The organism is Promicromonospora sp. Populi (genome assembly GCF_041081105.1).
GTDB lineage: Bacteria > Actinomycetota > Actinomycetes > Actinomycetales > Cellulomonadaceae > Promicromonospora.
In genome coordinates, this window is record NZ_CP163528.1 from 1,543,167 (window position 1) to 2,000,118 (window position 456,952).

A 456,952-nucleotide genomic window follows, 5' to 3' on the forward strand; every position below is an offset into this window, starting at 1 on the left:
AGGGCCCACCAGGCGAAGAACAGCGCCGTCCAGGCGATCGTCATGCAGACCGCGAGCGGCAGCGTGTACGACGCGAGGGTGCCGATGCCGGCGTTCTTCCGATACCGCTGGAGGAAGCCGAGCGCCATGATGAAGTACGGGCTCATCGGCGTGATGGCGGTCGACCCGGAGTCAGCGATGCGGAACAGCGCCTGCGTGGTCTCGGCGGGCACGTCCAGCAGCATCAGCATCGGCACGACGACGGGTGCCGCGATGGCCCACATCGCCGAACCGCTGGTCACGAGCACGTTGACCAGGGACAGCAGCGCGAGGATCGCCAGGAACACCACCCAGATCGGCACACCGCTGGTCTCCAGCGCCTCCGCCGAGTTCACGGCGATGACGTCGCCGATGTGGGTCCAGTCGAAGTACGCCAGGAACTGGGCGATGGCGAAGAACAGCACCAGCACGGGCGCCATCTGGCGCACGCCCTCGGCCATGAGCTTCGGCACGTCGCCCGCCTTGGTGATCGCCCCCGACCGCCACCCGTACACGATGCCGACCAGGGCGAACAGCACGGCCACGATGGCCGCGATCCCGTCCAGGAACGGCGACTCGGTCAGGCTCCCGTTCTCCCCGCGCAGCGGGGACGACGGCGGCAGCACCACCGCGACGACCACCAGGATCGCGCCCAGGCCGGACAGCAGCGCAGCGCGCAGCGCGGACCGGTCACGCGGCGAGAGCTCGAGGCCCTCGACGTCTTCCAGGTCCGCGTCCGGGTCGGCGCCGAGGTCGGGGCGCTTGGCCAGGACCAGGTTCGTGACCAGGGTGATCACGATCGCCAGCAGCAGCGAGGACCCGATGTTGAAGTACCAGTTGCTGACCGGCGAGATGTACGCCGTCGGGTCGATGATCCGCGCGGCCTCCGTGGTGATGCCCGCGAAGATCGCGTCGTTCGGCGTCGGGATCGGGCTCGCGTCGTACCCGGAGGCGATGGACGTGTAGGCCACGACGACGCCGAGGATCGGCGACTTGCCGACCGCCCGGAAGGCGAGCCCGCCCAGCGGCACCAGGATGATGTACGCGGCGGCGCTCGCGACGTGCGAGACGGTGCCGGCGAACGCGACGGCGAAGACGACCCAGCCGACCGGCACGCGGGACACGGAGACCTTCATGGCCGCCGACAGGAAGCCGGTGCGCTCCGCGATCGCGACACCCATGATGACGGCGACGATGGTGCCCATCGGGCCGAACGTGGCGAAGTTGTCGATGGCCGTCGAGACGGCCATGGCGAGCCCTTCACCGCTGAGCAGGTTCTGGACCACCACCTCCTCGCCATCGGCCGGGGAGATCACGGAGACACCCGCGGCGGCAAGTGCGGCGCTGGTCACGCCGAGGATCGCCGCGAGGAGCCAGAACAGCCAGAACGGGTGGGGCAGGGCGTTGCCGATGCGCTCGACGACGGCGAGCGCCCGCAGCACGCGGGGCAGGCGGTCCGGCTCGGTGCCGGGAGCCGCCGGGTTGGACGTGGTGGTCATGACGACACCCCCAGCCCAGCGCGCTCGCAGACGAACCGGGTGGGCAGCCGCTCGTCGCGCAGGAAGTCCCACATCACCTCGTGGGCCTCGATGCTGTGCGTGGCGTACCCGCCGCCGGAGTAGCTGTCCTCCCCCGGCCAGGTGTGGCCGCCGCCGAGCACCGCCACGTGCGTCACCTCGGCGCCGTCGTCGCAGCGGGTCCAGCTCGACGTGGTCACGTCGAACGCCGTCTCCTCGACCCGCGGCCGCACGCGGCAGTCGTTGCGCTCGACCCAGCCGCCGACCCAGTCCTGGATGGCCGGCAGCCCGCGATCGGCGTCGCCGTCGTACGGGATGGTGGCGTCCTGCGTGCCATGGAAGCTGATCACCGGCACGGGACGTTCCGGGTCGCAGTCCGGGTGCCCGGTGCCGTAGAGCGCGGCCGCGACCGGTGCGATCGCCGCGATCCGGTCGGAGAGCTCGCACGCGAGGATCCCGGTGAAGCCCGCGCCGTTGGACTTGCCGGTCGCGTACACGCGCCGCGGGTCCACGCACAGCTCGGACTCGAGCGTGTCCAGCAGGTCGTTCGTGTAGGCGACGTCGTCGACCCCGGGCGCCGAGTAGGGCGCGCCCTCCCAGGCCTGCCGGTCGCCGTCGCCGGTGCCGATCACGCCGTTGCCGTAGGCCACGATCGCGGGCAGGGCGTCCAGCCCCGAGAACGCCTCGGTGCCGGCGCCCGTGTTGCCGCGGCCGTGGAACACCAGCACGACGGGCCAGGCGCGGTCGCTGCGGTACCCGTCGGGCAGGTGCAGCTGGACGGTGCGCTCGCGCCCGTCGCTGGTCAGCGTGCGCAGCACGCTGCTCCCGGGCTCCTGGCCCGGGTCGGTCCCGCAGCCCTCGGACCGGCCGAGGGCCTGGATCGTGCTGCCCGACGGCGATGTCGCGGCGTCGGGCAGCACGGGTATCGCGGACGCCGAGGTGGCGCCGATGGGTCCGGCCAGGCCGGGGACCGCCAGCGCCAGGGCGGTGAGCAGCGCCGCACGGCGGCCGGGCCGGCGTCTGGCACCTCCGGGGCCGGCGTGGGCGGGTGATGCTGTCGTCGTTGACATGCGAGTCCTTTCGAAAATCCTGCCCACGGGTGCGGGCATGACGGATCAGGCGCCTGGGGGGCCAGGTGCGTCGGGGGGTAGGGAAAAGATGTGCAGGTTTCGGGCGCCGCTACGCGGCTAGCCACTCCTCCAGAAAGTTCGTGATCCGGCCGACGACGGCCTTCACGATCGCGGCGCCGTCCTCCGCGGTGGCGCGGCGGGGGTCGCCGAGCACACCGTTGGGGCTGAGCCGGTCGTACGGGAGGGTGAGCGCGGGCTGCGCGTGGTGGCGCGCCGTCCGGGAGACGTCGTCGAGCTGGTCCGGGGTGGTGGTGCCCGGCTCGAGGCGGTCGGTGTGCACCAGGTGCGGTGCGATGTGCAGCATCTGCGCGGTCTCGGCCTCACCCGAGTGCCCGGACACCGCGCTCGGCCGCATGGCGGCCACGGCGTCACCCGCCAGCGCGGTCAGGGGCGACCACGCGAGCTGGATCCCCGGGTGCGAGACAAGCAGGTCCTGCGCCACCGTGGTCAGCGTCGCGTTGTTGCCGCCATGCCCGGTGACCACCAGGAACCGGGTCCAGCCGTGCCGGTGCAGGCTCGTCACGTACTCGCGCACGACGGCGGCGAACGTGCCCGTCGTCAGGGTCACCGTGCCGGGGAACGCCATGTGGTGCGGGGAGACCCCCACGGGGATCGACGGCCCGACCACCACCCGGCCGGCCAGGTTCGAGGCGACCTCGGCCACCACGGCCTCGGCCCGCACCAGGTCGGTACCGAGCGCCATGCCCGGGCCGTGCTGCTCCAGCGCGCCCGCGGGGATCAGCACGATCGTGCCCCGCCCGACGGCGTCCGCGGCCTCCAGGGTGGTCATCTCCGCGAGGCGGTCCGGCGCGGTCACGGTGCCTCCTGCCCGACGGCGCCCGCGGTGCCGGCGTCATCGAAGTCAGCCGCCTCCAGCGACTCCCGGATGGTCGTCAGGTGCGCCCGCGTCAACCGCTCGGCGGCCGCGCCGTCGCCGTCGCGCACCGCACCGAGGATCTCCAGGTGCTCGGCATGGTCCCGCTGCCGGTCGTCGTACCGGAACCGGATCTCCGTCTGTTCGGTGGCACGCACGTGCAGCAGCGCCTCGACGGTCTCGCGCAGCAGGCCGTTGCCCGACGCCGCGGCCAGCTCCACGTGGAAGTTCAGCGCCGGGCGATGGCCGTGCACCGGGGGCTGCAGCGCCGTGGCCGTTGCGGCCTCCAGACGCTGCAGCCCCCCGGCGTCGCGGGCGCTCGCGGCCAGGGCGGCGATCCCGGGCTCGATGACCAGGCGGGCCTGGACGAGCTCGATCACCGACGAGCGGGTGATGTGCGGCCGGTGCGGGTTGGCCAGCACCGACCGCTCCAGGCCCGGCCCGATGTAGGTGCCCGAGCCGTGCCGCAGCTCGACCACGCCGGTGGCCTCCAGCCGGCGCAGGGCCTCCCGGACGGTCGGGGTAGTGACGGCGAACCGCTTGGCCAGGTCGCGGGAGGACTCGAGCACGTCGCCCGGTCCGAGGCTCTCGGAGCGGATCAGCTGGACTATGTCGTCCGCGAGCTGCTCGGAGAAGGAGGCTCTACCTTGAGTCATGGAAAGTGACTAAATCACTTGATGAATCTCCCGTCAAGGCTGAGGGAGTAGTCCGGGAGGTCGATCGAGTCCACCGCCTTGTCCAGGCCGCCCATCATCAGCTTGGCCACCGGGGTCTTGAGCAGCACCACCATCGTCGCCATGCGAGCCTGGAGCTCGAACCTCGTCGGCGGCAGGAATCCGCGCGCGCCGCCCGGGATCTGCTTCATGTTCAGCGCGGCATACGGGCGCACCTTCGCCTCGTACGCGGCGAAGGCGGCCGCGGGGTCGCCGTCGGCCCGGGCGAGCTCGCCGGCCAGCACGTACGCCCCCACCAGCGCCAGCGAGGTGCCCATCCCCGCCGAGCCCGCCGTGCAGGCGTCCCCCAGGAGCGCGACCCGCCCGCGGTGCCACGACTCCACCTCGATCTTCACGTGCCGGTCGAAGTAGAAGTCGTCGGCGCGCCACATGGCGTCCAGCAGGCGCGGCACCTCCCAGCCCTCGCCGGCCAGGACGTCGGCGACTATCCGCTTCTGCCCGGCGATGTCGCGCCGGTCGTGGTCCACCGGAGCGCCCGCGAAGTGCACCATCCCGCGCGCGCCGCCGTGCGCCGGGTACAGCAGGACGTTGCGCCCGCCGACGCCGTTGCCCTTCGGCATCGAGTACATCAGCTCCCAGCCGTCCAGGCCCCAGGAGTCGCGCCCGGCCGCGTGCGCCGGCTCGGCGGTGAACACGGCCCGGTGGTACCCGGAGTCGACGGCGCGCCACGCGCCGGCGAAGGCCAGGCGGCGCGTGGTCGAGAAGACGCCGTCCGCCCCGACGACGGCGTCGAACCGCCGGGGTGCGGACCGCTCGAAGGTGACCGCTACGCTGTCGGACAGCTGCTCGAGCGCCGTGATCGTGTCGTCATAGACGTACTCCACCCCCTCGGTGGCGTCCATGATGATCCGCATCAGGTCGCCGCGGAGGATCTCGATGTCGGCGATCACGCCGCCGGAGTGGCCGAACAGCTCGGCCGGCATCTCGGCCCGGCGCCGGCCTGCCGCGTCGAGGTAGGCGAGCCCGCGCACCCCGGTGTGGGCGGCGCGCACCTGGTCGATGATGCCCATCCGGTCCAGGACGGTCCGGGCGGCGCCGCGCACGTCGATGCCCTGGCCACCCGGCCTGGGTCCGGGCGCGCGCTCGACGACCGTCACGTCGACGCCGTAGCGGCGGAGCCAGAAGGCGAGGGCGGGTCCGGCGACGCTGGCGCCGGAGATGAGGACGTGGGTCATGGCTGCTCCCTGGTTCGAGTGGTGCGCTGGTGTCTCGTACACCGTACGAGCCGTCCTATGCTGGGCAAAGCACCGGCTAGTGCGCCAGGTAGTGCACCGGACTGGCCGCCGTTGCGGTACGTGGAACGCACTGCTTGAGCCCGCCGAGTGCACTAGTACAGGGAGCCAGGATGACCACCACCGCCGAGCGGATCGCCGATCAGATCCGCGCCCGCATCCGGTCGGGCGAGCTCGCCGTTGGCGAGCCCGTCCCGTCCACGCGCCGCATCGTGGCCGACCACGGCGTCGCGATGGCGACGGCGAGCCGGGTCCTGGAGGCGCTGCGCCGCGACGGGCTCGTCGAGGTGCGCCGCGGGGTCGGCACGGTCGTCGCCGCGGGGGCCGCGAGCGCCGGTGGGGCCGCGAATGCCCCGACCGTCGACGACGTCGTGCGCCTGGCCATGGCGACCGCCGACGCCGAGGGGCTGGGCGGGCTGTCCGTGCGGCGGATCGCTACCGACCTGGGCATCCCCACGATGTCGCTCTACCGCTATGTGCGGGGCCGCGAGGAGCTGCTGACCCGCATGCTCGACACCGTGTACGCCGAGTCGCCGCTTCCCGATCCGCTGCCCGACGGCTGGCGGGCCCGCGCCGAGACCTGCGCCCGCACCCTGTGGGGCGCGTTCCAGCTCCACCCGTGGGCGGCGCACGTCATGTCGATGACGCGGCCGCAGGTGGTGCCGCACGGGCTGGCGCACACGGAGGCGATGCTGGGCGCGTTCGACGGGATCCCGGGCCGGCCCCTCGACATCGACACCCGCATGCACCTGGCGGTCTCCGTCTTCCAGCTCGTGCGCGGCCTCGGCGTGAGCATCGAGCCCGCGGTGCTGGCCCGGCGGGACGACGGCCTGACCGACGAGGAGTGGATGGACCGGACCCTGCCCGACCTGAAGGCCGCCGCAGACCGGCGCAAGTTCCCGCACCTCGCCGTGGCGACGGCGACCGAGGTGGACCTCACCCTCGACTCGCTCTTCGAGTTCGGCCTGGCCCGCCTCCTGGACGGCTACGCGGCGTTCCTCGGCGACCAGAAGGGCCTGCCGCACGTCCGCTGAGCGGCGTACGGTCGGTGCATGTGCCGAAACATCACCACGCTGCGCGGGCTCGAGCCCGCGGCCACCGACGAGGAGATCACCGCCGCGGCCCTGCAGTTCGTGCGCAAGGTCACGGGCGTGACAATGGTGAGCGACGCCACGCGCGAGCCGGTCGAGCGGGCCACCGCCGAGATCTCGGAGATCGTGACGCGCCTGCTCGACGCGCTGCCGGAGCGCCGTCAGCCGCCTAAGAACGTGCCGCCGCTGCGCCGACCTGAGGTGCAGGCGCGGATCGCGCAACGCATCAAGGACCGCGAGGAGCACGAGCGCATGCACGAGTTAGGCATCGCACACTCGCACTGAGCGGCGCGCGCCGCTACAGTTGGGCACGTGCTCGCACTCTCCTGTTGCTGTCGCTGACTCCCCTCGTCGCAGGCCCGTCAGTCCTTCGCGCATACCGCGCGCCCAGAAACAGGAAGTGAAAACAGGTGCAGTACGCCAATTCTGTCGTTGAGCTTGTCGGCAACACGCCCCTCGTCCGGCTCCACCGGGTGACCGAGGGCGTGACCAGCGCGACCGTGCTCGTCAAGCTCGAGTACGTGAACCCGGGCGGCTCCTCGAAGGACCGCATAGCGGGCCGCATCATCGAGGCCGCCGAGCGCGAGGGCAAGCTCCTCCCGGGCGGCACCATCGTCGAGCCCACGTCGGGCAACACCGGCGTCGGCCTCGCCCTGGTCGCCCAGCAGCGGGGCTACCGCTGCGTATTCGTGCTGCCGGACAAGGTGGGCGAGGACAAGCGCAACGTCCTGACGGCGTACGGCGCCGAGGTGGTGGTGACGCCCACCGCCGTCGCACCGGACAGCCCCGAGTCGTACTACTCGGTGAGCGACCGCCTGGTCCGTGAGATCCCCGGCGCCTTCAAGCCCGACCAGTACTCCAACCCCAACGGGCCGCGCTCGCACTACGAGACCACCGGCCCCGAGATCTGGCGGGACACCGAGGGCAAGGTGACGCACTTCGTCGCCGGCGTCGGCACGGGCGGCACCATCACGGGCACCGGCCGCTACCTGCGCGAGATCTCCGGCGACCGGGTGCGGATCGTCGGCGCCGACCCCGAGGGGTCGGTCTACTCGGGCGGCACCGGCCGCCCGTACCTCGTCGAGGGCGTCGGCGAGGACTTCTGGCCCACCGCGTACGACCCGAGCGTGCCCCACGAGGTCATCGCGGTCAGCGACGCCGAGTCGTTCGCCATGACCCGGCGCCTGGCCCGCGAGGAGGGCATCCTCGTGGGCGGGTCGAGCGGCATGGCAGTCGTCGCAGCCCTGCGGGCCGCGCGCGACCTCGGTCCCGACGACGTGGTGGTGGTCCTGCTGCCCGACGGCGGCCGGGGTTACCTCGGCAAGATCTTCAACGACACCTGGATGCGGTCCTACGGTTTCTCCCCCGCCATCGAGGACCACACCGTCGCCGACGTGCTGGCCGCCAAGGCGGACCGCACCCCGGCGCTGCTCTACGTGCACAAGACCGACACCGTGCGCGACGCGATCGACCGGATGACCCGCTCCGGCGTCTCCCAGCTGCTCGTGCTCACCGCGGAACCGCCAGTGGTGCTCGGCGAGATCGCGGGCGCGGTGCACGAGGACGAGCTGCTCGACGGCGTGTTCGCGGGCAAGGTGAACCTCTCCGACGAGGTGGGCGGGCTCATCGGCCGGTCCCTGTCGCTCGTCGGCGTCAACGAGCCCGTCGGGACGCTGCGCGCGGCGCTCGCCGGCGAGACAGCTCTGCTCGTGACCGACGGCGGCAAGGCGCTCGGCGTGGTCTCCCGCTCCGACCTGCTCGAATACCTCGCGGTCTGACCCGCACACCACAAACTTCGAAGAGAGACGAACCATGAACGACGCACGACCGAGCCGGTTCGACACGCTCGCCATCCACGCGGGACAGCAGCCCGACCCCACCACCGGCGACGCGATCCCCGCGATCCACGTCACCTCCACCTACGCGCAGGACGGCATCGGGGGGCTGCGGGGCGGGTACGAGTACTCGCGCGGCGGCAACCCCACACGCACGTCGCTCGAGGAGCAGCTAGCCGCGATCGAGGGCGGCGCCCAGGGCATCTCGTTCGCCTCGGGCCTGGCCGCGGAGGACGCCCTCCTGCGGGCGACGCTCGCGCCGGGCGACCACGTGCTCGTGCCGAACGACGTCTACGGCGGCACGCACCGCCTGGTGCGCACCATCCACGGGAAGTCGGGCATCGAGCACACGACCGTCGACACCGCCGACCTCGACGCCGTGCGCGCGGCCGTGCGGCCCGAGTCGAAGATCCTGTGGGTCGAGACGCCGTCGAACCCGCTGATGAAGATCAGCGACATCCCCGCGCTGGCCCAGCTGGCGCACGACGCCGGCCTGCTCCTGGTCGTCGACAACACGTTCGCCTCGCCGGCGCTCCAGCGCCCGCTGGACCTCGGCGCGGACGTCGTCGTGCACTCCACCACCAAGTACCTCGGCGGGCACTCCGACGTCGTCGGCGGGGCCGTCGTGGTGGCGAACGGCGCCGACGAGCTCGCGGAGCAGGTGCGCTACGTGCAGTTCGCCGCGGGCGCCGTCTCCAGCCCGTTCGACGCGTTCCTCACCACGCGCGGCATCAAGACGCTCTCGGTGCGGATGCAGCGCCACTCGGAGACCGCCCAGACGCTCGCCGAGCGCCTGGTGCATCACCCGGCCGTGGCCCGCGTGCTCTACCCCGGCCTGCCCGACCACCCCGGGCACAAGATCGCGGCGCACCAGATGTCGCGGTTCGGCGGCATGATCTCGCTCGACCTCGCGGGCGGGGAGCAGGCGGCGCGCACGTTCGCCGAGTCGACGCAGGTCTTCCTGCTGGCCGAGTCGCTCGGCGGTGTCGAGTCGCTGGTCAACTACCCGAGCGAGATGACGCACGCCTCGGTGCGCGGCACGGAGGCCGAGGTGCCGCCGTCGATCGTCCGCCTCTCGGTGGGTCTGGAAGACGTGACGGACCTGCTGGACGACGTCCTCCAGGCCCTGGACCGCATCCCCCGCTGACCCGGGCGCGGGCCCGGGCGCGCGCAAGCAGGCGATCTCACGGATTAGCCTGGGGCGCGTGACCGAACATGCGCCCGTCAGTTCCGCGATGCACCGGGCCAAGGCCGATGCTCGCGCCTCTCACGTCACCGTGGGGCTCGTGCGGCACCTGGCCGGCGACCGCGAGGAGATCGACTGCTCCTGCGGCATGACGCTGACCAACGGGCCGCAGTGGTCGCTCGACGAGCACATCCGCCTGCACCGCGCCGAGGCGCGCTACCTGGCCCTGAGCACGGTGGCGCCGCCGGGCATGCCGCGGCTCATCCCGGTCGACCCGGCTCGCCGACCCCGCTGACCCTCCCCTTCGAGACCTAGGTTGCTCCTCTTTCGACGGGCTCAAAGCGAAGAAACTTGAGACTCGAAGCGAAGAGCCGAGGAGTCAGAGCTCGTCCGGGTCGTCCCAGGACACCCCGCTCGACGAACCCGAGATGGGTTCCAGCTCGCAGCCGGCAAGATTGCGCGGCGCCTTGGAGACGTCACCGCCGCCCAGCAGGCCGCGGCGGGTTGCGACGCGGCGGACAGCCGGCGGCGCGATGTGGGCGTAGGAAGCATTCGACTCGTCGATCAGATCGGTCGGTACCGAGCCGAGCGGGTCGAGCGAGTCGAGCGGGTCAGAGGCGGGCTGGGGTTCCCCCGTGATCATTGCCCCATCCTTGCAGGCGCCAGGACCTTGGCGCATCCGCTTGACACAGTATTTCGGATTCGTGCGAAGCCTCCACCCAGACGGCACGCCCAGCACGCAGATCTCCCCCCACGCACCGCGCCAGGGTGTGATGATCATGCGATGCAGACCTGGCCAGGGCGCCCCTACCCCCTCGGCGCCACGTTCGACGGTACGGGCACCAACTTCGCGCTCTACTCCTCGGTGGCGCAGCGGGTCGAGCTGTGCCTGCTGGCCGACGACGACGCCGAGACGCGCATCGAGGTCACCGAGACCGACGCGCACGTGTGGCACGTGTACCTGCCCGGCGTCGGCCCCGGGACGCGGTACGGGTACCGGGTGCACGGCCCGTACGACCCGGCGTCGGGCCATCGCTGCAACCCGGCCAAGCTCCTGCTGGACCCGTACGCCAAGGCCATCGACGGCGACCTCGACGGCGACCCGTCCCTGTTCTCCTACCCGTTCTCGGACGTGAAGCAGGCGACGACGGGCACGACGCCGGACCCCGCCGACTCGCTGGGCCACACGATGGTCTCCGTGGTCGTCAACCCGTTCTTCGACTGGGGCCACGACCGCCCGCCGGCCACGCCGTACCACGAGACCGTGATCTACGAGGCGCACGTCAAGGGCCTGACGATGCGCCACCCGGACGTGCCGGAGGAGCTGCGCGGCACCTACGCGGGGCTGGCCCACCCGGCGGTGATCGAGCACCTGAAGAAGCTGGGCGTCACCGCCATCGAGCTCATGCCGGTGCACCAGTTCGTCACCGACCCGTCCCTGGCGGCGAAAGGCCTGACGAACTACTGGGGCTACAACACGATCGGGTTCTTCGCCCCGCACAACGCGTACGCGGGCTACGGCCGGCGCGGCGAGCAGGTCATGGAGTTCAAGGCCATGGTCAAGGCCCTGCACCAGGCGGGCATCGAGGTGCTGCTCGACGTCGTCTACAACCACACCGCCGAGGGCAACCAGCTCGGCCCCACCCTGGGCTTCCGCGGCGTCGACAACGCCGCCTACTACCGGCTGGTCGACGGCGACGAGGCGCACTACTTCGACACCACCGGCACCGGCAACTCGCTGCTCATGCGCTCCCCCGCCGTGCTGCAGCTCATCATGGACTCGCTGCGCTACTGGGTCGAAGAGATGCACGTGGACGGGTTCCGCTTCGACCTGGCGGCCACCCTGGCCCGCCAGTTCCACGAGGTCGACCGGCTGAGCGCGTTCTTCGACATCGTGCACCAGGACCCGGTGATCTCCCAGGTCAAGCTGATCGCCGAGCCCTGGGACCTGGGCGACGGCGGCTACCAGGTGGGCGGTTTCCCGCCGCTGTGGACCGAGTGGAACGGCCGCTATCGCGACACGGTCCGCGACTTCTGGCGCGGGGAGCCGGCCACGCTGCCGGAGTTCGCCTCCCGGCTGACCGGCTCCAGCGACCTGTACGAGCACAGCGGCCGGATGCCCAGCGCGTCCATCAACTTCGTCACGGCCCACGACGGCTTCACGCTCGCCGACCTCACGGCGTACAACACGAAGCGCAACGAGGCCAACGGTGAGGACAACAAGGACGGCGAGAACCACAACCGGTCCTGGAACTGCGGCGTCGAGGGTCCCACCGACGACCCGGCGGTGACCGAGCTGCGCGCGAGGCAGCGCCGCAACCTCCTGGTCACGCTCATGCTGAGCCAGGGCGTGCCGATGATCGCGCACGGCGACGAGATCGGCCGCACCCAGCAGGGCAACAACAACGCCTACTGCCAGGACAACGAGCTCACCTGGATGGACTGGGGCGGCAAGGGAGGGCTCGACGCCGAGCGCGCCGCACTGCTGGAGTTCGCCCGGCACGCGGTCCGGCTGCGCCGCGACCACCCGATCCTGCACCGCCGCCGGTTCTTCGACGGCAAGGTCGCGCCCGAGGCCGCGGACGGTCCCGCCGACGTCGAGTGGCTCGACCTCACCGGCGCACGCATGGACGACACGGACTGGCACCAGTCCTACGCCAGGACGGTGACCGTCTTCCTGAACGGCGACGCGATCACGGAGACCGGCATCCGGGGCGAGGCGGTGGTCGACGACTCGTTCCTGCTGCTGCTCAACGCCCATTCCGGGGCCCTGGACTTCACCGTGCCGCCCGCGACCTACGGAAAAGCCTGGACCGTGGTGCTGGACACCGACGGCAGCGCGGAGCCCGGAGACGTGCTCGATGCCGGCACCCGGCTCGCCGTCACAGGTCACAGCGTCGTCGTACTGACTCGCCCATCCGGAACACCGGGCTAGGCTGTCCGCCGTGACCGGACCGAGGAGTGGAGCCGGGGGGAGCACACCGCCGCCCCGTCCCGGGCCTGACATGCCTGTTCCCGGGCCCAGGCCGGTGGTGTGGGCCCCGCGTGCCCGGATCATCGAGGTACTCGTCCCCTACGACCCGTACGAGGAACCCGAGCACATGCCGTTGCGCCTGGTCGGCGCGGGCGAGCCCGGGTACTGGGGCGCGGACAGCGTGCTGGGCCACGGCACCGACTACGGCTACTCCGTCGACGGCGGCCCGCTGCTGCCCGACCCGCGCAGCGTGTGGCTGCCGCAGGGCATCCATGGGCCCACCAGGGTCTTCGACCCTGCCTTCGAGTGGTCGGACGGCGCCTGGTCCCCGCCCGACCTCTCCACGAGCGTGCTGATGCACGTCGACGTCGAGACGTTCACCCCGCAGGGCACCCTGGACGCCGCGGCCGAGGTGCTGCCGTCGGTCGCCGAGCTCGGGGTGCAGGGTGTCGAGCTCGCGCCCGTCGCCGCGTTCGACCCCGCGCTCGGTCCGTCACGCGGGGTGCGCCTCTACTCGGTGCACGAGCCCTACGGCGGCCCGCGGGCCCTGCAGCGGTTCATCGACGCCGCGCACGCCCTGGGCCTCGCCGTCGTCCTGGACATCCCCTACCGCTGGGCGGTGGCCGACGAGCTCGGGCTGGAGGCCTACGGCCCGTACCTCATGGGCGGCGGGGGCCGGACCCGCACCCCGCGCCCCGAGCTGGGCGACCCGGGCCAGCACGCCCTGCAGGCGATGCGCCCCCGGACCGGGCAGGTACCCCTGGACCGGCCGCGCACCGGCCCGATCCAGCTCCGCAGCGGCGGGGTGCCCTCGATCGGCACGCGGGCGGGCAAGGTCCCGTCCGCCCCGACGGTCCGCACGGACTACGTCGGCGACCGGATCAACCTCGATGGCAGCGGCAGCCGTGGCCCGCGCGACTTCCTCGTCGACGACGCCCGGCACTGGCTGCGCGAGTACCACGTGGACGGCCTGGTGCTCGACGTCGACGCGCTCGTGGACCGCTCGCCCACGCCGTTCCTCGGCGAGCTCGCGGACTACGTCGTCGGCATGGGCGAGCAGCTCGAACGGCGCTTCAGCCTGCTCGTGGACGGCCCCGGGCGCAGCGACCGGCTCACCACCATCCTGCTGCGCCTCCTGTCCGGCCCCGGCAAGACCGAGGACATCCAGGCGCTGCAGATGCTCGCCGACCTGGTGCACCCGTCGGTGCGGCGGGCCACCCGGCAGAACGGCGGGCGCCGCAACAAGGTCCGGGCCGGCGCGGCAGTGGTGGAGGACATCACGCGGCTCCCCGCCGCCCAGCTCACCGTCCCGTGGGCAGGTGAGGACAGCCCCGCCACGGCCCTGCTCGGGGTGGACGACGTCGACATCCGGGCCAGCGTGCTCGCCTCCGTCATCCTCGCGGGCAACCCGCTCGTCCTGGACACCGTGCATGCCCCCGTCGCCCCCCGCAACGAGAGCGAGCGGCGGCTGGCGCGCTGGGCGCACGAGCTGATCGCCGTCCGGCACGACATCTCCGACGAGCTGGACCTCCCGCTGGAGGTCCGGTCCACTGCCGACCGCTCGGTCATCGCGGTGCTGCGCGGCAGCCTCGCGTTTGTGCTCAACACGGGCCACGGCCTGGCGGCCCTGCGCCTGGGTAGCCTGCTGCGACCCGCCGAGGGAGCGACCAAGGCCCCGCTGCCCGGCGCGTACCGGCTCGCCGCCGCGTGGGAGCCGGGGGCCACGCGGCTGGTCGGCGACACCCTCACGGTGCCGCCCCGGATGACCGCCGTGCTGCGGGCGGAGCGCTGACCTGGGAGCCTGAGGTGGAGACCGGCACCCGCCGGACCGCTTAAGGAGGCTGGCGATGGCGAAGAAGCCGGAGAAGGCAAAGCCCGAGAAGGCGAAGCGGCCGGAGAAGGCGCAGCGGCCCGACAGCGCCAAGCAGCCGGAAAACGCGAAGCCGGACAAGGCCGCGAAGCCGGACACGCTCTGGAAGACCCCGGCGGACGAGGCCCTGCGCTGGGTCCGCGGCACTGACCTGAGCACCCTGGATGAGACGTCCACCCCCGGCTGGGCCGGCAAGCGGGCCGACGGCGAGGCCCTGCTCGCGGCGCGCGCGCCTCAGCTGGCGGAGCTGCAGGAGCGGCTCTTCGCGCACGGCCGCACCGGCGGGGACCGGTCGGTCCTGCTGGTGCTCCAGGGCCTCGACACCTCGGGCAAGGGCGGGATCGTGCGGCACGCCGTGGGCATGGTGGACCCGCAGGGGGTGCAGCACCGCGGGTTCGGTGTGCCCACCGAGGAGGAGCGGGAGCACGACTACCTGTGGCGCGTCCGGAACGCGCTGCCCCGCCCCGGATATCTCGGTGTGTTCGACCGGTCCCACCACGAGCAGGTCCTGGTGGTGCGGGTGGACCGGCTCGAACCCGTGCGGACGTGGCGCAAGCACTTCCGCGAGCTGAACGACTTCGAGGCCGAGGTCGCGGCGTCGGGCACCCTGATCGTGAAGGTTGCGCTCTTCGTCTCCCCCGACGAGCAGAAGAAGCGCCTGGCCGAACGCCTCGACCGGCCGGACAAGCACTGGAAGTACAACCCGAGCGACATCGACGTGCGCGAGAAGCTCCCGCAGTACCTGGCGGCGTACCAGGAGATGCTGGACCGGACGTCCACACCGGTGGCGCCCTGGTACGCCGTGCCGGCGGACCGCAAGTGGTACGCGCGCCTGGCCGTCACCGAGCTGCTGACGGGCGCCCTGCGCTCCCTCGACCTGGACTGGCCCCCAGCCACCTTCGACATCGAAGCAGAAAAGGCCCGCCTCGCGGCGAGCTGACCGGAAGTCTTGGTGGTGAGCGCGACCGTTGCGACTAAGCGCCCGTCCTGGGCGCAATGATCGCGCCCACGACCAAGGGGGTGGTGAGCTTGCGGCCTTCCTCAGCCAGAGCGCCTAGGCGGGACAGGGCGCGGTAGTACTTCTTGCGGTAGCCGCCGGTCAACATCTCGTCGGTGAACAGGCCGCGGGTGTCGCCGGCGCCGCTGAGCAGGACCGGTACGTCGCGGTCGTAGAGGCGGTCCACGAGCACCACGAGGCGCAGTGCCACCTCCTGCGCCGTCACGGGGTGCACACCGGTCAGGGCGACCACGGAGACGCCGTCGAGCAGCGCGCCGTAGCGGCTGGGGTGCACGGTGGCGAGGTGGTCGAGCAGGTCGTCGAACGCGTCGAGCGTGGCGCCCGGCCGGGCCCCGGCCGCCGTGACCTCGGCCTCGGTCAAGGGCTCGGAGTCGGTGACGACATCACGGTGCCGGTAGTCCGGGCCGTCGACCCGGAGGGTCTCGAAGCGGTCGGACAGGGCCTTGATCTCGCGCTGGAAGTCCGCAGCGGCGAACCGGCCCTCGCCGAGCGCGTCGGGCAGCGTGTTCGACGTCGCGGCGAGCGCCACGCCCCGGTCCGCGAGCTCGCGCATGAGGCGGGACATGAGGGTCGTGTCGCCCGCGTCGTCGAGCTCGAACTCGTCGATGCAGACCAGCTTCTTGGCGGCGAGCGCTTCGACGGTCGGGAGGAACCCGAGCGCCCCGACGAGGTTCGTGTACTCGACGAACGTGCCGTAGGCGACCTTGTCCGTGCCGAGCGCCTCGCCGACGGCGTGGGCCAGCGAGGTGAGCAGGTGCGTCTTGCCGACGCCGAAGCCGCCGTCGAGGTAGACCGCCGGTGCGGCCTGGCGGCGGGCGAACAGGCCGCGCCTCGGGGCCGAGACCTGCTGGGCGATCTCCTGCAGCCGGGCCAGGGCGCGGCCCTGGCTGGGGTGGGCCGGGTTGGCGCGGTAGGTGGCGAACCGGGCCTGCGCGAAGTGGCGCGGCGGCACCAGGTCGGTGACGAGCCTGTCGACGGGGACCTGCGGTCGGACCGCGCAGAGGGCGGTCGTCGCGATCTGTGTGTCGCTGGTGAAGACTGTCACGAGGCAAAAGATTACCGGCGGGGCGGCCCGCTGGGCGGGCCAGGAGAGCAACGTCACACGTGCACGACGGTGGGTGCGTCGGCGTGGTCGAGCAGCTCGCCGAGGGCATGGACGACCTGGGCCGGCGTCCGGGTCTGGGCCGGGTTCTCATTGCGGTCGTCGCCGGATACAGCGTGGTCGACGACGAGCTCGTGGAACCGCACGGACCGTGCCGGCTTCCCCGCGACCGAGCCGGCCGAACGGTCCGAGCCCGCCTCCAGCCGCAGCACCTGCACCAGCATCGCCAGTCCGGCCCCGGTCACGCAGATCGCGCCGGCCCCGGCCATCGGCTCGCGCGACGCGGCGCCGTTGAGCACCACGTACGGGTCGCCCGGCTCCAGCAGCGGCACCAGCGCGCGTGCGGCCTCCAGGTGGGCGGTGAGGTGGGAGGCCAGGGTCGCGGACCACTGGTCCGGGTCGGCCGCCAGCAGCGGTTCGCCCTTGTGCCAGCCGCCGATCGACGCGACGACGGCCCCGGGCAGCGGGAGCCCGGTACGCGCGCAGGCGGCGCGGACGGCGTCGGGCAGGGTGGTCAGGTTCCGGTAGGTGACGTGCACGACGGCGTCGTCGTGCTCCTCCGGCGGCGCCGAGCGGGAGGCGGCGAGCACGGGGCGACCGTCGGCAGCCAGGCCGCGTACGACCCGGCTGCCGACGTACCCGCTCGCCCCGACAACGAGGACGGGGCGTGGGTTGTTCATGCGGTCAGGCTAGGTCAGACGGCGGGGGCCTGCTCCACGGCCTTCGGGTCCGGGCCGTACTGGTTCGGGCCCGGGGTGCCCTCGGTCGCTTCCCAGACGATCAGGATGATGCCACCGACGATCGGGACCAGGGCCAGGAAGACCCAGAAGCCGGACCGGTCCGTGTCGTGCAGACGGCGGACGGTGACGCCCAGGCCCGGCAGCAGCAGGGCGAGGCTGATGAGGGACAGCACGGTGTAGCCGGTCAGGAGGGAACCAGGCATCGCCGGCGGCGTCGTCGTCTGGGTGACCATGGCCTCGGACAGGGCCGCGGAGTACGCGCTGAGGCCCGGCACGATCAGCAGCACGTAGAGGATCGTCTGAAGGATCGTCACGGCCAGGGCGTACCACCAGTACTCGGAACGCCTCGCGCGCCCGTTGAACACCGCGTACTTGGACAGCACGGTGCGGATCGACTCGATGAACGACATCGGGAAAAACCTCTCTCACGTCTTATGCCGGAAATCTCCAGCAAGTGCGCACACAGTGTCCCGATACGCCACACAACACGCAAGGCTGAAAATGGGTAAAACTCCCCACCCCCTGACACACAGGGCACGAAGTCGGCACTTGGCGTCGAGATCGGCCCAGGGCTGGACCGATCTCGATGCCAAGTGCCGACATCAGGCTCCTGACGGTCAGTAGCCCGTCGCCGTGGGCTCCGGGTAGTACTGCGCGTACTTGCGGCGGTAGTTCTGGGTGATCGCCTCGACGATGAGCCGGCGCTTGAGGCCGGAGTCAGCGTCGTACTTCAGCGGGTTGACCACGGCGTCGCGCGCCTTGAGCGCCTTGAGCCGGGCCTTGAGCTCCGGGTCCAGCACGTACTTCGACAGCAGGCCGAACGGCACCACCGTGTACAGCACCTCCTGTACCGCCCGCACCGGGCGGATCGGACGGTGCAGCACCCGGTCCTCCACCAGCACGCGGGCCACGTTGGCCCCGCCCGCCGTGACGTAGTAGTTGTTCCGCCCGATCCGGGGGTTCACCTCGAAGTACACGTGCTGGCCCGTTCGCGGGTCCAGCTTGTAGTCGAAGTTGGCGAAGCCCACGTAGCCGGTAGTGTGCAGGAACCTCGTCGCGGCATCCATGGCGTCGTCGTACGCCTCCACGAGGATCGCGGCGGGGACGCCGAGCGTGCCCGGCGTGTGCTCCTCCAGGAGCACGCGGCCCGTCGCCAGCAAGGTCACCTCCCCCGTCGTGTCGCGGTACGCGGTCAGGGACCGCATCTGCGTCTCGTCGCCCGGGATGAACTCCTGCACCAGGAACGTGCCCGGGAACTTCGCGTCCGCGAGGTGGCCCAGGAGCTCGTCGAGCTCGGCGCGGGAATCGATGTGGTGGATCTTCTTCTTGCCGGGGAAGTCCACGTAGTACCACTCGGCGCTGTTGGACGGCTTGCCGACCACCGGGTACTGCAGGTCCACCTCCAGCGCCCCGACGGCCGCCCGGCCGCCGTCGGCCACCAGCTTGGCGACGTCGACCGCTACCGTGCGCGGCGTCGGGATGCCGAGGCGGGCGCACACCTGCGCGAAGCCCTCCTTGCTGCTCACCTGCTCCAGCACGGGCAGCGACGGGTACGGCAGCACGTAGCCCGCCGCCTCCAGCCGCTCCCGGTGCAGGATGAGGGTGCGCACGTGCCAGTCCGCGTTCGTCAGCAGCACCAGCACCTTGTCCCGGTGCTGCTGCGCAAGGCCCTCCAGCGTCGAGAGGAGCACGTCCACCTCGTCGATGCCGGGCACCACCACGTTCTCGATGATCGCCGAGTCCTGCATCGCGCGGGTGGCGACCTTGGAGAGCACCACCCCGTGGGTGCCGTACTGCTCGTGGAACGCACGCACCAGGGCGTACGCCCCGACGTCGCCGCCGATCCCCACCACCAACATCTCCGGGACGGCTACCTCGCCGCCGCCGTCCACCGGCCCCTTGTCCGCGGGGTATCCCCTCACGCCTCGACCTCCGCGCGGTCGCCCGACCACTCGGTGTGGAACGTGCCCTCGCGGTCGACCCGCTTGTAGGTGTGCGCCCCGAAGAAGTCACGCTGCGCCTGCACCAGGGCGGCCGGCAGCCGCTCGGCACGGACGCCGTCGTAGTACGCCAGCGAGGAGGAGAACGCGGGCGTAGGCACGCCGTTCTGTGCCGCCCCGGCGACGACGCGACGCCAGGCGGGCAGGCCGCTCGCGACGGCGTCGGTGAAGTACGGGTCCGCGAGCAGCAGCGGGAGGTCCGCGTCGCGCTCGTACGCCTCCGTGATGCGGTTCAGGAACCGGGCGCGGATGATGCAGCCGCCGCGCCAGATGCGGGCCATGGCGCCGCGGTCGATCGCCCAGTCGTACTCCGCCGCCGCCGCCGCGATCTGGTCGAAGCCCTGCGAGTAGGCGACGACCTTGGAGGCGTACAGGGCCTGGCGGACGTCCTCGATGAAGGCGTCCCGGTCCTTGACTTCCCACTCCTGCGTGTGCGCCGGCAGGGCCGCCCGGCCCGCCGTGCGCTGCGGCACGGAGCCGGACAGGGCACGCGCGAACGTGGCCTCCGCGATGCCCGTGATGGGCACACCGAGGTCCAGGCCGTTCTGCACGGTCCAGCGGCCCGTGCCCTTCTGCTCGGCCTGGTCCAGCACGACGTCGACAAACGCCTGGCCGGTGGCCGCGTCGACGTGCTGCAGCACGTCGGCGGTGATCTCGATGAGGAACGACTCCAGGTCGCCCGTGTTCCACTGCGCGAAGATCTCGCCGATCTCCGCCGCGCCGGCGCCCAGGCCCTGGCGCAGCAGGTCGTACGCCTCCGCGATGAGCTGCATGTCGGCGTACTCGATGCCGTTGTGCACCATCTTGACGAAGTGCCCGGCGCCGTCGGAGCCCACGTAGGTGCAGCACGGGGTGCCGTCCACCTTCGCGGAGATGTCCTCCAGGATGGGGCCGAGCGACTCGTAGGCCTCGGGCGTGCCGCCCGGCATGATGGACGGGCCGTTGAGCGCACCCTCCTCGCCGCCGGACACACCGGTGCCCACGAAGTGCAGGCCGTGCTCCTTGAGGGCGGCCTCGCGCCGGATCGTGTCCGGGAAGTGCGCGTTTCCGGCGTCGACCACGATGTCGCCCTCCTCAAGGAGGGGCACCAGCTCGTCGATGACGGCGTCGGTGGGACCGCCGGCCTTGACCATGATCACTACCTTGCGCGGCCGCTCGAGCGACGCGACGAAGTCGGCCATCGACTCGCTGGGAACAAACTCGCCGTCGCTCCCGTGCTCCGCGATCAGCGACTCGGTCTTGGCGTAGGAGCGGTTGTGCACCGCCACCGTGTAGCCGTGACGTGCGAAGTTCCGCGCGAGGTTGCGACCCATCACCGCCAGCCCGGTGACGCCGATCTGTGCTGTGCCTGACACGTTCTTGCTCCTTCTGCAGTGGGAACGGGCGCCGCGCGCGTGGCGCGCGGTGACCCCCGGCCAGCCTAGTGCCCACCCGGGGACGACGACGCAGGTCACCATCGAGCGTCTGCCGCGCGCCTCCTTCTTGCGGCAGACCTGCGGACGTACCGTGAAGTGGTGACCAGCGGCCCGCCCACCGGCGTTCCCGTCGACTTCGCAGCGGCTCTCGCCGACCTGCGTGCGGCAGCCCTGCGCGCCGAGGTGCGCCTCACGGAGATCCCGGCTCCGCGCAGGGTGGCCCCCTACAGCGTGGCACTCTCGGGTGACGTGCTCCCCGCCGTGCCACCGGCTCGGCCAGGCCGCGGCGCCGGTCCGGGCCGGGCCGACGACGGCGACCACGACCACGACGAGGACCCGCTCGCCACGGGCCGCTTCGTCGTCCTGTACGACCCGGCCGGCCAGGAGGCCTGGCACGGCACCTTCCGGGTGGTGACGCTGGTGCGCGCCACGCTGGAGCCGGAGATGGCCGCCGACCCCATGCTGGCCGACGTCGCCTGGTCCTGGGTGGGCGAGAGCCTTCAGGCCGCGGGGCTCGCCCCCGGCACGGATACCGTGGCCGACGGCGGCACGGTCACCCGGGTCCTGTCGCACAGCTACGGCGCGCTGGAGGGCAGCCCGGATGCCGTCGACCTCGAGATCCGCGCGTCGTGGACGCCGCTCGGCACGCACCTCGGCCCGCACCTGCACGCGTGGGCGGCGCTGCTGACCACGGCGGCGGGGGTGCCTCCGCTGCCCGAGGGCGTCGCAGCGCTCACCAGGCGTTTTACCGACGGTTCCAGGCAACGCCATACGGTAGGTCCATGACCACCACGGAGCGAGGAGTCCCTGCGGAGACATCGCCGCCCGTGCCGGCCCCAGTCACACCCCTGACCGAGCCTGCCGACGGGCTGCCTGACGTCGTCGCGACCGAGGGCGCCTTCGCGCGCGTCGTCGAGGCGTTCGCTGCCGGTTCCGGGCCTGTGGCCGCCGACGCGGAGCGTGCCTCCGGGTACCGGTACGGCCAGGCGACGTACCTGGTCCAGGTGCGGCGGGCGGGCGCGGGGACGGCCCTGATCGACCCGGTAGGTGTCCCGGACCTGTCGCCGCTGGGCGAGGCCGTCGGCGACGCCGAGTTCGTGCTGCACGCGGCCTCCCAGGACCTGCCCGGGTTCGCCGAGCACGGGCTGCGGCCCGCGCGGGTCTTCGACACGGAGCTGGCCGCACGGCTGCTCGGCATGGAGCGGGTGGGGCTCGCCGCCGTCGTCGCCGAGGTGCTCGGCCTGGGGCTGGCGAAGGAGCACTCCGCCGTCGACTGGTCCACCCGCCCCCTGCCCGAGGACTGGCTGCGGTACGCCGCCCTCGACGTCGAGGTGCTCGTCGAGCTGCGCGACCGGCTCGCCGAGCGACTGGAGGCCGCGGGCAAGGCCGAGTGGGCGGCGCAGGAGTTCGAGGCCGTACGCACTGCGCCCCAGCCGGCCGCGCGGGTCGATCCCTGGCGGCGTACCTCCGGCATGCACGTGCTGCGCAACCCTCGCCAGGTCGCCGCCGTGCGCGCGCTGTGGGTCGCGCGGGACACCAGCGCCCAGACGCGGGACATCTCGCCCGGCCGCGTCCTGCCCGACCGCGCAATCGTCGCGGCGGCCAAGGCCATGCCGAAGACCGCCGGGCAGCTCGTGCTGCTGCCCGAGTTCGCCGGCAAGGGCACCAAGCGCCGGGCCGGCTACTGGCAGAAGGCGATCGACGAGGCCCGGGCCCTGCCCGACGCCGAGCTGCCCAGCGTGCGTGGCCCTCGTTCCGACGGCCCGCCGCCCCCGCGGACCTGGGGCGACCGCGACGCCGCGGCGGCCCGCCGGCTCGCGACGGCTCGCGAGCTGGTCACCGCGCTGTCCGAGGAGCGGTCCGTGCCCGTCGAGAACCTGCTGCAGCCGGACGCGCTGCGCCGCCTGTGCTGGACACCGCCGACGCCGGCCGACGCTGCGGGGATCGCCGAGTTCCTGCTCAGCCGCGGTGCGCGCGAGTGGCAGATCGACCTGCTGGCGCAGGGCCTGGAGCAGGCGTTCGCCGACGCAGCGCACGAACCGGTGTGAACGCGGCACGCGCACCCCAGTAGAGTCGTCCCCATGTCTGCCCTGTCGGAGCCCCTCACGCTCGCCGTCGACGTCGTCACCGAACCTTCGACCTGGGATCGCGAGGTGCTCGCCCTGGGTGGACACCCGCTCCAGCTGTGGGGATGGGGCGAGGTCAAGGCGGCCGGGAGCTGGCGCGCGCACCGCCTGCGGGTGACCGAGGACGGCTCGACCGTCGGCCTGGCGCAGCTGCTCGTGCGGCCCCTGCCGGCCCAGTTCAAGGCCCTCTCCTACGTGCCGCGCGGCCCCGTCGTCGCGCACCACGAAGGCAAGACGGCGCAGGCGGTCTTCGGCGTCGGCGACACCGCGACCCGCAACGCCGTGACCAACGCCGTCGTCGAGTGGGCGCGCGAGAACGTGGGCGGCGTCGGCATCACGATCGAGCCGGACTGGCCGGTCGGCACCACCGTGACCCTCGAGGACAAGCGGCTCGCGCCGAACCCGATCCTGTACCCCTCGACGCTCATCCTCGACCTGCTCAAGAGCGAGGACGAGCTGATGTCGGTGATGTCCAAGAAGACGCGCCAGTACATCCGCAAGTCGCAGCGCGAGGACCTGGACTTCCGCGAGGTCACGCTCCCCGAGGAGCTGGATGCGTGCCTGGAGATCTACCGCCAGACTGCCGAGCGCGCCGGGTTCGGCCTGCACTCGGACGACTACTACCGGCTGGTGAAGTCGGCCCTGGGACCGGCCTCCCCGGTGTACGCGGCGTTCGCCCGCTCGGTCGAGGGCGGCCCGCACGACCGCCCGGTCTCGTTCGTCTGGTTCGCGGCCTCCAGCACGACGTCGTTCGAGCTGTACGGCGGCATGAACGACGACGGCATGAACCTGCGCGCCAACTACGGCCTGAAGTGGTACGCGATCACCCGCATGAAGGAGCGCGGCGTGGTGCGCTACGACGTCAACGGCCTGCTCAACGACGGCATCTCGAACTTCAAGCGCGGCTTCGCCGACCACGAGGACGAGCTGGTGGGCAGCATCGACGTGCCGTTCTCGCGCTGGTACTCGACCTGGAACCAGGCGCTGCCGGCAGCCAAGAAGGTAGTCCGCAAGCTCCGCGGCAACGGCTGAGCGCGTATCCCGGGCGGCGCCCGGGTGATCGGTAGAGGGTCAGGTGATCGGTAGCTCGGGCTGCCGATCACCTGACCCTTTTGCCGATCATCCGTCGCGAGCCGAGAGGCGTGCGTCACATCTGGGACTCAGTCTCGGGTCCGGCGCCAGATCTGGCGGACCGGGTCTCATCTCGTGCGTGCTTTTTACCGGTACTCGCGGTAGCGTGTATCTCGATCCAGCGGCGTCGCTCACCGGACGCCGCCGTCCCCAAAACCAGGAGTTCTGCTGATGCCCGCAGCCCCGGAAACACCGCGTGCCCGCCGTGCGGTTCGCGACGTCGTCTTCGTCGACGGCGCCCGCACGCCGTTCGGCAAGGCCAAGCCCGACGGCCAGTACGCCCAGACGCGCGCCGACGACCTGATCGTGAAGGTGGTGCGCGAGCTGCTGCGCCGGCACCCCGAGCTCCCCCCGGAGCGGATCGACGAGGTGGCCATCGCCGCCACCACCCAGCAGGGCGACCAGGGGCTCACGCTCGGCCGCACGGTCGGCATGCTCGCGGGCCTCCCCCAGTCCGTGCCGGGCTACGCCATCGACCGCATGTGCGCCGGGGCCATGACGGCCGCCACGACCACCGCCGCGGGCATCGCCATGGGCGCCGCAGACGTCGTCATCGCGGGCGGCGTGGAGCACATGGGCCGCCACCCGATGGGCTTCGCCGCCGACGTGAACCCCCGCTTCGTCGCCGAGAAGCTCGTGGACCCGCAGGCCCTGAACATGGGCATCACGGCCGAGAACCTGCACGACAAGTTCCCGCACCTCACCAAGGAGCGCGCGGACCGGTTCGCCGTCGAGTCGCAGGCCAAGTACGCCAAGGCGCTGGCCAACGGCAACATCGAGCCGGACCTCGTCCCGGTAGCGATCCGCTCCAGCGAGCTGGGCTGGGGCCTGGCCACCACCGACGAGCTGGCCCGGCCCGAGACCACCTTCGAGTCCATCCAGGGCCTCAAGACGCCGTTCCGCCCGGGCGGCCGGGTCACCCCCGCGACGTCGTCGCCCCTGACCGACGGCGCGACCGCCGCGATCCTCGCCTCAGGCGACGTCGTCGCCGAGCTGGGCCTGCCCGCGAAGATGCGCCTGGTGTCCTACGGCTACGCCGGCGTGCCCCCGGAGATCATGGGCTACGGCCCGGTGCCCTCCACGGAGAAGGCCCTGAAGAGCGCGGGCCTGACGATCGACGACATCGGCCTGTTCGAGCTGAACGAGGCGTTCGCGGTCCAGGTGCTCTCGTTCCTGGACCACTACGGCATCGCCGACGACGACCCGCGCGTCAACCAGTACGGCGGCGCGATCGCCATGGGCCACCCGCTGGCCGGCTCCGGGGTGCGGCTGATGACACAGCTCGCCCGGCAGTTCGAGCAGCACCCCGAGGTCCGCTACGGCCTCACCGCCATGTGCGTGGGCCTGGGCCAGGGCGGCAGCGTCATCTGGGAGAACCCGCACCACGCCGACTACTCCGGCCACACGGACGAGGAGAACTGACCCGTGTCTGAGACCCCCACCCCCACCGCTCCGACGGAGCGCGTCACCCACTCGCTCGTCCGGGACGTCACCCTGCCCGGCGGCGCCGGTGTGCTCGCCCTGGTCACGCTGGACAACGGCCTGGACCACACGAAGCCCAACACGCTCGGGCCGGCCGGCATGGCCGAGCTCAAGGCCGCCCTGGAGGGCATCCGCACCCGCGCGGAGGCCGGCGAGATCGCGGCCGTCGGTGTAACCGGCAAGCCGTACTTCGTCGCCGCGGGCGCCGACCTCAAGGGGATCACGTCGGTGAGCGGCCATGCCGAGGCCGTCGAGCTGGCCCGCATGGGCCACGCCGCCTACACGATCCTCGGCGACCTGCGCGCGGCCACCGGCGTGCCGACCTTCGCGTTCGTGAACGGCCTGGCGCTGGGCGGCGGCCTCGAGGTCGCCCTGAACTGCGACTACCGCACGGTGGCGTCCGACGCCGCGGCGCTCGGCCTGCCCGAGACCGGCATCGGCCTCATCCCCGGCTGGGGCGGCGCCTACCTCGTGCCACGCCTGGTCGGCGTCGAGAAGGGTGTCGAGGTCATCCTCACGCGGCCGGCCGCGAACAAGCCGTACAAGCCCGCGGAGGCCCTGAAGATCGGGCTGGTCGACGAGCTGTTCGAGGCCGCCGACTTCCTGGAGCAGTCCATCATCTGGGCGGCCAAGGTGGTCACCGGCGAGATCGAGGTGCCCCGCCGCGAGCTCGACCCGCAGCCCGTGTGGGACGGCGTCGTAGCGGCCGCGAAGGCACAGCTCGACACCCTGGTCGGCAACTCGCGGCCCGCGCCGCACCGCGCGCTGGAGCTCATCGCCGCGGCCCGCAACGCCACCAAGACCGACGCGTTCGCCGCGGAGGACCAGGCGCTGGCGGACCTGGTCATGACCGACGAGATGCGCGCCAGCATCTACGCGTTCAACCTCGTGGGCGGCGGCAAGAAGCCCGCGGGCGCGCCCGACCCCAAGCTCGCCCGGCCGGTCACCCGGGTCGGCGTCGTGGGCGCCGGTCTGATGGCCGCCCAGATGGCGTTCCTCTTCGCACAGCGCCTCGGCGTGCCCGTCGTCATGCGCGACCTGGACCAGGACCGCGTGGACAAGGGCCTGGCCTTCGTGCAGGAGACCGCCGAGAAGCTGGCCGGCCGCGGACGGCTGACGCCCGACGCCGCCGCCCGCATCGTGGCGTCGGTCTCCGGCACCACGGACATCGGCGAGTTCGCCTCGTGCGACTTCGTGATCGAGGCCGTCACCGAGGTCATGGGGCTCAAGAAGAAGGTGTTCGCCGAGCTGGAGGACATCATCGCCCCCGAGGCGATCCTGGCGACCAACACCTCCGCGCTGTCCGTCACCGAGATGGCAGCCGACCTGCGGCACCCCGAGCGCGTCGTCGGCATCCACTTCTTCAACCCGGTGGCCCAGATGCCGCTGGTCGAGGTGATCAACGCAGAGCACACCTCCGACGAGGCCCTCGCCACGGCGTTCGCCATCACCAAGAAGCTCCGCAAGACGGCGATCATGTCGGCGGACCGCCCGGGCTTCATCGTGAACCGCCTGCTGCTGCTCGTGGCGGGCCAGGTCGTGGACGCGATCGAGGGCGGGACGGCCGTCGAGATCGCGGACCGGGCGCTCGCGCCGCTCGGCCTCCCGATGCCGACGTTCGAGCTGACCGACCTGGTCGGCCCCGCCGTCGCGCAGCACGTCCTCACCTCGCTCCGCGAGAACCTGGGCGACCGCATCCCGGCCTCGCAGGGCCTGGCCAGGATCGTCGAGGACGGCACCCGCGTGGTGCTGGACGCCCCCAAGGGCCAGCCGAAGCCGGTCAACCCGGCCATCCAGGAGTACTTCGGCCCGGCGCTGACCCCGGGTGAGCCCGGCAGGCACGGGCAGGTCGTGCTCGACGCCGACGGTGTGCTCGACTCGGTGCTGACGGCGCTGACCACCGAGATCGGGCTGCTGCTGGACGAGGGCGTGGTGCCCGGCCCGCAGCAGATCGACCTCGCGATGATCCTCGGCGCCGGCTGGGGCTTCCACACGGGCGGCATCACGCCGTACCTGGACCGCACCGGCTACAGCGAGAAGGTCCTGGGCAGGCGGTTCCTGCCCGACGGCGTGGCGAACGTCCCCGCCTGAGCCGGAGGTGCAGCGCAGGGTGAGGGCCGAGGAACGAGGCACTCGCCTGCAGCGGAACCGCAGGCTCAGGCGGATCGGACAGAGCCTGAGCCTGACCTCCCGGACCCTCCGGCAACGAGCGCACTTTGTGTGCCCGATGTCGGAGGGTCCGGCTACGCTCGGCGACCATGACAGCCCCCGGACCTGGCACGAACGCGCACTACGTCGTAGTCGGTGCCGGCGCGCTCGCCTTCCGCCTGACCCGCGCGCTCAGCACGCGCTTCAGCGGCACCGTGACCGTGGTCGTGCCCGACCGCAACTTCCGGTACGCCGTCGAGATGGACGCCCTCGACCGGGTCGACCTCGTGGTGGCGGACCGGGTCGACGAGAAGGTCCTCACCGCGGCCGGAGCGGACCGCGCAGTGGCTGCGGCGCTGGTGGACCAGGACGACGGCGGCAACGTCTCGCTGGCGCTCCTGCTCCGCGAGGCCTGGCCCGAGCTGCACGTTGTGGTCCGGATCTTCGACGAGTCGCTGGGGCGGCACCTGGAGCGTGACAACTGCACTGTGCTGTCCTCGTCGGCGTTTGCGGCACCTGAGATCGTCGGCGCCGCGCTGGGCCGCCTGATCCGTCTCCCGGTGCAGCATCGCCGCCTGGTGGCCGTGTCGGACGAGGCGACGCCCCTGCCGACCCGAATGGTCCTGTTCGCGACCGCCGAGGACGGCACCGTCACGGCGCTCCCGAGCGACGAGCAGCTGCGCGGCCTCACCCCCAAGGTGCTCCTGGCGGACGCCGCCGAGGCCGACGTCCTGCCGGAGGTGAAGGCCGAGCTCGAGCCCGACGAGGACGAGGTGGACCCGCACCGCCGCCGCCGGTTCGGCGAGTACGTGCGCACGCTCGCGGTCACGTCCGGGTGGAACCTCCTGCTCGCCGCGGGGGTGCTGCTGGTGGTCGTGGTCATCGGGGCGACAACGATGATGCTCGCCACGGGCTCCTCCTGGGGCGGTGCGCTGTACGAGGCGGTGCTGCCCGCCCTGGCCGGCAGCGACCCGGACCACGAAGCGAACCCCGTGGTCAAGGCCACCCAGGTGGCCCTGACCGTGGTGAGCGTCGCCGTCATCCCGTGGGTCACCGGTGTGGTGGTCGACGGCGTGGTGCGGACCCAGCGCCTGCTCGACGCGGGCTCCCCGCTGCACGCGATGGCCGACCACGTGGTCGTCGTCGGGCTCGGCGATCTCGGCACCCGCATCGTGCGGTCCCTGGACCGGCGGGGCGTGCCGGTGGTCGCCGTCGACATGAACGAGTCCGCGCGCGGTATCGCGGTGGCGCGCGCGCGGGACGTCCCCGTCGTGATCGGCGACGCCCGCCGGGCGGCGACCCTGCGCGCGGCGTACGTGGACACCGCCCAGGCGATCGTCGTGGTCACGAGCGGCGGGGCGATGACCATCGGCATCGGCTTCGCGGCTCGGGCGATCCAGCGGGCCACACCCACGCAGCTGCGCACGGTCCTGCGGGTGTACGACAGGGACCTGGCGCGCCGGATCCGCCGCGAGATCCCCGACTCGGCCGGGCTCAGCTCCTCGTTCCTCGCCGCGCCGTGGTTCGCCGCCGCGATGATCGGCCAGGAGGTCAAGGCCACGATCCCCTACCGGGACCGGGTGCTGGTGCTCGCCGAGATCGTGATCGCGAACAACAGCCGCCTCGCCCGCATGCAGCCCGACGACGTCGACCTGGACGGCGCCATGGGGGCGGACGAGGAGGCCGTCGGGAGGTCCGACGAGGGCGACTCGAAGAGCCGCCTGCTGGCGATCCGCACCAAGGCCCAGCCGGGCGGCGGCGGGGGGCTGATGATCGAGCCCTCGGACGGGCGGTTCCTGCACGCCGGAGACACGCTCTTCGTCATCGCGACCACCGCCGGGCTGCGCCGGCTGCGCGAGCTGGCGAGCACGCGACAGCCGGTATGACTGGCCTGAACATCCGGGCCCAGATCGGCCCGTTCGACGGTCCACCCGGCGCCTAGCGTGAGGTCCATGAAGAACGGTCTCAGTGTTCCCCAGGGTGCGGCACTCACCATCGGTGCCATGCTCGGCACCGGCGTCATCTCGCTCCCGGCCCTCGCCGCCGGCGTCGCTGGCCCGGCCTCGCTCGTGGCGTGGGCAGGGCTCGTCCTCCTGTCGATCCCGCTCGCCACGACGTTCGCCGCCCTCGGCGCCCGGCACCCCGACGGCGGCGGTGTGGCCACTTACGCGCGCCTCGCGTTCGGCGAGCGGGCCTCCACGATGGTGGGCTGGGCGTTCTACGCGACGATCCCCGTGGGCGCTCCCGCCGCGGCGGGCTTCGCGGGCGCCTACGTCGCCGACGCGACCGGCGGCGGACCGGGCACCGCCCTGGCCACGACGGTAGCGATCATCGCGCTGTGCGCGGTCATGAACTGGTTCGACCTGCGGGTCTCCGGCACGGCCCAGCTCGCCATCGCCGGAGCGGTCGCGCTCCTGCTGGCTGTCGCCGTCGTCGTGGCGCTGCCGCACGCGCAGGCCGGCAACCTCACGCCGTTCGCGCCGCACGGCTGGGGGGCCGTCGGCTCGGCCGCCGCGCTGCTGGTCTGGGCCTTCGCCGGGTGGGAGATCCTGGGCTCGCTGTCCGCCGAGTACCGGCAGCCGGCGCGGGACATCCCGCGGGCCACGGCGATAGCGGTGGCCGTGGTGGGTGTGCTGTACCTGGGCGTCGCGTTCGCCACGGTCGCGGTGCTCGGCCCGACGCCGGGGCCTGCGCCCCTCTCGGACCTGCTGGTGCTCGGCTTCGGCGAGGGCGCGCGGCCGGTCACCGCGGTGGTGGCCGTGCTGCTGACCGTCGGCGCCATCAACGTCTACTTCGCGGGCGGCAGCCGGATGGGCGCGGCGCTGGCCCGGGACGGCGCGCTCCCGGCCTGGCTGGCCGCCGAGCCGGGCCGCACGCCCCGCCGCTCGCTCGCGCTGATCACGGTTGTCGCCCTCGGCACGACGGCGGTGCTCGCGCTGCTGCACCTGTCCACCGACGCGATCCTGCTCATGGCGACCGCTACGTTCTCCCTGCTCTACGTGGTGGGCACGGCCGCAGCGCTGCGCCTCCTGCCCCGCTGGGGCATCGCCTGGTGGTGCGCGGCGGTGTCGCTGGTGGCCGCGCTGGGCCTGCTCGTGATGACCGGGGCGCACATGGCCGGACCCGTGGTCGCTGCACTGGGCGGGCTCGCCTGGGCGACGTGGCGGCGACGCCGGGCGCGGGTGGCCGCTGCTGCGGCCACAACCGCGGCAGCGGCCGCCCTCACGGCTCCAGCAGCCGCCCCAGAGCCCGGATGCCTGGCCGGATCGAGCTCGTGACCGCACCGCCGATCCCGAGCACTATCCCGTCCCGGTGGGGACCCACCGCGAAGGCGCCGAGGGACTCGCACGCGACCGACCGCCGTCGGGCACTGGCCACGAGGGCCGGCGAGGCCACCCGGGCGTCAGCCGGCAGGTAAGCCGCCAGGTGCAGGCCCGCCGCGGACGGGACCGGCTCGACCGGCAGCTCCGCGAGCGCGTCCAGCAGGATCTCGTGCCGCTCCGCGTAGTGCGCGGACGCCTTGCGGACGTGCCGGGCGAGCAGGCCGTCGTCGATGAAGCGCGCCAGCGCCGCCTGCACGTGCACTGCCCCGTGGCCGTCGGTGAGCTGGCGCGCGGCAAGCAGGGCGTCGCGCAGGGACGACGGCGCCACGAGGTACCCGACACGCAGGCCGGGCAGCAGCGACTTCGAGAAGGTGCCGACGTACACCACCCGGCCGTCCCGGTCGAGCGCCTGCAGGGACTCCAGCGGGCGGCGGGCGCGGCGGAACTCGCTGTCGTAGTCGTCCTCGATCACTGCCGCCCCGTGCCGCGCCGCGTGCGCCAGCAAAGCCCGCCGCCGGGTCAGAGACAGCGGCATACCAAGGGGGAACTGGTGCGACGGGGTGGTGTAGACCAGCCGGGCGCCCGCGGGAATCCGGTCTACGACCAGGCCCTCGGCGTCGACCGGCACCGGTACCACTCGCGCCCCGTGCAGCGCGAAGAGCTCCCGCGCCTCCGGATACCCCGGGTCCTCCATGGCGACGACGTCCCCCGGCTCCAGCAGGACGCGCGCCACGAGGTCGAGGGCCTGCTGGGCACCGGTGGTGGCGATGACGTCGTCAGCCCCCGCGCGGACCCCGCGGGAGCCGGCGACGTAACGGGCGACGGCCGCGCGGAACCGGGGCAGACCCGCGGGGCCGCCGTACGAGCCCGCCGCCGGGCCGCCGGCCCGGGACTCGGCGGCCAGCAGCCGCCGCCAGGTGTCGAACGGGAAGAGGCTCGCGTCCGGGATGCCGACGCGGAAGTCGTGCGCCGGGGCTGGGGCGTCGCCGCTCGCGGGCCGCACGGTCCAGCGCCAGCCCGCCCGCGGCCGCAGTGCCCCCGGGGTCCGGCGGCGCGGGGGCGGCGTGTCGCTCGCCGCCGCGGTCGCGAACGTGCCCGCGCCGGTCCGGGTCTCCAGGAACCCCTCCGCGATCAGCCGTTCGTACGCGGTGGCAACGCTCGCGCGCGCGACGCCGAGGTCGCGGGCGAGGTCACGCGTGGAGGGCAGCCGCTCCCCCGCCGGGACCCGGCCCGTGGTCAGGGCCGTGTGCAGCGCACGATAGATGGCGTCGGTGCGTCCGGTGCGCTGGCTGAGATCGACGGCGAGGTCCACCCGCCGATCATGACTCATCAGGCCTCGCATTACAGTTCGGACTCATCCGGACACTTCACCCGGCCCGAACTGGCGCTTTCGGGATTTCTCGGTAGTTATCGGCCCTAACATCCGGCTCATGAGCACTGACGCCGCGCCGCCGGCGCCCGCCGAGGAACCCACCGAGGAACCCACCGACGCGACCGCCGACCTGACGCCGCCGGCCGAACAGGTGACCGAACAACTGCCGATCGAGTCGCCCACCGAGGAGCTGTCGGTCGAGCAGCCTGCTGGCGAGCCGCCGATCGAGGAGCCGCCGACTGACGAGCCGCCGACTGAGCAGCCCGCTCCGCCCCACCCCCTGACCGCCGCTCTGCTCAACCTGAGCGGCCTAGGGCTGGGCTACCTGCACCTGCGCGCCTGGGTCCGCCTGGTCGTTGCACTGGCCGCGACCGCGGGCCTCGTGTGGGTCGCGCTGCCGATCGGGCGCGAGCCGATCGCCGTCTGGTGGCCTTTGGGCTACCTGGGTGCGCTGGTCCTGTTCTCGCTGGACGCGGCACTCCTCGCCCGACGCCGGGCCCGGCGGCCGGAACGTCGTCGCACCGTGTGGTCGCCCCGCGCGGCAGGCCGGGTGGCGTGGGCGACGCTCGCGGTGGTGCCCCTCCTGGGCGCCGCGTACGTGGTGACGCAGCACGAGGTGCTGGAGCAGTACCTCGCGTACGACCTGGACCAGGCCGAGGCGACCCTGGACGAGACTGCCAGCAGCTTCGCCCCGTACAAGGACGTCTACAACGCCGCGTACGCGACCTACGTGCGAACCGCGTCCGAGCACCCGGGCACCCGCGCCGCCGACCGGGTGCCCGGCCTCGTCGACGACCTGTACACGCGCGCCAAGGGTGACGGCGTGTGCAACGCGCTCACCGTGGTGCGGCACTTCGCACAGCCCGGCACCGACGGCCCGCTGCAGAGCGTCGCGGAGGGCGAGCTGCCCGGTGCGCTGCACGACTGCGGGATGCAGTACACGGAGGCCGGCGAGTTCCAGCTCGCGGAGAGCACGCTCACCGACCTGCTGACCGACCACCCCGCCAGCGAGCAGGCCGCCGCACTGCCTGCGGAGCTCACGACCTGGCGTGACACGGTGATCAAGAAGCTGGCCGGCGAGCAGGGCTGCCTGAGCCCGATGGTGGCCACGGGCTCGGAGGCGTTCCTCGCCAGCTTCGACTCCGGCAAGGTCAGCGCCCTCGCGGACGAGGCGCGCACACAGGTGCCGGCGGGGCTGCTGAAGTGCGCCGTGCAACAGTTCCAGGACGGTGATCACCTCAGGACGCAGGGCATCCTGAACGGCCTCCTCGACTCGTACCCGAGGGCCAAGGAGACCGACTACGCCGAGCGGATCCAGATCGCCACCGGCATCGCGCTGGCGGACCCGGAGGTGGAGGTCGGGCTGCCGGCACGCGACGAGCCGGAGGGGACGGTCACCCTCACCGTCTTCAACTACAGCCCCGATCCGTTCGAGATGGTCTACACGGGGCCGGCGACCGGCGTCGTCGCGATCGACGCGTGCGATGACTGCACCTACTACGCGGATGGTGACTCGCCCGACTGCGTGGGCTACTCGTTGACGATTCCGAGCACGACGGTCACGATCCCGGCGGGCGACTACCTCACCGCGACCCGGGAGGACGGCACGGTGTACGGCTGGCGCGACGACGGAGTGCAGGAGGAGAGCTACACCGCCGACTACGGGCTCTGCACCTGGACCCCTGAATCCTGACCACAGGGGCCCCGGCCCGCGCCGCCGAATTCGATTCCCCTCGGCGGCGCGGGAGCGGTTGAATACGTCCTGACATGACTACGCACTACACGTCCGACCTGCACTTCGGACACCTGAACATCATCCGCTTCTGCGACCGCCCCTTCGCGGACGTCGCCACGATGGACGCCCGGCTCGTCGAGCTCTGGAACGAGAGCGTGGCCGGCGACGACACCGTGTGGGTGCTGGGCGACGTCGCACTCGGCGTCCTGGAGGAGTCCCTCGCCAGCATCGGCCGGCTCGCGGGGCACAAGATCCTGGTGCCGGGCAACCACGACCGCTGCTGGGAGGGCGAGCGCGCCCTGCGCAAGGGTGAGCCGGAGGCGCGGGAGCGGCGTCGGGCGATCGCCCGGGAGCGCTACCTGGCCGCGGGCTTCGCCGAGATCCACGACCGGCCGGAGCCGGTCGTCATCGGCGACGAGAAGGTGGTGCTGTCGCACTTCCCGTACCAGGGCGACTCGCACGGCGAGGACCGGTACGTCGAGTACCGGCCGGCGGACCAGGGTGGCTGGGTCGTGCACGGCCACGTGCACGACACCTGGCGTCAGCGTGGGCGGCAGATCAACGTCGGCGTCGACGCCTGGGGCGGGCGGCCCGTACCCGCTGAGACGATCGCGGGACTGATCGCCGACGGTCCCCGCGAGCTGGCCCCGTTGAGCTGGTCCTGAGCAGACTGGTCGGGACATGACAAGAGCGCACGTTCGCAGGTGATGAACGTGCGCTCAGGCGTCAGTGTGCGTGGCTTCGCAGGTTCGCGAGCTGCACGCACTGCGTCAGCGGAAGCGCCAGGGCGCCGGCCGCGACGCGGGGGTCATGCGGATACGAGGGACTCCGTGTCGCGGTGCTCGCGGTCCGACTTGTAGGACTCGATCTCCGCTGCGTTGAACATGAGGTCGGCGCCGACCATGTGGTAGTCGAACTCACCGGCTTCGAGGAGATCGATGACGTGCAGCTTCGAGACTCCCAGCAGCCGCGCTGCTTCGAGCACTGTGAGGTCCTGGTGCTGCCTGGCTTCTGCTTCCAATGTGATTTCGTTCACACGGCAAGTGTTGCGCGTCCGGACGGCCAGAGTCCAGTCGAATCGCTGCGAGTTTCACTAATCTTTCGGTGATTCTTTTCTTCGCGAGACCCGGGGTCGAGGTAATTGATCTCGCACAGAAGGGTCGAACGAGTGAAAGCAAGGGCACTCAAGTTGTGACACGATTGGCGCCATTCGGCCGATCCAGATTGCGAATCGGCGGCTTCATGGCCAACCAGCGGATCGAGACGATCCATCGCGCGCGAGGGGGTATGGATGACCGCGCTGTCGCCCGATCTCCAGTCAATTCTTGATATCAATCGCGCCGCGTACGACATGCTCGCCGGTACATACAAGGGCACTACCGAGGTCCGTCAACAGAGTGCCAAGAAATGGCTCACCCAGCGACTGCCGGAGATCACCTCCGCAGGACGTCCGACGGCACTGGACGTCGGCTGTGCGGACGGCACCCACTCCCGCGTCCTGGCCGCACTCGGATATGCCGTCACCGGCATCGACTTCTCGGCGCAGATGATCTGCGCGGCGCGTGAGCTCGCGGCCGACCCGACCCTACCGAACAAGCCGTCCCTGCTGCTCGGCGAGTTCCTGGCCGGCCGGTACGTCGACGAGGACGGGGCGGACGCACCGCTCGACGGCGCACGCTTCGACCTGGTGCTCGCCACGGCCTTCGTCCATCTCTTCCCTCCCGAGGCGGACGACGACGCCGTGCGCAAGGTGCTCAGGCATGTCGCCACCGGCGGCACCGCCCTGATCTCGACGACGGCCGCCCTGTCGAACCGGCAAGGCCTCGAGGCGAAGGCGGGAGCGGGCGGGCAGGTCGCCCGCCGCTGGCGGAACCACTACACGCTCGAGTACTTCGTCTGGCTCGTTCGTGAGGCCGCCCGCGACGTGTACGGCGTCAGGGTCCCGGTCCAGCCCTGGGTCGTCGTCGACCCGGACGCCGAAGGAAAGGTCTGGGTCGACGTCGTCGTGACCCGGCCGGCCAGATCACGGCCCTGATCACGGCCCGGACCCTCTGATCACGTCCCCTGGTACCCGCGGTACACCGCGGTGCGCAGCTCGATCGCGTACGGCGCGAGTGCCGGCATCCCGAGCCTCGCGGCCGCATCGATCTCCGCCTCGATGTCGTACGGCACCCGGATGAGGTGCAGGCCGAACGGCGCCGGGTCGGGCTCGTCGACCAGGCCCTCGAGAATCGCATAGCTGGGGATCGGCTCGTCCAGCGGGTTGCCGACACTCCCGACGTTGAAGAGAGTCCTGCCGCGCTCGACCTCGACGAAGGCGTCGTGGATGTCGCCGTAGCCCACCATCGACGGTCGCGCCCCACCACCCGTCATCGGGGTGTTGGCGAACATCCCGTCGAACTCCTCGGTCGTGTGGTGCGCGTGCACCCGCACGTGCGGGCTCGTCGCGGAGGCGTGGAACAGCCTGATGTGCCGCCCGCTGATCAACAGGTCGTGGCTCAGCGGCAGCATCCGGAGCCAGTCGTGCTGGTCCTGACGCAGCTCGTCGCGCCACCAGATCATCTCCGGGGCCGACTCGTCGCTCCACACGGGTAGGTGGTCGTCCCAGTTCCCCCGGATGTTTACCTCGCACGCCTTGTCGCACCGGTCGACGACCTCACTCCCCCGCGGCCCCTTTCCGACGAAGTCACCGAGATTGATGATCCGTTCGATCCCACGCGACTCGATATCAGCGAGCACCGCATCGAGCGCGGTGAGGTTGCCATGGACATCACTGATCAGGGCAATCCGCTCCAAAGACACGCTCTGGATAGTGCCACATCCCGATCCCCGCTCGTCCGCCTTCCTCGCCCGGCCCCAGGGCCGGCGGCCTGCGTTCGGCCGGCACCGGATGCCCCACTGCCAGAGCAAGCGAGTGCAGGACGTGCTGCAGGATCGGCGGGTTCAGATCGTCGTCGCCGTCGTACTGCTTCAGACCGATGCCCAGGCGCTCGATGGACTTCCGGTAGAGGTGGAACTCCACGTAACCAGAGGCCTCTGACGTTCCGGGATCCCGGATCGATCCGCTGTACTGGACGGTGGTCCGGTAGGTGTGGATGTTCAGCTGACCACGCCCCGCCGCGTTGATCTGAAGGGCGAGTCTTTCGAGGCGGTCGTGCGCCTGCAGCACCTGCCCGATGAACGCCTCGTCCCGGTCGTAGTACCCGTCGATGGTCGAGGCGATCGCCGGGTGGTCCACGAGCCACCCGGGGTCGACCTTGATGACGTCGACGTCCACGCCACGGTTGACCATCGCCCAGATCAGGTTGGGGTCGCGCGCCACGCTCGTCATGCCGAAGCCGAACACGACGACCTGATGACGCGCGGCCTTCCAGATGTCGAGCGAGGCGTTCCGGTGCTCACGGTCTGCGCTCACCCACTCGATGCCCCGGTACTGACGCAGTTCGTTCAGCAGGCGCGCCCGTTCCAGCTCGGCGTCGCGCTCGAGGCGCTGGCGGGCCGCGATGGTCTGCTCGAACAGGTAGACGACGGCGATGACAACCGTCGCGACGGCCGTGCACCAGACGATCGGGATCGTCACGCTGCGCGGCATCACATCGGGAATGAAGGTGAGAGCGAGGTTCGACATCGCACCGAGTGCGACGACCAGGAGACTTCCCCGAGCCCAGTTCTGCATGTCGACCACCCCCAGGATCCGCGCACAACGACCTGGTTCCAGTGATTCGATGCTAAGTCAACAAATTGGTCAAGTCCAGATATTAACGAAACATCAGTTATGCAAAGCGATCAATCGACGCCGAGCGCCCCCGCCTCCGCCCTGGCCTCTCGCGCCTCGTCGAACCGTTCCTGGTCGTGCAGCAGGAGCGCCAGCTTCCTCAGGCGCCCCGCCAGCCGCTCCCGGTACACCCCGGGGTGCTCGACGGCGAGCTCCCGCAGGAGCGTGACCGCCTCGCCGGCCGGCAGCGTCGCCTCGTCGCCGAGCTTGAGGACGGAGAGGATCGAGGTGAGGTTCTCCAGGGACTGCACCAGCCGGGGGCGGTGGCGGGGGTCGGAGCGGACCAGCTCGCGCCAGGTCCGGGTCGCCTCGCGCTCGGCGTCGAGGGCGTCCTGCGGCCGGTCCAGCCGGGAGCAGGTGACACCGAGGTCGGACAGCGCCTCGGCGAGCTCCGCGGTGTACTGCCCCGGACGGTCGGCCGCGAGCCGGCGTCGCACGCCGACCGCCTCCTGCTGCAGGTCGAGGCCCTCCTCCCACCGGCCGAGGGCCGAGAGCTGCGTGCCCAGCGCCTGGAGCGATTCCGCGAGTCCTGCCAGGTACCGGCCCGGGTTCTCCTGGGCGGTCCGCCGCCGGATCCGGACGGCCTCGTCGATGTACCCCACCGCCTCTTCGGTGCGGCCCTGATCGGCAAGCACGCTGCCCATGACCTGCAGCGAGCTGCCCAGGCTGCAGATGTGCTCGTCCGGATCGGCGGCGGCCAGGCGCCGTCGGACCTCCAGCGACTCCTCGGCCGGCTCCAGCGCCTCCGCGCCCCGGCCGAGCTCCAGCAACCGCCGGGCCACGTTGAGCTGGGACCGGGCCAGCCCCGAGGAGAACCGGACCGGGTTTGCCTCCGCGAGCCTCCGCCAGAGCCCTACCGCCTCCCGGCCGGGGCCGAGCGCAGCCAGTGGCTGCCCCAGCTCGGCCAGGGTCACGGCCAGGTTCGACAGCGCCATCGTCAGGTCGAGGGTGACAACGCCCGGGTGGTCCGCCTCGACGAGCCGCAGCAGGTCCACCGCCTCCGCCTCGCAGCGCAGCGCGTCCCAGGGGCGCCCCTGGTCGGAGCAGGCGGTGCCGAGGGTGACGAGCAGCGCGGCCAGCCGGGATCGGTACCGCTGCGGGTCCGCCTCGGCGAGCTCGCCCAGCAGCACGACGGCGGGCCCCACGTACCGTTCGGCGTCGGCCGCGCGGCCCACGTCGACGAGCGCCACCCCGACGTCGCGCAGGGCCTCGGCGCGCCACGCCGGGTCGTCCTCCGGCGTCACCGCGAGCGTGCGCAGGGCAACCTCTACGCGCAGCTCGCCGAGCGCGAGCGACGGGTGGGGCAGCACTCCGGAGACCGAGCGCAGGGCGTCGTAGTCGTCGGGGAGGGCGGCGACCGCAGCGCCGAGCTGGTCGAGCGCGGGGCTCAGGCCCTCGGACCGTCCGGCGAGCCGTTCGACGACCATCGCGGCCGCGCGCTGCGCGGCCCGCCGGGCAAACGCCGTGCTCGCCCCCGACAGGCACGCCCCAAGCAGCCCCGGGATGTCCGTGAGCTCGGCCAGCAGGTGCGGGTCCACCAGCCGCCCGGGCAGGGCCCGGTGCGGATCCAGGTCCAGCAGCCACTGCCCGACGGCGGCTGCCGCACCCGGCTGCACCCCCGGTACGACGGCGGCGACGCGGCTCACGAGGTTCTGGGCGGCGTCCGGGGTCCGCACCCCCGTCAGCGTCGCCGCGGCGACCAGAGCGTCGACGGCCTCCGGCAGGAAACCGGCCTCGCCGAGCACACCGGCCTCCTCAGCACTGCGGAACCAGGTCCAGCGCTCGTGCTCAAGAAGCTCGTCGAGGGCGTCGGACACGTCGACCGGCAGCACGTCCTGCGCATCTGGTGCCTGCGCGCGCAGGACGGCGCAGAGCGCCGCGGCCTGCAGGTCCAGCATCGGGGTCCCGCCCGCCTGCGCGGCGACCGCGACCTGCGGCACGGGGAGGCCGAGCGCCAGCGCGTACGGCTCCACGAAGGCCGCCACGAGCCGCCCGTCCACCTGCCCGGGCAGCACCTCGGCCCCGAGGTCCTCCCCCGTGCGCGCCGGTTCGAGCAGCGCCCGGGCCGCCAGGCTCGTCGTGGTGAGCCGGTTGAACCACTGCCCCGCACCGAGGGACACCAGCAGCACACGCAGCGCGCCGTTCCGGCCGCGCGCGGCGGACCGCAGCAGCTCCGCGAGCGCTGAGCCGCGCGTCTCGGCGCCGTCGACGATCAGGAGTGCGGGGGCGCCGTCGGGCACCATGGCCAGGGCGGCGTGCTCCGCGCCGTCGGGCACGTTCAGGCAGGTCCAGCCGGCGCGCGCCATGGCGTACGCGGCCTCGCGGGCCAGCCGCGTCTTGCCGACGCCGCGCGCGCCGCTGACGAGGCGTACCGCGACGGTGTCGGGTCCGTTGCACCACTCGACGAGCGATGCCAGCTCGGCGGTGCGTCCGAGGAACGGAACGATGCGTCGTTCCGGGGCGAGCAGCCGTCCTGGCGAGACAAGACGAGCGACCGCCGCGCCGGGTTGTGACGTCAGCATGGACACAACTTCAGTGAACCCCAATCCCGCCTCAACGGGGTATCACACTCAAATAGGTCGCCTTTGGTGCTTTCATGGTGCGCGCAGATGCGCTTCAGATTGCGCAAATATGCGTAGAAGTGCGTCAGATAGCGCGGCTGAGCCGTTCTTTCTCCTCGGCGAGGATGGTGCGCGACAGCGAGGCCTCGGCCGGTGCCTCGACGTCCACGGCCGACGGCGACGCGTCGGTGATCTCCGAGTGCCGGGCGAACTCCTCGAACAGGGCCGCCTTGGAGCCGAGGATCTCCATCATGCGCTGGTCGACGGAGGTCTCGACCAGGAGCCGGTGCACCTGGACCGTGCGGGTCTGGCCCATGCGGTGCGCCCGTGCCACGGCCTGCGCCTCGATGGTGGGCTTGACCTGGGGCTCGCAGAAGATGACGACGCTCGCCGCCTGCACGTTCAGCCCGACTCCCCCGGCTGTGATCTGGCTGACCAGCACCGCGGGCCCGCCGGGCTCGGACAGGGCGTCCACCATGGCCTGCCGCTCGGAGACGGGCACCGATCCGTTCAGCGGTCCCACGGCGAGATCCCCGAGGAGGTCCATCACCTGCTCCAGCACCGACAGGAAGTAGGAGAAGACGATGACGCGGCGGCCACCGTCGACCGCCTCGGTGACAAGCTCGCGCAGGCGCACCAGCTTCGCCGACTCCTCCGCGTCGGACACCGCGAAGGCGGCCCGCCGCATCGCCATGAAGTTCCCCGCGAGCACGGCGGCGCGGTAGGCGGCGCCGTCGACCGGGCCGAACTGCTCCCACTCCTCGACCTGCACCATCTCGGGCAGCTCGGTGAGCACGTCCTCCTGGTTGCGGCGCAGGTAGGCAGGCGCGACGATCCGGCGGAACGCCTTGGCGCCCGACAGGCCGGCGTTGGGGTCGAGCTGGCCCGCGACCTCCGGCTGGAGGTAGCCCACCATGTTCTTGAACTCGGCGACCTTGTTCTCCATCGGGGTGCCGCTAAGGAACAGGACGCGGTCGGACCGGTCGGCCCAGCGCCGCACCTCGCGGCCGCGGATGGTCTCGGGGTTTTTCACGTAGTGCGCCTCGTCGACGACCAGGAGCGCGGGCCGCAGGTCGTAGGGCAGGTCGAGCCGGCCGAGCACCTCGAACGTCGTGATGGCGACGCCGCCGCCGTCCAGCCAGCCCGCCGCTGCCTGCTCACGGTCGTTCCCGTGCATCACCACGGCGGTCAGGTCGGAGTGCTGCTCCACCTCGCGCTTCCAGTTGGTCACCACGCTCGCCGGGCACACCACCAGCACGTGCGTGCTGCCGGTGGCCACGAGGTGCGCGGCCACCGCGATGGACTGCATGGTCTTGCCCAGGCCCATCTCGTCACCGAGGATCGTGCGCCGCTGCACCAGCGCGTACTTGGCGCCGAACTGCTGGTAGCCACGCAGGTTGGCGCGCAGCAGGGTCCGGTCCAGCGGCTGCGCCTCGACCCGCCGCACGACGTCGGCGGGCAGGCCGCCCTCGGCGGCCTCGTGGTCGTCACCCAGGTCCACCACCTGCGACAACAGGCCGTAGTACTCCGCGGACCGCGCCTCGAAGTCCGCCCACACCTCGGCCCCTTCGGGCGGCTGCCCGACGGCGGCGCGTACCGCGCGAGCGTCGTCCGTCAGCCGCGCACCGGCCACCTGGTCCGCGAGCGCCGAGACGGCCCTGAGCGCGGCGGCCTTGCGGTCGGCGGGCGCGACCAGCCGCCGCCAGACGCTGGTGGCGGTCCGGGCGGGCTCCAGGTGCGCGGGCACGACGGCGGCCACGCGGCGCGCCTCGTCGAGGTGCCGGTGCCGGGCGTCGGTGGCCAGCCCGAACGCGTACAGGGTCTGGACGAGCACGGTGGCGTACGGGTCGTCGGGGTCGACGTCGATGCGGAACCGCAGGTCGGCGTCGACCTCGTCGGCGAGCTCGCGGACCGCCGAGGTAGCGAGCTTGGCGGTGCCGGCGCCGATGCCCGCCTCGACGAGCCGGTCGGTGCCCGCGACGAGGACCTGGGTGGCGCTCTTGTACCCGGCCTTCTCCAGGACGGCGACGCGCAGCTTCTTGCGCCGGTCCTCCAGGGCCGTGACACCGACCGTGCGCAGGACGGCGTGGACGCGCACCTCGCGGGTGGCCGTGTAGGCGTCGCGGACCCGCTCGCGCAGGCCGTGGTCGGCGGTGGTGAGCAGCTTGGCGTCGTCGAGCAGCGCCTGGGCCTGCTCCACTACCCGGCGGGCCGCGCGGGGCTTCCACGACCGGGGCGGGCCGGGGCGGGGCGAGCTGGCGGGGGCGTCTGCTGCGGCTGGGCTGGGGAGGGTCGTCTGCTCGGTCATGGCGTTGCGAGCGTACCCGGATGGTCCGACATGCCCCATTCGCGCCGCGCGCATCTTGATCGTGCACAGTTTGCTGGTCGCTGACATCGTGCCCGGCTTATCGTGACTGCATGACCAACCAGGCGAGCGACCAGCCGACCGGCCGGCCGAGCAGGTTCGGCGGGATTCCGGTGACCACCGTCGAGGAGCTCCGCGAGATCATTCCCCCGCCCCTCGGCCCGGCCGCGGGCAAGGTGCGCACGGCCCTCCACGACCTCGACCGGCAGTGGCTGGAGGCCTCGCCGTTGTGCCTGGTCGCGACCTCGGACGCCGACGGCAACGTCGACGTCTCCCCCAAGGGCGACCCGGCCGGCTCCCTGGTGCGGGTGCTGGACGAGCACACGATCGCGATCCCCGAGCGCCCCGGCAACCGCCGCGTCGACGGGTTCCTCAACGTGCTGGCCAACCCGCACGTGGGGCTCATCTTCGTGGTCCCCGGCCGCGGGGACACGCTGCGGATCAACGGTGCGGCCCGCCTGGTGCGCGACGCGCCCTACCTCGCCGGGCTCCAGGTGCGCCGCAACGTCCCGGTGCTCGCGCTGGAGGTCGACATCAGCGAGGTCTTCTACCACTGCTCCAAGGCGTTCCTGCGCTCCAAGACCTGGGACCCCGAGGCCTGGGACCTGGAGACGGTGCCCAGCCGGGCCGTCATCTCGCACACCCTGGAGCGGCCGGAACAGACGCTCGCGCAGGTCGAGGCGTACTACGGCCCGCAGTACGCTGAGACGATCTACGGATGAGCACACCTCCCCAGGGCGGCGCGGCGTACGGCTACCCCGCTCCCCAGTACCCGGCACCGCAGTACCAGGCACCCCGGGCGCGAAAGACGGGGCCCAAGATCCTGACGTTCACCGGCATCGCGATCCTGCTGGCGGGTGTGATCACGGGCATCGTGGGTGTCGTCGGAGCTACCAGGGGTGTCGTGGACCTGCTCCCCACCGACCTCGTCACGACCGAGGGCACCGCGGGCAGCGACGCCGTCGCTTTCGGGCCGAGCACAGAGCCGCTGACCCTCGACGTCCCGCAGGTGGGCGCCTACCTCGTCTTCGAGGTCTCGCGAGGCGAGTCGGCCCGGCTGCCCTTCTCGGCGGTGACCGCCGAGGGACCGTCCGGCCCGGTGAGCATCGAGCCGCCCGACCAGACCACGCCGCTGCCGACCAACGGCTGGTCGGTGTTCGCGGTCGGGATCCTCGTCCCGGAGGAGAGCGGCCCCCACACGCTCGTCGTGGACCCGGCCCTGGCGGCCGACGACGTCAGCCTCGCCGTGAGCAGCCCCATCAACATCGGCAGCGTCGCCGGCCTCGGCGGCAGCGCGCTCGTCGTGGGGCTGGGGTTCCTGGTCGGCGGGCTGGGCTTCCTGCTGCTCATCGCCGGCATCATCTGGTGGGCGGTCGCCAAGAAGTAACGCTCAAGCCCCGGCTCACGCCAGGGTTGCGTCCGCCGCTCGCAGCGCTACGACGCCGAGGTCGCCGTCGGCCTCGAGAGCCCAGGCGCGCTGGCGTGCCGCGGCGTCGCCCCCGGCCCAGTGGTTGCCGAGCAGCTCGGTCACGGTGTCGAGGTCGCCGGAGTCCACCAGGGCGTCGCGTACGTGGTCCACCAGCGCGCCGACGACGTCGTGCGCCGGGGCCGGCCGCCAGGTCCGGGGATCCACGAGGTCGCCGGCGAGCCCCGAGCGCCCGGCCCGCCAGTGCGCGGTGCGCAGGATCTCGACGGGCGCGTCGGGCGGCGGCGAGTCGGCCGCCCGCGCCGCCGTCTCCACCAGGCCGCGGGCCAGCGCGGCCAGCAGCGTGGCCGTGTCCGCGGAGAGGCACACGTCGGCGACGCGGATCTCCACGGTGGGGTACGTCGCCGACAGGCGCGCGTCGAAGTAGACCATGCCCTGGTCCAGGATCGTGCCGGTCGCGACCAGGCCGTCGACAGCCGCGTGGTACGCCTCGGGGGTGCCGAACAGCCGCGTCGGACCGGCTGTGGGCCAGCGGGCCCAGACCTGGGAGCGGAAGCTCGAGTACCCGGAGTCGACACCCATCCAGTAGGGCGAGTTCGCCGACAAGGCCAGCAGCGGTGCGAGCCACGGCCCGATCCGGTCCAGCACCGCCACGCCCTCGGCGTCATCGGCCACCGATACGTGCACGTGGCAGCCGCTCGTGAGCTGCTCACGGGCGGTGAGGCCGAACTCCTTGCGCGCCGAGAGGTACCGGAGCTTGCCGACCGTCGTGCCGTCGAACGGCAGCGGCGAGGTGCCGAGCGCGGCGATCCGGGCGTCGTGCCGATCGGCCGCCGCCTGGGCGCCCGCCCGGCCGGCCCGGATCGACGCGGCGACCTCCTCGATCGTCGCGTGCGGCGGCGTGGCCGTCTCGATCTGCTCCTCCATGAGCTCAGGCTCGAGCGGCCCGTCACCGGGCTCGGCGCTGTCGAGCACGGCCTGGGCGCGCGGGACCGGAGCCCCGTCGTGCCCGACCAGCATCAGCTCCTCCTCGACGCCGATGGTCCGCAGTGCCCCGGAACCCGTCATAGGAGGGCGAGCGCCGCGAGCGCGTCGCGGGTCGCGTCGGCAGCGGTCATGCGCTGAGCCCCGACGATCTGGTCGCGGCTCGCGTGGTCCAGGAACGCCACCGGCAGGCCGATGTGCACCTGCGGCGTCGTGATGCCCTGCTCCCCCGCGCGCTGCGCGAGCATGTCGCCGATGCCGCCGTCGACCACGCCGTCCTCCACCGTGACCACGAGGTCGTGCTCGCCGCACAGCTTGACCAGGTTCTCCGGGACCGGCAGCACCCAGGTCGGCGCCGCGACGGTGGCCTCGATGCCGTGCGCCGCCAGCGCCGCACCGGTCTCCATGGCGCAGGCCACCATCGAGCCCACACCGACCACGAGCACGCGGCGGGGCACCGGGCCCTGCGGGCGGTTCGCGTCCGGGGAGAACCGCCCCACGACGTCCACACCGTCGAGCGCCTCGACGGCCGGGATGTCCTCGCCGACGGCGCCCTTGGGGTAACGGACCACCGTCGGCGCGTCGTCGACGTCGACGGCGGTGCGCAGCGCGTCGCGCAGCGTCGTCTCGTCACGCGGGGCGGCCAGGCGCAGGCCGGGGACGATGCGCAGCATCGCCATGTCCCACATGCCGTTGTGGCTGGCGCCGTCCTCGCCGGTGATGCCCGCGCGGTCCAGCACGAAGGTGACGCCCGCCTTGTGCAGGGCGACGTCCATCAGGACCTGGTCGAACGCCCGGTTCAGGAACGTCGCGTACACGGCGACGACGGGGTGCAGGCCGGCGAACGCCATCCCAGCGGCGGACGTCACGGCGTGCTGCTCGGCGATGCCGACGTCGAAGGTGCGCTCCGGGAACTGCTCCTTGAAGGGCGCGAGCCCCACGGGGTGCAGCATCGCGGCGGTGATCGCGACGACGTCGGGCCGGCGACGGCCGATCTTCACGATCTCGTCGGCGAACACCTTGGTCCAGCCGAACCGGCTGGCCGCGACGGGCAGCCCGGTCTCGGGGTGGATGACGCCGACGGCGTGGAACCGGTCGGCGATGTCCTCCTCCGCCGGCTTGTAGCCGCGGCCCTTCTCGGTGATGGCGTGCACGATCACGGGGCGGCCGTAAGCCTTGGCGCGGCCGAGCGCCCGTTCGAGCGCCTCGGTGTCGTGGCCGTCGACGGGGCCGATGTACTTGATGCCCAGGTCCTCGAACAGGCCCTGCGGGGCGACGACGTCCTTGAGGCCCTTCTTCAGGCCGTGCAGCCAGCGCCACGCGAAGCGTCCGGGCGGGCCGGAGCGGTTCAGGGCCCGCGTGCCCCAGCTCAGGAACGACTCGTAGCCGCTGGTGGTGCGCAGCGTGTCGAGGTGGTTGGCGAGCCCGCCGATGGTCGGCGAGTAGGACCGGCCGTTGTCGTTGACGACGACGACAAGCTTGCGGTCCCGGCTCTCCGCGATGTTGTTCAGGGCTTCCCAGGCCATGCCGCCCGTCAGCGCACCGTCGCCGATCACGGCCACCACGTGGTTGTTGGTGCCGCGCACCTGGTTGGCCTTGGCGATGCCGTCCGCCCAGGACAGGGCGGTCGACGCGTGGGAGTTCTCCACGACGTCGTGCGGGGACTCGGCGCGGCTCGGGTAGCCGGACAGGCCGCCGCGCTTGCGCAGGTCGGAGAAGTCCTGGCGGCCGGTGAGCAGCTTGTGCACGTAGGCCTGGTGGCCGGTGTCGAACACGATGGTGTCGCGCGGCGAGTCGAAGACGCGGTGCATGGCGATGGTCAGCTCGACGACACCAAGATTCGGGCCGAGATGGCCGCCGGTGCGCGAGACGCTCTCCACGAGGAACCTGCGGATCTCCTCCGCGAGCTCCGGCATCTGGCCGGGCGTCATCGCCCGGACGTCCTCGGGGATGCGGATATCGCTCAGCAGACCCATGCGCGTCCTTTCGTCGTGCCCGGTGAGGGCGAATCGGGGCCCCACTCTAGGGGCACCGACCTCTCCACTGTGCCACGGAGAATCCGCCTCCCACGCCTGTCTCCGATACCTCCACAACGATGTGGCCAGGCTCATAGGCACGGCGAGAAGAACTCTTTACCATTAGTAAACGTGCGATTCCTCCCCGGGCAGACCCCCGCCACCGACCTCACCTACGGCGACGTGTTCCTCGTCCCGTCCCGCTCGGACGTCACGTCCCGGTTCGACGTCGATCTTGCGTCCGACGACGGCACCGGCACCACCATCCCCGTGGTCGTCGCCAACATGACCGCCGTGGCGGGCCGCCGCATGGCGGAGGCCGTCGCGCGGCGCGGCGGCCTCGCGATCATCCCGCAGGACGTCCCCGCCGACGTCGTGGCGGGGGTGGTCGCGAACGTGAAGGCCAAGGACCCCGTCATCGAGACGCCGGTGGTCGTCGCGCCCCAGGACACCGTGCACAGCGTGCTGAACCTGCTCGGCAAGCGGGCCCACGGGGCCGCCGTCGTCGTCGAGGACAACCGGCCCGTGGGCGTCGTGACCGAGTCGGACTGCGCCGACGTCGACCGGTTCACCCGGGTCGCCGAGGTGATGTCCGCCGAGCCCCTGCTCCTGGACGCCGCCCTGCTGGACGGCCCGGGCGGGCTGGAGGCCGCGTTCGACGTGCTGCACTCCGCGCGCCTCGACCTGGCGCCAGTGGTGCGCGACGGGCTCCTGTCCGGCGTCCTGACCCGCAAGGGCGCGCTGCGCTCCTCGATCTACGCCCCGGCGCTCGACGCGTCCGGGCGCCTGCGGATCGGCGCCGCCGTCGGCATCAACGGCGACGTCGCCGCCAAGGCCAAGGACCTGCTCGCCGCGGGCGTGGACGTGCTCGTGGTCGACACGGCGCACGGGCACCAGACCAAGATGCTCGCCGCCCTGGACGCCGTCCGGTCCGTGCACCCGACGGTGCCGGTGGTGGCCGGCAACGTCGTCACCGCCGACGGGGTGCGCGACCTCGTGGCCGCCGGCGCCGACATCCTCAAGGTCGGCGTAGGCCCCGGCGCGATGTGCACCACCCGCATGCAGACCGGCGTCGGGCGCCCGCAGTTCTCCGCCGTCCTGGAGTGCGCGGCCGCCGCACGCGAGCTCGGCAAGCACGTCTGGGCCGACGGCGGCGTGCGCCACCCCCGCGACGTCGCCCTGGCGCTGGCCGCGGGCGCGTCGCAGGTGATGGTCGGCTCCTGGTTCGCCGGGACGTACGAGTCGCCCGGCGACCTGAAGTCGGACGGCTCGGGCCGGCTCTACAAGGACTCGTTCGGCATGGCCTCGGCCCGGGCGGTCGCGGCCCGGACCGCCGGGTCCGGCACCGCGTTCGCCCGGGCCCGCAAGGCCCTCTACGAGGAGGGGATCTCCACCGGCAAGATGTACCTCGACCCCGCCCGGCCGGGGGTCGAGGACCTGCTCGACGAGATCACCTCGGGCCTGCGGTCCGCCGCCACCTACGCGGGCGCCCGCTCGCTGGCCGAGTTCGCCGACCGCGCGGTGGTCGGCATCCAGTCGGCCGCCGGCTACCAGGAGGGCAAGCCGGTAGAGACGAGCTGGTGACCCGTCAGCCGGCTCAGCCGACTCAGCCGACTATGGCCAGCCGGCGCGTCGGGCGGGTGAGCGCCACGTAGAGGTCGCGCTCGCCGCCTGGCCGGGCGGCGGTGATCCCGTCCGGGTCGGCGACCACCACGGCGTCGAACTCCAGGCCGCGCACCTGGGAGACGGGCACCACCCGGACCTCGGTGCCCGCCAGCGCCTCGGCGATCCCTGGGACAGTCGCATCGGCGGCGACCACCGCGACCAGGTCGTCCGGTTCCGCGGCTGCCTGGGCCCTGGCCTCCGCGACGACGGCGGCCACCAGATCGCCGTCCGCCACCACTCGCCGCGGCTCGTCGCCGTGCCGCACCGCGACGGACGCCGCCTGGTCGGGAGCGATCCGCGCGAGCAGCGGCGCCGCCGCGTCCAGCACCTCGGCGGTCGTGCGGTAGCAGACCGTCAGGGTGCGCACGTCGGCGCGCTTCGCCAGGTCGCTGCCCAGGGCGTCGGCCCACGAGCCAGCGCCGGTCGCCGGGCCGGCCTGCGCCAGGTCGCCGACCACGGTCATCGACCGGCCCGGGCAGCGCCGCAGCACGGACCGCCACTGCATCGGCGTCAGCTCCTGGGCCTCGTCCACCACCACGTGCCCGTAGCTCCGGGTGGGTGGCCCGTTCAGCAGGTGCTCGGCCTCGTCGAGCAGCGGCAGGTGGGCGGCGGTCCAGGCAGGTTCGCCGGGAGCGCCATCGACGGCAAGCCCCGGGTGCCCCGCCAGCAGGTCCAGCACCACGTCGTCCGCCGTCAGGCGGGGCCACGCGGCCTCGACGGCCCGCTCCAGCGCAAGGTCCTCGACCAGCTCGGCCCGCAGTGCGCCCGGGTCCAGCTCGGCCACGGCGGCGGCGTGCCCGAAGGCCCCGCCGTCGTCCGGGGCGAAGCCCAGCCGCGCCAGGTCCGCTGCCGCCGCCTTGTCGACGTTCACGCCGCCCGTGAGCACCTCGATGTCCTCGTCCAGCTTGGCGAGGAACACGCGGGCCCGCGCCTGGACCTCGTCGGCCACGAAGTCCACCACGAGGTCCTTGAACAGCGACCGGGCCTGGTGGTGCGGCAGCCCGGAGCCGCCGGCGGTCACGCGCGCCTCGGCGAGGGCGTGCTCGTCCAGCGTGACGGGATCGCCGTCGACCAGGACCGTCAGCGTGCCGGCGGGCGCCTGGTGCTGTCGCACGGCCTCCGCCAGCTCGTCGGCCAGGGCGACGTCGCCCGCGGCGCGGCGCAGCTCGTGGCTCGCCGCGGGGGCCTCGGCCAGGCCCAGGGCGTCGGCGACCAGGCGGTCGGCGGTGCTCATCGCCACGTCGTTCTCGCCCAGGGACGGCAGCACCTCCGCGATGTAGTCGAGGAACCGGGAGCCCGGGCCGAGCACCAGCACGCCGTCGGCCCGCGCCTCGTCGAAGCCCGCCAGGACGTAGGCGGCGCGGTGCAGGGCGACCACCGTCTTGCCCGTGCCCGGGCCGCCCTCCACGACGGTGACGCCGCGGTGCGGGGAGCGGATGATCGCGTCCTGCTCGGCCTGCAGCGTGGAGACGACGTCACGCATGCGGCCGGTGCGCCGCGCGCTGATCGCCTCCAGGAGCGGCCCGTCGCCGACGACGTCGTGCGGCCCAGGCTCGGCGCCGTCCAGGAGCTCGTCGCTGACCCGGGTGACCTTGCGGTCGTCCAGGCGCAGGTGCCGGCGGCGGCGCAGGCCCATCGGGTGGGCGGCCGTGGCGGCGTAGAACGGGCGCGCGGCCTCCGCGCGCCAGTCGACGAGGAGCTGCTCGTCGTCGTCACTCAGGCCGGTGCGGCCGATGTGCAGCGAGCTGCCGTCCGCCCGGTCGATCCGGCCGAAGCAGAGGTGGTGCTCGGCGGCGCCGAGGGTGCGCGCCCGCCGGCCCAGCATGGCGACGCGCACCTCCCGGGTGTACGCCTCGTCGGGGTCTGACGACGAGGCGCGTACCGCGGCGTCGAGGTCGGCACGGACACGTGCCACCTCGCCGTCCAGCCGCGCATACAGCGCGTCGACGTGCTCCTGCTCGGCGGACTGCTGGGTCTGGCTTGGCTGCACCGGGTCTCCTTGTTGTCGAGGCCTGGTGTCAACGCGACGACGTCGCAAAACGTTCCCGCGCTACTCGTTCACTGTTACTCGTTCACCAGGACCGGCACCCCGACGGCGGCCGCGGCCACCGTTCCCTCGATGTCATCGGGGACCGCGATCTCGAACTCCTCCTCCGGGGTCGGCGGGCCCTCGTGGCTGTGCGCACCCTCGGCCTCGTGGTGGACAAACCGGCCGGTGCCGAGCAGCTCGCCGTCGGCGTCGTAGAAGCCGGCGAGCACCTCCAGCTCGATCAGCGTGCTGACGTCGCTGGTGATGGTCACGGTGCCGGTCACGGTGCCGTCGTCGGCGAGCCCCAGGCCGCTGAGCTCGAACCGGTCGTCGAACGGTCCGGCCACCACCCCGACGCTGCCCGGCTCGGGGTGGGCGGTGGCGAGCCCGGGCAGGTCCGGGTCGCCGGTGGCGGCCGTGAGGCCAGGAAACTCGGTGCGGGGCGCGGACGCCGGGTCGGGCAGGGCTTCTGCCTCCGACCCGGCGCCGCGCACGAGCAGCGTGGCGGCCACGCCGACTGCACCGGCAGCCAGCAGGACGACGATCCAGAGCACGACGGCGCGGACGCTCACGATGATGTACCGGGCCCGGTCAGCGGGTCACGCGCAGGGCGCGGCCCATGACGTCGAACAGGTCCGTGTTGTCCACGGTCGCGGCGAGGGACTGCGTGCCGGGACCGTACGCGAAGATCGGCACGTTCGCGCCCGTGTGATGGCCCGTCAGGAACGTCAGCCACAGGCTGGCCTCCGGCGAACCGTCCTCGACTCCCTCCGGGTCGTCAGCGGTACGGAACGTGGCCGGGGCGAAGTTGCCGGGGTCCGAGGAGCCGGAGCCGTTGATCGGGCCCGTCGAGCGGGTCGGGTCCAGCGCCCCGGAGGACGCGCGGCTCGGGGTCGAGCTGTTCGCGGGGTTGCCGGAATCGACGTTCGCGGGCGGGGTGAGCGTCTCGGGGTTGGTGACCATGCCCTTGCCGACGATGTTGAAACCACCGGTCTCGTGGTCGGCGGTCACGATCACTGTCGTGTTGCCGTCCTTCTTGGCGAAGTTCAGCGCGACCCGCACGGCCTCGTCGAACGCCTTCATCTCCTCGAGCGCCTGCGCGGCGTCGTTGGCGTGCGTGCGCTTGTCGATCAGCGCGCCCTCGACCTGCAGGTAGAAGCCCTTCCGGCTGCCCTTGAGCAGGCTGATCGCCTCGGTGGTCAGCTCGGCGACGCTCGGCTCCTCGGCCTGGACCGAGTCCGGGTTCTCGCGCTTGAACTTCTCGATGGTCAGATTGCCCCTGCTGAACAGGCCGAACACCTTGCGGCCCTCGGCGTTCTCCAGCTCTTCGCTGGTGGCGACCGTCTGGTCGGCGAACGAGCCGAGCACGTCGTAGCCCTGCGCCTCCAGCGCCTCCTGGTCGGCGGCGTCGAAGCGGGCGAGGCCACCACCAAGCACCACGTCGGCGGTGCCGTTGCGGGCCATCTGGTCGGCGACCGGCGTGACACGCACGTCGTCGGTGGGCAGCGGCTCGCCGGTGATCGCCAGGTCCTGGCAGGCCGCCGCGGAGTAGTCCGGTCCCTGGCAGCCGCGGGCGATCACGTGGCTCGCCTGGCTGGCGGGCGTGGCGTCAGTGATCTCCGCGGTCGAGACGTTACCGGTGCGGTAGCCGGCGTCCTTGGCGAGCTCCATGAGCGTGGGCACCACCTCACCCTTGCCGTCGACGCCGAGGGCGGCGTTGTACGACTTCACACCGGACGCCCAGGCCGTGGCCGACGATGCCGAGTCCGTGACGTACTCGGGAACGAAGTCGTCCTCGCCCGGCTGGCCCGAGTTCTTCTGGATGGCGTACGTCGTGACCTGGCCGACGACGGGCAGGGTCTCCATGGCCAGCCTGCCGTCGGCGCCGTAGTAACGGATGCGCGCGGCGTCGACGTGGTTGCGGCCCATGCCGTCGCCCACGAGGTAGATGACGTTCTTGGCGCGGTTGCTGTCCGGCTGAGCGGTGGCGGCGGCGGTCGTGACGACCGAGCCGGCCACGACGGCCAGGGCGACCGCGGCTGCTGCCATGACACGGCGGCTGACGCTGCGTTGCGAGCTGGTGCGCATGTACTCCTCTTCCGATCTCGGGCGCCGGAGTGGCACCCGCGCGGACGCTAACCCGACGGGTGAAACCGAGGGGGCGGCGTTGATGGCGTACACATGAACGCAGGGTGAGCGAAACCTGTCAAGACTCTGAGGCTCGCTGCCCGAACGTCCCGTCGGTGACGGTCGCCCACGAGCGCCGGACGATCTCCTCCAGCACCGCGAGGTCGACCCGTTCGAGGTCCTTCAGATACAGGCAGCCGACGCCGGTCGTGTGCGGGCCGAGCCGGGCCAGCAGGTCCGCGTGCGCGCCGACGCCCTCGGGCAGGTACACCGTGCTGGCCGCCTTGCGGGGCGCGAACCCCGCGGCGGCGGCGTGCCCGGAGTGGCCGCTCGGGTACTCGTAGTGGTACTCGCCGAACCCGATGACCGAGGTGCCGAACATCCGCGGCGCCGCGCCCGTGACCCGCTCCATGAGGTCGCGGAGGGTGTGCGCGTCCCGCCGCCGCACGGCAGGCGTCACCGCGTCGAGGTAGGCGGCCGGATCGCCGTCGGTCCAGGTGGTGGCCATGGAGCCAGTATCTCCCTGTGCTGGTTCGACTGCGTGCTGGTCAGACGGTCGCCGGCGCGGTGGTTACCGCCTCGGCCGCGTCTTCTTCGTCGTCCTCGTCGAGGTCCGGGCCGGCGACGAGCAGGTCGATGTGCACACCGAGGAGCGACCCGTCGGCGGCGTGGGTGGTGACGACGGGGTAGAAGCCGTCGCCCCAGCCGGAGTGGCTCAGCACAACGTTCTCGCCGTCGACGGCCAGCGGCATCGTCACGTTGGCACTCCCCTCCACGTAGTGGTCGGGGCTGTCCATGAGGCTGAACCACGAGTCGGGCGTGCCGTTGTCGAAGACGTCGTCATACCAGGTGTCGTCGCCGTCGCTGTCCTCAGGGGGCATGCCGGACTCGATCGCCTCGGCATCCACGAAGGCGACGGTTCCCGCATCGACCGGGACACCGTAGAACTCGCCGTCGCCGAGCGGCTCGGTGTCCTCCGGGGTGACAAGCCGAACCTCGGCGACCGGTGCGGCGTCGGACACCACGAGCGAGAGGTACGCCTCGCGCAGATGGCTCCCGTCACGGGCGTCGGAGACGTCCGCGACGGTCACGAACGCGGGGTAGGAACCCGGCGGGATCTGGGTGACGATGCCGTCGCCCAGGCCCACGTACGGGTCGGATGCCTCCAGCCGCCCCGAGGGCACGTGCAGGATGCCGAGGCCGTGCACTGTCTGGGGGTACGGGGTCCCGTCGGGCGTGCCGTCAAGGAGGGCGAAGAAGGGCTCGTCGTAGGTCATGCGAGGAAGGTAGCCGGAGCCACCGACACTCAGGTGAACAGATGCAGATCGCAGTCCCAGGACGGGCCGGTAGCGTTGACCGCTTGCGCAGCGCTGACATGCGCAGACAAGCCTGGTTAGCACAAGACAAGGAGGCCCGCCCTGGTCGCCGCCGACCTCGACGTCACCGTCGACCTCGCCCGTTCCCTACTGACCGAACAGCATCCCGACCTCGCCGACCGCTCCCTCACGCTGGTCGCCAACGGGTGGGACAACGTGATGTTCCGGCTGGGTGACTACCTCGCGCTGCGCCTGCCCCGGCGCGCGCTCGCGGGCCGGCTCATGCGCAACGAGCACCGCACGCTCCCGCTGCTGGCCCCGCGCCTGCCGGTCCCGATCCCGGACCCGGTCCGCACGGGCGCGCCGAGCGCCGCGCTCGGCTACCCGTGGCCGTGGGGCGTCGTGCGCTGGGTCGACGGCGTCCCGGCGGCCAGCGTCCCCGCCGCGGAGCGCACGCCGTGGGCCGAGCACCTGGCGCGCGTGTTCGTGGCGCTGCACCGGCCCGCGCCCGACGACGCCCCCGGGAACCAGTTTCGCGGGGTGCCGATCGAGACGCGATCGGAGAGCTTCGAGGAGCGGCTCCAGCTCCTGCCGGACCGGCTCCACGAGCGCGCCCGCGCCATCTGGTCCGCGGCCCTGGCCGCCCCGGCGTACGACGGCGCCCCCGTGTGGCTGCACGGCGACCCGCACCCAGCCAACCTCGTGGCCGATCGCGGCCGGCTCGCCGCCGTCATCGACTTCGGGGACGTGACCAGCGGCGACCCGGCGTCCGACCTCGGCATGATGTGGCTCACCTTCGACGCCGAGGGCCGCGAGAAGTTCCGCGGGGTGATCGACGCCGAGGCCCGCGACGGGCAGGGGTGGGACGCCGGGATGTGGGACCGGGCGCACGGCTGGGGGCTGCTGTACGCCGCCATCTGCTTCGCCTACCCGGACACACACCCGATCATGGTCGGCGTCGGGGAGCACGCGGTGGAGCAGCTCTTCGACTGAGCGTCGCGGACCGGTTCAGAACCGCACAGCCGTAGTGTTCGCCCCGCAGACCAGCACCGCCACGCGCTCCCCCGGCTCGGGCACGTACCTCCCGGACAGCAGCGCCGCGAGCGCCGTCGCGCCGCCCGGCTCGGCGACGACGCGGGCCGCGTCCCAGAGGGACGCCTGGGCGGAGACGATCGCGTCGTCGGTGACCAGCAGCGACTCGGCAACGAACTGCTGGGCCAGCGGGAACATGTGCTGTCCGACCCGCAGGGGCGCGAGCGAGTCCGCGGCGATCCCCTCGGTGGGCGCGTCGACCGGTTCCCCGGCCGCGAGCGCCCGGTGCAGGGTGGGCGAACCCTCGGGTTCCACGGCGACGATGCGCACGTCGCCGCGGTACCAGGCGGCGATGCCGCCGATCAGCCCGCCGCCACCCACGGCGACCAGGAGCGTGTCGACGTCGGGCAGGTCGCCCGCGATCTCCAGCCCGAGCGTGCCCTGGCCGATGAGTGTCTCGGGCTGGTCGTAGGCGTGCACCGTCATGGCGCCCGTGCCGGCCACGAACTCCTCGCTCGCGGCCAGCGCGTCGGCGTACCGGTCGCCGCCCACGACGAGCTTGGCGCCGTACCCGCGGATGCGCTCGGCCTTGGCCTGGGAGGTCACGCTGGGCACAAAGATGGTCGCCGGGATCCCGAGCCGGGCCGCGGCGTAGGCGACGGCGGCCCCGTGGTTGCCGCCCGAGGCGGCGACCACGCCGGCGTCGGGCACGTCGCGGGTCAGGAGGCTGGTGAACGCGCCGCGGGCCTTGAACGAGCCGGAGTGCTGCAGGCACTCGAGCTTGAGCGCGACGGGCTGCGCCGGGCGGCCGAAGTCCGCCAGGTCGACCTCCAGCACGGGGGTGTGCCGCACGTGCGGGCGGATCAGGTCCGCTGCGGCGCGGATCGCGTCGCGGGTCACTTCGGTCATCGGGTCCTCCTGAGTCGGGTGAACGGCATGGCGAGCTTCACGGCGTGATGGCCAGCTCTCGCGTGCGGTCCCAGTCCTCGGTCCAGCCGAGCTGGTCGAACATCGCGTCCAGGATCCCGGCGGTGAATCCCCACACGAGGTGGGTCACGTCGCCGTCGTGCACGTGGAAGCCCGGGCCGCGCCAGGTCTGGCGGTCGCGGTGCAGCACGGTGGTGAACCGGTTGGCGGGGTCGAGCAGGTCGGCGACGGGGGCGCGGAAGACGTGCGCGGACTCGGCGGTGTCGACCACGCCCACGGGTGTGGGATGGGCCCACCAGCCGAGCACCGGCGTGACCACGTGGTTGCTGACCGGCATGGGCAGCTCGTCGAACGTGCCGAGCACCTCGACGCCCGACGCGTCCAGGCCGGTCTCCTCGACGGCCTCGCGCAGGGCTGCCGCTACGGCGTCCTCCCCGTCGTCGGCACGGCCGCCCGGGAAGGCGACCTGCCCGGCGTGGCTGCGCAGCGTCGCGGCGCGTGCCAGCAGCAGGACGTCGAGGTCGGCGGGCACCGCGAGGTCGGCCGCGCCGCGGTCGGCGGCAAGAGCGTCCAGCACCCCGAACAGCACCAGGACCGACGCCGGGCGGGCTCCGCCCGAGAAGTCACCGCGCGCGTGCCGCCACGGCCCCTCGAAGCCCTGCTCGGCGAGGGCGACCAGCTGCTTGCGTGCGGATGCGGAGGAGCTCACGAGGCGACCTTAACCCCGGCCGCGGAGCCGCCGGACATCGCGCTAGCCCGGTGCACCGAGCACGGCCGGATCCGCGCCGCGCGCCACCAGGAGCGCCCGCATCGCCACCAGCGCGCGGTCGTACACGTCGTCGTCGTCGAACAGGAGGGAGCGGTCGTTCGCGGCGTTCAGCATGGCGTTGAGCTCGAACGACACCTGGAGCGCGTCAACGCCGGGAGCCAGCTCGCCCGCGTCGACCGCGGTCCGCACCTGGTGCGCCACGTACGACTCCCAGGAGCGCTGCGCCTCTGCGACGGCGTCGCGTACGGGACCCTCCCGCATGTCGAACTCCATCTCGACGGTACGGAAGAAGCACCCACCCAGGAACACCCGCGAGCGCGAGTACTCGGTCCAGGCGAGCACCAGCGCCCACACCCGCGCCAGGCCGCGCTCCGCGGACCGCGCCGGGACCACCACGTGCTCCCGGTAAATCTCCGCCGCGCGCTCGACGGCGGCGAGCTGCAGCTTCTCCTTGGAACCGAACAGCCCGGCGATCGCGCTCTTGTTCACGGGGGCGGACTCGGCGAGGCCGCCGAAGGACAGGGCCTCCAGCCCGCGCACGGACGCCTGCTGCACCGCGTGGTCGAGCACGGCGCCGCGGGTGCGGTCGCCGCGGACGCGGCGCAGGTCGGTCGGCTCCGGAAGCTCGGTCATAAAAGAAAGTGTACGACCGTTCGCTCATGCGATAGTGTGCGAACGATCGTACAGATATCCCGTGTCCTCGTCGGAGGTTCCTGTGCCCCAGACACAGCGCGCGACCCGCGCCATGTTCCGCACCCTTTCCCGCACCGTCCCGCCGGTCGCCCTGGCCCTCGGCGCCGCCACCTACTGGCGGGTCGGCCCGCCGGCCCAGGTCCGCCCGGCCGACCAGGCGATCCATGAGGCCGCACGCCGCGGCTCGCTCCCCCACCGCCCCACGTTCCGCGGCAGCCGGGGAACGATCACGGTCGCCACGTACACCTGGGGCGACCCCGGCGCGCCGGCCGTCCTGCTGGTCCACGGCTGGCAGACCCGCGCCTCGGCGTTCGGCCGGATCATCGAGGACCTCACCGGCGCCGGGCTCCGAGTAGTCGCCTACGACGCGCCCGCCCACGGCGCCTCCGACGGGCGCCGGCGCACCGCGCTCGACGACGTCGCCATCATCCGCCGGCTGTCCGACGCCGAGAACGCGCCGTGGGCGGCAGTGGTCGGGCACTCGCTCGGGGTGCTCGCGGCGGGTATCGCCCTGCACGAGGGTGTCGCGGCGGAGCGGTTCACCAGCATCGCCGGCCTCGCATCGGTCCGCGCCGCCACCGACGAGTTCGTCCGGGCGGCCGGGATCCCCTGGGCGCTGGGCGACCGCTTCGCGACGGCCGTGCAGCGATACAGCCTGCCCGACCACCCCGACGTCTACGAGCGCTTCGACCTGCGGACCCGCACCCTGCCGGCGTCGATCCCCGCCCTGTGGGTGCACGACGCCGGGGACCCGATGAACCCCCACCGCCTGTCCGAGCAGCTCCACGAGGCCCACGCGACGTCGAGCGAGCTGTTCACCACAACCGGGCTGGGGCACAACAAGATCCTCGGCGACCCCGTGGTGCGGTCCAGGATCCTGGACCACCTGGCGGCGCCCGCGTCGGCCTAGCCCCCGGTATCACCGGCAAGCACGGAGCACATCACAAGCAATCCTTCCCTGACCTGCGGAAAGAACCCTAGGGTGCTGTCCGGTTTGTTCCGGTTCTGTGGAAGGACGACGATGGCTTACCCGAGCGACCACGCCCTGGCGGCGACGGCGGTCGGCGTCCTGGCGGCCCTCTGGTTCGCCTGGACCCTGCGGCACGCGAGCCCCTGGACGCGGCTCACGCCCGTCGTCGGCCTGGCGCTGGCCGTGGTCGTCGTGATCCTCGGCGCACTGACGGCCGCGAGCGCCTGGCCCGAGGGCACGGTGGTGACCGGGCGGGTGGTGAGCATCTACGCCGCGGCGCTCGTCGCCCACGGCGTCCTGACGCGGCTGTGCACCGGGCTCATCGCGAGCCGGTACCGCCACGCGGTGGCGGTGGCCAAGGACGAGGACAAGGCGGGGGTCACCGTCGGCAAGGCGCGGATCCACCTGATCCCGACCGTCGTCTCCGCCTCCACGGCGATCCAGGTGGGCATCATCGCCAACACCCTGGACGTACCCGTCCTGTACCTGGGCGCCGCCGCCGGGCTCCTCGTCGCGGGGCTGGCGTGGCCGCTGGGCTGGCTGCTCCGCACGGCCGGCGGCCGGCGGTTCCGGCGCCCGACGGCGGCGCTCGTGCACCCGCTGACCGGGCTGCTGACCGGGGTGACCCTGCTGTGCACCGCAATCTTTACCTGGGCGGGCCAATGAAGTATGGCGCTGTTCCTTCATCTTTTGCTTGACACTCGGCAGAAGTCGCCATAGGTTCACAACGCCACTTTGTGGTGCACAACACGCATGCGAGCCATCCGAGGTCTTCCCGACATGGGCATTTCCGAACGAGGCGGCCGCATGGGTCATGAGGTCGTGACAACGCTGTCAACACCCGCTCCCTCCTGATCCCCTGTCTCGTCGGTACGGCCCGACCCGCCGGCCCGATGGTGTCGAACGGAGACTCATGCCTGAGAACAGCACTGATGCCCAGACCCTCCCCGGCGGGATGTCCCGCCGCACCGTCCTGACCGGGACCCTCGCCGGGCTCATGGTGCCGGCGGCGGCCTTCTCGCTCGGCGCCGACACCGCGGCCGCCGTCGCGCCGGGGGCCGTGCGGCCGCTGGCCACCACCCGGCACATCACCATCTACGCGGAGCCGCTCCCCGGCGGCCAGTTCGGGTACGGCCTCGCCCCCGGCAAGGCCACCATCCCCGGCCCCCTGCTGGAGATGTGGGAGGGCGACACGCTCCAGATCGAGCTGGTGAACAACACCACCAAGCGCCTGTCGATCCACCCCCACGGCGTCGACTACAAGACCGACTCGGACGGCAGCCCGTTCAACGACTCGTTCAACGAGCCGGGCGAGACCCGTACCTACACCTGGAGCAGCCACAAGCAGACCCAGCTCGACGACGGCCACTGGCGGCCCGGCACCGCGGGCTACTGGCACTACCACGACCACTCGATGGACGGGGAGCACGGCACCGTCGGCCTGCGCAAGGGCCTCTACGGCGGGCTGATCGTGCGGCGCCTGGGCGACGTCCTGCCCGACCGCACGTACACCGTCGCGTTCAACGACATGTCCATCAACAACAAGGTGGCGCCGGACACCCCGATGTTCGAGGCGAACCTCGGCGAGAAGGTCGAGTTCCTCGCCATCGGGCACGGCGACCAGTTCCACACGTTCCACCTGCACGCCCACCGCTGGGCGGACAACCGCACCGGCTACCTGACCGGCCCCGACGACCCGAGCCGGGCCATCGACACCCGCGACCTCAACCCGGGCGACTCGTTCGGGTTCCAGGTCAAGGCCGGAGAGAAGGTCGGCGCGGGCGCCTGGATGTACCACTGCCACGTCCAGCTCCACTCGGACACCGGCATGGCCGGCATCTTCCTGGTCCGCAACGCCGACGGCACCATGCCTGCGGGAGCGCAGGAAGCGATCGACCGCTTCCACGAGCACGACCACGCGGCCGTCAGCACGGGCGAGACCGAGGCAGCCGACCACACCGGTCACTGATCGCCACACACTCACGCGCAAAGGAGCAGTGATGGAACGGACAGTAAGAGGCACGACCCGCGGGGCAGCCGCCTCGCGCAGGACGGCGCGCAGCGCACTCGCAGCAGTCGCAGGCGCCGCCCTCGTCGTCTCGCTGGCGGCAGTCCCGGCGCAGGCCCAGCGGAGCGCCGTCGTCGACACCGCCCCCGTGGCCGCGGCCGCGGAAGACATCAACGTGCTGGTGTTCCACGGAGCAGCCGCCGACCAGACCGACCCGGTCACGCTGGCCAGCAAGACCATCCGGGAGCTCGGCGCGGAGCACGGTTTCACCGTGCACACCGCCACCGACCCGCAGGCCTTCACCGCCGAGAACCTCGCGGACTACCGCGGCGTGGTCTTCCTCTCGGCCGAGGGCGTGGAGCTCACCACGGCGCAGGAGGCGGCGCTCAAGGCGTACGTGCAGGGCGGCGGCGGGTTCCTCGGGGTCCGCGACGCCGCGCGGGCGCAGGCGCGCTCGCAGTGGTTCACCGGCCTGATCGGCACGCGCCCGGCCGGCAACCTGCCGGACCCGCTGCCGATCGCGAGCGCCACCGCGAGCGCGGAGAACCCGCCGAACGAGATCGCCTCGAACCTGATCGACGGCGACTCCGCCACCAAGTGGCTGGCGTTCGAGCCGACGGCCTGGATCGAGCTGGAGCTGGACGAGCCACTGGTGGCCAGCCGGTACGCGCTCACCTCGGCCAACGACTCCGCCGGCCGCGACCCGCAGGACTTCACGCTGCAGGGCTCCGCGGACGGCGAGACCTGGACGGACCTGGACGCGCAGACGGGCGTGGAGTTCCCCGACCGGTTCGCCACGCTCGACTACTCGTTCGATAACGACGTCGCCTACCAGCACTACCGCCTCGACATCACGGCGAACGCGGGTGACGGCCTCACCCAGCTCGCCGACATCCAGCTCTTCGACGCGAGCGGCGAGGGCGAGCCCGAACCCGAGATCCCGGTGCAGGAGGCGACGGTCAACGTCCTCGACCCCGCGCACCCGGCCAACGAGGGGCTCCCGCAGAACTGGACCCGCTCGGACCGCTGGCTCAACTGGGCGCCCAACCCCATCGGCGACGTGCACACCGTCGCGCAGGTGCAGGAGTGGGACTACGACGCCGGCGAGGGCGCGAACGGCCCGTTCCACCCCATCTCCTGGTGCCGTGACTACGACGGCGGCCGGTCGTTCTACACCGGCATGGGCGGCACCGCCGAGAGCTACGCGGAGGACGAGTTCCGCGACCACCTGCTGGGCGGGCTGCTCTGGTCGACCGGCATGGTGCGCGGCGACTGCCAGGCGACCATCGCGGCGAACTACGAGACCGAGCGCCTGACCGACGTGAACGCCGCCGGCATGCTCGACCAGATGGGTGAGCCGCACGGGCTCACGGTGGCGCCCGACGGCGGCGTCTTCTACATCGGCCGGGGCGCGTGCCCGACCGGGCCGATCGTCTCCTGGGACGACCCGAACGTCGGCCTGGGCTGCGGCACGATCCACCGCTGGGACCCGGAGGAGGGCGAGACCAACCTCCTGACCACCCTCGACGTCATGGGCAACCGGGGCAGCGGCAGCGAGCTGGTCAAGAACGAGGAGGGCCTGCTCGGCATCACCCTCGACCCGCAGTTCGAGGAGAACAACTGGATCTACGCCTACTGGATGCCGCACGAGTCGATCGACCGCGAACGCCGGGTCGGTCTGCGGACGGTGTCGCGCTTCACGTACGACGCCGAGGCCGACACGATCGACCAGTCCACCCGCGAAGACCTGCTGGAGTGGGAGACGCCGATCCATAGCTGCTGCCACGCGGGCGGCGGCATGGACTTCGACAACGAGGGCAACCTCTACATCGGGTCGGGTGACAACAACTCCTCTGGCGGTTCGAGCGGCTACTCCGGCAACAACTGGACGCTGGAGTACGCGGGCATCTCGTTCCAGGACGCCCGCCGCACGGCCGGTAACACGAACAACCTGAACGGCAAGATCCTGCGGATCCACCCGGAGCCCGACGGCACGTACTCGATCCCCGAGGGCAACCTGTTCCCAGAGGTGGACGACCCGGGCGACAAGACCCTCCCGGAGATCTACGTCATGGGTGTCCGCAACATCTCGCGGCTGGAGTACGACCTGGAGAACGACTGGCTGACGGCGGCCTGGGTGGGGCCCGACGCGGGCCTGCCGAACCCTGAGCTCGGCCCGGCCAAGTACGAGACCGCCACGATCATCACGTCGGCGGGCAACCAGGGCTGGCCCTACTGCATGGGTAACGGACAGCCCTACCGCGATCGCAGCAACACCGACGCGTCGGTCCTGACCGGCTGGTACGACTGCGACAACCTGAAGAACACCTCGCCGCGCAACACCGGCCTGGTCGACCTCCCGCCGGTGCGCGACAACATGATCTGGTACTCGCCGAGCGGCGGCGGCCCGGTCTTCCCCGTGGGCGAGGACGGCATCCCGTCCTATGCCGACGACGAGGCCACCTACACCCAGCCGTACCTGCGCGGCGGCGGTCAGGCCATCATGAACGGCCCGACCTACCACCGGTCCGAGGTCGACACCACCAGCGGCGTCGCGTGGCCGGCGTACTGGGACAACAAGTGGTTCATCGGCGACCAGTCGAACTCCACCAACCGGATCGCCGTCACGGTGAACCCGGACACCGTCGAGGAGGCTGGTCCCCCGGTCTTCGCCGAGGACCTGCGCAAGATCATCCAGGGCGGCAGCGGCAACCAGCAGGTCCAGAGCTGGATGGACGCCAAGTTCGGTCCGGACGGCGCGCTGTACCTCCTCGACTACGCGACCGGCTTCTTCTCCCTGACCGACAACCAGAAGCTCGTCCGGATCTCGTACACGGGCGGTCCGGCCACGCCGGTAGCGGCCGCATCCGGGGCCAGCGTGCAGAGCAACCCGCTCACCGTCGCCTTCACCGGTGACAGCTCGGGCGGCGTCTCCTACGCCTGGGACTTCGGGGACGGGACCACCTCGACCGAGGCCAACCCGCGCCACACCTACAAGCGTGTCGGCGAGTACGCCGCGACGCTCACGGTGACCTACGCCGACGGCGAGACGACGACTATCGACGTGCCGGCCGAGACCACGTGCACCATCCCGGACGATCGGAAGAACGTCTGGCTCGGTACCACCAAGACCAGCGTCGTGAGCGTCGACCTGGGCGGCTGCACCATCAACGACCTCATCAACGACGAGGCAGAGTGGGACACGAACGGCCGGTTCGTCAACCACGTGACCGCGGTCGCCAAGCAGCTCGTGGCCGACAAGGTCATCACCAAGCTGGCGCAGACGAAGCTGGTCCAGGCCGCGAAGACGTCCGGCATCGGCGCGGAGGGCAGCACCGGGTACCGGTGGCTGTTCGACGGCACGGCCGAGACGCTGGCCGACTGGCGGCAGGCGCCGGGCGGGAGCTTCGAGCTCCAGCCCGACGGGTCGATCCTCTCCACCGGCGGGCTGGGCATGCTCTGGTACCCGGGTGAGGAGCTGGGTGACTTCTCGCTCAGGCTCCAGTTCAAGGACTCGTCGGCCGGGACCGTCCACGCCAACAGCGGCGTCTTCACCCGGTTCCCCGACCCGCGGATCCCGCAGGACGAGCGGCCGGAGTGTGGTCAGCTCACCGACCAGGAAGCCTGGGTGGCGATCTACTGCGGCCAGGAGATCCAGATCTACGACGGGCCGGCCGGCGAGCCCCAGAAGACGGGATCGGTGTACAACTTCGACCCGAACAACCTGGAGCAGGCCGGGGCCACGCCCAAGGGCGAGTGGAGCGACTACGAGATCCAGGTGGTCGGCCAGCAGTACACGATCATCCGCAACGGCGTGGTCATCAACGAGTTCGAGAACTCGCCGGGCAAGCAGTCCTCGCGCCCGGGAGACCCGCCCACCGACCTGCGCCAGTTCCTCGAGGGGTACATCGGCCTGCAGAACCACGGCAACGCGGACGCCATGGAGTTCCGCAACATCCGGGTGCGTGACCTGTGACCAGGTCCGCGCAGAGATCTGCGCAGAGAGGAGCCTCCGTGTTCCGACAGAAGCTGTCCCGTGTTCTCGCGGGGCTGGCGGTGAGCGCCTTCGTGGCGGTCCCGCTGGCTCCGGCCACGGCGTCCGCCGTCCAGTACCCGGCAGCAGTCACGGCGGACCAGGCCGTGGCGGACGTCGCAGCCGACCAGGTGCTGACCTGGACCGCCGACGGCGGCGTCTCGGCGTACAAGTCGGCGCCCGCCACGGCGGTCGCCGGGCCGACGACGATCATCTTCGAGAACAGCAGGGCCACGGGCAACACCATCGGGATGTCCCACACCCTGACGTTCGCGACCGACTCGCCGGGCTACAACTCGGACGTCACCCTCGACATCCTGGCCAACCCCCTGGACGCCAACGGCGGGCGGTACGAGGCCGAGGTCGTCCTGACTCCGGGCACGTACCGGTACTTCTGCGCGATCCCGGGCCACAGCACGATGTCCGGGGAGCTCGTCGTCACCGCGGACCCGGGCCCGGACACAACGGCACCGGTAGTGACTGCTGAGGTCACCGGCCAGCAGGACGCCGACGGCGCCTACATCGGCTCGGCGACCGTGAACCTCGCGGCGGAGGACGACATCTCCGGCGTCGCGAGCATCGAGTACTCGGTCGACGGCGGCGCGTACGTGCCGTATTCCGAGCCCGTCGTGTTCGACGAGCCGGGCATGTACATGCTGGAGCACCGGGCCACCGACAACGCGGGCAACGTCTCGGAGCCCGGGATGGTGCACCTGGTGGTGGTGCCCAGCGACGGGGAGGACACGACGGCCCCCGTCGTGTCCACGGAGGTGACCGGCGACCTGAATGCCGACGGCGCCTACCTCGGGTCCGCGACCGTGAACCTCACGGCCACGGACGCCGGTTCGGGCGTGGCGAGCGTCGAGTACGCACTCGACGGCGCCGAGTACGCGCCCTACACGGATCCGGTCGTCGTCGACACGCTCGGCGAGCACACCGTGACCTACCGGGCCACGGACGTCGCGGGCAACACGTCCACGGAGGGTTCGGCGACGTTCACCGTCGTCGAACGGCCCGACGAGGACAACACCGCGCCGTCGGTCACCGCCGAGGTCACGGGCGAGCAGGACGCCGACGGCAACTACGTCGCCGCGGCCACGGTCTCGCTCCTGGCCGAGGACGCCGGCTCGGGCGTGGCGAGCGTCGAGTACAACCTCGACGGCGCCGGCTGGGCGGCCTACACGGCCGCCCTGGTCATCGAGCTCAACGGCGCCCACACGGTGACCTACCGGGCCACCGACAACGCCGGGAACGTCTCCACGCCCGGCACGGTGAACCTGGTGGTGGTCGACGGGACGGACCCGCCGGACACGAGCCAGCCGATCACCTCGGCACAGGTCGACGGTGAGCAGGACGACGACGGCAACTACATCGACTCGGCGACGATCACCATCAACGCCCGGGACGAGGAGTCGGGGGTGGCATTCATCGAGTACGCCCTGGACTCGGTCATCTTCCGGGAGTACACCGGCCCGATCGAGGTCACCGTCGGGGGCGCGCACGCGCTGCAGTACCGGGCGACCGACAACGCCGGGAACGTGACCCGGACGGGCACGCTCAGGTTCTCCGTCTCGCGGGAGGGGATCGACGCCTGCCCCGTCTCGGACGAGCGGCCGACGGTCATCATGGGGAACGTGGACAGCAAGGTGGCCAACGTCGACACGGGTAACGGGTGCACCATCGCCGACCTGATCGACGCGGACGGGCAGTGGTTCAGCCACTGGGCGTTCGTGCGGCACGTGACCCAGATCGCCGACCAGCTCAGGGCGGACGGCGTCATCACCGAGACGAAGCGCGTCAAGCTGATCAACGTGGCCAAGCGCTCCGACGTCGGGGTGTAGCAGACACAACAAGAGCTCGGGGCACCTTCCGGTGCTCCGAGCTCTTGTTGTATCAGGCGACGAGCGAGCGCAGCACGTACTGCAGGATGCCGCCGTTGCGGTAGTAGTCCGCCTCGCCCGGGGTGTCGATGCGGACGACGGCGTCGAACTCGACCTGCGAGCCGTCACCCTTGGTGGCCGTCACCTTGACCGTCTCGGGCGTGACGCCCTCGTTCAGCGCGGTGACGCCCGTGACGTCGAACGTCTCGGTGCCGTCCAGGCCCAGCGACGCGGCGTTCTGCCCGGCCGGAAACTGCAGGGGCAGCACACCCATGCCGATGAGGTTGGAGCGGTGGATGCGCTCGAAGCTCTCGGTGATGACGGCCTTGACGCCCAGCAGCGCGGTGCCCTTGGCGGCCCAGTCGCGCGACGAGCCGGAGCCGTACTCCTTGCCGCCGAGCACCACGAGCGGGGTGCCCGCGGCGGCGTAGTCCTGCGCGGCGTCGTAGATCGTGTCCTGCGCGCCCTTGACGAAGTTGAAGGTGAAGCCACCCTCGACGTCGTTCAGGAGCTGGTTGCGCAGGCGGATGTTCGCGAACGTGCCGCGGATCATGATCTCGTGGTTACCGCGGCGCGAGCCGTAGGAGTTGAAGTCGCGACGTCCAACGCCGTGCTCGGCGAGGTACTTGCCCGCCGGGCTGTCCGCCTTGATGGAGCCGGCGGGGCTGATGTGGTCGGTCGTGACCGAGTCGCCGAGCTTGGCGAGCACGCGGGCTCCGCGGACATCGGTGACGGGCTCCGGCGTCATGCCCATGCCGTCGAAGTACGGGGGCTTGCGCACGTAGGTGGACTGGGGGTCCCAGGCGAACGTGTCGCCCTCGGGCGTCTCCAGGGCGGCCCAGCGCTCGTCGCCCTTGAACACGTCGGCGTAGTCCGCCTCGAACATCTTGCGGTCGATCGAGGACGCGATGGTCTTCTCGACCTCGTCCGGCGAGGGCCAGAGGTCCCGCAGGAACACCGGGTTGCCGGCCTCGTCGCGGCCCAGCGGGTCGTGCTCGAAGTCGAACTCCATGGTGCCGGCCAGGGCGTACGCGATGACCAGCGGCGGGGACGCCAGGTAGTTCATCTTCACGTCGGGGTTGATCCGACCCTCGAAGTTACGGTTGCCCGACAGCACGGAGACGACCGACAGGTCGTGCTCGTTGACGGCCTCGGAGACCTTCTCGTCCAGGGGCCCGGAGTTGCCGATGCACGTGGCGCAGCCGTAGCCGACCAGGTGGAAGCCCAGCTTCTCGAGGTACGGCCAGAGGCCGGCCTTCTCGTAGTAGTTGGTCACTACCTGCGAGCCGGGCGCCATGGAGGTCTTGACCCACGGCTTGGACACGAGGCCCTTCTCGACGGCGTTCTTGGCGAGCAGCGCCGCGGCGATCATGACCGACGGGTTCGAGGTGTTGGTGCAGGACGTGATCGAGGCGATCGCGACCGCGCCGTGGAACAGCTCGAACTCCTTGCCCTCGCTGTTCGTGACGTGCACGTGCTTGCGGCCGTTCCTGGACGGCGCCGGGGAGTCGGAGGCGGGGAACGACTCGCCACCGGTCTCGTCCGCGCCCGCGCCGACCTCGGGGGCGTAGTTGGGCAGGTCGCGCAGGAACGCCGACTTCGCGTTCGTCAGCTCGATGCGGTCCTGCGGGCGCTTCGGCCCGGCGATCGAGGGGACCACGGTCGACAGGTCGAGCTCGAGGTACTCGGAGAACACCGGCTCCGGCGAGTCGGCGTCGAGCCACAGGCCCTGCTCCTTGGCGTACGCCTCGACGAGCGCGAGCGACTCCTCGGTGCGGCCGGTCAGGCGCAGGTAGTCGACCGTGACGGAGTCGATCGGGAAGATCGCGGCCGTGGAGCCGAACTCCGGCGACATGTTGCCGATGGTGGCGCGGTTCGCGAGCGGCACCTGGGCCACGCCCTCGCCGTAGAACTCGACGAACTTGCCGACCACACCGTGCTGGCGCAGCATCTGGGTGATCGTGAGCACGACGTCGGTGGCGGTCACGGCGGCGGGGATGGAGCCGCTCAGCTTGAAGCCGACCACGCGCGGGATGAGCATCGAGACCGGCTGGCCGAGCATCGCGGCCTCGGCCTCGATGCCGCCGACGCCCCAGCCCAGCACACCCAGGCCGTTGACCATGGTGGTGTGCGAGTCGGTGCCGACGCAGGTGTCGGGGTAGGCCCGCAGCACGGGTGCCTCCCCGTTCACGGAGACCTCACGCGTCATCACCGTGCGCGCCAGGTACTCGATGTTGACCTGGTGCACGATGCCGGTGCCCGGCGGCACGACCTTGAAGTCGTCGAACGCCGTCTGGCCCCAGCGCAGGAACTGGTAGCGCTCGTGGTTGCGCTGGTACTCGAACTCGACGTTGCGCTGGAACGCGTCGGCGCGGCCGGCGACGTCGATCTGCACGGAGTGGTCGATGACCATCTCGGCGGGGGCCAGCGGGTTGACCTTCGTGGCGTCGCCGCCGAGCGCGGCGACGGCCTCGCGCATCGTGGCGAGGTCCACGACGCAGGGCACGCCGGTGAAGTCCTGCATGATCACGCGCGCCGGCGTGAACTGGATCTCGGTGTCGGGCTGCGCGTCCGGGTCCCAGGACGCTACGGCGCGCACGTGGTCGGCGGTGATGTTCGCGCCGTCCTCCGTGCGCAGGAGGTTCTCGGCGAGGATCTTCAGGGAGTACGGGAGTCGGTCCACTCCCTCGACCGCGCTGAGCCGGAAGATCTCGTAGGACTTGCCCGAGACCTCCAGCGTTCCCTTCGATCCGAACGTGTCCACGGTGCTCACTGTGGCTCCTTCTGCGGGGCTGACGGCGCGTCGGCTCTCACAGGCGCGGTCGTCGCGCAAAGGAGCCGTCGCATGGGTTCCAGGGGGCTTCACCCAGCCTAGGCCGGGCTGCTGTGGCCAGCATATCGCATTTATCTTGACGTCAAGATATCTGCGCGATCACCCGTCGGGCGATGGCGGCGTAGCCGTCGTCGTTGACGTGGACGTTGTCCTCGTCGACGAACCGGTCCAGCACGACGTCGGGGTCGACGAGCGAGACGTACGTCGCGTCGTACCGCTCGGCGGCGGCCCGCACGGCGCTGTCCAGGGCGTGCACCTCCAGCCCGATGTCCCACGGCGTGGACGGCCCCACGGCCACGAGCTCGGCCTCCGGGAAGCGCTCGGCCGCCAACCGGAAGGTCCGCGAAACGGCGCGGTACACCTCTTGGGGGTCGTCGCGCAGCTCGGGGAAGTCGTTCTGGCCGCCCGCGATCACCACGAAGTCGACGCCGTCGGTCGGCGCCGCACTGAGCTGCTCCTCGTAGGACAGCTTCGGGATGTCGGGGTTGTTGCTCACGTAGCCCGTGCCGCCCTGGGCCACGTTCACCTCGACCCAGTCCAGCTCGCGCGACACGACGGTGCTCCAGCGCTGCTCGGGTGACGACGCGCCCTCCCCCACGGTGTAGGAGTCGCCGACGAAGAGCGCCACTGCCTGCTCCTCCTGCTCCTCGACCACCGTGGTCACCGACGCGGGCGCGCCCGTGGACGGCGCGGCCGTGCCTGTCACGAACGGGGACGGCGCCGCCCGCGGCGCCGGCGACGACCCTTCCGTACGCCCGACGGCGACGCCGCTGGACCCCAGGCTCATGCCTACCAGGAGGGCAGCGGCAATGGCCACCACCACGGACACGGCGATCCCGCCGTTCACCAACCACCGCTTCACGATGCGCATCCTATGCGCTGCGACCTGGGAGTTTTCTCCGTAGATCGGTCAGTCCTGACGATCCAGGACCGCTACCGCCTCCACGTGGTGCGTGTGCGGGAACAAGTCGAATCCGCGCACGCTCGTGAGCGGGTAGCCGTGCGCGGCGAGGTAGCCGATGTCGCGCGCGAGCGCCGCCGGGTCGCACGCCACGTACACGATGCGGCGCGGGGCGCGGGCGGCGATCGCGTCGACCACTGCTCGCCCGGCGCCCGACCGCGGCGGGTCCAGCACCACGACGTCGGCGTGCGGGAGCACACCTGACTCTCCCCCGCTGGTCAGGATCCGGTCCACTGCGCCCACTTCTAGCGACACCTGCGGATGCGCGTGCGCGTTGCGGCGCGCGTCCTTCGCGCCCTGCTCGTCACCCTCGACCGCGATCACCCGCCCGTCCGGCCCGACGGCGTCCGCCAGCGGGAGCGTGAACAGCCCCGCGCCGGAGTACAGGTCCAGCACGGTGGCCCCTGCGAGCTCACCAGACGCCGCTCCAGCAGCCGCCAGCACAGCGCCCGTCAGCACGGCCGGCGCCTCGCGGTGCACCTGCCAGAACCCGTCCGCGGCCACGCGGTAGCGGTGCGTGCCCCACGGCCCGGTGACGACCTCGCTCACGGCGCGGCGGGCGTTGGGCCGGTTGTCGGGCTTGCCGCGGCTCCATGGCTCGCCGTCGACCAGAAGTACGGGCTCGCCCTCGGACGGCGCCACGAGCGTCAGCTGCGCGCCAGGCGTCCAGACGCGGCTGTAGATGTCCTCGGCGATCGCGAACGCCACGACCTCCGCGCTGGCGAGCGGCATCTTCTTCAGCGCCACGACGTCGTGCGAGCGGTGCTTGCGCATGCCGGCGTGCCCGTCGGCGTCGGCCACGAGCTCGATCCGGGTGCGGTAGTGCAGGCCCCGGCGCTCGTCGTCGCCGGGCGCGGCCTCGACGGTGACATTGGCGGCCAGCCACTCGGGATCGATGCGGGCCAGGCGCTGCAGCTGCTCGACGAGCACGTCCCGCTTCCAGCGGCGCTGCGCGGGCAGTGCGACGTGCGAGAGCTCGCCGCCGCCCGCGCCGTCGGCCCCGGCGGCGGGCCAGGCGGGTGCCACCCGGTCGGGCGACGCCTCGAGCACCTCGACGGCGTCGGCCCGCCAGAAGCTGGGCCCGCCCTCGGTGACCCGGGCGCGGACGCGCTCCCCGGGCAGGGTGTGCCGGACGAAGACGACGCGGCCGTCCAGGCGGGCCACGCAGTGGCCGCCGTGCGCGACGGGGCCGACCTCCAGCTCGATCTCGGTGCCCACCTCGGCGGCGGGTACGTCGCTCACCCGGCGGGTACGGTCCGGCCGCGGGGAACGCTGCGGGCGGCGGCGCGGGCGGCCGCCGGACTCGGGGTCGGCGGGCGCGGAGCGACGGTCGGGGGTACGGGGCATGGGCCCAAGTCTAGGGCTCAGAGCCGGCGGCCCCGGAGGTACGCGTCGTCCTCCAGGCCGGTGTGGCCCCGCGACGAGGCGAGCTGCCACGGCACGGACGCCACGACCACGCCGGGGGTGAACAGCAGGCTGCCCTTGAGTCGCAGCGCCGACTGGTTGTGCAGCAGCTGCTCCCACCAGTGACCCACCACGTACTCGGGGATGTAGACGATCACGAGGTCGCGCGGCGACTCCCGGTGCACCGAGCGGACGTACTTGAGCACGGGCCGCGTGATCTCGCGGTACGGAGAGTCGAGGATCCGCAGCGGCACGGGCAGGTCGAGGGCCTCCCACTCGGCGGTGAGGCTCTCGATGTCCTCCCGGTCCACGCCGACGGTGAGGGCCTCGAGCACGTTGGGCCGGGCGGCTCGCGCGTAGGCCAGGGCGCGCATGGTCGGCTTGTGGATCTTGGAGACCAGCACGATGCCGTGCACCCGGCTCGGCAGCGCGCGGGCGGCGGAGACGTCGTCGAGCGCGAGCTCGTCCCGCACCCGGTCGTAGTGCTTGCGGATCCCCCGCATGAGGAGGAACAGCACACCCATCGCCAGGAGCGTGATCCAGGCGCCGTGGGTGAACTTGGTGACCAGCACGATGATCAGGACGGTCCCGGTGAGCCCGAACCCGACGCCGTTGACCACGCGCGAACGCTTCATGCGGCCGCGCACCGCGGGGTCGTGCTCGGTGCGCAGCCCCCGGGTCCAGTGCCGCAGCATGCCCAGCTGGGAGAGCGTGAACGACACGAACACACCAACGATGTAGAGCTGGATGAGGCGCGTCGCCGAGGCCTCGAACACGATGATCAGGACGATGGCAGCGACGGCGAGCACGATGATGCCGTTCGAGAACGCGAGCCGGTCGCCGCGGGTGTGCAGCTGACGGGGCAGGTAGCCGTCGCGGCCGAGGATCGAGCCCAGCACGGGGAACCCGTTGAACGCCGTGTTCGCGGCGAGCACCAGGATGAGGCCGGTAACTGCGGAGACGGCGTAGAACGCCGGCGGGAAGCCGGAGAACACGGCCTCCGCGAGCTGGCCGATCACCGGGATCTGGACGTAGTCCTCGGAGACGGGCTGCCCGTCCACGGTCAGCTGGTGGGCCGGGTTCTCGGCGAAGCGGACGCCCGTGGCCTGGGCCAGCAGGAGGATCGAGATGATCATCGTCGAGGAGATGGCGCCGAGCAGCAGGAGCGTGGTCGCGGCGTTACGCGACTTGGGCTTGCGGAACGCGGGCACCCCGTTGCTGATGGCCTCGACGCCGGTCAGGGCGGCGCAGCCGGACGCGAACGCCCGGGCCAGCAGGAAGGCACCCGCTACGCCGACCAGGCCCTGGTCGAACGCGGCCTCCCCGGTGAGCTCGAACTCCGCGCTCTGCGCCTGCGGCAGGGTGCCGGAGAAGAACCGGAACGCACCGGTGACCACCAGGGCCCCGATGATCGCCATGTAGCAGTAGGTGGGGATCGCGAACGCCGTCCCGGACTCCTTGACGCCACGCAGGTTGACCAGGGTGAGCAGCGCCACCGCGATGACCGCCGCCGGCACCTCGTACCCGCGCAGCCCGGGGAGGGCCGCCGACGCGTACTGGGCTGCCGAGGAGATGGACACCGCCACGGTGAGCACGTAGTCGACGAGCAGCGCGGCCGCGACGCCGATGCCCGCCGACGGCCCCAGGTTCGTGGTGGCGACCTCGTAGTCGCCGCCGCCGGACGGGTAGGCATGCACGTTCTGCCGGTAGGACGCGACCACGATGAGCAGCACGACCACCACCACGAGGCCCACCCACGGCGAGAACGCCATGGCGGCGATCCCGGCCAGCGAGAGGGTCAGGAGGATCTCGTCCGGCGCGTACGCCACCGACGACAGGGCGTCCGAGGCGAAGACCGGCAGGGCGATCCGTTTGGGCAGCAACGTGTGCCCGAGGCTCTCGCTGCGCATGGGGCGGCCGACAAGTAGTCGCTTGGCCGCATCGACGATGTCCGACACGTTGGCTGACTCTATGCCCGCGGATGGTAAGGAGCACACCAATGACGCCGTGGCGCGGTAGCGTTCCGTCCGTGCACTTCGTGATCATGGGCTGCGGCCGCGTAGGGTCCAGCCTCGCCCAGGAGATCGACAGCCGCGGGCACTCCGTGGCCGTCATCGACCAGAACCCGGACGCGTTCCGGCGCCTGCCCGCGGACTTCTCGGGCAAGAAGGTCACCGGCGTGGGCTTCGACCGCGACACGCTGGTCCAGGCGGGGATCGAGGACGCGTACGCGTTCGCCGCGGTGTCCGACGGCGACAACTCCAACATCCTGTCCGCCCGCGTGGTCCGCGAGACCTACGGCGTGGACAACGTGGTGGCCCGCATCTACGACCCGCACCGCGCGGAGATCTACCAGCGCCTCGGCATCCCCACGGTCGCCACCGTGCGGTGGACCGCCGACCAGGTGCTGCGCCGCATGCTGCCGCTGGGCTCCACCGACGAATACCGCGACCCGTCCGGCACGGTCCGGCTGGCGCAGATCGACTACCACCGGCGCTGGGTGGGCCTGCCGGTGCTGAACATCGAGGCCGCGACCGGCGCGCGCGTCGCGTTCGTGACCCGCTACACCTCGGCAGTGCTCCCCACTGCCGACCTCGTGCTCCAGGAGAACGACGTGCTGCACCTGCTCATGACCGCGGACGCCTCCGCCAACGTCGAACGGATCCTCACCGCCGCGCCCCCCGCCGAGGAGGACTGATGCGCGTCGTCATCGCCGGGGCCGGCTCGGTGGGCCGCTCGATCGCCCGGGAGCTGCTCAGCCACGAGCACGAGGTCACCCTGATCGACAAGAACGCCTCGGCCATGCGGGTCTCGCAGGTCCCCGAGGCGGAGTGGGTGCTCGCCGACGCGTGCGAGCTCCCCGCGCTCGAGGCCTCCGAGATGGAGCAGGCCGACGTCGTGGTGGGCGCCACCGGCGACGACAAGGTGAACCTCGTGTTCTCGCTGCTGGCCAAGACGGAGTTCGGGGTGCCGCGCACCGTCGCGCGTGTGAACAACCCGAAGAACGAGTGGATGTTCGACCAGTCGTGGGGCGTGGACGTCGCCGTGTCGACGCCGCGCATCATGACCGCGATGGTCGAGGAGGCCGTCGCTGTGGGCGACCTCGTGACGATCTTCAGCTTCAGCCACTCGAACGCCAACATCCTGGAGCTCACGCTGCCCGCCGACTCCCGCGTCGCCGGGACACGCGTGGGCCAGGTGGTGTGGCCCGCCGAGGTCACGCTCGCCACCATCGTGCGTGACGGCCGCCCGCTGGCGCCCAGCGGCGACGACACGCTGGAGGCCGGCGACGAGCTGCTGCTGGTCGCCGGGGCGGACGCCGACACCGAGGCGCTCCAGAAGCTGCTGGTCCCGAAGGGCTAGGCCTGCGCCTGGGCCTTCGGCCGCCGCACGACGTACCAGGTCAGGTACAGCACCAGCGCCCAGAGCGGCACGCCCAGCAGCAGGTGGAACGTGCCGAGCCACGCGATGTCGCCCGCGAAGTACAGCGGCGTCTTGACCGCGAGGCGCAGCGCGAACAACCCCACCCAGAGCCACGTCGCGATGGCGTAGGTGCGCATCTTGGCCGGGTCGTCGCGCCACGCGGTCAGCGCGGCAAACGGTGAGGGCGCATCGCCGCGATCGCCGTCGTGGTCCCGGTTCGCCTCGGCCCGCACGGCGTCCGGCGTCAGACCGGCGCGCAGCGCCTCCACGACGTAACCGACGGCGGGCCGGCGCACGAGGATCGTGGCGAGCAGCACCACGAGGTAGCCGGCGTTGAGCAGCAGGCCGCCCGCGTAGTAGTTCTCGGCGTCGCCGGACGTCCACGCCCACACCACGCCGATGGCGATGCCGAGCAGGCCGCCCAGCGCCTGCGTGACGGGGGTGCGCTGCACCAGGCGCGCCACGACGAGCACCACGGCGGCGGCGACCGACGCGATCAGCGGGATCATCAGGTTGTCCGGGAAGATGACAAACGCGACCACGAACACCAGGCCGGGCAGGATCGCCTCCACCAGGCCGCGCACACCGCCCACGGCGTCGGCCGCGGAGAAGTCCTCGCGAGCTAGGGCGCGCATACCGCGCGCGGGTGTCTGACGTGCTGGTTCGCTCATGGGGCTCATTCTGCCGTGCTCGCCGGGGTCCTGATTCACCCGCACTCCCCCGGCCGGGGCCGGAGCTCGTAACGGGGGTTGAACATGGTGCGGCGCCCGTCGACGTCGCACACCATGCCCTCGACCCGGATGCGGCGGCCGGGCTCGACGCCGTCGATGGTCCGCCGGCCGAGCCAGACGAGGTCCAGCGTGCCGGAGCCGTCGAACAGCTCGGCCTCCAGGGTGGGCACACCCTCGCGGGGGCGCAGCACCACCGAGCGCACCACACCCGCCACCTTGCCGCGGGTGCGCAGCGGCAGCGACGTGACGGCCGCGCAGCCCACGTTCCGGGAGGCGTCGGCGCGCTCCTCGGTGTCCTCGACCTGCTCGTTGGTGGCGAGCGTCGCCGCTATGCGGGACGCGATAGCCGTACGCAACGACATCAGCGGTTCACCTTCTCAGCCGATCTGGGTGATCTCGGGGCCGCGGCGGAGCGGGTTGAAGTCGGACAGCGGAGGTACCGCGCCCGCCGGGCCGGCGGTGGCTTCCGCCGGCTGTGCACCATCCTTGCGCGCCGACTTCGGCAGCGCCAGGGGCAGCAGGTCACGAGGTGGGCGCGGGCTCTGGTCGCGCACCACGACGATGTTCGCGAACACGGACTCCAGGTTCTTGGCCGACTCGGCGTCCAGTGCAGCCTTGCCCGCCAGCACACCCCGGATGAACCAGCGCGGGCCGTCGACCCCGACGAACCGAGCCGGCCGCTGGCCGGCCTGCCCGTCCGGGCCGGTCACGGGCATCCGGACCAGCAGCTCGCGACCGAACACGCCGGGCACGTCGTCCACGATGCCGCCCTGACCGCTCACGGACTGCGCGATCTCGTGCCGGATCTCGTCCCAGATGCCCTCGGTGCGCGGCGCGGCGAAGGCCTGGATCTGGAGGTTCGACCCCTCCAGCGCGGCCGTCACCCCGGTCACCTTCTGCGTCTTCTTGTCGATCTCCATCCGCAGCTCGAGCCCCGGCATCACCGGCAGCCAGATGGCGCCGAGGTCGACGCGCGGGCCCATCTCGGGCACCTGCGACCGGTCGAACGGACCGTGCGGCCGCTTCTGCAGCTCGGCCTCCACCGACGCCCACTCGACCGGGGCGGGCTCATTCGCCGTGCCTCGTCGGCTGAACAGACCCACAGCCACGCTCCTTCGGTAGTTCGTCGTTCTGCGTGCGCCAGCCAGTTGCTTCGCACGACAGCGTTATCCACTCGTTACTTACAGCCTAGACCCGTCCGGGCCCGACTTGGACACGCGTTCAGCGTCCGGCGAAACCGCCGCTGGAGCCGAAGCCGCCGTCGCCCCGGTGCGACCCGGGCAGCGTCTCGGCGGGCAGGAACCGCGCCCGCTCGACCTGCTGGATCACCAGCTGCGCCACACGGTCGCCGCGGGCCAGCTTCACGGCCTGCGTGGTGTCGGTGTTGAGCAGCGTGACCTTGATCTCGCCGCGGTAGCCCGCGTCCACCGTGCCGGGCGCGTTCACGATGGTGACACCGTGCTTCGCGGCCAGGCCTGAGCGCGGGTGCACGAACGCCGCGTAGCCGTCCGGCAGCGCGATCGAGACCCCCGTGGGCACCGTCACCCGGCCCTGCGGCGGGATCTCGACGTCGACCGTGGTCACCAGGTCGGCGCCGGCATCACCCGGGTGCGCGTAGGAAGGTACGGGAACGTCGTCGAGGAGGCGGATGAGCACGTCGACCGTGCTGCCTTCGTCCGATGGCACAGGGGTGGGCACGCCGGAAGAGTACGCCACCAGCGCGGACCGCGCTGTCGCACGGCCCGGCCGGGTGCTCGGGGCTGGGATGATGTCCTCATGACGGCGACCACCCTCACCTTCCACGAGCGTCTTCTGCCCGGTCCCGGCGGCTGGCTCGGCACGGTCGGTCTGGGCGTCATCGCCGCGATCGCGCTGTGGCCGGTGCACGTGCCCGCCGCGGTGGTCGCCGGGCTCGTGGTGTGCGTGGGATCCGCGGTCGCCCTGGCGGTGACCTCCCCCGTCGTGGAGGTGTCCGACGGCGTGCTGCGGGCCGGGAGCGCCCGGATCCCGGTCGCGCTGCTCGGCTCCGCGCAGGCCCTCGACGGGGCGGCCATGCGGCACGAGCTGGGCCCGGGGCTCGACGCGCGGGCGTACGTGTGCCTGCGCGCGTGGGCCCGGACCGGGGTGCGGGTGCCGCTCGACGACGCGGCCGACCCCACCCCGTACTGGCTCGTCTCCACACGCCGCCCGGAGCTGCTGGTGCAGGCGCTGGGGAGCTGAGCCAGAAGCGGTCCCGGACACGACGAAGGCTGCCATGCGTCGCATGACAGCCCGGTCGTGTCGTCAGTGGCTCAAGTGGCGTGGGGCCCGGTGGATCAGGCAGCGCACTCCGTGCAGATCATCTGGCCGGCCTTCTCGTAGGCCAGCTGGCTGCGGTGGTGCACGAGGAAGCAGCTGGAACACGTGAACTCGTCCGCCTGTCGCGGCAGCACACGTACTGCAAGCTCCTCGCCGGACAGGTCGGCGCCCGGGAGCTCAAAGCCCTCGGCCGCTTCGGTCTCGTCCTCGTCCACAACGCCCGAGGACTTGTCAGATCGACGCGCCTGCAGCTCCTGGATCGAGTCCTGCTCGACATCCTCATCAGTCTTACGTGGGGCGTCGTAGTCAGTTGCCATGTGGTGTTCTCCGTCGGTAGGTGGTCGCGCCGGGAGGGTTCGGGAATTCCGGGGTTCGACGCCGCCCCGGCCGGGTCACCGCAAGCGCCGTCGAACAGCGACCGCCTGAGGGTGTACGCGCAGTTAATGCACACGACCCCGGTTTTGTTCCCGTAGTCGGCCCACGGATTGTGCACCATTTCGCATCGGCACGCTACATATGCCGGTGTAACCCCGGTCACGTACGCTCTGACCTGCGAAGACGTACCGATTTCCGCCTTTTGACCGGAGTCAGCGGACACCGTCGGCGTCCGCCGCCTCAAGGATCTCGGCGAGCTCCGCGACGAGGCCCGATGGGCCCGCCACGGTCATCGCGTTCCCGGCCGGCCCGCCCCGCAGGCCGGTCACCGTGGCGCCCGCCTCGGTGGCCACTATCGCCCCCGCAGCCATGTCCCAGGGGTTGAGGCCGCGCTCGTAGTACAGGTCGAGCGAGCCGTCGGCGAGCAGGCACAGGTCGATCGCCGCCGAGCCGAGCCGCCGGATGTCCCGGATCCTCGGGAGCACCTGGGTCAGCACCTGCGCCTGCTGGGCGCGGCGCTCGGCGTCGTACCCGAAGCCCGTGCCCACCAGGCAGCTGCCCAGCGACGCGGGGGCGCCCACCCGCACGGGGGCGCCGTCGCGGGTGGCCCCCTCGCCGAGCCCCGCCGACCAGGTGCGCCCGTCGGCCACGCTGTGCACGCACCCGGCCAGGATGGTCCACGTGGCGGGCTCCGGCGGTCCGGCCACCACCGCCACGGACACCGCCCAGGACGCGATCCCGTACAGGTAGTTCACGGTCCCGTCGATCGGGTCGAGCACCCAGGTCAGGCCGCTCGTGCCGGCCACGTCGTCGCCCTCCTCGCCGAGGATCGCGTCGTCGGGCCGCTCCGCGGCGATCATCTCGCGCAGCAGGTCCTCCGACGCGCGGTCCATGACGGTGACCGGGTCCACGTCGCTCGACTTGGTGGCCGCGACCTCGACCCGGTCCGGTCTGCCCTCGCGCACCAGGGCCCCGGCGGCCGTCGCGAGGCGGAGGGCGAGGTCGCGGAGGGCGGTGACGGTGACGCCGTCGGGCAGCTCGGGCGGTGCGGGTGATATCACGCACCCATCCTGCCGCAACCGCAGCCAGGCTACGATCCGGCGGCACACCGACGCGCCTGCGCCGCGCTGCGGCCCCGCGGTGGCAGGCTCGGCCCACAGGACTACCCCGGGAGGACTGGCATGGACGAGCTGGAGCTCGTGAGGCTGCACGAGGACGGTGAACGACTCGTCCTCGCTGCCCGCGACGGCACCCAGAGCAGTCTGCCCATCACCGATGCCCTGCGTGCCGCGATCCGCGGAGACCGTCCCCGGCTGGAGTCGATCCGCGCACAGGAGGAGTCGGCGCTGCGTCCGCGGGAGATCCAGGCGCGCCTGCGTGCCGGCGAGACCTGTGAGGCGCTGGCCGAGGCCTCGGGCCTGCCGCTCGACCACGTGCGCCGGTTCGAGTACCCGGTGATCTCCGAGCGGGAGCACTCGATCGCCCGGGTCCGGGCCAAGGCAGTCCTGTCCGACGACGACGCCGGGACCACGCTCGGCGAGGTCTCCGACGAGCGCCTGCGCTCGCGCGGTGTGCGGCCCGACGACGCCCGGTGGTCAGCCACCCGGGAGGGCACCCACCCATGGATCGTGCAGGTGGAGTTCGACGCCGCCGAGCGGCCCCGCGTCGCACGCTGGTCCCTGGAGCCCCGCGGGGGCCTGGTGACGGCGCTCGACGACGAGGCGCGCTGGCTCGGTCTCCCGGACGACGACGGCGGCCCGGCGCTGGCCGCGGTGTCCACCCTGGCCCCGCACCGGAGCAACCAGCACCCGTCCCGGCCCGCGCCGCCCGAGCCCGACGACACCGACCTGCTGCTGGACAACCTGTCGGAGCGGCGCGGCCAGCGGCCGACGCGGCGTTCAGCCCCGGACACGGACCTGCCGGACATGCTGGAGCTAGACGACCTGGACAGCCCCGACTCGCCGCCGCCCGAGGAGCCGGAGCCGGACGCAAAGCCCGCCGCCGTCGTCGACATCGGGGCGCGGCGCGGTGGGTCGCGCCCGAAGATGCCTGCCGTGAAGGTGCCCGACTCCCCTGCCGGCCTCGAGTGGGAGGCGCCGAGCCAGTGGGACATCCCCGATCCGGCGGAGCGCACCCAGGCGGAGCGCACCCCCACGGCCGAGGCCCCACCGGCCGACAACCCCGCGCCCAAGGCCGCGCCGGAGCAGGTGCCGGACAAGCCGCCGGCCGAGCCGACGCCGCCCAAGCGCCCCGCGGCCAAGCGCGGCCGCAAGTCGCGTGCACAGGTGCCGAGCTGGGACGAGATCGTGTTTGGCTCGCGCCCGGAGGTCTAGCGCCGCCGGTCTAGCCCCAGAGGGACTCGTCCACCGACCGGCGGCGCGCGGTCAGCGCCGTCATGCGGCGCATGTGGTGGCGCCGGCACAGCACCTCGTACGCGACCTCGGCCGCCTCGAACGCGCCGACGTCGCCGATGACGACCTGTTCGCCCTCGGTGACCATCACGCCGTCGAGGGTGCGCGCGTTGTGCGTGGCGCGCGCGCCGCACCAGCAGAGCGACTGCACCTGCAGCACCTCGATGCGGTCCGCGAGCTCGATGAGGCGGGCCGACCCGGGAAACAGCCTGGTGCGGAAGTCGGTGGTGATGCCGAACGCGAAGATGTCGATCTCCATCTCGTCCACCAGCCGGGCGAGCTGCTCCACCTGCCCGGGCGAGTAGAACTGCGCCTCGTCGCACACGAGGTAGTCGACGGCCTCGCCGCCGGCGCGACGGCCGCTGATCTCGGTCCAGAAGTCGGTGTCGTCCGTGACCTCCAGGGCCGATACCTCGAGCCCGAGCCGGCTGGAGACGCGGGCCGCGCCCGCGCGGTCGCCCCGGCTGAAGATGAGCCCCTCGCGGCCACGGGCACGGTAGTTGTGGTCCGTCTGGAGGGCGAGGGTGGACTTTCCGGAGTCCATGGTCCCGGAGAAGAAGATCAGCTCGCTCATGCGACGGCCAGAAGGATGGGCACGAGCATCTCGTGCGGCGTGAAGGAGCCGTGCACGCCGGGCAGGCTCCGGGCTCCGGCGGAGTGCACCCGGGAGTCGACGACGGTGGCGGCACCCGTCATCGCCACCACCACGTCCCCGATCGCGGGCAGCACGTGCTCGGCGACCGGCCCGAACCAGCCGTCCGCGACGGCCTGCTCCCGTCGCACGACGACTGCATGGTCACCCAGGCGCCCGGCCCACCGCCGCGCGACGTCGGCCGGGTCGATGCCGGCGTCGGTGTAGACGTGCAGGGCGCGCGGCTCCCCACCGACCATCGCGACACCGGGCTTGAGCTCCGGGTCGGAGGACACGTCCCACTGCGTGGTCAGGTCGGCCTTGATCTGCCCGTGGTCCGCCGTGACCAGCACGAGCGTGCCGCGCGGGACGCTGCGCACCAGCCGCTGCAGCTCACGGTCGGTGGACTCCAGGGCGTCGCCCCACTGCCAGGAGTCCCAGCCGTGGGCGTGCCCGGTCTTGTCGACGTCACCCTGGTACAGGTAGACGAGGCGCTGTGCGGCGCCGGGCCGCTTGAGAGCCGTAGCGGTGGCGTCCACGCGCCGCTCGAACGTCTCGGCGGCGACGTAGGCGGGCCCGCGCAGCGCGGCCTGGGTCATGCCGGACCCGGCGAACTTTCCCGGTCCGGGGGCCGTGACCTGGACACCGGCCGCGACGAGCGTCTCGAAGATCGTGGGCTCCCGCTGCACGTCGGCGGGGTCGCCGAGCTCCCGCCACTGCACGAGGGCCGCCAGCTTGTTCGTCGCCGGGTTGCGCTGCGTGTAGCCGAGCATGCCGGTCCGGCCCGGGGCGGTGCCCGTGCCGAACATGCTCAGGCCCGCGGCGGTGGTGGACGGAAAGCTGGAGGTCAGCGTGGCCGCCGCCTCGTCGCGCTCGCGCATGAGCCCGCGCAGGAACGGCGAGTGCCCGCCACGCTCCGCGAGGTTGCGGTAACCGAGGCCGTCGACCAGCACGACGACCACCCGATCGGCGTCGGGCAGGCCGAGGGCCGCTCGGCAGCCGGCCGCGGTCAGTCCCGTTGCGGTGGTGAGCTCGTGGCCCAGGGCGCCCGCGGCCGCCGGCAGCACCGCGGCCAGGCTCGCGGTGTCGTAGGACGGCGCGACCAGGCCGTCAGGGAGGCTCGGCGCCGTCACTTCGGCGTGGACGTGGCCCGGGACAGTGCGCGGGCGAAGTCGACGGCGGCGCGGACCGCGGCGTCACCCTCCGCCTCGCCCGAGACGCGGACCACGACGTCGTCGGGCGTCACCTGGCCCGTCAGGCCGTGGTCAGCCGTGCAGTTCGGGTCCACGCAGGTGGCGGGCTCCAGGTCGACGCGGGACACCGCGCCCCAGCCCACCGCTAGCGTGACCTCACGCGTCGCCCCGCTGCGCGGGTACTGCTCCGGGTCTGCGATCACGTGCGTGAGCGCGACGGACCGGATCTCGCGCACCGGTACCACCTCGGTGGTGGCGGACGCCGAGCCGGGCCGCGCCGGGTCCTCCCCAGAGTGGTCGTCCACGTGTGCGGTGACCAGGCGGGTCGGCGTCAGCACCAGGACCGTCAGGTGGCGGCGCACCTCCGAGTCGAAGGTGGTCTCGGCCTGCACGAGGTGGGCCACCACCTCCTCGTCGGCCAGCGCCACATCGAGCACGTCCGCGACGAGCTCCGGGTAGTAGCCGGCCCGGTGCAGGTGGGCGGTCAGGTCGTCGCGGGCATCGGTAGGGGCATGGGGCACGGGCGTCATCATCCCATCCGGGCCGCGCTCAGGTCCACACGCCTATTCCGGCAGCGCCCGCCTTGGGGCGTCCGTCCGGCGTTCTGCGAGCCGCAGCCGGATCCGCGCGTGCAGCACCGAGGCGCCCTGCTCCGCGACAGCGACGGGGTACAGCTCCAGCGACGCGAGCTCCGGCAGGTCCTCCGCCATGACGGAGACCCGCGCCAGCACGTCCTCGAGCGCCGCGACGTCGGCGGCGGGCGCGCCCTGGTACCCGAACAGCCGGGGAGCGGCGCGCACGCCGCGCACCATGCGGGCCACGTCGACGTCGGTCAGCGGCGGCACGCCGTGGGTCACGTCGTCGAGCAGGTCGACGGCGTCGCCCGCCAGGCCGAACGACACCACGGGCCCGAACAGCTCGTCCTCGACGGAGCGCACCACGCACGCGACGCCGGTCGGCGCCATCGCCTGCACCTCCAGCACGGGGTCGGGTGCGGGCAACAGGGTGGAGGCCGCGGCGAGCATCCGCTCGGCGTCCTCCCGGAGGTCTTCGGCGTCGGCGATGTCGAGCCGGACACCGCCCAGGTCGGCCCGGTGCCGCAGGGCCGGGGCGGCGATCTTCAGCGCGACCGGCCAGCCCAGCTCCTCGGCGGCGGCGACCGCCTCGTCCACCGTGCGCACGCTCCGGGACCCCCACAGCGTCAGCCCGTAGCAGGCCAGCAGCTCGGTAGCCGCCGCCTGGTCGAGGACAAGACCGTCGGGCTCCGCACCGAGCAGGGTCTCCACGAGCGTGCGGGCCTGGGCGCGGGCCACGCCGTCGGAGACACCCTCTTGCAGCGCGGGGCGGACCGGCGTGCCGTGGTCCTGCGTGCGCCACTGCGCGTAGCGGACCACCGCCCCGAGCGCCCAGACGGCGTCCTCGGGTGTGGAGAAGGCAGGGATGCGGACGTCGCCGGACGCGAGCTCGTCGGGCATGCCGTGCAGGCCGAGCGCACTGACGACGGTGGTGCGGCCGGTGCGGGCGGCGGCCTCGGCCACGGCGCGGGCTATCGCGTCGGTGCGCGGCAGCACCACGGGCACCGAGACCACCACTACGGCGTCGCACGCACCAGGCGCGTACAGGGCGTCGACGGCGGCTGCGATCTCGTCGTCGGGAGCTCCGGCGGACAGCGGCTCCGGCGGCCCGACGACGCGCAAGCCGGCCGCGGCGACGGCGTCGGCCACGAGCGCCGCGAGCGACGGCGAGCTCGCGAGCACCCCCACCCGGCCGCCGGACGGGAGCGGCTGGTGCGCCAGCACCTGCGCGACGTCCATGAGCTGGTGCGTGTTCTCCGCGCGGATCACGCCGGACTGCCGCAGGACCTCGTCGAGCATCCGCCGCGGCGCGCGCGTGGCGCGGACCGTGTGCCCGGGCGGCACCACGCTGCCGTGCCGACCCGCCACCACCACGATCACGGGCTTGACCAGCGCGAGGCGCCGGGCGATGCGCGAGAACTTGCGGGGGTTGCCGAGCGTCTCGAGGTACAGGCAGGCGACGTCGGTGTGCGGGTCGTCCTGCCAGTACTGCATGACGTCGTTGCCCGACACGTCCGCCCGGTGCCCCGCGGAGACCAGCGTGGACAGCCCCAGGCCGCGGCGGGTCACCGTCGCGGCGGCCGTCACGGCCGCGGGGGCGCTCTGGCTGAACAGACCGACCCGGCCCGGCCGCGGCGCGTCGAGCGCGAGGCTCGCGCGCAGGCTCGCCCCGGGCACGTTGGTGAGCAGGCCGTAGCTCGCCGGGCCCACCACCCGCATGCCCTGCCCGTGGGCGGTGCGCAGCAGCTCGCGGCGGCGGGCGACGCCGTCAGGCCCTGCCTCGGCCCAGCCGGCCGACAGCACGACGACGCCGCGCGCACCCGTGCCGCGCAGGCGCAGGACCGTGTCGATCACCTCGTCCGGCGGGGCGGCGACCACCGCGAGGTCCACTTCTTCCCCCGGGAGGTCGGCCCAGGTCACGTCGTCGCCGAGCACCAGCAGCTCGGTGTCGCCCGGGTCCGCGGCGTGCGCGTCGCGGATGCGGGCGGCCAGCAGCTCGTCCACGGTGCCGCCCTGCGCGGGCCCCACCAGGAGCACCCGCCGCGCCGAGAGCAGGCCCTGCATGGACCGGGCCTCGGTGCGGTGCTCGCGGTCCGCCATCACCTCGCGGGACCGGTCGGTCGGGTCGAGGTCGACGGAGACGGTCACCACGCCGTCGTCGAGATGCTGCTCGACGGCGTAGCCCGCCTCGCGGAACACGCCCAGCATCGCCCGGTTCTGCGGCAGCACCTCGGCGACGAACCGGTGCACGCCCCGCTCGCGGGCCGCGGCGGCGATGTGCTCCAGCAGGACCGAGCCGAGGCCCTGGCCCTGGAGCTCGTCGGCGATGTTGAACGCGACCTCGGCGGTGCGCCGGCCGGGCCGGTCGTCGATCACGTCGTAGCGCGCGACGCCGACGACGTCCTCTTCCCGTTCTTGCCCCGTTTCTTGCCCCGCGGCTTCTTGCCCCGCGCCGGGCCGGACCGCGACCAGCGCGGCGCGGCGGACGTGGTCCACCGTGACGAGCTGGGTGAGCAGCCGGTCCGGGATGCGCTGCAGCGCGGCGAAGAACCTCAGGTAGGTGGACCGTTCCGACTGGGCCATCTGGAAGCGCTGGAGCGAGTCGGCGTCGTCGGGCCGGATGGGCCGCACGTGCGTGGTGGAGCCGTCGCGCAGCACCACGTCGGCCTCCCACTCGACCGGGTAGTCGGTCGAGTAGGGCAGGCGCACCGTGCCCACCGGTCGCTCGGCCCGTTCTGGCTGGTCCACAAGACCAAGGCTAACGATCGGGGCTAGCTGATCAGGACCATGCCGATGAGCAGCATCACGGCGAAGCCGACGAGCACCAGGCGCTGCCTGCGGTTCGGGCCTGACGCCGTGAGGATCGCCGCGAGCGCCGGCCCTGCCGCGAGCAGGAACCATGCGCCGAGCGCGGGCGCCATGTTCACGGCGAGCGCGGCGACTGCGACGACCACCAGGCCGTGCACCACACCGAGCCCGATCCGCATCGAGACCACCACGTGCAGGACTGCGGCGACCACCACGAGGCCGGCCCACACGGTGATGCCCTCCTCGAGGCAGCCCTCCTGCTGGGCGCACTGCCAGGCCTGCATCCACCACGTCACGAGCGCGCCCAGTACCAGCACGGGAATCACGCTGATCCCGACGACGCCGTAGGCGAGCCCGATGCGGACCAGCCAAGCCGGCAGGACGGTCTGCCTGCTGACCTGCGGCAATTCGGGCATACGCGAATAGTGCCAGGTGCGCAGCAAAAAGCGCACACGTCTCAGCCTGTGACCTGACCTGATGTCCCGCGAGGTGCCACCGGACTGTCAGCGGTGCGAGGTACCGTTTGCCCTGTCCGATCCACCCGTCCACCCCAGAATCCAGGAGCCCCACGAACCATGGCGCGTAAGCCGTCGCAGCCGCTCGAAGAGAGCGAGATCCACGAGACTGTCGTGGACATCGACGTCGCCGCGGAGATGGAGACCTCGTTCCTCGAGTACGCCTACTCCGTCATCTACTCGCGGGCTCTCCCGGACGCGCGCGACGGTCTCAAGCCGGTGCAGCGTCGCATCCTGTACATGATGTCGGACATGGGGCTGCGCCCCGACCGCGCGCACGTGAAGTCGTCGCGCGTCGTCGGCGAGGTGATGGGAAAGCTGCACCCGCACGGTGACGCCCCGATCTACGACGCGCTGGTGCGCCTCGCGCAGGACTTCTCGCTGCGGCTGCCCCTGGTGGACGGGCACGGCAACTTCGGCTCGCTCGACGACGGCCCTGCCGCCCCCCGGTACACGGAGGCGCGCCTCGCGGCGTCGTCGATGGCGATGACCACGGGGCTCGATGAAAATGTCGTGGACTTCGTGCCGAACTACGACAACAAGCTGACCCAGCCCGAGGTGCTGCCCTCCGCGATCCCGAACCTGCTGGTCAACGGCGCGTCGGGCATCGCGGTCGGGATGGCCACGAACATGGCGCCGCACAACCTGATCGAGGTCGTCTCGGCGGCGCAGCACCTGATCAAGAACCCCGAGGCGACACTCGAGGACCTGCAGCGGTTCGTGCCGGGCCCGGACCTGCCCACGGGCGGCAAGATCGTGGGGCTGGAGGGTGTGCGCGACGCGTACCGCAGCGGCCGCGGCACCTTCCGCACCCGGGCCACCGCCCGGATCGAGAACGTGACCCCGCGCCGCAAGGGGATAGTCGTCACCGAGCTGCCCTACCTGGTGGGCCCGGAGAAGGTGATCGAGAAGATCGCCGACCTGGTGAAGGCCAAGCGCATCCAGGGTGTGAACAACGTGGTGGACCTCACCGACCGTACGCATGGCCTGCGCCTGGTCATCGAGGTCAAGACCGGGTTCGACCCGGACGCCGTGCTGGAGCAGCTCTACCGCGCCACGCCGCTCGAGGACTCGTTCGGCATCAACAACGTGGCGCTGGTCGACGGCCAGCCGCGCACGCTCGGCCTGGTCGAGATGCTGCGGGTGTGGGTGGGCCACCGCATCTCGGTGGTCCGGCGCCGGTCGCAGTACCGCCTCGACAAGCGCCTGGAGCGCCTGCACCTGGTCGACGGCCTGCTCATCGCGATCGTCGACATCGACGAGGTCATCCAGGTGATCCGCTCGTCCGACGACGCCGCCATCGCCCGCGACCGCCTGCGTGAGGTCTTCGACCTGTCCGAGCCGCAGGCGTCGTACATCCTGGACCTGCAGCTGCGCCGCCTGACCAAGTTCTCCCGCATCGAGCTGGAGAAGGAGGCCGAGGAGCTGCGCCGCGAGATCGCCGAGCTGCAGCAGCTCCTCGGTGACGAGCAGCTGCTGCGCCGCCTCGTCAGCACCGAGATGGGCGAGGTCGCCCGGACCTACGGCACGCCGCGCCGCACGGTGCTGCTCGACGCCGCCGGCGGTTCCGTCGGCTCGGTCGCCGTCGCTCCCGCGAACGGGCGCAAGAAGGGCGCCGAGCCGATCGACCTGCAGATCAAGGACCTGCCCACGCGGGTTGTGCTGTCCGCGACGGGCCTGCTGGCGCGCCTCCCGGACGACGTCCCCGTGCAGCGCGACGGCAACCGGGCCGCACACGACGCCCTGCGGGGCGACACCGCCGCGACCACTCGCGGCCAGGTCGGGCTCGTCACGTCCGCCGGCCGGATGCTGCGCATCTCGGTGCTGGACCTGCCCGCGCTCCCGCCGACCGACGGCGCGCCGTCGCTCTCGGGCGGCATCCCGGTCAGCGAGCTCGTGGAGCTGGAACGCGGGGAGACCGTGCAGGCTGTCACCGGGCTCGGCCCCGACGCGCCGACCGTCGCAGTCGGCACGGCGCAGGGCATCGTCAAGCGCGTGGCGCCGTCGGACGCCCCGGCCAAGGGCGACGAGTGGCCGGTGATCGCCCTGAAGGATGGTGACATCGTGGTGGGCGCCGCCGTCGTGTCCGACGACGACGAGCTGGTCTTCGTCTCGGACGACTCGTCGCTGCTGCACTTCCCCGCCTCCGCCGTCCGGCCGCAGGGCCGGGCCGCGGGTGGCATGGCCGGCATCAAGCTCGCCGCGGACCGGCGGGCGGTCTTCTTCGGCGCGGTTCCCGCCGGGACGGACGCTTCAGTGGTGACCATCGCAGGCTCGGCCGACTCGCTGCCGGGCGTGGAGCCCGGAGCGGGCAAGGTCACGCCGTTCGCGCTGTACCCGGGCAAGGGCCGGGCGACCGGCGGTGTGCGGTCGCAGCGGCTGCTCAAGGGCGAGGACGGCCTCATCCTGGCCTGGGTGGGGCCCACTCCCCCGCGCGCGCTCGGCGCCGGCGGCCAGCCGGTCGAGCTGCCCGCGGTGGACGAGCGGCGCGACGGGTCCGGCACGCCGATCGCGGCGCCGGTCGCGGTGATCGGCTGACGCGTTTCCCCGGGGCTGTCGATTCTGGCGTGGCTCGCCCGTCCAAGGCATGTCAGTATCGCCAAAAGAGGAGCTCGACATGACCGACACCTGGGTATTCCTGATCCGTGAGAACGACTGGAACTCGGACGCCTACCTTCCGGAGAACGTGAAGAACGGGCGGGACGGTTCCGACGAGGACATGGCCGCCCACGGTCGCTTCCAGGAGGCCGTCGCGGCCCTCGGCGTCAAGATCACCGGCGCCGCGGCCCTGCAGAACGCGAAGTACGGCGGGTCGGTCGCCGTCGGGGCGGACGGCGCCGAGCCGGTCTACACCGACGCCCCGTACACGGACACCAACGAGGTGATCACGGGGTTCTACCAGGTCGACTGCGACGAGGCCATGGCACGCAAGATCGCCGCGCTCGTCCCCAGCGGGAACGTGGTCGAGTGGCGCAAGGTCCTGCACTTCGGTTCCTGAGCGCTGATTGACAGTGCCGATCGACCCCGCGGCGTTCCGCACCGCCTGGCCCCAGGTGGTGCGGTCGCTCGCCGTGGCCACGCGCAGCCTGGACAGCGGTGAGGAGTACGCCGCGGAGGCGTTCGCGCGCGCCGCGGCGCAGCCCGACGGCGCGATCGGCGACCTGGTCGGCTGGTGCGTCCAGGTCGGCCGTCGTACGTGGCTGGACACGGTGCGACACCAGGCGGTATTCACCCGGATCCAGCCCCAGCTCGCCCGCCCGGAGGAGGCCGCAGTGGACGTGCCCTCCGGGCCTGGCGATGCCCTGGACGACCGCCTGGCGCTCCTCTTTGTCGCCTGCGACGACGCCCTTGCCCCCGGCGCCCAGCTGGTGCTCGCGATGCGGGTGGTCTGCGGACTCACCATCCGGCAGATCGCCGGGCACCTCGGCATCGCCGAGGCCACCGCCGCAGCGCGGCTGACCCGGGCCAAGTCCGCGCTGGCCCGCGCCCGCGGCGAGTTCGCGGTGCCCGACGCCGCCGCACGCACCGCCCGGCTGCCCGTGGTGCTCGCCTGTGTGGCCGGCCTGTTCACCGTGGGGCAGCGGGACGGGCTGCAGCCCGCCGACGCGACCCAGGACCCGGCCCGCGACGCGCTCACGCTCGCCGAGGCCCTGGCCGCCGAGTACCCGGACGCCTCGGAGGTGCTCGGCCTGCGCGCGGTGTGCCGCCTCGGCCTGGCCCGGCGGCCCGGCCGGGTGCGCGACGGCGTCGCGCTCCCCCTCGACGAGGTGGACCGATCGGCCTGGGACCGGCGCCTGCTGGCAGCGGGCCTGGACGACGCTGCGGCGGCGCTTTCGCGTGCCGGTGCCGGTGCCGGTGCCGGTGCCGGTGCCGGTGCGACTGAACGACCCGGCCGCTTTGCGCTGGAGGCGGCGGTCTCGGGTGTGCACGCCACGGCGCGCGACGCGGCGAGCACGGACTGGTCCCGGCTGGCGCAGCTTTACGACGCCCTGCTGCAGCAGTGGCCGTCCCCAGCGACGCGGGTCGCGCGCCTCGTCGTGCTCGGCCGGCTCGCACTGCGCGACGGCGATGACCTCGCCAGGAGCAACCTCGCCGCGATCGAGCAAGAGCTCGAGGACGTGGTCGCCGAAGGCCCGCCGTACGCCGCCCGCGACGCCAGCCTCACCCTGGCCGACCTCGCCCGACGCACGGGCCGCACGGACGAGGCCGCCGCCCGCTACCGGGAGCTGCTCGACGTAGTACCCGCCGGGCCCCTACGCGAGTTCTGCCGCCGGTACGCGGGTGGTGCATAGGACCTGGTGGCGCGCAGCGCACCGAGTTCGGTCCCTTGCACGTCCAGATCCGCGAGTTCGGTCGCTTGCTCTGAGATCGGTCGGTTGATTGACCGATCTCAGAGCAACGGACCGAAGTCGCTGAGTTCGGTCATACGTTGGACCGAAGTCGCTGAGTTCGGTCATACGTTGGACCGAAGTCGCTGAGTTCGGTCATACGTTGGACCGAAGTCGCGTGGCACAGCCCCGCGCCGTTATTACCCTCGGACAGTGTCAGCGGCCAGTGGTTGACTCGAGTCCATGAACGACGACCTGTCCTACGAGTTCTCGACCGACCCCGCCCGAATCGATCCCGCCCGTGTCCACGAGCTCATCTCCAACACCTACTGGGGCGCGGGCCGCCCGCGCGAGGTCATGGACGCGGCCATCGCGGGCTCCCGGCCCTACGGCGTCTACCGCGGTGGCACACGCGAGCAGGTGGCGTTCGCGCGCGTCGTGACGGACGGCGTGACGTTCGCGTGGCTTGCCGACGTCGTCGTCGACCCGGCTACGCGCGGGCAAGGTGTCGGCAAGCTGCTGGTCGCGGGCGTGGTCGCGGACCTGGAGCCGCTCGGGCTGCGCCGCACGCTTCTCGCGACCGCCGACGCCCAGGGACTCTACGAGCAGTTCGGCTGGGTACCGGTCAACCCGGAGTACTCCTGGATGGAGCTTCCAGGCAGCGGGGCGCGCACATCGGCCGGCGCACCGATCGGCACATCGGTCAACACGCCGGTCGACACGCCGGTCAACACACGAGGAGCAGGCACATGAACATCACCGTCGAGGTCGGTGACCTGACCCGCGTCGAGGCCGACGCCGTCGTGAACGCCGCCAACTCGACCCTCCTGGGCGGCGGCGGGGTCGACGGCGCGCTCCACGCCGCGGCCGGCCCGCGCCTGCTCGAGGCCTGCCGCCGCCTGCGGAACACCACGCATCGCGACGGTCTGGACGTCGGCGACGCCGTGGCCACCCCGGCGTTCGACCTGCCGGCGTCGTGGGTGATCCACACCGTCGGGCCCAACCTGCACCGCGGCCAGGACGACCCGGCGCTGCTCGCCTCCTGCTTCGCCCGGTCGCTCGACGTCGCCGCCGAGCTCGACGTGCACTCGGTGGCCTTCCCTGCGGTGAGCGGGGGCGCCTACGGCTGGCCGATGACCGACGTCGCGCGCATCGCCGTCATGACCTGCCGCGCCTGGTTCGCCGAGCATCCCGACGGTAGCCCGGAGGAGGTGCGGTTCGTGGTCCTCGACGAGCGAGTCCGGGACGTGTTCGACGCCGCGCTGCGGCCGGTCTGACGGCGCTCAGGTTGTCAGCAGCTTGCGCAGCTCGTCCGGTGTCGTCGCGATCGCGGCCGCGCCCGCCGCCGCCAGCTCGCCTGGCTCGGCGTAACCCCAGGTCACGCCGACAGTCGGGACGCCGTGGTGGGCGGCCGCGTGCACGTCGTGCTCACGGTCGCCCACCATCACCACCTGCCCGCCGCCGGCCCCCGCAGCAGCACCCACAACGGCTCCCAACGCCACCGCGTGCGCCACCGCGCGCTCCACCACTACCTCCTTGCCCTGCACCTCCATGAAGCTCTCGGGGGCGGCGCCGTGCACACCGTCCAGCCCGTCGGCCAGGTACGCGTCGAGCCCGAAGTGCTCGACGATCCGGCGCGCGTAGTGCTCGGGCTTGGCCGTGGCGACCAGGAGGGTCACGCCCGCCTCGCGCAGGTCCGCGAGCGCTGCGGGGATGCCGGGGAACACGGAGTTGTCGAACATGCCGTGCACCTCGAAGTCCTGCCGGTAGGCGGTGATCACGGTGGCGGCGTCGGCGTCGGACAGACCGACTCCGGTCATGCTCGCGCCCAGCGGGGGGCCGACGAAGGTCCGCAGGACCTCGTCGGACGGAACCTCGAACCCCGTGTTGGTGAAGCCGGCGCGCAGGGACGCGATGATGCCGGGCGCGGAGTCGGTGAGGGTGCCGTCGAGGTCGAGCAGGACGTGCGTGATGCGGTGCGGGAGCGAGAGAGTCACCCGGCGAGCGTGCCACACGTTCAGTGATGTCCCGCGTGGCCGTCCGCGGCTGCCCCGCCGTCCGGCCCGGTCTCCGACCCGGCGCCCGCACCGCCGTCCGACGCTGCCCCGGCCCCCGCGCCGCGCTCAGGAACCGTCCCGGCCTCCTGGCCCGGTTCGACGACGACGAACTGCCCCATCATCCCGGCGTCCTCGTGCATGAGCATGTGGCAGTGGTACATGTAGGGCGTGTCGGGGTCGGCGTAGTCGTCGAACCGCATCAGGAGCCGGTACTCCCGCCCGGACTCCAGGTAGATCGTGTCCTTGCGCCCCGCGAGCTCGGGCGGCGGTGCCTGGCCGTCGATGCTCAGGACGCGGAACTGCACGTCGTGCACGTGGAAGCTGTGCGGCATCGGGACGGTGCTGCGCAGCTTCCACACCTCGGTGGCGCCTACGTCGGCCACCTCGTCGATGCGGCTCATGTCCATGGACTGGCCGTTGATCTGGTCCTCGTCCAGCTCGAAGGTGCGGGTCACCGTCACGTCGTCCTCGTGCAGCTCGTCGGACGACGCGTCCCGGGCGGCCCCCCAGGCGGGCTCGGGCGACGGCGCCAGACGATCGGCGGCGCGCAGCTCCAGGACGTCGAACTCGTCGTTGGCCCCCATCGCGAAGGGCGCGGCGAGGCTGCCGAGGTCGGCCTCGACCGAGCGCAGCCGGGTGGTCTCCCCCGGGGCCAGCTCCACGATCACCTCGGCCCGCTCGCCGGGCGAGAGCCGTACCTCGTCGAGCCGGACCGGGGCGTCGAGGAGCCCGCCGTCGGTCGCCACGAGGTCGACGTCCCGGTCCGCGAAGCCGAGCTGGTAGGTGCGCGCCGTCGACCCGTTGACCAGGCGCAGGCGCACCCGCTCGGTGGTCACCTCCTGATAGGCGCCTACTGTGCCGTTGGTCATGACGACGCCGCCGAGCGTGCCGGGCTCGCTCCCGTCGTCCGTCAGCTCGAGCTGCCCGTCGTCGTCCAGCACCTTGTCCTGCACGATCACCGGGATGTCGTCGACGCCGTAGGTCTGCGGCAGGTCGGCGGCGCGCGAGGCGTCGTCGTCCAGGAGGAACAGGCCCGCCAGGCCGCGGTAGACGTGCTGCTCCGTGGCCCCGTGCGGGTGCGGGTGGTACCAGAGGGTGGCGGCGGGCTGGTCGATCCGCCAGGTGGGGCGCCAGGTGGCGCCCGGCTCGACCGCCTGGTGCGGGCCGCCGTCCATGGCGGCGGGCAGGTGCATGCCGTGCCAGTGCACGCTGGTGGGCTCGTCCAGGTCGTTCGTGACCTCGACGGCGACCTGCTCGCCGCGTTCGGCGCGGAGCGTCGGCCCGAGGTAGGCGCCGTCGAACCCCCAGGTCCGGGTCTCGACGCCGGGCCGGAACTCCGTGACGCCCTCCTGCGCGGTGAGCGAGAACACCCGGGTGCCGTCCACGACCCGCGAGGGCGCGAGCGGCGGGATGGCGAGCTCCTTGGTGAACTCCACCTCGTCCACCGGGGTGACGGAGCCGGTGATCGCGCCGCAGCCCGCGAGGGCGAGCGCGGCAACGCCTGCAAATATCGAGCCGACGGCGCCCGCCCGCCTCATCGTCCCGCCCCCCGCAGCCGCTGCACGCCAGCAGCAGCCAGACCCGCGACCGCGCCCCAGAGCGCGTCGAACAGCAGGGCCGGCAAGACGGTCCACGCCGGCGCGCCGGGGCCGGTGAAGCCCCCGAGCGCAGGGAGCAGCTGGCCCATCGCGGCCGCGACGAGCCCGTAGGCGACGCCGGTGAGCGTCAGGGTGAGCACGGGCCGGGGCACGCTGCCGAGACCGACCACCCCGATCCAGACGGCGGCGGTGATGCCGATGATGAGGAACGCGCGCGGCGCGCCGGTGCCGAAGATCCCGGTGAGCCCGGTCAGGGGCCAGAGCAGGGCCATCGCGGAGAGGCCCGCGACGAGCGCCCAGGGGACGGAGTAGGGCTGAGCTGGAACGTGTGGTGAGGTCATACCTAGACACTCCCGCGCAGGGCCCTGCCCCACATCGGCCCTGGATCGTCTCCCGTTGTCGCCTCCAGGCGACACCACCCTGACGCCCCCGGGCTGATGCCTCAGGGTCCCATCCTCCGTAGGGTGGCGGTGTGCCAGAGCAGCCCGGCCCCGAGCAGCGCGACTCAGTCCCGCGCACGGTCGACCCGCGCGTCACCGACGTCGCGCTGGCGCTCGCCATGGCGCTGGTGGTCGCGGTGGTCATCGCCGCGGACCCCGACGCCGTGCGGCAGACCGGCACGGGGGCTTACCTGTTCGCGGCGGGCTTCGGGGCGCTGGTCCTGCTGCGGCGCAGGGCGCCGCGCACCGTGCTCGTCGTCACGGTGCTGGCCGTGTTCGTCTACTACACGTTCCAGTTCCCGCCGATCGGCATGGCGCTGCCCGCTATCGCCGCGCTGTACTCCGCGGCGGAGCTGCGGCACACCGGCTGGGCGGTCGGCGGGGGCGCCGTCCTGGTGGCGGTCTCGACGTACTTCCGGGTGGTGGGCGACGACACCGAGGCGCGGCTGACGCCGTACGACCTGGTCACGAACCTGGCGCTGGCCGCTGCAGCGATCGCGCTCGGCGTCGCGGTCCGGCTGCGCCGGGAGGCCCGGGTGCACGAGGCCCGCGCCGCCGAGCAGCGGCTGCAGACCGAGCGCCTGCGCATCGCCCGGGACCTGCACGACGTCGTCGGGCACAACCTGTCCGTGATCGCCCTGCATTCTTCAGTCGCTGCTGAGGCCGTGGGTAGGGACGACGACGGCGCCCGGCGCGCGCTCGGGCACGTGCGCGAGGCGACGTCGGGCACGCTGCGCGAGCTGCGGTCCACGGTGCGGGTGCTGCGCGGGCCCGTCGGCGCCGCATCCGTCGGTGCCGTGCCGGACCCGGACTCCCCCGCGCCCACCGGCCTGGCCGGCGTCGACACCCTGGTGCGGTCGGCCCGGGCGGCGGGGCTCACCGTCGACGTCACGCTGGACGTGCCGCCCGGCCGGCTCGACGGCGCCATCGACGCCGCCGCCTACCGGATAGTGCAGGAATCCCTGACCAACGTGCTGCGGCACGCCGCGGCCACACGCGTGACGGTCTCGGCGCGGGTCAGGGGCGATCGTCTCGCCCTGAGCGTGTCCGACGACGGCCGGGGCGCCAGCGCCGGCCTCGCACCCGGCTCCGGGCTGACGGGGATGCGCGAGCGGGCGGCCCTGCTCGGCGGCAGCCTCAGCACGGGCGACCCGGATGGCGGCGGCTTCGTCGTCACCGCCGACCTGCCTCTCCGGCTGGAAGAGTGACGCCCATGATCCGCATAGTGCTGGTGGACGACCAGGAGCTCGTCCGCACAGGCCTGCGCGCCCTCGCGGAGAGCGAGGGCGACATCACGGTGGTCGGCGAGGCCGCCGACGGGCAGGCCGGTGTGGCCCGGGTCCGGGAGCTGCGGCCCGACGTCGTGCTCATGGATATCCGGATGCCACGCCTGGACGGGCTGGCAGCCACCAGACAGATCGTGAGCGACCCGGACCTGGCCGGCGTGCGCGTGCTGATCCTGACCACGTTCGACGAGGACGAGCACGTCTTCGAGGCCATCCGGTCGGGCGCGGCCGGCTACCTGCTCAAGGACGTCGCACCCGCCGAGCTGCGCCGGGCCGTGCGGGTCGTCGCCGCCGGCGAGTCGCTGCTCGACCCGGCGGTCACCGCCACCGTGCTGCGGGCCGTCGCCGCGCGCCCGGCGCCGCGGACCGGCGTCGACCGGATCGCCGGGCTGACCGAGCGCGAGCGCGAGGTGCTGGAGCAGCTCGGCCGCGGGCTGACGAACGACGAGATCGCCCGCGAGCTCTACCTCAGCCCAGCCACCGCCCGCACCTACGTGAGCCGGCTGCTGGCCAAGCTCGGCGCGCGCGACCGGGCGGCGCTGGTGATCCTCGCTTACGAGACCGGGCTGGTCACGCCGTGATCTCGGGGCTGAGGCCCACCAGCAGGCAAGAGCTCAGAGCTCCCGGAGCCGCGGCAGCACGTCCTCGCTGAACTGGGTGAGGAACCGCTCCTGGTCCTGGCCGGGGCCGTGCACCACGAGGTGGTTCAGCCCGGCGTCGACGTAGGGCTTGATCAGCTCGACGGCCTGCTCCGGGTCGGACGCGACGATCCAGCGCTTCGCCACCTGGTCGATCGGCAGCTCGTCCGCGAGCCGCTCCATCTCCTCGGCCGAGGTGACGCTGTGCTTCTGCTCCGGCGTGAGCGACAGCGGCGCCCAGAACCGGGTGTTCTCCAGGGCGGTGGCGGCGTCGCGGTCGTAGGAGATCTTGATCTCGATCATCTTGTCGACGCCGCTGACGTCCCGCTCCGCCTTGGCAGCACCCTCGGCAACGGCCGGCAGCAGCTTCTCCGTGTACAGGTCCATGCCCTTGCCGGACGTGCAGATGAAGCCGTCGCCCACGCGCCCCGCGTACCTCGCCACGAGCGGGCCGCCCGCCGCGACGTACACCGGCACCGGGTTCTCCGGCCGGTCGTAGATGTTGGCGCCGACCAGCTGGTAGTAGTCGCCCTTGAAGTCCACGGAGCCCTCGGTCCAGAGGGCCCGCATGAGCTGCACGGCCTCGCGCAGGCGCGCGAACCGCTCCTTGAACTCGGGCCACTCGCGGCCCGACACGGCGATCTCGTTCAGGGCCTCACCCGTCCCGACACCGAGGATCACGCGGTTCTCGGTGAGCAGCGCGAGCGTCGCGAACTGCTGCGCGATCACCGCGGGGTTGTAGCGGAAGGTGGGGGTCAGCACGCTCGTGCCGAGCTGTATCCGGGAGGTGCGCTCCCCCGCCGCGGCGAGCCAGGCCAGGGCCGACGGCGCATGACCCCCCTCGTGCCGCCACGGCAGGAAGTGGTCGGAGACCATCGCGCTGTCCAGTCCCACCTCCTCGGCGCGTACTGCGAGCTCAACCAGCTCGCGCGGCCCGAACTGCTCGGCGGACGCCTTGTAACCGATCTTCAGAGTCACGGTTCAGACCCTACGCTCGATCACCCGCGCGCGAACCCAGTGGTCTCGCACGTCACATCTTTCCTGCTCACAGCGAAAACGGCGGGGGGTAGTTCTCCCCATGGCCGACGACGCCGGAGGCGGTTACGTTCACTGTGCCGGACGACCGGCCGGCGCCGGGACGACCGGCCCAGCACAGAGCAGGGGGACCGATGGGCGAGGTATGGGGCTCCGACATCGCCCAGCTGCGCACCCTCGCGGCCACGATGCGCGAGAAGACGCAGACCCTCGAGGCCGCGCGCGCCCAGGTGGACTCGCTGATGGACGGCCTGGCCTGGTTCGGCCCGAACTCCGAGGAGTTCCACGCGGAGTGGACGGGCATGCACCGCGGGAACATGTCCGCGGCCATCGACACGCTGGAGCAGGCCGGTGCCGCGCTCGACCGGAATGCCGACGCCCAGGAGCAGACGAGCGAGGACGCCGGCCTCACGGGGTCCAGCGGCCCCGGCGGTACCGGCACCGAGTCCGCGCCGGGCGGTGCCCCCACCGCTCCCCAGACGCCGACCCTCACCCCCGACGAGTACACGGACCTCTCGGAGGGAGAGCGCGCGGAGTGGCTGGCGAACGCCACCGACGAGGAGATCGCAGCCCTCCTGGCCGCGATGGAGGCCCAGGGCCTGTACCCGGGGCCCGACGCCGGCCCGGTCGCCAGCGAGCACTGGACCCGGCAGGCCGCGAGGGACGCCGGCATCGACTACCTCGGGTGGGACCCCAGCCTCGGGGCTCAGGCGAACCGCGAGAACATCGAGGCCGTCTACGAGTACTACGCCCAGCTCTACCTCGAGAACCCCGACCTGCAGTGGGCCGGGATGGCCGCGATGATCGGGCCGTCGTTCGCCGCGGGGTTCCTCGACCTGGCCCTGTTCCGCGACGTCGCGCAGGGCTTCGAGATCGGCGGTGAGGTGATCCAGCACCTGCCCGGCGGGCTGCCCGAGGGCGTCCTGATCGAGCAGGTCGCCGCGCTGACCGACGACGAGCTGCGCTTCTACGAGACCACGTTCCTGGAGATGCAGCAGGAGATCTTCCACGATCAGGCCTCGATGCACGCCGCGTACGAGCACGGCGGCATGGCGGAGATCGAGCGTTTGTACGAGTCCGGCGCGATCGACGAGAAGGCGTACGACGCCTGGGAGAACATCGCGTCCGGCAACCCCGAACAGGTCACCGAGGGCAACGTCGAGATGCTGCGCCGTGAGCAGCAGGACATCATCGCGGACAACTACCAGGACATGCGCAACCACCCGGTCACGGGTGAGGCGATGACCTACATGATGACGGTGGTGGGTGAGGCTTCGATCCCCGGGGCGGGCACGTTCGCCGACTACAACCCGCTGAGCATCACCGCGGAGACACCCGGGCCCGAGAACGTGGGCATCCCGTTCACCGACATATCCTTCGACAACCCCACCCAGGGGTCGGTCACCGTCACCACTCCCCTGCCTGACGGGAACATCGCGGACACCGCGCAGCGCTGGGACTACATCGAGGCCGATACGCTCCCCGCGTACCAGGAGTTGCTCGCGAACGACCCGGGTCGTGTCCAGGAGATCCTGCAGACCGACGTGACCGATCGCATCGCGGAGTACCGGCTGACGAACCCGTCGCGGATCGGCCGCATCGTGGACGACCTCGCGACGAACTGGGACGTCGATGTCGACCAGTGACGTCCGGGTCTTACGACGCCGACATGACAAGGTGGACCGATGTCACTACGACAGGTGATTCTCGCGGCAAGCACGGTCGTCGCTCTCGCGCTGACGGCCGGTTGCACGGTCCGCGTCGGTGGTGACGAGGACAACGACGGCGCCCAGGTGTTCGGAGAGGAGAACAGCATGCAGTGGGACCTGACACGACCGCTCGAGGCGGAGTCGCTGGGACTCCCGGCGGACAAGATGGTGATCGTCACCGTGCCCGAGGACGCGACGGTGAGCCTCACGCTCCCCAGCGGCACCTGGTCCGGGCGCACCGAGGAGATGACGGTGACCACCCGGCGCGGCTTTGTCGACTCGGTCGACCTGTTCTGGACCGAGGCCGACGGGCAGGCCGCCGCCGACCGCATGGTGGCAGACGCGGCGCTCCTGGGTGTCGACGCCGCCCGGGTCGCCGAGTGGGCCGAGACCGCGCGATGGGCCGAGACCGCCGACACCAACCGGTCACGCACGGATGCCAACTACAACGGCGCCAACGGCGAGGTGTCCACCGCGATCAAGCCCAGCATGGCCGTGGGCGAGGGCCCTGGCACACCGGTCCGGCTCTGGTACATGTTCTACGTGCGCGACGTCGTCGAGACCGCTGGCTGAGCAGGGCGCAGCGCCTGGTACGCACGGCTCACCGGCGCGTGGCCCAGGTGCGGTTCCAGCCAGGCGCTGGTCTCCACCAGCCGCGGCAGGGACACCCCAGTGCTGATCCCCAGCCCGTCCAGCATCCAGACCAGGTCCTCGGTGGCGAGGTTCCCGGTCGCCGACTCCGCGTACGGGCACCCGCCGAGCCCGCCCACCGACGTGTCGAACGTGGTCACCCCGTGCCGCAGCGCGGCGGCCACGTTGCCGAGCGCCTGCCCGTAGGTGTCGTGGGCGTGCAGGGCCAGTACGTCGTCCGGCAGGCCGGCGTCGTTCAGGGCGTCCAGTAGCGCGACGACGTGCCCCGGCGTCCCGACGCCGATCGTGTCGCCGAGCGAGAGCTCGGTGGCCCCGAGGTCCATCAGGCGTTTGCCCGCCGCGACCACCTGGTCCAGCGGCACGTCCCCCTCCCACGGGTCGCCGAAGCACATGGAGACGTACGCCCGCACGCGCATCCCGGCGGCGCGCGCCCGCGTGATCACGGGCTCGAACATCGTGTACTGCTCGTCCAGGGAGCGGTTCAGGTTCTTGCGCGCGAACGTGTCGGTGGCGCTGGCGAAGACCGCGATGTGCCGCAGCCCCAGGTCGTAGGCACGCTCCAGGCCACGCTCGTTCGGCACGAGCACCGGCAGGTCGCGGGCCCGGTCGCCGAGGCGCTTCACCAGCGCGGTAAGCACCTCCTCGGCGTCGGCGAGCTGCGGCACCCAGCGCGGGTGCACCAGGCTGGTGGCCTCCACGTACGGCAGGCCGGCGTCGAGCAGCCGCTCGACCAGGCCGACCTTGACCGCGGTCGGGACAGAAGCGTCCTCGTTCTGCAGCCCGTCGCGCGCACCCACCTCGTAGATGGTCACGCGGTCGGGCAGGCTCGGGTCGCGGACGACCTGCGGGCCGCTGACCAGCCGGTCCACCTGCTCAGTCATCTTCTCTCCTCCATCTCGAAGAGCACCTGGCGCGCCGCCACCTGCTCGCCGGCCGCCGCGCGCACGCGCACCACACCGTCCGACGGCGCCACGAGCGCCACCTCCATCTTCATCGCCTCCAGCACGCCGAGCACCTGCCCGGCGGCCACACGGTCGCCGTCGGACACCTCGACGCGGGCCAGCGCGCCCGGCATCACCGCGAGCACCACGCCGTCGGACACCTCGGCCTCCGCCTGGCGCGAGCCGCCCGGGCGGGCGAACCGGAACGTGTGCCCGTGGGTGCTCACCTCGACGGACCGCTCGCGCACGTCGACCACGAACCGCGCGGTCAGGCCGTCCAGGGCAAGCAGCAGCTCGCCGCCCGGCCCGCCGGCCGTGCCGCCCGCATTGCCGCCCGCATTGCCGCCCGCGGTGCTCCCGACGGCCCGGCAGGACGTCGGCGGCTCGCCGTCGCGGCGCACCTCGCCCCGGACGATGTTCACGCGCAGCACGGCGTCGTCGAGCTCGACCCAGGTGTCGGCGGGCGGGCCGCCGAGCCGCCACCCATCGCCGCCGTCGCGCGCCCCGGCCGCTATGGACCAGGCCGCCGCGACGAGCGCGGAACCCGGGTCCGGGGCGGGCAGCGGGTGGGTGTCCAGCCAGGCGGTGTGCACCTCGCCGTCCCGGAACGCGGCGGAGTCCGCGAGCGCCCGCACGAACCCGGTGTTGGTGACCAGGCCACCGATCGCCGTGGCGTCCAGCGCGTCGACCAGGGCGTTCCGAGCGGCCTCGCGGTCGGCGCCGCGGGCGATGACCTTGCCGATCATGGGGTCGTAGGCGGCGGGCACCACGGAGCCGTCCTCGATGCCGGCCTCGACCCGCACGGTGGTGGAGCCCGAGCCCGGCCAGCGCACGCTCGTGGCGGTCCCGGCCTGCGGCAGGAACCCGCCGAACGCGTCCTCGGCATAGATCCGTGCCTCGATCGCATGCCCGACGACGGCGACGTCGTCCTGCGCGAAGCCCAGCTCCTCGCCGGCCGCGACGCGGAGCTGCTGCTCGACGAGGTCGATGCGCTCGCCGTGCACGGTGACGACCTCCTCGGTGACGGGGTGCTCGACCTGGAGGCGGGTGTTCATCTCGAGGAACCAGGCGCCGACCCGCTCTTCGGCCCAGCCCGCACTGCTGGCCGTATCGGCCGAGGCGCCGACCTCCACCAGGAACTCGGCGGTCCCCACGCCGGTGTACCCGACCTCGCGGGCCAGGTCGACGGCCCAGGTGTGCAGGTGCTTGCGGAGGGCCGGGTCCAGGTCGGGCGCGGGCGCCTCCTCCAGGACCTTCTGGTACCGGCGCTGGGCGGAGCAGTCGCGTTCGTGCAGGTGCAGCACGTTGCCGTGCTCGTCGGCGAGGATCTGCACCTCGACGTGCCGGCCGCGCTCGACGAACGGCTCCAGCACCAGGGTGTCGTCGCCGAACGCGGCCGCGGCCTCGCGTCCGGCGGCAGTCATCGCGGCGAGGAGCTCGTCCTGGCTGCGGACGATGCGCATGCCCTTGCCGCCGCCGCCGGCCGCGGCCTTGACCAGGAGCGGGAAGGGGAGGCCCCCCACCATTGCGTACGACCCGCCCTGGAACTTCCCGAACGAGCGCAGCACGGGCACGCCGGCCTTCCGGGCGATCGTGTGTGCCGCGTCCTTGCGGCCCATCGCGTCCATGGCGTCCGGCGGCGGCCCCACCCAGGTCAGTCCGGCGCCGATCACGGCGCGCGCGAACTCGGCCCGCTCGGACAGGAACCCGTACCCGGGGTGGACGGCGTCGGCCCCGGTCTCCTTCGCGGCCGCGAGCAGCGCGGGGATCGACAGGTAGGACTCGGCGGCCGGCGTCGGGCCGATCCGGATCGCGACGTCGGCGGCCCGCGTGTGCGGGGCGGCCTGGTCGGCGTCGGAGTAGACGGCGACGGTGCGCAGCCCGAGGCGGCGCGCGGTGCGGATGATCCGCAGGGCGATCTCGCCGCGGTTGGCGACCAGCAGGGTGTGGATCGGGGTGGGCATCGTTGTCACATCCGGAAGATGCCGTAGGACGGCTCGGGGATCGGAGCGTGGGCGGCCGCGGCCAGGCCGAGGGCCAGGACGCGGCGGGTGTCGGCGGGGTCGATCACGCCGTCGTCCCAGAGGCGGGCCGTGGCGTAGTAGGGGTTGCCCTGGGCCTCGTACTGGGCGCGGATCGGGTCCTTGAACGCCTCGACGTCCTCGGGCGCCAGGTCGCGCTGCACGGTCGCGAGGACGGACGCCGCCTGCTCCCCGCCCATGACCGAGATGCGGGCGCCGGGCCACATCCAGAGGAACCGGGGGTCGTAAGCGCGGCCGCTCATGCCGTAGTTGCCGGCGCCGAACGAGCCGCCGAGCACCACGGTGAACCGCGGCACCGAGGTGCAGGACACGGCGGTGACCAGCTTGGCGCCGTCCTTGGCGATGCCGCGGTGCTCGTACTCCTTGCCGACCATGAACCCGGCGATGTTCTGCAGGAACACGAGCGGGATGCGCCGCTGGTCGCAGAGCTGCACAAAGTGCGCGCCCTTGAGCGCCGACTCCGAGAACAGGATGCCGTTGTTCGCGACGATGCCCACCTGGTAGCCGTCGATGCGCGCGAAGGCGCACACCAGGGTCTCGCCGTAGCGGGCCTTGAACTCCTGCAGCTGGGAGCCGTCGACGATGCGCCGGATCACATCGCGCACGTCGTAGGGGGTGCGCGGGTCGGCGGGGACGTCGTAGAGGCCGTCCGGGTCGAGCTCCGGCTCCTCGGGAACCCCGCGATCCAGGGTCGGCACGCCGGCCCGGGTGGTGGCCACTATCTCGCGGACGATGCGCAGGGCGTGCGCGTCGTCGTCGGCCAGGTGGTCCGCAACGCCCGACGTCGTGGTGTGCACCAGGCCGCCGCCCAGCTCCTCGGCCGTGACGATCTCGCCCGTGGCGGCCTGCACCAGGGGCGGGCCGCCCAGGAAGATCGTGCCCTCGTCCCGCACGATGACTGCCTCGTCGCTCATCGCGGGCACGTACGCGCCGCCCGCGGTGCAGGAGCCCATCACTGCCGCGACCTGCGGGATCCCCCGCGCGGACAGGTTGGCCTGGTTGTAGAAGATGCGCCCGAAGTGCTCGCGGTCGGGAAACACCTCGTCCTGCATCGGCAGGTACGCGCCGCCGGAGTCCACGAGATACACGCACGGCAGGTGGTTCTCGGCGGCGACCTGCTGCGCGCGCAGGTGCTTCTTGACCGTCATCGGGTAGTAGGTGCCGCCCTTGACGGTGGCATCGTTGGCGACGATCACGCACTCGCGCCCCGCCACCCGGCCGATCCCCGTGACGAGGCCGGCGCTGGGCACCGCCCACTCGCCGCCGTACATGTTGTAGGCCGCCAGGGCCCCGATCTCCAGGAGTGCGCTGCCCGGGTCGAGCAGCCGGTCCACGCGGTCGCGGGCGAGCAGCTTGCCCCGTCCGGTGTGGCGGGCGCGTGCCTCGGGCGATCCGCCCTGGCGTACGCGCGCCATCCGCTCCCGTAGCTGCGCGGTGAGTGTGCGCAGATCCGTTCCAACGTCGACGTTGATGGTCACCTCCGCAGCATAGTCCGCTGGTTAATGATCGTTAACCCCTGGCGCGGATCCGGCGGTGTGGCGTCGACCCGCTCTAGACTGCTGCGGTGACTCCGCGCAGGCAGCAGATCCTGAGCACGGCGGCCGACCTGTTCGCCGCCCGTGGCTTCCACGGCGTCTCCATGGGAGACATCGGCGCGGCCGTAGGCATCTCCGGCCCTGCCCTCTACAAGCACTTCGCGGGCAAGGACGACATCCTCGGCCAGTGCCTGCTGCACGCCTCGGACCAGCTCCTCGCGGGCGCGCGGGAGCTGCTCTCGGACATGCCCGCCGGGGCGCTGGTGGCGCTGATCGCCCGGCACGCCGACTTCGCGCTCGACAACCCCGCGCTGATCGTGATCCAGGAACGCGAGTGGGGCGCGCTCGGCACGGAGGCGCGCGCGCAGGTGCGCAAGCACCAGCTCGCCTACATCGAGGTCTGGGCCGACGCGCTGCGTCCCCTGCGCCCCGACCTGGGCCCCGCCGAGGCGCGCGCCGCCGTGCAGGCTGCGTTCGGCCTGCTCAACTCGACCCCGCACAGCGCCCGCATCGGCCGCGCCACCATGCACTCACTCCTGACGACGATGGCCCGCGCGGCGCTGCTCCCCAGCACCGCGGAGGGGTAACGCTGAGCTGACTACCCAGCGTTACCCCTCCGGGGCTGGAGCTACTCCACCGGCAGGCCGAGCCCCCGCGCGATGAGCATGCGCTGGAGCTCCGAGGTGCCCTCGCCGATCTCCAGCACCTTCGCGTCGCGGTAGAACCGGGCGATCGGCCCGTCCTCCATGACGCCGTAGCCGCCGAACACCTGCGCCGCGATGCGCGTGGCGGTGACTGCCGACTCCGTGGCGTAGAGCTTGGCGACCGAGGAGGCCCGCCGGAAGTCGTCGAGCGGCGCGCCCTCGTCCTTCATCGCGGCGGCCCGGTAGGTGAGCGCGCGGCTCGCCTGGAGCATGACCTCGATGTCGGCGATCTGGAACGCGACGCCCTGCTTGCGGCCGATCGGCCCGCCGAACGTGGGGCGCACGGCGGCATGCTCAACCGTGAGGTCGAGCATCGCCTGGATGCAGCCGGTAGCAAGGGCCGCGACGGCGACCCGCCCCGAGTTGAGGCACAGCATGAGCTGCTTGAACCCGTTGCCCCGCACGCCCAGAAGGTTGGCCTCGGGGACGCGGACGTCCTCGAAGCGCAGCGCGTGGGTGTCGCAGGCACGCCAGCTCATCTTGTCGTGCAGGGGCTCCACGATGAACCCCGGCGTGTCGGTGGGAATGACGATGGCGCTGAGCTCGGGACGGCCGTCGGGCAGGGTGCCGGTGCGCGCTGCGACGGTGACGATGCTGGTGATCGGCGTACCCGAGTTGGTGATGAACTGCTTGGCACCGTTGATGACCCACTCGCCGTCGACCAGCTCGGCAATGGTGCTCATGGCGTTGGCGTCGCTGCCCGCGCCCGGTTCGGTGAGGCCGAACGCGCCGATGCGCCGGCCCGCCACGAGGTCGGGCAGCCAGGTGTTCTTCTGGTCTTCGGTCCCGTAGTCGAGGATGGTGCCCACCCCGAGGCCGACACCGGCCCCGAGCGTGATGCCGACGGACTGGTCCACACGGCCGAGCTCTTCGACCGCGATGCTGAGTCCGGTGAGTCCCAGGTCGGACCCTCCGTATTCCTCCGGGGCAGTCAGGCCGAACAGGCCCAGCTCCCCCATCTGGTGCAACAGCTCGACGGGCAGGCGGTTCTCCCTGTCCCAACGGCCGATGTGGGGCGCGATCTCGCGGTCGGCGAAGTTCCGTACCGCGTCCCGGAGCTTGGTGTGCCCCGGGTTCTCTGGTGAGGTATGCATGTTAGGCATGCCACAGAGGTTAACAACCATTAACCTATGTGCGCCATGCCCCACGAGGAGGACTTCTTGATGACCAGCCGGAGCCAGGTCTTGTACGACGTCGTAGAGCAGGCGGAGTCCGCCCCGTACGCCCGGATCACGCTCGACGCGCCCCAGCGCCGCAACGCGCTCTCGCTCGCCCTGCTCGACGAGCTCCAGGCCGCGCTGCACCGCGCCGCGCACGACGACGTGCGCTCCGTGGTGCTGGCCGCGAACGGCCCCGCGTTCTGCTCCGGGGCAGACCTGACCGAGGCGCTCCGGGACGGCATGACCGAGTCCGCGCGCAGGCTCGCCGACGTGCTGCGCACCCTCCTCGCCCTGCCCAAGCCTGTGGTGGCGCGCGTGCACGGCCCCGTGCGGGCCGGGGGCATCGGGCTGGTCGCCGCGTGCGACGTCGCCATCAGCGCCGACCAGATCACCTACGCGTTCACCGAGGCCCGCCTCGCGCTCGCGCCCGCCGTCATCTCGCTGGCGGTGCTGCCGCGGATGACGCCGCGCGCGGCGTCGCGCACCTTCCTCACGGGAGCGCAGTTCACGGCCGCCGAGGCGGCCGACTGGGGCCTGATCACCCGCGCGGTCCCGCTGGAAGGGCTCGATCACGAGGTCGAAGCCGTCCTCGCGGACCTGGCCGCTGCCGAACCGCAGGGGCTCGCGGCGACCAAGGCCCTGCTCAACGCGGACCTGCTGACCCGGTTCGACGCCAACGTAGACGACGCCGTCACCACCTCGGCCAAGCTGTTCGGCTCGGAGCCCGCCCGCGCGGCGATGTCGAGGCTGCTGCGGCGCTAGGTGTTTGGATCGGGCGTGTTTGGATGGGGGCGTGGCCACCCGGATCTCCCAGCGCAACGCTCGCTTCCAGCAGCTCCAGACCCTGCTCACCAACCGCAACAAGCGGCACCGCGCCGGCCAGTTCGTGGTGCAGGGCGTGCGGCCCATCACCATGGCGGTGGAGCACGGCTGGGACGTCCAGGCCCTCCTGTACGACGGCGAGCGCCGGCTCTCGCAGTGGGCCCGGGACCTGCTCGCGGCTCACCCGCACGTGGAGCACATCAAGATGGCGCCCGACCTGCTTGCGGAGCTGGCCGAGAAGGAGGACGCCGAGCTGCTCGCGGTGATCGCCATGCGCCCCGACATCCTGGACCGCATCGAGGCGGGCCCGGACTTCCTGGGTGTCGTGTTCGACCGGCCCACCCAGCCGGGCAACGTCGGCGCGATAGTGCGCTCCGCCGACGCGTTCGGGGCCGACGGCGTGATCACCACCGGGCACGCCGCCGACGCCTACGACCCCAAGGCCGTGCGGGCCACGACGGGGTCGTTCTTCGCGATGCCCGTCGTGCGGGCGCCTTCCGCTGCCGAGGTCATGGAGTGGGTGGGCGAACGCCGCGCCGGGGGCCTCCCCGTGGTCGTCGTCGCCACGGACGAGGTCGGCGACGCCGACGTGTCGGCCTTCGACCTGACCCAGCCGGTACTGCTCCTGGTCGGCAACGAGACCGCGGGCCTGACCCAGGCGTGGCGTGACGCCGCGGACGTGACGCTGAGCATCCCGATGACGGGCTCGGCCAGCTCGCTCAACGCCGCGAACGCGGCAACGGTGGTGCTCTACGAGGCCCGCCGCCAGCGCCTGGCGAAGTAGGGCTCAGAGCTCGATCGAGTACATCCTGGAGCCCGTCGTCTTGGTGTAGCCGAGACTCGCGTACAGGCCGTAGGCGCCGCTCGGGTTGGCCGTGTCGACGTCGAGCACCGCGTACTGAAGGCCGGCGTCCGCGAACGTCCGCATGTTCGCGGTGAGCGCCGCGAGCGCCGCCTTGCGGCCGCGGTAGGCCCGGCGCGAGCCGAGGATGTCCGTGATGGCGAAGGAGTACCCGCGCACCTCGAAGTCGGACGGGAAGAGGTCGACCATCGCGTAGGCGGCCACCAGCGGCTCGCCGGCCCGCAGCGCGGCGGCCGTCTCGGGGTCGGTATCCGGGGAGGCGAGCAGGGCGGCGACGTCGGGGGCGTCGTCGAGCACCACGCACGACAGGTGCGGGGCGAAGCCCGCGCGCTCGGCGTGCTGCTCCCGCGTGCGGGGCTGGCTGTTCCAGTGGTCGCGGAACGCGTCGTTGTGGGCCAGGCGGACGGCCTCGTCCAGATCCTCCGACCAGGGTGCGAGCCGCAGCGAGCCCGTGAGCTCGACGGAGGGGATCGGCTCGGCGTCCGGTCCTAAGACCCGGCGCGCGAGGTCGGAGTAGTAGCGCCGCACCCCGAACCCGGCGTGCTCGTAGAGCCGGTGGCGGGACGCGGGCGCAGCGTCCTCCGCGTAGGTCACGATCCGCGCCGGCACCTCCTTGCCCGACGCCGCCAGAAGCTGCCGGGCCCGGCCGATGCTCCAGGCGAGCAGCTCGCGGCCGATGCCCTCGCCGCGGCGGTCCGGGTGCACGCCGCCCCAGGTAAAGGCGCGGACCGCGGTCGTGTCACCTGGCGTGGAGTCGACCTGGGCCCAGGCCACGAGCGCGCCGTCGTCGGCTGGTTCGGTGGAGAAGCCGAGCAGGGAGTCGGCCGCCATGTCGCGCCAGGCGCCGTCGAACAGCTCGTCGATCTCCTCTAAGGTCTCGACGTACGGCTCGGCGTCGACCCGCATGATGTGGTTGCGCAGCGCCAGCCACACCGGCACGTCCTCGCGGGTGGCGGCGCGCCAGGTCAAGCGGCCCGCGGTGGGGATCGTCAGGGCCGCCGGGGCGGCGGCGCGCTCCGCGATGGGGGCGAGGGGGTGGGTCTCGGCGGTCATGGCAGTTCCTCTACAGCTCGATGGAGTACATGGTGGAGCCGTCGCTCTTGGTGTAGCCGAGCCGCGCGTACAGGCCGGTGGCGCCGGTCGGGTTGTCGGTGTCGACGTCTAGCTCGGCCTGCTGCATGCCGGCGTCGGCGAAGACGCGCATGGCGTGGGTCAGCAGCGCCGCCGCTATGCGGCGGCCGCGGTAGTCGCGCCGTACGCCCAGCAGGTCGGTGTACCCCGCGGTGTACCCCTGCGTCTCCCAGTCGTGCTCGTACCGCCCGGCCATGTGCAGGCCGACGACGTACGGCGTGCCGGCCGCGACCGTCCCGTCCCCCGGCTGCTCCTGCTCCGACCCCGCGTACCGCACGGACTCGTCCACCACCACAAAGGACCACTCCGGCGCGAACGAGCTGCGGTACGCCCGCCACGACTCCGGCGTGCGGGGCTGGCTGCCCCAGTGGTCGCGGAACGCGTCGTTGCGAGCGAGCCGCGTGGCGTCGTCCAGGGCTGCGGACCACGGCACCAGCCGCAGCGGCGCCTCCAGCCCGATGGCGGGCACCGGCAGGCTCAGGTCGCGCAGCAGGTTGGCGTAGTACCGGACGGGCTCGAGCCCGCCGGAGCGCAGCAGCTCGCGGCGCTCGGCGGGGTCCGTGTCATCGATGTGCGCGGAGATCCGCGCGGGCAGACGGTCCAGTACCGGGTCCGTGCCCGACGCTGCGAGCGCCTGGCGCGCCCGTCCCGTGGCCCAGGCCAGCAGCTCGGTGCCGATGCCCTGGCCGCGATGGCTGGGGTGCACGCCGCCGGACAGCGAGGTGCGCAGGATGTTGACGCCGTCGGTGGGGAACCGCTCGACGTGTGCGTAGGCGCGCAGCGCGCCGTCGGCGTCCAGGCCCGCGAGCGTGTCGGCGGCGACGTCGAACGCCGGGGCATCGAAGAGCTCAGCGACCTCGTCGGCCGGAGTGAACCAGTCCCGCCCGTCGGCCTCCTGGACCGTACGCATGAGCGTCGCCAGCGCGGTGACGTCGTCGCGGGTCCAGGCGCGCCAGGTCAGCCCGCCCGCGGTGGGGCCGGGGAGTGCCGCGGGTGCGGCGGCGCGCTCCGCGATGGGCGCGGTTTCGGGCTCGACGTCGTGGAGGCTGGCCATGCTGTCCACGCTAGGTGACGCCCCCCAGCGCGGGCCAAGGCATTTCGCGACCTCACCCGGTGCCGCGTCACTCCGGTCCGGGCAGCTCCGCCAGCTCCTTCTCGAACCGGGTGCGCAGGGCGGCCTTCTCGGCCGGCGGCAACCACGACGCCTCGACCCCGGCCAGCGCCATCGCGCGCAGGCGCTCGGCCGGCACCGCCAGGTCGTCGGCCAGGATGCGGTACTCGCCGGCCAGCGTCGTCGGAAACATGCCCGGGTCGTCCGACGCCGGGATCACGTTCAGCCCGGCCTCCAGCATCGCCGCGATGGACGCCCGCCGCCACGGCCGCCACGAGCGACGCGAGGTCGTGGAGATGACGGTGAACGGCACCTGCTCGTCGCGGACGCGGGCCACCACGTCGTCGTCCTGCAGCACGAAGTAGCCGTGGTCGATGCGGTCGCAGCCCAGCACATCGAGGCAGGTCACGGTGTTGATCGCGACCGGGGCGTGCTCGGAGGAGTGCGCGGTGCGGCCCAGGCCCGCCTCTCCCGCGAGCCGGTAGGCCGCGGCGAACCGCTCGGGCGGGCCCGCCGTCTCCAGGTTGTCCAGGCCGATCCCGGCGACGTACTCGTGCGGGTGGTCGACGACGGTGCGCACCCGGTCCAGCGCATCCTCACCCGAGCCGGACCGGTCGATGGCTGCGATGAGCCGGCCGGTCATGCCGAAGTCGCGCTCGGCCAGCCGGATGCCCTCGGCGTACGCCTCGACGGAGCCTGAGTACCCGAGCGATGCCAGGTGCTCCGGCACGGAGTCGAAGGACACCTCCAGGTGCCGCGTCGCGCTGGTGCGGTGCGCCGCCTCGAACGCCTCATAGGTGATCCGAGTGAGGTCGTCGGCGGAGCGCAGCACCTCGGTGACCCAGCGGGAGACCTGGAACAGCGAGTACGAGACGGCCGGCTCGTCGGCGCCGCGGCCCTGCGGCACGGGGATGCGCGTGTCGCGGTACAGGTCCGGGTCGGGCGGCAGGGAGTTGATGTCGGCGTAGATGCGCTCGGGCTCCGCGGGCAGGTCGAGCCCCTCGCGGCGGGCCAGCTCGGCGAACGTGCTGGCCCGGACGGTGCCGATGAGGTGGCAGTGCAGGTCGACCTTGGGCATCAGGTCGAGGGCGGTGTTGGGCGTGTTCAAGCTAGCGAGGGTGTCCATAGGAGCCCGGGGTCAGCCGGCCGTCACCTCGCGGGCGAACCGGTCCACCCACTCGGTGCGCGTGGGCACCAGCTCGGCGGGGTCGAGCGTCGAGTAGCCGGCAGCCACGGGGTCGGCGGCGATGTCGCCCACCACCGCGGAGATGGTGTCCGGCACGGTCGCCTCCGGGTTGACCGGCAGGTCGCCCACGAGCTCGGCCGAGCTGGTCTGGGCCTCGGCCGAGAGCAGGTAGTTGATGAACTGGTGCGCGCCGTCGACGTTCGGGGCGCCGGCCGGGATCATCGCGCGGTTGGTGGCCATGTACCGGCCGGTGGCCGGCGGCGTCCACGCGAACGGCTCGCCCGAGGCCACCAGGTCGGTGGCGAAGCCGCTCAGCGAGTCGGCGGCGACGATCTCGCCCTGCGTCAGCAGGTTCGTCACCTCGGTCGACGACGAGTAGAACTGCAGGATCCCCGGCGCCCACTCACCGAGGGTCGTGAGGGCCGTGTCGATGTCGTAGGGCCCGTCGCCGTACGTCTCCCCCACACCCGAGATCATGAGCTGCCCGGCCGTCACGGAGATGTCCGGCAGCGCGAGCTCGCCCGCGTGCGCGGCGTCGCCGTACAGGTCCCACTCGGCGGCCTCGTCGGCGGAGAGCGCTTCGGTCGAGTACAGCGTGCCGTTGAGCTGGTAGCTGTAAGCCGGGCCGAGGTAGCCGTCCTCGAGCGCGAAGTCGGCGACCTGGTCCAGCGACGGCACCTGGGCGGCGTCGACCTCCTGGAACAGGTCGGTCTCCTGCCCGAGCGCGGCGTAGTAGTCCGAGATCAGCATCACGTCGATGCCGGAGTCACCACCCGCGGCCTGGAGCTGGGACAGCCGGTCGGCGTTCGACCCGGTCTCCACCTCGACCTCGATGCCGGTCTCCTCGGTGAACGGGTCGATCACCGCCTCCTGGAACTCCTCTACGCCGAACGGGAACGTGGAGACCACGATGGTGTCCTCGGCTGCCGCGTCGTCGCCCGCGGAGCAGCCCGCGGCCAGCAGCGAGGTGGCCGCGAGGCCGGAGACGATCACCGCGGCGCGGCGGGCTTTCAGGCTGGGAATCATGAGAGTCCTTCGGTAGCGGGTGCAGTGGGTTCAGTGAGGACGGCGAGCCGCGCCTGCGGCGCGAGCAGCCGCACACGGTCACCGGACGACGGCGTCGGCCCGGTAGCGGGGTCGGCGCGGTGGTCGGCCAGCAGGCGCACGGCGGCGCCGGCCGGGTCGGTCGCGTCCAGCGTCACGAGCAGGTCCACGCCGCGGTAGGCGACGTCGCGCACGACGGCGTCGAGCGCCACCGCCTCGCCCGCGGGCGTGTCCTCGGGGACGATCCGCAGGTGCTCGGGCCGCACCGCGGCCAGCCGGCCGTCGGCGAGCGTCAGGAAGTTCTCGTAGCCGAGGAACTCGGCGACGAACCGGTCGGCCGGCGCGGGGAAGACGTCGCGCGGCGCGCCGCTCTGCACGATCTTCCCGGCACGCATCACCACCATCTCGTCGGACATCTCCAGCGCCTCGTCCTGGTCGTGCGTGACGAGCACAACCGTCAGCCCGGTCTCGGACTGGATGCGGCGGATCTCGGCCCGCATCTGCACGCGCAGGCGGGCGTCCAGGTTGGACAGCGGCTCGTCGAGCAGCAGCAGCCGGGGGCGGATGGCGATCGCGCGGGCCAGTGCGACGCGCTGCTGCTGGCCGCCCGAGAGCTGCTTGGGCTTGCGGTCGCCCAGGTGCGCCAGGCCGACGAGGTCCAGCGCCTCCCCCGCCCGCGTGCGGCGCTCCGCGGCGGGCACACCCCGCATCTTGGGCCCGTAGGCCACGTTGTCCGCGACGGTCAGGTGCGGGAACAGCGCGTAGGACTGGAAGACCATGCCCAGGTTGCGCTTCTCGGGCGGGGTTCGGGTCGCGTCTTGGCCGTCGATCAGGATTCGGCCCGACGTCGGCGCTCCGTAGCCGGCGAGCAGGCGCAGCGTCGTCGTCTTGCCGCAGCCGCTGGGGCCCAGCAGCGTGGTGAGGCGTCCGCGGGGTATCCGCAGGTCGATCGAGTCGACGGCGGTGAAGCCGCCGAACCGCTGGGAGACGCCGACGAGCTCGGCGGCGGGGGTGGTCATCGGTTGATTCCTCCGAAGATCTTGGCGAAGCCGACCGTGCGCTCCGCCACGATGGCGACGACGACGGTCGCGGCGAGCACCAGCGTGGACGCGGCCGCCACCATGGGGTCGTAGCTCTGCTGGACGTAGTCGAGCATCGTCACCGGCAGCGTCCGGAAGTCGCGCGTCTGCAGCAGCAGCGAGAGCGGCACGTTGTTGAACGACGTCACGAACCCGAGCAGGCCCGCCGAGACGAGGCCCGGCCGCAGCATCGGGAGCGTCACCGTGACGAACGCCCGCAGCGGCGAGGCGCCCAGACCCCGGGCCGCCTCCTCCAGCGCCGGGTCGGCCAGCGCCAGCGAGGCCCCGGTGACCCGCACGGCATAGGGCAGCAGCAGGGCCGTGTGGCCGAGCAGCAGGGTGGTGAAGTTCTCCAGGCGCAGGCCGATCATGAGCTGCTGGTACAGGGCGAGGCCCACCACCAGCTCCGGCACCACGAGCGGCGACAGGAACAGGCCTTCGAGCAGCGCCTTGCCCGGGATGCGGCCGCGCTGGATCGCGAGCGTGACGGGCACCCCCAGCAGGAGCGCCAGCCCGGTGGCCAGGATCGCGAGCTCCAGGCTGGAGACCACCGCCTCCATGAACGGCGAGTAGCTCACGGCCTCCCCGAACCAGCGCAGGGACAACCCCTCGGGCGGGAAGCGCAGCGTGCTGCCGGCGGTGAACGCGGTGGCCACGACAAAGAGGATCGGCACGATCATCACCACGTAGCCCGCTACCGCTAGCGTGCCCGCTACCGGGTGGCGCAGCCCCATGCCCTGCTTCTTGCCGCGGCTCATGAGGTTGCCCCCTTGCGGCCGACCAGCGTCGAGATCCCGGACACGAGGAAGACCAGCACCGTCATGACAATTGCGGTGGCCGAGGCGGCCGCCCAGTCCACGGTGACGCTCGCGTACGAGAACAGCTGGGTGGAGAGCAGCCGCTGGCTGGACCCGCCGAGCAGGTACGGAGTGGTGTACGCGGTCACGGACCCGGCAAAGACGAGCGTGGCCGCCACGACGGTGCCGGGCAGCGACAGCGGCACCAGGATCGTCCAGAACGCGCGGGTGCGGCTGGCGCCCAGGCCCCGGGCGGCCTCGTCGAGCCCCGGATCGACCTGCGCCACGGCGGAGTAACAGGTGATGACGGCGAGCGGCAGGAACAGCTGGGTCAGGCCCAGCACGATCGCCAGCTCGGTGTACAGGAGCTGGGGCGCCTCCTCGACGATCCCCAGCCCGGTCAGGACCTGCCCGATGACGCCGTTCGAGCCGAGCACCACGAGCCAGCCGAAGGTGCGCACCACGTTGCTCAGCAGCAGCGGGAAGATCGCCAGCGCGAGCAGCACCCCGGCCCACCGGGACTGCGAGCGGGCCAGCAGCGACGCGATCGGGAACCCGAGCACCACGCACAGCGCCGTGACGATCAGACCGATCCGCACAGTGCGCCAGATGATCCCCAGGTCATAGGGGTCGGTGAGCATCGTGCCCAGGCGGTCGAGCACCTGCGCGAAGGTCACGCCGGGCGGCGCGAACAGCATCGCGACCGCCGGCAGCAGAAAACCGACGAGCAGGAATGCCAGCCCCGGCAGGAGCAGGAGGAGGGTGGAGCGAGCTCGCACGAGCCGTCCTTCGTTGATGGAACCGGTTCCATCGGACCTTAAGCCATCGGCGGCATGGCGCTGGCAATCGTAGGTTAACTTCGTGTTACATCGGGTGACGACGATGGCGGAAACGGTTGCAGCGAACGTCTAGAGTGTGCCCACCGACTAAGGAGGTACGGTGCCCGATCTGTCCGACGTCGCCGCGGTGGCCGGCGTCTCCAAGGCGACCGCGTCGCGAGCGCTGAACAGGAGCGGCCTGGTCGCCCCCGAGACCGCCGCCCGGGTCACGGCCGCGGCCGCCCGGCTCGGCTACGTGCCCAACCGTGCGGCCCGCGAGCTCGCCCGCGGGCGTACCGGCATCATCGCCATCGTCGTGCCCACGCTGGACAACACGTTCTTCACGCCGATCATCGCCGGGGCACAGGCGCGGGCCGAGGAGGCCGGCCTCCAGCTCACCGTCGCCGTGCACGCCCTGGACTCGCCGGGCGGGTTCGAGCGGCTCGCCGCCCAGGTCGACGGCTTCCTGGTCGTCGCCCCGCGCGGCAGCGACACGCTGGTCGTGGGCACCAGCGCGGCGAAGCCCGCCGTCCTGGTCGACCGCGAGATCGACGGTCTGACGTCGGTCGTTGCCGATACCGCCACGGCCTTCGGCACCCTGACCACCCGGCTCGCCGCCGAGGGGCACAACCAGATCGTCTACGTGGGCGGCCCCGAGGGGTCCTGGCAGGACCGGCAGCGCACGGCCGCCGTGCAGGAGGCCGCGCGCCTGGCCGGGAGCGAGCTCACCGTGCTCGGCCCCTGCCCGGCGACCTTCGCCGCGGGGGTCGGAGTGACGCCCGCCGTCCTGGAGACGGGGGCCACCGCCGTCGTCCCGTATGCCACGTCCATCGGGCTGGGCCTGCTGCTCGCGCTGGGCACGCGCGGCGTGGAGGTGCCGCGCGACCTGGTCGTGAGCACCGAGCCCACGGTCATCGAGGCCCTGGGGCTGGAGCACACGCCGGCGATCGACGTCGACGGCGAGGAGCTGGGCCGCACCGCGATGGACCTGCTCACGCGCCAGCTCGACGGGCAGGACGAGCCCGGCCGGCAGGTGCGGCTGGCGGTGCCGGTGCGGGGCTGACCGCGGCTCTACCCGCCGTCAGCGGCCAGCCGCTCGAACAGCCTGGAGGTGATGTCGCCGCCGTCCTCGCCCAGGTCCCAGCCGTCTCCCGCGGACCGGTTCGCCACCCAGAACACGAACGTGTCGCCCGCCGGGGCTCGCGCGATCTCCCCGTAGGACCAGCCGTTGCCTCCGTTGTGCCACAGGATGCTCGGGTCGTCCGGGTCGTCGACCACCCAGCCGTAGGCGTAGTACGTCTCGTCGGGTTCCTCGCGCACCCGCGGCTCGAACAGCTCACGCTTGGCGTCGTCGTCCAGGACGGCGTCGCCGAGCAGCGCGACGTGCCAGCGGAACATGTCGCGCGGGGTGGAGAGCAGGCCGCCGTTGCCGCGGAGGTTCCAGTACGGGCCGTCTTCGGCCCAGGGCTGGTCCAGGGGTGTGCCGTGATCGCGGCCGTCCGCGTCGTACTGGACGGCCACCTGCGCCGTCGACCAGTCCGGCTGCACGTAGCCCGTGCGGGTCATGCCCGACGGCGCGAAGAGGCGCTCCGCGAGGTAGGCCTCGTAGTCCTGGCCGGACGCCTCCTCGACGACGGCGGTCAGCAGGCTGTAGCCGACGTTGGAGTACAGGTACGTCGTGCCGGGCCGGGACAGCAGCTCCGAGCCCAGCGCCTCGCGCAGGAACGCGTCGCGGGTCAGCGGCTCGTCGTCGGGCCCGAGCGAGTCCAGGATTCCCGAGGTGTGGGTCAGCAGGTGCTCGATCGTGACGGACCGCTTGTCCGCCGGGACGCCCGGGAGGTGGTCCCCGAGCGGGTCGGAGACGTCGAGCAGGCCGTCCTGGTCCAGCCGCACGATCGCCGCCGCGGTGAACTGCTTGGTCATCGACCCGATGTCGTAGACGGTGTCGCAGCCCGCGCTCTCCCCTGAGCCCTCGTCCGGGTCGCCCCAGCCCTGGCAGACGTCCATCGTCGTGCCCCGGCCCGCGACGAGGGCGCCGCTGGAGCCGGGCGGGAGGGCGTCGCCCAGGATCGACTCGGCGGACTCGGCGGGACCGGTCGGTTCCGGCGGTTCGACGACGCCGGAGCTACCGGGGCCGCCGCACCCGGTGAGGCTCGCCAGCGTCGCGAGCACCACCAGGCCGCGTACCAGCCGCCGTCCGTGCCTTGCTGGCCTCGCCTGATGCCTGCGCTTCGTCGTCACGAGCGCCAGTGTTGTGGGCCGAGCCGCCCAGCGCACCGAAACTCAGTGCACCGAGAAGCCGCCGTCGACGAACAGCGAGTGTCCCGTGACGTAGGCCGACGCGCCGCTGGCGAGGAAGATCGCCGCGCCCGCGAAGTCTTCGGGCACACCGTTGCGGCCCACCGTGGTGCGGGCCGCGAGCGCCGTGATGCGTTCGGCGTCGTCCTGCAGACGCTGGTTCAGGGGCGTGAGGACAAACCCGGGCACGAGGGTGTTGGCGGTGACGCCGCGCGCTGACCAGGCTTCGGACTGGGAGCGGGCGAGCGATTCGAGGCCGCCCTTGGAGACGCCGTAGGCGCCGCTGTCGACGAATGCCCGGTGGGCCTGCTGCGAGGAGATGTGGATGAGCCGACCGAAGCCGCGCTGCGCCATGCCGGGCCCGAACCGCTGTCCGAGCAGGAACGGCGCCTCGAGGTTGACGGTCATGGTGGCGTCCCAGACGTCCTCGTCGAGGTTGTCCATGTGCGGGCGCAGGTTGATGCCCGCGCTGTTGACGAGGATGTCGGGCTCGCCGGCGGCCTCGACGATCCGGTCGGCGGCGGTGCGGATGCCGTGGCGCGTCGAGAGGTCCCCGACCACCGGGGTGACGTCGCAGCCGTCGTCGCGCAGGCTCCTGGTGACCTCGTCCAGCCGGCTGGCGGTGCGGGCCACGAGCACGGTGTGCGCCCCGGCCTGGGCGAGGGCCTCGGCGATGCCGCGCCCGATGCCGGAACTGCCGCCCGTCACCACCGCGGTGCGGCCCTCCAGGGAGAACAGGGCGGCGAGGTAGTCGCGGGTTGTCATGCGGGGACGATACCTATCTCGCGCGGCACGACGTCGCGCTGGGCAGGCGGGCCGGTTCCGCCGGGCGGTCACCCACCGCGCCGTCGTCGGGCCAAGGCTTACGCTGCCGAGGTGACACCGCTCCCCGCCGCCCTGCCCGCTCTTGAGGCACGTTCCGCCGCCCTGCTGGAGGCCATGCGTACGCGCGTGGTCGTGGCCGACGGCGCGATGGGCACCATGATCCAGGCGGCGAACCCGACCCTGGACGACTACCAGGGCCTGGAGGGCTGCAACGAGATCCTCACGGTCTCGCGGCCCGACCTGATCGCGGGGGTGCACGACGCGTTCCTCGAGGTGGGGGTGGACGCCGTCGAGTCCAACACGTTCGGGGCCAACTGGTCGAACCTGTCGGACTACGGGATCGACGACCGGATCCGCGAGCTGGCCCGCGAGGGGGCTCGGATCGCCCGCGAACGTGCGGACGCGTACGCGACCCCCGAGCACCCGCGCTGGGTGCTCGGCTCCATGGGCCCGGGCACCAAGCTGCCGTCGCTGGGACACACCACTTACGCGCACCTGCGGGACACGTTCGCCGAGCAGGCCGCGGGCCTGATCGAGGGCGGCGCGGACGCCCTGCTGATCGAGACGAGCCAGGACCTGCTGCAGGCCAAGGCCGCGGTGACGGGCTGCCGCCAGGCGATGGCCCCTGTGTCCGATGGCGGGGTCGGGCAGCGGGTGGCGATCATCGTGTCGGTGACCGTGGAGACCACCGGGACCATGCTCATGGGCTCGGAGATCGGCGCGGCGCTGGTGGCGCTGCAGGCGCTGGGCATCGACTCGATAGGCATGAACTGCGCGACCGGCCCGGAGCAGATGAGCGAGCACCTGCGGCACCTGTCGCAGCACGCCGAGATGCCGGTGGTGTGCATGCCGAACGCGGGCCTGCCGGTGCTGGGGCCGGACGGCGCCTACTACCCGCTGACCCCTCAGGAGCTGGCCGCGGCGCACACGCAGTTCGCGCGCGAGTTCGGCCTGGGCCTGGTGGGCGGCTGCTGCGGCACGACGCCGGAGCACATGCGGCTGGTCGTCGAAGCCGTTGGCGGGCTTCCCGTGGCCGAGCGGGAGCCGGTACGGGAGAACGCCGTCGCCTCGCTGTACTCCGCGACGGACCTGCGGCAGGAGACGAGCTTCCTCGCGATCGGCGAGCGCACCAACGCCAACGGCTCCAAGGCGTTCCGGGAGGCGATGCTGGAGAGCCGGTGGGACGACGTCGTCGACATCGCGCGGGCGCAGACCCGCGACGGCGCGCACCTGCTGGACGTGTGCGTGGACTACGTGGGGCGCGACGGGGTGGAGGACGTGCGCGCCGTGGTGTCCCGGCTGGCCTCCGCCTCGACGCTGCCGCTCGTGATCGACTCCACGGAGCCCGCGGTGATCCGGGCCGGCCTGGAGCTGCTGGGCGGGCGCGGCGTGGTGAACTCGGTGAACTTCGAGGACGGCGACGGACCGACGTCGCGGTTCGGGCGCATCATGCCGGCGGTGATGGAGCACGGCGCCGCCGTCGTCGCGCTGACGATCGACGAGGAGGGGCAGGCGCGGACTGCTTCTGAGAAGGTGCGGATCGCGTCCCGGCTGATCGACACCCTGGTGGGCGAGTGGGGCATGCGGGTGGACGACATCATCGTCGACGCCTTGACCTTCCCGATCGCGACCGGCCAGGAGGAGACGCGGCGCGACGCCATCGAGACGATCGAGGCGATCAGGGAGATCACGCGGAAATATCCCGGGGTGCACACCACACTCGGCGTCTCGAACGTGTCCTTCGGGCTCAACCCGGCGGCGCGCGCGGTGCTGAACTCGGTGTTCCTGCACGAGGCGACGGCGGCCGGGCTGGACTCGGCGATCGTGCACGCGGCGAAGATCCTGCCGCTCTCCTCGATTCCCGACGAGCAGCGGCAGACGGCGCTGGACCTGGTGTGGGACCGGCGGGTCTGGGACGCCGAGGGAAACCTGACCTACGACCCGCTGTCGAAGCTGCTGGACCTGTTCGAGGGTGTGGACGCCGGGGCGATCCGGGATGCGCGGGCGTTGGAGCTGTTGGCCTTGCCCGTTGGTGAGCGGCTGGCGCGGCGGATCATCGACGGTGCTCGCAAGGGTCTGGAGCCGGACCTGGAGCAGGCGCTGGGTGACGGCATGAAGGCACTCGACATCGTCAACGACCACCTGCTGGAAGGTATGAAGGTGGTGGGCGAGCTGTTCGGCAAGGGCGAGATGCAGCTGCCGTTCGTGCTGCAGTCGGCGGAGGTGATGAAGGCCGCCGTCGCGCTGCTGGAGCCGCACATGGAGCGCGTTTCTGGCGAGCAGACGAAGGGCACGATCGTGCTGGCGACCGTGCGCGGCGACGTGCACGACATCGGCAAGAACCTCGTCGACATCATCCTGACGAACAACGGCTACAAGGTGGTGAACATCGGCATCAAGCAGCCGGTGAGCGCCATGATCGACGCCGCTATCGAGCACGACGCCGACGTGATCGGCATGTCGGGGCTGCTGGTGAAGTCGACGGTGGTGATGAAGGAGAACCTGGAGGAGCTTGCCTCGCGGGGGTACGAGAAGCGGTGGCCGGTGCTGCTGGGTGGGGCTGCGCTCACTCGGACTTACGTGGAGGACGACTTGGCCTCGGCGTTCCCTGGGGTCGTTCGGTATGCGAAGGACGCGTTCGAGGGGTTGCGGCTGATGGAGCCGCTCGTGCGTGTTGCTCGGGGCGCTTCGCCGGACGACGTCGGGCTGCCTGCACTGAAGAAGCGGCGGCACGCCGTGGTGACCGTGACTCAGACGGCCCCCGAGGACTTGCCGGCGCGGTCCGATGTCGCCGCGGACAATCCTGTGCCGGAGCCGCCGTTCTGGGGGACGCGGATCGTCAAGGGCGTGCAGCTTTCGGAATACGCAGCGTTCTTGGACGAGCGGGCGACGTTCATGGGGCAGTGGGGATTGAAGCCTGGACGGTCTTCGGACGGGGCCTCGTACGAGGAGCTGGTGGAGACCGAGGGGCGGCCGCGGCTCGCGGAGTGGATGGACCGCATCCTGACCGACCAGATCATGGATCCCACGATTGTCTACGGGTACTTCCCGGTGTGGTCCGAGGGCGACTCCGTTGTTGTTGCGCACCACGGAGAGCTGGCTGGGATCGGGGCGCCCGACGGCGGGTCTGGCGGGCCCGTTGGGACTGAGCGGCTGCGGTTTGAGTTCCCGCGGCAGCGGCGGGACCGGCATCTGTGTCTTGCTGACTTTGTGCGGCCGCGGTCCTGGGTCGAGGAGACGGGGCGGTTTGATGTGCTGCCGGTGCAGCTGGTGACTGTTGGGGACTCCGTGTCTGCGCACACCGGCCGGCTGTTCGAGGCCAACAAGTACCGGGAGTACATGGAACTGCACGGGCTGTCAGTGCAGCTCACCGAGGCGCTGGCGGAGTTCTGGCACGCGCGGGTGCGGGCCGAGCTGGGGTTCGCTGCGGAGGAGCCCGCCGACGTCGAGGGCATGTTCAAACTGCAGTACCGCGGGGCGCGGTTCTCGCTCGGGTACCCCGCATGCCCGGAGATGGAGGACCGGCGCAAGGTCGTGGAGCTGCTGCGGCCGGAGCGGGTCGGGGTGACGCTCTCCGATGAGCTGCAGCTACATCCGGAGCAGTCGACGGATGCGTTTGTTTTTCATCACCCGGAGGCGAAGTACTTCTCCGTGTGACTTCTGGGCCGATGGCCGTCCGACCAGGTCAGACCGCATCCAGACGTATCTGAGCGTACCTATCCGTGCGCTCTCGCCGGAGCCTCGTTCCTCAAACCGATCACCCGCGCAAGGGCCGAGGCGCTCCTAGCCGACGTCCTCGACCGCACTCCGGCATACGACGCCGACCCGGACAAGCCGCTGTGGGTCGAGAGATCTCTCGGTTCGGCTCAATGCTCGACGAGAGAGCAACCGACTTCGGCGGCGCTCGCCCACGTCCGCGCATCGGGCAGAACGTTCCCGACCTACGTCGACAAGCTAATCCGCACCGAGAATCTCAACGACCTCCACGCGCGTCAGCGAGGCGAGTGGATTACACAGCACAGGAGCAGCCCAACCGGTCGGCTGGATGAAATCACGAAGTTGGCGGAAGTGAGCCGTGATGAGGGATCTCTTGAAGCCATGGGGGCTTAGGCCTGCCAGCTGGGTCGATTCTGATGAGCGAATTCGTAGTAGTCGCGGAGCTGCAGCTGGGAGGCAGCGGCACGATCGAGGAGCACTGTGGCTCGTTGGTGCAACTGCAGCACCGAAGCGGGACACATGCTCGCGACCGGGCCTTCGACAGCTTGCGCGATCGCACCAGCCTTGCTTGCACCTGTTGCGATGAGCAAGAGCTCACGTGCGGCCATGATTGTGCCGAGGCCTTGAGTGACGCAGTGCGTCGGGACGGCACTGAGCGAGCCGAAGAATCGCGCGTTATCCGCTCGCGTCTGATGAGTCAGGGTCTTCACTCGGGTACGCGACGCGAACGACGATGTCGGTTCGTTGAAGCCGATGTGTCCGGTGCTGCCGATGCCAAGAAGCTGAAGGTCGATACCGCCTGCCGCGCGGATGAGCGCCTCGTATCTCTCTCCCGCGGTGTCGATGCCATTGAGGCTCCCGTCCGGAACGTGTACGTTCTCGGAGGCGATGCGCAAGGTCTGGGTAACTTCTCGGTCCACGACGGCGCGGTAGCCCTCGGGATGTGTCGTATCCAACCCGACGTACTCGTCGAGCGCGAAGACGGACAGGTTGTCGAACTCTGCCGTGCGCTGCTGCTGCAGGCTGCGGTAGATCGGCAACGGAGATGAGCCGGTCGCGACGCCGAGGACACGGATCTCGCGGCCGATCTGCGGGACGATGCGGGACGCGGCATAGTCCCCGAGGTGTTCGGCGGTCTCGAGTATGACGACCTGCATGGTGGTTGTTTCTCTGTTGTGTGGTGATGGCCGGGTGCGCGGGGCCGGGAGCTCCTCGCGCACCCACCGGTCAGTGGATGGCGACGGTGCGGCCGGTATCGGCGGACTCTTGCGCGGCAAGGACGATCTTGAGTGTCTTCAATCCGACCTCGACGTCTGGCTGCGCAGAGGTGCCTGTACGGACCGATTCGATAAACGTCTTGAGCAGCGGTTCATTGAAATTTGGTCCGTACGGCAACTCGACGGGTAGCCCGGTGGCGCTTTGCAGGCCGTGTGCACGAGGGGCGAAGAAGTCGATCTCGGTGGCGCCTTCGGTGCCTGCGACGACCACTCGCAGCCCACCCCACGTTGGTGCTGTATTCGGGTGACTCCACGAGCAGTCCACCGCGGCGATCGAGCCGTCGTCGTAGGAGATGGTCACCAGTGCGGCGGTTTCGGCGTGTGCGCGTTCGCTGTGAAGCTTGCGGTTGGCGATGGCTGTCACCGAGGTTGGGGTAGCGCCGGTGAGACCTTCGATAAGGTCGGCGATGTGGACGATGTGATCGACCAGGGCGCCCCCGCCCGCTAGCTGGGGGTCGGTGAACCAGGCGCGTTCGGTCGGTAGCTTGCCGTTATTGCTGCCGCGAACGGCCACGACGGTTCCCAGCAGGCCGGCCTGGTGGTCGGTCTTGAGCTTGCCGAAGTTTGTCGCGAACCGGACGGGGAAAGCGACCATCAGGCGAACGCCGGCCAGCTCCACAGCGTCTCGGATTGCCAGACCGTCCTCAAGGGTGGTCGCAAGCGGCTTTTCGCAGAGGATATCCGCTCCTGCCGCGACGGCGACCTCCACGTCTTGGCGGTGGCGCGCGTTCTCGCTGGCGATGATGACACCGTGGGGCCGCCATGCCAGGAGCTCCGCGTAAGTCTCGACGTACGAAACACCCAGCTCCTCAGCAGCGGCCCTTCCGCGCAGTTCCTTGGCTGGGTGTGCTCCGGGGTCGCTGGTGAGCAGTTCCACGTCGGGGTAGTTCTTCAGGATCTGGATGTACGTCTTCGCGTGGGTGTGCGCGAAGGACATAACGGCGATCCGGGCAGGTGTACCGGGCTTCGGCCGAGCGGCGGTCATGCGAGCGACCTTTCTGCCGCTGCGATGGTGACGGGTTGACCGCTGTGGAGGGATTGGAGGGCGGCGTTGGCGATTCGAACGGCCGCGACACCGTCGGCGATCGATACTCGCGGATTGGGGCCACCGTCGAGGGCTCGCACGAATTCCTGCAGCTCGAGGAAGTATGGGCTGGCGACAGGGTCGGACGCCGGTGTCAGTTGCACTGACATGGATGCGTCGGGGTAGTCCGTGGTGTAGTTGCGCTCCTCTGATGACGAGTGCGAGAGCGTGCCCGCGGTTCCGGTCACCGAGTACTCGGTGGTGAACTTCAGGTGCGCCGGCCCCCAGATCCCGGCGACGTGGCTGATCGCGCCGGACTCATGTGTGAGAAGAACGTGCGCCGCTTCGATGGGTGCCTCGTCGGGGCCGGTACGCACCGAGGTAGCGGAGACTGCTGTTACGTCTCCCGCCACCCAACGGGCGACGTCGAGGTCGTGGATCATCTGGTCCATGATGATCCCACCCGACAGGGTCGGGTCGGCAAACCATGCGCTGCGCGTGGGGAACGATCCGGACCGGGCGAAGCGGAGCACGGCGAGATCTCCGAGTAGACCGGAAGCTACGGCGTCCTTGAGACGCTTGTATTCCGGGAAATAGCGCACGACGTGCGCAGGGAAGATTCGGCGACCGGTCGCTTCGGCCAGGCGCTGCAGTTCAGACGCCTCGCCGTTAGTTCGGGTCAGGGGCTTTTCCGAGATGATGTCCTTGCCCGCCTTGAGCGCACGACGGGCGATGTCGGCGTGCGCATACGTCGGTGCGGCAATGTCCACCACGTCGACGCGGGCGAGCAGATCGTCCAAGGTGGGGACGACTGTGCCGCCGCCGTGGGTCTGCACCAGTTCTTCGGCACCGTTCTCGGAGTACACATAGACCTCAGCGCCGAGTGCCAACAGGTTGGGGAGGTGATGTTTGGTGATCACGCCAGCGCCGACGAGGCCGACGCGTAGAGGGATGGAGGGCATGTTCTCTCTCGCTTCGTTGAAATGGGATGGGAACTGAGATCAGGCAGGGTGAGGTTCTCCGTGATCAGGCACGTTCAGTCCGTGCAGCGCCCTTTGAACGAATCGCCGTCTCGGTGCAGCCGTTCCGTGCGCGATCAGTGCGGCGCCGATGAGCCCTGCGTGGCTTGAGAGCGTCGACTGCTCCAGCGCGGGAGAGGTGCGCCAGCGCAGTCGCGTGGCCAGCTCTGTGGTCAGAGGCTGAAACAGGGCGGGGCCCGCTCTTGACAGCCCTCCGCCAATGACGATTCGTTCGGGATCGAGCACGGCGGTGAGGGAGGCGAGGCCTGTTGCAAGGGCGTCGATCAGGTCGTCCCACACATGGCGGGCGATTGGATCTCTGGCGAGGACTTCGACGAGCTCGCGTGCGTCGGACGCATCTGAGCCGCCATGCTCTCGATATCGCCGCACGACGTTGACTGCTGAGGCGTAGGCCTCGAGGCACCCGAGCTGCCCGCAAGCACATTGTTCGCCACCGGGCTTGACTTGCATGTGACCGAACTCGCCAGCCCCGCCATGGGCGCCATTGATCAGCCGCCCACCTGTCGTAATAGCAGCCGCGACGCCTGTACCTATGGGTACGAAAATGAAGTCGTCGTATCTTTCGTGATGATCAGCGTGGGCCGCGCGTTCTGCGATCGCTCCGGCCCGGGCGTCGTGCTCGATCGCGACGGGGAGACCGAAGCGCCGTCCGACCTCGCGGCCGACTGGGTAGTCGATCCACCCGAGGTTTGCGGCATAGGTCACGACCTGATTCGCCGAGTCGATGAGACCCGGTGCGGAGATCCCGATCCCAGTCGGACGCAGTCCGACGCCGATCGCCTTGTCGGCCATATCCGACAGCAATCCGATCAGAGCGTCACCGGGTGTGGCGTGTACCCCGAAAGTGGCTATCGAAGCTTGATGGACGACAGCGCCAGAATCATCGACAACCACGCCTTTCAGAGCCGTGCCTCCGACGTCGACTGCCAGTCGGGCGCCGCCTTGGGCAGGCTTGGGATTGAGCATCGATCCCCGCTAGGCGATTTGGGCTGCGGCATCTGCCTGTCGCGCGAGATGATCCACCCGCGCCGGCGCCAGCACCTCGTCCAGCAGCAGCCGGAACGCACCCCGTGAGGCTGCGGTCTCGGGCGCTTCGATCGCTCTGACCTCGAGGCCCTCGCTGGCGATGGGAAGGCACTTCTGGAACAACTCGGCTCGGATGGCCGCGACCAGCGGGGCGGAGGTCGACATGATGCCGCCCAGCACGATGCTGCGGGGATTGATGAAATTGACCGAGGAGGCAAGCACCGATCCGATGAGCGTGCCCGCGTCGCGCAGGACGGCAAGCACTTCCGGGTCGCCGCCGCGGCCCAAAATGGCGATGTCGGTCATGCTGCGCACGTCGTGGCCCAGAACCTTCAACCGTGAGGCGACCGCAGCGCCACTGGCTGCAGACTCGAGGCATGATTCCAAGCCGCACACGCACGCAATCGTCGGCTCGGCATTCACGGGAGTGTGGCTGAGCTCTCCCGCAGCCCCGTTCTCGCCCCGCAGCAGCTGGCCATTCGCGATGATGCCGCTGCCGATCCTGGTTCCTAGCAGCACAGCGAGGAGGTTCTCGCGCGAGTGGCCACGAGCGGGAAGCTCCGACAAGGCGATGAGGTTGGCGTCATTCTCCACGAGAACGGGCGCGTCCGTGAACGTCGAGAACAGTTCCACGATGCTCGCGCCGTGCCACTTGGGCATGTAGGACGGTGTCGCGATCCGCCCCGTCGCGTAGTCCACTGGCGCCGGCACGCTCACCACGACGCCCCGTAGAGGAACGGAAGCGCCCCCGATCTGCTCTCGCAGTTCGCCGATGCGCTCCCACATCGCGGAGATTGCTTCCCGAGGGGCGAGTTCGAGTACGCCGTCGTGGCGGGCTTCGCCCAGAACGTTTCCCTCCAGGTCGGCTACCAAGACTTGCAGGTAGCGGACGCCGGATTCGATGGCGACGACATGGCCATTGTCGGCAACGATCCGAAGCAGGCGTGCGCGCCGCCCGCCTTCCGAGCGATGCTCCCCGTCCTCAGCGATCAGGCCGAGCCGTTGTAGGGCTTCGACGCGCAGGCCGACCGTCGACGGAGACAGTCCGGTCTTTCGCGCTAGCGCGGAACGGGTAGTCGCGATGTCCGAGCGGATCAGACGGAAGACATCACCGACGGAACCCGGCAAGGGGTCCAGCTCGCGGAAGTGCTGCAGGGTCGCCATGGCCCCAGACTACATGATCGAACTAAGTGGTCCAGTCATCGCACTACTTTTTTCGATCATCGAACGCTACCGTGTAGGCTTCAGTCGAAGTCGAGCTCTCCACGAGTTGACACCGGACGAGGAAGTAGCCCGAACGACTGGCTTCCATCCAGCGAGGTTGGAATCCGAACAGGAGCCCCACATGGAGATGCAGCCCCCCGGGCGGCGCTGTCGCCGCCTCTCCCACACGATCGGCGGTGAGCCGCGTGAGTAGCACTCGTAAGGTCGCGTTGCCTGCCGCGCTGCGCACTTCCGTGCGGATGCGCAGCAATCGCGATGTGCGCGGCAACGACTGGCAGGTCCGCCGGTCGATGCACGAGAAAGAAGACCGCGCCGGCTACGCGCTGGTCGCTCCCACGACCATCCTGCTGTCGGTGTTCTACCTGTTCCCGCTGGCACAGACGGTCGTGTTCAGCTTCACGAACTGGTCCCCGACCGACGGCCGTGAACTCCAGTTCCAGGGTCTCGACAACTTCATCGGGCTGTTCAACCCAACGAACGGTTTCGTCGCAGCCCTCGGCAACACCGCACTCATCGCCGCGATCGTCGTACCCGGATCGATGCTCCTGGGCCTCATCTTCGCCGCACTGCTCGACGGGCCTGTCCGCGGACGGGCCTTCTATCGCACGATGATCTTCGCCCCCTACATCGCACCCGTCGTCGGCAGTGGCCTGATCTTCTCCTACCTGCTAACGCCCCTCGGAGGGCTGGTCAACGCAGCGCTGCGGCCACTTGGTTTCCCGCCCGTTCCTTTCCTGACCACCGAGCCTTGGGCCATCATCGCGATCATCATGTTCGTGATCTGGCAACAGGTCGGATACACGATGATCATCTACGCGGCTGCCCTGGCAACCATTCCTCCGAGCTATCACGAAGCGGCCAAGCTTGACGGCGCCGGGGTTGTGCGGCGATTTTTCTCCATCTCCCTGCCGCTCGTCACACCGATCAGTGGGTTCCTCGTGATCACGGGGCTCATCAACACAATGCAGATCTTCACGCAGGTGTACGTCCTCACTGGCGGAGGCCCTGTCGGATCCACCAAGACAGTCGTCTTCTGGATTTACGAGCAGGGCTTCACTTTCTTCAACGGCGGCGCCGCGACCGCAGCCTCCGTCGTGCTTCTCCTAATCGGCATCGTGATCACCGTGCTGCAGCTGAAACTGCTGTCTAGCCGCGACGCCACAGAGATGGTCTGAAAGGACGACCATGAGACTCTCTCTCGCACTGGACCCCGCGCCAGTCGGCACTACTCCCGCCGCTCCTTACGCGAAAATCGCGCGACGCCGCAGACCGCTCGCCAGCCGCGTTCCCGCAGCTCTTCGCCACCTCGTACTCATCCTCGCCACAGTGGTGTTCTTCGGCCCCTTCGTCTGGATGGCGCTCGTCAGCCTCAAATCCGCCCCCGAGGCCCTGGCGATCCCGCCGACGTTCCTGCCCACGGAGTGGCGGTGGGAGAACTACACGCGGCTCTTCGAGATCGCGCCATTCGGCCGGTTCTACCTGAACACCGTGGTCGTGGCCGGGCTCTCGACCCTCGGACAGGTAGCCACCAGCCTGATGGCCGGCTACGCCTTCGCACGGCTCAAGTTCCGCGGTCGCAACATCATCTTCGTCATCCTCCTGGCCGCGCTGATGGTGCCGTTCGAGATCGTGTTCACCCCGTTGATCTCGATGCTTTCCTCGTTCGGGTGGATCAACACCTATCAGGGTCTGATCGTCCCCAACATCCCGTCGATCCTGGGCGTCTTCCTCTTCCGGCAGTTCTTCTCGAACTTCCCCTCTGAGATCGAGGACGCCAGTCGCATCGACGGCGCGAATGTTTGGCAGCGATTCCGATTGATCATGGCGCCCATGGCCGTCCCCATGATCGGCTCCTTCGCGATCCTCTCCTTTGTCTACAACTGGAATAACTTCTTCTTCCAGCTGATCGCCGTGAATCGGACGGACATGTTCACCGTACAACTGGGGCTGACCTTCCTACAGGACCAGGAAGGCGCCTCAAACTTCAACCTGCTCATGGCCGGGTCCACCCTCGCCGTAATCCCCGTCATCATTGTCTTCCTGCTGTTCCAGAACCAGATCGTCAAAGCGATCTCGGGCGGCCTGCGCTAATTCCAGCAGCTCCCCTTCGAAGCACGACTCAACCCGCAACAGGAGAAGTCATGGAACACCGCACCCACCAGACCATCCGCCGGGCGGTGGTAGTCGGCGTGGCCGCAGCCACCGTGGCCGCGCTCGCCGCTTGCTCCGGCAATCCGGGATCAGACGACGCCACAGGAGGCAGCGGCGAACGCACCACCATCACGCTGTGGAACCGTGCGACGAGTCCGGCGGCAGAGAAGCTGACTGAGCTCGTCGAACGCTTCAACAACTCACAGGACCAGTACACCGTCGAATCCCAGTACATCCCCGCAGACGGATTCAACGTCCGCGTTCTGCAGGCCATCAACTCCAACCAAGCCCCCAACGTCGTGCTCTCTGACGGCAACCCCTCGCAGCTGGGCGAGGCCATCGAGACAGGCGAGATCGTCGCGCTCGATGACCTCTTCGGCACAGGCGACTACCCGCTAGAAGCGACGGACATCCCCGAAGGCATGCTCGCCACCGGCATCTTCGACGGAACCACCTACGCGGTACCCACCGAAGGCGGCAACTACGCGATCATCTACAACAAGCAGATGTTTGACGAGGCCGGCATCGACGAACTCCCCACAACGTGGGCCGAGGTACGCGCTGCCGCTGAGACGCTCACCACCGGCGGCCGCTACGGCATCTACCTGCCCATCGGCAGCAACGAATGGCCCGTCTACACCTGGCAGTCCATGCTGTGGAGCGCGGGAGGCGAGTTCCTCGACGAGGACAACACCGAGGTTCGGTTCGACTCCCCTGAGGGCGTCGAAGCGCTCACCGTGTGGACGGACCTGGTCGAGGACGGCTACGCCTACCCTTCCAGCGCCGCCGACAGCAACCAGCAGACCGGATTCCCCGCGTTCAACGCCGGACTCTTCGCGATGTTCATCGGTCAGCCCAGGGACGTCGCGCTGACAAAAGAGGCCCTCGGAGCAGAAAACGTCGGCGTGTTCACCTTCCCGGAGGTCTCCGAGCCGGCAGCCAACACCGGAACCAATGTCTCCTACATCATCGACGGCACCGACGAGCAGGAGGCCGGCTCCTACGCCTTCCTCTCATGGTTCCTTCAGCCCGAGCAGCAAACGGAGTGGGACATCGCCGCTAGTTACCTGCCGACCAACCTCGGAACCGCCGAGACCGAAGCGTTCCGGGCCTACCTCGAAGCGAACCCGGACCTGCAGGTCTTCGTCGACCAGCTCACCTACGCCAAGTCGCGGCCGTCGATCCTGAACTATGCCGAGGTCAGCGCCGCGCTCGGGGCAGAACTCGAGCGCGCGATGCTCCTGCAGAAGTCACCCGCCGACGCCCTCCAGGACGCCGCAGCCCTCGGCCAGCCCGCTCTCGACGACTAAGTTGCACCAGCCCATGTGGGGTGAGCGGCACGTCGTCGCTCACCCCACGTGCTTTCACCCGTCCGCGCATCGCTAGACGAGGACGCCACAATGGTTCCCTTCTTCGAGCTTGTTGACCTGACACTCCGAATCCTGATCGCCATTGGGCTGGGAGCTGCGATCGGTCTCGAGCGGCAATGGCGCACTCGCGCCGCGGGCATCCGCACCAACGCCCTCGTCTCAGTGGGTTCCGCACTCTTCGTCATCGTCGGCGCAGTTGGTCTCGGAGCAGGCCCCGGCGCCGACCCCACCCGCGTGGCCGCACAGGTTGTCTCCGGAATCGGCTTCCTTGGCGCCGGCGTCATCCTTCGTGACGGGTTCAACATTCGCGGACTCACCACAGCAGCAACTCTGTGGTGTGCCGCCGCCGTCGGAACCCTCGCAGGTGCCGGTCTCGAAGACCTGGCGCTCGTCGGAACTGTCGCGATCATTGCCACCAACACACTCCTCCGGCCTCTGAGCAAGCTTGTCAACCGACGATTCGGGCGCGACCGCCACGAAACGACCGTCGGCGCAGAAGAAGCAGAAGACGACCTCAACAACGACTACATCCTCGAAGTCGTGACGAGCGAAAAGAGCGAACCCCGTGTGCGGGCGCTCGTGCTCCAAGCGGTAGACCGACCCGAACTGACCCTCCACTCGCTCGACATTCGCCCAGGGAAGAGCGCACAAGTCAAGGTCCTGGCAGGCATAGCCTCCAACGGCCCAAAGGACATCACTGGTCTCGAACTCGCCGTCCAACGCATCAGCCTCGACCCCCGTCCACGGCTACTGGGTGCGCCTCTCCGGCCCTTGCCCGTCGACAGCCACAGTCACGGTCGATCTGCAGGCCTACGCGTGCAGCAGCATTGGCTGCATCTGGGTCACCCAGAACGCGGATAAGGGCACGTTCTCGCCTGGAAGTGGCACTGGTCGTTGGGCGACACCGCACAAGGCATGCGCAAGTACGGATTCGGTCGGATGGCGTGGTCGCGTGGACGTGGACCTTACGGGCAAGGTCGATCCGTTCGGCTATCAGTACTCGGTCGAGCGCGATCTCGAATGTGCTCCGGCATGACCGGCGAGCGCGAACGGTCTCGCTACGCCCCGTTGCATGGAAGTCCGGGGGACGGCGAACCCCCTCAGCGTCTGCCGTTCGACCTGTCCGGCCTTCGTGCGATCGGGACGCTTGCCATCTGCGACGTCGACGAGACACCGACGACAGCCAACGTCGGGCCGAGCATCAGCGTCAATATCACGCAGTACGTGCGACTGTCCGATGAGTCCTTGATCCGTCTCGACATGGACCGCGGCTTCACCGAGGTCAGGAACGGTGCCGGCGAGGACGTCTCCTGGAAGCGCACAGCGGATGACTTGATCGCGGAGATCTTGGATCTGGTGCAGGGGGACGACCGCCACAACCCTGGTTCCCATCCGTGGGAGGACCTCGCGGAAGCGGCCCGGAGGCGGGGTGTCGACGTCGACGGCGCGACACTGCGCGAGCTGCCCTACCGGGTGCTGCTGACGGACGAGCTCACCGTCCTGTTCGAGTTCTGACCTCGTCTTCGGCAGGGACGTCTCGTGCGATGCGTCCCAGCGAGCCGGATCGGGCCGGCGCGGTACGGTCGTTACCCAGAGCACCACGGAGGCCAGCGATGAGCACCGATATCCCGCGCCACACGGTCACCGCAACGACACACATCGCCGAGCCGCCCCAACGGGTCTGGGCCGAGCTCACCCACCCCGGGGCACGGTGGGTGCTGGGCGCCAACATCGAGACGGACTATCAGCCGGGCAGCCCGATCACGTTCGAGGGTCACTTCTTCGGCCGCGTGTTCGCCGACAAGGGCCAGGTCATCGCGGTCGACCGGCCACGGCTGCTGCACTTCACGCACTTCGCACCGACGAGCGGCCTCCAGGACCTCCCCGAGAACTACCACGAGATCCGCATCACCCTCGAGCCCGACGACGGCGGCACGCTCGTCACCGTCGTCCAGGACAACATCGACACCGACCGGCACGCCGGCGACGCCGAGCAACACTGGCGGGACGCACTCGCCACGCTCGCGCACCGCGACGACGGGACCCGCACGTCACACAGATAGGCTCACAGATCGTGCTCGGCGAGCTCGCGGAACTCGTCGGGCACAGCCCCGCCGCGGCGCAGCACAACAGGCAGATAACCCACAGCATCCCCACCGAATCGCGTCCGGATCGCGTCCATCGACTCGTCGACGGCGCTCCGCGCCGCGCCAGGCGCGGAGCCGGGACGCCACGGGTCGGGCGGCTCAAGGTCGAGCTCGAGCTGGATCGCCCGCTGGTCCGCGAGGTTCGAGACGGAGACGCCGAGCAGCGTGATCTCGCACGGTGCGGCGTCCTCGATCGCGGACCAGGCCAGCCGCTCGGCGACCTCGGTGAGCGTGAGCGTGGCCGCGGCCGGCACCGGCAGCGTGAGCGACCGCGTCGCCCGGCGCATGCCCGCGAAACGCACAGCGACCGTCACGGTGCGCCCGGCGCGCCCCTTGGCACGCAGCCGCCGCGACACCCGGTCGGAAAGGTGCGCCAGCACCGCCCGGACGTCGTCGGGCGCAGGACGGCGCCGGCTCAGGGCCGACTGTGCTCCGACCGAGCGGGCGCGGCGACTGGTGACCACCCGGCGAGGGTCCTCGTCCTGCGCCATCGACTTGAGCTTGTGGCCGACGGCCTCCCCGAGGATGTGCTCGACCGCCGACGACGGGGTCCGCGCCAGCTCACCGATCGTCCGGATGCCGAGGTCGGCGAGGCGCTGCTCGTTCACGGGGCCCACACCCCAGATCAGGGCGACGGGGAGCGGGTCGAGGAAGGACCGCTCAGCGCCGGGGTCGACAACGACCAGGCCGTCCGGCTTGGCCACCTGGGAGGCGATCTTCGCGAGGTGCTTGGTCCGCGCGGCGCCGACCGAGATGGGGAGCCCCACCTCGGCGCGGACGCGCTCGCGGATCCGCGCACCGATCGCCACGGGCGGGCCGAACAGGTGCGTCGCGCCGGACACGTCGAGGAACGCCTCGTCGATCGAGATCCGCTCGACGGTCGGTGTGACGTCCGCCAGGACAGCCATCACGGCATCACCCAGCCGCTGATACTCCCCGAAGTGACCCCGGACGAACAAGAGCTCAGGGCAGAGCCGGGCCGCCCGCCAGCCGGGCATCCCGCCCTGCACCCCGTGGACCTTGGCCTCGTAGGAGGCCGCGAGCACCACGCCCCCGTGCGGCCCGCCACCGACGGCGATCGGCCGCCCGCGCAGGGCAGGGTCCAGCAGCTGCTCGACCGACGCGTAGAACGCGTCCAGGTCGGCGTGCAGGATCGTGGCCCCGGGCACGGACATGGTTCGAGTGTAATCGAACATACGTTCGATCTGCCAGGGTCACAGCACCCCGCACACGATCGGGCGCCGTTGGAACTTACTTGGCGCTTGACTGGCGAAATATTAAGCGTTCATTTGTTAGACATTGTGCAGTATGGGTGAAACACCCTATAAATGGAGTGATCGGGTCACATCGGAGTGGCTCGACGGACCCTCGGGGGGCGTCCTCATGAAGCAACGCCTGTTCCGCATCGTCGCCGTCATGGCAGCGACGAGCCTTGCCACGGTCGGGCTGGTGACGACTACGGCCCTGCCGTCGTACGCCGCCGGCGAGTCCTACGTCGCCCTCGGCGACTCCTATTCCTCGGGCACCGGCACCAGGGCCTATATCAACGATGGCACCCAGTGCCTGCGCTCGGTCTACGCCTATGCCAGCCTCACCGCAGCGGCCAGGAGCTACACCCTCAACTTCCGGGCCTGCTCGGGAGCTGTCGTGGCCGACGTGACGAACACCCAGCTCAGCGCCCTGAGCTCGAGCACGAGGTATGTCACCATCACGGTCGGCGGCAACGACGCCGGATTCGCCGACGTGCTCACCGAGTGCGCCCTCCCGGCTTGGGCCAGCGACTGTGCCGGGACGGTCGCCGCGGCGCGTACGTTCATCTCCAACACCCTCCCGGGCCGGCTCAGCACGCTCTACACCGCCATCCGGACGAGGGCGCCCAACGCGAAGGTGGTCGTCGTCGGCTACCCGAAGCTCTTCAACGGTGAGGACTGCAACCTGGCCACCTTCTTCAGCCCGGAGGACGAGGCAGCACTCAACAACGCCTCAGTGCTCATCAACTCGGTCACCGCGACGGCCGCCTCCGCCAGGGGGTTCACCTTCGTCAACCCGGTCAACGCGTTCACCGGCCACGCCGTGTGCGACTCGACCGAGTGGATCAACGGCTACTCGAACCCACAGCAGGAGTCCTTCCACCCCAACCGCCTCGGTCACGCCAACGGCTACACCCCGCTGGTCAGCGGCGTCCTGACCGGCACGAGCGTCAGCGTGACCAGCGAAGTGCTCGCCGAGGCCCAGGACAGCGCTGCGGCGCAGGCAGACCTACAGCGGAGGTACGCCGACGCCGACCGCAACATCAAGCCGAAGCTCTTCCAGCCCCCGACCAAGGCTGGTCTGGAAGAACTGGCCAAGGAGAGGGGCATCAACTTCGACGCGTGGTGGGCTCAGGTGCAGGCTCAGGCCTAGCCGCGCAACAGCTCGGGTAGGGCAGCGTCACGTGAACAGCGTCTGCCCTACCCAGCCGCCGGTTGCGGCACCCGGGGGTACTGCGAACACGGCTGACCCGATGTGCCGGATGTATTCGTTGAGGACGTCGGTAGCCAGGGACTTCTGCACGGTGACGAACCGGTCGGGGTCACGCACGTACGCGAGGAAGAACAGGCCGGCATCCAGCCGGCCGAGCGGATTGGTCCCGTCGACATAGTTGTACCCGCGCCGCAGCATGCGCACTCCCCCGTTGGTGGTCGGGTGCGCGAGCCGCACATGAGCGGTCAGGTCGATCACGGGTGCGCCGTCGTGCTGGGCGGCGAAGTCGGGTTCGGTGAGCTCGACGCCACCGGACAGCGGGGCCCCCTGCGCCTTGTCGCGCCCGATCGTGGTGTCCTGCTCGGTCAGCGAGGTGCGGTCCCACGACTCCAGCAGCATCTCGATCTTGCGCGCTACGAGATAGGAGCCGCCCGTCATCCAGGCAGGGGCGTCGGCGGCGTCCACCCAGACGTGGTCGGCCAGGGCCGCGCCGTCGTCGGACAAGATGTTCGCGGTGCCGTCCTTGAAGCCGAAGAGGTTGCGCGGCGTGGCCTGGTCGCTCGTGGTGCGCGACGTCCGCCCGAAGCCCATCTGGGACCACCGCACCGCGGCACGGCCGAACGCGATCCGGCTGAAGTTCCGGATGGCGTGCACCGCCACCTGGGGATCGTCGGCGCAGGCCTGCACGCACAGGTCGCCGTGCGACCACTCCGTGCGCAGCCGGTCGCCGACGAAGGGCGGCAGCGCCGCCAGCCCGGGCGGACGCCGGTCCGCGATCCCGAACCGGTCGACGCCGTCCTTCTCGAACAGGGTCGGGCCGAACCCGAACGTGATCGTCAGGTTGGACGCGCCCAGGCCGATCGCCTCGCCCGTGTCGTCCGGCGGGGCGTCGGGCGACCCGCTCACGGCGCCCGACGCGGACACGTCCAGCCCCTGCGTCAGCCGCGACGCGGCGTAGGACCACTCCTGCAGGAGCGCGATCAGCTCCTCGCGGGTGGTCCGCTCCGACAGGTCGAACGCCGCGAAGTGCAGGTGGTCCTGCACCGCTGTGGTGATCCCCGCCTGGTGCTCCCCGAAGAACGGGTGGGGCTCGGCCCCCGCCCGGCCCAGGGGCAGCGGTCCGGGGCCGGCGGCCGTCAGGCGTCCGGCGGCCGCCCCGGTGACACCCGCGGCTCCCGCCGCGCCGAGCGCGAGGCCCAGCACGGCCCGCCGCGAGACCCCGCCCCGCGCCTCGGGGCCAGGGGCCGGCGCGGCAGGCAGGTCGCCTTCCTGGCCCGGATCGGAGGGCAAGACGGCGGTCACGGAGCCCAACCTAGGCCAGGACCGTGCTCGTGAGCTGCGACAGCGGCTCGGCGAGCGCGTTGATGAGGTCGGCCAGGTCCTTCTTGTCCGCGTCGGTCAGCTCGGCGTAGGCGACAAAGCCGGACTCGAGGGAGCCGAAGTCGGCGAGCCGGTCCTCGAGCGCCGTGTAGCCCTCGTCGATCTGGCCGGCCAGCTCCTCGCCGTCGGCGCCCTGCTTCACTGTCAGGTCCCTGACCAGCGAGAACGCCATCTTGGAGCCTTCGACGTTTGCGGCGAAGTCGTACAGGTCGGTGCCGGACCACCAGTCCTCCTCGCCGGTGATCTTGCCGGTCGCGACCTCGTCGAGCAGGGCGATCGCGCCGTTGCTGATCCAGTCGACGCCCTGGTCGTCGAGGTAGGTGGTGAAGTCGTCGGAGTGGACGAAGTCATACAGCTCGGTCACGTCGTCGACAAGGAGGCCACCGAGCTCGGCGCGCTGCTCGGGCGTGGAGGGAGCCCAGTCCTCGTAGGCGTCGGTCTCGCCGTCCGAGTTCAGTGCGCCCTCCTCGGGCTGCCACAGGTCCTTCTCGATGCGGTGGAAGCCGGTCCAGTCCAGGCCCTCGGCGACGGCGTCGACCTCGCGGTAGTCGATGCGCGGGTCGAGGTCGCCGAGCGCCTCGGCGGCGGGCTCTATGCGCTCGTAGTAGGCGCGGACCAGCGGAAACGCGGCTTTGGCCGCGTCGTCCTCGCCCGCGATGTACTGGCCGGCGAACTCCTCGGTGGCAGGTAGGAGCTGGGCGACCTGCTCCTTCACGAACGCGGCGTACAGGTCGACGGCCTGCTGCTTGAGCTCGGCGTCGGGACCGGCGAGCTCAACGCGCTCACCGGTCACAGTGAACTCGGTATGGCCGACGCCGTCGCCGACCATGCCGGGCTTGCAGACGGTGGAGTACGTCCCGGGCTGAGCCGTGACGGTCAGGGTGCGGGACGCGCCGGGCGCGATGTTCTCGACCTCGCCGACGATCTGCAGGCCGTCGGCCGCCAGGAGGTAGAACTCGGTGACCTGGTCCCCGGAGTTGGTCACGTCGAACGCGAGCGTCCCGCTGGTCGCCTGCTCGGCGCTCACGTCGCACGCCGACGCGGTGGACGTGACGGTGATGGCGCCGTCTGCGGCCGGCTCGTTTGGGACGCACGCGGTGAGGCCGACCACGATGGCGAGGGTCCCGCCAAGGCCGAGGACCGCACGGTAAGGGCTGGTCATGATGCTCCTTCGACGGCCGGTGCCTGCGCCCGCGCCGGGTTTGGCCGCGCGAAAGCGCGACGGACGAACAAAGTGCCGACGACGGCGATGTACCCGGCCCACACGACGACCTCGACCCAGGTCATGTCCGGGGAGAACCCGACAGTGCCTTTGAGCAGGACGCCGAGCACGCCGTTCGGGGCGATCACGTCGGAGAGCTGGAACGCCCAGCCGAACGGGAAGGCCGCAAGGCCCACGGCAACCGCGCCAGTGGCGGGATCGATAGGAGCTGCCGCGGTGAAGGGACCGGGGACGAGCCCGGCCTCCTGCAGGTCGTGGAAGCCGTAGGCCAGGACCCCCGCCGCGACCAGGACGAGCGCGGCTCCGGTCCACCGGAAGAACACGGCGAGATTGATCCGCACCATGCCGCGGTAGATCAGCCAGCCGAGCCCGACAGCACACAGCAGCCCTGCAACGGCGCCGACCACGGCTTCCGGTCCGGCGCCGAACGAACGGACCGTGGACCAGAGGAAGAGCGTGGTCTCGATGCCCTCACGTCCGACGGACAGGAAGCCGACGCCCACCAGTCCCCAGGCCGACCGGCGCACCGCGCGATCTACACCCGCCTCCAGCTCATGGCTCAGGCCGCGCGCCGCGCCGAGCATCCAGAACACCATCCAGGTGACCAGCGCAACGGTGACGATCGAGAGGGTCCCCCCGATGGCCTCCTGCGCCTGAAAGCTCAGCCCGTAGGCGCCGAACGTCAGGACCGCACCCAGGGCGAGGGAGCCGACCGTGGCGATGCCTACGCCCAGCCACAAGCGCGGTAGCACGTCGGCACGGCCGCTGCGATGCAGGTAGGCCACGAGGATGCCGACGACGAGCGCGGCCTCCAGCCCCTCGCGCAGACCGATGAGAAACGTGGCAAACACAGCTGCCCTTCCAGAGAACAGGCATCGGTGGCCAAGTGGTCACGCCTGAGGCTTGCCTAACCTAACCACCAGAACCTAGTGCTGGACCCCGTCGCCTGACAAGCGCGACCCCGGAGCTTGACGATCCGTCCGTCGGCGACCGGTTCACCGGCAAGGAGCGCATCGCCGACTACTACCGGAGCTACTTCATCGGCTACAACACCACCACCCGCCTGGTCAGCATCGAGCCCATGGGTGACCACATCCACGTCGTCGTCGATTTCACCGGGAATTTTCCCGGCGGGCAGACTGGCGGGATCTTCGACGTCACACTCGCCGGCGACAAGATCGCGTTCGTCCGCGCCGACCTCGCCTGACCGGCCGGCACGCGACGGCACACGATCCGGGCCTCACCGTCGGCGTCACCACGACGTCCGCGCGTATACGAGCGTCTGTCCCAGCTCGCCGTAGTTCCAGGAATCCTGGTTCTGGAGACGCTCGAGCTCGGCGCTGTTGTACTCGGTCCAGACGACACGGTTCGCGGCACCGGCGACGTCCCGCCACGCGGTCCCGTCCTCGTTCGGTCCGGGCCCGAGCGTGGTCAGGGCCGGCACGGCGACTCCGTCCCGCGCGTCCAGCCGCAGGAAGTAGATGTTCTCGCCGTCCGCCCAGAGAATGCCGTCGTCGAACGCGCTGACCGTCCACGCCGCATCCTCACGCACGACCGTGGCCTCGCGCGAGTCCGTGTCGAGCGCCACGACCCACTGGCCCGACTCGAACAGCAGCGTGTTGCCGGACAGGTACGCGTAGTGGTTCCACGCCGTGTCCTGGTCGAGCCGCACGAGGTCGCGCAGGCCGGAGCCGGCCGAGAGCAGTCCGATCGTGCTGGGCCCCTCAGCAGGATTGCGTGACACGACTACGCCGTCGTCGCTGTCGGAGATGGCGCAGACGTCCGTGACCGCGTCGCGGACGATGTCGGACTCGGGTTCGCCCAGGTCGACCAGATCGATGCGCCCCGCGCACCGGTCCGGGTCGGCGAGAGTCCCGTCCGTGACGTGCAAGATCGCCAGGGTCCGGCCTCCTGCTGCGAGCCTCCAGACAAGCCGGGCGGGATCCGGCTGGTAGCTCGTGACGGTACGGACCTCGCCGTCCGGTCCCTGCGCCTTGACCACTACCGGCCCGCTGTCGGAGGACCCCTCGATCCAGGCGACGTGCGTCTCGGTGAGGACCGGGCTGCCGACCCCGGCATAGCTGCGCTGCTCGGCGTCGGCGTCGGCGTCGGCGTCGGGCGAGCCGGTCGTGAGCTGCCAGTAGTCCAGCGCGGACTCGCCGGCCGTCCCGTTGGCCGCGGGCCGGGCCAGTGCGGTGATCGGCTCGGAGCCAGGTCCGACGTCGGGCAGAACCAGCGCGGCGAGCAGCGTCCCGTCGCGACGGACCGCGAACGGAACGTTCGGGTCCGTCCCCATCCCAGACCCGACCATGGCTTCCGGAGGGCTGCCGAGGCTCACCCTGTGCTCGGGGATGTAGTCGACGCACTCGACAGCTGGGCGCGCGTCCTCGGCGTCGAGCGCCTGGATGATCGTGTAGTCCCCGGTCGGGGCGTCCGCGGGGACCGGGATGGTCCTGGTCGCGTCCGGCGTGGGGAGATCCTGCCCGACGCACGGGTCGGTGGGGAGCGCCATCTCGGGGATGTCGATGTCGCCCAGCCCGACGGCGGCGTCCTGCCCGGTCATCGCGTCGTCGTCCTGGACCGGGCCGTCATCACGACTGGTCTCGTCCGAGGGCAGGTGGAAGGTCTCGACCAGCCAGCGGTGTGCCGGACCCGCAACGGCGTCCAGCACCGGTACACCGACCGGACCGTGCACGACCAGGGCGATGAACGCGCACACCGCCACCCCGGCGGCGCCGAGCGCGGCGGTGCGGCGGACCTGACGTGCCGCCGCGGCCTTGCTGCGGGTCAACGTCTCGCGGCCGTCGAAGGCCGGCTCGTCCGCGGTCTCCGGGGCAGCGTCGGTCAGGAGCGAGCGAAGCCGCTCGAGGCCCCGAGAGCTGGCGGCCTTGACGGTGCCGACCGACCGCCCGATCTCGCGGGCGACCTGTGCCTCCGGCAGATCAAGGACGTGCCGCAGCACCACTACCCGTCGCTGCTGCGGAGACAGGCTCCCCAGCGCCCGGGCCAGCTCGTCCCGGAGCGCGATCTGTGCGGCGTGATCGTCCGTGTGCGTGACCGGAAGGTTGTCGTCACCCGGGACATCCGTCAACCGGGTCCGGCGCCACGAATCGGTCTTGAGATTGACCAGCACCTTTCGCGCGTACGCGCGAGGTGCACCGGCCCGGACCGTTTCCCAGCGCCGATAGACCCGCTCGAAGGTGCCCTGGACCAGGTCCTCGGCCAAGGCACGCTCGCCGACCAGGAAGAACGCCGTCCGAAACAGGTACGGGCCGTCCGCCTCCACGAACGCGACGAACTCCTCGTCCCGCGACCGGCTGCCCACCCGGACCTCGACCCGCTTTCCAGAAAGTGTCTCCATACCCCTACCCACGCGCCGGAACTGTCGCAGGTTGAGACGGTATCCGTTCTGCTGGAATGCGGGTCCGGGGTGGTCAGTGGGCGACGAGGCGCACGAGCGTCTCGACCCGCTCCTTCTGGTGCGCTGCCGGGAAGCGCCCGGCGCGCCCTAGGGCGACGACGCCGTGGATGGCGCCCCAGAGGACCTCCGCCGTCGCGGGGGCTTCGGCGGGCGGGTTGTCGAGGCGACGCAGCGTGCCCTCGATCGCCTCGAACCCGGCGCGCACGACCGCCGGGGTCTCGTCCGACGCGAACGGGATGAGGACGGGGAGCAGGAACATCGCGTCGTAGGTCGCGGGCTGACGCTCGGCGAAGTCGAGGTACGCGGTCACGAGCGCTCGGACGCGCTCGGCATCGCTTCCGGCGTCGTCGAGCGCCGACGGCGCGAGCGCGGCCGCCAGCTCCTCGAAGCCCTCGAGCGCGACAGCGGTGACGATCTGCGTCCGCCCCTGCGGGAAGTGCCCGTACAGCACCGGCTGGCTGTACTCGATCGCGTCCGCGAGACGGCGGGTCGTCACGGCCTCCCACCCCTGCTCCTCCGCGAGGGCGCGGGCCGCACCGACGATCCGCGACCGGCGTTCCTCGAGTTGGCGGGCTCGGCGTGCCGCGGCGGGAGTCGTCATGCAAGAGACTCTAGCACTGCTAGACGATCGCTGATATGTTTCCTAGCGCTGCTAGATTCGCAGTGCCAGCGAAGAAGTCACAGCACCAATGAAGAAGAAGGAGCGCGTCATGGAGTGGTTGTCGATCGTCGCCGTGGTTGTTGTCGGACTGATGGTTGGGGTGGAGCTGTCGGTCGCGTTCGTCATGAACCCGATCTTCGACCGGCTGCCCGAGGACGCCGGGATCGCCGCTCGCGGCGACGGCGGACGCATGCTCGGGCGGGCCATGCCGTTCTGGTACATCGGCTCGACGCTCCTGGTCGCCGGCACCGCGCTGGCGGAGCCCGCCGCCGCAGGGCCGGCCTGGACCGCGGTGGGGCTGCTGCTCGTCAGCGTGGTCATGTCCGTCGCGCTGCTGGTCCCGATCAACAACCGGTCGAAGACCTGGACCCCCGAGACGGTGCCGGCCGACTGGCGCGAGCAGAAGAGCCGCTGGGACCGCCTGCACCTGGTACGTCTCGCCCTGATCGTCGCCGCATTCGTCCTCGTGACCGTCGCCGCCACGCGGTGAGCCGGCGAGAGGGTGAATTCAGATTTCGCCTCCTCTCGACCAGACTCGGCTTCTACGTCCGACGTACCCTCCAAGTAGGGCAGAGGCCCGGGTCTCGACTCGGGTCGGGACCCGAGTAGGGGGCTGGGCTCGTACTCGGGCAGGGGCTGGATTCCGGGCTGGGGCCCGGAATCCGGCCCCTTGGGCGTCCGGCACTAGGCTTGGCCGCATGTCAGACCCCACGACGGCTGATCCCGTGGATCGCCATCGCGAGAGAGCGCCGGGAGATGATCCGGGCCGGGTTCCTGATGTGCCGACCCTCATGGAGGTCGCCGCCCGGGCGGGGGTCTCGCGGTCCGTCGCGTCCCGCGCGCTGAACAACGCCCGCAACGTGAGTCCGGCGAAGCGCGAGGCGGTCGCCCGTGCGGCGAGCGAGCTCGGCTACGTCCCGAACGCGACGGCGCGAGCCCTGGCGACGAGCACGGTGGGATCGGTGGTCCTCGCGGTCTCAGGCGACGACCCAGCACTGTTCGGCGACCCGTTCTTCTCGCAGGTGCTCATCGGTGTAGCCGGTGCGCTGGACCGGTCGGAGCTGGACCTGACGCTCATGCTCGCGTCCTCGGCGCGCGGCCAGGCCCGCCTTGAGCGGGTGCTGCGGTCGCGTCGCTCTGACGGGGTGATGCTCATGGCCCTGCGCGGGGACGACCCGCTGAACCGGGTCGCGGCGGCAACCGAGCTGCCGGTGGTGCTCGGCGGCCGGCCGCTGCACGGAGATGCCCGCTGGTACGTCGACGTGGACAACCGCGGCGGTGCCCGTCTCGCCACCGAGCATCTGCTGGGCTCGGGGTGCCGGCGTATCGCCACGATCAGCGGACCGGCGGACCTGCAGGCATCGGTCGCCCGGTACCAGGGATTTGTCGACGCCATGGCGGTGGGGCGCCTGCCCTCCGACTGGATCGAGCACGCCGACTTCAGCTACGAGAGTGGCGCCCGGGCGATGACGCGGCTTCTCGCCGCGCACCCCGACATCGACGGCGTCTTCGCCGCCTCGGACAACATGGCCGCCGGGGCCCTGAGTGCCCTGAAGGCGGCTGGGCGCCGCGTTCCGGAGGACGTCGCCGTCGTCGGCTTCGACGACCTGGAGATCGCGCGCCGCACGGAGCCGGCGCTGACCACGATCAGCCAACCGATCCGTGGTCTCGGTCAGGAGATGGCCACGATGCTGGTGCGCCTGATCGACGGCGAGTCCCCGTCGCCGATCATCCTGCCTACGCGCCTGGTGGTGCGGGGCTCGGCGCCCGGCGGGAGGGCGTGACCCTCCCGCCGGGCGTCGGGTGCGGTCAGTACCGCGTGTACCGGACCCAGTCGTAGGTGGCAGTCCGCTGTCCGGTGTAGTTGAACGGTCCGAGCCAGCCGTCGACGCCGATCCCCGGCCACAGGTTCAGCATGATGCGCTGCGGATGCGTGGGCAGCGGTCCGCGCGACCCGTTCTCCTGGTGGACCAGGCGGCCGTCGACGAACCAGTTGATCGTGCCCCCCTGCCACCACTCGATGGCGTAGTCGTGGTAGCCGGCCGCGGCGTCGAAGCCGAGGTTGATGATGGTCTCGTGCCCTCCGACTCCGCTGGTGAAGTAGTTGGTCTGCATCTGCCAGGTGTTCTTGCCCAGGATCTCGACGTCGATCTCGTCCCACGGCTGGCCGTCGCCCGGTCCGGTGTAGGTGAAGAACGAGGTGACGATCCCGGACCCGGCCGCGGCCTTCATGCGGACCTCGTAGCGACCGTAGGAGTACAGGTCGTTCGTGCGGTACTCGCCGGAGGCGTACGGCCTGCCCGAGCAGCCGCCCGGGCAGGAGGCGTTGTCCAGGTTAAGGCCCGTGACCCCACCGCTGTGCCAGACATGGTCGGCACGCCAGCCGGCGTTGAACATGCCCCCGTTGGTCCAGCCGTCGGCCTTGTGCCACCGACCGGTGTCGTACCCGTCGAAGTTGTCGACGAAGCTGCCGCCGATGGCGGCCTCGGCAGGGGGCGCCAGTCCCGGTGATGCCGCCAGGCCGAGCAGCACGGCCACGGTCAGGAGCCAGCGGTGCTTTGTCGAGCGGTGCTTCGTCGAGCGGTGCCCTGCCGAGCGGTGATGCGTCGTCATTGATCGCATGAGTACCTCCATTGGTACCGGTGGTGCACGGGACCCCGGACATCGAGCCGGGGCCTGGTCGCCCGTCGAGCCGGGTCGCTACCGCCTCCCCGGGCAATCGAGCTCCGGCCGGGCGAGCTCGATCAGCTCACGTGCCTGTTCGACGAACCACTGGCCGGCGGCCGGGTCGACCATGCCGCGCTCCGGGTCCTCGGGTCCCCCCAGGCCGCGGAAGCACTGCCCGTCGGACTCGCCCGGGATCTTGATCCACAGGAGGGCGTCGACGAGCTCGTTGCCGGTGTCGGTCGTCGGCCGCAGGCCCAGGCCGCGGTCCGGCGGGTTGCACCACGTCTCGGCGTCGGGATAGGCACCGGCCGGTGCGGCCCAGGGGCCCTGACCGTTGCGGCTGGTGTCGATGACGAAGTGCGTGGTGGGCTGGACGTCGCCGAGGACAAGGTCGTAGCGGGACTCGATGCCCGCGGTGTTCAACGCCGGGTCCGTTGCGGTCGGGCTCCAGATGCCCTGGTTCGACAGCGCCTGGCCGGTCCAGTCGTTCGCGGGACCGCCGCTCCAGTACTGGTTGCCGCAGCCCAGGAAGTCCCCGGGCACAACCTGTGTCACGTAGGCGATGCACTGGGAGATCCAGGTGCCAAAGGTGACGTTGTTCTCGGTGAACTCGTAGTTCGAGACGTTCAGGAAGAACCCGTCCGCGCGCTCGACGCCTGCCTTGACCAGACGGTCGGCGGATTCCCCAACGGCCAGCCAGGACGGACCTGTTCCGTCGAGGTACACGGCGGTGTTCGGCTGCTGCCCCAGGCGGTCGACCGCGTAGTTGAGCATCTCGAAGCGCTCAGCGGCGACGTCCCTGTCGGTGGTCGCGGGGTCAAGCTCCGGCGGCTGGCAGTGCTCAAGATCCCCGTTCAGCGTCGTGTACCAGGGGATGATCCCGAGCCCGTCCGGCTCGAGGACGACAGCAGCTTCCTCCTGTCCGATCCCGGCTGCGAAGCCGTCGATCCACGCCTTGTACTCGTCGACGCCGGCGGCGCCACCAGCCGAGTAGAGCGCGCAGTCGCGGAACGGGATGTTGTACGCGACCAGGATCGGCACCTTGTTGCCCGTGCGCCCCACGAGCTTCCGGACGTCGTTCTTCACCTCGGCAGGGCTGCCGTCCGTGAACCAGGTGGAGCTGGGGATCCTGCTGAGCTGGAGCGCGTCGCGCCTGGCCTGCCCGCGCAGAGCGTGGGCCGCCTCTTTGGTGGAGCTCTTGGGGTCGTTGAAGAGCACCGTCCCGGGGCTCAGGACGTCGTTGCCCGCCCAGGCTGGGCCGGCGCCGACCAGGGTCATGCCGAGAACACACACCGTCAGCGCGGCCACGAGCCGGCGCCGATAGGTAGGTCGTGTCATGTGGGGGTCTCCAAGATCTGAACGCGTCATTGCGGTTCGCTACGGTGAGCACGGACTGGAACATTGTGGAAGCGCTCCCAGTCGCACAATGGTCTGGTCGATCAGGCAGCCGTGTCAAGGCTTGGCGCCGATGCGCCCTACCCGCCGCACCAGGCATGCTGTACCCATGCCGAAGACCCTGCCCACTGGCCCCACCGTGATCAGCGACGACAGCGAGGTGCGCTTCGTCGCCGGAGCCGACCAGTTCGCGATCCGCCTCAAGGACGGGCACCTGCACGTGCGCGCGATAGACACCAGCGGCAACGAGGCTCAGCTCGCTGTGATCCCGACCTCGCGCAGCACCGTCAACCTGCAGATCGAGCACCCCGTCGCACACGGGCCGGTGGCCGTGGAAGGGCCGACGCTGCGCTGAGCGTCCCAACCCGGGCGGCACCGCCTACGCGATCGCGCTGACACACCCCATCGCCGCGTCCGACGCAACCTCGCCCCCGGTGCGCTCCAGGTGCGCCTCACCCCAGACCCTGACTCCTTCGACGACGGGCAGCACAGTGGCCCCGTACGGAGTGAGCCGGTAGATGACGCGCGCCGGAACCGGCCCGGTCACCAGGCGTTCGACGAGTCCGTCGGCTTCGAGCTCGCGCAGCTGCTCGGCCAGCACCTTGGGCGTGATCGGCGCACCCCTGCGGCGCAGGCCGGAAAGTGGGTCTCCCCGTGGCCGAGCCAGTAGATCAGGGTCAGCTTCCATTTCCCGCCGATCGCCGTGAACGCTGCCGCCATCGGGCAGCCCGGCAGCGGGTTGGGACGAGAGGGGTTACCCGAAGGTGCCTTCTTGTTCACGGCGACGCTCCGCTCAATAGTCGAACCATGACCATTCAATACCGACGAATTCCGTACCGGCGATTCCTGACCGTAGGCCTTTCCGCCCTCATGCTGCTTGCGACGGCGGCATCTGGCAACGCTGCACCCCCTCCCCCGGCATCGACGATCGCCGATGGCCAACGGGACTTCGACTGGGAGATCGGCACCTGGCGCACCTCCGTGCAGGTCCTCGCCGACCCGCTCTCAGAATCTCCGGACGAGTGGCTCCAGTTCGCCGGCACCAGCACCGTGCGTCCGCTCCAGGATCGGCGAGCCAACGTCGTCGAGTTCAACGTGTCGGGGCCGAACGGCCGGATCGACGCGCTCAACCTGCGGTTGTACGAGCCGCAGGCGCAGCGGTGGAGCCTGACCTTCGTCAACATGCGGGACGGTCTGCTCACCCCGGCGGTGTACGGCGGGTTCCGCGACGGCGTCGGCGAGTTCTACGGCGACGACCAGCTCGGCGGCCAGCCGATCAAGGTGCGGTTCCTCATCACCCGCACAAGCCGGGATGTGGCGAGGTTCGAGCAGGCATTCTCGGCCGACGGCGGGACGACGTGGGAGACCAACTGGATTGCCGTGGACCGCCGGGTCCGAAGCTGACGGGCAAGTCACCTGAGCCTCGGCAACGAAGCACGCCGCCGAAGTGCCACGCCTCGCGGACGCGGCACTTCGGCGGCGCGCTTCGGCGGCGCGCTTCGGCTAGGAGAGGTTCTCCTGCAGGAAGCTGACGATGGTCCCCACCACCTCCTGGGAGTCCCACTGGGTGGCCGCGGTCGGGTCGTCGAGCACGCTCAGGTCTCCGTGGCCGCCGTCCTGGACCACGTAACGGGTGCTGTCACCGCCCGCGGCCTGGACCGCGTCGTGCACCAGCAGCGTCTGGCTCGGGGAGACGAGGTTGTCGGCCGTACCGTGATAGAAGGCGTAGGCCGGGCCGGACGAGGTGACGTAGGTGCTGGGGTCGGCCGCGGCGACGGCGTCCGGGTTGTCCAGGACGGACTCCGTCGTGTCAGTGCCGATGGAGTACTGGGCGAGGAAGCTGCCCGGTGCGTACATCGCGTCCTGCATGGCGGTGTCGTAGTCGGCGGCGAGCTCGGCGAAGTTGGACGGGCCGAACTCGTCGACCACTGCCTGGACTGTGCTGTCCTGCCCCGGGTTGCCGGTGCCCTCGAACTCCTCCAGGCCGTTGGTGGCACCGGTCATCGCGGCCAGGTACCCGCCGGCGGACTGGCCCCAGACGGCCACCTGGTCGGGGTCGATCGAGTATTCGCTCGCGTGTGCGCGCAGGTACCGGATGGCTGACTTCACGTCGGCGACCGTGTCCTGGTACGTGGCGCCGTCGCTGATGGTGCTGTACTCGATGCTGGCCACGACGAAGCCCTGCTCGGCGACATAGGTGCGCTGGTCCAGGTTGCCGGACTTGTTGTCGGACTGGAAGCCGCCGCCGGTGAGGTAGACCACCAGCGGCTTCGTGCCGTCCGTTTCGGGCACCTGGATGTCGAACCGCAAGGCCCGGCCGTCGTCGGTCTCGTCGTACTGAACGTCGGTCTCGGTGGTCAGGTCCACCTGGCCGCACTCGATCGACGGGCCCGTGCCCTCGAGGATCGTGCTGGTGCTGTTGTCGCTGGGCGCGATAGTCGTCGCGCCAACAAGCTCCGGCATCTCGCCCTCACCTTCTGGAGCACCCTCTGGGGCACCCTCACCTTCCGTAGCGTCCGCGCCTTCCTGTCCGGGCGCGACCGCGGAGCTGGGGCACGCGGTCGAGTCCTCCGCGGCGGACGTCGAAGAGCTGCTCGGAGAGGCCGAGCTGGAGGTCGTGTCGGTGGCGGAGCACGCCGACAGGACTCCCAGCAGGGCAACGGCGGCGAACGAGGCGCCGAGCCATCTGAGTGACATGTGCTTGGTCCTTTCCCGGGTAAGTGGATACGTCTTATCCACTTACGGCACGCTAGCATAAGTGGATAACTCGTATCCACTTTGTGCCGGAGGTCACGCCTCGGCCGGCCCTGGCCCGAACTACGATGCGGTTGATCGAGGACGTTCCGAACAGCTGACGAGGTGACCCGACGTGTCCACGGAGCAACCGCGGTTGCGCAAAGACGCCGAGCTCAACCGGCGCCGCATCATCGCGGCCGCGCGGGAGGTGTTCCGCGACCGCGGAGTGGCGGCGACCCTCAACGACGTCGCCCACCACGCGGGTGTCGGGGTGGGCACGGTCTACCGGCGCTTTCCCGACAAGGAGGCGCTGATCGATGCCCTCTTCGACGACATGGTCAAGACCGTCGAGACCGCGACGGCCGGCGCGCTGGACGAGCCGGACCCCTGGGTGGGACTGACGGTCTGCCTGGAGAAGGTCTGCGAGGTCCAGGCGATGGACCGCGGGCTGCGCGAAGTCCTGCTCGGCACCGGCAGCGGTCCGCAGCGGCAGGCACAGATGCGCGACCGGGTAGTGCCGCTGCTGAACCAGCTCGTGGCACGGGCACAGGCACAGGGCGAGCTGCGGCAAGACGTACAGCCGCCCGACTTCGCGATCATCCAGATCATGCTCGGCGCGGTCACCGACCACCTGGGCCAGCCCGACCTGTGGCGGCGCTACCTCCACCTGCTGCTGGACGGGATGCGCGCCAGGGACGGACTGGCGCCCCTGCCGAAGGGCTCCCTACCCGAGCCCCCGGGTGTGAACAGCCTGGTCGCCAGGAGCGAAGAGGACGCGAAGCAGCACGCTTCTAGCCGGCGAAGTGCCGGGAGCGGCTCATGACGGCCAGGCCGACGGCGGCCACCAGGCTGTAGGCGGCTGGCGCGAGGAACACGTGCGGCAGCCCGAGCGCAGCCACGCCGAGGCCGCCCGTCAGGCCGCCGAGGGCACTGGCGATGGCGGTGGAGCCCATGAAGATTGCTGAGGCCGTGGCGACGGCGTCGGGCAGCAGGCGTTGGGCGACGATGATTCCCAAGCCGGCGAAGACACCCCACACCCCGCCCATGAGGATCTGCCCGGCGAACATGCCGAGCGCGTTGCCGGTCAGGGCGAAGCAGAGATTGGCGCCGACGCCGAAGGCGGCGGCAAGGATCATCAGGCGCATCAGGCCGATCCGGCGTGCGACGACGACGGCGACCGGCATCAGGATCAGCTCGATGAAGGGCTGGATGCCGATCACGGCACCGCTGACCGCCGTCGGCAGGTGCAGGTTGTTGTCCATGTAGATCATGAGGTAGCCGTACTTGATCGGCTCCCCCGCGTAGACGAGCACGTACAGCCCGGTGAAGGCCAGCAGGGGCAGCATGGTCCGCAGTGCCGGGCGTGGTCTGTGGGCTTCGGCCGCCTCCTGCCCGACGACGCCGGCGCCTGCCGGCCGTGCTGAGCGGATGCCCCTGAAGCCCATCGGAACGATCTGCGCGAGCGTGCACAGCCCGGTGGCCGCGAACATCACGCGCGGCCCGGCAGCGGTGGCCAGCAGGGAGCCCGCGACCGGGCCGACGATCCAGCCGGCCGTCAGCGCCATCCGCACTATCGAGACGATCCCGTCACCGGCCGGGGTGGCGGTGGCCTGCACCTCGTCATGGACCGCGGCGAACAGCTGCGACCCGGCGGCGCCCGCGAAGGCCAGGACCACTGCGCTGATCACGAACGGCATCCACACCTGGTCCGAGAGCGCTATGCCGATCCAGCCGAGGAACCCCGCCACGGCGGCCAGCCGGAAGAGCCCGAGCCGCTTCCCGGTGCGGTCCGAGCGGGCGCCGACCAGATATCCGGCAACCGGGGCGGTGATGCTGGTCAGGTAGAACAGGCCGGCCGTCGTCAACGAGACGCCCAGCTCGTCCACCAGGAACAGGGTGATCTGCGGTGCGGCGGCCGAGGTGCCCAGTCCGGACAGGAACAGCGCGACGGTCGCTCCGCGGTAGAGCGGCGAGCCCCACACGGTGTGCATCGCGGACGGTGTGGGCGTGACGCCGTCGGCGACAAGTGCTCGTGACAAGAAGGGGCTCCCAGGAGGGTGACTCAGACGCGGGAACGCTATCTTCGAACACTCCGAACGTCAATGCTGTTCGTAAGGCCGTCGCAGGGTCACGCCGCCTGTTGGAATTGCGTCTGTCAGACCTGCTCGACCGTGACACCGGCGGTGCCGAGGCGGGAGACCTGGTCCTCGTCGGCGTCGGCGTCCGTGACCACGGTATGGATGGACGAGGCCGGCGCGACGAAGGCCAGGGCCGTGCGGGAGAGCTTGGCGCCCTCGGTGACGGCGATGACGCGGCGGGAGGAGCCGATGGCGGTGCGTTTGACGGCGGCATCGTCCAGGTCGTAGGCGGTCAGGCCGTTGGTCGCGTCCAGCCCGCAGCAGCCGATGATCGCGGTGTCGAACCGGAGGGCGGCCAGGGACGCCAGGGTCAGCGGGCCGGTGAGGGCCAGCTCGCCTGCTCGCGGATGGCCGCCGGGGATCAGCAGGGTCACCTGCGGGGCCTCGGCCAGTGCGTTTGCGGCGTGCAGCGAGAGCGGCATCACCGTCAGCCTGCGGCCGGCCACGGCGCGGGCGACCTCCAGGCAGGTGGTGCCACTGTCGATGACCACGGACTCGCCGTCCGCGATCATCCGTGCGGCCGCGGCGGCGATGAGCCGCTTGTTCTCCAGACCGTCCTGGCTCCGCAGCGCGAAGGGCGGCTCCTCGCCACGCAGCAGCAGGCTCCTGGCTCCCCCGCGATAGCGCTCGACGATCCCCTGGGCCGCCAGGACCTCCAGGTCGCGGCGGATCGTCATCTCCGAGGTGTCGGTGAGCTCGGCGAGCTCGGCGACGCTCATCCGTTCCGCCTTGCGCACGGCTTCGGTGATCTGCCTCAGTCGGTCGGTGCCAGCCATACGTCACATTGAACAGAGTTTCTGTGCGAAAAGACGAATGGTGGGCACGATCAGCCCCGCGCGGCGGATCGCCGGGCCTTGCCGGCGTCGTCGCGCACCGGCTCGTGCGTGACCCGGACCCGGACCGGGCGGCGGGCGGCATCCAGCCGGGCGGCCGCGAACCTGCGTAGCTCCTCGCCCGAGACGGCGGCCCCGGCGACGTCGGCCACCGCCTCCACGTGCTGGCCCAGCTCGTCGTCGGGCACGCCGAAGGCCAGCGCGCCCCGCACCGCCGGGTGTTCCTCGAGCACCCGCTCCACCTCGACGGGATACACCTTCTCGCCGCCGCGCACGATGACGTCGTCGGCGCGGTCGGTCAGCCACAGCCATCCGTCGGCGTCGAGATGCCCCAGGTCGCCCAGGGTGTCCCAGCCGTCGGACCGGCGCAGGCTCGACGCCCCCAGGTACGCGTACGCCGGCTCGGCACCGCGCCGCAGCCAGACCTGGCCGGTCTCGCCCGGCGCGGCGTCCGTCCCGTCCTCGCGCAGCACCCGCACCTGAGTGCCACCCACCGGCCGGCCCACGCTGCCCGGGCGGGCCAGCCACTCGTCGCCGCGGATCATCGTGAGCCCGTTGGACTCGCTGCCGGCGTACACCTCGACCACCCGCTCGGGGCCGAGCCAGTCCAGGACCGCTCGCTTGAGCGCAGGCGCGCACGGGGACCCCAGGTGCAGCACCGTCTCCAGCGTGCGCAGCCGGTCCGGGGCACGCTCGCCGGCCGGCAGGCGCAGCAGGCGGTGCAGCATGGTCGGCACCAGCAGCGCCCACGTGACGCCGTGCCGCTCGATCGCCGCGAGCGCCACCCGCTCGTCGAACCGGTCGAGGAGCACCAGGGTGTGCCCGGTGAGCAGCCCGCGGAAGGCGTAGGTGAAGGTCGCCGAGTGGGTGAGAGGCCCGCTGACGAGCTGTGTGGCACGCAGCGGCAGGAACGGCGCGACTGGCCGCTCGGGGTCCAGGAGCGCGGGCGCGGTGGCCAGCACCACCTTCGGCCGGCCGGTGCTGCCCGACGACGTCGGGGCCTTCCATGACCGGGCCCAGGTGTCGGGCAGCCGGCCGGTCGGGGCAGCGGCGGCCGCTGGGCATGCGCCGTCCGGTCCGGGGCCTGGCAGGCTGGGGACGGCGTCTGCCTCGAACCCGATCACGAGCGCCGGGCGGGCGGTGGCGACGACGTCGGCCCGTTCGACCGGGGTAAGGCCCCGGGAGACCGGCTGAGGTGTGGCGCCCGCCTTCCAGATGGCCGCGCAGGCCACGAGCATCCCGAGCCCGTTGGGCAGGGAGACGGTCACGAGGTCGTCGCGGTGCACGCCGTGGTCCAGCAGCAGGCGTGCGTACCGGTTGCTCTCGGTGTCGAGGGCTGCGGCGGTGAGGCGCTGGTCGCCGGTGACGGCGACGACCCGGCCGGGATCATCCTCGGCGAGCGCGCTGATGATCCGTGAGATCGACCTCCTGGCCATCGTCACCTCCCACGCGCACGACGTGCTCGTAGAACCGCTCGTGTGCCCGGGCGGCCGTCGCCCAGCTGTGCCGCGCAGCCAGCTCCCGGCCCGCCGCGCCGTGCGTAGCCGGCTCGGCGTGCTCGACGGCGGTGGCGAGCGCCGCGGCGATCTGCGGCACGTCGGCGGCATAGGTGACGGTGTCCCCGAAGACCTCGCGGGTGACGGGCAGGTCGCGGGCCACCACGGGCACACCGGCGGCGAGTGCTTCCATGGCGGCCAGGCCGAACCCTTCCTTGGTGGAGACGAAGCCCAGGACCGTGGCGGCGGCCACGAGGGTGGGCACGTCGTCGTCGGCCAGCGTGCCGAGCACCACCGGCTCGATGCCGAGCTCCGCGCACCGCTTGTCGAACCGGGCGCGGTAGGGGCGGTAGTCGAAGAGGGTCTCTCCCCCGCCGAGCACGAGGCGCAGGTCCGGGTGGTCGGCGCGCAGCAGCGCGAAGGCGTCGAGCAGGTCGATGCTGCCCTTGCGCGGCTCGATGCCGCCCAGCGCGAGGACGTACCGGCCGAGCTCCGACCGCCACTGGCCGCGCGCGGGTGCGCCGTCGGGCCCGGCCGCGCGCGCGAACCGGGCGGCGTCCACGCCGTTGGGGATGACGGTGGGCCGTAGGCCGTAGCCGTCGCGCACCTCCTCGGCGACGGCGCGCGAGACGCACAGCCGCGCGATGGGCTCGGTGATCGCCAGGTGGTGGCACTCGATCAGCCGGGGCGTGGTGAACTCGTCGAGGTGGTGGATGGTGCGCACGCACGGGCCTACCGCGTTGGCCGAGATGCAGTCCTGTGCGTGCACGATGTCGTAGGCGACGGGATCGAAGGCGGCCGCCATGGTCTGGATGGACCGCTCGATGCGGTCGCCGACGCTCTCGTCGTCCCGGGCAGCAAACGGGACGACGCGCACCTGGACCGCTGGGGCCACCGGCCGGAAGAAGGCGTCGTCCCCGTCCCGGCCCAGGGTCCAGACCGTGACGTCGTGGCCGCGGGCCGCGAGCGCCTCCGCGAGGGCGACGGTGTGCACCACGCCGCCGCGGGGCTTGGTCGAGTAGGTGACCTGGGCGATGCGCACGGTGCTCCGTTCGTCCGGAGGTTCGGCCGGGAGTGCTGCCGGGGGCTCAGCCGGGGGTTCGGCTCGGCGTCGGCCGTTCGGTGAGGGTGTAGGCACCCTCGACGCGGTCCCGCAGGTGGTTCATGGTGCGGCGCGCGCGGGCGACGTCGGCCCCGACGTCCGCCGTCGCGATGGCGAGCCCGCCCTTGGCCCAGGTCTTGGCCACGATCTCCCCGGCCGGGTCCACGACCTTGGCCTGCCCGAGGAACCGCAGGCCGCCGAGCACGCCCGTCTGGTTGGAGGACACCACGTAGAGCTGGTTCTCCGCCGCCCGCGCGCAGTCGTACAGGTCGAACAGGTGGGCCTGCCGGTCGTTGCGCAGCCGGTCGGACCGGTCGGTGACGCTCGCGGGCCAGGCGCTGAGGCACGCGATGGTCTCGGCGCCGTCGAGGGCCAGCGAGCGGGCCGACTCGGGAAAGGTCTTGTCGAAGTCGATGAGCATGCCGAGCCGGCCGACGGGGGTGTCGAAGGCGTCGAAACCCGTTCCGGGCAGGTACGCCTCGGACTCGCCCAGCGGCAGGTGCACCTTGCGGTGCGTGCCGAGGATGCCGTCGCCGTTGACACACACAGCCGTGTTGTACCGCACGTCGATCTGATCGGCCTGTGCGCGTTCGGCGATGCCGAAGCAGACCACCATGTCCCCGGCCATCTGCTGGACCGCCGCGACCTCTGGTCCGTCGAGGTCGACGGCGGCCGGCAGCCCCTGGTCCGCAGGGTGGTACATGTCGTGGAGGTACCCGCCGATGGTGGCGTCCGGGAGCACGAGCAGGTCGACGCCGCGCTCGCGGGCCTGTTCGATGATCCCGGGGAGCTTGGCGAGTGTGCGATCGATGTCGCGGCCGAAGTGCGCCGCGACCGCACCCATGGTCGTCGTAGACATGTCCCACAGCATGCCTCACCTGCCAGATCGTGCGTCATCGTGTTGCCACCGAGGACGGCGTGAGGGGGTCCTGCACGGGCCCGTCCCACGGGCCGCCGGCGTGCCAGTCCCGCACAGCGCGGGCGACGTGCGCCGTGTCCTGGGCGATGCCGAGGAACCGGCCCGAACCCCAGGTGTGCAGCCACGGCAGACCCACGAACGACAGGCCGGGTGCCGGGCTCAGTCCGCGCACGTGCCGCGGGTGGTCCTCGTGGTCCAGCACCGCTGGTGCCAGCGTGTCGAGCCACGACCAGTCGGCCCGGAAGCCGACCGACCACACCACCGCGGCGATCTCGCCGAGGTCAAGCCGTTCCGGCTCGACCTCGGGTCGCCACACCGGGACGTACCGGTCCTCGGTGGGCGCTTCGATGCCCTGCGCCTCGATCCACCTGTCGATGTCGTCCTTGATGGACTCGGCCACCGAGTCGGCGTGGTCGAGGTCGCGGGCGAGCGTCGGGGCGAACGTGAGGGTGCCGTCGACCACGCCGGCCGCTCGCCCGTACAGGTGCATCCCGCGGCGGGCGAAGTCCCGCAGGTCGATGTCCCGCCCGCCGTCGCGACCCGTGACGTAGTGGTTGGTCGACTCCCGTTTGGCCAGGCCGCGTGCGGCGACGGGCACGTCGTAGACACCCATCTCGGCCAGCCAGGTCATGCAGTCCTTGCCCCGGTAGCGGCGTGCCACGCGTGGCGCCCGCCCCGCAGCCAGGTGCACCTCGCGCCCCGCGAGGAGGAGGTCCTCGGCGATCTGCGTGCCGGACTGCCCGGTCCCGACCACGAGCACCGGCCCCGGGGGCAGCAGGCCGGGGTTGCGGTACTCGTGCGAGTGCACCTGGGTGACGCTGCCCGGTAGGGCGTCGGCCCACCACGGCACCACGGGTTCGTGGTAGCCGCCCACGGCCGCCGTCACCGCGTCCGCGGTGACGGTACCGGCCGCGGTGGTCACCACGAACCCGCCGCCCGGTCGCGGCGCGAGCCGCGTGACGGCGACCCCCTCGGCCACCGGCGCGTCGAACGTGCCCGCGTACCGGACCACCCACTCGTACACCTCGTCCCGGCGCATGAAGCCCTCCGGTTCCGGGCCGTCGTAGGCGTAGCCGGGCAGCCGGCACTGCCAGTTCGGCGTGACCAGGGTGAACGCGTCCCAGCGGCCGTCGCGCCACTCGTGCCCCACGGTGTCCCGCTCCACCACGAGGTGGTCCACGCCGGAGCCGACCAGGTGGTTGCTCAGCGACAGCCCGGCCTGCCCGCCGCCGACGACCAGCACCTCGTGATGGGCCCCGTCCACGACCCGCGCCCTCCTCATGCGGTGATCGCCCCGTACACGTCGGGGCGGCGGTCCCGCAGGTGGAACATCCCACCGCGCATCGCACGGAACGTCTGCTCGACGTCTATCTCGGCCACGGCGAGGCCGGCGTCGAGCTGGGTCGTGGCCAGCACGTTCCCGCCCGGGTCGACCACCTTGGCGTTGCCCACGTAGCGCAGTGACCCGAACGTGCCCGCCTGGTTGGACGCGATCCAGAACACCTGGTTGTCGAGCGCGCGGGCGGCGTCGAACAGGTTGAATCGGTAGGTCCACCGGTCCTGCTGCAGATCCTCGGCGGTCGCGGTGCGCGCCGCGGGCCACGCCGACAGGCTCACCACGATCTCCGCGCCGTCGAGGGCCAGCGCTCGCGCGGCCTCCGGGAAGGCCTTGTCGTAGCAGATCTGCAGGCCGACGCGCCCGACCGGCGTGTCGAACGCCTCGTAGGTGTCGCCCGCGGCGTACGACATGTTCTCGCCCAGCGGCTGGTGCACCTTGCGGTAGGAGCCGTAGATCCGCTCCCCGTCCAGGCAGACGGCCGCGTTGTAACGGGTCTCGCCGTCCTCGTCGAGCTCGCAGAAGCCGATGCACACCACCGTCTGTCCCGCGAGCTCCTGCACCCGCCCGATCTCCGGGCCGTCGAGCCGGATCGCCGGCGGCAACGAGCGCCGCGTGGTGCGCACGGTGTCCCCGTGGTTGCCGAGCGACGACAGGTAACCGCCGATGGACGCCTCGGGAAAGACGACGAGCTGCGCGCCCTCGGCACGCGCCTCGCCCAGGAGCTCCTCGATCAGGGCATAGTTCTGGTCGAGGTCACGGGTGAAGTTTGCCGACACGGCGGCGACGGTGATGCGCACAGCAGCTGCTCCCTCCGGCCGTTTCCTACAGGTTGTATTTCCTACAGGTTGTAGGTGGAGTTGATGATCGCGCCCTTGCGCGCGTAGTGGATCACCGCGTCCTGCACGTCCAGCGGGTGCGCCGGGATCACGCCCGCGATGAGGTCCTCCTCGCGGGCTCCGTGCAGCGACAGGCCGAACCGGCAGCAGAACACGGTGCCGCCCTCGCCGATGAACGTCTTGAGCGCGTCGTTGATGTTCTGCTCACCCGGGAACGCGCTGTCGCCCGTGGTCGGGAAACCGCGGGTGTCCAGCGCGTTGATCGCGCCGGGGCCGTAGAAGTAGATCGCCGACTCGAAGCCCTTCCGCAGCGCGCGCGTGGCCTGGAGGATCGCGACGAAGCTCACCGACGACTCGTGCGCGATGCCGTGCACCAGCGTGAAGTACGCCTGGCCGGGCTCCGCCTGGTAGTCGGGGAAGATCTTGGTCGAGCCGTAGAGGTTGCTGCCCTTGGGCAGCGACGGGTGCGGGATCTCCGCGAGCGACGTGTCGATGTTGGCCTGGATCTGCTCGTCGTAGGACATGTTCCTTGGCTCCTTGTGGTGGTGGATGGTGCTGTCGTGCCGGGTGGGGCGGTCAAGCTGGTGGTGCGGTCTGGGTGGTGGTCTCAGGCAGGTCCGAAGCCCGTCGCGGCACCGGGGACCGCCACGGTGGTCACGCCGTCGGGCCAGCGCAGGCGGACGCCGGGCTCGGCGGTCAGCTCGCCGCACTCGGCAGTGGCCGCCAGCGGCGAGCTCATCCGCCCGGCACCGGACGGGTCCGCGGTGAGCATCGCGAAGCCCGGGAAGCAGGTGAGCCAGTCCCCCGGCGCGGCGTCGTCCGGCGCCGGTACGTCGGCGACGTCGATGGTGGCGCCCGTGCCCGATGCCTCGGCGAGCATCGCCGTCGTACCGACGATCCCGGCCATGCTCACGTCCTTGGCGGCGTGCGGGCGGGCCGCGCCGACGGTGCCGGCGAGGTGGCGCAGCTCGGCGGCCGAGCGCGACGACGTCGAGTCCCACTGCAGGCCCTCGAACCCCCGGCGCCAGCGACCCGAGAGATCCGCGGTCAGGGACAGGGCGTGCCCCGCCTGCCCGCCGCCGCCGGGGACCGGGTGGTCGGTGCGGCCGAGCGCGGTGACCGACAGCGACGCGGGCACACCGAGCTGGGTATGCCCGCCGAGCACCGGCACGCCCCACGCCTGGGACCCGCTGTGCAGCCCGTTGAGCACCCGGCGCGCGAACGACGCCGTCGGCGCGCCGACCGCGTCGGTCAGCCCGACGGCGTCGGCGCCCATCGCCGTGAGGTCGTTGACGTTGACGAGCACCGCGCACCAGCCGGCCCACTCGGGGTCGCGTTCGATCAGGGTCGGCAGGATCGCGTCGCACGCGGCGACGACATCGGTGCCCGGCACCGGCGCGCCGTCGTCGCCCAGGAACCCGGCTCCGCCCAGCGCGGCAGGCCCGGTGTGCTCCAGCAGCGGCTCGACGAGCCCGGCGAGCGCAGACTTGGTGGCGGCGACCAGGTCGGCTATCCGCGGCATCGGCCAGCGCATGAGCACGTGCGGCTGGCCCTGCACCTCGCGGGTGCCCGAGGGCAACCAGCCGAGCCGTTCGAACAGCACGCGGTTGCGCGTCTGCACAGTCGCGTCGAAGCGCAGCACACCGAGCTCGGCGACCCGGGCGCATGCGGCTCGGACCAGCGCGGCACCGATCCCGCCGGCCCTGCGCGCACCGGGGGCGACGACCAGCCGGCTGCCGGTCCACCAGCCGATGTCGCGACCCGCCGCGTCGACCGCCTCGGGCGCCGGGGCGATGCGGACACCGCCCAGCACACGGTCGTCCGCGTCGAGGGCGACGAGCACCTGTGTGCGCTCGTCGTCGTCGAGGCGGTCCAGGTCCTGCCCCTTGAACAGCCCCTGCTCCACGACGAACGCGTCGCGGCGCAGCCCGCGGTAGGCAGCCAGGTGCCGCCCCTCGGCCGGGCGCACCGTCCAGGGCGCGACGGGCGGCAGCGACCGGCCGGTGAGGGTGGGGACGTCGAGCATGTCAGCCTCCGACCGTCGCGAGCGTGCTGCACGCCCCGCACGCCGCGCAGCCCGCGGCCTGGTCGGAACCGCGCATCCCCGCGGCGACGAGCAGGCGGCCGACCCGCTGGGTGACGTCGGCGAGCACCGCGCGGTGCGGCGCCGGCACACGGTCGACGTCGGTCGCGAGGGTGCCGGCGAGCGGCCGGAACGGGACGACGAACGGGTACACGCCCATCTCGATGAGCTCCCCGGCGGACCCGACCAGCTCGTCGGGATCCTCACCGAGGCCCACGAGCAGGTAGGTGGAGACCTGGTTGCGCCCGAACACCCGCACTGCCTCCCGCCAGGCGGCGCGGTACTCGTCGAGCGGGACGGTGGCCTTCCCCGGCATCCAGCGCCGGCGCACGGCGTCGTCCATCGACTCGACGTGGATGCCGATGGAGCGGGCTCCGGCGTCGTACAGGTCCGTGATGGCCCGCAGGTCCGCGGGAGGCTCGCACTGCACCTGGACCTGCAGCTCCGGCACGGCCTTCTTGACCGCACGGACGCAGCGTGCGAGGTGCTTGGCTCCCCGGTCCCAGCCGTTGGAGGTGCCGGTGGTCATGACCATCTGCGAGACGCCGTCCAGCTCCCGGGCGGCCCTGGCCACCTCGGCGAGCATGGCGGGCGTCTTGACGGCGATGGTCGTCCCGGACCGCAGCGACGACTCGATAGCGCAGAACCGGCAGCGCTCGCTCTCGTCGTAACGCACGCAGGTCTGCACCACCGTCGTGGCCAGGACATCCTTCCCGTGCAGCTTCGCGATCTTGTCGTACGGGGTCCCGTCCGCGGTGGTCAGGTCATAGAATCGCGGGCGGACCACCGGTTCGACATCCATGCCGAGATCAGCACCGTCGAGGGTCAGCCGACCCTTCGACACGACATACGGGCTGTCGGGGTTGAGCGGTATCGCGGCCCCCGCACCACCGATGACGAAGTGTCCGTCGTCGCTCGGACCCGCACCACCCGCACGGCGGACCGGAGCATCGCTACGTACACCGAGGAGCGAGATGCTCACCCGGGTCGAGAGGTTGTCCGTCGGCGTCATGAAGCCAAGTACAGGGGCCAGTTTTTACCGATTGGTTTCATTAGGAATACGAACATGTGACTTGGTGTTAAAACTCGGCGTCGCGCCGAGATGATCGAGATGATGTCGGGCGGCGGTGCCATCGGGCGGCCCGTCGGTATGCTGCAGCGGTGGGTGCACCGCGGGTTCTGGTGGTGGAGGACGATGCCCGCCTGCTGGCGATGCTCACCGAGCTGCTGGAGGGCGCGGGCTACGACGTGACCGTCGCGCGCGACGGTCAGCGGGCCCTGCACGAGGGCCTGACCGGCTCGTTCGACCTCATCCTGCTGGACCGCGGGCTGCCGGCCTTGGAGGGCCTCGACGTGCTGAACCGGCTGCGCCGCACCGGCATCACCACGCCCACGCTGGTCCTGTCGGCGCTCGGCAACCCGGCCGACCGGGTCGAGGGCCTGGACCGCGGCGCGGAGGACTACCTGGCCAAGCCGTTCGACGTGGCAGAGCTGCTGGCCCGGCTGCGTGCCCTGCTGCGCCGGCACGAGCAGACGGCACCCGCCCTGCGGGTCCCGGGCGGTGTGCTGGACGTGACGGTGCGCGGCGTGCAGCTCGACGACGGCAGCGAGGTCGCGCTGTCCGAGCGCGAGTGCGACCTGCTCGAACACCTCGCCAGGCATCCGCGGCAGGTCCTGAGCCGCCACGAGCTGCTCGCCGCCGTGTTCCCGGACGCCGACGACCAGGGCGTCGTGGACACCTACGTCCACTACCTGCGCCGCAAGCTCGGCCGGGCAACCGTCCAGACCGTGCGCGGGCTCGGCTACCGCCTGGGCGCACCCGCATGAACGGCCGCGACGACGAGCAGGTCCGCCGCCCAGCACGCCGGCTGGCCGCCGTCCTCGCGCTGCTGATCGTCGTCCTGCTGGTCGGGGTCGCGGCGTCGGTGCTGGTCATCGTCGCCGGCAGCCAGGCGGACAGCAACCGCGACATCATCGGCGAGACCGCGCGGACCGCGTCGGTCGACGACGTGCCGCAGGGCACGTACGTCGCGGTCGAGAGCGACGGCGAGCTGCTCCTCTCGCCCGGGATGCCGGACGGATTGCCCGACCAAGCGGCGCTGGACGAGGTCGCCCGCACCGGCCACTCGGTCGAAGGGACCACCGAGACCGACGGGGACCAGTTCCTGGTGCGGACCTCCATGGAGGGCGACCGCATCGTCCAGGTCGCCCTCGACCAGCACGACAACGCCGAGGAGCTGAGCCGGGTCGCCTGGGCGCTGGCGATCACCGGCGTGGTAGCCGTGGTGGCCGCCGCGCTGATCGCCGAGTGGATGGCCCGGCGGGCGATGGCACCCCTGGCCGCGTCGCTCGCGCTGCAGCGGCGGTTCATCGCCGACGCGAGCCACGAGCTGCGTACCCCGCTGACCCTGCTGCGCACCCGCGCGCAGCTGCTCCAACTACGCCTGCGCGAGCGGCCGGACCGGGACGAACACGTCGGCGCCGGCGTCGACGAGATCGCCGCCGACGCGCAGGGCCTCACCGACATCCTCGAGGACCTGCTGCTCGCCGCAGATCCACGTGAGGTGGTCGACGACGCCCCCGTGGACCTGGCCGCGCTCGCGGACGAGACCGTCCGCAGCCACCGCGCGGAGGCCGACCGGCGCGAGCTGCGGCTGGAGCGCACGGGGGCCACCACCCCGGTCACCGTCCGCGGCTCACGCGTGTCGCTGGCCCGCCTCTGCTCGGCACTGGTCTGGAACGCGCTCGACCACGCCCGCACCACCGTCACCATCAACGTCACCATCAACGTCACCACGGCAGCGCGCGACGCGGAGATCCGGGTGAGCGACGACGGGCCCGGGTTCGCGCCCGGCACGGAGCGGCAGGCCTTCGAACGGTTCGCCGGCGGCCGCCGGGCCGACGAGGCGCCCGGCCACCAGCGGCACTACGGCCTGGGACTGGCCCTGGTCGCCGAGGTCGCCCACCGCCACGGCGGAGACGTGCGCGCCGGCCGCGACCCGGCGACCGGTGGCGCGGTCGTCACCGTGCGGCTGCCACGTCAGGCCTGACCGGCTCCAAGGATCCTGGAAGATTCGCGACCCATCCTGGACTGAGCAGCACCAAGTCCCCCGGAAGAGGTCACTACATGGTTTCCCCAGCCAGCGGCCGACGCAGAGCCGCCACCACCACCGCAGCCATCGGCCTGACCAGCATTGCTGTCACCGCCGTCACCGCCACCGCTATATGGTCCGCGTCCACCCAGGCCGGCGACGCGGCCCTCGCCACCGAGTCCACCGTGCCGTCGGACACCGAGTCCAGCGCGCCCTCGGACACCGGGTCCGGAACCACGGACGACAGCACCGACAGCACCACCGGCACGTCCCCGGTGACGCCGGGACTGAGCACCGCGCCGCAGGCCCAGTCGTCAGGGTCCTGACATGGATGAGGCACTCTGGGCAGCCGGGCGGGCCAGCGGCATGACGGCCCTGGTGCTGCTGACGGTTTCGGTGGTGCTCGGCATCCTGACCCGGTCCGGCCTGCCGCTGCCGGGGCTGCCGCGGTTCTCCATCGTGCTGGTCCACCGGGACGTCGCGCTGGCGGGGACCGTGTTCGTCGGCCTGCACGTGGTGACGCTGCTGCTCGACCCGCAGGCACAGCTCACGCTCCTCGACCTGGTGGTGCCGTTCCTGGGTGAGTTCCGGCCGCTGTGGCAGGGGCTGGGCACAGTGGCGCTCGACCTGCTGCTGGCCGTCGTCGTCACCGCTCTGCTGCGCCGGTGGGTGGGCCTGCGGACCTACCGGACGGTGCACTGGCTGGTGTACGCCATGTGGCCCGTCGCGCTCCTGCACGCCATCGGCAACGGCACCGACGCAGCCACCGCCTGGTTCCTCGCGATCGCGGCGGTGAGCGTTGCCGCGGTGGCGGGCGCCGTCTGGTGGCGGTTGTCGCGCTGGTTCGTCGAGTCGTCCCGGGCCCGCCAGGAGGCGTCATGAGCACGGCGGAGACAACCGCACTCGACACGCGGCGGCGGGCACCGCTCGCCGGCGGGCAGCGCTTGTTCGTCGCCGGCGGCCAGGCCGGCCTCGCGGCCCACCTGGCCGCCTACGGGCCGCTCCCGGCGTCCGGCCCGGGAGCCGGGCTGGCTCACGAGCTTGAACTGTCGGGCCTGACCGGGCGCGGTGGCGCAGGGTTCCCCGTGGCGCGGAAGCTGGCCGCGACCGCGGCCGGGCGCCGCCCCGTGATCATCGGGAACGGTGCGGAAGGTGAGCCGCGCAGCCAGAAGGACGCCACTCTGCTGCAGCACGCGCCGCACCTGGTCATCGACGGGCTGCTGGCCGCCGGCGGCGCCCTGGCCGCCGACCAGGTCTACCTGTATCTGCGCCCAGACAGCGCGGCCCCGGTCCAGCGTGCCCTGGCCGAGCGCCCGGACGGCGCCCGCGTCCAGGTCGTCCTCGCCGTGCACACATTCGTCTCGGGCGAGGCCAGCGCCGTCGTCAACGCAGTCGAGCACAGCATCGCGCTGCCCACCGACCGGACGCGCCGGCTCAGCGAGACCGGGCTGCGCGGCAGGCCCACCCTGGTGCAGAACGTCGAGACGCTCGCCCACGTCGCGCTGGTGGCCCGCTACGGCGGGGACTGGTTCCGCGGCGCCGGCACACCCGGCGACCCCGGGACCCGGCTGGTGACCGTCTCCGGTCACGTTCCCGCCGGCGGGGTCCTCGAGGTCGGCGGCGGGGTCCGGGTCACCGACGTGCTGGCGGCCTGCCACGCCGATCCGGCGCAGGTCTCGGCCGTCCTGGTCGGCGGGTACCACGGCCAGTGGCTGCCCGCTGCCGAGCTGGGCGCCGCGCTCTCGCCGTCCGGCGGGGCCACACCCGGAGCCGGCGTCATCGTCGTGCTCGACAGGGGCCACTGCGGCCTGCGCACCACCGCGGAGTTCGTGCGCTACCTCGCCGACCAGTCCGCCGGGCAGTGCGGACCGTGTCTGTTCGGGCTGCCCGCGCTGGCCGGCGCATTCGACCTGCTCGCCGCCGGTCACCCACCCGCGGGCACCGCGGACCGGATCCGCCGGCTCGCCACCACCGTCGCCGGGCGCGGCGCGTGCCACCACCCCGACGGCACCAGCCGGCTCGTGCTCAGCGCCCTGGACGTCTTCGCCGACGACGCGGCCGCGCACGCCGTCGGCCGGTGCACCGTCGACCTGGAGAACCAGTTATGAGCCGCTCATGAGCCGCGACGGACTGCACGTCGACTGGACCCGCTGCGACGGCCGCGGGCTCTGCGCGGAGCTGCTGCCCGGGCTCCTCACCCGCGACGAGTGGGGCTATCCCCAGCCGCACCAGGACACCCGAACCACTGCACCAGGCCGCACGCTCGTCGAGATCCCGTCCAGGCACGCCGCCGACGCCGAGCAGGCCGTCGCGCTGTGCCCCCTGCTCGCCCTGAGGCTGACCGGCCGGCCGGACACGTGACCGGTCATGTGGGTCTCACGTATTGCGGCTGGACAAAGCGGACAGGTTAAATTCACCCGACGGTGGGGTCGCCGTCGGGTGCACGTCGACTTGGCGGGTCAGGATTCCCCCCGGCATTCCCAACCGAGAGGGAGATCATCGTGTCCGAGAAGGTGTCCGAGAAGAACCGCATCGTGTCCGGGCTGGTCAGTCTGCTCTTTGTCCTGTCCGCCATGGTCGGCGTCACCGCCGTCGACGTCTCCACCGCACCCGCTGCCGGGGCGGCCGTCTTCAACTCCTGCACGCACAGCGGCTGCGCGGAGGCGTACTCCTCGAGGTCGACCTGGAGCTCGCTGGGCTACCCGAGCACCCGCGGCTGGGTCAGCTGGCCGAACGGCCAGTGCAACTACGCGGGTGGTGTGCACCGCAACGCCGAGGGTCAGCTCCCGGCCGGCCACTCGTACCTCGAGTTCGACGTCACGCCGCGAGCCTGCGGCGCCGCTCGGCAGGCCTACCGGCTCATCCTGGACCAGACCACCGGGGTGACCTACTTCTCGCCCAACCACTACACCGACTTCTACCGGATGTGACCCGGTCCCCTGCGCTGCGTCTCGCCCCGGTCAGCGGCCGGACGCAGCGCAGGGGCTCGGCCCTGAGCGAGACGGATAGCCTCGGACCATGACTCGTGAACTGCCCGTGCTCATCGTCGACGGGACGCGGTTCAGCGACCTCGACGGCTTCGCCCGCGAGTTCTCCGGGCTGCTGAGCGGGTACACCTGGCGCGGGAACCTGGATGCTTTCAACGACGTGCTCCGCGGGGGGTTCGGCACCCCCGAGGACGGCTGGATACTGAGGTGGGTCGGCTCGGAGACGTCGCGGACGGCGCTCGGTCACGCGGAGACGGCCCGGCGGCTGGAGCGGCTCCTGCCCGGCGTCGACCCGTCTAACCGCGCTGCCTTCGAAGCGAGGCTCGACGACGCGCAGCGCGGCGAGGGCCCGACGCTGTTCGACGAGATCGTCGACATCATCCGCGACCACGGACCTGGCGGCCAGCAGTCGGCGGACGGGATCGTGCTCGAGCTGAGCTGAGGCTCAGATCCCCTCGGCGTCGAGCGCGTCGGTGAGCAGCGCGACCAGGGCCTCGAGCTGAACGTCCGTCGACGATGCGGCGTCGTCCTCCCCCGCCCCGTCCAGTGCCCTCGCGGCCAGCGAGGACTTGCTGTCGATCAGCTCGGCGATCTTGGCGTCGATGGTCTGCGCGGCGATGATCCGCCATGCGGTGACGGGCTCGGCCTGGCCGATCCGGTGGATCCGGTCGATGGCCTGGGTCTGCTCGGCGTACGTCCAGGACAGCTCGGCCAGCACCAGGTTGGAGGCCACCTGGAGGTTCAGCCCCACGCCGGCCGCCGTCAGGGAGCACACCGCTATCGACACGTCAGGATCGTCGGTGAAGGCGGCGATGTTCTTCTCGCGCGTCCTGGGCGTCTGGTCGCCGCGGATCGAGGCGTAGCCGATGCCGCGATCCGCGAAGGTCTGCTCGGCCTGGTCCATCACGTCGACGTGCTTGGCGAAGAACACCACCTTGCCGACGTTCCGGGCGAGCTGTGCGGCGTAGTCGGCGGCCAGCCCGGCCTTGGCCTGGCCGATCCGCCGGACCATGGTGAACACGTTCTCGCCCTTGGCCTTCGAGCTCGAGTCCTTCAGCTCGGCGGCCGCCACACGGCGGGCGAGGTCGAGGTCGACCCCGTCCACGACGACGTCGTCCACGACGGAGCTCTCGGCGCGCGCCGCCACGGCTGACCGGTAGCGACCGACCAGACGGCTGGCGAGCGCGGCCTCGGCGGCACGGATCGAGCGGCCCGCGGCGCCGTCGAGCTCGACCGGCAGGTCCGCCACCCGGCGGGCGGGGATGTCGGCGACGACGTCGGCCTTGCGGCGGCGCACGATGCCCATGTCGATCACGCTGGTCCTGGCGGCCGGGTAGAACCCCGGGTCGGCCGGGGTGAGACCGTTGTCCTCGAGGGCGGCCAGCAGCGGGCCGAGCGGCTTCGCGTCGTCGATCCAGCCGAGGAACTGCCAGATCGCCCGGAAGTCCTCGATGTCGTTGATCAGCGGGGTGCCGGTGAGCGCCATCAGCAGCGGACGGGCGGTCCGCTCGCGGATGCGCTCGGAGGTGGCGAGCACGTGCTGGGAGCGCTGGGAGCCCTTGTTCTTGATGAAGTGCGCCTCGTCGACGATCATGCCGCGGAAGCCGAGGTCGCCGAGCCAGCCGACGTGCCGGTCCAGGATCTCGTAGTTCACGATGACGACGTCCGCGAACCCGTCGATCCGGTCGCCGTCGCCGTGGACCACGGTCGGTGTACGCCGCGGCGTCCACATCTCGACCTCGTGCGCCCAGTTCGTCTTGACCACGTTGGGCGCCACGACCAGCAGCGGGTAGGCATCGGCCGCCTGGGCGGCGAGCAGTGCCTGGGCGGTCTTGCCGAGCCCGGGCTCGTCGGCGAGCAGGAAGGTGCGGTGCCCGCGGGCCGTGGCCTCGACGACCTGGGCCTGGTACGGCATCAGCTCGCGGCCCTGGGGAACGGACACCGAGCGAGGCTCGGGCAGCGGCATGCAGGCGGGCGCGCCGGGGCTCGCGTGCTCGAAGGAGCGGAAGAGCGGATCGAGCAGCTCCCAGCCGGCCAGCAGGCGGACCCGCGGAGCCTGCCGCTCGGCCGCGGCCGAGAAGTCCGGGGCGAGGAACGGGTTCGCCAGCTGGCGCGAGATCACCGAGCGGGGCACCACCCGCTTCTCAGCGCCGGGCGCCGGCGCGGCGGGCGGGGGCGGCGGGGGCTCCTCGGGCGGCTCCAGCCCGCCGGCGCGCATCATCGTCGCCTTGTACTCGCGCGCCGCGTCGGAGACCCGGGCATCCTCAGCGAGCAGCTCCAGCAGCGAGGTGTCCCGGGCGGCGATCCTCGCCAGGAGCGTCCCCACCCCGTCGAGCCGCTTGAGCTGGTTGGCCCGCTGGGGCTCGGTCAGGTCGCCGTCGGCCCTTACCCGGGCCCGCTCCTCCCGCATGAGCAGCGCGACGACCTGGAACTTCGTGCGTACCGCCTGGCGCGTCGGCGGTCGCCGCACGGCGCCGTCGACCTCGCGGGCGACCTCCGCGAGCACCGGGATGATCCCCTGCTCGGCGGGGCGCGGGGCGCGGCGGCGCTGAGCGCCGGAACCCGTCCGCGCGCGACCTGACCGGCGTTGGCCTGGTCGTGCCACATTTCCTCCTTCGTCACACACCCAAACCGCGACAGCGGCGCTACGCGCCGTGTCACGCCCACACACCCGGGACCTGCCCGACGTCGGACAGCCGGCCCGTGCGGCAGGTAGCCCGGGCCAGGACGGTCGTCCGGCCGCCGGGTCACCGCGCAGCGTCCCCGCATGCGCCGCCCGCGGCCCCCGTGCTCATGCCGATAGTGACACGCCGCCGGGTATCTCCGTGAATCACGGCGGGACACGGACGTTACCTTGCTCGATCCGTGGCCCTGCCTGATCTCCGGAGAAGCCGGAGTCTACCGCCGGACAACGGGCCCGTGCTGCCGCCCGCACCGGGACGCGGGCGACAGCGCCACCTCAGCTGGCGGCCGACGTACCAGCCGGGCGCAAATATCACCACAGGACTTATGGGTGATTAATCCGATCCGGCTGGACAAAGCCTCCGGCCGGGGTGAGCATCAATATATGAGAAACAGCAATGGAGCTGTGAATTCACCCCCGCTTGACGCAGCAGCCAGCATTCTGGCGCGCGAGACGTACCGCCATTTGCGGCTCATGCTGGTAACGCTGCCGGCGCTGATGGTCCTGGCGATCCTGGTGCTTGCCGTCACCGCACAGTTCGAAGGGTCTATCAGCGCTTACTACCTTGGTCCGATCCGAGATATCTTTGTGGGCGCCATGGTGGGCACAGCCGTGTGCCTCATCGTCTATCGGGGCTCGCCGCCGTTCGAGGACTACACGCTCAACGTCGCCGGTTTCTACGCGATCTTCGTGGCCTTTGTACCCACAGGCCTCGCGGAGAGCTTCGCCTCCCTGGGGTCCGCGGAACGGCAGGAGGCGGTAGGCGCGCTTCGCATCTCCATCGGTGCCGTCATCGCGATCGGCACAGTCTTTGTGCTGCTAGAGCGACGCTTTGGTCACTGGACTATTCCCAGCCTGCTGCAGCGGCAGGCAACCAAGTGGGTATTCAGGGTGACAAATGTGTTGGGTATCGGATTTCTCATTCTCGTTATCATCACCGGATTCGTGGACGACAGTTTTCAGGGCGTCCATTTTGCGGCGTCCGTTCTATTCTTCGTGAGCCTGGCGGCCGCCGTGGCCAGCCACGCCTGGCCCGGTCCATTCGGCGGAAGCGAACCAGGCGTGGCGGCCTATCGCATAATATTCGGCCTGATGCTCGCTGGGATTCTGGTCGGCTTCATACTCTTCCGCGTGGGATCGGATTACACCGCGCTCGTGCTCGAACTCTGGGAGATCGGGTTGTTCTGTGCCTTCTGGGTAATGGAGGCCAGGCGCACGTGGCCGGCGGTCTCCGCACCGGACGCACCGGACTCCCCACCGGACGAGCCGGTCTCCCCACCGGAATACCGGCCGATTCCGCGACACTCGACGACTGCTCCTGAAACGACGATCTAGGTACGCGACACGACCGTCCACGCCGTAGCGGTCACCTCGAACGGGCCGTCCGGGAGCAGCTCGCGGCAGCGCACCTCGACCGCCCGTCGGGCATCGGACTCCAGGCCGGCGACGTAGTCACCGGCAGGCCCCACGCCAAGGGTGTACGGCTCCCACCACTCGGCGAATCCGGCGTACGACGACGTGACGGCCAGCTCGTGGGATCGCAGGTCAACGAGCCCGGCCTCCTGGAACAGGCCCGCGAGATGTCCCGCACGCGCACCGGGAAGCGCCGACTCGTCGACCGCGTCCGGGGCGAGATCCCGGGCAGCGCGCCAGAAGGTAGACAGTGGCGCTCTCTCGCCGCCGAAGTCCCAGACGCTCGCGGCCACGGATCCGCCCGGACGCGTCACCCGGGCCATCTCCCGCAGCCCCGCTACAGGGTCGGTCATGAAGTGCACCACGAGCTGCGCGAGCGCCAGGTCGACGCTGTCGTCGTCGAACGGCAGAGCCTCGGCCACCCCCTCGCGGACGTCGACACCGGGGCACCGCGAGCGGGCCGCCTCGACAAACGGCGCGGAAGGATCGACGGCGACGACGGCGTCGGGCCCCAGCCGATGCGACAGCTGCTCGGTGACAGCGCCCGGACCGCACCCGACATCGAGCGCCCGCCGACCGGGCTGCGCGTCGACGAGGTCGACGAACTGATCCGCCAATCGCTCCGCGTACCGGCCCATGAACCGTGCGTAAGCGTCGGCCGCGACGTTGAAGGCCATGGCCCAACTCTATGCCCTAGCGCGGTAGGCATCTATCGATATACGATAGATGCCTACCGTTAATCGATAGGAGTTGGTTGCTGTGAACAGTCTTGCGACAGGCCTGCTGCGGGTGATGCTCGTCTTCATGTTCCTCGGCGTCCTGCTGACCCAGGTGTGGGTGCTCCCCGACATCTCCAGGTCGCTCGCCGACCAGTACCCGGAGGTTGCGCAGCTCCGTACGCCGATCCTGGTGACCTCGATCATCGGCCTGGCGGCAGCTCAGCTGGTCCTCGTCTGCGTGTGGCGGCTGCTCACCCTGGTGCGTCGCGACGCCGTCTTCTCGCCCGCAGCCTTCCGCTGGGTCGACGTGATCATCGCCGCCGCCGCTGGTGCCGGCGTGCTGGCCCTCGGTCTCCTGCTCTGGCTGAGCGGACAGACCGCGGAGACCGGCGTGCAGCCAGGTATCGCCCTCATGCTGATCGGAAGCTCGGTCCTCGCGGGAGGTATCGCGCTCCTCGTCGGCGTCCTGCGTTCCCTCCTTGCAAAAGCCGTCGGGCTGAAGGGCGAGGCGACCAACCTGCGAGCCGAGCTCGACGAGGTGATCTGATGCCGATCGTCATCGACATCGATGTCATGCTCGCACGCCGCAAGATGTCGGTCGGGGAGCTCGCGGAGCGGGTAGGGATCACGCCCGCCAACCTCGCCGTCCTGAAGAACGGCCGCGCCAAGGCAGTGCGCTTCACAACGCTGGACGCCCTGTGCAAGGTCCTCGACTGCCAGCCGGGCGACTTGATCCGCCACGAGCCGGAGGGCGCCGCAGACGTAGGGACCTGAACCTGAGGGGTCGCCCGGCGATGTCCGGATCTGTGGGGTAGCGGTCCGTCCGGACGGTGTGACGTCGTCGTCCCGACCGAGAGCCTGGAGGCGACACCGAACGAGGAGACGCACATGCCTGAGACCGTCGCCGGGATCACCATCCCGGACACCGAGCTCGTCCGAGACGCGACCGCACTCGTGCACGACGCCGCCGACGACACCCTCTTCCACCACTCGCGGCGGGTCTTCGTCTGGGGGATGCTCAAGGCGGCCGCGCGCGGGCTTGAGGTGGATCCAGAGCTCGCCTACGTGGGTGGGCTGTTCCACGATCTCGGTCTAACGACGGCCTACGGCACCAAGGACCGCCGGTTCGAGCTCGACGGCGCCGAGGCGGCGTACACGTTCCTGCGCGACCACGGCCGTTCGGCCGAGGAGGCGCGCAATGTCTGGCTCGCGATCGCACTGCATACGACGCCGGAGGTCCCGATGCACCTCGCGCCGGAGGTGGCAGTAGTGACGCTCGGCGTGGAGACCGACGTGCTGGGCCTCGGCCTCGACCAGATCGAGCAGTGGCAGCGCGCCGAGACGGTCGCCGCCCACCCGCGGCCGGACTTCAAGAACCGCATCCTGCAGGCGTTCTACGACGGTATGGCGGACCGGCCGCAGACCACGTTCGGCACCATGAACGACGACGTGCTCGCCGCGTTCGACCCAGCCTTCCGGCGGGAGGACTTCGTACGGATCATCCGGGACAGCAACTGGCCCGAGTGACACTCTTCTGGGCGTGCTTGAGTGGGCCGGGCGAGGCGTAGGTCTCGCCGAGCACGATCCGACCTGGGGGTGAGCCGGTGGCGACGAAGCGAAGCGTCGTGTTCCTCGTGTTCGACGGCATGAAGATGCTCGACGTCTCCGGCCCCGCCGAGGTCTTCGCCGAGGCCCGCACGTTCGGTGCCGACTACACGCTGAGGTACGCCTCGGTGTCCGGGGAGCCGGTGCTCACCTCGATCGGTACACGCCTTTCCGTCGACGTCGCCGCTGCCGCGCTGGGCGACGTCGACACCCTCATCGTCTCGGGCGGGGACGCCCTCGTCGGCCGGCCGATTCCCCCCGAGCTGACCGACGCTGTCCGCGAGCTGGGGCCGCGAACCCGCAGGCTGGTCTCGATCTGCACCGGGTCGTTCGTCCTGGCCGCGGCCGGTGTGCTCGACGGGCGCCGCGCCACCACCCACTGGCGCCACGCACCCCTGCTCGCCCGGGCGTACCCCGGCATCGAGGTCGAGCTGGACGCGCTGTTCGTCGAGGACCGCGGCGTCTTCACCTCGGCCGGGGTCTCGGCGGGCATGGACCTCGCGCTCGCGCTGGTCGAGCGGGACCACGGACCCGACCTCGCCCGCGACGTGGCCCGCAACCTCGTGATGTTCATGCAGCGGCCCGGCGGCCAGTCGCAGTTCTCCGCGCCGCTGGAGCTGGCCAAGCCGCGTTCGCCGGCCCTGCGGGCCGTCGTCGACCTCGTGGCCGCACAGCCCGCACTAGATCACACGACGACGTCGCTCGCCGCCGTCGTCGGTGTCACGCCGCGGCATCTCGCCCGCCTGTTCAAGGCCGAGCTCGGCATCTCCCCGGCTCGGTTCGTCGAGGACACACGTCTGGACCACGCCAAGACGCTGCTCAACGCGCGGCACGGCGTCACCGAGACGGCGAGCGCCGCCGGGTTCGGCAGCCCCGAGACGATGCGGCGGCGCTTCGTCGCGCGGCTGGGAGTGTCGCCGAGTCAGTACCGGACGCGGTTCGGCGCCACGTGAGGCGCGACCATTACGGGCTCTGCTGCAGGGCTGAGCTTTGCCGGTACTCAATCGCCTCAGGGATCTCTTCGAACTGCAGCACGTCACCGGCTAGGTCACGAAGTTGCGCCAGCGCCTCGTGCGGAGTTGCATAGAAAAACTCGCGTCGCAGATTGATGCGGTTCACGCGGCGATCGGCCAAGCGACGATGCATCTCTGCCTCGATCCCGACGGCGTCGTTAGCGAAGAAAAGTGAGTGGACGTCGAAGTTGAACGGGACGGAAGCGTCCCCCAGTTCCCGGACTCGGTCCATCGGGTCAAGGCGGCGAGTCATACCGACCTTGATCATGCGCTCACCGAACGCCCCGAGGTTCGAGATGACGTACACGTATCCGGCCCGGTGATTCGCCGCACGATAGTCCACGTCTTCGATCTTCTTGGCCACGTCCTCGATCTGCTCGGCCAACCGGGCCGCACCTTCTGCGTCGCCGTTGGCAAGCAGCGCCGCTCTCACGTTCTCGTAGTGCTGGCGTTCTTTCTCCAGCTTCTCCTTCTCACGCTCAAGCTGCTGCTCAACTTTCCGCTCCTCGCGCAGCCGTGCCCGCTCTTCCTTCTCACGTTCCTTTTCGTCGGCCTGCTTGGCTAGGAAGTCCGCGGTGAGCTTGAGTTCCGCGACTCGCAGCCCGTGGTACTGGGGCGCGATCGCGATCTGCATCGACGCCCCGAGCTTCGCGATCAGCGCCACGGACTTGTTCAACTTGTCCAGACTCGCCTCCAGCCGGTACGGCCTCATGCCCCGAACCAGAGCATCAGCCTCACCGTTGTAGGCACGCAGCATCAGCTTCGACGTTTGGGTGATCATTCGGGTGCCCTCGGCCTTCGAGCCGTTCACCGTCCAGCCCTTCACCCCCGTAACAGCTCCACCGTCCTTCTTGGCCATCTCCTTGATCCGGACCCGAATTGCATCGAGGCTCGCCCGGTAGGCGTCGGCGTTCTCCAGCGGATGCTGATACTCATAAATACCGACCTCCTGCAGCAGGAGGGTCTCCTCCAGCTGCGCCACCTGAGACTTCAACAGCACCGTCTCTGCCGCCAGAGCATCGCGCCGGGCAGTCAGCCCGCTAGCCTCCGCGGCGAACTTGTCCAGCGATGCTGAACGGCTCTGCTCCTGCTCGCGCTCTTGTGCCTGGAACAGTTGCTGCGCCGAAAGCCGTTCCGCCTCGATCTGGATGGCGTCCATGGCACCGACCCGCTCCAGCTCGGCACGCAACGCGGAAGCCTCAGCCCGCAACGAGTCGACCTCGGTACCTAGCTCACGAGCCACCCGCCGCGCACCGAACATCGGCACCTTGCCTCGGGCTGGACCCGCGTTCACTGGTGCAGGGCCTGACGGCGACTCGGGCGCTGACGGCGGCGGCGCGGAGACAGTCACAGGCGCGGGAGGCGCGACCGCTTGCACCACCACAGGGCTCGGAGCACCCACAGGTACCCAGAAGACCCAGTCCTGCGGTGCCGCGGGCCACGACGGGTCCGGCTTCCATCCCGGCTCGGGCCTCCAATTCGCGGGTGGTATCGGCCAGCCTGGAGGTGAGTTAAAACGAAGATCCTGTGCCATCTCGGTTCCCGTCCGTCTGCCACATCGGCAAGACCCGACCGCAACGCCCTCATCGGCGGCAGCCGACGGCCACCTCGGCCGACAGATCGGCAACGATCTCCACTGCGAAGGCTACGAGCCATACGCAATCAATGCGCAGGTCAGAGCCCCGCTGACAACGGAGTCACCCGGGTGAACTCGTCGGACAGCCCCGCGGCAGGCCAGCTGGTGCCGGCCGGCGTCGGCGGTGATGACCTCGACCCGGCCGCCCAGGCCGATCTGATCCAGGCCCGCCGTGGCCCGCGCCGTGACGCCCTGGTCGATGTCGACGGTGACGCTGACCACGTCGCGGATCGCGTACGGCAGCTCGGCCGGCGTTCCCAGAGGTGCGAACGCCTCGCGCGGGACGGCGCGGAAGGCGGCCTCGATCGCCGGATCGTCGAGCATGCCCTCCTCGATGAGCTGGTTGACCATCCGCCCGCGGAGCTCCTCGGGGCTGGGCTCGGGCGGGCCCGATGCGTCAGTCGGTTCTGCCGCGGCAAGTTCGGGCTGGGTCATTCAGGCCTTCTTACAGGTTGCATGGGCGGTCGCTATCCAGGATCTTGCCCGTGCTGTTGATCGGTGTCGCGGCATCGCTTACACGCTGAGTGCGTCGAGCGCGCTCGCGGCACCGTGTTGGTCGAGAGTTCCGGTGACCCCGTCCGCCATCTCGCGCACTCGGGCGGGCGCATGCCCCATCGCGACTCCGTGTGCGGCCCAGCGAAGCATCTCCAGGTCGTTCTCTCCGTCGCCGATTGCGGCAGTCCGCGACGGGTCTATGCCCAGGTTCGCCCGCACCTTCTCCAGGGCAGTCGCCTTGCTCAGGCCCGGTGCAGTGACGTCCACCCAGCCCGGTTCCAACAGGAGCGCAGTCAGACCTGCGGCGCGTACGGGGCCGGCCAAGCGCTCGACACCGGGCCCGCGCAGTACCAGCCGGGTCGTGGACCGCTCCCCCAGATAATCGGGCGAGACGATCTGCTGGGCGCCGTTGAGCTGCCCCGTCGGGAACAGGTGGGTGACGTCGTATCCCCACCCGACTCGTTCAGCACCGATCTGAACGCCCGGGAACATGGCACGCGCTAGCCGCACCACCGGTCCCGGGTCGAAATTCTGCACGTCCTCCAGCTCGTAGCCGCGCAGTGCTCGCTGGTTCAGGCGTGCGGTGATCGCACCGTTGGAGGCGATCACCCACCCGTCGGTCAGGCCCAGGATTCGGGCGATCGGCAGAACTCCGACCAGGGATCGGCCTGAGGCTAGGACCACGTGGTGCCCGGCGGCCCGGAAGCGGGACACTGCGTCCTGCACCGCGTGTGCGATCTGCATGGTGCCCGATGGCGCAAGGGTGCCGTCGATGTCGAGCGCGGCCAGAACCGTCCTGCTCTCCGAGATGCTTGTGGCCGCACTATCCAGCCTTGTCGCCTCCGATGTCATGCCACCACGGTCTCCCTCAGGCAAGCCAGGAACTAGATGCCTGCTGTCGCCCTGTCTGTAGGCCATGTGTAGGCCAGACTTGGACCCATGGGGATCGGGGATCGGATTCGCCAGCGCAGGCTCGACCTTGGCTGGAGCCAGGACAGATTGGCTGCGGAGGTATGTCGAGCAGCAGGAGTGGAGATAGGCACCCTGGGGCGCCAGGAGATCTATCGGTGGGAGAAAGCGAAACGGACACCGCGCGAGTGGCTGCCGTTCATAGCCAAGGCTGTGGGGGTAACTCAGGAAGAACTTGCGTCGCCGGACGCACCAGTGGCCTACGGAATGGCCCTCGGCGGCGTCTGGCACAGCTACTACACGTACGAGAGCACTGAGCGCGGACCTGTCACGCGCCACCATTACGTGGTCATCCGCCAGGAGAACAACCGCCTGACCGTTGAGAGCCGCCCCAGCTCCAACGACTCCCCCGTGTCCCTGTCCCTCACCATGCGTGGGCCGATCGGAACAGGCACTTGGACCGAGCACACTGCCGTCAACGGCTACTACCAAGGCGCTGTGTACCACGGGGCGCTACAGGTAATCGTCGATCCCACTGGACGCAGCATGGCGGGCAAGTGGGTCGGATTCGACAAGGAGTTCCGCGTGGACTCGGGCCCCTGGGCACTCGAACTCGTGGACACCTCTACGGCCGACGCGACGCTTCACCGTTACGACAGAAGCCCGATCGAAGCTGGAGTTGACTGACGGCACGACGTGCGCTGCACAGATACCGATAGTGATCGAGGAACGCGGCGCGTTCAGGTACCGTGCGATGGGCCAGACAGACACCCAGCGGCGAAGGAGTCGGTGATGGCGACGGACGAACCTAGCCTCGAAGGAATTTGGCTCTCGCGGTACAGGCATCGCAGTTCCAGCCGATCCGAGGAACAGGACTACGAGCACTACCTCGTGATCCGTCAAGAAGGTGACCGCCTGATCGGCACGAGCCTGCCGCACTCCTCAGGTTCGCGAGTCAGCCTCGAACTCACGCTTGAAGCACCGGTGGCTACTGGAACCTGGCGTGAAACAACGGCTCCGAACGGGGAGTACCAGGGAGCTACCTTTCATGGCGCTCTACAACTGGTCATCGACCCCAGCGGGCACAGCATGGATGGGATGTGGCTCGGGTTCGGTCGCCAGCTCAACATGAACACCGGCGAGTGGACGCTCACCTGGCAAGAGGGCTCGACAAGCGATGACACACAGCAGGCGTACACCGGGCGCGGCTAAGTCTCGAAAGGCGATGTTCGGTGATTGAGCACGAGCCTCGACGGGACCTCAGCTAGGTCCAGAATGCCGGACAACGCACTTCAGAATGCCCTCCCCGCCCGCCGGGATCGCTGATGCAATTCACGTATGGACCAGTGCGCGAACGCCCTGTACCAGTCGCTGGGGGCATCAACGGGACTGATCGTGACCGTCATGCTGGCGCGCTCCGTCCGCGAGATCATCCGAGAACTCATGCCCCAGGGATCAGGAGACCGGCTCGCGCTATGGCAGTCGGCGCTTCGGCATCTTCGATCACTGCAACGCGAGCGCGAGTCACACCGCCAACCGAACGCAGTGGCGCCCGAAGAACAAGAGGACGATGCATCGACGCCGGGGTGTTGAAGCCGGGACCGGAGACGACCAACTCAGGCTTCGGCTTGGCCCCGCAGATACGCCCGAACGCCTGCCAGCAGAAGGTCGCACCTGCCGACTGTGGCCCCTTGGCGCGGAGCGCAACGATCTCGTGCCCACGCCCAGGATCCAACGCCCACTCCGAGGCGGGCACAGACGGGTCGGCAGCCGGTCGACCGTGCCGCACCAGATAGAGGCTCACCGAAACTCAGCAACGACCTCGATCTTGCCGACGATGTGTCGGTTGAACTCCTCCAGGTCCTCGGCAGGGATCCAGTACTCCAGAATGGTCTGCCCGCCCGCCTGCTGGACGTCGTACCAGTCGAGGAACACCTTCTCGATCTCGAACCGGGTCACGAAGCCCACCCCGGATGCCTTGACGTTCCAGTCCCGCGCGATCCTGGTCGCGTAGTCCTCGTTGAGCACCGGATAGAAGATCGGCTGATCGGCCAGGCGCGGCGGCCACGCCGTCCAGCCCGACTCCTCGACCAGCGCCAGCTCGGCTGGGCCGGTCGGCCGCCACAACGTCACGGTGTTCATGGGCGTCATCGTGCCCGATGACGAGGCGTCGGCCCGCATCAATTCCACGACCCCTCAGCCAAACACCTCAGCCACTCGCGCGTTGAAGCTCTCTTCGATCTTGGTGATCTGCTCGAACATGTCGTCGACCCGAGCGGACTCGGCGGTGTCACCATCACCGACGTCGTCACCTCGTTCGCGCAGCTCGCGCATCTCCTTGTCGACCTCCCAGATCAGTCCGACGTAACGCCACAGGAGGTCCAGTGCCTCGCGCTGAGCCGGTCGCGACGTGTCCCTCGCGGCCGCGTCGAGAAAGGTGATGACGTCATACACCGTATCTGGGGTATCCACGTCGTTTCCGTCGTCGTCGAGCATGATCCGTCGGACCGTTGGACTTTGCTCCCTGAATTCTCCGAGGGCATTCGTGGCCCGCTCGCCGGCTCGGCTACCGAGACGCCAGGCTCCTACTCCAAACCCGGCCAGCGCGACCCCGATGATCGACCCGTACCATCGTTGCCCGTCAGCTATCGGCGCGAACAGGCTTTGACCGACCAGGCTCAGCCCCACAAAGACCGAGATGACTGCGATCGCGATCCAACGATCCTGGACCCGAAGCGCAGACCTTCGGGCCGCCTGCGCGGAGGCGATCCGCTCGTGCACCGCCCCCAAGCGGCTGCCCCGCAGCTCGGGATCGATCACATACAGCGCGGAGGCTTTGTCCGGGAAGTGGTGCCACTCGACCCCGGACCCTGCCAGCGGCCGCTGCTCACCGGTGATGACTACCCGCTCCGCGATCGCCCCGGCGCCCTGAGCACCGGTCGCTGAGACCTCGCTGTATGACATAGGACGGGAGACTACTGCTCAGGCGCCGTCGTCGGCGGGGCCCCAACGGGCCTGCTGCAGAACCGATCAGTCAGGGCCCCACCGGGTAATGGCTAGCGACAGCGATCCGGTTCCAGCCGTTGTACGCGACCGCGAGCCAGGTCACGGCCGCGATCTGCGGTGCGGAGAGCACAGCCTCGATGTCGATCTGGGGCGCCGGCGCAGTGTGCTCGTCCGCGATCCGGGTGACCCGCTCCGCCAGGGTCAGCGCCGCCTGTTCCTGATCCGTGAAGTACTGCGACTCCCACCATGCCGGGAGCACCGCGAGCCGATCGGTCGTCTCGCCCGCGGCGACGGCGTCGCGGGTGTGCATCCGAAGGCAGTACGCACAGCCGTTGAGCTGTGACACCCGGATCTTGATCAGCTCAATCAGGATCGCCGGCAGGCCCGCGGACGTCCCGGCCGCGTCGACCTGCTTGCCGAAGGCCACGAAGGCCTTGTAGGGGTCAGCGAACTGCTTGCCGATGTTGACGTGCGGGAGCATGGGATCGTCCTCTCAGGACCAGCTGATCGTGAAGGTGCCGAGCGGACGCCGCATCGACGCTCCGAGTCTGGCACGGTGCTTGTCGGTGCGATCCGGTGAGTGATCTCACCGACCTGTGGACACCCCGCCCCGACCCGGCTAACGTTCCGGCCATGACGTCGCACCTGATCTGCCTGGACTGGTGGCCCGCCGAGTAGGCGGGCTCGCGACGCATCCATTCACACGTCCACGACCGCCTCGCCCCGAGGCGGTCGTTTCGTGTTGTCACGAGACTTTCGGTCCGGGGCGGGCACCCCGAACCGAGAGGCTCCCATGTCCGCCGTCCCCAGCTCCGCCTTCGCCTCAACACCCACCAGCCATCCCCTCCTCGACCGGGTCCTGGCCTCCGACGGATCGCTCCCGTTCGCGCTCCTGCGCCGCGAGGGTGACACCGAGGTCGAGGTACTTGTCGGCGACGTCGTCGACGCCGACCTGCTGCGCGACATCCCGCTCGACGGCGCCCCGGTGCTCGCCGTCGTCCCGTTCCGTCAGGCGCGCGAGCGCGGTTTCACCGTGCACGACGACGGCGTTCCCCTCCGCTGCATAGTCGTGCGCGAGTCGGAGCGGGTCCCGCTGTCCGACGCCGTCGCGGCGCTCCCGCCCGAGCCCGTCGCCGCCGAGCCGCTCGGCTTCGACATTCCCGACGACGAGTACGCGGGCACCGTGCGCCGCGTCATCGACGACGAGATCGGTCAGGGCGCCGGGGCCAACTTCGTAGTGATGCGCCGCTTCGAGGCCCGGACCGAAGCCGCGCCCGTTCCCACGCTGACCTCGTGGTTCCGTGCCCTGCTCACGCACGAGATCGGCTCGTACTGGACCTTCGCGGTGCACGCCCCGGCGCCTTCGGCGAGCGCCGGGCCGGCCGGGGAGCCGCTGTCTCTGGCCGGTGCCACTCCCGAGCGGCACCTGACCGTGCACGACGGCGTGGCCCGGATGAACCCGATCAGCGGCACCTATCGCCACCCGGCGTCGGGCCCCACGCGCGACGGCGTCCTCGACTTCCTGAGCGACATCAAGGAGAACGAGGAGCTCTTCATGGTGGTCGACGAGGAGATGAAGATGATGAGCGCCCTGTGCCCCGACGGCGGGCGCATCGTCGGCCCGTACCTCAAGCAGATGGCCCGCCTCAGCCACACCGAGTACCTCCTGGAGGGCCGCACCACGCTCGACCCGCGCGAGGCGTTGCGCCTGACAATGTTCGCGCCCACCGTGACCGGGTCCCCCATGGAGAACGCCTGCACGGTCATCGCCCGTCACGAGACCCGCCCGCGCGGCTACTACTCGGGTTTCCTCGCCCTTTTCGAGCCCGACGGCGCGAGCTATTCGCTCGACGCCCCGATCCTCATCCGCACGGCTTATCTGCACGACGGCGGGCGGGTGTCCGTCCCGGCCGGAGCGACCCTCGTGCGCCACTCGGTGCCAGAGCACGAGGTCGCGGAGACGCGAGCGAAGGCGGCGGGGGTGCTCGCCTCGCTCGGGCTGGTGCCGCGTGGCGCCGGCCCCGACGCCGTCGTCGACCTGAATGCGCAGCCCGGCGTCGCCGAGGCGCTGGCCGCGCGTAACGGCCAGCTCGCGGAGTTCTGGGTCCGTCCGCAGGAGGCCGAGGCCTCGCCGCTGACCGGGCGGAACGTCCTCGTGATCGACCATGAGGACCAGTTCACGAACATGCTCGCCCACCAGCTGCGCCATCTGGGCATGAACGCCCGCGTGGTCCGGTGGGACGCCGTCGACGATGTCCTTGCGGACGACCTCGTCGTCCTCGGACCGGGACCAGGCGACCCGCGCGACCACGAGGACCCGCGCATCGCCGCCATCACCCGGCGGATCCACGAGCGGGTGACCGCGGGCCGGCCGCTGCTCGCGGTCTGCCTCAGCCACCAGGTGCTCGCCGGGCTCGCGGGCTTCCCGCTCCGCGCGCTGCCCACTCCGCGTCAGGGTGTGCGGCTCGACGCCGACGTGTTCGGCACCACCGCCGCCGTCGGCTACTACAACACCTTCGGCGCGCAGCTCACGACCATTACTGCGGCCGACGCCGACAACCCCGTGGCACGGCTCGCCCTGGAACCGTCAGTGGACACGGACGGCGTGCTCACGGCGCTGCGCGGCCCCCGTGTCGCGTCGGTCCAGGGGCACCTGGAGTCGGTGCTCTCGGCCGACGGGCTAACCGTGCTCGACGCCCTGGCCCGGCATGTTCTGGAGGTCGGGGCAACATCCTCCCCAGCCCACTGAACATGCCGGGCCTAGCGCCCGGACGTCCCGAGGTGCTCGTCAGCTCACCGCCGACGGCCCGAACGGCACCTCCAGCACGGAGTTCGCGAGGTTCAGGAGGGAGGTCGCGTTGCCGAGCACGTTCCAGACCTCCACCTTGATCGTGCCGTTGGTGATGTCACCGAGGGTGCCCGCGGAGCTCTCCAGCGCGTTGTTCGTGGAGGTGTAGCGCTCGAAGCCGGGCACCGGATCCGTGGCGAAGTAGCGGTATGTCTCCACCCGGTCGAAGGAACCGTTGCCGTCGAGGTCGTAAGAGACGCGCAGGCGCGTGCCGTTGCCGACGTTCGTTCCTGCGTCCAGGCCGAGATCGAACGCCGTGCGCAGGCCGCCGAACTCGCCAGTGACGTGCTCGACGGTGGCGGTGAGCCCGGTGCTCGGGTCGCCGACCGCGTCAGGTCCCGAACGCGCGCCCAGCACTGCCGTGGCCGCAGAACCGGGGGCAGGGGTCAGGGCGCCGCCCGCGGTCAGGTAGAACGTCGTCGAAACGGGATCGGGTGGATCGGTCGGGTCCGTCGGGTCTTCGGGGCCGCTCGGCGCACCGCCCCCGCTCCACGTATGCGCACCCGAGGTGACGGTCCTACCGACCGGCACCGCGAGCGAGGTTCCGTCCGAGAACCGGACCGTGAGGGGCGACCGCGTGATGTTCGAGGCTACGTAGGTGCGCTCCCCGTTCTTCGTGAACACGGCGGCCACGGGAGAGTCGGCGGTCACCGTCGAGTCGAGGGTGCCCAGCGCGGCGATGTTGGCGATCCAGTGATAGGTGTGCGCGCGGCTCTCGCCCTCCTCCACCGGGTACTGGCGGTCGGCGTCGAGGGCGGCGAGCGCCCGGTCGCCGTCGCCGAGCGCTAGGTAGGACCACAGGATGTCCTGCCAGACGGTCGGGTTGCCGTTGTTGACGTCGACCATCTCGTCGTAGTTGGCGACCACGTCGTCGGGGCGCAGGCCCAGGTAGAGGTGGCCGCCCGTGACCGGCAGGGTGTTGATGCCCTGGATCATCTCGGCCTCGCCGCTGAACCAGGTCGCGTAGGCGCCGCCGCTGCCCCAGATCATGCCCACGGTGGAGTGGCCGAATGCATCGGGCATCGCGCCGGACCCGTCGAACCAGTACTGCTGGATCGCCGCAGTCTGCGTGGCGTAGAGGTAGATCCCGGCGTCACGAGCGGCGTCGTCGCCGGTGGCCACACCCCACTGGATGAGGCCGTTCGCGAAGTTCTGGCCCTCCGAGCTCGACTCCTGGTTGTTGCCGTTGACGAAGGCGCCGTGGCCGGCCGCCCAGTCGTGGCCGGCGTAGATGTCGAAGTCCCGCAGGTACGGGTAGCGCGTGTCGGTGCGGTCGAAGTTGTTCGCGTCCGCGATCAGCTGGTCGACCATGCCGCCGAACTGCTGGTCGGTGGCCCAGGCCGGATCGAATCGCGCCAGAGTGGCGGCCGCGAGGATGAAGTACCCGTAGTGGAAGTGATGGTCGTTCAGCTCTCTGTCCGACCCGTACGCGGCGGGGAAGCCCACCAGGGTGCCCCAGTTCTGGTTGTAGGCGAACACCTGCTCCGTCTCGCCGGGGCTCGCTGTGAACCAGTCCGTGAGCGCGGCCTCGATCTGTGCGAGCGCCGTGTCGCGGACGCCCGTGCGGTCGAGCTGGTCCGCGATCTCCGCGATGCGCACCGCGCGGCCGAGCGCCTTGCCGGTCCAGTAGGTGTCGGCGGCGTCGATGCTCATCGGGTCACCGGCCTCGGCGTCCAGAAGGGCATCAAGCCGCGCGTTCGCGTCGCCGTCCGCGGTAGCTACCGAGGGGACCTCCGGCAGCACACCGGTGAACGGGGTGTCGGTCGTGAACGACGTCGCTCCGATCAGCGTGGTCATCGCGCCGCGTGCCGACACGTAGTCGCGGTTGCCGGCTGCGCCGTCGCCCGGTCCGTCGCCGGCTGACCCCTCGAGGTACACCTCTTGATGCGGGTAGAGCGCGACGATCGTGCCCTCGTTTGTGCCCTCGTGCGCCTCGGTCTCGAACGAGTACGTCGTACGGACGATGCTCGTCGCCTCGTCGTAGACGTAATCGGCGCGGGTCCCGGTCACCTCGACATAGGCATACGGCGTGAACGAGTTCGCCTGGGCGGTGCGCGCCGCGTCGTTGTCCGCCGGGGTCGTGGGAAGGGCGGCGACGGAGAGATAGCCCCTGCCATTCAGGTTGCTGCGCAACACGCTGCCCGACGTCGTCCAGGACGATCCGGTCGGCGCGAACGCGACGTAGTCGGCGCCGCCCGTGCTGAAGCCGATGCGGGCGCCGTCGCGGAGCCACACGCGCAGGTCCGACCCGCCGGTGAGGAGCGCGTCCCCACCCGCCATCTCGAACCAGGTCATGGGTAGACCGTGCCCGATCGTCGCCGTCATGGAGCGTGCCCCGTCGCTCCACGACGGGGTGACGGTCCAGTCGCTCCAGTCCGCGACCTCGGCGACGGAGGCGTTCAGTCCCGCGACCCCGACGACGAGGTCCTGGCTGTACGGGTAGTGGAACTCCCCGATCCCGCCGGGTGTCCCGTAGAGGGTGGGCTGCTGCGTGTAGGAAAGGCCGAGGCCACCCGGCGTCGGTTTGTACGACACGGGGTGCGCGTGGAGTGGCTCGCTCATCGAGCAGTCGAACTTCTTGAAGCTCAGCGACGACCACCAGTCGTTCGTCGGCACGGCCCCTTGCGGCGCCGAGTCGGTGATGTACGCGCGAGCATCGGTTGCGAGCGGGGCGCACCCCTCGGGTGCTGGGCCGACCTGATCGGTCGTATAGCTCCCGGCCCCCTCGGGTATCGGGTCGGCCGCCACGGATGGAATGGCGGTGATCGTGGAGGCGACGAGCACGACCGCTGTGAGGACGGCGATTCGCGCACGCCGCTCCCGGCCTAGTCGCTCCGTAGAACCTGTGCTGGCAAAGGGATGGAACATCGTCGTCCTCTCTGAACCGCCCCGTCATTGGGGTGTTCGGCTCACGTCGTTCCCGCGTCTTCGAGGGGTGGTGAGGGAGACTTGCGCGCGCCTGCCGGCCAGACCGTGGGAGCGCTCTCACACCATGGCAGGTCGGCAGCCGGGCGTCAACCATGTGCGAGGCCGGATGGATCCGTCGCCGCATGGCAATCGCCGAAGCGCCTTGGCCAGTCGGTGGGTCCAGCCGGCGGGTCCAGCCGGCGGCGACCGTCGATTCTGCTCGTGGCAGACAGAACTGGTTCGACGAGCGATACGAACGTGTGTGCGATAGATTGATGTCATGACGCGAACGGGTGTAGCGACGACTAGGGCAGGCGACGAGCCTGCCGAGTCGGTGCTGCCCGGCGGTAGTGCAGCATTCCGCGGGGTCGTCGACGTCGCAGGGGTGCGGGCGATGCGCCAGGTGCTGGCGGGGATGATCCTGCCAGGCGGTACCGACACAACGTCCTCCGTGTCGAGGCAGGTGCAGGCCGAGTGGGTGGATCTGCTGGGTGAGCTGGAGGCGGTGAAGAATGCTGCGACGGCGACGCAGGCGCGGCTGGCTGTGGCGCTGGAGGTGGCTACGAAGTCCGACGAGGCTGAGCAGAGCATTCGTGCCGAGCGGCGTGGTCGTGGTGTGCCGAGCCAGGTGGGTTTGGCGATGCGGTGCAGTCCGCATGCGGGTACCTCGTTCCTGGGTACCGCCCGGGTCTGGCTGACCGAGATGCCGCACACGTTCGACGCCCTGCGCACCGGGGTGCTGTCCCAGTGGCGCGCGACCCTGCTGGTGCGCGAGACCTCGCATCTCTCGACGGAGCACCGGGCGCGGATCGATGAGGAGGTCTGCGGCCCGGCGAACCTGGCCGTGCTGGCCCGGATGGGCACCCGGCGGCTGGTCGCCCGGATCAAGGAGCTGGCCGCCCAGCTCGATGTGCACGCGTGCGTGAAGCGCAACGCGCGAGCCGTATCGCAGCGGCGGGTCTCGGTGCGTCCCGCCCCGGACCTCATGGTGTACCTGACCGCGCTGGTGCCCATGCAGCAGGGCATCCAGGCGTACGCCCAGCTCAAGGCACACGCGGATGCGACCAAGGCGACGGGTGACGAGCGCGGCACGGGGCAGATCATGGCGGACACCCTGATCGAGCGGGTCACCGGCCGCGAACCCGGACACGCCGACGAGGTCCCGGTCACGATCAACCTCCTCGTCTCCGACCAGGCGCTCCTGGCCGGCGAGCACCAGCCCCACAGCAACCAGCCCAACAGGAACCAGCCCGGCAGGAACCAGCCCGGCGGTGACCAGCCCGGCAGGAACCGGTCCGGCGAGCAACCCGGTGTCATCGTGGAGGGCATGCCCGCCGGGGCAGGTACCGTTCCGGCCCCGGTGGTGCGGAACCTGGTCGCGCACGCGATCGACGCCGACGCGGCATGGCTGCGCGCGATCTACGTCGACCCGAACGGCCGGCTGCTAGCCACCACATCAACCTCACGGTTCCACCCGCAAGGCCTGGCCGCGCTGCTGCGCGCCCGCGAACAGGGCATCTGCGCCACCTCCTGGTGCGACGCACCCGTGCGACACATCGACCACGTCATCCCACACACCCAGGGCGGCGCAACCAGCCTCGACAACGGGCAAGGCCTGTGCGCCCGCTGCAACCACGCAAAACAAGCACCCGACTGGACGCAGAAAGCGACGGATGTCGAGGGTCGGCAGGCCGTGGAGACGGTCACGCCAACGGGCCACACCTACACATCGGTCGCGCCCCGACCGCCCGAGCCCGTGCGAGAACCGGCTGCGCCCGTGCGGGAACCGGCTGCGCCCGTGCGGGAACCGGCTGCGCCCGTGCGGGAACCGGCCGAGCCCCCGCGAGAACCGGTCCAAGACCCGGGCAGGCAACCCGTACCCGAGTGGACCCCGGCCGTCGGCATGGGCGAACCCGGCGCTCGCGCGTCACGCAGCAGATACTCCATCGGCTGTCGGACGACGCCTGCCCACGGCGCCATCGCCTACCGGCCCCGCCGAGACCGGGGCCCTGGGCGCCGACCGTCCCGACGGCCACGCCGGGCCGACCTCGCCTGGGCTTAGAACCCGGTCATCACCTAAGCGCCACGGCTCACCTCGCCAAGGCCTCCGCCAGCCGATCGACGAACACCGCCTGCGCGCTGACGACGAGACGGCTTGCCTCGTCCGGTCCGAACCAGGCGACGCGGTCGATCTCCGGGATCTCGATGCGTTTCCCTGACCGCGGCGGCCACTCGATCTCGACAGTGTTGCTCCGCGCCTCCGCCAGGTCGGTCCAGGGATGAGGCCACTCGCGCGCCCAGGCGACGACCAGCTTGCCCGTGCGCTGACGTACCTCACCGAGCTCGACGTCCGGCGCGGCCGACGTAGGTAGCTCCAGCCCGAGCTCCTCTCCGGCCTCACGCAGCGCTGCGGCGTGTGGCTCCTCGCCGGGTTCGAGCTCGCCCTTGAGCAGCGTCCACGCTCCAGCGTCCTTGCGGGCCCAGAACGGCCCGCCCATGTGGCCGAGCAGCACCTCGAGCCCGCCGTCGGGCAGGGTTCGGTAGAGCAGGAGCCCAGCACTCGTTTTCGCCATGATGACCAGTGTCGACGATCGCGCCGTCCTGAACCCGTCAGGGCACCCGGAACGTCGCCGTGGCCACCGGGTTGTCGAACTCCGTGGTGCGCAGCGACACCTGCACCTCCCACTCTCCCGTGGTCGGCAGCACGACGTCGCCGGCGTAGACGCCCGGACCGAGCGAGTTGACCTCCACCGCTCCGAGGTCCACGTCGCCCGTCGTCAGGCTGAGCTGCGGGGCCTCGTAACCCTCGGCGGGCTCCCCGGCCTGGTCGGTCATCGTGATGGTGAGGGTGGCCGGGCCGACTCTCAGCGGGGCCAGGGTGACCTCCGCCGAGATGTCGTCCAGCTGCACCGACTCCTGGGCGCTCTCCCCCGCTCTGTCTACCGAGGTGACGGCCGCTTCAGGCTCGGGGCTCCGGTCCACCAGGAAGCCGGTGACGAAGAGGACGACGACCAGCACGCCCGCCTCCGCGAGCGCCGTGCGGACCAGCAGCTTGGTCGGGACCGCGCGGTCCCGGGGACGGGAAGCGCCGCGGAGGCGAGGAGCGTCACGGGTATGGGGCGCGTCGCGGAGGCGGGAAACGCCGCGGCGACGAGAAACGTCGCGGGCAGGGCGCGCGTCGCGGAGCCGCGGCAGCAGGGAGAACCGGTTCCACGCGGCGATCGCTATCGCGACCAGTACGGCGAGGATCTTGACGAGGAGCAGGGCCCCGTAGCCGGAGTCGAGGAGCGCGTCCCAGGATCCGGCGATCCGCCAGGCCAGGAACGTCCCGGCTACCACGAGCACCGCGAGCAGGCCGGCGGCCCAGGTCGAGAACCGGCCGAGCACGACGGCGCCGGAGTCGCCGCGCGCAGCATCCCCACGTACGAGGTCCCCGCCCGCAACATCCCCGCGCGCGAGGCCTCTGAGGACCAGGGCGATCGCCACCAGGCCGCCCAGCCACAAGGCTCCCGCGGCCAGGTGCAGCACGTCGACGCCGACCACCAGGGCCTCGGGCGTGGCGGCCCGCGTGTGGCCGGTGAACGCCGGCGCGGCGACCGCCAGCACACAGCCGGTCAGCACGAGGGCGACCCTCGTCCGGTTGGGGGCTACCGCCGCCGGGAGTGACCACGCTGTCAGGGCGAGCCCCAAGACCACGACGGCGGGGACCGCATACTCGGCCGGCGCGAGCGACGACCAGGTCGAGCCCGCGAAGATCGCCGAGGCCGGCAGGCCGAGCTGGTAGAGCGCGACCAGCGGCACGGCGGCCAGCCAGCCGAGAGCCGCGACGCCTGCCGCCGCGCGGGCGACCGGACGCAGCCGGGCACGCGAGCGGTCGGCGCCGCGATCCCGGGGAAGGAACAGGACCGCGAAGGCCGCAACACCGGCGGCCAGGAGGAGGCCCACGTAGCCCAGCCCGCGGACCAGGCCGAGCAGGACGGGCGCGTCGGTGGCGGAGTCCGCACTGGTCGTCGGCACGTCCACGACGTCGCTGGGAGCGCCGACGGCGAAGCTCAGCGAGCCGCCGATCGGGTGCCCGTCCTCGGACACGAGCCGCCACAGGACCACCAGCGTGCCGTCGGCAACCTCCTCGTCAAGGTCGACGAGGAGCTGCGACTCACGGACCGAGGCTGAGGAGGCCACCTCGGTCCCGGTCGCATCGAACACCTTGATCCCCGCCGGGACGCCGATCACTGACTCGTTGAAACTGAACGTGACCCGCTCGGGCGCGACGTCGAGCACCGCGCCCTCTGCCGGGTCGGTACTGACGAGGGTCGCGTGGGCCGCGGCGCTGCCTGCCGGGCCGAGGACGAGCGCGCAGACGACGGCGAACAGGAGCAACCAGCTCGCGGCGCGCCCTCCCGGGCCCCGGCGCTTCACCTGGGTCGGCGTCACCGGCGTCGTTGACGCCACAGGAGCGCTGCTCCGCCCGCTAGGACGCCAGCGGCCAGGACGCCGGCCGCACCGTACGTGACCAGGGGGTCGCGCGCCTCGGGGTCGCCGGAGGTAGCGCTGGTCTCCTCGGGGTCGCCGGTCGCCTCGGGTTCGCCGGTCGCCTCGGGTTCCCCGGCAGTCACGACCACGACCGGCGCCGGCCGGTCGAGCGCGTCGTGGCCCTCCGCGTGCTCGGCGACCTCGGTCCAGGCGGCCTCGCCCTCCACGCACTGCTGGACAACCGGGAAGACGAGCGTCGCGCCGACGTCGTCGGGCAGGCGTACGGAGAACTCGACCTCGGCGTGCTCCCCGTCCGGGAGTGGCTCTTCGGTCGTCCAGGTCAGGCTGTCCGCGGTCTGGTCGACCGCCCAGCGGTCCGTGCCGGAGGCGGTCGCGTCCACGACCTCCTCGGGCATCCGGATGGAAATCGCGGTCGTGGCGGACTCCTCGCAGCCGTGCGGGATCTCGACGCTCAGGACGGCCGTTGCGCCCGCCGCGGTGGTGGACGGCGTGATCGTCACGTGGGCCATCGCCGACGTCGCCCCGAGAGCCACGAGGCCGGCTGCGGAGATCCCGGACAGGGTCACGCGGCGCACGACAGTCCTGCGGTTCATGAACGACTCCCCGACGTTGGAGGTGGCTCGCACACCAAATCAGCCTGCTGAACCCCTGTCAAGAATGTGAACTGGTATCTTGGTTCACGTCACTGAATCAAGGTCGCCTCCGTGAACTGATATCTGTGCGGGGCGACCATCTCCGGAGGGAAGACATGCCCAACATCACCGTCGAGCTGCTTCGCGGCCGCACCGTCGAGCAGCGTCGCGACTTCGCCAAGGCCGTGGCGGACAGCGCCGTCGAGATCCTGGGCGCACGCCGCCAGGACGTCCGCATGGTCTTCCAAGAGATCACCCCCGACATCGTCGCCAACGGTGGCGTGCTCGCCAGCGAGGACGAGAGCCGCGCGGGCGTGGTCGCCGCGCTGGCCGACGACTGACGGCCGACTCCCCTTCGAGACCTAGGTTTCTTCGCTTTGAGCGGGTCCAAAGCGAAGAAACCTAGGTCTCGAAGAGAAGGAAGGCGGCGGGGCCCGGAGGATTCCGGGCTCCCGCCGTCTTTCTGCTACTTCGGCCTGAGCGTCACCCTGGTCTCTGCCGCGAGCGCGAGCTCGCTGCCGAGGTAGGTCACCGTCAGCGTCAGGTCCTTCCCCTTGGGCTGGGCCACCTCGAACCGGGCTCGCCCGTTCTCGATGGTCCCGCGGAGGGTCTGGCCATCCTTGACCGCGAGCCGCACCTCCCCCGTCACGGGGACCTCGTACGGAGCGCTGAAGGACACGTCGACGATCGCCTTCTTGCCCGACCCCTTCTTCGCGGTGATCTCCATGGTGGGCACCACCTTCTCCACCACTACCCGCACCTTCGACGACGACGCCCGGTGATCGACGTCGCCCCCGTAGCGCAGGTTCAGGTCGTAGACCCCTGGCTTCAGCGAGGTGGCCGGCAGGACGAGGGTTCCTCGCCCGTCCGCGATGGTGGCCTCCGCGAGAGCGGTGCCGCCGTCGCTCAGTGTCACCGTCCCCGTGGCCGTGTCAGGTGACACCGCTACCGAGACCGTGCCCGCCGTGCCGTAGGTGATGGGCAGGGCGACCCCGGCCACCGCCGTCACGGCCGGTGACTTCACCGTGATGGTCACCGTGGCCGGCGCGGAGCGGTCCTGACCGTCGTCGGCCCGGTAGGTGAAGACGTCCCTGCCGGAGAACCCGTCCTCCGAGGTGTAGGTGAAGGACCCGTCCGCCGCCAGCGTGACCGTGCCGTTGGCGGGCTGGGTGACCCCGGTGGCGGTCAGCACGTTGCCGTCCGCGTCGGTGTCGTTGGCCAGGACTCCCGGCGCCGGGAGCGTCAGCGGCTGGCCGCCCACTGCCGCGTAGGCGTCGTTGCCCGCCTCCGGGGCCGTGTTGACCGGTGGCTGCTCCCCCTCCTCCACGGTGATGGTCACCGTCGTCGCCGCGGACGTCGCTGCGCCGTCGGACGACCGGTAGGTGAACGTGTCCGTGCCGAAGAACCCGGCGTCGGGTGTGTAGGTGAACGAGCCGTCCGCCTGCATGACGACGTCGCCGTTGGCCGGCTGCGTGAGTCCGGTCGCCGTCAGGTCGTCGCCGTCGACGTCGGTGTCGTTGCCCAGGAGGCCCGGCGCCTCGATCTCCAGCCCCTCGTCCTCGACGGTGCCGTAGGCGTCGGCGGCGCCCACCGGGGCCGTGTTGGCCGCCGGCCCGGCGTGCAGATCGCCCACCTGCTCGGCGGTCAGCTCGTAGCCGAACATCCGGAAGTCGTCGACCAGCCCGTCCCAGCGGGCGTCCGGCCAGCTGGTGCCGCCGATGAGGTTGGTCGTCGTCTGGCCGCCCACCCCGACGTCCCCGATGCTGATGGTGAAGTCGTCGCGCGTGGCCTGGAGCTCGCCGTCGAAGTAGATCTTCCCCACCGAACCGCTCTGGGTGAACACCACGTGCGTCCACTCGTTCAGCGGCAGGTCGTTGCCCTGGCCCAGGACCAGACGCTCCTGGGCGCTGCCCGGGGTGCCCGGCGCCTTGAACGTCGCGGCAAAACCGGTTGCCCCGCTGGTCTGGGTGTTGGACTGCAGCAGGAAGAACGTGTCGGTGCTGCTCCCGATCTGCAGCAGCGGCACCCAGGTGGGCAGCGCGTCCGGGCGGGCCCAGATCGAGACGCTGAAGTCCTCCTCCATCCCCGCCTCGATGTTGTCGGGCAGCTCGACCTGGTTGCCCGTCGCGGAACCGCCGCCCGGCAGGTTGACCGCCGCGCCGAACTGCCCGCCGGGGCTCCAGCCGGCCGACCCGGTGAGCGTCGCCGACCCTACGGAACTGTCCAGGCCGGTGTTGGCCGCCGTCGTGCCCGTGCCCTCGTCGAAGGCGTAGTGGATCGGTGTGCCCTCGCCCGGCGGCGGCCGCTCGACCGTGTGCTGCACGGTCTGTGCGGAGTCGCGCCACCCGTCGTCGGCGAGGAAGCGAACCTCCAGGTCGTGCTCGCCTGGCGAGAGCGCGACGTCGGTGAACGACACCGCGCCGTCGGCTACGTCGACCTGCCCGCCGAAACGGGACCCGTCGACCCACAGCTCGGCTACCCCCGCAGGAGCCCCGCCGGAATCGGCCGCGATGGCGGCCGAGACGGTGACCGGCTCCGCGAACGGCGACGGGGAGCCCGGCTCGACGGTGACCGTCGTGGTCGTGGCGACCGCGCTGCCGTCGTCGTACAGCGCGGCGATGTCGGCGTCGCCGAGCGTCGAGGAGTAGACGCGGACGTCGTCCATCAGACCGTCGTAGGCCGGGTCCGGGTAGCCGTTGCGTCCCAGCCAGTTGTTGGCCGTCGGCCCGACGTCGGTCATGTCGATCGTCAGGTCGTCGCGGGACGCTATGGGCTCGCCGTTGAGGTAGAGCGTGCCGGTGGCACCCTGCCGGGTGAACGCGACGTGGTTCCACTCGCCCGCCACCACGTCCCGGGTGGGCGTGGCGTAGACCCGCTCCTGCAGGGCGGCACCCTTGGCCTTGAACGTCGCCGCCAGCCCGGTGGCACCGGCTGCATTGGTCTGCATCTGGATCTGGAAGAAGCTGCCGGCTCCCTCCAGCCCGTCCCCGATGTGGAAGAGGCCGATCCAGTCCGCCTTGGTGTCGGGCCGCACCCAGAACGAAGTGGTGAAGTCCTCCTCGCCCTGGAGCAGGTTGTCGGGCAGGTCCACCGCGTTGGCGTTGGTTCCGCCGGTGAGGTCGACGGCGCCGCCGTGCACGCCGTTCTCGCTCCACCCGGTCGCGCCCGTAAGGGTGGCCGCGCCGACCGACGCGTCGGTGCCGGTGTTGGCGGCGCGGGCTCCGTCGCCGTCGTCGAACTCGTAGTGCACCGGCACGTCGGAGGCGCCGGGGTCGGAGCCGGTGATCACCAGGTCGTCGATCATGACGCCCGCGCCGGAGTCCCCGGCGGAGATGGTCAGGTCCTGCGACCGTGCGCCGGCGACGAAGGTGCCGACGTACTTGCCGAACCGGCTCTGCGACGAGAGGTCCGTCGCCGCCGTCAGGGTCGTCGACAGGTCACCGACCGAGAGGTTGGCGGTGCCTGGTGCGGCGCCGGCGGACCGGCTGTCGCGGGCGTAACGCAGGGAGAGGCGGTACTCACGGCCCGGGTCGAGGCCCTCAACCTTGCGGGTCAGGCTGCCCGCGCTGCCCACACCGAGATGGTAACCGGTGCCGCCGAGGCCGCCCTGGCTGGGCGCCGCGGCGCGGACCAGCTGGACCTCGCTGTCGACCTCCCACGGGGACATCCGGCCGTTGCCGGGCTCGACGTCCACGACCGCAGGCGGGTTGGCCGAGCGCCACTCCGCGGGGATCCGTGGGTACTCGAGCTGGTCGACCAGGTGCGGGGCCCGGGCGTCCATCTCGACGGTCGGGTCGATCTGGACTATGTCGGCCACCGACGGTGTGCCGTCCTCGTCGAATACGAAGACCATGTACGCACCGGGCGGGGCGTACGTGCCGTCGACCGGGGTCTCGATGGTCAGGGCGTCGCCGTCCTGGGCGAACGCCAGGTCCTGGAAGTTCTGGTCGTTGTTGAACCCGTGTGTCACCGAGCCGTTGCGGACCAGGGTGACGCGCGAGACCGCGCTGCTGGTCTGCACGTCGAACGTGCCGTCGTAGCCGACCTTCTTCGGCACGCCCGTGACCTCCGGGCGCACCGCGGGCTCGTCGCCGTCGAACAGGTACGCCGGGGAGTAGAACTCCACGTCCGTGTAGTTGCGCGGGCCCGGCGTACCGCCGCCGCCCACCATCAGGCGACCGTCGGGCAGGAGGAGCGCCGTGGAGTGGTAGAGGCGGGCGTGCTCGTAGGGAACGTCTACCGTGCTCCACTCGCCGGTGTCGGGGTCCCAGATCTCGGCGGTGGTGACGTAGCCACCGTTGCCGTTGTTGTCGCGGGAGCCGCCGGTGACGATCACGTCGCCGTCGGGCAGCACGGTGGAGGTGGCCCAGTGCCGCTGGTACTGCATGGGCTCGGTCGCCTCGACCACGGGCGCGTCGGTGCCGCCGGTGATGTCGACGGTGAAGCCGGCGCGGCGCCGGCCGGGCCGCCGCCGTTGGCCCACCAGCCGCCGCCGACCTGCAGGATCTTGCCGGGGCGGTACATGGTCGCCGTCGACGTGGCGCCGACCGGGTTGCCGAGCCCGCCCTGGTTCGCGACGTCGGCGGGCAGGGTGCCGCGGAGGGTCACCGCGCCGTCGCCGGAGGGGTCGAGCTCGTACATCTGGGTGCCGGTGATGTTGAAGACGTTGCCGTTGCCGGGCGCGACGAACGCGCGGGGGTACCACCAGCGGTTCTCGTCGGGCCCGTTGACACCACCGCCGTCGCCGTACGCCGCCGCACTGGTGGCGCCGTTCAGGAGCTTCCAGGAGCTGCCTTCGTCGGGGGTGTAGATCTCCGGGGTCAGCACACCGGCGCCGCCGGGGCCGCCCTCGAGGCTTCCGCCCTGCACCACTACGGAGCCGTCCGGAAGGGTGGTCCCGGTGGGGTACCAGCGCGCGAAGTTCATCGGGGCCTCGGTGCGCAGGCCCTGGTTGGTCGTGTAGCTGGTGACACCCAGCGACCCGTCGTTGGGCGCGTTGCCGCCCAGGGTGTCGTCACCACCGACGGTCATCGTGGCTCGCCGGTGCGGCATCTGTACCTGCATCGAGCAGAACAGGTCGGTGTAGGTGGTGTTCGCGACGACGTTGTCGGCGACGTTCGCGGCCGTGCGCGGCTCGGCGGGATCCCAGACGTCGATCTCCATCTGGCCGCCCTGCGTGACGCAAGAGTTGCCGCCGAAGTCGTAGGGCGTGTTGTCGGTGCAGCCCGAGGAGACGCTGCCGAAGGACTGGACCTTGCCGTCGGAGGTCAGCGCCGCGTTGATCGGGACCAGCGGCCAGGGGGTGACCCCGCTCCAGGCGCCCTGCTCCGCCTTGTCCGGGGCTGAGCAGTCGGCCGGCAGCAGGCCCGAGGAGTAGGCCAGGCCGTTCTTCATCTGCGCGCGGATCGGGGCCTCGGCGTACGCCGTGCCCTCGTGCCCCATCCCGGTGTACCAGGAGCGGCCGGCGTCGATCTCCTGGCACCAGGTGATCGGGTGGTCGGTGCCGTTGTTGCCGCCGCCGTACGACGACTCGTCGGCATTGAGCAGGGTGCGCACGTTTGGCGCCGGGTTGACCAGCCAGTCGTACCACTCGTCGCTGCGCGTGAACTCGGCCGGCAGACCCTGGGTCAGCGGGTGCGCGGAGTCCTCGACCACCACCCGGCCCGGACGGACGGCGGGGTTCTCGGGGTGGCCCTCGGACATCGCGCCGACGAGCCGGGCGTAGAACGGGTTGACGTCGTGCTCGCTCTGGCCGACCGACCAGCCGGCGTAGTGCATGCCCATGTAGCCGCCACCACCGCGGATGTAGGACTCCAGCGCGGCGCGCTGGGCCACGTTGAACAGCACACCACCCGTCTGGGCGAACACCACGGTGTCCTTGGTCGCGAGGTTCTCGGTGGTGAACGCGGCGGCGTCCTCGGTCTCCTGGATCTCGACCGGCTGGGAGTACTCCGTGCCCAGCTGCGTGGCGAGGTCGCGCACGGCCTGGCGGGCCTGGACGTGGGAGGCGTGGAAGTTGGGCTTGTAGAACAGCAGGACACGCAGGACGCCGTCGTCGACGGAGCCGACGGCGGCCTGCGCGGGCGCGGCCTGCGCGACGGCGCCCCCGAGGGGTACGGCCACCGCCAGGGCGACCAGCATGGCCGCCAGGCGCGCGGGCGCCCGGCGGGAGCGGCGCGCGGTGCGCCGTCGGTCAGGTCTGCGGAGGAGGTTCATCATTGATCCCTTTCGCACTGGTGATGGACAGGAAGGCGCCTGCGGCGCGCGCGGCGTTGCGCGCGCAGCAGGGCCGGGCGATCAGCGAAGCCCAGTGATCACCGAAGCTCAGCGATCACGGTCTTGAGCTCCGTGTAGTCGTCCAGGCCGAACGAGCCCAGCTCGCGACCCCAGCCGGACTGCTTGAAGCCGCCCCGCGGGAGGGTGACGTCGTCCGCGTGCCAGGTGTTGAGCCAGACCGTGCCGGCCCGCAGCTTGCTCCCGACCCGGTGGGCGGTGCTGAGGTCGCGCGACCAGACGCCGGCGGCCAGGCCGTAGACCGTGTTGTTGGCCGCCGTGACCACCTCGTCCTCGGTGTCGAACGGGATGGCGGTGATGACGGGCCCGAAGATCTCGTCGGTCTGGACGGCCATCTGCTCGGTGACATCGGTGATGAGGGTCGGGTTGAAGAAGTAGCCGCGGTCCGCGGCCGGGTCCGGGCTGCCCGCGGCGAGCGTGGCGCCGTCGGCGACCGCCCCACGGACGTAACCCATGACCTTCTCGTGCTGCTCCTGCGAGACCAGCGGACCCATGGTGGTCGCCGGGTCGAAGGCGTCGCCCACCTTGATCGCCCTGGCCGCCGCCGCGACACCCTCGATCACCTGGTCGAACACCTCGCGCTGGACGTACAGGCGCGAGCCGTTGACGCAGCACTGGCCCTCGTTGAAGTAGCCCGCCAGGGCGGCGCCGGCGATCGCGGCGTCGAGGTCGGCGTCGGCGAAGATGATGTTGGGCGCCTTGCCGCCGAGCTCCAGCGACACCTTCTTCAGGTTCTTGGAGGCGCCGGCGGCGATCTTCTTGCCGACCTCGGTGCTGCCGGTGAAGGCCACCTTGTCGACGCCCGCGTGGTCGACCAGCGCTGCGCCCGCGTCCCCGAACCCGGGCAGGATGTTGACGACGCCGGCCGGGACGCCGGCCTCCAGCAGCAGCTCGCCGAGCCGGAGCGCGGTGAGCGGCGTCTGCTCGGCGGGCTTGAGCACAACAGTGTTGCCGGCGGTGATCGACGGGACGATCTTGAAGGCCGCCATCGTGAGCGGGAAGTTCCACGGCACGATGCCGGCGACGACGCCGATGGCCTCGCGCCGGGTGTAGGCGTGGAAGTCGCGGCCGGGCACCGACATCGGGATCGTCGTGCCCTCCATCTTGGTGGCCCAGCCCGCGAAGTAGCGGAACAGCTCGGCGGCCACGCCGACGTCGCCCCGGGCGGACGCGAGGCTCTTTCCGTTGTCCAGCGACTCGAGCTGCGCGAACTCCTCGGTGCGCTCGTCAATCATGTCGCCGATGCGCCACAGCAGGTGCGAACGGTCACGCGGGGTCATCTTGGACCACGGGCCGGTCTCGAAAGCGTTCCGGGCGGCCACGACCGCCCGGTCGGCGTCGACCGCAGAGCCCTGGGCGACCTGGACGAGGACCTCCTCGGTCGCTGGATTAACCGTGGCAAAGGTCTGGCCGTCCTTGGAGTCGACCCACTCGCCGTCGATCAGCAGCTGCTTGGGAGAGGAGAGGAACGAGGAGACGGCGGGCAGGAGCTGGGGATTCTCGGACATGGGAACCTTCCGTGGGTTCGGAGCTTCGGGATGTGGGGTGGGCTGTGGTGGGCAGGCGCCGCTGCTACTTGATGATCAGCACCTTCGATCGGTCAAGGGTGAGCGCGACGGCGGCGACGATGATCGCGCCGTAGAGGATCTGCTCCCAGGCCGACGGGACGCCGACGATCGGCAGCCCCACCCGGAGCAGCGTCACCACGAGCGCCCCGGCGAGGCTGCGCCACAGCGAGCCGTGACCGCCGGTGATGGCGGTGCCGCCCACCACTATGGCCGCCACCGCCGGCAGCAGCAGGTTGTCGGCCATGGTCGGGCTGCCGCTGAAGTTCCGGGAGACGAGCATGACCGCGGCCAGGCCGGCGCAGGCGCCGGAGACGGTGAAGGCCGCGACCTTGACCAGGTCGACCGGCGAGCCCGCCAGCCGGGCCGCCGACTCCGAGTAGCCGGTGGCGCGGATCCAGGTGCCGAGCGGGGTGAGCCTCAGGACCAGGGAAATGACGGCGACGACAACCAGGGCGACGACAAACGCCATCGGCACCACACCGCCGACGTAGAGCGTGAGCCAGTTCGTGGCCTCCCGGTCGGCCACCGGGATCGGGCCGGCCTCAGAGATCACCAGGGCGACCGCGGCGAAGATGCTCATCCCGCCGAGAGTGACGATGAACGACGGGATGCGGAGCATGACGTGGGCGACGCCCTGCAGCGTCCCGATCGCACCGGTGGCCGCGATGATCGCGAGGGTGGTGAGCCCGCCCAGGTCGGGCAGCCACAGCGCGAAGAAGACCGTGGCCAGCGAGCAGAGCGCGGCGATCGACAGGTCGATGCCACCGCACAGGACCACCAGGGTGGCGCCGGCCGCGAGCACCACGAGCGGCGCCGAGGTGCGGACCGCGGCCGTGAGGCTGCTCTGGGTCAGGAAGCTGGGGTCGGCGATGGTCAGCGCCGCGAGGAGCACAACGAGCGCGATGACCGGCATGAACGACGTGAGTCGCTGGCCCGTGGTGGGGCGGGCCTTGGCTGCGAGCTCGGCGGCCGGCTCGGCGGCCGGCTCGGGGCCGGCTTGGCGATGGCGGGTGCGGACATGTTCAGACCATCTCCTTGACGAGGTCGAGCGGAGTCGGCTTGCCGCCGGCGGGGGCGGCGACCTCGGTGGTCGCACGGCCGTCGCTCATCACGATGATCCGGTCGGACATGCCGATCGCCTCCTCCAGGCTGTCGGCCAGCAGCACCGTGGCCACGCCGCTGCCCGCAAGCTCACGCATCAGGCGGTACACCTCCGAGCGCGCCCCGATGTCGAGGCCGCGGGTCGGGTGGTCGAGCAGCAGCAGCCGGACGTCGCCGGCCACGAGCCAGCGGGCCAGGACCACCTTCTGCTGGTTGCCGCCCGACAGGCGCTGGATCGCAGTGCCCCGGTGCGGGGTGCGGATCGAGAGCCGCTCGATCCACTTGTCCACCAGCGTCGCCTGCTTGCGCGGCCGGACCAGGGGGCCGGTAGTCCGGGACTGCTGCTTGGCGAGCGTCATGTTGTCGGCGACCGACATCGGACCGACCATGCCCTCGGTCTTGCGCTCGGCCGGGACGTAGCCGACGCCGGCGGCGCACGCCGCGCGGGTGCCGGACAGGTCGAGCTTCTGGCCGTCGAGCAGCACCTCGCCGGCGGTGGTGGGCTCGGCACCGAAGAGCGCCCGGCACACGTCCTCGCGGCCGGAGCCGTGCACTCCGACGATGCCGACTATCTCGCCGGCGTGCACGTCCAGGTCGACGCCGCGGAAGGTCTTGCCGGACAGGCCGCGCACCACGAGGCGGGGCTCACGGGGTTCGTCGGACTGCTCGTCGGAGCGCTCGCCGGACCGCTCGCCGGACCGCTCGCCTGCCCCGCCGTGGTAGTGGTCGTCGGACCCGGTCGAGCCGATCATCATCCGGTGCAGCTCGGCGGGAGCAGCGCCCGCGGCGGGCACCTCGCCCACCGACTGGCCACCACGCAGCACGGCTACCCGGTCGCAGACGTCGAGCACCTCGTCGAGCCGGTGCGAGACAAAAACGACGGACGCGAACTCGCGGAGCCGACGCACCTGGGTGAAGAGGGTCTCGATCTCCTTCGACTCCAGCACCGAGGTGGGCTCGTCGAGGATGATCACCGGCGGGTGGGACGTGCGCTCCTCGATGCGCAGCACCTTGGCGATCTCGACCATCTGCCGGTCGGCGAAGGTCAGAGTGTCGGTGCGGGCGAGCGGATCGATGTGCGACCCGATCTTGTCGAGCTGCTCCTGCGCGAGCCTGCGCATCGTCTTCCAGCGGTAGATGCCGCGGCGCACGCCCGGGCCCTCGCTGCCGAGCACTATGTTCTCGGCGGCGGTGAGGTTGGGCACGAGCGACTGCTCCTGGAACACCATGCCGATGCCGTGGTCGGCGGCCTCCACGATGCTCCGCAGACGGACCTTCTCGCCGCGCACCCAGATCTCGCCGGCGTCCGGCTTGACCAGCCCGACGAGCGCCTTGAGCAGCGTGGACTTGCCGGCGCCGTTCTCGCCGGCCAGGCCCAGCACCTCGTTCTGGTGCACAACAAGGTCGACGCCGTCGAGCGCCTTGACGCCCGGGTAGCTCTTGACCAGGCCGCGCACCTCGAGCGCAGGCACGGGTGCGGGCACCCGGGACTCGGGCTGGGTCTGCAGGTTGGTGGTCATTTGGTCACCTGGTTCCTACGACGCTGTGGGAGGACGGCGGCCGCGACCGCCGCGACGACGATGAGGCCCTGGACCCCGCCCTGCCAGTAAGGGCTCACCCCGACCTGGACGAGCCCGTTGGTCAGGACCGTCACCAGCAGCACCCCGACCGTGGAGTGCAGGATGCCGCCGCGGCCACCGATGAGCAGCGTGCCACCGACCACGGCGGCCGTGATGGCGGAGAAGTCGTAGCCCCGGCCCGCCTGGACGAGGCCGGCGCCGAGCTGGCTGGTCACCATGACGCCGGCCAGACCGTAGAACGCGCCGGCCATCGTGAAGACCGCCACCTTGTAGGGCGCCACCCGCACCCCGGAGAGCGCAAGCACCTCCTCGGCGCCGCCGATCGCGAAGGCGTACCTGCCCAGGCGCGAGTAGCGCTGGATCAGAGCGCCCAGGAGCACGCAGGCCAGCGCGATCCACGTCAGGTGCGCCAGGCCACCGAACCGCTCGACCGCCCAGCCCTGCAGCATCGGGTCGGAGACATTGGGCTGCACGCCGGCGAACATGAGCGTGGCCACGCCAAGTCCCACCGCGGAGATGCCGAGGGTGGTCATGAACGACGGCACCTTCAGCACGACCAGGGCGATCCCGCTGAGACAGCCGAGCGCGGCCGCGAGGAGCACGGCGACGGCGACCCCGAGCAGCCCGAGGTCGTTGTCGTTGCGGTTGTTGGCGACCAGGAGGGCGACGGTGATGGCCGACGCCCCCATGATCCCCGGGGCGGAGAGGTCGATCGACCCCATCATCAGCACAAAGCTGATGCCGCAGGTCACCACGGCGAGGACCGCCGCGGCGTCCGCGATGTTCTGCACGTTGGAGAGCGTCCGGAAGCCGGGGCTGACGGCCGCGAAGACTCCGAAGATGACGACCAGGGCGATCGGCGGACCCGCGTCCGTGAGCGACACCCCCCGCCGAGGCCGGGGGCGTTGCGTCTGCACGACGTCGGTGTCGGCTTCTGTGCCAGCCTCAGTGGGGGATGTCATGGTCACGAAAGGGTGCCCTGCGAACGGCTGAAGAGGTTGTCGCAGGCGAAGTCGGCCTCGCTGGTCTCCGGGCTGGCGAAGTCGGCCACGTTGTCCTGGTCGATGAGGAACTGCTCGGCGAACCAGGCGCGGTCCTCGTGGGCGATGTCCTCGGCGGAGAGCTCACCGGTGGCCACGCAGTAGCCGATGGCCAGGCCGATGCCGCCCTGCCACGGGCCGTCGCTGGAGACGGTCGCCGTCATGGTGCCGTCCTCGATAGCCGTGAGCGCGTCCGGGACTGCGTCGATGCCGACCACCGCCACGTCGTCACGACCCGCCTGCTGGAGCGCCTCGAGCGCGCCGAGCGCCATGTCGTCGTTGGCGGCCCAGATGCCCTTGACGTCGTCGCCGTGCTTGGTGAGCAGCGTCTTGGTCACCTCCAGGGCCTCCGCGCGGGAGAAGTTGGCGGTCTGGTCGTCGAGCAGCTCGACGTCCGGGTTGGCCGCCAGCGACTCCTCGAGCCCGGTGAAACGGTCCTTGGCGGCAGCAGTGTCCAGGACACCCTGCAGAGCGATGACGCCGCCCGAGCCGCCGATCGCCTCGGCGAGCGCATCCCCGATCTGCTTGCCGGATTCCACGCCGTCGTAGGTGATGTGGGAGAGCCAGGAGCCGTAGTCGGTGACGTTGAGGTCGGCCGGCTTGTTCCACTGGGTGACGAGGTAGGCGCCCGCCTCCTCGGCGCCCTCGACGATGGGCGGGGTGTCGGAGTCGCCGTTGGGCAGGATGTTCATCACCAGGCACTCGGTGTCGCCGGCGAGCAGCTGGCTGATCTGCTCCTGCTGCCGCGTCGAGTCGCCGTCGTAGGTGAGCCGCTCCTGGGTGAGGCCGACCTGCTCGGCGAAGGCGTCGCCGCCGTCGAGCCAGGAGGCCTCGTAGGGGTTGGACTCGTTGCGGACCTGGCCCACCAGGGTGACGTCCGAGGGTTCGCACGCGCCGGCCGCGGCGGCGTCGTCGCCTCCGGCGGCCGTCTCGGTGCAGCCCGTGAGGGTGGCGGCGGCCAGGGCGACGCCGAGGACGGTGGCCGTGTATCGAGAGGCAGAGTGGCGAGCGGCGGTGTTTCGAGAGGTGAACTTCATTGTCTTCCTCGATCTCGTTCGATGCCGGTGTCCGGCGGACTGGTTGTAGGAGGAGCGGGTCAGCGGGCCATCCAGCCTCCGTCGACGGCCAGGATGTGCCCGTTGACGTAGTCGGCGGCGGAGGAGCTGAGGAAAACTGCAGCTCCGGCGATGTCCTCGGCGGTGCCCCAGCGGCCGGCCGGGATGCGTTCGAGGATGGAGCGCGAGCGGTCCGCGTCGGCGCGGAGCGCGGTGGTGTTGTCGGTGACCATGTAGCCCGGCGCGATGGCGTTGACCTGGACGCCGTGCGGCCCCCACTCGTTGGCCAGGGCCTTGGTCACGCCGGCGACGCCGTGCTTGCTCGCCGCGTACGAGACCACGCGCACGCCGCCCTGGAAGGACAGCAGGCTGGCGATGTTGACGATCTTGCCGTGGCCTCGTTCGACCATCGGCCGCCCGAGCTGCTGGGTGAGGAGGAAGAGGCCGTTGAGGTTGACGTCGAGCACCCGCTGCCAGGAGTCGCGGCTGACGGCGACGGAGTCCTCGCGGTCGATGATCCCGGCGTTGTTGACCACGATGTCGACCTGACGCGAGCCGGTCAGCTCGGCGCTGACCCGCTCGACCGCGTCGAGGTCGCTCACGTCGAGGTCGACGACGTCGGCCTCGACCCCGAGCTCGGCGGCCAGGTCGCGGGTGGCGTCCTGGTTGCCCGGCCGGCCGAGCAGCACGACGTCCGCCCCTGATCGGGCGAGGCCGAGCGCGATCGCCTGGCCGAGGCCGCGCCCCGCACCGGTCACCACCGCGCACCTGCCGTGCAGGTCGAAGGGTGAACGGGCCGGATAGGTGGTCACAGGTCCTCCAGCGCCACGGGGCTCAGGTCGGTGTAGGCGTTGTTCTCACCGGCCATCGCCCAGATGAAGGCGTACGAACCGGTGCCGGCCCCGGAGTGGATCGACCACGGCGGGGAGATGACGGCCTCGCGGTTCCGGAGCACGAGGTGGCGGGTGGCGCCGGGCTGGCCCAGGAAGTGGAAGACGCGGTCCTGCTCGTCGAGGTCGATGTAGCAGTAGATCTCGGTGCGCCGGTTGTGCAGGTGCGGCGGGAAGGTGTTCCAGACGGAACCCCTGGACACGACGGTCACGCCGAACTGGAGCACGGAGGTCTCCAGCTCCTCGCCCCAGGCGTAGCGGAAGAGGTTGCGCTCGTTGGCCGCCTCGGGCGAACCGAGCGCTACCGGCACCACCTCGCTGTGGCTGAGCGCTCGGGTCGGGTAGGTCGCGTGGGCCGGGGCGGAAACGAAGTAGAAGGCCGCCTCCGCGCCGACGAAGGACACCTCGCTCCCCCGGCCGACGAACAGGCCGTCGAGGTGCTCGAGCTCGAACTTCTCGCCGTCGACGACGACGTGGCCGGCGGCGCCGACGTTGATGACACCGAGCTCGCGGCCCTCGAGGTGGGTCTCGGTGCCCAGCACGTCGGCCCAGGCCGGCAGGCCGACCTGGCCGGTGCCGGGAACCGCCCCGCCGATCACCATCCGGTCGTCGTGCGTGTAGGTGCCCCGGACCTCGCCGCTCACGAAGAGGTCGCTGACGAGGAAGTTCTCCCGCAGGTCCGCAGTAGTGGCCGTCTCCGCACTGGACGGAGATGTCGAGTATCGAACCTGGATCACTAGGTCGCCCCTCGTTCTGTGAGCTCGTCTGTGAGCTCGCTTGGTGAGCTCGTCTCTGAACTCATTTTGTGAACTGCGTTCGTCTATGTGAACTTGACCGACGATAGACGTGATCCAGCTCACGGGTCAAGGGGCCGAAACCTGTCCATGTATGCGAACTCAAGGTAGGCTCGGATTCACCCCGGGGGCGGTTCCGGTGCTCTGTAGAAGGACCAGGTGCCCCGCAGAAGGACCGGCAGAAGGACCAGAGGAGAGCGTTCATGCAGCTTCAGAAGGAGCTCCAGCGGGAGACGAACGGCGCCGGCGACGCCGGACCGGTCAAGTCCGCGGCCCGTGCCCTGGACCTGCTGGACAACATCGCGGCCAACGGCCCCGGCACCCAGCTGCAGCTCTCGACGCGCCTGAACATCCCCAAGAGCAGCCTCCACGCGCTGCTGCGGACCATGACCGATCGGGGCTGGCTGCAGACCGACCCCACCGGGACCGTCTACCAGCTCGGCATCCACTCGCTGGTCGTGAGCTCGGCCTACCTCGACGGCGACCCGGCACTGGCCCGGGCCCGCGCCGTGCTCGACGAGGTGGCCGCGGCCACCGAGGAGACGGTCCACATCGGCCGGCTCGACGGCGCCGACGTCATCTACACCGCCAAGCGTGAGTCGGTGCACCCGCTGCGCATGCACTCCGCCGTCGGGCGACGGCTCCCGGCGTACGCCACCTCCCTGGGGCGCGCCCTGCTCGCCGAGATGCCGGTCGAGGCCCGGCGCGACCTGGTGCCGGAGTCGATCACCGCGATCACCCCGCACACCACCACCGACAAGGAGGCAGTGCTCGAGATCATCGACCGCGCCGCCTACCAGGGCTATGCCACCGAGAGCGAGGAGTCGTGCATGGGTGTGCGCTGCTTCGGCGTCGCGCTCCCGCTGAGCCACGACTCCGTGGACGCCATGAGCGTCGCCGTGCCGATCAGCCGGCTCGGCGACGGGCGCGAAGATCTCATCATCGAGACCCTGCTCAGCGTGAAGTCACGACTGGCGGCCATGCAGGGGAACAGCCTGGTGCGCTGAGCTCGCGCGCGGCTCCGGTCGTCAGGATCTTGACGCTCCACTTCCGAACACGGGTCTGCTAGGTTATCTGCATGCGCACACAGTTAGATCGCACGACCGCACCAAGCGTGAGTGAGGCCTGGTCGCGCGTGACCGCTTTCGCCTCTGCGGTCGACGCGAGCCTCGACAAGTGGCTCGCGGACTCGTACCGGATCGGGCTCACCGAGTACCGCGCACTCGGCCACCTGAGCCTGGCGTCGGACAAGGAGCTTCGCGTCAGCGACCTTGCTCAGCAGGTCGGCCTGAACCCCAGCTCGACGACGCGCCTGGTGAGTCGCCTTGAGGCGAAGGGGCTCGCACGTCGCGATGTCTGCTCCGACGACGGCCGAGGCGTCTACGCCGTCATCGAAGACCATGGGGAAGAGGTGCTGCGCGAGGTCCGCGCACCGTACGAGGCCCAGCTGCAGAGCCTCCTCGACACGGTCGACACCCATCTACCCTCGGCGAACGCGAGCCCGATCGCGCCGGCCATGTCCGAGGTCCAGGCGTTCATCGCACGTTGACGCCCCCCCGGGGCACCCGGGGTATCCGCCGTCCTCGCCGGCGAACCCGATGCGAGTAGTTGCATGTACAGGCACTGACATGTCCACCCCTTCCGAGTTCATCACTTCCGAGAGGAAAACCATCGTGAGCTGGATCTATCTCGCCATAGCCGTCGTCTTCGAGGTCGCCGTCGGCTTCACCGCCGGAAAGGCCGCTGGATTCACCAGGCCTTGGTGGACGGTCGCCACCCTCCTCAGCGGAGGAGTCGCCACCTACTTCCTCAGCCTCGCCCTGCTGACATTCGACGTCGGGGTGGGGTACGCGATCTGGACCGCCACCGCAGGCGTAGGGATCGTCGTCGTTGGGGCGCTCTTCTTCTCGCAGTCCCTGACCTGGAGAAAGCTCGTTGGCATCGGAGCGGTCATCGCCGGCGTCGTCGGCCTCAACCTCGCCGGAACCGTCTGAGCACGCCCCGCCCTTCTCCCTCACCCGCCCCCACCCGCCGGAAGGACATCCATGACCACCCCGCAGAATTCCGTACCAGCAACCACAGGCGCGACAACGACCCGCTCGAAGTCGGGTGCCTGGCTCGCGCTGCTCCTCGCGGGCGCGTTCGAGGTCGGCTACGCCCTCAGCGTCAATGGCAGCGAAGGCTTCACCAGGCTCACCTGGTCGATCGCGGCCCTCGTCTTCTTCCTGTTCACGCTGTTCTTCCTGAGCGTGGCGCTGAAGCGGATCGACGTCAGCATCGGTTACGCCGTCTGGGCCGGGATCGGCGCCGTCGGAGCGGCTCTCCTCGGTCCCGTCTTCTTCGACGAGACCCTGAATCTCGCCAAGGGATTCTGGCTCGCGGTGATCATCGGAGGCGTCGTCTGGCTCAAGCTCGCCGACGGCCCGAGGCCCGCTCCCGTTCAGAGCTGATCGTCAACCCCCGTTCGGCTCCGCGTCACCCTGGCGCCAGCAAGCGCCGCCACGATGCCACCGTGGAAAACAAGCTCTCCCGCAGGTCCCTGCTCCAGGCAGCCGCGTCCGTCCCGATCCTGTCAGCCGCCTCCGCTGCTGTCGGGGCGACGTCGGCGGCTGCAACGTCGGCGGCTGCGATGCCGGCGCCCGCGATCCCGTCGGCTGCGACGAGCGGCGGCCGCCCCGACACGGCCGCCGCTCGCTTCACGATCGCCGTCCTGCCCGACACCCAGTACCTCCTGGACGACGGCGGATCCGACGCCGAGCCGGTGCGCGCGACGCTGCGCCACCTGGTGCGCGAGCGGGCGCAGGACAACATCGTCTTCATGGCCCACCTCGGCGACGTGACCGAGCACGGCACGGCTACCGAGATGCGGGAGGCGAGCCGCGCGTTCGACGCCGCCGGCCCGCTGCCGTACAGCGTGCTGGGCGGCAACCACGACGTCTCCGGCGACGACCAGCGGGGTGACACGCCCTACCTGCGCACCTTCGGGCCGCAGCGGTTCGCCCGGATGGCGACCTATCGCGGCTCATCCCCCGACGGCTACAACAGCTACCACGTGGTCACCGGCGGCGGGCTGGACTGGCTGATCCTGGCGCTGGACTGGCGGGTGTCCGACGCCGGGCTCGCGTGGACGCAGGGTGTGCTGGACGAGCACGCCGCGCTGCCGGCGATCCTGACGACCCACGACCTCGTCTGGGCCAAGGACGACGGCGCGGCCCACCTGTCCGACAACGGGCAGCGCCTCTGGGACCGCCTGATCAAGGGCAACGACCAGATCTTCCTCGCGCTCGGCGGACACTACTGGCCGTCCGGCCGCACAACGCTGACCAACGACGCCGGCCACCCCGTGCACCTGCACATCACCAACTACCAGGATCGTTATTACGGCGGCGCGGGCATGGTGCGGTACTACGGGTTCGACCTGGCCCGCGGCGTGATCGACGTCGAGACGTTCTCGCCGTGGCTGCTGGCAAAGGACGACCGCACGGCGCTGGAGGCGGAGCACGTCGAGCTCAGCGGGGACGTCGACCGGTTCACCGTCGAGATCAACTTCGCCGAGCGGTTCGCCGCGTTCGCACCGCCGCTCCAGCCGGCGCCGCGTCCGCCGTCGGCGGTCATGCCGCGCGGCACCGTCGCGTACTGGCGGTTCGACGACGCAGGGTTCGACACGGCAGGGCTGGCCATGGCGGGGACCGACGGCGCCCCTGTGGCGCCGGGCACGATCGCCCGCGACCTGACCGGCAACGGGAACGACCTCACCTCCGAGCTCTTGCACGCGAGCGCCGCGGAGGCGCTGACCTGGTCGGCCGAGCACCATGACGCCCAGCCGGCCCATGCGAGCCTGAGGTTCGACGGCGGCCAGGGACCCGACCGCGGTGCCGTGCTGCGGACCGGCCCCGACTCGCCGATCAACAGCGCGAAGTTCGAGTCCGGCTACACGATCGAGACGTTCCTCAAGCTGCCCGAGCCGTTTGCGGGCGACCACGCCTGGATGGGCATCCTCAGCTGGGAGGGTCGCGCGGGCGAGGCCGGCAAGCACAGCGGCTGGTCCGACGACGAGCCGACGTGCAGCCTGAACCTGTCGGGCGAGCGGTTCCTGCAGTTCGTCGTCTACCCCGTGCCGGTCGACGCCGACCCCACGTCCTGGAGCCACGCGATCCCGGTCGGCCGCTGGATGCACGTCGCGCTCGTCAACGACGGCCGGCACACGGTGATGTACGTCGACGGCTCGAAGATCGTGCGCAACGCAGCCGAGGAGTCACGAGGCATCTCCACGCTCGGTAAGCCGTTCACGATCGGCGGCACCCAGTACGCCGAGCAGTACGGGCAGGGGTTCTACGGCTGGATCGGCGACACCCGGATCGTCTCCCGCGCCCTGCGGCCCAACCAGTTCCTCACGGCTGGGAGCCGCTGAGTCGCAGTGGACCTACCGCGCGCTCACGCGGCAGGCGGAGGTTCGTCGCCGGCGGGCGCGTTCCCGGCAGGCCGGCTGCGCCGTCCGACGACGAAGCCGATCGCACCGCCGATGAGAAGTGTGCCGGCGCCCGCGAGCAGCGCTGCGGTGCCGAGCGAATAGGCGCCGGCCGGAACGTAGGTCGTTTCTGACAGTGGCGCGTACGCGAACCAGCCATAGGACGTCGAACGGCTCTCGACCCAGGCGGCGGCGCCCAGCAGCACGAGGCCGATGACGAAGAGCGCCACAAGGACGACGCGTACGGCGCGTGCCGGACCGGGTACCGAGGGCGCTGTCATGTCGACCATTGTCCCGGGAGCGCGGCACCGGCGGCAACCGACGCCGTCTCCGCTGAGTCGCCTACCCAGAGACGTCTACCCAGAGACGTCTACCCAGCCTGGCGTGCAAGCGCTGACCGGCGGAGGACACATGCCGGGTAGACGCCGCGAGCGACGCGGCACATGCCCGAGGAGCCAAGATGCGACGGAGCAGGTTGATGCAGGGCTGGACGATCGGCCTGGTAGCACTGGTCGCTGGTTGCGCCCAGGCTGGAGCGGTTGGCGGGGCGGTTGGCGGGGCGGTGGGCGGGGCGCCCGCCCACAAGACGCCCAGTGACCCGGGCGAATACCTGTGCCAAGGCACACCGGTCCCGGCGGATGTGCTGACCGACGGCCTGACCGCCGACGAGCTCGGCGACGAGGCCGCTGCGGCGCTGGACGGGGCGAGCATCCCCGACATCGAGCCCGAGCAGTGGCGGGTGCTGACCGAGAGCAGCACACAGGTCTACCTGATCCGGGAGCTGCCCGAGCCGCGCGACAACGCCGGCGAGCAACGCACGCACGAGCTCATGGGTATCGAGTGGGTCGACGAGACCGAGGAGGGCGGCGCGGGCTGGCAGCTCTGGCAGAGCAGCGACTGTGCGCTGCGCGCCGACCTGGACGGGCTCGGCGACGCGATAGTGTCGCTCGACCCCGACAACCCGCCGGACCCCGCGTCCTCGCAGGTGCACCTGCTCGTCACCGAGACCGCGTGCGCGGGCGGCGAGCCGGCTGAGGGCAGGGTCACCCTGGAGCGCCTGGTCGAGCTCGAGGACTCGGTGGAGCTCGTGATCGGGGTCCAAGGTCAGTCGGGGGATCACACCTGCCCCTCCAACCCGCCCACGCCGTTCACGATCGAGCTGGACGAGCCGCTCGGCAACCGAACCCTGGTGGACGCCGCCGTCTACCCGACGCAGCCACTATCCGCAGTCACTGAGTAGAGATCTGGCCGCCCGCTCCGCGGAAACGCCGTCCGACCTGCTTGAACGTCACGGCGACTTCTAAGACGGGCACAACCGTCCGGACGCCTGCCGCGTCTTAGAAGGTATGAGACAAACACAGACAAAGGCACGTTCCATCGTTCTCACGGCCGGCCTCATCGTCGGCCTAACGGCGGGTTCAGCGACGACCGCCGTCGCCGCCCCCGCGCAGGTGTCCTGTTCCGCCGCCGCGCTCAGCACCGCCGCGCTCGCCCCCAGCACCGTCGCGGACCCGCCCGGCTGCGATCCGGTAGGCCTCCCGATCGAGCTTGGCGAGCCCACCGACGGTGCAACGGATACCTGGCAGGCCGGCGAGACCAACGGCGTCGGCTACAAGGTTCCGGCCGACTGGACCGGGCGGGCCGTCGTGGGCGACGGCGGCCCCGGCCACGAGTGGGAGTCCCCGGAGGTCGCCGTCTCGAACGAGTTCGGCGACCTGCACTGGCGGATCCTCGTCCAGTCGCCCTTCGTGGACCAGGAGATGCCGGACCCTGAGGAGCTGAACGAGCTCGGCTTCTACGCCTCGTACATCGACGTCGAGGGTGCCTCCGAGGCTGTGCTCGTCGCCGCGCAGACCGGGCACTGGGCAGACCCGTCGGTCGAGACGATCGACTTCCAGCTCTTCGTCCAGTCGGAGTGCACGGACGCCGTCACCCGGTTCATGGGCGAGCTGCCCGCGGGCGCGGAGGGCCAGTTCCTCCTGGACAACTTCGTGCCCACGATCGAGCCCTGACCTGCGAGTGAACTAAGCGGAGGCGGGTCCCGGCACGACGCCGGGGCCCGCCTCTGCCGCTGGACACCCAACCTGTGACCCCGGACGATGAGCACATGCCCGCACCCGTCCGCCCCGGTCTTGTGGTCAGCCCTGCGCTGACGATCCCCCGGGCCGAGCTCACGGAGCGGTTCTCCCGTTCCTCCGGCCCGGGCGGCCAGGGTGTGAACACGACGGACTCGCGTGTTGAGCTGACCTGGGACGTCGGCCGGTCCGCCGTCCTGAGCGACGCGCAGCGCCAGCGGATCATGGCGCGGCTCGCGGATCGCCTGGTCGACGGCGCCCTCACCGTCGTCGCCTCGGAACATCGAGAGCAGCGGCGCAACCGCGACGCCGCCGGGCGACGCCTAGCCGCCCTCGTCGCCGAGGCCCTGGCCCCTGGCCCGCGTACCCGCCGCGCCACGCGGGCCACCAGGGGCTCGCAGGAGCGGCGGCTGGCCGCCAAGAAGCAGCAGGGCGCGACCAAGCGGCTGCGCTCGTCGAAGCCGGGGCGCGAGGACTAGCCGGGGCGCGAGGACTAGCCGGGCGCGAGGACTAGGAAGCCTCCAGGGTGATCCGGGCCGTGCCGCCCGGCGGTACCGGGAGCCGGGTGATCTCGCCCAGGGTCACGCGGGAGCTCGACAGCTGACGGCCCTGGCAGTCGACGACCTCCACGTCGGCGACGACGTCGGGTGCCGTGCGCACGAGCACCGCGTCCTCGTCGTGGGCGTTGACCAGGAGCCAGGACGTGGCGCCGGCGGGCGGGGACGAGACGACCGGCGTGTACTGGACCGTCACAGCCTCGCCGTCGGCTGTGCGAGAGCCCGTTGCCGTGACCTCGTTGTACCCGTCGCTCACTCCGGAGACAGTCAGGGTCCCGTGCAGCACGACGTCCCGCACCCGGTGCCAGGTGTCCAGCCAGTGCGCCAGCACCGCACGGTGATCGGCCCGCAGGCCGTCGAGCAGGACGGAGACCTGCGGCACACCGAACATCGTGTTGTGCAGGTGCTGGGCGACCCGCTCCGGCGAGTCGTGCGGCGCCCACATGACCGGGTCGGCGTGCACGGCGATCCCCGCCGTGACCAGCCGGAGGTCGGTGATCCCCATGCGGTTGCGCCTGGGAGACATCGGGCAGTCCCCCACGCGGAGCATCGTCGCGCGCCGGATGGCCCGCGCCCCCGTGTAGGGCTCACGAAACTCCACGAGCGGGTCCGGGACCGTCTCCTTGATGCCCGCGATCAGCTCGTCCAGGAGGCTGAGCGCGGCGTCGGGCACGGACCCGCTCACGGCGTCGGCGGGCGCCGGCGTCTCGGGGGTGCGTCCCCAGCGCTCGAGAAAGTCGATCTTGAGACCGGCGGCGCCCGTCGTCCGCATCAGGGCGAGCAGCCGCTCGCGCAGGTGCTCGCGCACCCGGCGGGAGCGCGGGTCGAGGACCGACGCATCGAGCCCCTTGTCCTCGTACAGCACGGGCAGCGGCAACCCGCTGGTGGCTGCGTACGCGGCGGAGCGGAGGCCGACGAACGGTGAGCCGATCCACCACATGGTCTCCAGGCCAAGCTCGCGCAGCTCGCTGACGAGCGCCGCCGGATCCGGGATCTTCGTCGGCTCGACCGCCCAGTCCCCGCACGAGCCGTAGCCGCGCCCGTTGTCGGCGGTCTGCCAGCCGTCGTCGACGATCATCGTGCCGAACCCGAGCTCCGCGCCGAGCCGGCCCTCGGCGGTCAGCGACGCCGTGTCGACGTGCTGGTGCAGCGCGTACCAGGTGCAGAGCACGGGCTCCTCGTGGCGCGCTCCGCTGGCCTCGGCTGAGGCGTCGAGGGAGGCATCGAGGGGGGCGTCGACGTGCAGGCCGATCTCCGCGCCCACTGCGCGTACCGCCTGGGTGAACGGCTGCCGCTCGAAGTCGAGCACGACGTCTGTCCCGTGCTCGTCGGCGATCAGGTCGCAGGCGACCTGGACCTGCGCCGTCTCCTCGACCAGCCCGGCCCGCAGCCGCACCGAGTCCAGGTCCGTGCGGACGCCGAACGTCAGCTCGGCCGTGTCGCTGCGGCCGATGACGCAGCCCAGCGGGATGCCCTCGAAGGGCGACACGACGTGCTCGCCCGCCCACGACGGCGTCAGCCCGCCGCGGTCGGTGCCGCTCCCCGGCGTCCAGAGCGCCACCGCGTCCCGCGTCGGGACGAGCGCCACAAAGCTCGTCTCGACGGGTACCGGCGCCGAGATATGCACCACGACCTTGCCCGACGGCGACGTCGTGACCGTCGCCTGGACGTCGGCAGCTCGCGGTGCGGCCGAGGCCAGCACGGCTACCGCGCCGTCGGGCGCTCCCGGCAGCTCGACGACGGACGTGATGGTGCCGTACTCGATGCCGGGCACCCACGGGAGGGTCGGCAGGCCGACCGGCGCCGTCACTTGGACCCCGTGAAGCTGATGCCGCCGACGATGTGCTTCTGCGCGGCGAAGAAGAGCACGACGCAGGGCAGGATCACGACGATCGAGACGACCATCAGCAGGCCCGTGTCGGTGCTGTTCGCGGAGTTGAAGCCCGCGAGCGCCAGCGGGAGCGTCTTCCACCGGTCGGACGAGAGGTAGATGGCGGGGGTCATGAAGTTGTTCCACGAGGCCATGAACTGCAGCACTGCGGCGGCGACCACGATGGGCTGGGAGAGGGGCAGGTAGATCGACCTCCAGATTCGGAACCATCCGGCGCCGTCCACGATGGCGGCGTCGGTGAGGGACTGCGGCAGCCGCAGGTAGAACTGGCGAAAGAGGAAGATGAAGAACGGGGACCCGAAGACAGCCGGAAGGATGATCGGGTACAGCGTGTCCATCATTCCGAGGGTCCGGAAGAGGATGAACTGCGGGACCAGGGTCACCTCCCCGGGCAGGAGCATCGTGCCCAGGACTATGCCGAAGAGGATCCCGGCGCCGCGGGCGGGGACGCGGGCGAAGGCGAACCCGACGAGCGAGGACACGAGCACCGTCAGCACCACGGGGACGAGGGTCGTGATGAGCGAGTTCCCGAGGTAGCGCCAGAAGTCGAACGCGGTCAGGGCGTCGACGTAGTTCGAGAACTGCCACTGGACGGGCCACAGGGAGACGCCCGCCTCGGCGATGCCGCTGCGCGTGCGCAGCGACGTCGAGATCATCCACAGGAACGGGTAGGCGAATACCAGCGAGCCGAGGAGCAGGGTGATGAATGCGCCGACCTGGCCCGCGGGTCTGGGCTGGGTGACGCCGCGCCCCGGGCGGCGGCCGGCGGAGGTGGTGGGGCGGGGTTCGGTGTCAGCGGGAGCGGGCACGACGTCTCCCTTCGGGTCGGGCGGACTCGTAGTAGACCCAGAAGGTGCTCCCCCGGAACACGAGCAGGGTCAGCAGCAGGATCATGATGAGCAGGATCCAGGCCAGGGCCGAGGCGTAGCCCATGCGGAAGAACTCGAAGGCGTTCCGGTAGAGGTAGAGGACGTAGAACAGCAGCGAGTTGGACGGCCCGCCGCCGGCCTGCATGACGACGTAGCCCTGGGTGAAGGTCTGCATCGCCGCGATGAGGCCCGTGACGACGTTGAAGAAGACGACGGGGCTGATCTGCGGGAGCGTGATGTTCCAGAACGTGCGCACCCGGCCGGCGCCGTCGAGCGCGGCGGCCTCGTACAGCTCGGTGGGCACGTCCTGGAGGCCCGCGAGGTAGATCACCATGTTCCCGCCCACGGTCCACAGGCTCATGATGATCACCGCCGGCAGTGCCCAGTTCGGGTCAGCGAACCAGGGCGGTCCCTGGATCCCGAAGAGCGACAGGACACCGTTGAGCAGGCCGTAGTTGGGGTTGAAGACCCAGAGGAACAGCACCACCTGCGCCACCCCGGTGACCAGACTCGGCAGGTACCAGACCGTGCGGAACACGTGGATCCCCGCGACGCGCATGTTCATCAGCAGCGCCACGCCCAGCGACAGGGCCGTCTGCAACGGCACGCTGATCGCCGCGTACGTCAGGGTGACCTGGAGCGCCTTGCCGAGCAGGGGGTCCTGCGCGGCCTCGGCGTAGTTCGCCAGCCCGATGAACTCGGGCGGGTTCAGCAGGTCCCAGTCGAACAGCGACAGCGCGAGCGAGTAGAGCATCGGGCCCGCGGTGAAGATCAGGAACCCGGCGATCCACGGTGAGACGAACACCCAGAAGGCGGCCGTGCTCCTGCTGACCCGTCCGCTACGGACGGCGAGGAACAACGGGCCGAGGAACAGCGCGTACCCCACGGCGAGCAGGACGAGGAACACGGCGAGCGGCCGCAGGTCCTCGTGCAGGCGCATCGTCTCGAAGAGGCTGTAGAGGGCCTCGATCGCGTCAGACATGTCGGTGTGCTCTCGTCACTCGGCGCCCGTCACTCGCTGTCGAGGATGCTCTGGCACTCGACGTTGAAGTCCGCGAGCACGGTGGCGGGGTCCTCGTCGCCTGCGCCGAGCGCGGTGTCCGAGTAGATCACGTCGTCGAAGGCCGTACGGATCTGGTTGTCGTTCGCGACCGACGGGTCGATGGTCGACTGGTCCAGCGCGTCGACGAACGCCTGCAGGTTCTTGTCGGGGGCCGCGTCCAGGAAGGCCGCGAGCGACTCCTCGATGATCGGCACGCCGAGCGAGGACTCGCTCGTGGTCAGGAGGTCCTGCGCGGCGGGCGCGGTGCTCATGAAGTCGACGAAGGTCTGCGCGGCCTCCGCCTCCTCGTCCGAGGCGGACGCCGAGATGCCCAGGCCGTTGAACTCGAGCAGCGAACCGTCGCCGGGCACCGGGACGAGGTCGATCGCCGGGTCGTCGAGAGCCACGAGCTTGGCGATGTCCCACGGCCCGAAGTCGGGCTGCATGGCCAGCCGGCCGATGCCGAGCCAGTCGAACATGTCCTGGCCCTCGGCGTCGAGCTGGGTCGGGGCGTACCCGTCGGGCGACTGGGCCGCGATGAGGTCCTCTGTCGTCTCGAGGGCTTCGGGGCTGTCGAGCGTGCAGGCGGTCGCGTCGTCGTTGTAGAACGCGCCACCCTCGGCGACCAGCCAGCCGTTGAACCACAGGCGGGCCGAACCGTAGGTCTTGTCCGGCGCGGTGCCAGAGGTGACCTGCTGCGCGAGCTCGTCGAACTCGTCGATGGTCAGAGCCCGGTCCGCCGTCGGGGGCTCGACGCCCGCGTCCTCGAACACCGCGGCGTTGACGGCCATGACCTTGGGCTTCGCCACGAACGGGACGGCCAGGTACTCGCCGTCGAACTGCATGCTGCGCGCAGTGTTGGCCGAGTAGTACAGGTCCGGGTCGACCTCGACGGGGCGGAAGGCGTTGGCGAAGGCCGCGAGCATCGTGTTGCCGATCTGGGCGACCGTCGCCTGGCTGCCACCGGCGATCGTCGTCTGGAGCCGCTGCTCGTAGTCGGCCTGGATCCACTCGGCCTCGATGTCGATGTCGGGGTGCTCCGCCTCGAAGGCGGCGACCATCGCCTCCATCGTGGCGTTCTCCTCGTTGTTGCCCCAGTGGGCGAAGCTGATGGTCGTCGCGCCCGAACCGGAGTCCGGGGCCGAGCAACCGGTGAGCCCGACCGCGAAAGCAGCGGTCAGGAGCACCACAGAGATCTTCCTCATCGAAGTTCCTCCTATGTCTGGGTTGGTTGTGCGGGCCTCGCCGACGGTCGGCGAGACCTCAGGCTGTGACATCTCAGGCAGTGACATCTCAGGCAGTGACACCTCAGGCAGTGACACGGACGCTCTCCCCGGCCCGCACCACGTGGTGCTCGGTGCGGCCGCCGACGAGTGCCGACCAGCGCACGGGCTGACCGGCCACGACGGTGAGCGTGGACGCCTCCTGTCCCTCGTGCCGGATGCTCACCCGGGCCGGGCCCACGGGCACGTCGTCGACCTGGATCCACTGGTCGTGGACGTGGGACCGGGTCTGAAGGGCGCCGTCCCACGCCGGCTCCAGGCCCGTCAGGCCGAGGGCGAGGTGCTGCACGAGTGTGAACGGCACCTCCGGGTAGTCGGACCGGGAGTCGGCCAGGTGCCGGATCCAGGACATGGCCGTCGCGTCGTCGTCGTACGCGAGGTAAGCCTCCGGAAGGTAGGTGAACGCCTCGATGTTGGCCGGGGGCCTGGTGGCCATCCCGCGCGCGACGAAGTCGAGGTGGGCGGTAGCCCGCTCGCCCGCAGGCAGCAGGCCCTTGACCGCGGGGAACCACGACGGCTCGTACGCGAAGTCGGTGAACCGCCGGTCGGCGGACACGCCCGTCAGGTACTGCTGCGCGTCCGCGTCCCACCACGAGTCCTCGAAGACGCGCCGCGTGATGTCGGCTGCTTGCTGGGCCTCCGCGGCCAGGGCGGCATCGGGGACGAGCCGCGCGATCGCCGTGAGCGCCGCCCACTGGGACGACAGCCCGTCCCCGGCGACCTGCAACCCCGCGCCCTCGCGCGACTCGTTGTAGCTGGGGCTGCCCGCGAAGATGTCCTCGGTCCCGCGCTCCCCCGCGACCCCAGTCCCCAGGATGTCGTGCCGCGGGATGAACTCGCGGACCAGGTTGCGGTAGTAGCTCGCGAAGGCCGCACCGGTGCGGTACCGCTCGTCCCCCGTCCAGCGGTACAGGCGCAGCGCGGTCTCGGCGAGCTCGAAGGCGGCCGGTGTCTCGCGCACGAACCGGTCGTCGTCGTGGTAGTCGATCGGTGCGGGGGTGCCGTCGAAGAGGAACGCCCACAGGGGGTAGAAGCCCCGGCGCTCGGTCGCCGACCGGGCGAAGTGCTCCAGCATGACGAAGTTCTCGGCGCCGAGACCGAGCAGGTGCCCGGCCAGAGCCTGGTGGCAGACGTCCCGCGAGTAGAACATCGGGCGGTCCTGGAGACCGGCCCAGTACGACGGGACCTCCCCGGCGCGGCCCGTCCGGACGAACCCGAGGGACTCCCGGCACGCCCAGTCAAAGATCTCGCCGAGCGACGTGTCGGAGCTGGCGAGCGAGGGCAGGCCGGCCTTGTCTCGGGCCCCGTCTCGGGCTTCGTCTCGAGCCGGGTCTCGGGCCTCGTCTCGGGGGCCAGCACGGTGCGTCATCGTCACAGCGGCACCGTAGGCTCAGTGACGTACTTTGTGCAAGCCCTTGCAGCGTGCCGTCACGACCGGGGCGCCGCTCAGGCCGTCACCGGGGCGCCGGGGCCGTCGAAGCCCGCACGATCAGCTCAGGGTCGAACATCAGCTCGGTCGCATCGGGGTGGCGGCCTCTGACCTGCGCGAGCACGATCGGGGCCACGGCAGCGGCCAGCCGGTCGACCGGCTGACGGACGCTCGTCAGCGGCGGATCCACGAAGTCGAGCGGCAGGGCGTCGTCGTACCCGACGACGGAGAGGTCTCCGGGAATGGACAGCCCGGCCCGGCGGGCGGCGCGGATCGCGCCGAGCGCCATCTCGTCGCTCGCCGCGATGATCGCGGTCGGTGGCTCTGCGGCCCCGAGCAGCGTTGTCGCCGCGGACACGCCGCCCTCCATGCTGTAGGCGATGCGCACGACAGGGGCGTAGACAGCGGCGTCGACCGTGCCATCGCCCGTGCCATCGCCCGTGCCGGCGCCCAGCGCCGCCATGGTCTCGCGGAAGCCCGCGACCCGCCGGTCGCTGGGCCGGTTGCCAGTGGGCCCCGCGATCAGGCCGATCCGGCGATGCCCCAGGCCCCACAGGTGCTCCACCGCGAGCTGGGACGCGAGGGCGTCGTTCGTCGACAGCACCGGCGCATCGGCCTGATCAAAGGCGCCGTTGATGCAGACGAACGGGATGTGCTCGCGGGTCAGGAGCCGGTGCACCCCCGGGTCCGCCCCCTCCAGGGTGTTGCTGGCCGAGACGAAGATCGTGGCTACGATCCCGGCGTCGACCATCGCCGAGACGAGGTCCAGCTCCTGCGTCCCGCCCACCGGCGCGGAGCACACGACACCGCGCAGCCCGTGCATGCCGAGTGCGCTCATGATCCGCTCGGAAGTCCGGGCGAAGAAGGGCTCGTCGAGACCCGGCGTGACGAGCAGAACCACGTTGCTCACGTTGGTGCGGGCATATCCGACGGTGCGCAGCGCCGCCTCGACGGCCTTGCGGGTACCCGCGGCCACGGTGCCGCGGTTGTTGATGACCCGGCTGACCGTCGCCTCGCTGACCCCCGCCGCCTGCGCGACATCGGCTATGCCAACCTTCGCCACCGTCAACCCCATCTCCTTCGACAGCCCTGTTTTTCGACAGCCCTGTTTTTCGACAGCCCTGTGGCAAACCCGCCACAGGCACTCCATAGTGTGCCAGGAAGTGTGCCGGATGGCCTGCAAGTATCGGGCACGCATAGGTCATGGCGTGTGCGATGATCGTGCGCGTGGACGCGCTAGACGAGGTACTAGACGAGGTTCAGGACGAGGTACGGGTCGACGTCGCTGAGGTCCCGTTCAGCAGACGAGGGTCCTGGCTCAACGTCTCGACCGTCGTCGGGCCGCACACATCGGCACGCCATCTGCACCTGGTCTCGCACCGCCACGGCATGCACGCCGCGGCGGAGATCGTGTTGTTCGACGACGCCGGCCGAGAGCTGGCACCCGTCGTCGCCGCGACGCCGTCGAGGCTGCGGGCGCAGGGCGCGCCCGGGCAGCGCGCGCCCGGGTGGTTCGAGGTGGCGTTCGAGGACGCCGAGTCGCTTCGCGTCCGCGGGCACGGGGCCCACGTCGAGCTGCGTGGCGGATCGTCGTCCGACGAGTATGCGCCGCACGCCTTCACCGACCCGGCCACGGGCGCCGTCCTGCTCGCGGACGACCGCATCGGCGCCAGGCTGCGGATCACTCCGCTTGAGGGGACTGCTCTCCGCCTTGCGGACCGGGGAGGCCGCCCGGTCGTGACCCCCGAGGTCGTGACCCCCGAGGGTGGGGCTTCCACGGGCGGGGCCGAGGGCGGGACCCCTGAGGGCAGGACCTCCGAAAGCAGGACCTCCGAAGACGGGTGGGAGATCGCGATCGAGGAGATCGGCAGCGCGAAGGCCGCGTACCGCGCGACCGACAGCTTCCCGGACGTCGCCGAGCACGTCCGCCGCGAGTTCGCGGCCTACGTCGACGCGATCGCCCCCTGGCGCTCTCCCGAGACGCCCGCGGCCACGCTGGCGGCCTACGTGCTGTGGTCCGCCACGGTCGCGCCCAGCGGGATGATCCGTCGCGAGGCGGTGCTCATGTCGAAGCACTGGATGGACCGGGTGTGGAGCTGGGACCACTGCTTCAACGCCCTCGCCCTCGCACCGGGCCTGCCCGACGAGGCGCTCGACGCCTTCGAGATGCCCTTCGACCACCAGGACGAGCTGGGTGCGCTGCCCGACCTGGTCGGCCACGCGATCGTCTCGTTCGCCTGCGTCAAGCCGCCGGTGCACGGGTGGGCGTTCGCCAGGCTGGCCCGCCTGCTGCCCGACCTCGACCGCCCCGCGCTCGAGCGCGTGACCGAGGAGCTCGCGAGGCTCACGGACTTCTGGCTGACCCATCGCCGGGCACCCGGACACGCGCTCCCCTACTACCAGCAGGGCAACGACTCCGGGTGGGACAACTCGACGATGTTCCTCCGGGAGACCGTCATCGAGGCGCCCGACCTCGCGGCCTACCTCGTGCTGCAGCTCGACACCCTGGGACAGCTGGCCGACCGCCTCGGCGACCGTGTCACCGAGCGCCTCGACACCCGACGGGGTGACTCGTGGCGCAAGCAGCGGGACGAGCTGGCGGCGGCGCTCGTCGACCAGCTGTGGGACGGCGAGCGGTTCGTGGCCCGCGGCGTCACCGATCGTGAGCCCGACGGGCAGAAGAGCCTGCTGGGGCTGATGCCGCTGGTGGCCGCCGAGTTCCTGCCGCGCGACGTCGTCGACGCCCTGATCGCCCGGGTTCCCGACTACCTCACCGCCGTCGGGCCGGCGACCGAGGAGCTGCACTCCCCGCACTACCGGGCCGACGGCTACTGGCGCGGACCGGTCTGGGGTCCGTCCACGGTCCTCCTGGAGGACGGCCTGCGCCGCGCAGGCGCGGCAGAGCTCGCCGACCAGGTCAGCGCCCGCTTCCGCGCGACGTGCGAGCGGTCCGGGTTCGCCGAGAACTTCGATGCGACGACGGGAGCGGGCCTGCGCGACCGGGCGTACACGTGGACGGCGAGCTCCTACCTGATGCTCGCCCGCGAGCACGTCGCCCGCGCTGCAGGGTAGCCAGCGAGGTAGCCACCGGCGTCGGTACTGGGTGCGGGTGCGCCCACCGCCTCAGCGATGGGCGCACCCTCCTTGTCGAGCTGTCACACCCTGCCGAACTGTCACACCCTGCCGAACTGTCACACCCTGCCGAACTGTCACACCTGCCGAACTGTGAAACCCTGCCGAACTGTCACACCTGCCGAACTGTGAAACCCTGCCGAACTGTCACGCCGTGGCGGACGTGCGCCGGGGCAGCACCCAGCCCGGGCGCGGGAAGTGGCAGGTGTACCCGTTGGGGTAGGTGATCAGGTAGTCCTGGTGCTCGGGCTCGGCCTCCCAGAACGGCCCGACGGGCTCGATCGTCGTCACGGCCTTGGCCGGCCACAGACCGGACGCGTCCACGTCGGCGATCGTGTCGCGAGCGACCGTCTCCTGCTCGGGGGTCAGCGGGAAGATCGCCGAGCGGTAGCTCGTACCGACGTCGTTGCCCTGGCGGTTCAGCGTCGACGGGTCATGGATCTGGAAGAAGAACGCCAGGATGTCCCGGTAGGTCGTCTGTCCCGGGTCGAAGGTGATCTCGACCGCCTCCGCGTGCCCAGGGTGGTTGCCGTACGTCGCGTGGTCGTTCCGCCCGCCGGTGTAGCCGACGCGCGTGCCGAGCACTCCCGGCTGCCGACGGATGAGGTCTTCCATGCCCCAGAAGCACCCGCCGGCCAGGACGGCCGTCTCGGTGCCCGGCTCGCGCGTGATCTGTCCGGTGTCGTGAATCCCGCTGGTCATGATCCGTACTCCTAAGCGCTTGTTCTGACTTAGTGCTTGTTCTGACTTAGTGCTTGTTCTGACTTCGTGCTTGTTCTGACTTCGTGCTTGTTCTGACTTCGTGCTTGTTTTGACTTAGTGCTTGCTTCGACGCCGCTGGTGGTGGCGTCACTGGAGACAACGCTGCAGACGATTGCTTTGGTCCCGGGCTTTGGTCCCGGGCTTTGGTCCCGGGCGCTACAGGCCGTCAGTCGGCAGCCCCGGCTCGAAGCGGTGCTCCCACTCGACGCTGAACCCGAGGTAGTCCACGTAGAACTCTCGGGCGTAAGTCTCGTCCTGGATCCGGAGCACCGGAACCGCGGCCCCGAGACGATCTCCAGCGCGTGGCTGTGGCTGATCGTGACATCGGCGTCGGCCAGCGTGCGGCGCAGTGCTCGGGCGGACGCCTTGGCGTCGTTGAGGGTCAGGTCCACGATTTCATCGCAATCCCGGTGCCGTGAGTTTGGTCGGTGCCCGCATTGCCGTCCGGGGCACCGTGGGAGCCACGAGAACCTCTGACAGGACGTCGTCGTCGATGCATTCACCGGACCGAGCATTCACCGGACTGGCGATCTCGGCGCGGGCGGCAGGCTCATCGAGTGCCCCGAGCCAGCCTAGCGTTCCGCGCCTGCGGCAGCCATCAGGGGGCCGGTTCCCCGCCGCGAGATAGTGTCAGCCCGTGACGGACGGCAAGACGGCCGGTGTGATCGGCCTGGGATTCATGGGCGCCTCGCTCGCCGCGGCATTCCGTGGCGCGGGCGGTATCGAGGGCGGGATCGAGCGAGTCGTCGGGTACGACAGCTCGCCGGACGCCCGGGCCCGGGCCGACGCCGAGTCGTACGTCGACGAGGTCCTGGACAGCGCCGCCGACGTCGCCCGAGCGGCGGACCTGCTCGTCCTGTGCACGCCGGTACAGCAGATCATCACCGACCTCACCGAGCTCGGACCGCTGCTGCGCCGAGGCGCGATTGTCATGGACATCGGCAGCACCAAGGTCGCGGTCACCGAGGCGATGGTCAAGATCCTGCCCGACGGCGTGGTGCCGATCGGCGGCCACCCGATGACGGGACCGGCCACGGCCAGGGTCGACAGCCCGACCGCGCGGATCTATGCCGGGCGGGTCTTCCTGCTCACGCCGACCGAGCGCACGGACCCCGCCGTGACGAGGTGGTGCACCGACCTCCTGCGCGGGATCGGGGCCCGGGTCGAGGTGCTGGACCCGGACCGGCACGACCGGCTCGTCGCCGTCGTCAGCCACCTGCCCCGGATGCTTCCCGTGCCGCTCCTCGACCTCGTGGTCAAGGACCCGGACCCGATGCTGACGACGCTTCCGGCCGGCGGTTTCCGGGAGAGCACCAAGAGGGCCACGGACAGCCTCGACATGTGGGGGGACGTGCTGCTCACCAACACCGGCCACATCGTCGAGACGATGCGGCGCTACGCGCACGAGGTCGAGCTGGTCGCGGACCAGGTCGAACGCGGCGACCCGGCGACGCTGCGCGAGCTCCTGGCCACGACGTCCGACCGGTGGGCTGCTCTCTTCCCCGCCGACGTCGACGGCGCCGACGGCGCCCCACCTGCAGAGCCCGGCAACCGCTGACCCAAGGCATCCGCTGACACAGGGCATCCGCTGACACAAGCAAGACAACACAGGAGGACTAGTGGCCATCGGCTATCTCGGCCCAGAAGGAACGTTCACGCACGGAGCCGCACGGGACCTGTGTCCCGGAGCTGACCTCGTAGCGCTGACGACGCAGGCCCAGGCGATCGCCCAGGTCGAGGACGGCGCGATCGAGGGCGCCGTCGTGCCCATCGACAACACCGTGAACGGCGTGGTGCTGCCCACCTGGGACTCGCTCCTGGGCACGACGGCGAGCCGCATCGTCGCTGACGTGCTCGTCCCGGTGACCTTCAACGCTTATGCCCTCTCGGGCGACGTGACCCCCGAGGTCGTCGTCAGCCACCCGCACGCCCTGGCGCAGTGCGCGAGGTACGTGAGCTCGCTCGGGGTACCGAGCCGTGCGGCCTCGTCGACTGCCGAGGCCTGCGCGTCGCTCGCGCCCGGCGAGGTGGCCATCGCCGCGCCCGTGTGTGCCGAGCTGTACCCCGTCGCGACCATCGCTACGAAGGTCGAGGACAGCGCCGGCGCAATCACCCAGTTCGGCCTGGTGAGCCGCGGCGACACAGTGCAGCGTGACAACACCCTGCAGCGCGGCGACACCCTGCAGCGCGGCGACACCCTGCAGCGCGGCGACACCCAGCCGACGACGGCCCGGTGGACCACCGTGTTCGCCGCCCTGCCGAAGCACAACGCCCCCGGGAGCCTCGCGGCCCTGCTCACGCCCCTGGAGGCGCTGGGCTGCAACCTCGAGAACATCGTCGCCCGGCCGGTGCGGGACAGCGCCGACTACGTGTTCCTGCTCTTCGTCGCCGACCTCGACCAGGACCGCGAGACGGCGGCCCTGGACTCGCTCCGCGCCCAGTGCTCCGGGCTGTCCGTGCTCGGCCGGCTCGCGGCGACCAAGCCGACGGGATCGGACGGCGCGTCCGGCGTCCCCGCGCGCATGCTCTCCGTCCAGTCCTGAGCGGCCAGTCCTGAGCGGCCGGTCCGGGGCGGCCGGTCCGGGGCGGCCAGTCCGGGGCGGCCAGTCCTGAGCGACCGGTCCTGAGCGACCGGTCCTGAGCGGCTGCATGAGCCCTGCGATAGGCGCCCACCGAAAGGCGCCTTTCGGAACGCGCACGTTTGTGGGAGGTCCTGTCGGGGACCGTCAGATCGGGGCTGACCAGCCATAGCCTGAAATCCCCGACCACGGAGACCCGCAATCACTGTGACACTCAAGACCGCGACACCAAGACCGTGACACCAAGACGAACTCGGGCCGCTGCCCTCACGACGGGGCTCCTCCTGTCCGGGCTGCTCCTGTCCGGCTGTGGTGCGGGCCAGGGAGGCCAGAGCAACTGGCGACTGGACCGCGACTACCCGCCGGCACCGCAGCAGCAGGTGCCCGAGCCGTCCGCGGAGCCCGTCACCAACCCGGCGCCACTGGCCGAGCTGGCCGATCCGGCCTGGCTCCAGGACGCCGCGGAGCGCACGCAGATCCCGCTGCGGGCGCTGGCCGCGTATGCCGGGGCCTCCCTCCGGCTGGCGCAGACCGAGCCGCAGTGCGGCATCGGGTGGAACGCGCTGGCGGGCATCGGCGCCGTCGAGTCGGTGCACGGCAGCTACCAGGGAGCGCGCGCAGGGGCCGACGGGACGGTGACGCCGCCGATCATCGGCGTCGCGCTGGACGGCAGCGCGGGCGTCATGGAGATCCTCGACACCGACGACGGCGCGCTCGACGACGACACCCAGTGGGACCGCGCCGTCGGACCGATGCAGTTCATCCCCTCCACCTGGGCGGCCTACGCCCAGGACGGAAACCTGGACGGGCAGGCGGATCCGCAGCAGATCGACGACGCGGCCCTGACCGCCGCCCGGTACCTGTGCCAGAGCGGCGACGACGTCACCACCGACGACGGCTGGACGGCAGCGCTGGCGGCCTACAACCGCTCGGTGTCATACGCCAACGACGTGACGGAGCTCGCGGAGTCGTACATCGGGTAGGCATCGGGTAGGCGAGGTAGCAGGTGGCGATCACTCCGGGTACCGCTCCACCTTCTCGATGCGGAAGACGGCGTCGGCCGGAAGGTCCTCGAAGAAGTCGACCGTGACCTCCTTCTGTTGTCCGGGCTCGAGGTCTTCCGCGAACCCCGTTCCGGTGGCGTAGGAGGTCGAGCCGTCCTTGCTCTCCGCCACGACGTCGACCGCGTAGGTGAATGTCCGCTGGCTGCTGTTCGTCACGGTGGCCGGTATCTGAGCCCAGCCGATCTCGGTGCTCACGGTCGTGCCGAGCGTGACGTCCTTGCTCAGATCGGCATAGCCGACGTCCTCCAGCTGCGCGATCACCAGCACCGGAACCGTTGCGGTACCACCGACCTGGGTCTCGTACTCGAAGGACCCGGTCACCACCGCGTGCACCTTCAGCACGTCGCCGGTCTCCACGCCGTCGAGCAGCGCCTCGTCGCCGATGAGGAGCGTGTCGGTCTGCAGCTCGAGCTCGCCTGGCTGGTCGACGCCGGTGCTGGCGAGGAACCTGTCGGACCCCGTGCTGCCGCCGAACTGCATGACCTCGGCGAACACCACGACGGGACGGTCCCTGGCCTGGTTGGGGTCATCCACGATGGACTCCCACTCCGCCGCGTCGACCTCGATGAACTCCGCCAGATCGGGTACCGGCGACGCGCTCTGCGAGGCGTGGGCCGTGGGTGCGCCCTCCTCCGTGCCCTCCTCCATGGCCTGCTCCAGTCCCGCCAGCCCGGACCGGACACCCGTTGCGATCTGATCGACGAGCGCGACGCCGATGGGCACACTGAGCACGGACAGCACGATGCCGACGATCGCCTTGGCGCGCCCGACCGGCGGATCGGTCAGGCCAGATCGCAGCACCCCGACGATGCCGAGCACTACGCCGACGATCGCCGGCAGGAACACGATGCTCGCGACGATCGACACGATCCCGAGCACCAGGCTCGCGGTGGCCTGCGGGTTGCTCGGAGCCGCCTGCCCCGCGACGGGCGACCCGGCGACGGGCGACCCGGTAACCGGCGACCCGGCAACTGGCGACCCGGTAACCGGCGACCCGTTCACGGGCGCGTACGACGTGTACGGGAGCGGCGCCTGGTAGTGATCCGGGTTCGGCGGGAGCGGTGCTCGGTAAGGATCCGGCGTCGGCGTGTGCGGAAGCGGCGCCCGGTACGGATCCGGCGTCGTCTCGGTCTGCTGCTCATCCCCCATGACGCAGAAGGCTACGAGCCTCGCGGACGCTCGAACCGGCGAACAGCACGCCCGGGCCCAGATTCACCCGGGTGAACCCGTGGTCCGCTCACGGTGCCGGCGCACTGCCGCGCGGTTGGCGCAGCGCACGGAGCAATACCGCTGCCGCCCGTTGCGGGTGACGTCGACCACCACCTGAGTGCACGGCTCGGATGCGCAGCGCCCCAGCCGGTGCATGCCGCGCGTGACGAGGTGGAGCGAGGTGCCCACGCTGATCACGGCCCGCAGCACCGACGACAGCACCTGGTTCTTCTCGCGGTAGTGCAGGTGCCAGCCCTCGCCGTCGTGGTCGGTGAGGCGCGGGTAGGCGGCGACGGCGGCCATCTGGGCGTTCAGCAGCGCGGCCCGCTCCGCGGGTTCGGGTGCGTCGACGACGCGCAGCCAGTCGTCGATGGCGAGGCGAGACAGCGCGTGGTCCTCCGGCTCCTCCTGGAACTCCATCGTCATGCCGAACTCGCGCGTCCGAGCCTCGATCCCCGCCCGGTCGTGCGGCCAGTCGTTGGCCAGGGACGCGGCCAGCAGGACCGCGTACTCACCGTAAGGGTTGAGTTGCATAAGACCATTACAGCATCGTGGGACGCATGGTCTCCATCAGCAGCGTCTCCACCAGCAGCGTCTCCACCAGCAGCGTCTCCATCGGCACTGTCTCCACCAACGCCCGTCCCGCACCGCGCGGCGCCACTCGCGATACCACCCGCGACTCCGCCCGTGACTCTGCCCGCGACACCCCGCACGAGCACTCGTGGACGACGGAGTCGCGCCACCCGACCTCGGCGGGCCACGTGCTCTACGTGCGGTGCACGGCGTGCGGCACCCATCGCGTGGATCTCCAGGACCACAAGGACGCGCCGCCCATGCCGCTGAGCAGAGTGGTCGGCAATGCGTCAGAAACGGCGGCGCCGGTATCGGCCTCTTAGACCTTGGAAAGGACAGATATGCCGGCGCCACAGAGTCCATCTGCCAGTCCGCCAGTCCGCCAGGCCGCCAGGTCTGCCGGTCCGCCGGTCCGCCAGGTCCGCCGGTCTGCCGAGTCCGCCGGTCCGCCAGTCCGCCAGTCCGCCAGGTCTGCCGGTCCGCCGGTCCGCCAGGTCCGCCGGTCCGCCGGTCCGCCGGCCAGGCGGTCAGGCGGCTTCGGTCGCCGGTGGGTCCGTAGTCGGGTGGGCCGGGTTGGTGTCCGGTAGTGGGTCGAGGGCTTCGGGCAGGCGGATGCGATGTCCGCGGGCGTCGGTGAAGGCCCACCCGGTCTCCACCAGGGCTCCGACGGTGCTGACACCGGTCGTGTCGGTGGTGGGTTTGCCGGTCCAGTGCATGACGATGCCACGCGCGTCCACCAGCTGATGGTGGAACCAGCACAACAGCGCACTGTTGGTGACCGAGGTGTCTCCGCCGTGGGCCCAGTGGGTGACGGCGTGGTGGACCTCGCAGCGCGAGGGCGGCTGATCGCATCCCGGATAGACACAGTGCTGGTCGCGGGCGATCACCGCGCGACGCATCTGCCCGGTCACGGTCCGCTGCGCGCGTCCGACGTCCAACACGGCACCGTCGGGGCCGAACACGATGCGGGTGACCGCACTGTCGCACGCCAGCCGGCGCAGCAGCGCCCGTGGCGCGCGTCCACCGCTCTCCGTGAACACCGCACCACCCGAGCCCAGCAGCCCAGACACCGTCGCGCCTGCCGCACCCCAAGCTGCTGGACCGCCGCCGACTGCACCGGGGTTGCTCCCATTCGCCACGCCTCCACTGCCTGTGCCTACGCCTGCCGCGCTTGGCCGGGTGCTGCGACCGGGCGCCGCCTGCCCGCACGTGAGGCACAGACCGTCACGGGTGCGAGTGATCTGGGTGACCAGCTCGGTCCAGGACACGGTCACGTTCAGGTGTGGCGGAATCGCGGCCCCGGGCGAGGCCTGGTTGGTGTCCAGCACCACACGGGCCACGTCGGCCAGGCCCTGCGCGCGGCGCTGCCCCGGCGTGCGGGTGTCCTCCGCGGAGGGTGCGCCCATGACGGCGTTCACGGCCGCGGTCACCAGCAGGCCGTGCTCGTCGGTCAGGAACCCTGCGACGTGATACCCGCCAAAGGTCTTGGCCAGGTCCAGGAACTCACCCGCAGCGGCCTTGTCGTCGTCCGTGTCGTCGCTGTCCGGGTCGGTCACCGACGCGAACCGGCGCGCCACGATACGGAACTGGTCCGCGTTCAACACGCCCGCCTCCCGCAGGACCAGGCCCTCCCCGGTGACCAGCGTGCCATCCGCGACCGCACCCTCCAACACCTGCGTGACCAGTACGCGCGTCCGGTCACCGTCCGGGTCCTGGGCCGGGTCCGGGAAGTCCACCGCAACGCTCTGCACGAACTGCTCCGGTGTGGTCGGCTCCCCGGTACGGGTATCGACCAGCCACGCCAGGGCGTCCTGACGCGTCGAGCTCGTGGGCGCCTCTTCGGTCATCACCCGCGCGTGATCCGCGCCCACGGTCCCGGCCACGAGGGCCTCCCGGGTCGCGGGCAGCGCGGTCGCCAGCCGGCGCGCAGTCGTGACGTCCTTGCGCGCCGTGGCCGCCGCCACCCCTTCGCGCACCCGCAGCCAGGACACGAACGTGCGCGTTGCCCCGCCCGAGCGCCACGAACCATCATCCTCGATCCGCGGCAACACCGTGTACCGCACCCCGTCCAGGCGGCCCGTCACCCGACGAACCCGAGCATGCGCCTCGACCAGGCGTCCGACACTCGGAGCATCCCACCCGTCCAGCACCTCGGGACCGACCAGACCCGCCAGGTCACCGACCCCCGCCTCGATCCGGGCCAGCGCCTCCTCGATCGACCGTGCGGGAGGCAGGCCACCGGCGGCCGTGCTGTTCGTCGGCTGCTCCACTGGTCACCACCCCCGCCCGGCTCGTCATTCACTGACTCCTGTTCACTGACACCATTGTCTCGAACATCCGTACGGCATGCACGTGCGATCTGAAATCTGTGGATAACCCTTCACGACACAATTGAGGCGCCCCTGAGGTCCGCCCCAGAAAGCCCCGCCGGTAAGGCGCCCGCGCAGAGGGCCCGGAGAGGTGGGCCAGAGAAACGACTCGGAGTGCTGGCCGTGACCGTCTTCGACGGCACCATCGAAGTCACCGACCCACGCTGACCTTCTTCAAGCGCTCAGGCGTGGGCCGCGGTCCCCCGCGCCCCGTCCCACCAGCCCAGCACCCGGGCGGCATGGAACGTCAGCCACTTCGACGGCTGCCCGGCGTCGACGTCGAACTCGAACCACACCCGGCCCGGGTGGCGCCGCGCCTGCAACCACGTGCCGTCCGGCTGTCGCTGCTCGCGGATCTTCTCGATCGCCTCGCCGATGCGCTCGTCGGGCGGCGTGCCGCGCAGCACAGACGCGGCACGGAAGTAGTCGGCGGCGCTGAGCACGTCGTAGAACGAGCGGAACGGGTAGGCGAGGCGGAACACCCAGTCGCCGAAGGGTTCGTCCGTCGACAGCCGCCGGATCAGGTGGCGCTCCAGCAGGTACTCCTCGGCGCGCTCCTGCGCCTGACGGGTGGCGGCGGTGCCGCCCGTGGCCTCCTCGTGCGTGAGCAGCCCCTTGAGCGAGTTGAGCGTGGAGCGGACCGAGGCGCGGGTCGAACCGTCCTCCACCCACTCGCAGTTCCAGCCGCCCTCGGCCATCTGGTGCTCGACGAACCAGTCGGCGATCCCGCCGACGTCCGCCCCGAGCCACACACCGTTGGCCAGCGTGAACCCGTTGATGCACGCGTCGACCTCTCCGCCCCAGTACGGAAGGTCGTCGTACTCCCAGCGGGTGTTGGCCGCGATCAGTGCCGCGGTGTCCCGCTCGCGCAGCACCGAGGGCGTCCAGGCCCCACTCCCGGAGCGTGTTGAGCGACCAGGTGGTCGCCGTCCACGGCTGCCCCGCCCCCGGCCGGGCCTCCGGACCGTTGAAGTCGAAGCCGGCGGGAAAGAACGCCCCGCCCGCCCAGGTTCCCGCCTCGTCCTGCAGGGCCAGCAAGCGAGCCCCGAAACCTTCAGTGGCGATGCGAGCACGCGTGGCCCGCCAGACATCCTCGGGCATGTGCAGCAGGTCCTTCTCGACCTGCCAGCGCAGCGCGGGATCGCTGTCCAGCAGCCACGCCACGACGTCGTCGGACACCGGTGAGGAAGCCATGGGCCCGAGACTAGACCCGACGCAGTTCGGTCGGCAGCGCTGGCGCCGGACGGTCGGCTCAGGACACTTACTGCCAGGATGGTGTCGATCTTGGCAGCACGTGCGTGGTCAAATCGCCGTCAGCTACACCCGCGAGCGCGCCAGGAGCCAGACGAAGTACGGCGCCCCCAGCAGCGCGACCGCCAGCCCCGCCGGCACCTGGGCCGGGGCGATGACAACGCGGCCGAGCGTGTCGGCCAGGCCGAGCAGCACGGCCCCGATGAGCATCGCCACGGGCAGCACCCGCGAGTGCCGCCCGCCCACCAGGGCGCGCGCGGCGTGCGGGGCCACCAGACCGACGAACCCCACGACGCCGACGGCGGTCACGCTCACCGCAGCGAGCACGGCCGCCACGGCGAGCACCAGCAGCCGGCTGCGCTCCAGCCGGACACCCACGAGGCGTGGGGTGTCGTCGTCGACGGCGAGGAGGTCCAGCTCGCGCCGCACCATTACCGCCAGCGGCAGGGCGAGCGCCAGCACGACCAGGACGGGCACTATCTGGTCGAAGCTGCGCCCGTACGTGGTGCCCGACAGCCACGTGTAGATCCGCGGGGTGTTCCACGGGTCGGAGTTGAGCAGCAGGAATGTGGTCAGCGCCGTCGTCAGGTAGCCCAGGCCGATGCCGATGAGCACCAGCCGGTCGGCGTGCAGCCCGCCCCGCCAGGCCAGCAGGTAGACGATCCCGAAGGCCAGCAGTCCGCCGACGACGGCCGCCACGAGCATCGCGCCGTTGCTCGCCGCGATCCCGTTGCCCCAGGCGGTGCCCGCCGCAGCGGTCACCACGATCACGGCACCCAGGCCCGCTCCCCCGGTGATGCCGAGGATGCCGGGCTCGGCCAGCGGGTTGCGCGCCGTGGCCTGCACCATCGTCCCGGACAGCGCCAGGGCCGCCCCGGCGACTATCGCGGCCACCACACGCGGCGCGCGCTCGTCGAGCGCGAACCGGACCACTGCCGGGCCCTGATCCTGCAGCCAGAGCGCTATGTCACCGGTGCGGAGCCAGGTGGACCCGGCGAGCAGGCCGAGCAGCGCCACCCCGGCCGCGAGCGCCACGCACACGCTCAGCACGACGACGAAGCGCCGGGCGCTGCGGGGCCCCGTCGCTGCGGCGGGTGGCGTGCGGGACGGACCGGCATCGCGCAGCCGCCGCGCCAGCAGCACCATGATCAGGGCGCCCGCGATCGTCGTCGCTACGCCCGTGGGCACGGCGAGCGCCTCGTCGGCGCCGAGCAGGGCGCGGACGACGGCGTCGGCGAGCACCACCACGAAGGCGCCGAGCAGCCCCGCGGCCGGCAGCAGGATCGCGTGCCGGTGCAGAGCGGGGACCACCTTGGCGAGCAGCCGGGCAACCACCGGCGCGGCGAGGCCGACGAACCCGATCGGCCCCGCCAGGGTCACCGCCCCGGCGGTGAGCACCACCGCCAGCAGCACGCCGATCGCGCGGGTCGAGCGCACGGGCACCCCCAGCGCGCCGGCGGTGTCGTCGCCGAGGCCGAGCACGTCCAGCCGCCGGGAGAGCAGCAGCCCGCCTGCCGTCGCCAGCACGACGACGGGCAGCGCCCGCCAGAACGCCGTGAGGTTGAGCTGGCTCAGGGAGCCGCTGCCCCACGCGAACAGCCCGGTGGTCTCGGCCTCGAACAGGATGAGCAGCGTTGAGGCCGCCGCCTGCAGCGCCAGCGCGACGGCGGACCCGGCGAGCACCAGGCGCGTGGTGGACGTGCCGGCTCCCCGGCGAGCCCGAGCACGAGCCCGGCGGCGGCGAGGCCGCCGGCGAAGGCGACGGCGCCCGACGCCCACACGGGCACGGCCAGCCCGAAGGCGGCCACGGCGACGACCGCCAGGTAGGAGCCGCCGGTCACCGCGAGCGTGTCCGGCGAGGCCAGGGAGTTGCGGGCGATCGACTGGAAGAGCGCGCCGGCCACACCGAGGGCGAACCCGACGGCCACACCCGCCGCGAGGCGAGGCAGGCGTGAGCCGACGAGGATGTCGCGGACGGCTGAGGCGTCGCCCGCGTCCTGCCCGGTGACTTCCTGCCCGGTGACCAAGCCCAGCAGCTCGCCCAGCCCGACGCCGGACGTGCCCTGCGTCAGGTGCCAGGCGCCGACGGCGAGCACGGCCAGGACGAGCACCGCCAGGCTGGCGGCGCCCGTCGCCCAGACGGCGGGACGCGACGCCGGCGCCTGGGGCAGCGTGTCCGGCTCGGGCGGCGTCTGCGTGGCGGTGATCGGGTCAGCCATCGGGCCAGTCATCGGATCAGTCATCGGGCCGGTCATCGAGTCAGTTCGTGAGGACGTCGACGTACGCGTCGACGATCTGCTCCGCGGAGCGCGGGCCGCCGAACGTCCAGATGTGTGCCGGGAACGCGTGCGCGCGCCCCTCGGTGACGGCGGGCAGGTTCGCCCAGATGTCGTTGTTGGTCAGCTCGGCGATCCAGTCGGTGTCACCGTCCTGGGTGCCGGTGTAGAGCAGGGTCGCCTCGCCGACGTCGGTCATGCCCTCGATGTCGGACTGCCCCAGGCCGTAGGCGGGGTCGACCTCGCCGGTCCAGGCGTTGGTCAGGCCGAGCTCCTCGCCGAGCTCGCCGACCAGCGAGCCCTGGCCGAAGGGCCGGATCGAGACGTTGCTGCCGTCGATCCAGCCGTCGAAGTAGACAAAGTCGGTCTGTTCCGGGGCCAGCTCGGCGACCTGCGCCTGGGCGTCGGCCAGGTGCTGCTCGAACTCTTCGGTAACGGCCGCCGCGCGCTCCGTGCGGCCCGTGGCCTCCGCGATCAGATCGAACGTGTCGAACATGGTGGCGACCGGGTCGGCGACGTCGGCGCCCTTGGTGGCCAGCACCGGCACGTCGTACTCCTCCAGCGAGGCGATGATCTCGTCCTCGGCGGTGTACGCCTCGATGATCACCAGGTCCGGCTCCGTGGCGTACAGGGCGTCGAGGTTGGGCTCGCCGCGCGTGCCGACGTCGACCACACCCTCCGGGAGCTCCTCGGCGCTGTCCCAGTTGGTGTAGCCCGCGACGTCGGCCACGGCCACCGGGTTCACGCACAGGGTGAGGGTGTCCTCGACCTGCTGCCACTCGAGCACCGCTACCCGCTCGGCCGGCTGGTCGAGCTCGACCGTGCGGCCGAACGAGTCGGTCAGGGAGACGGGGCCGGTCTCCGTGGTGACGTCGGCGCAGTCGCCGGAGGCGGCCTCGGCCGGGGGCGACGCGGAGGCGCCGGGGTCCGTGGTGCCGCAGGCGGCCAGGACCAGCGGCAGGACGAGGGCGGCGCCTACCAGGGACGCGGTTGTGCGCGGGGACATGGGTCTCCTTGGGTTCGTGACAGGTCGTGTCTGGGCAGTTCTGTAGCGGCAGTTCGGTAACAGCAGTTCTGTAGCGGCAGTTCGGTCGCGTCGGGCGCGAGGGTTCGGACGTCGACGGCGGTCGGCGCTCCTGTGGGACGGTTCAGCGGGTCCGGCCGTGATGCCGGCCGCGCGGGTGCACACGGACCCGCCCGGTCTCGGGGTCGGTGGTGACGTCGATCGGCAGGCCGTAGGCGAGCGACAGGTGCTCGGCCGTGAGCACCTGCGCGGGCGGTCCGGCGGCGAGCACCCGGCCCTGGTGCAGCAGCACGACGGCGTCGGCGACGGACGCTGCGTGGTCCAGGTCGTGCAGCACGATGCCGACGGCGGTGCCGTGCTCCTCGGCCAGGTCGCGCACCAGGTCGAGCGTCTCGACCTGGTAGCGCAGGTCCAGGTGGTTGGTGGGCTCGTCCAGCAGCACGACGCCGGTCTCCTGCGCCAGACAGGTGGCCAGCCAGACGCGCTGCACCTCGCCGCCGGAGAGCTGGTCGACGCCGCGGCGGGCCATGTCGGTGACGCCCGTGATCGTCATCGCCCGGTCGATGGCGGTGTGGTCGGCGTCGGTCAGCGGTGCGAACCGGCGGCGGTGCGGGTGGCGGCCGAACGCGACGACGTCGCGCACCTCCAGCCCGGCCGGGTGCGGGCGGGACTGGGCGAGCAGCGTGACCCGACGGGCGAACTCGCGCGCGGACAGCGGCGCGGCGTCGACGGCGTCGTCCGGCGTGGACCCCAGGCTGACGGAGCCCTGCCGCACCGGGTGCAGGCGGGCGAGCGAGCGGAGCACCGTGGACTTGCCGGACCCGTTGGGGCCGACGAGCGCGGTCACGACACCCGGCATCAGGTGCACAGCAACGCCGTGCACGACGGCGGTGCGCTGGTAGCCCAGCACGAGGTCGTCGCCGCGGAGCACAGTAGGAGTCACAAAAGGTAAGCCTAACCTCATAGGCGCGCGACTCGGACAGGCGTCCAGCAGCCGATCAGCCGCCCGGCGTCAGGAGCGCGTCGCGACAAGGCCTGACCTGGCGACAAGGTCTCCACTCGCAGCGGACAGATCGCCGAGCAGGGTGAGAGGCGTCAGACGAACGCCGGGTAGCCGGTCGTCTCCGCATCGGTACCCCAGTTCTCCCAGGCCCAACGGGTGGTTCCGGCCAGCGCCTCGGCCAGGGCGGGGAACTCGGTGCGAAGGTTCGTCGCACCCCACCGCCAGCGCGACGCCACCAGCTGCCGGTACGACGGCGACCTGCCGGCAGGCCCCACCAGGGGGCGCGCCGCGATCGCGCCGTCGAGCAGCCAGCCTGTCACCAGCACCACGTAGGCCGCACAGGCGAGCCGGACCTGCCGGTCCCAGTCCGGTGCAGCGACAACCTCTGGCATGTGCGTGCCCAGACCCGTGGCGAACGCCGCGAGCAGATCCTCGGTGAGGCCTCCGGGCGGGTCGTACACGCACCAGCACGTCGCGAACGGCAGCATCGTGTACGCCGCGGCGAGGGCCGGATGATTCACGTCCGTTCCCTCCAGATCGAGGAACCACCACGCAGGCTCGTTGTCAGCCAGGCTCGCCAGGATCGCGTTGTCCGGACAGGTGTCGGTGGGCCAGACGACGGCGTCCTCGCCTGCCTCGAGCAGCGCGGTGACGTCGGCGAGCTCGGCCTCGATGGCCCCGACGTCGGTAGCCTCCGGCACGAGCAGGGCAAGTCGTTCGAGACCTCGCCGGAGGTCCGCGGCCGCGTCCCAGTGCGTCGGGCCACCCGGCGAGCCGGCGACGATCTGCCGGCGGGCCTCGCCGGCGAACAGCCGCGACGCGCCGAGCATCGAGCCGAGGTCTCGCGCCCACGACACCGCCCCGGTCCACGCCGCGTCCCGGTCCGGGCCGAGGAGCAGGTCTGCCAGGGTCGGCAGGCCGTCGCCGAGATCAGACATGACGATGACCCGGTGCTCGTCGTCCGTGGCGAGCAGCTCCGGGGTCCTGCCCAGGAGCGTGAGGCCCACGCTCTCGCGCGCAAGCTCCGAACCCGTCACGAGGAAGTGCTTGACGACGACGCTGCCGCCGTCCTCGGTGCGGCAGCGCAGCACCCGCGAGCGCCGGGACCCGCCGAGGTCAACCGGATCGGTCAGAGAACGCCCCAGAGCCGCGGCGGCGAGGCGGACGGTGTCGTCAATGTCAGGAGGCGAAGAGGCAGCGTTATCGGATACGGCAAAATCAGACACGGCGCCAGTCTCCTACGCCAGGTGCCACACCTCGCGCATGTCCCGCCAGCCCTCGCCAGGCTCGGCGTCCTTCCCGAACGGCGTCTGGCACGGATCCGTGTGCGTCCACCACTCCTGGGTAACCGGGTCCTGCGCGATCCGGGCCACGTCGGCGGCATGGTCGGCGCCCGTGTACTCGTAGTAGGCGAACAGCGTGTTCTCCAGCACGAAGATCGTGTAGTTGTGCATGTTGCAGGCACCAAGGGTCGCCTCGACCTGCGGCCAGACGGCCGCGTGGAGGCGGAGGTACTCCTCACGCTTCTCGGGGACCACGTCGACTACCAGACCGTGTCGTTCCAACGTCATCGCGGAGACCACTCCTCTTGCTCAAAGGTCGATACGGACGGGCTCGCTCGGCAGCGCGCCCGACCGTTCCCGGGCAAGCGTCGTGGCCAGAAGCGTCGGCAGGACGCGCGGCCCGAACAGGACGTCGTCGCCTGCAGCCGCGAGGTCGGACGGCGTCCACCACCGCGCCTCGATGATGCCCTCCTCGTCCGGGTGGCCGGGCGTCCCGGGTGCGACACCCGACGACGGCTCGAAGTAGTCGGTGCGCAAGAGGAAGAACTGTTCGTCCACCCCCGCGAACCCGTTCCGTGTTGCCCAGGGGTAGTCGACCTCACGCGCCCAGACCAGCACGAGGGGATGGTCGTCGGGCAGGTCCAGCCCCACCTCCTCGAGGAGCTCGCGCCGCAGCCCCTCCTCGCGCGTCTCGCCCTCCTCGACGCCGCCGCCCGGGCCGATCCAGAGGGTTCCCTCGTCGATCGCATGCGCGACCAGCAGGATGCGGTCTTCGGCATCAACGACGAGGCCACGGCACTGGAGGCGCAACGGGAGCGAGGGCATGTCGGGACCGTACAGCAGCCCACCGACACGGGCGGCGCGTTCATACGCGATGGCCTGGAGCACTCGTTGTCAGTGGTCGCGGCTACCTTTGCGGCCATGGCTCCCCGGCACCCGAAGACTCCACCCCGTCCGCTCGCACCAGGCGACGTCGTCGTGACCTTTCATGACGGCCTCGGCGAGTGGACCGCTGCGCAGGTCACCCGTCTGGACCCGGACGAGGAGCTGGCTGACGTGCTCGACCTCGACTGGTCCAGCCCGACCCGGCCCGACTCGCTCGCAGATCTGGGAGTCCTCCGCCCGCTACGACGGCACCGCGGGAACTGGAACGGTCAACACAGCCACTCCCATGCCCCGTGGGTGCTGCCTCGCAGCTGCACTGTCATCGGCGGCGCGGACCCGCTGATCAGGCGCTCGTCAGACACATTCGGCCTGCGGTGGGGCATCGGCGACGCGTTGTCCTGGGAGCGGCTCGACGCGAGCGGTCGGGCCGATGAGGACGACGAACCTGGTAAGGCATCGATCAAGGGGCCCGGGTTTCAGGTCCCCGAAGAAGTCGACCCGACAACCAGGCAGCTGTACGTCAGCGATGTCGAGCATCTGGACGCCGCGATCCTCGTCGCAGCCTTTCCCAACCTCGCGGACCTGTTCATCTACGGCGACCTCGGCACGATGTCCAACGCCGGCGCCCTCAACCGGCTCACGAGGTTGCGCGAGCTCACGATCACCGGCTACTTCGGGATGGCAGCAGCGGACTGCCTCACCGTCGAAGGTACGCCTGAGCTGGAGTACGTCGACCTGCACAACATCCCGCACGAGTACGCCACCGCGATGCGACGCGTCTGGCGGCCCGAAGCGGCCAACGGCACCCACCTCAGCGTGACGGGCGCGCGGAAGCCCGACTGGGTCACGGAGAACAAGGACAATCCGCTGCGTGACTGGGACGACCGCGAGGGCATCAGCAAGACTGCCTACAAGAAGTCGCTCGCGCAGTTCACGAGGACCCGCCGCCAGATTATTGAGGCTCTCGACGACCCGACCAGTCGTAGGGCGGCGTCGTTGACCACCATCGGCTCCGAGTACGGCGAAGCCTTCAACGCCATCGACCTCGCCACACGCGATCACTTCATCATGACCGAGGAACGCGAGGAGCTCTATCAGGCCGTCATCGGCGTGCTCGAAGCCGCGGCCGGGGAGCGGGGCCTTGACCTCACCTCGGAGAAGGACGCGCTCCTGGACGGCCTCGACGCGACCCGCGACTGGTGATCCACACCTCGCTCCCCTTGACCTGGGCCACACAGCGGCGCAACGTGAACAGGGACGGCAGCGCCGTCCGGACGCTGCCCCGAGCCCGGGAGTCAGCCATGTACATCCGCACCACCGAAGTCCAAGGAGTTCCCGCCAGCATCGACGACGGGCTGAGCCTCGTTCGTGAGGAGATCTTCCCGGCCGTGAGCGCCATGGACGGCTGCGTCGGCATGTCGATGCTGGTCGACCGGCAGTCCGGCCGGTGCATCACCACGACGGCGTGGTCGTCGGAGGACGCCATGCAGGCGAGCGCCGCCGCCGTCCGGCCGCTGCGGGACCGCGCCGAGCGCGCCCTGGGCAGCACCTCCGGCAGGTACGTCCACCAGTGGGAGGCCGCCGTCGTCCACCGCGACCACGCCGCGCCCGACGGTGCATGCGCGCGCCTCACCTGGTTGCACGGCGACCAGCGCACCGTCGAGGACGCCATCGACATGTACCGGATGGTCGTCCTGCCGCAGATCCAGGAGCTGGACGGGTTCTGCAGCGCCAGCCTGATGGTGGACCGGGAGACCGGCCGGGTCGTCAGCACGGCAGCGTTCGACACCTTCGCTGCCGTAGAGGCCAGCCGGGAGGCCAGTGCCGCCCTCCGCGACCGGGTCGTCGGCGAGCTCGGCGCCACGATCGACAACGTCGAGGAGATGGAGATCGGATTCGCACACCTGCACGTGCCCGAGATGGCCTGACGACAGCGACCCAGCCCATCAAGACGGCGCGGGCGGGATGTTCTGGTTCAGGTGGAAGACGTTGTCGGGGTCGTAGACGCTCTTGACCGCGGCGAGCCGGGCCAGCTTGGTGGGCGGGTAGGCCCGTCGGACGCCGGTGACGCCGTCGTCGGCGAGCACGTTGACGTAGACCCCGCTGGCGAACGGCTCCAGCCGGGCCGCGCTCCTGCGCGCTGCCGCGATCAGGGCCTCGTCCTCGGCCGGGTCGGTCCAGCCCGTCGCGACGACGTACTCGAACCGGGTCTCACGCTGGCTGAACGCGGCCTCGTCGTCCGGCACGTCGGCGATGGCGCCGCCGTACGCCTGGAGGCCGGCATGCACCTTGGGACCGTGGGCGAGCAGCACCTCGAGCGCGGCGTCGGGCAGCTCGCGAAAGTAGTGGCCCTTCCAGTAGCGCCGCAGGGCGTGGCCTTCGATCGTGTCCTCCTGGGTCTGCAGGTCCAGGTAGGACAGCTCCGTCACCCGCCGGTCCGCCGGCCTGCCGAGCGAGTCGAGTGCCCGGGCGTGCACCCGGCCCTCGGCCGGGTCGCCCACCCAGACGAAGCCGAGGGTGACCACGCCGTCGTGCACGGAGGCCGTGTACGTGGCCTGCCGCGGGGCGCTCTCGCTGAGGTCTCGCCACCGGCGGGTGGCGATCAGGGCGGTCGGCAGGAGGGTGCCGATCGGGAAGTCGAGCCCGACGCTCAGGGCGCGCGTGCCGACGTCGTGCAGGCGGAACTCGAACTCGGTGACGACGCCGAAGTTCCCGCCACCGCCGCGCAGCGCCCAGTACAGGTCTGGCCGCTCGTCGGCCGAGGCTCGAACCACTTCCCCCGCGGCAGTCACGACCTCGTAGGAGACGACGTTGTCGCAGGCCAGGCCACACTGCCGGGCCAGCCAGCCCATCCCGCCGCCGAGGGTGAGCCCGCCGACGCCGGTGTGCGAGACGTTGCCCGCCGTCGTGGCCAGGCCGTACGGCTGCGTGGCCTGGTCGAGCGCGCCCAGCAGGGCGCCACCCTGCACCCACGCCCGCTTGCGCTCCGGGTCGACGCGGACGGCGCCCATCGGGGTGAGGTCGATCATCAGCCCGCCGTCGGGAACACCGTGCCCGACGACGCTGTGGCCGCCGCACCGGACGCCGACCTCCAGGCCTTCGCGCCGGGCCAGCGCGAGCGCCTCCACGACGTCGGCGGTCCGTCGGCAGCGGACGATCAGCGCCGGCCGGTGGTCCACCATCGCGTTCCACACCGCGCGCGCCTCGTCGAACCCGGCGTCACCCGGACGCCGGATGTCGAGATCGGCCGCGGCGGAACCTTCGATCCTGTCCATGTGCTCTCCTTCGTCTTTCATCGTTGAAAGCCCCCGGTGCAAGACAGACTGTCCGACTTCTCGAGATTCATCGGGCGCAACCTGGATGTTTCGGTTGTTTCACCTGGACGCTTCGGCTGGATTGCTCCCATATCGGCCCTGTTCGTGTTAGGTTCCCGACGCCTGGTTGGGCTCGCTCAATGACGAACGGAGCAACCTCGATGACTCGCGAATCAAGCCGCCGCGACTTTCTGCGCCTTACCGGTGTGGCCGGGGCCGGGCTCGCCCTCGGTGGCGGACGCCCCTTCGCGGCCCATGCGGCCCCGGCGCGGCCGGTCGCCAGCCCAGCGATCCCGGCGGTCCCGGCAGGCCCCGCAGCCACCACGCTCTGGTATCCGGACCCAGCGGTGGAGAGCCGGATCATCGAGGAGGGCCTGCCCATCGGCAACGGCCGGCTCGGCGGCCTTGTCACCGGCGACCCGGGCGACGACGCCCTCTACCTGACCGACGGCTCGTTCTGGAGCGGCGGGCTGAACGACGTGCTGCAGGACGACGGGCAGCTCCCCTACGGGCGCGACGACTTCGGCAGCTTCGGCCTGCTCGCGAAGGTCCGCATCACGGTCCCGGGGCACACCGGTGCGGCGGTGAGCGACTACCGGCGTCAGCTCGACCTCAGCAACGGCATCGTCTCCGCCTCCTACCGCCACGGCGGCAGGAGACTCCGCCGCGAGACCTACATCAGCCACCCGGACGACGTCGTGGTCATCAGGCTCTCCGGCGGACGCTACACCGGCACGATCACGCTGGACGGGACGCACGAGGAGTCGACGGTCGGGGGCGGGAAGCACCTGTCGTTCGCGGGCGCGCTCGACAACGGCCTGCGGTACGCGGCTGCGCTCACCGCCGTGAGCAGCACCGGCAGCGTAGTCGTCGACGGCGGCATCAACGGCGGCACCGTGTCGTTCACCGACTGCGAGGACCTGCTCGTCGTGGTGTGCGCCGGTACCGACTACGCGCCGGACGCCGCGCGCGACTTCCGTGACCCGTCGGCCGACCCGCTCGGCCTCGCGATCGAGAAGGTCACCACCGCGGCGCGGGTGCGGAGCTCCCGGCTGCGCGCCACCCACGTCGAGGACTACCGGCGGCTCTTCGACCGCATGACCATCAACCTGGGCGCCTCGGCCCCCGCGCAGCGAGCGCTGGACTCGTGGTCGCGGCTGAAGGCGCGGAACGCGGAACCCGGCACCCCCGATCCCGAGCTGGAGGCCACCTACGTCCAGTACGGCCGCTACCTGACCATCACCGGCTCGCGCGACGCGCTGCCGATGAACCTGCAGGGGCTGTGGGTGCACAACAACACCCCCGACTGGTACGCGGACTACCACACCGACATCAACATCCAGATGAACTACTGGCTCGCAGACCCGGCTGGGCTCGGCGAGCTCGGGATGCCGCTGGCCGACTACTGCGTGGCGCAGCTACCGGCCTGGACGGACGTGACCCGCCGGCTCTTCAACGACCCGCGCAACCGGTTCCGGAACTCGACGGGCGAGATAGCGGGCTGGGCGGTCGCGTTCTCCACGAACATCCACGGCGGCAGCGGCTGGGCCTGGCACCCGTCCGGGAACGCCTGGCTGTGCGGCTCGCTGTGGCGGCACTACGAGTACAGCCACGACATCGCCTACCTGGAGAAGATCTACCCGGTGCTGCGTGGCGCTGCCGAGTTCTGGCAGGCCCGGCTGATCCCGACCACGGTGACCGACCCCGCCACCGGCGCGCAGCGCGAGGTGCTGATCGACGACACGGCCTGGTCACCCGAGCACGGCCCCGACGCCAAGGGCACCACGTACGCCCAGGAGCTGACCTGGGACCTGTTCCAGCAGGTGCAGGTGGCGGCGCGCGACCTGGGCCGGGACGCGGGGTTCGCCGCCGAGCTCGCGGACCTCCAGTCCCGGCTCTACCTGCCCGAGGTCAGCCCGGAGACAGGCTGGCTGCAGGAGTGGATGACGCCCGGCAACCTCGGCGAGGTCACCCACCGGCACCTGTCCCCGCTGATGGGCTTCTACCCGGGCGACCGGATCTCCACGGACACCAGCCCGGCCGAGCTGATCGACGGCGTCCGGAACCTGCTGATCGCCCGGGGCATGGACAGCTTCGGCTGGGCCACCGCCTGGCGGTCACTGTGCTGGTCCCGGCTCAAGGACGCGGAGCGGGCGTACCAGCTCTACCTGACCGTCCTGCGCCCCTCGGTGAACAACGGCAACGGGACCTCGGCAAACTTCTTCGACATGTACAGCCAGGGCAGCTACACGATCTTCCAGATCGACGCCAACCTCGGTGGCGCGGCGGCCGCGCTGGAGATGATCCTCTACTCGCGCCCCGGCGTCATCGAGCTGTTGCCGGCGCTGCCGGCGGCCTGGGCGGACCGCGGCAGCGTCACCGGGGTGGGCGCCCGGGGCGGGTTCGAGGTCGACGTCACCTGGCGCGACGGCGCGGTGACGAGCGCGACGATCCGCAGCGTCGGCGGGCGGGAGACAGAGGTGCGCGCCGGACAGTGGCGGCGCCAGATCCGGTTGCAGCCGGGGCAGTCGGTAACGATCCGCCCGTGAGCCCACTCCCGAGCCGGAGCCTCCAGCTCGGGAGCGGTCCCGGACCGGGGCCGCTAACATCCCGGGCATGAACAGCGAAGCTCGGTATCCGGTGTATCTGGTGGGACCGGCGATCAAGCGTCTCTACCCCATGTGGTTGATCGGCGGGGCAGCTTTTGCCGTCCTCCTGCTCGTCAACCTCTACACACTCGTGCGGTTCGGCCAGGCATCCTGGCTCTGGACACCGCTGAGCCTGGCCGTGGTGGCGTCGCTGACCTTCGGCTACCTCTCGAGCAAGCGGAGCGCCACGATCACCACGCCCGAGCACATCGAAACGCGGACCCTGACCAAGACCCGGCAGACCGCTTGGCGGGACATCCAGTCCATCGAGGTCAAGGGCGGCGCCGCGACGGGTCGGCGGGTCTTCGTCACCGACGCCGCCGGCGAGGAGTTCCGCCTGCCGAACTTGGACTCGGGAAGCCTGGAGTCGTCGTTCGACGACGAGGTCGCCGCGCTGCGGACCCTGTGGGAGCAGCGTCGCGCCTGATCGAGCGGGCGATCGTCGGGCAGCTAGGTCGGACGCAGCTAGGTCGGACGCAGCCGGCGACGTATCGTTCCCGCCATGGAGATCGCGCTGGGTGAGCTGACGTTCGATGTCGAGGTCTCGGGGCCGCAGGAGGGCCCGCCCGTGCTGCTGCTGCACGGGTTCCCGCAGTCGCACCGGGCGTTCGACGCCGTCGTACCGCGCCTGCACGCCGCCGGGCTGCGCACCATCGCGCCCGACCAGCGCGGCTACTCGCCGGGGGCCCGGCCCAGCGACGTCGCCTCGTACGCGCTGCCCCACCTCGTGGCGGACGCCGTCGGGATCCTGGACGCGCTCGGGATCGAGCGCGCGCACGTCGTGGGGCACGACTGGGGCGCGGGCGTCGCCTGGCAGCTCGCCGGCACGGAGTCCGAACGGGTAGCGAGCCTGACCGCGCTGTCCGTGCCGCACCTGTCAGCGTTCGGCTGGGCCATCACGAACGACCCGGACCAGAAGCACCGGTCGCGGTACATGGACATCTTCCGTTCCGAGGGTGTTGCAGAAGATCTCCTGCTGGCCGACGACGCGGCTCGCCTGCGCGCCACGCTGCCCGCCGGGAAGGCGGACGTGTACGCAGGGCCGCTGGCTGAGCGCGCCGCGCTCACCGGGGCCCTGAGCTGGTACCGCGCGAACAACCTCGCCGCCGACGGCGCCCCGCCGTGCCCCGTCCCCACGACCTTCGTGTGGAGCACGGACGACAGCGCCGTCGGCCGGGCCGGTGTGGACCGGTGCGCCGAGCACGTCACCGGCGAGTACCGGTTCGTCGAGCTGGCAGGCGTCTCGCACTGGATCCCGGAGGAGGCCCCGGACGCCGTGGCCGAAGCGGTGCTGGCCCACGCGGCCCGGTAGGCCCCCTCCTGGGCTCCGACTTTGCGGCGCCTACTCGTAGAGGACCGCGGCGATCTCCTCGTCGTCGATGTTCGTCTCGTCGTACCAGTAGAAGCCCGAGTCGATCACCGGCTCGACCTCCTCGCCGTTGATCGCCGCCACGGCGGCCGCGACGGTCTCGTAGCCCATCCGGATCGGGTCCTGGGTGATGGCCCCGGCCATCAGGCCGTCGCGAATCGCGTCCATCTGCGCCTGGCCGGAGTCGAAGCCGATCACCGTGAGCTCGCCCGACCGGCCGGTCTCCTCCACTGCCTTGACCACGCCGATCGCGGAGCCCTCGTTGGTGCCGTAGATGCCCGCGAGGTCGGGGTGGGCCTGCATGATCGCCTTGGCGGCGTCGGCCGACTTGAGCTGGTCGCCCGCGGCGTACTGCGTGTCGACGATCTCGATGTCCGGCGCGTTCTCCTCGATGTACGCGGTGAACCCCTCGACCCGCTGCTGCCCGGTCTGGGAGGTCTGGTCGTGCCCGATGATCGCTATCTTGCCGCTGCCGACCAGCTCCACCATGTGCCTGGCTGCCTCGGCCGACGCCGCCAGGTTGTCCGTGGACACCGTGGTCACCGGCACGTCCGACTGGACACCGGAGTCGAAGGCGATCACGGGGATCCCCCGCGAGGAGGCGTCGGTCATCATCGGGATGGACGCCTCGGAGTCGAGGGCCGCGTAGCCGATCGCGTCCGGGCTCTTGTCCAGGGCGGTCTGCAGCATGGTGAGCTGCTTCTCGACCTCGGTCTCCGTCTCGGGCCCCTCGAACGTGACCTCGACGTCGAGCTCGGCCGCGGCGTCGTCGGCCCCTTGCTTGACCGCCTGCCAGAACTGGTGCTGGAAGCCCTTGGAGACCAGGGCCACGTAGGGCCGGTCCCCCTCGGCCCCGGGCTCGGTGCCGCCGCCCGAGGCGCACGCGCCGAGCGCGAGCACAACAACGGCGGCCGCGGTGGCCGCCGCCACCCTGGCGAACCGCGTGCGCGTGGTGGTGTTGACGTTCATACCGGTCCAGCTCCTTCGATGGTCGGATCAGACGTGGTGGGGTCGAGCGGGGTCGGGTCAGGCTTCCTTGCCGCGGCGCAGGATGTCGGCGTACACGGCGAGCACGATCACTATGCCGACGGCGACCTTCTGCCACTCCTGCGGGATCGACATGATCCGCAGGCCGTTGGTGAGCGTGGCCATGATCAGCGCGCCGATCACGGTGCCCAGGATCGTCGCCTTGCCACCCCGCAGGGAGGTTCCGCCGATGACGACGGCGGCGATGGCCTCCAGCTCGTAGCCGAGCCCGAGACCGGGCTGGGCCGAGTTGAGCCGGGAGGCCATCACGATGCCCGCCAGGCCGGTGAACAGCCCGGCCACGGTGTAGATGACAACCTTCCAGCGCCGCACGTCGACGCCGGAGATCGCCGTCGCCTCCTCGTTGGAGCCGATGGACAGCGCGTAGCGGCCGGTGAGCGTCTTGCTCAGCACAACTGCCGCGATGGCGGCGGCGACAAAGAAGATAAGGACGGCGTTGGGCAGCCCGGGGATGAGCTCACCGCCGGCGAGCTGGTCGAACCCGCCCACCTCGCTGAAGTAGATGGGCGCGGTCCCGGAGATCACCAGCGAGAGCCCTTGCGCGACCATCATCATCGCCAGCGTGGCGATGAACGGCGGCAGCCGCAGGTAGGAGACGTTCAGCCCGTTCAGGAGCCCGATCAGGGCACCGATGGCGAGGCCGCCCAGCACACCCACGAAGAGCGGCAGACCCATGTTCGCCAGGAACACACCGGTCATCACCGAGCACAGCGTCATGCCGGTGCCGACGGAGAGGTCGATGCCGCCCGTGGCGATGACAAACGTGGCGCCCAGCGCCATGATCCCCGTGACGGCGGTGGCCAGCAGGATGCCCTTCACGTTGGCCCAGTCCAGGAAGTACGGGCTGGCGAACGAGAAGAATCCGAAGATCACCACGAGCCCCGCGAAGGCGAGGAGCTGCTGCAGCTGCTGCCGGTTGCCGAACCGCGGGGCGGACCGCTTGGCCGGCCCGGTGGTCGTGCTGGACGTCGTCGTCATTCTGGGTCTCCGGTCGTGACGAGCGAGCGGTCGGCACCGAACCGCGTCGCGAGCTCCATGATCTTGTGCTGGGTCGCCTCGGCGTTGGCGAGGGTGCCGGTGACGCGGCCCTCGCACATGACGACTATCCGGTCGGCCAGCCGCAGCACCTCGGGCAGCTCGGACGAGATCACGATGATCGACTTGCCCTGCTCGGCCAGGCTCGTGAGCAGGCCGTAGATCTCGTCCTTCGCGCCGACGTCGATCCCGCGCGTCGGCTCGTCGACGATCAGCACGTCGCAGTCGCGAACGAGCCACTTGGCCAGCACCACCTTCTGCTGGTTGCCGCCCGAGAGGTTCTTGGCTATCTGGGTGACCGACGGCGTCCTGATCGCCAGCCGGTCCACCATCTCGGCCGCGACCCGGCGCCCGTCGGCATCGCGGACGAAGCCCGCGCGGGTCATCCCGGGCAGCGAGGACAGCATGACGTTGCGCACCAGGTCCTGGTCCAGGAGCAGGCCGTAGCGCTTGCGGTCCTCCGAGAGGTAGCCGATGCCGTGCCGCACGGCGTCGGCGGGGTTGCGCACCGTGACCGGCCGGCCATTCACCTCGACGACGCCGGTCGACCGGTCCGCCCCGATGATCGCTCGTGCGACCTCCGTGCGTCCGGCGCCCATCAGGCCCGCGAAGCCCAGGATCTCGCCGCGGTGCAGGTCGAAGGACACGTCCTTGAGCAGCTTGCGGGTGCTCAGTCCGCGGACCGCGAGCACCACCTCGCGCTCCGCCGACCCGGGAGCAGACCCGGGAGCGCTGCCGGACTCGGCGGGGTCGGGCCGCACCCTCGTCTCGAGCTGCCGGCCCACCATGGCACCGATGACCTCCTGGGTGTCCGTGGTCGCCGTCGGCAGCGTGTCGACGTAGCGGCCGTCCCGCAGGACGGTGATGCGGTCGGAGATCTCCTTGATCTCGTCCATGCGGTGCGAGACGTAGATGACGCCGGTGCGCGGCGAGACGAAGTCGCGGACGATCCGGAACAGCGTGGCTACCTCGGTCTCCGTGAGCGCCGCCGTCGGCTCGTCCATGATCAGCACGCGGGCGTCGAACGAGAGCGCCTTGGCGATCTCGACCATCTGCTGGCCGGCAACGCTCAGGTGCGACACGGGCTGCCTCGGGTCGAGCGGGATCCCGAGCCGCTCGAAGAGGGCGGCCGCCCGGCTCTCCAGCACGTCGTCGCGGATCAGGCCGGCACGCCGGGTCTCGCGGCCGATGAAGATGTTCTGCGCGACCGTCAGGTCGGGCATCAGGTGGAACTCCTGGTGGATCACGCTGATGCCGAGCTCGTTCGCCTGCCGGGGGCCGGCGGGGCTCATCGGCGCGCCGTCGAGCTCCATGGACCCCGAGTCCGGCTGGTAGATGCCGGAGAGCAGCTTCAGGAGGGTCGACTTGCCCGCTCCGTTCTCACCGACGAGCGCCAGCACCTCCCCGTGCCGCAGGTCGAGGTGGACGTCGTCAAGCGCGCGGACGCCTGGAAAGGACTTGCTGATCCCCGTGGCACGGAGAAGGACTGCATGGTCCGTCACGTATCGCTCCCTTGCCTACGTGCCTCGCATTCAACCCCAGACATCCGATGCATCTCAAGGCCTTAGGGCATATCGACACCGATCCGTTCCCGTTCGGCACGCTCCCGGCGGCGATAGGTCAGACGTTTATCCCGGTGGAGCGCCTGCTCGGCAAGCTGTGCAGCAGGCTGTGCACGAGGCGTCCCACCGTGCCACGGTGGGACCGTGCCAGCAAGCAACCCGAGTGACCCGACCGGACCTGCCGACCTCGACACAGTCCTGGACACAGTCCTCGACGCGCTCTACGCCCGGCCGCTGGACGAGTTCATCGCGGCCCGCGACGACGCCGCCCGGCAGGTCGCCGACAGCGGCGACCAGCTCGGCGCCGAGCGGATCAAGCGCCTGCCCAAGCCGTCGGTGGCGGCCTGGGTGGTCAACCAGGTGGCACGGGACCATGCCGACGACGTCGCGGCGCTCACCGCCGTCGGCGACGAGCTGCGGGCAGCGACGCAGGACCGGGACCGCGCCCGCCTCCGGGCGCTTGACCACCTGCGCCGCGAACGCACCGACGCCCTGGTCCGCGCCGTGCGCGACGCCGGCGAGGTGGGCGGCCGAGCCGTCTCGGCCGCCGTGCTCGACCGCCTCACCGAGACCCTGACCGCAGCCGTCATGGACGCCGACGCCGCCGCGGCAGTCCGGGCCGGCCGCCTCGCGCGGGCGCTGCAGCACGCCGGGTTCGGGATAGTCGACGAGCAGGGCGAGGAGGCGGACCTGGTCGCGCTGCGCCCAGCGTCTGTCACGGGGTCCGACGACGGGGCGCGGGCGGGCGGGCCCGGTTCAGATGCTGCCGGTTCAGATGCTGCCGGTACGGAGGCGGGCGATGCGGACGCAGATGCTGAAGCCGCCGAGCGAGCGGTCGAGGAGACGTCCGCGCAGGTGGACCGGCTGGAGGCGGACCGGGACGAGGTCCGCGAGCGCCTGCGCACCGCGGACGCCGCGGCCAAGCAGAGCCGCAGCGAGGCGGCGCGCCTGGACCGGGAGCTCGCGCGGCTGACCGCGGAGCGCGACACGGCCCGCCGTTCCGTCAAGAAGGCTGAGCTGAGCGCCGAGGAGGCCCGTGCTGAGCTGGACTCGGTGGAGGACCAGCTCGACGACGCGGTGGAGCGCGCGGCGGAGGCGCGTCGTCGGCGCCGGGCCGCTCGTGGGCGGTGAGCAATCGACTCGCGGTGCGCTGCGCCCCGTGAGACAGACTCGTTGCCGCGGCTAACCATCTGAGATGATCGCGGTGTGACGGGAACGGGAGACGCGGCCGGCGATCCAGAGTTCCGTTTCCGTGACATCGCCGTCATCGCGTACTTGCCGTCCGTCGTCAGCTCGATCGGCCACGGTGCCGTGATGCCGGTCCTTGCGATCCACGCCGGCGACCTGGGCGCCGGCACGGCGATGGCGGCGTTCGTCGTCGCCCTCCTGGGGATCGGGCAGCTCGCCAACTCTCTGCCCTCGGGCGCGCTCGTGGCGCGGCTCGGCGAGCGCCGCACCCTGGTGATCGCCGGGCTGGTGGACGCGGCGGCGATGCTGGTCGCGTTCCTGGTGCCTTCGGTCTGGCTGCTGTGCGTGTGCGTCTTCGTCAGCGGCATGAGCTGGACGGCGTTCCTGCTGGCCCGGCAGGGGTTCCTGATCGACGCCGTGCCGATCACGCACCGGGCGCGAGGCATGGCGCTGCTGGGCGGTTCGGGGCGGCTCGGGGTCCTGATCGGCCCGCTGCTGGGTGCGCTGCTGATCCACCTGGTCGGGACCCGCTGGGTATTTGTGCTCGCCGCGTGCGCGTCCCTGGCCTCGACGCTCATCGTGACCCGGATGCCGGACTTCGGGCGGGTGCGCCGCGGCGTCGTCCCGCTGGCCGTGCACTCGGTGCTGTGGCAGCACCGGCGGGTGCTGCTCACCCTCGGGGTGGCCGTCATCATCATCGGCGCCTCCCGGTCGGTGCGCACGGGCCTGCTGCCGCTGTGGGCCGACCACGTACACATCTCGGCCGCCGTCGTCTCCCTGCTGTTCGCGGTCGCGGCGACCATCGACATCCTGCTCACTCTGCCGGGCGGCTGGCTGCTGGACACCCGTGGTCGCCAGGTGGTGGCGGTGCCGGTGGTGCTCGCCGTCGGCGTCGGCTGCCTGCTGCTGCCGCTGGCGGACACGGCGTTCACGATCGGCCTGGTGATGGCCCTCATCGCGGCGGGCAACGGGCTCGGCTCGGGGATCGTGATGACGCTCGGCGCCGACGCCGCGCCGGTGGAAGGCCGGTCGCAGTTCCTCGGTGGCTGGCGGTTGTGCGGGGACCTCGGCAACACGGGCGGGCCGCTGCTCGTCGCGGCGGTGGCCGCTGTCGCGCCGCTGGCCGCCGCGCCCGTGCTGATCGGGGTGCTGGCGCTGGCCGGCGCGATCTGGGTGGGCCACTGGACCGGGAAGGCCGACCGGGACCGGCGGGCCGGACCGCCGGGCGAGGCAGGCCCGGCCGCCCCCTGAGCCGGGCCGTTCCCTGCGCCGGTCGTACCCTGAGAGGGTGTCGGATCTCAGCCTGCGGCGGGTGCGGTACTTCGTGACCGTGGCGCAGGAGCTCAACTTCGGCCGCGCCGCCGAGCTGCTCCATCTCGCCCAACCGGTGCTCAGCCGCCAGATCGCGGTCCTGGAGCGCGAGCTGGGCACCTCTCTGTTCGACCGGTCCACGCGCGGCACGGCTTTGTCGGAGTCTGGACGTGCCCTCCTGGAGGACGCCCGGGCGCTGCTCGCGGCCGCCGACACGCTAGAGCAGCGCGCGCGGTTCGTCGCCCGCGGGGTGGACCGGTTCGCCATCGGGTTCATGCCCGGCCTCGTCGTCTCGCCGCTCGTGCAGGTGCTCACCGACCGGCTCCCCGGGCTCGACGTCCAGCTCGTGCGCACGAGCTGGGACGACCAGGTCACCAAGCTCCACGACGGGCAGCTTGACGTGAGCCTCGTCCGGCTGCCCGTGTCGCTGCGCGGCCTGCGGTCGGTCCCGTTGTTCAGCGAGCCCCGGCTGGTCGCGCTCCCCGCTACCCATCCGCTGGCAGCGGCCGAGCGCATCACCGTCGCCGACCTCGCGCCGCTGGAGCTGCTCCAGGACCCGGACGCCGTACCCGAGTGGCGTGCCGAACGGCTCCGGCTGGGCCTGCCGCCCGTGCGTGCGGCGGGTGTGCCGACGCTGCACGCCGTCGAGGAGAAGCTTGAGCACGTGGCCGCGGGCCGGGGAATCACCATCCTGCCGGAGTCCACCACCCGCTTCTACCGCCGGCCGGACGTCGTCTACCGTCCGGTCGACGGACTTCCACCAAACGAGGTGGTGCTCGCCTGGCCGGCGCACCGCACCTCGCCGGCCCTCGACGTCACGGTCGCGCAGGCGCATACCCTCGCGAACGCTCATACCCTGCGGGCATCACTGGTGGGCGAAGAGGTCTTGGACGGTAGACCCGCGTCGGCGTGAGGGTGGTGGCATGACCATCACCAGCAACACCCGCGTAGTCCTCCTCGGCGCCACGAGCGGCATCGGCCTCGCCATCGCACACGCCGCCGCAGCGGCCGGCGCCTCCGTCACCATCGGATCGCGCAACCCGGCCTCCGTCGAGCGGGCGCTCGCCGAGCTGCCCGACACCGTCTCTGGACACGTCGTAGATGCCACCTCCGGCGCTTCGCTCGCGGCCTTCTTCGACGGCGCCGGCTCGTTCGACCACTTCGCCTACACCGCGGCGGACCCGCTCGCCGGCCTCACGCTCGCGGACTACACGGTCGAGGCGGCGCGCTCCTTCTTCGACCTGCGGCTCGTGCACGCGCTCGACGCCGTCCGGCTCGCCGTCCCGCACCTCAGGGACCACGTATCTGTGACGCTCACGAGCGGCACCGCCGCGTTCAAGGGCGGGCCCGGCTGGACGCTCGGCGCCGCCGCCTCGGGAGCGACGGTGTCCGCCGTCCGCTCGCTGGCGGTGGAGCTCGCCCCGGTCCGCGTCAACGCGGTAGCACCCGGCGTCGTCCGCTCCCCGCTCTGGTCGGGGATGAGCGAGCAGGACCGCGAGGAGATGTATCGCGCCACCGGCGCGACCCTGCCCTTGGGCAGGGTCGCCGCCGTCGACGACGTGGCCAAGGTCTACCTCGCGCTCATGGACCAGGACTACGTCACCGGCACGGTGTCCGTGGTCGACGGCGGCACGCTGGTCGCCTAGGAGACAGCCGCACCCTTCAGGGCAAGAGCCGCTGCCAGTCCTTCGAGCGACTCCCCTGCCACCGCCGGGATCGTGACGCCGTGCAGCACGTCGAGGCCTGCGGCCGCCGGCGCGCTGCCACTGGCGCCGCAGAGCGCACCGACGAGCGCGGGCAGGCTGTCCTGGTGCCGGGTGACCGCGAGGGCCAGCGGCAGGGCCGTCTCGTGGTCACCCCGGGTGACCGTGGTAATGGCCAGGGCGAGCGGCAGCGTCTCGGCCACGGTGCCGGGGTGGCTGTAGGTGCGGGGGGCGAACCGGCCCAGCAGCGCCGGGAGCGCGGCGAACGGGCTGGCAGCCTGATCCACGATCTGGAGCGCGTCGCGGACGCCGTCCGCGAGCCAGTCGTCAGCGGCGCGGCCGTCGACGGCGAGGTCTTCGGTGACGGAGTCGAGCCCGTCGCGCAGCGGTGCACCGGCCAGGAGCCCGCTGACGAGCCGGGCGAAGACGACGGCGGCGTGCACCCCTACTCCGTCGTGGGTGATCGACGCGTACCTGCGGGCGAGCTGAGCTGCCTGCGCCGGGTCGGCGGCGGCGAGGGCGATCGCGAGCGCCCCCGGGAGCGCGGTGTCGTCGTAGAAGGCCGGGTTGTCACTGCCGGTGTGGGGCGGGCGGAGCCCGGCGGCCGCGTTGAGCAGCGCCGACCGCTGCGCCGGGCCGGTCCAGGTCTCCGGGGTGTCGACGAGGGCCCGCCAGGTGTCGAAGAGGTCGTCGTCGTCCCAGGTCGGCGCGTCGAGCAGCACCCGCGCGGTGGCGGCGAACGACTCGGTGTCGTCGGTCGCCACGAGCGGCGGCGAGTCGATGGCGGTGAGCACAAACGGCACTACCGGGCGCAGGACGCGGGACTCGTCGAGCCCGAGCGCCCCCTTGCGCAGCATCTCGCGGACCCAGGGGTCGCGGACCGTGCGGTGCTCGCTGGCCGGCGCGCCGAGCGCGTCGCCCAGAGCAAGCCCGTGGACGGCGCCGATCGCGCGGTCGAGGCGGTCGTCCGTCATGCTTCAGTCTCCTTGTCGAGGGTCGCCTCGTCGCTCGTCGCCGTGCCGAGGGTCGCCCTGTCGCGGTTCGCGCGCTCGACCAGCGCGTCGGCCAGGCCGATCAGGTCGGTGCCGGCCGTGGCCTGGATGCACTGGCCCGTGACGGACCGCACCTGGTCGACGTGGTCCGGGTCGAACGCGTCCGCGCCGTGCAGGGCGCCGGCGACCGCGCCGGCCATCGCGGCGATGGTGTCGGAGTCCCGCCCGATGTTGACCCCGGACTCGATGACGCTCGTGGCCCCGTTGTTGGCCCGCAGCAGGCCGATGGTCAGCGACACCGCCTCGGGCGCGACGTCGGCCCACATGTAGTGCCGCAGCGGGATGGCCTCGAACAGCTTCTCCTCGATCTGCTCCACCGAGGCCCCGTGCGCGGCGATGTCGAGCGCCCGGTGGGCCATGCGGTAGGACCAGGAGTCGGTGGGCAGGGCCGCGAGCATGGCGTCGAGGACGGGGTCGATGGTGTCCTCGACCATGGCGGCGGCGACCCCGGCGGCGATCGCCTGGGCGCAGTAGATGCCGTCGCGGGAGTGGCTGACCTGGGCGTCGGCCAGGGCCATCTGCCGGGCGAGCTCCGGGTCCCCTGCCGCGTAGACGCCGATCGGCGCGACGCGCATCGCTGCGCCGTCGCTCCAGGTCTCGGCGTTGCGCTGCCCGCTGGTGGGCGGCTGCATGCCGGCGTGGAGGTTGGCGATCGCGATCATCTCGCTGAACCCCGCCCGGTTGAACCCGGCGCGCTGTGTCTGCAGGGCTTCGAGCCAGGTCTCGGCGACCACCTGCGAGGTCAGGCCCGAGCCGGCCTTGAGCACACCGCGCGCGCACAGCACCGCGTACTCGGTGTCGTCGGTGCCGGCGGCGTCCTGGTCGACGAACCCACGGACCCGGCCCCACTTCTCGCGGATCGCGGGAAGAGTCATGCCTTCGGTCGGCGCGCCCATCGCATCGCCGATCGCCAGGCCGAGCAGCGCTCCGCGCGCACGATCGTTGGTCATCGTCCTCCGCCTCTATCTGTCCCCGGGCACTCGAAACGTTTTGCGTAACCCCCGCACCCGGAGCATCGTTGATAAACCGGGTGTTTGCCCAGGTGATGGCGCTTGTGCCTTGCGTCACAGGGGGCTTTTGGAGGATGATACTGCAAAACCTTTTGCGCGCATCTTAAAGCGCAGGGGGCCTACGAGGGGGCAAGGAGCAAGGCGATGGTCGGGATCCGTGACGTGGCCGAGGCCGCCGGCGTCAGCGTGTCGACCGTCTCGCAGGTCGTGACCGGCAAGCGTCCCGTCTCGGCAGCGACGCGAGCCCGCGTGGAGGCCGAGATCACCCGCCTCGGCTACCGCGCCCACCCCGGCGCGGTACAGCTCCGCGGAGGCCGGACCGGCACCATCGCGCTGATCGTGCCGACCCTGGAGAACCCCTTCTACCCGCTGGTCGCCGCCGGGATGCAGGACATACTCGTGCCCCACGACATCCTGCTGACCATCACCGACTCCAGCGGTATGGACCGTTCGTCGAAAGCCATCCACCGGCTCCTGTCGCGCCGGGTGGACGCGATGGTCGCCGCGCCATGGGGCCTGCCCGAGGCGAGCCTGGACGACCTGCGCGCCGCCGGCGTCCCGTTCGTCACCCTCGGCAAGGAGCCGCCCGGCGGCGGCGACTTCGTGCACACCGACGACGTCAGCGGTGCCCGCGTGATCACCACGCACCTGATCGAGCGGGGCCGGCGTCGGATCGCCTTCCTCGGCGGGGAGGAACCGCTGATCCCCACGCAGCAGCGCCTGGAGGGCTACCGGGCCGCGCTGCAGGCGGCCGGCCACCCGCTCCGGGACGACGACGTGGTGTTCGCGGAGTACACCCGCGAGGGCGGCCGCACCGGTGCCGCGATCCTGCTCGACCGCGACGACCGCCCCGACGCGATAGTCGCTGCCAACGACCTGATAGCGATCGGCGTCCTGGACACGGCCCGCGCCCGTTCGCTCCGGGTCCCGGACGACCTCGCGCTGACCGGCTACGACGACATCGACGCGGCATCCCTCGTCAGCCCGCCGCTGACGACCATCCTCAACCCCGCTCGCGAGATCGGGCGCGCCTGCGCCCGCCTCCTGCTGGAGCGGCTAGACGGCGAGGCCACCGACGTGGCCCGCGCCATAGCCCTGTCCACCCGGCTCGTAGTCCGTGACTCGAGCTGACCCACGTCCTTCCCATGACATCCTCCCGAAAACCTCGACGCGAGAGAGACACCCCCTTGAGAATCACGAAGCGCGCACTGGTCCCTGTCAGCGCTGTCGCCGCGGTCACGGTCGCCCTGGCCGGTTGCGCAGGCGGCAACGCCAGCGCGGCCGGCCAGGTCACCTACTGGGGGGCGTTCTACGCACCCAGCACCGAGGAAGCGTTCCAGGAGATCTTCATCGACGGCTTCAACGCCGACAGCGACGCGACCGTCGACATGGAGGTCCAGGAGCTGACGACCATCGGCCAGCTCACGGAGACGGCCGTCTCGGCGGGCGAGGCGCCCGACATCATCTACTCGGACGGGCCGACGTCGGCCTCCGACTTCGCCCGCGCCGACCGGACCGTCCCGCTGGACGAGTACGCCGAGGAGTACGGCTGGCAGGACGCGTTCCTGCCCTGGGCCTACGAGCTCAGCACCGTCGACGGCGAGTTCTCGTCGGTGCCGGCCAGCTACGGGTCGATGGTCCTGTACTACAACACCGAGGTGTTCGAGGAGCACGGCTGGACCCCGCCGACCACTCTGGCCGAGTTCGAGACCATCGCGGAAGAGGCAGACGCGGCCGGCCTGGTGCCGCTCGGCGGCGGCAACGCGGGCTACCAGGGCATGACCGAGTGGCTCATCACCGCGGTCTTCAACGCGGCGGTCGGCCCCGAGAAGATCTACGACGTGCTTACGGGCGAGGCCTCGTTCACCGACCCGGAGTTCGTCTCGGCCATCGAGCTCATCCAGAGCTGGATCGACAGGGGCTGGCTGGCCGGGGGCTCGGAGTCCTACTTCACCACCGACGACACGGCGAACGTGACCGGCCTCGCCAACGGCACCACCGCCATGTATCTGAGCGGCACGTGGTCGTTCAGCTCGCTCTCCGAGGTCTTCGAGGACCCGTCCGTCTGGGGCTGGGCCCCGCTGCCGTCGCTGAACGACGCGGTCGAGCCGGGTGTGTTCCCGCTGGCGATCGGCACCCAGCTCTCGATCAGCACCGACGCCGCTGACCCGGACGCCGCTGCATCGTTCCTCGACTACCTGGCCGGCGACGTGGACCGAGCGCTGTCGTACACGGCGCGCACCGGCGAGAACCCGCCGCCGCTGGCGATGAGCGCCGACCAGTTCCCGGAGGACATCGACGAGCGCACCGTGGAGCTGTACACCCAGATCCCCGAGACGACCAACGTCGGCTACGCGACGTGGACGTTCTTCCCGCCGCAGACGGACGCGTACCTGATCAGCGAGTTCGACAGGGTAGTGACCGGGGACATCACCGCTGCGGAGTACCTCGCGGGGATGCAGGAGGCGTTCGACGAGGAGTTCGACGCCGGTGCGACGCTGGTCCCGTTCACGCCGCAGGGTCGGGACTGAGCAGTGACCACTGAGACCGCGATCCCCGGGGCCCTCCTGACCACGGCCCCGACCCGACGGGACCCCCGCCGGCCCACCAGGGCCGGCGGCTGGGGGCCAGGGCGAACCGACGGCTCCTGGCGTGGCTCTTCGTGGCACCGCTGCTCGCGGTCAACCTGCTGGTCATCACGGGCCCGGGCCTGGCCTCGGTGTTCTACTCCTTCACCGACTGGGACGGGCTGAACACGCCCGCGTTCGTCGGCCTGGCGAACTACGCCGAGGTACTCAGCTCGGGCGCGGTGCTCAACGCGCTGATCCACAACCTCCTGTGGACCGCCTTCTTCCTCGTGGTCCCGATGACGATGGGGCTGGTCGGAGCGTTCCTGCTGTCCCGGCTGCGGCGGGGACAGGCGTTCTTCCGCGTCCTCTACTTCATCCCCTACGTGCTGGCCACCGTCGTCTCGGCAGCGATCTGGCGGCAGATCCTCGACCCGGAGACCGGGATCGGCGCCGCCCTCGCGGGCCTCGGGATCCCGTTCCTCTCCGACGTGAACTTCCTCGGCAACCCGGCGCTCGCCCTCGGCTCAGTGGCCTTCATCAACACCTGGCAGTGGTGGGGCTTCCTCCTGGTGATCTTCCTGGCCTCGATGCGCGCGGTGGACCCCGAGCTCTACGAGGCCGTGCGGCTCGACGGCGCGGGACCCGTGCGCGAGTTCTGGCACATCACGCTCCCCTCGATCCGCCCGGCGCTGGTCTTCCTCGGGCTGATGACCATCATCTGGTCGTTCCTCGTCTTCGACTACATCTACGTCCTGACCCAGGGGGGACCCGCCGGATCCACCGACGTGCTCAGCACGGTGCTGTATCGCGAGGCATTCCAGAACCAGCGCCAGGGGTACGCCTCCGCCGTAGCGATGCTCCTGTCGGCCATCAGCGCCGCGACGGTGCTCGGCTACCTGGCTCTGCGCAAACGGCTGGGATGGGATATCTGATGAGCAACACACAGCACAGCCTGTACACGTACGCGTACACACCCCCGCCCAAGCCCGTCCCCGTGGAGCGCCGTGGTGAGCGACCCCAGGTCGTCACCTGGGTGGTCCTCGGCCTGCTCGGCCTGTACGCGCTCGCCCCGCTGCTGGTCTTCGCGACCAACTCGCTGAAGTCCGCTCGCGAGATCGACAGCAACCCGCTCGGCCTGCCTCAGTCCTGGAACTGGTCGAACTTCGCCTACGCCTGGCAGCAGGCGGAGATGGGTGGCGCCCTGCTGAACAGTGTCCTGATCGCGCTCGCCACCGCCGTCGGCGTAGCGATCATCGCGACAGCCGCCGCCTACGCCATGACCCGGCTCGGCCTGCCGGGCGAGGGCGGATGGATCCTGTGGCTGCTTGTGGCGTCGTCGCTGCCGATCCAGCTCTTCCTCGTGCCCCTGGTGAGCTGGTGGTCCTTCCTGGGCCTCTACAACCAGCCCTTCGGCCTGGTCGTCATCTACTGGGCCGTGTTCAGCCCGTTCGCCACCCTGCTGGTCCGCTCGTTCCTCCTCGGGCTGCCGAAGGAGTACGAGGAGGCGGCACGCATCGACGGCGCCGGCGAGCTGCGCGTGTTCTCCCGCGTCGTCCTGCCGATGATCCAGCCCGCCGTCCTGACCGCGGCACTCGTCTCCGGGCTCCAGGCCTACAACGAGTTCATGCTCGCCGTCACCTTCATCCAGGACAGCGACTTCAGGCCGGTAGCGCTGTCCCTCTACTCGTTCCAGCAGGGCTTCACCACCGACTGGTCGATGGTCAGTGCCGCGGGCCTCATCATGGCGCTGCCCGTCGTCATCCTCTTCCTCACGATGCAACGCACGTTCATCGACGGCTACGTCTCGCGCGGCGTCGCCGTATGAACCGCTACCTGCCCGTCCCGCGCCCCGCCCCGAGCCCCAAGGAGTGCCGATGACTTCCGCGAAGGAGATTCTGAGCACCACCGCGGCCGAGCAGATCACCTCGGGCCTGGTCGAGCTCATCACGGTGCGCAGGTACGAACGCTTCGCCGGTGCGATGCTGGCCGCCGACGACGACCACCGCCTCATGATGGAGGACGTCCGGGTGGACGCCATGACGCACCTGTGGTCGTGGACCACCTGGGCGGGCGGCAGGATCAGCGACACCAAGGTCACCTCGGACGAGTCGACCGCCCGGACGGCGGTGCAGGATTGGCTGGCGGAGGCACCGCTCGTCGAGCGTGAGCCCGGGCGCGACATCTTCGCCCTGATCCTGGTCGAGGAGGACTGGCGCTGAGCCTCAGGTGAGCGTATGCCGGGAGGCGACAGTGCCTAGCCCTGTCCGTCCGGGTTGACGGTGTACCGGAGGTGGACGGTAGCGCGCTGGCAGGCGTCCTGGTTGACGGCCTTGTTCGCGAAGCCGATCGACGCCCCGCTGAACGGCGTCGCACCGCCGTCGGGCCGGAGGGTCCTGCCCACCGCCATCGTGCTGTCCAGCAGCAGGTAGTCCGAGGCGTCACAGGCCGCGGCGGGCGTTCCGGGCGCGGTGGTGACGGCCGAGATCTCGACGGCGACCACGTCGATGTAGGTGCTGTCGGGCCCGTTGTTCACGACCCGCCCTGTGATGGGCACTGGCGCGACGCCGGGCGCGAGGCCTGACATGGTGGACGTCTGGGTGACGGTGAGCGAGTTGTCGGCGGCGACGCAGTCCACGGCCTCGGCGGGTGCAGCAGCTCCGGGGCCGAGGAGGAGTGCCGCGCCGAGGAGGCCGAGGAGGAGGACGGCGGCCGACGTGGCCGGCGCTTGGCAGCGCCTGCGCGCCAGGACCACGAGCGCGGCTCCGGCGACGAGGCAGGCGAGCGCGATGATCAGGAGCAGGCCCAGATCGTCAGGGCCGGTCCTCGGCAGGGTGTCGCAGTTCATGGTGTCACCGTCGCCTCGTCGTAGGTCTCGCTGTCGGTCGGAGCCCAGCGGGCCAGTGGCGCCGGGGTGACGACCGGGGGCGGGTTCACCTCGGGCGGGAGGGCGTCGGTGAACCTGATGGAGTTGGACGCGAGGGTCACGGCGCCGAGCGAGAGAGCCCGACCGATGAGCGCAGTGCTCGCGCCGAGCGTGATGGCGCCCTGGGCGACGATCGAGCCCGACAGGAACGAGTTCGCTCCGGTCCCCGCGGCGCCGGCGACCACCCAGTACACGTTCGACGCCTGCGCACCGTCGATGAGGGTGACGCTGCTGGCGGCGGCGGTGTTGAACGCCGCCGAGGTCTGGAGGACGAACACCGCGTCGGCGTCGCCGTTGGCGTCAAGAGTGAGTGTCCCGGTCACGGCCATCGCGGCTGTGCTGTGGTAGATGCCCGGCGTCAGGGTGCGACCGCCGAGGTCGCCGACGAGCTCGCCGTCGGCCGGCCGTGCGGCCAGGTCCTCGTAGGCGTCGACCAGGGCGGCGTGCGCCGCGGCGGCGTGCCCGTCGCCCGCATGGATGTCACCGCCAACCCTGCTCGGATCAATCCCCGTGATGGTCGTGCCGGGGCTCACGCCGAGGTCTCCGCTGACCGTCGTGACGCCGGTGCTGACCACCGCGGTGGCAGCGAGGACGGAGTAGCTCCGCGCGGCGCCCAGCAGGGCGGGAGCCGTGACGGCGACGGTCGCGCTGGGCGCACTGAGAGCCGTCCACGATGCGTAGACGGCGGTCACGACGTAAGTGTGCTCCCCGACGGGGACGTCCGCGTCGGTGCAGCTGTCCTCAGCGACCAGCGACGTGGGGCTGCTCTCGCACGCCGGCACGGTCGTGTCGCCGTCGCTCCGGGCGACGTAGTCGCCGGCTGGCTGCACGCCGCCGTCGCCCTGGGTCCAGCTGACCGGGATCTCCCCGGAGGACGTGACTGGGACGGTCACATCGACGGGCGCGGAGAGCGTCGAGGTCGTTGCCGTCGCCGCCCCCGAACCGGAAGCACTCCAGTAGGCAGATGCGGGCGCGGTCCCGGTCGCGACGGACCCGACCAGGGCGAGCAGAACCAGCAGGACCGTCGCTGGGCCGTGCGCACGCGTGAGGCCACGACCGCGGTGGGCGGTGTCCGGCATCGCGTCAGCGGAGTGACGTCCGACGGATATGCAGGGGATGAAGCACACCCGTCGGACGTCGATCATGGGTCAGGAGGCGGTGAGGAGCAGCGGGACGTCCTGCCCCTGGCAGTCGTCCTGGTTGACGGCGGTGTTGTCGAGCGTCACCGTGACGGTCCCGTCCACGGAGTCACCGGGGGCGATCTCCCCGGCAGGCGGCCCGGTGGTGACCTCGGCCGTGTAGTCGGCAGCCAGGCACTCGTCCGTCGGCTCCCATGCCTCCCCGCCCTCTTCGGCGATCTCGACGGTGACCTCAGTCAGGTTCTGCGTCCCCTCGCCGGGGTTGGACACGGTGAAGTCAACCGTCTGTCCGGCGCCGCCCGGCGCGAGCTCACCTTCGCCGGGCTCACTCGTGATCTCGAAGGCGACGCTCTCACCGGTTGTCGCCGCGCCGGTACCGGTGCCGGTGGACGTCCAGTACGCGAAAGCGACTCCGGCTCCGGTCAGCGTGAATGCGGCCGTAAGAATGATGACAGCGCGTTTCTTCCCACGGTTCTGGGCATTCTCCATGACGGGCTCCTTCAAGTTTGTCGGCCCTTTGACATGGGGTCTCGACGCGATGGGATTGCGGCCCCCGCCCCCAGAGCGGGAGCCACAATCTGCAACGTATCAGTCGAAATTTCACCCCCTGCCAAAGGATTGATCGAAATGAGCCGTAATGTCACGGGGCTCCGCGACGGCCCTGCACTCCCCGGGTGAATTGTTTTCAAATGGTGAACACGTCCGAAGTCATAGGTGAGCAGGTCAGGGGATCGCTCCTCGGCGACACAACCGACAATCCGGGCCCCGTCTCGGGTGAAATGACGGCGTTCATTGCTGCCAAAAATGCTGCAATGTGCAGACCGTTCGAAATCATGCCAAAGCAGAGTATGATTTTGGATGGACTTTTATTTCTTGCACATGATCGGCGAACGGTGCGTACTGTAAAACGTATCCACAATGCAAGATTGCACCTCCGCGATTCGGAGGATCAGAGAGGTATTCCATGAGAAATCATAAAGTCCACCATGCCGAAAGGTCCGCGCGGCCACCCGCACCTCGACGCGGCGCCCTGGGTACGGCACTTGCTCTGGGCGGTTCTGCCGCGCTCGTGTTCGCGACCCAGCCAGCCTGGGCGATCGGCACCCCTGTCGACCTCGGCACCGCCGGCACCTACTCGGTCCTCGGCGGACAGACCGTCACCAACACCGGCCCCTCGGTGCTCTCCGACAACGTCGGCGTCAGCCCGGGCACGGCGATCCCGGGATTCCCGCCCGGCATCGCCCTCGGCGACACCCACTCGGCGGACGCCCACGCGCTCCAGGCGCAGAGCGACCTCACCATCGCGTACAACAACGCCGCGGGGCAGGCTCCCGACGAAAGCGTCTCAGGTGACCTGGGCGGGCTCACCCTCCAGCCGGGCGTCTACAACGCGTCCAGCTCCATCGGGCTCACCGGGACCGTCACCCTCGACGCCGATGGCGACCCCGACGCCGTCTTCATCTTCCAGGTCGGCTCTACTCTCACCACCGCGAGCGCCAGCACCGTCGCACTCCTGAACGACGCGCAGGCCTGCAACGTGTTCTGGCAGATCGGCAGCTCCGCCACGCTGGGCACGAACACCACATTTGTGGGCACGATCATGGCGCTGACCTCGATCAGCGTTACAACCGGCACCACCGTGGACGGTCGCGCCCTGGCGCGCAACGGGTCGGTCACCCTCGACAGCAACGTCTTCACCCAGAGCGAGTGCGAGACGGCCCCGCCGTCGTCGACGCCGTCGCCCACACCCACGCCGACGCCGACGCCGACGGACAACCCGACGGGACCTCCCACCGGCAACCCGACGCCGACTGATAGCCCGCCCGGCGGACCCGGCGAACCAGGCGGTCCAGGCGGACCCGGCGGACCCGGCGGTCCAGGCGGACCCGGCGGACCCGGCGGTCCAGGCGGACCCGGCGGTCCAGGCGGACCCGGCGGACCCGGGGAAAGCGGCGGCCCCGGCGACGACTCCGGCGGCAGCGATGGGACTCCGGGCGGCGGTGACCAGGGGCCGGACATCCTGGCCGTGACCGGCCCGTCCGTGAACATGCCGCTGCTCACCATCGCGATCGCGGCGATCCTGGCCGGAGCCGGTCTCATCGTGACCAGCCTCCGGTTGCACCGCCGTAGGTCCTGACACGAGCGGTCGCGGTGGCCCTGACCGGGCCGCCGCGACTCCTCGTACGGAGGGTCACCTTGGCCGACCCGACCCCGACCCGCCGACTCGCCCCCGTTCTACAGGCCGGAGACACGCGGGCCGGGCACAATGCAGACATGTCCAGTGCCAAGAATCCGGTCGACATCAAGCCCCGCTCCCGCCAGGTGACAGATGGCCTGGAGGCGACGGCGTCCCGCGGGATGCTGCGCGCCGTCGGCATGGGCGACGAGGACTGGGTCAAGCCGCAGATCGGCGTCGCGAGCTCCTGGAACGAGATCACGCCCTGCAACCTGTCGCTCGACCGGCTGGCGGACGCGACCAAGGCGGGGGTGCACGCCGCGGGCGGCTACCCGCTGGAGTTCGGCACCATCTCGGTGTCTGACGGCATCTCCATGGGCCACGAGGGCATGCACTTCTCGCTGGTGTCCCGCGACGTCATCGCCGACTCGGTCGAGACGGTCATGCAGGCCGAGCGGCTGGACGGCTCGGTGCTGCTGGCCGGGTGCGACAAGTCGCTGCCCGGCATGCTGATGGCGGCCGCCCGCCTGGACCTGGCCAGCGTGTTCCTCTACGCCGGCTCGATCATGCCGGGCTGGGTCAAGCTCGAGGACGGCACGGAGAAGCAGGTCACCATCATCGACGCCTTCGAGGCCGTCGGGGCCTGCTCGCGCGGGCTCATGAGCCAGGGCGACGTCGACCGGATCGAGCGGGCGATCTGCCCGGGCGAGGGCGCCTGCGGCGGCATGTACACCGCCAACACGATGGCCTCCGCTGCCGAGGCGCTCGGTATGTCGCTGCCCGGGTCGGCGGCCCCGCCGTCGGCCGACCGCCGTCGGGACGCGTGGGCGCACCGGTCGGGCGAGGCAGTGGTGAACCTGCTGCGCAAGGGCATCACCGCGCGCGACATCATGACCAAGGAGGCGTTCGAGAACGCGATTGCCGTGGTCATGGCGTTCGGCGGGTCCACGAACGCGGTGCTGCACCTGCTCGCCATCGCCTACGAGGCCGAGGTCGACCTGACCCTCGACGACTTCTCCCGCGTCGCCGACCGGGTGCCGCACCTGGGCGACCTCAAGCCCTTCGGCAGCTACGTCATGAACGACGTGGACCGGATCGGCGGCGTGCCCGTGGTGATGAAGGCACTGCTGGACGCCGGGCTGCTGCACGGCGACGTGCTGACGGTCACGGGCCGCACCATGGCCGAGAACCTCGCCCAGATCAGCCCGCCCGACCCGGACGGCAAGATCCTGCGCGCCATGGACAACCCGATCCACAAGACCGGGGGCATCACCATCCTTTCCGGGTCGCTCGCGCCCGAGGGCGCCGTCGTGAAGTCGGCAGGCTTCGACTCCGACGTGTTCGAGGGGACCGCGCGGGTCTTCGAGCGCGAGCGCAGCGCGCTCGACGCCCTGGAGGACGGCACCATCCAGGCCGGCGACGTGGTGGTCATCCGCTACGAGGGCCCCAAGGGCGGCCCCGGCATGCGCGAGATGCTCGCCATCACCGGCGCCATCAAGGGTGCGGGCCTCGGCAAGGACGTCCTGCTCGTCACCGACGGCCGGTTCTCCGGCGGCACCACCGGCCTGTGCGTGGGCCACATCGCCCCGGAGGCGGTCGACGCCGGTCCTATCGCGTTCGTGCGCGACGGCGACCGTATCCGCCTCGACGTGGCGTCCAAGACCCTGGACGTCCTCGTCGAGCCGGCCGAGCTGGCGGCCCGCAAGGAGGGCTGGGCACCCCTCTCGCACCCCTACACGCGCGGGGTGCTGGCCAAGTACTCGAAGCTCGTCCAGTCGGCGTCGAAGGGTGCGGTGCTCGCGTAGCTTGCGGCGGCCAGATGGCCGCTGACGTCACCCGCGTCAGAGTGACACCACATTAGGGGTTGCGATGACACCACTCATGGTGTCATGATGGCGTCATGGACCTCACCAACTACGTCGACGACCTCCAGCACCGCCTGGCCATCGCGGCCGACGCGGCCGGGGACGACGCCCGGCAGCTTGCCGGGCGCCTGACCGCGCCGCTCGACGCCGCCGTCCGCCTCGTCCTGCTGGACGCGCTCTCCACCGCGGCCGGCGAGATCTCCGCCGAGCTCGCACCCGGCTCGGTCGACGTGCGCCTGCGCGGCGGCGAACCCGAGTTCGTGGTCTCGGCGCCCGCCGTCCGTGCGGAGCCCACTGCGACGGCCGCACCAGCGCCTACGCAGGCGCCGCCGCCCGCCACGCCGTCGAACGCCGACGCAGACGGCGCCACCACCCGCACCACCCTGCGCCTGCCCGACCACCTCAAGACACAGGTCGAGGTCGCCGCAGCGCACCAGGGCGTCTCCGTCAACACCTGGCTCGTGCGCGCGGTCGCCGCCGCGCTCGAGCAGACCACCGGCACCTCCGCGCCGCAGCCCGGCACGGTGCAGCACGGCACCAACCGTCACACCGGCTGGGTGCGCTGACCGCACCGGCGGCGCCCCCGACAGCCAGATCCCGACCTGACACCAACCTGACACCACTCAAGGAGACTCTCATGCCTACTTTCCCCGCCCCCACCCCCGTCCCGGTCGTCATCGACGTGCCGTTCGGCTTCCTGAACGTCGTCGCAGGAGAGCGCGACGACGTAGTCGTCACCGTCCTGCCCGCCGACCCGTCGAAGTCGGGCTCCGTGCGCGCCGCCGAGGAGACTCGCGTCGAACGTAACGGTGACGCCATCACCATCACCTACCCCGCGGCCTGGAAGCAGTGGGTGCTCCCCTTCGCCGCCGGCGGCGCGAAGATCACTGTTGAGCTGCCCGCGGGCTCCGACCTCAGCGGCAAGACCGGCACGCTCTACGCGGAGGGCAGGCTCGGCACCGTCGACCTCAACCTCAACAGCGGAGACGCCCGCATCGACGAGGCCGCCCGCGTGGACCTCAAGGTCTCGGCCGGGAACATAGCCCTCGGCAAGGTCACCGGCCCCATGAGCCTCAAGGCGAGCGCCGGTTCGGTACGCGTCACCGAGCTTGCGGGCGACGGCACGATCCGTGCCAGCAACGGGACGACCACCGTCGGGTCCGTCACGGGGTCGCTGGAGATCGTCGGGGCGCACTCCGAGATCGAGGTGGGCCGCGTGCGCGGCACCCTCACCGCGAAGTCCGCCCACGCCGGCATCCGCGTCGCCAACGTCGAGACCGGCAGCGTCACGCTCAACACGTCCTACGGCTCGATCGAGGTGGGTGTGCCCGAGGGCACGGCTGCCTGGCTCGACGTCACCTCGGAGCACGGCATCGTCCGCAACCAGCTCACCCCCACCGAGGGTCCCGTCGACGACGAGGCCACCGCCGAGATCCACGCCAGCACCGGCTACGGCGAGATCATCGTCCGCCGCCCCTGACGTCCCGCCGGCCTGACCCGACTACCGGACCGGCGCCACCGGCCGGAACCCCGCAACCCACTTCCGAGCTACCCCCTGCCCGGAATCCGAAACTTCGAGCACTTCACGAGACGAGAGGAAACGAAAGTGAGCATCCCCACCGAACGCGGCCACGAGCCCGCCATCCGGGTACAGAACCTGGAGAAGTCCTACAAGGAGCTGCAGGTCCTGCGGGGCGTCGACTTCGACGTGGCCCGAGGCAGCATCTTCGCGCTGCTGGGCTCGAACGGCGCCGGCAAGACCACCGTCGTCAAGATCCTGTCCACACTTCTCAAGGCCGACGGCGGGAAGGCGAGCGTGCACGGCTTCGACGTCGCCACGCAGGCTGCCGACGTCCGCGAGTCGATCAGCCTCACCGGGCAGTTCGCGGCCGTCGACGAGGTCCTGACCGGCCGCGAGAACCTGGTGCTCGTGGCCAGGCTGCGGCACCTCAAGAACCCCGGCAAGATCGCCGACGACCTGCTCGCGCGCTTCTCGCTGACCGACGCCGGCGGGCGCAAGGCCGCCACGTACTCGGGCGGCATGCGCCGCCGCCTGGACATCTCCATGAGCCTGATCGGCAACCCGCCGGTCATCTTCCTCGACGAGCCGACGACGGGTCTCGACCCCCAGGCCCGCATCGAGGTGTGGGACGCCGTCAAGGAGCTCGCGCAGGGCGGCACCACCGTGCTGCTCACGACGCAGTACCTGGACGAGGCCGAGCAGCTCGCCGACCGGATCGCGATCCTGCACAAGGGCCACATCATCGTCAACGGCACCCTGGCCGAGCTCAAGGCGCTGCTGCCGCCCGCCAAGGTCGAGTACGTCGAGAAGCAGCCGACGCTGGAGGACGTGTTCTTCGCAGTCACGGGCGAAGACGTCACCGAAGAGACAACCACCACCGACCCCGCCCGCGCGGACAACTGAGGAGAGAGAGAAAATGACCAAGCACTTCTTCGGTGACACCGCCGTACTGACGGGGCGGTCCCTGAGCCACATCCTGCGCAGCCCGGACACGATCATCACCACCGCGGTCACGCCGATCGCCATGATGCTGCTGTTCGTCTACGTGTTCGGCGGTGCGATCAACACCGGCACCGACAACTACGTGAACTACCTCCTGCCCGGCATCCTGCTCATCACCATCGCCTCGGGCATCGCCTATACCGCCTACCGGCTCTTCCTGGACATGCAGGGCGGCATCTTCGAGCGGTTCCAGTCCATGCCAATCGCTCGCTCGTCGGTGCTCTGGGCGCACGTGCTGACCTCGCTCGTCTCCAACCTGGTCTCGGTGGCGATCGTGGTGCTGGTGGCCCTGCTCATGGGCTTCCGCTCGGGCGCCGGGGTGCTGGACTGGCTCGCCGTCGCGGGCATCCTGGTCCTGTTCACCCTGGCCCTGACCTGGCTCGCGGTCATCGCCGGCCTGTCGGCCAAGACCGTGGACGGCGCGAGCGCGTTCTCCTACCCGCTCATCTTCCTGCCGTTCATCAGCTCGGCCTTCGTGCCCACCGAGACCATGCCCGGCCCGGTGCGCTGGTTCGCCGAGAACCAGCCGGTCACCTCGATCGTGAACACGATCCGTGACCTGCTGGCCCAGCAGCCGGTCGGCAACGACATCTGGGTGGCGCTGGCCTGGTGCGTCGGCATCCTCGCCATCGCGTACGGCTTCGCGACGACGGCGTACCGGCGCAAGATCTCCTGACGGAGCGCCGAGCCTCCGGCGGCAGCGGTCGCCGAGTTCGGTCCCTTGCACCAGCCCAGCAGCGACTTCGGTCGGTTGCTCTGAGATCGGTCGTTTGATTGACCGATCTCAGAGCAACCGACCGAAGTCATGAAGCCGGGCGTGCAAGGGACCGAACTCGGCGGATCAGGGATCAGCGCACCCGGACCGCAGCCGGCTGGACGGTGAACGTGACCCGGGTCGTCTCCCCCAGGTCCTCGCCGTCGATCTCGAACATGCGCGGCTCCGTCAGCTCCAGCTCCAGGCCCTTCAGGCGGCCGTGCGTCACGTTGTCGCTGCTCTCGGCCTTCGCACCGGGCGTGACGAGCCGTTTGATGCCGTTGTCCCAGACCATGTTGCGCAGCGTGTCGGCCCACCCCGCAGCGCCGTCCGCGCCCAGGACCAGCAGGTCCAGCTCGCCGTCGGAGGGATCGGCGTCAGGCAGGAGCGTCACGCCGGCCTGGAGGGTGCCGCAGTTGCCGACGATCAGCGTGTGCACACGTTCGTCGCGCTGCGGGCCGTCGTCGGCGGTGTACCGGATGTCGAGCGTGTCGCTGGCGGACAGCGCCCTGCCCAGCGACTCCACGTACGCGAGCCAGCCGACCTTGTCCTTGAGGTCGTCGTCGGTCTCGACGATCATGTGCGCGTCCAGCCCGAATCCCGCCAGGACCCCGAACGCGTGCCGTTCGGTCCCCGCGGCGAGGTCGATCTCGAGCCAGCCCAGGTCGATGGCCCGTGCCTCACCAGTGAGCGCCCGCTTGAACGCCGCGGGCAGGTTGAGCAGGGGAACACCGAGGTTCCGGGCCAGGAGGTTGCCGGTCCCGAGCGGGACTATCCCCAGCTCGACGTCAGTTCCGGCCGCCGCGAGATGTTCGGCGACCGCCCGGACCGTCCCGTCCCCGCCGGCCGCGACGACCACGTCGGCGCCCGCCTCGATCGCCTGCGCGGCCGCCCCCTGGCCGGGGTCGTCCTTGCTCGTCTCGAACCATCGGACCTCGGGTTCGGCCTGCGCGGAGGCGGCCGCCTTGTCCAGCGCGGACCCGAGCTTCTCCCTGCTCGTCTTGGCGGGGTTCCAGATGACGCCGATGTGGCGTGCGGTCATGCGGGGCCTGCTTCCGTCGCCAGGGGGATGTCGGGGACGTGGACGACTGTGAGGACGATCCGCGCGTCCTGCTGCTCACGCGCTGTGAGCAGGTCACGAACAACCCGGTGAACCGTATGCGACGTGACCGTAGCACCGGCAGTCGAGTGAACGGCCATCGCGATCTCCACCTGGATCCCCGAGCCGTCCTGCCGGACCAGGACCAGCGGCGCCGCGGTGTCCCGCAGGCCGAGGTGCCGCGCGGTCACGTCGACGACGTTGGACACGAGCGACCCCGGGCCGTACAGGTCCGCCACACCTGGGACCGCCCGGACGGCCGCTTCGATCTCGGCCGCGACCTGCGCGCCCTGTGCCGTGCTCATCGATGAGTCTCCTCGGATCATGAGAGGTGCCGCCGCACGTCGCGGACGGTGATGTCGATCGCCGTGACGTTCAGCTCCGTGTGCACCCGTAGCCGGGCGGCGATCTCCAGCCTCAGTTCGTCGGCCAGGCGTGGGAGGGGCTCTCCGTAGGGCACGCTCGCGTCGACCAGGACCCGGACGGGCGCCCCGAGCTCGGTGACGTCGCCCTCGAAGCGGCACCGGCCGACGAGCACACCGGGGACGGCGTTCTCGGCCGCACGGATCAGCCCCCGCACGGCGCCCTCGGTGATGCCCAGGTCGGCGTGGGGCTCGGGCGGGGTCAGCGGGATGCGGCGTCCGGCATGGGCCTCCAGCGCGATGCCGCCGAGCACCCTGGCCACCCAGCCGTCGTCGGCCTCCGGTTCAGCGGCCGTGTCGGCGGCGATCAGCGCGGGGGTCAGTCCCCGGAGCCGTTCGAGAGCATCGAGGGCGAGCTGGCAGGCCGGTGAGCCGTCGATCGACGGGTCGGCCGGGACACGGCCCGCTTCGAGGTAGTCGGTGAGCTCCTCGATGGTGTGCCCGTCGAGCCCTTCGGGCCCGAGGTCGAGCCGCCGAGGACCTGCTGCGTCGTCTTGGGGGGTCATCGCCATTCCTCCATCCGCACGATGATGTGCTTCCGTGCGCGAGCGAGCAGTCCCCTGACGGTCGTCACAGGAACGTCCATCTCCTCGGCGATCTCGTCGTAGGAGTAGCCGCCCGCCTCGCGCAGCACCCAGCACTCCCGCTCCGCGTGGGGAAGCGTCTGGAGCGCCGCGCCGAGCGCGTCGACCCCGGCGTGCGACTCCGCCACGCGCGATGGCAAGGTCTGGGCGGGAGCAGGCGGTTCGACGTCGTCCACGCTCACCTGGGGGCGGCGCGCACGGATGCGGTCCATCGCCTTGCGGCTGACGACCCGCATGAGCCAGCTCTTCACCTTCGCCGGGTCCTCCAGCTCGGGCAGGCGCTGCCAGGCGGTCACGAACGCCTCCTGCACCACGTCGTCCACGTCCGCGCTGGCGTTCAGGATCCGGCGTGTGTAGGCGCGCATCATCGGGGTGTACCGACGGACGAGCACCGCGAACGCGGTGACGTCCCCGTCGGCGGCGCGGCCGGCGACTATCCGGTCGTCCGCGCCGTCGAGCGGGGTCGGGATGGGGTCGGGGTTCAGTGTGCGTTCCTGCGCCCGCGACCGGTGACGGCTCCGTAGACCAGCAGCACGATGATGGATCCCGCGATCGCGAGCAGCCAGGTGGACAGGGAGAAGAAGGAGTCCATGTCCGCGTTGAAGAGGAGCCCGCCCAGCCAGCCGCCGAGGAAGGCGCCGACAACGCCGAGCAGGAGGGTGATGAACCATCCTCCTGCCTGCTTGCCGGGAAGGATGAGCTTTGCGATGGCGCCGGCGATCAGGCCGAGCAGCAGGAAGCTGAAGAAACCCATGATGGAAGTCCTTTGCAGTGAGATCTTGCGGCGGGGTGAGGTCGCGGACCGCGACCTCACCCCTGGAGCGGATTACTTCTTGAATGCGTCCTTGACGTCCTCGACCGTGTCCTTGACCTCGGCCTTGGCCTGGTCGGCCCTGCCCTCGGCGACAAGCTTGTCGTTGTCGGTAATGTCTCCGACGGCCTCCTTCGCCTTGCCGAGGGCCTTTTCCGCTGCGTTCTTGACCTTGTCCGCTGCACTCATCTGATTTCCTTTCTTCACGGCTCCCGGGATGGGGAACCGAATATGTGAGAACTTCGCTCTTGCTACCCAGCGTGGAGCCTTTGGGGCATTCGCGCCCCTCGGGCCGTCTCCACAGTCGTCCGGGTCAGCGCACCCGGACGGACGCGCGGAGCCCGTCCAGCCAGCTCCGGTCGGACAGGTGCACCATGACGGGCACCCGCACCCCGGCCAGCGCGTCCCATTCGTCCAGCGCCGCCTCCGCCGCGGACAGCACCCGGGAGAGGTCGGCGCCGCGCCGCACGGTCAGCACCAGGCTGATCGCGGGTGCCCCCTTCACGCGGTACACGCCGGTGCGGGCCGAGAGCACGTCGGGCCGTTGGCCCAGCGGTCCCGCGAGCACGGCGTCAGCGACGTCCGGGGCGACGCGGGTGCGCCCGCCGACGGAGTCGAGGTCGAGCACCGCAGCCGTCCTGCGCGCACCGCGCGTGCAGACGAACACCACCAGCAGGACAGCCAGCACGGCGGCCGCGGCAAGTCCGACGACGACGGCGCCGGGCGCACCGCCTACCTCTGGCAACCCGGCTGCCGCGGCGCTGAGCCGCGATCTGGCCGTGCCGACCAGCTCCGCCGGCAGCACGGAGCTCGTCCACCGCGCCGGCATGCCGGCGAGGATTGCCGCCGCGCCGGCCGCGGCCAGCAACAGCCCGCAGACCAGCAGCAGACCACGATTGAGCACTCTGCTGGTCGAGCTCACGAGACCACCCCCTGACGCGCGACGTACAGCTTGGGAACGGCGGAGAAGCCGACTGCCGAGAGCGCGGCGGCAACGGAGTCCGTCGCCGCGTCGTGGTCGACCGCGACGCCGCTGGTCGGCGTGACCCGGACGGTCGCGCTCCGCCGGCCGACCGTGGCGGAGACCTGCCGCGCGTCGATGCCGCAGCGCAGCGCTACGGCGTCGGCCACGGCATCCGCGAGGACGCCGTCGTCGACGAGCAACGCCAGCCGGTCGGTGCTCCGGGCGCGTCGCGGGAGCCGCCCAGGCAGCACGGCGAGGACGATCAGGACCAGGGCGACCACCGCCGCGAGAACACCCACGGCCGTCAGTGCACCGTCGTCCTCGGCGAACGAGGTGACCGACGCGAGGCGGTCCGCGACCAGGTCATGGGACCCCGGGTCGACGAGCCACCACACGCCCAGCGCCACCACGGCGACCAGCAGCACGGCGAGGACCGTCGCGACGACCACCGCGGCACCCGTGCGCGGGGAGTGGGTCTCCCGGCGCAGGACCCGCCGGTATACCGCCTGCTCCTTGGTCATCTCGCCCTCCGCTCCGTGACTCGCCGCAGGCCCGAGTAGCGCACGTCGACGGTGTCGACCGTGCGGCTCCCCAGGTCGCGCATGCCCGCGATCACGTCCCGGCGGAGCCGGTCGCCACGGTCTTTGATCGACCCGGTGGCGCCCCCGCCGACGGCGACCGGCACGGTCACCGACACCCGCAGGGCGCCGCCGGCATCGGCCAGCTGCACCGCGACCTCGCGCTGGTGCACGTGCGCCGAGTCCCGGACCAGGTAGACGGCAAGGCGCTCCAGCGCCCGTGCCGTGACCCGGGTGGTCCCGGGAACGGCCGGCGCCGCCACGGGACGATCGGTGGCGGTCATAGCGACGAACGCCTGCCGCGGAAGGCGTCGGCGAGTGCCCGGACGTCGAGCCGTCCTTCGGCCACGCGTCCGACGGCTGCACCGATCAGCATCGCTATCGCCACCAGGACGAACGCCCAGAACCCGAGCACTATCCAGGTCAGGGCCAGCACCGCGCCCGCGGCGGCACCGGCGGTCGTGGCGGTCACTGGACCCGGCCCGTCTGCGGTTCGCTCTCCTGGTCGTCGTCGGTAGGCAGGTGCACGTCGTTGACGGTCACGTTGACCTCGGCGACCTCCATGCCGACCAGGTCACGCATCGCGCGGTAGATCGCGGCGCGCACGCTGTCGGACACGGTCTGCAGCGCGACCGGGTACTCCGCCACGATCGTGACGTCGACGGCCACCTGCTTCTCCCCGACCTCGACGCTGATCCCCTGGGTCAGGTCGGTCGAGTTGAGCGCGTCGCGGATGGAGCCGACCACGCGTGCGGCGCCGCCACCGAGTGCGTACACACCGCTGACCTCGCGGGCCGCGATCCCCGCGATCTTGGCTACGACGGCGTCCTCGATGGTGGTCCGGCCTGCTCCCTCAGGTGTCCCCAAGACATCTGTCTGGGCCTTCGGCTGCGTCCCGCCCGTAACGTTCGCCATGATGAGCTCCTTCGTGCTTCGCTCGCGTCGCGCCCCCCTGGGGTGCGAGCCGCCACAGCTGGCGACACTGGTGAGACGCGTGCGGCTCCAAGTTCGTCACAAACTTGTCGAAGGAGATTCGGCGGCGTGGCTACTCGGTCGGGGCGACGTCCCGTACCTCGAACGGGTAGGGCAGCGGGTCGGTCGAGAGCTGGTGGGCCAGCGTGGCCGCCGACTCCTCGGTGAAGGCCCCGGTGATCTGCACCTCGCCCGTGGTGATCACCACGCCCTCCATGATCGACGGCGCTGACACCACCAGGTCGTCCAGCGTGACGGCGATCTGGTTGCGCGGCTCGGTCAGCGCTTGCAGTCGTTCGGTGGCCGCACGGAACCCTTCGGTGCCGCGCTCGTCGAACTGCAGGTTCACCGCGGCGCCGTCGTAGTTGGCCTGCAGACCGGAGCTGACCTCGGTGAGCTCGGTGCCCGCCACCTCGACCGGTCCCAGCACGTACTTGGCGTCCCCCTCCTGGCCGCACGTGACGAGCGGCTGGTCAGGGTCCCCGCTGCCCGCGAGCTCCAGCGTGATCGTGGCATCGTCGACGACGACGTCGGACACGTCGCGACCGTCCGCCTCCAGCCTCAGTTGGATCACCCCGGCGGCGTCGGCCATCGCTTCGGGCGTGACCGACTCGGCGTCGGCCGGCGCGGCCACCAGCTCGACCTGGGTGCGCGGGACACGGATGGAACGGCGATCTTCGAAGAGGCCACAGCCGGACACCACGAAGACAAGCACCAGCCCCGCTGCCATCAGCCTGGCCTGACGGTTCATCACAGCTCCCCTTTAAGCTCCGCCCGGGCCGCACCGCCGTCGGGCATGATGCGGCACAGGGTATCCAAAGCACCAGGCCAGGCACTGTCCGACACAGCGGAGTAGTTGACGACGAGCGCGTCGCGCTCGCGCCGGTCCGGGCCATCGGCCGGGACCTCGTGCCGGAACTCGTTGAGGCCGCCCACCAGGAGGCCGTGCCGGGCGGCCCGCCGGACTATCCGCGCCTCGGTCCCCGCCGGGAGCTCCACGACCGCCTGCAGGCCGGCGGCCATGCCCGTCACCCGGACGCCGGGCGCGCGCTCGGCCAGGGCCGCGACGAGCTGACCGCGGCGCCGTCGGTAGCGCTGCCGTATGGCGCGCACGTGCCGGTCGAAGTCGCCGGAGGTGATGAGCTCGGCGAGGGTCAGCTGGTCGAGGACGCTCACGCCGTCGACGGGGCCCTTGGCCGCCGCGACCTTCGGGACCCACTCCTCGGGCAGCACCATCCAGGCCAGCCGGAGCGCCGGGGCCAGGGACTTGCTCGCCGTGCCGAAGTAGGCGACCCGCGCGGGATCCCGCCCCTGGAGCGCCCCGATGGGCTGCCGGTCGTACCGGAACTCCCCGTCGTAGTCGTCCTCCACGACCAGGCCGCCGGTGCGGTGCGCCCAGTCGAGAGCCGCCGCGCGACGCTCGGGCGACAGCGCCACACCGGTCGGGAACTGGTGCGCCGGCGTCAGCAGCACGGCGCCCACGCCCGGCAAGCCCGATAGGTCGCCCGTCCGGGCGCCGTCGGCGTCGACCCGCAGCGCGGGAGTCTCCAGCCCGACGCCGATCAGCAGGTCACGATAGAGATCGAGGCCGTAGGACTCGACCGCCATGGCCCGCACACCCTGCGTCCTGAGGGCACGGGCCAGCAGGCCCAGCCCGTGGTGGAACCCGGAGCTGATGACTATCCGCTCCGGTGTGGCGTCGACCCCGCGCACCCGCGCGAGGTACTCCGCCAGCGCGGAGCGCAGCTCCATCCGCCCCAGCGGGTCGCCGTACCCGAAGGCGTCGTGCGGCGCCGCGGTCAGCGCGCGCCGTGCGGCGGTGACCCACATGGTCCGCGGAAACTCGGCGAACTGCGCGGCGCCCGGCACCAGCCCCTGGGCAGGCGGCCGGCGCGGGCCGGGACGCCGGGCCGGGCTCGGCACGGCCGTCCGGGGGTCGGGCCGATCGGCCACCCGGGTACCCGAGCCCTGCTGCGCGGTGAGCCAGCCCTCGGCGACAAGCTCGGCGTAGGACTCGGTCACGGTGCTCCGTGCGATCCCCAGGTCTCCCGCCAGGGTCCGCGACGCCGGCAGGCGGGCGCCGGGCACGAGCCGCCCCGTGCGTACCGCCACCCGGAGCGCGTCGGTGAGCGCGGCGCGCAGCCCGGGCCCGCGCAGCTCCAGGAGCAGGTCGATCCCGGCCGCCGAGAGGAACTCGACTCCAGAATTGGTCTGCGAAACGGCCATAGAAGTGGACGGTATACCCAGACCTTTTCATTCGTACAGTCGAGGCATGCTAGATACAACCCGCGGTACCGCGGCCGGGCCTGACCAAGGGCGGCGGTCGCTTCCCACGGGCCTGGCTCTGGCGGGCACGGCCCTCGCCTTCACCAGCATGTACCTCGCGGCCGGTGCCCTCACCCCGCTCCTGGTGGTCTACCAGGCCCAGTGGGACTTCGCCCCGGCCCTGCTCACGGTGGCATTCGCCGTCTACGCGGCCGGCTTCCTCGCCGCAGCGCTCGTCCTCGGTCCCCTGTCGGACCACCTCGGCCGGCGGCCGGTGCTGATCGGCGCCCTGGTCGTCCAGCTCGCCTCGGACATCATGTTCCTGGTCGCGCCCGACGTCGGCTGGGTCATCGCGGGCCGCGTCGTGCAGGGCATCGCGAGCGGCGCGGCGACCGCGGCCTTCACCGCCGCGCTCGTCGAGCACGCGCCGGCCCACCGCAAGGGCCTGGGCCCGGTCCTCGGCAGCGTCGGGCTCACCGGCGGCCTCGCCCTGGGCTCCCTGCTCGCGGGCCTCGCGATCCAGCTCACACCGGCGGCCAACACCATCGTCTTTGTCACGCTCAGCGCGCTCACCGTTGTGGGCGGCGTCGCCGTCGCCGTGTCCCCGGAGACCATCCGGAGGGGCGCGGGCGCGCTCCGGTCGATGATCCCGCAGGTCACGATCCCGGCCTCGGCGCGGGCCGAGTTTCTCGCCGCGGCGCCCGTGGTCGCCGCCGTCTGGATGCTCGCCGGGCTCTCCGGCGGGCTCGCCCCGAGCATGGTGCACACCGTGTTCCACCTCGACTCCGGGCTGCTCGACGGGCTCGCCGGGTTCATCGCGCCGGCCGTCTCGGTGGTCATCGGCCTGTCGTTCGCGCGGGTGCGCCCCAGGACCGCGATCGCCGTCGGCATCTACGCCACGATCCTGGGCTCCGTCGGGATCATCGGCGGCGCCGTCGTCGGCAGCCTCGGCGCCATGTTCGCCGGGCAGGCCGTCGCCGGTGTGGGTTTCGGTGCGGCGTTCACCGCGGCCCTGGGCCTGATCATCCCGCTCGTCGCCGCGCACCAGCGCGCTGGCGTGGTCGCGGGCATCTACGTCGTCTCGTATCTCGGCCTCGGACTGCCCGTCGTCCTCGCCGGACAGCTCACCGGCCCCCTCGGTGTTGTGCCGACGGTCGGCTGGTACAGCGCGGTGGTCGTTGTCCTCGCCCTGCTCAGCCTTGGCGCTCAGCAGCGCCTGCGGCGCCGCGCACGCCGGCCCGACGGCGAGGGCGCGACCAGCAACAGCGAGCTCGCCCACGCCTGAGCCCCCCTCCTCGAACCCAGATCCCAGATCCCACCCAGAAGTACGCACACGAAAGCAGGTAGGTACATGTCCAGCACCACCACCCAGGGCCGACGAGTGTTCCTCGCGGGAGCGTCCGGCGTGATCGGCCAACGGCTGATCCCCCGGCTCGTCGCGGCCGGGTACGTCGTCGGGGGAATGACCAGGTCCGCGAGCAAGATCGACCTCCTGCGACAGCTCGGCGCCGAGCCGATCCTCTGCGACGTCTTCGACCGCGAGGCCCTGATCCAGGCCGTCCGGGACTTCGCCCCGGACGTGATCCTCAATGAGCTCACCGACCTGCCCGACGACGTGGCGAGCATCGGCGCCCACGCGGAGCTGAACGCCCGCATCCGCACCGAGGGCAACCAGAACCTGATCGAGGCGGCCCGGCAGAGCGGGTCGCCGAAGATCCTGGCGCAGACCGTGGCCTGGCAGCTTGCGGACGGGCCGGACGCGCTGGCCGTGAAGGAGCTGGAGAGCTCGGTCCTCGCAGAGGGCGGCGTCGTGCTGAGCTACGGGCAGTTCTACGGCCCCGGCACGTACAACGAGGGAGCGGTCCCCGCGGAGCCGCGGGTCCAGATCGACCGGGCCGCCGAGCTGACGGTCGCTCTGCTGGACGCGCCGTCGGGCGTAGTGCTCGTCACCGACTAGCCCCGGGGCGCGAGGACCTGCCCGAACGCCTTGAGGGCGATGGCGGCGGACTCGAGCAGCTCCTCGCGCGTGGCGCCCGCTGCCGCGTCGATCCAGCACCAGCACCGAAGGAAGAGATCATCATGGGACAGCTGCAGAACAAGACAGCGCTGGTCACGGGTGGCACGTCAGGCATCGGCCTGGCCACCGCCAAGCGGTTCGCGGCCGAGGGCGCGCACGTCTTCATCACCGGCCGGAGGCAGGCCGAGCTGGATGCCGCGGTGGCCGCGATCGGCGAGAACGCCACCGGCGTCCGCGGCGACGTCTCCGACCTCGACGACCTGGACCGGGCGTTCGCCGCGGTCGCCGCGCACGGCCACGGGCTGGACGTGCTGTTCGTCAACGCCGGCGGCGGCAAGCTCGCCACTCTCGACCAGCTGACCCCGGAGGCCTTCGACGAGACGTTCGGCACCAACGTCCGCGGCACGGTCTTCACCGTGCAGAAGGCGCTCCCGCTGCTCAACGACGGCGCGTCAGTGGTGATCACCGGCTCGACCGCCGCGAGCAAGGGCACACCCGCCTTCGGCGTCTACGCCGCGACCAAGGCCGCGCTCCGGTCCTTCACCCGGACCTGGGCGGCGGAGCTCGCGGGCCGCAACATCCGCGTGAACGCCATCGCTCCCGGACCGACCGAGACGCCGGGGCTCAGCGGCCTCGCGCCCGACCCCGCCCAGCCCCAGGGCCTGTTCGACATGCTCGCCGGGAACACGGCGCTCGGGCGCCTCGGCAAGCCCGAGGAGATCGCGAACGCGGTCCTGTTCCTGACCTCGGACCAGGGCAGCTTCGTCACGGGCACGGAGATGTTCGTCGACGGCGGCGAGGCACAGGTCTGACGCCGCTCACTGGCCGGCCGTGCGCACCCCCTCCAGCCGGTCGGCCAGGCGCACCTGGCGGGTGACCCACGGACCGAGCAGCGCGAGGACCGCGGCGAAGGCCAGCGCGACCAGCCCGATGCCTCCGAAGTACGCGGTGTCCGAGACGCCGTCGGTGGCCTGGACAAGCTGGGCGGTGATGGCCTGCCCGGCCGCGGGCGCGAGGAACCACAGCGCCATGGCCTGCCCCTGGAAGGCGCGCGGCGCCAGCAGGGTGGTCGCGGCCAGGCCCACCGGCGAGAGGCAGAGCTCGCCGAGGGTCTGGATCACGTACACGGCCGCCAGCACCCAGCCGGGGGTCAGGCCGTCGCCCGCCGCGGCCGAGGCTCCGGCCAGGACCAGGAACGAGGTGGCGGCGAGCGCCAGGCCGATCGCGAACTTGTACGGCGTGGGCGGGCGGTCCCTGGTCCGGAGCCACAGCCAGGCGAACACGGGCGCCAGGATGATGATCGAGGCCGGGTTGATGGACTGGAAGAACTCCGGGCGCACGGTGAGCCCCAGCACCTCGCGGGAGGTGCGGTCGGCGGCGAAGGTGGCGAGCGTCGTCGCCGCCTGCTCGAAGATCATGAAGAAGAGCATGGCCGCGACGAACAGCGGGATGTAGGCGATGAGGCGGGGGCGTTCGGCGTCGGTCACGCGCGGCGAGCGGTACATGACGACGAAGAACGCGACCGGCGCGAGGAACGCGATGTAGCTGAGGGTGTCGATGAGGGCGTGGACGCCCCACTCCCCCGATACGAGCCGGGCAATCAGGTACACGACCCCGACCGCGGCGAGGATGATCGCGAACGTTCGCGCGACCGCCGTCCGCTCGCCGGGGCGGACCGGGTTGGGGACGTCGTCGCCCGCGCCGCCGAGGTTCCGGCGGCCCAGCACGAAGAACACGAGCGCGGCGGCCATGCCGACCGCCGCCACGGAGAACCCCGCGTGGTAACCCCAGACGGCGCGGACGGCGCCGACGATGATCGGCGAGAAGAACGAGCCGATGTTGATCCCCATGTAGAAGATCGAGAACGCGGACTCGCGCTTGGGGTCCTCCCGGTCGTACAGGGCGCCCACCATCGAGGACACGTTGGGCTTGAGCAGGCCGGTGCCGAGGGCGACGAGCACGATCCCCAGGTAGGAGAACCCGGCGGCGGGGACCGCGAGGCAGACGTGGCCGGCGGCGATGATCACGCCGCCGTAGAGCATGGAGCGCCGCGCGCCGATCACGCGGTCGGCGAGCCAGCCCCCGACCACCGACAGCAGGTAGACGGCAGTGCCGTAGATCGAGACCAGGGCCTCGCCGAGGGTCTGGTCGAGGCCGAGGCCGCCGTTCGCGATGGTGTCGGTCAGGTAGAAGACCAGGATCGCGCGCATGCCGTAGTAGCTGAATCGCTCCCACAGCTCGGTGGTGAACAGGGTCATCAGGCCGAGCGGGTGCCCGAAGAACCGTCTGTCGCCCGTTGCGACTGCCGGGGTCGGTTCCGGTACGGGTCCTGAGGGCGGCGTGCTCATCCCCCGATCGTCGGCGCGTTCCGGGCGGCGCGCATGTCGAGACACCGGGTGAATCATCAGAGCAACCCCTGGCCCACGGCACGCCCGCTAAGTAGGCTCCGTCCCGTTTTTTCACGAACACTCTGCTATCCGCGCCAACGCGGTGGCGCCGGGCCTGGTCCTGAGCGAGTCGGTCGAGGCAAACCTGACCGACGAGTTCAAGCAGCTGGCCCTGCTGGGTGTCCCCCTGGGCGGCTCGGGCAGCCGGCCGACCTGGCGCACGTGATCGGGTTCCTCGTGTCCGACGAGTCGAGCTGGGTCACCGGTCAGGTACTGAACGTCAACGGCGGCAGCGCGGCTTGCCGTGAGGCCCGACGAGGTCGAGTGGACGCCGTCGATCACCAACCGGCGACCGGCCCACCTCCCGGTGACGTTCGAGCCGGAACCGGCCTGATACGAACGGAGTCAGTCACCCGTCAGCGGCGGCGTCGCGGATCATCGCGACCGCATCTCCCATGCCGTACCGGTGGACGAGCAGCTCGAGAAGGTCGTCGACCGTTCGAGGCGGGTTCCCATAGCGGCGACTGATCTCGACCAAGGCTTGCCGGGCGATCTGGGGCGACACCGAGACGGCGTCGGCGGCAAATTTCGCGGCGGGCACGACATCCAGCCCGACCGGCAGGAGCTTGGCCGGCAGGTCCTTGACGTTGTCACTCACAATGACCCCGGCACCACCGACCACAGCGGCCGCGACCAGGTGCTCATCATCTGCGTCCGGCAGACCGTAGGAGCCCTCCAGGGGTTCCCAGCTGACGACGCGTGCGTCGTCGAACGCCCACTCCATCTGCTCGATCAACCGGCGCGCTGCGCGCTCGGCCTGCTCGGGCTCGGCACCTCGGCGAACCCGCTTGTCCGCCTCTGTTCGCACGAGCTCGTCCAGGATGGCTTGCGACCAGATGGGCCGGTAGATGTTCTGCACGGCCAGACTCAGGAGGAAGTCACGCTGCAGGCTCGGCCATAGGACCGACGTGTCGAGAAGTGCGGTGAACACTCACTCACCTCCGGCGTTCGGCGGCGACCTGCGTGCGCGCTTCGCGGAGTCGTTCGATCATCACGGCCGGGTCTTCCTCGTCGTCGATATCCGCCGCTGTGGCTGCGAGGAAGGCATACTGCCGGGCGCGGCGTCGTTCCCGGTAGGCGAGCACGTCGCCCAACGCGAGCCGACGGCGGTTGCCGTTGCGCTCAGCCGCCAGCTCACCGGACTCGATCAGTCGCACGACCGTCGGCCGGGACACGCCCAGCAGGTCAGCCGCTTGCTGGGTGGTCAGCTGTGGCTCGGTCGGGGAAACCGTGACCGCCTTGCCTGCTGCGAGGGCGTCGACGACCTGCACCAGTGCCTGATAGACCGTCTCAGGAAGCTCGATCTGCTCTCCCTCGCCGGACCCCACCAGCAGGTATCGCGGCTCGGCAACCGGGCCCCGCCGTTCGGCATGGGCGGTCAGGAAGCTGTGCACCTCGGCGAGTCCGGTCGCTGACTTGTCGGGAACGAACGTTTGCGCAGTCAGAGCAGACATGCGGGCCCCTTCCATCGGCTCTACGAACAAAGTGTACGCGCTTTCGATACGTTCGAATAGTCCGAACGCAGGCGGGCCGCTCCGTCACAGCATTCGCGCGACGACCCGGCGGCGGACGACCACGGTCACGTGCACGGCCAGTGCGGCGTAGAAGCACAGGTGCGCGGCGATGTGCAGCGGGACCAGGTCGTCACTGCCGACCACCAGCGCGATGCCGGTCGCCGGGACCACAAAGAGCAGCGCGAGCAGGATCCGTTCCGCCCAGTGCAGCACCTTCCGGTCGGTCTTGGTGAGCCGCGCGTCCCAGGGCGGCAGCGGCGTGGTGCTGCGCCACACCACCCGCAGCACGCCCACCGCGACGATCGCCAGCCCGAGGAGCACGTGCCACCCCGGCAGGGTCAGCCCTTCGGCGGGCAGATCTCCCGTCCACAGGTCCGACCAGGCCGAGCCGACGGCGTCGTCGGCGTCCTGCTGCGTAAGGTCCTGCGCCGACTCGCACCGGTCCTCCAGCTCGTCGAGGCGGTCCTCCTCGGCGTCGGACGTGTCACCGCCGCTGCGACTCTCCCCCGGCGGGTCGCAGTCGACGTCGGGGACGTCGCCGTCCGACTCCATCAGATAGCCGACCGAGAACTGCGCCAGCAGCAGCGCGACCGTCGACCAGTGCAGCACCTTCGTGACGATGCCGTACCCCTGCTCGCCGTTGCGCCACCTCATGCCCGCAACCTCACCGCAGGTGAGCGCGCCTGTCCAGGCCCGCCCGGCTCCCGGGTCGTGGCATCGTTACGCCACGATGACGATCTTCACGTTCCATCTCGCAGAGCTGAGTCCGACGACGACGGCGCGGGCACTGTGGAGCGCACCGACCGCTGACTCTGCACCCGGGCTGCGGCACGCCGAGTGCCTGGCGCTGATGCGGCTCGGCGCCCCGACCGTCTCGCCGGACCGGATGCAGCTGCGCCGGATGGCGATGTTCGCGCGGTGGGAGGACGAGGCGGCGGCGGAGGCGTTCCTGGCGGAGCACGCCCTGGGCCGGCAGCTAGCGACGGGCTGGCACGTGCGCCTGGAGTTCCTGCGGCGCTGGTCGCGGCTCGCGGCGCTGCCCGACCTCCCCGCGCGAGCGGGCGAGTGGGACCCCGAAGAACCGGTGGTGGCCGTGACCCTCGCCCGGATGCGGCTGGCGGAGGTGCCGAGGTTCCTCAGGTGGGGCAAGCCCGTGGAGCGGCTGGTGCGGGACCATCCCGGGACCACGCTGGCGCTGGCCGCGATGCGCCCGCCCCGGACGATCTCGACGTTCTCCGTCTGGCGGTCCGTGCGGCAGATGGAAGAGATGGTGCACGGCCACAGCACCGTCCCGGAGCCCGACCGGCACGCCGACGCAATGGCGGAGCGCCGGCGCCGGGACTTTCACCACGAGTTCGCCACGCTGCGGTTCCGGCCGCTGTCGGAGCACGGCGAGTGGCAGGGGCGCAGCGGGTTCGTCCCCGTCATCCAGTAGCTAGCTCGACGGTTCCTAGCTCGCTGCGCCCGTCGACCCCCGCCAGATGATCGTGTTCAACGGCTCCTCGGACGACGGCGTCGTCGAGTCCGACCGGAGCGTCGCGACCAGGCGCGCCATGGCGGCCCGCCCGAGCTTGCGATGGTCGACGTGCACGGTGGTGAGCGTCGGCTCCAGGTATGCCCCGAGCAGGTGGTTGTCCCAGCCCGTCACGCTCAGGTCCCCGGGGATGGACCAGCCGCGCTCGCGGGCCCCCTCGACCACTCCCGCGGCGACGGCGTCGCTCGCCGCGACGATGGCGGTGGGGCGCCCGGCCTCCGGGAGGGCGCGCACGGCCGCCAGCCCCGTCTCGGGCGACCAGTCCCGGCTCTCGTGGACCAGCGCCGGGCCGAGCCCGAGCCGTTCGACGGTCGCGACGAAGACGTCGCGGCGGCCCCGGGCGGAGGCGTAGTCCAGGGCGCCGGTCACGTGCAGGAACCGCCGGTGGCCCAGCTCGGCGAGCCGCTCGACCAGCTCCGCTACGGGTGAGCCGTCGGCGAGCTCACCCACCCCGCGGAACTTGTCGTCGTAGTCGGGCGACACGACGATCGCCGCCCGCTCGGGGAACCGGTCCCCGGAGCCGGGCGGCAGCGGCGCGAGGGCGAGCACCCCCTCGACCTGGCCGGAGTCCGCGAGGTGCAGCACCCGCTCGAAGCGGTCCGCCGGGGTGCCCTCGACGCTGAACGCCTCGATCGTGTAGCCGTGCTCGTGGGCCACCTCCATCACGCCGCTCAGGATCTGCGGCGGGCCGTAGGTCGCCACGGCCGGGAGCAGCACCGCCACCCGGCCGCTGCGCCGGGTGCGCATGGACCGCGCGGTCAGGTTCGGGCGGTAGTCGAGGTCGTGCACGGCCTGGCGCACGCGGGCCACCGTCTCGGGGCGCATCTTCGTGTCCTGCCGCAGGTAGCGGGAGACGGTCTGGTGGGAGACGCCGGCGACCTTCGCCACCTCCCAGATCGTCGCGCGCCGCGTCGGCGCCGGTGCCGATTCCCGGTCCGAAGTCGAGCTCTGGTTGGTCATGCCCCGTCCTCGCTGGTCAGTACCTGGGCCTTGCGAAGTGATCGATCACCTCCTAGCCTAGCCCCGCAATCGGTGATCGATCACTCTGCAACGGAGCAGCACGTGGAACAACGAGTCAGACCCCTCCCGTGGTGGCGCAGGCTCGTGCGCGACCGGGCGGTGCTCCTCCTTGCCCTGCCCGGGATGGCGGTCATCATCGTCTTCCAGTACCTGGCGCTGGGCGGCAACGTCATAGCGTTCCAGGACTACCAGCCCTATCTCGGCATCGGCCGCAGCCTGTGGGTCGGGCTGGAGAACTTCCAGATCCTGTTCTCGGGCGACCCGGCGTTCCTGAGCGCGCTGCGCAACACCCTGGTGATCACGCTGCTGCAGACGGTCTTCGTCTTCCCCGCACCGATCATCGTGGCGCTGCTGCTGCACAGCCTGGTCTCCAACCGCGTCCGCCAGGTCGTCCAGTCGATCCTCTACCTGCCGCACTTCCTGTCCTGGGTGATCGTCGTCGCCGTCTTCCAGCAGGTGCTCGGCGGGGCGGGGCTGATCAACAACTTCCTGCGGTCGAACGGGTGGGAGCCCATCGACATCATCGGCAACTCCGACGCCTTCTACACGTTGCTGACCTCGCAGGTCATCTGGAAGGACACCGGGTGGGCGACCATCCTGTTCCTCGCGGTGCTGGCCGGGATCGACCGGTCGCTGTACGAGGCATCGGCCGTCGACGGCGCGTCGCGCTGGCGGCAGACGTGGCACATCACGCTGCCAGGGATGCGGCCGATCATCATCATGCTGCTCATCCTCAAGCTCGGCGACTCGCTCAGCGTCGGGTTCGAGCAGCTGATCCTCCAGCAGCAGGCCGTGGGCCTCGGCGTGTCCGAGGTGCTGGACACCTACGTCTACAACCAGGGCGTCGTCGGCGGGTTCTGGGGCGTCGCGGCGGCCGTGGGGCTCGTCAAGGGCGTGATCGGGCTGATCCTGGTGCTCGTCGCGAACAAGACCGCCCACGCGTTCGGCGAGGAAGGGGTCTACCGAACATGAGCGACACCAAGCTGCGCCCGACGCCGGGCCGCAGGGCGCAAGACCGCCCGACGCAAGCCCGCAAGACCCGCCCCGTGATCGACGGCGTGGCGATGCCCGGCCCGTCCGAGCGGACCATCAAGGGCATCGTCCTGACCATCGCCTGCGCGCTGGTGATCCTGCCGTTCGTCGGCATCATCTCCACCAGCCTGGCCACTCCCGAGCAGGTGACGGACGCCGGGGGCTTTGTGCTCCTGCCGACCGGGATCGACCTGAGCGCCTACCGGATGATCTTCGCCGGGGGCGTCGTCACGCAGGCGCTGTGGATCAGCGTCGTGGTCACCGCCGTCGGCACGGTGCTCAGCCTGGCCCTGACGACAACCCTCGGCTGGGCGCTGAGCCGGCGAGGTGCCTTCGGCGTCCGCGCGATGCTGCTCCTGGTGCTGATCAGCCTGCTCTTCAGCCCCGGGATCATCCCCAGCTACCTCGTCGTGCAGCGACTCGGGCTGCTGGACACCCTGTGGGCGCTGATCATCCCGACGTCGGTCTCGGCCTTCAACGTGGTGGTCGTGCGGGCATTCTTCGTGCAGCTCCCGAGCGAGATCATCGACGCCGCCCGGATCGACGGCGCCACCGAGTGGCAGCTCTTCCGGCGGATCGCGCTGCCGCTGTCCAAGCCCGTGCTCGCCGTCGTCGGGCTGTTCTACGGCGTCGGCTACTGGAACGCCTTCTTCAACGCCCTGCTCTACATGTCGGACGCGAGCAAGTGGCCGCTGCAGCTCGTGCTGCGCACGTATGTCGTGGACGGCACCCAGCTCGGCACGCAGGACCTCGGCATCGCCGCCGGGTCCCTGCCCCCGCAGACCTCGTTGCAGATGGCGATCCTCGTGGTCTCCGTCGTACCGGTGCTGCTGGTCTACCCGTTCCTGCAGCGGCACTTCGCCCAGGGGATGCTCACCGGCGCCGTCAAGGGCTGACCCCGCACACCAACCATCGCACCGCTCGACGAGGAGTAGTCATGACCGGTTCCCTTTTCCCGGACCCCCACATCACCCGGCGCAACCTGCTCGTGGGCGGGCTGGGGCTGGGCGCGTTCGCCGTGCTCGGCCTGGCCGGCTGCAGCAACGAGGGCCGCGGCGGCGGTGCCCTGGCCAGCAACGCCGGCGTGGCGCTGCCGACCTACATACCGTACGACGGCGTGCCCATCGACATCGTGGGCGCCGACGGCGTGCCGAACACGATGCTGAAGTACCCGGCGAACCCGCAGCAGGTGACCGACGGCCCGCCCGGGGACGGGCAGGACGTCGGTGTGCTCGCCCTGACGAACACGCCCGCCCCGCCCGGCGTCGACCGGAACGAGTACTGGCAGGCGCTGAACGAGCGCCTCGGATTCTCCCTGGCCGTGTCGCAGGTGCTGGCGGGCGACTTCACCGACCGGTTCCAGACTGCGGTCGCCGGCGACCAGCTCCCGGACCTGTTCACGTACTTCCCCGTCGAGGTGCCCGGCCTGCCCGGGCTGCTCGCGGAGCGCGCCACCGACCTCACCGAGCTGCTGTCCGGCGACGCCGTCTCCAGGTACCCGTTCCTGGCGAACATCCCGACCCAGAGCTGGCAGTCCAGCGTCTACGGCGGAAAGATCTACGGCGTGCCCATCCCCCGGGGGCCGATGAGCAGCACCGTGATGTACACGCGGCAGGACGTGCTCGACGCCGAGGGCCTCTCCGCCGAGGTCGGCTCCCTGGACGACTTCGTGTCCCTCTGCACCGAGCTGACCGGCGCGAACCGCTGGGCGCTCGGCAAGGCGCCCATCACGTACCTGCGCGAGATGTTCGCTCTCCCGAACGTCTGGGCGGAGGAGGGCGGCAGCCTCACCAGCGTGAACGAGCACGAGCGTCAGGCGGAGGCGCTGGAGGCGTGCCGCCGGCTCGTGGCCGACGGCGTGGTCCACCCGGACGCGTTCGCCGTCGAAGGACCGCAGCGCAAGACGTGGATGGTGAACAGGACGGTCACCCTGCTCGACGACACGTTCAGCGCCTGGACCGACTTCTTCAACTACCCGATCGACGACGAGTTCCGCCTCGCCGTGATCCCGCCCCCGCTCGCCGAGGGCGGCGGACCGGGCAACTTCTGGCTCGCCGGCGCCACGCACAACCTCACCTCCATCAGCGCCAGGTCCGCCGACCGGGCCGAGGCCCTGCTCGACGTGCTCAACTACCTCGCGGCCCCCTTCGGCAGCGCCGAGCACCTCTTCAAGAACTACGGCCTCGAAGGGGTGCACCACACGCTGGAGGGCACCGACCCCGTGCTCACGGAGAAGGGCCGCACCGAGGCGCAGCTCTCGCTGAAGTACATGGCCGAGGGCCCGTGGGTGAACTACCAGGCGGGCCTGCCGGAGGTCGCCCAGGACCAGTACGACGCGCAGACCGGCGTCGTCCCGACCGCCCTCCGCAACCCGGTCGAGGGCCTGTTCAGCGAGACCGGCAGCCGGCGAGGAGCCCAGATCAACACCGCGCTGCTGGCCGTCGAGAACGACATCATCAGCGGCCGCGAGCCCGTGAGCGCCTGGACCACGGCGGTCGACGCCTGGAAGCGCGGCGGCGGCGACACCATCCGCGACGAGTACCAGGAGGCCCTGACCGCCCGCGAGAGCTGACCCGGCGCTAGAGGGTCGGCACCAGGAGCGTCGTCAGCTCGCCCGAGCCCAGGTGGACCATGGCCTTGCCCGGCGTGACCTGGGTTGCCACGGCCGAGCGGGACAGGCTCGCGCCCACCAGGTCGCCGTCGAACCGGTCGGACGGGCTGAGCAGCGCGCCCCGTCGGCTCTTCTTGACGTCGACCTGCCAGCCCGAGAACCCCTTGGCCACCTCGGAGGCGTCGCCGCCGATGATCAGCCCGCGCTGGTTGTCGGCGGCCGTGCGCAGGTAGGCGCGCAGCCAGGTCTTCGCCGGGACGTCGGCGACCAGCTCCGCGTCGTCGACGACGAGCACCACCGGCGTGCCGTCCGGGTCCAGGTGCGGCGCCAGGTCCTCCTCGGTGATCTCCGTGCCCCTGAGCACGGCCCGCACGCCGGCCCGGCCCTCGAAGTCGCGCAGCACGCTCGCGCGCGGCGCGAGCAGCACCACCTGGGTGCCGCCCCGCAGCAGCGACTCCGTCATCACGGCGAGCATCGTCGAGCGCCCGGACCGCGCGGGCCCGGCCACGATGAACGACGGCGCGTCCCCGGCCAGGTCCATGCCGAACGCCGTCAGGTCGTCACCGCCGACGCCGAGCAGCGCCCACATGGGCCGCGCAGCCTCCGGCCCCACGTACTGGTAGGCCGCGTCCACGGTGATCGTGGACGGGAGGTCGTCGACCCGGAACGGCCCGGTGCCCGGCGCCACGTCCTCGCGCTCGCGGATCCCGGCCGCGAGCTGGCGTGCCGCCGTCGTCTGGGCCCGGCCCGCCGGGTCGTCCCCGAGGATCGCCACCTGCACCTCGAGCCCGCTGCCCGACCGGAAGCCGCGCCCGGGCTGGATCTCCTCGGGTAGCTTCTTGTGGTCGATGCCCGCCATCCCGTAGTCGAACCGGTCGGTCAGGCGCAGCACGAGGGAGTCGTCGGTCAGCACGCTCATCCGGCTCGACATGAGGCTCCGGTCCCCGGCCACGAGCAGGTGGATGCCCGCGCTCGCGCCGTCCCGCAGCAGCTCCTGGACGATCTCGACCAGCGTGCCGCTGTCGATCTCCCCGTAGGTGCTCATGAAGCTCTCCCAGCGGTCGATCAGCAGCAGGACGCGCGGTAGGCGGTCGCCCGGCTCGGCGAGCTCGCGCTGTTCGGTGACGCTGGCGAAGTTCCCCGCCGCGAGAACCTGCTGCCGCCGGCCGAGCTCGGCCTGCAGGCGCGTGAGCAGCCGCTTGGTCCGCTCGGCCTGCCCGCGCTGCACGACGGCGCCCGTGTGCGGCAGCTCGTTGAGCACTGTCAGCGCCCCGTTGCCGCAGTCGATCGCGTACAGGTGCAGGTCGGAGACCGCCATGCCGCTCGCGGCGGCGAACGCCGTCGTACGCAGCGTGGTGGACCGGCCGCTGCCCGGCGCGCCGATCACGTACCGGTGCCCGAACTCGTCCAGGTCGATGATCGCGGGGCCCTGCCGCTGGTCCGACGGCGAGTCCTCCATGGCCCAGCCGAACTGCGACTGGGCCGAGGGCTGGACCAGGTCGGAGAACGCGAGCAGGTCCGGCAGGGCGGGCAGCCACGGCCGGCGCGGCACGGGCCAGTCGCCCAGGGTCGCGGTCTCGCGCAGCGTCTCGACCAGCGCGGCGAGGTCGGTCTCGACGTTCTCCTGCCGCTTCGTCCGGGGACGGCGGGGCGCCGGCGCCCCGAGGTCCCCCACCGCAACGCGGCCGACGAACGGCGGTTCCACCTGCACGACGTCGGACAAGGACAGGCGCCGCCCACCCACCCGGGCCGACTGGAACGGGATCAGCGAGGTGCTCCCGAGCCGGGCGTAGGCCCGGCCGGGCTGCGACTTGGCGATATCGGCCGCGTCGTTCGCGTCGATGACGTCCTTGGACTCGCTCTTGTCCGTCATCCGCAGGGCGACCCGGAGGTTGGTGTTGGCCCGGATCTCCGGCGAGATGACGCCGGACGGGCGCTGGGTGGCCAGGATCAGGTGGATGCCGAGCGACCGGCCCCGCTGGGCGATGTTGACCAGCCCGGCGACGAAGTCGGGCAGCTCGCGGGCCATCGAGGCGAACTCGTCGATCACGATCATCAACCGCGGCAGCGTGGGTCCCACGTGCCCCCGGGACTGCGCGTCGAGGTAGTCCTCCAGGTCCTTCGCCCCGGCGGCGGCCAGGATGTGCTCCCGGTAGGTGAGCTCGGCGCGGAGCGAGTCGAGGGCGCGCTCCACGAGGTGGGAGTCCAGGTCGGTGACCATGCCGACCGTGTGCGGCAGCTGCTCGCACTGGCTGAACGCCGCGCCGCCCTTGTAGTCCACCAGCACGAAGTTCATGGTCTCGGGGGTGTTCACCACCGCGAGCGAGGCGACGACGGTCTGCAGGAACTCGGACTTGCCGGACCCGGTGGTGCCACCCACCAGGGCGTGCGGCCCGTCGCGCACCATGTCGAGCGCGAACGGCCCGTCCAGCGACACCCCCACGACGGCGTTGGTGCTGCCCTTGCCCCCGTTCGAGATCATGCGCCACCGGGTCACCATGTCCTCGGCGCTGACCTCCTCGATACCGAGGACCTCGACGAGCCGTGCCGAGTCCGGGATCAGGCCCGCGCCCTCGGAGGCCGTCACGTCGTGCAGGGCTGCGACGGCGCGGGCGACCGGCTCGTACCAGTCGTCCCGCACCTCGTCGACCAGGATGGAGCGCAGGTCGTCGGCGTCCTGCCTGCTCAGCGTCATACCGCCGTCGCCACGGGCGAGCGCCACGACCGTGCACTCCTCGGGCAGCAGCTGCTCGTCGCCGTCCAGGCAGACGACGCTCACGCCGACGCCGGGGCCGTCGCGCAGGATGGAGACGACGCCGGGCAGCGCGCGCAGCCGGCGGGCACCGTCGAGCACCACCACGACCTGCGCGCCGGCCAGGACCTTGCCGCTCGAACCCTCCATGGCGGCGCGGCGCTGCGTGATCAGCGAGTTCACCTCGGCGACCCGCGCCGACAGCGTCTCCGTGGTGGTCCCGATCAGCGCCACGGCCTCCTGGCCGAACGACGGCCGCACGTGCGGCAGCCAGGCCGCCCATGCCCAGTCCTGCACGTGCTCGGAGCTCGTCAGCACGTAGATCTGCACGTCCCGCGGGCTCTGCAGCACCCCGAGCTGGCCCACTATCCACCGGGCACGCCGGCGCGGCCAGTCCCCCGGGCCGGCCAGGCCGACCACGCCCGCCTCCCGCAGCGGCACCGTGACCGGCACGGACCGCACGGTCGCGCGGGTCTTGCGCCGGTGCTCGGGCTCCTCGTTGTCCTCCACCTCGACGCGGCTGGTCGCGTCGGCGAGGCCCAGCCGGACCGTGAGGTGGTCCGTGTCCGTGCTGCGCCGCTCCCAGAGCCGGCGCGTCGGCGTGGTGGCGATGATCCTCAGCTCGGCGGCGCCCGGGCTGGAGACCCGGCGTCGGTGCTGCTCGCGCCGCACGGCGTCCAGGACCTCCTCCTCCAGCGCGGCCCGCTCCTCCGCGTGCTGCTTGAGGCGGTCCTTGTGCGTGACCACGCCGTTGCGCTTCTGCATCCACCAGTTGCCGAGGCCCATCAGCGGCGACGCCAGCGCGAACATCAGGTAGTACGGCTGCTGGAACACGATGGCCATGACGATGCCCAGCACCGCGGGCATGGCCATGCCGAGCCACGGCAGCGGGTTGCGGCTGGGGGCCGCCGGCTCGGACGGCAGGCGGAAGTGGGTGGCCGGCATCGGCGGCAGCAGCCGCGGCGGCCGGTTGTAGTCGAGGTGCCCCGGCTCGGCGGCGGGCCGCAGGTCGGCGTCGGGCCGCGTGGCCGGCTGGACCGTCAGCACGCTCGGGCCGATGCGTACCTGCGTGCCCGCGGGCCACGGCGCCTCGTCCTCGCCCAGCGGCTCCTCCGACCGGTCCAGGTGGACCGGTCGCCCGGCGGACCGGGGATCCGGCAGGCGCCGCACCCGCACCCCGCCGTCCAGCGCGACGACGACGGCGATCGCGGGCAGCCCACCCTCGCGCGGCTCGTCCACCCGGACCCGGCCGTCGGGGCCGACCTGCAGCACGGACTCCCCGACGCCGAGCCGCGCCACCGCACCGGTGCCCAGGCCGCCGGTGACACACAGGTCGACCGGGCCGCCCGACGGGCCGCTCCCCGGACCGGGGTCGGTGAACGTGACAACGGCGCCGTCCCGGATGCCCGAGTGGGCGGCGAGCAGCTCGTCGCTCGTGCGGCCGGCGTCCCGCCCGGCATGATCCCGCACTGGGCGGCCGTCCACGTACATGGTGCTGCCCCGGGGGGCACCCACCTCGGCGGACAGCCGCTCGGCCAGGTCCGCGACCTTGGTGCGCTCGTCCAGCTCCAAAGACAGGAGCGCTTCACGGACCCCGTGCCGCGTGGTGATCAGAGCGTGCATGTCATTCGCCTCCCCGCCGCACGGCGGTCTGTTCGTCGAAGCGCACGTCGGGCAGGAACCCGCTGCGCAGCCAGCCGTCGTCTCCAGCGGTGAACCGCCATTTCGCCGACGGCGCGGAGCCGAGCACGATCACTACCCACGCGAACTCCGGGTTCGCGAACCGGGCCGCGAGCAGGTCCTGCTGCGCTGCCGACGGCGCCTGCGACAGCACCAGCACCCCGCCGTCGCCGACCTCCAGCTCGGGGAAGATCTGCTCGATCCCGGCCAGGTGCTCCACCTGCTCGGGCTGGGGCAGGCCGTTGCCGATCATCACGACCCGCGGGTCGTTCGACCACGGGCTGCCGGTCAGCTCGCCCAGCCAGCGGCGCAGCACCTCGTGCCGCACCCGGGTGGGCCCGTCCAGGCTGACCACACCCCTGGCGACCGAGAAGTCCACCAGCACCCGGCCCGTCTCCCCCATGCCGAGGTTGATCAGCCGGGAGAACCGCGCCGTCGAGCCCTCCGACGCCGCCCCCGACTGCAGCTTGGCCAGCGGAGCCGACCAGCTCTGCCCGTCGTCGCTCACCGTCCACGGCTCCGGCGCGGGTGACGCCGGGTTGGTCAGCCGCAGGCGCATCAGGCTGCCCTCGATGAACACCCCGGTCATGCCGGGCACCTCCAGGCCGTCACGCTCGCACGCCGCGATGAGCACCCGCAGCGCGCGGTCGACCGTCCACGCCGCCGACGTGTCGGTGCGCAGCAGGCTGTCGTCGAACGGCTCGTTCCGCTTGCGACGCCGCAGGAGCCAGAACCCCAGCCCGGTGAGCAGGGCGAACACCAGCACCGCGGCCGCCACGGCGCCGATGGTGCGCCAGACGCCGGGACTGATCGCCGGCCCGGTGTCCGCCACCTCCGCCAAGGGCTCCGGCGACGCCGACTGCGCGGCCGAAGCGGACGACGAGGGCGAGGCAGACGGCTCGTAGCCGGGCAACGGACCGAACTCCAGGCCCTCGCCGGTGGCGTCCGCCGGCATCCGGAGCACCCAACCGGCCTGCAGCGTCCGGGGGTCGGTCAGGTACGCGCCGTCCGGCTGCCGGTGCCCCTGGGTCAGCTCCGCGATCTCCGGGTACCGGTCCCGGTCGCCGAGGAACCGCTCGGCGATGTCGTTCAGCTTCTCGACGTTGTCGTCCGCCGTGGCCTTGACGACGTAGTACAGGACGGAGCCGGGCGGCCCGCTGCGGCTCGGCTCGGGTTCGGGCTCGTCCGACGGCGTTGGCGAGGCCGGGGTGGTCTCGCTCGCCTCGGCGCTCGGCTCTGGCTCCGCGGTGTCCGTCGGGTCCGGAGCGGCCTCGACGGGCTCTGGCTCGGGCTCACCGAAGACGCGCATCTCCCAGATCGAGTTGCCCGCCGTGCCGGACCGCTGCGTGGAGTACATCTGCACGTACCGGCCCTCGCCGAGGATGTTGAAGACGTCCCGGCCGCCGTCACCCTCACCGAACCAGTGCGTCTCCCACGTCTCGCCGTCGTCCGAGAGCTGGATCGAGAAACCCGTCGAGTGCGAGACCTCCCAGTCGATCTCCACCCGGTGCACGGTGGTCCTGCGCCCCAGGTCTATCCGGATCCACTGCGGGTCGGCGAAGGCGCTCGACCACCGGGTCTCCGGGTTGCCGTCGAACGCGTTGCGCGCCGGGAAGTTGCTGTTCTCCAGCGAGGACGCCACCGCGGGCTGGCCCTGCGAGAGCAGCACCACCTCGGCCTCCCCCGCCTTGGCCGGTAGGGCGACGGCCGCGAGGAGCGCCGTGAGGGCGGTGATCGCCAAGACCCGCAGCAGGCCGCGGGCCGGTGACTCACTCACCGGCACGCCGCACCGCCATCTGCTCGGTGTACCGGACATCAGGGAGGAACCCGCTGCGCAGCCAGCCGTCGTCGCCTGCGGTGATCCGCCACTTGGCCGACGCCGACTCGCCCAGCACGATGACCACCCAGCCGAAGGCAGGGTTCGCGAACCGCTCGGCGAGCATGTCCTGCTGCACGGCCGACGGCGCCTGCGACAGCACCAGCACCCCACCGTCGGCGGCGTCCAGCGCAGGGATCACCTGCTCGATCGCCGAGAGGTGCTCCACCTGCTCGGGCTGGGGCAGGCCGTTGCCGACCATCACCACGCGCGGGTCGTTCGACCAGGGGTTGCCGGTCAGCTCACCCAGCCAGCGGCGCAGCACCTCGTGCCGCGCGCGGGTGGGTCCGTCCAGGCTGATGACGCCGCGCGCCGTGGCGAAGTCCACGAGCACCCGGCCCGTCTCCGCCACGCCGATGGTCACCAGCCGCGCGAACCGCGCCGTCGACTCCTCCGACGCCGGCGCAGACTGCAGCTTCGCCAGCGGCGCGGACCAGCTCTGCCCGTCCTCGTTCGCCACCCACGGCGCGGGCGCCGGGGAGACGGGGCTCGCCAGGCGCAGGCGCATCGCCCCGCCCTCGATGAACACACCGGTGACCCCGGGCAGGTCCAGGCCGTCGCGCTCGCACGCGGCGATCAGCACGCGCAACGCGCGGTCGACCATCCACGACGCCGAGGTGTCGGTGCGCAGCAGGCTGTCGTCGAACGGCGCCTCGCGCCCGGCCCGACGCCGGCGCAGCAGGAACAGCACGCCGAAGGCCACGGCACCCAGCACCACGACGGCGCCGAGGGTGACCAGCACGGGCGTCAGCCAGGACGAGCCGCTCGCCGCGTCCTCGGCGGGGGCGGCCTCGCCGGAGGGCGCGGTGGACGACGCGTCCGACGGCGCGGCGGACGACGCGTCGGCGGACGGCTCAGCCGAAGCGCCGTCGGCCGACGCGCTCGGCTCCGCCGCGGGGCCGCCATCCGCCGGGCCCGTGGGCAGCACGCCGATCTCGACGCCCTCACCCTCGGCGTCGGCCGGCAGCTGCATGACCCAGCCCGGCAGGACGGCTTCCGGGTCGGTCAGGACGCCCCCGTCGGGCTGGACGCGGCCCTCGTTCAGCTCGAAGATCTCCATGTACCGGTTGCCGTCGCCGAGGTACCGCTGGGCGATCTCGAACAGAAACTCCGGCGTGCCGTCCGAGTCGAGCTGCATCACGTAGTACGGGACCGCCTCGCCCGTCTCGTCCATGGCGAGGCCGGCGTGCGCCGGGCCGGCGTGGGCCGAGCCGGACACGGTGCGCACCAGCGCGGGACCCGTGCCGGCCGGCGAGGCGGCAGCCACGGGTCCCGCGAGTGCTGTGGTCAAGAGGGTGGCCGCGACCAGGGCGGCTATGGCGCGGTAGGCGTGGTGCACGGTAGCTCCGTCTTCAGGTGTGTCGCGTCAGTCGGGTTGTTCTTGCGTCGGGCGGGAGCAGACGCGCTCAGGCAGAGCCGGGAACGCTCCGCTCCGGCAGCTTCAAGGGATTGGTTCCCGGACCGGCCCAGCGGAAGGTGGTCATCACCGCATCGAAGAAGAACACCATGGCCTCCGCCAGTCGCTCGGTGTTCTCGCTGTTCCAGATCGTCGTGAAGGACAGGACCAGCCACTCGCCGTCGGCCTCGTCCCGGGAGATCGCGTAGAGCACCTGCCGGGTCGACAGCTCCAGGTCCTCGCTCCGCATGCCGTGCTCGGTGTGCAGCACCCGGACGCCAGGACGCCCGTCAACCTCGACCAGCTCGCTCTCCTCGTACCCGTCGCTCAGGATGCTGGTCACGATCCGCATCGGGTCGGTGCCGACGTCGCTGACCACCTCGATCTCCGCGATCGAGCCCGGGACGATCACACCCTCCATCGGCTCGGTCGGCAGGTAGACCGCCCCGGTACCGGCGTCGCGCGCCTGGCCGAGGGTCTTGTGCAGCTCGTCCCGGAGCATGTGCCGGAAGGGCTCGACCTTGTCGCGGGGCATGGAGTCCGGCAGCGCCCGCGCGACGACCTCCTCGACCGCCTGGTCCAGCTCGCGCTGGCGCCCCTCACCGGTCGGGAACCGGGCCCAGCCCGGCGGCAGGAGCATGACCCAGGCGTCGGTCGGCTTACCGTTCTGCTCCTGCCCCTCGGTCGGCTCGGCGGTCTGCTCGTTCACTGGCTGCTCGCTCACTGTGTGCTCCGGGTGACCTTGACGGCCGACAGCAGACCGACGATCGCTTCGAGGATCGTCGGGACGAGAACCAGGTCCTGGCTACGCCAGACCAACGCGGTGTCCACCACCATGTCCGGGAGCTCGGTGCGCCGGCCCGCGGCCACGGTCACCCATGCGCCGCCCGTCGTCTCGTCGATGTCGATCCGGGTGACCTGGATCCCGTCGCCGTCGGGCAGCTCGGGATACTCGATGCTCGGCGGGCTCACCGGGTTCCCGCCCGTCGCCCCGAGCACAGTCATGAACACGTCGTCCGACTCCGTGGGGTCACTCATACCGACCGTGACGAGCACGGGCACCGGGCCGCGGTCCAGGAGATCAAAACCGGCCATGGCGCGCGCACCCTCGGTCGCGGCCTCGTCAGCGAACCGCACCAGGCTTTTGACAGTCTGCGTGAGCGAGCTACGCACCGCACCCACCTGGCCCGCATCGGGCTCGGTTTCGGGCCCGGTCGCGGACTCGTCGGCGGCCCCCGGCAGGAACGACTCGAGCAGCAGCTCGACGACCTCCCCCTGCCATGCGTTGACCGACTCGGCCGGCTCGGTCGCTGTGGAGGGCACCACCAGCCAGCCGGCCGGCGGTTCGATGGTCCAGGTCCAGGCCAGACCGTCGACGGCGGTCATGCCCCGCCCCTACATCTCGTCGTTGTCAAGAAATCGGCTCCCGGCTCAGGTGGTGAGGTGGTTGTACTCGTAGTCGGTCTCGCCTGTCCAGTTCCCGCGGGCATCCTCGCCAGGGAAGCTGGTCGGCGGCACCGCACCCCACAGACCGCTGATCAAGCCGGAGAGCATCGCACCGGGACCGGCGACGTACACCCACGGCTTGATGGTGAAGTTGGCCCCCCAGAGTCCGAGCAGGCTGAGCTCCTTGAGCCCGCCGAGACCGAACGCTCCGCTGAGCGACCAGGACTTGATCGGGGCGACGATGGACGCCCAGCCGGGGAGCTTCGTCGAGATGATGATCGAGATCTTCTGGAGCTGCAGGGGCTTGAAGATCAGGCCGCCCATGGTGCCGATGAACTTGGTCCCACCAGCCTTTCCGGCGAACACAGCGCCCTGGGCCGCCTTCAGGGACGTCGTGATCGACTTCGCCACGACCGCCCCGACCCCGGCAGCGGCGACGCCGATGACGCCGAGGATGACGCCCATCCAGCTCGCCTCGCCCTGAGCGGCGAGCACGATGGAGGCGACCACGCTCACGACTCCGACGATCAGGCCGGCCAGCGCGAGGGCGCCCACCCCCGGCAGGAGTATCGCGAGCACCGCGAGAGCCATGCCGATGTAGCCCAGGATCTCGACGAGCGCCTTGAGGAACTTGTTGAACCCGTGCACGAACGCTTCCCAGCCGCTGTGCTTTAGCCCGTCGTCGCCCCAGTTCTCCTTGATCTTGGTCGCCGCTCGCTCGGCGGCACCATCGAGCGCCGACATCGCCGCGACCGCGATGGCCTTCGCCGCCGCCAGCTCGCCCTTGGCGCCCTCGATCTTGCTCGTCCGGTTCTGGGACTCCTGCTTCTCCTGGTCGGTGAGCGGCGGCGCGTCGTCCGGCCGGTCCGCGTTCACCGGGTCCGGCAGGCCCTCCGCGCCCTTCTGGGCCGCGGCGGCGTCCTCCGCCTTCGCCAGGGCCTTGCCCGTCTCCGACCGCGCCGTCTCCAGCTCCGGCCGGTACGCCGCCAGGGCGGCATGCACGTCCTCGTAACGACCGGCGGCCGCGGCCAGGTGCTCGTGGCTCTCCTCGGCGCGCCCGCGCATGGCGTCGGCCGACTCACCCTTGAGCAGGGTCTCGTCGCCGTCGCCGATCTTCTTGAGGAGCGCCGCCTGCGTGGTCATCATCTCGGCGATCTCTTTGTAGTGCTTGATCACCGCGTCCAGGCCAGACGCCTCGGCCGGCACAGGGTCGTCGTCGTAGTCCAGCAGATGCCATTCACCCACGCGGGCGGCGCTCATCGAGTCTCCTTCTGTTCACTGAGGCTCTACTCGCTCTCGAGCGACTTCGCCAGCTCGATCTCGGTGTTGTTCCAGGTCTCGGCGGCCTGCTCCATCTTTCCCTGGAGGTCCTTGAGGTTCTCCTGGAGCTTCTCCCGCTTGACCCACCAGCTGTCGACGAAGTCGCCCATGGCGTTCTTCACCGTACGGTGGCCCCAGATGTCGCCGCCGTCCCACAGCTCCTTCATGTTGTCGAGCTCGTCGACGACGGACTTGAGCTGGGTGGCAGCGTCGTCGACCGCGATCGAGGTGACGACCAGGTCTGCCACGGGACTACTTGTTCAGCGCGTTGGCGAGCTCTTCATCGGTCTTGCGCAGCGCCTCGGCAGCCTGCTTGAGGTACTCGCCGATACCGGTCAGACCCTCCATGACCTGCTTGCCACCCTTGTCGAGCTCCTTGTAGGACTCGTCGAACCGCTTGGAGGACTTGTCCGTCACGTAGCCGTCCTGCACCAGGTTGTCGACCAGCGAACGCAGCTGGTCGAGCTTGTGCTGCATGTCGTCGGACTCCTGCTTGATGCGCTGGGCCGCGTCTTCCATCTGCTGGAAGGTCACATTGATGTTGGCCATGATCAGTCCTCTCGGTTTGCCTCGTGGAAAACAGCAGGATCGTACACGAACCGGACTTCCATGGAGTGAATCCCTGGAAACCGTTTGTCACGGCCAGCGGCCGCCGTCGGGACGGCGCACTCAGGCCGCTCGTTCACGCCGAACCGGGCACCTCCCGCTCCGGCAGGCTCACCGGCCGGGCACCGTGCCCGGTCCAGCGAAACGTGGTCAGCACCGCGTCGAAGAAGGTGACCAGCACCTCGGCGAGCCGCTCGGTGCCCGGGCTGTTCCAGGTGGTGCGGAAGCTGAGCACCAGCCAGTCGCCGTCGGCCTCGTGCCGGGAGACGACATACGTCACCTCGCGCGCGAAGACCGCAGGCCCGCCATCTGCGGCCGGCGGCTCCTGCACCGTGCTGGATACCCGCACGCCTGGGCGCCCGTCGAGCTCGACGAGCTCGTTCTCCTCGTCCGAGTCGCCCAGGATGCTCGTCGCGACCTCGACCGGGCTGCGGCCGACAACACCGAAGAGCTCGGTCTCGGTGATGGAGGCGGGGACCGTCATGCCCGCCATCGGCTCGGTCGGGAGGTACATCGCTCCCGCATCGGTAGCGATCCGCGCCCAGCCGGGCGGGAGCAGGAAGGCCCACTTGTCGGTCGGCTTGCCCCCGGTCTGCTCGGCCGTCCGACGCTCGCCCATCGGCCCCGCTACGGACCGCGTCATGCCGCGCTCCGCGTGATCAGCACGGCGGCCAGCAGCTCGTCGAGCCACTCCACCATGGCGGCGCCCAGCAGAAGGTCCTGGGTGCGCCAGACCAGCACTGTGTCCACCACGGCGTCCGGGTGCTCGGTGCGCCGCCCAAGGCCCACGCTCATCCAGGCGCCCCCGGTCTCCTCGCCGATGTCGAGGCGGACCACCCGCACCCCGTCGCCGTCGGGCACCTCGGGGTACTCGACGGTGGGTGGCGCGATGGGATAGCCGCCCGTCGCACCCAGCGCGGCCAGCAGGCCGTCGTCGGGCTCGGCCGGGTCGCTCACCCCGACCGCGACGAGCACCGGAACCGGACCACGGCCCAGCACCCCGAGGCGGGCCGCCACGCGGTGGCCGTCCGGGGCCATGCCGTCGGCGAACGCCCGGAGGTTCGCCACCGCCTCGGCGGCCATCCGGTCGAGGGCCGTGCGCGCCTCGTCGTCCAGCTCAACTGGGTCCGCGGGGCTCGCCGACGCCTGCAGGTCCCCCGGGTCCGCCGGCCGCGGTTCGATCGACTCCCGCACCGCCGCGGTGGACTCGCGCTCCCACAGCGTGATGCTGTCGGGCGTGTCGAGCCCGGTCGCCGGGACCACGAGCCACCCGTCCGGCGGGTCCACCCGCCAGGTCCAGCCGGCCAGGTCGGTACCGGGTGCGCCGTTGATCGTCGTCGTCATAGGACCGGGTTCTCCCCGTACAGACCGCTGTAGTCGGCGTCCCGCCAGCCCTGGAGGTCCCAGCGCAGGTCGTTCGGGTTGAAGTTCGACGGGTTGACGAGGCTGAACGGCCGCATCGACCAGCCGAACGTGTACGAGATGGGGCCGATGTACATCCACGGCTTGATAGCGAAGCCCGTGACACCAAGCTGGCCGAGAGCCGCGGTGATCTTCTGCACGTCCTTGATGTCGCTGATGCCGATGAGGCGGTCCCAGCGCCAGGTGCCGCCGCCGATGCGGTCCATGAACCGGCTGAAGTCCGTCGCGAGGTACTTCGGGTTGGTGATCTGCCACCAGCCGGGCGACACGCTGGTCTTGCCGGCAAACGTCGACCAGCCCTGGAGGTTCTTCACCCACGGCGTCATCGACACCGTCATGTCGTTGATCCTGCGGGCGATGTCCGGGTTCCGGCCGATCTGGAGCAGGCCCCGCATCCACTCGCGGTCGTTGATCATGCCCTGCAGGCGACCCATGTCCTTGGACCAGGTCGACCCGCCCTTCGCCAGCAGCGAGCCCTGGATGTTCTTCAGCGAGCCGGCCATCTTCGCCGCCACCCCGATCAGGCCCAGGCTGAGCACGCCGATGATGACACTCAGCCAGCTGCCTTCGCCCTGGACCGCCAGGATGAAGCTGGCCGCCACCGAGACCACGGTGACGATCACGCTCAGCAGGGTCAGCATGCCCAGGCCCGGGATGAGGATGCTCAGCACCGCCAGCGCCATCCCGATGTACATCAGGATCTCGACGAGCTTCTTCAGGAACTTGTTCAGCTTGTGCAGGAACGCCTCCCAGCCGCTGTGGTTCAGCCCGTCGTCGCCCCAGTTCTCCCGGATCTTGTTCGCCGCGGCCCGGGCGGCGCCGTCGAACCGCTCCATGGCGGCGCGGGCCTTCGCCTTCGCCGCCTCGAGGTCGCCCTTCGCCTCGTCGATCTTGCCGGTGCGGCTCTCGGACTCGCGCTTCTCCGCGTCGGTGAGCGGCGGCGCGTTGTCCGGCCGGTCGGCGGTCACGGGGTCGGGCAGACCCTCGGCGCCCTTCTGGGCGGCGGCCGCGTCCGTGGCGTCTGCCAGAGCCAGGCCCGTTTCCGAGCGCGCGTACTCCAGCTCCGGCCGGAACGTACGCAGCGCGTCCCGGACGTCGGTGTAACGGGCGGAGGCCTTGTTCAGCGCGTCCGCGCTCTCCCGGGAGCGTTTGCGCATGGCGTCGGCGGCCTTGCCCTTGAGCAGGGTCTCGTCGCCGTCACCGATCTTCTTGAGCAGCTTCGCCTGGGTGGTCATCACCTCGGCGATGGCCTCGTAGTGCTTGATCACCGGGTCCAGGTCGCCGACGGCGGCCGGCACGGGATCGGAGTCGTAGTCCAGGAGCTGCCACTCCCCGGCCCTGACTTCGGTCATCGTTCTCCCCCTACTGCTCGTCGAACGATGCGGCCAGCTCGATCTCCAGGTTGTTCCACTGCTCCGCAGCCTGTTCCATCTTCTTCTGGAGGTCTGAGAGGTTGGTGGTCAGCTTTTCCCGCTTGACCCACCACTTGTCTATGAAGTCGTCCATCGCCGACTTCACCGTGTCGTGGCCGAAGACGGCGCCGCCCTCCCACAGCTTGTCCATGTTCTTGAACTCGTCGACGATCGCCGCGAGCTGGTCGGCGGCCTCGTCAACGGCTACCGAGGTGACTACGAGGTCGGCCATGACAGAACCTCTCGCTCGTGCGGACTGGGTCGCCGTGCGTCGTAATCGTCATCAATCGGACCAACCGGACAGCGACGCGTGCGTGAACGGACGGCGAACGACGCACGGCGCAAGAACGACGGGCCCGGAGCATCGCCCGGACCCGTCGCAATTCGCGCAAAAATCACCCCTCACCAGGGGTTTCACCCTTCCCCGGTGACGCTCAGCAGTTTGCCGTGAAGGGCACGTCCCTGAACCGCTTGTCCAGGAACGTCACCACACCCGGCCGGCCGGTGACCATGGCCAGGGCGTGCTCACCGAGGTGCCACTCCCACTGGACGTCGGCGCCGGCGGCGCAGTACTCGTTGCGCAGGGTGCGGGCCTGACCGGGCGCCACGAGCTCGTCGATGAGCCCGTGGTAGAGCCGGATCGGTACGTCGGGCGGGTTGGCCCCGAGCCGGTTCTCGTCGAGGCGCGCCTGCCAGGCGGGCGAGTCCAACGGGTCGGACGTGGTGAACAGACGCATGTTCTGGAACGCGTGCGCGTACGTCACGCCCACGCACGCGCCCTGCTCCGCCTCGAACGTCGCGAGCCCGCGCTCGTTGAGGTAGGACTGAAGGTCCAGCTCGGGGTAGGCGGTGTTGTACCCGTACGTGATGAACAGCAGGAGGCCGAACCCGAGCTGCCCGTCGAGCCCCCGGGCCACCGCCCTGAGGTCGGCGGGCACCCCACCGGCCGAGATACCGACGAGGTCCAGCTCCGGCGCGTAGGTGGGCTGCAGCTCGCCGGCCCACAGCGCCGCGCCCCCACCCTGCGAGTAGCCGGAGAAGGCGACCTTGCCGCCGGCCGCAAGGCCGGTGGCGGGCAGGTTGGTGGCGGCGCGTACGACGTCGATGACGCTCCGGCCCTCCGACTGCCCGACGGCGTACGCGTGGCCGCCGGGGGTGCCGAGCCCCTCGTAGTCGGAGAGCGCCACTGCCCAGCCCTTGCCCAGCATGGCGCTGATGGTCGGCCCCCGGTAGTCGAGGGAGCGCGACAGCGCGCAGCTGTCGCCGAGGCCCCGGGTGCCGCTGGCGTCCGACACGATGGGCCGCGGGCCCTCGCCCGTCCAGGGGCTGTTCGGCACGAGCACGCGCCCGCTCACGGCGATGTCCTGGCCGCCTCCGTTCGTCGAGTGGTACAGCACCAGGTAGTTGCGGGCACTGAGCTGCTCGGGCTCCTCGCGCCAGCGGATCACCTCGCCGTCGTCGCCGTCGGGCAGCGGGTCCGGCGGGGTGTAGAAGTCGTCGGCGACGGTGGGCGCCGTCTGGACCTCGGCGTCGGACGCCGCCGCGGAGTGGGACGTCGCGGAGTCCGACGTCGCGGAGTCCGACGTCGCCGCGGACGCGGCGGCTGCCCCGGCCGGCAAGACCTCCAGGGCCGGTAGTACCAGCACCGCCAGGGCCGCGACGACGGCGGTCCGACGGCGCGGTGTCCGGCGTCGAGCCGTCGCTGCACGAGGGGACACGGACAGGGTGTAACCGCTGGTGAAGGGCATCGGATCTCCTGGGTGAGGTCCTCGGGCACTTCGCATCGAGCACCCGTGCCCGCGAGCGGGCCGCTGCTGAAACTAGGTTCAGCGGCATCGGGCGGCGACCGCTGCCCGTGATACCTCGGCGCGCCTCACCAGCGTGGCGAGGGCGGCGGCTGAGCGGGGCGTCCCGCTCAGCCGCGAGCCTCAACCGTGCGCCTCAACCGTGCGCCCCAGCGTTGCGCCTCAGCAGTGCACAAGGAACGGGCGGTCCTTGAACCTCCCGTCCAGGAATGCGATCACGCCGGGTGCGCCGGTCACCGCCGTCGTGACGTGCTCGCCGAGGTGCCACTCCCACCGGACCTCCGCCCCAGCGGCGCAGTACTCGTTCCGCAGCGCCCGGGCCTGGGCGGGTGCGACGATCTCGTCGAGCGTGCCGTGGAAGAGGTGGATCGGCACGTCCGGCGGGTTGGCCCCGAGCCGGTTCTCGTCGAGCCGAGCCTGCCAGGCGGGCGACTGCAGGGGGTTGGTCGTCGTGACCGAACCGATGTTCTGGAACGCGTACGCGAGCGTGGCGTCCACGCAGGCGTCTCGCAACCGCTCGAACGTCTCGCGCCCGCGCTCGTTGACGTAGGACTCCAGGTCCAGCTCGGGATAGGCGGCGTCGAGCCCCAACGCGGCGAACAGGAGGAAGCCGAAACCGACCTGTCCGTCGAGACCCTCGGCCACCTCGTTGAGGTCGGCAGGCACACCGCCCGCGGCGACGCCGACCAGGTCGAGCTCCGGCGCGTAGGTCGCCTGCAGCTCGCCCGCCCACATCGCTCCGCCGCCGCCCTGCGAGTAGCCGGAGAAGGCGACCTTGCCCCCGGCCTCCAGTCCGGCCTCGGGCAGGTTAGTGGCGGCACGCACCATGTCGATGACAGCACGCCCCTCCGACTGCCCGACGACGTAGGTGTGCACACCCAGCGTCCCCAGGCCCTCATAGTCGGTGACGACCACTGCCCAGCCCTTAAGGAGCATCGGCTCGATCAGCGGCCGCTCGTAGTCGAGCCAGCGCGACGGCGCACAGGAGTCGCCGATGCCGCGCGTCCCGCTCGCGACCGACACGATCGGCCGCGGACCCTCCCCGCGCCACGCCGTGTTCGGCACGAGCACCCGCCCGGTCACCGCGACGTCCTGCCCGGTCGCGTTCGTCGAGTGGTACATGAGCAGGTAGTTGCGGGCACTCAGCTGCCGGGGCTCCTCGCGCCAGCGGACCACCTCGCCGTCCGCGCCGTCGGGGAGCGGGGCCGGTGGGGTGTAGAAGGCGTCATCGGCCAGCGCGGCGGCCGATTCGGTCGACGGCCCGAGCTTCGACACGTCCGGCATGTCGGGTCGGGTCTCGGTCGTCGCGAGTCGGGCCTCGGTCCTGGCAGCTCCGGTCTCGGTTGCGGCGGGGACAACCGGCGCGGCGTCTGCCGCAGCGGCCGGGCCCACGCCTGCCCCCAGCAGCGCGAGCGCGGCCACGGTCGCGACGGCGGAGGCGGTCCAGCGCCCCCGGGGCCGACGAGGGCTGGGTATCGGGGGCGGGGAAGTGGGCAGGGCGTGCGAGTCGGTGACGATCGGCATCGGATCTCCTCGTTGAGGTCCTCGAACACTCAGCGCTGAGTGCCCGTGCCCGCGAACGGGCCCCTACTGACTCGCTCAACAATAGCACCGAGCCGGGGATTTCACCCGACGGCTGCGCACAATCTTTGAGACCTAAGTTGCTTCGCTCTGAGGCGGCTCAATGCGAAGCAACTTAGGTCTCGAAGAGAAGCGACTCTCGCTTCTGGACTAGGCCTGGAGGGCGGGCAGCGGGGAACGCGCTTCGGCGCGCTCCACCAAGGTGGCGACGGCGGCCGCTAGCGGCACCAGCACCAGGTTGCCCAGCAGCATGGTGCGGAGGAACGGCAGGCCCGCGACGTAGCTCGCGAGCAGCCCGTCCAGGGTTGCCGGATACATCCCGTCCAGCAGCCAGACACCGAAGTTGGTCCAGGCGAAGAACCACAGCGAGCCGCCCACCCCCACGCCGAGCGCGGCGGCGTAGCGGCCGGGCCCCTTCAGGCGCCGGGCGAGGATCGCACCGACCCCCACCACCGCCCAGGCCGACCAGGTGAACCACATGATCTGGGTGTTGCCGATCAGGGCATCGCTCACGGCGACCACCACGAACGGCACCACGGCCGCCCAGCGGTTGCGCAGCAGCAGCACCGCGAGGAACGTCGCCGCCGTCGCGATCTCCAGGTTCGGCGGCGCGCCCAGCCCCGGGGCGACCAGCCGCCAGACCACCGCGGCGGACAGGACCAGCACCACGATCGCCGGACGCCACCAACGGCGGGCCAGCTCCCGAACGGTCAGGTCGCGGGCGTTCTGGGCGCGGGCGTTAAGGGCCCGAGCGTTCTGGTCGCGCCGACCCGACGCAGGCGTCAGTAGGTGTCGATCGTCCATGTGATCTCCTGACCGTCCTCGGTCTCCAGCGATCCCGCCCCGACCTGCGCGAGCTCACCGTCCACGGACAGCGACCAGAACTCGCTCTTGGAGTCGTCCGCCGCACGACCGCCGATTGCGGTCACAAACGCGCTCTCACCCTCACCCGAGACCTCGGCGGACAGATCCGCCTCCAGCAGGAGCTCCAGGGCCGTGGCGCCGGTACGCCCCGGGTAGGCGAACGTGTCGGCCGCGCCTGTCGGCGACGCAGTGTCGGACGGCGAAGCAGTGCCCGACGGCGACGCTGCGTCCGACGGCACGCTCACGGTCGCCGGGACGATTCCCTCGGGCTCCTCGGTGCCACCACAGGCCGCGAGCAGGCCGGTCACGAGAAGGGCGGCAGCCGCCGTGCGGGCAGCCCGCAACGGGCGGTCCAGATACGTGTTCACGCTGGCGAGTGTAGGTCGGCGGACGCCGCACGGCGCCTCCGTCTCACCCGTCCGGGTCAGATTTCGATCCCGTCCGGGTCAGATGTCGATCCGGGACCGGTCCAGCTCGTTCGCGCTCGCGATGAGGAACTCCTTGCGGGGCGCCACGTCGGTGCCCATGAGCAGCTCGAACGCGCGCTCGGCCGCCTCGGCGTGCTCCGCCGTGACGCGGCGCAGCGTGCGGTGCCGCGGGTCCATGGTGGTCTCCGCGAGCTGGTCGGCGTCCATCTCGCCCAGACCCTTGTAGCGCTGGATGTCGGGCTTGTAGCGCCGTCCGGCCTTGTCGAGCTTCTTGAGCGTGACGTTCAGCTCCGCCTCGGAGTACGTGTAGATGTACTCGTTCTTGCGGCGGCCGTTGCCGATCACCTCGACCCGGTGCAGCGGCGGCACCGCGGCGAACACGCGCCCGGCCTCCACCATCGGCTTCATGTACCGGTAGAAGAGGGTCAGCAGGAGCGTGCGGATGTGCGCGCCGTCCACGTCGGCGTCGGTCATCATGATGATCCTGCCGTAGCGCGCGGCCTCGACGTCGAAGGACCGGCCCGAACCGGCGCCGAGCACCTGGATGATCGCCGCGCACTCCGCGTTGCGGAGCATGTCGCTGATCGACGCCTTCTGGACGTTGAGGATCTTGCCGCGGATCGGCAGCAGCGCCTGGAAGTCACTGGAGCGAGCGAGCTTGGCGGTACCGAGCGCGCTGTCCCCCTCGACGATGAACAGCTCGGTGCGGTCCACGTCGTTCGAGCGGCAGTCGGCCAGCTTGGCGGGCAGCGACGACGTCTCCAGCGCGTTCTTGCGGCGCGAGATCTCCTTCTGCTTGCGGGCCGTGATGCGCGCGCGCATCTCGGCGACGATCTTGTCGAGCAGCAGCGAGGCCTGCGTCTTCTCGTCCCGCTTCGCGGACGTCAGGCGCGCCTGGATCTCCTTCTCGACCACCGCGGAGACGATCTGGCGGACCGGGCCGGTGCCCAGCACCTCCTTGGTCTGCCCCTCGAACTGCGGCTCGGACAGGCGCACGGTGACGACGGCCGTGAGGCCGGCCAGGACGTCGTCCTTCTCGATGCGCTCGGCGCCGTCCTTCGTGGAGACCTTGAGCTTGCGCGCGTTGGTCTCCACCCCCTTGCGGATCACCTTGAGCAGACCCTGCTCGAAGCCCGCCAGGTGCGTGCCGCCCTTGGGCGTCGAGATGATGTTGACGAACGAGCGCACCTCGGTGTCGTAGCCCGTCCCCCAGCGCAGAGCGATGTCCACCTCGCACTCGCGCTCCACCTCGCGCGGCGACATGTGGCCGCGCTCGTCCAGCACCGGGACGGTCTCCTTGAAGGCGCCGGCACCCTGGAGCACCCAGGTCGCCGTGACCGGCGCGTCGGGTGCCAGGAACTCCACGAAGTCGGCGGCACCACCGGTGTGCTGGAAGACCTCCTCGTGCGGCCCGTCCTCGCCGGGCGTGCCCGGCAGCCCGCGCTCGTCCCGCACCAGGATCTCGAGGCCCGGCACCAGGAACGTGGTCTGCCGGACCCTCGTGACCAGCTCGTCGTAGCTGAACACCGCGGACTTCGGGAAGATCTGCCGGTCGGCCCAGTAGCGCACACGCGTACCGGTGCGGCCACGCGCCACCTTGCCAACCACGGCCAGCTCGGAGTGGTCGACGAACGGCTGGAAGGCCACGTCCGGGTTGGGGCCTGCCGCCGTGTCGGCGAACGTGCCCGGCTCGCCCCGGTGAAAGGTCATGCGGTACGTCTTGCCGCCGCGGTCCACCTCGACGTCGAGGCGCGCGGACAGGGCGTTCACCACGGAGGCGCCGACGCCGTGCAGGCCGCCGGACGCCTGGTAGGAACCGCCGCCGAACTTACCGCCCGCGTGCAGCTTGGTGTAGACCACCTCGACGCCGCTCAGGCCCGTCTTGGGCTCGATGTCGACCGGGATGCCGCGCCCGTCGTCCGTCACCGTCACCGACGTGTCGGCGTGCAGGACTATGCCGATCTTGGTGGCGTGGCCGCCCAGGGCCTCGTCGACGGAGTTGTCGATGACTTCCCAGAGGCAGTGCATCAGGCCACGGGAGTCGGTGGTCCCGATGTACATGCCGGGACGCTTACGGACCGCCTCGAGACCCTCGAGGACGGACAGGTGGCGAGCGGTGTACGACTCGGACGTTGCGGTCACGGCGACAGCGTAGACGAGGAGTCCGACAACGCAGGTGAGGCTCCCCGTGAGGTGCCTGACAACGGTCCCGCACAGGCTCTCGAATTCACCCTATGACGGAAATTACCCTTTCAGCGCAATTGGGGGCAGATGGGGCCCGTAACTGTGAGGCACGCCGCTATGCTCGCAGCGAACCGGCCACCCGGGCTGGCATGAACCGCGCGAGCGAATGGTTGGATGGAGACGTGACGACCTTGACGACCGAACCGCTCACCGCCCTCGACCGCTGCGACCGTTGCGGTGCCCAGGCCTACGTGCGTGTCGTTCTGCCCGTGGGCGAGCTGCTCTTCTGCGGCCACCACGCTCGCGCACACGCTGCCGCCTACGTGGACATCGCCACCCATGTCCAGGACGAGACCGACCGGCTCCACGCGGAGCACGGCCAGGCCTGAGTCCTCAGCCGGAAAACCCACCAGACCCTGACGACTGCGGCGGTGGTTCACCTCACGAGGTGAACCACCGCCGCAGTCATGCCCGGTGTCTGCCGTCCACATGACGGCGCCGGGCGAGTGAGCTTCCTCAAGAAGTTCACTCGCCCGGCGTAGGCGTCGGTCTCCGACCAAGAACTAGTCGAGGTAGTCGCGCAGCACCTGCGAACGCGAGGGGTGGCGCAGCTTCGACATCGTCTTGGACTCGATCTGGCGGATGCGCTCACGCGTCACGCCGTAGACCTTGCCGATCTCGTCGAGCGTCTTGGGCTGGCCGTCCTGCAGGCCGAACCGCATGGAGACCACGCCGGCCTCACGCTCCGAGAGGGTGTCGAGGACCTGGTGCAGCTGCTCCTGCAGGAGCGTGAACGACACGGCGTCCGCCGGGACGACGGCCTCGGAGTCCTCGATGAGGTCACCGAACTCGCTGTCGCCGTCCTCGCCGAGCGGGGTGCTCAGCGAGATGGGCTCGCGACCGTACTTCTGGACCTCGACCACCTTCTCGGGGGTCATGTCCAGCTCCTTGGCCAGCTCCTCCGGCGTGGGCTCGCGGCCCAGGTCCTGGAGCATCTGGCGCTGCACGCGGGCCAGCTTGTTGATGACCTCGACCATGTGCACCGGGATACGGATGGTGCGGGCCTGGTCGGCCATGGCACGCGTGATCGCCTGCCGGATCCACCAGGTGGCGTACGTCGAGAACTTGTAGCCCTTGGTGTAGTCGAACTTCTCGACCGCACGGATCAGACCGAGGTTGCCCTCCTGGATCAGGTCCAGGAACAGCATGCCGCGGCCCGTGTAGCGCTTGGCCAGCGACACCACGAGGCGGAGGTTGGCCTCCAGCAGGTGGTTCTTGGCCCGCTTGCCGTCGTGCGCGATCCACTTGAGGTCGCGCTCGAACCGGCGCTGGTCCTTGTCGTCCCGGTTGAACTCCGTGGTGGCGAGACGCTCCTCCGCGAACAGGCCGGCCTCGATGCGCTTCGCGAGCTCGACCTCCTGCTCCGCGTTCAGCAGCGCGACCTTGCCGATCTGCTTCAGGTAGTCCTTGACCGGGTCCGCCGTGGCGCCCGCGGTCACGACCTGCTGCGCGGGCTGGTCGTCGTCGTCCTTGTCGGAGACGACGAAGCCAGCGCTCTCGTCGGCTTCCTTCGCGGCCTTGCCACCGCGGCCACGGGTCGCCTTGGTGACGATCTCGGGACCGGAGTCGGCCTCTTCCTCGGGCTCCTCGACGGCGACGCCGTCGGGCTCGATGTTGTCGTACTTCGACTTGCCCCGGGCGGCGGGCTTCTTGGCGGCGGTCTTCGCCGCGGGCTTCTTCCGCGCGCTCACGGCCGGCTCGTCGCCGTCCTCGATCTCGACATCGACCTCGAGATCGGCGAGGTCGATGTCGTCGACCTCGTCGACGTCCTTCTCGGCTTCCTTCGGCTTCGCGGTGCCACGCGCCGGGGCCTTCTTGGCGGCGGGTGCCTTCGCGGCGGTCGTCGAGCGGGTGCGCCGGGCGGGCTTCGCGGAGGCGTCGGCCTCGCCGTCGGCGGGGGCCTTCGCAGCGACAGCGGTGGAGCGGGTGGCCGCGGCGGCGGCCACCTTGGTCACGGTGGGCAGACCGACCTGGACACCGGCGTTGGCCAGCGCACGCAGCACCGCCTTGAGCCGCTTGGCGTCACCGACCTCCGCGGTCTCGCATGCACGCCGGAAGTTCTCGGCGTCGACCGAGCCGTCGGCGGCGCCGCGAGCCAGGAGCTCCTGCAGGGCAGGATGCTCGAACTCACGGGGCAGGTTGTCGCGTGCAGGGACAGGAACAGTGTCCTGGGGGGTCTTCAGCGGAGTGGGCGCCACAAACCGACCTTTCGGCATTCGAGGGGGCGGTGTACCGCCGGCGGGGCCGTCACTGGACCTTCTTCTTCCACCGGCGAACATATATATTGTACCGTCGGCCTACCTGTACACCGCGACGGACGCGGTGATATGGGCAAAGTCAGTGCGAAGTCACGTCGAGCGGGGCTGCCCCGCAGTCACTAGATCTTGCGTGCACGAATTTCGCGTGCCAAGAGTCAACGAGCGAGACGGCCCGACCATTCCCGGATCGGCTGATCCGGACGTCGGCCCCGGGTTTCCGCCTGTCCGGCTCCGTCGCTCAGACCTTGACGGCCAGCACCGGGCAGGGCGCCTCGACGAGGATCCGCTGCGCACCGGCCCCCAGGATCAGCTTGCCGACAGGGCTGCGCTTGCGCAGACCGATCACTATCAGCTCGGCGCCAGCGTTCGTCGCGGCCCGGATCAGGTCCTCGGCGAGGTCGCCGGTGCCCGGCTCGATCCGTACGTCGATCTCGCCGGCCAGCTGGCTGACCAGCTCCTCGCCCTCCGCCTGGCACTCCTCGGCGGGTCGCTTCCCGTTGGTGACGACCACGAGCGGGACCTCGCGCTCCCTGGCCTCGGCGACAGCGGTGCTGAGGGCCTCCTGGCCCTCGGGCGTGGCGAAGTGGCCCACGACGATCGTCATGTCTGACGACGCTACCCCACGCCCGACCCCACTCCGTCCCGCACACGGCCGCACACGGCCGTGCCGCCCCTCACACGGCAGCCGCCTCCTTGGGTTCCGGCTCCCCGTGGAACGAGACCTGCTCCCGCCGCGCCCAGCCCGGCGGCACTCCCCCGACGATCGCGCCGCGCAGCAGGAGGGCGAGCCGGTAGTCGGGCTCCACCCCGAGCGCGTCCGACACCCGCTCGGCAGCCAGCCCGCCGTCGCCGTGCCACCACGCGAGGAGCGCCAGCAGCAGGTAGGCCGGTGCCCGTCGGTTGCGTGGCACGTGCACGACGACGGCCTCCAGCACCCGGCGAGCCGCCCGGGTGAGCTCCTCGTCGGGCGGCACGCCCTGTTCCGGGTCGATGATCCGCGCCATCACGGCCCCCGTGGCCGCATCCGTGTCGCCGTCCACCTCGCGCCGCGCGGTGCGCAACGCCGTCTCCTCGGTGCCCGGGGCCAGGCTGAGCAGGACGGCGTCCCGCACGGGCGTGTCCGCGAGCGCAGCGCCGATCTTGCCGAGGTCTACCGGGGAAAGTGCCGGGGAGAGCACGGTGGGCTGCCCGGGGCGGACCCCTGCCGCGAGGCGCACCGCCGAGCGCCACAGGCCCAGGCTCTCGGCGCCCCATTCCGCGAGCGCCCGGTCGGCACGCTCCGCCTGGGTGGCGGTGCTGGTCCGCGCCCCGGCGTCGACGGGCCCGCCGCCGCCCGGGCACCTGGCCGCGTTCTTCAGGCGCCGGCAGGTCTCGCTCCAGCGGGCCGCTGCCCGCCGCGCCTGGGTGCGGGCCACCTCGGGCGCGGGTCGCAGGGCGTACCGCTCCTCGCGGGTGCCGGCCACGGTGCGGCCCTCCAGCACCATGTGTGCGGCGACTCGGCTGCCCTTGAGAGCGCCCAGCGGCCTGCCCTCTGCCGGGCAGCACATCGGGTCGGCGCAGTCGAGCGCGCGGAACCCCGTGGGTGCCACGAGCCATGCCTCGGTCCCGGGCAGCCGGCGTTCGAGCCGGGCCCGCAGGAGCTCAACGGCGCGCCGCGCGATGCCCGACGGCGCGGTCGGGTCCGTGGCCGTGTAGAGCACCACCACCGCGCGGTCCGCGCCGTCGGCGACCACGTGGTCCGTCAGCCAGCGGGCGGTGGCCGCGCCGTCGGGCCCGTCCGGCTCGTCGGGCTGGCGCAGGCGGAGATCGTCGAGGTCGACCCGCGCCACGAGCCCTACCCGTTGGCGTGGCCCGGTCAGGCTGACGGCCACGACGGACTCGGCGGGCTCGAAGCCGAGCCGGTACGGGATGTAGGCGAGCAGGTCCTCCGGTCCGGCGACGCGGACCACCGTGGCGTTCGGCGCCGCCGATCGGCGGCGGGGGTGCTGGGAGGTGATGTCCTTGGGGTTCATACCGACGATCCCAGCCCGTCCGCGACGCGGCGGCAGGCCCGGGAGGGCAGTGTGGACAACGGAATTCCTGTGGTTACGTTCCCTCCCGCCCGGCTCCGCCACGAGGGTCTCCCGCGAGTCACAACGCTGCCGTGCACTGCCGTGCACTGCCGTGCACTGCCGTGCACTGCCGTGCACTGCCGTGCACTGCCGTGCACTGCCGTGCACTGCCGTGCACTGTCGTCCGGACGCACCCTGCGGCTAACGTGTGCGACGTGCCCCACCTCGCTACCGCCCGCCGAACGGCCGCGCTCGCCGCTGTCGTCGGACTGGCGCTCGCGACCGCGGGCTGCGGCACGGGTACGGAGCAGCCGGCTTCGGCCAGCACCGCGGTGGGCACCCCGGAGCCGCGGGTCGCCGCGTCTGGCGGGCCCACCGAGCTGCCGACCTTCGACCCGTCGTCGGCGGTCGCGACGTATGCGGACGGGTTTCCGGCGGACCTGTTCCCGATGCCGGAGGGGGCCACGCTGCTCGCCTCGTCTGCCCAGGCCATTCCGGCCACGGAGGACGGCGGCACCCCGATGACGCAGGTGACGCTCAACTTGTCGTCGCGGCTGTCGGCGAACGAGGTCGTCGACCAGGTCGAGGAGATCCTGGTCGACCAGGGCTTCCGGCAGATCGAGGCGCCGGACGCGAGCGGCCTCGCCGCGCAGACCGCGTTCCTGCGCCTCTCCGACTCCGAGGCCGGCGAGGTGCAGGAGTCGCTCGTGATCGGAGTGCTCGACGACGGCGACCGGCGCCTCGCTTCGATCAGCGGTACCGTCCGCACCCCATAGGCTGGGCCCGTGCCCGTCTCATCCGCCCGTCCCGGCGCTCTCGACCCCGCAGCCCTGCTCGACGCCGAGAACCTCCGCGCCGACGTCGACACTGCCGTGACCGCCCACCTCGACGAGCTGGCTGCCGAGGTGCGGGCGATCAGCCCGAGCGCCGAGGCCATGGTCGGGGAGGTCGCCGGGCTGCTGCTGGGCGGCAAGCGCCTGCGGGCCGGGTTCTGCTACTGGTCGTTCCGGGCGCACGGGGGTTGTGCCGACCCAACCGACCTGGCCCGCACCGCCACGGTCCGGGTGGGCGCCGCGCTCGAGCTGTTCCAGGCCGCGGCGCTGCTGCACGACGACGTGATGGACAACTCCGACACCCGCCGGGGCCGCCCCACCGCGCACCGGACGTTCGCCGCCAGGCACGCAGGCGCGGGCTGGGCCGGCGAGCCGGTGCGGTTCGGCGACGCCGCGGCGATCCTGCTCGGCGACCTCGTACTGGTGGCAGCGCAGCGCGAGCTGTCGGCGGCCCTCGCACCGCTGCCCGCGCACGTCGCGGAGGCGGTCCGGGCCCGCTTCGACGCCATGCAGAGCGAGGTGGTCGTAGGGCAGTACCTCGACGTGCTGGTGCAGGCGGAGCCCTGGGGCGACGACCCGGCCTCCGACGAGGAGCGGGCCCGGCGGGTGCTGCGCGCCAAGTCCGCGAGCTACTCGGTGGCCGCGCCGCTCGCGCTCGGCGCGCTGCTGGCCGGCGGGGGTGCGCAGGCCGCGGCGGGGATCGAGGCGGCGGGCCTGCCCCTTGGTGAGGCGTTCCAGCTCCGGGACGACGTGCTCGGCGTCTTCGGCGACCCGGCGGTGACCGGCAAGCCGGCCGGCGACGACCTCCGCGAGGGCAAGCGCACGGTGCTCGTGGCCCGCACCCTCGCGCTGCTGCCCCATGGTGATAGGCCCGACGTCGACGGGCCGGAGGCCACGGCGCTGTCCGCCGCGCTGGGCGACCCCGGGCTGTCCGACGAGGACGTCGCGCGGGTGCGCGGGATCATCGTCGACTCAGGTGCGCTGGACGCCGTCGAGCAGCTCATCGACGACCTGGCCGTCCGCGCCGACGCGATGCTCGGCCTCGCGGACCTGGCCGAGCCAGGCCGGAGCGTGCTGACCGACCTGGCCCACGCCGCCGTCGACCGCACGGCCTGAACCGTCGGTCACAGGGTCCAGATCGTGACCTCGGCGCCCTGCTCCAGCTCCGTGCCCGCGGTCGGCTCGGTCGCGGTGACACCCTCGCCGAAGATCTCGCCGAAGCCGCGCACCACCGAGGTGTAACCGGCCCGCTCCAGCAGCGCCTGGGCGTCCTCGACGGACATCCCCACGACGTCGGGCACGGTGCCCTCCTGGCCCATGCTCACGACCATCGTGACGGTGCCGCCCTGTTCGGCGCCGCTGCCGCCGCCGGGGTTCGTGCCGATCACCGTGCCGGCGGCCACGTTCTCGTCGAACCGGTCCTCCCGAGCCACGTCGAAGCCCTCGGCGGCCAGCTCCGCGGAGGCCTCCTCCGGCCCCAGGCCGGCCACGTCGGGCACCGTGACGGGCGGCGGGCCGTCCGACACCGTGAGCCGTACCTGCTCGTCGGTCGGGACCTGGGCGGCCTCGCGGACCGACACCCAGATCACCGTGTCGCGCGCGACGTCCTCGGAGTACTCGCGCGAGACCTCGATATCCGTCAGGCCCACGCTGCCCAGGGCCGACCGCGCCTCCTCCTCGGACATGCCGACCAGCCCGGCCGGTACCTCCACGAGGTCGGGCCCGAGCGAGACCACCAGGCGCACGGGATCGTCGCGCAGCCACCGCCGGCCCTCGTCGGGGGTTACGGAGATCACCTCGCCGTCGGGCACCTGAGAGCTGTACTCCTCCTCGGTCGACGGCGTCAGCCCCGCCTCGGTCAGCGCCTCCTCGGCCCGCTCGACAGTGGCACCCACAACGCCGTCGGGCACGGTCGCGTACGCACCCGGGCCCTGCTCGACGTACCACCAGGCGGTGACCAGGACCGCCACCAGCGCGACGGCCAGCCAGATCTTGGCGCCGCGCCCGCTCCGCCGGGGCGGCGGGGGCGGCGGAGGTGGTGCCTGGGCCAGCTGGCGCTGGGCTGCCCAGCCGCCGGCCGGCGGCCGTTCCACCACGGCGGTGCGCGCCGCCTTCACGGCGGCCGACGACGGCGGTGGCGCCGCCTTGGCGGGGATGTCCAGCACCTCGTTGGGGATCTGCCGGAACGTGCTGCGCAGCGCGTCGAGCGCCACCGCGGCGTCGTGCGGGCGGCGGTCCGGGTCGCGCGCCGTGAGGGCGCGCACCAGCAGGTCCAGGGGACGGCCCAGGTGGCCGGCGAACGCGCTGACGGGCGGCACGTCGGTGTTGACGTGCGCGAACGCGACCTGGATGGGCCCCTCGCCCTCGTGCGGCAGGCGGCCGGTGAACAGCTCGAAGGCGAGGATCCCCACGGCGTACACGTCGGCGCGCTTGTCCACGTGCCCGGTCGAGATGGTCTCGGGCGCGAGGTAGGCCACCGTGCCCAGCACGGTGCCCGTCGTGGTGTTGGACACCTCGGAGACAGCGCGCGCCAGGCCGAAGTCCGCCACCTTCGGCCGGCCAGTGCCCTGCTCCAGCAGCACGTTCTCCGGCTTGATGTCGCGGTGCACTATCCCCTTGGCGTGCGCGGCCGCGAGCGCGGACAGCACCACGTCGAGGATGGCGAACGAGCGCCGCAGCGTCAGGTCACCGTCGCGGATGAGCTGGCGCAGGTTGGTGCCCGGCACGTACTCCATGGTCAGGTAGCGCATGTCGCCGTCGGTGCCCTGGTCGTAGACCGCTACGACGCCGTGGTGGTGGAGGCCGGCCGCCGAGCGCGCCTCGCGCTCGAAGCGCTGGCGAAAGCTCTCCGCCTGCTCGCCCTCGGCCAGGTGGGGGTGCATCACCTTGAGCGCGATCTCACGGTTCAGGCGCGTGTCCTGCGCACGGTAGACCGTGGCCATGCCGCCACGCGCTACGCGCGCGACTATCTGGTACCGCCCGTCGACCAGGCGGCCGATGAGCGCGTCTGTCGTCACCTGAGCCACGGATGGGAGTGTACGGGTGACCACCGACGCCCTGGGTGAAAGGCGCATACCGGACGAGAGGCCGTTGCCGGATCGTTGCCGTGCCCCGAACCCGCGCCACACCGTACGCTTCTGCTGTGACTGATCTCGACGCCCTCGTGGGCGAGTGGATGACCCTGCCCGACCTTGCCGAGATCCTCGACATCGAGGTCGGCAAGGCGCGCGGCATGGTGCGCGACCGGCAGGTGGTGGGTATCAAGCGCGGCGAGCCCAAGACGTTCCAGGTCCCCGCCAAGTTCGTGCTGCCCGACGTCGAGGGCCGGCCGGGCGTGATCCCGACCCTGCGCGGCACCGTCATGGTGCTGTCCGACGCCCAGTTCACCGAGGAGGAGATCCTCGAGTGGCTGTTCACGCCGAACGACGAGCTCGGCGAGCAGCCGGTGGACTCCCTGATCAACGGCAAGCGCGCCGCGGTGCGCCGGGTGGCGCAGTCGCTGTTCTGACCGTGTCGTCGGGTCTCGTCCGGCGGGCCGTCGGCCCCGGGCCCGCGGTCCACGCCCTCTGGGGCACCGGCACGCCGTCGTCGCTGACGGAATCGCTGACGGAATCGCTGACGGAATCGGAGGCACGCGCCGTCGCCGCTGCCGTGCCTTCGCGCCGCCGGGAGTTCGCGGCGGGGCGCGCCTGCGCGCACGCGGCGCTCGACGAGCTCGGGTACCCGGGCTGGTCGCTGCTGCCCGGGCCGCGCAGGGAGCCGCTGTGGCCCGACGGCGTGGTGGGGAGCATCAGCCACTGCCCGGGTCTCGCGGCGGCGGTGGCGGCCCGCTCCACGGACACGCTCGCCATCGGGATCGACGTCGAGACCGACACTCCCCTGCCCGGGGGTGTGACGAGGTCCGTCATGGACGCCGGTGAGGCCAGTGCGATCGAGCGGCTGGCGGCGCAGGACGCGGCGACACCGTGGGGGCGGCTCCTGTTCAGCGCCAAGGAGTCGCTCTACAAGGCGTGGTACCCCCTGCGGCACGAATGGCTCGGCTTCGAGGAGGCCAGCATCGAGCTGCGCACGGACGGCACGTTCCTGGCCCGCATCCACCGGGCGGAGACCGCCCCGCTCCCCCGGGCGGTCACCGGGCGCTGGGTCCGGGGGAACGGCGTGGTGGTCACCGCACTCGTGCTGCCGGCCGAGGTCGCCTAGGACCGCAGCATCTCGGCGACCTGGAAGGCCAGCTCCAGGGACTGCTGGTGGTTCAGGCGCGGGTCGACGAGCGTCTCGTAGCGCAGCGCCAGGCCGGCGTCGGATATCTCCTCAGCTCCGCCAAGAACCTCGGTGACGTCGTCACCGGTGAGCTCCATGTGCAGGCCGCCGGGCACGGTGCCCAGCGCCTTGTGGACCTCGAAGAACCCGGCCACCTCGTCGAGCACGTCCGTCAGCCGGCGGGTCTTGTACCCGCTGTCGGAGGTGATGGTGTTGCCGTGCATCGGGTCGGTCACCCAGGTGACGTTCGCGCCGGACCAGGTGACGGCCTCGACGATGGACGGGAGGACGTCCCGGACCCGGCCGGTGCCCATGCGCGTGATGAACGTGAGCCGCCCGGGGACGTTCTCCGGGTTGAGCCGCTCGGTGAGGGCCAGGGCGTCGGCCGGCGTCGTCGTCGGGCCCAGCTTCACGCCGATGGGGTTCGCGATGCGCGCCATGAAGTCGACGTGCGCGCCGTCGAGCTGGCGGGTGCGCTCCCCGATCCAGAGGAAGTGCGCGCTGGTGTCGTAGGCCTTGCCGGTGCGCTGGTCGGTGCGGGTCAGCGCCCGCTCGTAGTCGAGCACCAGGGCCTCGTGGCTGAGGAAGAACTCGACGGAGCGCAGCGCGTCGAAGTCGGCTCCGCAGGCGTGCATGAACCGGATGGCGCGGTCGATCTCGTCCGCCGTCTTCTCGTACCGCGCGTAGGCGGGGTTGGTCATGAAGCCGCGGTTCCACTCGTGCACCTGCCGCAGGTCGGCGAACCCGCCCTGCGTGAAGGCCCGCACCACGTTCGCCGTCGCGGACGAGATCCGGTAGGCCTGCTCCAGCCGCTCCGGGTCGGGCAGACGAGCCTCCGGCGTGAACGGGAAACCGTTGATCATGTCGCCGCGGTAGGTGGGCAGCGTCACGCCGTCGCGCGTCTCCGTGTCGCTGGAGCGCGGCTTGGCGTACTGGCCGGCCATGCGGCCCATCTTGACCACCGGCGTGCTCGCCCCGTGGGTGAGCACCACCGCCATCTGCAGGATGGTGCGGATCTTGTTGCGGATGCGGTCGGCGTTCGCCTCGGCGAACGTCTCCGCGCAGTCCCCGCCCTGGAGCAGGAACGCCTCGCCCCGACCGGCGGCGGCGAGCCGCTCGGTCAGGGTGTCGGCCTGTGCGGGCACCACTATGGGTGCCGCCTGGGCCAGGCGGCCGGTCGCGGCCGCCAGCGCGGCCTGGTCAGGCCACGTCGGCTGCTGGCGCGCCTCCAGCGTGCGGAAGTGGTCCAGAGCCTGCACCGGGCTCAGTGCTCCGCCGGGGCGGCCGGCACGAGCGGCTGGCCGATGTCCGCGAGGATCTGCCCGAACCACTCCTGCGAGACGTCGAACGCCTTGCCGCCCGCGATGCGCGGGAACGCGATGGCCTTGAGCCGGTCGCCGTCCTCCTCGTCGTGGCCGATCACGCCGGACTCGCCGCGCAGCGCGCACTCGACCGCGTAGTCCGTCATGGACTTGATCAGGCGCAGGTCGTCGGCGTTCGCGGCCGCGGCACGCGAGTAGTAGCCGGACTTCTGCACCAGCGTCTTCTCCGCGCCCAGCTTCTCGGCGAACTGCTTGGCGAACCACTGGCCCGGGTTGATCGTGTCGAGCTTGACGTGCCCGAACGGGTCGCGCTCCACCGTCTCCCCCGCGGCCTCCAGCTGCGCCACGATCTCGTGCATGCCGGCGCCCTCCGACAGGAAGATGTTGACGTTGCCGATCTCGTCCATGACGCCGCGCAGGCGCTTGGCCTCGCCCTCCAGGTCGATCTCGAGCTCCGGCAGGAACACGGCGTGCACGTCCCAGCGCTCACGGGACAGGCCGAGAGCCGGTGCCCACTCCTGCTCGTCGAGCCACTCCCGGTACTTCCCGGCCGTCGCGGCGGTCAGCCAGCCGCAGTGCCGGCCCATGACCTCGTGCACGATCAGCATGCGCGGGCCGACCCGGTTCTCACCGATGACGTTGGCCGCGAACTTCGCGCCCTCCTCGGCGGCGGTCCACGCGCCGAGCGACTGCTTGATCGGCACCACGTCGTTGTCGATGGTCTTCGGCAGGCCCACCACGGTGAGCTCGTAGCCGTTCTCGTGCAGGTAGGCGGCCAGGTCGGCGGCCGTCGTGTTGGTGTCGTCGCCACCGATGGTGTGCAGCACGTCCACGCCGTCGGCCTTGAGCTGCTCCGCGGCCACGTGCAGCGGGTCCTGACCCTCCTGGACCAGACCCCGCCGAACCGCGTCCTTGACGTTGGTCAGCTTCACGCGCGAGTTGCCGATCGGCGAGCCGCCGAAGCGGTGCAGGATCGGCGCCTGCTTGCGGGCCTCGTCGTCGATCAGGATCTTGTTGCCCGTCAGCAGGCCGTGGTAGCCGTGCAGGTAGGCGATGATCTCGATCTCGGGGTCGAGCTCGGTGTAACGCTCGATCAGACCGCCGACCGAGGACGACAGGCAGGGCGCGAAGCCGCCGGCGGTCAGCAGGGCCACACGACGAACAGCCATCGGAAGTGCACCTCTCATGGGGGAAAGTTAGCGGGCACCGCGGCCGGCGATCGCCCGCGCGGCTCCCTCGTCGTCATCCTACTGACGCCCGCCGCCCCTGCTCGGCGCGTCCGGTGAATGAGCATCCCGCCCGACGACGCCGGCGGCCACCGACGAACCCGGGGCTCGACTCGGGCATACCGCACATGAGATACTTAATGCGAGCCTCCCGGTGCCTAATGGCCCGGGAGGCTTTCCGTTATGACGAACCCTCTTCTGACGAACCCTCCGGGCTCCCGGACCGCCCGCCTCACGATGCGGCCCACAACACCCGCCGACCGCCCGGTCCTCGACCGGCTCTGGCTCCTGTTCCGGCACGACATGTCCGAGGTCTCGGGGGCGCTGCCCGACCCGAGCGGCCAGTTCCGGCGCGAGCGGCTGGACGCCGCGTTCACCGACCCGGCCTGGCACGGTGTCCTCGCGCACCTGGAGCCCGCCGACGGCGCCCCTGCGTCTCCCGTCGGGTTCGCGCTGGTCCGCGGGCTCGACGGCCCGACCCGGGTGCTCAGCTCGTTCTTCGTGGTGCGCGGGGCGCGGCGGGCCGGCGTCGGGCTACAGCTCGCGGCGCACGTGCTGGCGAGCCTCCCCGGCCGGTGGGAGATCGCGTTCCAGGACGCCAACCTGCCGGCCGTGCGGTTCTGGCGAACGGTCGCCACGACCGCCGTCGGGCAGGGATGGACCGAGGAGCACCGGGCCGTGCCCGGACGCCCGGAGACCCCGCCGGACACTTGGATCTCGCTGACGACCGCCTAGGGAGCACCCGGCCTGCACGGGCCCTGAAACGACTTCGGTCCGTTGCTCTGAGATCGGTCGTTTAACTGACCGATCTCAGAGCAACGGACCGAAGTCGCCGTGCCCCACGTGCAACCGACCGAGGTCAGCAACCGAGGTGAGGGTCAGCCGATCAGGTGCAGGCTGTCCTTGTTCTTGTCCGCGTAGAGGCGCTCGACGTCGGCGTCGAAGTCCTTCAGGAACACCGCACGCTTCACGCTCTGCTTCGGCGTGAGGTACCCGTTCTCGATGCTCAGGTCACCCGCCAGCACGACGTACTTGCGGATCGACTCCGCCTGGGACACCGCCTTGTTGGCCCGCTGCACAGCTACGTCCAGCGCGGCCAGGACGTCGGGGTCCTTGCGGGCCTCCTCCACGGACAGCGCGGGCTTGCCGTGCATCTTCAGCCAGCCCGGCAGGCCCTCGGCGTCGAGCGTGACGAGCGCCCCGATGTACGGCCGGTTGTCGCCGACCACCACGCACTGGCTGACCAGCGCATGGGACCGGATGCGGTCCTCGAGGTTCGAGGGCGCCACGTTCTTGCCGCCCGCGGTGACGATGATCTCCTTCTTGCGGCCGGTGATCCTGAGGAACCCATCGTCGTCCAGCTCGCCCAGGTCGCCGGTCCGGAACCAGCCGTCCTCGGTGAACGCCTCCGCCGTGGCGGCCTCGTTCTTGTGGTACGCCCGGAAGATGTGGTGACCCTTGAGCAGGATCTCCTTGTCCTCGGCGATCTTGGCGGAACAGCCCGGCAGCTGCAGGCCGACCGAGCCGATCTTCGTCGCCTCCGGACGGTTCACGCTGGTCGGGGCCGTGGACTCGGTGAGGCCGTAACCCTCCAGCACCTTCAGGCCCAGGCCCCGGTAGAAGTGGCCGAGGCGCTCGCCCAGCGGACCGCCGCCGGAGACCGCGAACTCCGCCCTGCCACCCAGCCGGGCGCGCAGCTTGGAGAACACCAGGGCGCTGGCGACCTTGTGCTGCAGCGTCAGCCCCAGGCCCGGGCCCGACGGCGTGTCCAGCGCCTTCGACCACGCGATACCCGTCGCCGTGGCCCAGTGGAAGATCTTTGCCTTGCCGCCGGCCGCCGCCGTCTGCTCGGCCGTGTTGTAGACCTTCTCGAACACGCGCGGGACCGCGAGGATGTACGTCGGCTTGAACTCACCGAGGCCGTCGACCAGCGTCGTCGTGTCGCCCCAGTGCCCGGTGACCGTGCCGCCCGCTATCGCGAGCACGTGGATGAAGCGCGCGAACACGTGGGCCATCGGGATGAACAGGAGGGTGCGTCCGTCCTCCCTGGAGAACACGTCCGGCACGACCTCGACGGAGTTCACGGCGAGCGACGCGAAGTTGCGGTGCGTCAGCTCCGCGCCCTTCGGCCGGCCCGTGGTGCCCGAGGTGTAGATGATCGTGGCGAGGTCGTCGAGGCCCGCGAGGCCCCGGCGCCGCACGATCTCGGCGTCGGGCACGTCCACGCCTTCGGCCGCTATCGCGCCCAGCGCGCCGTCGTCGATGACGAGCACGTCGGTCACCAGCGGGCAGGCGTCGCGCACCTCGGCGACCGTTGCGGCGTTGCCGGCGCTCTCGGCGAAGATCAGCTTCACCTCGGCGTCCGACAGGATCCACTCGACCTGCTCGGCCGAGGACGTCTCGTACACCGGGACGGGCACCGCGCCCGCGGCCCAGACCGCGAAGTCCAGCACGGCCCACTCGTAACGCGTGCGGGACATGATGCCGACCTGGTCACCGGGTTCGATCCCGCGGGCCACGAGGCCCTTCGCCACGGCGACCACCTCGGCGTCGAACTCTCCCGCGCTCACGACGCGCCAGGGCTCACCCTTGCCGGCAGGTACCTCCATCATCGGCTTGCCGGCACCGGCGCCGACCCGCCCCGCGAGAACATCGTTGAGGTTCGAGGTTAGGGGTAGCTCGATGAGGATCGGGCTGTTGATCTCGTCCATTCTGACTCCAGTGGCAGTACTGACCGTGCCTGCAAAGATACCGGGAATCGGACTCTTCGTGGTGCAGCGCTCGCGGTCGCTACCCTGGGTGTGCGCACCGGCTCGGTGTCGCCTCCTTTTTGACGGTCCCTAGACCGTCGCGCAACCAGAGAACGCGAGGACGAATGCACGCCATCGGGGTCGACATCGGCGGCACGAAGATCGCTGTGGGAGTCGTCGACGAGGAGGGCAAGATCCTCGCCCAGGTGCGTCGGGAGACCGACGCCGACGACGTGGCCCACATCGACAAGGCCATCGCCGACGCCTGCAACGAGCTCGTCAGGGAGCATGAGGTGAGTGCGATCGGCCTGGCCGCCGCGGGCTTCGTCAGCCCTGACCGCACGTCCGTGAACTTCGCCCCCAACATCGCCTGGCGGGAGTACCCGCTGGCCGCGAAGGTGGCCGAGCTGGTCGACGCCGATCTGCCCATCGTGGTGGAGAACGACGCGAACGCCGCGGGCTGGGCCGAGTTCCGGTTCGGCGCGGGCCGCGAGGCCACCGACATGCTCATGCTCACGGTCGGCACGGGCCTCGGCGGCGCCGTCATCTCCGAGCAGAAGCTCGTGCGCGGCAAGTGGGGCATGGCGGCCGAGGTCGGCCACATGCGCGTGGTCCCGGAGGGGCACTACTGCGGCTGCGGCCACGAGGGCTGCTGGGAGCAGTACGCGTCGGGCAGTGCGCTCGAGCGCGACGCCCAGCACGCCGCCGTCGCCCGCGTTGACCAGGCAGGTCGGCTGCTGGAGCTCGCCGGCGGCGACGCGGCCGGCATCGAGGGCAAGATGGTGACGCAGGCCGCCCAGGAGGGCGACGAGCTGTCCATCGAGCTGCTCGCCACCCTCGGGCGCTGGATCGGCGAGGGCTCGGCGTCCGTCGCCGCCCTGCTCGACCCGGAGCTCATCGTCATCGGCGGCGGCGTCGGCGCGGCCGGCGACCTGCTGCTCGGCCCGGTGCGGCGCGGCTTCGAGGCCCAGCTGTCCGCGATGGGCCACCGCCCGGTAGCCAAGATCGAGCTGGCAGAACACGGCAACGAGGCGGGCATCGTCGGCGCGGCGGACCTGGCTCGACGCTAGCCGCTCAGACGATTTCCTTGGTCGTCTGAGCCTGCGGTTCCGCTCCGGCTCAGACGACGGCGCCCGGGCCGTCGTCGTCCGGGTCGCGCTGGTGCGGCATGCGCCAGATCAGCACGCCCAGGCCCGCCACGAACAGACCGAGGCCGATCTGGCCGACCAGCGGCGGGATCGCTATCGACGGCGCCGCGGCGGCGACGACCACCCCGATAACGGCCAGCACCGGGATGCCCACGACGAAGCTCCACGCCATGGTGAGCAGCGGGTCGCGGGACAGCAGCGGCGGCGGCACCGGCGGCGTGAAGTGGGACTCGGCCTCCTCGAGCGCCTCGGCCTCGGGTGACAGCGGCCAGTCCCGAGGGCCGGCAGCTGGGAGCACGCGCGTCTCGCTCCCCGGCTCGTCCGCGAGGTCGTCGGCCCGCCCGGCGGCGTGGTCGGCCGCGTGGTCGGCGGCGGTGCTCTCGTCATCGGGCCGCGAAGTCTGAGAGGATTCGGCGGGCTTCACCGGGTCGTCGGCCCGGGTGGGGTCCATGTCGCCGAGCGTGGCGACGATGTCGGCCCAGCGCGAGGCCACGTCGTCGTCGCCCAGCTCGCGTGGGGTGTCGCCGGGCACGTCGTCGTCTCGGTCGTCGGTGTTCGATGCGGCCATGCGCACACTCTATTGTCGTCGGAGGGCCCGCGGGGCCGGGTCTTGAGGAGGAACTTTGTTCTACTGGGTGATGCGGAACCTGCTGGTGGGCCCGTTGCTGCGCCTCGCGTACCAGCCATGGGTGATCGGCGGCAAGAACGTGCCGCGGACAGGCCCGGCGATCGTGGCCGGCAACCATCTGGCGGTGATCGACTCGTTCATCTTCCCGCTCCTGACCCCGCGCCGGGTGACCTTCCTCGCCAAGTCCGACTACTTCGAGGGCAAGGGCGTCAAGGGCAAGGTCGTCGCGTGGTTCATGAGGGGCATCGGCATGATCCCCGTGGACCGCTCCGGCGGCGCGGCGAGCGAGGCCGCGCTGCGCACGGGGCTGCGCGTACTGAGCGAGGGCAACCTGTTCGGCATCTACCCGGAGGGCACCCGCAGCCCGGACGGCCGCCTCTACAAGGCGAAGACGGGAGTGGCACGGATGGCGCTCGAGTCGGGCGCCCCCGTGATCCCGGTGGCCATGGTCGACACCGACGTCGCCCAGCCGCCCGGACGCGGACTGCCCACCTTCATGCCGCTCGGCGCCGTGATCGGCGAGCCCCTCGACTTCAGCCGGTACAAGGGCATGGAGACCGACAAGTTCGTGCTGCGCGCCGTGGCCGACGAGATCCAGTACGCGATCCTCGCGCTGTCCGGCCAGGAGTACGTCGACGCGTACGCGGCGAGCGCCAAGGAGCGCGCGGCCCGCGGCGAGCCGCCGCTGGAGGCAGCCGAGGAGGGCCCGGGCGGGCTCCCGCTCCCGGAGGTAGAGAAGCCGCAACGCCCCAAGCGCTGACCGCTCCTGCGCCGCACAGTCGGCAGTTTGCCCCACCAACTCGGCAGTTAGCACCGAGGTCGGCTCAGGCCTGGACCGACCTCAGTGCCGACTGCCGACCTCACGCGATCCCGACCTGTGGTGGGGCTGTTGAGGACCGGAGCACCAAGCTTGTCGCCAGCTCCGTGCGGAGGGTGTGGCCGCTGGCCGTGCGCGCGCGGTGCACCAGGTCGACGGCGGTTGCGCCCATCTCCGTCAGCGGCTGGCGCACGGTGGTGAGCGCCGGGTCGATCCAGGGGGCGATCGGCAGGTCGTCGAAGCCGACCAGCGAGACGTCACGCGGCACCACAAGCCCCGCCTCGCGCAGCGCGCGCAGGGCGCCGAGCGCGGTGTCGTCGCTGCTGGCGAAGATCGCGGTGGGCGGTTCGTCCAGCGCCATCAGCCGCTGCGCGCCCTCGTACCCGGACGTCACACCGTAGGCACCGACGTACACAAGCTCGTCGTCGGTCGGCGCCCCGGCGCGGATCAGGGCGGCGCGGTAGCCCGCGAGCCGGGCGATGGCGTTGTCCTGCTCCAGCGCTCCCGTGATGGTGGCGATGCGCCGGTGGCCCAGCGACAGCAGGTGCGCCGTGGCCTCCAGCCCGCCCTGGAAGTTGGTGGCCCCGACGCTCAGCATCCCCTCGGGCGGCCGCTGCCGCGGGTCGACGACGACGAGCGGCGTGCCGGTCTCCGTGAGCGCGCGCCGCGCCTCGGCGTCGGGCACCGCGACGATGCTGACCAGGCCGTCCGTGCCGCGGTCCAGGGCGTGCCGCACCCAGGCGCTGCAGTCGTCGGGGTCGGGCTCGACGGCGAGGACCACGTCGAGGCCCAGCCGGCGGGCGCCCGCGACGGCGCCGCGCACCACGGCCTCGGACCATGTGCCCTCGAAGTCGACGATCCGGACGTCGATCATGCCGGTGGCCTTAGCCGACCGGGGGCGGACCACGTAGCCGTGCCGCTCCAGCACCTCGGTGACACGGGCGCGGGTGGCGCCGGCGACGTCGGGCCGGGTGTTGAGCACCTTGGACACCGTGGGGACCGAGACGCCCGCCTCGGCGGCGACGACCGCGAGCGGGATGTGCGGCCGGTCCTGTGCCATGGGTCCTCCGTCGGGCGTCGTCGGGCATGAGTTTCCGAAAACGCCGATCGTAGCCGAACCTGCTGGATGCGTTCGCATCCCAACCGCAAGGCCATTGACACTCTCCGGCAGCACGTCTAACCTCCGGAGGCCTTTCCGAGATCCCGCTCCGAAATTTCGGAGGTGTGGGTCGGTTCGGAGGCACGGATCGGACAGCGGTAGATCAACAGCGGTAGATCAACAAAGGAGTGATCGTGAACAGGACACCTCGCCTCGTCGTCGCGGCGACGGCGTCGACCCTCACGCTGGCCCTCGCCCTGACGGGTTGCGGACGCAGCGACGAGGCCGGCACCCCGGCAGACAGCGCCGGCAGCATCACGGACGGCCCCGCCACCGGCACCCTCGAGGTGTGGGCGATGGGCACCGAGGGCGAGCTGCTGCCCGAGCTCGCCGAACAGTTCGAGGCCGACAACCCGGACGTCACGGTGAACGTCACCCCGGTCCCGTGGGAGTCGTCCACGGAGAAGATCAACACGGCCATCGCGACGGGCGAGGTGCCCGACGTCCTGCAGGTCGGCACCACCCTGATGAGCGGCTTCGTGGGGCTCGACGGCCTCGCCCCCACCCCGGACGGCATCGACTCCGCGGCGTTCTTCCCGGGCGCCTGGGACACCACCGTCGTCGACGGGACCTCCTACGGCGTGCCCTGGTACGTCGAGACACGCGTCCTGTACTACCGCACCGACCTCGCCGAGGAGTCCGGCCAGGAGCCGCCGCAGACCTGGGCGGACCTGACGGACTTCGCGGCCGGTCTGCAGGACGCCGGGGCCGAGCACGGCATCGCCCTGCAGACCCGCGGCAACTCCACCGCCCTGATGTACCTGCCGTTCTACTGGCAGGCCGGCGGCGAGATCATGGACGACGCCGACGAGTTCACGCTCGACAGCGACGCCCAGGTCAAGGCCCTTACGTACTACTCCTCGTTCATGCGCGACGGGCTCGCCCCGCCGGTGCTCGTCGAGGACGAGAAGGTAGCGAACTTCATCGACGGCGACCTCGGCTCGTTCGTCTCGGGCCCGTGGGAGCGCGCGAACCTGCTCACCACCGCCGGCGACGACTTCGCGGACTCGTTCGGCGTGGTGCCCCTGCCGTCGGACGAGACAACCGCGTCCTTCATCGGCGGCTCCAACCTCGCCGTCCTCGCCGACGCCGCCAACCCCGACTCCGCGTGGAAGTTCGTCCAGTTCGCCACCGACCCGGCCGTCCAGGTCGACTGGTTCGGGACCTCGAACGACCTGCCCGCCGTCCAGGCCTCCTGGGACGACCCGGCGCTCGCCGACAACGAGTCGGTAGCCGTCTACGAGGGTGCGCTGGAGACCGCGCGATCCACCCCGGCGATCCCGGCCTGGTCGGAGATCGAGCACGAGCTCGACCTCATCATCGAGCAGGTCATCGCGGGCGACCTGACCCCCGAGGAGGCGGCGGCGCAGATGCAGGAGGCGGCCACCTCGATCGGGACGGGCCTGGACTGACGGTGGTCGCCTCCGCACGCCGCCGCCGCACGGGCCTGGCCGCCTGGGGCTTCGCGCTGCCGTTCACGGTGCTGTTCGCCGTGTTCATGCTGGTCCCGGTGGCCTCCTCCCTGTACATGGCGTTCACCGACATGCAGGGGGCCGACCTCCGGACGCCCTGGGCGGTCAACTTCGTCGGCCTCGACAACTTCGTCGAGGTCCTTGGCGACCCGAAGTTCCACCAGGCCGCGGGCAACACGCTCTACTTCGTCGGCGTCGCCATGCCGCTCACCCTGGCGATAGCGCTGCTCCTGGCAGTGCTGCTCAACTCCGGCCTGGCGTGGTTCCGGTCCGTGTTCCGCGTGGGCTTCTACGCGCCGGTGGTCACCTCGATCGTCGCCGTGGCGGTGGTGTGGCGGTTCCTGCTGCAGCCCGACTTCGGGCTGGTGAACTCCACGTTGGATGTGATCGGGATCGAAGGGCCGCGCTGGCTCACCGACGAGGTCTGGGCCATGCCGTCGCTGATCATGATGGCCACCTGGCGCAACGTCGGGTACACGATGGTGATCCTCCTGGCCGGTCTCCAGGGCATCCCCCGCGACCTGTACGAGGCCTCCGCGATCGACGGCGCAGGGGCGGTGCGGCAGTTCCGGTCCATCACGGTGCCGCTGCTGCGGCCCACGCTGCTGTTCTGCGCGGTCATCACCGGCATCGGCTACCTGCAGTTCTTCGAGGAACCGTTCGTGATGACGCAGGGCGGCCCGCTGGGTGCCACCAACTCGGTCGCGTACGAGATCTTCAACCAGTTCGGGTTCGGCAACTACGGCCTGTCGGCCGCGATGAGCTACGTGCTCTTCATCGCCATCGTGATCCTGTCCTACCTGCAGTTCCGCCTGCTCAGGACGGAGAAATGATGGCCGGAGAAGTGATGACCACCACCGACGCGCCCCTGGCCGAGACACACCGCAGACGGCGGTTCACACCGCGCTCGATCCTCCTCAACGTCGCGCTCCTGATCGGCCTCGCTGCCTCGATCGGGCCGCTGCTGTGGATGGTCGTCTCCTCGGTCAAGCCCGAGGGCGAGATCCGGCAGTTCCCGCCCACGCTGCTGCCCGAGCAGTTCACGTGGTCCAACTACACGGACCTGTTCGCCTCCCTGAACTTCCCCCGGTACTTCGTCAACTCGGTGGTCGTGGCGCTGCTCGTGACCGTCGGGTCGGTCCTGTTCAGCGCGATGGTCGGCTACGCCCTGGCGAAGCTCGACTTCCCCGGACGGCGTGCCCTGTTCGCGCTGGTCATGGGCACCCTGATGGTGCCGGGCATGGTCACGTTCGTGCCGCTCTTTGTACTCGTGGCCAACCTGGATCTCATCAACACCTACGCGGCGCTGATCCTGCCGTTCCTGGCGGCGCCGTTCGGGGTGTTCCTGATGCGGCAGTTCATGCTCGACATCCCGGACGAGCTGCTCGACGCCGCCCGCGTGGACGGCGCCGGCGAGTTCCGCACGTTCTTCGCCGTAGTGCTGCCGCAGACCCGGCCGGCGCTCGCCACGCTCGGCATCCTGACGTTCCTCGGGTCCTGGAACAACTTCCTGTGGCCGCTGGTCGCCGTGCAGAACGCCGACCTCTACACGCTGCCCGTAGCGCTGGCCCTCTACTCGACGGGGCAGAACACCGTGCAGTACGGCCTGCTGGTCGCGGGCGCCACCGTCATCGTGCTGCCCATCCTCATCGTCTTCCTCGTCTTGCAGCGGCACATCGTGCAGGGCATCGCCACCACCGGACTGAAGTAGGAGCTATCCGTGACCGAACCGATCACGCTGCCCACCGCGCCCGATTTCCTGTGGGGCGCCTCGACGGCCGCGCACCAGACCGAGGGCGGCAACGTCAACAGCGACTGGTGGGCCAAGGAGCACGTCGCCGGGACGCTGTGCACGGAGAGCTCGGGCGACGCCGTCGACAGCTACCACCGCTACCCGCAGGACATCCGCCTGCTCGCGGACGCCGGCCTGAACGCGTACCGCTTCTCGATCGAGTGGGCGCGCATCGAGCCCGCCGAGGGCGAGATCTCGCGGGCGCAGCTCGCGCACTACCGGCGCATGATCGACGCCTGCCTGGCGGCCGGCGTCACGCCGATGGTCACGCTGCTGCACTTCACGCTCCCGCGGTGGTTCGCCGAGCGCGGCGGCTGGTTCGCACCTGACGCCGTCGACACGTTCAGCCGCTACGTCGAGACCACAACTCAGATCCTGGGCGACGTCGGGCACGTCGTGACGATCAACGAGCCCAACATCACCTCGATGATGCTGGGCGCCAGCCGACGCACCAACCTCGACGCCGCCGGGCTGGCCGCCCCGGACCAGGCGGCGTCCGAGGTCCAGGCGACGGCGCACCGGCGCGCCGTCGAGATCCTGCACGGGCTGGGGCACGTGCAGGCGGGCTGGACCATCGCCAACCAGGTCTTCCAGGCCGCGCCCGGAGCCGAGGCCGCACGCGACGCCTACGCCTACCCGCGCGAGGACTTCTTCCTGGAGGTCGCGCGCGGCGACGACTTCATCGGCGTGCAGAGCTACCTGCGCACCATCATCGGGCCCGACGGCGAGCCGGTGCCCTTCGGGGACGACGTCGAGAAGACGCTGACCGGGTGGGAGTACTACCCGCAGGCGCTCGGCGAGGCGCTGGAGTACACCCACCGCATCACCGACGGCGTGCCGATGATCGTCACCGAGAACGGCATGGCCACCGCCGACGACGCCCGGCGCATCGACTACACCACCGGCGCCCTGGAGAGCATGGCCCGCGCGATGGCCGCCGGCTGCCGCGTCGAGGGATACCTGCACTGGTCGCTGCTCGACAACTACGAGTGGATGAGCGGGTTCGCCCCCACGTTCGGGCTGATCGCCGTCGACCGCACGACGTTCGAGCGCACCCCCAAGCCGAGCCTCGCGTGGCTGGGCAAGGTCGCGCGCACCGGACAGCTGTCCTGACTACGACGACGTAGAGGAGACACATCATGAGGAGATTCCACACAGCGGTCGCGACGGCCGCCGTCGCTGCCCTGGCGTTCTGCGCGCTCCCGGCGAGCGCCACCGGCGCGACGTCGGACCAGGGCGCAGACCGCCGTCAGCTCCGCACCTGGGCGGCAGACACCTGGCGCTCGCTCGACGCGCTGGTGGTCGAGGAGACGGGGCTGCCCGACGACAACATCGCCGGCGACCTGAACCCGGACAGCCGCGGCGGCTATACCTCGCCGACCAACATCGGCGCGTACCTGTGGAGCACGGTGGTGGCCCGCGACACCGGCCTGATCAGCGCTCGCGAGGCGCGCCGCCGTCTGGCAACCACGCTGGACACCGTCGCCGGGCTGGAGAAGCACGAGCCGAGCGGCATGTTCTACAACTGGTACGACCCGGCCACGGGCGCCAAGCTCCTGGAGTTCCCCACGAGCGGCGACCCGGTCAAGCCCTTCCTGTCGAGCGTGGACAACGGCTGGCTGGCCACGGGCCTGCTCCTGACCGCCCGCGCGGAGCCGTCGCTGGCCGGCGAGGCGGACGCCGTCCGCGAGCAGATGAACTTCGGCTGCTACTACGACCCGGCGCAGAACCAGATCCGCGGCGGGTTCTGGGACGACGACCCGCAGGAGCCCGCGCCGGTCGCGGACGACTACTGCGGCATGGGCACCGACGTCTGGTACACGGGCCACCACTACGGCGCGTTCAACACCGAGCCGCGGATCGCGTCCTACCTCGGCATCGCCGCGGGGCAGATCCCGGCGAAGCACTACTTCGGCACGTACCGCACGTTCCCCGACTCGTGCGACTGGGACTGGACCGAGACGCGGCCGACCGGGCAGTGGGCCGAGTACCTGGGTGTGCCCGTCTTCGAGGGTGCCCTGCCGTACCGCGGCATGCGGATAGTGCCGACCTGGGGCGGGAGCATGTTCGAGGCGCTGATGGTGCCGCTGTTCGTGCCGGAGGAGAAGTGGGGGCCGCGGTCGTGGGGCCGCAACCACCCGCTGTACGTGCGCGGCCAGATCGAGCACGGGATGCAGGAGGCCGGCTACGGGTACTGGGGTTTCTCGCCGTCGAACAACCCGGCCGGCGGGTACCGCGAGTACGGCGTGGACCAGCTCGGGCTCGACGGTCCGGGCTACACCACGGACCAGGAACGGACCGCCGTCGACCAGCCCTACGAGGGCTGCCGCGAGGGTTCGCCTGCCCCGACGGAGTACGGCGACGGTGTCGTGACGCCGCACGCGTCGTTCCTCGCGCTGCGGTACGCGCCGGGCGCTGCGATGACCAACTTGCGGGCCATCACCCGGGACTTCGACGCCTACGGCCCGGGCGGTTTCTACGACGCCGTGGCCGTGCGCAGCGGCCAGGTCTCCCAGCGCTACCTGGCCCTCGACCAGGGCATGATCATGGCCGCGCTCGGCAACGAGCTGGCCGATGACGCGATGCGCCGCTACGTCTCGCGCGGCGCCCTGGAGCGGGAGGTCCGCCCCCTGATGGCGATGGAGACGTTCGCCGTAGGGTGGGACAGGTGACCGCCGTCGATCTCGCCTCGCGCCTGGGGCGCACCGTGCTCTACCAGATCTACCCGCAGTCCTACGCGGATGCCAACGGGGACGGGATCGGCGACCTCGCCGGCATCGCCGGGCGCCTGGACTACCTCGCGTGGCTCGGGGTGGACGCGATCTGGCTGAGCCCGTGCTTCGTCTCCCCGTTCGCCGACGCTGGGTACGACGTCGCGGACTTCATGACCGTGGCCCCGCGCTACGGCACGAACGAGGACATGGCGCGGCTCACGGAAGAGGCGGGCCGCCGCGGCATCTCGGTGCTGCTCGACCTCGTCGCGGGCCACACCTCCGACCAGCACCCGTGGTTCCGCGCGTCCGCCGACGACCCCGACGACCACCGGTTCGTGTGGAGCGACGTGCCCGTCGAGGGCTTCGAGCCGGGGCGGGGCGCGCGCGGCGGGTACTACCGGCCCAACTTCTTCCCCATCCAGCCCGCGCTGAACTACGGCTACGCACGTCTGGACCCGGCCGAACCCTGGCGGCAGCCGGTCGATGCTCCCGGCCCGCTGGCCAACCGCGCGGCGCTGCGCGAGATCATGGCGCACTGGTTCGGCCTCGGGGTCGCCGGATTCCGTGTCGACATGGCGTCGTCGCTGGTCAAGGACGACCCGGGGCACGTCGAGACGGCCAAGCTGTGGCACGAGATGCGCGCATGGCTGGACCGCGACTTCCCCGGCCGGGTGCTCATCAGCGAGTGGGGCAACCCGCGGGTCGCCGTCCCAGCGGGCTTCCACGCCGACTTCTTCCTCCAGTTCGGGGGCGACGACGACGGGCTCCCCCTGCGCTCGCTGTGGAACAACGGCGCCGGGACCGTGAACCCGTCCTGGGGCGAGGTCCCGGCCTGGGCCGACGATTCCGGGGCGGGGGAAGCAGCCACGTTCGTCCGGGCGTGGCAGGCGGCGGCGGACGCCATCGCCGCGGACGGCCGCGGCGGAGTGGTGGGCCTGCCGACGTCGAACCACGACTTCACGCGGCTCGTGGCGGGTGCGCGCGACGCCGAGCAGGCTCGCGTCGCCCACGTGCTCACGATGACGTGGCCCGCCATGCCGTCGATCTACTACGGGGACGAGATAGGCATGCGGTACGTGCCGGGCACCCCCACCCTGGAGGGCTCCCGGCTGAGCCCGACGTACGACCGGGCGGGCTCGCGCACCCCGATGCAGTGGGGTGATCTCCCTGCCGAGACCTTCGGTCCCGGCGCCCCCGCGCCGTCCACGTACCTGCCGCAGGACCCGGACCCGGACCGCCCCACGGTCGCCGACCAGGTGGGCGACGACGACTCGCTGCTCCACCTGGTGCGCGAGCTCATCACCCTGCGGCACGGCGACCACCGGCTCGACGTCGCCTCGCCCGTCGAGGTGCTGGCCACCGGGTACCCCTTCGCGTACGTCCGGGGCGGCAACCTCGCGGTGGTGCTCAACCCGGGGCGCTCGGCGGCAAGCCTCCCGCTCGACGGCGCCGCGGGCGCCCAGGAGCTCGTCACCAGGGGGTACCACGTCGAGGCGGGCGAGGGTGGCCCCGACGTCGTGCATCTCGCTGGACATGGCTACGCGGTGCTCGACCTGGCCCGTTAACCTTGGCCGCGTGGAACTGATCCGTAAGGGCAAGGTTCGCGAGGTCTACGCGGACGGCGACGACGTAATCCTGGTGGCTTCCGACCGGGTGTCGGTGTACGACGTCGTGCTGCCGACGCCCGTGCCGGACAAGGGCGCGATCCTCACCCAGCTCTCGCTGTGGTGGTTCCGCCAGTTCGCCGACCTGGTGCCCAACCACGTGATCAGCGAGGACGTCCCGGCAGAGTGGGCCGGGCGCGCCATCCGCTGCAAGCGGCTGGAGATCGTCCCCGTCGAGTGCATCGCACGCGGGTACCTCGCGGGCGGCGGCCTGGACAGCTACCGCGCCACCGGCAGCGTGTCCGGTGTGGCGTTCCCCCCTGGCCTGGTCGAGGCCGACCGGCTGCCGCAGCCCGTCTTCACGCCGTCGACCAAGGCGGACGAGGGACACGACGAGTACATCTCCGTCGAGGAGATCGCCAAAGGCCTGGGCGAGGAGACCACCGCCCGCCTGCAGGACCTGACGCTCACCATCTACGAGCGCGGCGCCGAGATCGCCCGCGAGCGGGGCGTCATCATCGCCGACACGAAGTTCGAGTTCGGGACCGATGCCGACGGCGTCCTGACGCTCGCCGACGAGGTGCTCACCCCGGACTCCTCCCGTTTCTGGAAGGCGAGCGAGTATGAGCCGGGCCGCGGGCAGTGGTCGTACGACAAGCAGTTCGTGCGCGACTGGTCCTCGACCCTCACCGACTGGGACCGCACCTACCCCGGCCCCGAGATCCCGGACGACGTGGTCAAGGAGACTCGCGCCCGCTATGTCGAGATCTACGAGACGCTGACCGGCGAGCGCTGGGGCTGAGCGGCTCCGGCAGGGCCAGGTAGCCGCCTTCGCGGCTTGACGGCGCGGCTCGAACAAGCGTGTCAGTGTCTCGGGCTAGCCTCTGCCCCGTGAGCACTACCGCGTCCGCCTACCAGGCCACCTTCGAGGAGCTTGGCACGCCCCTGCGCGACGTCACCTTTGTGGTGGTCGACCTGGAGACCACCGGCACCAATGCCAAAGAGGGTGGCATCACCGAGATCGGCGCGGTGAAGGTGCGCGGGGGCGAGGTGCTCGGCGAGTTCCAGTCGCTGGTGAACCCCGGGCAGCCCGTCCCGGCCTTCATCGCACGGCTGACCGGCATCACCAACGCCATGGTCGCCACCGCGCCGGACATCGCACTGGTGCTGCCGAGCTTCCTGGAGTTCGCGCGCGGCACGGTGCTGGTGGCGCACAACGCGCCGTTCGACGTCGGCTTCCTCAAGGCGGTGTGCGCCCGGCTCGACTACGAGTGGCCAGGGTTCGACGTGGTGGACACGGTGCCCCTGGCGCGCCGCCTGGTCACGCGGGACGAGGCGCCCAACCACAAGCTGTCCACGCTCGCGAACCTGTTCCACGCCACGGTCTCCCCCGACCACCGCGCGCTGGCCGACGCTCGCGCGACCGTCGACGTGCTGCACGCCCTCTTCGAGCGGCTCGCGCCGATGGGCATCACGCACCTGGAGGACCTGGCTACGGCGGCCGACCCGGTGCCCCCGGAGGTGCGCCGCAAGCGGCACCTGGCGGACGACCTGCCCGAGGCACCCGGCGTCTACCTGTTCCGCGGGCCGGGCGACGAGGTGCTGTACGTCGGCACGTCGGTCAACATCCGCAAGCGGGTGCGCTCGTACTTCACCGCGGCCGAGAAGCGGAAGCGGATCACGGAGATGGTGCGCATCGCCGAGCGGGTCACACCCGTCGTGTGCGCCACGCCGCTGGAGGCGCGGGTACGCGAGCTCCGGCTGATCACCGAGCACGCCCCGCGCTACAACCGGCGCTCCAAGTTCCCGGAGCGGCACTCGTGGGTGCGGCTCACCGTGGAGGCCTACCCACGCCTGTCGGTGGTGGGCGGCGTGGTGGCGGGCGCGGCCCACATCGGCCCGTTCGGGTCCCGGCGTACCGCCCAGGAGGCCGTGCACGCCCTGCACGACGCCCTGAACCTGCGCCAGTGCACCGCCCGCATCCCGCTGGTCTCCAAGCAGCCCGGCAGCCCGTGCGCCCTGGCGGGCATGGGCCGCTGCTCGGCTCCCTGCGTGGCAACGTCCACGCCTGACATCTCCTACGAGCAGGTGGCCGACGCCGCCCGCAACGCCCTGACGGGCGACCCCGCGCCGGTGGTGCGCGCGCTCTCCGACCGGATCGCGGCGCTCGCCCAGCAGGAGCGGTACGAGGAGGCGGGCGAGGTCACGCGGCGACTGCGCGCCTTCGTCTCGGGCGCCCACCGGGCCCAGAAGCTGTCACCGCTGGCGGGCTGCGCCGAGCTGGTCGCCGCGCGCCCGTCCGGCATCGGTGACGCCCCGGGCCGGCCCGGCGGCTGGGAGATCGTGGTCATCAAGCACGGCCGGCTCGCGGCCACCGACGTGTCCGGGCCGGGCGCCGACCCCCTCCCCCTTGTCGCCGCCCTGCGCACGACGGCGGAGCACGTGGAACCACCCGTCCCGCCGGCCCCCGCCGCGCACCCCGAGGAGACCGACCTGCTGCTCGCCTGGCTCGACAACCCGGGCGTGCGCCTGGTGCACCTCAGCGACACGTGGGCGTGCCCGGTGCGCGCGGCGGGTGCGCACGCGGACCTCACGTGGGCATCGGACCGGGTGCGCACCGAGATCGGCACCGACACCAACCCGGAGCCGAGCACAGAGGCCAGCGCTGATGTGCGCTCCGAGATCGTGGCTACGATGGCTGCATGCTGACCGCGATCGTCCTCATCGACGCCGAGACGTCCCGCATTCCCGAGGTCGCGCAGGAGGTCGCGAACATCGACGGGGTGAGCGAGGTCTTCTCCGTGACGGGCAAGACCGACCTGGTGGCCATCGTCCGCGTGCCGGAGCACGACCAGCTCGCCGGGGTTGTGTCCGACGCGGTGAACAAGGTGCCGGGCGTGCAGAACACCGAGACCCTCATCGCGTTCCGCGCCTTCTCGAAGGCGGACCTGGAGCAGGCCTTCGCCCTAGGCCTGGACGACTAGCTCACGCACTCCCCCCGACAGTCCCCGCCGACGACCGCGCCGGCGCCTCCAGCTCGTCGTGGTTGCCGTGCGAGTGCGCGGCCTTGAGCTCGGCGGGTGTGACCGGCGTGACGCGGTCCTCGTAGAAGAACCGGGAGACCCGCTGCCATCCGCGGTCCGCTCGGTAGCCGGGACGCTTGACCCCGCGCGCGTCCATGGCCGGGTCGATCTCCAGCGGTGCGGGCGCCTGGTAGTTGACGCGCAGCCAGCGCTCCTCGTCGTCGAGCGGGGTGTGCACCTCCACGTACGCGCCGTTGGCGAACCGCACGATGCGACCCGACTCGTGGCCGTGCAGCACCAGCTCGCGGTCCTTGCGCTGCAGCCCCAGGCACACGCGTTTGGTCACCCAGAACCCGAACACCGGGCCCACGAAGAGCAGCACCCGCAGCGCCCAGGTGATGGCGAAGATGTCGAGCGAGAAGTGCGTGGCGATGAGGTCGTTCGTGGCGGCCAGGGCGCAGACCACAAACGCGACGAGCAGAGCCACGCCCATCGCTGTCCGCACCGGCCGGTTGCGCGGCCGGTCCAGCACGTGGTGCTCGCGGTGGTCCCCGGTCACGCGGGCCTCGATGAACGGCCACGCGAACAGCAGCGTGAACAGCACGCCCGGCACGATCAGCGCCGGGATGAGCAGGTTCATGCTCAGCGTGTACCCGCCGATGACCCACTCCCAGCCCGGCCCCGGCATGAGGCGCAGCGCGCCGTCGACGAACAGGATGTACCAGTCCGGCTGCGTGCCGGCCGAGACCGGCGAGGGATCGTACGGGCCGTAGTTCCACACGTTGTTGATCGCCATCGTGGCGCCCATCAGGGTCAGCACGCCGGCGATGATGAAGAAGTTGCCGGTCATCTTGGCGACGTACACCGGAGCCGCCGGGTAGCCGACCACGTTCTTGTCGGTACGGCCACCGCCGGGGTACTGCGTGTGCTTCTGCAGCACCATCAGGAACAGGTGCAGCGCGATCAGCGCGATCAGCAGGCCCGGGATCACGAAGATGTGCAGCGTGAACAGCCGCGGAATGATGTGCTCGCCCGGGAACTCGCCGCCGAAGACCACCATCGAGAGGCCGGACCCGATCAACGGGATCGACTTCACCACGCCGTCGATGATGCGCAGGCCGTTGCCGCTCAGCACGTCGTCGGGCAGCGAGTAGCCGGAGAAGCCGGCCGCCAACGCCAGGATCAGCATGATGGCGCCGACCATCCAGTTGACCTCGCGCGGCTTGCGGAAGGCGCCGGTGAAGAAGATCCGGAACATGTGCACCACTATCGAGCCCACGAAGATCAGGGCCGCCCAGTGGTGGATCTGGCGCATCAGCAGGCCGCCACGCACCTCGAAGGACATCTCCACGGTGGAGCTGAAAGCCGCCGACATGAGCTGGCCGTGCATCGCCGCCGGGTGCTCGCCCTCGTACCGCACCAGCGCCATCGAGGGTTCGAAGAACATCGTCAGGAAGAAGCCCGAGGCGATCAGGACGACGAACGAGAACAGGGCGATCTCGCCGAGCATGAAGGACCAGTGGTCCGGGAAGACCTTGCGCGCGAACTCCTTGACGAGCACACCGATGCTGGTGCGCTGGTCCAGATAGTCGGCCGCCTTGCCGACGGTCGTTGTCGGACGCTGCTGCAGTGCCACGTCATCACCCCTGGGGTAGGAGGCCCGGGCCGTTCCGGTAGACACCACCAGTAGACACCGGACCGGTTGCCGCTTCCACCCTTGACGACGAATCAGGGGGCCGATCCGTGACAGAGAAGATCCGGTGCACCCTGGGGTCGCCCCCGGTGCACCGGATCTGGTCAGCCGGTCAGGCGTTCAGACCGCCGCGGCGTCAGACCGCCGGGACGATGAGGCCCGCGGTCTGCGTCTTCGCGCGCTGCAGGCGCGCCTCGGCGTCGGCCCAGTTCACGATGTTCCACCAGGCCTTGATGTAGTTCGGGCGCACGTTCTGGTAGTCGAGGTAGTAGGCGTGCTCCCAGACGTCCAGCAGGACGATCGGCGTGAGGCCGAGCGCGATGTTGGCCTGCTGGTCGAACAGCTGGGTGATGATCAGCCGCGAGCCGATCGAGTCCCAGGCAGCGATCGCCCAGCCCGAGCCCTGCACACCCGTGGCGACAGCCGTGAAGTGCGCCTTGAACTTCTCGAACGAGCCAAAGTGCTCGTCGATCGCGGCACCGATCTCGCCGGTGGGCTCGCCGCCGCCCTCGGGCGACAGGTTGGTCCAGAACGCGGAGTGGTTGACGTGGCCACCGAGGTTGAACGCGAGGTTCTTCTCGTAGAGGTTGATCGCGGCGAAGTTCTCCTTCTCGCGAGCCTCCTCGAGCTGCTCGAGGGCAGTGTTGGCCCCGGCGACATATGTGGCGTGGTGCTTGGAGTGGTGCAGCTCCTGGATCCGGCCCGAGATGTGCGGCTCGAGCGCTGCGTAGTCGTAGGTCAGGTCGGGGAGCGTGTAGACAGCCATCAACTTCCTCCTGGATTGCTAGGCCGTCGATCTGGCGGCCTGTTCGTACATCGGACGGGGGCATCGCATCGTGCAGGACGACGCCCCACTCACCAACAACGACTATGGCCCGTGCCGCAGTCCCTCGCACGCGGCGAGGAGATCGTGACACGGGCCACCGTCATGGGCTCAGGGTCGCTCAGTGGCCCCGGTCGGCACCAGCCGAGACGGCAGGCGTCTCGCTCCCTGGACCGACGCCGTGCCCGTCTCTGGACTCGATCGCATCGTGCTCGCCGTGCGAGTGCGCTGCCTCGACCTCGGCCGGGGTCACGGGCTCCACGCGGTCCTCGTAGAAGAACCGGGACAGACCCTGCCACCGCTTGTCGGCGGCGTAGCCCTTGCGCTTCACACCGCGGGCGTCCGTCTTCGGGGCGATCGCCAGCGGCGCGTCCGCCTCGTAGTTGACGCGCAGCCAGCGCTCCTGCTCGTCGAGCGGGGTGTGCACCTCGATGTACTCGCCGTTGGCGAAGCGCACGATGCGGCCCGACTCGTGGCCGTGCAGCACCAGCTCGCGGTCCTTGCGCTGCAGCCCGAGGCAGATGCGCTTGGTGACGAAGTACGCGAACACCGGGCCGACGAAGAACAGGAAGCGGAACACCCACGTGATCGCGTTGATCGACAACGCGAAGTGCGTGGCGATGAGGTCGTTCGACCCGGCCAGGGCCAGAATGATGAACGCCGCGAGGAACGCAACACCCAGGGCGGTCCGCACCGGCTTGTTGCGCGGCCGGTCCAGCACGTGGTGCTCCTTCTTGTCGCCCGTGACCCGTGCCTCGAGGAACGGGTAGACGATCAGGAACGTGAACAGGATCCCCGGGATCACGACGGCCGGCACCAGGACGTTCAGCGGCAGCGTGAACCCGGCGATGACCCACTCCGTGCCTTGGCCAGGCATCAGTCGCAGCGAGCCCTCCAGGAACAGCATGTACCAGTCCGGCTGGGCGCCCGCTGACACCGGCGACGGGTCGAACGGACCGTAGTTCCAGACGTTGTTGATCGCCATGGTGGCGCCCATGAGCACCAGCACGCCGGCGACGATGAAGAAGTTGCCGGTCATCTTGGCGACGTACACCGGAGCCGCCGGGTAGCCGACCACGTTCTTGTCCGTGCGGCCACCGCCGGGGTACTGCGTGTGCTTCTGCAGCACCATCAGGAACAGGTGCAGCGCGATCAGCGCGAGCAGGATGCCCGGCACCACGAAGATGTGCAGCGTGAACAGCCGCGGGACGATGTGGTGACCCGGGAACTCGCCGCCGAACACGAAGTACGACATGAAGGAGCCGATGATCGGGATCGACTTGATCACGCCGTCGGTGATCCGCAGGCCGTTGCCGCTGAGCACGTCGTCGGGCAGCGAGTAGCCGGTGAAGCCGGCCGCCAGGCCCAGGATCATCAGGATGATGCCGACGATCCAGTTGAGCTCGCGCGGCTTGCGGAACGCGCCGGTGAAGAACACGCGCATCATGTGCACCACTATCGAGGCCATGAAGATCAGGGCCGCCCAGTGGTGGATCTGCCGCATCAGCAGGCCGCCGCGCACCTCGAACGACATCTCCAGGGTCGAGGCGAACGCGACGGACATGAGCTGCCCGTGCATGTTGGCCGGGTGCTCGCCCTCGTAGGTCGTCAGCGCCATGGACGGCTCGAAGAACATCGTCAGGAAGAAGCCCGACGCGATGAGCACGACGAACGAGAACAGGGCGATCTCGCCCAGCATGAACGACCAGTGGTCCGGGAAGACCTTGCGCGCGAACTCCTTGACCAGCACGCCGATGCTGGTGCGCTGGTCGAGGTAGTCAGCGGCCTTGCCGACGGGGGTCGTCGGCTTGGCCGGCGCCTCGTGCTTGGTGTCGTGGGTCGCGGTGCTCACTTCAGGCGCTCCCAGAAGCTCGGGCCGATGGGCTCGGCGAAGTCGTCCTGCGCCACGAGGTAGCCCTCGTCGTCGACCGTGATGGGCAGCTGCGGCAGCCGGCGGTTGGCCGGGCCGAAGACGACCCTCGCGCTGTCGGCGATGTCGAACGTCGACTGGTGGCACGGGCACAGCAGGTGGTGGGTCTGCTGCTCGTAGAGCGCCACCGGGCAGCCCACGTGCGTGCAGATCTTCGAGTAGGCGACGATGCCCTCGTGCGACCAGGTCTCACCCTCGGGCGACTGGTCGGTCCGGAGGTCCTCCGGGTTGAGGCGCACCATCAGGACCACGGCCTTGGACTTCTCCGTGATCCACTCGTGCGTCGCCCGGAACTCCTCGGTGGTCTCCGGGATGACGTGGAACACGGAGCCCACGGTGACGTCGGCGGCCCTGATGGGCCGGCCCGACGGGTCGATCGCGAGGCGGGTGCCGTTGCGCCACATGGTGTGCTTGAACGCGGCGACGTTCCAGTCGCCGCCGACCGAGCCGATCAGCGGGACCGCGATGGCGAGCGGGAACAGGGCCAGCGCGCCGAAGAACGCGCCCTTGAGCACACCTCGGCGGCCGACGACACCCGAGTCCTCCAGGCCGTCGTTCAGGTCCTTGACCGCGTCCGCGCGGGTCTCGGCGTCCGACGCGAGCGGGTGCCGCTCCTGGACCATCTCCTTGTCACCCATGAGCGCCTTGGCCCAGTGGATGCCGGCGACGCCGATGCCGAGCAGCGACACCGCGAGGCCGAGGCCGATCAGCAGGGTCGAGAGCCGGACGCCCGACGTCGTACCGTCCGGGGGGACCAGCACGTAGGCGACGATCGAGCCGATGGTGCCGAGGATCGACACGACGAACAGGAACGTCACGGTCCGCTCGGCACGCTTGGCCGCGGCCGGGTCCGTGTCGGTGAGGCGGTGCTTGTGCGCGGGGATGCCGGGGTCCTGGAACCGGTCGGCCGGCCCGACTTCCGTGCCCGTCTCCGGGGAGACCGTCACCTCGTGCGAGGTGTCGGCCGGGGGGTTCTGGTTCTCGCTCACGAGGACTTCGCTCCGATCCACACTGCGGCGCCGATGAGCAGGCCGAGGCCGATCGCGAAGGCCCACAGGCCCTCGGACACCGGGCCGAGGGCGCCGAGCGCGTTACCGCCCGCCGAACCCTCGCGCTGCTCGACGAGGAACGAGACGATGTCGCGCTTCTCCTCCGGCGTGATGTTCGCGTCGTTGAACACCGGCATCGACTGCGGGCCGGTGAGCATCGCCTGGTAGATGTTCCGCTCGGAGGTGTCCCACAGCGCTGGGGCGAACTTGCCCTCCGAGAGTGCGCCACCGGCGCCCACGGCGTTGTGGCACATGGCGCAGTTGGTGCGGAACAGGGCCATACCGTTGGACGGGTCGCCCTCTGCGGCGTCCACCTGCTCGTCCGTGGGGATCGCCGGACCGGCGCCCAGCGACGAGACGTACGCGGCCAGGGCCGCCGTCTGCTCCTCGTCGAACTGCGGCGGCTTGGCCTCCGCCTGCGGACCGTTCATCTGCATCGGCATACGACCGGTCGACACCTGGAAGTCGACGGCGGCAGCGCCGACACCTACCAGGGACGGCACGCCGGCGGTGCCCTCCGCGTTCGCGCCGTGGCACGTCGCGCAGTTGGCCTGGAACAGCTTCTTACCGGTCTCGATGTCCGCGGTGCTGACGGTGTCGGCGTTAGCCGTGCTCGGAGCCAGGACGGCATAGATGCCGCCCGTGGTCAGCAGCGCCAGCAGCAGGAGCACGACCGGCGCCAGCCGGTGGTGCCTGCGGGCGGCGAGTGCCTTCACGAAAATTTCCTCGTCTCGCTGTAAGTGTTGGGGGGCTTCTTCTGTTGAACCTAATACCACCGCGCGGGGCCGCGATGCGCACACGCCCTGGGGCGTAAGTGCGTCGGGTCAGCGCAGCAGGTAGATCACCGCGAACAGCGCGATCCACACCACGTCGACGAAGTGCCAGTAGTAGGACGTGACGATAGTGGTGGTGGCCTCGTGGTGACCGAACCGCTTGGCGGCGAACGAGCGGCCCAGCACGAAGAGGAAGGCGATCAGACCGCCGGTGACGTGCAGCCCGTGGAAGCCGGTGGTCATGTAGAAGACCGAGCCGTAGGCGCTGGACGAGATCGTCAGGCCCTCGTGGACCAGCTCGGTGTACTCGAAGATCTGGCCGCCGATGAAGAACGCGCCCATCAGGTACGTCAGCGTGAGCCACTCGTGCATGCCCCAGGTCCACGGCTGGTAGAGCTTGCCGCTGCGCGACGGCTTGAACTGCTCTGCCTTGAAGACCGCCGCCTGGCAGGTGAACGAGGACAGCACCAGGACAAGCGTGTTGATCGTCGAGAAGGTGAGGTTCAGCCTCTCCGCGTCACGCGCCCAGTCCTCGGCCGGCATCGTCTGCCGGACCGTGAAGTACATCGCGAAGAGCGCTGCGAAGAACATGAGCTCGCTCGCGAGCCAGACGATCGTCCCCACCGAGACCGGGTTCGGACGATTGACTGTCACGTGCTGGTGTGTGGGGTTGGCTGCAGCCGTTGCGGTCGACACGACAGCCATTATGGCCGACGTTGGAGAGTCCCGAACGCCGAAGCACCAGCACCGCTCGCGGTGAATCTCACAAACTCCTTTCAACGCCTAACCTGCGACGTCTCTTGCTGACGCGATTGCGCAGAGTGCCATGAAAAGGCGGCGGACAAATCTGCCGTCAAGGCGGGGACTGTGCCACGATCGACGCATGAGCGGCATGACGACGGATGTGACCGACACGGGTACGAGCGGTATCGAGGCCGGGGGGTCGACGGTCAGCCCACGGGTCCTCCTGTACAGCGACGACCGCACGGTGCGTGAGCAGGTACGCCTCGCCGTCGGCCCGCGCCTGCGCGCGGGCGCACCCGACATCGAGTGGGTCGAGGTCGCCACCCCGGCCGCCGTGGTGGACAAGGCCGACAACGAGGGGTGGGACCTGCTCGTCCTCGACGGCGAGGCCGACCAGACCGGCGGCATGGGGCTGTGCCGCCAGCTCAAGAACGAGATCTACGAGTGCCCGCCGGTGCTCATCCTCACCGGCCGTCCCGCGGACGCATGGCTCGCTTCCTGGTCCCTGGCCGACGGCGTGGTGTCGCGCCCGCTGGACGCCATCGAGGTCCAGGAGGCTGTCGCGAAGCTGCTTGCGGGTACCGCGTGAACCTCGAGGCACCCACGTGGTCCGGCCTGCTGGCCGGGCTGATCACCGGCACCGACCTGACCAAGGCGGAGGCCAGCTGGGCCATGGACCGGGTGATGACCGGCGAGGTCTCCCCCGTGCAGCTGGGCGGCTTTCTCGTGGCGCTGCGGGCCAAGGGCGAGACCGTCGACGAGCTCGCCGGCCTGACCAGCTCCATGGTCGAGCACGCGACCCTCATCGACGTGCCCGGGCCGTCGGTGGACATCGTCGGCACCGGCGGCGACCGTGCGCACACCGTGAACATCTCCACGATGGCCTCCGTGGTCATCGCGGGTACGGGGCTGCGCGTGGTCAAGCACGGCAACCGGGCGGCCTCGTCGTCGTCGGGCAGTGCGGACGTGCTCGAAGAGCTCGGCATCCGCCTGGACCACACCCCCGAGCGGGTGGCGCAGATCGCGCGCGAGGTGGGCATCACCTTCTGCTTCGCGATGGTGTTCCACCCGTCGATGCGGCACGCCGGCGTGGCCCGCAAGGAGCTGGGTGTGCCGACGGCGTTCAACTTTCTGGGACCGCTCACGAACCCCGCCCAGCCGCGCGCGGCCGCCGTCGGCTGCGCCGACGCGCGGATGGCGCCGCTGATGGCGGGCGTGTTCGCCGAGCGCGGCAAGTCGGCGCTCGTGTTCCGCGGCGACGAGGGCCTGGACGAGCTCGCGGCGACCGCGGGCGCCACGGTGTGGGAGGTGTCCGACGGCGCGGTCACGGAGCACCGCCTGGACCCCGCCGAGGACCTGGGGCTCACCCGCATCAAGGTCGAGGACCTGCGCGGCCACGACGCCGCCTACAACGCCGCCGTGGCTCGGGCGGTCTTCGCGGGCGAGGACGGCCCGGTCCGCGAGACAGTGCTGCTCAACGCGGCCTCCGGTCTGGTGGCCGACGGCACGCTGCCCGGCACGGGCTCGGGAACGCTCGTGGAGCGGCTCACCGCCGGCCTGGGCCTCGCGGCCCAGGCCGTGGACTCGGGTGCGGCGCAGGAAACCCTGCGGCGCTGGGCCGAGGCCGCGAGGTAGTCGCCGGCGTCAGCCGCCGAGGCCCTCCATCAGCTCGTCCAGGCTGACGAGCTGGTCCCCGGTCGGCGCCGCGACGTCGATGGGCTCGCCCCAGGCGCTGAACTCGCCGTTCATCACCAGCGGCTGGCCCTCGAGGTCCATCGTGAGCACCAGCTTGCGCGCCAGGTTGTCCTGATCCACGTTGTAGACCATCTCCATCTCGCCGACCTGCGCCAGAGCATCCTCCGGGAGGTCGTCGACCTGCGGGCCGGTCATCTTCGCCGGGTCCAGGAGCATCGTGTAGACGTCGGTCTCGACGCCGTCGACCGTCTCGGTGCCGGTCTTCTCGAACGACGTGATGGCGCCGTCCATGCCCTGCAGCTGCGCGGCCGGGTCCATGTCCTTGAGGCTGCTCTGCATGATCTCGCCCATGGCCCCGAAGATTCCGGCCATCGGGTTGTCGCTCTCGGCGGCCTCGGCCAGGCTGAGGTACCTGCCCGACGTCATCTCACCCATGTTCATGTAGAAGTCGCCGTCGACCAGGATCGTGTCGGTCGTCTCGCCTTCCATGTCCATCTGCATCGCCATCGCCGGGTTCTCCGGGTCGGCGACGTTGATGTCAGCCTCCAGCGGCGCGCCGGTCAGGCCGCCGGCCTCGGCGCCCGCACCGGAGTAGGTCATGGTCAGGTGGACCGTTTCCGCCTCGCTCTGCGCTGCGGTCAGCTCCTCGACGAACGAGGCCTGGGTCAGCTCGACCGGAGCCTCCACCGACGGGGACGGCGACGACGTCGGACCGGCCTGCTCGCTGGAACCAGCGGGGGAAGTTCCGCAGCTGCTCAGCCCCAGGGCGAGCACGCCCGCCGTAGCCACAACGATCATCTTCGAGTAACGCACTGTTGCCTCTCTGCCGCCCGTCTCGGCTGGCGCACACGCTGCGCCCGGAAACCGGTCAGGGAACGTTCGATCTCACCACGGCGTGTACCCGGCGCCCCCACCGCCAGCGGGTGAATCAAGGGTGAAACGAACGAACCCGACGCCGGAGCACACCTCACGAGAGGCGCGCCCCGACGTCGGGCAGTGAAGCAGAACTGTCAGTGCGCTCAGTGCGCTCAGTGCGCGTGGATGCCGCGCGAATACTCCAGGACCCAGCCCACGAGCGCGAGAACCGCCACGCAGAAGCCGATGTACAGCACCCACCAGCCCACGGCCAGGCCGAGGAAGCAGATGGCGGCCGAGCCTGCGATCGCCAACGGCCACCAGCTCCAGGGCGCGTACACACCCTGGTCGCCCGCGGCGTCCTCGATGTTGCCGTTCGGGTCGTCCTCGGGGCGGGCGTCGATGCGCCGGGCCGTCAGGGCCAGGTACGCGCCGATCATCGCGACCAGGCCGCCGACCAGCGGCATACCGAGGTAGCCGACGGGCTCGGTCCAGTTGGTCATGAAGCCGTAGACGACCCCGGCACCGACGAAGAAGGGCGTTCCCCAGAGGAACAGCCGGGTCTCGTTCTTCACTTGCTGGTCCCCTCGTCCGGTTCGGCAACGATCGTCGTGCTGCTCTGCTCCGGCGCGCCGCCGTCGCCCGCGGCGCGGCGCTGGCCCTGCGTGTCCTGGCCGCGGCGGTCCGCCTCGCCGTAGATGTTGACGAGCGCGGTCCGGTCGTACTCCGGGTGCTCCATCGCAACGACCTCCGGGTGGTGCAGGTCGAACGCCGGCGACTCAGAACGGATCCGCGGGAGCGAGGAGAAGTTGTGCCGCGGCGGCGGGCAGGACGTGGCCCACTCCAGCGAGCGGCCGTAGCCCCACGGGTCGTCGATGGTGACCTTGGGCGCCTTGCGGGCGGTCACGTACACGTTCCAGAGGAACGGCAGCGTGGACGCCGCGAGGATGAACGCACCGACCGTGGAGACCTGGTTCTCCCAGGTGAAGCCCTCCGCCGGCATGTAGTCCGCGTACCGGCGCGGCATGCCCTCGACACCCAGCCAGTGCTGGATGAGGAACGTGGTGTGGAAGCCGATGAAGAGCAGCCAGAAGTGCAGCTTGCCCAGCCGCTCGCTCAGCATCTTGCCGGTCATCTTCGGCCACCAGAAGTAGAACCCGGCGAACATCGCGAAGACCACCGTGCCGAAGACCACGTAGTGGAAGTGCGCCACCACGAAGTACGAGTCGGACAGCGAGAAGTCCAGGGCGGGGCTGGAGAGGATGATGCCGGTCAGGCCACCGAAGAGGAAGGTCACGAGGAAGCCGATGGACCAGAGCATCGGCGTCTCGAAGGTGAGCTTCCCTCGCCACATCGTGCCTATCCAGTTGAAGAACTTCACACCGGTCGGCACCGCGATCAACATCGTCATGAAGGCGAAGAACGGCAGGGTGACCGCACCGGTCACGTACATGTGGTGCGCCCACACCGTCACCGACAGCGCGGCGATCGCGATGGTCGCGTAGACCAGGCCCGTGTACCCGAAGAGCGGCTTGCGGCTGAACACCGGCAGGATCTCGGACACGATGCCGAAGAACGGCAGCGCGATGATGTAGACCTCGGGGTGCCCGAAGAACCAGAACAGGTGCTGCCAGAGGATGGCGCCGCCGTTCTCCGGGTTGAAGATCTGCGCGTCGAGCCGGCGGTCGGCGCCGAGCGCGAACAGCGCGGCGGCCAGCGGCGGGAACGCCATCAGCACCAGCAGGCTGGTGACCAGCGTGTTCCAGGTGAAGATCGGCATCCGGAACATGGTCATGCCCGGCGCGCGCATGGTGATGATCGTGGTGATGAAGTTGACCGCACCGAGGATCGTGCCGAAACCCGCCAGGGCGAGGCCGAACACCCATAGGTCTCCACCGAGCCCTGGACTGTAGGTGGTGGTCGACAGCGGCGCATAGGCGAACCAGCCGAACGACGCGGCACCCTGCGGGGTCAGGAACCCGGCCACCGTGATCAGGCCGCCGAACAGGTACAGCCAGTAGGCGAACATGTTCAGCCGCGGGAAGGCGACGTCGGGCGCGCCGATCTGGAGCGGCATGATCACGTTCGCGAAGCCCGCGAACAGCGGGGTGGCGAACAGCAGCAGCATGATCGTGCCGTGCATCGTGAACAGCTGGTTGTACTGCTCCTTGCTCTGCACGAGCTGGATGCCGGGCTCGAAGAGCTCCGCCCGGATCAGCAGCGCCATCAGGCCGCCGATGCAGAAGAACAGGAACGACGTGATCAGGTAGAGGTACCCGATCGTCTTGTGGTCAGTGGAGGTGATCCACTTGACGACGGTCCGGCCGAGCGTTTGTCGTCCGGGCGCGAGACCCGGGACCAGCTCGTGGGTGGTCGCTGCGGCCATCAGTGGTCAGCCTCCTCTTCCTCGGTCTCCGACGGGTTGTCCACCGGGCCGGCCGTGCGAGCCAGGTCCATGCCCAGCGCACCGGTCTGGCCCCTGGCGGCGAGATCCGCCATGTGGGCCTCGTACTCCTCCGCCGAGACAACCTTCACGTTGAAGAGCATGCCGGAGTGGAACTCACCGCAGAGCTCCGCGCACTTGCCCGCGTACGTGCCCTCGCGGGTCGGCGTCACCTGGAAGGTGTTGGTCCGGTTCGGGATCATGTCCTGCTTGTACAGGAACGCAGGGATCCAGAACGAGTGGATGACGTCGCGCGAGTCGAGCGTGAACTCCACCGTCTCGTTCACCGGCAGGTAGAGCGTCGGGAAGGACGTCGAGGTTCCGACGGCGCCGTCGAGCTCGTCCTCCGCGGTGACCCCACCGGGGTCGGCCTCGTGCTCACCGAAGTCGTAGACGTCGGCGTCGAGGTAGTTGAAGTCCCAGCTCCACTGCTTGCCGACGACCTGGATGTGCTCGGTCGCGGTGCCGTCGACAGCCCTGATCTCCGTCATGTCGCGGTCGGTGTACCAGAACAGCACGAGCACCATGATGATCGGCACTGCCGTGTACATCAGCTCGAGCGGCAGGTGGAAGCGCGTCTGGATCGGGAGCTGGTGGTCGTCCTTGCGCTTCCGGTAGGCCGCGATGCACCACAGCATCAGGCCCCAGGTCAGGATGCCCACGGCAAGGGCGGCGATCCACGAGCCCACCCACAGGTCCGTGATGCGTCCGGTCTGGTTAGTCACCTCCCCGTCGGAATAGCCGGGCAGGTATCCGCGCTGAAGAGATTCGCTGGCACAGCCGGAAGCCAGCAGTGCGACGCCGACGGCAAGAGCCGACGCGCGCAAGATGGCCCGCCTGGTGCGGGTAGGTCGCTGCGAGTGCAAGGGAGGCCTTTCACGTCTCGTCCGGCGCGTCGCACCGGTTTCCTCCCGAGCTCCACGCAGAACCTTCGTCCTCGATGGGATGCAGCCTAGCGCGCCCCGGGCCGTGATGATGCCCGGAAGGGACCCCGCGGGACGTGACTCATTCCGCACCCGGGGCGCGCATCGCGGCTGTTCAGGACACCCACCTGAGTCGTGTCAGAACGATGCTCGCGGACGGCGGCACGCGCGGGTGCGAGGATCAGCTGGACCACCGCGACAGCAGGAGGATGTGTGAGCCACGCCACCCCCGGCACTCCCAGTACCCCCGGCCGGGTGCACCTCGACAACGGCGGGCGCGCACCGTGGCACCCGCTCGCCCGGCAGGCGTTCGAGCAGGCCCTCGCCGACGGCTGGGCCGACCCGCGCCGGTTGCACGCCGAGGGCCGGCGCGCCGCCCGCCTGCTGGACGGCGCCCGCGAGGCGGTCGCCGCCGCGCTCGGCGCGCGGACCCAGGAGGTGCACTTCACTCCGGGACACACGGCCTCGCTCCACGCGGCGGTCGCCTCGGCCACCGCCGCCCGGCGCCGGGCCGGCGCTGGCGTCGTCGTCAGCGGGGTCGAGCGCGCCGCGGTCCTGCACGCGGCCGACGTCGCCGGCGAGCGCCGCACAGCGGAAGTGGACCGGCTCGGCCGGGTCGACGCCGACACCATGTCCGCCGCCGTCCGGGCGCCGGGTGTCGCTCTCGCTGCGCTCCAGCACGCCAACGGCGAGGTGGGCACAATCCAGCCTGTCGAGGCGGTGCACGACGCCGCCCGCGCGGCCGGAGTCCCCCTGCTGGTCGACGCCGGGGCGAGCGTCGGGCACGTCGCGGTACCCGAGACCTGGGACCTCCTGGCCGCCGACCCCGCCGACTGGGGCGGCCCCGCGGGGGTCGGGGTGCTCGCCGCCCGGCAGCGGGTCCGCACCGCGCCCGTCGGGCCCCAGGACGAGGACCCGTGGGCGCCGGGCGGCGTGAGCGTGCCGCTCGCGTTCGCCGCGGCGGTGGCGCTGCAGGCCGTCGAGGCCGACCGCGTGGCGCAGGAGTCCCGGCGCCGGGCGCTCGTGGAGCGGGTGCGGGCCCAGGTGGCACGGATCCCCGACGTCGAGGTGGTGGGCGACCCGGAGGGCCGGCTTCCCCACGTGGCCACGTTCTCGTTCCTCTACGTGGACGGCGAGGCGCTCGTGACGGAGCTGGACCAGCACGGGTTCGCGGTCGGGTCGGGCTCGGCGTGCACCGCGAGCACGCTGGAGCCCTCGCACGTGCTGGCGGCGATGGGGGTGCTCACGCACGGCAACGTACGGATCGCCCTGGACCGGACGACCACTGCCGAGGAGGTGGACCGCTTCTGCGCGGTCCTGCCCGACGCCGTGGCCCGGGTGCGCGAGATGCTCGGGGTGGGCGGGCTGTGACGCTGGTGGACGCTCGCGGGCTGCGCTGCCCGCTGCCCGTGATCCGGCTCGCGGCGGCCGCGAAGGGCCTGCCCGCCGGCACGGAGCTGACCGTGCTGTCGACCGACCCCGCCGCCAAGCTCGACGTGCCGGCGTGGTGCCGCATGCGCGGCCACGAGCACGTCGCGACCGTCGAGGACGAGGACGGCTGGGCGGTCACGGTCCGCCTCCACTGACGACAACTTCACCGACGACAGACGGGCCGGTCACCCGTAAAGGTGACCGGCCCGCCGTCGTACAGCCGAATTCAGGCTTCGATCAGGAGAACGACCCGCCGCAAGCGCACGCGCTGCCTGCGTTCGGGTTGTCGATCGTGAAGCCCTGCTGCTCGATGGTGTCCTTGAAGTCGATGGTCGCGCCGTCGAGGTAGGGCACGCTCATCTTGTCCACGACGACCTCTACGCCGTCGTAGTCGCGCAGCGCGTCGCCGTCGAGCACCCGCTCGTCGAAGTAGAGCTGATAGATCAGCCCGGAGCAGCCACCAGGCTGCACCGCTACGCGGAGGCGCAGGTCGTCGCGGCCCTCCTGCTCGAGCAGGCTACGGACCTTGCCCGCGGCGACGTCCGTGACGGTGACGCCGTGGGTACCGATGTCCGTGGTGGTGTCGGTCATGTCATCTCCCGATCGTGTTCGACATACCGGTAGTCGATGTCTCAGCGGTGCCAACCCATCGATCGGCCCGTCTGTTCCCGTGTACCGGTCTGTTCTCAAAGCGTACGCCCAAGCAACGCCCGTGCCCATCACCGTCCGGGGTTCAGCGCGTCCAGCCGGGCGTCCAGGTCCGGGCTATGCGGGCGACGTCGCCGTCGGTCACCTCGTGCACCCCGCTGAGGCCCGCAGTCGACCACTCGCGCCTGCTCACCTCGCTGCGGCCGGTGATCACGACGACGGGCACGGCGTGCGGTGCGGCGGCCGCGGCAGCCTCCACCACCACCCCGCGGTGCAGGCCTTCGCCGTCGAGCCGCGTGACGTACGCCACTACGACGTCGGCGCCTGCGGCGGCCTCCGCCAGCGCCGCGCCCTCGGCGCGGGGCAGGGCGGACGACGCGGGCCCAGGCGCACTCGGGCCCGGGTGCGCGGGCCCGGCATCCTGCGGCCCGACGGCGTCCGGGCGGCCCACGGGGATCGCCGCACCGGCCAGCAGCACGCCCCCGCCGCTCGGCGCGTGGCCCAGCGCAGGCCCCGGTCCGACCGCGGACACCCCGACGGCGCCAGGGACCCGGACCGCGCGCGTCTCGGTCGCGGTGTGGGGCGCGGCGTCGCGCCACGCGGAGGCGAGTCGCTCGGCGTCGGGCAGGGTCTCGGCTAGCAGCAGCACGTGCACACCAGGCATCGTGGCACGTCCTGACTGCGTGTCACCACCGCGTGTCATCATGGGGAGCGTGAGCACTCTGCTGGCTGAACTCTCCGGTTTCTCCGAGCCCGCGTCGTCCCCGCTGCTGCTGCTCGGTCAGGGCCGTGACCTGGCCTCCGAGCGCGGTGTGGAGTGTGTGGGCGACCTGCCCGCGCCGAGCGACCCGAACCTCGTCGAACGGGCCCGCGTCGCACGGGCCGCCCTGGGCAGCCGGGCGTTTGTGCTGGGGCACCACTACCAGCGGGACGAGGTCATCAACTTCGCCGACGTCACCGGCGACTCCTTCAAGCTCGCGCGCGAGGCAGCTGCCCGGCCCGAGGCCGAGTTCATCCTGTTCTGCGGCGTGCACTTCATGGCCGAGAGCGCGGACATCCTGACCTCGCCCCAGCAGCAGGTGGTGCTGCCCGACCTCGCGGCGGGCTGTTCAATGGCGGACATGGCGGCGATCGGCCAGGTCGAGGAGGCCTGGGCGGTGCTGCAGGACGTGGGCATCGCGGACTCGACGGTCCCCGTCACCTACATGAACTCGTCGGCCGCCATCAAGGCGTTCACCGGGCGGCACGGCGGCACCGTGTGCACGTCCTCCAACGCGGAGGTCGCGCTGCGCTGGGCCTTCGAGAAGGCGGGCGGCACCGACGACGTCGCGGCGGGCACCGGGAAGGTGCTGTTCCTCCCCGACCAGCACCTGGGCCGCAACACCGCGGTGCTGGAGCTCGGGCTGTCCCTGGACGACTGCGTGATCTTCGACCCGCGCAAGCCGAACGGCGGGCTGACCGACCAGGAGCTGCGCGACGCCCGGATGATCCTGTGGCGCGGCCACTGCTCGGTGCACGGACGCTTCTCGGAGCAGAACGTCACGGACATCCGCGCCGCGGTGCCGGGCATCAACGTGATGGTGCACCCCGAGTGCAAGCACGAGGTGGTCACGGCCGCCGACTACGTGGGCTCCACCGAATACATCATCAAGCAGCTGGACGCGGCCGAGCCGGGTTCCTCGTGGGCGATCGGCACCGAGCTCAACCTGGTGCGCCGGGTCGCAGCGGCGCACCCGGACAAGAACGTGCACTACCTCGACTCCACCGTGTGCTTCTGCTCGACCATGAACCGCATCGACCTACCCCACCTGGTGTGGGCCATGGAGTCCCTCGTGGAGGGCCGTGTGGTGAACCGGATAGTCGTGGACGCCGATGACGCGCACTGGGCCCGCGTGGCGCTCGACCAGATGCTGGCCCTTCCCGGAATCTGAACGGGTGTGAGCGTGTGAGCGGCAACGGCGGGCTGCGCATCGGGATCTTTGTCTTCGACGGGGCGGAGGAGCTCGACGTCGTCGGGCCCTTCGAGGTGTTCGCGGAGTGGGGCTCCCACTCGCAGGAGCTGCGGCCGACGGTGAGCACCTTCTCCTGGGACGGCTCGGGCGTGCGGCTCGCGAAGGGGCTGCGGATCCTGCCGGCACACGGCGCGGACGACGTCGGGCCGCTGCACGTGCTGGTCTATCCGGGCGGGATGGGTGCCCGGCCCCTGCTGGCCCAGCCCGGCCACCTCGAGTGGCTGCGCCAGATCCGCAAGCAGACCCCGATCATGGCCAGCGTCTGCACCGGCGCCCTGCCGCTCGCCGCCGCCGGCCTCCTGGCCGGGCGGCCCGCCACCACGCACCACAGCCACTACGACGAGCTGACCGACCTGGACCCGAGCATCCTCGTGGACACCGAGGCGCGGTACGTGGACGACGGCGACGTGGTCACCTCCGCGGGTGTGTCGGCGGGGATCGACATGGCGCTGCACCTCGTCGAACGGCTCGAGTCGGCGGCGGTGGCCAGGTCGGTGCGCAACGAGATCCAGCACCAGCCCCGCTGACCAGACAGGTATCTGATACTTCCGGTTCTCGGTATAACCTTCACTCCATGGCTCGCATGTTCCAGCTCACCTGGACCGGACTCTTCCCCCGCAAGGCCCGCCCCGGACAGTCCCTGTTCGACCCGTCCGTCACCCGGATGCGGGTAGCGCTCCAGGACCTCGACTCCAACCTGCACGTCAACAACGGCACGTACCTGCAGATGATGGACGTTGCCCGGAACAACCAGATCGCCGATCTCGGCATGTTCTCGATCGCCCGCACGAAGGGCTGGGCGCCGGTGGTCGCGGCGTCGACCGTGAAGTACCGCCGGTCCCTGCGGCCGTTCGAGCGGTTCGAGATCACCAGCCGCATCCTGGGCTGGGACGAGCGCATGTTCTACATGGAGCAGGTGTTCACGCGCGACGGCTTGCTCTACGCGCGCGGGATCATCGCGAGCCGCTTCCTGGACCGCCAGAACAACCGCATCTCGCCACTGGACGTGGTGCAGGAGGTCACCGGCGACAACGTCCCGTCCCCGGACCTCCCCGCCGACGTAGCGGCGTGGGCCCGGGCCATGGACATAGCTCCGCGCCAGCCCTCGACGGCCCCCTCTTCGAGTCCTAGGTTTCTTCGCTTTGAGCCCCCTCAAAGCGAAGAAACCTAGGGCTCGAAGAGGCAGCCGAGGAGTTAGAGGCCCTCCGCGATCTTCGTCAGAAGCAGGGCCTCCGCCAGGACTACCTTCTGCAGCTCGCCCAGGTGGACCGACTCGTTTGCGCCGTGGGCGCGCGAGTCCGGGTCCTCGACGCCCGTGACGAGGATCGCCGCGTCGGGGTAGACCTCGAGCAGGTCCGCGATGAACGGGATGGACCCGCCCACGCCGACGTCGACGGGCGCGGTGCCCCACGCCTCGGTGAACGCCGCACGCGCCGCTCGCATCGCGGCGGTGTCGCCCGGGGCGAGGAACGGCTTGCCCTGCTCGCCGTTGCGCCAGGTGACCTGCGCGCCGAACGGCGCGTGCTTCGCCACGTGCGCGGCCAGCGCCGCGTCGGCCGCGACCGGGTCCTGGCCGGGCGCGAGGCGCAGCGAGATCTTCGCGGTGCAGCTCGGCGCGATCGTGTTGGAGGCCTCGGCCACCGAGGTCACGTCCATGCCGATCACGGACAGCGCGGGCTTGGCCCACAGCCGCCCGGCGAGCGAGCCGGTGCCGGTGAGCGCCACGCCGTCGAGCAGCGAGGAGTCAGACCGGTAGGCCGCCTCGTCGTAGTCCACCTCCGGTTCGGGCGCGGTGACCAGGCCGTCGATGGCAACGCTGCCGGCCTCGTCGTGGAACGTCGCCACGAGCCGGGACATCAGGGTGACGGCGTCCAGCATCGCGCCGCCGTACATGCCGGAGTGCACGGCATGCTCCAGGACGTTCAGCTCGATGAAACCGTCGACCAGGCCGCGCAGCGACGTCGTCAGGGCGGGTACGCCCACCTTCCAGTTCGTGGAGTCGGCGACGACTATGACGTCGGCCGCGAGCAGGTCGCGGTGCGCCTCCAGGAACGCGCGGAACGACGGCGACCCCGACTCCTCCTCACCCTCGAGGAAGACGGTGACGCCGACGGGCAGGTCAGCGCCGTCGGGCAGGCCGAGCGCCCGCAGGGCACCCAGGTGGGCGACGATGCCCGCCTTGTCGTCGGCCGCGCCGCGGCCGAAGAGGCGCTCCCCCACCAGGGTGGGCTCGAACGGGGTGGTGTCCCACGTCGCGGGGTCGCCCGGCGGCTGCACGTCGTGGTGCGCGTAGAGCAGGACGGTCGGCGCGCCCTCGGGCGCGGGCCGGCGGGCGACGACGGCGGGCGCGCCCGGCGTGCCGTCGGGGCGCGGAGCGGAGAGGATCTGGACTTCGGGCAGGCCCGCGTCGCGCAGGAGCTGCGCGGTGGCAGCGGCGCTGGTGGCGACGTGCGCCTGGTCGAAGGCGGGGGCCGAGACGCTCGGGATGCGCACGAGCGCTTCGAGGTCGGCCTGCAGGGCGGGGAAGAGCTCGGCGACGCGGGCGCGGAGGGCCGCTGATGTATCGGTGGTCACCGCCCCACGTTAACGGCTCGCAGCGGGGCACTGCCGCGAGCGATTAGGCTGGGGCGGTGTTCTCCCGCAGCAAGACCTCGACCCCCGACGGCGTGACCCCCGTGGGTGACTCCCCCGACGAGGTGACCGCGGCGTCCGAGGCCGCCGCCAAGAAGGGCCGGCCCACGCCGAAGCGCAACGTCGCGCAGGCCGCGAACAAGCGCCCGCTCGTCCCGGACGACCGCAAGGCTGCACGCAAGGCGCAGCGCGAGAAGTCGCGCGTCGACCGCGAGCGCGCCTACCAGGCGATGCAGACCGGCGACGAGAAGTACATGCCGGCCAAGGACAAGGGCCCGGTCCGCCGGTACGTGCGCGACTTAGTGGACGCGCGCTGGAACCTGGGCGAGTTCTTCCTGCCCGTCGCGTTCATCTTCCTGTTCGCGACGTTCTTCACCACGCAGTACCCGGACCTCAGCATCGTCGTGATGCTCGGCCTGTACGGGTTCCTGTTCCTGACGATCATCGACGTGTGGCTGCTCTGGCGGTCGCTGAAGAAGCGGCTGACCGCCAAGTTCGGCGAGGTCCCGCGCGGGCTCCTGCTGTACACGATCACGCGCGCCTACCAGCTGCGCCGCTCGCGTCTCCCGAAGCCGATGAACAAGAAGCGCGGCGTCTACCCGGAGTAGCCCGGCTCCCGGGGAACTCGGGTGCGACGCCCGGCTCCCGGGGCGACACTACGAATCCGAGGTCGGTTGCTCTGCGTAGACGTTGTCTACTGACAGCAACCGACCTCGGATTTGTAGTGTCACCCGCCAGTCCCGCTCCAAAGAGCTACCCGCAGACCAGACCAGATCAGGCCGGGCGGGTCTTCGGCATGCCCTCCTGGGTCTTGGCCGGGTTGCGTTCGATGACGCCGTCGAGGGCCTCGTCGATCTGCTTCATCAGCTCGGCGGGGATGGTCACACCCGACGCCTTGACGTTCTCCGCGACCTGCTCCGGGCGCGAGGCGCCCACGAGGGCCGCCGCCACGTTGTCGTTCTGCAGCACCCACGCGACGGCGAGCTGCGCCATCGTCAGGTCCAGCTCGGCGGCGACCGGCTTGAGGTTCTGCACGGCGGTCAGCGTCTCGTCGCTCATGAAGCGCTTGATCGTCTGTGCACCACCGTTCTCGTCCGTGGCCCGCGAGCCGGCCTGCGCCGGCTGCCCCGGCAGGTACTTGCCGGACAACACACCCTGGGCCATGGGCGACCACACGATCTGCGAGACGCCGGCCTCCTTCGAGGCGGGCACCACCTCGTCCTCGATGACGCGCCACAGCATCGAGTACTGCGGCTGCGACGATATGAGCTGGAAGCCGAGCTCCTTGGCCAGGGCGGCGCCCTCGCGGATCTGGTCGGCGGTCCACTCGGAGACGCCGATGTAGAGGGCCTTGCCCTGGCGGACGATGTCGGCGAACGCCTGCATCGTCTCCTCTAGCGGGGTCTCCACGTCGTACCGGTGGGCCTGGTACAGGTCGACGTAGTCGGTGCCGAGGCGGGTCAGGGAGCCGTTGATGGACTCCATGATGTGCTTGCGCGACAGGCCGGTGTCGTTGGGGCCCTTGGGCCCGGTGGGCCAGTAGACCTTCGTGAAGATCTCCACGGAGGCGCGGCGCTCGCCCTTCAGCGCGTCGCCGAGCACCTGCTCCGCAGCGGTGTTCGCGTACGCGTCCGCGGTGTCGAACGTGGTGATGCCGGCGTCGAGGGCGGCGCGGACACAGGCCGCGGCGACGTCGTTCTCCACCTGCGAGGCATGGGTGAGCCAGTTGCCGTAGGTGATCTCCGAGATCTTGAGACCACTGTTGCCGAGGTACCGGAAGTTGACCATGTGGACACCCTATGACAATTCATCGAATCGAATCGAGAGCCGGCTTCCGCTCGTCAGCGACGCTCGGTCAGGCCCGACGGCGCTAGCCATCGCGCGGACACCTGCACCACCGGGCCGACGCCGAAGGCGAACACGACGGTCGCCCAGCCGAACGTGCCACCCAGCAGCACGCCGATCAGCACCACCGTGACCTCGATGGCGGTCTTGACCACCCAGACGGGCCAGCCGGTCAGCCGCACTGCCCCCGTCATCAGCCCGTCGCGCGGTCCCGGCCCGAGGCGGGCCCCCACGTACGCGGCGGTGCTCACCCCGAGGAGCACGATCCCGCCCAGGGCCAGGCCGATGCCGACCACGAGGTGCGGCTCGGGCAGCAGGCGCTCCAGCGCCCACAGGGCCGGGTCGATCACGAGGCTGATCACGATGATGTTGGCGATCGTCCCGATGCCCGGCCTCTGCCGCAGCGGGATCCACGCGAGCATCACGAGCAGCCCGACGCCGAGCACCACCCACCCGTAGGCGAGACCCGTCCGGTCCACGAGGCCCTGGTCCAGCACCGCCCACGGCATCGCGCCCTGCCCCGAGTGCAGCATCATCGCGGTGGCGACGCCGAAGCCGACGAGTCCCAGCAAGAGCTGGACGGCTCGGCGCACGGGGTGCATCAGCACGGCCCGCGACCCCCGCTCGGCAGGGGCGGCAGCGACGGCGGCGACGTCCGGGGCAGGTGCGGCAGTGGGTTGTGGGCGGGGGTCGGCCGGGCGGCCGGTGGTCGTCGTCATGCATCCATGATCACCGCCATTGGCCTTGTCATCCATGGCCAATCACGCAAGAGTGGCCACATGCCCGTCGCGTCTCCCACAGTGCTGCGCCAGCTCTCCCCCGCGACCACCGCCCGCCTGCTGGGCACCTGGCACGCCGGCGGACCCGCCTACATCGCCCTCGCGGACGCGCTGCGGGCCGCGGTGCTGTCGGGCACCCTGGCGCCGCACACCCGTCTGCCCAGCGAACGCGAGCTCGCGGCGACGCTCAACGTCTCGCGCACCACCACGTCGGGCGCATACGCACGGCTGCGGGAGCTGGGCTTCGCGGTCAGCCGCGTCGGGTCGGGCACCGTGACGACGCTGCCGCAGCGCGCGATCGAACCCGGCCCGCTGCACCGGCCCGCCGGCGGCGACGCCCCGCTGTCCGCAGACCCCCTGCGGGGCGGGACGCACGCGGGTGCACCGGCCGCCGTCGGGCACCTCGACCTGTGGCAGGCGACGCCGCCCGCTCCGCCCGAGCTGCACGGGGCCTTCGCCCGGGCGCTGGACGGGCTGCCCGCCTACCTCGACTCGGGCGGGTACGAGCCCTACGGCCTGACGCCGCTGCGCGAGGCGATCGCGGCGCGCTACCGCGAGCGCGGCGTGCCCACCACCGCCGGCGAGATCCTGGTCACCACGGGCGCCCAGCAGGCGATCGCCCTCCTTGCGCGCACCCACCTGCGCCCTGGCGAGCGTGCGGTGGTGGAGTCGCCCACCTACTTCCACGCCATGGAGGCCATGCGCGATGCCGGGGGCCGCGTGGTCGGGGTGCCCGCCGGGCCGCTCGACGTCGACCAGCTCGCATCTACGGTGCGGCGCGCCCGGCCGCGCCTCGTGTACCTCGTGCCGGACTATCAGAACCCGACGGGCTTTGTGCTGTCCGCCGAGGAGCGGGCGGCGGTCCGGGAGATCGCCGACCGGCACGGCGTCACGGTCGTGGGCGACGAGACGCTCGTCGAGCTCGGGCTGTCGGACGAGCGCACGCCGCCCCCGTTCGCCGGCGACGGGACGTCGCCGCACGTGGTGTCCGTGGGGTCGGCCTCGAAGGCGTTCTGGGGCGGGCTCCGCGTCGGCTGGGTCCGGGCACACCCGCAGGTGATCGCGCAGCTCGCGCGGGCACGGCAGTCGGTGGACATCGCGACCGCAGTGCTGGAGCAGCTCGCCGTGACGGAGCTGCTCGGGCGCCGCGCCGAGGTCATGGCGGGCCGCCGGCAGATGTTGCGCGAGCGGCGCGACGTCCTGGTGGGCCGGCTCCAGGAGGCGTTTCCCTGGGACGTCCCGGTGCCCCAGGGCGGGCTGTTCTGCTGGGTCGACCTGGGCCTCCCGGTCGCGCAGGCGTTCGCCGCCGCTGCCGCGGCCGAGGGCGTGCGGGTAGGGGGCGGCCCGATGTTCACGCCGGACAACGCCGGTGCCACCTCCCGCGTGCGGCTCACCTTCACGCGGTCGCCCGCCGAGCTGTCCGACGCCGTCCCGCGCCTCGTCCGAGCCTGGGGACGGGTCGCCGGCCGGCAGCGCCCGGCAGGCTCCCGCGCGTAGGGGCTCGGTCAGCGGTCCGGCTGCCCGATCCACGCCACGTACAGCTGCGGGTCGGACGCTCCGGGACCCGAGGACACCCATGCCACCCGCTCCCCTGCCACGGCCACGTCGGCGACCACGCCCTCCAGCCGATAGACCCGGCCGTCGAGCAGCAGAAAGCCCGCCGGCCCGCTCATCCACGCCACCGCCCGCTCGTCGGCGTCGATCCCGGTCACGTCGCCCTCCAGCTCGGCCAGCGTGACGGCCTCCGACGCCCGGTCGAGCACGTACAGGTCACCTGCCAGCCCCCACGCCAGCACCCCGTCCGACGACGCCATCCGCGTCACCGTCTCGGCCCGGTACTCAGCCACCGGCGGGAGCGTCATGACGGGCCGCACGAGGCCGTCGTCCGAACGCGCCGAGAGCTCGACGCCGGCTCCCAGGTCGTTCGCCGCCCACGCCACCCCGTCCGACATGGCGGTGAACCCGGTGGCGCCCCCGACCACGGTCTCAGCCTCGCCGTTCGCCAGCCGGACCCGGACCTGCTCGATCTCACCCTGGTCCGCCAGCCGCTGCAGGTGCAGATATGAACCGCTCAGCCCGATCTGGTACCCCACCGGCACCGGCTCGCCCGACGACTCCACGAGCGTGCGCACCTCGGGGTCCCGCACGTCGTCGACCACACGGATCGCCCAAGGTGACAGCTCGCTCTCCGGCGTCGCCACCTCCAGCCAAGCGATCCGGTCACCCTGGCGCACGATGTGGGCAATCTCCGCGTTGTGGCCGTCGACAGTGCCGTTGTGGGCGAGCACTGTGCGGTCCCCGGTGGCCGCGAGCAGCTCGAGCACCAGCATCCGGTCGGGATACACGTCGCCGTCGTCCGGGCCAGGGGACATCTCGGTGATCGTCACGATCGAGCCGTCCGCCGCCAGCGTGTCCGTCTGACCGCTACCCACAGTGGTCCAGGGCACGTCGTCGACCATGTTCGCGTCGACGACGGCGCCCGCCTCGACGGGGTCGGGCGCGGCCCCCACCTCGATCCGGACCACGCACGTCCCCTCCGGCCAGGGAGAGCCTCCCGGACCTGACGGCTCCGCCGCGCAGTCACCGGGCAGCGCGTCGGCGTCGGGCTGCTCCAGGCCCACGAGCGTGCGGAACCACTCGCTGCCCGGCAGCGCGACCGGGCCCAGGCCCGGGACGGGGACCGGGCCCGCCAGGAAGAACGCGACCACGATTGCCGCCACGCCACCCAGCACCGCCTGCGCGGCGCGCCGTCTGCGCAGCGCGGCCCGGCTCGCGCCGAGCGTCTCTGCCGCGTCGCGGTGCGGCACGGGGATGTCCGCGAGGTCCGCACGCTCCAGGATGCTGCGCAGGTTCTCCAGGCCGCGTGCGTTCGTCGACTTCACCGTACCCACCGACCTCCCCAGCTCATCCGCGACCTGAGCCTCGGACAGGTCCAGCAGGTGCCGCATGACCACCACCCGGCGCTGCTGCGGCGGTAGCTGCGCCAACGCCTGCACAAGCTCGTCCCGGACGGCGACGCGCGCGGCGTGGTCCGGCGTGTCGGGAAGCCGGATCACGTCGTCGCCGGGCAGGTCGGTGCGGCTGGTACGGCGCCAGGTGTCGGTACGCAGGTTGACGAGGATCCGCCGGGCGTAGGCACGCGGTTCGGAACGCACCTTGTGCCACGACCGGAAGACCCGCTCGAAGGTGCCCTGGACCAGGTCCTCGGCCCGGTGCGGGTCGCCGCACAGCAGGTAGGCGGTGCGGAAGAGGTACGGGCGGGCGTCTCCGACGAACGCGACGAACTCCTGGTCCCTGGAACGGACCACGCGGACCTCGGCCCGCTCGGGTGCGTGGATGCTCATGTCCCCCATGACGCGCCCCCTCGCGGGAAGGTTCAGCCGATGTTCCAGGAATCTCGGCTCAGGGCGTCCGCAGGTCCACGGCCGGTGCCGCCTCGGTGCCGTCGTGCAGCAACCGGGCCTGCACCGCACCGGCCTCGGCCAGCGAACGCCAGTGCTCGCCGAGCCACTGCTCGGCGTCGTACTGCGCGGTGAAGACGGGTGTGACGGGTTCGCTCAGGCGACGCCCCTCGGCGTCGTCCAGAGACCACTCCCACTGCGGACGGATCATTCGTACCTCCCACTTGCTGTCGAGCCGGCCGAGCGGGTCAGGGCGCGGTTGATCTCCGACGCCCAGAACGGCCCCTCGTAGACGAATGACGTGTAGCCCTGGGTCAGGTCGGCCCCCGCGCGCAGGTAGGCGCGGACGTCGTCGGCCCGGGTGATGCCACCCACGCCGATGATGACCGGGCCCAGGCCGAGCCGTTCGCGCAGCCGCGCGACCACCTCGATGCCCCGGCCCAGCAGGGGCGGCCCGGACAGGCCGCCCGGGCCACGGTCGTGGCCGATGGTGGTGTTGACGGCGACCACGCCGTCCAGCCCGAGCTCGAGGACGAGTTCGGCGACGGCGTCGATGTCCTCGTCCGCGAGGTCGGGGGCGATCTTCACCAGGAGCGGGACGCGCCGGCCGCCGCCCGTGGACACGGTTGCGTTCGCCTCGTCGGCGGCGGCACGCACTGCCTGCAGGATCGGGCGCAGCGCCTGCGTCGACTGCAGGTCGCGCAGGCCGGGAGTGTTCGGGGAGGAGACGTTGACCACGAGGTAGTCGGCCCAGGGGGCCAGCAGGCGGGCGGAGGTCGCGTAGTCGGCGGCGGCGTCCTCGGGCTGCGTCACCTTGGACTTGCCGATGTTGGCGCCGACGACGATCGCGCGGCCCGCGGCGGTCCGGCGCAGTTCGCGGAGCCGGTCCGCGGCGGCCGCGGCGCCCTCGTTGTTGAAGCCCATCCGGTTGCGCACCCCGCGCACGTCGAGCTCGCGCCACATGCGCGGCCGCTCGTTGCCGGGCTGCGGGCGCGCGGTGACCGTGCCGATCTCGATGAACCCGAAGCCGAGCATCGTCAGGCCCCGGATCGCGCGTGCGTTCTTGTCGAACCCGCCGGCCAGGCCGAACGGCGCCGGAACCACCCGGCCGAACAGCCGCACGCTCCCGGGCCCCCCGGCGCGCTGGCCGAGGTAGGGGGCGACGGCGCCCTGGACGACGTCGCGCAGCACCGGCACCTGCCCCGCCCGCTCGATCAGCGAGAACGCGAGCTCGTGCGCGCGCTCGGGGTCCATCCGGCGCAAAGCGATGCTGAACAACAACGAGTACGGCCAGCTCATGCAGTCCTCTCCTCGGACGTGCTGCGCGACGTCCGCCACAGCCACCACAACCCCACGAAGGGCAGGACCAGCGGCACGTAACCGTAGCCCTGGCCGAACCCGGACCAGACGGTCGACTCGCCGAACACGCCCGCGTCGGCGAGCGACAGCGCGCCGACCGTCACGACGCCCACTGCCTCGATCCCGACGGTGATCCACGCGGTGACGCGCCAGGCCGGCGTACCGATCGCCAGCGCGAAAGTGGCCACCACGTAGACGGCGGCGGCGAGCGTGGAGAGCGTGTAGGCGACCGGCGCCTCGCCGAACTTCACGACGAGCTCGTAGGAGGACCGGCCGAGGGCGGCGAACGCCAGGATCCCGTAGATGGTCACCAGGACCCGGCCGAAGCCCCGCCCGGTCGGCCGTGCAGCGAGCGGCCGTGTGCCCGCCTGCCGTGCACCCGTCTGTTCCGACATCACGCCCCCGTCCAGATCTGCCACATACGCCACTCCAGGAAGGCCACGGTCACCGACGCCACCAGCAGCACCACCGAGCTCCACTTGGTGCGCTCCGCGAAGGCCCACGCGGCGGCGACCGGCAGGATCACCAGGGTGGTCGCGAAATAGCCCCAGAACAGCAGCGGGTCGTCCGCGCCGGCGCCGGTGGCGCCCCGCACGATCGCGACGACACCCTGCACGAGCACAAAGACCTCGATCACGGCCCCGCCCCAGAGCTGGTTCAGGATGACCGCGCGGTCACGGGCCACGAACCAACCGGCCCACCCGGTCAGGACCACGCACAGCGCGATCACGAGGAGCAGGAGGGCAAGGATCACGTCTCGCAGACTACCGGGCACCGCCCACCGAGCGGCAATCGGATCGTGCGTGACCTGCGCCTCCATCGGGGCCGTCAGAGGCCCGGGTTACGATCGGCCCCGTGACCGACGTGACCCTCTCCAGCAAGAATCCCACCGCCGTAAAGGCCGAAGCGCTAGTGGTGGCGACCGCCCAGACGTCGGACGGCGTAGCCGTCGTGTCCGACCAGCTCCCCACCGACCTGCTGACGCAGCTCGAGTCGCTCGCGCCGCAGCTCGGCGTCACCGGCGCGCGCGACGAGGTCCGCAAGATCCCCGCCGGCCCCAAGCTCGCCGCCGAGATCCTGGTGCTGACCGGCCTGGGCGAGCGTGCCGAGGACGGCACCTTCGCCATCGAGACCCTGCGCCGCGCCGCGGGCGCGGCGACCCGTGAGCTGGCGGGCATCAAGACCGCCGCGCTGGCGCTCCCCGCCTCCGACGACGCCGAGATCACTGCCGTGACGGAGGGCGCCCTGCTGGGCGCCTACGCCTTCAACCAGTACCGCAGCGCAGGCAAGTCCACAGCGAAGGAATCCGGTAAGGACCCGGTCGGCGCCATCGAGATCCTGACGCCGCTGCACAAGAACGCGAAGGCGAAGGTCGCCGCCGAGCGTGCCGAGATCCTCGCCGCGGCGGTGCACGCCGCCCGCGACCTCGTCAACACGGCGCCCAACGAGCTCTACCCGGCCACGTTCGCCGACGCCGCGAAGGCCGCCGCCAAGGACGTGCGCCACGTGCGCGTCACCGTCCTGGACGACAAGCAGCTCGCGTCCGGCGGTTACGGCGGGCTCACCGCCGTCGGGCAGGGCTCCTCCCGCGGGCCGCGGCTCGTCAAGGTCGCCTACACGCCGGCCAAGCCGAACGGCAAGGTCGCGCTCGTCGGCAAGGGCATCACGTTCGACTCCGGCGGCATCTCGATCAAGCCGGCCGCGGGCATGGAGGCCATGAAGTCGGACATGGCCGGCGCCGCCGCCGTCCTGTCCACGGTCGTGGCCGCCGCCAAGCTGAACCTGCCGGTCGCCGTCACGGGCTACCTCTGCCTCGCCGAGAACATGCCGGGCGGCAACGCGCAGCGCCCCGCCGACGTCATCACGATCTACGGCGGCAAGACCGTCGAGATCCTGAACACCGACGCCGAGGGCCGCGTGGTCATGGCCGACGGCCTCGCGTCCGCGATCGAGGACGGCCACGACGTCGTGCTCGACATCGCCACCCTCACCGGCGCCCAGATGGTCGCGCTGGGCACCCGCACCTCCGCCGTCATGGGCACCGACGCGGTGCGCGACGAGGTCAAGGCCGCCGCGGACGCCTCGGGCGAGCTGTTCTGGCCGATGCCGCTCCCCGACGAGCTCAAGACGAACATCAAGTCCAAGGTGGCCGACGTCGCCAACTCGGGGCCGCGCTGGGGCGGCATGCTCAACGCCGGCCTGTTCCTGCAGACGTTCGTGGGCGACCACCCCTGGGCGCACCTCGACATCGCGGGCCCGGCGTTCAACGAGGGCGGCGCGCACGGCTACACGCCCTACGGCGGCACCGGCGTCGGCGTCCGCACCCTCCTGGGCTTCCTCGAGGGCCGGGCGAAGGTCAGCTAGCTACTTCTAGCTACTTCGACCTGCGCTGGGCGCTGTTCCAGTCGCGCATCCGCTGGGGGTAGCCGGTGAACCGGACGTTGTACACCGGCACCCCTAGCTGGTTCGCGATGTCGAACGCGGTGCGCTCGTCCGGCACCCGGCGTCGCGTCCACTCCCCCGTGCTCGCCACGAGCAGGATCGTGCTCGGGATGTCCGTGGTCGGCGGCTCCACGTAGGCCTCGACCCCGACGCGTGACCCGATGAACTCACGGAGGTGCTCGAGCGTCTGACGGCGCGCGTCGTTCCCGCTGGGGCGCGATCCGCCACCGGACGACGAGTGCCGCTGGAAGAATCGCGCAAGCGAGCTACGGGACTGGCGAGGCATGGAACGAGAGTACTAGCGAGTTCCGCACCGGCCTAGGCAACTGAGCGCAACTCCAGGGAATCCCACATTCCTGTTACACGCCGCCCACCTGCCCGCACAGACTCATCGAACTGCCCACTGACCGCGCACAGCCCCAAGTACCCGTTAATGTCGCCACGGTCACACCCGTCAAGCGGGGTACACGATTGGGGCCACGCCCGCTGAAGTGTCAAGATGGCGTGCGGTGGAGAACCCACACCCGGTCAACGAGGAGCCAGCACGTGCCTACGCATGAAAATCCGGCCACGTTCGACATCGTCGTGCTCGGCGGGGGAAGCGGCGGTTACGCCACCGCGCTCCGGGCGGCACAGCTGAGCCTGAGCGTGGCCCTCGTGGAGAAGGACCGGCTCGGCGGCACCTGCCTGCACGTCGGCTGCGTGCCCACCAAGGCGCTGCTGCACGCCGCCGAGGTGGCCGACGCCGCCGCCCACGGCGCGCAGTTCGGCGTCCGCACCTCGCTGGACGGCATCGACATGCCGGGCGTGCTCGCCTACAAGGACTCGGTGGTCGCCGGCCTGTACAAGGGTCTGCAGGGCCTGATCGCCTCCCGGAAGATCACCGTCGTCGAGGGGCACGGCACGCTCGTCTCGCCCGGCGTCGTCGAGGTCACTGCCGCGGACGGCGCCAAGGCCGCCTACACCGGCACCCACGTGGTGCTCGCCACCGGCTCGTACGCGCGGAGCCTGCCGGGCCTGGAGCTCGGCGGCCAGGTCATCACCTCCGACCAGGCGCTCACGCTGGAGACCGTGCCCAAGTCCGTGGTGGTGCTCGGCGGCGGCGTCATCGGCGTCGAGTTCGCCTCCGTCTGGAAGTCCTTCGGCGCCGACGTGCAGATCGTCGAGGCGCTGCCCCACCTCGTCCCGAACGAGGACGTCGCGCTCTCCAAGGCGCTGGAGCGCGCGTTCCGCAAGCGCGGTATCAAGTTCTCCCTGGGCGAGCGCTTCGCCCAGGTCAAGCAGACGGACGACGGCGTCCAGGTCGAGCTCGAGTCCGGCACCACGTTCGACGCCGAGCTGCTGCTCGTCGCCGTCGGACGCGGTCCGCGTACTGCCGACCTCGGCTTCGAGGCGGCCGGCGTCCGCACCGAGCGCGGGTTCGTCCTGACCGACGAGCAGCTGAGGACCGGCGTCGCGACCCCCGGTGGCGGACAGGTCTGGGCCGTGGGCGACATCGTGCCCGGCCTCCAGCTGGCCCACCGCGGGTTCGCGCAGGGCATCTTCGTGGCCGAGCAGATCGCGGGCCTGGCGCCCGTCGTGATCGACGAGGCGACGATCCCGCGGGTCACCTACTGCGAGCCCGAGGTGGCGTCCGTGGGTGTCACCGAGGCGCGGGCAGCGGAGCTGTACGGCCCGGACCAGGTCGAGACCATCGAGTACAACCTCGCGGGCAACGGCAAGAGCAAGATCCTGGGTACCCAGGGCTTCGCGAAGCTGGTGCGCCGCAAGGACGGGCCCGTGGTCGGCATGCACTTGATCGGCTCGCGGGTGGGCGAGCTGATCGGTGAGGGGCAGCTCATCGTGGGCTGGGAGGCGTTCCCGGAGGACGTCGCCTCGCTCGTGCACGCACATCCCACCCAGAACGAGGCACTCGGAGAGGCACACATGGCGCTGGCCGGTAAGCCTCTGCACGCCCACAACTGACCAGAACGAATAAGGAGACCCCACAGGTCATGTCTGAGAACGTGCAGCTGCCGGCCCTCGGCGAATCCGTTACCGAGGGCACTGTCACCCGCTGGCTCAAGGCTGTCGGCGACGAGGTCGCCGTCGACGAGCCGCTGCTCGAGGTGTCGACCGACAAGGTCGACACCGAGATCCCGTCGCCGATCGCCGGCGTCCTCGAGCAGATCCTCGTCCAGGAGGACGACACCGTGGAGGTCGGCGCCACCCTCGCCGTCATCGGCGACGGCTCCGGTTCGGGCGCCGCACCGGCCGCGCCTGAGGCCGAGCCGGCCGCTGAGCCTGCCGAGGCCAAGCCCGCCGCCGAGGCGGCCGAGGCCCCGGCTCCCGAGCCGACGCCGGAGGCGGCCGAGCCCGCTCCGGCCGAGGCACCCGCCGCTGAGGCCGAGGCACCTGCCGAGGCTCCCGCCGGTGGCGGTACCGAGGTCCCGCTGCCCGCCCTGGGCGAGTCGGTCACCGAGGGCACCGTGACGCGCTGGCTCAAGGCCGTCGGTGACGATGTCGCCGTAGACGAGCCGCTGCTCGAGGTATCGACCGACAAGGTCGACACCGAGATCCCGTCGCCCGTCGCCGGGACGCTCCAGCAGATCCTGGTCCAGGAGGACGAGACCGTCGAGGTCGGCGCGATCCTGGCGCTGGTCGGTTCGGGTGCTGCCGCTCCCGCCGCCCCGGCACCTGAGACCCCGGCGCCCGCCGCACCCGCGTCCGAGGTTCCGGACCCGGCCGCGGACTCCGCGGAGCCCGCCGAGGCTGCTGCCCCGGCGCCTGAGGCCCCGGCTGCCCCGGCGCCTGCTCCCGCACCGGCCACCCCGGCTCCGGCTCCGGCTGCTCCCGCACCGGCTCCGGCCGCCCCGGCCCCCGCGCCCGCCGCCCCGACGTCGACCGGCCGCACCATCGGCTCCTACCTCACCCCGCTCGTGCGCAAGCTCGCCGCGGACAAGGGTGTGGACGTCGCCGAGGTGACCGGCACCGGCGTCGGCGGACGTATCCGCAAGGAGGACGTGCTCGCAGCCGCCGAGGCCAAGGCGGCCCCGGCTCCGGCAGCACCCGCCGCTGCCGCACCCGCGGCGGCCAAGGCGCCGTCGGCCCCGGCCAAGCTCGAGGTGTCGCCGCTGCGTGGCACCACCGAGAAGATGTCGCGCCTGCGCAAGATCGTCGCCGAGCGGATGCTCGAGGCGGTGCAGACGTCGGCCCAGCTGACCACGGTCATGGAGGTCGACGTCACGCGCGTCGCGCAGCTGCGGGCCAAGGCCAAGACGTCCTTCGCCGCGCGCGAGGGTGCCAAGCTGACGTTCCTGCCGTTCTTCACGCAGGCCGCCGTCGAGGCGCTCAAGGCGTACCCGAAGATCAACGCCACCATCGACACCGAGAAGGGCGAGATCACCTACCACGGCTCGGAGAACGTCGGTATCGCCGTCGACACCGAGCGTGGCCTCGTGGTCCCGGTCATCAAGAACGCCGGCGACCTGAACCTGGCGGGCATCGCGCGCCAGATCCAGGACCTGGGCGCCCGTACCCGGGCGAACAAGGTGACGCCGGACGAGCTGTCGGGCTCGACGTTCAACATCACGAACACGGGCTCGGGCGGCTCGCTCATCGACACGCCGATCGTCCCGGTCGGCCACGCGGCCATCCTGGGCACCGGCACCATCACCAAGCGCCCGGTCGTCGTGACGGACCCGGACGGCAACGAGAGCATCGCGGTGCGCTCGATGTCGTACATCTTCCTGTCCTACGACCACCGCCTGGTCGACGGCGCGGACGCCGCCCGCTTCCTCACCGCGATCAAGAACCGCATCGAGGACGGCGCGTTCGAGGCCGAGGTCGGCCTCTGACGTAGCACCTCGTTGATGCCGGCCCGCGCTGCGCGGTCGGCGGCGAGCATCGGCTGTGGCCGGTTCCGGGTTCCGGAACCGGCCACAGCCGTGTCCCCGGCGGTTCACCGCTGCCGTCCAGGTCGACACGCTAGATTCGCGGTATGGACGTAGTGGTGGCCGGCTCGCACGGACTGATCGGTACCGCGCTCGTCGCGGACCTCCTGGCGCGCGGGGACAGCGTGCGGCGCCTGGTGCGGCGCGGCGCCAAGCCCTCGGCCGACGATGCGGGCGGCGCCGGGGGAGGCGTCCGGCAGGTGCCCTGGGACCCGCGGACCGGCGAGCTCGACCCGGCCGCGCTGGAGGGGGCCGACGCCGTCGTGAACCTCGCGGGCGCCGGGATCGGCGACCATCGGTGGACCCCGGCATACAAGCAGACGCTCCTCGGCTCGCGCACCACCACCACGAGCCTGCTCGCCCGCACCATCGCCCGGCTCGACACCCCGCCCGTGCTGGTCAACGCCTCGGCGATCGGGGCATACGGGAACCGCGGGGACGAGGTCCTCACGGAGGCGTCGGAGCGCGGGGACGACTTCCTGGCGGGGCTGGTCAAGGCCTGGGAGGGCGCCACGGCGCCCGCCGCCGAGGCCGGGGCACGCGTCGTCTGGCTGCGCAACGGCCTGGTGCTCGCGCCGTCGGGCGGTGCGCTCGGCAAGCTGCTGCCGCTCATCCGCCTCGGCGTGGGCGGGCCGCTCGGCAACGGCAACCAGTGGTGGAGCTGGATCTCGTTGCCCGACGAGGTGGCGGCGATCCGGCACGTCATCGGCGCGGACGTGCGCGGGCCGGTCAACTCCGTCGCCCCGGAACCCGCGACGAACCGAGCACTGACCCGCGCGCTCGCGCAGGCGCTGCACCGGCCCGCCGCGGTGTCAGTGCCCCGCTTCGCGCTCCAGATCGCCCTCGGGCAGTTCGCGGGCGATCTGGTCGCCTCCCAGCGGGTCGTGCCCGGTGTGCTCTCGCGGACCGGCTTCACCTGGACGCACGTCACACCTCAGGACGCGGCCCGCTGGGTCGTGGAGGCGGGCGGCGTCAGCGCACCTCGCTGACGCGCCAGCCACGCGGTGTCCAGACCAGGGTCAGGTCCGCCGACTCCTGCGACGCGGGGACGGCGGTCTCGCCGCTCTCGGACACCTGCATGTGCGCGGTGATCGTGTACTCGATCCGGACCACTGCCTCGATGGGCTGGTCCTCCTCGCCGACCTGCTCGACGTCGACGTCGGTCGCCGTCCCACCGCTTGACGCCTCGGTCGCGTTATCCAGGTCCGACGCCGCGCCAGGGCCCAGCGTCACGACCTCGGTCGACTGCACATCCGCGGACGCGCCGACCACCTGTGCTCTGGTCGCCTTGAGCTCGTCCAGGATCCGCTGGTCGGCCAGGTAGGCCGGCGAGCCCTCCACGTTGACTGTGCTGATGTCGGACACGGCACCCGCCAGCAGCGCGAGCCGGCGCTCGGTGAGCTCCGCGGCGGCGCCCGCCGGGTCCTTGGCGTTGCTCACCGGGTTGATCCCGCCGAGCCGCTCGGCCGACGCCGTCGGCGAGGGCGCCGCGGCGGCCGGCTCGTCCCCGCCGAAGACCTGGGGCAGCGCCGAGACGCCGGCCGCGATCCCCGCGACGACACCCGCCGCGATCATGACGGTCGCGAACACGGAGACGGCGGTGGTCCGCACCGGAACCTTCACACCCTGCACCCCCGCGCCGGAGCGCCCGGAGAGCGGCATCGTCGCCCGCCGCCGCACGCTGGCCGCCCAGGCCTTGCCGTCGACGGCCGCGATGGAGCCGGTCAGGGTCTTGGCCGCCGAGCGCCACGACGACGGCGTGTGGGCGCCGAGCGGCACATGGCCCGCGATGGGCACCGGACCGCTGAGCGCTGCCGAGACCAGCGCCGAGCCCGCGGGGAGCCGGACCGGCTCGGGCTTGACCGCCTTCTCCGCGAGCGCCGCGAGCGTACCCGGCTCGGGCCGGTCGCGCGGGTCCTCGGCGCGGGCGCGGGCCAGCACGGCGCGCAGCGCCTCGTCGGCCTCGGAGTTCAGGCTCGGGCCGGGGAAGCCCAGCACCGACTCCACCAGCGTGGCCAGGGACGTGACGTCGACCGGGTCGTCGCTGTGGTCCGGGAGCGTCACGCGGGGGCGCAGCATTGCGCTCCCGTCGGTGCGCAGCAGCACGTCGGTGGGCCGGACGCCGCCGTGGACGAGACCCACGCTGTGCAGGGCCGCGAGTGCCTGTGCGATCGCGACAGTGATCCCGGCGCCTTCCGCGGCGGTCAGGGGACCCCGCGATCCGACGGCGGTGGGCAGGTCGACAGCCCCCGTCCGCGACAGCCGGACGTCCAGGTTGTCCGGGCCGTTCGGGGAGATGGCGATGAGCGGCACCAGATGGGGGTGGTCCAGTGTCGCGAGCGTGTCTAGACGGCGCACCAGGAGGGCGCGAGCTGCGGCCTCCGTGGGGACGGCCACGCGGACCAGTTCCGCTGATTCGATGTAGTGCACACGTTCATAAGAACCCCGGCGTCCGATGCCCGCTCTTTATCCACAGGATTTGCCGAATCTCCTGCCCTGTGGGTGAGCAACGCGAGCGCTTGACCAGGGCTTTGGCCCCGTGCGGGGAGCAGCTCACACGTCGACGAGCCGCCCCTCCTGGGCGGAGCGCCGCGCGGCGTCCAGCACCTCCGCCGTGCGGACGGCGTCCGCCGGGTCGACGGGGACCTCGGCCTCGCCGGCGAGCCACTCCGCGACCGCGGGGTAGAAGTCGTCGTGTCCGCCGCGGGGCTGCGGCACCGCCGTGCGCTCCCGGCCGCGCACGAGCCAGCCGAGGGTGCCCTCGGGCTGTTCGGCGTCGAGCACGTCGAAGGGCGAGGGGTCGCCCTCGAACGAGTTCACCAGGTACGCGCCGCCGTCACCGAGCACCCGCGTGCGCGGACCGGGCGCGCCGACCAGGGAGCCGGCCCACAGCCGGGAGACGACGCCTTTGGCGGGCGGTTCCGCCCCGAACAGGACGTCGGCGGCGGCCGCGCGGCCGGGCTTGCCGTCCTGCTGGCCGACCTGCTTGCCGTCCTGGGCGGCGTGGTGGAGCACCAGGAACACGTCGTCCTCGGTCGGGGTCGAGATCGCCCGCGTCTCGGCGTACACCGCGACGACGGGGCCGAACAGCTGGGTCGCCGAGTCCACGAGGTGCGGGCCGAGGTCGAGCAGGAGCCCGCCGCCCCTGACGTCGTTCTCCTTCCACCGCTGCTGCGGCTTGGGCCGCCAGCGCTCCCAGTGCCGCTCGAAGGTGTGCACCTGGCCGAGGTCGCCCCGCTCCAGCAGGGCCGCGAGGGTGAGCTGCTCAGGGTCCCAGCGCCGGTTCTGGAACACGGTGAACGGTGTGCCCGACGACGAGGCCGCGCTCACGACCCGTCGAGCCTCCGCCGCGGTGGTCCCGATCGGCTTGTCCAGCACGAAGGGCTTGCCCACCGCGGCCACGGCGGCGGCGTGCTCGGCGTGGAGGAAAGAGGGGCTGGCGACGACCACGAGGTCGTAGAGACCGGACTCGTCAAGCATCGACGGCAGGTCGTTGAACAGCCGTGCGCCGGGCCAGTCGCCGGCGGCCTGCATGCGCCGTCCTGAGTCCCGGGCGACGACCGCCGTTACCGCCATTCCCGCTGCTCGCGCGAGGCGAGCGTGAATTTGCCGGCCCGCACCTCCGTACCCAACAATCCCGATCCGTAGAGCCATGGCCCCATGGTGCCCCGCGCGGCGCAGCAATGCGACATCACTGGTCAGCGGGTTAACTGCCGTAACACAACTCTGGCAGACTGGGGCAAGAGGTACGTTTCACACTTTCTTCGCGAGTCCGGCCACGTGTCCGGACCACACCGGCACAGAATGAGGGGCTCGTGTCCGCCACAGCCAAGAAGTCCAGCCAGACCCGCAAGACCCTGCAGCTTGTGCTCATCGCGGTGGCGGCACTCGTGCTCGCCGGCAACTTCATCATCAAGTCCCTGGGGGACGACGTCGCCCCCGCCGAGGGCGCTGAGGGCTCGGCCCTCGCCACGCTCGACACCCTCACCGTGCAGGACGCCGCCACCGAGGACGGCTACGACCGTGAGGCCGACTTCGGCAGCGCCTGGCAGGACGTCGACGACAACGGCTGCGACACCCGGAACGACATGCTGCAGCGCGACCTCGAGGACTTCGAGCTGACCGACGGCGACACGTGCGAGGTGGCGTCCGGCACGCTCGATGACCCGTACACGGGCGAGACCATCGCGTTCGAGCGCGGCGAGAACTCCGGGGACGTGCAGATCGACCACGTCGTGGCCCTGATGAACGCCTGGACCACCGGCGCAGCGGACTGGGACGAGGCCCAGCGCGTCCAGATCGCGAACGACCCGCTGAACCTCATCGCCTCCGACGGCCCCGCGAACATGGGCAAGGGCGCGCGGGACGCCGCGGAGTGGCTGCCCGAGAACCAGGCCTTCCGCTGCGAGTACATCGCCCGGCAGGTAGCGGTCAAGGCCAAGTACGAGCTGTGGGTCACGCCCGCCGAGCACGACGCCATGGAAGACGTCCTGACAAGCTGCCCCTCAGAACCTCTCCCCACCTCCTGACGCCCCCGCCCGGCCCCCGCCACGACGGGCGTGGATGGGGGTGCCGGCGGGGACGTAGGGTGACGGGCATGGACATCCGCCACCTCACCGGGCACGTCGAGTACCACGAGGGCTGGGACCTGCAGCGCAGCACGCACGAGGGGGTGCGTGCCGACGAGCTGGCCGACACGGTCTTCTTCCTCGAGCACCTGTCGGTCTACACGGCGGGTGCCCGCACCAACCGCGACGAGTACCCGACCGACGGCACCGAGGTCATCAAGGTCGACCGCGGCGGCAAGATCACGTGGCACGGGCCGGGCCAGATCGTGGCCTACCCGATCGTCAAGCTCGCCAAGCCGTTCGACGTCGTCGAGTACGTGCGCACGCTGGAGCAGGCCGTGATGGACGTCTGCGCCGCGCTCGGGGTCACGACCCAGCGCGTGGAGGGCCGCTCGGGCGTCTGGGTCGCCGCCGACTCCCCCGACGTCGCGAACCCCCGGCTGGAGCGCAAGGTGTGCGCCATCGGCGCGCGCGTCGCCAAGGGCGTCACCATGCACGGCCTGGCCCTGAACTGCGACGCCGACCTGACCGCGTTCGACCACATCGTCCCCTGCGGCATCCCGGCCGAGGACGCCGACGTCACGTCCCTGACGGCGGAGCTCGGCCGGCAGGTCACCGTCGACGAGGTCCGGCCGCTCCTGGAGGCGGCGCTGATCGAGCGCCTCGCACCCCTCCTGGCACACGCGCCCCGACCCGTCGCAGCCACGGCGTGACCAACACCACTGACCACCCACGGGACGACCGCGCACAGGCGGGCGCCCTCGGCATAGGCTCGGCACACCCCGCTGACCTGGGAGAGGAAACAGCGTGACCATCGCACCTGAAGGCCGACGCATGCTTCGCATCGAAGCGCGCAACTCGGCCACGCCCATCGAGAAGAAGCCCGACTGGATCAAGACCCGGGCGGTGATGGGTCCCGAGTACCGCGACATGAAATCGCTCGTCAAGGGCGAGGGCCTGCACACGGTGTGCGAGGAGGCCGGCTGTCCCAACATCTTCGAATGCTGGGAGGACCGCGAGGCCACGTTCCTCATCGGCGGTGACCAGTGCACGCGCCGCTGCGACTTCTGCCAGATCGACACGGGCAAGCCCGCCGACTTCGACAAGGACGAGCCGCGCCGCGTCGCCGAGTCCGTGCGGACCATGGGCCTGAAGTACTCGACGGTCACGGGCGTCGCCCGTGACGACCTGGCCGACGGCGGCGCCTGGCTCTACGCGGAGACCGTCCGCCAGATCCACGCGCTGAACCCGGGCACCGGCGTCGAGCTGCTGATTCCGGACTTCAACGCCATCCCCGAGCTGCTCGACATCGTCAACGAGTCGCGCCCCGAGGTGCTCGCGCACAACGTCGAGACCGTGCCGCGCATCTTCAAGCAGATCCGCCCGGCGTTCACCTACGAGCGGTCGCTCTCGGTGATCACCACGGCTCGCGACGCCGGCCTGGTCACCAAGTCGAACCTGATCCTCGGTATGGGCGAGACCGTCGACGAGGTCAAGCAGGCCCTGCAGGACCTGCGCGACGCCGGTTGCGACATCATCACGATCACGCAGTACCTGCGGCCCTCGCTGCGCCACCACCCGGTGGACCGCTGGGTGCGGCCCGAGGAGTTCGTGGAGCTGTCCGAGACCGCCGAGCAGATCGGCTTCCTCGGCGTCATGGCGGGGCCGCTGGTGCGTTCCTCGTACCGCGCGGGACGGCTGTGGGGCCAGGCCATGACGAAGCACGGCCGCGCCATCCCCGAGGCGCTCGCGCACCTCGCACAGCCCACCACCTCCCGGCAGGAGGCGGCGAGCCTGCTGGCTCGCTGATCCGGCAACCACACCGCTCGCGGCGCCGTAGAATTGACGACCATGGCCCGAACCTCGTCCGGAGGCGACGCGCGCAACGATGTAGCAGCGTCTGCCGCCAAGCAGAAGAAGCCCAAGAAGCGCCGCTGGTATCACCAGCTGTGGGACGTCTACAAGATGACCCGCAAGCAGAACCCGCTGGTCACCTGGTGGATGCTCGCCGCGTTCCTCGGAGTCGTAGCGGTAGCGCTGCTCATCGGCGTCCTCGCGGGCGCGTGGGTCTACGCGCTGGTCATCGGTGTGCCGTTCGGCCTGCTGGCGGCGATGTTCATCCTGTCGCGCAGCGCCGAGAAGGCCGCCTACACGCAGATCGCCGGCCAGCCGGGCGCGGCACGTGCCGCGCTCGGCACGGTCCGCGGCGGCTGGACCTTCGAGGACGAGCCCGTCGCCGTCGACGCGCGCAACCAGGACTTCGTGTTCCGCGGCGTCGGCAAGGCCGGCGTGGTGCTCGTCTCCGAAGGGCCGCCGCACCGCGTGGGGCGCCTGCTGGAGCAGGAGCGCAAGAAGGTCAGCCGCATCCTGTCCAACGTGCCGGTCACGCTGATCCAGTGCGGCGACGCCGAGGGACAGGTGACGCTCACCAAGGTGGCGCGCTCCGTCAGCCGGCTGAAGTCGACCCTGACCCGGGCCGAAGTGGCCGAGATCAGCAAGCGCCTCAAGGCCATCGGCGGCATGAAGCTGCCGATCCCCAAGGGTGTCGACCCGACCCGCGCACGCCCCGACCGCAAGGGCATGCGCGGCCGCTGACCGGCCGCTGCAGAGTGCTTTTCGACCGCCGATGCGACCGTCCGATGGACGGACGCCGCCGGGCCACCTCGTGTGAGTTCTGGCACGCTGGGGAACGCTGCCGGGGCTACAACCAGCGCATCTCCCCACGGTTACACGGTCGAGAGGCGTGAGAAACACCCTGGCAACAATCAGTAACCCGAGAGAAACCACCTGCCCTTAGGTTCGTGGCGATCCGCGTGTGACTGTGCCCCGCTCCATCGCGGCGTGGTCCGACGGACTCCCCTGGACTTATCGAGCGAGCAAGGAGCGCAGATGTTCAAAAACGCCGAGGAGGCGATCGCCTTCACCCGCAACGAGGGGGTGGAGTTCGTCGACGTCCGGTTCATCGACCTGCCGGGTGTCACGCAGCACTTCAACATCCCGGTCGAGCAGTTCGACGAGGACGCCTTCAGCGAGGGCCTCATGTTCGACGGCTCGTCCATCCGCGGATTCCAGGCGATCCACGAGTCCGACATGAAGCTTGTGCCGGACGTTGCGACGGCGTTCATCGACCCGTTCCGCAAGGCCAAGACGCTGATCGTCAACTTCTCGATCGTGGACCCGTTCACGGGCGACGCCTACGCTCGCGACCCGCGCAACATCGCGGCCAAGGCTGAGGCCTACCTCAAGTCGACCGGCATCGCCGACACCGTCTTCTTCGGTGCCGAGGCCGAGTTCTATGTCTTCGACGACGTGCGCTTCAAGACGTCCGCGAACGAGAGCTTCTACTCCATCGACTCCGTCGAGGCCGCGTGGAACACCGGCCGCGAGGAGGAGGGTGGCAACCTCGGGTACAAGACCCGCTACAAGGGCGGCTACTTCCCCACCTCGCCGAGCGACCGCTTTGCGGACCTGCGCGACGACATGGTCAAGACCCTCGCCCAGGTCGGCCTCTCCGTCGAGCGCGCGCACCACGAGGTGGGCACCGCCGGCCAGCAGGAGATCAACTACAAGTTCAACTCGCTGCTGCACGCCGCGGACGACCTGATGAAGTTCAAGTACGTCATCAAGAACGTCGCGTTCGAGGCCGGCAAGTCGGCCACGTTCATGCCGAAGCCGATCTTCGGCGACAACGGCTCGGGCATGCACTCGCACCAGTCGCTCTGGAAGAACGGCGAGCCGCTGTTCTACGACGAGAAGGGCTACGGCGGCCTGTCCGACCTCGCCCGCTGGTACATCGGCGGCCTGCTCAAGCACGCGCCGTCGCTGCTTGCCTTCACCAACCCGTCGGTGAACTCGTACCACCGCCTGGTGCCGGGCTTCGAGGCTCCCGTGAACCTCGTCTACTCGGCCCGTAACCGCTCCGCCTCGATCCGTATCCCGATCACGGGTACGTCCCCGAAGGCGAAGCGCATCGAGTTCCGCGCGCCGGACCCGTCGTCCAACCCGTACCTGGCGTTCTCGGCGATGCTGATGGCCGGCCTGGACGGCATCAAGAACCGCACCGAGCCGGCCGCGCCGGTCGACAAGGACCTGTACGAGCTGCCGCCGGAGGAGCACGCGCAGATCGCGCAGGTTCCGACGTCGCTCCCGGGTGTGCTCGACGCGCTCGAGGCCGACCACGAGTACCTCACCGCCGGTGACGTGTTCACGGAGGACCTGATCGAGACCTGGATCGCGTACAAGCGCGAGAACGAGATCGACCCGATCCGCCTGCGGCCGCACCCGCACGAGTTTGAGCTTTACTACGACATCTAAGCCTGATCGGCTAGATTCCGGGCTTTCGGGGCCTTCTTCGACCCCTTAGTCCATGAAGAGTCCACGCGAGCCGCGATCACCTTCCCGGTGGCGGTCCGCGTGGACTCTTCTGTGTCCGGCCACAGATCCGCGTAGGTATCCAGCGTCGTCTTTGCGCTCGCGTGCCGGAGACGCGCTTGGACCACCTTCACGTCCGCCCGCTCCGAGATCAGGAGCGAGGCGTAGTAGTGCCTCAGGTCGTGGAACCGGAACTCCTCCGGCAGGCCCTCGACCTTCTCGCCCTTGGCGTCCTTGTACGTCGCAGCCTCGCGTGCCGCGCGGACCGCGCGCTGGACCTGCCACGGTCCGACTTGCCCGCCAGCGTCGTCGGCGATCATCCACGCCGACGCCGGTCGGCCGACCATCGAGGCTGACAACGCCTCGACGAGTTCGCGCGCTACCGGGATGGGCGTCTTGGACTCGTCCGTCTCGATCTCGTAGAGGTCAGTTCCACAATCGCTTCACATGTCCTCGCTCTACTCGCCGAGCCTATTGGCATCATGACTAATCGCGGCGCGCGGCCGATGTGGCTCTGGTGGGCAGCACCGACACCTAGCGCGAGCACGCCGGCCTCGACCGTGCACAGTCCGCAGATAGTCCGCAAGAGCGCCACCAAGCGCCGTCCGGGCCCAAGACCGCCAACGCTCGCGAGCCGCAGAATTCCAACGTTCTCGACCGATCCCGCCGGTCTCCCCGACAGGCCATTAGGCCTGCCGAGGAACCCCGCGTACAGATCGGCTCGTCCGCTCTTAACGCTCTGGCCTGGGCATTCAGGCTGCGATGGAGTGCGCAGTCCGCAGAGAGTCCGCAGGAATTGCGCCCAGGACACTGTCCACGGCCTCGCGGGTCCGGTCGTCGTCGTCCGGCCACAGGTGCGAGTAGGTGTCCAGCGTCTCGGCTGCGGACTTGTGTCCGAGCCTGGCCTGCACCACCTTCATCGACGCTCCGCGCCGGATGAGCAGGCTCGCGTAGTAGTGCCTCAGGTCGTGGAACACCATGGCACCGCGTGGCAGGTCGCCGAGCACTGCTCGTGCTGTCTCGATCAGGGTGTTGACCGACGCTCTGGATGAGCACGTTGGCGTCACTCTTGGTGAGCATGAAATCGGCCCGAACGACACTCCCGGTGATGACGAAGTTGTGGATCTCGGGGTGTTCGTGGGCGTGGTGTCGCGGTGCTGGTCACGACGTCGGCGCGAAGAGGACGCACGAGCCCCCGGGAACGGCTCGACCGTTCAGGTACGCAGGGCGGCGCCAGGAGTCGCCCGGCCAGGACGCGGCCGGCGATCTCCCAGGTCGTCAGCCCGGCAGGCAGACGCACTCCGAACCGTCGGCGCACGGCTGTCGCTGCCCGGCCGACCGCGTTCAGCAGGTCGCCGACGACCGTCCCGGCGGGGATGCTCACCACGGTGTCGTCGCCCATCTGGAACGACCACAGCCTGGCCCGCCCGATCAGCCCTGGTGCGTTCGCGGTGGCCCGGCGGATCCAGCGGCGCACGGTGTCCGGACAGACGCCGACCCGTGCGGCGATCTTCCGGTGCCCGACGCCGCCGTGGTGGGCCAGCAGCCCGGCCACGACCAGCTCCAGCAGGTGCGCCCGCCGCGGCAGGCTGTCCGAGGGCGCCAGCACGTGCGTGACCTCGCACCCCCGGCAGCGGGCCCGCCGCGGCCGGACCCTGCGACGGGTCCCGCCGCTCCCGTGTAGCACCCGCATCCGCGCGTAGCCCCAGGGTCGCAGCGACCCAGAGCACGAGGGGCACGACATGGTGCCAGCGGTCAGCACGTCCTCGACGTCGCTGGTCATGGCCACGAGCAGCACCACGGTTCCCTCCCACGCGTCCGATGATCCCTGCTCCACGACCAGGCCGGCAGTGGGCAGCTCGTGTTGCACGATGCCCGCCCGCAGCCCGCACGGGCAACCCGGGCGACACCACGACGACGAACTCGGCGCCGAGCGCCGACCGCCCAGGTCCGACACGTCATCGCGGTGTCGCGGCGCCATCATGAGCACGAACCATGCTCACAGTGAACGACGCCACGACCCCAGATCATGCGCATAGTGAGTGGCGCTCAACATCAGGGTCGGGCTTGCATCGTCGGGCGGGACGAGACCCGCTGCTCGCGCCTGGACGACGAGCGCACCCGCCTTGGCGGTTGACGTCCCGAGAGCCTTCGCGACCGATCCGACCCGGTCCTCAGGTGAGGCGTCCAGCCACGCGAATGTCGCGAGCACCGTTCGCCGTGCTGCCGTAGGACCTTGGGCCCAGACAGATCCCGCCGCTTGACGGCTTCTTGGGACCCCGCGCCGCGATCGAATGTGACTTATGCCACATGTGACTCCACGCCAACACGCCGGGTGAAATTCGTACCCTGACTGCCACTTCACCCGCTCAAGAGGCGTCGAGGGTGAGAATTGTCTAGCCATCCGCCTGGAAGGGCGCCCACCGCAGGGCGAGCCTTGGACATTTGTCCAAGTTGACCGCTTTAATGTGCTCTGCAACTATTAGTCACGAAAGTTCGTTTCACGGCATCGCAACTCATTCAGCCTCTCGGAGCCATGGCCCCGAGAGTACTACGAGAGGAAAGCCAGTGAATTCGCTATTCAAGAGAGTAGGGTGGATGTTCGTTTCCCTCACCCTGATTCTGGGTTTCGGGACGATGTCCTCGGCTGTAGCGCACGCAGTGCCGACGGATGGCCCGGGAGCAATCCCAATGTCGGAAGCGGATTTCGTCGCCGGAGCTGTCAAGTACGCCGGGCTGACCGCCAGCGAGGCGCATGCCGCCTACGCCGACCCTGAGGCAATCGCTACTGTTCCGGTTCAAGTGAGCACGCAAGTCGGGAGCAGCGCTGCCCCGAGCCGCGATTCAGGTTCAAGTGCCGAAGTTAATGCCCCGGCCGTCATTGACTGCGAGGTCACCGCTTTGCAGACATTTGAGAATGTATTCGGTCATGACCTGGCGTATTATGAATTGAACAAGTGGTTTGAAGCCGAAGACGGCAGGGTTGTAGGCACCTCGACGTCCTGGCGTGGCTGGGCATCTGATCTTGGCTACCTTGGTGGCTGGGCTTACAGGGGCAACCTCGTAGCCAACACTGGTTGGCGAGGGCCCGACTATACCGAGCACTTCAGTCAGGTGGTTGGCGATTTTGCGGACTACAACGACGCTCACTGGACACCTGAGATCGAAATAGCCGTTCATGGCGAAGGGTCATACGAAGTATTCCTGCCTGGTAGTGACCAGGAGTACTATCTGTCGCACTGCAGCGTGTAGCGAGCGAGTCGAGCAGCCTGGTTGGTGCCGCTATGGCATCAACCAGGCTGTGAGCGCCGCCCTGTCGGCCAGAACGTTGAGAGCTCTATGGAGGAAGATTGACCGCCACTCCCGATTCGAGCAAGTGGAATGGTTCTGCGGTACTGACCGCCGCGATACTGTTCGTTCTCGCACAGGCAATTCCGCTATTCGTCTTCAATAGCCCACAAGTGGCCTGGATATTCCTTGCGGGATGGTTTCTAATCACCTGCGCAGTTCAATTTTGGGGAACCCGGAAGGAAAGGATTATCGCACTTGCGACTCTTGCTGCCATGGTGATCTTAATGATCATTCCGCTTGCGGTGTAGCAGAGCAAGATCGGCCTTTCCACGCCCTGCTTGCTCAGGACATGTCAGTACTCTTGCGACTGGCGTTCTTCGTGGCCTCGTGCAAACACGATGATCCCTGTCCAGATACAACCACTCCGGCCAACAAGACGGTGTCGCCGCAGGTGCTCGCCCGGTAGACACTCGCCAGTACCTCAGCGGCTCGCAGTGAGGTTTTCTCTCCTCATTGTTGAGTGAGGGGATTCGTCTCGGATGACAGCCGGGGTGCCAGCAGCAGCGTCGCCGTTGGAGCGCGTGTGGGTCTGACCTGCAGGTTTGCGGGTGTCGCTGCGCAGCCGGACCAGATTGACCGCGTCCGACTACGACTGCATGCAAGCCGCCAGTCTCCTTCAACGTCGGCTGTTCGACGGCAAACCCGCCGGACTGTACGCCACAAACTACGAGCCGAGACAGCTCCAGTTCGAGTGGCAGCTGACCTACCGGTACGGGGACGACTGGTGGGCCCTAGCCAGATGTTCCCTTCCGCGCTCACCGATCACTTGCTCGCCGGCCAACCTGACTTTGAGCGCAAAGATGTGTAGGCAACGAGATGTTCGCCGTCGACAATTGCGATCTTGCTATCTGCGTCTACCTGCCAGGTTATGCCTCGACGGGTGCTTGCGGTGATCCGTCGGTCGGCGGCAAGCGCGACCCAATCTGCTGTGCAAATTGCTGTGGTCAGCGTCATACATCGATAGTCCCCGAGTGCTATCGATGCGGGTGAGTGGAAAGCACGGCAGGCAGCGTTCCCACGACCTCGCCCCTCCGATCCCAGGACGGTGGCGGGGTGCTGTCGGCTCTCGTCGAGTCCAAGAAAAGTCCACAAGACGTCCGGCAGCCGCCGGAACTGACCGGCGCTGGCCAACGCAGAAACCGCCAGATTCCAACGATTCCAACGCGGCCAGCCCTGGCCGTCCCCCAGGTACGACTTCGAGCTCTACTACGACATCTGAGTCGTAGCTGCTCGACCCTGTGGTTGGGAAGCCCCGGAATCCTCAGGATTCCGGGGCTTCCCCGCGTTCGACGGCGGTCAGCGAGCCGCGCCCGCCAGGGCATCCAGCGTGCGCAGCGCTTCCTCGGGCAGCTCCAGGCTCGCCGCGGCGATGTTCTCGGCCAGGTGGGCGCGCGAGGCGGTGCCGGGGATCAGCAGCATCGTCGGGGACCGGTGCAGCAGCCAGGCCAGCGCGGTCCGGCGGGTGGTGGCGCCCAGGTCCGCGGCGACGTGCTCCAGCGCCTCGGCCTGCAGGGGGCGGAAGCCGCCCAGCGGCCAGAACGGCACGAACGCGATGCCCTGCTCGGCGCACCAGTCCACCAGGGCGTCGTCCTGCCGGAAGGCGACGTTGTAGTGGTTCTGCACCGCGACCACCGGGGCGATCTGCTGGGCGGCCTGGACCTGGGCCGTGCTGACGTTGCTGACCCCCAGGTTGCGGATCAAGCCCTGATCGCGCAGCTCGGACAGGACCGTGAACGGCTCGACGATGTCGGCCGCCTCCAGGGTGTCGGTCATGCGCAGGTTCACCAGGTCCAGCACGTCGAGCCCGAGGTGCTCCAGGTTGTCGTGCACGGCTTGGACCAGCTCGTCGCGGGAGAGCGCGGCCGGCCAGCCGCCGTCCGCGGTGCGACGGGCACCGACCTTGGTCGCTATGTGCAGCCGCTCCGGGTAGGGGTGCAGGGCTTCGCGGATCAGGTCGTTGACGACGTGCGGGCCGTAGTAGTCGCTGGTGTCCAGGTGGGTGATGCCCGCCTCGACAACCGCGCGCAGTACCGCGAGCGCCTCGTCGCGGTCACGCGGGAGTCCGTATGCGTTCGGGCCGGCGAGCTGGAGCGCACCGTAGCCGACGCGCGTCACCGACAGGTTCTCGGACAGGTTCAGCTCGCCGCCAGGCAGGGTGATTGTCATCAGGGATTCCTTCGTTCAGATGTCTCGGTCGCACGACGTCGGTCCGGGCGGACCGGCGCGGTGCGGTAGACCCACTGTCCCTCCGGATAGCTCGGGCGGCCCATCAGGAGCTCTGAATGACGGCGGAAGGTCCACAGTTCGCCGGATTTGGCTCCTATACTTCCACCGTGGACCAGATCGACCGGCGAATCGTGCAGTGCCTGCTCCGTGACGGGCGGGCCTCGTTCCGGCGGATCGCGCAGGTGGCTCAGGTGTCCGAGCAGACCGTCGCCCGCCGCTACCGTGCCCTGGTCGCTGACGGGGCCGTGCGCGTGCGCACCCTGCCCAGCCACGAGCGGCTCGGCGAGCAGGTCTGGTTCGTCCGGGTCCAGTGCAGGCCCGATGCCACCGGCGCCCTGGCCGACGCGCTGGCCGCGCGCGAGGACATCGCCTACGTCAGCGTCACCTCGGGCGGCTCCGAGATCGTCTGCCAGACCCGCACCGACCCTCGTCACCAGAGCGGATCAGCCCTGCACCGCCTGCCGCGCACGGCCGGGGTGCTGGGTTACAACGCGTACGCCGTCCTGCACATGCACCTCGGCGACACCGCCAAGTGGTTCGCCTTTGACGATCCCCTCACCAGCGAGCAGGCTGCTCTGCTCCACTCTCCCGATCCACATCAGGAGCCGACGGCGCAGGCCGCCCAGGAACCCTCGGACACGGCTGCGCTGCCTGAGCGCGACCGCCGCCTGCTGGCCGAGCTCGCCATCGACGGACGCGCCGGAGTGGTCGAGCTGGCCCGCGCCACCGGCTGGTCCAAGTCCCGCGTATCGGACCGCTTGACGGAGCTGCTCGCCAGCCAGGCCCTGCACGTCGCCGTGGACCTGGCCTACCCACGCTTCGGTTTCCATGACGCCGCGTACCTGTGGATCGCCGTCGCGCCCGGCCGCCTCGCCGCCACCGGTGACGCCCTCTCGGCCCACCCCGAGACGACCTTCACCGCCGCCGTCACAGGGTCCGCCAACCTCCTGGTCACCGTCACGTGCCGCACCCTGGAAGACCTGTACACGTACGTCACCACCAAGGTCGGCGCCCTCGACGCGGTCCAGCAGGTCGACGTCGTCCCCGTCCTGCGCCGCCTCAAGCAGGCCGGCACCCGCCTGCACAACGGCCGCCTCATTCCGACCTGACTCAGGTCGAGGTCGCCGGCTCACGCACCGGCTCGAACCGGTCGTGCTCCGTGCGGCACATCCCCTCCCCGCGCGTCAGGCCTGGCAGGTCCCGCTGCAGCGCCACGACGACCCCGGCCGGGATCTCGCCCCGCAGCACGACGATTCCGGCGCCGGCGACCCCCGCGCCCGCCGCGCGCGACTCCAGCAGCACCCCGCCCAGCCGCCCCACCAGGGAGGCCACAGGTCCGACGACGTCGTCCGGCACCTCGATCACGAACCGGTGCACCGGTTCGCACACCACAGTCCCCGCCCGCTTGACGGCGGCGGCCAGCACGCGCGGCGCGAGCCCGCGGAAGTCGGCCCCGGTGCTGGACATCGCCTTGTTGAACTTCTGGTGCATGTGGCTCTGCCGCGGCCAGTAGCCCGAATGGGTCATGACCACCCGGGCGTCCGGGACCGGGAACCGCAGCGGCCCAAGGACCAGCTCCCGACGGACGGTGTCCTCGGTCGCGTCGAAGAAGGCCGGCGGCATCGACCCGCGCTCGCACTCCAGCTCGAAGATCACGCCGGTCCCGGCCGGCACGGGCTCGACCCGGAGCCCGATCGTGGCCAGGAACTCGTTGTCGCCCTGCTTGATCACCTCCAGCGCATGCCCCACGCCGACGAGCCGCTCCTCGCGCGCCGTCCGCACCTCGCCGAACCGCGCCTCGACCCCGTAGTCCCGCTGCAGGATCGCGGCCAGCACCTCGCGCTGGACCTCGCCGTACAGCGACACCGTGATCTCCTCGTCCCGCCGCCGGACCCGGATCAGCGGGTCCTGCTCAGCGAGCTCGGTGAGCGCGGAGTAGAGCCGGCCACGGTCACCAGGGTCCGCGTCCACGACAGTCTCGTACGACGGCGGTGGGAACTGGCTTCCGCGCTCGTCTCCCGGCAGCTTCGGCCCAACAACGTCGCCCACCCGCGCCGTCGTCAGACCTTGGACGACGGCGATCTGGCCGGCCCCGCCGTCGAACGAGGTTCGAGCGCCCCGCGGGAGGCGATGCGCAGCCCGGTGATCCGCTCGGACTTCCCGTGCCGCAGGTCGATCCGGTCTCGGACCCGCAGGGTGCCCGACCGCATCCGGACGAACGCCCGCTTGCGACCGCCCTCCCGGTCGATCGCGAACACGACACCGGAGGGTGTGCCCGCGTCCGGGTCCAGGTCCGGGTCGAGCGCTCCCAGGCCGGACACGTCGGGGTCGATCGCACCGGGGTCGATCACGCCAAGATCGACCGTGCCGGAGCCCGCCACGCCGTCCGCCACACCCCCGCGCGCGGCCGTGCGGCCGCCGTCCGACACCACCGGCAAGTAGGTGCCCAGCGCCGCCATCAGATCCGGGATCCCGGCACCCGTAATCGCAGACCCGAACAGCACGGGGTGAGCGGCGCCCCGGCGCGACTCGCCTGCCAACCAGGCGCGAAGGCCGTCGTCGGGCAGAGTCTCGACCCGGGCCTCGGGCGTACCCGCGCCGAGCACCCGCTGCACGGGCAGCACGTCCGGGCTCAGCCGGCGCGCGACGGCGTCGGCCACCGCCTCAGGGCGCGCGCCGCGGCGGTCGATCTTGTTCACGAACACGATCACCGGCAGTCGGAGCCGCTGGAGGGCGCGCATCAGGACGAGGGTCTGCGCCTGCACCCCCTCGACGGCGGACAGCACGAGCACCGCGCCGTCGAGCACGGCGAGGCTGCGGTCCACCTCGGCGATGAAGTCCGGGTGGCCGGGCGTGTCCAGCACGTTCACGGTGACGTTCCCTGCGGGGAACGACGCCACCGACGCGCGGATGGTGATACCGCGCTCGCGCTCCAGCGCAAGGGTGTCGGTGGTGGTGTCGCCGCGGTCCACGCTACCGGGGCGGTCGATCACGCCCGCGTGGTGCAGCAGGCGTTCGGTCAGGCTGGTCTTACCCGCGTCGACATGGGCGACGATCCCGAGGTTGAGGTACGACAAGTGCAGTCACGTCCGTGGTCAGGTGGGTCAGGGCACGGGGCGTGACAGCTGTCATCGGTGTTCCAATCTCTCGGGTTGCCCCACGATGGACCGCCGGGCGCGATCGGGGCAACGGATTTTCTGCCGACTGGAGTCAGTACGCCGGATGAACAAGACGCCGTCGTCATGGAAGGCTTCGCGCATGCACCGACGCACCGTGGACGAGCTGGGTGTGGCGCACACGTGGGGCGCAGGCACTGAGGTGATCTTCTTGAGTAACCCGCTGGCGAACCCCGTTGAGTGGTCGGGCCGCGTCCGCGACGACCTTCTCGCTCTGGGCTATCGGGTAACGACCTTCGAACACCGGCCGAGCGGCCTGGACTGGCGCAGCGCCGTCGCCTGCGTCGAGGCGTTCCTCGCTCGTAGGCGGGAGCCGGTCGCCCTCGTGGGGTGGTCTCAGGGAGCGGCGATCGCACAGGAGGTAGCGCTCGCTGCCCCTGAGCGTGTGCGGGTGGCCGCGCTGCTTGCCACCTACGGGCGGCAGAACGAGATCGACAAGGTCTTGCAAGAATCCTGGGACGTCCTGACGGACGCCGGATCGGACTCCCTGCGGCTTGCGCTGGGACTCTTGACCGCTTTCCCGCCAGATCGTCTTGCTGACGATTCTTTCGTGCGAAGCATGCGGGACGCGCAGTCATCGTGGGCCGGCCCGCTCGATCCACACGCGAGACGACGAGCAGCCACCTTCATCTCGACATACCAGGATCGGCTTCAGGACCTCGCGTGCGTCGCGATGCCCCGTCTGATCATGGGCTTTGAGCTCGACACCGACACCTTCGTCTCCCGGGCACGCGAGGTCGCGCAGGTGATCCCGGGCGGAGAATATGTCGAGTTCCCCGGTCTCGGGCACGCGGCCCCGTTCAGCGACCCCGGTCTGGTCTGGCCGACCGTGGTCGGCTTCCTCAAGGAACATCACCCTCCTGCGTGACGCCAGAGGTTCTGCCACTGTTCCTGACCAGCGCTGGTCAGTAGGCCACGGTGAAGTGCCGCGCCTCGCCCGGGTGCTCGACCTCGTCCAGGGCCGCGACCGCCAGGTCCTCGGCCGAGATGCGCGACCGGCCGGCGGCGTCGAGCAGGAGCGTCGTCGTGCCGCGGCGGTAGGTGCCGGTCCGGATGCCCGGTTCGAGCACCGCCGGTGGGCTGAGGTAGGTCCACGCTGCGCCATGGCCCTCGCAGACTCGTAGCTGGACGAGGCTTGCGACGGCGCTCGACCTCCACTGGGCCGGCACGAACCGCTCATCGTCGAGCACCAGAGTTGCGGGTGCGAGAGCGCTGATCAGCGGGCCGGCGCCGCCGATGAGCAACAGGGCGGTCTGGGTCTCGGCGGCGGCGTCGAGCAAGGCCCTGGTTGCCTCGGGGACGCTTGCCTCCTCGCCCGGTCGCGGGCGGACGGCGCTGATCGCGACGTCGGCGGTCCGGAGCAGGTCCGCGACCCGCGACTGGTCCCGGGCGTCGACGGCGACCGTCGAGATCGCGCCCGCTCCGGCCTCGCCGCTCGCGCCGCCGTACCCGGCGTTCCTGCCGCCGCTCCCGGCGTTCCCACGGGATGCCGCCACGACCTCATGGCCGCGCCCCGACGCCTCACTGACGAGGCGGGTTCCCACCATGCCGGTGGCCCCGAAGGTCACGATCCTCATCGTGCGACCTCCAGCGGTGCGAGGGCGGCGGGCAGTCCAGCCGGCAGGGGCGATTCGGTCAGGTCAGACGGAAGGGAACGCTCGGTCACTGCGGATGACGACGACGGCGCGGGCGACGCAACCGACGTCGGGACCGGAACCCCGCCCCGCCGGCCACGTTCCGGAAGCTGACCCGCGAGCACGGCGGCGAGCGCGAGCGCGAACCCGGCGGCCTGGACGGCCGACAGGCTCTCGCCGAGCACGGCGACGCCGATCACCGCCGCCACCAACGGCGACAGCGGGGACAGGAACGCGACAGACGTGACCGGCAGCCGTCCGATCCCCCGGAACCAGAGCACGTACGCGATGAGCCCGCCCACCAGGCCGAGCCAGAGGTAGCCGAGGGCCGCCCGCCCGTCGATGGCGGGTGGCGCGCCCTCCACCAGCAGGGTGACGGGAAGGAGGAAGAGCCCGCCAGCCATCAGCTGCCAGCCGCCGGCGGAGACCGGGCCGACCCCCTCCGGCCGCCCCCAGCGCTTGGTGAGGGTGACGCCGAGGGCCATCGAGACCGCGCCCGCAAGCCCGGCGACGACGCCCACCGGATCGAGCCGCGCGCCTGGCCCCAGGACGACGAGGCCTACGCCCGCCACGCCTGCGACGCCCCACGCGACCCGCCGTACCGCCAGGCGCTGACCGAGCACCGGCACCGCGAGGAAGGTGACGACGAGCGGGCCGATCGCGCCGAGCGTGGCCGCCACGCCACCCGGCAGTCGTTCGGCGGAGATGAAGAGCATCGGGAAGAAGAGCCCGATGTTGAGGATGCCGAGCACGGCGCTCTTCCACCACCACGAGCCCTTCGGCAGCGCCGCACCGATCCCCGTGCTGGTCCCCGTACCGCGAGCCCTACCGGCCAGCCCGCTGATCACCATGCCGATCACCACTGCGACGAGCCCCGCGGGCAGCGCCCGCACCAGCCCGGCGAACAGCGGGTGCCCCGTGGGCAGGAGTTCGGTGGTGACGAAGTACGTGGTGCCCCAGACCATCGGGGCGAGCGCGGTGACGGCGGTCAGCGCCGCGGTGCTACCGAGGCCCCGGGTCCGGCCCGGCAGGAGCGTCGTGGTGTCCATGAGACCAGTCTTCGCGTTAGCCAGCTATGAGTCCAACACATCCTTTTCATTTGATCAATCGTGATAGACGATTGATCCATGGAGCTCCAGCAGATGCGGTACGTCGTCGCCGTCGCCGAGACGGCGAACTTCACCAGGGCCGCCGAGCGCTGCCACGTGGTGCAGTCCGCCCTGAGCCACCAGATCAAGCGGCTGGAGCACGAGCTCGGAACCGCGCTCTTCGCCCGGACCAGCCGCCGGGTCCGCCTGACGCCCGCGGGCGAGGCTTTCCTGCCCGCCGCGCGGCAGGCGCTAGAGGCCGCGGAGCGCGCAGCCGCCGACGCAGCGGCCACCGTCGGGGAGGTGCGGGGGCGCCTCAGCGTCGGCGTCATCCCGACGGTCGCCGCCGTGGACGTGCTCGCGGCCCTTCGCGACCTGCGCCGTCGTCATCCGCACGTACGCGTGACCCTGCGTTCCGGCGCGAGCGACGAGCTGACGGCCGAGGTCATCGACGGCAAGCTGGACGTGGCGTTCCTCGGTCTCCCGAGCGGCTCGCGGCCCACGGGCGTGCGCAGCCACGAGCTGGGCCGCGACCGCCTCGTCGCGGTGCTCGCGCCAGACCATCCCCTCGCGCGTGCGCGGAAGGTCAGCCTCGCGGACCTCACGACCGAGGCGTTCGTCGACTTCCCGTACGGGACCGCCGGCCGGGCCCAGACAGATCAGGCCTTCGCCCGGTCCGGGGTCAGCCGCGATGTTGCCTTCGAGGTCACGGACGCGGCGCTCATGGCCCAGGTGATCGGCCACGGGCTAGCGATCGGCTTCCTCCCGGCGGCCTACCTCCAGCGGGCCCCGGAGCTCGGCGGCCTCGCCACCGTCGCCGTGAGCGACGCCCCGAGCCGCGTCGAGCATGTGGTGTGGGCCAGCCCCGGGCCCTCGCCCGCGACGCTTGCCTTCCTCGACGCGATCGGGCTTCCGCCGACGGCGGCGTGACCGCTTGCGGCGCCACCGGACTCTCAGCGGAGACTGTCGCCCGCGCGCCAGACCCAGCGGAGCGCGTCGGGCAGCAGCACGCCCGCGTGGTTCGGGTTGTGACCGCCGTCGCCCAGGACGAGCCGGAAGTCGTAGCCGGCCTCCGCCAGGGCGGCGGCGGTCCGCAGGTTCTCCGCGAGCCAGTTGTGCTCCGGTCGGTCCCAGCCGATGTCTCGATGGCCGGCCTGCAGAAAGATCCGCAGCGGCTTGCGAGGCTCGGCCGTCAGCGCGGAGGGGTAGGGATTGCCGCCGGGCATCTGCGCGAAGCTCGACAGGAAGCCCACGACGCGGCGGAACTGGTCGGGGCGGTGCCAGGCGGCGGTGAAAGCACAGTTCCCGCCGCTGCTGCCGCCCACGATTCCCCAGCGGTCCGGGTCGTCGCTGACGGCGTACCGGCGTCGAACCTCCGGGACGACTTCGGTCAGCAGGAACGTGGCGTATCGGTCGTCGGCCGCGTCGTACTCGGTATTGCGGTTCTTGCGCCGCGCCGGGTCCTGCTGGTCCTCGAAGACTCCTGGGTCGACAAAAACACCGATGGTCACCAGGATCTCGCCAGCGTGGACCAGGTTGTCCAGCACGATCCCGCCCCGGACTTCGCCGTCCGGGTCGAGGTACCACCAGCCGTCCTGGAACACCAGGAGCCCCGCGGGATCGGCGGGGTCGTAGGCCGCTGGGACATGGATCCATACGGTGCGAGCCGTGCCTGGGAAGACGGCGCTGTCGTTCAGGCGCAGCTCGACGGTCTCGCCCCTGGGCACACCTGGGCGCACCGACGAGTCCGGGCCGTGCTCATAGCGGACGTCGTCGAGGTCGAGCGGCAGGGCGCGGAACGGGACACGGGCGGTCACGATCCCGACCGTAGCGAGCGGGCGCTCACACGTCGCGGGATTTCCCGCCCGCGCTCAGGCGCCGTCGGTCTCGGGTGACTTGCGCGTCCAGGCCACGATCTGGGTCGCTCGCATCTCGACCCGGTCCGCGTCCTCGAAGGCTGCGACGATCACGTCAAGATGCACGTCGAACGCTGCGAGCAGGTCGTTGTTCGGCACGTTTCCCATCGCGACCGCCAGCAGCCGACGCGGTCGCCCGTACAACTGGTGCGAAATGCGGAAGTCGGCGTCCTTGGACACCACCACCCGGTCCTCGATGTCAGCGAAAGCCGTCACGTCCGTATCCGAGGAACGATTGCCGTTCGGCAGCTGGGTCGTGTGCTTCGCGTCGTGCCCGGCTTTGATCAGCGCACGCGCGAGCCGTGCAGGCAGCTGCGCGTCGACCAGGAACTTCACGCTGCGCTGACGGACACGACAGTGTGCCCGCCCGAAGCGAGCGCCCCGTACTCCAGGGCCGCGAGCAGATCTTCTCGCTCCAGATCGGGGTAGTCCTCAAGAATCTCGTCAGGAGACATCCCGGACGCCATCAGCTCCAGGACCATCTGTACTGGGTAGCGCAGCCCGCGCACGACCGGCTGGCCGTGGCAGACCTGTGGATCGGACGTGATGCGCTCAAGGCGGGACATACAAATATCGTAACCGTGGCCTCCCGGATCCGGACGGATCTTCGAACAGATCCCCTACGGCACCACCTCGATCGCCACCGTCACCGTCTGGTTCCTGGCGCGGTTCGCGTCGCTCGTGTTGGGGTACGGCGGGTCGACGGCGCCCGCGCCGGCCACGTCCACCGCGCTCAGCGGGATCCCGCTGTCCGCCGAGATGACCTGCGCCGCCGCGAGCGCCCGGGCCAGGCTCACCTCGGCGTTGTCGAGGTAGCGGCTGCCCGGAACGGGTGCGGTGTTGCTCGTGTGGCCGATGACCGTCACCTCGACGTCGGTCAGGTCACCGAGCAGCCCGGCGAGGCCCGTAAGAGCATCCGCCCCGCTCCGGGACGTCTCGGCGCCACCGGCCTGGAACACCGGGTCGCGGAACGTGACGAGGACGGAGCGCGCGTCGAGCGTCGTGGTCCAGCGCTGGTCTCCCAGCGCGTCCCGCACCTCCCGCAGGGCTGTCTCGCGCGACGTAGTTCCTTCCGACGACGACGGCGGCGGCGGCGGCGGCGGTGTGGCCGTACGGATCTGATTCAGGTCGTGCCTCAGCTGCGCGAGCTCCTGGGCCACCGCGGGGTCCGCCTGCTGTTCGGCCGAGCGGTTCGCGAAGCCCCACCCGGCCACGGCCCCGCCCCCGGCGAGCAGGAGGGCGGCTGCGGCGGCGCCCAGCACGAGGCCCCCGCCGGTGCGCCGTCCGCCCCACATCGCGCGGATCCGGCGGCGCCCGTCGCGGGCCCCGGCGTGCTCCGGGTCGAGGTGCTCGACGCGGGCCCAGCACGCGTCGGCCCGGGCCAGGTCGCCGCGCTGGGCGTGCACACGGGCCAGCAGGTCGAGGACCGCGACGTCGTCGCTGTGCTGGCCGCCGATCGAGTCGAGCAGGCGCCGCGCGTCGTCGTACCGCCCGGCCCGGGCTTGCAGGGCGGCGTCGGCCAGTGCGGCCTGGACTGAGGCCTCGGCGACGCGGCTCACTGCGCACCCCCGTTGCCCAGCAGGCCGTCCCCGAGGATCGACGGCGCACTGGTACCCCCGCCGCTCCGGTCCACGAACCGGTCGAGCCGGGCGTTGATACCGGTGAGCCGGTTCAGGTCGCCGACGGCGACCGCCGAGCGGCCGTCACCGAGGAGGCGCTGCACCTCCCGGCGCGGGTCGCCGTCCAGCTCGTTCTCCAGGGCCGCGAACCGGATCAGGGGAAGCTGCCCGTTCTCCTCGAACACGCGGATCGCGATGGACCGAACCTCGTTGGTCCGCCGTTCGATCACCGTCCGGTTGCCCTCCGCGATGGCGTCCTCCAGCTCGGCCTCGGCCCGCCGCAGCTCGTCCGTGTAGCGGCCGTTGCCGGCCTCCGCGACGACCTCGTTGGCGATCCCCTGTGCCTCCCTGCCCTCCTCGACGATCTTGGGCAGCTCCAGGAGCTCGTCCACCTCGTCGAGGGCGGAGTCGGCGTCGAGCAGCCGCGCCTGGCAGGTCGCTAGCGCGTCCGGGTCCGCCTCGGACTGGCGCAGCAGCCGGTCGATCTCCTCCATGATGCTGTCCGTGTCCAGCCGGTCCAGCCGGGCCAGCGCCTCGGTGGCCCGGATCTGCTCACCCTGGCTGCGCAGGTCGTGGTACCTGGTGTCGAGCGCCGTGCGGGCGGCCCGCAGGTCGGCGAGCTCGGGCAGCACGGGGCGGCTGAGGTCGACGTCGATGGCGAACTCGGCGTCGAGGAACGGGACGTACGCCTCGGCCTCGATCCGGAAGCTGCTGTCGACGCGTACGACCACCTCTACCTCCGTGCCCAGGGGCAGGTCGCGCTCGATGTCGTCCGAGCGGACGACGAGCTGGCCCACCACCGTGTTGCGGTCGGCCCGCGCGTGCTCACCCGTCAGGATCGGGATGCGCATCAGGCCGTTGCCGGACCTCCGGTCGACCGCCTGCGTGGTCCGCAGGCCGTTGACGCGGCCCGTGCTCGGCAGCTCGGTGTTGCGCCGGACCAGCGGCACCAGCGTGTTGCCGACGAGGCCGACGCTGATCGAGTGGCTCATGGTCGGGGCGCCGCCCATGCCGCCGCTCTTGCGCTGGTAGGTGAAGCCCGGCTGGTAGGTCGCCTGCTCCGTGCCCGCCGGGTCGTGCACGGTCACCGTGAACGAGTGCGTGGCGAACTCCGTGGCACGCAGCCGTACGGAGAACGACCCGTCCTGGCGCAGCGCCACGGCGCCCGTGGTCCACGGGGGTTTGGTCGTCGTGTTGCGGATCTCGACGGTCCCGCCGGTCCAGTCGGCGATGTCGTCGGCCTGGACCCGCCCGCCGAGCAACGGGTCGGCATCCAGCCCGGCTGCCGAGTACTCGAGGTTCAGCAGCGCACGGCCCGGGACGACCGGGGCCGCTGCCCGCACCTCCTGAGGGATGCGCTGCGTCGCGGCGTAGATCGCCGCGCCGCGCGCCACCACCGTCATCGGGTCCAGGCTGTGGTCGAGCGGGATGCCGAGGCCCTCGACCGGATCGGCCAGCATCTCGCGCACCAGGGCGAGCTGGGACGAGCCGCCGACCAGCAGCAGCCGCTCGAACGCCTCCGGGGGGATCGCGCTCTCGGACAGCGACTGGCGGCACAGCCGGATCGAGCTCGCCACCAGGGGCCGCGCGATGTCCGCCAGGTTGTCCCGCGTCAGCTCGCAGTAGAACTCGACGTCGCGGCCGGCCTCGACCCTGATCTCCGCCTCGATCTCCACGCTGTCCTGCTGCGCCAGCTCGATCTTGGCCGCCTCGGCCAGGCCCTTGAGCTGCGCGAGCACCCCCCGGTACCGGGGGTTGTCCGCAGTGACGTCGGTCAGGCCGTGGTCCTGCTGCAGCCGGGGCAGCAGGTAGTCCTCGACGATGGCCCAGTCGATCCGCTTGCCACCCAGCGAGTTGTCGCCCGCGTGGTTGACCACCATGAACTCGCCGTCCTCGATCTTGACGACGGCGGCGTCGAACGTGCCGCCGCCGAAGTCGTAGACCAGCCAGAACCCCTTGTCGGGTGCCTTGGCATCCGCCGTGTACGCCCAGACGGCGGCGGTGGGCTCCTGCAGCAGGGGCGCGGCCTTCAGACCGGCGAGCTCGGCGGCGCGACTGGTCGCGGCCGTCTGGTCCGCGGTGAACGCGGCCGGGACGGTGATCACCGCCGTCTCGACCGGCTCGCCCGTGCGTCGCTGCACGTCGCCGCGCAACGACTTGAGCACCTCCGCCGACATCTCCTCCGGCGACATGGTGCGGCCCGACGCCTCGAACAGCTTGTCCTGGTCGCGGCGGCCCATGCGGAGCTTGAACTCGGCGCACGCGTTGTCGGGGTCGGCCACCACCCGGGCGCCGGCCTTCTGCCCGACGAGCACGCTGCCCGTTCGGCTCACATACACCGCCGACGGCGTGAACTCCACGTTCTGAGCGTTACGGACCACCTCGGCGCTCGCGCCCTTCGCCTCGGCGACGGCGCTGTTGGTGGTACCCAGGTCGATCCCGATGTCGATCGTGTCACGCATCGTCCTGCCCCCTCTTCTCGGCGTCTGCCCGCTCAGGCACAGCCACGATCACTTCACCCTCCTGGATGATGCGTCCCGCACGCCGGACCGACGGGCGGACCGTCTCGACCACGGTCTCCTCGGTGACGTCCGGGTCGTCCTGGTAGGCCAGCACCCGCAGGTCCATACCCACGTCGAACCGCAGCCCGTCGTGCCCCTCCACCTCGATCCCTGCACGCACGAGGCGGTCGTCGGCGGCGGCCAGGTAGCGGTTGGCCCAGCGCACGGCGCGCGGCGGGTCCTGCTCGGCCCCCGGACCGTCCACCTTGTTGCGGGCCCGCCAGAGCTCGGTCACCAGGCCGGCCACGACGTCGTCGGACAGGCCTTCGGGGCGTGCATCGAGCAGCGAGTCCGGCGCCTGCGGCGCCGTCGGCCCGGATGCAGCGGACGACGCCGGAGCAGCTACCGGGTTGGAGACCGGGACAGGGGCCGGGTCAGAGGCCGGACCAGGGGCCGGAACTGAGGCCACCGCAGGCGGCGCGATCCGGAACTCGGCCGGGAACCGGTGCTGCCGGGACCAGGCCGACAGGCTGCCGGCGCCGGGCCGGCGTCGTGGTGCGGCGTTCACCCATCCACTCCTTGTTTCGGTGGTGCATGTGTTGTGCGTACCGGTCTCGATGATGCCCTCATCAGCGGCCGAGGTCCTGGAAGAACTCGACGACTTGCGCGACGGCGCCTATCGCCACGAATCCGCCGAAGATGGCCACCAAGGTGGACCAGATCGGTCCGATGTCGACCACGTTGTACATGAGCCACCAGGACAGCGCACCACCGATCAGGAAGGAGATCAGGAGCGGCGCGCAGCCCAGGTTGGCCTCCGCCGGAACCCCGGCTCGGCGCCCCGCCCGGTAGTTCTCGATGTCCGTGATGTTGTTGTCCAGCAGCGTCGTGACCGACGGCGACGACGCCAGCGCACGAGCCTCGCGGAGCAGGTCCAGGACGGGGCCCGAAGACAGCGCGCCCGGCGCTTTCTCCACGTACACGTTCACGAACCCGAGCACACAGTTGTTGACGGCGCGCGCCACCTCGTCCCGGCAGGCGCCGACCACGTCGTCGTCGTTCCCCAGGACAGCCGCGCAGGTCGCCAGCGCCGGCGTCGTCTCCTCCAGCAGCTCCGTCGCCGCGGAGAGCCCTGCGGACGGCACGGTCTGCCGTGCCGTCTCGCAGGCGTTCCGCACCCGGTCCGTGAACGGCTCGACGGCGCCGCGAGAGACGTCCCGCACCAGCCTCGGCTCGAAACCCGCCCCGCGCAGCACCTTCATCTGGGGCTCCGCAAGCTCCTGGCCGGAGCCGGCGGCCCGCACCACAAGCCCGACGGACACCCCGATGACGTGCTCCGGCAGCCGGTCACGCAGTGCGCGGAGCACCGCGACGGACAGGCGTGGGTCGTCGATCTCCGCCGCGCGCTGGCGGACCCGCTCCCACGTCTCCTCGGCGACAAATGCCTCCGCCAGGAGGCGCAGGCCCACCCGCCAGTCGTCCCAGGTTTCCTCCTGCGCCACCCGCCCGTCGGGGGTGGTCGCCTCCAGCGCCCGGGAGTGCACAAAGACCGCGCGCTTGTGCCGGCTGTTCTGGTCCGGCCGGATCCAGAACAGCTCGTGCACGAGCCGGGCCAGGGGATCGCGCAGCACCTCGAACGCGGCGCGCAAGGCGTCCGGGTCGTCCGACGGCGGCAGCGGCACCTCGCCGTCGGGCACCGGCGTCACGTAGTACGGGTTCTGGGTCTCCTCCCGGTGCCGGCGCACCTGCCGGTTCGACACGTCGGTGGGCAGCCCGGTGACCCGGAACGCGTTGTTCCGGTACAGGCCGTGCCCTTCGAGCGGGCGCAGCACCCGGTCGATGTCGCGCGCTACGTCGGAGGTGATGCTCAACGGTCCGCCCCTTCCCCTGCTGCGTCCCGGCCGGCCTGCCACGTCGTCAGGGCCTTGCCCAGCTCGGCCGCGTCGGCGGGCCGGCGGGCCAGGTCGGGCTCGAGCGCACCGAGCACGATCTGCGCCAGGTCCAGGTCCGCGCGGCGGTTGAGGTCGTGCGGGGAGATCGGGGGCGGCCGGTGCTGGGCGCCGAACACCGTGGCCGGCACGTCCTCGTAGGGCAGCAGGTTGGTGAGCAGCAGGTACGCGACGGTCCCGACGGCGTACACGTCCCCGGCCGGGGAGGCGCCCTGGCCGTACCGCAACGCCTCCGGCGCCATGAACATGAGGGTCCCCTCGGAGCTGGTCAGCCCGGACGTGGCATCGACCCGCCGGGCCAGTCCGAAGTCGCCCACCCGCACCCGCAGGCGGTGCTGGTCGTACCCGACCAGGACGTTCCAGGGTGTGATGTCGCGGTGGACTATCGGGGGGTCCGACCGGTGGGCCACGGCGAGCCCGGCGCAGAGCTGCACGAGGATCTCTACCGCGTCGTCGACCGGGACGGAGCCGTCCGGCCGCGAGCGCCGGTAGTCGTCGAGGTTGCCGGCGGCCACGTACTCCATGGTGAAGAAGCCGCGCTCTCCGGCCGGCGTCGGGACGGTCCCGGCGTCGAAGACCCGCACGATGTTGGGGTGGCCCAGCTTGGAGAGCAGGGTGGCCTCGCCGAGCATCCGGCGGGTCTCGGCCAGCGTGCCGACGCGCTTGAGGACCTTCATGGCCTGGCGTCCCAGGAAGCGGTGGCGCACCCGGTAGACCTCGGAGTAGGCGCCCTGGCCGAGGTAGCGCTCGATCTCGTACGTGTCGCCGATCCGGCTGCCCTCGCTGAGCAGGCGCACTGGGTCTCCCTCCTACGACGCTGGTCGACCGAACCGTGGCACGCGCAGCTCGGGACCCCTCCCGAGGGGCGATCTCGACGAAGCCGCCGATACCTTATCGCCAGGTCCGGGTGCGTGTCGGGGATTCATTCCGCGCCGTAGAACAACCGCTCCATCACCGCCCGGGCGCGCCGGGCGAGGCGCAGGTAAAGCTCCTCCAGCTCCGGGCCGGTGCCGACGTCCCCGAGCAGGCTGGCGACGCCGGTCAGCGCGTGGCTGTCGTGCGGCAGCATGTCCACGCCGGCGCCCGTGGTGCGCCCCGACCACAGCACGATCGCTGAGCGCAGCCGCGACGCGAGCCGCCACGCCTCCAGCAGCACCTCGGCGTCGTCGTCGGTGAGCAGGTCGGCGTCCCGGGCGGCCTTCAGCGCGGACACCGTGCCGGTGGTGCGCAGGCCCGGCACCTCGAACGCGTGCTGGAGCTGCAGCAGCTGGACGGTCCACTCGACGTCGGACACCCCGCCGCGCCCGAGCTTCAGGTGCCGGGCTGGGTCCGCGCCGCGCGGCAGCCGCTCCGACTCGACGCGAGCCTTGATGCGGCGCACCTCGCGCAGCACCGCTGCGTCCGGCCCGCTCTCCGGGTAGCGCAGCGGGTCGATGAGCGCCGTGAACCGCGCGCCCAGGGACAGGCCGCCCTCCGCGCCGGGCCCCAGGTCGAGCGATTCGGCCACCGCGCCCTCGTCCGGGCCGCCCTCCGCGACCACGCTCAGCGTGCCCGACAGCGCCCGGGCGCGCAGCAGCGCCTGCGCCTCCCAGGGTGAGGACCAGCGCCCGTAGTACTTCACGTACGACTCGAAGGACCGCACCAGGGGCCCGTTGCGGCCTTCGGGCCGCAGGTCGGCGTCCACGGGCAGGGCCGGCTCGGGCCCGACGGCGGACAGGATGCGCCGCAGGTTCTTCGCCACCGTCAGGGCGTAGTCGTTGGCCGCCTTGTCCGGCGCGGCGCCCACCGCCTCGTACACGAACATGATGTCGGCGTCCGAGCCGTACCCCATCTCCTGCCCGCCGAGGCGGCCCATCGCGACGATGAGCAGGCGCGCGGGCTCGTCTCCGCGCGCGATCCCCCGCGCGGTGCGCGCCTCGTGCTCCGCGATGCGCAGCCCGCCGGCCAGGACGACGTCGGCCGCGTCGGAGATCGCCTTCGCTGCGGACACGGGCCCCAGCGCGCCCAGGACCTCCGCGACCCCGGTGCGGGCCAGCTCCCGGCGACGCAGCGCGCGCAGTGCCACGGTGGCGGCGTCCACCTCTTGGGCCCGCCCGAGCAGCGCGTCCGCCTCCGCCGCGAGCCGCCGCGCCCCGCGGGGCGCCAGCGACTCGGACTGCGCGAGCCAGCGCACCGACTCCGGGGACCGCCCGATCGCGTCGGCGAGGTAGCGCGAGGAGGACAGCACCTGGGCGAGCCGGGAGGCCGCCTCGGCGGAGTCGCGCAGCAGCCGGAGGTACCAGTGGGTGGAGCCCAGCGTGTCGGACAGCTTGCGGAACGCGAGCAGCCCCTCGTCCGGGTCCGCGCCCTCGGCGAACCAGCCGAGCAGCACCGGCAGGAGCTGGCGCTGGATGGCCGCGCGCCGCGAGACGCCGTCGGTCAGGGCATGCACGTGGCGCATGGCGCCGGCCGGGTCGCGATAGCCGGTCGCGGCGAACCGCGCCATCGCTGCCTTCGGCGCGAGGGACGCCTCGCCCGTGGACAGCAGCGCGGTGGCCGGCAGGAGCGGCCGGTAGTAGACGGCCTCGTGCAGGTCGCGCACCTCGCGCCGCACCAGCCGCCAGGTCTTGACGAGGTCGTCCGCGCCGCCCTGGCCCAGCCCGCGGGCCAGCCGCCGCAGCTCGGCCTCCGCGGTCGGCATGAGGTGGGTCCGGCGCAGCCGGAAGAGCTGGATCCGGTGCTCCAGCGCCCGCAGGAACCGGTAGCACTCCCCCATCCGGCGCGCGTGCTCGCGCCCGACATAGCCCCCGCGGGACAACGCGGCCAGGGCGTCGAGCGTGGTCCGGGACCGGATGTCCTCGTCCGCGCGACCGTGCACCAGCTGCAAGAGCTGCACGGTGAACTCGACGTCGCGCAGGCCGCCCTTGCCGAGCTTGATCTGCCGGTCGGCCTCGGCCACCGGAACGTTGTCCTCGATGCGCTTGCGCATCGCGCGCGCGTCCTCGACGAAGTTCGGCCGCTCCACGGCCTGCCACACCAGCGGCCCGACGGCGGCGCCGTACGCCTCGCCCAGCGCCAGGTCGCCCGCGACAGGCCGGGCCTTGAGCAGCGCCTGGAACTCCCAGGTCACGGCCCACCGCTCGTAGTACGCGAGGTGGCTGGCCAGCGTCCGCACGAGCGGCCCCTGCTTGCCCTCCGGCCGGAGCGACGCGTCGACCTGCCACAGTGCCGGCTCCGCCGAAGCGCCGGAGCAGACCTGCGCGAGCCGGCCCGCGAGCCGGGCCGCGACCCGCAGGGCGTCGTCCTCGTCGCACGCCGGCGCGCCGTCGGGCAGCACACCCGGCTCGGCGACGTAGATGACGTCCACGTCCGAGATGTAGTTGAGCTCCCGGCCGCCGGTCTTGCCCATGCCCACCACCGCCAGGCGTACGCCGACGGCGTGGTCCTCCTCCTCGGAGCGCGCGATCGCCAGCGCGCCCTCCAGCGCGGCGGCCGCCAGGTCGGCGAGCGCCGCCGCGACGGCGGGCAGCACGGCCGTGGGGTCGGGCGCCGTCACGTCGGTGGCGGCGATCCGCAGCAGCCGCGCCCGGTAGGCACGGCGCAGTTGGTCCGTGTACGACGGCGGGGCGTCCTCCGGCCTCCTCGTCGCCTGCCCGGGCCGGGCCGCGGGCACGTGGGTCCCCGCGACGGGATCGTCCGCCTCCGGGTCGGCGTCGATCGCCCGCAGCAGCTCGGCGCGGACGGCCCGGGCCGGCACGCCCGTGCCGGGGGTGGGGTCACCGATCAGGTCGAGCAGGGCCGGGTGCCGCACCAGCTCGTCGCCGAGCGCGGACGACGAGCCCAGCACCCGCAGCAGACGGTCCCCCACGGAGGGGCAAGGCGCGTCGGCGTCGGGGCCGCGCTCGCTGGGACCGCGCTCACCGGAACGGCGCTCGCCGGAACCCTGTTCGCCGACTTCCGGCGCTCTGGGACCAGGCGGGCCCAGGCCCTCGCCGTCGGCGATCGCGAGGACCGGGCGGAGCCGGTCCGGTGCGGCCGTTGCGAGGCGCACGAGCTGCAGCAGGGCGAGGTCGGGGTCGGCCACGGTGGCGAGCGAGCGCAGCAGTGCCGCGGGTGCGGGGTCGAGGACCACCGCGCCCCGGTCCGGACCGGCCGCGCGGTCCGCTGCCGGGCCGCCCTTCGGCCGGCTGTCCAGGACCGACACCAGGTCGGGATCCCACCAGAGCGAGGCCGACCGAGTGAGGTCGGCGAACCCAGCCCGGATCAGGTGAGTCGTCAGGGTCTCGGGTCGGCGGCTCTGCACCCCCTGACCCTACGACGCAAAGGCGCCGAAGTAGAGGGCACTCAGAGCTCCACTCAGAGCTGGAGGAACCGCTTGATCTCGAACGGCGTCACCTGCGCGCTGTACGCCTCCCACTCCTCGCGCTTGTTGCGCAGGAAGAAGTCGAAGACGTGCTCGCCGAGGGTCTCGGCCACGAGCTCGGACTTCTCCATGAACTGGATGGCCTCGTCGAGGTCGCGCGGCAGCGGCGCGATGCCCAGCGCGCGGCGCTCGGCCTGGGTGAGCTCCCAGACGTCGTCCTCGGTGTGGTCCAGGAGGTCGTAGCCCTCCTCGATGCCCTTGAGGCCGGCGGCGAGGATCACGGCGAACGCCAGGTACGGGTTCGCCGCGGAGTCCAGCGCGCGGTACTCGATGCGCGCCGAGTTGCCCTTGCCCGGCTTGTACATCGGCACCCGCACGAGCGCGGACCGGTTGTTGTGGCCCCAGCTCACGTAGCTCGGGGCCTCCTGCCCGCCCCAGAGCCGCTTGTAGCTGTTGACGTACTGGTTGGTGACGGCGGTGATCTCGCCCGCGTGCACCATGAGGCCCGCGATGAACTGGCGCGCCGTCTTGGACAGCTCGAACTGGGCGCCGGGCTCGTAGAACGCGTTGCGGTCGTCCTCGAAGAGCGACACGTGGGTGTGCATGCCGGAACCGGGCTGGTCGGCCAGCGGCTTGGGCATGAAGGAGGCGAACACGCCCTGCTCCAGCGCGACCTCCTTGACCACCGTGCGGAACGTCATGAGGTTGTCCGCGGTGGTCAGCGCGTCGGCGTACCGCAGGTCGATCTCGTTCTGGCCCGGGCCGGCCTCGTGGTGGGAGAACTCCACCGAGATGCCCATGGACTCCAGCATGGTGATCGCGGCACGACGGAAGTCGTGCGTCGACCCGCGGGCCAGGTGGTCGAAGTAGCCGCCCTGGTCCACCGGCTCCAGCTTCGAGTCGGTCTTGGTCAGCTGGTTGAAGAGGTAGAACTCGACCTCAGGGTGCGTGTAGAAGGTGAACCCGCGGTCGCTCGCCTTCGCGAGGGTCCGCTTGAGCACGTTCCGGGAGTCCGCCAGCGACGGCTGCCCCTCCGGCGTCAGGATGTCGCAGAACATGCGGCCTGTACCGTGCCGCTCGCCGCGCCACGGGAGGACCTGGAAGGTGGTCGGGTCCGGCTTCGCGACCATGTCCGCCTCGAACACGCGGGTGAGGCCCTCGATCGCGCTGCCGTCGAACCCGATGCCCTCGCTGAACGCCGACTCGAGCTCCGCGGGCGCCACGGCTACCGACTTCAGCACACCGAGCACATCGGTGAACCAGAGCCGGATGAAGCGGATGTCGCGCTCCTCGACCGTGCGGAGCACGAACTCCTGCTGCCTGTCCATGGGCCCATCTTGCACTAAACCTGTTACAGGCGCGTGTACCGGGCATGGACGCCCGGTCGTAGGCTTTCCTGCGGCACCGATGCCGCCCGAACCACAGGAGGACCATGTCCGCCCACACGTCGCCCACACAGGGTCCCAAGCGCGTCCGCGTGCACCATCTCGCGGAAGCCAAGGCCCGCGGCGAGAAGCTCGCGATGCTCACCGCGTACGACGCGGTGACCGCCGCGATCTTCGACGCGGCCGGTCTGGACATCCTGCTCGTCGGCGATTCCATCGGGAACGTCATGCACGGCCACAAGACCACGATCCCCGTGACCGTGGACGACATGATCCCGCCCGCCCGCGCCGTCGCCCGGGCCGCGCAACGCGCCTTCGTGGTGATCGACCTGCCGTTCGGCTCCTACGAGGCCGGGCCGCAGCAGGCGCTCGAGACGGCCGTGCGGATCTTCAAGGAGACGGGCACCGACGCCGTCAAGCTCGAGGGCGGCATCCGGTCCGCGGCACAGATCCGGGCGCTGACCGACGCCGGGATCCCCGTCGTCGCGCACCTGGGGTACACGCCGCAGTCGGAGAACCTGCTGGGCGGTCCGCGCGTGCAGGGCCGCGGCGACGACGCCGTCGAGAAGCTCGCTGCCGACGCCCAGGCGATCGAGGAGGCGGGCGCTGTCGCCGTCGTCCTGGAGATGGTGCCGGTCGACGTCGCCGCGCGGATCACCGAGATCCTGCACATCCCGACCATCGGAATCGGTGCCGGGCCGCACTGCGACGGCCAGGTCCTGGTGTGGACGGACATGGCCGGGATGACGGACTGGTCGCCGCGCTTCGCCCGCCGCTACGCCGAGCTCGGCGCAGCGCTGCGCCGAGCCGCGGAGGACTACGTCTCCGAGGTCAAGGACGCCTCCTTCCCGGACGAGGCGCACTCGTTCGAGAAGTGACCTACTTGTTGCGCCAGTCCTTGTCGTCCTGCTCCCAGGACTCGTTGCGCGCCTTCGCGCTGGCCAGCGCCCGCTCGGCCTCGGCGCGAGTGCTGTACGGCCCCATCAGGTTGGTCCAGGAGGAACGATGCCCCTCCTCGACCTCGCGGGTCGCGGTGTTGTACCAGTACTGCTCCTGGTTGCTCATGAGACGATCCTGACATGAGTGACCTGGCGTTCGGCATAGACATCGGAGGTTCGGGGATCAAGGGTGCGCCCGTCGATCTTTCGACGGGCGCGTACGCGGACAAGCGCACCCGCATCCCGACCCCGAGCCCGTCCACCCCGCAGGCCGTCGCGGAGGTGCTCGCCGAGCTCGTCGAGGGTTACCACCTGCACGGCGACGTTCCCGTCGGCGTCGCCTTCCCCGCGCCGATGCAGCACGGCGTGGTCCGGTCCATCGCGAACCTGGACCAGTCGTGGACCGGTGTGGACCTGCCGGCCCTCGTCCAGCGCGCGACCGGCCGGACCGTGATCGCGGTGAACGACGCCGATGCCGCGGGCGTCGGCGAGGTCCGCTACGGGGCCGCGCGCGACTCCGAGGGTGTGGTCCTGGTCTCCACGCTCGGCACGGGGATCGGCTCGGCCCTGGTGGTCGACGGCGTCCTGGTCCCCAACACCGAGCTGGGGCACCTCGAGATCGACGGGCACGACGCCGAGTCCCGCGCCGCCGACTCGGCGCGGGAGCGCGAGGACCTGTCCTGGGAGGAGTGGGCCGAGCGCCTGCAGCGCTACTTCGGGGTGGTCGAGGACCTGCTGTCCCCCGACCTCATCGTCGTGGGCGGTGGTGTGAGCAAGCACCACGAGAAGTACCTGCCGCACCTGCACCTGCGGGCGCCGATCGTTCCGGCTCAGCTACGCAACGCGGCGGGCATCGTGGGGGCCGCGGCGCTGGCCGCGGGGCGCTGACGCAGGGTTAGGCAGGTTCCTGCGCGAGGGCCGGTCAGGCTTCCTGCGCGAGAGCGGTGTGGGTCGGCTGCGCGAACAGCGCGTCGACGCCGAGCATCTCGATGACCGTCCGGACCACTGCCGGCGGCTCGGGCAGGCTGACGGTCAGCCCGTCCTGCGTCCCATAGGTGTACATCTGCATGAGGAACGCGACACCTGTCGAGTCCATGAACGTCACCTTCGACGTGTCGATCACTACCGCCTTGGCCCGTTCCAGGGCATTGGCTATCGCAGCACTCGACTCACCGCGCAAAGAGACATCGATCTCTCCCCACATGCTCACGACACTCGTGCGGGACTGTTCTTCGAACATGATCCCGCCCGTGCGCCCCCTGTTATCGAATTCAGTGCTGCTCACTTGCATCGCCCCTGTTCATTGCTCCCCGACATGGCCGCCGGAACGGGTCGCCCGACCCCCCGGGCAACTCTGGGAGATTGCAACGCCTTCGTCGCGATCACGGGCAGCCTACATCCGTGAAGATCGCAAGTGGAACAGCCTCTGAGGCTTACTTTTCTCCCTCCGGACTGTTATAAACACCTCTACTCCGGCAAACTGCAATATTTCACCCGGGCAGACCGGACATATAGGCGCCGAGTTGGTCATATGTCCAAGAAAAAAATTCACCGAATTCATTTGTCAGCCGACCGATTCGGGCCGTCGGGCCCTTCTGAGACCCCCGGATTGCGAACGGACGGCGCGCTTTCCTTCTCCCACGCATCGAGCTGCATAGTGAGTGCCTTGGCAAGCTCGAACACCTGCTGCGGAGGAATACGCACACGGGAGACCACCCGGCCCGGCACCGTAATGGATGTGACTTCGCCCGACTCCGGGTCGGATACTGGGCTCGGCGGCTGCTTCACAGCGATGAAGTCCAGGATGAACGACGTCGGTGTGTGCCATACCGAGGCGAAGTCGGCGGGCACGCCGGTCTCCATCTCGTCGGGTACATCGATCTGGAACTCCTGGGGCAGCTCGTCGGACGACACTGGGGCTCCTCGATTGGCCGGACGGTCCACCGACCGTACCGTGGGGCTGGTTTACGCGACAGTGGAAACGGACTCGGAGGACAAATGGTCTCTGCTACACCTGTCGACGTGTCCGAGCTTGCCCAGGAGCGCGAGTTTCTCGCCGACGCCCGCTCACAGCTCGGGCGCATGCGCGACCGGGTCGCCGCCCTCGACGGCAGCAACGCCGGCAACTGGGTGAGTGCGGAGGTCCTGGAGGCCACGCTCGCGCGCCGGATGGAACAGCTCACCGACGACCCGGAGATCCCGCTCTTCTTCGGCCGCATCGACCTGGCGCCCGAGAACACCGTCGGCGAGTCCTTTCATATCGGCCGACGCCACGTCTCCGACCCGGACGGCGAGCCGATGGTCATCGACTGGCGCGCCCCGGTGAGCACCCCGTTCTACCGAGCCTCGCCCAAGGAGCCGATGGGTCTTACGGCCCGACGCCGGTACGGGTTTGCGCGCGGCCAGCTCACCGGGTTCGAGGACGAGTCCCTCGCCGACCTGGCGGGAGCCGACGGCCTCGCGCACTCGGAGATCCTCGAGGCCGAGATCGAGCGGCCGCGCACCGGCCCGATGCGCGACATCGTCGCGACCATCCAGCCCGAGCAGGACGTCATCGTCCGGATGCCGCTCGAGCGCACGCTCGTGGTCCAGGGCGCGCCCGGCACGGGCAAGACGGCGGTCGGGCTGCACCGCGCGGCCTACCTCCTGTACGCGCACCGCGACCAGCTCACCCGCCGCGGGGTGCTCGTCGTCGGGCCGAACAAGAGCTTTCTGCGCTACATCCGCGACGTGCTGCCCGCCCTCGGTGAGATCCACGCCAGGCAGGCGACCATCGAGGAGATCGTCGGTGACCATGCCCCGGTCCGCGCCACCGAGCCCGCGGACGTCGCGACCCTCAAGGGCGACGGGCGGATGGCCGAGGTGCTGCGGCGCGCCGTCTGGTCGCACGTCGGCACCCCGCAGGACACGCTGGTGCTGCCGCGCGGCTCGTTCCGCTGGCGGGTGCCGGCCTACGAGGCGCGCGAGGCGGTCGAGCAGATCACGGCGCGCGACGTGCGGTACAACCTGGGCGGGGCCCAGCTCCGGCATGCGCTCGCGCACCGCGTGCTCGTGCAGATCGAGGAGACCGGCGACGCCCTCGACGACAAGGCGTGGGACGTCCTGGCCCGGACCAAGCCCGTCCGGGACTACGCGACGGCGGTCTGGCCCACGGTCGAGCCGCGCAGGCTGCTCTTCCGCCTGTTCTCCGACGAGCAGTTCCTCGCCGAGTGCGCGGCGGAGATCCTGTCCGACGACGAGCAGCGCCTGCTCGCCTGGGACCGGCCGCCGCGCTCACTCGGCTCCGCCCGCTGGACCACGGCGGACCTCGTGCTGCTCGACGAGATCGCCGACCTGCTGGACCGGACCGAGTCGGTGGCGCACATCGTCGTCGACGAGGCGCAGGACCTGTCCGCGATGATGCTGCGCGCCCTCGGCCGGCGCGCCGCCACCGGTTCGCTCACCGTGCTGGGCGACCTCGCGCAGGCCACCACGCCGTGGGCGGCGAGCGACTGGGCGGACGTCCTGGGCCACCTGGCCAAGCCCGACGGGCACGTGGAGCAGCTCACCGCGGGATTCCGGGTACCCGGCGACGTGATCGAGCTCGCCGCCCGGCTCCTGCCGAGCATCGCGCCCAGGCTTGAGCCGCCGACGGCGGTCCGCCGCGCCCGCGGCCGGCTCACCATCACCACCGCGCCCCTCGGCGAGGTCCTCGCCGGCGTCGCGGGCCTGGAGGGATCGGTCGGCCTGATCGTGCCAGACGACGCCGTGGCGCAGGCCCGCACGACGCTCACCGCCGCGGGGCTGACCTTCGCCGTCGTCGGCGAGCAGGACGACGCCGGGCCCGAGGCTGCCGGGCTCGACGACGGGCTCGACGACGCCGGGCTCGACTCCTCCGAGTTCGACGCGCACCTCGACCTGGTGCCGGCCACGCTGGCCAAGGGCCTCGAGTTCGACCACGTGGTGCTTCACGACCCGGCCGGGATCGTCGCGGCCGAGCCCACCCACGCCACCGGCCTGCGCCGCCTCTACGTCTGCCTCACCCGGGCGGTCACGTCCCTAGTCGTCCGCCACGACGACAACCTGCCGCCGGAGCTCGGCGTCTAGCTGTCGGTGCGCGACGACGGGGCGGCGGGCAGCCGCACCGTGATGCTGAGCCCTCCGGTGGTGCGCGGGGTCAGGGTGAGGGTCCCGTCGTGGGCCTGGGTGATGCTCTTGGCGATCGCCAGGCCCAGCCCGACGCCCGCGTGATCGGTGTGGATCCGTTCGGTGCCGCGCTGGAACGGCTCGGCCAGCGTGGAGATCCGAGCCGGGGTGAGCTTCTCGCCGGTGTTCTCGACGGTGAGCAGCACAGTCCCGGTGTGGCCACTGGTCGAGACCCACACGGTGCCGCCGTCGGGCAGGTTGTGGACGATGGCGTTGTGCACGAGGTTCGTGGCCAGCTGCAGCAGCAGCGCGTGCGAGCCGACGGTGGGCGTGAACCCGACGGACGTCTCGAGGGCGACTCCGCGTTTCTCGGCGAGCGGGAGCAGCGTCTCGGTGGCGTCCTCCGCGACCAGGGACAGGTCGACGACCTCCCGGGTGAAGGACCGCTGGTCGGCGCGGCTGAGCACGAGCAGCGCCTCGGTCAGCGCGATCGCCCGGGCGTTGACGACGTGGAGGCGGTCCAGGAGCTCACTTGTGTCCCGGGTGGGATCGTTGCGGATCACGTCGAGCAGCGTCTGCGATATCGCTAGCGGCGTGCGCAGCTCGTGGGAGGCGTTGGCCGCGAACCTCTGCTGTTCGGCGACCTGCGACTCGAGCCGCGCCAGCATGGTGTCGAAGCTGTCGGCAAGCTCGCGAAACTCGTCCTGAGGCCCCTCCAGCCGGATCCGGTGGGTGAGCGACCCGGTCGCGGCCCTGCGGGTGGCCGCCGTGATCCGGTTCAGCGGAGCGAGCATCCGGCCGGCGAGGATCCACCCGCCCACCAGGCCGAGCACCAGCAGGAACACCATCGCCGCGGCCGCCCGCGGAGCGAACGCGGCCTGGAGGTCGTTCCGGTTGGGCACAAATCCGCCGGGGCCGTAGATGCCCTCGTCGTTGGGCACGTACCGCAGCAGGAACACCCACACCGTCGCGAGCAGCAGGCCACCCGCGAGCATGAGGAACCCGGCATAGCTGAGGGTGAGCTTGAGGCGAACGCTCGGACCGGGTGGCCTATCCACGGTCTCCACCCGGGCCACTGCCTCCGTCAGGTCCACGGTCCGCGAGCGCAGGTCCGACGTCGGACGCCACGTCGATGCGGTAGCCGACACCGGCCACGGTGGCGATGATCGCGGGTTCGCCGAGCCGTTTGCGCAGGGCCGAGACGGTGATCCGGACGGCGTTGGTGAAAGGGTCGGCGTTCTCGTCCCACGCCCGCTCCAGGAGCTCCTCCGCGCCGACGACGCCGCCCTCGGCCGCGACGAGGACCTCGAGCACCGCGAACTGCTTCCTCGTGAGCGCGACGTACCGGCCGTCCCGGAAGACCTCGCGGCGGAACGGGTCCACCCGCAGGCCGGCGATCTCGCGCACGGGCGGCCGGTTGTTGGCGCGCCGGCGGTCGAGCGCCCTGAGCCTGAGCACCAGCTCCCGGAGGTCGAACGGTTTGGTGAGGTAGTCGTCGGCGCCGAGGCCGAACCCGGTGGCCTTGTCGTCGAGCCGGTCGGCGGCGGTGAGCATCAGGATCGGCATGCCGCTGCCGGAGGCGACGATGCTCGTGGCGATCTGGTCACCGTTCGGCCCGGGGATGTCGCGGTCCAGGACGGCGATGTCGTAGGCGTTGACGCTCAGCAGCTCCAGGGCCGTGTCGCCGTCGCCGGCGATGTCGGACGCGATCGCTTCCAGGCGCAGGCCATCCCGGATCGCTTCCGCCATGTAGGGCTCGTCCTCGACGATCAAGACACGCACACCCCCGATGCTACGAGCCGGTGCATATCGCGGGCATATCAAAAGCTAGTGTGGGGCTCGCCATGAACCCGACCCGTCGCACACGCGCCCTCGCCGCCGGTCCCCGGCGCGGGTTGGCGAGCGTGTGGACGGCTCTGTTCGTCGTGCTCACCTTCATCGGGACGAGCGGGCTGTGCAGTGGGTTTCTCGACGAGGCGTTTCTCGGCGAACACCTGCACGGTGGCCAGCCGGTGCACTCCGTGCTGGTCGGCGCGCCGGCCGGCGACGGCGCGCACGACTGCTCCGACCGCCACCCGCCGGCGGCGCAGTGCGCTCCGCTCCCGCCCGTGACGTCCCCGGGACCGGCCGCGGCGCCGGAGCCCGCCGTCCGACAGCCCGCACTCATCCCCGTGCCCGACGACGCACCGGCCCCCGCCAACACGGCGGAAGCGACCAGGCCGTCGCTGCACGCCCTAGGGATCTCCAGGACGTAGACCGCCCGCAGACCGCCGACGCGGACCGCGTCGGCGCTTTTCGCGCACCCCTGACATCGGGTGCGGACCGCGTGGCCCCATCTGACTTCGTCCCAAAGGAATCCCATGACCTCCCAGCGCACTGCTGCCCAGCGCCCAAAGACCCGGAGCCCCAAGGCTCAGCCCCCAAAGACCAAGCGACTGACCACCCAGCGTCTGCTCCAGCTCGTCCTCCTGGTCGGGGTGCTCGGCCTGCTCGGCCTCCTCGTCTCGTTCATCCTCGCCACCCCCGACCGGGACGCCGCCAACGCGGAGGTCATCCGCGAGGACAGCCACGTCCTGAACCAGGCGGCCGACGAGCAGGCGGTGCTCGTCGAGTTCCTCGACTTCGAGTGCGAGGTGTGCCGCGCGTACTACCCCGCCGTCGAACAGCTGCGCGAGGAGCATGGCGACGAGCTCACCGTAGTGATGCGCTACTTCCCGATCGCCGGCCACACCAACTCGACCAACGCCGCCGTCGCGGTGGAGGCCGCCGCCGCACAGGGACAGCTCGAGCCGATGTACCAGCGGATGTACGAGACGCAGGCCGAGTGGGGCGAGGCGCAGGAGTCCAGGGCGGACGTCTTCCGCGGCTTCGCGCTGGAGCTCGGGCTGGACATGGACCAGTTCGACGCCGCCGTCGCCGACCCCGCGACCACCGAACGCGTCCAGAGCGACTTCAACGAAGGGCGGGCCCTCGGCGTCAGCGGCACACCCACGTTCTTCCTCGACGGCGAGCAGCTTGAGCTCACCGGTCCGGAAGGCCTGGTGCAGGCGGTCGAGGGTGTGCTCGGCGGGTAGGCGTCAGGCCTTCTCTGCCTCCCGTGTCGACGGCGTCGCGGCCTGCACGATCCTCAGCTCGTGCAGGCGCGCGCCGTCGGTGCTGATGTTCGCGGTGGCGGTGGCGATCGCGCCGATCAGGCAGATCACCGCGCAGTAGACGACCACCGGCCAGATCTGTCCGCCGACCACCGCGACCAGGGCGGTGCAGATGAAGGGCGCGAGCCCGCCACCGAGGGTGTTGGAGATCTGGTAGCCGATGTTCACCCCGGTGGTGCGGGCCTCGGGGTCGAACATCTCCGCGAGCATGGTCTGCAGCGTCGCTTGCATGGCCACACCCGGGATCACGAAGCCGAGGATCATGCCGACCCAGATCAGCACCAGGTTGCTCGTGTCGAACAGCAGGAAAGTCGGCCAGACCAGCAGCGCGAAGCCGATGCAGCCGGCGATGTACACCTTGCGGCGGCCGATCCGGTCGGACAGCGCGCCGTACGCCGGGGCCACGAAGACCTGCAGGATGCCCACGATCATGGTCCCGGCGAAGCCCTGCCAGGCGGGGATGTTGTTCTGGTTGACCATGTAGGCGATGCCGAACGTGAGGACTACGTACCCGGCGATGCTCTGCGGCAGGCCGATGAGGATGCCCATGATCGCGTTCTTCGGGTGCCGGAAGACCTCTCTGATCGGGTTGCTCTTCACCCCGGCGTCGGCCTGGGCCTGCTTGGTCTCCTTGAACTCGTCGGACTCCTCGAGCTTGCTGCGCAGCACGAGCGCGATGATGGCGAGCACCAGGCCGAGAACGAACGGGATGCGCCAGCCCCAGGTCATGAACCAGGACTCCGGGCCGAGACCCAGGCCGGCCATCAGGCCGGCGGACGCCACGTTCGCGATACCCGCGCCGCTGATCAGGAACGCGCCGTACATCCCGCGCTTGCCCACCGGGGCGTGCTCGACGACCATCGTCGCCGCGCCGCCCATCTCACCGCCGACGAAGAAGCCCTGGCACATGCGGAAGAAGATCAGCAGCAGCGGGGCGACGATGCCGATCGACGCCTCCGGCGGGATCAGCCCGATGCCGGCGGTGGCGATGCCCATGCCGACCACGGTGATCATCAGCGTGGTCTTGCGGCCGACGCGGTCGCCGATGTGGCCGAACACCAGGCCACCGACGGGGCGAAGGAAGAAGCCGACCGCGAACGTCGCGAACGACGAGAGCTGCGCGACTATCGGGTCCTCGCCGGTGAAGAACACCGCGGGGAAGATCGCGGCCGACGCCAGGCCGTACAGGTAGTAGTCGTAGTACTCCATGAGCGTGCCGATAGCGCCACCGGCGATGGTGCGCTTCTGCGTGCCGCTCAGCGGCGGTGTAGCCGTCCCAGTCACTGGAACCTCCGGGTAGTCAGATCAACCTGTGTAGTCTGACCACCTTCTGAACATAACGTCTATGGCGCGAACGTTTCGTTCAGGTAAAACCTCAGCCCCGCTCCGACCGCATCTGGTCCAGGTAGGCGTAGGCGGTGACCTTGGAGATCCCCAGGCGCTTGGCCACGGTCTCGACCGAGCGCTTGACGTGGAACGCGCCCAGGCCGTCCAGCGTCCGCAGCACGGCGATCCGGTCGGCCTTGTCCATCATCGCCACCGGGCGGCCCACCGCCGAGACGGCGTCGGCGATCATCGTGTCGAGCAGACCCGCGATGTCGTGGGTGTGCACCTCGCGGTCGCGCTGCTCCGGCGCCGCCGACGGCAGCAGCGTGCCGAGGATGTTCTGCGCGGTCTGCAACGGCGTCAGGTCGATGTTGATGCACAGCGCGGCGATGATCCGCCCCGACGCGTCCCGGTAGTAGACCGACGAGCAGTGCAGCTCGCGCCCGTCCGCCGTGCGGCCCGCGTAGCCGAACTCGTTGTGCTCGGCGTCCTCGTCGCGCATCGCCTCAAGGCCGAGATTTGTGGAGGGGCCGCCGACCTTCCGGCCGGTGACGTGGCCGTTGATGATCGCGTAGATGGTGTGGTTCAGGTCGCGCTGGCTGGAATCGGGCCGGCTGGAGTCGGGCCGGCTGAGATCGTGCAGCACCACCTCGCAGTGGTCGCCGACAGCGGCCGCGATGGCCCGCATGACGGGCTCCAGCACCAGATGGGCCGCCTCGATGCTCTCGAAGCGGCCCTTCGTCACCACGGCGTGGACCCGGTCGTCCACACCCTCCTCGCTCACCATCAGCGCTCCCGCCCGGTCATGTCGCGGTCGTGCCGCGGTCGTGTCGTGCGAGATTCTACGTGTCGAGGTTCACGGGGTGATGCGGAACGCGTCGATCATGCCGACCCGGGTGCTGCGGTTGACGACGCGGATCGTGTGCTCGCCGCGGGCCAGGCCCGACCTCTGCCACACCACCTGTTGCACCTGCCGCGCGCCGCTCACGTTCAGGTTCACCGTCGCCTGGAAGGCACCGTCCAGGTAGACGTCGACATTGCCCATGTCGCTGAAGCGTTCGGACAGGTACTGGATGCCGGTGCCGGTGAAGGTGTACGACGCCGCGGCGTCCAGGACCGTGGTGTGGTGCGTGTCGTCGTTGTAGTCGCCGTAGCCCCTGGGCGTGGTGAGGTGCCAGTTGCTGTCGTAGGTGGCCGCCGTGTTGTTGACGAGCCCGCTGGCCGTGGCGTTGAGGCCAAGGGTCGACGCCGTACCGCTCAGCGACTTCTCGCCCTGGTTCTGCGTGCCCGTCAGGCGGGTGGTCGTGTACGACGTCAGCGGCTTGGCCGTTCGCTCCACCACGTACGCCGTGTTGGCGGTGGTCGCGAACTCGAGCTCGGCCGCCGTCGTCGTCAGCAGTATTGAATTGTCCGCAACCCGGCGGACCCGCACCTGCTCGGTGCCCCACGGATTCACCACCCGGGCGGTGGCCCCCCACTGGCTGCGCAGCCCCACGTACTTGGTCTCGTTCGCCTCGCGTTCCGAGCTCACCAGGAACCCGTTCTTGGCGAGCAGCGTGAACTTGCCGACGAACGACGAGCTGGTCGGCGCGGCCGGGAACACCCGGATCTTGTCGTTGTACGACTGCAGCAGCGCCTCGTTCATCGCGGACAGGTTCACGCCGTGGTACTCGAATACCCCGTTGGTGTTGTTGGTGAACCCGTTCGGATAGTTCTGGTACTGGCGCAGCATCTGCTTCATACCGTTGAAGGTCTGGTCGCCGAGCCCTAGCCGCGCGGCTTGGACGGCGTCGTTGGCCCACACGTTGCCGTACGGGAACGGCCGGCTGTTCCAGGTGTTCACCGCGGTCTGGTAGTCGGGGGCGCCGATGCCGGTGAGGTTGTAGGGCCAGATCAGCTCGGAGGCCACGTTCTCGTTGTTGCGCGTCTGCGCGATCGGCGGCTGGTGCGGTAAATACGCGTTGTTCGCCGTCGGGTACGGCACGAGGTTGTTCAGGATGTTCTGCCACTGCGGCCGCAGGCCGGCGTCGACGCCGAGCTGCTCGGAGACCTGGATGGCGATCGGGAACAGGCTCCGCACGGCCGCGAGGTCCGTGATCGCGTTGGGCACGTTCCAGTACGTCTCGTGCGAGTTCGAGGTCGCCATGTAGTACTTGCCCGCGCCGTCGACCGACAGCATCTGCGAGTAGAACTTCGCGACCTCACGGAGATACGGGTATGCAGTGTTGCGGAGGTAGTCGACGTCGTTGGTGTACCGGTACTGCAGGTACATGTTGTACGCGGCCTGATAGCCGGTCGTGTAGATGTTCTTGGTGTAGTCGCTGTTGATCGTGCCGCGAGCGTTGCCGTCCCAGCCCATGGTCTCCGGGACCCACAGCCCGTCGATGCCGTACCTCGTCTGCGTGTACGACTTCAGCGCTGGGTAGTTCCGGCTGTACAGGTTGTTGAAGGTGTTCAGCAGGTCTACATGGTTGGACGCGAGGAACGAGTTGTAGACGTCGCGCTGGTTCCAGTACCAGTAGGAGTTGCTCCACTTGGTCGCGTCGCCGGTGGCGCGGAACACGCCGTTGATGAAGTGGAACGGGTAGTTTCCGTAACCGCCGGCGGCGATCATGTAGGTGCTGAGGTAGTAGACGTTCTCGAGATAGTCCGCGTCGCCGCCCAGGCCGCCGTACTGCACGAACGACCTGGCCCAGAAGGAGTGCCACCAGTTCTGGTAGCCGGCAAGCGTGGAGGCGTAGCCGGTGGTCCTGACCGAGGCGAGCGCATTCCTGGCCTCGGTGATCGAGTTGTTGCCCGGCGCGTTGAGCCGCGTGCTGGCGGTGAACCACACCGTGTAGCTCGACGTCGGTGTGATCGTGAGGCGCACCCGGCTGTTGTTGACCACGCTCGCGGTGTAGCTCGCGCCCTCGACGGTCGCGGCGAGCGTGTAGCCGAACTTCTGCGCGTCGGTCTGGCCGCGGCTGATCCCGGCGCCCGTCGAGTCGGCGTAGCTGCTGACCGTGCGCCAGGTGTTGATGTCCGGCACGTCGCCGGAGTTGCCGAGGTTCGCGACGTCCCACAGCGACAGCTCAAGGGTCACGCTGGACACGTTGCTGCGGGTGTCCTCGACGTGGATGCCCATGACCTCCGAGCTGGGCTTGCCCATGACGGTCACGGTGCGGTTGTTGTCGTACTTGGTGGTCAGCGTGCCGTCGTAGAGCGAGAGCCGTTGCTCGTACGTGCTGTAACCGGAGTCCATCGCGGGCGTCGTGGCGAGGTTGACCAGGCCGGCGCCGAACGCCGTCTGCTGCGAGGAGTCCACGTTGGACACCTGCATGGTGAGGCCGTTCTGCTGCCAGGCCATCGCGCCCGTGCGCCCGTTGCCGACGGTGAGCCCGTGGGCGGGGTTGGTGTTGGGCCGGTTGTAGACGACGTCGTGCTTCGACAGGTAGCTGGCGTAGTCGACGTCGAGCCGCCCGGAGGAGCCGGAGAAGGCGGCGTCGGTCGGCGACGCGACCGCGGGCGGGTCGGGCAGGGCGGGGACGAGGAGCGAGCCGGCGAGCACGACAACGGGCAGCAGGCGAATCAACCTCATGGTGCACCTTCCGAGGCAGGAGTGAAGGTGAAATGGGGCGTCTCACAGGCAGTCAACATCTGCCACATACCGGACGTCAAGGTGCAAATACATGACAGCAGTACGCAATTTCCACACTTGAGCCGACCCGGTTAATCCCGGTGCGTCAATGAGGGGCGAGCCCTAGATTGCGTGGCGTGGACCTTTCGCATCTCGGGACGCCGATCCAGCCGATGACCCGCGTCCACGGCGGGTACGCCAACCGGATGTACCGGCTCGACACCGACCTGGGGTCGTTCGCGGTGAAGGAGCTCAACCTCGTCGACCGCCGCTCGATCTACCACGTCGAGGACGTGTTCCGGTTCGAGCGGGCGGCCTTCGCCGCCGGCATCCCGATGCCGGAGCCGGTCTCGGCTGCCCCCGACACGCTTGTCCACCGGTGGGTCGAGGGGCGGGCGCTGCCCGAGGCGCCGGTGCCGGCCGCGTATGCGTTTGAGGTCGGTGAGATCCTCGCGGGGATCCACGCGCTCGACGTCGAGTGGAACCACGCGTCGATCGAGGAGCCGACGGCGCACGACTGGCCCGAGCTCGCCGACCGGGCGGCGGCGACCGGACAGCCGTGGGCCGAGGAGCTCGCTGCCCACGTCGAGGCGTTCCTCGCGATCGCCCGCTTCGTCGAGACCTGCGACAGGCCGGGGCCCGTTGTGCTGACCCACAAGGACGTCCAGCCATGGAACCTGCTCGCCCGGGATGGTCGGCCGGTCCTGCTCGACTGGGAGCTCTCGGGGATGCTCGACCTGTCCGGTGAGCTCGGCTCGACCGCACTGAGCCTCGCGAAGGGATCTGGCTTCGACAGCATCGAGCCTGTCATCTTCCGGTCGGTGCTCGACGGGTACGTCGCAGGGGGCGGGACGCTGCCGCCGTCGGGCCCGAGCTGGTTCGTCTTCATGATCGGCGGCTGGCTGGGGCACACGAGATGGAACATCCTGCGCTGCCTCGCCGGAGTCGGGGCGCTCACCGGTCCTGACCTTGCCCTGTCGCACGAGGCCGCGCGCAACGGCATTCGCGGGCTGCCCGCCATGTTCGGCCGACTTGGGGAGCTTGAGGCACTGCTCGGGTGACCACCCGGCCCTGCTTGCCGTCAGATGTAGGTCCAGTTCGGCAGCATCGAGCCCTTCGGTAGCGGCGGCGCTCCTGGGCCGTAGACCCAGTTGACGTGGGCAGGTCCGGAGAGGGCGCGCATCCGCCACGGCATCTCGTCCCCGTCGCGAAGGACGGGTTCCAGCCTGGCGAGCAGTGCCTTCATGAAGTCGTCCACGCCAACGACAAAGGCCCCTACGGGCGCGACGACCGGTTCCGCGCTCTGGCCGCCGACGAATGTCCCCGGCGGTGGCGACACGGGCACGAACCGCCCGTTCGCCAGGCCGAGCACCGCCACCCTGAAGTGCTGTCGGGTCGCCGGCCTGGTCGCGGAGGCACCGAAGGTCCGGTCGCCGAACCAGACGTCGGTCACCTCACTGAGGTTGATCGTGACCTTGTCACCCCGGCCGAGGTGGAGGTGGTCATCGGTCAGGCGAAAGTGCGCCCGGTCGATGAAGCGCGTGATCTTCGGATGCGCCCACCAGATCGCCAGAACCACGGCTGCGATCCAGACGACGGTGCCGACCACCGCGAACACGGGTTGCGCGGACGATTCTCGGACCGCAACCAGCGGCAGCGCCGTAACGAGTGTGCCAACCATGCCGCCAAGAACCGCGGCCGCGACGTACATGAACCAGAACGTGGGCCAGCCGAAGACACCTGGCCGGACCTGTGCGATCTCGTCGCTCATGAGGTGAAGGGTGCCACTGAACTGCCCGAGAATCGACGGAAGTAGGGCTCGATGCAGGGTCCAGCTACGGCCCGCCAGACTAAGCGGTGAGATCTGCGCGATTTCGCGCTGCACGGTTCCGTAGGTCGCCGACCAGGATCCCGACGGCGAATACCAGCCAGGTGGGGACCTGCACGCCGATGGCCACCTCGAAGAAGAGCATGTCCCAATCGTCACCCTCGATGCCGAGGTAGAGGATCCCCAAGATGGCTGCAACCAGCCCGAAGGCAAGGCCAAGTGCTGCCCAGGCGTTGCTGACACCCAGTGGACGGAGCAGCCCAACGGCGATGACGACTGCCGCGAGCACGGCGGCCGCCCCGACGAGCGCCACCAGCAGGGCAATGCCGACTGCCGACCAGATGCGACTACCGGCGTCGCCCGCCCCGATGTAGATCAAGTACGCCACCGTGGTGACGACGAGTGCTACCGGGGTCAGGACGAGGAACCGCCGCATGGTCTGCATGGTCACATGATGAAGGGCCCTCGTCGGGATGACCACGAATACCCGGACGGGACCGCTCAGCGGCTGCTGACCTTGCCGACGAGGGACGCGATCGGCGCGATCACCAACGGCCTCGCCGCGACGACCGCCGCGACCGCGACGACGAGACCCCCCGCGAACCAGGCGAAGCCCACCCAGCTGACCGTGTCAGAGGCCGCGAACATGTGGTTCAGGTTGCGCAGCGCTCCCGTGGCGAACACCAGGGTGACGTGCACGATCACGAACAGCACGAAGAAGAGCATCGTCGGGAAGTGGATTGCCCGAGCCACCGGCGCCGGGTAGAGCCTGTTCAGCCGATCCGCGTCCTTGGGCCACCACTCGCTCATGCGCAGCCCGGTGATCGCGGCCAGCGGGGCTGCGACGAACACCACCGTGAAGTACATGAGCTGCTGCAGGCTGTTGTAGTTCACCCAGCCGTGCTCAGTGGGCCAGTTCAGCGTGAGGTACTGCAGCATCGCCGACGCCGCGTTCGGGAACACCTCCCACGAGGTCGGCACGATCCGTACCCAGTGCCCGGTCGCGAACAGGAGGACCACGAACGCGGCCCCGTTGGCCAGCCACAGCAGGTCGATGCCGGTGTGCAGCCACAGGTTGATGCTGATCTTCTTGCCGCCCCTCGCGGGCGTCCAGTAGGCGGGCGGGGTCTTCTGGTACCGCACCTGCAGACCCGTGCGGACGATCAGCACCATGAAGAAGAAGTTCAGGTAGTGCATCCAGTTCGCCCAGACGGGGAAGCCGACCGGGGCGGACTCGGGCAGCTCGTAGGACCCGGGGTAGCGCTCCAGGAACCCGGGCACGCCCGGCAGCGTGGTCACGCCACGAGCGGCCAGCACGATGATCCCCGCAGCGGCGACGACGCCGGCCAGCCCCCACCCGAGGATCCGCGCCCACCCACCCAGGGTGCGCGAGCCGATCCTGCGCGGCTCCCGCGCGGGCTCGGCGGGTCGTGTGGGGGCGGTCGGGCGTGCGGGCGTGCTCACGCTCACCGGCGCGGCCGGGGCCCCCGGGGCGGGTTCGACGGCGGCAGGCGGCTGGACGACCGGCGCGCTCTCGCCCTGGGCGGCGGGAGTGCTCGGTGCCAGGGCTACCGGCGCCGGCTCGGGCGCGAGTGAGCCGCTGTCGATCACCTCGGCGCGAGAGGGCTCGGCCGCGGCCGGCACAGTGACCGCGGCCGGCGCTGTAGCCGCGGCAGGCGCAGTGGCCACATCGGGAGCGACGGCGAGTCGTCGCTGGACCGCGACCGTCTCCGCCGGAGGCCAGGGCTCGCCACCGGCGATCCGTGGCAGGCCGCGGCGCAGCACCACCTCCTCCGTGACAGTGTCGGCGGTCAACCCAGCTGGCGCGGGTGCGGCCGGGGTCTCCGCGGTCGCCAGCACGGCGGCGGCCGGGGCGCCCGAAGCGGCGGGCGAGTCCGCGGTCGCGGCGTCCGCCCCCTCGCTTACGACGGCGGTACCGCCCACGGCAGGCAGGCCTACGGACGGGGTTACCGCCGGAGCCGGGGAGCGGTCCACCCGGACCAGAGCGGCCGGAGGCCAGGGCTCACCACCGGCGACACGCGGCAGGCCGCGACGCAGCGCGACCTCGACGGCGCTGTCCGGAGCCGGGACGTGCGCAGCACCAGCCGCGGGCTCGGCGACCGCCGCACGAGGAGCTGCCGCCACACCAATCGCGGGCTCGACAGCCGCCACAGCGACCGCAGGCTCAGCAGCTGCTACGGCGGGCGCGGCCTCCTGCACAGCGGTGCCGACGGCCCCAGCCGGAGCAGGCGCCGCGGCTTCGTCGGCCGGCGGCCAGGCCGGTCCACCGGGATGACGCGGCAGCCCCTGACGAAGACCCTGGGTGAACGTCGCCACGGTGGTTAAGCCTTCGCCTTCTCGATCTCGGCGATGAGCTGCGGCACGACGGTGAACACGTCGCCCACGATCCCGAAGTCGGCGATCTCGAAGATCGGGGCGTCCTCGTCCCTGTTGATCGCGACGATGGTCTTGGCGGTCTGCATGCCGGCCAGGTGCTGGATCGCGCCGGAGATCGCCAGGGCGATGTAGAGCTGCGGCGCGACCTGCACGCCCGTCTGGCCCACCTGGGCCGACGACGGCACGAACCCGGCGTCGACCGCGGCACGCGACGCGCCGACCGCGGCGCCAAGTGCGTCAGCGAGCTGCTCGACGAGGGCGAAGTCCTCCTTCGATCCCAGGCCCCAGCCGCCCGAGACGACCTTCGCGGCACCTCGCAGATCGGGGCGTCCGGCGGTCTTCTCGGCAACTTCGACCGAACCGATCGTGGCGGCGGCAACACCGCTCGCAGCCACCTCCAGCATGATCTCGGCCAGCGGCCGCGCCTCGGCACGTGCTTCGACCGCGCCCTGACGCACCGTGATGACCGGCGCTCCGTGCGTCACCGTCGCAGTCACCGCGTACGACCCGCCATAGGCGGAGCTACGGGCGATGACGCCCTGGTCGTCGCGGGCCACCGCGATCGCGTCGACGACCAGGCCCGAGCGGGCGCGTACCGCGAAGCGGGCGGCGGCCTCCCGGCCGTCGACCGAGTGGGACGCCAGGACGGCGTCGGGCCGGACCAGGGCCGCAGCGGCGACCAGGGCGTCGACCACGCCCACCTGACCGTCGGCCGGCGCAGGAGCGCGCAGCACCGTGGCGGCCCCGAGCTCGGCGGCCGCCTTGGCAGCCGCATCGTCACCGAGGACGAGCGCGACCGGCGTCCCCACGGTCGAGGCCGCACCCAGCAGTGCGGCCGAGGACTTCGCCAGTCCGCCGTCGGGCGTCGTGTCGAGCAGTACCAGGATCGAGTCAGCAGCGTGAGTCATCGTCGTCCTTCTCAGATCAGGTGGTTCTCGGCCAGGAAGGCCGACAGTCGGACGGCGGCGTCGCCGTCGTCGTCGGTGATCTTCACTCCCCCGCCTCGCGGAGGACGGGCGTCGATCGCGAGCATGATCGAGCGCGACGTGCTCAGGTCGTCCGCGTCGATGCCGAGGTCGGCGAGCGAGAGCACCTCCACCGGCTTCTTCTTCGCCGCCATGATCCCCTTGAAGCCCGGGAACCGGGGGTCGGGGAGCGCCTCGGTCACCGACACGACGGCCGGCAGCGGCGCGCTCAGGCCCACCGCCGCGTCCTCCGACAGACGCGTGCCGCTGACCTCGGCGTCCCCGATGGTCACCGCAGTGAGGTTCGTCAGGCTCGGCAGGCCCAGGTGCTCGGCCACCATCGCCGGCAGCACCCCGCCCATGCCGTCCGTGGACTGGTTGCCGGCGAGCACCAGGTCGTACCCGACCCGGCCCAGCGCCGCCGCGATCACCTCGGCCGTCAGCCCGAGGTCCGCGCCGACGAGCCCGCCGTCGACGACGTGCGTTGCACTCGCCGCACCCATCGCGAGGCACTTGCGGATCGACGTCGTCGACTCCTCGGGACCGACGGCCAGCACGTGCACGTCAGTGCCCTCGTGTGCGTCGGCGTAGGTGAGCGCGACCTCGAGGGCGCGCTCCCCGATCTCGTCGGCTACGAGAGCTGCCGTAGCGCGCTCGGCGAGCCCCGTCTCCAGGCTGAGCGTCCGCTCAACGTTGGTGTCGGGCACGACTTTCACCAGGACGACGATCCTCATGGGCGAACTCTGCTCTTTCCTCGGACTACTGACGTGGGAAGACTACTTGCGGCCGGTGATGCTGCGGGCGACGATCTCGCGCATCACCTCGTTCGTGCCACCGTAGATGCGGTGCACGCGGGCATCGAGGAAGGCACGCGCGATCGGGTACTCCAGGATGTAGCCGTACCCGCCGTGCAGCTGGACGCCCTGGTCGAGGATCTCCCACTCCCGCTCGGTGCACCAGAACTTCACCTTCGCGGCCTCGTCCGCGCTGAGCTTGCCCTGCCGGTAGAGGTTCATCGCGCGGTCGATGTAAGCCCACATGACGTCCACCGTGGTGGCCATCTCCGCCAGCCGGAACCGGGTGTTCTGGAAGTCGATGACCGGCTTGCCGAACGCCTCGCGGCTCGTCGTGTAGTCGATCGTCCACTCCACCGCGGCCTCGCCCACCGCGGCGGCGACGGCACCGATCGAGAGGCGCTCCAGCGGCAGGTTCATCATGAGATGCACGAACCCGCGGCCCTCGACGCCGCCGATCAGGTTCTCGTCCGGCACGAAGACGTCGCTGAAGCTCAGCTCGGCCGTGTCGTGGCCCGGGAAGCCCATCTTGTGCAGCTTCTTGCTGTGCTCGAAGCCCTCCATGCCGTCCTCGAGGATGACGAGGCTGAAGGCGTCCGGGCGGTTGCCCTCACCGGTCTTGACGAACGTGACGACGATGTCCGCCGTCTTGCCGCTGGAGATGAACGTCTTGGCACCGTTGACGATGTAGCCGCCGTCCACCTTCTTTGCGGTGGTCCGCGCGGCCCGCAGGTCGCTGCCCGCACCCGGCTCGGTCATCGCGAGCGCGCCGAGCACCTCGGCCGTGGCCATCTTCGGAAGCCACTTCGCCTTCTGGGCGTCGGTGCCGAAGTGGGCGATGTACGGCACCGCGAGGTCGTCCTGGATCCCCGCGGCCCCGGCCAGCGCCGACCCGTGGCCGCTGCGGATGAGCTCCTCGTTCACCACGCTGCGGAAGCGGTAGTCCATCAGCATCCCGGCGCCGCCGAACTCCTCCGGCACCGAGAGCCCGACGATGCCGTGCTCCGCCGCGGCCTTCATGGTGGCGCGGTCGACCTCACCGTCGGCGTCCCACTGCTTCGCCTTCTCCGAGGTGACGTAACGCTTGACGAACTCCTTCACGACCTCGCGGAACGCTTCGTGGTCCTCGTCGTAGATGTCACGCTGCATGGCTTCGCCTTTCGTTGGGCCGGGCGGCTGTGGTGCCCGGCGCGTCCTGCTCGTCGTCGAGCGTCTCGTGCGTCGGCGTCGCGCCGCCACCGGGCTTTGGCGAGTATGCCTGAGACGCAGTATCAGATCAAGCGTTGTCACTGGCGAGCTCACGCAGTCTTTCGTGAGCTCTGAGATCAGTCTGTCCTGTCGGAGTGCCCCAGGGATCTGCCGGGAGCGATGATGTCCCGCACGCGGCGTTTGAGCTCCGTGATCTCAGGAAACCCGCCGTCGCGTTTGCGGTTCCACACCCGCTCGTCCCCGACCTCGATCCGGAACACTCCACCCGAGGACGGCACGATCGCCACCTCACCGATCTCGTCCGAGAACGTCTGCAACAGCTCCCCGGCGTACCACTGGGCGCGCAACTGCCAGCGGCACTGGGTGCAGTAGGTGATCACGATGCGTGGCGTGGGCATGCGGTCACTTTGCCATGCGCGTCGTACGACCCCGCCAGAACCCCCATTACGCGCCGTCGACACCCAAACCGCCAACGCTCGCGGGCCGCAGAATTCCAGCGTTCGCCGGATGCCACCCGCTGGCCGGCCAGTCGCTTGTATTTTCTGGCGAGTCACGGCAGGATTGACGTTACGTTGCGTCATCACCAGTGACGGAGGCCATCATCGCCAGTCCGGAGCCGACCGCAGGCCTACTTCTGAACAAACGCAACCCAGGACTTGGCGAACAGGTAGGCGGCCACCGCGGGGCTCTACGTCTTCACGCCGAGCGTCTTTGACGACCTGTCCGTGACCCGGTCCTGCTCGCGCTCGAGCGGTTGATTCGCGCGAGCCCCCCAGTTGTGCGGCCCGAGAGCCGGGCCGTCGAGACGGACGAGAGTCCGTCGGAAGATGAAATGAAGGAGGGAACTACATGTTCGCATCATTGATCAGCCGCGTTCGAATGGCAGCGGCAGTTGCAATCACGGCAGGAATGACACGATCACAGACCTCGACCCTGAGTCAACGTGCTCGACGAATGACGGCCATCACCCTGGCGGCAACCCTGACCGCCTCGCTGGGCGTCGCCGCGGTGGCGACCACGCAACCCGCCAGCGCGGCAGACAGTGCGGTAGTAGAGGTCCCCAGCTACGCGATGGGTATCCCAGGTAGGACCTGGGAGATCCAGAAGCCCTCCCTGTGCGGTGCGGAGATCGGCGCCGGCGGCAACCTATTTGAGAACGGACGGACGTACGACGGCAGGTGTCAGGGTGCGGGCCAGGTGCCCACCATCACGGGGACCGCGGAAGCACCGGCGCTGACGTTCCGCACGAAGCATGACTTCAGGTACCCGGGCGCCATCCTTGAGAACGCAGAGATGAACACCTGGGTGGGCTCCGACGGCAAGCGGCTCCGGGACCGCACCGAGCTCGCGACGACGAGGGGAACTCTGCCGTTCAACACCAACGTGTGGGTCGGGTTCGACATCCGCATCCCCGCGGGCGTCGATGACGTGACCGGCAGCGGGGCGTACGTGATGCAGCTGTGGCAGTGCAACGCGAACCCGATCGGCGGCGTGCGCATCCAGTCGGGCGCCGGCAACGGGCACAACCTCCAGTTCACACGCCGGGGCGACGACCCGACCGTGAGCGACACGTACTACAACACGTCGATGGCAACCCAGAGCATCGGCACCGACGAGTGGCACTCCTTCGTCATCAAGTACCACGTGACGCCGTACAGCGCCGGCGGGGCCAAGGGGCTCATCGAGGTCTGGCACAGGAGGGTCGGAGCGACCACCGTCGAGACGAAGATCCTCGAGCAGGAGGACTACTTCGGCTACCGACCGAACACGACGTGCGACGACGGCGAGGACATCTACTACGACGACTCCTTCCGGATCAAGTACGGCATGTACAAGGACTACCAGCCGGGCGCGACGTTCCGGGCCGACTACCGGAACGTGAGGATCGGCGCCAGCAAGGCTGAGGTACAGCCCTACTACCGCGACTGACCTCCTGATCTGTCTGCGGTGATAGAGGCCGCCTTTACAACCACCGCTTCCCCGAAAGGCCGTTCCCTGAAGGCGGGTTCTACCGATCCCCGCAACACCCTGGATTTCAGGGAGTTGCGGGGATCGTGGTTTCTGAGGAGTTGAGAGCGAGGTTCTTCGAGGCCTTGGACCGGGAGAATGGCAGCATCTCGGGTGCTGCTCGGGTTGTCGGTGTGAACCGCGCGACGGCGGGCGGGTGGGCGCGCAGGGCTGGTGTTCGCGGGCGTGGCAAGCCCGGCAGGGCCGGGCATCCGCGGCGGGCGGAGTACGACCGGCTTCGCGCGGCCGGTGTTCGACGACGTGATGCTGCAGCGCAGGTCGGGGTCCATGAGCGCACGGCCGAGGACTGGGACCACGGGATCCGCAAGGGTAAACACACGCGCCTGCGCCCCGACGGTCGTCTGATCGACTACAAGACCGGTGTGACCACCATCGTCCCCACGTCCTTGGCGCCGTCTCTCGCGGCCCTCGAGGCGCAGCTGCATCCCCGGTTCCTGACGGTGGCGGAACGGGAACAGATCGCGGATCTGCGTCGACGAGGTCAGTCGCTGCGGGCGATCGGGCGGGCGCTGGGCCGGCCGGCGTCCACGATCAAGCGCGAGCTCGACGCCCGCTCGACCCAGGGTGACTACCGGCCGCACCGGGCGCAGCGGGCGTGGGCGACCAGCCGCGCACGGTCCAGGACGTCCAAGCTCGCCCAGGACGGTCCGCTGCGCGACTATGTCGCGGCCCGGCTGGCCGAGCAGTGGTCGCCCGAGCAGATCTGCCACGCTCTGGTGCAGGAGTTTCCCCACGACGAGAGCATGCGGGTGAGCACGGAGACGATCTACCAGGCGATCTACGTCCAGGCCCGTGGCGGGCTACGACGTGAGGTCACCGATGCGCTGCGCACCGGACGCACTCGCCGCAAACCGCACAGGAGCCCAGAGCAGCGCGCGCCCCGGTTCGTCGACGAGATGGTCATGATCTCCGAGCGCCCTGCCGAGGTCGCCGACCGGGCCGTGCCCGGCCACTGGGAAGGCGACCTGATCGTCGGCACCGGCTCCCAGTCCGCGATCGTGACTCTCGTTGAACGCTCGACGCGCTACGTGATGCTCGGGCACCTACCCGGCGGGCACACCGCCGAGGAAGTCCGCGACGTGCTCGTGCCGCTGATCAAGACGTTGCCCGAGCACCTGCGCGGGTCGCTGACCTGGGACCAGGGCTGCGAGATGGCTGCGCACAAGCAGTTCACCGTGGCGACCGGCGTGCCGGTCTACTTCTGCGACCCGCACTCTCCATGGCAGCGCGGCAGCAACGAGAACACCAACGGGCTCCTGCGCCAGTACTTCCCCAAGGGCACCGACCTGTCAGTCCACACAGCCACAGACCTCGAGCGTGTCGCCCAGCGACTCAACGGCCGACCACGCAAGACGCTCGACTGGAGAACTCCAGCCGAGCGTCTGCGTGATCTACTGACAGCCGTCTAGGACCATCAGGTGTTGCGAAGACCGCTAGAAACCGCCGAAGGGAACGGCCTTTCGTAGGCGGCAACCCGGAGATCATTCGGCATGGTTGTGCCTACTGCCCGGCACGACTATCGATCATCTATCGACGCCGCTGGAGCCCTGGCGAAACTCGACACTCAGGCGATCGGACGGTGGAGGCTAACCAGGCCCAGCGCGCTCCGAATTTGTGTTGATCCTCAGCAGAGGTTCCCCGGAGAGTGTCGGGATGCTGATCAGACAAGAAGGTCCGTCCGACGCCGAAGCGATCCGGGCAGTCACCGCGGCGGCCTTCGGTAGGGTCGCGCACGCCGCGCCACCGATCGAGCCCGATGGTGCACCCGGCGAGGCCACCCTGGTCGGATGGCTGCGCGACGACCCCGGGTGGGTGCCGCAGCTGTCACTGGTCGCCGGGCCCGGGCTTTCCAGCACGGAGGTGGTCGGTCACGTGATCGCCACCCACGGACGGCTCGCGGATCGGCCCGCGCTCGGGCTCGGGCCGCTCAGCGTGGATCCCAAACACCAGGGCCGCGGGATCGGGTCCGCCTTGATGCACACGATCCTCGGCGCCGCTGATGCCCTGGGCGAACCGGTGGTGGTGCTGCTCGGCGAGCCGGCGCTCTACTCGCGGTTCGGCTTCGTACCTGCGCGCAGTCTCGGGATCGAGGCACCCGACCCTGCCTATGGCGACTACTTCCAGGCACGCACACTGAGCGCGTGGCGTGCGGAGTACGCGGGACGGTTCCGCTACGCCGCAGCGTTCGACCGACTCTGACCCCTATTTAGCAGCGTGAGCATGACGCCCAGGCCGGAGCGTTAGAAGCGGACGAGCCAGCCTGTACGCCGGGTCCCCCGACAGGCTCTATGGCCTGTCGGGGAACCCGGCGGGATCAGCCGAGAACGCTGGAATTCTGCGGCCCGCGAGCGGGCGGCCATCGGTGTTCCCGGCAACCACCGCCGGCAACGTCAGTCGTCTGCTCGTCGGTCGGGACAGGTCTCGACAAGCTCGACCAACCTCCGCATGCGTAGCGGCGGGCGACCACGCCAGAGGCATGGCCGCCCGCGATCTACGACTGGTACCACCTCTGGTAGTCGGTGTTGTTACAGGTGTTGAGACGCACCCCTTGACTGATACTGCCGTCGAGACACGTTCTCGTACCTACGTTGAGCACCCGGTACCCGGTAGACCCGAGCGCCAACTCCCACCGCTGATACTCGCTGCCGTTACAGGTGTTGAGACGCACCCCTTGACTGATACTGCCGTCCAGGCACAACCCAGTCTCATCGTGATGAAAAGTGTAGATACCGCCGGAACCTGTGACGTTCCACTCCTGATAGTTGCTCCCGTTGCACCCATTGAGACGCACACCCGCGGAGATGCTTGCGTCCATGCACTGCAGCGTCGCCACGTTGGTCAACGGGTAACCAGCAGCACGAGCGGGGGCAGCGACGAACACCGACATGGACAGAGCAATCATTGCCGTGATTGCGACTGCCGCTATCGTTCGAACGCGGCTGATCGATGATGCGAACATGTAGTTTCCTCCTTCATTTCATCTTCCGACGGACTCTCGTCCGTCTCGACGGCCCGACTCTCGGGCCGCACAACTGGGGGGCTCGCGCCATCTACGGCTCAGAACCACCTCTGATACTCGCTGTTGTTACACCTCTTGAGGCGCACGCCTTCGCTGATGCTGCCGTCAAGACACTGCGCCTCATCGATCGTTCTCGTACCTACATGGAGAAATGCAGACGCGGTAGACCCGGTTCGCCACTGCCACTCCTGATACTCGCTGCCGTTACAGGCATTGAGACGCACCCCGTTCGAAATACTCGCGTCCAGGCACTTCCCAGTCGCGTCGTGGCGAAACACGACATAGGGACCGCTTTCTTCTGTGCTCCAGTCCTGATACCCGTCCGTGTTGCACGCAACTAGACGCACACCCTGGGAGATACTTCCATCCAGGCACAGCGAGGTCGCGACGTTCATGAGGCCGCCTGGAATAGTGGCACTAGCAGGGGCCCCGACGAACACCGACATGGACAGAGCAATCACTGCCGTGATTGCGACTTCCGCTGCCATTCGAACGCGGTTGATCGATGATGCGAACATGTAGTTTCCTCCTTCATTTCATCTTCCGACGGACTCTCGTCCGTCTCGACGACCCGGTGTTCAGGAGTAGGCCTGCGGTCGGCTCCGGACTGGCGATGATGGCCTCCATCATGGGTGTGACGCAACGTCACGTCAATCCTGCCGTGACTCGCCAGAGAATTCAAGCGACTGCGACGGTGAATTCAACGCAGTGCCAGGCCGCGGACCTGCGTGTGTGTAGTGCCGCCGTCGTCCGCGCGCACTGGCCGTGACTCAGCTTCGTCGTCAGACATCGCTACCGCTCGCCCGCAGTCGATGCCGATGCCGACCTCACCGGTGAGCTCGTACCCGGTCCGAGCCCAAGAGCCGGATGATGGGCTGGATCGCCGTACTCACCCCTCCCTCGCCTCGCCGCTGATAAGTTCGATTGGGTCGGCTCCTCGTGTATCAACCGGAGGTGTCATTGATAAGATCCATTGGGTAGCGATCTGGTGTATCAGTCAGGAGAAACATGGCGCGCGGGAGACCCTCACGGGCAACGGTGTACGCACGGCTTGAAGGCGCGATCGGCGAGCTCAACGAGCGCCTCGGGGGCCTTCCCTCCCCGAAGGAGTCGGAGTTCGTCTGGTCCGACATCTGGCACCTCGAGGCGCACCACTCGACTGCACTCGAAGGCAACACCCTCGTTCTGCGCGAGGTAACCGCACTGCTGGACGACGGCCGCGCAGTGGGAGCCAAGCCCCTCAAGGAGTACATGGAAGTCCAGGGGTACGGCAACGCCGCGCAGTGGGTCTACGGGCACGCGCTGGAACCCGGGGACTGGCACGACGGCAACCTGATCAGCATCTTCGAGGTGCGCCAGGTGCATCAGCGGACGATGAGCCCCGTGTGGGAGGTCGCACCACATCCGGATGCCACACCCCGCGAGGCGCCGGGGCAGTTCCGGGAACACGACATCCACCCGTTCGGGGCTGGCATGCAGCCCCCCGACTGGCCACTGGTCCCAGTCATGGTCCAGGACTGGGTCGACTCCGTGAACGCCGCACGGGACGAACTGCGAGACCGGACCAGCCAAGCTCCGTGGCCCGAACGCCTCGCAGAGATCCACAACCAGTTCGAGCGCGTCCACCCGTTCATCGACGGCAACGGACGCACGGGTCGCCTCCTGCTCAACCTCATCCTGGTCCGTCTTGGCTACCCGCCGGTCATCGTGCTCAAGCGCGAACGTCCCGCCTACCTGTCGGCGATGCAGAGATCGGACGGGGGCGAGCACGGGCCCCTAGGCGAGCTCCTCGCGCGTGCCATGTACGACAACCTCAACCGGTTCATCGTCCCGGCCGTGGCAGGCCCGGCCCGCCTGGTACCACTCGCATCGCTGGTAAACAAGGACTTCAGCTTGGCCGCACTACGCCAGGCCGCACAGCGTGGCCGACTCGACGCAATCCAAGGACCCGACGGCATCTGGCGATCGAGCCGAAAGGCCGTCCAGGCCTATCAGCGCAACAAACGGTCCCGCGCCAAGCGGTAGCCAGGAAAGCGGACGAGCCGGTCTGTACGCCGGGTTCTCCCGGAGGGTGTACCGCTCTGTCTCGCGGTGTCCGACGAGTTCGTTGGGCACCGCGAGAACGTTGAAATTTCGCGGTTCTGCCGGGTCCACAGTGCGTTGGCGAGGCTGGCGTTAGATGGGCTCAGACGGCGGTCATGTGTACCCAATGTGTACCGCGCACCCGTAGCCGACGCCGCCGCCAACTTCGCCAGTAGGCTCTCCCCCGGTCCTCGCTCAAGGCGCGCTGGCTCCGGATGACCGCGCCCAATTGGAGAGGGTGGCAGCCCGTTCAAGCCGGGCCGAGTCCGGGGGTGCCCGTCATCGCACGGGGCACCCCAGCCTCGGGCCGACTCGGCTATTACCCGCCAACGGCACGTGACGATCAACGCGCCAATGAGGCGGCTACGGTGCCCCCATGAGTTACGACATCCTCGCATTCGACCCGGCAGCGGTCGCCGACGCCGACTTCCCCGAATGGTGGGAGATGCAGTCCGAGTGGTCCGAGGACCACTCGTATGACTACCCAGAAGTGACAACGGTGAATCTCAGGTCCTTCTACTACGAATTGATCGGGACCTACCCACCGTTGAACGGTCCGGGCGCACCGACGGAGGAAGCCTGGCATCATGACGTCGAGCTCCTGAGCCGGATGTCGGACTACAGCATCGGCACCTCGCTGGTCTACGTGGCGTTCTCCTGGAGCCAGGCAAGGACGGCGCGAGTCACCTTCACCGCGCTGGCCGCCAAGCACGGAGTAGCTGTCGCCATGGTCAGCGATGACAGTTCAATCCTGCGGCCGTGACGGAAGCCCGCCCGCAGATTGTGTGCCTGTGCGGCTCGACTCGATTCACCGACGAGTTCCGCACGGTGAATCGTGATCTCACCCTCGCCGGGACGATCGTCGTCGCGCCCGCTGAGTTCGAGCACGCCGGCGACCAGATCACCAACGAGCAGAAGGCTGCGCTCAGTGCGCTGCACTTCGCGAAGATCGACCTTGCCGACCGCGTCATGGTGGTCAACCCAGGCGGGTACATCGGGGAGTCCATGCGACGCGAGATCCGCTACGCACATCAGACCGGAAAGCCGGTTGAGTACACCGACGCACTCGACGGCGTCGTCAACCCCTGACCACGCCCATCGGCGCAGAGCCCCTTATCGCCACCGATGCCGACGATAGTTGGTGGATTGCAGTCCGGACTTTGGCACAGTGTGGCAGGAGTGACAAAGGCTAGGTTCGTTGGAATTCCAACTGTCCCGGCCGTTGGTCGTGCTGGGGGCGGATGGGCTCGTGCGGACCTCTTGCGGACTATCTGCGGACTGCATGTTGCGCATGGTTCGATGATCGCGCTGTGGTCAGCGACGTCGGGAACGGTCTTGGTATGCGCGGACGGCAGCGGCAATGCTGTCGGCCTGGACATCCCAGCGGCCCTCGACTAGTTCAACGCTGCCTAGGAGCCGCAATACCGAGCCCACCTGCTCGATCAGGCCACCCTTTCGCCGACGTGCAAGCTTGACGCCCGCGGGTGTTAGCTTGAGTCGATCGGGCGTTGCGTGTTGCATCAGGCCGGAGGCGACCAGCCGCCCAACGCCAACGGCAAGTTCCTCGTCGGTGAAGATCGCGTGGTTGCACGCGTCGCCGGAAGCGATCACGTCAGTCAGCGTGTGTCCCGCGCCTGCGACGGCGGTCATGACCCATGCGTCCGCGTGGGTCCATGCTGCTGGCACCGATGAATCCTGGTCCTTCACAGTCGAATACTCCCAGCCCAGCCCACCGGGGCTGTGTCATCTCAGCGGAATCTTGCCATCGGGACCGGTCTCGTCGATGACGAGGACGGTGTGACCGGTGGCGATTTGGTCGATGCGGAGATCGGAGAAGACGAGCTCGATGTCGTGAGCGTTCGTCTCCACGCGCGCCGTATGGAACGGGACGCCCAACTCGGACGACCAGTGTCCCGCCTCCGTGGACTCCGGTAGGAGACGGATTCCTGGGTAGAGGGCCTGCCACCGCACACCCCAGACGTACCCGTCCGGCTCGCCGGCCCGCTCCCACTCGGAGAAGTCGGTGAACTCGTCGCCGAGTGACACTGCCCAGGAATCGTGCCGCACAGCGGTCGTGACGGTCGCGCGAACACAGTGAGTGAAGCGGTAGCGCAGGTGTTCCGGCGAGATTCCGGTGCGTGGATCCGCCGTCGCGTAGACGTAGAGGTCGTAGTCCCTCATGTGATCGGCGAAGCCATGGAAGATCAGGGCCTGGTCCAAGATCTCGTCGAACGAGTTCTGAAGGTGCTCGCGATCCACGCTGCACCCTAACGCCTTGGGGACGAGCAGGATCCGCGCGGTAGTCCGATCAGGCCAATGCGAACTATGAGCCGCTTTGTACGCCCGGTTTCCTCGGCAGGCTTTACGGCCTGTCGGGGTACCTGGCGGGATCAGCCGAGAACGTTGGAATTCTGCGGCTCGCGAGCGTTGGCAGCTTTGGGGTCCGACGGCGTTTGGTGGGGCTCTTGCGGACTCCCTGCGGACTGGGTGCGGACCGCCCTTCCGGTGCGACGAGGCGGTGAGAACGCTACAACCACGCCCTCTGGCCACATGAGCCCCAGGACGATGGGCACCCGGGTGCCCATCGGATCCGACTCCGACGGCCGCTGCGAATCGACATTTCGACTCCCGAAATCCGCGGGCACCTGGTGCGGCGTAGGCCTGGTCTAGACGGCAACTTCAATTGCCAAGCGCATCGAAGGACTTCTTCACCCCACGGGCCACCAAGTTCAGGGTGCCGAACTACGGCGGCGTGGGACGATCTAGACGTAGACCCAAATCCAGAGAGAACGGACACCACGACCATGACTGAGGATCGACCCGTGCAGCGCCCGATCACCGACCGCAGAGAGATCATCGAGCACGAGGAGAAGAGCCTGACAGGCTCGTCGTACTCCGAGATCGATGCCGCACAGGCGAGCAGTCTCGGCTTCAGCGATTTCGACAAGGATGAGAGCGACGACTAAGGGGCTAATACCTGACTATGGTGCCAAGTAGTCTCTCAGCCGTCCTGTCATTCCTCCTCCTCCTTGCCCCCGGCATAGTTTGGGAACTGCAGCGGAGCCGGTATCAAACGGCAGTCAAAGAGACGACGCTCATTGAGGCGTCACGCATCGTCCTCGCATCCCTGACAGCTACCGGCGCCGCTAGTGTTGCTATGTCCTGGGTTTGGTTGCGTCTCTATCAGTCAGCGCGCACAGAGAACTTCGAGTCGCCCGTATCCAGCATTCCCTACATCGGCGCTGCGATCGCAACATCCGGCGTTGCTTGTGCCCTCGTTTTGGGACTGTCCTGGGTCAGATGGTCTGGTCGACGGCCGATTACAGGAACTCGCGTCTGGGAACGTGCGTTCGTCGGCCTTCGCCCGCATCGCGACACTCCGCCGATGCTGACGGTTGTCCTCCACAATGGAACGATCTGGCAAGGAAAGTTCGCCGCATTCGACTCTGACCCCGAGGACGCACACCGCAACCTCGCTCTCGAACCGCCGCTCCGGCGCAGGTCACCCGAGGAGAGCGGCGGCTTTAAAGTCGTTCGCCAGGTCGGCTTGGTGACGCTGCCCGAGTCAAGCGTTCTATCGATTGAGGTCATCTACGTGAAGCCAGAGTGAACGAGGCGCTAATCGCTGCCGGCTCCCGACCGACACAAGTCGCCTGCATGGAAATATCGATCGACCGAACTGATGTGTCGATTTAGACGGGTCCAGTCTGAGCAGTCTCCATTGTCTGTCCGTGGATCACAGGTCCGCTGGCGGCTCCGCCTCGCCCTCTCCAACAGGCTCACTCCACAAGGCCCCGTATTCGAGCGAAGGAATCTGTACGTATTCACCTTCATGGTCCTCTGGAATATTCCATGTCGCCACAAGATCAATCAGGTACAGATATGCCGAACGAGTCACCTGAAGTGCCCGGATCGCCGACCACACGAGGCCGTCGACGTCCACGGAACTTCGTGACTGCTTCGTGGCCCCCGTCGCATCGAGTAGCGCTGCATGCACAATCCTATGCGTGCCCGCGTTCCGCAAGATCTGGGAGGACGCGTACATTCCTCCCGGCTCCATATCCATCGCAAGTTCGGCGAGTGCGAGCACTGGAACGGCTTGCTCTGGGGCCTTCGCCAGGCCAGCGCGCAATACGCCACCGGCGTGCCAGAATTTCCGGAAAGAAACACTGCTCGGGCTGTCGCCAATCTTGAAGTACTCGTTCGCCACAACCGCCGTCTTATCCAGCACATCCAATGTCGACCTCTGGGCGAGAATCAGTTTCGCATATTGAGTGCCAAACAGTGAGAAATCCTCGGCATCGACATAGAATCCAGTATCGCTATCCAATTGCACGAGACCCGACGACAAAATTTCCGAGACGCCTTCGAATGCGAGGCGACGTGAGACGAGAAAGTCCGCCTTGAGGACATTCATGTGCGCTATGATCGGCGGGTTTATATCGTCATCCGGGCCGCCATACAAGACCTCGATGACGGCGTTGTCCCAGTGCGGATCGTCGGTGCCCAAACCCTCAACAGCGGGAGACAGCGCCAACCTGTGGCCAGCAACCCACGACCGATATGCGTCGGGCGGACCGTCCAGACCGTGCGAGAGATGGCCCTCGCTTTCGGTAAGCTCCAGGGCATCCCAGCGCTCGGCTGTACTGGCGCCTGCATATTCAACCGTCCCGGCTCGCAACTGTTTCGCGAGATTGACGTACTTGTCATATACCGCAGCGATGTGCCCTGTCTGCCCAATCCCTAGTTCGATTCGAGTCAGAAGCAGCCGCGCCAGATTACCAGCAGCGTTTCCGTTTCTGGGATCGACGTCGAGCGCACTAAGATAATAGTCAAAAGCTTCTGCCCACCTACCAGAGTGGTCCAGGCTGTTGGCCAGATTGCAGAAGGCGCGCGACCGTGTGGACGCATCGGCTATTTCGGAGGTCGCGACCTCGTAGTAGTACAACCTTGCCGCCCGAAGGGCCGCACGATTATCAAGCCGGTTCGCAACTCTATGGACCGCGGTTTCGGCGTTTTCGCCACCCTCAAGGCCCATGTCGGCGAGGGCCGATATGGCATTTGCGATGTTGTATAGAATCTGGAAACGAAGAGGTTCGTCTTCTGGCGTGCCATCGAGCGCGCCCTCAGCGATCTGCTTCCCGGCCTGCAAGAGAGGCTCACTGTCGAGCCGGGAGCCGCAATTGATCACGACCGAAGAACACATGAAGAGCAACGCCGCACGTTCGACCACAATGGCTGTCTGCTCCACCTGTGAAACCAGCGCCCGTACGGCAGACGCGGTGCCGCCAGGGTCTTCATCCTGAGCCGCGCCGAGAAGCAGGATCTCTCGGGCCAGCTGCTGGTACTCCTCGGACGGCTCCATCGCCGCACTCTATGGCGGGCTGCCGATGCCAGTCTCGGCCGTGCGCGAAGTTCATCCTGTCCTAGGTCGCTGCGGCGGACGGTCGTGGAAGAGCGGACCGCCCATGCAAAGTCAGGACTGAGGCTCTTCGCTCCTGGCGGGGGCGAAATAGTCGCCAAGCATCTCCGAGACCCATGACGGCTGGCGAACCTCCCCGCGCGGTCCCATCTCCGCGAACCAGGGCTTGATGTCGAGGACAGGCGTCCCGTCGACAACATCAAGGTCTTCGATGTGCAGGTCCAGGCCGTCGATCGACACAAGTCGGCAGCGCGAAACGCCAATCCAGTTCTGGCGACGCATGTTGCGGTGTCCGAAGATCCCGACCTCGGGCCAGTCCGGGTTGTTACGCGGACGACGCGCACCGGGATCGAGATCGGACTGGTCAGTCAGATGAAAGAAGAACGCGACTTCGAGGTGAGAGAACTCATCAAGACCAGCAACTGACGCCTCGGTATAGGCGTCCGGGTCGATCCGGAGGATCGAACGAGTTCCGCCCCAGTAGTCATCAGTCGGCTCGACGCGCCCGCCAACAACGTGAGCGACTGGGGTCATGACGATGGGGTCGGTCAACGTTCCTCCGCGGATCAGTTCGTGGCTGCAAGATAGGCGCTGGCGCGCTCGTCGAGGATAGCCGCGTCAGAACTGGTCGCTCTGTAGGTCGCCAGTGCAGAGCGCATCTCGATGATGGTCTGGCGAGCCCTGGCCGATTGCACCCCGTCCATCGCGTCGAGCGCCACGTTCCAGGTCGCGATTGCATGCTCAAGTTCCCCGCGCCTGGCCTGCACGTCGCCGAGATATCCCAGCGTGACGGCGTGGGTCCGCTTGAAGGTAGACGCCTTGCGGGTCACGACGGAGTGCTCCAACTGCTGCTCAGCTCCGGCAAGGTCTCCGATATCCCGGAGGGTATTGCCGGTCTCGTGCGCGAGGGAAGCTTCCCCGAAGAAGAAGACCCGCGTGGGCTCGTCGCCGCCAGGCGTCGCGGCGGCAAGGTCCCGTTCGGCCAGGAGCAGCGCGGATGACGCCGCGCTCTTCTGACCGGTCGCGGCAAGAGCGCGGGCGTGGACCACGCCGAGGAGTGCACGTTCTCGTGGCGCGGCGGCCTGGTAACGGTCACCGTCCACCGAGGCTGCCGCAAGTTCCTGAGCCTGGGTCGGGTGGCCGAGGTCGATCGCCTGGTGCGCCATCGCGCGCAGAGTGTGCCCTGCCATCGCGGGATCGTCGGCTTCAGCCGCCAGCTTGACCGACGAGGTGAACAGTCCCTGGGCGATACCGTGCTCAGCGTTGTCGAAGGCCATCCAGCCGGCGACGTAGGCCAACTCGGAAGCGGCAGAGAACATCTCGCTCCTGAGGGCATCGTTCGCGAAGGAGCCGTTCAGGAGCCGCTGCACGTCATCGGTGAGGTACTGCATGGCGGCCGCCCGTGCGTGCCCGCCACCGTGCCGTTGGTCCATCCGAGAGAAGAACGCGACCGACTCACGGACTGCTTCCAGGTCGCCATTTCCGACCGAGCGGACGCCGCGTGCGGCACGCTCGGCGGAGCGGCGAACCACCTCGGTCCACCACGACTCATTGGGCAGTGCGGCGGCGACCGTCGAGTAGGCCGCCAGACCGAGCAGGCCCCGTCGAGTGAGGTCCACGTACTTGCTCCCCAGGTCGGCCAGCCCGGTTAGCGTATCCATCTCCCACGTCGACAAATGACCAATTTCTCGCGCCGCGCTCCCGCGCTTGGTCGGGTAGAACCCGATCTCGGCATCCGTCGCGACACCGAGGACGGCACGCAGACCGTCGCGATACTGCTGCCCAGGCCAGCGCGACTGGCCGCGCTCGTAGCGAGCTATCGCATGGGCATCAAGGGCGATGCGCTGCCCGGTCATCGCCCAGACATGGGCGTTCACGGCTTCCGCGAGCTCGCCACGTGACATGGGTTCGCCGGGGCGCACGTGCGAGGGCAGGGCCGCGCGCAAGTCGCGGAGCAAATCGTTGCCCATCGCTCGATCCCCTCCCCCGTTAGCAGTCTGTCTGGGCGGACGTTCTGCAGATTGTCCCGTTGATTGCCCTGCCCGGGCGAGCGAATCGCAACAAGAGTAGCGAGGAGACACATCCCCGCGACCGATCCCAGACGGCCAGGCAGACTTCGGAGAGTCCCGTGAACCGGATAGCAGCAAGGACGCGACGCCTTGAATCACACACTCCAACGCAGGGCGCGACCGGTAGCCAGCGGCGGCTCCTGATAGACATAAACGACGGACTCATAGCGGCGTCACGGTTTCTCGACCTCGTCGGGGCTGACCACATCGAACTGGTGACCGTGACCAGTAACCGTGTCAGCCTCCAGCCCGCCGACCTGAACGAGGGCGAGCAGATCGCCCGCGCACTGGGGCTGAACAACCCCATGGATCACCGAATGTTCGTGCCCGGCAACACGCTGTGGACCGGTGAACGCCACGGCCTGGAAGTCCAGGTCCGATCGGTGCTGCGCGGAGCAGTGACCCGATGAACGCCGCGACCACTACTTGCACCCGCACGCTCGTGGCGCTCGACATCGATGGGACGCTCGTAGATGACGGGAACAAGATCCCATCCGGCACAGTCGACGCCCTGGACCTGGTCCGTGCTGCCGGACACGAGATCGTGCTCGCCACCGGTCGATCACTGATCGGACTGATGCCGATCGCGGTCCGGCTGGGGCTGACCGATGGATGGGGTGTGTGCTCCAACGGCGCTCTGACCGTGCGGCTGGACCGTTCCGCACCTTCCGGCTTCGACGTCGTTACGGCTCGCACCTTCTATCCGGGGCCGGTGATCCGCCGGGCAATGGAGATGGTTCCGGTAGTGCGGATCGCGGTCGAAGAAGTCGGTTGGGGTTGGCGCACCAACACTCCGTTCGAGCCCGGCGAACTCAACGGTCAGCAGAAACTCGTCCCACTGGGCGATCTGGTGGCCCAACCCGCCACCCGGGTCGTGCTCGTCGGGCCGGGTATTCGCCGGTTCACGGACGCGCTGCAGGCGACCGGGGTCACGGTCACCCCGATGGGGCCGGACTGGCTGGACGTCGGGGCACGGGACGTGAACAAGGCGGTCGCGCTCGATGGCGTGCGAATGGGTCTGGACATCCCGGCCGAGCGCACACTGGCGATCGGAGACGGCGTCAACGACCTCGACATGCTCACCTGGGCCGCACGCTCAGTCGCGATGGGGCACGCGCCCGCGATCGTGCGCAGCGCCGCCGACGAAACCACCGGCACCATCGACCAGGCTGGAGCCCTGTCCGTCCTAACCTCGCTCGTCCCGACCGTGGATGCTTCGTTGTCGCCGCTGGCTGCGCAGATCGCTACCGCTGAGGCCAGTGCGCCGGGCCCTGTGGTCCTGCGAGTGTGGCACGGCGCAGGGCCGGACCTGTCTCGGTGTGAAGCCTGGACGCTTCAGACCGGTCACTGGGTGAGGCACGCGCCGATCCCGTCCGGCGTCGGCACCACGATGCGTGCGATTGAGACTGCCGCCCTGGCAGCCGGGTTGCCCTACCCACGTGGGGACGAGGGTCGCCGCCGCGCCCAGTGGCGCAGCGTCACCGGACACGGCACGGCCGGGTTCGAGCTACCCCTCAGCAGCCTCTAAACAGTCGCGGCCCACTGAGCAGTTCGTTCGCGGGCAGCTCGCGTCCTGACGCATACCCGAGTGACCCAAGCGGGTGACGGCTGCGTCTGAGAACTCGGATGTGACGGGTGATCCGATCTACCTCTTGACGCGCTCGGCGACCTATCGGAACGGAAGACACGGCGTGCGACGGCGGCGGCCATGTCGTGGCGTGCGAACGTCACATGGTGAGCTCCTGAAAGGGCTCGCCACGCTCGCGTCCCCTTTCTCACGAGCGGTGTCGGCCACGTGAAACCCAGATGGAACCCGAGGCTCGCTGCGGGCACTTAGTCTGTGTGACCAGTGCTCCAGCCGCTGCGGCCGCGTCTTCGCAGCCGATCCGCTCCGTAAACTCGATCAACGTGCGCTCTCGACCGTCCGTCACGACTGCTGCTACCCACGAGGATCTGCACATGGAGGCTGCGGATGATGCCTTGTGGCGGGCCGTAGTCACGCAGAACGACGCGGCAGCATTCGGTGCGATCTATGACCGCCACTGCGACTCGATCTATCGCTACCTCGCTCGACGCCTGGACAACCGTGAGCTGACCGAGGACCTCATGTCGACCGTCTTCCTCGAGGCGTGGCGCTGCCGCGCTCGAGCCAGTCTCGAGAACGGCTCTCCACTGCCATGGCTGTTCGGAATCGCGAGAATGACCCTGCGGCGCAACGCACGGACCGCTGTGCGTGCACGTCGGGCCTTCGCGAGGCTCACCGCTGAACCTGACCAGGCCGATCATGCAGATGGCGTCGCTGAGGCAGTTGACCGTGAGGTGGACGCGAGGCGTGTGCTGGCCGCGTTCCGGCGGCTCCGCAAGATCGATCAGGACGTCATCGAACTGTGCCTCTGGCAGGGCCTCGATCACGCATCTGCATCGAACTCTCTTGGAGTGCCTGTAGGCACGGTGAAGAGTCGGCTCTCGCGCGCTCGCACCCGACTGCAGAACCTATTCGACGAGGAAATCGCAAAGGAGTCATGATGAATGATCGATTTGATTCTGCCCCGGACGTCGAGCCGCTGTCCGCGGACCGCCGCCAACAGATCAGGACCGCGGTCCTTGAGGGGATCAGCGCCAGGCCGGAGCGTTCATCGCGCCGCCATGTGGCGCAGATCGGTGGCGCGATGGTAGCCGTGGCGGTGCTAGGAGTCGGCGTGGTGATCGGGACGAACGTCCTGCGTGATCAGCAGAGCTTGGTCCCGCTCGCCGCGGCGGCCGGAAGCGTGCCGGTGTCCATCGCGGAGTGTTCACCTGCTGAAACGACGGATCCGAGTGCCCTGGAGGGCGCCACCTATCTCCTTCAGGCGCCGACGCCCGCCGCGCTAAGCGACGTGTGGATGACCGTTGACGAGTGTCCTCGTGCCACCCCTGTCGCGGCCTACTACAGGGCAGATGGGTCTCCGGACGATGCTGTGCTGACCATCTGGAGTGGCGATGCGCAGACCCCCCTGGGCCCGCTTGAGAACTTCGAGGGCGCGGAACGTGTCTCGCTCTCCTCAGGGACAGATGACGCCTGGCTCGTCGACCTTGGCTGGGGTGTCTGGGTCGAGTGGCGTACCGATAGTGACAGCTACCTCGTCACGTCCGCCGGCCTGGATCGCGACACGGTTATGTCGGTCGCGCGCTCATACGACGGTGAGACGTCCGCGGAAGCAGCAGCCCTTGCTCCTCCTGGCCTTGAGGCCATCACACCGCTGCCGTCGTCCGATCGCGACGCGACCTGGTACGCCCAGTACGGCAACCCCGATCCGACGGAGAAGGACGGCGAGCCCTGGGTTCAGATCCAGGTCGAGCTGAGCGGGGCACCCTGGGCTGCTCATGCAAGCGTCAACCCGATCCCGGACGACGGGCTCTCAGTTCCGGCACCGGCTGGCACTGCCGTGCGGAGCGGCGACAACGGGGGGTTCAGGTATGCAACCTGGACAACCGATACCGGCGCCGAGGTTCAGCTCATGGCCAACCTCTCAGAGGCTGAGGTCCTCGAGCTCGCAAGCGACCTGGAACTTGTCGGACCGCATGACCCGCTACTCGAACGCTTCGACCTCACCAGCCCTCGCACGGGTGGCCCGGCCCTTTAGGGACACGGACCAGGGCTAGTCGCGAGATGACCAAAGGCCTCCGGGTCGAGTCGGAACCGTCCAGGGACCGCCTCGAACCGGAGGTCTCTCTCATGCCGCGGGCCAACGCGTGGCTGAGGGACACGTCGTAGCCTCCTCCCTAAATTCGGATGGCCTCACGGACCTCTCCCAGCAGCGCCGGACCGCGGCAAGTGTCGAGCGTCGTGGGGAGCAGTACTCGGGCTCGCGGGTGGCGCTGCAGCCGAGGCGTGGCTTCATTTCACCCGGACTTATGGTGACACGGCCCTATTTGCCCTGTTAGACATCTCGCTGGGTCCGAACCCAGTCGGGCCGCATCGGCGAGAGGGGACATCTCTATGAGAAGCAAGCCGAGGTTGCTCGCTAGCGCGTGGCGAGGTGTGGCAGTCCTGCTAGGGGTCATCGCTGCTTTGGCACTGTCTACTGCACCGGCAAGCGCCGACCTGAGCCAGTGCGCTCCCGGACAGGTCTGCCTGTGGGAGGACGACTCCTACGTACCCGGCTACTACGGGATCTACGGCACGGCCAACAACATGGATGCCGTCCGCTGGTCAGTCGGTGGACGGTCGGCTTTCGTCGGCAACAACTCGTCGTCGTCGGCCGGGTACGGCAACGAGTGCAACGTCAGCCTCTACGAGAGCGCCAACCAGTCCGGGCACTACTTCAACTACCACCGCCCCTCGATCGGTGGAACCTACCGCGACCCCAACCACTCCAACGGTGCAGGCTGGGGACCATACGCAGCAGAAGATTGGGACAACCGGGTGTCGTCGAACCGGTGGTACTGCGCCTGATGCCCAGCCGCCTCATTTCGCCTGCCCCCAAGGCCATGGCCTTGGGGGCAGGTGTCGCTGCACTGCTCGCGCTTGGCGGATGCACCGCGCTGGGCGACCAGAGTCCGGATCCCTCCGGCTCAGCCGAGAAGGGCACGGCAAACTACGTCCCCAACCCGGATAGCCCGTTCGCGAAGGCCGATGTCGATCCCGAGTCGGGCACTATCACCTTGCCAGTGGATCGCTACTTCCCTACGGAGGGCGAGCTTCGCACGGTTCATGATGCCCGGGGACTGGCGATGGCTGCGTGCGCTGCGGAGAGTGGAATGGAAGTGCCGTGGCGTCCAGGCATCCCTGAGATCGGGGGCAGCAGGTTGTATGGCGTTTGGCTGTCCGACAGCGTCGCGGAGTTTGGCTACGCGGTGCCGACGACGCCTGAACGCGATGCTGCTCTCGCGAGGGATGCAGATGCGGAGCCCTACACGGATGGAGAACTCCAGATACTGGACGAGTGCTACGCGCGGCCAGAAATCCAGGAGCTGTCCGAGGAAGCCATCCCTCTGACGATCCCCTTGGGCACAGAGATGACCGGAGTATCGGACGCAGCCCTGGACAGCGCTGAGGGCCAACGCGTGTTCGCGGACTTGGACGTGTGCTTGCAAGATGCCGGCCTCGAGCGCATGCCACACGTGGATCGCTACTTGATACGCGGAACGTCACAGGAGATCACGGAGCAGAATATCCAGACCGCGCTCAAGGAGGTCGAGTGCAAGACGTCCGTCGAGTTTGTCGCACGTCTCGCCGCCATCGAGGCCCAGTATCAGGCACCGGTCGTGGAAAAATACGAGTACGAGCTCGCAGAGCTCCGAGCAGATTTTGACGCGTTGGTCGAACGGGCGCGGCAGTATCTCTCAGCGCACAGGCCCGCGTCCTAGCGGTATGACGAGATGAAGCTAAGCACGACTCACAGCAAGTGGTGGCTTCCGGCGTGGCTCGTGGTCAGCGGCCTACTGATGGCCGTGGCATTTCTCGGCGGCACGCTCGTCGATAGCCCGTTGCAGGATGCCGTCCAGAACTCCGAGCGAGAAATCCAAGCGACGTGGGCCGTCGAATTGCGGTCTGCCGCTCCGGAAGTTGAGCCGATCGAGGGTTCTGTTAGATCAGGTGCTCGAATCGAAGCCGGTGCAAGCATAGGCGCCGGGGAAGAGGCCACACGCGAGGTCGTTACTGCAACCAGCGCCGCAGTTGGCGACCGGGTGAGTTCGGGCGACGCGCCCGTCTTCGTTTCCAGCCGGCCCTTGATCTTGCTTGCCCTGCGGGTGCCCCTCTACCGGGACCTGCACCCTGGCGATGTTGGCGAAGACGTCACCGACCTGCAGCAGGCGCTGAGGGATCTGGGTCTGTACGCCGGAACGGCGGATGGTGAGTACGGCGCAAGGACAGCTGTCGCGGTCAAGAGCCTCTACGAGCGGCACCATGCCACGCCGCCCTCGCCAGCAGAGGAGAGCGTCGAAGCGGTGAAACAGCTTGAGGCTGAACTGAAGCAAAAGAGGGAAGAGCTCACCCAGATCGAAGTAGAGATCGAGCGGGCCGCAACGCCGGAGCAGGGCGTACCCGAACCGATGGCTACGGACGATCCCATGTTCTCCGAGGCATCAGAGGACGAGGCAGACGCAACCACTACCGACGTATTGGTGGAGTTGCGCGCCGCAGCACAGCGCGCCGTCGAACAACTCGAGGAAGACCTCTCCGACGCCCGTACCGCCACGCTGACCTGGCTGCCACAATCGGAAATTCTAGCGATCCCGGCTGGAACTAGCACGGTTGCTTCCGTACAGCCCCTGGGTACGATCCTCGACCAAGAAGAGTCTCCCGTCATCTCACTCGCCGCAGGAATTCCTTACATCGAGGCTCGGATTCGTGTCGATCAAGCTCCCGACTTCACTAAGGGAAGTCCAGTATCTGTTGCACTAGTCGGCAACGAATCGGAGCCCCTGAATGGGACGGTGAGAAGAGTTGGAGAATTCACCGATGGAAGCGAGGTGGAGGGCGACTCGGCGTTCCCGGGTTATTTACTAGGAGTTTCAGTGAACGATGGCGAGATCCCCTCCGAGGGGGAGAGCGTTTTGATCAGGCCCAAACAGAAGGTGGCAGAAGTCAGCGGTCCATCGGTGCCACTGACCGCCTTGCGGCAAGACGCAGAGGGCCCGTACGTCCTCGTCGCTCCACCCTCTCATCCCGAGTCCTCTGAGGGCTCGGAGCCTCGCCACGTGGCCGTTCAGCCCCTCCTCCAGGACGGTGGATTCGTCATCCTCGAGGAGGGTGAGCTCACCGAGGGCATGAACGTCATACTCGAGGGCTCAGGATGACGCGCGCATTCCTGCAGGCGCAAAGGATATCCCGCACATTCCCCGGGCCGCCGGAGGTCGAGGCGCTGAGGCGGGCGTCGCTGGCGATGGATCTTGGCGAGAGAGTGACAATCCTGGGAAAGTCGGGGTCCGGGAAATCTACGCTGATGAACATATTGGGGCTTCTCGACGCCCCAGATGGTGGCAAGTACCACCTAGGAGGCGTCGACACTTCGACGTTGAGCAACCGAGGCCTCGACGGTGTTCGAGCTCGTGACCTCGGATTCGTGTTCCAGGCGTTCCATGTGCTGGGGCACAAGAGTGTGTATGAGAATGTCAACTTGAAACTTGCAACGGTTGGCACTCCTCGTGCAGTTCGGCGCGAGGTAATCGAAGCGGCTCTTTCGCAGGTGAGTCTTGCGCATCGCATTAGTTCTCCCGCACGCCTCCTGTCCGGCGGCGAGAAGCAGCGCCTCGCCATCGCCAGAGCGATCGTGGGCCGACCGCGGGTGATTTTCGCCGACGAACCTACTGGCAATCTGGACCCTGAGACAGCCGCAGAGGTTCGCACCTTGTTGTCCACGCTTGCGGAGACCGGCATCGCAGTCCTGGTCATCAGCCACGACCCCGATATGGCGGCGTGGGCCGACCGGCGCCTCACCTTGATAGACGGCGTGCTCGAATGAAGGCGCTGCGCCGAGCAATTGACCGTGTCAGAGACGAGATCGACGACTCGGCCGGGCACTTGACCGATCGGATCGGCAGGACGCTACTCCTTCTCCTGGCCGTTGCATTCAGCACTGGATCCCTTGTTGCAGCGATCGGCGTGAGCGCGTCGGCGAGCTCGCAGATCCGCGCCGACATCGCCGCCGCGGTACTCAACAAGGTCTCGATCTCGGCGGCCGGCGACGCAGGCGCGAGTGATACTCGGCTCTTCCAGGAAGGCTCTGCTGAAGCTGTTTGCAGGTTAGAGCTCGTCACCGCCTGTGGGCTGCGAATCGAAATCGACGCTTCCCTCGCCCGCGTTTCAACGCTTGCCGGGCAAGCCACCAGCGTCGTTACGATCGCCGCACAGTCGGGATACCTAAGCGCCGACGAGATCGTGGCGAGCGACGGTAGTCAGCTACTGGACGCGCAGGATCCGTTTGATGTGGCTCTCGTTGGTCCGGAAGCCGCCGAGGCGCTTGGGATTCCACCTACAGCCACTGTGACCGATGGATACCAGATCAACGTTGCCGGGCGGCCAGTTGAAGTCGTCGGGCTGATCAGCTCAGAGGCCGACACTCGCGCTTACAGCAACGTTGTCGTCATTCCGTACGCGATGGGTCTTGAGGTGGCAGGTGGCGATGGATCGGCTCAACTGCTTGTCGCCACAGAACCCGGCGGCGGCGGTCCCGTCGCCGCAGTCGCCCGGGAGGCAGCCCGACCTGACCGACCAGAGATTCTCCAAGTAACCCGGGTAGCGACCATGCAGGAGGTGCGGACGGGCGTCGACGTACAGCTGACCAGGCTGGCTACGGCGGTCTCGGTCGTCCTGATTGTGCTCACCACCCTGGTCATCGGAAATGCGCTGCTCACCTCCGTCGTGGCCCGGACAGTTGAAATCGGCGTCCGGCGGGCACTTGGTGGAACGCGAGCGTCGGTTGCCCGCCTGCTGGTCAATGAAGGCGTCCTGCTCGGGTTTCTCGGCGGGATGGCAGGTGCAGGCGCGGGCATGTGCGTGACGCTCGTTGTCTCGGCACTGAACGACTGGGACTTCTCACCCCCACTGGTCGCGTTCGTGGCTCCCGCCGTAGGCGTCTTGTCGGGCGCGATCGCGTCAGCGGTCCCTGCTGTGATCGCAATGCGCATCCAGCCCTCGCTGGCGATGCGGTGGGACTAGGGCCTGATTGATTCGCAGTTCGAGGCCAGCGGCTTCGTGAACTGGGGCCCGCATAGTAGAAGTGCCGAGAGCGCCAGGCCATTCTGGACGCAACCTCAAACCTGTGGCTTTTCAGAAGGCGACCTTCGTGCAGCAATTCAGCCGAGAACCGGACCGGCTGGGTGACTTGAAGGTGGCACGTGGGGTACGTGGCTGACACGGATCAACTTCTGCACCAGGGCGCGGATCCGGTGGGCATCGTCGCGCTGGGCGATGGTGGTGGGCGGGGCACCCAGCAGGCCGCCCCCTGTCACGGTGTAGCGGTCGCGGTAGGCGGCCACGGCGATGACGGTGTCCTGCCAGGCGCGTTCGGCCGGGCCGTGAGGACGTGGCGGCAGGTGTCGGGTCCAGGGTTGGCGATCGCGAAGGGCATTCTCTGCGATAGTGCGGGCGCGCTGCTCAATGAGTTCGGCGCGGCTGTCGAGGGCTTTGCGGACATCGTCAGGGACGGGGCCCTGTGCGCGTGGGACAAGTCCGGCGATCCTGTTCCGCCCGGTGGACGCGCTAGTCGCTGCACGGCTGAGCCGGTCGTACAGGACAGCTGCGGCGTCGTCTGCGTCGTACAGGCTCCGGGCTGCCGCAAGCCTGGGTAGCAGACGTGCCACGTCATGACCGTCGCCCTCGGCCCGGCGCAGTTCGGCGCACAGCGGCCCGAACGCGGCGGACTCCACGACCTGGGCGATGTCCCGGGCGGTGAAGCCTTCGCCTGCCAGGGTGTGCGCGACCAGTCGCGTCCAGCGCGGTCGTTGAGCATGGGCGGCGATCGTGTCGTACTCGGCAGCGAGCTGCGCGATCGATCCCCACCGGTGCTCCTCGTCGCGGTGGGTCTGGTGTGCGGAGGGTTCGGCGCCGACCCGGTGCAGGATGCCCGCCAGGACGGCGTGTGCTGCGGCCTGCTCGGGCAGGTCGGGGTCGATCGCTGCGCCGATGGTGTGTTCGTGGTTGTGGTCGCGGTCGGGCTGGTCGACGGGCACGAACACGGTGTTCGTCGCGCGGCCTCGAGTGAGGGCGACGTACAGGTTCTCCCGGCTCATGCTCGGGCTCGCGACCGTGTACGCGGTATCCACGGTCAGGCCTTGGGCGCGATGTGCGGTGATCGCGTACCCAAGGTCGACGTGCTCGGCCACGTAAGCGGCGGGCAGCCGGACCATCTGACCACTGAGCTGCTGGCGGTCGACGTTCCGGGCATCGGTGTGCGCGTCGGGGTCGATCCGCTGTGCGGTGATTGATCCGTCGTGGTGGACGGTCGTGATCTGCCAGCGGTCGCCGTTGCGGACCCATCCGGCGTGTCCGTGGCGCAGGGTGCGGTCGTTGCGGCGGGTGAGGATCAGGTCTCCGGCCGAGGCGCGGGTCTGCCCGGCCAGGCGGACCGTGTTGCCGTCGGAGACACGTCCGGTCAGGACGCGTTCGGCGCGGGCGCGACGGTTGAGGTCGTTCATCGTGGCGGTGTCCGGCACGACCAGCACCGACGACAACCCCTTCTCGGTGTCGGACTTCCACGCCGTGTAGGCGGCGTCGGTCATGTCCTCGGTGGTGCCCGCCTGGATACGCCCGTGCTCCTGGTAGGTGGCCAGGATGTCGGGGTCGCCATCGCGCAGGCGGAGTGTGGCGCGCTTCTCCCAGTCGGCGCGGAAGCGGTGAACCTCGGTCAGGGTGGGGACGTCACCAGTCGTCCGGGCCCGCTCGCCAGTCAGGAGCGTCAGGGTGCCACCGGTCTCCACAGCGGGGAGCTGGGCCGGGTCACCAACAAGGAGCACCTTCGCGCCGGCCTCGACGGCGGCCCGGGTCAGACGGTCCAGGGTGTGCGTCCCTGCCAGGGATGCCTCGTCCACAATCACCAGTTGCCCATCCGTGAACTGTGCCCGTCCGTGGTGGTGGCGGGTGAGCCACATCGCGGTGTTCTCGCACTCGATACCCAGCTCGGTGCCCAAGACGTCAGCAGCGGCGGCGGAGGGTGCCAGGCCCACAACGGTGCCGGGTCCGTACCGCTGTTCCCACAGGGCGCGCAGCGCACGCAGGGTGGTGGTCTTACCGGTCCCGGCCGGACCGACCAACAGGTCCAGACGGCGGCCGGAGCCTGCCACCGCTGTGACGGCTTCGGCCTGCGAGGCGTCGAGCACGCCTTGCCGCACACCCTGGTCCAGGACCGTCCGGAGCCGGGCCGTCTTCAGGGCCGGTGCGGTGTGGTCGTCCATGAGTCCGAGGAGTCGTTTCTCGGCGTCCAGGACGGCCTGGGAGGTGAACACCGTGGCGTACTTGGGACGCAAGGTGCTGCTGCCGTCGCCGCGTTGCATGGCCTCGGGTGTGGGGGCGAGCTCCGGCGGGGTCAGGGTGACCGAGCCGCCCTCGGCCAGGGCGACGATCCGCGCCACGACCTCGACACGGTCTTGGTGGGTGGTGAAGCGCCGCTCCATGATCTGGCGTTCGGCCTCGGCCCACAGGTTCCAGTGCTTCCATGTCGCCCGCTTGTCCCCCACCACGGCCAGCACGAGCGCGGCAGCCTGGGTGACCGCGTCCTGGGGGACATCGTCGGCCGCAAAGGTGCGCCCCGGTTCATTGGCAGCAGCGGCTAGTAGTCCGCGCGCCCACTCGCTCGGGCCCTGGCCCAAGATGCGCTCGGCACGCTGACGCCACTGCTCGGCCAGGTCGGCCAGGGACTCGATCGTCTTGGGCGGGCGCGTGGCCAGGGTCGCTTGTTCCCGCAACTGGTTGATCGTGCCGGGTGTGGGGGTGCGGCCGTGCTTCTCGCGGTACTCGTCGATGAGCTGGTCGGCGCAGTGCTCGATCTCGGCCGACCGGGAGGAGAACTCCTCGATCAGTTCGTCGCTGACGCCGACGATCTCGAACCTCGGGTTGCGGTCCTTGCCGCGCGCTCGTCGCTCCCACTTCACGCCTAAGGTGCCGGTGAGACGGTCGGCCAGGACCGCGTTGTAGTGCTCGCTGAACGCCACGTTCGCGTTGAACAACGCCCGTGAGTCCAGGGTGCGCCACTTGCCGTCGGTCACGGCCAGGACCTTGTTCGCGATCACGACGTGCGTGTGCAGCTGCGGGTCGTGCGCGCGGGAGTCCCAATGATCGAACGCGGTCGCGATCACACCGGTGACGTCCACCTGCATGATGGACCCGTCCCCGGCATCGGTACCCGTCCGCGTGGCAGCGATGTGGTCCTCGATGAACCGGGTGGTCTCCGCCATCGCGGCACGGTGTGCGCCCAGGATCACCGCCTGCGTGGTGCGGTCCGACAGGCCCCACAGCACCGAGACCGACTTCGGTGGTGAGAAGGTCAGGTCGAACCCTGCGACCGGGCCTCTCTTCCCGGCTAGCTTCTCGTCCTGGACGATTTCGTCCACCGCGGTCTGCCGGTCCTCCGCGCTCAGGTTCGGGTCCAGGGCTGCGGCCCTCTTCTCGATCCGCTCAGCCAGGGGCACGATCTTGGCGTGCGCACGGCCCAGCGGTTCGGCCGTGACCGGGTCACGGCCCGCCTCCAAGAGCCGCTGGAGCTGCGTGGTGGTGACGCGCTGCCCGGGGGCGAGCACTCCTCCGCCGCCGAGGTCGTCGACTCCGCGTCCGAGCCAGTACCCGGGCGGGGTGCCGGCCTCGGTGTAGTACGCGATGACCGGGTCCATGCCCGCGCCGTCGTCGGGGCTGGGGAAATCGCAGTCGGCGTTGACCACGGACCTGGTCAGGTACTCGGTCCCGTTGCCCACGCCCATCGCGTGCACGCTCACCGCCACGACCAACCACCGGCCTTGGGGTGTGCGGGCGAGGTGTGCGGTACCCGGTGCGCCAACGGTGCCGTCGCGGGCCAACGCCAACGTTCCTGTCGCTCCTCAACTGCCTGAGGTGTGCTGCGTTTCCAGGTGACGAACCCCGCGTACGTCGTCGCCCGCCTGTGACTTGCCAGCCGCGCGCCGTCGTCCGTACCGCTGCCGTCGCTCGGTGCACACGCTGCATGTGTCAAGCTCGCTGCAACGTGCCGCTGCTCAGTCACGTGAACCGGGCAGGAGGGAACAGCGGGGCGGGACCCCCGGGCGATGACCCACTCCGCTGCGTCGTCGGACGTCTCGGGGCGCATCGCCAGCGCGTGCTGGTGCGGGCTGGTGGCGTTGCCGTCAACGACTACGGGGCCCGGACACCGAAGTGTCCGAGCCCCGTTCCCTAGTCTGCCCCTGCCAGAGGAGTCAGGCCGCTGTGTGCTTGGCACCAGCCGCCTCCTGCGCAGCCAACCAGGCCATCACCTTCGAGCGCCGGTAGACCACCCGGCGCGGACCGAGCCGGAACGAGACCGGCCCCGTCCCGATGTACCGCCACCACCGCAGCGTGTTCTCCGGCACGCCCAGCAGGTCAGAGACCTCCCGGGTGCGCAGCATCGGATCGTCCTTCTGCGCAGCCGTATCCGTTCCGGCGTCCGTCGTGACAACCACAAGCACCGCCCTCCTTCGACGATGTCGGCACGGGATGACCCGGTGTCACCACGGTTGCGCGCCGCCTCCGTAGCACACCAATTTATCACACACCAATTTGACGTTCCGAGACAGTGCGCACCACAACGGTTACTCTGGGGACATGGACGAAGACGAAGTCATTGGCGCCAACCTGCGCCGGTACCGAACGGACCGAGGCATCACCCAGGCGAAGTTCGCCATGGCACTCATGAGCAACGGCGTCGGCGGCATGTACCCGCAGACCATCCAGAAGATCGAACGCGGCCAGCGACCATTGCGCTTCTTCGAAGGGCTCGTCGCCGCACGCGTCCTCGACGTCGAGCCCGGAGCGCTCTACGACCTCGACCCCGAAGCCGACGTCGACCGTGACGCCGCCAAGCTCGCACGCGACATCACCTATGCGGTCGAGGCCTACGAGGCCGCCGGGGACGGCCTCAACGACATCTGCAACGAGGCCGAGGAATTCCTCCGCGACGCATCAGATCTGAACGCCGCAAGCCGACGCTGGATCGAGAACGCCCTCAATGCGGCACGCCCCGACCGCAAGACGGATAACGCCAGCGTCGGACCGTCCGACCCTGGCCCCCAACCTCCCGCACCCGAGGAGAACTGACATGGCGACCGCATGGGTCGAAGATCGCTGGCTCGACAGCGACGGCGAGAAGACCAAAGACTTCGGGCGAGGCAAGCGGTGGCGGGTCCGCTATCGCGACCCGGGCAAGCGCCTGCGCGCCGAGTCGTACAAGCTCAAGACCAACGCCGAGCGCCGCCGCGACGAGCTGTCAGCCGAAATTCTGATGGGCCGCTTCGTCGATCCGGACGCCGGCAAGGTCACGTTCAAGGAGTACGCCGAACACTGGCGCAAGCTCCAGGTCCATCGCGGCAACACGGAGGACCAGATCGACGTGGTCCTTGAGATCCGGACGTACCCACGGCTCGGAGACCTGTCTCTCGCCTCGATCGACTCCGAGGACATCCAGTCATGGGTCAAGTGGCTCTCGACCGCCGCGATCACTCTGGGTGAGGGCAAGACCAAGGGGTACGCCCCAGCCACCGTAGGTGTGACCCATCGGATCGTGTCCGGCATCTTCAAGTCCGCCGTCGCGACGAATCGGATCACGTCGAACCCGTGCGCGGGCACACGCCTGCCGAAGAAGACGCCCAAGCGCGTCAAGCCGATTCCGACCGAGTCGCTGTGGTCGCTCATCGACGCCTTCCCCGAGAGGTTCCGGGGCCTCATCCTGTTCACCGCGTGCACGGGACTCCGGCAGGGTGAGGCGTTCGGCCTCACCTTGGATCGGCTCGACTTCGACAACAAGATCATGCACGTTGACCGGCAGATCACCGGGTCGGTTGCGGGCAAGCCGACATTCGGGCCGCTCAAGACCGAAGCAAGTTATCGAGAGGTGCCGCTGTCGGCGTCCACGGTCAAGGCCCTGAAGGAGTACATGGGCAAGTTCCCACCGGGACCTGACGGCTTGGTCTTCACCAACACCGAGAATGGCGCACTGCGCCGCTCGGCGTTCTGGGATACCTGGCGACGCGCGCTCAAGGTGGCGAAGCTCTCAGGCTTCACCTTCCACGATCTGCGCCACTACTACGCGAGCCTGCTCATCCGTCACGGCGCGTCCGTCAAGGCGGTCCAGGCCCGGCTGGGCCACAAGAACGCCAGTGAGACGCTGGACACCTACTCGCACCTGTGGCCCGACGAGGACGATCAGACGCGTACCGCGATTGACCTCGTCCTGAGCACTCGTCCGACCAAGTCCGCAGCGTCGAAAGCCGCGTGAGCGGCCTTGGCCTGTTGGAAGCGACGGTCACCACAGCTCACGCGGGAACGACACCGGCCTCTCCCCTGGTCCTCAACCCCCTCGCCCTCCCGGCTAGCGCAGCTCGTCCGGGTCAGCGGTGCCGAGTTCAATCCTCATTTGGGTTCGTATGTCGCTGAGACCTTCCAGAGCGTCCATCACCTTGTCTAGCACCGCCTGGACGCTGCCATCGTCGTCCCGCTGCTTCAGCAATTCGACTGCCCGTGC

At 70.6% G+C, this 456,952-nt stretch carries 426 protein-coding genes and 2 pseudogenes (2 of these 428 only partly in view); 183 read left to right on the plus strand and 245 right to left on the minus strand.

The genetic code is table 11. The features are described 5' to 3' along the window. The 5 genes from AB1046_RS06915 to AB1046_RS06935 all read right to left on the minus strand — a co-directional run. Positions 1-1,517, minus strand: partial view of an AbgT family transporter gene (locus AB1046_RS06915; protein ID WP_369373690.1) — the 5' portion only. 37 nt of this gene lie to the left of the window's left edge; 1,517 of the gene's 1,554 nt are visible here — the first part of the coding sequence; its start codon is at positions 1,515-1,517; its stop codon lies off the left edge, out of view. After that, entirely contained in the window at positions 1,514-2,605 is a 1,092-nt protein-coding gene (locus tag AB1046_RS06920; RefSeq protein ID WP_369373692.1) for a PHB depolymerase family esterase, read from the minus strand. The genes AB1046_RS06915 and AB1046_RS06920 overlap by 4 nt, the downstream gene beginning before the upstream one ends. A 109-nt stretch (positions 2,606-2,714) precedes the next feature. Then, positions 2,715-3,482 (minus strand): creatininase family protein, encoded by a 768-nt coding sequence (locus tag AB1046_RS06925; protein ID WP_369373694.1) that lies wholly within the window; start codon positions 3,480-3,482, stop codon positions 2,715-2,717. Beyond that, the gene (locus AB1046_RS06930; RefSeq protein ID WP_369373696.1) at positions 3,479-4,195 is read right to left on the minus strand and encodes a FadR/GntR family transcriptional regulator; all 717 of its coding nucleotides are present in this window, start codon (positions 4,193-4,195) and stop codon (positions 3,479-3,481) included. Before AB1046_RS06930 ends, AB1046_RS06925 begins: the two co-directional genes overlap by 4 nt. Before the next feature lie 14 nt (positions 4,196-4,209). Continuing rightward, on the minus strand, positions 4,210-5,448 hold the full coding sequence (locus AB1046_RS06935) for an FAD-dependent monooxygenase (RefSeq protein WP_369373698.1): 1,239 nt from the start codon (positions 5,446-5,448) through the stop codon (positions 4,210-4,212). A 170-nt stretch (positions 5,449-5,618) separates the two neighbouring features. Between AB1046_RS06935 and AB1046_RS06940 the strand changes: the two genes are divergently transcribed. The 5 genes from AB1046_RS06940 (at position 5,619) to AB1046_RS06960 (ending at position 9,912) form a co-directional block, all read left to right on the plus strand. Further along, a complete protein-coding gene (locus AB1046_RS06940; RefSeq protein ID WP_369373700.1) occupies positions 5,619-6,539 on the plus strand; it encodes a GntR family transcriptional regulator in 921 nt (306 codons plus the stop codon). 18 nt (positions 6,540-6,557) lie between these two features. Further along, positions 6,558-6,881 (plus strand): DUF2277 domain-containing protein, encoded by a 324-nt coding sequence (locus AB1046_RS06945; protein ID WP_369373702.1) that lies wholly within the window; start codon positions 6,558-6,560, stop codon positions 6,879-6,881. Between the two features lie 125 nt (positions 6,882-7,006). Next, complete coding sequence (locus AB1046_RS06950) at positions 7,007-8,374, plus strand: cystathionine beta-synthase (protein WP_369373704.1); 1,368 nt, start codon at positions 7,007-7,009, stop codon at positions 8,372-8,374. A 34-nt stretch (positions 8,375-8,408) separates the two neighbouring features. After that, on the plus strand, positions 8,409-9,578 hold the full coding sequence (locus AB1046_RS06955; RefSeq protein ID WP_369373706.1) for a cystathionine gamma-synthase: 1,170 nt from the start codon (positions 8,409-8,411) through the stop codon (positions 9,576-9,578). An 88-nt stretch (positions 9,579-9,666) separates the two neighbouring features. Then, positions 9,667-9,912, plus strand: coding sequence for a hypothetical protein (locus tag AB1046_RS06960; RefSeq protein ID WP_369375606.1), 246 nt, complete (start codon positions 9,667-9,669; stop codon positions 9,910-9,912). 84 nt (positions 9,913-9,996) lie between these two features. Here the strand turns inward: AB1046_RS06960 and AB1046_RS06965 are convergent, their stop codons facing one another. Then, the gene (locus AB1046_RS06965; protein ID WP_369373708.1) at positions 9,997-10,260 is read right to left on the minus strand and encodes a hypothetical protein; all 264 of its coding nucleotides are present in this window, start codon (positions 10,258-10,260) and stop codon (positions 9,997-9,999) included. A 141-nt stretch (positions 10,261-10,401) separates the two neighbouring features. On the opposite strand from AB1046_RS06965, the gene glgX reads away from it, so the two are divergent. From glgX to AB1046_RS06980, 3 genes are all read left to right on the plus strand, one after another. Next, the gene (gene glgX / locus AB1046_RS06970) at positions 10,402-12,552 is read left to right on the plus strand and encodes a glycogen debranching protein GlgX (RefSeq protein WP_369373710.1); all 2,151 of its coding nucleotides are present in this window, start codon (positions 10,402-10,404) and stop codon (positions 12,550-12,552) included. Between the two features lie 70 nt (positions 12,553-12,622). Further along, entirely contained in the window at positions 12,623-14,383 is a 1,761-nt protein-coding gene (locus tag AB1046_RS06975) for a hypothetical protein (RefSeq protein WP_369373712.1), read from the plus strand. Positions 14,384-14,438: 55 nt separating this feature from the next. Continuing rightward, entirely contained in the window at positions 14,439-15,401 is a 963-nt protein-coding gene (locus AB1046_RS06980; RefSeq protein ID WP_369373714.1) for a PPK2 family polyphosphate kinase, read from the plus strand. A 34-nt stretch (positions 15,402-15,435) separates the two neighbouring features. Here AB1046_RS06980 and zapE read toward each other — a convergent pair whose 3' ends face one another. From zapE to gndA, 5 genes are all read right to left on the minus strand, one after another. Further along, positions 15,436-16,524: a cell division protein ZapE gene (zapE, locus tag AB1046_RS06985; RefSeq protein ID WP_369373716.1), complete on the minus strand. Its 1,089-nt coding sequence runs from the start codon at positions 16,522-16,524 to the stop codon at positions 15,436-15,438. 53 nt (positions 16,525-16,577) lie between these two features. Next, positions 16,578-17,261 carry an NAD-dependent epimerase/dehydratase family protein gene (locus AB1046_RS06990; RefSeq protein WP_369373718.1) on the minus strand — a complete coding sequence of 228 codons (684 nt, stop codon included), beginning with the start codon at positions 17,259-17,261 and terminating at the stop codon, positions 16,578-16,580. 14 nt (positions 17,262-17,275) lie between these two features. Continuing rightward, a complete protein-coding gene (locus AB1046_RS06995; protein WP_369373720.1) occupies positions 17,276-17,731 on the minus strand; it encodes a DUF805 domain-containing protein in 456 nt (151 codons plus the stop codon). 207 nt (positions 17,732-17,938) lie between these two features. Then, positions 17,939-19,243: a carboxylate--amine ligase gene (locus tag AB1046_RS07000; protein ID WP_369373722.1), complete on the minus strand. Its 1,305-nt coding sequence runs from the start codon at positions 19,241-19,243 to the stop codon at positions 17,939-17,941. Beyond that, positions 19,240-20,676, minus strand: coding sequence for an NADP-dependent phosphogluconate dehydrogenase (gene gndA, locus AB1046_RS07005; protein ID WP_369373724.1), 1,437 nt, complete (start codon positions 20,674-20,676; stop codon positions 19,240-19,242). Before gndA ends, AB1046_RS07000 begins: the two co-directional genes overlap by 4 nt. 159 nt (positions 20,677-20,835) lie before the next feature. Here gndA and AB1046_RS07010 point away from each other — a divergent pair, with 159 nt between their 5' ends. The 7 genes from AB1046_RS07010 (at position 20,836) to AB1046_RS07040 (ending at position 30,901) form a co-directional block, all read left to right on the plus strand. Continuing rightward, a complete protein-coding gene (locus AB1046_RS07010; protein WP_369373726.1) occupies positions 20,836-21,522 on the plus strand; it encodes a DUF3000 family protein in 687 nt (228 codons plus the stop codon). Continuing rightward, positions 21,519-22,784 (plus strand): HRDC domain-containing protein, encoded by a 1,266-nt coding sequence (locus AB1046_RS07015; RefSeq protein ID WP_369373728.1) that lies wholly within the window; start codon positions 21,519-21,521, stop codon positions 22,782-22,784. Before AB1046_RS07010 ends, AB1046_RS07015 begins: the two co-directional genes overlap by 4 nt. 33 nt (positions 22,785-22,817) lie before the next feature. Then, the gene (locus AB1046_RS07020; RefSeq protein ID WP_369373730.1) at positions 22,818-23,894 is read left to right on the plus strand and encodes a lipid II:glycine glycyltransferase FemX; all 1,077 of its coding nucleotides are present in this window, start codon (positions 22,818-22,820) and stop codon (positions 23,892-23,894) included. A gap of 270 nt (positions 23,895-24,164) precedes the next feature. Further along, entirely contained in the window at positions 24,165-25,415 is a 1,251-nt protein-coding gene (locus AB1046_RS07025; RefSeq protein WP_369373732.1) for an acetyl-CoA C-acyltransferase, read from the plus strand. Positions 25,416-25,418: 3 nt separating this feature from the next. After that, positions 25,419-27,566, plus strand: coding sequence for a 3-hydroxyacyl-CoA dehydrogenase NAD-binding domain-containing protein (locus AB1046_RS07030; protein WP_369373734.1), 2,148 nt, complete (start codon positions 25,419-25,421; stop codon positions 27,564-27,566). Between the two features lie 167 nt (positions 27,567-27,733). Beyond that, positions 27,734-29,509 (plus strand): NAD-binding protein, encoded by a 1,776-nt coding sequence (locus tag AB1046_RS07035; protein ID WP_369373736.1) that lies wholly within the window; start codon positions 27,734-27,736, stop codon positions 29,507-29,509. A gap of 66 nt (positions 29,510-29,575) precedes the next feature. Next, complete coding sequence (locus tag AB1046_RS07040; protein WP_369373738.1) at positions 29,576-30,901, plus strand: APC family permease; 1,326 nt, start codon at positions 29,576-29,578, stop codon at positions 30,899-30,901. Here the strand turns inward: AB1046_RS07040 and AB1046_RS07045 are convergent. After that, on the minus strand, positions 30,846-32,276 hold the full coding sequence (locus AB1046_RS07045) for a PLP-dependent aminotransferase family protein (RefSeq protein ID WP_369373740.1): 1,431 nt from the start codon (positions 32,274-32,276) through the stop codon (positions 30,846-30,848). The genes AB1046_RS07040 and AB1046_RS07045 overlap by 56 nt on opposite strands. Before the next feature lie 100 nt (positions 32,277-32,376). Here AB1046_RS07045 and AB1046_RS07050 point away from each other — a divergent pair, with 100 nt between their 5' ends. Together AB1046_RS07050 and AB1046_RS07055 are read left to right on the plus strand one after the other, a co-directional pair. Beyond that, positions 32,377-34,011: a hypothetical protein gene (locus tag AB1046_RS07050; RefSeq protein ID WP_369373742.1), complete on the plus strand. Its 1,635-nt coding sequence runs from the start codon at positions 32,377-32,379 to the stop codon at positions 34,009-34,011. A 74-nt stretch (positions 34,012-34,085) separates the two neighbouring features. Continuing rightward, complete coding sequence (locus AB1046_RS07055; RefSeq protein WP_369373744.1) at positions 34,086-34,718, plus strand: metallophosphoesterase; 633 nt, start codon at positions 34,086-34,088, stop codon at positions 34,716-34,718. A gap of 143 nt (positions 34,719-34,861) precedes the next feature. Here the strand turns inward: AB1046_RS07055 and AB1046_RS07060 are convergent, their stop codons facing one another. Further along, entirely contained in the window at positions 34,862-35,089 is a 228-nt protein-coding gene (locus AB1046_RS07060; protein ID WP_369373746.1) for a helix-turn-helix domain-containing protein, read from the minus strand. A 255-nt stretch (positions 35,090-35,344) separates the two neighbouring features. Here AB1046_RS07060 and AB1046_RS07065 point away from each other — a divergent pair, with 255 nt between their 5' ends. After that, positions 35,345-36,088: a class I SAM-dependent methyltransferase gene (locus AB1046_RS07065; RefSeq protein ID WP_369373748.1), complete on the plus strand. Its 744-nt coding sequence runs from the start codon at positions 35,345-35,347 to the stop codon at positions 36,086-36,088. A gap of 20 nt (positions 36,089-36,108) precedes the next feature. Here the strand turns inward: AB1046_RS07065 and AB1046_RS07070 are convergent, their stop codons facing one another. The 4 genes from AB1046_RS07070 to AB1046_RS07085 all read right to left on the minus strand — a co-directional run bounded on the left by AB1046_RS07070 (position 36,109) and on the right by AB1046_RS07085 (position 42,697). Further along, entirely contained in the window at positions 36,109-36,855 is a 747-nt protein-coding gene (locus AB1046_RS07070; protein WP_369373750.1) for a metallophosphoesterase, read from the minus strand. Then, complete coding sequence (locus tag AB1046_RS07075) at positions 36,824-37,729, minus strand: hypothetical protein (protein ID WP_369373752.1); 906 nt, start codon at positions 37,727-37,729, stop codon at positions 36,824-36,826. The genes AB1046_RS07070 and AB1046_RS07075 overlap by 32 nt, the downstream gene beginning before the upstream one ends. Positions 37,730-37,839: 110 nt before the next feature. Next, positions 37,840-40,350 (minus strand): tetratricopeptide repeat protein, encoded by a 2,511-nt coding sequence (locus AB1046_RS07080; protein WP_369373754.1) that lies wholly within the window; start codon positions 40,348-40,350, stop codon positions 37,840-37,842. 124 nt (positions 40,351-40,474) lie between these two features. Continuing rightward, positions 40,475-42,697: a DEAD/DEAH box helicase gene (locus AB1046_RS07085; protein WP_369373756.1), complete on the minus strand. Its 2,223-nt coding sequence runs from the start codon at positions 42,695-42,697 to the stop codon at positions 40,475-40,477. A gap of 110 nt (positions 42,698-42,807) precedes the next feature. On the opposite strand from AB1046_RS07085, the gene AB1046_RS07090 reads away from it, so the two are divergent. Both AB1046_RS07090 and AB1046_RS07095 read left to right on the plus strand, forming a co-directional pair. Then, complete coding sequence (locus AB1046_RS07090; protein WP_369373758.1) at positions 42,808-43,476, plus strand: pyridoxamine 5'-phosphate oxidase family protein; 669 nt, start codon at positions 42,808-42,810, stop codon at positions 43,474-43,476. After that, complete coding sequence (locus AB1046_RS07095) at positions 43,473-44,141, plus strand: hypothetical protein (RefSeq protein ID WP_369373760.1); 669 nt, start codon at positions 43,473-43,475, stop codon at positions 44,139-44,141. The genes AB1046_RS07090 and AB1046_RS07095 overlap by 4 nt, the downstream gene beginning before the upstream one ends. A gap of 15 nt (positions 44,142-44,156) precedes the next feature. Here AB1046_RS07095 and AB1046_RS07100 read toward each other — a convergent pair whose 3' ends face one another. Both AB1046_RS07100 and dxs read right to left on the minus strand, forming a co-directional pair. Further along, a complete protein-coding gene (locus AB1046_RS07100) occupies positions 44,157-45,248 on the minus strand; it encodes a glutamate--cysteine ligase (RefSeq protein ID WP_369373762.1) in 1,092 nt (363 codons plus the stop codon). Then, a complete protein-coding gene (dxs, locus tag AB1046_RS07105) occupies positions 45,245-47,140 on the minus strand; it encodes a 1-deoxy-D-xylulose-5-phosphate synthase (protein ID WP_369373764.1) in 1,896 nt (631 codons plus the stop codon). Before dxs ends, AB1046_RS07100 begins: the two co-directional genes overlap by 4 nt. Positions 47,141-47,311: 171 nt before the next feature. Between dxs and AB1046_RS07110 the strand changes: the two genes are divergently transcribed. Further along, positions 47,312-48,763 (plus strand): GuaB1 family IMP dehydrogenase-related protein, encoded by a 1,452-nt coding sequence (locus AB1046_RS07110; RefSeq protein ID WP_369373766.1) that lies wholly within the window; start codon positions 47,312-47,314, stop codon positions 48,761-48,763. A 22-nt stretch (positions 48,764-48,785) separates the two neighbouring features. On the opposite strand, the gene AB1046_RS07115 is transcribed toward AB1046_RS07110, so the two are convergent. The 5 genes from AB1046_RS07115 to AB1046_RS07135 form a co-directional block, all read right to left on the minus strand. Further along, entirely contained in the window at positions 48,786-50,834 is a 2,049-nt protein-coding gene (locus tag AB1046_RS07115) for a helicase (protein WP_369373768.1), read from the minus strand. A 74-nt stretch (positions 50,835-50,908) separates the two neighbouring features. Continuing rightward, entirely contained in the window at positions 50,909-51,445 is a 537-nt protein-coding gene (locus AB1046_RS07120; RefSeq protein ID WP_369373770.1) for a hypothetical protein, read from the minus strand. A gap of 19 nt (positions 51,446-51,464) precedes the next feature. Then, the gene (locus tag AB1046_RS07125; protein WP_369373772.1) at positions 51,465-52,961 is read right to left on the minus strand and encodes an alkaline phosphatase; all 1,497 of its coding nucleotides are present in this window, start codon (positions 52,959-52,961) and stop codon (positions 51,465-51,467) included. Between the two features lie 118 nt (positions 52,962-53,079). Then, on the minus strand, positions 53,080-53,508 hold the full coding sequence (locus tag AB1046_RS07130; RefSeq protein ID WP_369373774.1) for a DUF1801 domain-containing protein: 429 nt from the start codon (positions 53,506-53,508) through the stop codon (positions 53,080-53,082). Between the two features lie 40 nt (positions 53,509-53,548). After that, positions 53,549-54,277, minus strand: coding sequence for a DUF4241 domain-containing protein (locus AB1046_RS07135; RefSeq protein ID WP_369373775.1), 729 nt, complete (start codon positions 54,275-54,277; stop codon positions 53,549-53,551). A 189-nt stretch (positions 54,278-54,466) separates the two neighbouring features. Between AB1046_RS07135 and AB1046_RS07140 the strand changes: the two genes are divergently transcribed. Further along, positions 54,467-55,309 (plus strand): aminoglycoside phosphotransferase family protein, encoded by an 843-nt coding sequence (locus AB1046_RS07140; protein ID WP_369375608.1) that lies wholly within the window; start codon positions 54,467-54,469, stop codon positions 55,307-55,309. 15 nt (positions 55,310-55,324) lie between these two features. Here the strand turns inward: AB1046_RS07140 and AB1046_RS07145 are convergent, their stop codons facing one another. The 3 genes from AB1046_RS07145 to AB1046_RS07155 are packed head-to-tail and all read right to left on the minus strand — an operon-like array spanning position 55,325 to position 57,677. Continuing rightward, entirely contained in the window at positions 55,325-56,257 is a 933-nt protein-coding gene (locus AB1046_RS07145) for a threonine/serine dehydratase (RefSeq protein ID WP_369373777.1), read from the minus strand. Between the two features lie 37 nt (positions 56,258-56,294). Then, on the minus strand, positions 56,295-56,984 hold the full coding sequence (locus tag AB1046_RS07150) for a CoA pyrophosphatase (protein ID WP_369373779.1): 690 nt from the start codon (positions 56,982-56,984) through the stop codon (positions 56,295-56,297). 42 nt (positions 56,985-57,026) lie between these two features. Continuing rightward, entirely contained in the window at positions 57,027-57,677 is a 651-nt protein-coding gene (locus AB1046_RS07155) for a TetR family transcriptional regulator (RefSeq protein WP_369373781.1), read from the minus strand. Positions 57,678-57,759: 82 nt separating this feature from the next. Here AB1046_RS07155 and AB1046_RS07160 point away from each other — a divergent pair, with 82 nt between their 5' ends. The 5 genes from AB1046_RS07160 (at position 57,760) to AB1046_RS07180 (ending at position 66,589) form a co-directional block, all read left to right on the plus strand. After that, positions 57,760-58,647, plus strand: coding sequence for an alpha/beta fold hydrolase (locus AB1046_RS07160; protein WP_369373783.1), 888 nt, complete (start codon positions 57,760-57,762; stop codon positions 58,645-58,647). 111 nt (positions 58,648-58,758) lie between these two features. Then, entirely contained in the window at positions 58,759-59,373 is a 615-nt protein-coding gene (locus tag AB1046_RS07165) for a hypothetical protein (RefSeq protein ID WP_369373784.1), read from the plus strand. A 247-nt stretch (positions 59,374-59,620) separates the two neighbouring features. Next, positions 59,621-60,676, plus strand: coding sequence for a multicopper oxidase domain-containing protein (locus AB1046_RS07170; protein ID WP_369373786.1), 1,056 nt, complete (start codon positions 59,621-59,623; stop codon positions 60,674-60,676). 31 nt (positions 60,677-60,707) lie between these two features. Beyond that, entirely contained in the window at positions 60,708-64,691 is a 3,984-nt protein-coding gene (locus AB1046_RS07175; protein ID WP_369373788.1) for a ThuA domain-containing protein, read from the plus strand. Positions 64,692-64,729: 38 nt separating this feature from the next. Next, entirely contained in the window at positions 64,730-66,589 is a 1,860-nt protein-coding gene (locus AB1046_RS07180) for a plastocyanin/azurin family copper-binding protein (protein WP_369373790.1), read from the plus strand. Between the two features lie 52 nt (positions 66,590-66,641). On the opposite strand, the gene acnA is transcribed toward AB1046_RS07180, so the two are convergent. From acnA to AB1046_RS07200, 4 genes are all read right to left on the minus strand, one after another. Continuing rightward, positions 66,642-69,401, minus strand: a complete 2,760-nt coding sequence (acnA, locus tag AB1046_RS07185) for an aconitate hydratase AcnA (protein WP_369373792.1) — start codon at positions 69,399-69,401, stop codon at positions 66,642-66,644. A 142-nt stretch (positions 69,402-69,543) separates the two neighbouring features. Beyond that, positions 69,544-70,323 (minus strand): SGNH/GDSL hydrolase family protein, encoded by a 780-nt coding sequence (locus tag AB1046_RS07190; RefSeq protein WP_369373794.1) that lies wholly within the window; start codon positions 70,321-70,323, stop codon positions 69,544-69,546. A gap of 48 nt (positions 70,324-70,371) precedes the next feature. Next, a complete protein-coding gene (locus AB1046_RS07195; RefSeq protein ID WP_369373796.1) occupies positions 70,372-71,769 on the minus strand; it encodes a class I SAM-dependent RNA methyltransferase in 1,398 nt (465 codons plus the stop codon). A gap of 17 nt (positions 71,770-71,786) precedes the next feature. Further along, positions 71,787-73,784, minus strand: coding sequence for an APC family permease (locus AB1046_RS07200; RefSeq protein ID WP_369373798.1), 1,998 nt, complete (start codon positions 73,782-73,784; stop codon positions 71,787-71,789). Between the two features lie 86 nt (positions 73,785-73,870). Here AB1046_RS07200 and AB1046_RS07205 point away from each other — a divergent pair, with 86 nt between their 5' ends. Both AB1046_RS07205 and AB1046_RS07210 read left to right on the plus strand, forming a co-directional pair. Next, complete coding sequence (locus AB1046_RS07205) at positions 73,871-74,524, plus strand: TrkA family potassium uptake protein (RefSeq protein WP_369375610.1); 654 nt, start codon at positions 73,871-73,873, stop codon at positions 74,522-74,524. Beyond that, positions 74,524-75,189, plus strand: a complete 666-nt coding sequence (locus tag AB1046_RS07210) for a TrkA family potassium uptake protein (RefSeq protein WP_369373800.1) — start codon at positions 74,524-74,526, stop codon at positions 75,187-75,189. The genes AB1046_RS07205 and AB1046_RS07210 overlap by 1 nt, the downstream gene beginning before the upstream one ends. Here the strand turns inward: AB1046_RS07210 and AB1046_RS07215 are convergent. The 4 genes from AB1046_RS07215 to dut form a co-directional block, all read right to left on the minus strand. Beyond that, a complete protein-coding gene (locus tag AB1046_RS07215) occupies positions 75,186-75,920 on the minus strand; it encodes a DUF3159 domain-containing protein (protein ID WP_369373802.1) in 735 nt (244 codons plus the stop codon). The genes AB1046_RS07210 and AB1046_RS07215 overlap by 4 nt on opposite strands. 35 nt (positions 75,921-75,955) lie before the next feature. Continuing rightward, complete coding sequence (locus AB1046_RS07220; RefSeq protein ID WP_369373804.1) at positions 75,956-76,342, minus strand: OB-fold nucleic acid binding domain-containing protein; 387 nt, start codon at positions 76,340-76,342, stop codon at positions 75,956-75,958. A 15-nt stretch (positions 76,343-76,357) separates the two neighbouring features. Further along, positions 76,358-77,083, minus strand: coding sequence for a DUF3710 domain-containing protein (locus AB1046_RS07225; protein ID WP_369373806.1), 726 nt, complete (start codon positions 77,081-77,083; stop codon positions 76,358-76,360). Between the two features lie 118 nt (positions 77,084-77,201). After that, positions 77,202-77,678: a dUTP diphosphatase gene (dut, locus tag AB1046_RS07230; RefSeq protein WP_369373808.1), complete on the minus strand. Its 477-nt coding sequence runs from the start codon at positions 77,676-77,678 to the stop codon at positions 77,202-77,204. Positions 77,679-77,756: 78 nt separating this feature from the next. Between dut and AB1046_RS07235 the strand changes: the two genes are divergently transcribed. Continuing rightward, positions 77,757-78,200, plus strand: coding sequence for a DUF3093 domain-containing protein (locus AB1046_RS07235; protein ID WP_369373810.1), 444 nt, complete (start codon positions 77,757-77,759; stop codon positions 78,198-78,200). Positions 78,201-78,295: 95 nt separating this feature from the next. On the opposite strand, the gene AB1046_RS07240 is transcribed toward AB1046_RS07235, so the two are convergent. Further along, a complete protein-coding gene (locus AB1046_RS07240) occupies positions 78,296-78,595 on the minus strand; it encodes a DUF4193 domain-containing protein (RefSeq protein WP_116675819.1) in 300 nt (99 codons plus the stop codon). Between the two features lie 270 nt (positions 78,596-78,865). Further along, positions 78,866-79,714: an inositol monophosphatase gene (locus AB1046_RS07245; RefSeq protein ID WP_369373812.1), complete on the minus strand. Its 849-nt coding sequence runs from the start codon at positions 79,712-79,714 to the stop codon at positions 78,866-78,868. Between the two features lie 120 nt (positions 79,715-79,834). On the opposite strand from AB1046_RS07245, the gene sepH reads away from it, so the two are divergent. After that, positions 79,835-80,986: a septation protein SepH gene (sepH, locus tag AB1046_RS07250; RefSeq protein ID WP_369373814.1), complete on the plus strand. Its 1,152-nt coding sequence runs from the start codon at positions 79,835-79,837 to the stop codon at positions 80,984-80,986. Positions 80,987-80,996: 10 nt separating this feature from the next. Here sepH and AB1046_RS07255 read toward each other — a convergent pair whose 3' ends face one another. Genes AB1046_RS07255 through AB1046_RS07275 form a run of 5 tightly spaced genes read right to left on the minus strand, consistent with a single transcriptional unit; the run spans position 80,997 to position 86,687 of the window. Continuing rightward, complete coding sequence (locus AB1046_RS07255; protein WP_369373816.1) at positions 80,997-81,638, minus strand: thymidine kinase; 642 nt, start codon at positions 81,636-81,638, stop codon at positions 80,997-80,999. Further along, positions 81,635-82,828, minus strand: coding sequence for an alkaline phosphatase family protein (locus AB1046_RS07260; protein WP_369373818.1), 1,194 nt, complete (start codon positions 82,826-82,828; stop codon positions 81,635-81,637). Before AB1046_RS07260 ends, AB1046_RS07255 begins: the two co-directional genes overlap by 4 nt. After that, a complete protein-coding gene (locus tag AB1046_RS07265; RefSeq protein ID WP_369373820.1) occupies positions 82,825-83,409 on the minus strand; it encodes a DUF5998 family protein in 585 nt (194 codons plus the stop codon). The genes AB1046_RS07260 and AB1046_RS07265 overlap by 4 nt, the downstream gene beginning before the upstream one ends. Before the next feature lie 42 nt (positions 83,410-83,451). Next, complete coding sequence (locus AB1046_RS07270; protein ID WP_369375611.1) at positions 83,452-86,181, minus strand: GNAT family N-acetyltransferase; 2,730 nt, start codon at positions 86,179-86,181, stop codon at positions 83,452-83,454. Positions 86,182-86,234: 53 nt separating this feature from the next. Next, positions 86,235-86,687, minus strand: a complete 453-nt coding sequence (locus AB1046_RS07275; protein WP_369373822.1) for a hypothetical protein — start codon at positions 86,685-86,687, stop codon at positions 86,235-86,237. Between the two features lie 159 nt (positions 86,688-86,846). Between AB1046_RS07275 and AB1046_RS07280 the strand changes: the two genes are divergently transcribed. The 5 genes from AB1046_RS07280 (at position 86,847) to AB1046_RS07300 (ending at position 92,391) form a co-directional block, all read left to right on the plus strand. Continuing rightward, a complete protein-coding gene (locus AB1046_RS07280; protein WP_369373824.1) occupies positions 86,847-89,324 on the plus strand; it encodes a DNA topoisomerase (ATP-hydrolyzing) subunit A in 2,478 nt (825 codons plus the stop codon). Between the two features lie 79 nt (positions 89,325-89,403). Next, positions 89,404-89,784, plus strand: coding sequence for a YciI family protein (locus AB1046_RS07285; protein ID WP_369373826.1), 381 nt, complete (start codon positions 89,404-89,406; stop codon positions 89,782-89,784). Between the two features lie 13 nt (positions 89,785-89,797). Beyond that, entirely contained in the window at positions 89,798-91,078 is a 1,281-nt protein-coding gene (locus tag AB1046_RS07290; protein ID WP_369373828.1) for a DUF6596 domain-containing protein, read from the plus strand. Positions 91,079-91,357: 279 nt separating this feature from the next. Beyond that, complete coding sequence (locus tag AB1046_RS07295) at positions 91,358-91,867, plus strand: GNAT family N-acetyltransferase (RefSeq protein ID WP_369373830.1); 510 nt, start codon at positions 91,358-91,360, stop codon at positions 91,865-91,867. Then, positions 91,864-92,391: an O-acetyl-ADP-ribose deacetylase gene (locus AB1046_RS07300; RefSeq protein WP_369373832.1), complete on the plus strand. Its 528-nt coding sequence runs from the start codon at positions 91,864-91,866 to the stop codon at positions 92,389-92,391. The genes AB1046_RS07295 and AB1046_RS07300 overlap by 4 nt, the downstream gene beginning before the upstream one ends. A gap of 6 nt (positions 92,392-92,397) precedes the next feature. Here the strand turns inward: AB1046_RS07300 and AB1046_RS07305 are convergent, their stop codons facing one another. The 3 genes from AB1046_RS07305 to AB1046_RS07315 are packed head-to-tail and all read right to left on the minus strand — an operon-like array spanning position 92,398 to position 95,110. Further along, positions 92,398-93,111, minus strand: a complete 714-nt coding sequence (locus AB1046_RS07305; RefSeq protein ID WP_369373834.1) for an HAD hydrolase-like protein — start codon at positions 93,109-93,111, stop codon at positions 92,398-92,400. A 20-nt stretch (positions 93,112-93,131) separates the two neighbouring features. After that, complete coding sequence (locus AB1046_RS07310) at positions 93,132-94,709, minus strand: multicopper oxidase family protein (protein ID WP_369373836.1); 1,578 nt, start codon at positions 94,707-94,709, stop codon at positions 93,132-93,134. Further along, a complete protein-coding gene (locus AB1046_RS07315; protein ID WP_369373838.1) occupies positions 94,706-95,110 on the minus strand; it encodes a hypothetical protein in 405 nt (134 codons plus the stop codon). The genes AB1046_RS07310 and AB1046_RS07315 overlap by 4 nt, the downstream gene beginning before the upstream one ends. Positions 95,111-95,241: 131 nt before the next feature. Between AB1046_RS07315 and AB1046_RS07320 the strand changes: the two genes are divergently transcribed. Both AB1046_RS07320 and AB1046_RS07325 read left to right on the plus strand, forming a co-directional pair. Beyond that, complete coding sequence (locus AB1046_RS07320; protein ID WP_369373840.1) at positions 95,242-96,417, plus strand: sensor histidine kinase; 1,176 nt, start codon at positions 95,242-95,244, stop codon at positions 96,415-96,417. A gap of 5 nt (positions 96,418-96,422) precedes the next feature. After that, positions 96,423-97,076: a response regulator gene (locus AB1046_RS07325; protein ID WP_369373842.1), complete on the plus strand. Its 654-nt coding sequence runs from the start codon at positions 96,423-96,425 to the stop codon at positions 97,074-97,076. A gap of 33 nt (positions 97,077-97,109) precedes the next feature. On the opposite strand, the gene fgd is transcribed toward AB1046_RS07325, so the two are convergent. Then, the gene (fgd, locus tag AB1046_RS07330) at positions 97,110-98,111 is read right to left on the minus strand and encodes a glucose-6-phosphate dehydrogenase (coenzyme-F420) (RefSeq protein ID WP_369373844.1); all 1,002 of its coding nucleotides are present in this window, start codon (positions 98,109-98,111) and stop codon (positions 97,110-97,112) included. A 191-nt stretch (positions 98,112-98,302) separates the two neighbouring features. Between fgd and AB1046_RS07335 the strand changes: the two genes are divergently transcribed. Both AB1046_RS07335 and AB1046_RS07340 read left to right on the plus strand, forming a co-directional pair. Next, positions 98,303-99,814, plus strand: coding sequence for a WXG100 family type VII secretion target (locus AB1046_RS07335; protein ID WP_369373846.1), 1,512 nt, complete (start codon positions 98,303-98,305; stop codon positions 99,812-99,814). A 39-nt stretch (positions 99,815-99,853) separates the two neighbouring features. After that, on the plus strand, positions 99,854-100,450 hold the full coding sequence (locus AB1046_RS07340) for a hypothetical protein (protein ID WP_369373848.1): 597 nt from the start codon (positions 99,854-99,856) through the stop codon (positions 100,448-100,450). Here the strand turns inward: AB1046_RS07340 and AB1046_RS07345 are convergent. The 3 genes from AB1046_RS07345 to AB1046_RS07355 are packed head-to-tail and all read right to left on the minus strand — an operon-like array spanning position 100,417 to position 104,926. Next, the gene (locus AB1046_RS07345; RefSeq protein WP_369373850.1) at positions 100,417-101,409 is read right to left on the minus strand and encodes a hydroxymethylglutaryl-CoA lyase; all 993 of its coding nucleotides are present in this window, start codon (positions 101,407-101,409) and stop codon (positions 100,417-100,419) included. The two genes, AB1046_RS07340 and AB1046_RS07345, sit on opposite strands and share 34 nt — an antisense overlap. Beyond that, positions 101,406-103,433: a biotin carboxylase N-terminal domain-containing protein gene (locus AB1046_RS07350; RefSeq protein WP_369373852.1), complete on the minus strand. Its 2,028-nt coding sequence runs from the start codon at positions 103,431-103,433 to the stop codon at positions 101,406-101,408. The genes AB1046_RS07345 and AB1046_RS07350 overlap by 4 nt, the downstream gene beginning before the upstream one ends. A gap of 5 nt (positions 103,434-103,438) precedes the next feature. Further along, positions 103,439-104,926 carry a carboxyl transferase domain-containing protein gene (locus tag AB1046_RS07355; protein ID WP_369375613.1) on the minus strand — a complete coding sequence of 496 codons (1,488 nt, stop codon included), beginning with the start codon at positions 104,924-104,926 and terminating at the stop codon, positions 103,439-103,441. Between the two features lie 149 nt (positions 104,927-105,075). Here AB1046_RS07355 and AB1046_RS07360 point away from each other — a divergent pair, with 149 nt between their 5' ends. Beyond that, the gene (locus tag AB1046_RS07360; RefSeq protein WP_369373854.1) at positions 105,076-105,633 is read left to right on the plus strand and encodes a TetR/AcrR family transcriptional regulator; all 558 of its coding nucleotides are present in this window, start codon (positions 105,076-105,078) and stop codon (positions 105,631-105,633) included. Between the two features lie 41 nt (positions 105,634-105,674). Here AB1046_RS07360 and AB1046_RS07365 read toward each other — a convergent pair whose 3' ends face one another. Further along, the gene (locus AB1046_RS07365; protein WP_369375615.1) at positions 105,675-106,844 is read right to left on the minus strand and encodes an acyl-CoA dehydrogenase family protein; all 1,170 of its coding nucleotides are present in this window, start codon (positions 106,842-106,844) and stop codon (positions 105,675-105,677) included. Positions 106,845-106,913: 69 nt separating this feature from the next. Here AB1046_RS07365 and AB1046_RS07370 point away from each other — a divergent pair, with 69 nt between their 5' ends. After that, entirely contained in the window at positions 106,914-107,672 is a 759-nt protein-coding gene (locus tag AB1046_RS07370) for an enoyl-CoA hydratase-related protein (protein ID WP_369373856.1), read from the plus strand. A gap of 31 nt (positions 107,673-107,703) precedes the next feature. After that, positions 107,704-108,516, plus strand: a complete 813-nt coding sequence (locus AB1046_RS07375) for a TrmH family RNA methyltransferase (RefSeq protein ID WP_369373858.1) — start codon at positions 107,704-107,706, stop codon at positions 108,514-108,516. Between the two features lie 3 nt (positions 108,517-108,519). On the opposite strand, the gene AB1046_RS07380 is transcribed toward AB1046_RS07375, so the two are convergent. The 7 genes from AB1046_RS07380 to AB1046_RS07410 form a co-directional block, all read right to left on the minus strand. Next, a complete protein-coding gene (locus AB1046_RS07380) occupies positions 108,520-109,647 on the minus strand; it encodes a GNAT family N-acetyltransferase (RefSeq protein WP_369373860.1) in 1,128 nt (375 codons plus the stop codon). A gap of 10 nt (positions 109,648-109,657) precedes the next feature. Next, on the minus strand, positions 109,658-110,779 hold the full coding sequence (locus AB1046_RS07385; RefSeq protein WP_369373862.1) for a GNAT family N-acetyltransferase: 1,122 nt from the start codon (positions 110,777-110,779) through the stop codon (positions 109,658-109,660). 67 nt (positions 110,780-110,846) lie between these two features. Continuing rightward, the gene (locus tag AB1046_RS07390; RefSeq protein ID WP_369373864.1) at positions 110,847-111,944 is read right to left on the minus strand and encodes an adenosine deaminase; all 1,098 of its coding nucleotides are present in this window, start codon (positions 111,942-111,944) and stop codon (positions 110,847-110,849) included. A 30-nt stretch (positions 111,945-111,974) separates the two neighbouring features. Continuing rightward, a complete protein-coding gene (locus AB1046_RS07395; RefSeq protein ID WP_369373866.1) occupies positions 111,975-113,048 on the minus strand; it encodes an extracellular solute-binding protein in 1,074 nt (357 codons plus the stop codon). Further along, the gene (locus AB1046_RS07400; protein ID WP_369373868.1) at positions 113,045-114,085 is read right to left on the minus strand and encodes an ABC transporter ATP-binding protein; all 1,041 of its coding nucleotides are present in this window, start codon (positions 114,083-114,085) and stop codon (positions 113,045-113,047) included. Before AB1046_RS07400 ends, AB1046_RS07395 begins: the two co-directional genes overlap by 4 nt. Continuing rightward, entirely contained in the window at positions 114,082-114,903 is an 822-nt protein-coding gene (locus AB1046_RS07405; protein WP_369373870.1) for an ABC transporter permease, read from the minus strand. The genes AB1046_RS07400 and AB1046_RS07405 overlap by 4 nt, the downstream gene beginning before the upstream one ends. Continuing rightward, the gene (locus AB1046_RS07410; protein WP_369373872.1) at positions 114,900-115,721 is read right to left on the minus strand and encodes an ABC transporter permease; all 822 of its coding nucleotides are present in this window, start codon (positions 115,719-115,721) and stop codon (positions 114,900-114,902) included. Before AB1046_RS07410 ends, AB1046_RS07405 begins: the two co-directional genes overlap by 4 nt. 160 nt (positions 115,722-115,881) lie before the next feature. Here AB1046_RS07410 and AB1046_RS07415 point away from each other — a divergent pair, with 160 nt between their 5' ends. Further along, entirely contained in the window at positions 115,882-116,823 is a 942-nt protein-coding gene (locus tag AB1046_RS07415; protein ID WP_369373874.1) for a LacI family DNA-binding transcriptional regulator, read from the plus strand. Between the two features lie 8 nt (positions 116,824-116,831). On the opposite strand, the gene AB1046_RS07420 is transcribed toward AB1046_RS07415, so the two are convergent. Together AB1046_RS07420 and AB1046_RS07425 are read right to left on the minus strand one after the other, a co-directional pair. After that, positions 116,832-118,001 (minus strand): serine hydrolase domain-containing protein, encoded by a 1,170-nt coding sequence (locus AB1046_RS07420; RefSeq protein WP_369373876.1) that lies wholly within the window; start codon positions 117,999-118,001, stop codon positions 116,832-116,834. A gap of 42 nt (positions 118,002-118,043) precedes the next feature. After that, complete coding sequence (locus AB1046_RS07425) at positions 118,044-118,823, minus strand: SDR family NAD(P)-dependent oxidoreductase (protein ID WP_369373878.1); 780 nt, start codon at positions 118,821-118,823, stop codon at positions 118,044-118,046. A 174-nt stretch (positions 118,824-118,997) separates the two neighbouring features. Between AB1046_RS07425 and metH the strand changes: the two genes are divergently transcribed. Beyond that, a complete protein-coding gene (gene metH / locus AB1046_RS07430; protein ID WP_369375617.1) occupies positions 118,998-122,540 on the plus strand; it encodes a methionine synthase in 3,543 nt (1,180 codons plus the stop codon). A 449-nt stretch (positions 122,541-122,989) separates the two neighbouring features. Here the strand turns inward: metH and nagB are convergent, their stop codons facing one another. From nagB to AB1046_RS07455, 5 genes are all read right to left on the minus strand, one after another. After that, positions 122,990-123,757, minus strand: a complete 768-nt coding sequence (gene nagB, locus AB1046_RS07435) for a glucosamine-6-phosphate deaminase (RefSeq protein ID WP_369373880.1) — start codon at positions 123,755-123,757, stop codon at positions 122,990-122,992. 70 nt (positions 123,758-123,827) lie between these two features. Continuing rightward, a complete protein-coding gene (locus tag AB1046_RS07440; protein ID WP_369373882.1) occupies positions 123,828-124,862 on the minus strand; it encodes a Gfo/Idh/MocA family protein in 1,035 nt (344 codons plus the stop codon). Beyond that, positions 124,859-125,863 (minus strand): Gfo/Idh/MocA family protein, encoded by a 1,005-nt coding sequence (locus tag AB1046_RS07445; RefSeq protein ID WP_369373884.1) that lies wholly within the window; start codon positions 125,861-125,863, stop codon positions 124,859-124,861. Before AB1046_RS07445 ends, AB1046_RS07440 begins: the two co-directional genes overlap by 4 nt. A gap of 39 nt (positions 125,864-125,902) precedes the next feature. After that, a complete protein-coding gene (locus AB1046_RS07450) occupies positions 125,903-126,907 on the minus strand; it encodes an ROK family protein (protein ID WP_369373886.1) in 1,005 nt (334 codons plus the stop codon). Positions 126,908-126,916: 9 nt separating this feature from the next. Beyond that, a complete protein-coding gene (locus tag AB1046_RS07455; RefSeq protein ID WP_369373888.1) occupies positions 126,917-128,131 on the minus strand; it encodes an ROK family protein in 1,215 nt (404 codons plus the stop codon). Positions 128,132-128,376: 245 nt separating this feature from the next. On the opposite strand from AB1046_RS07455, the gene AB1046_RS07460 reads away from it, so the two are divergent. From AB1046_RS07460 to AB1046_RS07485, 6 genes are all read left to right on the plus strand, one after another. Continuing rightward, the gene (locus AB1046_RS07460; protein WP_369373890.1) at positions 128,377-129,366 is read left to right on the plus strand and encodes a carbohydrate ABC transporter permease; all 990 of its coding nucleotides are present in this window, start codon (positions 128,377-128,379) and stop codon (positions 129,364-129,366) included. Between the two features lie 10 nt (positions 129,367-129,376). After that, on the plus strand, positions 129,377-130,282 hold the full coding sequence (locus tag AB1046_RS07465) for a carbohydrate ABC transporter permease (RefSeq protein WP_369373892.1): 906 nt from the start codon (positions 129,377-129,379) through the stop codon (positions 130,280-130,282). Positions 130,283-130,380: 98 nt separating this feature from the next. After that, positions 130,381-131,652 (plus strand): ABC transporter substrate-binding protein, encoded by a 1,272-nt coding sequence (locus tag AB1046_RS07470; protein ID WP_369373894.1) that lies wholly within the window; start codon positions 130,381-130,383, stop codon positions 131,650-131,652. A 90-nt stretch (positions 131,653-131,742) separates the two neighbouring features. Further along, the gene (locus tag AB1046_RS07475) at positions 131,743-132,573 is read left to right on the plus strand and encodes an MgtC/SapB family protein (RefSeq protein ID WP_369373896.1); all 831 of its coding nucleotides are present in this window, start codon (positions 131,743-131,745) and stop codon (positions 132,571-132,573) included. Between the two features lie 171 nt (positions 132,574-132,744). Beyond that, a complete protein-coding gene (locus AB1046_RS07480) occupies positions 132,745-133,227 on the plus strand; it encodes a hypothetical protein (protein WP_369373898.1) in 483 nt (160 codons plus the stop codon). A gap of 98 nt (positions 133,228-133,325) precedes the next feature. After that, positions 133,326-133,775: an SRPBCC domain-containing protein gene (locus tag AB1046_RS07485; protein WP_369373900.1), complete on the plus strand. Its 450-nt coding sequence runs from the start codon at positions 133,326-133,328 to the stop codon at positions 133,773-133,775. Between the two features lie 2 nt (positions 133,776-133,777). Here the strand turns inward: AB1046_RS07485 and dinB are convergent, their stop codons facing one another. Then, positions 133,778-135,034 (minus strand): DNA polymerase IV, encoded by a 1,257-nt coding sequence (gene dinB / locus AB1046_RS07490; RefSeq protein ID WP_369373902.1) that lies wholly within the window; start codon positions 135,032-135,034, stop codon positions 133,778-133,780. Positions 135,035-135,242: 208 nt separating this feature from the next. Here dinB and AB1046_RS07495 point away from each other — a divergent pair, with 208 nt between their 5' ends. Beyond that, positions 135,243-136,262 (plus strand): SGNH/GDSL hydrolase family protein, encoded by a 1,020-nt coding sequence (locus AB1046_RS07495; protein ID WP_369373904.1) that lies wholly within the window; start codon positions 135,243-135,245, stop codon positions 136,260-136,262. Positions 136,263-136,289: 27 nt separating this feature from the next. Here the strand turns inward: AB1046_RS07495 and efeB are convergent, their stop codons facing one another. The 3 genes from efeB to efeU are packed head-to-tail and all read right to left on the minus strand — an operon-like array spanning position 136,290 to position 139,775. After that, positions 136,290-137,582 (minus strand): iron uptake transporter deferrochelatase/peroxidase subunit, encoded by a 1,293-nt coding sequence (gene efeB / locus AB1046_RS07500; protein WP_369375619.1) that lies wholly within the window; start codon positions 137,580-137,582, stop codon positions 136,290-136,292. Between the two features lie 52 nt (positions 137,583-137,634). Next, entirely contained in the window at positions 137,635-138,864 is a 1,230-nt protein-coding gene (gene efeO / locus AB1046_RS07505) for an iron uptake system protein EfeO (protein ID WP_369373906.1), read from the minus strand. After that, a complete protein-coding gene (efeU, locus tag AB1046_RS07510; RefSeq protein WP_369373908.1) occupies positions 138,861-139,775 on the minus strand; it encodes an iron uptake transporter permease EfeU in 915 nt (304 codons plus the stop codon). The genes efeO and efeU overlap by 4 nt, the downstream gene beginning before the upstream one ends. 230 nt (positions 139,776-140,005) lie before the next feature. Between efeU and AB1046_RS07515 the strand changes: the two genes are divergently transcribed. Further along, a complete protein-coding gene (locus AB1046_RS07515) occupies positions 140,006-140,131 on the plus strand; it encodes a hypothetical protein (protein ID WP_369373910.1) in 126 nt (41 codons plus the stop codon). A 45-nt stretch (positions 140,132-140,176) separates the two neighbouring features. Here the strand turns inward: AB1046_RS07515 and AB1046_RS07520 are convergent, their stop codons facing one another. Beyond that, the gene (locus tag AB1046_RS07520; protein ID WP_369373912.1) at positions 140,177-142,285 is read right to left on the minus strand and encodes a SigE family RNA polymerase sigma factor; all 2,109 of its coding nucleotides are present in this window, start codon (positions 142,283-142,285) and stop codon (positions 140,177-140,179) included. 73 nt (positions 142,286-142,358) lie between these two features. Then, positions 142,359-142,946, minus strand: a complete 588-nt coding sequence (locus AB1046_RS07525; RefSeq protein ID WP_369373914.1) for a TetR/AcrR family transcriptional regulator — start codon at positions 142,944-142,946, stop codon at positions 142,359-142,361. A gap of 88 nt (positions 142,947-143,034) precedes the next feature. Between AB1046_RS07525 and AB1046_RS07530 the strand changes: the two genes are divergently transcribed. Both AB1046_RS07530 and AB1046_RS07535 read left to right on the plus strand, forming a co-directional pair. After that, positions 143,035-143,496 carry an anthrone oxygenase family protein gene (locus AB1046_RS07530; RefSeq protein ID WP_369373916.1) on the plus strand — a complete coding sequence of 154 codons (462 nt, stop codon included), beginning with the start codon at positions 143,035-143,037 and terminating at the stop codon, positions 143,494-143,496. 208 nt (positions 143,497-143,704) lie between these two features. Next, on the plus strand, positions 143,705-144,790 hold the full coding sequence (locus AB1046_RS07535; RefSeq protein ID WP_369373918.1) for a LacI family DNA-binding transcriptional regulator: 1,086 nt from the start codon (positions 143,705-143,707) through the stop codon (positions 144,788-144,790). 25 nt (positions 144,791-144,815) lie between these two features. Here the strand turns inward: AB1046_RS07535 and AB1046_RS07540 are convergent, their stop codons facing one another. Both AB1046_RS07540 and AB1046_RS07545 read right to left on the minus strand, forming a co-directional pair. Then, on the minus strand, positions 144,816-145,628 hold the full coding sequence (locus AB1046_RS07540; protein WP_369373920.1) for a glycoside hydrolase family 16 protein: 813 nt from the start codon (positions 145,626-145,628) through the stop codon (positions 144,816-144,818). Between the two features lie 78 nt (positions 145,629-145,706). Next, complete coding sequence (locus AB1046_RS07545) at positions 145,707-147,011, minus strand: glycoside hydrolase family 6 protein (RefSeq protein ID WP_369373922.1); 1,305 nt, start codon at positions 147,009-147,011, stop codon at positions 145,707-145,709. A gap of 166 nt (positions 147,012-147,177) precedes the next feature. Here AB1046_RS07545 and AB1046_RS07550 point away from each other — a divergent pair, with 166 nt between their 5' ends. Next, positions 147,178-147,423 carry a hypothetical protein gene (locus AB1046_RS07550; RefSeq protein ID WP_369373924.1) on the plus strand — a complete coding sequence of 82 codons (246 nt, stop codon included), beginning with the start codon at positions 147,178-147,180 and terminating at the stop codon, positions 147,421-147,423. Positions 147,424-147,447: 24 nt separating this feature from the next. Here AB1046_RS07550 and AB1046_RS07555 read toward each other — a convergent pair whose 3' ends face one another. After that, positions 147,448-147,756 carry a winged helix-turn-helix transcriptional regulator gene (locus AB1046_RS07555; protein ID WP_369373926.1) on the minus strand — a complete coding sequence of 103 codons (309 nt, stop codon included), beginning with the start codon at positions 147,754-147,756 and terminating at the stop codon, positions 147,448-147,450. A gap of 119 nt (positions 147,757-147,875) precedes the next feature. On the opposite strand from AB1046_RS07555, the gene AB1046_RS07560 reads away from it, so the two are divergent. Next, positions 147,876-148,472, plus strand: coding sequence for a hypothetical protein (locus tag AB1046_RS07560; RefSeq protein ID WP_369373928.1), 597 nt, complete (start codon positions 147,876-147,878; stop codon positions 148,470-148,472). A 99-nt stretch (positions 148,473-148,571) separates the two neighbouring features. On the opposite strand, the gene AB1046_RS07565 is transcribed toward AB1046_RS07560, so the two are convergent. Continuing rightward, the gene (locus AB1046_RS07565) at positions 148,572-149,765 is read right to left on the minus strand and encodes a prolyl oligopeptidase family serine peptidase (protein WP_369373930.1); all 1,194 of its coding nucleotides are present in this window, start codon (positions 149,763-149,765) and stop codon (positions 148,572-148,574) included. Positions 149,766-149,937: 172 nt separating this feature from the next. On the opposite strand from AB1046_RS07565, the gene AB1046_RS07570 reads away from it, so the two are divergent. After that, a complete protein-coding gene (locus tag AB1046_RS07570; RefSeq protein WP_369373932.1) occupies positions 149,938-150,627 on the plus strand; it encodes a TetR/AcrR family transcriptional regulator in 690 nt (229 codons plus the stop codon). On the opposite strand, the gene AB1046_RS07575 is transcribed toward AB1046_RS07570, so the two are convergent. From AB1046_RS07575 to AB1046_RS07620, 10 genes are all read right to left on the minus strand, one after another. Further along, on the minus strand, positions 150,596-151,843 hold the full coding sequence (locus tag AB1046_RS07575; protein ID WP_369373934.1) for an MFS transporter: 1,248 nt from the start codon (positions 151,841-151,843) through the stop codon (positions 150,596-150,598). The two genes, AB1046_RS07570 and AB1046_RS07575, sit on opposite strands and share 32 nt — an antisense overlap. Positions 151,844-151,959: 116 nt before the next feature. Continuing rightward, positions 151,960-152,718 carry a DeoR/GlpR family DNA-binding transcription regulator gene (locus AB1046_RS07580; protein ID WP_369373936.1) on the minus strand — a complete coding sequence of 253 codons (759 nt, stop codon included), beginning with the start codon at positions 152,716-152,718 and terminating at the stop codon, positions 151,960-151,962. Between the two features lie 50 nt (positions 152,719-152,768). Beyond that, on the minus strand, positions 152,769-154,211 hold the full coding sequence (locus AB1046_RS07585; protein WP_369373938.1) for an AMP-binding protein: 1,443 nt from the start codon (positions 154,209-154,211) through the stop codon (positions 152,769-152,771). Then, positions 154,162-155,313 carry an MSMEG_0565 family glycosyltransferase gene (locus AB1046_RS07590; protein WP_369373940.1) on the minus strand — a complete coding sequence of 384 codons (1,152 nt, stop codon included), beginning with the start codon at positions 155,311-155,313 and terminating at the stop codon, positions 154,162-154,164. Before AB1046_RS07590 ends, AB1046_RS07585 begins: the two co-directional genes overlap by 50 nt. A 46-nt stretch (positions 155,314-155,359) precedes the next feature. Further along, a complete protein-coding gene (locus AB1046_RS07595; protein ID WP_369373941.1) occupies positions 155,360-156,232 on the minus strand; it encodes a carbon-nitrogen hydrolase family protein in 873 nt (290 codons plus the stop codon). A gap of 34 nt (positions 156,233-156,266) precedes the next feature. Continuing rightward, positions 156,267-157,556, minus strand: a complete 1,290-nt coding sequence (locus tag AB1046_RS07600) for an MSMEG_0569 family flavin-dependent oxidoreductase (protein ID WP_369373943.1) — start codon at positions 157,554-157,556, stop codon at positions 156,267-156,269. Positions 157,557-157,570: 14 nt separating this feature from the next. Beyond that, positions 157,571-158,428 carry a carbon-nitrogen hydrolase family protein gene (locus AB1046_RS07605; protein ID WP_369373945.1) on the minus strand — a complete coding sequence of 286 codons (858 nt, stop codon included), beginning with the start codon at positions 158,426-158,428 and terminating at the stop codon, positions 157,571-157,573. 41 nt (positions 158,429-158,469) lie between these two features. After that, positions 158,470-158,991 carry an MSMEG_0572/Sll0783 family nitrogen starvation response protein gene (locus tag AB1046_RS07610; protein WP_369373947.1) on the minus strand — a complete coding sequence of 174 codons (522 nt, stop codon included), beginning with the start codon at positions 158,989-158,991 and terminating at the stop codon, positions 158,470-158,472. A gap of 83 nt (positions 158,992-159,074) precedes the next feature. Further along, positions 159,075-160,493, minus strand: coding sequence for an MSMEG_0567/sll0787 family protein (locus AB1046_RS07615; protein ID WP_369373949.1), 1,419 nt, complete (start codon positions 160,491-160,493; stop codon positions 159,075-159,077). Between the two features lies 1 nt (position 160,494). Further along, positions 160,495-161,562, minus strand: coding sequence for an MSMEG_0568 family radical SAM protein (locus tag AB1046_RS07620; protein WP_369373951.1), 1,068 nt, complete (start codon positions 161,560-161,562; stop codon positions 160,495-160,497). 149 nt (positions 161,563-161,711) lie between these two features. On the opposite strand from AB1046_RS07620, the gene AB1046_RS07625 reads away from it, so the two are divergent. Continuing rightward, entirely contained in the window at positions 161,712-162,377 is a 666-nt protein-coding gene (locus AB1046_RS07625; RefSeq protein ID WP_369373953.1) for a response regulator transcription factor, read from the plus strand. Next, positions 162,374-163,600, plus strand: a complete 1,227-nt coding sequence (locus tag AB1046_RS07630; RefSeq protein WP_369373955.1) for a sensor histidine kinase — start codon at positions 162,374-162,376, stop codon at positions 163,598-163,600. The genes AB1046_RS07625 and AB1046_RS07630 overlap by 4 nt, the downstream gene beginning before the upstream one ends. A gap of 73 nt (positions 163,601-163,673) precedes the next feature. Here AB1046_RS07630 and AB1046_RS07635 read toward each other — a convergent pair whose 3' ends face one another. Continuing rightward, entirely contained in the window at positions 163,674-163,982 is a 309-nt protein-coding gene (locus AB1046_RS07635) for a hypothetical protein (protein WP_369373957.1), read from the minus strand. On the opposite strand from AB1046_RS07635, the gene AB1046_RS07640 reads away from it, so the two are divergent. From AB1046_RS07640 to AB1046_RS07660, 5 genes are all read left to right on the plus strand, one after another. Then, positions 163,970-164,524, plus strand: a complete 555-nt coding sequence (locus tag AB1046_RS07640) for a ferric reductase-like transmembrane domain-containing protein (RefSeq protein ID WP_369373959.1) — start codon at positions 163,970-163,972, stop codon at positions 164,522-164,524. The two genes, AB1046_RS07635 and AB1046_RS07640, sit on opposite strands and share 13 nt — an antisense overlap. Next, positions 164,521-165,750, plus strand: a complete 1,230-nt coding sequence (locus AB1046_RS07645; protein WP_369373961.1) for an NADH-ubiquinone oxidoreductase-F iron-sulfur binding region domain-containing protein — start codon at positions 164,521-164,523, stop codon at positions 165,748-165,750. The genes AB1046_RS07640 and AB1046_RS07645 overlap by 4 nt, the downstream gene beginning before the upstream one ends. Before the next feature lie 7 nt (positions 165,751-165,757). Next, complete coding sequence (locus tag AB1046_RS07650) at positions 165,758-166,003, plus strand: ferredoxin (protein ID WP_369373963.1); 246 nt, start codon at positions 165,758-165,760, stop codon at positions 166,001-166,003. Positions 166,004-166,143: 140 nt separating this feature from the next. Then, positions 166,144-166,572 carry a ribonuclease domain-containing protein gene (locus AB1046_RS07655; protein ID WP_369373965.1) on the plus strand — a complete coding sequence of 143 codons (429 nt, stop codon included), beginning with the start codon at positions 166,144-166,146 and terminating at the stop codon, positions 166,570-166,572. 88 nt (positions 166,573-166,660) lie between these two features. Beyond that, complete coding sequence (locus tag AB1046_RS07660; RefSeq protein ID WP_369373967.1) at positions 166,661-167,071, plus strand: barstar family protein; 411 nt, start codon at positions 166,661-166,663, stop codon at positions 167,069-167,071. Between the two features lie 3 nt (positions 167,072-167,074). Here AB1046_RS07660 and AB1046_RS07665 read toward each other — a convergent pair whose 3' ends face one another. Beyond that, positions 167,075-169,234, minus strand: coding sequence for a DEAD/DEAH box helicase (locus tag AB1046_RS07665; protein ID WP_369373969.1), 2,160 nt, complete (start codon positions 169,232-169,234; stop codon positions 167,075-167,077). A gap of 408 nt (positions 169,235-169,642) precedes the next feature. Between AB1046_RS07665 and AB1046_RS07670 the strand changes: the two genes are divergently transcribed. After that, on the plus strand, positions 169,643-170,647 hold the full coding sequence (locus AB1046_RS07670) for a hypothetical protein (protein WP_369373971.1): 1,005 nt from the start codon (positions 169,643-169,645) through the stop codon (positions 170,645-170,647). Here the strand turns inward: AB1046_RS07670 and AB1046_RS07675 are convergent. Continuing rightward, a complete protein-coding gene (locus tag AB1046_RS07675; protein ID WP_369373973.1) occupies positions 170,644-171,402 on the minus strand; it encodes a class I SAM-dependent methyltransferase in 759 nt (252 codons plus the stop codon). The genes AB1046_RS07670 and AB1046_RS07675 overlap by 4 nt on opposite strands. Positions 171,403-171,484: 82 nt before the next feature. On the opposite strand from AB1046_RS07675, the gene AB1046_RS07680 reads away from it, so the two are divergent. From AB1046_RS07680 to AB1046_RS07695, 4 genes are all read left to right on the plus strand, one after another. After that, entirely contained in the window at positions 171,485-171,991 is a 507-nt protein-coding gene (locus AB1046_RS07680; protein WP_369373975.1) for a DUF2975 domain-containing protein, read from the plus strand. Next, positions 171,991-172,218: a helix-turn-helix domain-containing protein gene (locus AB1046_RS07685; protein WP_369373977.1), complete on the plus strand. Its 228-nt coding sequence runs from the start codon at positions 171,991-171,993 to the stop codon at positions 172,216-172,218. Before AB1046_RS07680 ends, AB1046_RS07685 begins: the two co-directional genes overlap by 1 nt. A gap of 114 nt (positions 172,219-172,332) precedes the next feature. Continuing rightward, complete coding sequence (locus tag AB1046_RS07690; RefSeq protein WP_369373979.1) at positions 172,333-172,971, plus strand: HD domain-containing protein; 639 nt, start codon at positions 172,333-172,335, stop codon at positions 172,969-172,971. Between the two features lie 77 nt (positions 172,972-173,048). Then, on the plus strand, positions 173,049-174,002 hold the full coding sequence (locus AB1046_RS07695; RefSeq protein WP_369373981.1) for a GlxA family transcriptional regulator: 954 nt from the start codon (positions 173,049-173,051) through the stop codon (positions 174,000-174,002). A gap of 10 nt (positions 174,003-174,012) precedes the next feature. Here AB1046_RS07695 and AB1046_RS07700 read toward each other — a convergent pair whose 3' ends face one another. The 3 genes from AB1046_RS07700 to AB1046_RS07710 all read right to left on the minus strand — a co-directional run bounded on the left by AB1046_RS07700 (position 174,013) and on the right by AB1046_RS07710 (position 177,045). After that, a complete protein-coding gene (locus tag AB1046_RS07700) occupies positions 174,013-175,251 on the minus strand; it encodes a DUF4041 domain-containing protein (protein WP_369373983.1) in 1,239 nt (412 codons plus the stop codon). 456 nt (positions 175,252-175,707) lie between these two features. Continuing rightward, positions 175,708-176,133, minus strand: a complete 426-nt coding sequence (locus AB1046_RS07705) for a hypothetical protein (RefSeq protein ID WP_369373985.1) — start codon at positions 176,131-176,133, stop codon at positions 175,708-175,710. A gap of 78 nt (positions 176,134-176,211) precedes the next feature. Beyond that, positions 176,212-177,045, minus strand: coding sequence for an HAD family hydrolase (locus AB1046_RS07710; protein WP_369373987.1), 834 nt, complete (start codon positions 177,043-177,045; stop codon positions 176,212-176,214). Positions 177,046-177,222: 177 nt separating this feature from the next. Here AB1046_RS07710 and AB1046_RS07715 point away from each other — a divergent pair, with 177 nt between their 5' ends. Both AB1046_RS07715 and AB1046_RS07720 read left to right on the plus strand, forming a co-directional pair. Beyond that, a complete protein-coding gene (locus tag AB1046_RS07715; protein ID WP_369373989.1) occupies positions 177,223-177,789 on the plus strand; it encodes a hypothetical protein in 567 nt (188 codons plus the stop codon). A gap of 105 nt (positions 177,790-177,894) precedes the next feature. Next, positions 177,895-178,314: a hypothetical protein gene (locus tag AB1046_RS07720; RefSeq protein ID WP_369373991.1), complete on the plus strand. Its 420-nt coding sequence runs from the start codon at positions 177,895-177,897 to the stop codon at positions 178,312-178,314. Between the two features lie 588 nt (positions 178,315-178,902). On the opposite strand, the gene AB1046_RS07725 is transcribed toward AB1046_RS07720, so the two are convergent. The 3 genes from AB1046_RS07725 to AB1046_RS07735 all read right to left on the minus strand — a co-directional run bounded on the left by AB1046_RS07725 (position 178,903) and on the right by AB1046_RS07735 (position 180,589). Beyond that, positions 178,903-179,244, minus strand: coding sequence for a hypothetical protein (locus AB1046_RS07725; protein ID WP_369373993.1), 342 nt, complete (start codon positions 179,242-179,244; stop codon positions 178,903-178,905). 54 nt (positions 179,245-179,298) lie between these two features. Continuing rightward, a complete protein-coding gene (locus AB1046_RS07730; protein ID WP_369373995.1) occupies positions 179,299-179,922 on the minus strand; it encodes a hypothetical protein in 624 nt (207 codons plus the stop codon). Positions 179,923-180,136: 214 nt separating this feature from the next. After that, on the minus strand, positions 180,137-180,589 hold the full coding sequence (locus AB1046_RS07735) for a carboxymuconolactone decarboxylase family protein (protein ID WP_369373997.1): 453 nt from the start codon (positions 180,587-180,589) through the stop codon (positions 180,137-180,139). 312 nt (positions 180,590-180,901) lie between these two features. Between AB1046_RS07735 and AB1046_RS07740 the strand changes: the two genes are divergently transcribed. Then, on the plus strand, positions 180,902-182,857 hold the full coding sequence (locus AB1046_RS07740; RefSeq protein ID WP_369373999.1) for a chorismate-binding protein: 1,956 nt from the start codon (positions 180,902-180,904) through the stop codon (positions 182,855-182,857). Positions 182,858-182,896: 39 nt separating this feature from the next. Here AB1046_RS07740 and AB1046_RS07745 read toward each other — a convergent pair whose 3' ends face one another. Continuing rightward, a complete protein-coding gene (locus AB1046_RS07745) occupies positions 182,897-185,824 on the minus strand; it encodes a glycosyl hydrolase (RefSeq protein ID WP_369374001.1) in 2,928 nt (975 codons plus the stop codon). A 454-nt stretch (positions 185,825-186,278) separates the two neighbouring features. Here AB1046_RS07745 and AB1046_RS07750 point away from each other — a divergent pair, with 454 nt between their 5' ends. Beyond that, positions 186,279-187,925, plus strand: a complete 1,647-nt coding sequence (locus AB1046_RS07750; RefSeq protein ID WP_369375621.1) for a DUF222 domain-containing protein — start codon at positions 186,279-186,281, stop codon at positions 187,923-187,925. A 28-nt stretch (positions 187,926-187,953) separates the two neighbouring features. Here the strand turns inward: AB1046_RS07750 and AB1046_RS07755 are convergent, their stop codons facing one another. The 3 genes from AB1046_RS07755 to AB1046_RS07765 are packed head-to-tail and all read right to left on the minus strand — an operon-like array spanning position 187,954 to position 190,950. Beyond that, complete coding sequence (locus AB1046_RS07755) at positions 187,954-188,436, minus strand: NUDIX domain-containing protein (protein WP_369374003.1); 483 nt, start codon at positions 188,434-188,436, stop codon at positions 187,954-187,956. 37 nt (positions 188,437-188,473) lie between these two features. After that, positions 188,474-190,315 carry a copper resistance protein CopC gene (locus AB1046_RS07760; RefSeq protein WP_369374005.1) on the minus strand — a complete coding sequence of 614 codons (1,842 nt, stop codon included), beginning with the start codon at positions 190,313-190,315 and terminating at the stop codon, positions 188,474-188,476. Beyond that, entirely contained in the window at positions 190,294-190,950 is a 657-nt protein-coding gene (locus tag AB1046_RS07765; RefSeq protein ID WP_369374007.1) for a YcnI family protein, read from the minus strand. The genes AB1046_RS07760 and AB1046_RS07765 overlap by 22 nt, the downstream gene beginning before the upstream one ends. A 155-nt stretch (positions 190,951-191,105) precedes the next feature. Between AB1046_RS07765 and AB1046_RS07770 the strand changes: the two genes are divergently transcribed. Then, positions 191,106-191,330 (plus strand): 4-oxalocrotonate tautomerase family protein, encoded by a 225-nt coding sequence (locus AB1046_RS07770; RefSeq protein WP_369374009.1) that lies wholly within the window; start codon positions 191,106-191,108, stop codon positions 191,328-191,330. A 125-nt stretch (positions 191,331-191,455) separates the two neighbouring features. Here AB1046_RS07770 and AB1046_RS07775 read toward each other — a convergent pair whose 3' ends face one another. The 9 genes from AB1046_RS07775 to kduI all read right to left on the minus strand — a co-directional run bounded on the left by AB1046_RS07775 (position 191,456) and on the right by kduI (position 205,254). Beyond that, a complete protein-coding gene (locus AB1046_RS07775) occupies positions 191,456-195,376 on the minus strand; it encodes a LamG-like jellyroll fold domain-containing protein (RefSeq protein WP_369375623.1) in 3,921 nt (1,306 codons plus the stop codon). Continuing rightward, positions 195,322-197,205 carry a ThuA domain-containing protein gene (locus tag AB1046_RS07780; protein ID WP_369374011.1) on the minus strand — a complete coding sequence of 628 codons (1,884 nt, stop codon included), beginning with the start codon at positions 197,203-197,205 and terminating at the stop codon, positions 195,322-195,324. The genes AB1046_RS07775 and AB1046_RS07780 overlap by 55 nt, the downstream gene beginning before the upstream one ends. Positions 197,206-197,303: 98 nt before the next feature. Continuing rightward, positions 197,304-198,791, minus strand: coding sequence for an aldehyde dehydrogenase family protein (locus AB1046_RS07785; RefSeq protein WP_369374013.1), 1,488 nt, complete (start codon positions 198,789-198,791; stop codon positions 197,304-197,306). A gap of 64 nt (positions 198,792-198,855) precedes the next feature. Beyond that, the gene (locus AB1046_RS07790) at positions 198,856-199,764 is read right to left on the minus strand and encodes an ABC transporter permease (protein WP_369374015.1); all 909 of its coding nucleotides are present in this window, start codon (positions 199,762-199,764) and stop codon (positions 198,856-198,858) included. 109 nt (positions 199,765-199,873) lie between these two features. Beyond that, positions 199,874-201,472, minus strand: a complete 1,599-nt coding sequence (locus AB1046_RS07795; protein ID WP_369374017.1) for a sugar ABC transporter ATP-binding protein — start codon at positions 201,470-201,472, stop codon at positions 199,874-199,876. Beyond that, a complete protein-coding gene (locus AB1046_RS07800) occupies positions 201,469-202,494 on the minus strand; it encodes an ABC transporter permease (protein ID WP_369374019.1) in 1,026 nt (341 codons plus the stop codon). Before AB1046_RS07800 ends, AB1046_RS07795 begins: the two co-directional genes overlap by 4 nt. A 2-nt stretch (positions 202,495-202,496) precedes the next feature. Further along, positions 202,497-203,609, minus strand: coding sequence for a sugar ABC transporter substrate-binding protein (locus AB1046_RS07805; protein WP_369374021.1), 1,113 nt, complete (start codon positions 203,607-203,609; stop codon positions 202,497-202,499). Between the two features lie 59 nt (positions 203,610-203,668). Continuing rightward, positions 203,669-204,439, minus strand: coding sequence for a 2-dehydro-3-deoxy-D-gluconate 5-dehydrogenase KduD (kduD, locus tag AB1046_RS07810; protein WP_369374023.1), 771 nt, complete (start codon positions 204,437-204,439; stop codon positions 203,669-203,671). After that, a complete protein-coding gene (gene kduI / locus AB1046_RS07815; RefSeq protein WP_369374025.1) occupies positions 204,436-205,254 on the minus strand; it encodes a 5-dehydro-4-deoxy-D-glucuronate isomerase in 819 nt (272 codons plus the stop codon). Before kduI ends, kduD begins: the two co-directional genes overlap by 4 nt. A gap of 260 nt (positions 205,255-205,514) precedes the next feature. Here kduI and AB1046_RS07820 point away from each other — a divergent pair, with 260 nt between their 5' ends. The 5 genes from AB1046_RS07820 to AB1046_RS07840 all read left to right on the plus strand — a co-directional run bounded on the left by AB1046_RS07820 (position 205,515) and on the right by AB1046_RS07840 (position 209,722). After that, the gene (locus AB1046_RS07820) at positions 205,515-206,318 is read left to right on the plus strand and encodes an IclR family transcriptional regulator (protein ID WP_369374027.1); all 804 of its coding nucleotides are present in this window, start codon (positions 205,515-205,517) and stop codon (positions 206,316-206,318) included. Positions 206,319-206,389: 71 nt separating this feature from the next. After that, positions 206,390-206,860, plus strand: coding sequence for a MarR family winged helix-turn-helix transcriptional regulator (locus AB1046_RS07825; protein ID WP_369374029.1), 471 nt, complete (start codon positions 206,390-206,392; stop codon positions 206,858-206,860). A 79-nt stretch (positions 206,861-206,939) separates the two neighbouring features. Further along, the gene (locus tag AB1046_RS07830) at positions 206,940-207,305 is read left to right on the plus strand and encodes a multidrug efflux SMR transporter (protein WP_369374031.1); all 366 of its coding nucleotides are present in this window, start codon (positions 206,940-206,942) and stop codon (positions 207,303-207,305) included. Between the two features lie 51 nt (positions 207,306-207,356). Continuing rightward, on the plus strand, positions 207,357-207,761 hold the full coding sequence (locus tag AB1046_RS07835) for a multidrug efflux SMR transporter (RefSeq protein WP_369374033.1): 405 nt from the start codon (positions 207,357-207,359) through the stop codon (positions 207,759-207,761). Between the two features lie 62 nt (positions 207,762-207,823). Next, complete coding sequence (locus AB1046_RS07840) at positions 207,824-209,722, plus strand: LamG-like jellyroll fold domain-containing protein (RefSeq protein ID WP_369374035.1); 1,899 nt, start codon at positions 207,824-207,826, stop codon at positions 209,720-209,722. A 23-nt stretch (positions 209,723-209,745) separates the two neighbouring features. Here the strand turns inward: AB1046_RS07840 and AB1046_RS07845 are convergent, their stop codons facing one another. Then, a complete protein-coding gene (locus AB1046_RS07845) occupies positions 209,746-210,060 on the minus strand; it encodes a hypothetical protein (protein WP_369374037.1) in 315 nt (104 codons plus the stop codon). A 179-nt stretch (positions 210,061-210,239) separates the two neighbouring features. Between AB1046_RS07845 and AB1046_RS07850 the strand changes: the two genes are divergently transcribed. From AB1046_RS07850 to arfB, 3 genes are all read left to right on the plus strand, one after another. Then, the gene (locus tag AB1046_RS07850; protein WP_369374039.1) at positions 210,240-211,019 is read left to right on the plus strand and encodes a hypothetical protein; all 780 of its coding nucleotides are present in this window, start codon (positions 210,240-210,242) and stop codon (positions 211,017-211,019) included. Between the two features lie 106 nt (positions 211,020-211,125). After that, positions 211,126-211,791, plus strand: coding sequence for a hypothetical protein (locus tag AB1046_RS07855; protein WP_369374041.1), 666 nt, complete (start codon positions 211,126-211,128; stop codon positions 211,789-211,791). A gap of 95 nt (positions 211,792-211,886) precedes the next feature. Next, positions 211,887-212,333, plus strand: coding sequence for an alternative ribosome rescue aminoacyl-tRNA hydrolase ArfB (gene arfB / locus AB1046_RS07860; RefSeq protein WP_369374043.1), 447 nt, complete (start codon positions 211,887-211,889; stop codon positions 212,331-212,333). Positions 212,334-212,364: 31 nt separating this feature from the next. On the opposite strand, the gene AB1046_RS07865 is transcribed toward arfB, so the two are convergent. The 6 genes from AB1046_RS07865 to AB1046_RS07890 all read right to left on the minus strand — a co-directional run bounded on the left by AB1046_RS07865 (position 212,365) and on the right by AB1046_RS07890 (position 219,988). Then, a complete protein-coding gene (locus tag AB1046_RS07865) occupies positions 212,365-214,221 on the minus strand; it encodes an alpha-galactosidase (protein WP_369374045.1) in 1,857 nt (618 codons plus the stop codon). Further along, a complete protein-coding gene (locus tag AB1046_RS07870) occupies positions 214,218-215,111 on the minus strand; it encodes a carbohydrate ABC transporter permease (RefSeq protein WP_369374047.1) in 894 nt (297 codons plus the stop codon). Before AB1046_RS07870 ends, AB1046_RS07865 begins: the two co-directional genes overlap by 4 nt. Then, on the minus strand, positions 215,095-216,153 hold the full coding sequence (locus tag AB1046_RS07875) for a carbohydrate ABC transporter permease (protein WP_369374049.1): 1,059 nt from the start codon (positions 216,151-216,153) through the stop codon (positions 215,095-215,097). Before AB1046_RS07875 ends, AB1046_RS07870 begins: the two co-directional genes overlap by 17 nt. Positions 216,154-216,182: 29 nt before the next feature. Continuing rightward, positions 216,183-217,418, minus strand: a complete 1,236-nt coding sequence (locus tag AB1046_RS07880) for an extracellular solute-binding protein (protein WP_369374051.1) — start codon at positions 217,416-217,418, stop codon at positions 216,183-216,185. 103 nt (positions 217,419-217,521) lie between these two features. Further along, positions 217,522-218,871, minus strand: a complete 1,350-nt coding sequence (locus AB1046_RS07885; protein WP_369374053.1) for a hypothetical protein — start codon at positions 218,869-218,871, stop codon at positions 217,522-217,524. 79 nt (positions 218,872-218,950) lie between these two features. Next, the gene (locus AB1046_RS07890) at positions 218,951-219,988 is read right to left on the minus strand and encodes a LacI family DNA-binding transcriptional regulator (protein WP_369375625.1); all 1,038 of its coding nucleotides are present in this window, start codon (positions 219,986-219,988) and stop codon (positions 218,951-218,953) included. A 164-nt stretch (positions 219,989-220,152) separates the two neighbouring features. On the opposite strand from AB1046_RS07890, the gene AB1046_RS07895 reads away from it, so the two are divergent. Beyond that, on the plus strand, positions 220,153-221,997 hold the full coding sequence (locus AB1046_RS07895; RefSeq protein WP_369374055.1) for an amylo-alpha-1,6-glucosidase: 1,845 nt from the start codon (positions 220,153-220,155) through the stop codon (positions 221,995-221,997). A 207-nt stretch (positions 221,998-222,204) separates the two neighbouring features. On the opposite strand, the gene msrA is transcribed toward AB1046_RS07895, so the two are convergent. From msrA to AB1046_RS07910, 3 genes and pseudogenes are all read right to left on the minus strand, one after another. Next, positions 222,205-222,759, minus strand: coding sequence for a peptide-methionine (S)-S-oxide reductase MsrA (msrA, locus tag AB1046_RS07900; RefSeq protein WP_369374057.1), 555 nt, complete (start codon positions 222,757-222,759; stop codon positions 222,205-222,207). Between the two features lie 216 nt (positions 222,760-222,975). Beyond that, on the minus strand, positions 222,976-223,089 hold the full coding sequence (locus AB1046_RS07905) for a glyoxalase superfamily protein (RefSeq protein WP_369374059.1): 114 nt from the start codon (positions 223,087-223,089) through the stop codon (positions 222,976-222,978). A 59-nt stretch (positions 223,090-223,148) separates the two neighbouring features. Next, positions 223,149-223,334, minus strand: a pseudogene (locus tag AB1046_RS07910) (hypothetical protein); the annotation flags it as partial. A 122-nt stretch (positions 223,335-223,456) separates the two neighbouring features. Here AB1046_RS07910 and AB1046_RS07915 point away from each other — a divergent pair. The 3 genes from AB1046_RS07915 (at position 223,457) to AB1046_RS07925 (ending at position 226,381) form a co-directional block, all read left to right on the plus strand. Further along, on the plus strand, positions 223,457-224,377 hold the full coding sequence (locus AB1046_RS07915) for a prephenate dehydrogenase (RefSeq protein ID WP_369374061.1): 921 nt from the start codon (positions 223,457-223,459) through the stop codon (positions 224,375-224,377). Positions 224,378-224,438: 61 nt separating this feature from the next. Next, positions 224,439-225,362: a prephenate dehydratase gene (locus tag AB1046_RS07920; RefSeq protein WP_369374063.1), complete on the plus strand. Its 924-nt coding sequence runs from the start codon at positions 224,439-224,441 to the stop codon at positions 225,360-225,362. Between the two features lie 272 nt (positions 225,363-225,634). Next, positions 225,635-226,381 (plus strand): lytic transglycosylase domain-containing protein, encoded by a 747-nt coding sequence (locus AB1046_RS07925; protein ID WP_369374065.1) that lies wholly within the window; start codon positions 225,635-225,637, stop codon positions 226,379-226,381. Positions 226,382-226,411: 30 nt separating this feature from the next. Here the strand turns inward: AB1046_RS07925 and AB1046_RS07930 are convergent, their stop codons facing one another. After that, positions 226,412-227,611 (minus strand): hypothetical protein, encoded by a 1,200-nt coding sequence (locus AB1046_RS07930; protein ID WP_369374067.1) that lies wholly within the window; start codon positions 227,609-227,611, stop codon positions 226,412-226,414. A 63-nt stretch (positions 227,612-227,674) separates the two neighbouring features. Then, positions 227,675-228,205, minus strand: coding sequence for a CGNR zinc finger domain-containing protein (locus tag AB1046_RS07935; protein WP_369374069.1), 531 nt, complete (start codon positions 228,203-228,205; stop codon positions 227,675-227,677). A gap of 26 nt (positions 228,206-228,231) precedes the next feature. Between AB1046_RS07935 and AB1046_RS07940 the strand changes: the two genes are divergently transcribed. Next, the gene (locus AB1046_RS07940; RefSeq protein ID WP_369374071.1) at positions 228,232-228,567 is read left to right on the plus strand and encodes a hypothetical protein; all 336 of its coding nucleotides are present in this window, start codon (positions 228,232-228,234) and stop codon (positions 228,565-228,567) included. Between the two features lie 204 nt (positions 228,568-228,771). Here AB1046_RS07940 and AB1046_RS07945 read toward each other — a convergent pair whose 3' ends face one another. From AB1046_RS07945 to AB1046_RS07980, 8 genes and pseudogenes are all read right to left on the minus strand, one after another. Beyond that, positions 228,772-230,514: a DUF222 domain-containing protein gene (locus AB1046_RS07945; protein ID WP_369374073.1), complete on the minus strand. Its 1,743-nt coding sequence runs from the start codon at positions 230,512-230,514 to the stop codon at positions 228,772-228,774. A 281-nt stretch (positions 230,515-230,795) separates the two neighbouring features. Beyond that, positions 230,796-231,488, minus strand: a complete 693-nt coding sequence (locus AB1046_RS07950; RefSeq protein WP_369374075.1) for a squalene cyclase — start codon at positions 231,486-231,488, stop codon at positions 230,796-230,798. Positions 231,489-231,930: 442 nt separating this feature from the next. Next, a pseudogene (locus AB1046_RS07955) lies at positions 231,931-234,119 on the minus strand (iron ABC transporter permease). 4 nt (positions 234,120-234,123) lie between these two features. Then, positions 234,124-235,146, minus strand: coding sequence for an ABC transporter substrate-binding protein (locus AB1046_RS07960; RefSeq protein WP_369374077.1), 1,023 nt, complete (start codon positions 235,144-235,146; stop codon positions 234,124-234,126). A gap of 142 nt (positions 235,147-235,288) precedes the next feature. Continuing rightward, positions 235,289-236,107: an ABC transporter ATP-binding protein gene (locus AB1046_RS07965; RefSeq protein ID WP_369374079.1), complete on the minus strand. Its 819-nt coding sequence runs from the start codon at positions 236,105-236,107 to the stop codon at positions 235,289-235,291. 152 nt (positions 236,108-236,259) lie between these two features. Next, positions 236,260-237,393 carry a hypothetical protein gene (locus AB1046_RS07970; protein WP_369374081.1) on the minus strand — a complete coding sequence of 378 codons (1,134 nt, stop codon included), beginning with the start codon at positions 237,391-237,393 and terminating at the stop codon, positions 236,260-236,262. Between the two features lie 12 nt (positions 237,394-237,405). Further along, positions 237,406-237,738: an L-rhamnose mutarotase gene (locus AB1046_RS07975; RefSeq protein ID WP_369374083.1), complete on the minus strand. Its 333-nt coding sequence runs from the start codon at positions 237,736-237,738 to the stop codon at positions 237,406-237,408. Between the two features lie 21 nt (positions 237,739-237,759). After that, positions 237,760-238,275 carry an NUDIX domain-containing protein gene (locus tag AB1046_RS07980; RefSeq protein ID WP_369374085.1) on the minus strand — a complete coding sequence of 172 codons (516 nt, stop codon included), beginning with the start codon at positions 238,273-238,275 and terminating at the stop codon, positions 237,760-237,762. A 96-nt stretch (positions 238,276-238,371) separates the two neighbouring features. Between AB1046_RS07980 and AB1046_RS07985 the strand changes: the two genes are divergently transcribed. Together AB1046_RS07985 and AB1046_RS07990 are read left to right on the plus strand one after the other, a co-directional pair. Continuing rightward, positions 238,372-239,538 (plus strand): hypothetical protein, encoded by a 1,167-nt coding sequence (locus AB1046_RS07985; RefSeq protein ID WP_369374087.1) that lies wholly within the window; start codon positions 238,372-238,374, stop codon positions 239,536-239,538. Positions 239,539-239,636: 98 nt separating this feature from the next. Further along, a complete protein-coding gene (locus AB1046_RS07990) occupies positions 239,637-240,263 on the plus strand; it encodes a hypothetical protein (protein WP_369374089.1) in 627 nt (208 codons plus the stop codon). A gap of 18 nt (positions 240,264-240,281) precedes the next feature. Here the strand turns inward: AB1046_RS07990 and AB1046_RS07995 are convergent, their stop codons facing one another. Further along, on the minus strand, positions 240,282-241,610 hold the full coding sequence (locus tag AB1046_RS07995; RefSeq protein WP_369374091.1) for an FAD-binding oxidoreductase: 1,329 nt from the start codon (positions 241,608-241,610) through the stop codon (positions 240,282-240,284). 200 nt (positions 241,611-241,810) lie between these two features. Here AB1046_RS07995 and AB1046_RS08000 point away from each other — a divergent pair, with 200 nt between their 5' ends. The 3 genes from AB1046_RS08000 to AB1046_RS08010 all read left to right on the plus strand — a co-directional run bounded on the left by AB1046_RS08000 (position 241,811) and on the right by AB1046_RS08010 (position 245,609). Beyond that, the gene (locus AB1046_RS08000; RefSeq protein WP_369374093.1) at positions 241,811-244,198 is read left to right on the plus strand and encodes a glycoside hydrolase N-terminal domain-containing protein; all 2,388 of its coding nucleotides are present in this window, start codon (positions 241,811-241,813) and stop codon (positions 244,196-244,198) included. Positions 244,199-244,265: 67 nt separating this feature from the next. Further along, entirely contained in the window at positions 244,266-244,724 is a 459-nt protein-coding gene (locus AB1046_RS08005) for a PH domain-containing protein (RefSeq protein WP_369374095.1), read from the plus strand. A gap of 75 nt (positions 244,725-244,799) precedes the next feature. After that, on the plus strand, positions 244,800-245,609 hold the full coding sequence (locus AB1046_RS08010; protein WP_369374097.1) for an alpha/beta fold hydrolase: 810 nt from the start codon (positions 244,800-244,802) through the stop codon (positions 245,607-245,609). Between the two features lie 30 nt (positions 245,610-245,639). Here the strand turns inward: AB1046_RS08010 and AB1046_RS08015 are convergent, their stop codons facing one another. The 3 genes from AB1046_RS08015 to AB1046_RS08025 are packed head-to-tail and all read right to left on the minus strand — an operon-like array spanning position 245,640 to position 249,250. Beyond that, complete coding sequence (locus tag AB1046_RS08015; RefSeq protein ID WP_369374099.1) at positions 245,640-246,635, minus strand: ABC transporter substrate-binding protein; 996 nt, start codon at positions 246,633-246,635, stop codon at positions 245,640-245,642. A gap of 57 nt (positions 246,636-246,692) precedes the next feature. Beyond that, positions 246,693-247,691, minus strand: a complete 999-nt coding sequence (locus AB1046_RS08020; RefSeq protein WP_369374101.1) for an ABC transporter permease — start codon at positions 247,689-247,691, stop codon at positions 246,693-246,695. Further along, a complete protein-coding gene (locus AB1046_RS08025) occupies positions 247,688-249,250 on the minus strand; it encodes a sugar ABC transporter ATP-binding protein (protein WP_369374103.1) in 1,563 nt (520 codons plus the stop codon). The genes AB1046_RS08020 and AB1046_RS08025 overlap by 4 nt, the downstream gene beginning before the upstream one ends. 204 nt (positions 249,251-249,454) lie before the next feature. Here AB1046_RS08025 and AB1046_RS08030 point away from each other — a divergent pair, with 204 nt between their 5' ends. The 4 genes from AB1046_RS08030 to AB1046_RS08045 all read left to right on the plus strand — a co-directional run bounded on the left by AB1046_RS08030 (position 249,455) and on the right by AB1046_RS08045 (position 253,455). Beyond that, positions 249,455-250,441: a hypothetical protein gene (locus AB1046_RS08030; protein WP_369374105.1), complete on the plus strand. Its 987-nt coding sequence runs from the start codon at positions 249,455-249,457 to the stop codon at positions 250,439-250,441. A gap of 75 nt (positions 250,442-250,516) precedes the next feature. After that, positions 250,517-251,749 carry an MFS transporter gene (locus AB1046_RS08035; RefSeq protein ID WP_369374107.1) on the plus strand — a complete coding sequence of 411 codons (1,233 nt, stop codon included), beginning with the start codon at positions 250,517-250,519 and terminating at the stop codon, positions 251,747-251,749. Positions 251,750-251,786: 37 nt separating this feature from the next. Then, the gene (locus tag AB1046_RS08040; RefSeq protein WP_369374109.1) at positions 251,787-252,722 is read left to right on the plus strand and encodes a LysR substrate-binding domain-containing protein; all 936 of its coding nucleotides are present in this window, start codon (positions 251,787-251,789) and stop codon (positions 252,720-252,722) included. Between the two features lie 10 nt (positions 252,723-252,732). Then, positions 252,733-253,455, plus strand: coding sequence for an SDR family oxidoreductase (locus AB1046_RS08045; protein ID WP_369374111.1), 723 nt, complete (start codon positions 252,733-252,735; stop codon positions 253,453-253,455). Here AB1046_RS08045 and AB1046_RS08050 read toward each other — a convergent pair. Together AB1046_RS08050 and AB1046_RS08055 are read right to left on the minus strand one after the other, a co-directional pair. Further along, positions 253,452-254,486 (minus strand): ADP-ribosylglycohydrolase family protein, encoded by a 1,035-nt coding sequence (locus tag AB1046_RS08050; RefSeq protein WP_369374113.1) that lies wholly within the window; start codon positions 254,484-254,486, stop codon positions 253,452-253,454. The two genes, AB1046_RS08045 and AB1046_RS08050, sit on opposite strands and share 4 nt — an antisense overlap. Next, positions 254,483-255,514 carry an ADP-ribosylglycohydrolase family protein gene (locus AB1046_RS08055; RefSeq protein ID WP_369374114.1) on the minus strand — a complete coding sequence of 344 codons (1,032 nt, stop codon included), beginning with the start codon at positions 255,512-255,514 and terminating at the stop codon, positions 254,483-254,485. Before AB1046_RS08055 ends, AB1046_RS08050 begins: the two co-directional genes overlap by 4 nt. A 204-nt stretch (positions 255,515-255,718) precedes the next feature. On the opposite strand from AB1046_RS08055, the gene AB1046_RS08060 reads away from it, so the two are divergent. The 5 genes from AB1046_RS08060 (at position 255,719) to AB1046_RS08080 (ending at position 260,363) form a co-directional block, all read left to right on the plus strand. Further along, positions 255,719-256,705: a LacI family DNA-binding transcriptional regulator gene (locus tag AB1046_RS08060; protein WP_369374116.1), complete on the plus strand. Its 987-nt coding sequence runs from the start codon at positions 255,719-255,721 to the stop codon at positions 256,703-256,705. A gap of 56 nt (positions 256,706-256,761) precedes the next feature. Next, positions 256,762-258,105, plus strand: coding sequence for an ABC transporter substrate-binding protein (locus AB1046_RS08065; RefSeq protein WP_369374119.1), 1,344 nt, complete (start codon positions 256,762-256,764; stop codon positions 258,103-258,105). Between the two features lie 131 nt (positions 258,106-258,236). Beyond that, a complete protein-coding gene (locus AB1046_RS08070; protein ID WP_369374121.1) occupies positions 258,237-259,076 on the plus strand; it encodes a carbohydrate ABC transporter permease in 840 nt (279 codons plus the stop codon). Next, the gene (locus AB1046_RS08075) at positions 259,076-259,969 is read left to right on the plus strand and encodes a carbohydrate ABC transporter permease (protein ID WP_369374123.1); all 894 of its coding nucleotides are present in this window, start codon (positions 259,076-259,078) and stop codon (positions 259,967-259,969) included. Before AB1046_RS08070 ends, AB1046_RS08075 begins: the two co-directional genes overlap by 1 nt. Positions 259,970-260,018: 49 nt before the next feature. After that, positions 260,019-260,363, plus strand: a complete 345-nt coding sequence (locus AB1046_RS08080; protein ID WP_369374125.1) for a hypothetical protein — start codon at positions 260,019-260,021, stop codon at positions 260,361-260,363. A 35-nt stretch (positions 260,364-260,398) separates the two neighbouring features. Here the strand turns inward: AB1046_RS08080 and AB1046_RS08085 are convergent, their stop codons facing one another. The 3 genes from AB1046_RS08085 to AB1046_RS08095 form a co-directional block, all read right to left on the minus strand. Continuing rightward, complete coding sequence (locus AB1046_RS08085; RefSeq protein WP_369374127.1) at positions 260,399-260,989, minus strand: LPXTG cell wall anchor domain-containing protein; 591 nt, start codon at positions 260,987-260,989, stop codon at positions 260,399-260,401. After that, positions 260,986-262,146: an ice-binding family protein gene (locus AB1046_RS08090; protein WP_369374129.1), complete on the minus strand. Its 1,161-nt coding sequence runs from the start codon at positions 262,144-262,146 to the stop codon at positions 260,986-260,988. Before AB1046_RS08090 ends, AB1046_RS08085 begins: the two co-directional genes overlap by 4 nt. Before the next feature lie 69 nt (positions 262,147-262,215). Beyond that, the gene (locus AB1046_RS08095; protein ID WP_369374131.1) at positions 262,216-262,695 is read right to left on the minus strand and encodes a hypothetical protein; all 480 of its coding nucleotides are present in this window, start codon (positions 262,693-262,695) and stop codon (positions 262,216-262,218) included. Between the two features lie 200 nt (positions 262,696-262,895). On the opposite strand from AB1046_RS08095, the gene AB1046_RS08100 reads away from it, so the two are divergent. The 7 genes from AB1046_RS08100 to AB1046_RS08130 all read left to right on the plus strand — a co-directional run bounded on the left by AB1046_RS08100 (position 262,896) and on the right by AB1046_RS08130 (position 269,447). Further along, the gene (locus AB1046_RS08100; protein WP_369374133.1) at positions 262,896-263,174 is read left to right on the plus strand and encodes a hypothetical protein; all 279 of its coding nucleotides are present in this window, start codon (positions 262,896-262,898) and stop codon (positions 263,172-263,174) included. 101 nt (positions 263,175-263,275) lie between these two features. Continuing rightward, entirely contained in the window at positions 263,276-264,343 is a 1,068-nt protein-coding gene (locus AB1046_RS08105) for an ice-binding family protein (protein WP_369374135.1), read from the plus strand. 137 nt (positions 264,344-264,480) lie between these two features. After that, complete coding sequence (ilvD, locus tag AB1046_RS08110) at positions 264,481-266,187, plus strand: dihydroxy-acid dehydratase (RefSeq protein ID WP_369374137.1); 1,707 nt, start codon at positions 264,481-264,483, stop codon at positions 266,185-266,187. Between the two features lie 95 nt (positions 266,188-266,282). Then, positions 266,283-266,813 carry a toxin-antitoxin system HicB family antitoxin gene (locus AB1046_RS08115; RefSeq protein WP_369374139.1) on the plus strand — a complete coding sequence of 177 codons (531 nt, stop codon included), beginning with the start codon at positions 266,283-266,285 and terminating at the stop codon, positions 266,811-266,813. A 71-nt stretch (positions 266,814-266,884) separates the two neighbouring features. Then, complete coding sequence (locus tag AB1046_RS08120) at positions 266,885-267,727, plus strand: DUF4097 domain-containing protein (protein ID WP_369374141.1); 843 nt, start codon at positions 266,885-266,887, stop codon at positions 267,725-267,727. Between the two features lie 132 nt (positions 267,728-267,859). Then, a complete protein-coding gene (locus tag AB1046_RS08125) occupies positions 267,860-268,672 on the plus strand; it encodes an ABC transporter ATP-binding protein (protein ID WP_369375627.1) in 813 nt (270 codons plus the stop codon). 13 nt (positions 268,673-268,685) lie between these two features. Then, complete coding sequence (locus AB1046_RS08130) at positions 268,686-269,447, plus strand: ABC transporter permease (protein ID WP_369374143.1); 762 nt, start codon at positions 268,686-268,688, stop codon at positions 269,445-269,447. Positions 269,448-269,619: 172 nt separating this feature from the next. On the opposite strand, the gene AB1046_RS08135 is transcribed toward AB1046_RS08130, so the two are convergent. The 13 genes from AB1046_RS08135 to AB1046_RS08195 form a co-directional block, all read right to left on the minus strand. Beyond that, on the minus strand, positions 269,620-270,567 hold the full coding sequence (locus AB1046_RS08135; protein WP_369374145.1) for a diacylglycerol kinase family protein: 948 nt from the start codon (positions 270,565-270,567) through the stop codon (positions 269,620-269,622). Then, positions 270,564-270,929 carry a hypothetical protein gene (locus tag AB1046_RS08140; RefSeq protein WP_369374147.1) on the minus strand — a complete coding sequence of 122 codons (366 nt, stop codon included), beginning with the start codon at positions 270,927-270,929 and terminating at the stop codon, positions 270,564-270,566. Before AB1046_RS08140 ends, AB1046_RS08135 begins: the two co-directional genes overlap by 4 nt. Positions 270,930-270,946: 17 nt before the next feature. Beyond that, complete coding sequence (locus AB1046_RS08145) at positions 270,947-271,552, minus strand: hypothetical protein (protein ID WP_369374149.1); 606 nt, start codon at positions 271,550-271,552, stop codon at positions 270,947-270,949. Beyond that, positions 271,549-272,115 carry an RNA polymerase sigma factor gene (locus AB1046_RS08150; protein ID WP_369375629.1) on the minus strand — a complete coding sequence of 189 codons (567 nt, stop codon included), beginning with the start codon at positions 272,113-272,115 and terminating at the stop codon, positions 271,549-271,551. The genes AB1046_RS08145 and AB1046_RS08150 overlap by 4 nt, the downstream gene beginning before the upstream one ends. Then, positions 272,112-272,384 (minus strand): GlsB/YeaQ/YmgE family stress response membrane protein, encoded by a 273-nt coding sequence (locus AB1046_RS08155; RefSeq protein WP_369374151.1) that lies wholly within the window; start codon positions 272,382-272,384, stop codon positions 272,112-272,114. Before AB1046_RS08155 ends, AB1046_RS08150 begins: the two co-directional genes overlap by 4 nt. A 72-nt stretch (positions 272,385-272,456) precedes the next feature. After that, on the minus strand, positions 272,457-272,630 hold the full coding sequence (locus tag AB1046_RS08160) for a CsbD family protein (RefSeq protein WP_369374153.1): 174 nt from the start codon (positions 272,628-272,630) through the stop codon (positions 272,457-272,459). 124 nt (positions 272,631-272,754) lie between these two features. Next, entirely contained in the window at positions 272,755-273,363 is a 609-nt protein-coding gene (locus tag AB1046_RS08165) for a hypothetical protein (protein ID WP_369374154.1), read from the minus strand. Beyond that, the gene (locus AB1046_RS08170; RefSeq protein ID WP_369374156.1) at positions 273,360-273,926 is read right to left on the minus strand and encodes a hypothetical protein; all 567 of its coding nucleotides are present in this window, start codon (positions 273,924-273,926) and stop codon (positions 273,360-273,362) included. Before AB1046_RS08170 ends, AB1046_RS08165 begins: the two co-directional genes overlap by 4 nt. Further along, positions 273,923-274,267 carry a hypothetical protein gene (locus AB1046_RS08175; RefSeq protein ID WP_369374158.1) on the minus strand — a complete coding sequence of 115 codons (345 nt, stop codon included), beginning with the start codon at positions 274,265-274,267 and terminating at the stop codon, positions 273,923-273,925. The genes AB1046_RS08170 and AB1046_RS08175 overlap by 4 nt, the downstream gene beginning before the upstream one ends. Then, positions 274,264-274,455 carry a DUF2273 domain-containing protein gene (locus tag AB1046_RS08180; RefSeq protein WP_369374160.1) on the minus strand — a complete coding sequence of 64 codons (192 nt, stop codon included), beginning with the start codon at positions 274,453-274,455 and terminating at the stop codon, positions 274,264-274,266. Before AB1046_RS08180 ends, AB1046_RS08175 begins: the two co-directional genes overlap by 4 nt. After that, the gene (locus AB1046_RS08185; RefSeq protein ID WP_369374162.1) at positions 274,452-274,898 is read right to left on the minus strand and encodes an Asp23/Gls24 family envelope stress response protein; all 447 of its coding nucleotides are present in this window, start codon (positions 274,896-274,898) and stop codon (positions 274,452-274,454) included. Before AB1046_RS08185 ends, AB1046_RS08180 begins: the two co-directional genes overlap by 4 nt. A 130-nt stretch (positions 274,899-275,028) precedes the next feature. Continuing rightward, on the minus strand, positions 275,029-275,706 hold the full coding sequence (locus AB1046_RS08190) for a hypothetical protein (protein WP_369374164.1): 678 nt from the start codon (positions 275,704-275,706) through the stop codon (positions 275,029-275,031). Beyond that, on the minus strand, positions 275,706-277,181 hold the full coding sequence (locus AB1046_RS08195) for a PLP-dependent aminotransferase family protein (protein WP_369374165.1): 1,476 nt from the start codon (positions 277,179-277,181) through the stop codon (positions 275,706-275,708). The genes AB1046_RS08190 and AB1046_RS08195 overlap by 1 nt, the downstream gene beginning before the upstream one ends. Before the next feature lie 46 nt (positions 277,182-277,227). On the opposite strand from AB1046_RS08195, the gene AB1046_RS08200 reads away from it, so the two are divergent. From AB1046_RS08200 to AB1046_RS08210, 3 genes are all read left to right on the plus strand, one after another. After that, positions 277,228-278,505, plus strand: coding sequence for an MFS transporter (locus tag AB1046_RS08200; RefSeq protein WP_369374167.1), 1,278 nt, complete (start codon positions 277,228-277,230; stop codon positions 278,503-278,505). Between the two features lie 66 nt (positions 278,506-278,571). Next, positions 278,572-279,177: an NAD-dependent epimerase/dehydratase family protein gene (locus AB1046_RS08205; RefSeq protein WP_369374169.1), complete on the plus strand. Its 606-nt coding sequence runs from the start codon at positions 278,572-278,574 to the stop codon at positions 279,175-279,177. Between the two features lie 122 nt (positions 279,178-279,299). Further along, positions 279,300-280,049: an SDR family NAD(P)-dependent oxidoreductase gene (locus tag AB1046_RS08210; protein ID WP_369374171.1), complete on the plus strand. Its 750-nt coding sequence runs from the start codon at positions 279,300-279,302 to the stop codon at positions 280,047-280,049. 6 nt (positions 280,050-280,055) lie between these two features. Here AB1046_RS08210 and AB1046_RS08215 read toward each other — a convergent pair whose 3' ends face one another. Next, positions 280,056-281,585, minus strand: a complete 1,530-nt coding sequence (locus AB1046_RS08215; protein WP_369374173.1) for a peptide MFS transporter — start codon at positions 281,583-281,585, stop codon at positions 280,056-280,058. 142 nt (positions 281,586-281,727) lie between these two features. On the opposite strand from AB1046_RS08215, the gene AB1046_RS08220 reads away from it, so the two are divergent. Both AB1046_RS08220 and AB1046_RS08225 read left to right on the plus strand, forming a co-directional pair. Next, entirely contained in the window at positions 281,728-281,850 is a 123-nt protein-coding gene (locus tag AB1046_RS08220; RefSeq protein WP_369375851.1) for a hypothetical protein, read from the plus strand. Beyond that, positions 281,838-282,152 (plus strand): hypothetical protein, encoded by a 315-nt coding sequence (locus AB1046_RS08225; RefSeq protein WP_369375631.1) that lies wholly within the window; start codon positions 281,838-281,840, stop codon positions 282,150-282,152. The genes AB1046_RS08220 and AB1046_RS08225 overlap by 13 nt, the downstream gene beginning before the upstream one ends. Here AB1046_RS08225 and AB1046_RS08230 read toward each other — a convergent pair. The 3 genes from AB1046_RS08230 to AB1046_RS08240 all read right to left on the minus strand — a co-directional run bounded on the left by AB1046_RS08230 (position 282,034) and on the right by AB1046_RS08240 (position 283,852). After that, positions 282,034-282,615 carry a PIN domain-containing protein gene (locus AB1046_RS08230; RefSeq protein ID WP_369374175.1) on the minus strand — a complete coding sequence of 194 codons (582 nt, stop codon included), beginning with the start codon at positions 282,613-282,615 and terminating at the stop codon, positions 282,034-282,036. The two genes, AB1046_RS08225 and AB1046_RS08230, sit on opposite strands and share 119 nt — an antisense overlap. 4 nt (positions 282,616-282,619) lie before the next feature. After that, the gene (locus tag AB1046_RS08235; RefSeq protein ID WP_369374177.1) at positions 282,620-283,153 is read right to left on the minus strand and encodes a helix-turn-helix domain-containing protein; all 534 of its coding nucleotides are present in this window, start codon (positions 283,151-283,153) and stop codon (positions 282,620-282,622) included. A gap of 69 nt (positions 283,154-283,222) precedes the next feature. Next, the gene (locus AB1046_RS08240) at positions 283,223-283,852 is read right to left on the minus strand and encodes a cytochrome b (protein ID WP_369374179.1); all 630 of its coding nucleotides are present in this window, start codon (positions 283,850-283,852) and stop codon (positions 283,223-283,225) included. Positions 283,853-283,871: 19 nt separating this feature from the next. Here AB1046_RS08240 and AB1046_RS08245 point away from each other — a divergent pair, with 19 nt between their 5' ends. Beyond that, positions 283,872-284,633, plus strand: a complete 762-nt coding sequence (locus AB1046_RS08245) for a hypothetical protein (RefSeq protein ID WP_369374181.1) — start codon at positions 283,872-283,874, stop codon at positions 284,631-284,633. A gap of 15 nt (positions 284,634-284,648) precedes the next feature. Here AB1046_RS08245 and AB1046_RS08250 read toward each other — a convergent pair whose 3' ends face one another. Beyond that, positions 284,649-285,692, minus strand: coding sequence for a LacI family DNA-binding transcriptional regulator (locus AB1046_RS08250; RefSeq protein ID WP_369374183.1), 1,044 nt, complete (start codon positions 285,690-285,692; stop codon positions 284,649-284,651). Between the two features lie 102 nt (positions 285,693-285,794). On the opposite strand from AB1046_RS08250, the gene AB1046_RS08255 reads away from it, so the two are divergent. From AB1046_RS08255 to AB1046_RS08265, 3 genes are read left to right on the plus strand one after another with little or no spacing between them, the layout of a single operon-like run. Continuing rightward, on the plus strand, positions 285,795-286,724 hold the full coding sequence (locus tag AB1046_RS08255; protein ID WP_369374184.1) for an ABC transporter permease: 930 nt from the start codon (positions 285,795-285,797) through the stop codon (positions 286,722-286,724). Further along, entirely contained in the window at positions 286,721-287,680 is a 960-nt protein-coding gene (locus AB1046_RS08260) for a carbohydrate ABC transporter permease (protein ID WP_369374186.1), read from the plus strand. Before AB1046_RS08255 ends, AB1046_RS08260 begins: the two co-directional genes overlap by 4 nt. A gap of 41 nt (positions 287,681-287,721) precedes the next feature. Further along, positions 287,722-289,356, plus strand: a complete 1,635-nt coding sequence (locus AB1046_RS08265; protein ID WP_369374188.1) for an extracellular solute-binding protein — start codon at positions 287,722-287,724, stop codon at positions 289,354-289,356. Positions 289,357-289,363: 7 nt separating this feature from the next. Here the strand turns inward: AB1046_RS08265 and AB1046_RS08270 are convergent, their stop codons facing one another. The 17 genes from AB1046_RS08270 to AB1046_RS08350 form a co-directional block, all read right to left on the minus strand. Then, a complete protein-coding gene (locus AB1046_RS08270; protein WP_369374190.1) occupies positions 289,364-293,770 on the minus strand; it encodes an FtsK/SpoIIIE domain-containing protein in 4,407 nt (1,468 codons plus the stop codon). A 1-nt stretch (position 293,771) separates the two neighbouring features. Then, positions 293,772-295,604: a discoidin domain-containing protein gene (locus AB1046_RS08275; RefSeq protein ID WP_369374192.1), complete on the minus strand. Its 1,833-nt coding sequence runs from the start codon at positions 295,602-295,604 to the stop codon at positions 293,772-293,774. After that, positions 295,597-297,042 carry a hypothetical protein gene (locus AB1046_RS08280; RefSeq protein WP_369374194.1) on the minus strand — a complete coding sequence of 482 codons (1,446 nt, stop codon included), beginning with the start codon at positions 297,040-297,042 and terminating at the stop codon, positions 295,597-295,599. The genes AB1046_RS08275 and AB1046_RS08280 overlap by 8 nt, the downstream gene beginning before the upstream one ends. A gap of 67 nt (positions 297,043-297,109) precedes the next feature. Next, positions 297,110-297,823 (minus strand): hypothetical protein, encoded by a 714-nt coding sequence (locus tag AB1046_RS08285; protein WP_369374196.1) that lies wholly within the window; start codon positions 297,821-297,823, stop codon positions 297,110-297,112. Next, complete coding sequence (locus tag AB1046_RS08290) at positions 297,820-298,485, minus strand: hypothetical protein (protein ID WP_369374198.1); 666 nt, start codon at positions 298,483-298,485, stop codon at positions 297,820-297,822. Before AB1046_RS08290 ends, AB1046_RS08285 begins: the two co-directional genes overlap by 4 nt. A 45-nt stretch (positions 298,486-298,530) precedes the next feature. After that, positions 298,531-299,805, minus strand: coding sequence for a hypothetical protein (locus AB1046_RS08295; protein ID WP_369374200.1), 1,275 nt, complete (start codon positions 299,803-299,805; stop codon positions 298,531-298,533). Between the two features lie 26 nt (positions 299,806-299,831). Continuing rightward, positions 299,832-300,113, minus strand: a complete 282-nt coding sequence (locus AB1046_RS08300) for a hypothetical protein (RefSeq protein WP_369374202.1) — start codon at positions 300,111-300,113, stop codon at positions 299,832-299,834. Positions 300,114-300,117: 4 nt separating this feature from the next. Beyond that, positions 300,118-300,414, minus strand: a complete 297-nt coding sequence (locus tag AB1046_RS08305; protein WP_116676002.1) for a WXG100 family type VII secretion target — start codon at positions 300,412-300,414, stop codon at positions 300,118-300,120. Between the two features lie 133 nt (positions 300,415-300,547). Continuing rightward, on the minus strand, positions 300,548-301,114 hold the full coding sequence (locus AB1046_RS08310) for a hypothetical protein (protein WP_369374204.1): 567 nt from the start codon (positions 301,112-301,114) through the stop codon (positions 300,548-300,550). Further along, complete coding sequence (locus AB1046_RS08315; protein WP_369374206.1) at positions 301,111-301,815, minus strand: hypothetical protein; 705 nt, start codon at positions 301,813-301,815, stop codon at positions 301,111-301,113. Before AB1046_RS08315 ends, AB1046_RS08310 begins: the two co-directional genes overlap by 4 nt. Further along, positions 301,812-303,245, minus strand: a complete 1,434-nt coding sequence (locus AB1046_RS08320) for a hypothetical protein (protein WP_369374208.1) — start codon at positions 303,243-303,245, stop codon at positions 301,812-301,814. The genes AB1046_RS08315 and AB1046_RS08320 overlap by 4 nt, the downstream gene beginning before the upstream one ends. Positions 303,246-303,255: 10 nt before the next feature. Beyond that, positions 303,256-303,537, minus strand: coding sequence for a hypothetical protein (locus AB1046_RS08325; protein ID WP_369374210.1), 282 nt, complete (start codon positions 303,535-303,537; stop codon positions 303,256-303,258). Between the two features lie 202 nt (positions 303,538-303,739). Beyond that, a complete protein-coding gene (locus AB1046_RS08330) occupies positions 303,740-305,053 on the minus strand; it encodes a lipase family protein (RefSeq protein ID WP_369374212.1) in 1,314 nt (437 codons plus the stop codon). A gap of 219 nt (positions 305,054-305,272) precedes the next feature. Then, positions 305,273-306,634 carry a lipase family protein gene (locus tag AB1046_RS08335; RefSeq protein WP_369374214.1) on the minus strand — a complete coding sequence of 454 codons (1,362 nt, stop codon included), beginning with the start codon at positions 306,632-306,634 and terminating at the stop codon, positions 305,273-305,275. A gap of 207 nt (positions 306,635-306,841) precedes the next feature. Further along, the gene (locus AB1046_RS08340) at positions 306,842-307,495 is read right to left on the minus strand and encodes a DUF6580 family putative transport protein (protein WP_369374216.1); all 654 of its coding nucleotides are present in this window, start codon (positions 307,493-307,495) and stop codon (positions 306,842-306,844) included. Then, positions 307,474-307,923 (minus strand): DUF4430 domain-containing protein, encoded by a 450-nt coding sequence (locus tag AB1046_RS08345; RefSeq protein ID WP_369374218.1) that lies wholly within the window; start codon positions 307,921-307,923, stop codon positions 307,474-307,476. Before AB1046_RS08345 ends, AB1046_RS08340 begins: the two co-directional genes overlap by 22 nt. Before the next feature lie 78 nt (positions 307,924-308,001). Beyond that, positions 308,002-310,125 (minus strand): type IIA DNA topoisomerase subunit B, encoded by a 2,124-nt coding sequence (locus AB1046_RS08350; protein WP_369374220.1) that lies wholly within the window; start codon positions 310,123-310,125, stop codon positions 308,002-308,004. A gap of 224 nt (positions 310,126-310,349) precedes the next feature. On the opposite strand from AB1046_RS08350, the gene AB1046_RS08355 reads away from it, so the two are divergent. After that, on the plus strand, positions 310,350-310,556 hold the full coding sequence (locus tag AB1046_RS08355; protein ID WP_369374222.1) for a hypothetical protein: 207 nt from the start codon (positions 310,350-310,352) through the stop codon (positions 310,554-310,556). Between the two features lie 174 nt (positions 310,557-310,730). Here the strand turns inward: AB1046_RS08355 and AB1046_RS08360 are convergent, their stop codons facing one another. The 3 genes from AB1046_RS08360 to AB1046_RS08370 form a co-directional block, all read right to left on the minus strand. Beyond that, a complete protein-coding gene (locus AB1046_RS08360; protein ID WP_369374224.1) occupies positions 310,731-312,443 on the minus strand; it encodes an RNA polymerase sigma factor in 1,713 nt (570 codons plus the stop codon). A 280-nt stretch (positions 312,444-312,723) separates the two neighbouring features. Beyond that, the gene (locus AB1046_RS08365; RefSeq protein WP_369374226.1) at positions 312,724-313,089 is read right to left on the minus strand and encodes a universal stress protein; all 366 of its coding nucleotides are present in this window, start codon (positions 313,087-313,089) and stop codon (positions 312,724-312,726) included. Positions 313,090-313,159: 70 nt separating this feature from the next. Beyond that, positions 313,160-314,497 (minus strand): DUF4192 domain-containing protein, encoded by a 1,338-nt coding sequence (locus AB1046_RS08370; RefSeq protein ID WP_369374228.1) that lies wholly within the window; start codon positions 314,495-314,497, stop codon positions 313,160-313,162. Positions 314,498-314,751: 254 nt separating this feature from the next. On the opposite strand from AB1046_RS08370, the gene AB1046_RS08375 reads away from it, so the two are divergent. Continuing rightward, a complete protein-coding gene (locus tag AB1046_RS08375; RefSeq protein ID WP_369374230.1) occupies positions 314,752-315,312 on the plus strand; it encodes a hypothetical protein in 561 nt (186 codons plus the stop codon). A 9-nt stretch (positions 315,313-315,321) separates the two neighbouring features. Beyond that, complete coding sequence (locus AB1046_RS08380; RefSeq protein WP_369374232.1) at positions 315,322-316,485, plus strand: polyprenyl synthetase family protein; 1,164 nt, start codon at positions 315,322-315,324, stop codon at positions 316,483-316,485. Positions 316,486-316,493: 8 nt separating this feature from the next. Here AB1046_RS08380 and pknB read toward each other — a convergent pair whose 3' ends face one another. Further along, positions 316,494-318,395 (minus strand): Stk1 family PASTA domain-containing Ser/Thr kinase, encoded by a 1,902-nt coding sequence (gene pknB / locus AB1046_RS08385; RefSeq protein WP_369374234.1) that lies wholly within the window; start codon positions 318,393-318,395, stop codon positions 316,494-316,496. 116 nt (positions 318,396-318,511) lie between these two features. On the opposite strand from pknB, the gene AB1046_RS08390 reads away from it, so the two are divergent. Continuing rightward, on the plus strand, positions 318,512-318,877 hold the full coding sequence (locus AB1046_RS08390) for an Rv2175c family DNA-binding protein (RefSeq protein WP_369374236.1): 366 nt from the start codon (positions 318,512-318,514) through the stop codon (positions 318,875-318,877). A gap of 2 nt (positions 318,878-318,879) precedes the next feature. Continuing rightward, positions 318,880-319,569, plus strand: coding sequence for a 4'-phosphopantetheinyl transferase (locus AB1046_RS08395; RefSeq protein ID WP_369374238.1), 690 nt, complete (start codon positions 318,880-318,882; stop codon positions 319,567-319,569). Here AB1046_RS08395 and AB1046_RS08400 read toward each other — a convergent pair. Together AB1046_RS08400 and AB1046_RS08405 are read right to left on the minus strand one after the other, a co-directional pair. Continuing rightward, the gene (locus tag AB1046_RS08400; RefSeq protein WP_369374240.1) at positions 319,566-320,888 is read right to left on the minus strand and encodes a class II 3-deoxy-7-phosphoheptulonate synthase; all 1,323 of its coding nucleotides are present in this window, start codon (positions 320,886-320,888) and stop codon (positions 319,566-319,568) included. The genes AB1046_RS08395 and AB1046_RS08400 overlap by 4 nt on opposite strands. A 5-nt stretch (positions 320,889-320,893) precedes the next feature. Further along, complete coding sequence (locus AB1046_RS08405) at positions 320,894-322,120, minus strand: pyrophosphate--fructose-6-phosphate 1-phosphotransferase (RefSeq protein WP_369374242.1); 1,227 nt, start codon at positions 322,118-322,120, stop codon at positions 320,894-320,896. A gap of 240 nt (positions 322,121-322,360) precedes the next feature. Between AB1046_RS08405 and AB1046_RS08410 the strand changes: the two genes are divergently transcribed. Further along, complete coding sequence (locus AB1046_RS08410; protein WP_369374244.1) at positions 322,361-322,912, plus strand: GNAT family N-acetyltransferase; 552 nt, start codon at positions 322,361-322,363, stop codon at positions 322,910-322,912. A 143-nt stretch (positions 322,913-323,055) separates the two neighbouring features. Here AB1046_RS08410 and AB1046_RS08415 read toward each other — a convergent pair whose 3' ends face one another. Beyond that, a complete protein-coding gene (locus AB1046_RS08415) occupies positions 323,056-324,888 on the minus strand; it encodes a long-chain fatty acid--CoA ligase (RefSeq protein WP_369374246.1) in 1,833 nt (610 codons plus the stop codon). Between the two features lie 164 nt (positions 324,889-325,052). Here AB1046_RS08415 and AB1046_RS08420 point away from each other — a divergent pair, with 164 nt between their 5' ends. Beyond that, entirely contained in the window at positions 325,053-325,997 is a 945-nt protein-coding gene (locus tag AB1046_RS08420) for an ROK family glucokinase (RefSeq protein ID WP_369374248.1), read from the plus strand. A 49-nt stretch (positions 325,998-326,046) separates the two neighbouring features. On the opposite strand, the gene AB1046_RS08425 is transcribed toward AB1046_RS08420, so the two are convergent. Next, positions 326,047-326,643, minus strand: a complete 597-nt coding sequence (locus AB1046_RS08425) for a hypothetical protein (RefSeq protein ID WP_369374250.1) — start codon at positions 326,641-326,643, stop codon at positions 326,047-326,049. 55 nt (positions 326,644-326,698) lie between these two features. On the opposite strand from AB1046_RS08425, the gene AB1046_RS08430 reads away from it, so the two are divergent. Then, positions 326,699-327,463, plus strand: a complete 765-nt coding sequence (locus tag AB1046_RS08430; RefSeq protein WP_369374252.1) for a lysophospholipid acyltransferase family protein — start codon at positions 326,699-326,701, stop codon at positions 327,461-327,463. A 100-nt stretch (positions 327,464-327,563) separates the two neighbouring features. Here AB1046_RS08430 and AB1046_RS08435 read toward each other — a convergent pair whose 3' ends face one another. Beyond that, positions 327,564-328,580, minus strand: a complete 1,017-nt coding sequence (locus AB1046_RS08435; protein WP_369374254.1) for a LacI family DNA-binding transcriptional regulator — start codon at positions 328,578-328,580, stop codon at positions 327,564-327,566. Between the two features lie 233 nt (positions 328,581-328,813). Between AB1046_RS08435 and AB1046_RS08440 the strand changes: the two genes are divergently transcribed. From AB1046_RS08440 to AB1046_RS08480, 9 genes are all read left to right on the plus strand, one after another. Further along, complete coding sequence (locus tag AB1046_RS08440; protein ID WP_369374256.1) at positions 328,814-330,091, plus strand: extracellular solute-binding protein; 1,278 nt, start codon at positions 328,814-328,816, stop codon at positions 330,089-330,091. A 2-nt stretch (positions 330,092-330,093) separates the two neighbouring features. Further along, a complete protein-coding gene (locus AB1046_RS08445) occupies positions 330,094-330,984 on the plus strand; it encodes a carbohydrate ABC transporter permease (RefSeq protein ID WP_369374258.1) in 891 nt (296 codons plus the stop codon). Positions 330,985-330,998: 14 nt separating this feature from the next. Beyond that, the gene (locus AB1046_RS08450; protein WP_369374260.1) at positions 330,999-331,862 is read left to right on the plus strand and encodes a carbohydrate ABC transporter permease; all 864 of its coding nucleotides are present in this window, start codon (positions 330,999-331,001) and stop codon (positions 331,860-331,862) included. A 9-nt stretch (positions 331,863-331,871) separates the two neighbouring features. Continuing rightward, a complete protein-coding gene (locus AB1046_RS08455; RefSeq protein ID WP_369374262.1) occupies positions 331,872-333,056 on the plus strand; it encodes a glycoside hydrolase family 1 protein in 1,185 nt (394 codons plus the stop codon). 26 nt (positions 333,057-333,082) lie between these two features. Next, positions 333,083-334,615 (plus strand): glucoamylase family protein, encoded by a 1,533-nt coding sequence (locus tag AB1046_RS08460; protein ID WP_369374264.1) that lies wholly within the window; start codon positions 333,083-333,085, stop codon positions 334,613-334,615. Continuing rightward, complete coding sequence (locus tag AB1046_RS08465) at positions 334,612-336,222, plus strand: alpha-amylase family glycosyl hydrolase (protein WP_369374266.1); 1,611 nt, start codon at positions 334,612-334,614, stop codon at positions 336,220-336,222. Before AB1046_RS08460 ends, AB1046_RS08465 begins: the two co-directional genes overlap by 4 nt. Before the next feature lie 10 nt (positions 336,223-336,232). Further along, entirely contained in the window at positions 336,233-337,063 is an 831-nt protein-coding gene (locus tag AB1046_RS08470; RefSeq protein WP_369374268.1) for a phosphoribosylaminoimidazolesuccinocarboxamide synthase, read from the plus strand. 89 nt (positions 337,064-337,152) lie between these two features. Next, a complete protein-coding gene (locus AB1046_RS08475) occupies positions 337,153-338,970 on the plus strand; it encodes a DEDD exonuclease domain-containing protein (RefSeq protein WP_369374270.1) in 1,818 nt (605 codons plus the stop codon). After that, positions 338,964-339,245 carry an Lrp/AsnC family transcriptional regulator gene (locus AB1046_RS08480; protein WP_369374272.1) on the plus strand — a complete coding sequence of 94 codons (282 nt, stop codon included), beginning with the start codon at positions 338,964-338,966 and terminating at the stop codon, positions 339,243-339,245. The genes AB1046_RS08475 and AB1046_RS08480 overlap by 7 nt, the downstream gene beginning before the upstream one ends. Position 339,246: 1 nt before the next feature. Here AB1046_RS08480 and AB1046_RS08485 read toward each other — a convergent pair whose 3' ends face one another. The 6 genes from AB1046_RS08485 to AB1046_RS08510 form a co-directional block, all read right to left on the minus strand. Continuing rightward, a complete protein-coding gene (locus AB1046_RS08485; RefSeq protein WP_369375633.1) occupies positions 339,247-340,914 on the minus strand; it encodes a cytochrome bc complex cytochrome b subunit in 1,668 nt (555 codons plus the stop codon). Between the two features lie 199 nt (positions 340,915-341,113). Then, positions 341,114-341,743, minus strand: a complete 630-nt coding sequence (locus tag AB1046_RS08490; protein WP_369374274.1) for a superoxide dismutase — start codon at positions 341,741-341,743, stop codon at positions 341,114-341,116. Between the two features lie 178 nt (positions 341,744-341,921). Further along, complete coding sequence (locus tag AB1046_RS08495; RefSeq protein ID WP_369374276.1) at positions 341,922-343,652, minus strand: cytochrome bc complex cytochrome b subunit; 1,731 nt, start codon at positions 343,650-343,652, stop codon at positions 341,922-341,924. Then, positions 343,649-344,719: a Rieske 2Fe-2S domain-containing protein gene (locus AB1046_RS08500; protein ID WP_369374278.1), complete on the minus strand. Its 1,071-nt coding sequence runs from the start codon at positions 344,717-344,719 to the stop codon at positions 343,649-343,651. Before AB1046_RS08500 ends, AB1046_RS08495 begins: the two co-directional genes overlap by 4 nt. Beyond that, complete coding sequence (locus AB1046_RS08505) at positions 344,716-345,495, minus strand: c-type cytochrome (protein WP_369374280.1); 780 nt, start codon at positions 345,493-345,495, stop codon at positions 344,716-344,718. The genes AB1046_RS08500 and AB1046_RS08505 overlap by 4 nt, the downstream gene beginning before the upstream one ends. Positions 345,496-345,603: 108 nt before the next feature. Beyond that, complete coding sequence (locus AB1046_RS08510; protein WP_369374282.1) at positions 345,604-346,257, minus strand: heme-copper oxidase subunit III; 654 nt, start codon at positions 346,255-346,257, stop codon at positions 345,604-345,606. 178 nt (positions 346,258-346,435) lie between these two features. On the opposite strand from AB1046_RS08510, the gene AB1046_RS08515 reads away from it, so the two are divergent. Continuing rightward, positions 346,436-346,885, plus strand: coding sequence for a hypothetical protein (locus AB1046_RS08515; protein ID WP_369374284.1), 450 nt, complete (start codon positions 346,436-346,438; stop codon positions 346,883-346,885). Next, the gene (gene trpD, locus AB1046_RS08520) at positions 346,882-347,931 is read left to right on the plus strand and encodes an anthranilate phosphoribosyltransferase (RefSeq protein ID WP_369374286.1); all 1,050 of its coding nucleotides are present in this window, start codon (positions 346,882-346,884) and stop codon (positions 347,929-347,931) included. Before AB1046_RS08515 ends, trpD begins: the two co-directional genes overlap by 4 nt. Positions 347,932-347,940: 9 nt before the next feature. Here the strand turns inward: trpD and AB1046_RS08525 are convergent, their stop codons facing one another. The 4 genes from AB1046_RS08525 to coxB form a co-directional block, all read right to left on the minus strand. Further along, entirely contained in the window at positions 347,941-348,780 is an 840-nt protein-coding gene (locus AB1046_RS08525; RefSeq protein WP_369374288.1) for a hypothetical protein, read from the minus strand. Positions 348,781-349,019: 239 nt separating this feature from the next. After that, entirely contained in the window at positions 349,020-349,421 is a 402-nt protein-coding gene (locus AB1046_RS08530) for a cytochrome c oxidase subunit 4 (protein WP_369374290.1), read from the minus strand. Continuing rightward, a complete protein-coding gene (gene ctaD, locus AB1046_RS08535; protein ID WP_369374292.1) occupies positions 349,418-351,232 on the minus strand; it encodes a cytochrome c oxidase subunit I in 1,815 nt (604 codons plus the stop codon). The genes AB1046_RS08530 and ctaD overlap by 4 nt, the downstream gene beginning before the upstream one ends. Then, positions 351,232-352,155, minus strand: coding sequence for a cytochrome c oxidase subunit II (coxB, locus tag AB1046_RS08540; protein ID WP_369374294.1), 924 nt, complete (start codon positions 352,153-352,155; stop codon positions 351,232-351,234). The genes ctaD and coxB overlap by 1 nt, the downstream gene beginning before the upstream one ends. Before the next feature lie 270 nt (positions 352,156-352,425). On the opposite strand from coxB, the gene AB1046_RS08545 reads away from it, so the two are divergent. Continuing rightward, positions 352,426-353,583, plus strand: coding sequence for a cysteine desulfurase family protein (locus tag AB1046_RS08545; protein WP_369374296.1), 1,158 nt, complete (start codon positions 352,426-352,428; stop codon positions 353,581-353,583). Then, positions 353,580-353,798, plus strand: coding sequence for a sulfurtransferase TusA family protein (locus tag AB1046_RS08550; RefSeq protein ID WP_369374298.1), 219 nt, complete (start codon positions 353,580-353,582; stop codon positions 353,796-353,798). Before AB1046_RS08545 ends, AB1046_RS08550 begins: the two co-directional genes overlap by 4 nt. Before the next feature lie 82 nt (positions 353,799-353,880). Here AB1046_RS08550 and erpA read toward each other — a convergent pair whose 3' ends face one another. Continuing rightward, positions 353,881-354,234 carry an iron-sulfur cluster insertion protein ErpA gene (erpA, locus tag AB1046_RS08555; RefSeq protein ID WP_369374300.1) on the minus strand — a complete coding sequence of 118 codons (354 nt, stop codon included), beginning with the start codon at positions 354,232-354,234 and terminating at the stop codon, positions 353,881-353,883. Positions 354,235-354,376: 142 nt separating this feature from the next. Further along, complete coding sequence (locus tag AB1046_RS08560) at positions 354,377-354,955, minus strand: hypothetical protein (protein ID WP_369374302.1); 579 nt, start codon at positions 354,953-354,955, stop codon at positions 354,377-354,379. Positions 354,956-354,995: 40 nt separating this feature from the next. On the opposite strand from AB1046_RS08560, the gene nadA reads away from it, so the two are divergent. The 3 genes from nadA to AB1046_RS08575 are packed head-to-tail and all read left to right on the plus strand — an operon-like array spanning position 354,996 to position 357,474. Beyond that, on the plus strand, positions 354,996-356,222 hold the full coding sequence (nadA, locus tag AB1046_RS08565) for a quinolinate synthase NadA (protein ID WP_369375635.1): 1,227 nt from the start codon (positions 354,996-354,998) through the stop codon (positions 356,220-356,222). Positions 356,223-356,236: 14 nt separating this feature from the next. Continuing rightward, positions 356,237-356,830, plus strand: coding sequence for a DJ-1/PfpI family protein (locus AB1046_RS08570; RefSeq protein ID WP_369374304.1), 594 nt, complete (start codon positions 356,237-356,239; stop codon positions 356,828-356,830). 47 nt (positions 356,831-356,877) lie between these two features. Beyond that, positions 356,878-357,474: an acyl-CoA thioesterase gene (locus tag AB1046_RS08575; RefSeq protein WP_369374306.1), complete on the plus strand. Its 597-nt coding sequence runs from the start codon at positions 356,878-356,880 to the stop codon at positions 357,472-357,474. A 23-nt stretch (positions 357,475-357,497) separates the two neighbouring features. Here the strand turns inward: AB1046_RS08575 and AB1046_RS08580 are convergent, their stop codons facing one another. Next, positions 357,498-358,877: a dipeptidase gene (locus AB1046_RS08580; protein WP_369374308.1), complete on the minus strand. Its 1,380-nt coding sequence runs from the start codon at positions 358,875-358,877 to the stop codon at positions 357,498-357,500. A 56-nt stretch (positions 358,878-358,933) separates the two neighbouring features. Between AB1046_RS08580 and AB1046_RS08585 the strand changes: the two genes are divergently transcribed. After that, positions 358,934-359,542, plus strand: coding sequence for a DUF3043 domain-containing protein (locus AB1046_RS08585; RefSeq protein ID WP_369374310.1), 609 nt, complete (start codon positions 358,934-358,936; stop codon positions 359,540-359,542). Positions 359,543-359,708: 166 nt separating this feature from the next. Here AB1046_RS08585 and AB1046_RS08590 read toward each other — a convergent pair whose 3' ends face one another. Further along, complete coding sequence (locus tag AB1046_RS08590) at positions 359,709-360,722, minus strand: aldo/keto reductase family protein (protein ID WP_369374312.1); 1,014 nt, start codon at positions 360,720-360,722, stop codon at positions 359,709-359,711. 53 nt (positions 360,723-360,775) lie between these two features. Further along, entirely contained in the window at positions 360,776-361,498 is a 723-nt protein-coding gene (locus AB1046_RS08595; RefSeq protein ID WP_369374314.1) for a YitT family protein, read from the minus strand. A 60-nt stretch (positions 361,499-361,558) separates the two neighbouring features. On the opposite strand from AB1046_RS08595, the gene AB1046_RS08600 reads away from it, so the two are divergent. Next, a complete protein-coding gene (locus tag AB1046_RS08600) occupies positions 361,559-363,055 on the plus strand; it encodes a PLP-dependent aminotransferase family protein (RefSeq protein WP_369374316.1) in 1,497 nt (498 codons plus the stop codon). A gap of 8 nt (positions 363,056-363,063) precedes the next feature. Here the strand turns inward: AB1046_RS08600 and AB1046_RS08605 are convergent, their stop codons facing one another. The 5 genes from AB1046_RS08605 to AB1046_RS08625 are packed head-to-tail and all read right to left on the minus strand — an operon-like array spanning position 363,064 to position 367,072. Beyond that, positions 363,064-364,902 carry a SigE family RNA polymerase sigma factor gene (locus AB1046_RS08605; protein ID WP_369374318.1) on the minus strand — a complete coding sequence of 613 codons (1,839 nt, stop codon included), beginning with the start codon at positions 364,900-364,902 and terminating at the stop codon, positions 363,064-363,066. A gap of 58 nt (positions 364,903-364,960) precedes the next feature. Then, positions 364,961-365,170: a hypothetical protein gene (locus AB1046_RS08610; protein WP_369374320.1), complete on the minus strand. Its 210-nt coding sequence runs from the start codon at positions 365,168-365,170 to the stop codon at positions 364,961-364,963. Continuing rightward, on the minus strand, positions 365,167-366,258 hold the full coding sequence (locus tag AB1046_RS08615) for a quinone-dependent dihydroorotate dehydrogenase (protein ID WP_369374322.1): 1,092 nt from the start codon (positions 366,256-366,258) through the stop codon (positions 365,167-365,169). The genes AB1046_RS08610 and AB1046_RS08615 overlap by 4 nt, the downstream gene beginning before the upstream one ends. Continuing rightward, on the minus strand, positions 366,255-366,713 hold the full coding sequence (locus tag AB1046_RS08620; protein WP_369374324.1) for a hypothetical protein: 459 nt from the start codon (positions 366,711-366,713) through the stop codon (positions 366,255-366,257). The genes AB1046_RS08615 and AB1046_RS08620 overlap by 4 nt, the downstream gene beginning before the upstream one ends. After that, positions 366,713-367,072: a hypothetical protein gene (locus tag AB1046_RS08625; protein ID WP_369374326.1), complete on the minus strand. Its 360-nt coding sequence runs from the start codon at positions 367,070-367,072 to the stop codon at positions 366,713-366,715. Before AB1046_RS08625 ends, AB1046_RS08620 begins: the two co-directional genes overlap by 1 nt. Positions 367,073-367,173: 101 nt before the next feature. Between AB1046_RS08625 and AB1046_RS08630 the strand changes: the two genes are divergently transcribed. Beyond that, on the plus strand, positions 367,174-368,682 hold the full coding sequence (locus tag AB1046_RS08630) for a leucyl aminopeptidase (RefSeq protein ID WP_369374328.1): 1,509 nt from the start codon (positions 367,174-367,176) through the stop codon (positions 368,680-368,682). 10 nt (positions 368,683-368,692) lie between these two features. Here the strand turns inward: AB1046_RS08630 and AB1046_RS08635 are convergent, their stop codons facing one another. Continuing rightward, positions 368,693-369,046 carry an oxidoreductase gene (locus AB1046_RS08635; RefSeq protein ID WP_369374330.1) on the minus strand — a complete coding sequence of 118 codons (354 nt, stop codon included), beginning with the start codon at positions 369,044-369,046 and terminating at the stop codon, positions 368,693-368,695. 260 nt (positions 369,047-369,306) lie between these two features. Here AB1046_RS08635 and lpdA point away from each other — a divergent pair, with 260 nt between their 5' ends. The 3 genes from lpdA (at position 369,307) to AB1046_RS08650 (ending at position 373,681) form a co-directional block, all read left to right on the plus strand. Then, positions 369,307-370,725, plus strand: coding sequence for a dihydrolipoyl dehydrogenase (gene lpdA / locus AB1046_RS08640; protein ID WP_369374332.1), 1,419 nt, complete (start codon positions 369,307-369,309; stop codon positions 370,723-370,725). Between the two features lie 29 nt (positions 370,726-370,754). Further along, the gene (sucB, locus tag AB1046_RS08645) at positions 370,755-372,596 is read left to right on the plus strand and encodes a 2-oxoglutarate dehydrogenase, E2 component, dihydrolipoamide succinyltransferase (protein ID WP_369374334.1); all 1,842 of its coding nucleotides are present in this window, start codon (positions 370,755-370,757) and stop codon (positions 372,594-372,596) included. A gap of 143 nt (positions 372,597-372,739) precedes the next feature. After that, on the plus strand, positions 372,740-373,681 hold the full coding sequence (locus AB1046_RS08650) for a TIGR01777 family oxidoreductase (RefSeq protein ID WP_369374336.1): 942 nt from the start codon (positions 372,740-372,742) through the stop codon (positions 373,679-373,681). On the opposite strand, the gene AB1046_RS08655 is transcribed toward AB1046_RS08650, so the two are convergent. After that, positions 373,665-375,089, minus strand: coding sequence for a hypothetical protein (locus tag AB1046_RS08655; RefSeq protein ID WP_369374338.1), 1,425 nt, complete (start codon positions 375,087-375,089; stop codon positions 373,665-373,667). The genes AB1046_RS08650 and AB1046_RS08655 overlap by 17 nt on opposite strands. Positions 375,090-375,245: 156 nt before the next feature. After that, positions 375,246-376,346, minus strand: coding sequence for a Gfo/Idh/MocA family oxidoreductase (locus AB1046_RS08660; RefSeq protein ID WP_369374340.1), 1,101 nt, complete (start codon positions 376,344-376,346; stop codon positions 375,246-375,248). A 161-nt stretch (positions 376,347-376,507) separates the two neighbouring features. Here AB1046_RS08660 and AB1046_RS08665 point away from each other — a divergent pair, with 161 nt between their 5' ends. From AB1046_RS08665 to glnA (AB1046_RS08685), 5 genes are all read left to right on the plus strand, one after another. After that, positions 376,508-377,221, plus strand: coding sequence for an HNH endonuclease family protein (locus AB1046_RS08665; protein WP_369374342.1), 714 nt, complete (start codon positions 376,508-376,510; stop codon positions 377,219-377,221). 68 nt (positions 377,222-377,289) lie between these two features. Continuing rightward, on the plus strand, positions 377,290-377,973 hold the full coding sequence (gene lipB, locus AB1046_RS08670; RefSeq protein ID WP_369374344.1) for a lipoyl(octanoyl) transferase LipB: 684 nt from the start codon (positions 377,290-377,292) through the stop codon (positions 377,971-377,973). Positions 377,974-378,067: 94 nt separating this feature from the next. After that, entirely contained in the window at positions 378,068-379,069 is a 1,002-nt protein-coding gene (lipA, locus tag AB1046_RS08675; protein WP_369374346.1) for a lipoyl synthase, read from the plus strand. 42 nt (positions 379,070-379,111) lie between these two features. Next, complete coding sequence (locus AB1046_RS08680; protein WP_369374348.1) at positions 379,112-379,855, plus strand: DUF4191 domain-containing protein; 744 nt, start codon at positions 379,112-379,114, stop codon at positions 379,853-379,855. Between the two features lie 294 nt (positions 379,856-380,149). Continuing rightward, entirely contained in the window at positions 380,150-381,574 is a 1,425-nt protein-coding gene (gene glnA, locus AB1046_RS08685; protein WP_369374350.1) for a type I glutamate--ammonia ligase, read from the plus strand. Here the strand turns inward: glnA (AB1046_RS08685) and AB1046_RS08690 are convergent. From AB1046_RS08690 to AB1046_RS08700, 3 genes are all read right to left on the minus strand, one after another. Then, positions 381,571-382,047, minus strand: coding sequence for a tyrosine-type recombinase/integrase (locus AB1046_RS08690; protein WP_369375637.1), 477 nt, complete (start codon positions 382,045-382,047; stop codon positions 381,571-381,573). The two genes, glnA (AB1046_RS08685) and AB1046_RS08690, sit on opposite strands and share 4 nt — an antisense overlap. 336 nt (positions 382,048-382,383) lie before the next feature. Continuing rightward, positions 382,384-382,731, minus strand: a complete 348-nt coding sequence (locus AB1046_RS08695) for a tyrosine-type recombinase/integrase (RefSeq protein WP_369374352.1) — start codon at positions 382,729-382,731, stop codon at positions 382,384-382,386. Further along, the gene (locus tag AB1046_RS08700) at positions 382,695-383,501 is read right to left on the minus strand and encodes a helix-turn-helix domain-containing protein (RefSeq protein ID WP_369374354.1); all 807 of its coding nucleotides are present in this window, start codon (positions 383,499-383,501) and stop codon (positions 382,695-382,697) included. Before AB1046_RS08700 ends, AB1046_RS08695 begins: the two co-directional genes overlap by 37 nt. A 728-nt stretch (positions 383,502-384,229) precedes the next feature. Here AB1046_RS08700 and AB1046_RS08705 point away from each other — a divergent pair. Together AB1046_RS08705 and AB1046_RS08710 are read left to right on the plus strand one after the other, a co-directional pair. Beyond that, complete coding sequence (locus AB1046_RS08705; protein WP_369374356.1) at positions 384,230-384,883, plus strand: hypothetical protein; 654 nt, start codon at positions 384,230-384,232, stop codon at positions 384,881-384,883. A gap of 98 nt (positions 384,884-384,981) precedes the next feature. Next, positions 384,982-385,230 (plus strand): hypothetical protein, encoded by a 249-nt coding sequence (locus AB1046_RS08710; protein WP_369374358.1) that lies wholly within the window; start codon positions 384,982-384,984, stop codon positions 385,228-385,230. Between the two features lie 1,048 nt (positions 385,231-386,278). On the opposite strand, the gene AB1046_RS08715 is transcribed toward AB1046_RS08710, so the two are convergent. Beyond that, positions 386,279-387,148 carry an oxidoreductase gene (locus AB1046_RS08715; protein ID WP_369374360.1) on the minus strand — a complete coding sequence of 290 codons (870 nt, stop codon included), beginning with the start codon at positions 387,146-387,148 and terminating at the stop codon, positions 386,279-386,281. 167 nt (positions 387,149-387,315) lie between these two features. On the opposite strand from AB1046_RS08715, the gene AB1046_RS08720 reads away from it, so the two are divergent. After that, the gene (locus AB1046_RS08720) at positions 387,316-388,317 is read left to right on the plus strand and encodes an Lrp/AsnC family transcriptional regulator (protein ID WP_369374362.1); all 1,002 of its coding nucleotides are present in this window, start codon (positions 387,316-387,318) and stop codon (positions 388,315-388,317) included. Position 388,318: 1 nt separating this feature from the next. Here the strand turns inward: AB1046_RS08720 and AB1046_RS08725 are convergent, their stop codons facing one another. After that, the gene (locus tag AB1046_RS08725; RefSeq protein WP_369374364.1) at positions 388,319-389,257 is read right to left on the minus strand and encodes a hypothetical protein; all 939 of its coding nucleotides are present in this window, start codon (positions 389,255-389,257) and stop codon (positions 388,319-388,321) included. Between the two features lie 11 nt (positions 389,258-389,268). Beyond that, positions 389,269-390,285, minus strand: coding sequence for a GTP-binding protein (locus AB1046_RS08730; RefSeq protein ID WP_369374366.1), 1,017 nt, complete (start codon positions 390,283-390,285; stop codon positions 389,269-389,271). Positions 390,286-390,430: 145 nt separating this feature from the next. On the opposite strand from AB1046_RS08730, the gene AB1046_RS08735 reads away from it, so the two are divergent. Continuing rightward, a complete protein-coding gene (locus AB1046_RS08735) occupies positions 390,431-391,252 on the plus strand; it encodes an alpha/beta fold hydrolase (protein ID WP_369374368.1) in 822 nt (273 codons plus the stop codon). Positions 391,253-391,289: 37 nt separating this feature from the next. Here AB1046_RS08735 and AB1046_RS08740 read toward each other — a convergent pair whose 3' ends face one another. Then, on the minus strand, positions 391,290-391,961 hold the full coding sequence (locus tag AB1046_RS08740) for an NAD(P)-dependent oxidoreductase (RefSeq protein WP_369374370.1): 672 nt from the start codon (positions 391,959-391,961) through the stop codon (positions 391,290-391,292). After that, complete coding sequence (locus tag AB1046_RS08745; protein WP_369374372.1) at positions 391,958-393,067, minus strand: EamA family transporter; 1,110 nt, start codon at positions 393,065-393,067, stop codon at positions 391,958-391,960. Before AB1046_RS08745 ends, AB1046_RS08740 begins: the two co-directional genes overlap by 4 nt. Before the next feature lie 78 nt (positions 393,068-393,145). Between AB1046_RS08745 and AB1046_RS08750 the strand changes: the two genes are divergently transcribed. Continuing rightward, positions 393,146-394,036 carry a LysR family transcriptional regulator gene (locus tag AB1046_RS08750; protein WP_369374374.1) on the plus strand — a complete coding sequence of 297 codons (891 nt, stop codon included), beginning with the start codon at positions 393,146-393,148 and terminating at the stop codon, positions 394,034-394,036. Between the two features lie 23 nt (positions 394,037-394,059). Here the strand turns inward: AB1046_RS08750 and AB1046_RS08755 are convergent, their stop codons facing one another. From AB1046_RS08755 to glnA (AB1046_RS08800), 10 genes are all read right to left on the minus strand, one after another. Beyond that, positions 394,060-394,923, minus strand: a complete 864-nt coding sequence (locus AB1046_RS08755; protein WP_369374376.1) for an alpha/beta hydrolase — start codon at positions 394,921-394,923, stop codon at positions 394,060-394,062. Between the two features lie 54 nt (positions 394,924-394,977). Further along, on the minus strand, positions 394,978-395,358 hold the full coding sequence (locus tag AB1046_RS08760) for a DUF5615 family PIN-like protein (RefSeq protein ID WP_369374378.1): 381 nt from the start codon (positions 395,356-395,358) through the stop codon (positions 394,978-394,980). Next, positions 395,355-395,588 carry a DUF433 domain-containing protein gene (locus AB1046_RS08765; RefSeq protein WP_369374380.1) on the minus strand — a complete coding sequence of 78 codons (234 nt, stop codon included), beginning with the start codon at positions 395,586-395,588 and terminating at the stop codon, positions 395,355-395,357. The genes AB1046_RS08760 and AB1046_RS08765 overlap by 4 nt, the downstream gene beginning before the upstream one ends. A gap of 54 nt (positions 395,589-395,642) precedes the next feature. Beyond that, the gene (locus AB1046_RS08770) at positions 395,643-396,581 is read right to left on the minus strand and encodes an OmpA family protein (protein WP_369374382.1); all 939 of its coding nucleotides are present in this window, start codon (positions 396,579-396,581) and stop codon (positions 395,643-395,645) included. Beyond that, positions 396,578-399,103 (minus strand): Hsp70 family protein, encoded by a 2,526-nt coding sequence (locus tag AB1046_RS08775; RefSeq protein WP_369374384.1) that lies wholly within the window; start codon positions 399,101-399,103, stop codon positions 396,578-396,580. Before AB1046_RS08775 ends, AB1046_RS08770 begins: the two co-directional genes overlap by 4 nt. Next, entirely contained in the window at positions 399,096-399,710 is a 615-nt protein-coding gene (locus tag AB1046_RS08780; RefSeq protein WP_369374386.1) for a hypothetical protein, read from the minus strand. The genes AB1046_RS08775 and AB1046_RS08780 overlap by 8 nt, the downstream gene beginning before the upstream one ends. Positions 399,711-399,771: 61 nt before the next feature. Next, positions 399,772-401,013: a hypothetical protein gene (locus AB1046_RS08785; RefSeq protein WP_369374388.1), complete on the minus strand. Its 1,242-nt coding sequence runs from the start codon at positions 401,011-401,013 to the stop codon at positions 399,772-399,774. Next, a complete protein-coding gene (locus tag AB1046_RS08790) occupies positions 401,010-401,888 on the minus strand; it encodes a serine/threonine-protein kinase (protein ID WP_369374390.1) in 879 nt (292 codons plus the stop codon). Before AB1046_RS08790 ends, AB1046_RS08785 begins: the two co-directional genes overlap by 4 nt. 125 nt (positions 401,889-402,013) lie before the next feature. Continuing rightward, positions 402,014-405,373, minus strand: coding sequence for a bifunctional [glutamine synthetase] adenylyltransferase/[glutamine synthetase]-adenylyl-L-tyrosine phosphorylase (locus AB1046_RS08795; protein WP_369374392.1), 3,360 nt, complete (start codon positions 405,371-405,373; stop codon positions 402,014-402,016). A 53-nt stretch (positions 405,374-405,426) separates the two neighbouring features. Beyond that, entirely contained in the window at positions 405,427-406,761 is a 1,335-nt protein-coding gene (glnA, locus tag AB1046_RS08800) for a type I glutamate--ammonia ligase (RefSeq protein WP_369374394.1), read from the minus strand. Positions 406,762-406,865: 104 nt separating this feature from the next. On the opposite strand from glnA (AB1046_RS08800), the gene panB reads away from it, so the two are divergent. Further along, positions 406,866-407,696, plus strand: a complete 831-nt coding sequence (panB, locus tag AB1046_RS08805; RefSeq protein ID WP_369374396.1) for a 3-methyl-2-oxobutanoate hydroxymethyltransferase — start codon at positions 406,866-406,868, stop codon at positions 407,694-407,696. A 1-nt stretch (position 407,697) separates the two neighbouring features. Here the strand turns inward: panB and AB1046_RS08810 are convergent, their stop codons facing one another. Next, on the minus strand, positions 407,698-407,883 hold the full coding sequence (locus AB1046_RS08810; RefSeq protein ID WP_369374398.1) for an SPOR domain-containing protein: 186 nt from the start codon (positions 407,881-407,883) through the stop codon (positions 407,698-407,700). Between the two features lie 14 nt (positions 407,884-407,897). On the opposite strand from AB1046_RS08810, the gene ppgK reads away from it, so the two are divergent. Beyond that, a complete protein-coding gene (gene ppgK, locus AB1046_RS08815; RefSeq protein ID WP_369374400.1) occupies positions 407,898-408,644 on the plus strand; it encodes a polyphosphate--glucose phosphotransferase in 747 nt (248 codons plus the stop codon). Between the two features lie 34 nt (positions 408,645-408,678). Here ppgK and AB1046_RS08820 read toward each other — a convergent pair whose 3' ends face one another. Then, positions 408,679-409,047 carry an STAS domain-containing protein gene (locus AB1046_RS08820; RefSeq protein ID WP_369374402.1) on the minus strand — a complete coding sequence of 123 codons (369 nt, stop codon included), beginning with the start codon at positions 409,045-409,047 and terminating at the stop codon, positions 408,679-408,681. Between the two features lie 266 nt (positions 409,048-409,313). Continuing rightward, on the minus strand, positions 409,314-409,670 hold the full coding sequence (locus AB1046_RS08825) for a DUF3467 domain-containing protein (protein ID WP_369374404.1): 357 nt from the start codon (positions 409,668-409,670) through the stop codon (positions 409,314-409,316). Between the two features lie 108 nt (positions 409,671-409,778). Between AB1046_RS08825 and AB1046_RS08830 the strand changes: the two genes are divergently transcribed. After that, positions 409,779-411,842, plus strand: a complete 2,064-nt coding sequence (locus AB1046_RS08830; RefSeq protein ID WP_369374406.1) for an AAA family ATPase — start codon at positions 409,779-409,781, stop codon at positions 411,840-411,842. Here the strand turns inward: AB1046_RS08830 and AB1046_RS08835 are convergent. Together AB1046_RS08835 and AB1046_RS08840 are read right to left on the minus strand one after the other, a co-directional pair. Beyond that, the gene (locus tag AB1046_RS08835) at positions 411,839-412,939 is read right to left on the minus strand and encodes a sensor histidine kinase (protein ID WP_369374408.1); all 1,101 of its coding nucleotides are present in this window, start codon (positions 412,937-412,939) and stop codon (positions 411,839-411,841) included. The two genes, AB1046_RS08830 and AB1046_RS08835, sit on opposite strands and share 4 nt — an antisense overlap. Beyond that, positions 412,932-413,663 (minus strand): response regulator transcription factor, encoded by a 732-nt coding sequence (locus tag AB1046_RS08840; RefSeq protein WP_369374410.1) that lies wholly within the window; start codon positions 413,661-413,663, stop codon positions 412,932-412,934. The genes AB1046_RS08835 and AB1046_RS08840 overlap by 8 nt, the downstream gene beginning before the upstream one ends. A gap of 62 nt (positions 413,664-413,725) precedes the next feature. Between AB1046_RS08840 and AB1046_RS08845 the strand changes: the two genes are divergently transcribed. After that, positions 413,726-414,136, plus strand: a complete 411-nt coding sequence (locus AB1046_RS08845; RefSeq protein ID WP_369374412.1) for a hypothetical protein — start codon at positions 413,726-413,728, stop codon at positions 414,134-414,136. A 105-nt stretch (positions 414,137-414,241) separates the two neighbouring features. After that, complete coding sequence (locus AB1046_RS08850; protein WP_369374414.1) at positions 414,242-414,955, plus strand: DsbA family protein; 714 nt, start codon at positions 414,242-414,244, stop codon at positions 414,953-414,955. 3 nt (positions 414,956-414,958) lie between these two features. Here AB1046_RS08850 and AB1046_RS08855 read toward each other — a convergent pair whose 3' ends face one another. The 3 genes from AB1046_RS08855 to AB1046_RS08865 form a co-directional block, all read right to left on the minus strand. After that, complete coding sequence (locus AB1046_RS08855; RefSeq protein WP_369374416.1) at positions 414,959-416,317, minus strand: MFS transporter; 1,359 nt, start codon at positions 416,315-416,317, stop codon at positions 414,959-414,961. 91 nt (positions 416,318-416,408) lie between these two features. Then, the gene (locus tag AB1046_RS08860; protein ID WP_369374418.1) at positions 416,409-417,146 is read right to left on the minus strand and encodes a transcriptional regulator; all 738 of its coding nucleotides are present in this window, start codon (positions 417,144-417,146) and stop codon (positions 416,409-416,411) included. Positions 417,147-417,215: 69 nt separating this feature from the next. Next, positions 417,216-419,936 (minus strand): hypothetical protein, encoded by a 2,721-nt coding sequence (locus AB1046_RS08865; protein ID WP_369374420.1) that lies wholly within the window; start codon positions 419,934-419,936, stop codon positions 417,216-417,218. Positions 419,937-420,112: 176 nt separating this feature from the next. On the opposite strand from AB1046_RS08865, the gene AB1046_RS08870 reads away from it, so the two are divergent. Continuing rightward, on the plus strand, positions 420,113-421,036 hold the full coding sequence (locus AB1046_RS08870; RefSeq protein WP_369374422.1) for a phosphotransferase family protein: 924 nt from the start codon (positions 420,113-420,115) through the stop codon (positions 421,034-421,036). Positions 421,037-421,056: 20 nt separating this feature from the next. On the opposite strand, the gene AB1046_RS08875 is transcribed toward AB1046_RS08870, so the two are convergent. The 7 genes from AB1046_RS08875 to AB1046_RS08905 all read right to left on the minus strand — a co-directional run bounded on the left by AB1046_RS08875 (position 421,057) and on the right by AB1046_RS08905 (position 427,566). Next, positions 421,057-421,860, minus strand: coding sequence for a hypothetical protein (locus AB1046_RS08875; protein ID WP_369374424.1), 804 nt, complete (start codon positions 421,858-421,860; stop codon positions 421,057-421,059). Further along, the gene (locus tag AB1046_RS08880; RefSeq protein WP_369374426.1) at positions 421,826-422,248 is read right to left on the minus strand and encodes a hypothetical protein; all 423 of its coding nucleotides are present in this window, start codon (positions 422,246-422,248) and stop codon (positions 421,826-421,828) included. The genes AB1046_RS08875 and AB1046_RS08880 overlap by 35 nt, the downstream gene beginning before the upstream one ends. Positions 422,249-422,304: 56 nt before the next feature. Then, positions 422,305-424,140 (minus strand): cytochrome b/b6 domain-containing protein, encoded by a 1,836-nt coding sequence (locus tag AB1046_RS08885; protein ID WP_369374428.1) that lies wholly within the window; start codon positions 424,138-424,140, stop codon positions 422,305-422,307. Between the two features lie 5 nt (positions 424,141-424,145). Next, the gene (locus tag AB1046_RS08890) at positions 424,146-425,108 is read right to left on the minus strand and encodes an electron transfer flavoprotein subunit alpha/FixB family protein (RefSeq protein ID WP_369374430.1); all 963 of its coding nucleotides are present in this window, start codon (positions 425,106-425,108) and stop codon (positions 424,146-424,148) included. 11 nt (positions 425,109-425,119) lie between these two features. Beyond that, a complete protein-coding gene (locus AB1046_RS08895) occupies positions 425,120-425,899 on the minus strand; it encodes an electron transfer flavoprotein subunit beta (RefSeq protein WP_369374432.1) in 780 nt (259 codons plus the stop codon). Between the two features lie 42 nt (positions 425,900-425,941). Beyond that, positions 425,942-427,108, minus strand: a complete 1,167-nt coding sequence (locus AB1046_RS08900) for an acyl-CoA dehydrogenase family protein (RefSeq protein ID WP_369374434.1) — start codon at positions 427,106-427,108, stop codon at positions 425,942-425,944. A gap of 176 nt (positions 427,109-427,284) precedes the next feature. Next, positions 427,285-427,566: a SelT/SelW/SelH family protein gene (locus tag AB1046_RS08905; RefSeq protein ID WP_369374436.1), complete on the minus strand. Its 282-nt coding sequence runs from the start codon at positions 427,564-427,566 to the stop codon at positions 427,285-427,287. A 556-nt stretch (positions 427,567-428,122) separates the two neighbouring features. Between AB1046_RS08905 and AB1046_RS08910 the strand changes: the two genes are divergently transcribed. From AB1046_RS08910 to AB1046_RS08920, 3 genes are all read left to right on the plus strand, one after another. Further along, positions 428,123-429,097 (plus strand): heparin lyase I family protein, encoded by a 975-nt coding sequence (locus AB1046_RS08910; protein WP_369374438.1) that lies wholly within the window; start codon positions 428,123-428,125, stop codon positions 429,095-429,097. Positions 429,098-429,567: 470 nt separating this feature from the next. Further along, a complete protein-coding gene (locus AB1046_RS08915) occupies positions 429,568-430,605 on the plus strand; it encodes an IS30 family transposase (protein ID WP_369375639.1) in 1,038 nt (345 codons plus the stop codon). A gap of 244 nt (positions 430,606-430,849) precedes the next feature. After that, the gene (locus AB1046_RS08920; RefSeq protein ID WP_369374440.1) at positions 430,850-431,395 is read left to right on the plus strand and encodes a GNAT family N-acetyltransferase; all 546 of its coding nucleotides are present in this window, start codon (positions 430,850-430,852) and stop codon (positions 431,393-431,395) included. Positions 431,396-431,687: 292 nt separating this feature from the next. Here AB1046_RS08920 and AB1046_RS08925 read toward each other — a convergent pair whose 3' ends face one another. Further along, entirely contained in the window at positions 431,688-432,155 is a 468-nt protein-coding gene (locus AB1046_RS08925) for an RICIN domain-containing protein (protein WP_369374442.1), read from the minus strand. 98 nt (positions 432,156-432,253) lie between these two features. Continuing rightward, a complete protein-coding gene (locus AB1046_RS08930) occupies positions 432,254-432,733 on the minus strand; it encodes a ricin-type beta-trefoil lectin domain protein (RefSeq protein WP_369374444.1) in 480 nt (159 codons plus the stop codon). Between the two features lie 520 nt (positions 432,734-433,253). Between AB1046_RS08930 and AB1046_RS08935 the strand changes: the two genes are divergently transcribed. The 3 genes from AB1046_RS08935 to AB1046_RS08945 all read left to right on the plus strand — a co-directional run bounded on the left by AB1046_RS08935 (position 433,254) and on the right by AB1046_RS08945 (position 435,386). Continuing rightward, a complete protein-coding gene (locus tag AB1046_RS08935) occupies positions 433,254-434,240 on the plus strand; it encodes a Fic family protein (protein ID WP_369374446.1) in 987 nt (328 codons plus the stop codon). A gap of 433 nt (positions 434,241-434,673) precedes the next feature. After that, positions 434,674-435,060 (plus strand): hypothetical protein, encoded by a 387-nt coding sequence (locus tag AB1046_RS08940; protein WP_369374448.1) that lies wholly within the window; start codon positions 434,674-434,676, stop codon positions 435,058-435,060. After that, positions 435,057-435,386 (plus strand): hypothetical protein, encoded by a 330-nt coding sequence (locus AB1046_RS08945; protein ID WP_369374450.1) that lies wholly within the window; start codon positions 435,057-435,059, stop codon positions 435,384-435,386. The genes AB1046_RS08940 and AB1046_RS08945 overlap by 4 nt, the downstream gene beginning before the upstream one ends. A 225-nt stretch (positions 435,387-435,611) precedes the next feature. Here AB1046_RS08945 and AB1046_RS08950 read toward each other — a convergent pair whose 3' ends face one another. Then, entirely contained in the window at positions 435,612-435,947 is a 336-nt protein-coding gene (locus tag AB1046_RS08950; RefSeq protein ID WP_369374452.1) for a hypothetical protein, read from the minus strand. 93 nt (positions 435,948-436,040) lie between these two features. Further along, on the minus strand, positions 436,041-436,556 hold the full coding sequence (locus tag AB1046_RS08955) for a hypothetical protein (RefSeq protein ID WP_369374454.1): 516 nt from the start codon (positions 436,554-436,556) through the stop codon (positions 436,041-436,043). Between the two features lie 563 nt (positions 436,557-437,119). Between AB1046_RS08955 and AB1046_RS08960 the strand changes: the two genes are divergently transcribed. Both AB1046_RS08960 and AB1046_RS08965 read left to right on the plus strand, forming a co-directional pair. Beyond that, positions 437,120-437,263 carry a hypothetical protein gene (locus tag AB1046_RS08960; protein ID WP_369374456.1) on the plus strand — a complete coding sequence of 48 codons (144 nt, stop codon included), beginning with the start codon at positions 437,120-437,122 and terminating at the stop codon, positions 437,261-437,263. A 17-nt stretch (positions 437,264-437,280) separates the two neighbouring features. Then, a complete protein-coding gene (locus AB1046_RS08965) occupies positions 437,281-437,907 on the plus strand; it encodes a DUF6338 family protein (protein WP_369374458.1) in 627 nt (208 codons plus the stop codon). A gap of 126 nt (positions 437,908-438,033) precedes the next feature. On the opposite strand, the gene AB1046_RS08970 is transcribed toward AB1046_RS08965, so the two are convergent. From AB1046_RS08970 to AB1046_RS08980, 3 genes are all read right to left on the minus strand, one after another. Next, positions 438,034-439,662, minus strand: coding sequence for an LA2681 family HEPN domain-containing protein (locus tag AB1046_RS08970; protein ID WP_369374460.1), 1,629 nt, complete (start codon positions 439,660-439,662; stop codon positions 438,034-438,036). 111 nt (positions 439,663-439,773) lie between these two features. Further along, positions 439,774-440,271 (minus strand): SAM-dependent methyltransferase, encoded by a 498-nt coding sequence (locus tag AB1046_RS08975; protein ID WP_369374462.1) that lies wholly within the window; start codon positions 440,269-440,271, stop codon positions 439,774-439,776. A gap of 14 nt (positions 440,272-440,285) precedes the next feature. Next, positions 440,286-441,689 carry a hypothetical protein gene (locus AB1046_RS08980; RefSeq protein ID WP_369374464.1) on the minus strand — a complete coding sequence of 468 codons (1,404 nt, stop codon included), beginning with the start codon at positions 441,687-441,689 and terminating at the stop codon, positions 440,286-440,288. 158 nt (positions 441,690-441,847) lie between these two features. Here AB1046_RS08980 and AB1046_RS08985 point away from each other — a divergent pair, with 158 nt between their 5' ends. From AB1046_RS08985 to AB1046_RS09025, 9 genes are all read left to right on the plus strand, one after another. After that, positions 441,848-442,198, plus strand: coding sequence for a hypothetical protein (locus tag AB1046_RS08985; RefSeq protein ID WP_369374466.1), 351 nt, complete (start codon positions 441,848-441,850; stop codon positions 442,196-442,198). After that, positions 442,195-443,316, plus strand: coding sequence for an HAD family hydrolase (locus AB1046_RS08990; protein WP_369374468.1), 1,122 nt, complete (start codon positions 442,195-442,197; stop codon positions 443,314-443,316). Before AB1046_RS08985 ends, AB1046_RS08990 begins: the two co-directional genes overlap by 4 nt. Positions 443,317-443,747: 431 nt before the next feature. After that, positions 443,748-444,314: an RNA polymerase sigma factor gene (locus AB1046_RS08995; protein ID WP_369374470.1), complete on the plus strand. Its 567-nt coding sequence runs from the start codon at positions 443,748-443,750 to the stop codon at positions 444,312-444,314. Beyond that, complete coding sequence (locus tag AB1046_RS09000; RefSeq protein WP_369374472.1) at positions 444,314-445,411, plus strand: hypothetical protein; 1,098 nt, start codon at positions 444,314-444,316, stop codon at positions 445,409-445,411. Before AB1046_RS08995 ends, AB1046_RS09000 begins: the two co-directional genes overlap by 1 nt. 428 nt (positions 445,412-445,839) lie before the next feature. Then, the gene (locus AB1046_RS09005) at positions 445,840-446,223 is read left to right on the plus strand and encodes a hypothetical protein (protein WP_369374474.1); all 384 of its coding nucleotides are present in this window, start codon (positions 445,840-445,842) and stop codon (positions 446,221-446,223) included. Then, positions 446,223-447,137, plus strand: coding sequence for a hypothetical protein (locus tag AB1046_RS09010; protein WP_369374476.1), 915 nt, complete (start codon positions 446,223-446,225; stop codon positions 447,135-447,137). Before AB1046_RS09005 ends, AB1046_RS09010 begins: the two co-directional genes overlap by 1 nt. A gap of 12 nt (positions 447,138-447,149) precedes the next feature. After that, complete coding sequence (locus tag AB1046_RS09015) at positions 447,150-448,571, plus strand: peptidoglycan-binding protein (protein ID WP_369374478.1); 1,422 nt, start codon at positions 447,150-447,152, stop codon at positions 448,569-448,571. After that, the gene (locus AB1046_RS09020) at positions 448,568-449,236 is read left to right on the plus strand and encodes an ABC transporter ATP-binding protein (RefSeq protein WP_369374480.1); all 669 of its coding nucleotides are present in this window, start codon (positions 448,568-448,570) and stop codon (positions 449,234-449,236) included. The genes AB1046_RS09015 and AB1046_RS09020 overlap by 4 nt, the downstream gene beginning before the upstream one ends. Then, entirely contained in the window at positions 449,233-450,432 is a 1,200-nt protein-coding gene (locus tag AB1046_RS09025) for an ABC transporter permease (protein ID WP_369374482.1), read from the plus strand. Before AB1046_RS09020 ends, AB1046_RS09025 begins: the two co-directional genes overlap by 4 nt. A gap of 137 nt (positions 450,433-450,569) precedes the next feature. Here the strand turns inward: AB1046_RS09025 and mobF are convergent, their stop codons facing one another. Further along, positions 450,570-454,286: a MobF family relaxase gene (gene mobF, locus AB1046_RS09030; protein ID WP_369374484.1), complete on the minus strand. Its 3,717-nt coding sequence runs from the start codon at positions 454,284-454,286 to the stop codon at positions 450,570-450,572. A 366-nt stretch (positions 454,287-454,652) separates the two neighbouring features. Next, positions 454,653-454,901: a helix-turn-helix transcriptional regulator gene (locus AB1046_RS09035; RefSeq protein WP_369374486.1), complete on the minus strand. Its 249-nt coding sequence runs from the start codon at positions 454,899-454,901 to the stop codon at positions 454,653-454,655. A gap of 136 nt (positions 454,902-455,037) precedes the next feature. On the opposite strand from AB1046_RS09035, the gene AB1046_RS09040 reads away from it, so the two are divergent. Together AB1046_RS09040 and AB1046_RS09045 are read left to right on the plus strand one after the other, a co-directional pair. After that, positions 455,038-455,529, plus strand: a complete 492-nt coding sequence (locus AB1046_RS09040; protein WP_369374488.1) for a helix-turn-helix domain-containing protein — start codon at positions 455,038-455,040, stop codon at positions 455,527-455,529. 1 nt (position 455,530) lies between these two features. Further along, positions 455,531-456,706, plus strand: a complete 1,176-nt coding sequence (locus AB1046_RS09045; protein ID WP_369374490.1) for a tyrosine-type recombinase/integrase — start codon at positions 455,531-455,533, stop codon at positions 456,704-456,706. Between the two features lie 93 nt (positions 456,707-456,799). On the opposite strand, the gene AB1046_RS09050 is transcribed toward AB1046_RS09045, so the two are convergent. Then, positions 456,800-456,952 carry the end of a hypothetical protein gene (locus tag AB1046_RS09050; RefSeq protein WP_369374492.1) on the minus strand. The gene runs 411 nt beyond the window's last position, so the window shows 153 of its 564 coding nt (coding positions 412-564); the start codon falls outside the window, past its right edge; the stop codon is at positions 456,800-456,802.

Coding starts and splice junctions, on each gene's coding strand:
- AB1046_RS06920 (WP_369373692.1), bottom strand. CDS start 2,605: ATGTCAACGACGACAGCATCACCCGCCCACGCCGGCCCCGGAGGTGCC.
- AB1046_RS06930 (WP_369373696.1), bottom strand. CDS start 4,195: ATGACTCAAGGTAGAGCCTCCTTCTCCGAGCAGCTCGCGGACGACATA.
- AB1046_RS06935 (WP_369373698.1), bottom strand. CDS start 5,448: ATGACCCACGTCCTCATCTCCGGCGCCAGCGTCGCCGGACCCGCCCTC.
- AB1046_RS06940 (WP_369373700.1), top strand. CDS start 5,619: ATGACCACCACCGCCGAGCGGATCGCCGATCAGATCCGCGCCCGCATC.
- AB1046_RS06945 (WP_369373702.1), top strand. CDS start 6,558: ATGTGCCGAAACATCACCACGCTGCGCGGGCTCGAGCCCGCGGCCACC.
- AB1046_RS06955 (WP_369373706.1), top strand. CDS start 8,409: ATGAACGACGCACGACCGAGCCGGTTCGACACGCTCGCCATCCACGCG.
- AB1046_RS06960 (WP_369375606.1), top strand. CDS start 9,667: ATGCACCGGGCCAAGGCCGATGCTCGCGCCTCTCACGTCACCGTGGGG.
- AB1046_RS06965 (WP_369373708.1), bottom strand. CDS start 10,260: ATGATCACGGGGGAACCCCAGCCCGCCTCTGACCCGCTCGACTCGCTC.
- glgX (WP_369373710.1), top strand. CDS start 10,402: ATGCAGACCTGGCCAGGGCGCCCCTACCCCCTCGGCGCCACGTTCGAC.
- AB1046_RS06975 (WP_369373712.1), top strand. CDS start 12,623: ATGCCTGTTCCCGGGCCCAGGCCGGTGGTGTGGGCCCCGCGTGCCCGG.
- AB1046_RS06980 (WP_369373714.1), top strand. CDS start 14,439: ATGGCGAAGAAGCCGGAGAAGGCAAAGCCCGAGAAGGCGAAGCGGCCG.
- AB1046_RS06990 (WP_369373718.1), bottom strand. CDS start 17,261: ATGAACAACCCACGCCCCGTCCTCGTTGTCGGGGCGAGCGGGTACGTC.
- AB1046_RS06995 (WP_369373720.1), bottom strand. CDS start 17,731: ATGTCGTTCATCGAGTCGATCCGCACCGTGCTGTCCAAGTACGCGGTG.
- AB1046_RS07015 (WP_369373728.1), top strand. CDS start 21,519: ATGACCACCACGGAGCGAGGAGTCCCTGCGGAGACATCGCCGCCCGTG.
- AB1046_RS07020 (WP_369373730.1), top strand. CDS start 22,818: ATGTCTGCCCTGTCGGAGCCCCTCACGCTCGCCGTCGACGTCGTCACC.
- AB1046_RS07025 (WP_369373732.1), top strand. CDS start 24,165: ATGCCCGCAGCCCCGGAAACACCGCGTGCCCGCCGTGCGGTTCGCGAC.
- AB1046_RS07035 (WP_369373736.1), top strand. CDS start 27,734: ATGACAGCCCCCGGACCTGGCACGAACGCGCACTACGTCGTAGTCGGT.
- AB1046_RS07040 (WP_369373738.1), top strand. CDS start 29,576: ATGAAGAACGGTCTCAGTGTTCCCCAGGGTGCGGCACTCACCATCGGT.
- AB1046_RS07045 (WP_369373740.1), bottom strand. CDS start 32,276: ATGAGTCATGATCGGCGGGTGGACCTCGCCGTCGATCTCAGCCAGCGC.
- AB1046_RS07050 (WP_369373742.1), top strand. CDS start 32,377: ATGAGCACTGACGCCGCGCCGCCGGCGCCCGCCGAGGAACCCACCGAG.
- AB1046_RS07055 (WP_369373744.1), top strand. CDS start 34,086: ATGACTACGCACTACACGTCCGACCTGCACTTCGGACACCTGAACATC.
- AB1046_RS07065 (WP_369373748.1), top strand. CDS start 35,345: ATGACCGCGCTGTCGCCCGATCTCCAGTCAATTCTTGATATCAATCGC.
- AB1046_RS07075 (WP_369373752.1), bottom strand. CDS start 37,729: ATGCAGAACTGGGCTCGGGGAAGTCTCCTGGTCGTCGCACTCGGTGCG.
- AB1046_RS07080 (WP_369373754.1), bottom strand. CDS start 40,350: ATGCTGACGTCACAACCCGGCGCGGCGGTCGCTCGTCTTGTCTCGCCA.
- AB1046_RS07085 (WP_369373756.1), bottom strand. CDS start 42,697: ATGACCGAGCAGACGACCCTCCCCAGCCCAGCCGCAGCAGACGCCCCC.
- AB1046_RS07090 (WP_369373758.1), top strand. CDS start 42,808: ATGACCAACCAGGCGAGCGACCAGCCGACCGGCCGGCCGAGCAGGTTC.
- AB1046_RS07095 (WP_369373760.1), top strand. CDS start 43,473: ATGAGCACACCTCCCCAGGGCGGCGCGGCGTACGGCTACCCCGCTCCC.
- AB1046_RS07100 (WP_369373762.1), bottom strand. CDS start 45,248: ATGACGGGTTCCGGGGCACTGCGGACCATCGGCGTCGAGGAGGAGCTG.
- dxs (WP_369373764.1), bottom strand. CDS start 47,140: ATGGGTCTGCTGAGCGATATCCGCATCCCCGAGGACGTCCGGGCGATG.
- AB1046_RS07125 (WP_369373772.1), bottom strand. CDS start 52,961: ATGCGCACCAGCTCGCAACGCAGCGTCAGCCGCCGTGTCATGGCAGCA.
- AB1046_RS07130 (WP_369373774.1), bottom strand. CDS start 53,508: ATGGCCACCACCTGGACCGACGGCGATCCGGCCGCCTACCTCGACGCG.
- AB1046_RS07135 (WP_369373775.1), bottom strand. CDS start 54,277: ATGACCTACGACGAGCCCTTCTTCGCCCTCCTTGACGGCACGCCCGAC.
- AB1046_RS07145 (WP_369373777.1), bottom strand. CDS start 56,257: ATGACCGAAGTGACCCGCGACGCGATCCGCGCCGCAGCGGACCTGATC.
- AB1046_RS07155 (WP_369373781.1), bottom strand. CDS start 57,677: ATGACCGAGCTTCCGGAGCCGACCGACCTGCGCCGCGTCCGCGGCGAC.
- AB1046_RS07165 (WP_369373784.1), top strand. CDS start 58,759: ATGGCTTACCCGAGCGACCACGCCCTGGCGGCGACGGCGGTCGGCGTC.
- AB1046_RS07170 (WP_369373786.1), top strand. CDS start 59,621: ATGCCTGAGAACAGCACTGATGCCCAGACCCTCCCCGGCGGGATGTCC.
- AB1046_RS07175 (WP_369373788.1), top strand. CDS start 60,708: ATGGAACGGACAGTAAGAGGCACGACCCGCGGGGCAGCCGCCTCGCGC.
- AB1046_RS07195 (WP_369373796.1), bottom strand. CDS start 71,769: ATGCCCCGTACCCCCGACCGTCGCTCCGCGCCCGCCGACCCCGAGTCC.
- AB1046_RS07205 (WP_369375610.1), top strand. CDS start 73,871: ATGGGCTGCGGCCGCGTAGGGTCCAGCCTCGCCCAGGAGATCGACAGC.
- AB1046_RS07210 (WP_369373800.1), top strand. CDS start 74,524: ATGCGCGTCGTCATCGCCGGGGCCGGCTCGGTGGGCCGCTCGATCGCC.
- AB1046_RS07215 (WP_369373802.1), bottom strand. CDS start 75,920: ATGAGCGAACCAGCACGTCAGACACCCGCGCGCGGTATGCGCGCCCTA.
- AB1046_RS07220 (WP_369373804.1), bottom strand. CDS start 76,342: ATGTCGTTGCGTACGGCTATCGCGTCCCGCATAGCGGCGACGCTCGCC.
- AB1046_RS07235 (WP_369373810.1), top strand. CDS start 77,757: ATGACGGCGACCACCCTCACCTTCCACGAGCGTCTTCTGCCCGGTCCC.
- AB1046_RS07240 (WP_116675819.1), bottom strand. CDS start 78,595: ATGGCAACTGACTACGACGCCCCACGTAAGACTGATGAGGATGTCGAG.
- sepH (WP_369373814.1), top strand. CDS start 79,835: ATGGACGAGCTGGAGCTCGTGAGGCTGCACGAGGACGGTGAACGACTC.
- AB1046_RS07255 (WP_369373816.1), bottom strand. CDS start 81,638: ATGAGCGAGCTGATCTTCTTCTCCGGGACCATGGACTCCGGAAAGTCC.
- AB1046_RS07275 (WP_369373822.1), bottom strand. CDS start 86,687: ATGCCCGAATTGCCGCAGGTCAGCAGGCAGACCGTCCTGCCGGCTTGG.
- AB1046_RS07280 (WP_369373824.1), top strand. CDS start 86,847: ATGGCGCGTAAGCCGTCGCAGCCGCTCGAAGAGAGCGAGATCCACGAG.
- AB1046_RS07285 (WP_369373826.1), top strand. CDS start 89,404: ATGACCGACACCTGGGTATTCCTGATCCGTGAGAACGACTGGAACTCG.
- AB1046_RS07295 (WP_369373830.1), top strand. CDS start 91,358: ATGAACGACGACCTGTCCTACGAGTTCTCGACCGACCCCGCCCGAATC.
- AB1046_RS07300 (WP_369373832.1), top strand. CDS start 91,864: ATGAACATCACCGTCGAGGTCGGTGACCTGACCCGCGTCGAGGCCGAC.
- AB1046_RS07310 (WP_369373836.1), bottom strand. CDS start 94,709: ATGAGGCGGGCGGGCGCCGTCGGCTCGATATTTGCAGGCGTTGCCGCG.
- AB1046_RS07315 (WP_369373838.1), bottom strand. CDS start 95,110: ATGACCTCACCACACGTTCCAGCTCAGCCCTACTCCGTCCCCTGGGCG.
- AB1046_RS07325 (WP_369373842.1), top strand. CDS start 96,423: ATGATCCGCATAGTGCTGGTGGACGACCAGGAGCTCGTCCGCACAGGC.
- AB1046_RS07335 (WP_369373846.1), top strand. CDS start 98,303: ATGGGCGAGGTATGGGGCTCCGACATCGCCCAGCTGCGCACCCTCGCG.
- AB1046_RS07340 (WP_369373848.1), top strand. CDS start 99,854: ATGTCACTACGACAGGTGATTCTCGCGGCAAGCACGGTCGTCGCTCTC.
- AB1046_RS07345 (WP_369373850.1), bottom strand. CDS start 101,409: ATGACTGAGCAGGTGGACCGGCTGGTCAGCGGCCCGCAGGTCGTCCGC.
- AB1046_RS07350 (WP_369373852.1), bottom strand. CDS start 103,433: ATGCCCACCCCGATCCACACCCTGCTGGTCGCCAACCGCGGCGAGATC.
- AB1046_RS07355 (WP_369375613.1), bottom strand. CDS start 104,926: ATGGCGCGCGTACGCCAGGGCGGATCGCCCGAGGCACGCGCCCGCCAC.
- AB1046_RS07365 (WP_369375615.1), bottom strand. CDS start 106,844: ATGCATACCTCACCAGAGAACCCGGGGCACACCAAGCTCCGGGACGCG.
- AB1046_RS07370 (WP_369373856.1), top strand. CDS start 106,914: ATGACCAGCCGGAGCCAGGTCTTGTACGACGTCGTAGAGCAGGCGGAG.
- AB1046_RS07380 (WP_369373860.1), bottom strand. CDS start 109,647: ATGACCGCCGAGACCCACCCCCTCGCCCCCATCGCGGAGCGCGCCGCC.
- AB1046_RS07385 (WP_369373862.1), bottom strand. CDS start 110,779: ATGGCCAGCCTCCACGACGTCGAGCCCGAAACCGCGCCCATCGCGGAG.
- AB1046_RS07395 (WP_369373866.1), bottom strand. CDS start 113,048: ATGATTCCCAGCCTGAAAGCCCGCCGCGCCGCGGTGATCGTCTCCGGC.
- AB1046_RS07400 (WP_369373868.1), bottom strand. CDS start 114,085: ATGACCACCCCCGCCGCCGAGCTCGTCGGCGTCTCCCAGCGGTTCGGC.
- AB1046_RS07405 (WP_369373870.1), bottom strand. CDS start 114,903: ATGAGCCGCGGCAAGAAGCAGGGCATGGGGCTGCGCCACCCGGTAGCG.
- AB1046_RS07425 (WP_369373878.1), bottom strand. CDS start 118,823: ATGACAACCCGCGACTACCTCGCCGCCCTGTTCTCCCTGGAGGGCCGC.
- metH (WP_369375617.1), top strand. CDS start 118,998: ATGCGTACGCGCGTGGTCGTGGCCGACGGCGCGATGGGCACCATGATC.
- nagB (WP_369373880.1), bottom strand. CDS start 123,757: ATGCAGGTCGTCATACTCGAGACCGCCGAACACCTCGGGGACTATGCC.
- AB1046_RS07440 (WP_369373882.1), bottom strand. CDS start 124,862: ATGACCGCCGCTCGGCCGAAGCCCGGTACACCTGCCCGGATCGCCGTT.
- AB1046_RS07445 (WP_369373884.1), bottom strand. CDS start 125,863: ATGCCCTCCATCCCTCTACGCGTCGGCCTCGTCGGCGCTGGCGTGATC.
- AB1046_RS07450 (WP_369373886.1), bottom strand. CDS start 126,907: ATGCTCAATCCCAAGCCTGCCCAAGGCGGCGCCCGACTGGCAGTCGAC.
- AB1046_RS07455 (WP_369373888.1), bottom strand. CDS start 128,131: ATGGCGACCCTGCAGCACTTCCGCGAGCTGGACCCCTTGCCGGGTTCC.
- AB1046_RS07465 (WP_369373892.1), top strand. CDS start 129,377: ATGAGACTCTCTCTCGCACTGGACCCCGCGCCAGTCGGCACTACTCCC.
- AB1046_RS07475 (WP_369373896.1), top strand. CDS start 131,743: ATGGTTCCCTTCTTCGAGCTTGTTGACCTGACACTCCGAATCCTGATC.
- AB1046_RS07480 (WP_369373898.1), top strand. CDS start 132,745: ATGACCGGCGAGCGCGAACGGTCTCGCTACGCCCCGTTGCATGGAAGT.
- AB1046_RS07485 (WP_369373900.1), top strand. CDS start 133,326: ATGAGCACCGATATCCCGCGCCACACGGTCACCGCAACGACACACATC.
- dinB (WP_369373902.1), bottom strand. CDS start 135,034: ATGTCCGTGCCCGGGGCCACGATCCTGCACGCCGACCTGGACGCGTTC.
- AB1046_RS07495 (WP_369373904.1), top strand. CDS start 135,243: ATGAAGCAACGCCTGTTCCGCATCGTCGCCGTCATGGCAGCGACGAGC.
- efeO (WP_369373906.1), bottom strand. CDS start 138,864: ATGACCAGCCCTTACCGTGCGGTCCTCGGCCTTGGCGGGACCCTCGCC.
- AB1046_RS07515 (WP_369373910.1), top strand. CDS start 140,006: ATGGGTGACCACATCCACGTCGTCGTCGATTTCACCGGGAATTTTCCC.
- AB1046_RS07520 (WP_369373912.1), bottom strand. CDS start 142,285: ATGGAGACACTTTCTGGAAAGCGGGTCGAGGTCCGGGTGGGCAGCCGG.
- AB1046_RS07525 (WP_369373914.1), bottom strand. CDS start 142,946: ATGACGACTCCCGCCGCGGCACGCCGAGCCCGCCAACTCGAGGAACGC.
- AB1046_RS07530 (WP_369373916.1), top strand. CDS start 143,035: ATGAAGAAGAAGGAGCGCGTCATGGAGTGGTTGTCGATCGTCGCCGTG.
- AB1046_RS07535 (WP_369373918.1), top strand. CDS start 143,705: ATGTCAGACCCCACGACGGCTGATCCCGTGGATCGCCATCGCGAGAGA.
- AB1046_RS07540 (WP_369373920.1), bottom strand. CDS start 145,628: ATGCGATCAATGACGACGCATCACCGCTCGGCAGGGCACCGCTCGACG.
- AB1046_RS07545 (WP_369373922.1), bottom strand. CDS start 147,011: ATGACACGACCTACCTATCGGCGCCGGCTCGTGGCCGCGCTGACGGTG.
- AB1046_RS07550 (WP_369373924.1), top strand. CDS start 147,178: ATGCCGAAGACCCTGCCCACTGGCCCCACCGTGATCAGCGACGACAGC.
- AB1046_RS07555 (WP_369373926.1), bottom strand. CDS start 147,756: ATGGAAGCTGACCCTGATCTACTGGCTCGGCCACGGGGAGACCCACTT.
- AB1046_RS07560 (WP_369373928.1), top strand. CDS start 147,876: ATGACCATTCAATACCGACGAATTCCGTACCGGCGATTCCTGACCGTA.
- AB1046_RS07565 (WP_369373930.1), bottom strand. CDS start 149,765: ATGTCACTCAGATGGCTCGGCGCCTCGTTCGCCGCCGTTGCCCTGCTG.
- AB1046_RS07580 (WP_369373936.1), bottom strand. CDS start 152,718: ATGGCTGGCACCGACCGACTGAGGCAGATCACCGAAGCCGTGCGCAAG.
- AB1046_RS07585 (WP_369373938.1), bottom strand. CDS start 154,211: ATGGCCAGGAGGTCGATCTCACGGATCATCAGCGCGCTCGCCGAGGAT.
- AB1046_RS07595 (WP_369373941.1), bottom strand. CDS start 156,232: ATGTCTACGACGACCATGGGTGCGGTCGCGGCGCACTTCGGCCGCGAC.
- AB1046_RS07610 (WP_369373947.1), bottom strand. CDS start 158,991: ATGTCCTACGACGAGCAGATCCAGGCCAACATCGACACGTCGCTCGCG.
- AB1046_RS07615 (WP_369373949.1), bottom strand. CDS start 160,493: ATGCTCGACGTCCCCACCCTCACCGGCCGGTCGCTGCCGCCCGTCGCG.
- AB1046_RS07620 (WP_369373951.1), bottom strand. CDS start 161,562: ATGACGCCGACGGACAACCTCTCGACCCGGGTGAGCATCTCGCTCCTC.
- AB1046_RS07630 (WP_369373955.1), top strand. CDS start 162,374: ATGAACGGCCGCGACGACGAGCAGGTCCGCCGCCCAGCACGCCGGCTG.
- AB1046_RS07640 (WP_369373959.1), top strand. CDS start 163,970: ATGGATGAGGCACTCTGGGCAGCCGGGCGGGCCAGCGGCATGACGGCC.
- AB1046_RS07645 (WP_369373961.1), top strand. CDS start 164,521: ATGAGCACGGCGGAGACAACCGCACTCGACACGCGGCGGCGGGCACCG.
- AB1046_RS07650 (WP_369373963.1), top strand. CDS start 165,758: ATGAGCCGCGACGGACTGCACGTCGACTGGACCCGCTGCGACGGCCGC.
- AB1046_RS07660 (WP_369373967.1), top strand. CDS start 166,661: ATGACTCGTGAACTGCCCGTGCTCATCGTCGACGGGACGCGGTTCAGC.
- AB1046_RS07675 (WP_369373973.1), bottom strand. CDS start 171,402: ATGGCCTTCAACGTCGCGGCCGACGCTTACGCACGGTTCATGGGCCGG.
- AB1046_RS07685 (WP_369373977.1), top strand. CDS start 171,991: ATGCCGATCGTCATCGACATCGATGTCATGCTCGCACGCCGCAAGATG.
- AB1046_RS07690 (WP_369373979.1), top strand. CDS start 172,333: ATGCCTGAGACCGTCGCCGGGATCACCATCCCGGACACCGAGCTCGTC.
- AB1046_RS07705 (WP_369373985.1), bottom strand. CDS start 176,133: ATGACCCAGCCCGAACTTGCCGCGGCAGAACCGACTGACGCATCGGGC.
- AB1046_RS07710 (WP_369373987.1), bottom strand. CDS start 177,045: ATGACATCGGAGGCGACAAGGCTGGATAGTGCGGCCACAAGCATCTCG.
- AB1046_RS07720 (WP_369373991.1), top strand. CDS start 177,895: ATGGCGACGGACGAACCTAGCCTCGAAGGAATTTGGCTCTCGCGGTAC.
- AB1046_RS07725 (WP_369373993.1), bottom strand. CDS start 179,244: ATGAACACCGTGACGTTGTGGCGGCCGACCGGCCCAGCCGAGCTGGCG.
- AB1046_RS07735 (WP_369373997.1), bottom strand. CDS start 180,589: ATGCTCCCGCACGTCAACATCGGCAAGCAGTTCGCTGACCCCTACAAG.
- AB1046_RS07740 (WP_369373999.1), top strand. CDS start 180,902: ATGTCCGCCGTCCCCAGCTCCGCCTTCGCCTCAACACCCACCAGCCAT.
- AB1046_RS07745 (WP_369374001.1), bottom strand. CDS start 185,824: ATGTTCCATCCCTTTGCCAGCACAGGTTCTACGGAGCGACTAGGCCGG.
- AB1046_RS07750 (WP_369375621.1), top strand. CDS start 186,279: ATGATCCTGCCAGGCGGTACCGACACAACGTCCTCCGTGTCGAGGCAG.
- AB1046_RS07755 (WP_369374003.1), bottom strand. CDS start 188,436: ATGGCGAAAACGAGTGCTGGGCTCCTGCTCTACCGAACCCTGCCCGAC.
- AB1046_RS07765 (WP_369374007.1), bottom strand. CDS start 190,950: ATGAACCGCAGGACTGTCGTGCGCCGCGTGACCCTGTCCGGGATCTCC.
- AB1046_RS07770 (WP_369374009.1), top strand. CDS start 191,106: ATGCCCAACATCACCGTCGAGCTGCTTCGCGGCCGCACCGTCGAGCAG.
- AB1046_RS07775 (WP_369375623.1), bottom strand. CDS start 195,376: ATGCAGTACCAGCGGCACTGGGCCACCTCCACCGTGCTGCCCGACGGC.
- AB1046_RS07780 (WP_369374011.1), bottom strand. CDS start 197,205: ATGAACCTCCTCCGCAGACCTGACCGACGGCGCACCGCGCGCCGCTCC.
- AB1046_RS07785 (WP_369374013.1), bottom strand. CDS start 198,791: ATGTCCGAGAATCCCCAGCTCCTGCCCGCCGTCTCCTCGTTCCTCTCC.
- AB1046_RS07790 (WP_369374015.1), bottom strand. CDS start 199,764: ATGCCGGTCATCGCGCTCGTTGTGCTCCTCGCGGCGCTGACCATCGCC.
- AB1046_RS07795 (WP_369374017.1), bottom strand. CDS start 201,472: ATGACCACCAACCTGCAGACCCAGCCCGAGTCCCGGGTGCCCGCACCC.
- AB1046_RS07800 (WP_369374019.1), bottom strand. CDS start 202,494: ATGACATCCCCCACTGAGGCTGGCACAGAAGCCGACACCGACGTCGTG.
- AB1046_RS07805 (WP_369374021.1), bottom strand. CDS start 203,609: ATGAAGTTCACCTCTCGAAACACCGCCGCTCGCCACTCTGCCTCTCGA.
- AB1046_RS07820 (WP_369374027.1), top strand. CDS start 205,515: ATGCAGCTTCAGAAGGAGCTCCAGCGGGAGACGAACGGCGCCGGCGAC.
- AB1046_RS07825 (WP_369374029.1), top strand. CDS start 206,390: ATGCGCACACAGTTAGATCGCACGACCGCACCAAGCGTGAGTGAGGCC.
- AB1046_RS07830 (WP_369374031.1), top strand. CDS start 206,940: ATGTCCACCCCTTCCGAGTTCATCACTTCCGAGAGGAAAACCATCGTG.
- AB1046_RS07835 (WP_369374033.1), top strand. CDS start 207,357: ATGACCACCCCGCAGAATTCCGTACCAGCAACCACAGGCGCGACAACG.
- AB1046_RS07845 (WP_369374037.1), bottom strand. CDS start 210,060: ATGACAGCGCCCTCGGTACCCGGTCCGGCACGCGCCGTACGCGTCGTC.
- AB1046_RS07850 (WP_369374039.1), top strand. CDS start 210,240: ATGCGACGGAGCAGGTTGATGCAGGGCTGGACGATCGGCCTGGTAGCA.
- AB1046_RS07855 (WP_369374041.1), top strand. CDS start 211,126: ATGAGACAAACACAGACAAAGGCACGTTCCATCGTTCTCACGGCCGGC.
- arfB (WP_369374043.1), top strand. CDS start 211,887: ATGCCCGCACCCGTCCGCCCCGGTCTTGTGGTCAGCCCTGCGCTGACG.
- AB1046_RS07875 (WP_369374049.1), bottom strand. CDS start 216,153: ATGTCTGACGCGATCGAGGCCCTCTACAGCCTCTTCGAGACGATGCGC.
- AB1046_RS07880 (WP_369374051.1), bottom strand. CDS start 217,418: ATGAGGAAGATCTCTGTGGTGCTCCTGACCGCTGCTTTCGCGGTCGGG.
- msrA (WP_369374057.1), bottom strand. CDS start 222,759: ATGACCAGCGGGATTCACGACACCGGACAGATCACGCGCGAGCCGGGC.
- AB1046_RS07930 (WP_369374067.1), bottom strand. CDS start 227,611: ATGGGGGATGAGCAGCAGACCGAGACGACGCCGGATCCGTACCGGGCG.
- AB1046_RS07935 (WP_369374069.1), bottom strand. CDS start 228,205: ATGCAACTCAACCCTTACGGTGAGTACGCGGTCCTGCTGGCCGCGTCC.
- AB1046_RS07940 (WP_369374071.1), top strand. CDS start 228,232: ATGGTCTCCATCAGCAGCGTCTCCACCAGCAGCGTCTCCACCAGCAGC.
- AB1046_RS07960 (WP_369374077.1), bottom strand. CDS start 235,146: ATGTCCCCGCGCACAACCGCGTCCCTGGTAGGCGCCGCCCTCGTCCTG.
- AB1046_RS07975 (WP_369374083.1), bottom strand. CDS start 237,738: ATGACGTTGGAACGACACGGTCTGGTAGTCGACGTGGTCCCCGAGAAG.
- AB1046_RS07980 (WP_369374085.1), bottom strand. CDS start 238,275: ATGCCCTCGCTCCCGTTGCGCCTCCAGTGCCGTGGCCTCGTCGTTGAT.
- AB1046_RS07985 (WP_369374087.1), top strand. CDS start 238,372: ATGGCTCCCCGGCACCCGAAGACTCCACCCCGTCCGCTCGCACCAGGC.
- AB1046_RS07990 (WP_369374089.1), top strand. CDS start 239,637: ATGTACATCCGCACCACCGAAGTCCAAGGAGTTCCCGCCAGCATCGAC.
- AB1046_RS07995 (WP_369374091.1), bottom strand. CDS start 241,610: ATGGACAGGATCGAAGGTTCCGCCGCGGCCGATCTCGACATCCGGCGT.
- AB1046_RS08000 (WP_369374093.1), top strand. CDS start 241,811: ATGACTCGCGAATCAAGCCGCCGCGACTTTCTGCGCCTTACCGGTGTG.
- AB1046_RS08005 (WP_369374095.1), top strand. CDS start 244,266: ATGAACAGCGAAGCTCGGTATCCGGTGTATCTGGTGGGACCGGCGATC.
- AB1046_RS08010 (WP_369374097.1), top strand. CDS start 244,800: ATGGAGATCGCGCTGGGTGAGCTGACGTTCGATGTCGAGGTCTCGGGG.
- AB1046_RS08015 (WP_369374099.1), bottom strand. CDS start 246,635: ATGAACGTCAACACCACCACGCGCACGCGGTTCGCCAGGGTGGCGGCG.
- AB1046_RS08020 (WP_369374101.1), bottom strand. CDS start 247,691: ATGACGACGACGTCCAGCACGACCACCGGGCCGGCCAAGCGGTCCGCC.
- AB1046_RS08045 (WP_369374111.1), top strand. CDS start 252,733: ATGACCATCACCAGCAACACCCGCGTAGTCCTCCTCGGCGCCACGAGC.
- AB1046_RS08050 (WP_369374113.1), bottom strand. CDS start 254,486: ATGACGGACGACCGCCTCGACCGCGCGATCGGCGCCGTCCACGGGCTT.
- AB1046_RS08055 (WP_369374114.1), bottom strand. CDS start 255,514: ATGACCAACGATCGTGCGCGCGGAGCGCTGCTCGGCCTGGCGATCGGC.
- AB1046_RS08060 (WP_369374116.1), top strand. CDS start 255,719: ATGGTCGGGATCCGTGACGTGGCCGAGGCCGCCGGCGTCAGCGTGTCG.
- AB1046_RS08075 (WP_369374123.1), top strand. CDS start 259,076: ATGAGCAACACACAGCACAGCCTGTACACGTACGCGTACACACCCCCG.
- AB1046_RS08080 (WP_369374125.1), top strand. CDS start 260,019: ATGACTTCCGCGAAGGAGATTCTGAGCACCACCGCGGCCGAGCAGATC.
- AB1046_RS08085 (WP_369374127.1), bottom strand. CDS start 260,989: ATGAACTGCGACACCCTGCCGAGGACCGGCCCTGACGATCTGGGCCTG.
- AB1046_RS08090 (WP_369374129.1), bottom strand. CDS start 262,146: ATGCCGGACACCGCCCACCGCGGTCGTGGCCTCACGCGTGCGCACGGC.
- AB1046_RS08095 (WP_369374131.1), bottom strand. CDS start 262,695: ATGGAGAATGCCCAGAACCGTGGGAAGAAACGCGCTGTCATCATTCTT.
- AB1046_RS08100 (WP_369374133.1), top strand. CDS start 262,896: ATGGTGAACACGTCCGAAGTCATAGGTGAGCAGGTCAGGGGATCGCTC.
- ilvD (WP_369374137.1), top strand. CDS start 264,481: ATGTCCAGTGCCAAGAATCCGGTCGACATCAAGCCCCGCTCCCGCCAG.
- AB1046_RS08115 (WP_369374139.1), top strand. CDS start 266,283: ATGGACCTCACCAACTACGTCGACGACCTCCAGCACCGCCTGGCCATC.
- AB1046_RS08120 (WP_369374141.1), top strand. CDS start 266,885: ATGCCTACTTTCCCCGCCCCCACCCCCGTCCCGGTCGTCATCGACGTG.
- AB1046_RS08130 (WP_369374143.1), top strand. CDS start 268,686: ATGACCAAGCACTTCTTCGGTGACACCGCCGTACTGACGGGGCGGTCC.
- AB1046_RS08135 (WP_369374145.1), bottom strand. CDS start 270,567: ATGACCGCACGCCACATCGGCGTCATCTGGAACCCCGCCAAGACGAGC.
- AB1046_RS08140 (WP_369374147.1), bottom strand. CDS start 270,929: ATGAGCACGGCACAGGGCGCGCAGGTCGCGGCCGAGATCGAAGCGGCC.
- AB1046_RS08145 (WP_369374149.1), bottom strand. CDS start 271,552: ATGACCCCCCAAGACGACGCAGCAGGTCCTCGGCGGCTCGACCTCGGG.
- AB1046_RS08155 (WP_369374151.1), bottom strand. CDS start 272,384: ATGGGTTTCTTCAGCTTCCTGCTGCTCGGCCTGATCGCCGGCGCCATC.
- AB1046_RS08160 (WP_369374153.1), bottom strand. CDS start 272,630: ATGAGTGCAGCGGACAAGGTCAAGAACGCAGCGGAAAAGGCCCTCGGC.
- AB1046_RS08170 (WP_369374156.1), bottom strand. CDS start 273,926: ATGACCAAGGAGCAGGCGGTATACCGGCGGGTCCTGCGCCGGGAGACC.
- AB1046_RS08175 (WP_369374158.1), bottom strand. CDS start 274,267: ATGACCGCCACCGATCGTCCCGTGGCGGCGCCGGCCGTTCCCGGGACC.
- AB1046_RS08185 (WP_369374162.1), bottom strand. CDS start 274,898: ATGGCGAACGTTACGGGCGGGACGCAGCCGAAGGCCCAGACAGATGTC.
- AB1046_RS08190 (WP_369374164.1), bottom strand. CDS start 275,706: ATGAACCGTCAGGCCAGGCTGATGGCAGCGGGGCTGGTGCTTGTCTTC.
- AB1046_RS08195 (WP_369374165.1), bottom strand. CDS start 277,181: ATGGCCGTTTCGCAGACCAATTCTGGAGTCGAGTTCCTCTCGGCGGCC.
- AB1046_RS08200 (WP_369374167.1), top strand. CDS start 277,228: ATGCTAGATACAACCCGCGGTACCGCGGCCGGGCCTGACCAAGGGCGG.
- AB1046_RS08205 (WP_369374169.1), top strand. CDS start 278,572: ATGTCCAGCACCACCACCCAGGGCCGACGAGTGTTCCTCGCGGGAGCG.
- AB1046_RS08210 (WP_369374171.1), top strand. CDS start 279,300: ATGGGACAGCTGCAGAACAAGACAGCGCTGGTCACGGGTGGCACGTCA.
- AB1046_RS08215 (WP_369374173.1), bottom strand. CDS start 281,585: ATGAGCACGCCGCCCTCAGGACCCGTACCGGAACCGACCCCGGCAGTC.
- AB1046_RS08235 (WP_369374177.1), bottom strand. CDS start 283,153: ATGGAAGGGGCCCGCATGTCTGCTCTGACTGCGCAAACGTTCGTTCCC.
- AB1046_RS08240 (WP_369374179.1), bottom strand. CDS start 283,852: ATGAGGTGGCGCAACGGCGAGCAGGGGTACGGCATCGTCACGAAGGTG.
- AB1046_RS08250 (WP_369374183.1), bottom strand. CDS start 285,692: ATGACCAACCAGAGCTCGACTTCGGACCGGGAATCGGCACCGGCGCCG.
- AB1046_RS08260 (WP_369374186.1), top strand. CDS start 286,721: ATGAGCGACACCAAGCTGCGCCCGACGCCGGGCCGCAGGGCGCAAGAC.
- AB1046_RS08265 (WP_369374188.1), top strand. CDS start 287,722: ATGACCGGTTCCCTTTTCCCGGACCCCCACATCACCCGGCGCAACCTG.
- AB1046_RS08270 (WP_369374190.1), bottom strand. CDS start 293,770: ATGCACGCTCTGATCACCACGCGGCACGGGGTCCGTGAAGCGCTCCTG.
- AB1046_RS08290 (WP_369374198.1), bottom strand. CDS start 298,485: ATGACCGCCGTCGACGGTCTGGCCTGGACCTGGACCATCGAACCGCCG.
- AB1046_RS08295 (WP_369374200.1), bottom strand. CDS start 299,805: ATGAGCGCCGCCCGCGTGGGTGAATGGCATCTGCTGGACTACGACGAC.
- AB1046_RS08305 (WP_116676002.1), bottom strand. CDS start 300,414: ATGGCCAACATCAATGTGACCTTCCAGCAGATGGAAGACGCGGCCCAG.
- AB1046_RS08310 (WP_369374204.1), bottom strand. CDS start 301,114: ATGACGCGGTCCGTAGCGGGGCCGATGGGCGAGCGTCGGACGGCCGAG.
- AB1046_RS08315 (WP_369374206.1), bottom strand. CDS start 301,815: ATGACGACGACGATCAACGGCGCACCCGGTACCGACCTGGCCGGCTGG.
- AB1046_RS08320 (WP_369374208.1), bottom strand. CDS start 303,245: ATGACCGAAGTCAGGGCCGGGGAGTGGCAGCTCCTGGACTACGACTCC.
- AB1046_RS08325 (WP_369374210.1), bottom strand. CDS start 303,537: ATGGCCGACCTCGTAGTCACCTCGGTAGCCGTTGACGAGGCCGCCGAC.
- AB1046_RS08330 (WP_369374212.1), bottom strand. CDS start 305,053: ATGCCCTTCACCAGCGGTTACACCCTGTCCGTGTCCCCTCGTGCAGCG.
- AB1046_RS08335 (WP_369374214.1), bottom strand. CDS start 306,634: ATGCCGATCGTCACCGACTCGCACGCCCTGCCCACTTCCCCGCCCCCG.
- AB1046_RS08340 (WP_369374216.1), bottom strand. CDS start 307,495: ATGGACGATCGACACCTACTGACGCCTGCGTCGGGTCGGCGCGACCAG.
- AB1046_RS08360 (WP_369374224.1), bottom strand. CDS start 312,443: ATGCCGAAAGGTCGGTTTGTGGCGCCCACTCCGCTGAAGACCCCCCAG.
- AB1046_RS08365 (WP_369374226.1), bottom strand. CDS start 313,089: ATGACGATCGTCGTGGGCCACTTCGCCACGCCCGAGGGCCAGGAGGCC.
- AB1046_RS08370 (WP_369374228.1), bottom strand. CDS start 314,497: ATGAACCCCAAGGACATCACCTCCCAGCACCCCCGCCGCCGATCGGCG.
- AB1046_RS08405 (WP_369374242.1), bottom strand. CDS start 322,120: ATGGCTGTTCGTCGTGTGGCCCTGCTGACCGCCGGCGGCTTCGCGCCC.
- AB1046_RS08410 (WP_369374244.1), top strand. CDS start 322,361: ATGACGAACCCTCTTCTGACGAACCCTCCGGGCTCCCGGACCGCCCGC.
- AB1046_RS08415 (WP_369374246.1), bottom strand. CDS start 324,888: ATGGACGAGATCAACAGCCCGATCCTCATCGAGCTACCCCTAACCTCG.
- AB1046_RS08420 (WP_369374248.1), top strand. CDS start 325,053: ATGCACGCCATCGGGGTCGACATCGGCGGCACGAAGATCGCTGTGGGA.
- AB1046_RS08425 (WP_369374250.1), bottom strand. CDS start 326,643: ATGGCCGCATCGAACACCGACGACCGAGACGACGACGTGCCCGGCGAC.
- AB1046_RS08435 (WP_369374254.1), bottom strand. CDS start 328,580: ATGGCACAGGACCGGCCGCACATCCCGCTCGCGGTCGTCGCCGCCGAG.
- AB1046_RS08450 (WP_369374260.1), top strand. CDS start 330,999: ATGACCACCACCGACGCGCCCCTGGCCGAGACACACCGCAGACGGCGG.
- AB1046_RS08460 (WP_369374264.1), top strand. CDS start 333,083: ATGAGGAGATTCCACACAGCGGTCGCGACGGCCGCCGTCGCTGCCCTG.
- AB1046_RS08480 (WP_369374272.1), top strand. CDS start 338,964: ATGCTGACCGCGATCGTCCTCATCGACGCCGAGACGTCCCGCATTCCC.
- AB1046_RS08490 (WP_369374274.1), bottom strand. CDS start 341,743: ATGGCTGTCTACACGCTCCCCGACCTGACCTACGACTACGCAGCGCTC.
- AB1046_RS08510 (WP_369374282.1), bottom strand. CDS start 346,257: ATGGCTGTCGTGTCGACCGCAACGGCTGCAGCCAACCCCACACACCAG.
- AB1046_RS08515 (WP_369374284.1), top strand. CDS start 346,436: ATGAGCGGCATGACGACGGATGTGACCGACACGGGTACGAGCGGTATC.
- ctaD (WP_369374292.1), bottom strand. CDS start 351,232: ATGGCCGCAGCGACCACCCACGAGCTGGTCCCGGGTCTCGCGCCCGGA.
- erpA (WP_369374300.1), bottom strand. CDS start 354,234: ATGACCGACACCACCACGGACATCGGTACCCACGGCGTCACCGTCACG.
- AB1046_RS08560 (WP_369374302.1), bottom strand. CDS start 354,955: ATGCCTGGTGTGCACGTGCTGCTGCTAGCCGAGACCCTGCCCGACGCC.
- nadA (WP_369375635.1), top strand. CDS start 354,996: ATGGGGAGCGTGAGCACTCTGCTGGCTGAACTCTCCGGTTTCTCCGAG.
- AB1046_RS08575 (WP_369374306.1), top strand. CDS start 356,878: ATGGCTCGCATGTTCCAGCTCACCTGGACCGGACTCTTCCCCCGCAAG.
- AB1046_RS08590 (WP_369374312.1), bottom strand. CDS start 360,722: ATGGTCAACTTCCGGTACCTCGGCAACAGTGGTCTCAAGATCTCGGAG.
- AB1046_RS08595 (WP_369374314.1), bottom strand. CDS start 361,498: ATGACGACGACCACCGGCCGCCCGGCCGACCCCCGCCCACAACCCACT.
- AB1046_RS08600 (WP_369374316.1), top strand. CDS start 361,559: ATGCCCGTCGCGTCTCCCACAGTGCTGCGCCAGCTCTCCCCCGCGACC.
- AB1046_RS08605 (WP_369374318.1), bottom strand. CDS start 364,902: ATGAGCATCCACGCACCCGAGCGGGCCGAGGTCCGCGTGGTCCGTTCC.
- AB1046_RS08610 (WP_369374320.1), bottom strand. CDS start 365,170: ATGATCCGTCCGCAGTGGGAGTGGTCTCTGGACGACGCCGAGGGGCGT.
- AB1046_RS08615 (WP_369374322.1), bottom strand. CDS start 366,258: ATGAGCTGGCCGTACTCGTTGTTGTTCAGCATCGCTTTGCGCCGGATG.
- AB1046_RS08620 (WP_369374324.1), bottom strand. CDS start 366,713: ATGTCGGAACAGACGGGTGCACGGCAGGCGGGCACACGGCCGCTCGCT.
- AB1046_RS08635 (WP_369374330.1), bottom strand. CDS start 369,046: ATGCCTCGCCAGTCCCGTAGCTCGCTTGCGCGATTCTTCCAGCGGCAC.
- sucB (WP_369374334.1), top strand. CDS start 370,755: ATGTCTGAGAACGTGCAGCTGCCGGCCCTCGGCGAATCCGTTACCGAG.
- AB1046_RS08650 (WP_369374336.1), top strand. CDS start 372,740: ATGGACGTAGTGGTGGCCGGCTCGCACGGACTGATCGGTACCGCGCTC.
- AB1046_RS08660 (WP_369374340.1), bottom strand. CDS start 376,346: ATGGCTCTACGGATCGGGATTGTTGGGTACGGAGGTGCGGGCCGGCAA.
- lipB (WP_369374344.1), top strand. CDS start 377,290: ATGGACATCCGCCACCTCACCGGGCACGTCGAGTACCACGAGGGCTGG.
- AB1046_RS08680 (WP_369374348.1), top strand. CDS start 379,112: ATGGCCCGAACCTCGTCCGGAGGCGACGCGCGCAACGATGTAGCAGCG.
- glnA (WP_369374350.1), top strand. CDS start 380,150: ATGTTCAAAAACGCCGAGGAGGCGATCGCCTTCACCCGCAACGAGGGG.
- AB1046_RS08705 (WP_369374356.1), top strand. CDS start 384,230: ATGTTCGTTTCCCTCACCCTGATTCTGGGTTTCGGGACGATGTCCTCG.
- AB1046_RS08715 (WP_369374360.1), bottom strand. CDS start 387,148: ATGACAATCACCCTGCCTGGCGGCGAGCTGAACCTGTCCGAGAACCTG.
- AB1046_RS08735 (WP_369374368.1), top strand. CDS start 390,431: ATGAACAAGACGCCGTCGTCATGGAAGGCTTCGCGCATGCACCGACGC.
- AB1046_RS08740 (WP_369374370.1), bottom strand. CDS start 391,961: ATGAGGATCGTGACCTTCGGGGCCACCGGCATGGTGGGAACCCGCCTC.
- AB1046_RS08745 (WP_369374372.1), bottom strand. CDS start 393,067: ATGGACACCACGACGCTCCTGCCGGGCCGGACCCGGGGCCTCGGTAGC.
- AB1046_RS08750 (WP_369374374.1), top strand. CDS start 393,146: ATGGAGCTCCAGCAGATGCGGTACGTCGTCGCCGTCGCCGAGACGGCG.
- AB1046_RS08765 (WP_369374380.1), bottom strand. CDS start 395,588: ATGTCCCGCCTTGAGCGCATCACGTCCGATCCACAGGTCTGCCACGGC.
- AB1046_RS08775 (WP_369374384.1), bottom strand. CDS start 399,103: ATGCGTGACACGATCGACATCGGGATCGACCTGGGTACCACCAACAGC.
- glnA (WP_369374394.1), bottom strand. CDS start 406,761: ATGGACAGGCAGCAGGAGTTCGTGCTCCGCACGGTCGAGGAGCGCGAC.
- panB (WP_369374396.1), top strand. CDS start 406,866: ATGTCCGCCCACACGTCGCCCACACAGGGTCCCAAGCGCGTCCGCGTG.
- AB1046_RS08810 (WP_369374398.1), bottom strand. CDS start 407,883: ATGAGCAACCAGGAGCAGTACTGGTACAACACCGCGACCCGCGAGGTC.
- ppgK (WP_369374400.1), top strand. CDS start 407,898: ATGAGTGACCTGGCGTTCGGCATAGACATCGGAGGTTCGGGGATCAAG.
- AB1046_RS08820 (WP_369374402.1), bottom strand. CDS start 409,047: ATGCAAGTGAGCAGCACTGAATTCGATAACAGGGGGCGCACGGGCGGG.
- AB1046_RS08845 (WP_369374412.1), top strand. CDS start 413,726: ATGAACCCGACCCGTCGCACACGCGCCCTCGCCGCCGGTCCCCGGCGC.
- AB1046_RS08850 (WP_369374414.1), top strand. CDS start 414,242: ATGACCTCCCAGCGCACTGCTGCCCAGCGCCCAAAGACCCGGAGCCCC.
- AB1046_RS08860 (WP_369374418.1), bottom strand. CDS start 417,146: ATGGTGAGCGAGGAGGGTGTGGACGACCGGGTCCACGCCGTGGTGACG.
- AB1046_RS08865 (WP_369374420.1), bottom strand. CDS start 419,936: ATGAGGTTGATTCGCCTGCTGCCCGTTGTCGTGCTCGCCGGCTCGCTC.
- AB1046_RS08880 (WP_369374426.1), bottom strand. CDS start 422,248: ATGCAGACCATGCGGCGGTTCCTCGTCCTGACCCCGGTAGCACTCGTC.
- AB1046_RS08890 (WP_369374430.1), bottom strand. CDS start 425,108: ATGACTCACGCTGCTGACTCGATCCTGGTACTGCTCGACACGACGCCC.
- AB1046_RS08895 (WP_369374432.1), bottom strand. CDS start 425,899: ATGAGGATCGTCGTCCTGGTGAAAGTCGTGCCCGACACCAACGTTGAG.
- AB1046_RS08900 (WP_369374434.1), bottom strand. CDS start 427,108: ATGCAGCGTGACATCTACGACGAGGACCACGAAGCGTTCCGCGAGGTC.
- AB1046_RS08905 (WP_369374436.1), bottom strand. CDS start 427,566: ATGCCCACGCCACGCATCGTGATCACCTACTGCACCCAGTGCCGCTGG.
- AB1046_RS08910 (WP_369374438.1), top strand. CDS start 428,123: ATGACGGCCATCACCCTGGCGGCAACCCTGACCGCCTCGCTGGGCGTC.
- AB1046_RS08920 (WP_369374440.1), top strand. CDS start 430,850: ATGCTGATCAGACAAGAAGGTCCGTCCGACGCCGAAGCGATCCGGGCA.
- AB1046_RS08925 (WP_369374442.1), bottom strand. CDS start 432,155: ATGTTCGCATCATCGATCAGCCGCGTTCGAACGATAGCGGCAGTCGCA.
- AB1046_RS08930 (WP_369374444.1), bottom strand. CDS start 432,733: ATGTTCGCATCATCGATCAACCGCGTTCGAATGGCAGCGGAAGTCGCA.
- AB1046_RS08940 (WP_369374448.1), top strand. CDS start 434,674: ATGAGTTACGACATCCTCGCATTCGACCCGGCAGCGGTCGCCGACGCC.
- AB1046_RS08950 (WP_369374452.1), bottom strand. CDS start 435,947: ATGACCGCCGTCGCAGGCGCGGGACACACGCTGACTGACGTGATCGCT.
- AB1046_RS08965 (WP_369374458.1), top strand. CDS start 437,281: ATGGTGCCAAGTAGTCTCTCAGCCGTCCTGTCATTCCTCCTCCTCCTT.
- AB1046_RS08970 (WP_369374460.1), bottom strand. CDS start 439,662: ATGGAGCCGTCCGAGGAGTACCAGCAGCTGGCCCGAGAGATCCTGCTT.
- AB1046_RS08980 (WP_369374464.1), bottom strand. CDS start 441,689: ATGGGCAACGATTTGCTCCGCGACTTGCGCGCGGCCCTGCCCTCGCAC.
- AB1046_RS08990 (WP_369374468.1), top strand. CDS start 442,195: ATGAACGCCGCGACCACTACTTGCACCCGCACGCTCGTGGCGCTCGAC.
- AB1046_RS08995 (WP_369374470.1), top strand. CDS start 443,748: ATGGAGGCTGCGGATGATGCCTTGTGGCGGGCCGTAGTCACGCAGAAC.
- AB1046_RS09000 (WP_369374472.1), top strand. CDS start 444,314: ATGAATGATCGATTTGATTCTGCCCCGGACGTCGAGCCGCTGTCCGCG.
- AB1046_RS09010 (WP_369374476.1), top strand. CDS start 446,223: ATGCCCAGCCGCCTCATTTCGCCTGCCCCCAAGGCCATGGCCTTGGGG.
- AB1046_RS09015 (WP_369374478.1), top strand. CDS start 447,150: ATGAAGCTAAGCACGACTCACAGCAAGTGGTGGCTTCCGGCGTGGCTC.
- AB1046_RS09020 (WP_369374480.1), top strand. CDS start 448,568: ATGACGCGCGCATTCCTGCAGGCGCAAAGGATATCCCGCACATTCCCC.
- AB1046_RS09025 (WP_369374482.1), top strand. CDS start 449,233: ATGAAGGCGCTGCGCCGAGCAATTGACCGTGTCAGAGACGAGATCGAC.
- AB1046_RS09040 (WP_369374488.1), top strand. CDS start 455,038: ATGGACGAAGACGAAGTCATTGGCGCCAACCTGCGCCGGTACCGAACG.
- AB1046_RS09045 (WP_369374490.1), top strand. CDS start 455,531: ATGGCGACCGCATGGGTCGAAGATCGCTGGCTCGACAGCGACGGCGAG.